Annotated in this window: 398 protein-coding genes, 1 tRNA gene, 8 pseudogenes and 1 riboswitch (2 of these 408 only partly in view); of the genes and pseudogenes, 234 read left to right on the forward strand and 173 right to left on the reverse strand. The window is 70.1% G+C overall.

What is annotated here, in order from left to right; genetic code table 11:
- Window positions 1-646, forward strand: the 3' portion of a protein-coding gene (locus tag ACSMXO_RS11465; RefSeq protein WP_455417672.1) for an SDR family NAD(P)-dependent oxidoreductase. It extends 38 nt beyond the left edge of the window; only the last 646 of its 684 coding nucleotides appear in the window; its start codon lies off the left edge, out of view; its stop codon occupies window positions 644-646.
- A 69-nt stretch (window positions 647-715) separates the two neighbouring features.
- On the opposite strand, the gene ACSMXO_RS11470 is transcribed toward ACSMXO_RS11465, so the two are convergent.
- Complete coding sequence (locus ACSMXO_RS11470) at window positions 716-1612, reverse strand: NAD-dependent epimerase/dehydratase family protein (protein WP_455417673.1); 897 nt, start codon at window positions 1610-1612, stop codon at window positions 716-718.
- 100 nt (window positions 1613-1712) lie between these two features.
- On the opposite strand from ACSMXO_RS11470, the gene ACSMXO_RS11475 reads away from it, so the two are divergent.
- From ACSMXO_RS11475 to kduD, 14 genes are all read left to right on the forward strand, one after another.
- Complete coding sequence (locus tag ACSMXO_RS11475) at window positions 1713-2507, forward strand: IclR family transcriptional regulator (protein ID WP_346263052.1); 795 nt, start codon at window positions 1713-1715, stop codon at window positions 2505-2507.
- 169 nt (window positions 2508-2676) lie between these two features.
- Complete coding sequence (locus tag ACSMXO_RS11480; protein WP_455417674.1) at window positions 2677-6912, forward strand: Ig-like domain-containing protein; 4236 nt, start codon at window positions 2677-2679, stop codon at window positions 6910-6912.
- Between the two features lies 1 nt (window position 6913).
- On the forward strand, window positions 6914-7792 hold the full coding sequence (locus ACSMXO_RS11485) for an aldo/keto reductase (RefSeq protein WP_455417675.1): 879 nt from the start codon (window positions 6914-6916) through the stop codon (window positions 7790-7792).
- Entirely contained in the window at window positions 7789-8928 is a 1140-nt protein-coding gene (gene dgoD, locus ACSMXO_RS11490; protein ID WP_455417676.1) for a galactonate dehydratase, read from the forward strand. The genes ACSMXO_RS11485 and dgoD overlap by 4 nt, the downstream gene beginning before the upstream one ends.
- A gap of 19 nt (window positions 8929-8947) precedes the next feature.
- The gene (locus tag ACSMXO_RS11495; protein ID WP_455417677.1) at window positions 8948-10237 is read left to right on the forward strand and encodes an ABC transporter substrate-binding protein; all 1290 of its coding nucleotides are present in this window, start codon (window positions 8948-8950) and stop codon (window positions 10235-10237) included.
- 41 nt (window positions 10238-10278) lie between these two features.
- Window positions 10279-11187, forward strand: a complete 909-nt coding sequence (locus ACSMXO_RS11500) for a carbohydrate ABC transporter permease (protein ID WP_455417678.1) — start codon at window positions 10279-10281, stop codon at window positions 11185-11187.
- Window positions 11174-12028 carry a carbohydrate ABC transporter permease gene (locus ACSMXO_RS11505; RefSeq protein WP_346263046.1) on the forward strand — a complete coding sequence of 285 codons (855 nt, stop codon included), beginning with the start codon at window positions 11174-11176 and terminating at the stop codon, window positions 12026-12028. The genes ACSMXO_RS11500 and ACSMXO_RS11505 overlap by 14 nt, the downstream gene beginning before the upstream one ends.
- A gap of 6 nt (window positions 12029-12034) precedes the next feature.
- Window positions 12035-12907, forward strand: a complete 873-nt coding sequence (locus ACSMXO_RS11510) for a DUF6772 family protein (protein WP_455417679.1) — start codon at window positions 12035-12037, stop codon at window positions 12905-12907.
- Between the two features lie 33 nt (window positions 12908-12940).
- Entirely contained in the window at window positions 12941-13237 is a 297-nt protein-coding gene (locus ACSMXO_RS11515) for a hypothetical protein (RefSeq protein WP_455417680.1), read from the forward strand.
- Window positions 13234-14061 carry an amidohydrolase family protein gene (locus ACSMXO_RS11520; RefSeq protein ID WP_455417681.1) on the forward strand — a complete coding sequence of 276 codons (828 nt, stop codon included), beginning with the start codon at window positions 13234-13236 and terminating at the stop codon, window positions 14059-14061. Before ACSMXO_RS11515 ends, ACSMXO_RS11520 begins: the two co-directional genes overlap by 4 nt.
- A complete protein-coding gene (locus ACSMXO_RS11525; RefSeq protein WP_455417682.1) occupies window positions 14058-15860 on the forward strand; it encodes a hypothetical protein in 1803 nt (600 codons plus the stop codon). The genes ACSMXO_RS11520 and ACSMXO_RS11525 overlap by 4 nt, the downstream gene beginning before the upstream one ends.
- Window positions 15857-17686 (forward strand): right-handed parallel beta-helix repeat-containing protein, encoded by a 1830-nt coding sequence (locus ACSMXO_RS11530; protein WP_455417683.1) that lies wholly within the window; start codon window positions 15857-15859, stop codon window positions 17684-17686. The genes ACSMXO_RS11525 and ACSMXO_RS11530 overlap by 4 nt, the downstream gene beginning before the upstream one ends.
- A gap of 7 nt (window positions 17687-17693) precedes the next feature.
- Complete coding sequence (locus tag ACSMXO_RS11535) at window positions 17694-18722, forward strand: zinc-dependent alcohol dehydrogenase (RefSeq protein WP_455417684.1); 1029 nt, start codon at window positions 17694-17696, stop codon at window positions 18720-18722.
- Window positions 18719-19483 carry a 2-dehydro-3-deoxy-D-gluconate 5-dehydrogenase KduD gene (kduD, locus tag ACSMXO_RS11540; RefSeq protein WP_455417685.1) on the forward strand — a complete coding sequence of 255 codons (765 nt, stop codon included), beginning with the start codon at window positions 18719-18721 and terminating at the stop codon, window positions 19481-19483. Before ACSMXO_RS11535 ends, kduD begins: the two co-directional genes overlap by 4 nt.
- 293 nt (window positions 19484-19776) lie before the next feature.
- Here kduD and ACSMXO_RS11545 read toward each other — a convergent pair whose 3' ends face one another.
- Window positions 19777-20067, reverse strand: a complete 291-nt coding sequence (locus ACSMXO_RS11545; protein WP_455417686.1) for a hypothetical protein — start codon at window positions 20065-20067, stop codon at window positions 19777-19779.
- 65 nt (window positions 20068-20132) lie between these two features.
- On the opposite strand from ACSMXO_RS11545, the pseudogene ACSMXO_RS11550 reads away from it, so the two are divergent.
- From ACSMXO_RS11550 to ACSMXO_RS11565, 4 genes and pseudogenes are all read left to right on the forward strand, one after another.
- Window positions 20133-20318: pseudogene (locus tag ACSMXO_RS11550) on the forward strand (transposase); the annotation flags it as partial.
- Between the two features lie 451 nt (window positions 20319-20769).
- Window positions 20770-21351, forward strand: a complete 582-nt coding sequence (locus ACSMXO_RS11555) for a TetR/AcrR family transcriptional regulator (RefSeq protein WP_455417687.1) — start codon at window positions 20770-20772, stop codon at window positions 21349-21351.
- A gap of 83 nt (window positions 21352-21434) precedes the next feature.
- Window positions 21435-22589 carry a Gfo/Idh/MocA family protein gene (locus ACSMXO_RS11560; protein ID WP_455417688.1) on the forward strand — a complete coding sequence of 385 codons (1155 nt, stop codon included), beginning with the start codon at window positions 21435-21437 and terminating at the stop codon, window positions 22587-22589.
- Window positions 22586-23545, forward strand: coding sequence for an NADP-dependent oxidoreductase (locus ACSMXO_RS11565; RefSeq protein ID WP_455417689.1), 960 nt, complete (start codon window positions 22586-22588; stop codon window positions 23543-23545). The genes ACSMXO_RS11560 and ACSMXO_RS11565 overlap by 4 nt, the downstream gene beginning before the upstream one ends.
- A gap of 367 nt (window positions 23546-23912) precedes the next feature.
- Here the strand turns inward: ACSMXO_RS11565 and ACSMXO_RS11570 are convergent, their stop codons facing one another.
- From ACSMXO_RS11570 to ACSMXO_RS11580, 3 genes are all read right to left on the reverse strand, one after another.
- Window positions 23913-24698, reverse strand: a complete 786-nt coding sequence (locus ACSMXO_RS11570; protein WP_455417690.1) for a C39 family peptidase — start codon at window positions 24696-24698, stop codon at window positions 23913-23915.
- Between the two features lie 5 nt (window positions 24699-24703).
- Window positions 24704-24847: riboswitch (cyclic di-AMP (ydaO/yuaA leader) on the reverse strand.
- Between the two features lie 231 nt (window positions 24848-25078).
- Complete coding sequence (locus ACSMXO_RS11575) at window positions 25079-25606, reverse strand: DUF2269 domain-containing protein (protein WP_455417691.1); 528 nt, start codon at window positions 25604-25606, stop codon at window positions 25079-25081.
- Window positions 25607-25698: 92 nt separating this feature from the next.
- On the reverse strand, window positions 25699-26022 hold the full coding sequence (locus ACSMXO_RS11580) for a hypothetical protein (protein ID WP_455417692.1): 324 nt from the start codon (window positions 26020-26022) through the stop codon (window positions 25699-25701).
- A 9-nt stretch (window positions 26023-26031) separates the two neighbouring features.
- Between ACSMXO_RS11580 and ACSMXO_RS11585 the strand changes: the two genes are divergently transcribed.
- Complete coding sequence (locus tag ACSMXO_RS11585; protein WP_455417693.1) at window positions 26032-26625, forward strand: TetR/AcrR family transcriptional regulator; 594 nt, start codon at window positions 26032-26034, stop codon at window positions 26623-26625.
- A gap of 93 nt (window positions 26626-26718) precedes the next feature.
- Here the strand turns inward: ACSMXO_RS11585 and ACSMXO_RS11590 are convergent.
- From ACSMXO_RS11590 to ACSMXO_RS11605, 4 genes and pseudogenes are all read right to left on the reverse strand, one after another.
- A pseudogene (locus ACSMXO_RS11590) lies at window positions 26719-26893 on the reverse strand (metal-sensitive transcriptional regulator); the annotation flags it as partial.
- A gap of 309 nt (window positions 26894-27202) precedes the next feature.
- On the reverse strand, window positions 27203-27844 hold the full coding sequence (locus tag ACSMXO_RS11595; protein ID WP_455417694.1) for a DUF305 domain-containing protein: 642 nt from the start codon (window positions 27842-27844) through the stop codon (window positions 27203-27205).
- A 98-nt stretch (window positions 27845-27942) separates the two neighbouring features.
- Window positions 27943-28569 (reverse strand): DUF6153 family protein, encoded by a 627-nt coding sequence (locus ACSMXO_RS11600; protein ID WP_455417695.1) that lies wholly within the window; start codon window positions 28567-28569, stop codon window positions 27943-27945.
- Complete coding sequence (locus tag ACSMXO_RS11605) at window positions 28496-28654, reverse strand: hypothetical protein (RefSeq protein ID WP_455419464.1); 159 nt, start codon at window positions 28652-28654, stop codon at window positions 28496-28498. Before ACSMXO_RS11605 ends, ACSMXO_RS11600 begins: the two co-directional genes overlap by 74 nt.
- Between ACSMXO_RS11605 and ACSMXO_RS11610 the strand changes: the two genes are divergently transcribed.
- Window positions 28638-28916 carry a hypothetical protein gene (locus ACSMXO_RS11610; RefSeq protein WP_455417696.1) on the forward strand — a complete coding sequence of 93 codons (279 nt, stop codon included), beginning with the start codon at window positions 28638-28640 and terminating at the stop codon, window positions 28914-28916. The two genes, ACSMXO_RS11605 and ACSMXO_RS11610, sit on opposite strands and share 17 nt — an antisense overlap.
- Window positions 28917-29027: 111 nt before the next feature.
- Here the strand turns inward: ACSMXO_RS11610 and wrbA are convergent, their stop codons facing one another.
- On the reverse strand, window positions 29028-29639 hold the full coding sequence (wrbA, locus tag ACSMXO_RS11615; protein ID WP_455419222.1) for an NAD(P)H:quinone oxidoreductase: 612 nt from the start codon (window positions 29637-29639) through the stop codon (window positions 29028-29030).
- A 139-nt stretch (window positions 29640-29778) separates the two neighbouring features.
- Between wrbA and sigJ the strand changes: the two genes are divergently transcribed.
- Together sigJ and ACSMXO_RS11625 are read left to right on the forward strand one after the other, a co-directional pair.
- Entirely contained in the window at window positions 29779-30765 is a 987-nt protein-coding gene (gene sigJ / locus ACSMXO_RS11620; protein WP_455417697.1) for an RNA polymerase sigma factor SigJ, read from the forward strand.
- The gene (locus tag ACSMXO_RS11625; protein ID WP_455417698.1) at window positions 30762-30923 is read left to right on the forward strand and encodes a hypothetical protein; all 162 of its coding nucleotides are present in this window, start codon (window positions 30762-30764) and stop codon (window positions 30921-30923) included. The genes sigJ and ACSMXO_RS11625 overlap by 4 nt, the downstream gene beginning before the upstream one ends.
- A 515-nt stretch (window positions 30924-31438) precedes the next feature.
- On the opposite strand, the gene ACSMXO_RS11630 is transcribed toward ACSMXO_RS11625, so the two are convergent.
- From ACSMXO_RS11630 to ACSMXO_RS11640, 3 genes are all read right to left on the reverse strand, one after another.
- Window positions 31439-33415, reverse strand: a complete 1977-nt coding sequence (locus ACSMXO_RS11630; protein WP_455417699.1) for an amino acid transporter — start codon at window positions 33413-33415, stop codon at window positions 31439-31441.
- 469 nt (window positions 33416-33884) lie between these two features.
- Window positions 33885-35891 carry an amino acid transporter gene (locus ACSMXO_RS11635; protein WP_455417700.1) on the reverse strand — a complete coding sequence of 669 codons (2007 nt, stop codon included), beginning with the start codon at window positions 35889-35891 and terminating at the stop codon, window positions 33885-33887.
- Between the two features lie 335 nt (window positions 35892-36226).
- Window positions 36227-36769, reverse strand: a complete 543-nt coding sequence (locus ACSMXO_RS11640) for an EXLDI protein (RefSeq protein ID WP_346262878.1) — start codon at window positions 36767-36769, stop codon at window positions 36227-36229.
- Window positions 36770-37000: 231 nt separating this feature from the next.
- On the opposite strand from ACSMXO_RS11640, the gene ACSMXO_RS11645 reads away from it, so the two are divergent.
- The 10 genes from ACSMXO_RS11645 to ACSMXO_RS11690 all read left to right on the forward strand — a co-directional run bounded on the left by ACSMXO_RS11645 (window position 37001) and on the right by ACSMXO_RS11690 (window position 45550).
- Window positions 37001-37330, forward strand: coding sequence for a PadR family transcriptional regulator (locus ACSMXO_RS11645; protein ID WP_346262877.1), 330 nt, complete (start codon window positions 37001-37003; stop codon window positions 37328-37330).
- A 2-nt stretch (window positions 37331-37332) separates the two neighbouring features.
- Window positions 37333-37704: a DUF1048 domain-containing protein gene (locus ACSMXO_RS11650; RefSeq protein ID WP_455417701.1), complete on the forward strand. Its 372-nt coding sequence runs from the start codon at window positions 37333-37335 to the stop codon at window positions 37702-37704.
- Entirely contained in the window at window positions 37701-38513 is an 813-nt protein-coding gene (locus ACSMXO_RS11655) for an ABC transporter ATP-binding protein (RefSeq protein ID WP_455417702.1), read from the forward strand. The genes ACSMXO_RS11650 and ACSMXO_RS11655 overlap by 4 nt, the downstream gene beginning before the upstream one ends.
- 10 nt (window positions 38514-38523) lie before the next feature.
- Entirely contained in the window at window positions 38524-39285 is a 762-nt protein-coding gene (locus tag ACSMXO_RS11660) for an ABC transporter permease (RefSeq protein WP_455417703.1), read from the forward strand.
- Between the two features lie 337 nt (window positions 39286-39622).
- Window positions 39623-40966, forward strand: coding sequence for a serine hydrolase domain-containing protein (locus ACSMXO_RS11665; protein ID WP_455417704.1), 1344 nt, complete (start codon window positions 39623-39625; stop codon window positions 40964-40966).
- Between the two features lie 304 nt (window positions 40967-41270).
- Entirely contained in the window at window positions 41271-41597 is a 327-nt protein-coding gene (locus ACSMXO_RS11670; protein WP_455417705.1) for a PadR family transcriptional regulator, read from the forward strand.
- Window positions 41594-41950, forward strand: a complete 357-nt coding sequence (locus ACSMXO_RS11675) for a DUF1048 domain-containing protein (RefSeq protein WP_346262871.1) — start codon at window positions 41594-41596, stop codon at window positions 41948-41950. The genes ACSMXO_RS11670 and ACSMXO_RS11675 overlap by 4 nt, the downstream gene beginning before the upstream one ends.
- Window position 41951: 1 nt before the next feature.
- Window positions 41952-42278 carry a DUF1048 domain-containing protein gene (locus tag ACSMXO_RS11680; RefSeq protein WP_455417706.1) on the forward strand — a complete coding sequence of 109 codons (327 nt, stop codon included), beginning with the start codon at window positions 41952-41954 and terminating at the stop codon, window positions 42276-42278.
- Window positions 42279-42758: 480 nt separating this feature from the next.
- Complete coding sequence (locus ACSMXO_RS11685; RefSeq protein ID WP_455416449.1) at window positions 42759-44168, forward strand: IS1380 family transposase; 1410 nt, start codon at window positions 42759-42761, stop codon at window positions 44166-44168.
- A gap of 206 nt (window positions 44169-44374) precedes the next feature.
- The gene (locus tag ACSMXO_RS11690; protein ID WP_455413976.1) at window positions 44375-45550 is read left to right on the forward strand and encodes an IS701 family transposase; all 1176 of its coding nucleotides are present in this window, start codon (window positions 44375-44377) and stop codon (window positions 45548-45550) included.
- 190 nt (window positions 45551-45740) lie between these two features.
- Here the strand turns inward: ACSMXO_RS11690 and ACSMXO_RS11695 are convergent, their stop codons facing one another.
- Window positions 45741-46520 (reverse strand): transposase family protein, encoded by a 780-nt coding sequence (locus ACSMXO_RS11695; RefSeq protein WP_455417707.1) that lies wholly within the window; start codon window positions 46518-46520, stop codon window positions 45741-45743.
- A 68-nt stretch (window positions 46521-46588) separates the two neighbouring features.
- Between ACSMXO_RS11695 and ACSMXO_RS11700 the strand changes: the two genes are divergently transcribed.
- The 6 genes from ACSMXO_RS11700 (at window position 46589) to ACSMXO_RS11725 (ending at window position 50625) form a co-directional block, all read left to right on the forward strand.
- On the forward strand, window positions 46589-47110 hold the full coding sequence (locus tag ACSMXO_RS11700) for an MIP/aquaporin family protein (RefSeq protein ID WP_455417708.1): 522 nt from the start codon (window positions 46589-46591) through the stop codon (window positions 47108-47110).
- The gene (locus tag ACSMXO_RS11705) at window positions 47040-48299 is read left to right on the forward strand and encodes an IS256 family transposase (protein WP_455414466.1); all 1260 of its coding nucleotides are present in this window, start codon (window positions 47040-47042) and stop codon (window positions 48297-48299) included. Before ACSMXO_RS11700 ends, ACSMXO_RS11705 begins: the two co-directional genes overlap by 71 nt.
- A 22-nt stretch (window positions 48300-48321) precedes the next feature.
- Window positions 48322-48672: a hypothetical protein gene (locus ACSMXO_RS11710; RefSeq protein ID WP_455414467.1), complete on the forward strand. Its 351-nt coding sequence runs from the start codon at window positions 48322-48324 to the stop codon at window positions 48670-48672.
- 171 nt (window positions 48673-48843) lie between these two features.
- A complete protein-coding gene (locus ACSMXO_RS11715) occupies window positions 48844-49098 on the forward strand; it encodes an aquaporin (RefSeq protein WP_455417709.1) in 255 nt (84 codons plus the stop codon).
- A gap of 446 nt (window positions 49099-49544) precedes the next feature.
- Entirely contained in the window at window positions 49545-49907 is a 363-nt protein-coding gene (locus ACSMXO_RS11720; protein WP_346262868.1) for an antibiotic biosynthesis monooxygenase family protein, read from the forward strand.
- 58 nt (window positions 49908-49965) lie between these two features.
- Window positions 49966-50625: a DsbA family oxidoreductase gene (locus ACSMXO_RS11725; RefSeq protein WP_455417710.1), complete on the forward strand. Its 660-nt coding sequence runs from the start codon at window positions 49966-49968 to the stop codon at window positions 50623-50625.
- A gap of 729 nt (window positions 50626-51354) precedes the next feature.
- Here ACSMXO_RS11725 and ACSMXO_RS11730 read toward each other — a convergent pair.
- A complete protein-coding gene (locus ACSMXO_RS11730) occupies window positions 51355-51648 on the reverse strand; it encodes a hypothetical protein (RefSeq protein WP_455417711.1) in 294 nt (97 codons plus the stop codon).
- Here ACSMXO_RS11730 and ACSMXO_RS11735 point away from each other — a divergent pair.
- Together ACSMXO_RS11735 and ACSMXO_RS11740 are read left to right on the forward strand one after the other, a co-directional pair.
- Window positions 51647-52609 (forward strand): hypothetical protein, encoded by a 963-nt coding sequence (locus ACSMXO_RS11735; protein WP_455417712.1) that lies wholly within the window; start codon window positions 51647-51649, stop codon window positions 52607-52609. The genes ACSMXO_RS11730 and ACSMXO_RS11735 overlap by 2 nt on opposite strands.
- 9 nt (window positions 52610-52618) lie before the next feature.
- Window positions 52619-53680 carry a hypothetical protein gene (locus ACSMXO_RS11740; protein ID WP_455417713.1) on the forward strand — a complete coding sequence of 354 codons (1062 nt, stop codon included), beginning with the start codon at window positions 52619-52621 and terminating at the stop codon, window positions 53678-53680.
- 16 nt (window positions 53681-53696) lie between these two features.
- Here ACSMXO_RS11740 and ACSMXO_RS11745 read toward each other — a convergent pair whose 3' ends face one another.
- The gene (locus ACSMXO_RS11745; protein ID WP_455417714.1) at window positions 53697-54188 is read right to left on the reverse strand and encodes a GNAT family N-acetyltransferase; all 492 of its coding nucleotides are present in this window, start codon (window positions 54186-54188) and stop codon (window positions 53697-53699) included.
- Window positions 54189-54625: 437 nt separating this feature from the next.
- On the opposite strand from ACSMXO_RS11745, the gene ACSMXO_RS11750 reads away from it, so the two are divergent.
- Window positions 54626-55204: a DinB family protein gene (locus tag ACSMXO_RS11750; protein ID WP_455417715.1), complete on the forward strand. Its 579-nt coding sequence runs from the start codon at window positions 54626-54628 to the stop codon at window positions 55202-55204.
- A gap of 205 nt (window positions 55205-55409) precedes the next feature.
- Here the strand turns inward: ACSMXO_RS11750 and ACSMXO_RS11755 are convergent, their stop codons facing one another.
- On the reverse strand, window positions 55410-55829 hold the full coding sequence (locus ACSMXO_RS11755; RefSeq protein WP_455417716.1) for a hypothetical protein: 420 nt from the start codon (window positions 55827-55829) through the stop codon (window positions 55410-55412).
- Window positions 55830-56045: 216 nt separating this feature from the next.
- Between ACSMXO_RS11755 and ACSMXO_RS11760 the strand changes: the two genes are divergently transcribed.
- A complete protein-coding gene (locus tag ACSMXO_RS11760) occupies window positions 56046-56495 on the forward strand; it encodes a hypothetical protein (RefSeq protein WP_455417717.1) in 450 nt (149 codons plus the stop codon).
- 286 nt (window positions 56496-56781) lie between these two features.
- On the opposite strand, the gene ACSMXO_RS11765 is transcribed toward ACSMXO_RS11760, so the two are convergent.
- Window positions 56782-57564: a transposase gene (locus ACSMXO_RS11765; protein ID WP_455417718.1), complete on the reverse strand. Its 783-nt coding sequence runs from the start codon at window positions 57562-57564 to the stop codon at window positions 56782-56784.
- Between ACSMXO_RS11765 and ACSMXO_RS11770 the strand changes: the two genes are divergently transcribed.
- Window positions 57554-57952, forward strand: coding sequence for a DUF4279 domain-containing protein (locus ACSMXO_RS11770; protein ID WP_455417719.1), 399 nt, complete (start codon window positions 57554-57556; stop codon window positions 57950-57952). The two genes, ACSMXO_RS11765 and ACSMXO_RS11770, sit on opposite strands and share 11 nt — an antisense overlap.
- Window positions 57953-58123: 171 nt before the next feature.
- Here the strand turns inward: ACSMXO_RS11770 and ACSMXO_RS11775 are convergent, their stop codons facing one another.
- The 3 genes and pseudogenes from ACSMXO_RS11775 to ACSMXO_RS11785 all read right to left on the reverse strand — a co-directional run bounded on the left by ACSMXO_RS11775 (window position 58124) and on the right by ACSMXO_RS11785 (window position 62540).
- A complete protein-coding gene (locus ACSMXO_RS11775; protein ID WP_455417720.1) occupies window positions 58124-59296 on the reverse strand; it encodes an ankyrin repeat domain-containing protein in 1173 nt (390 codons plus the stop codon).
- Window positions 59297-59522: 226 nt separating this feature from the next.
- Window positions 59523-59932 (reverse strand): annotated as a pseudogene (locus ACSMXO_RS11780) (hypothetical protein); the annotation flags it as partial.
- A 784-nt stretch (window positions 59933-60716) separates the two neighbouring features.
- Entirely contained in the window at window positions 60717-62540 is a 1824-nt protein-coding gene (locus ACSMXO_RS11785; RefSeq protein ID WP_455417721.1) for an Hsp70 family protein, read from the reverse strand.
- 352 nt (window positions 62541-62892) lie between these two features.
- Here ACSMXO_RS11785 and ACSMXO_RS11790 point away from each other — a divergent pair, with 352 nt between their 5' ends.
- Entirely contained in the window at window positions 62893-63156 is a 264-nt protein-coding gene (locus ACSMXO_RS11790; RefSeq protein WP_455417722.1) for a DUF7161 family protein, read from the forward strand.
- Window positions 63157-63426: 270 nt separating this feature from the next.
- On the opposite strand, the gene ACSMXO_RS11795 is transcribed toward ACSMXO_RS11790, so the two are convergent.
- The gene (locus tag ACSMXO_RS11795; RefSeq protein WP_455417723.1) at window positions 63427-63996 is read right to left on the reverse strand and encodes a TetR/AcrR family transcriptional regulator; all 570 of its coding nucleotides are present in this window, start codon (window positions 63994-63996) and stop codon (window positions 63427-63429) included.
- 111 nt (window positions 63997-64107) lie between these two features.
- Between ACSMXO_RS11795 and ACSMXO_RS11800 the strand changes: the two genes are divergently transcribed.
- Window positions 64108-64689 (forward strand): hypothetical protein, encoded by a 582-nt coding sequence (locus tag ACSMXO_RS11800; protein WP_455417724.1) that lies wholly within the window; start codon window positions 64108-64110, stop codon window positions 64687-64689.
- Window positions 64690-65278: 589 nt separating this feature from the next.
- On the opposite strand, the gene ACSMXO_RS11805 is transcribed toward ACSMXO_RS11800, so the two are convergent.
- Window positions 65279-65950 (reverse strand): maleylpyruvate isomerase family mycothiol-dependent enzyme, encoded by a 672-nt coding sequence (locus ACSMXO_RS11805; RefSeq protein WP_455417725.1) that lies wholly within the window; start codon window positions 65948-65950, stop codon window positions 65279-65281.
- Window positions 65951-66062: 112 nt separating this feature from the next.
- Between ACSMXO_RS11805 and ACSMXO_RS11810 the strand changes: the two genes are divergently transcribed.
- Window positions 66063-66680 carry a TetR/AcrR family transcriptional regulator gene (locus ACSMXO_RS11810; RefSeq protein WP_455417726.1) on the forward strand — a complete coding sequence of 206 codons (618 nt, stop codon included), beginning with the start codon at window positions 66063-66065 and terminating at the stop codon, window positions 66678-66680.
- A 426-nt stretch (window positions 66681-67106) separates the two neighbouring features.
- Here ACSMXO_RS11810 and ACSMXO_RS11815 read toward each other — a convergent pair whose 3' ends face one another.
- The gene (locus ACSMXO_RS11815) at window positions 67107-67790 is read right to left on the reverse strand and encodes a DUF998 domain-containing protein (protein WP_346262850.1); all 684 of its coding nucleotides are present in this window, start codon (window positions 67788-67790) and stop codon (window positions 67107-67109) included.
- Window positions 67791-67843: 53 nt separating this feature from the next.
- Here ACSMXO_RS11815 and ACSMXO_RS11820 point away from each other — a divergent pair, with 53 nt between their 5' ends.
- Window positions 67844-68437: a PadR family transcriptional regulator gene (locus ACSMXO_RS11820; protein ID WP_346262849.1), complete on the forward strand. Its 594-nt coding sequence runs from the start codon at window positions 67844-67846 to the stop codon at window positions 68435-68437.
- Window positions 68438-69000: 563 nt separating this feature from the next.
- Window positions 69001-69264, forward strand: a complete 264-nt coding sequence (locus ACSMXO_RS11825) for a DDE-type integrase/transposase/recombinase (protein ID WP_455417727.1) — start codon at window positions 69001-69003, stop codon at window positions 69262-69264.
- Between the two features lie 159 nt (window positions 69265-69423).
- On the opposite strand, the gene ACSMXO_RS11830 is transcribed toward ACSMXO_RS11825, so the two are convergent.
- Both ACSMXO_RS11830 and ACSMXO_RS11835 read right to left on the reverse strand, forming a co-directional pair.
- The gene (locus tag ACSMXO_RS11830; RefSeq protein WP_455417728.1) at window positions 69424-69828 is read right to left on the reverse strand and encodes a hypothetical protein; all 405 of its coding nucleotides are present in this window, start codon (window positions 69826-69828) and stop codon (window positions 69424-69426) included.
- Between the two features lie 1276 nt (window positions 69829-71104).
- On the reverse strand, window positions 71105-71611 hold the full coding sequence (locus tag ACSMXO_RS11835) for a hypothetical protein (protein WP_455417729.1): 507 nt from the start codon (window positions 71609-71611) through the stop codon (window positions 71105-71107).
- 416 nt (window positions 71612-72027) lie between these two features.
- On the opposite strand from ACSMXO_RS11835, the gene ACSMXO_RS11840 reads away from it, so the two are divergent.
- The gene (locus ACSMXO_RS11840; protein ID WP_455417730.1) at window positions 72028-72306 is read left to right on the forward strand and encodes a hypothetical protein; all 279 of its coding nucleotides are present in this window, start codon (window positions 72028-72030) and stop codon (window positions 72304-72306) included.
- A 168-nt stretch (window positions 72307-72474) separates the two neighbouring features.
- Here ACSMXO_RS11840 and ACSMXO_RS11845 read toward each other — a convergent pair whose 3' ends face one another.
- A complete protein-coding gene (locus ACSMXO_RS11845) occupies window positions 72475-73443 on the reverse strand; it encodes a hypothetical protein (RefSeq protein WP_455417731.1) in 969 nt (322 codons plus the stop codon).
- Window positions 73444-74117: 674 nt separating this feature from the next.
- Here ACSMXO_RS11845 and ACSMXO_RS11850 point away from each other — a divergent pair.
- Together ACSMXO_RS11850 and ACSMXO_RS11855 are read left to right on the forward strand one after the other, a co-directional pair.
- Window positions 74118-74501, forward strand: coding sequence for a hypothetical protein (locus tag ACSMXO_RS11850; RefSeq protein ID WP_455417732.1), 384 nt, complete (start codon window positions 74118-74120; stop codon window positions 74499-74501).
- Between the two features lie 34 nt (window positions 74502-74535).
- Complete coding sequence (locus ACSMXO_RS11855) at window positions 74536-74793, forward strand: tyrosine-type recombinase/integrase (protein ID WP_455417733.1); 258 nt, start codon at window positions 74536-74538, stop codon at window positions 74791-74793.
- 68 nt (window positions 74794-74861) lie between these two features.
- Here the strand turns inward: ACSMXO_RS11855 and ACSMXO_RS11860 are convergent, their stop codons facing one another.
- Window positions 74862-75824 (reverse strand): hypothetical protein, encoded by a 963-nt coding sequence (locus ACSMXO_RS11860; protein WP_455417734.1) that lies wholly within the window; start codon window positions 75822-75824, stop codon window positions 74862-74864.
- 164 nt (window positions 75825-75988) lie between these two features.
- On the opposite strand from ACSMXO_RS11860, the gene ACSMXO_RS11865 reads away from it, so the two are divergent.
- Window positions 75989-76267 carry a transposase gene (locus ACSMXO_RS11865; protein ID WP_455419223.1) on the forward strand — a complete coding sequence of 93 codons (279 nt, stop codon included), beginning with the start codon at window positions 75989-75991 and terminating at the stop codon, window positions 76265-76267.
- Here the strand turns inward: ACSMXO_RS11865 and ACSMXO_RS11870 are convergent.
- From ACSMXO_RS11870 to ACSMXO_RS11880, 3 genes are read right to left on the reverse strand one after another with little or no spacing between them, the layout of a single operon-like run.
- Window positions 76252-80235, reverse strand: coding sequence for a CHAT domain-containing protein (locus ACSMXO_RS11870; protein ID WP_455417735.1), 3984 nt, complete (start codon window positions 80233-80235; stop codon window positions 76252-76254). The genes ACSMXO_RS11865 and ACSMXO_RS11870 overlap by 16 nt on opposite strands.
- 38 nt (window positions 80236-80273) lie before the next feature.
- Window positions 80274-81197: a hypothetical protein gene (locus tag ACSMXO_RS11875; protein WP_455417736.1), complete on the reverse strand. Its 924-nt coding sequence runs from the start codon at window positions 81195-81197 to the stop codon at window positions 80274-80276.
- Between the two features lie 10 nt (window positions 81198-81207).
- The gene (locus ACSMXO_RS11880) at window positions 81208-81609 is read right to left on the reverse strand and encodes a hypothetical protein (protein WP_455417737.1); all 402 of its coding nucleotides are present in this window, start codon (window positions 81607-81609) and stop codon (window positions 81208-81210) included.
- Window positions 81610-82256: 647 nt separating this feature from the next.
- On the opposite strand from ACSMXO_RS11880, the gene ACSMXO_RS11885 reads away from it, so the two are divergent.
- Window positions 82257-82772 (forward strand): hypothetical protein, encoded by a 516-nt coding sequence (locus ACSMXO_RS11885; RefSeq protein WP_455417738.1) that lies wholly within the window; start codon window positions 82257-82259, stop codon window positions 82770-82772.
- A 307-nt stretch (window positions 82773-83079) separates the two neighbouring features.
- On the opposite strand, the gene ACSMXO_RS11890 is transcribed toward ACSMXO_RS11885, so the two are convergent.
- Window positions 83080-83541, reverse strand: coding sequence for an integrase core domain-containing protein (locus ACSMXO_RS11890; RefSeq protein ID WP_455419224.1), 462 nt, complete (start codon window positions 83539-83541; stop codon window positions 83080-83082).
- A gap of 184 nt (window positions 83542-83725) precedes the next feature.
- Here ACSMXO_RS11890 and ACSMXO_RS11895 point away from each other — a divergent pair, with 184 nt between their 5' ends.
- From ACSMXO_RS11895 to ACSMXO_RS11915, 5 genes are all read left to right on the forward strand, one after another.
- Window positions 83726-84973 (forward strand): FAD-dependent oxidoreductase, encoded by a 1248-nt coding sequence (locus ACSMXO_RS11895; RefSeq protein ID WP_455417739.1) that lies wholly within the window; start codon window positions 83726-83728, stop codon window positions 84971-84973.
- Between the two features lie 8 nt (window positions 84974-84981).
- Window positions 84982-85470 carry a MarR family transcriptional regulator gene (locus tag ACSMXO_RS11900; RefSeq protein ID WP_455417740.1) on the forward strand — a complete coding sequence of 163 codons (489 nt, stop codon included), beginning with the start codon at window positions 84982-84984 and terminating at the stop codon, window positions 85468-85470.
- Window positions 85471-86092: 622 nt separating this feature from the next.
- Window positions 86093-86434: a hypothetical protein gene (locus ACSMXO_RS11905; protein WP_455417741.1), complete on the forward strand. Its 342-nt coding sequence runs from the start codon at window positions 86093-86095 to the stop codon at window positions 86432-86434.
- Between the two features lie 16 nt (window positions 86435-86450).
- Window positions 86451-86786 (forward strand): SRPBCC domain-containing protein, encoded by a 336-nt coding sequence (locus ACSMXO_RS11910; RefSeq protein ID WP_455417742.1) that lies wholly within the window; start codon window positions 86451-86453, stop codon window positions 86784-86786.
- Between the two features lie 413 nt (window positions 86787-87199).
- A complete protein-coding gene (locus tag ACSMXO_RS11915) occupies window positions 87200-88807 on the forward strand; it encodes an acyltransferase family protein (RefSeq protein WP_455417743.1) in 1608 nt (535 codons plus the stop codon).
- A gap of 294 nt (window positions 88808-89101) precedes the next feature.
- Here the strand turns inward: ACSMXO_RS11915 and ACSMXO_RS11920 are convergent, their stop codons facing one another.
- From ACSMXO_RS11920 to ACSMXO_RS11945, 6 genes are all read right to left on the reverse strand, one after another.
- Window positions 89102-90142, reverse strand: a complete 1041-nt coding sequence (locus ACSMXO_RS11920; RefSeq protein WP_455417744.1) for a hypothetical protein — start codon at window positions 90140-90142, stop codon at window positions 89102-89104.
- Between the two features lie 132 nt (window positions 90143-90274).
- On the reverse strand, window positions 90275-91570 hold the full coding sequence (gene wecB / locus ACSMXO_RS11925; RefSeq protein WP_455417745.1) for a non-hydrolyzing UDP-N-acetylglucosamine 2-epimerase: 1296 nt from the start codon (window positions 91568-91570) through the stop codon (window positions 90275-90277).
- Between the two features lie 8 nt (window positions 91571-91578).
- Window positions 91579-92442 (reverse strand): choice-of-anchor P family protein, encoded by an 864-nt coding sequence (locus ACSMXO_RS11930; RefSeq protein ID WP_346263306.1) that lies wholly within the window; start codon window positions 92440-92442, stop codon window positions 91579-91581.
- A gap of 76 nt (window positions 92443-92518) precedes the next feature.
- Window positions 92519-93889 carry a glycosyltransferase family 2 protein gene (locus tag ACSMXO_RS11935; RefSeq protein WP_455417746.1) on the reverse strand — a complete coding sequence of 457 codons (1371 nt, stop codon included), beginning with the start codon at window positions 93887-93889 and terminating at the stop codon, window positions 92519-92521.
- The gene (locus ACSMXO_RS11940) at window positions 93879-94472 is read right to left on the reverse strand and encodes a hypothetical protein (protein ID WP_346263308.1); all 594 of its coding nucleotides are present in this window, start codon (window positions 94470-94472) and stop codon (window positions 93879-93881) included. Before ACSMXO_RS11940 ends, ACSMXO_RS11935 begins: the two co-directional genes overlap by 11 nt.
- Entirely contained in the window at window positions 94469-94612 is a 144-nt protein-coding gene (locus ACSMXO_RS11945; protein WP_346263309.1) for a hypothetical protein, read from the reverse strand. Before ACSMXO_RS11945 ends, ACSMXO_RS11940 begins: the two co-directional genes overlap by 4 nt.
- A 254-nt stretch (window positions 94613-94866) precedes the next feature.
- On the opposite strand from ACSMXO_RS11945, the gene ACSMXO_RS11950 reads away from it, so the two are divergent.
- The 11 genes from ACSMXO_RS11950 to ACSMXO_RS12000 all read left to right on the forward strand — a co-directional run bounded on the left by ACSMXO_RS11950 (window position 94867) and on the right by ACSMXO_RS12000 (window position 108047).
- Complete coding sequence (locus ACSMXO_RS11950; protein WP_455417747.1) at window positions 94867-96009, forward strand: sugar transferase; 1143 nt, start codon at window positions 94867-94869, stop codon at window positions 96007-96009.
- Window positions 96002-97567: a lipopolysaccharide biosynthesis protein gene (locus tag ACSMXO_RS11955; protein ID WP_455417748.1), complete on the forward strand. Its 1566-nt coding sequence runs from the start codon at window positions 96002-96004 to the stop codon at window positions 97565-97567. The genes ACSMXO_RS11950 and ACSMXO_RS11955 overlap by 8 nt, the downstream gene beginning before the upstream one ends.
- Before the next feature lie 131 nt (window positions 97568-97698).
- On the forward strand, window positions 97699-98418 hold the full coding sequence (locus ACSMXO_RS11960; protein WP_455419225.1) for a class I SAM-dependent methyltransferase: 720 nt from the start codon (window positions 97699-97701) through the stop codon (window positions 98416-98418).
- The gene (locus ACSMXO_RS11965; RefSeq protein WP_455417749.1) at window positions 98415-99260 is read left to right on the forward strand and encodes a class I SAM-dependent methyltransferase; all 846 of its coding nucleotides are present in this window, start codon (window positions 98415-98417) and stop codon (window positions 99258-99260) included. The genes ACSMXO_RS11960 and ACSMXO_RS11965 overlap by 4 nt, the downstream gene beginning before the upstream one ends.
- Window positions 99257-100564, forward strand: a complete 1308-nt coding sequence (locus ACSMXO_RS11970; RefSeq protein WP_455417750.1) for a glycosyltransferase family 2 protein — start codon at window positions 99257-99259, stop codon at window positions 100562-100564. Before ACSMXO_RS11965 ends, ACSMXO_RS11970 begins: the two co-directional genes overlap by 4 nt.
- Window positions 100557-101753 carry a glycosyltransferase gene (locus ACSMXO_RS11975; RefSeq protein ID WP_455417751.1) on the forward strand — a complete coding sequence of 399 codons (1197 nt, stop codon included), beginning with the start codon at window positions 100557-100559 and terminating at the stop codon, window positions 101751-101753. Before ACSMXO_RS11970 ends, ACSMXO_RS11975 begins: the two co-directional genes overlap by 8 nt.
- Entirely contained in the window at window positions 101750-103138 is a 1389-nt protein-coding gene (locus tag ACSMXO_RS11980) for an O-antigen ligase family protein (protein ID WP_455417752.1), read from the forward strand. The genes ACSMXO_RS11975 and ACSMXO_RS11980 overlap by 4 nt, the downstream gene beginning before the upstream one ends.
- Window positions 103135-104160 carry a glycosyltransferase family 2 protein gene (locus tag ACSMXO_RS11985; RefSeq protein WP_346263270.1) on the forward strand — a complete coding sequence of 342 codons (1026 nt, stop codon included), beginning with the start codon at window positions 103135-103137 and terminating at the stop codon, window positions 104158-104160. The genes ACSMXO_RS11980 and ACSMXO_RS11985 overlap by 4 nt, the downstream gene beginning before the upstream one ends.
- On the forward strand, window positions 104148-105374 hold the full coding sequence (locus ACSMXO_RS11990) for a glycosyltransferase family 4 protein (RefSeq protein ID WP_455417753.1): 1227 nt from the start codon (window positions 104148-104150) through the stop codon (window positions 105372-105374). Before ACSMXO_RS11985 ends, ACSMXO_RS11990 begins: the two co-directional genes overlap by 13 nt.
- Window positions 105371-107101 carry a hypothetical protein gene (locus tag ACSMXO_RS11995; protein ID WP_455417754.1) on the forward strand — a complete coding sequence of 577 codons (1731 nt, stop codon included), beginning with the start codon at window positions 105371-105373 and terminating at the stop codon, window positions 107099-107101. The genes ACSMXO_RS11990 and ACSMXO_RS11995 overlap by 4 nt, the downstream gene beginning before the upstream one ends.
- Window positions 107102-107183: 82 nt before the next feature.
- On the forward strand, window positions 107184-108047 hold the full coding sequence (locus tag ACSMXO_RS12000) for a TylF/MycF/NovP-related O-methyltransferase (protein WP_455417755.1): 864 nt from the start codon (window positions 107184-107186) through the stop codon (window positions 108045-108047).
- A 231-nt stretch (window positions 108048-108278) separates the two neighbouring features.
- On the opposite strand, the gene ACSMXO_RS12005 is transcribed toward ACSMXO_RS12000, so the two are convergent.
- Window positions 108279-109391 (reverse strand): LCP family protein, encoded by a 1113-nt coding sequence (locus ACSMXO_RS12005; protein WP_455417756.1) that lies wholly within the window; start codon window positions 109389-109391, stop codon window positions 108279-108281.
- A 682-nt stretch (window positions 109392-110073) separates the two neighbouring features.
- Here ACSMXO_RS12005 and ACSMXO_RS12010 point away from each other — a divergent pair.
- The 12 genes from ACSMXO_RS12010 (at window position 110074) to ACSMXO_RS12065 (ending at window position 124266) form a co-directional block, all read left to right on the forward strand.
- Window positions 110074-111120 carry a LacI family DNA-binding transcriptional regulator gene (locus ACSMXO_RS12010; protein ID WP_455417757.1) on the forward strand — a complete coding sequence of 349 codons (1047 nt, stop codon included), beginning with the start codon at window positions 110074-110076 and terminating at the stop codon, window positions 111118-111120.
- A 34-nt stretch (window positions 111121-111154) separates the two neighbouring features.
- The gene (locus tag ACSMXO_RS12015) at window positions 111155-113419 is read left to right on the forward strand and encodes a glycosyl hydrolase family 28-related protein (RefSeq protein ID WP_455417758.1); all 2265 of its coding nucleotides are present in this window, start codon (window positions 111155-111157) and stop codon (window positions 113417-113419) included.
- A gap of 5 nt (window positions 113420-113424) precedes the next feature.
- Window positions 113425-114420 (forward strand): glycoside hydrolase family 26 protein, encoded by a 996-nt coding sequence (locus ACSMXO_RS12020; protein WP_455417759.1) that lies wholly within the window; start codon window positions 113425-113427, stop codon window positions 114418-114420.
- A gap of 191 nt (window positions 114421-114611) precedes the next feature.
- Window positions 114612-114752, forward strand: coding sequence for a hypothetical protein (locus ACSMXO_RS12025; protein ID WP_455417760.1), 141 nt, complete (start codon window positions 114612-114614; stop codon window positions 114750-114752).
- A gap of 572 nt (window positions 114753-115324) precedes the next feature.
- Window positions 115325-116488, forward strand: a complete 1164-nt coding sequence (locus ACSMXO_RS12030; RefSeq protein ID WP_455417761.1) for a LacI family DNA-binding transcriptional regulator — start codon at window positions 115325-115327, stop codon at window positions 116486-116488.
- 5 nt (window positions 116489-116493) lie between these two features.
- The gene (locus ACSMXO_RS12035) at window positions 116494-118089 is read left to right on the forward strand and encodes an FAD-dependent oxidoreductase (RefSeq protein WP_346263289.1); all 1596 of its coding nucleotides are present in this window, start codon (window positions 116494-116496) and stop codon (window positions 118087-118089) included.
- Window positions 118090-118105: 16 nt separating this feature from the next.
- Complete coding sequence (locus ACSMXO_RS12040) at window positions 118106-119389, forward strand: ABC transporter substrate-binding protein (RefSeq protein ID WP_455417762.1); 1284 nt, start codon at window positions 118106-118108, stop codon at window positions 119387-119389.
- 12 nt (window positions 119390-119401) lie between these two features.
- A complete protein-coding gene (locus tag ACSMXO_RS12045) occupies window positions 119402-120412 on the forward strand; it encodes a carbohydrate ABC transporter permease (protein WP_346263280.1) in 1011 nt (336 codons plus the stop codon).
- Entirely contained in the window at window positions 120402-121244 is an 843-nt protein-coding gene (locus ACSMXO_RS12050; protein ID WP_455417763.1) for a carbohydrate ABC transporter permease, read from the forward strand. Before ACSMXO_RS12045 ends, ACSMXO_RS12050 begins: the two co-directional genes overlap by 11 nt.
- Window positions 121245-121672: 428 nt before the next feature.
- Complete coding sequence (locus ACSMXO_RS12055; protein ID WP_455417764.1) at window positions 121673-122353, forward strand: hypothetical protein; 681 nt, start codon at window positions 121673-121675, stop codon at window positions 122351-122353.
- Between the two features lie 174 nt (window positions 122354-122527).
- Complete coding sequence (locus ACSMXO_RS12060) at window positions 122528-122893, forward strand: PadR family transcriptional regulator (protein ID WP_455417765.1); 366 nt, start codon at window positions 122528-122530, stop codon at window positions 122891-122893.
- Window positions 122890-124266: a permease prefix domain 1-containing protein gene (locus ACSMXO_RS12065; protein WP_455417766.1), complete on the forward strand. Its 1377-nt coding sequence runs from the start codon at window positions 122890-122892 to the stop codon at window positions 124264-124266. Before ACSMXO_RS12060 ends, ACSMXO_RS12065 begins: the two co-directional genes overlap by 4 nt.
- A gap of 185 nt (window positions 124267-124451) precedes the next feature.
- On the opposite strand, the gene ACSMXO_RS12070 is transcribed toward ACSMXO_RS12065, so the two are convergent.
- From ACSMXO_RS12070 to ACSMXO_RS12080, 3 genes are read right to left on the reverse strand one after another with little or no spacing between them, the layout of a single operon-like run.
- A complete protein-coding gene (locus tag ACSMXO_RS12070; protein ID WP_455417767.1) occupies window positions 124452-125633 on the reverse strand; it encodes an alpha/beta hydrolase family protein in 1182 nt (393 codons plus the stop codon).
- Entirely contained in the window at window positions 125630-125992 is a 363-nt protein-coding gene (locus ACSMXO_RS12075) for a transcriptional regulator (protein WP_455417768.1), read from the reverse strand. Before ACSMXO_RS12075 ends, ACSMXO_RS12070 begins: the two co-directional genes overlap by 4 nt.
- Entirely contained in the window at window positions 125989-126693 is a 705-nt protein-coding gene (locus tag ACSMXO_RS12080) for a hypothetical protein (protein WP_455417769.1), read from the reverse strand. Before ACSMXO_RS12080 ends, ACSMXO_RS12075 begins: the two co-directional genes overlap by 4 nt.
- A gap of 477 nt (window positions 126694-127170) precedes the next feature.
- On the opposite strand from ACSMXO_RS12080, the gene ACSMXO_RS12085 reads away from it, so the two are divergent.
- Both ACSMXO_RS12085 and ACSMXO_RS12090 read left to right on the forward strand, forming a co-directional pair.
- The gene (locus ACSMXO_RS12085) at window positions 127171-127587 is read left to right on the forward strand and encodes an NUDIX domain-containing protein (protein ID WP_455417770.1); all 417 of its coding nucleotides are present in this window, start codon (window positions 127171-127173) and stop codon (window positions 127585-127587) included.
- Between the two features lie 854 nt (window positions 127588-128441).
- Window positions 128442-129200, forward strand: a complete 759-nt coding sequence (locus tag ACSMXO_RS12090) for a hypothetical protein (protein WP_455417771.1) — start codon at window positions 128442-128444, stop codon at window positions 129198-129200.
- Window positions 129201-129348: 148 nt separating this feature from the next.
- Here the strand turns inward: ACSMXO_RS12090 and ACSMXO_RS12095 are convergent, their stop codons facing one another.
- Window positions 129349-129930, reverse strand: coding sequence for a dihydrofolate reductase family protein (locus ACSMXO_RS12095; protein ID WP_455417772.1), 582 nt, complete (start codon window positions 129928-129930; stop codon window positions 129349-129351).
- Between the two features lie 66 nt (window positions 129931-129996).
- Window positions 129997-130836, reverse strand: coding sequence for a helix-turn-helix domain-containing protein (locus tag ACSMXO_RS12100; protein ID WP_455417773.1), 840 nt, complete (start codon window positions 130834-130836; stop codon window positions 129997-129999).
- Window positions 130837-131038: 202 nt separating this feature from the next.
- Between ACSMXO_RS12100 and ACSMXO_RS12105 the strand changes: the two genes are divergently transcribed.
- Window positions 131039-131695: a phosphotransferase gene (locus ACSMXO_RS12105; protein WP_455417774.1), complete on the forward strand. Its 657-nt coding sequence runs from the start codon at window positions 131039-131041 to the stop codon at window positions 131693-131695.
- 150 nt (window positions 131696-131845) lie between these two features.
- Window positions 131846-132796: an NADP-dependent oxidoreductase gene (locus ACSMXO_RS12110; protein ID WP_455417775.1), complete on the forward strand. Its 951-nt coding sequence runs from the start codon at window positions 131846-131848 to the stop codon at window positions 132794-132796.
- Here the strand turns inward: ACSMXO_RS12110 and ACSMXO_RS12115 are convergent.
- Both ACSMXO_RS12115 and ACSMXO_RS12120 read right to left on the reverse strand, forming a co-directional pair.
- Window positions 132777-133034, reverse strand: coding sequence for a transposase (locus ACSMXO_RS12115; RefSeq protein ID WP_455417776.1), 258 nt, complete (start codon window positions 133032-133034; stop codon window positions 132777-132779). The two genes, ACSMXO_RS12110 and ACSMXO_RS12115, sit on opposite strands and share 20 nt — an antisense overlap.
- A 224-nt stretch (window positions 133035-133258) precedes the next feature.
- The gene (locus ACSMXO_RS12120) at window positions 133259-133915 is read right to left on the reverse strand and encodes an RrF2 family transcriptional regulator (RefSeq protein ID WP_455417777.1); all 657 of its coding nucleotides are present in this window, start codon (window positions 133913-133915) and stop codon (window positions 133259-133261) included.
- Between ACSMXO_RS12120 and ACSMXO_RS12125 the strand changes: the two genes are divergently transcribed.
- The 3 genes and pseudogenes from ACSMXO_RS12125 to ACSMXO_RS12135 all read left to right on the forward strand — a co-directional run.
- Entirely contained in the window at window positions 133881-134678 is a 798-nt protein-coding gene (locus ACSMXO_RS12125; protein WP_455417778.1) for an SDR family oxidoreductase, read from the forward strand. The genes ACSMXO_RS12120 and ACSMXO_RS12125 overlap by 35 nt on opposite strands.
- Window positions 134679-134868: 190 nt before the next feature.
- Window positions 134869-135090 (forward strand): zinc-binding dehydrogenase, encoded by a 222-nt coding sequence (locus ACSMXO_RS12130; RefSeq protein ID WP_455419226.1) that lies wholly within the window; start codon window positions 134869-134871, stop codon window positions 135088-135090.
- Between the two features lie 544 nt (window positions 135091-135634).
- Window positions 135635-135760 (forward strand): annotated as a pseudogene (locus ACSMXO_RS12135) (IS110 family transposase); the annotation flags it as partial.
- Window positions 135761-135838: 78 nt separating this feature from the next.
- On the opposite strand, the gene ACSMXO_RS12140 reads toward ACSMXO_RS12135, so the two are convergent.
- The gene (locus ACSMXO_RS12140) at window positions 135839-136807 is read right to left on the reverse strand and encodes an SDR family NAD(P)-dependent oxidoreductase (protein ID WP_455417779.1); all 969 of its coding nucleotides are present in this window, start codon (window positions 136805-136807) and stop codon (window positions 135839-135841) included.
- 84 nt (window positions 136808-136891) lie between these two features.
- Between ACSMXO_RS12140 and ACSMXO_RS12145 the strand changes: the two genes are divergently transcribed.
- Complete coding sequence (locus ACSMXO_RS12145) at window positions 136892-137860, forward strand: AraC family transcriptional regulator (RefSeq protein ID WP_455417780.1); 969 nt, start codon at window positions 136892-136894, stop codon at window positions 137858-137860.
- A gap of 327 nt (window positions 137861-138187) precedes the next feature.
- Here the strand turns inward: ACSMXO_RS12145 and ACSMXO_RS12150 are convergent, their stop codons facing one another.
- Window positions 138188-138937, reverse strand: coding sequence for an SDR family NAD(P)-dependent oxidoreductase (locus tag ACSMXO_RS12150; protein ID WP_455417781.1), 750 nt, complete (start codon window positions 138935-138937; stop codon window positions 138188-138190).
- Between the two features lie 704 nt (window positions 138938-139641).
- Window positions 139642-139767, reverse strand: a complete 126-nt coding sequence (locus tag ACSMXO_RS12155) for a hypothetical protein (protein WP_455417782.1) — start codon at window positions 139765-139767, stop codon at window positions 139642-139644.
- Between the two features lie 239 nt (window positions 139768-140006).
- Here ACSMXO_RS12155 and ACSMXO_RS12160 point away from each other — a divergent pair, with 239 nt between their 5' ends.
- Complete coding sequence (locus tag ACSMXO_RS12160) at window positions 140007-140639, forward strand: hypothetical protein (protein ID WP_455417783.1); 633 nt, start codon at window positions 140007-140009, stop codon at window positions 140637-140639.
- A 64-nt stretch (window positions 140640-140703) separates the two neighbouring features.
- Here ACSMXO_RS12160 and ACSMXO_RS12165 read toward each other — a convergent pair whose 3' ends face one another.
- Window positions 140704-141507 (reverse strand): SGNH/GDSL hydrolase family protein, encoded by an 804-nt coding sequence (locus ACSMXO_RS12165; RefSeq protein WP_455417784.1) that lies wholly within the window; start codon window positions 141505-141507, stop codon window positions 140704-140706.
- Between the two features lie 2 nt (window positions 141508-141509).
- Complete coding sequence (locus tag ACSMXO_RS12170) at window positions 141510-142142, reverse strand: NAD(P)-dependent oxidoreductase (RefSeq protein ID WP_455417785.1); 633 nt, start codon at window positions 142140-142142, stop codon at window positions 141510-141512.
- An 83-nt stretch (window positions 142143-142225) separates the two neighbouring features.
- Here ACSMXO_RS12170 and ACSMXO_RS12175 point away from each other — a divergent pair, with 83 nt between their 5' ends.
- On the forward strand, window positions 142226-142801 hold the full coding sequence (locus tag ACSMXO_RS12175; protein ID WP_455417786.1) for a TetR/AcrR family transcriptional regulator: 576 nt from the start codon (window positions 142226-142228) through the stop codon (window positions 142799-142801).
- A 98-nt stretch (window positions 142802-142899) separates the two neighbouring features.
- On the opposite strand, the gene ACSMXO_RS12180 is transcribed toward ACSMXO_RS12175, so the two are convergent.
- Window positions 142900-143589 carry an HD domain-containing protein gene (locus tag ACSMXO_RS12180; protein WP_455417787.1) on the reverse strand — a complete coding sequence of 230 codons (690 nt, stop codon included), beginning with the start codon at window positions 143587-143589 and terminating at the stop codon, window positions 142900-142902.
- A gap of 231 nt (window positions 143590-143820) precedes the next feature.
- Window positions 143821-144549, reverse strand: a complete 729-nt coding sequence (locus ACSMXO_RS12185; RefSeq protein WP_455417788.1) for a hypothetical protein — start codon at window positions 144547-144549, stop codon at window positions 143821-143823.
- A 39-nt stretch (window positions 144550-144588) separates the two neighbouring features.
- Between ACSMXO_RS12185 and ACSMXO_RS12190 the strand changes: the two genes are divergently transcribed.
- A complete protein-coding gene (locus tag ACSMXO_RS12190; RefSeq protein WP_346263685.1) occupies window positions 144589-145215 on the forward strand; it encodes a TetR/AcrR family transcriptional regulator in 627 nt (208 codons plus the stop codon).
- A 31-nt stretch (window positions 145216-145246) separates the two neighbouring features.
- On the opposite strand, the gene ACSMXO_RS12195 is transcribed toward ACSMXO_RS12190, so the two are convergent.
- The 5 genes from ACSMXO_RS12195 to ACSMXO_RS12215 all read right to left on the reverse strand — a co-directional run bounded on the left by ACSMXO_RS12195 (window position 145247) and on the right by ACSMXO_RS12215 (window position 148747).
- Entirely contained in the window at window positions 145247-145654 is a 408-nt protein-coding gene (locus tag ACSMXO_RS12195; protein ID WP_455417789.1) for a transposase, read from the reverse strand.
- A 17-nt stretch (window positions 145655-145671) separates the two neighbouring features.
- The gene (locus ACSMXO_RS12200; RefSeq protein ID WP_455417790.1) at window positions 145672-145890 is read right to left on the reverse strand and encodes a zinc-binding dehydrogenase; all 219 of its coding nucleotides are present in this window, start codon (window positions 145888-145890) and stop codon (window positions 145672-145674) included.
- 99 nt (window positions 145891-145989) lie between these two features.
- Window positions 145990-146631, reverse strand: a complete 642-nt coding sequence (locus ACSMXO_RS12205) for an alcohol dehydrogenase catalytic domain-containing protein (protein ID WP_455417791.1) — start codon at window positions 146629-146631, stop codon at window positions 145990-145992.
- A gap of 966 nt (window positions 146632-147597) precedes the next feature.
- A complete protein-coding gene (locus ACSMXO_RS12210; RefSeq protein ID WP_455417792.1) occupies window positions 147598-147996 on the reverse strand; it encodes a DUF4279 domain-containing protein in 399 nt (132 codons plus the stop codon).
- A 142-nt stretch (window positions 147997-148138) separates the two neighbouring features.
- Complete coding sequence (locus ACSMXO_RS12215) at window positions 148139-148747, reverse strand: TetR/AcrR family transcriptional regulator (protein WP_346263493.1); 609 nt, start codon at window positions 148745-148747, stop codon at window positions 148139-148141.
- Window positions 148748-148807: 60 nt separating this feature from the next.
- Here ACSMXO_RS12215 and ACSMXO_RS12220 point away from each other — a divergent pair.
- From ACSMXO_RS12220 to ACSMXO_RS12230, 3 genes and pseudogenes are all read left to right on the forward strand, one after another.
- Window positions 148808-149053, forward strand: a pseudogene (locus tag ACSMXO_RS12220) (glycosyl hydrolase-related protein); the annotation flags it as partial.
- Window positions 149054-149683: 630 nt separating this feature from the next.
- Complete coding sequence (locus tag ACSMXO_RS12225) at window positions 149684-151204, forward strand: endo-1,4-beta-xylanase (RefSeq protein WP_455417793.1); 1521 nt, start codon at window positions 149684-149686, stop codon at window positions 151202-151204.
- 698 nt (window positions 151205-151902) lie between these two features.
- Entirely contained in the window at window positions 151903-152319 is a 417-nt protein-coding gene (locus ACSMXO_RS12230) for a hypothetical protein (protein ID WP_455417794.1), read from the forward strand.
- Between the two features lie 263 nt (window positions 152320-152582).
- Here ACSMXO_RS12230 and ACSMXO_RS12235 read toward each other — a convergent pair whose 3' ends face one another.
- On the reverse strand, window positions 152583-153308 hold the full coding sequence (locus tag ACSMXO_RS12235) for a TetR/AcrR family transcriptional regulator (RefSeq protein WP_455417795.1): 726 nt from the start codon (window positions 153306-153308) through the stop codon (window positions 152583-152585).
- A 27-nt stretch (window positions 153309-153335) separates the two neighbouring features.
- Here ACSMXO_RS12235 and ACSMXO_RS12240 point away from each other — a divergent pair, with 27 nt between their 5' ends.
- Together ACSMXO_RS12240 and ACSMXO_RS12245 are read left to right on the forward strand one after the other, a co-directional pair.
- Entirely contained in the window at window positions 153336-154550 is a 1215-nt protein-coding gene (locus ACSMXO_RS12240) for an FAD-dependent oxidoreductase (protein ID WP_455419227.1), read from the forward strand.
- Window positions 154547-154825: a hypothetical protein gene (locus tag ACSMXO_RS12245; RefSeq protein WP_455417796.1), complete on the forward strand. Its 279-nt coding sequence runs from the start codon at window positions 154547-154549 to the stop codon at window positions 154823-154825. Before ACSMXO_RS12240 ends, ACSMXO_RS12245 begins: the two co-directional genes overlap by 4 nt.
- A 143-nt stretch (window positions 154826-154968) precedes the next feature.
- Here the strand turns inward: ACSMXO_RS12245 and ACSMXO_RS12250 are convergent.
- From ACSMXO_RS12250 to ACSMXO_RS12260, 3 genes and pseudogenes are all read right to left on the reverse strand, one after another.
- Window positions 154969-155273, reverse strand: a pseudogene (locus tag ACSMXO_RS12250) (VOC family protein); the annotation flags it as partial.
- Window positions 155233-155340: pseudogene (locus ACSMXO_RS12255) on the reverse strand (glyceraldehyde 3-phosphate dehydrogenase NAD-binding domain-containing protein); the annotation flags it as partial. The pseudogenes ACSMXO_RS12250 and ACSMXO_RS12255, both read right to left, overlap by 41 nt.
- Window positions 155341-155642: 302 nt before the next feature.
- A complete protein-coding gene (locus ACSMXO_RS12260) occupies window positions 155643-158987 on the reverse strand; it encodes a S8 family peptidase (protein ID WP_455417797.1) in 3345 nt (1114 codons plus the stop codon).
- Window positions 158988-159723: 736 nt separating this feature from the next.
- Here ACSMXO_RS12260 and ACSMXO_RS12265 point away from each other — a divergent pair.
- Complete coding sequence (locus ACSMXO_RS12265; RefSeq protein ID WP_455417798.1) at window positions 159724-162999, forward strand: hypothetical protein; 3276 nt, start codon at window positions 159724-159726, stop codon at window positions 162997-162999.
- A 62-nt stretch (window positions 163000-163061) separates the two neighbouring features.
- On the opposite strand, the gene ACSMXO_RS12270 is transcribed toward ACSMXO_RS12265, so the two are convergent.
- On the reverse strand, window positions 163062-163454 hold the full coding sequence (locus ACSMXO_RS12270; RefSeq protein WP_455417799.1) for an Imm32 family immunity protein: 393 nt from the start codon (window positions 163452-163454) through the stop codon (window positions 163062-163064).
- A gap of 39 nt (window positions 163455-163493) precedes the next feature.
- Complete coding sequence (locus tag ACSMXO_RS12275; RefSeq protein ID WP_455417800.1) at window positions 163494-164450, reverse strand: DUF5937 family protein; 957 nt, start codon at window positions 164448-164450, stop codon at window positions 163494-163496.
- A gap of 84 nt (window positions 164451-164534) precedes the next feature.
- Between ACSMXO_RS12275 and ACSMXO_RS12280 the strand changes: the two genes are divergently transcribed.
- Window positions 164535-165794 carry an MFS transporter gene (locus tag ACSMXO_RS12280; protein WP_455417801.1) on the forward strand — a complete coding sequence of 420 codons (1260 nt, stop codon included), beginning with the start codon at window positions 164535-164537 and terminating at the stop codon, window positions 165792-165794.
- 170 nt (window positions 165795-165964) lie between these two features.
- On the opposite strand, the gene ACSMXO_RS12285 is transcribed toward ACSMXO_RS12280, so the two are convergent.
- Window positions 165965-166774: a hypothetical protein gene (locus tag ACSMXO_RS12285; RefSeq protein WP_455417802.1), complete on the reverse strand. Its 810-nt coding sequence runs from the start codon at window positions 166772-166774 to the stop codon at window positions 165965-165967.
- Between the two features lie 346 nt (window positions 166775-167120).
- Here ACSMXO_RS12285 and ACSMXO_RS12290 point away from each other — a divergent pair, with 346 nt between their 5' ends.
- The 3 genes from ACSMXO_RS12290 to ACSMXO_RS12300 all read left to right on the forward strand — a co-directional run bounded on the left by ACSMXO_RS12290 (window position 167121) and on the right by ACSMXO_RS12300 (window position 170610).
- Window positions 167121-168626, forward strand: a complete 1506-nt coding sequence (locus ACSMXO_RS12290) for a serine hydrolase domain-containing protein (RefSeq protein ID WP_455417803.1) — start codon at window positions 167121-167123, stop codon at window positions 168624-168626.
- A gap of 416 nt (window positions 168627-169042) precedes the next feature.
- Window positions 169043-169525, forward strand: coding sequence for a hypothetical protein (locus tag ACSMXO_RS12295; RefSeq protein ID WP_455417804.1), 483 nt, complete (start codon window positions 169043-169045; stop codon window positions 169523-169525).
- A gap of 227 nt (window positions 169526-169752) precedes the next feature.
- The gene (locus ACSMXO_RS12300; protein ID WP_455417805.1) at window positions 169753-170610 is read left to right on the forward strand and encodes a hypothetical protein; all 858 of its coding nucleotides are present in this window, start codon (window positions 169753-169755) and stop codon (window positions 170608-170610) included.
- A gap of 328 nt (window positions 170611-170938) precedes the next feature.
- Here ACSMXO_RS12300 and ACSMXO_RS12305 read toward each other — a convergent pair whose 3' ends face one another.
- Window positions 170939-171841 carry a hypothetical protein gene (locus tag ACSMXO_RS12305; protein ID WP_455417806.1) on the reverse strand — a complete coding sequence of 301 codons (903 nt, stop codon included), beginning with the start codon at window positions 171839-171841 and terminating at the stop codon, window positions 170939-170941.
- 156 nt (window positions 171842-171997) lie between these two features.
- On the opposite strand from ACSMXO_RS12305, the gene ACSMXO_RS12310 reads away from it, so the two are divergent.
- The gene (locus ACSMXO_RS12310; protein WP_455417807.1) at window positions 171998-172276 is read left to right on the forward strand and encodes a hypothetical protein; all 279 of its coding nucleotides are present in this window, start codon (window positions 171998-172000) and stop codon (window positions 172274-172276) included.
- 142 nt (window positions 172277-172418) lie between these two features.
- The gene (locus tag ACSMXO_RS12315; RefSeq protein ID WP_455417808.1) at window positions 172419-173291 is read left to right on the forward strand and encodes a DUF1963 domain-containing protein; all 873 of its coding nucleotides are present in this window, start codon (window positions 172419-172421) and stop codon (window positions 173289-173291) included.
- Window positions 173292-173390: 99 nt separating this feature from the next.
- Here the strand turns inward: ACSMXO_RS12315 and ACSMXO_RS12320 are convergent, their stop codons facing one another.
- Window positions 173391-173795: a hypothetical protein gene (locus ACSMXO_RS12320; RefSeq protein ID WP_455417809.1), complete on the reverse strand. Its 405-nt coding sequence runs from the start codon at window positions 173793-173795 to the stop codon at window positions 173391-173393.
- A gap of 303 nt (window positions 173796-174098) precedes the next feature.
- Here ACSMXO_RS12320 and ACSMXO_RS12325 point away from each other — a divergent pair, with 303 nt between their 5' ends.
- Together ACSMXO_RS12325 and ACSMXO_RS12330 are read left to right on the forward strand one after the other, a co-directional pair.
- A complete protein-coding gene (locus ACSMXO_RS12325) occupies window positions 174099-174521 on the forward strand; it encodes a hypothetical protein (protein WP_455417810.1) in 423 nt (140 codons plus the stop codon).
- Window positions 174522-174635: 114 nt separating this feature from the next.
- On the forward strand, window positions 174636-174947 hold the full coding sequence (locus tag ACSMXO_RS12330; protein ID WP_346262479.1) for a hypothetical protein: 312 nt from the start codon (window positions 174636-174638) through the stop codon (window positions 174945-174947).
- 309 nt (window positions 174948-175256) lie between these two features.
- Here the strand turns inward: ACSMXO_RS12330 and ACSMXO_RS12335 are convergent, their stop codons facing one another.
- From ACSMXO_RS12335 to ACSMXO_RS12345, 3 genes are all read right to left on the reverse strand, one after another.
- Window positions 175257-175868, reverse strand: coding sequence for a hypothetical protein (locus tag ACSMXO_RS12335; protein WP_455417811.1), 612 nt, complete (start codon window positions 175866-175868; stop codon window positions 175257-175259).
- 359 nt (window positions 175869-176227) lie between these two features.
- The gene (locus ACSMXO_RS12340) at window positions 176228-176413 is read right to left on the reverse strand and encodes a hypothetical protein (protein WP_455417812.1); all 186 of its coding nucleotides are present in this window, start codon (window positions 176411-176413) and stop codon (window positions 176228-176230) included.
- A gap of 42 nt (window positions 176414-176455) precedes the next feature.
- Entirely contained in the window at window positions 176456-177232 is a 777-nt protein-coding gene (locus ACSMXO_RS12345) for an SAM-dependent methyltransferase (protein WP_346262477.1), read from the reverse strand.
- A 480-nt stretch (window positions 177233-177712) separates the two neighbouring features.
- Between ACSMXO_RS12345 and ACSMXO_RS12350 the strand changes: the two genes are divergently transcribed.
- The 9 genes from ACSMXO_RS12350 to ACSMXO_RS12390 all read left to right on the forward strand — a co-directional run bounded on the left by ACSMXO_RS12350 (window position 177713) and on the right by ACSMXO_RS12390 (window position 186658).
- Window positions 177713-178914, forward strand: a protein-coding gene (locus ACSMXO_RS12350; RefSeq protein WP_455417813.1) for an IS3 family transposase whose coding sequence is annotated in 2 segments (ribosomal slippage) — window positions 177713-177950 and window positions 177950-178914 — 1203 coding nt in all. Because the reading frame shifts where the segments join, the coding sequence is not laid out codon by codon here.
- 213 nt (window positions 178915-179127) lie between these two features.
- Window positions 179128-179649 carry a PadR family transcriptional regulator gene (locus tag ACSMXO_RS12355; RefSeq protein ID WP_346262471.1) on the forward strand — a complete coding sequence of 174 codons (522 nt, stop codon included), beginning with the start codon at window positions 179128-179130 and terminating at the stop codon, window positions 179647-179649.
- On the forward strand, window positions 179646-180326 hold the full coding sequence (locus tag ACSMXO_RS12360) for an ABC transporter ATP-binding protein (RefSeq protein ID WP_346262470.1): 681 nt from the start codon (window positions 179646-179648) through the stop codon (window positions 180324-180326). Before ACSMXO_RS12355 ends, ACSMXO_RS12360 begins: the two co-directional genes overlap by 4 nt.
- On the forward strand, window positions 180323-182770 hold the full coding sequence (locus tag ACSMXO_RS12365; protein WP_455417814.1) for an FtsX-like permease family protein: 2448 nt from the start codon (window positions 180323-180325) through the stop codon (window positions 182768-182770). Before ACSMXO_RS12360 ends, ACSMXO_RS12365 begins: the two co-directional genes overlap by 4 nt.
- Before the next feature lie 349 nt (window positions 182771-183119).
- A complete protein-coding gene (locus ACSMXO_RS12370) occupies window positions 183120-183263 on the forward strand; it encodes a hypothetical protein (protein ID WP_455417815.1) in 144 nt (47 codons plus the stop codon).
- A gap of 14 nt (window positions 183264-183277) precedes the next feature.
- A complete protein-coding gene (locus tag ACSMXO_RS12375) occupies window positions 183278-184375 on the forward strand; it encodes a phosphotransferase enzyme family protein (RefSeq protein WP_455417816.1) in 1098 nt (365 codons plus the stop codon).
- A 300-nt stretch (window positions 184376-184675) separates the two neighbouring features.
- The gene (locus ACSMXO_RS12380) at window positions 184676-185140 is read left to right on the forward strand and encodes a GNAT family N-acetyltransferase (protein WP_455417817.1); all 465 of its coding nucleotides are present in this window, start codon (window positions 184676-184678) and stop codon (window positions 185138-185140) included.
- Window positions 185141-185649: 509 nt separating this feature from the next.
- Complete coding sequence (locus tag ACSMXO_RS12385) at window positions 185650-185862, forward strand: hypothetical protein (protein ID WP_455417818.1); 213 nt, start codon at window positions 185650-185652, stop codon at window positions 185860-185862.
- 388 nt (window positions 185863-186250) lie between these two features.
- A complete protein-coding gene (locus tag ACSMXO_RS12390) occupies window positions 186251-186658 on the forward strand; it encodes a VOC family protein (RefSeq protein ID WP_455417819.1) in 408 nt (135 codons plus the stop codon).
- A gap of 38 nt (window positions 186659-186696) precedes the next feature.
- Here ACSMXO_RS12390 and ACSMXO_RS12395 read toward each other — a convergent pair whose 3' ends face one another.
- Window positions 186697-189045: a glycosyl hydrolase family 95 catalytic domain-containing protein gene (locus tag ACSMXO_RS12395; protein ID WP_455417820.1), complete on the reverse strand. Its 2349-nt coding sequence runs from the start codon at window positions 189043-189045 to the stop codon at window positions 186697-186699.
- A 718-nt stretch (window positions 189046-189763) separates the two neighbouring features.
- Between ACSMXO_RS12395 and ACSMXO_RS12400 the strand changes: the two genes are divergently transcribed.
- Window positions 189764-190243, forward strand: a complete 480-nt coding sequence (locus tag ACSMXO_RS12400; protein ID WP_455417821.1) for a hypothetical protein — start codon at window positions 189764-189766, stop codon at window positions 190241-190243.
- A gap of 124 nt (window positions 190244-190367) precedes the next feature.
- Here ACSMXO_RS12400 and ACSMXO_RS12405 read toward each other — a convergent pair whose 3' ends face one another.
- Window positions 190368-191345: a LacI family DNA-binding transcriptional regulator gene (locus tag ACSMXO_RS12405; protein ID WP_455417822.1), complete on the reverse strand. Its 978-nt coding sequence runs from the start codon at window positions 191343-191345 to the stop codon at window positions 190368-190370.
- Window positions 191346-191514: 169 nt separating this feature from the next.
- Between ACSMXO_RS12405 and ACSMXO_RS12410 the strand changes: the two genes are divergently transcribed.
- Both ACSMXO_RS12410 and add read left to right on the forward strand, forming a co-directional pair.
- Window positions 191515-192453 (forward strand): nucleoside hydrolase, encoded by a 939-nt coding sequence (locus tag ACSMXO_RS12410; protein WP_455417823.1) that lies wholly within the window; start codon window positions 191515-191517, stop codon window positions 192451-192453.
- Window positions 192450-193421, forward strand: a complete 972-nt coding sequence (add, locus tag ACSMXO_RS12415; RefSeq protein WP_455417824.1) for an adenosine deaminase — start codon at window positions 192450-192452, stop codon at window positions 193419-193421. Before ACSMXO_RS12410 ends, add begins: the two co-directional genes overlap by 4 nt.
- Window positions 193422-194182: 761 nt before the next feature.
- Here add and ACSMXO_RS12420 read toward each other — a convergent pair.
- The gene (locus ACSMXO_RS12420) at window positions 194183-194431 is read right to left on the reverse strand and encodes a hypothetical protein (RefSeq protein WP_455417825.1); all 249 of its coding nucleotides are present in this window, start codon (window positions 194429-194431) and stop codon (window positions 194183-194185) included.
- A 696-nt stretch (window positions 194432-195127) separates the two neighbouring features.
- On the opposite strand from ACSMXO_RS12420, the gene ACSMXO_RS12425 reads away from it, so the two are divergent.
- Both ACSMXO_RS12425 and ACSMXO_RS12430 read left to right on the forward strand, forming a co-directional pair.
- Window positions 195128-195637: a SigE family RNA polymerase sigma factor gene (locus tag ACSMXO_RS12425; protein ID WP_455417826.1), complete on the forward strand. Its 510-nt coding sequence runs from the start codon at window positions 195128-195130 to the stop codon at window positions 195635-195637.
- Complete coding sequence (locus ACSMXO_RS12430) at window positions 195630-196397, forward strand: hypothetical protein (protein WP_455417827.1); 768 nt, start codon at window positions 195630-195632, stop codon at window positions 196395-196397. Before ACSMXO_RS12425 ends, ACSMXO_RS12430 begins: the two co-directional genes overlap by 8 nt.
- Window positions 196398-196534: 137 nt before the next feature.
- On the opposite strand, the gene ACSMXO_RS12435 is transcribed toward ACSMXO_RS12430, so the two are convergent.
- Both ACSMXO_RS12435 and ACSMXO_RS12440 read right to left on the reverse strand, forming a co-directional pair.
- Window positions 196535-197209 (reverse strand): uridylate kinase, encoded by a 675-nt coding sequence (locus tag ACSMXO_RS12435; RefSeq protein WP_455417828.1) that lies wholly within the window; start codon window positions 197207-197209, stop codon window positions 196535-196537.
- Between the two features lie 147 nt (window positions 197210-197356).
- Window positions 197357-198250, reverse strand: a complete 894-nt coding sequence (locus ACSMXO_RS12440; RefSeq protein ID WP_455417829.1) for an alpha/beta hydrolase — start codon at window positions 198248-198250, stop codon at window positions 197357-197359.
- 124 nt (window positions 198251-198374) lie between these two features.
- Between ACSMXO_RS12440 and ACSMXO_RS12445 the strand changes: the two genes are divergently transcribed.
- From ACSMXO_RS12445 to ACSMXO_RS12455, 3 genes are all read left to right on the forward strand, one after another.
- Entirely contained in the window at window positions 198375-199019 is a 645-nt protein-coding gene (locus ACSMXO_RS12445) for a TetR/AcrR family transcriptional regulator (protein ID WP_346262453.1), read from the forward strand.
- 979 nt (window positions 199020-199998) lie between these two features.
- Complete coding sequence (locus ACSMXO_RS12450; RefSeq protein WP_455417830.1) at window positions 199999-202365, forward strand: ATP-binding protein; 2367 nt, start codon at window positions 199999-200001, stop codon at window positions 202363-202365.
- A gap of 210 nt (window positions 202366-202575) precedes the next feature.
- Window positions 202576-203058 (forward strand): YfbM family protein, encoded by a 483-nt coding sequence (locus tag ACSMXO_RS12455; protein WP_455417831.1) that lies wholly within the window; start codon window positions 202576-202578, stop codon window positions 203056-203058.
- Between the two features lie 220 nt (window positions 203059-203278).
- Here ACSMXO_RS12455 and ACSMXO_RS12460 read toward each other — a convergent pair whose 3' ends face one another.
- Genes ACSMXO_RS12460 through ACSMXO_RS12470 form a run of 3 tightly spaced genes read right to left on the reverse strand, consistent with a single transcriptional unit; the run spans window position 203279 to window position 205938 of the window.
- Window positions 203279-203917, reverse strand: coding sequence for a hypothetical protein (locus ACSMXO_RS12460; protein WP_455417832.1), 639 nt, complete (start codon window positions 203915-203917; stop codon window positions 203279-203281).
- Between the two features lie 57 nt (window positions 203918-203974).
- Entirely contained in the window at window positions 203975-204664 is a 690-nt protein-coding gene (locus ACSMXO_RS12465) for a LuxR C-terminal-related transcriptional regulator (RefSeq protein WP_455417833.1), read from the reverse strand.
- 23 nt (window positions 204665-204687) lie between these two features.
- Window positions 204688-205938, reverse strand: coding sequence for a sensor histidine kinase (locus ACSMXO_RS12470; protein ID WP_455417834.1), 1251 nt, complete (start codon window positions 205936-205938; stop codon window positions 204688-204690).
- A 121-nt stretch (window positions 205939-206059) separates the two neighbouring features.
- Here ACSMXO_RS12470 and ACSMXO_RS12475 point away from each other — a divergent pair, with 121 nt between their 5' ends.
- Window positions 206060-206857, forward strand: coding sequence for an ABC transporter ATP-binding protein (locus ACSMXO_RS12475; protein ID WP_455417835.1), 798 nt, complete (start codon window positions 206060-206062; stop codon window positions 206855-206857).
- The gene (locus ACSMXO_RS12480; protein WP_455417836.1) at window positions 206854-208251 is read left to right on the forward strand and encodes an FtsX-like permease family protein; all 1398 of its coding nucleotides are present in this window, start codon (window positions 206854-206856) and stop codon (window positions 208249-208251) included. The genes ACSMXO_RS12475 and ACSMXO_RS12480 overlap by 4 nt, the downstream gene beginning before the upstream one ends.
- 182 nt (window positions 208252-208433) lie before the next feature.
- Here ACSMXO_RS12480 and ACSMXO_RS12485 read toward each other — a convergent pair whose 3' ends face one another.
- The 3 genes from ACSMXO_RS12485 to ACSMXO_RS12495 form a co-directional block, all read right to left on the reverse strand.
- Window positions 208434-208742 (reverse strand): hypothetical protein, encoded by a 309-nt coding sequence (locus tag ACSMXO_RS12485; protein ID WP_346262445.1) that lies wholly within the window; start codon window positions 208740-208742, stop codon window positions 208434-208436.
- A gap of 128 nt (window positions 208743-208870) precedes the next feature.
- Window positions 208871-209719 (reverse strand): class I SAM-dependent methyltransferase, encoded by an 849-nt coding sequence (locus tag ACSMXO_RS12490; protein WP_455417837.1) that lies wholly within the window; start codon window positions 209717-209719, stop codon window positions 208871-208873.
- Window positions 209720-209934: 215 nt separating this feature from the next.
- The gene (locus ACSMXO_RS12495) at window positions 209935-210378 is read right to left on the reverse strand and encodes a hypothetical protein (protein ID WP_455417838.1); all 444 of its coding nucleotides are present in this window, start codon (window positions 210376-210378) and stop codon (window positions 209935-209937) included.
- A 232-nt stretch (window positions 210379-210610) separates the two neighbouring features.
- Between ACSMXO_RS12495 and ACSMXO_RS12500 the strand changes: the two genes are divergently transcribed.
- The 3 genes from ACSMXO_RS12500 (at window position 210611) to ACSMXO_RS12510 (ending at window position 213790) form a co-directional block, all read left to right on the forward strand.
- Window positions 210611-211861 (forward strand): family 1 glycosylhydrolase, encoded by a 1251-nt coding sequence (locus ACSMXO_RS12500; RefSeq protein ID WP_455417839.1) that lies wholly within the window; start codon window positions 210611-210613, stop codon window positions 211859-211861.
- Between the two features lie 299 nt (window positions 211862-212160).
- Complete coding sequence (locus ACSMXO_RS12505) at window positions 212161-213423, forward strand: DUF4062 domain-containing protein (protein ID WP_455417840.1); 1263 nt, start codon at window positions 212161-212163, stop codon at window positions 213421-213423.
- Window positions 213386-213790 carry a tetratricopeptide repeat protein gene (locus ACSMXO_RS12510; protein WP_455417841.1) on the forward strand — a complete coding sequence of 135 codons (405 nt, stop codon included), beginning with the start codon at window positions 213386-213388 and terminating at the stop codon, window positions 213788-213790. Before ACSMXO_RS12505 ends, ACSMXO_RS12510 begins: the two co-directional genes overlap by 38 nt.
- A gap of 186 nt (window positions 213791-213976) precedes the next feature.
- Here ACSMXO_RS12510 and ACSMXO_RS12515 read toward each other — a convergent pair whose 3' ends face one another.
- Window positions 213977-214390: a nuclear transport factor 2 family protein gene (locus ACSMXO_RS12515; RefSeq protein ID WP_455417842.1), complete on the reverse strand. Its 414-nt coding sequence runs from the start codon at window positions 214388-214390 to the stop codon at window positions 213977-213979.
- A 72-nt stretch (window positions 214391-214462) separates the two neighbouring features.
- A complete protein-coding gene (locus ACSMXO_RS12520; protein ID WP_455417843.1) occupies window positions 214463-214915 on the reverse strand; it encodes a MarR family winged helix-turn-helix transcriptional regulator in 453 nt (150 codons plus the stop codon).
- 97 nt (window positions 214916-215012) lie between these two features.
- Between ACSMXO_RS12520 and ACSMXO_RS12525 the strand changes: the two genes are divergently transcribed.
- The 3 genes from ACSMXO_RS12525 to ACSMXO_RS12535 all read left to right on the forward strand — a co-directional run bounded on the left by ACSMXO_RS12525 (window position 215013) and on the right by ACSMXO_RS12535 (window position 219052).
- Window positions 215013-215516 carry a MarR family winged helix-turn-helix transcriptional regulator gene (locus tag ACSMXO_RS12525; RefSeq protein WP_455417844.1) on the forward strand — a complete coding sequence of 168 codons (504 nt, stop codon included), beginning with the start codon at window positions 215013-215015 and terminating at the stop codon, window positions 215514-215516.
- 484 nt (window positions 215517-216000) lie between these two features.
- A complete protein-coding gene (locus ACSMXO_RS12530; protein WP_455417845.1) occupies window positions 216001-216801 on the forward strand; it encodes an eCIS core domain-containing protein in 801 nt (266 codons plus the stop codon).
- A 1018-nt stretch (window positions 216802-217819) separates the two neighbouring features.
- Window positions 217820-219052 (forward strand): glycosyltransferase, encoded by a 1233-nt coding sequence (locus ACSMXO_RS12535; RefSeq protein WP_346262437.1) that lies wholly within the window; start codon window positions 217820-217822, stop codon window positions 219050-219052.
- A gap of 257 nt (window positions 219053-219309) precedes the next feature.
- On the opposite strand, the gene ACSMXO_RS12540 is transcribed toward ACSMXO_RS12535, so the two are convergent.
- Both ACSMXO_RS12540 and ACSMXO_RS12545 read right to left on the reverse strand, forming a co-directional pair.
- A complete protein-coding gene (locus ACSMXO_RS12540) occupies window positions 219310-220158 on the reverse strand; it encodes an alpha/beta hydrolase family esterase (RefSeq protein ID WP_455417846.1) in 849 nt (282 codons plus the stop codon).
- 356 nt (window positions 220159-220514) lie between these two features.
- A complete protein-coding gene (locus ACSMXO_RS12545; RefSeq protein ID WP_455417847.1) occupies window positions 220515-222338 on the reverse strand; it encodes a hypothetical protein in 1824 nt (607 codons plus the stop codon).
- 628 nt (window positions 222339-222966) lie between these two features.
- On the opposite strand from ACSMXO_RS12545, the gene ACSMXO_RS12550 reads away from it, so the two are divergent.
- The 8 genes from ACSMXO_RS12550 (at window position 222967) to ACSMXO_RS12585 (ending at window position 240230) form a co-directional block, all read left to right on the forward strand.
- The gene (locus ACSMXO_RS12550) at window positions 222967-230556 is read left to right on the forward strand and encodes an SDR family NAD(P)-dependent oxidoreductase (protein WP_455417848.1); all 7590 of its coding nucleotides are present in this window, start codon (window positions 222967-222969) and stop codon (window positions 230554-230556) included.
- A gap of 5 nt (window positions 230557-230561) precedes the next feature.
- Entirely contained in the window at window positions 230562-235202 is a 4641-nt protein-coding gene (locus ACSMXO_RS12555; protein WP_455417849.1) for a beta-ketoacyl synthase N-terminal-like domain-containing protein, read from the forward strand.
- Window positions 235203-235246: 44 nt separating this feature from the next.
- A complete protein-coding gene (locus ACSMXO_RS12560; RefSeq protein WP_455417850.1) occupies window positions 235247-235564 on the forward strand; it encodes an acyl carrier protein in 318 nt (105 codons plus the stop codon).
- Window positions 235561-236454 carry an alpha/beta fold hydrolase gene (locus ACSMXO_RS12565; protein WP_455417851.1) on the forward strand — a complete coding sequence of 298 codons (894 nt, stop codon included), beginning with the start codon at window positions 235561-235563 and terminating at the stop codon, window positions 236452-236454. The genes ACSMXO_RS12560 and ACSMXO_RS12565 overlap by 4 nt, the downstream gene beginning before the upstream one ends.
- A 25-nt stretch (window positions 236455-236479) precedes the next feature.
- Window positions 236480-237445, forward strand: a complete 966-nt coding sequence (locus ACSMXO_RS12570; RefSeq protein ID WP_455417852.1) for a sulfotransferase — start codon at window positions 236480-236482, stop codon at window positions 237443-237445.
- 175 nt (window positions 237446-237620) lie between these two features.
- Window positions 237621-238649, forward strand: coding sequence for an ABC transporter ATP-binding protein (locus ACSMXO_RS12575; RefSeq protein WP_455417853.1), 1029 nt, complete (start codon window positions 237621-237623; stop codon window positions 238647-238649).
- Window positions 238624-239439, forward strand: a complete 816-nt coding sequence (locus ACSMXO_RS12580; RefSeq protein ID WP_455417854.1) for an ABC transporter permease — start codon at window positions 238624-238626, stop codon at window positions 239437-239439. Before ACSMXO_RS12575 ends, ACSMXO_RS12580 begins: the two co-directional genes overlap by 26 nt.
- On the forward strand, window positions 239436-240230 hold the full coding sequence (locus ACSMXO_RS12585) for an ABC transporter permease (RefSeq protein WP_455417855.1): 795 nt from the start codon (window positions 239436-239438) through the stop codon (window positions 240228-240230). Before ACSMXO_RS12580 ends, ACSMXO_RS12585 begins: the two co-directional genes overlap by 4 nt.
- Window positions 240231-240287: 57 nt before the next feature.
- On the opposite strand, the gene ACSMXO_RS12590 is transcribed toward ACSMXO_RS12585, so the two are convergent.
- From ACSMXO_RS12590 to ACSMXO_RS12635, 10 genes are all read right to left on the reverse strand, one after another.
- The gene (locus ACSMXO_RS12590) at window positions 240288-240668 is read right to left on the reverse strand and encodes a peptidase inhibitor family I36 protein (RefSeq protein WP_346261922.1); all 381 of its coding nucleotides are present in this window, start codon (window positions 240666-240668) and stop codon (window positions 240288-240290) included.
- A gap of 228 nt (window positions 240669-240896) precedes the next feature.
- A complete protein-coding gene (locus ACSMXO_RS12595) occupies window positions 240897-242537 on the reverse strand; it encodes a fucose isomerase (protein WP_455417856.1) in 1641 nt (546 codons plus the stop codon).
- Window positions 242538-242619: 82 nt separating this feature from the next.
- Window positions 242620-244098: an FGGY-family carbohydrate kinase gene (locus ACSMXO_RS12600; protein WP_455417857.1), complete on the reverse strand. Its 1479-nt coding sequence runs from the start codon at window positions 244096-244098 to the stop codon at window positions 242620-242622.
- Complete coding sequence (locus tag ACSMXO_RS12605) at window positions 244095-245090, reverse strand: LacI family DNA-binding transcriptional regulator (protein WP_346261925.1); 996 nt, start codon at window positions 245088-245090, stop codon at window positions 244095-244097. Before ACSMXO_RS12605 ends, ACSMXO_RS12600 begins: the two co-directional genes overlap by 4 nt.
- A 12-nt stretch (window positions 245091-245102) precedes the next feature.
- On the reverse strand, window positions 245103-247328 hold the full coding sequence (locus tag ACSMXO_RS12610; protein ID WP_455417858.1) for a beta-galactosidase trimerization domain-containing protein: 2226 nt from the start codon (window positions 247326-247328) through the stop codon (window positions 245103-245105).
- Between the two features lie 170 nt (window positions 247329-247498).
- Complete coding sequence (locus tag ACSMXO_RS12615; RefSeq protein ID WP_455417859.1) at window positions 247499-248140, reverse strand: hypothetical protein; 642 nt, start codon at window positions 248138-248140, stop codon at window positions 247499-247501.
- Window positions 248140-249018: a carbohydrate ABC transporter permease gene (locus ACSMXO_RS12620; protein WP_455417860.1), complete on the reverse strand. Its 879-nt coding sequence runs from the start codon at window positions 249016-249018 to the stop codon at window positions 248140-248142. The genes ACSMXO_RS12615 and ACSMXO_RS12620 overlap by 1 nt, the downstream gene beginning before the upstream one ends.
- Entirely contained in the window at window positions 249015-249968 is a 954-nt protein-coding gene (locus ACSMXO_RS12625; RefSeq protein WP_455417861.1) for a carbohydrate ABC transporter permease, read from the reverse strand. The genes ACSMXO_RS12620 and ACSMXO_RS12625 overlap by 4 nt, the downstream gene beginning before the upstream one ends.
- Window positions 249969-249993: 25 nt before the next feature.
- Window positions 249994-251313, reverse strand: coding sequence for an ABC transporter substrate-binding protein (locus ACSMXO_RS12630; RefSeq protein WP_455417862.1), 1320 nt, complete (start codon window positions 251311-251313; stop codon window positions 249994-249996).
- Between the two features lie 103 nt (window positions 251314-251416).
- A complete protein-coding gene (locus ACSMXO_RS12635; RefSeq protein ID WP_455417863.1) occupies window positions 251417-252442 on the reverse strand; it encodes a LacI family DNA-binding transcriptional regulator in 1026 nt (341 codons plus the stop codon).
- 342 nt (window positions 252443-252784) lie between these two features.
- On the opposite strand from ACSMXO_RS12635, the gene ACSMXO_RS12640 reads away from it, so the two are divergent.
- From ACSMXO_RS12640 to ACSMXO_RS12660, 5 genes are all read left to right on the forward strand, one after another.
- Entirely contained in the window at window positions 252785-255772 is a 2988-nt protein-coding gene (locus tag ACSMXO_RS12640) for a BTAD domain-containing putative transcriptional regulator (RefSeq protein ID WP_455417864.1), read from the forward strand.
- 222 nt (window positions 255773-255994) lie between these two features.
- On the forward strand, window positions 255995-256678 hold the full coding sequence (locus ACSMXO_RS12645) for a hypothetical protein (RefSeq protein ID WP_455417865.1): 684 nt from the start codon (window positions 255995-255997) through the stop codon (window positions 256676-256678).
- A 355-nt stretch (window positions 256679-257033) separates the two neighbouring features.
- A complete protein-coding gene (locus ACSMXO_RS12650) occupies window positions 257034-257309 on the forward strand; it encodes a hypothetical protein (protein WP_455417866.1) in 276 nt (91 codons plus the stop codon).
- Between the two features lie 65 nt (window positions 257310-257374).
- A complete protein-coding gene (locus ACSMXO_RS12655) occupies window positions 257375-258265 on the forward strand; it encodes a hypothetical protein (RefSeq protein ID WP_455417867.1) in 891 nt (296 codons plus the stop codon).
- A gap of 187 nt (window positions 258266-258452) precedes the next feature.
- Complete coding sequence (locus ACSMXO_RS12660; RefSeq protein WP_455417868.1) at window positions 258453-259052, forward strand: hypothetical protein; 600 nt, start codon at window positions 258453-258455, stop codon at window positions 259050-259052.
- 555 nt (window positions 259053-259607) lie between these two features.
- Here the strand turns inward: ACSMXO_RS12660 and ACSMXO_RS12665 are convergent.
- Together ACSMXO_RS12665 and ACSMXO_RS12670 are read right to left on the reverse strand one after the other, a co-directional pair.
- A complete protein-coding gene (locus ACSMXO_RS12665; protein ID WP_455413968.1) occupies window positions 259608-260534 on the reverse strand; it encodes an IS3 family transposase in 927 nt (308 codons plus the stop codon).
- Window positions 260531-260890 (reverse strand): transposase, encoded by a 360-nt coding sequence (locus tag ACSMXO_RS12670; protein ID WP_455413967.1) that lies wholly within the window; start codon window positions 260888-260890, stop codon window positions 260531-260533. Before ACSMXO_RS12670 ends, ACSMXO_RS12665 begins: the two co-directional genes overlap by 4 nt.
- Before the next feature lie 109 nt (window positions 260891-260999).
- Between ACSMXO_RS12670 and ACSMXO_RS12675 the strand changes: the two genes are divergently transcribed.
- The 6 genes from ACSMXO_RS12675 (at window position 261000) to ACSMXO_RS12700 (ending at window position 268758) form a co-directional block, all read left to right on the forward strand.
- Window positions 261000-261662: a tetratricopeptide repeat protein gene (locus ACSMXO_RS12675; RefSeq protein ID WP_455417869.1), complete on the forward strand. Its 663-nt coding sequence runs from the start codon at window positions 261000-261002 to the stop codon at window positions 261660-261662.
- A 420-nt stretch (window positions 261663-262082) separates the two neighbouring features.
- Window positions 262083-264146 (forward strand): Hsp70 family protein, encoded by a 2064-nt coding sequence (locus tag ACSMXO_RS12680; RefSeq protein ID WP_455417870.1) that lies wholly within the window; start codon window positions 262083-262085, stop codon window positions 264144-264146.
- Between the two features lie 298 nt (window positions 264147-264444).
- A complete protein-coding gene (locus ACSMXO_RS12685) occupies window positions 264445-265020 on the forward strand; it encodes a hypothetical protein (protein ID WP_346261938.1) in 576 nt (191 codons plus the stop codon).
- A gap of 177 nt (window positions 265021-265197) precedes the next feature.
- Window positions 265198-265821, forward strand: a complete 624-nt coding sequence (locus ACSMXO_RS12690) for an alpha/beta hydrolase family protein (RefSeq protein ID WP_455417871.1) — start codon at window positions 265198-265200, stop codon at window positions 265819-265821.
- A gap of 12 nt (window positions 265822-265833) precedes the next feature.
- Window positions 265834-267321: a hypothetical protein gene (locus ACSMXO_RS12695; protein ID WP_455417872.1), complete on the forward strand. Its 1488-nt coding sequence runs from the start codon at window positions 265834-265836 to the stop codon at window positions 267319-267321.
- Between the two features lie 624 nt (window positions 267322-267945).
- Window positions 267946-268758, forward strand: coding sequence for a hypothetical protein (locus tag ACSMXO_RS12700; protein ID WP_318399600.1), 813 nt, complete (start codon window positions 267946-267948; stop codon window positions 268756-268758).
- 76 nt (window positions 268759-268834) lie between these two features.
- On the opposite strand, the gene ACSMXO_RS12705 is transcribed toward ACSMXO_RS12700, so the two are convergent.
- The gene (locus tag ACSMXO_RS12705) at window positions 268835-269596 is read right to left on the reverse strand and encodes a class I SAM-dependent methyltransferase (RefSeq protein ID WP_346261942.1); all 762 of its coding nucleotides are present in this window, start codon (window positions 269594-269596) and stop codon (window positions 268835-268837) included.
- 210 nt (window positions 269597-269806) lie between these two features.
- Here ACSMXO_RS12705 and ACSMXO_RS12710 point away from each other — a divergent pair.
- Window positions 269807-269934 (forward strand) — tRNA-OTHER (locus ACSMXO_RS12710).
- 102 nt (window positions 269935-270036) lie between these two features.
- Window positions 270037-272196, forward strand: coding sequence for a hypothetical protein (locus tag ACSMXO_RS12715; protein ID WP_455417873.1), 2160 nt, complete (start codon window positions 270037-270039; stop codon window positions 272194-272196).
- A gap of 241 nt (window positions 272197-272437) precedes the next feature.
- Here the strand turns inward: ACSMXO_RS12715 and ACSMXO_RS12720 are convergent, their stop codons facing one another.
- Entirely contained in the window at window positions 272438-273460 is a 1023-nt protein-coding gene (locus ACSMXO_RS12720) for a zinc-dependent alcohol dehydrogenase family protein (protein WP_455417874.1), read from the reverse strand.
- Between the two features lie 283 nt (window positions 273461-273743).
- Between ACSMXO_RS12720 and ACSMXO_RS12725 the strand changes: the two genes are divergently transcribed.
- Window positions 273744-274619, forward strand: coding sequence for a helix-turn-helix transcriptional regulator (locus ACSMXO_RS12725; protein ID WP_346261946.1), 876 nt, complete (start codon window positions 273744-273746; stop codon window positions 274617-274619).
- Window positions 274620-275061: 442 nt separating this feature from the next.
- On the opposite strand, the gene ACSMXO_RS12730 is transcribed toward ACSMXO_RS12725, so the two are convergent.
- Window positions 275062-275907, reverse strand: coding sequence for an SAM-dependent methyltransferase (locus ACSMXO_RS12730; protein ID WP_346261947.1), 846 nt, complete (start codon window positions 275905-275907; stop codon window positions 275062-275064).
- A 213-nt stretch (window positions 275908-276120) separates the two neighbouring features.
- Here ACSMXO_RS12730 and ACSMXO_RS12735 point away from each other — a divergent pair, with 213 nt between their 5' ends.
- The 6 genes from ACSMXO_RS12735 (at window position 276121) to sodN (ending at window position 283190) form a co-directional block, all read left to right on the forward strand.
- Complete coding sequence (locus ACSMXO_RS12735) at window positions 276121-277536, forward strand: hypothetical protein (RefSeq protein ID WP_455417875.1); 1416 nt, start codon at window positions 276121-276123, stop codon at window positions 277534-277536.
- A gap of 112 nt (window positions 277537-277648) precedes the next feature.
- Complete coding sequence (locus ACSMXO_RS12740; protein ID WP_455417876.1) at window positions 277649-277822, forward strand: hypothetical protein; 174 nt, start codon at window positions 277649-277651, stop codon at window positions 277820-277822.
- A gap of 197 nt (window positions 277823-278019) precedes the next feature.
- Window positions 278020-280302: an ATP-binding protein gene (locus tag ACSMXO_RS12745; protein WP_455417877.1), complete on the forward strand. Its 2283-nt coding sequence runs from the start codon at window positions 278020-278022 to the stop codon at window positions 280300-280302.
- A 171-nt stretch (window positions 280303-280473) separates the two neighbouring features.
- Window positions 280474-280956, forward strand: a complete 483-nt coding sequence (locus ACSMXO_RS12750) for a hypothetical protein (protein ID WP_455417878.1) — start codon at window positions 280474-280476, stop codon at window positions 280954-280956.
- Between the two features lie 136 nt (window positions 280957-281092).
- Entirely contained in the window at window positions 281093-282334 is a 1242-nt protein-coding gene (locus tag ACSMXO_RS12755) for a serine hydrolase domain-containing protein (protein ID WP_455417879.1), read from the forward strand.
- Window positions 282335-282785: 451 nt separating this feature from the next.
- The gene (gene sodN, locus ACSMXO_RS12760) at window positions 282786-283190 is read left to right on the forward strand and encodes a superoxide dismutase, Ni (RefSeq protein WP_432889656.1); all 405 of its coding nucleotides are present in this window, start codon (window positions 282786-282788) and stop codon (window positions 283188-283190) included.
- Between the two features lie 139 nt (window positions 283191-283329).
- Here sodN and ACSMXO_RS12765 read toward each other — a convergent pair whose 3' ends face one another.
- Window positions 283330-284223, reverse strand: coding sequence for an esterase/lipase family protein (locus tag ACSMXO_RS12765; protein WP_455417880.1), 894 nt, complete (start codon window positions 284221-284223; stop codon window positions 283330-283332).
- Between the two features lie 269 nt (window positions 284224-284492).
- Between ACSMXO_RS12765 and ACSMXO_RS12770 the strand changes: the two genes are divergently transcribed.
- Window positions 284493-284849: a hypothetical protein gene (locus ACSMXO_RS12770; protein ID WP_455417881.1), complete on the forward strand. Its 357-nt coding sequence runs from the start codon at window positions 284493-284495 to the stop codon at window positions 284847-284849.
- A 185-nt stretch (window positions 284850-285034) separates the two neighbouring features.
- Here the strand turns inward: ACSMXO_RS12770 and ACSMXO_RS12775 are convergent, their stop codons facing one another.
- Together ACSMXO_RS12775 and ACSMXO_RS12780 are read right to left on the reverse strand one after the other, a co-directional pair.
- Window positions 285035-286354, reverse strand: coding sequence for a cytochrome P450 (locus ACSMXO_RS12775; RefSeq protein WP_346261956.1), 1320 nt, complete (start codon window positions 286352-286354; stop codon window positions 285035-285037).
- A gap of 560 nt (window positions 286355-286914) precedes the next feature.
- Window positions 286915-287727 (reverse strand): SAM-dependent methyltransferase, encoded by an 813-nt coding sequence (locus ACSMXO_RS12780; RefSeq protein ID WP_455417882.1) that lies wholly within the window; start codon window positions 287725-287727, stop codon window positions 286915-286917.
- Between the two features lie 270 nt (window positions 287728-287997).
- Between ACSMXO_RS12780 and ACSMXO_RS12785 the strand changes: the two genes are divergently transcribed.
- Window positions 287998-288252, forward strand: a complete 255-nt coding sequence (locus ACSMXO_RS12785) for a hypothetical protein (RefSeq protein ID WP_455417883.1) — start codon at window positions 287998-288000, stop codon at window positions 288250-288252.
- A 6-nt stretch (window positions 288253-288258) separates the two neighbouring features.
- Window positions 288259-288618 (forward strand): PadR family transcriptional regulator, encoded by a 360-nt coding sequence (locus ACSMXO_RS12790; RefSeq protein WP_346261959.1) that lies wholly within the window; start codon window positions 288259-288261, stop codon window positions 288616-288618.
- Window positions 288619-288635: 17 nt separating this feature from the next.
- Here the strand turns inward: ACSMXO_RS12790 and ACSMXO_RS12795 are convergent, their stop codons facing one another.
- Window positions 288636-289910, reverse strand: a complete 1275-nt coding sequence (locus ACSMXO_RS12795) for an APC family permease (RefSeq protein ID WP_455417884.1) — start codon at window positions 289908-289910, stop codon at window positions 288636-288638.
- A 167-nt stretch (window positions 289911-290077) separates the two neighbouring features.
- Complete coding sequence (locus ACSMXO_RS12800; RefSeq protein WP_455417885.1) at window positions 290078-291118, reverse strand: sugar-binding protein; 1041 nt, start codon at window positions 291116-291118, stop codon at window positions 290078-290080.
- A gap of 167 nt (window positions 291119-291285) precedes the next feature.
- Between ACSMXO_RS12800 and ACSMXO_RS12805 the strand changes: the two genes are divergently transcribed.
- From ACSMXO_RS12805 to ACSMXO_RS12835, 7 genes are all read left to right on the forward strand, one after another.
- Window positions 291286-291447, forward strand: coding sequence for a hypothetical protein (locus tag ACSMXO_RS12805; RefSeq protein ID WP_455417886.1), 162 nt, complete (start codon window positions 291286-291288; stop codon window positions 291445-291447).
- 377 nt (window positions 291448-291824) lie between these two features.
- On the forward strand, window positions 291825-292415 hold the full coding sequence (locus tag ACSMXO_RS12810; RefSeq protein WP_455417887.1) for a hypothetical protein: 591 nt from the start codon (window positions 291825-291827) through the stop codon (window positions 292413-292415).
- Window positions 292416-292477: 62 nt separating this feature from the next.
- On the forward strand, window positions 292478-293188 hold the full coding sequence (locus ACSMXO_RS12815; RefSeq protein WP_455417888.1) for a DNA alkylation repair protein: 711 nt from the start codon (window positions 292478-292480) through the stop codon (window positions 293186-293188).
- 162 nt (window positions 293189-293350) lie between these two features.
- On the forward strand, window positions 293351-294259 hold the full coding sequence (locus ACSMXO_RS12820) for an ABC transporter ATP-binding protein (protein WP_455419228.1): 909 nt from the start codon (window positions 293351-293353) through the stop codon (window positions 294257-294259).
- Window positions 294256-295056 (forward strand): ABC transporter permease, encoded by an 801-nt coding sequence (locus ACSMXO_RS12825; protein ID WP_455417889.1) that lies wholly within the window; start codon window positions 294256-294258, stop codon window positions 295054-295056. The genes ACSMXO_RS12820 and ACSMXO_RS12825 overlap by 4 nt, the downstream gene beginning before the upstream one ends.
- A gap of 76 nt (window positions 295057-295132) precedes the next feature.
- Entirely contained in the window at window positions 295133-295864 is a 732-nt protein-coding gene (locus ACSMXO_RS12830) for a response regulator transcription factor (RefSeq protein WP_346261965.1), read from the forward strand.
- Complete coding sequence (locus ACSMXO_RS12835; RefSeq protein ID WP_455417890.1) at window positions 295861-297324, forward strand: sensor histidine kinase; 1464 nt, start codon at window positions 295861-295863, stop codon at window positions 297322-297324. Before ACSMXO_RS12830 ends, ACSMXO_RS12835 begins: the two co-directional genes overlap by 4 nt.
- Window positions 297325-297407: 83 nt before the next feature.
- Here ACSMXO_RS12835 and ACSMXO_RS12840 read toward each other — a convergent pair whose 3' ends face one another.
- The 4 genes from ACSMXO_RS12840 to ACSMXO_RS12855 form a co-directional block, all read right to left on the reverse strand.
- A complete protein-coding gene (locus ACSMXO_RS12840; RefSeq protein ID WP_455417891.1) occupies window positions 297408-298202 on the reverse strand; it encodes a sulfite exporter TauE/SafE family protein in 795 nt (264 codons plus the stop codon).
- A gap of 231 nt (window positions 298203-298433) precedes the next feature.
- Window positions 298434-299288 carry an alpha/beta fold hydrolase gene (locus tag ACSMXO_RS12845; protein WP_455417892.1) on the reverse strand — a complete coding sequence of 285 codons (855 nt, stop codon included), beginning with the start codon at window positions 299286-299288 and terminating at the stop codon, window positions 298434-298436.
- A gap of 99 nt (window positions 299289-299387) precedes the next feature.
- Window positions 299388-300353, reverse strand: coding sequence for a zinc-dependent alcohol dehydrogenase (locus tag ACSMXO_RS12850; RefSeq protein WP_455417893.1), 966 nt, complete (start codon window positions 300351-300353; stop codon window positions 299388-299390).
- 119 nt (window positions 300354-300472) lie between these two features.
- Entirely contained in the window at window positions 300473-301303 is an 831-nt protein-coding gene (locus ACSMXO_RS12855) for a helix-turn-helix transcriptional regulator (RefSeq protein ID WP_455417894.1), read from the reverse strand.
- A gap of 100 nt (window positions 301304-301403) precedes the next feature.
- Here ACSMXO_RS12855 and ACSMXO_RS12860 point away from each other — a divergent pair, with 100 nt between their 5' ends.
- Window positions 301404-302165: an SDR family oxidoreductase gene (locus ACSMXO_RS12860; RefSeq protein WP_455417895.1), complete on the forward strand. Its 762-nt coding sequence runs from the start codon at window positions 301404-301406 to the stop codon at window positions 302163-302165.
- A gap of 186 nt (window positions 302166-302351) precedes the next feature.
- Here the strand turns inward: ACSMXO_RS12860 and ACSMXO_RS12865 are convergent, their stop codons facing one another.
- Window positions 302352-302732: a MerR family transcriptional regulator gene (locus ACSMXO_RS12865; RefSeq protein WP_455419229.1), complete on the reverse strand. Its 381-nt coding sequence runs from the start codon at window positions 302730-302732 to the stop codon at window positions 302352-302354.
- Window positions 302733-302791: 59 nt separating this feature from the next.
- Here ACSMXO_RS12865 and ACSMXO_RS12870 point away from each other — a divergent pair, with 59 nt between their 5' ends.
- Complete coding sequence (locus tag ACSMXO_RS12870; protein ID WP_455417896.1) at window positions 302792-303472, forward strand: SDR family oxidoreductase; 681 nt, start codon at window positions 302792-302794, stop codon at window positions 303470-303472.
- On the opposite strand, the gene ACSMXO_RS12875 is transcribed toward ACSMXO_RS12870, so the two are convergent.
- Window positions 303469-304344 carry a helix-turn-helix transcriptional regulator gene (locus ACSMXO_RS12875; RefSeq protein ID WP_455417897.1) on the reverse strand — a complete coding sequence of 292 codons (876 nt, stop codon included), beginning with the start codon at window positions 304342-304344 and terminating at the stop codon, window positions 303469-303471. The genes ACSMXO_RS12870 and ACSMXO_RS12875 overlap by 4 nt on opposite strands.
- Window positions 304345-304511: 167 nt before the next feature.
- Between ACSMXO_RS12875 and ACSMXO_RS12880 the strand changes: the two genes are divergently transcribed.
- Window positions 304512-305528 carry an alcohol dehydrogenase catalytic domain-containing protein gene (locus ACSMXO_RS12880; RefSeq protein WP_455417898.1) on the forward strand — a complete coding sequence of 339 codons (1017 nt, stop codon included), beginning with the start codon at window positions 304512-304514 and terminating at the stop codon, window positions 305526-305528.
- A gap of 156 nt (window positions 305529-305684) precedes the next feature.
- Here the strand turns inward: ACSMXO_RS12880 and ACSMXO_RS12885 are convergent, their stop codons facing one another.
- Both ACSMXO_RS12885 and ACSMXO_RS12890 read right to left on the reverse strand, forming a co-directional pair.
- Complete coding sequence (locus tag ACSMXO_RS12885) at window positions 305685-307511, reverse strand: RICIN domain-containing protein (RefSeq protein ID WP_455417899.1); 1827 nt, start codon at window positions 307509-307511, stop codon at window positions 305685-305687.
- A gap of 374 nt (window positions 307512-307885) precedes the next feature.
- Window positions 307886-308932 (reverse strand): LacI family DNA-binding transcriptional regulator, encoded by a 1047-nt coding sequence (locus tag ACSMXO_RS12890; RefSeq protein ID WP_455417900.1) that lies wholly within the window; start codon window positions 308930-308932, stop codon window positions 307886-307888.
- 220 nt (window positions 308933-309152) lie between these two features.
- On the opposite strand from ACSMXO_RS12890, the gene ACSMXO_RS12895 reads away from it, so the two are divergent.
- From ACSMXO_RS12895 to ACSMXO_RS12920, 6 genes are read left to right on the forward strand one after another with little or no spacing between them, the layout of a single operon-like run.
- Window positions 309153-310067 carry a carbohydrate ABC transporter permease gene (locus tag ACSMXO_RS12895; RefSeq protein WP_455417901.1) on the forward strand — a complete coding sequence of 305 codons (915 nt, stop codon included), beginning with the start codon at window positions 309153-309155 and terminating at the stop codon, window positions 310065-310067.
- Window positions 310064-310885: a carbohydrate ABC transporter permease gene (locus ACSMXO_RS12900; protein ID WP_455417902.1), complete on the forward strand. Its 822-nt coding sequence runs from the start codon at window positions 310064-310066 to the stop codon at window positions 310883-310885. The genes ACSMXO_RS12895 and ACSMXO_RS12900 overlap by 4 nt, the downstream gene beginning before the upstream one ends.
- Window positions 310882-313578 (forward strand): family 78 glycoside hydrolase catalytic domain, encoded by a 2697-nt coding sequence (locus ACSMXO_RS12905; protein WP_455417903.1) that lies wholly within the window; start codon window positions 310882-310884, stop codon window positions 313576-313578. Before ACSMXO_RS12900 ends, ACSMXO_RS12905 begins: the two co-directional genes overlap by 4 nt.
- Before the next feature lie 27 nt (window positions 313579-313605).
- Complete coding sequence (locus tag ACSMXO_RS12910) at window positions 313606-314874, forward strand: ABC transporter substrate-binding protein (protein ID WP_455417904.1); 1269 nt, start codon at window positions 313606-313608, stop codon at window positions 314872-314874.
- 46 nt (window positions 314875-314920) lie between these two features.
- Window positions 314921-318115 carry a family 78 glycoside hydrolase catalytic domain gene (locus ACSMXO_RS12915; protein WP_455417905.1) on the forward strand — a complete coding sequence of 1065 codons (3195 nt, stop codon included), beginning with the start codon at window positions 314921-314923 and terminating at the stop codon, window positions 318113-318115.
- Entirely contained in the window at window positions 318112-319449 is a 1338-nt protein-coding gene (locus ACSMXO_RS12920) for a glycoside hydrolase family 1 protein (RefSeq protein WP_455417906.1), read from the forward strand. The genes ACSMXO_RS12915 and ACSMXO_RS12920 overlap by 4 nt, the downstream gene beginning before the upstream one ends.
- Here the strand turns inward: ACSMXO_RS12920 and ACSMXO_RS12925 are convergent.
- Window positions 319431-320012 carry a dihydrofolate reductase family protein gene (locus ACSMXO_RS12925; protein ID WP_455417907.1) on the reverse strand — a complete coding sequence of 194 codons (582 nt, stop codon included), beginning with the start codon at window positions 320010-320012 and terminating at the stop codon, window positions 319431-319433. The two genes, ACSMXO_RS12920 and ACSMXO_RS12925, sit on opposite strands and share 19 nt — an antisense overlap.
- 308 nt (window positions 320013-320320) lie before the next feature.
- On the opposite strand from ACSMXO_RS12925, the gene ACSMXO_RS12930 reads away from it, so the two are divergent.
- The 11 genes and pseudogenes from ACSMXO_RS12930 (at window position 320321) to ACSMXO_RS12980 (ending at window position 333578) form a co-directional block, all read left to right on the forward strand.
- Window positions 320321-321661 carry a TolB family protein gene (locus tag ACSMXO_RS12930; RefSeq protein ID WP_455417908.1) on the forward strand — a complete coding sequence of 447 codons (1341 nt, stop codon included), beginning with the start codon at window positions 320321-320323 and terminating at the stop codon, window positions 321659-321661.
- Between the two features lie 251 nt (window positions 321662-321912).
- On the forward strand, window positions 321913-323553 hold the full coding sequence (locus tag ACSMXO_RS12935; RefSeq protein ID WP_455417909.1) for a vWA domain-containing protein: 1641 nt from the start codon (window positions 321913-321915) through the stop codon (window positions 323551-323553).
- A gap of 55 nt (window positions 323554-323608) precedes the next feature.
- Window positions 323609-324205 carry a hypothetical protein gene (locus ACSMXO_RS12940; RefSeq protein WP_346263258.1) on the forward strand — a complete coding sequence of 199 codons (597 nt, stop codon included), beginning with the start codon at window positions 323609-323611 and terminating at the stop codon, window positions 324203-324205.
- 10 nt (window positions 324206-324215) lie between these two features.
- Complete coding sequence (locus ACSMXO_RS12945) at window positions 324216-325355, forward strand: hypothetical protein (protein WP_455417910.1); 1140 nt, start codon at window positions 324216-324218, stop codon at window positions 325353-325355.
- Between the two features lie 17 nt (window positions 325356-325372).
- A complete protein-coding gene (locus ACSMXO_RS12950; RefSeq protein ID WP_455417911.1) occupies window positions 325373-326686 on the forward strand; it encodes a toxic anion resistance protein in 1314 nt (437 codons plus the stop codon).
- A 172-nt stretch (window positions 326687-326858) separates the two neighbouring features.
- A complete protein-coding gene (locus ACSMXO_RS12955) occupies window positions 326859-328883 on the forward strand; it encodes a GTP-binding protein (RefSeq protein WP_455417912.1) in 2025 nt (674 codons plus the stop codon).
- 249 nt (window positions 328884-329132) lie between these two features.
- Window positions 329133-329753: a hypothetical protein gene (locus ACSMXO_RS12960; protein ID WP_455417913.1), complete on the forward strand. Its 621-nt coding sequence runs from the start codon at window positions 329133-329135 to the stop codon at window positions 329751-329753.
- A 161-nt stretch (window positions 329754-329914) separates the two neighbouring features.
- On the forward strand, window positions 329915-330751 hold the full coding sequence (locus ACSMXO_RS12965) for a CPBP family intramembrane glutamic endopeptidase (RefSeq protein WP_455417914.1): 837 nt from the start codon (window positions 329915-329917) through the stop codon (window positions 330749-330751).
- Window positions 330748-331902 carry a sensor histidine kinase gene (locus ACSMXO_RS12970; protein WP_455417915.1) on the forward strand — a complete coding sequence of 385 codons (1155 nt, stop codon included), beginning with the start codon at window positions 330748-330750 and terminating at the stop codon, window positions 331900-331902. The genes ACSMXO_RS12965 and ACSMXO_RS12970 overlap by 4 nt, the downstream gene beginning before the upstream one ends.
- Window positions 331899-332558, forward strand: coding sequence for a response regulator (locus ACSMXO_RS12975; RefSeq protein WP_455417916.1), 660 nt, complete (start codon window positions 331899-331901; stop codon window positions 332556-332558). The genes ACSMXO_RS12970 and ACSMXO_RS12975 overlap by 4 nt, the downstream gene beginning before the upstream one ends.
- An 11-nt stretch (window positions 332559-332569) precedes the next feature.
- Window positions 332570-333578: pseudogene (locus tag ACSMXO_RS12980) on the forward strand (GlxA family transcriptional regulator).
- A 19-nt stretch (window positions 333579-333597) separates the two neighbouring features.
- Here ACSMXO_RS12980 and ACSMXO_RS12985 read toward each other — a convergent pair.
- From ACSMXO_RS12985 to ACSMXO_RS13015, 7 genes are all read right to left on the reverse strand, one after another.
- Window positions 333598-334446: an ABC transporter permease subunit gene (locus ACSMXO_RS12985; protein WP_455417917.1), complete on the reverse strand. Its 849-nt coding sequence runs from the start codon at window positions 334444-334446 to the stop codon at window positions 333598-333600.
- A complete protein-coding gene (locus ACSMXO_RS12990) occupies window positions 334443-335441 on the reverse strand; it encodes an ABC transporter ATP-binding protein (RefSeq protein ID WP_346263246.1) in 999 nt (332 codons plus the stop codon). Before ACSMXO_RS12990 ends, ACSMXO_RS12985 begins: the two co-directional genes overlap by 4 nt.
- On the reverse strand, window positions 335438-336526 hold the full coding sequence (locus ACSMXO_RS12995) for a hypothetical protein (RefSeq protein ID WP_455417918.1): 1089 nt from the start codon (window positions 336524-336526) through the stop codon (window positions 335438-335440). The genes ACSMXO_RS12990 and ACSMXO_RS12995 overlap by 4 nt, the downstream gene beginning before the upstream one ends.
- Complete coding sequence (locus ACSMXO_RS13000; protein WP_346263244.1) at window positions 336510-337028, reverse strand: sigma-70 family RNA polymerase sigma factor; 519 nt, start codon at window positions 337026-337028, stop codon at window positions 336510-336512. Before ACSMXO_RS13000 ends, ACSMXO_RS12995 begins: the two co-directional genes overlap by 17 nt.
- A 427-nt stretch (window positions 337029-337455) precedes the next feature.
- On the reverse strand, window positions 337456-338235 hold the full coding sequence (locus tag ACSMXO_RS13005) for an ABC transporter ATP-binding protein (RefSeq protein WP_455417919.1): 780 nt from the start codon (window positions 338233-338235) through the stop codon (window positions 337456-337458).
- A 28-nt stretch (window positions 338236-338263) separates the two neighbouring features.
- Window positions 338264-339052: an ABC transporter permease gene (locus ACSMXO_RS13010; RefSeq protein WP_318399729.1), complete on the reverse strand. Its 789-nt coding sequence runs from the start codon at window positions 339050-339052 to the stop codon at window positions 338264-338266.
- A gap of 195 nt (window positions 339053-339247) precedes the next feature.
- Window positions 339248-340261, reverse strand: a complete 1014-nt coding sequence (locus ACSMXO_RS13015; RefSeq protein ID WP_346263241.1) for an ABC transporter substrate-binding protein — start codon at window positions 340259-340261, stop codon at window positions 339248-339250.
- Window positions 340262-340717: 456 nt separating this feature from the next.
- Here ACSMXO_RS13015 and ACSMXO_RS13020 point away from each other — a divergent pair, with 456 nt between their 5' ends.
- From ACSMXO_RS13020 to ACSMXO_RS13030, 3 genes are read left to right on the forward strand one after another with little or no spacing between them, the layout of a single operon-like run.
- Window positions 340718-341461, forward strand: a complete 744-nt coding sequence (locus ACSMXO_RS13020) for a GntR family transcriptional regulator (RefSeq protein WP_346263240.1) — start codon at window positions 340718-340720, stop codon at window positions 341459-341461.
- A 36-nt stretch (window positions 341462-341497) separates the two neighbouring features.
- Window positions 341498-342433 (forward strand): DUF6282 family protein, encoded by a 936-nt coding sequence (locus ACSMXO_RS13025; protein ID WP_455417920.1) that lies wholly within the window; start codon window positions 341498-341500, stop codon window positions 342431-342433.
- The gene (locus ACSMXO_RS13030) at window positions 342430-343146 is read left to right on the forward strand and encodes a PIG-L deacetylase family protein (RefSeq protein ID WP_455417921.1); all 717 of its coding nucleotides are present in this window, start codon (window positions 342430-342432) and stop codon (window positions 343144-343146) included. The genes ACSMXO_RS13025 and ACSMXO_RS13030 overlap by 4 nt, the downstream gene beginning before the upstream one ends.
- Before the next feature lie 232 nt (window positions 343147-343378).
- On the opposite strand, the gene ACSMXO_RS13035 is transcribed toward ACSMXO_RS13030, so the two are convergent.
- The 4 genes from ACSMXO_RS13035 to ACSMXO_RS13050 form a co-directional block, all read right to left on the reverse strand.
- A complete protein-coding gene (locus tag ACSMXO_RS13035; RefSeq protein WP_455419230.1) occupies window positions 343379-344218 on the reverse strand; it encodes an aspartate aminotransferase family protein in 840 nt (279 codons plus the stop codon).
- 108 nt (window positions 344219-344326) lie between these two features.
- Complete coding sequence (locus ACSMXO_RS13040; RefSeq protein WP_346263348.1) at window positions 344327-345205, reverse strand: hypothetical protein; 879 nt, start codon at window positions 345203-345205, stop codon at window positions 344327-344329.
- Entirely contained in the window at window positions 345202-345726 is a 525-nt protein-coding gene (locus ACSMXO_RS13045; RefSeq protein WP_346263347.1) for a SigE family RNA polymerase sigma factor, read from the reverse strand. The genes ACSMXO_RS13040 and ACSMXO_RS13045 overlap by 4 nt, the downstream gene beginning before the upstream one ends.
- A 99-nt stretch (window positions 345727-345825) precedes the next feature.
- A complete protein-coding gene (locus tag ACSMXO_RS13050; RefSeq protein WP_346263346.1) occupies window positions 345826-346455 on the reverse strand; it encodes a TetR/AcrR family transcriptional regulator in 630 nt (209 codons plus the stop codon).
- 63 nt (window positions 346456-346518) lie between these two features.
- Here ACSMXO_RS13050 and ACSMXO_RS13055 point away from each other — a divergent pair, with 63 nt between their 5' ends.
- The 3 genes from ACSMXO_RS13055 (at window position 346519) to ACSMXO_RS13065 (ending at window position 350992) form a co-directional block, all read left to right on the forward strand.
- Window positions 346519-348018 (forward strand): FAD-dependent oxidoreductase, encoded by a 1500-nt coding sequence (locus ACSMXO_RS13055; RefSeq protein ID WP_455417922.1) that lies wholly within the window; start codon window positions 346519-346521, stop codon window positions 348016-348018.
- 182 nt (window positions 348019-348200) lie between these two features.
- On the forward strand, window positions 348201-350096 hold the full coding sequence (locus ACSMXO_RS13060; protein WP_455417923.1) for an FAD-binding oxidoreductase: 1896 nt from the start codon (window positions 348201-348203) through the stop codon (window positions 350094-350096).
- Window positions 350093-350992 (forward strand): LLM class flavin-dependent oxidoreductase, encoded by a 900-nt coding sequence (locus ACSMXO_RS13065; RefSeq protein WP_346263343.1) that lies wholly within the window; start codon window positions 350093-350095, stop codon window positions 350990-350992. The genes ACSMXO_RS13060 and ACSMXO_RS13065 overlap by 4 nt, the downstream gene beginning before the upstream one ends.
- On the opposite strand, the gene ACSMXO_RS13070 is transcribed toward ACSMXO_RS13065, so the two are convergent.
- Window positions 350925-353825 carry an AfsR/SARP family transcriptional regulator gene (locus ACSMXO_RS13070; RefSeq protein ID WP_455417924.1) on the reverse strand — a complete coding sequence of 967 codons (2901 nt, stop codon included), beginning with the start codon at window positions 353823-353825 and terminating at the stop codon, window positions 350925-350927. The two genes, ACSMXO_RS13065 and ACSMXO_RS13070, sit on opposite strands and share 68 nt — an antisense overlap.
- A 382-nt stretch (window positions 353826-354207) precedes the next feature.
- Here ACSMXO_RS13070 and ACSMXO_RS13075 point away from each other — a divergent pair, with 382 nt between their 5' ends.
- The 3 genes from ACSMXO_RS13075 (at window position 354208) to ACSMXO_RS13085 (ending at window position 357015) form a co-directional block, all read left to right on the forward strand.
- The gene (locus ACSMXO_RS13075; protein ID WP_455417925.1) at window positions 354208-355560 is read left to right on the forward strand and encodes a hypothetical protein; all 1353 of its coding nucleotides are present in this window, start codon (window positions 354208-354210) and stop codon (window positions 355558-355560) included.
- A 79-nt stretch (window positions 355561-355639) separates the two neighbouring features.
- Window positions 355640-356134, forward strand: a complete 495-nt coding sequence (locus tag ACSMXO_RS13080) for a hypothetical protein (RefSeq protein WP_346263340.1) — start codon at window positions 355640-355642, stop codon at window positions 356132-356134.
- Entirely contained in the window at window positions 356134-357015 is an 882-nt protein-coding gene (locus tag ACSMXO_RS13085; protein ID WP_455417926.1) for a hypothetical protein, read from the forward strand. Before ACSMXO_RS13080 ends, ACSMXO_RS13085 begins: the two co-directional genes overlap by 1 nt.
- Before the next feature lie 121 nt (window positions 357016-357136).
- Here the strand turns inward: ACSMXO_RS13085 and ACSMXO_RS13090 are convergent, their stop codons facing one another.
- The 7 genes from ACSMXO_RS13090 to ACSMXO_RS13120 form a co-directional block, all read right to left on the reverse strand.
- On the reverse strand, window positions 357137-358342 hold the full coding sequence (locus ACSMXO_RS13090) for an FAD-dependent monooxygenase (RefSeq protein WP_455417927.1): 1206 nt from the start codon (window positions 358340-358342) through the stop codon (window positions 357137-357139).
- Between the two features lie 157 nt (window positions 358343-358499).
- Entirely contained in the window at window positions 358500-359147 is a 648-nt protein-coding gene (locus ACSMXO_RS13095) for a PadR family transcriptional regulator (protein ID WP_346263337.1), read from the reverse strand.
- A 189-nt stretch (window positions 359148-359336) separates the two neighbouring features.
- The gene (locus ACSMXO_RS13100) at window positions 359337-361184 is read right to left on the reverse strand and encodes a LamG-like jellyroll fold domain-containing protein (protein ID WP_455417928.1); all 1848 of its coding nucleotides are present in this window, start codon (window positions 361182-361184) and stop codon (window positions 359337-359339) included.
- A 185-nt stretch (window positions 361185-361369) separates the two neighbouring features.
- Window positions 361370-365305 carry a ThuA domain-containing protein gene (locus tag ACSMXO_RS13105; protein ID WP_455417929.1) on the reverse strand — a complete coding sequence of 1312 codons (3936 nt, stop codon included), beginning with the start codon at window positions 365303-365305 and terminating at the stop codon, window positions 361370-361372.
- Between the two features lie 221 nt (window positions 365306-365526).
- Window positions 365527-366744 (reverse strand): multicopper oxidase domain-containing protein, encoded by a 1218-nt coding sequence (locus ACSMXO_RS13110; RefSeq protein ID WP_455417930.1) that lies wholly within the window; start codon window positions 366742-366744, stop codon window positions 365527-365529.
- 49 nt (window positions 366745-366793) lie between these two features.
- The gene (locus ACSMXO_RS13115) at window positions 366794-369928 is read right to left on the reverse strand and encodes an OmpL47-type beta-barrel domain-containing protein (RefSeq protein WP_455417931.1); all 3135 of its coding nucleotides are present in this window, start codon (window positions 369926-369928) and stop codon (window positions 366794-366796) included.
- A 900-nt stretch (window positions 369929-370828) separates the two neighbouring features.
- Window positions 370829-371515, reverse strand: coding sequence for an alpha/beta fold hydrolase (locus ACSMXO_RS13120; RefSeq protein ID WP_455417932.1), 687 nt, complete (start codon window positions 371513-371515; stop codon window positions 370829-370831).
- Between the two features lie 220 nt (window positions 371516-371735).
- On the opposite strand from ACSMXO_RS13120, the gene ACSMXO_RS13125 reads away from it, so the two are divergent.
- Window positions 371736-372686, forward strand: a complete 951-nt coding sequence (locus ACSMXO_RS13125; RefSeq protein ID WP_455419231.1) for a helix-turn-helix transcriptional regulator — start codon at window positions 371736-371738, stop codon at window positions 372684-372686.
- Window positions 372687-372815: 129 nt separating this feature from the next.
- Here ACSMXO_RS13125 and ACSMXO_RS13130 read toward each other — a convergent pair whose 3' ends face one another.
- Window positions 372816-375263, reverse strand: coding sequence for a M14 family metallopeptidase (locus ACSMXO_RS13130; protein ID WP_455417933.1), 2448 nt, complete (start codon window positions 375261-375263; stop codon window positions 372816-372818).
- Window positions 375264-376270: 1007 nt separating this feature from the next.
- Here ACSMXO_RS13130 and ACSMXO_RS13135 point away from each other — a divergent pair.
- The 4 genes from ACSMXO_RS13135 to ACSMXO_RS13150 are packed head-to-tail and all read left to right on the forward strand — an operon-like array spanning window position 376271 to window position 379903.
- The gene (locus ACSMXO_RS13135) at window positions 376271-378544 is read left to right on the forward strand and encodes a nitrate- and nitrite sensing domain-containing protein (protein ID WP_455417934.1); all 2274 of its coding nucleotides are present in this window, start codon (window positions 376271-376273) and stop codon (window positions 378542-378544) included.
- Complete coding sequence (locus tag ACSMXO_RS13140) at window positions 378541-378978, forward strand: roadblock/LC7 domain-containing protein (RefSeq protein WP_455417935.1); 438 nt, start codon at window positions 378541-378543, stop codon at window positions 378976-378978. Before ACSMXO_RS13135 ends, ACSMXO_RS13140 begins: the two co-directional genes overlap by 4 nt.
- Complete coding sequence (locus ACSMXO_RS13145; protein WP_346257802.1) at window positions 378968-379333, forward strand: DUF742 domain-containing protein; 366 nt, start codon at window positions 378968-378970, stop codon at window positions 379331-379333. Before ACSMXO_RS13140 ends, ACSMXO_RS13145 begins: the two co-directional genes overlap by 11 nt.
- 15 nt (window positions 379334-379348) lie before the next feature.
- The gene (locus ACSMXO_RS13150) at window positions 379349-379903 is read left to right on the forward strand and encodes a GTP-binding protein (protein WP_346257801.1); all 555 of its coding nucleotides are present in this window, start codon (window positions 379349-379351) and stop codon (window positions 379901-379903) included.
- A gap of 47 nt (window positions 379904-379950) precedes the next feature.
- Here the strand turns inward: ACSMXO_RS13150 and ACSMXO_RS13155 are convergent, their stop codons facing one another.
- From ACSMXO_RS13155 to ACSMXO_RS13185, 7 genes are all read right to left on the reverse strand, one after another.
- Window positions 379951-380781 (reverse strand): hypothetical protein, encoded by an 831-nt coding sequence (locus ACSMXO_RS13155; RefSeq protein ID WP_455417936.1) that lies wholly within the window; start codon window positions 380779-380781, stop codon window positions 379951-379953.
- On the reverse strand, window positions 380778-382511 hold the full coding sequence (locus ACSMXO_RS13160) for a hypothetical protein (RefSeq protein WP_455417937.1): 1734 nt from the start codon (window positions 382509-382511) through the stop codon (window positions 380778-380780). The genes ACSMXO_RS13155 and ACSMXO_RS13160 overlap by 4 nt, the downstream gene beginning before the upstream one ends.
- 992 nt (window positions 382512-383503) lie before the next feature.
- A complete protein-coding gene (locus ACSMXO_RS13165; protein WP_455417938.1) occupies window positions 383504-385075 on the reverse strand; it encodes a pectate lyase family protein in 1572 nt (523 codons plus the stop codon).
- Between the two features lie 670 nt (window positions 385076-385745).
- Entirely contained in the window at window positions 385746-387980 is a 2235-nt protein-coding gene (locus ACSMXO_RS13170; protein ID WP_455417939.1) for a penicillin acylase family protein, read from the reverse strand.
- Window positions 387977-388270, reverse strand: coding sequence for a hypothetical protein (locus ACSMXO_RS13175; RefSeq protein WP_455417940.1), 294 nt, complete (start codon window positions 388268-388270; stop codon window positions 387977-387979). The genes ACSMXO_RS13170 and ACSMXO_RS13175 overlap by 4 nt, the downstream gene beginning before the upstream one ends.
- On the reverse strand, window positions 388267-389067 hold the full coding sequence (locus ACSMXO_RS13180; RefSeq protein ID WP_455417941.1) for a phosphotransferase: 801 nt from the start codon (window positions 389065-389067) through the stop codon (window positions 388267-388269). Before ACSMXO_RS13180 ends, ACSMXO_RS13175 begins: the two co-directional genes overlap by 4 nt.
- 95 nt (window positions 389068-389162) lie before the next feature.
- Window positions 389163-390071, reverse strand: coding sequence for an AraC family transcriptional regulator (locus tag ACSMXO_RS13185; RefSeq protein ID WP_455417942.1), 909 nt, complete (start codon window positions 390069-390071; stop codon window positions 389163-389165).
- A gap of 147 nt (window positions 390072-390218) precedes the next feature.
- On the opposite strand from ACSMXO_RS13185, the gene ACSMXO_RS13190 reads away from it, so the two are divergent.
- From ACSMXO_RS13190 to ACSMXO_RS13215, 6 genes are all read left to right on the forward strand, one after another.
- On the forward strand, window positions 390219-390392 hold the full coding sequence (locus tag ACSMXO_RS13190; RefSeq protein ID WP_455417943.1) for a hypothetical protein: 174 nt from the start codon (window positions 390219-390221) through the stop codon (window positions 390390-390392).
- Between the two features lie 25 nt (window positions 390393-390417).
- Window positions 390418-391413 (forward strand): alpha/beta hydrolase, encoded by a 996-nt coding sequence (locus ACSMXO_RS13195; protein ID WP_455417944.1) that lies wholly within the window; start codon window positions 390418-390420, stop codon window positions 391411-391413.
- A gap of 247 nt (window positions 391414-391660) precedes the next feature.
- Window positions 391661-392578 (forward strand): hypothetical protein, encoded by a 918-nt coding sequence (locus tag ACSMXO_RS13200; RefSeq protein ID WP_455417945.1) that lies wholly within the window; start codon window positions 391661-391663, stop codon window positions 392576-392578.
- A gap of 189 nt (window positions 392579-392767) precedes the next feature.
- On the forward strand, window positions 392768-393997 hold the full coding sequence (locus ACSMXO_RS13205; RefSeq protein ID WP_346257792.1) for an epoxide hydrolase family protein: 1230 nt from the start codon (window positions 392768-392770) through the stop codon (window positions 393995-393997).
- Window positions 393998-394458: 461 nt separating this feature from the next.
- On the forward strand, window positions 394459-395121 hold the full coding sequence (locus tag ACSMXO_RS13210; protein ID WP_455419232.1) for a lytic polysaccharide monooxygenase: 663 nt from the start codon (window positions 394459-394461) through the stop codon (window positions 395119-395121).
- A 61-nt stretch (window positions 395122-395182) separates the two neighbouring features.
- The gene (locus ACSMXO_RS13215) at window positions 395183-395563 is read left to right on the forward strand and encodes a zinc ribbon domain-containing protein (protein ID WP_455417946.1); all 381 of its coding nucleotides are present in this window, start codon (window positions 395183-395185) and stop codon (window positions 395561-395563) included.
- Between the two features lie 153 nt (window positions 395564-395716).
- Here the strand turns inward: ACSMXO_RS13215 and ACSMXO_RS13220 are convergent, their stop codons facing one another.
- Complete coding sequence (locus tag ACSMXO_RS13220) at window positions 395717-396661, reverse strand: acyltransferase domain-containing protein (protein ID WP_455417947.1); 945 nt, start codon at window positions 396659-396661, stop codon at window positions 395717-395719.
- Window positions 396662-396865: 204 nt separating this feature from the next.
- The gene (locus tag ACSMXO_RS13225) at window positions 396866-398170 is read right to left on the reverse strand and encodes a M20 metallopeptidase family protein (RefSeq protein WP_455417948.1); all 1305 of its coding nucleotides are present in this window, start codon (window positions 398168-398170) and stop codon (window positions 396866-396868) included.
- Between the two features lie 1161 nt (window positions 398171-399331).
- Between ACSMXO_RS13225 and araA the strand changes: the two genes are divergently transcribed.
- From araA to ACSMXO_RS13275, 10 genes are all read left to right on the forward strand, one after another.
- Window positions 399332-400834, forward strand: coding sequence for an L-arabinose isomerase (gene araA, locus ACSMXO_RS13230; RefSeq protein WP_455417949.1), 1503 nt, complete (start codon window positions 399332-399334; stop codon window positions 400832-400834).
- 61 nt (window positions 400835-400895) lie between these two features.
- A complete protein-coding gene (locus tag ACSMXO_RS13235) occupies window positions 400896-402197 on the forward strand; it encodes an ABC transporter substrate-binding protein (protein WP_346257788.1) in 1302 nt (433 codons plus the stop codon).
- Between the two features lie 121 nt (window positions 402198-402318).
- Window positions 402319-403236: a carbohydrate ABC transporter permease gene (locus ACSMXO_RS13240; protein ID WP_455417950.1), complete on the forward strand. Its 918-nt coding sequence runs from the start codon at window positions 402319-402321 to the stop codon at window positions 403234-403236.
- 4 nt (window positions 403237-403240) lie between these two features.
- The gene (locus ACSMXO_RS13245) at window positions 403241-404155 is read left to right on the forward strand and encodes a carbohydrate ABC transporter permease (protein WP_346257786.1); all 915 of its coding nucleotides are present in this window, start codon (window positions 403241-403243) and stop codon (window positions 404153-404155) included.
- Between the two features lie 2 nt (window positions 404156-404157).
- Window positions 404158-406080, forward strand: a complete 1923-nt coding sequence (locus ACSMXO_RS13250; RefSeq protein ID WP_455417951.1) for a glycoside hydrolase family 127 protein — start codon at window positions 404158-404160, stop codon at window positions 406078-406080.
- A gap of 30 nt (window positions 406081-406110) precedes the next feature.
- Window positions 406111-410850: a discoidin domain-containing protein gene (locus tag ACSMXO_RS13255; protein ID WP_455417952.1), complete on the forward strand. Its 4740-nt coding sequence runs from the start codon at window positions 406111-406113 to the stop codon at window positions 410848-410850.
- Between the two features lie 90 nt (window positions 410851-410940).
- Complete coding sequence (locus ACSMXO_RS13260; RefSeq protein WP_455417953.1) at window positions 410941-414114, forward strand: family 43 glycosylhydrolase; 3174 nt, start codon at window positions 410941-410943, stop codon at window positions 414112-414114.
- Between the two features lie 43 nt (window positions 414115-414157).
- The gene (locus tag ACSMXO_RS13265) at window positions 414158-414790 is read left to right on the forward strand and encodes a hypothetical protein (protein ID WP_346257783.1); all 633 of its coding nucleotides are present in this window, start codon (window positions 414158-414160) and stop codon (window positions 414788-414790) included.
- Window positions 414791-414852: 62 nt separating this feature from the next.
- The gene (locus ACSMXO_RS13270; RefSeq protein WP_455417954.1) at window positions 414853-415926 is read left to right on the forward strand and encodes a hypothetical protein; all 1074 of its coding nucleotides are present in this window, start codon (window positions 414853-414855) and stop codon (window positions 415924-415926) included.
- 213 nt (window positions 415927-416139) lie between these two features.
- A complete protein-coding gene (locus ACSMXO_RS13275) occupies window positions 416140-417363 on the forward strand; it encodes a hypothetical protein (protein WP_455417955.1) in 1224 nt (407 codons plus the stop codon).
- Window positions 417364-417607: 244 nt separating this feature from the next.
- Here ACSMXO_RS13275 and ACSMXO_RS13280 read toward each other — a convergent pair whose 3' ends face one another.
- Window positions 417608-417931 (reverse strand): hypothetical protein, encoded by a 324-nt coding sequence (locus tag ACSMXO_RS13280; protein ID WP_455417956.1) that lies wholly within the window; start codon window positions 417929-417931, stop codon window positions 417608-417610.
- A 286-nt stretch (window positions 417932-418217) separates the two neighbouring features.
- Here ACSMXO_RS13280 and ACSMXO_RS13285 point away from each other — a divergent pair, with 286 nt between their 5' ends.
- The gene (locus ACSMXO_RS13285; RefSeq protein ID WP_455417957.1) at window positions 418218-418520 is read left to right on the forward strand and encodes an AfsR/SARP family transcriptional regulator; all 303 of its coding nucleotides are present in this window, start codon (window positions 418218-418220) and stop codon (window positions 418518-418520) included.
- A 305-nt stretch (window positions 418521-418825) separates the two neighbouring features.
- Here the strand turns inward: ACSMXO_RS13285 and ACSMXO_RS13290 are convergent, their stop codons facing one another.
- The 10 genes from ACSMXO_RS13290 to ACSMXO_RS13335 all read right to left on the reverse strand — a co-directional run bounded on the left by ACSMXO_RS13290 (window position 418826) and on the right by ACSMXO_RS13335 (window position 430012).
- Window positions 418826-420919, reverse strand: coding sequence for a cellulase family glycosylhydrolase (locus ACSMXO_RS13290; protein ID WP_455417958.1), 2094 nt, complete (start codon window positions 420917-420919; stop codon window positions 418826-418828).
- A gap of 188 nt (window positions 420920-421107) precedes the next feature.
- On the reverse strand, window positions 421108-421749 hold the full coding sequence (locus tag ACSMXO_RS13295; RefSeq protein WP_455417959.1) for a LuxR C-terminal-related transcriptional regulator: 642 nt from the start codon (window positions 421747-421749) through the stop codon (window positions 421108-421110).
- Complete coding sequence (locus tag ACSMXO_RS13300; protein WP_455417960.1) at window positions 421737-422921, reverse strand: sensor domain-containing protein; 1185 nt, start codon at window positions 422919-422921, stop codon at window positions 421737-421739. Before ACSMXO_RS13300 ends, ACSMXO_RS13295 begins: the two co-directional genes overlap by 13 nt.
- A gap of 20 nt (window positions 422922-422941) precedes the next feature.
- On the reverse strand, window positions 422942-425071 hold the full coding sequence (locus ACSMXO_RS13305) for an MMPL family transporter (RefSeq protein ID WP_455417961.1): 2130 nt from the start codon (window positions 425069-425071) through the stop codon (window positions 422942-422944).
- A gap of 157 nt (window positions 425072-425228) precedes the next feature.
- Window positions 425229-425609, reverse strand: coding sequence for a VOC family protein (locus ACSMXO_RS13310; protein ID WP_346257775.1), 381 nt, complete (start codon window positions 425607-425609; stop codon window positions 425229-425231).
- Window positions 425606-426382: an arsenate reductase/protein-tyrosine-phosphatase family protein gene (locus ACSMXO_RS13315; protein WP_455417962.1), complete on the reverse strand. Its 777-nt coding sequence runs from the start codon at window positions 426380-426382 to the stop codon at window positions 425606-425608. The genes ACSMXO_RS13310 and ACSMXO_RS13315 overlap by 4 nt, the downstream gene beginning before the upstream one ends.
- A 111-nt stretch (window positions 426383-426493) precedes the next feature.
- Window positions 426494-427474 (reverse strand): cellulose binding domain-containing protein, encoded by a 981-nt coding sequence (locus ACSMXO_RS13320; protein WP_455417963.1) that lies wholly within the window; start codon window positions 427472-427474, stop codon window positions 426494-426496.
- A gap of 281 nt (window positions 427475-427755) precedes the next feature.
- Window positions 427756-428031: a hypothetical protein gene (locus ACSMXO_RS13325; protein ID WP_346257772.1), complete on the reverse strand. Its 276-nt coding sequence runs from the start codon at window positions 428029-428031 to the stop codon at window positions 427756-427758.
- Window positions 428032-428149: 118 nt separating this feature from the next.
- On the reverse strand, window positions 428150-428443 hold the full coding sequence (locus ACSMXO_RS13330; RefSeq protein WP_346257771.1) for a hypothetical protein: 294 nt from the start codon (window positions 428441-428443) through the stop codon (window positions 428150-428152).
- A 138-nt stretch (window positions 428444-428581) separates the two neighbouring features.
- A complete protein-coding gene (locus ACSMXO_RS13335; RefSeq protein WP_455417964.1) occupies window positions 428582-430012 on the reverse strand; it encodes a lysyl oxidase family protein in 1431 nt (476 codons plus the stop codon).
- 372 nt (window positions 430013-430384) lie between these two features.
- Here ACSMXO_RS13335 and ACSMXO_RS13340 point away from each other — a divergent pair, with 372 nt between their 5' ends.
- The 3 genes from ACSMXO_RS13340 (at window position 430385) to ACSMXO_RS13350 (ending at window position 432960) form a co-directional block, all read left to right on the forward strand.
- Complete coding sequence (locus tag ACSMXO_RS13340) at window positions 430385-430927, forward strand: hypothetical protein (protein WP_455417965.1); 543 nt, start codon at window positions 430385-430387, stop codon at window positions 430925-430927.
- Between the two features lie 234 nt (window positions 430928-431161).
- Window positions 431162-431872, forward strand: a complete 711-nt coding sequence (locus ACSMXO_RS13345) for a ThuA domain-containing protein (RefSeq protein ID WP_455417966.1) — start codon at window positions 431162-431164, stop codon at window positions 431870-431872.
- Entirely contained in the window at window positions 431842-432960 is a 1119-nt protein-coding gene (locus tag ACSMXO_RS13350; protein WP_455417967.1) for a Gfo/Idh/MocA family protein, read from the forward strand. The genes ACSMXO_RS13345 and ACSMXO_RS13350 overlap by 31 nt, the downstream gene beginning before the upstream one ends.
- A 9-nt stretch (window positions 432961-432969) precedes the next feature.
- Here ACSMXO_RS13350 and ACSMXO_RS13355 read toward each other — a convergent pair whose 3' ends face one another.
- The gene (locus ACSMXO_RS13355) at window positions 432970-434064 is read right to left on the reverse strand and encodes a hypothetical protein (protein ID WP_455417968.1); all 1095 of its coding nucleotides are present in this window, start codon (window positions 434062-434064) and stop codon (window positions 432970-432972) included.
- A gap of 293 nt (window positions 434065-434357) precedes the next feature.
- Between ACSMXO_RS13355 and ACSMXO_RS13360 the strand changes: the two genes are divergently transcribed.
- Window positions 434358-435557 carry an RNA ligase RtcB family protein gene (locus ACSMXO_RS13360; RefSeq protein WP_455417969.1) on the forward strand — a complete coding sequence of 400 codons (1200 nt, stop codon included), beginning with the start codon at window positions 434358-434360 and terminating at the stop codon, window positions 435555-435557.
- The gene (gene prfH / locus ACSMXO_RS13365; RefSeq protein WP_455417970.1) at window positions 435554-436198 is read left to right on the forward strand and encodes a peptide chain release factor H; all 645 of its coding nucleotides are present in this window, start codon (window positions 435554-435556) and stop codon (window positions 436196-436198) included. Before ACSMXO_RS13360 ends, prfH begins: the two co-directional genes overlap by 4 nt.
- A gap of 46 nt (window positions 436199-436244) precedes the next feature.
- Here prfH and ACSMXO_RS13370 read toward each other — a convergent pair whose 3' ends face one another.
- From ACSMXO_RS13370 to ACSMXO_RS13400, 7 genes are all read right to left on the reverse strand, one after another.
- Window positions 436245-436646, reverse strand: coding sequence for a hypothetical protein (locus ACSMXO_RS13370; RefSeq protein ID WP_455417971.1), 402 nt, complete (start codon window positions 436644-436646; stop codon window positions 436245-436247).
- A complete protein-coding gene (locus ACSMXO_RS13375) occupies window positions 436643-436933 on the reverse strand; it encodes a hypothetical protein (protein WP_346257761.1) in 291 nt (96 codons plus the stop codon). Before ACSMXO_RS13375 ends, ACSMXO_RS13370 begins: the two co-directional genes overlap by 4 nt.
- Entirely contained in the window at window positions 436891-437088 is a 198-nt protein-coding gene (locus ACSMXO_RS13380; protein WP_346257760.1) for a hypothetical protein, read from the reverse strand. Before ACSMXO_RS13380 ends, ACSMXO_RS13375 begins: the two co-directional genes overlap by 43 nt.
- Window positions 437089-437329: 241 nt before the next feature.
- Window positions 437330-438544: a helix-turn-helix transcriptional regulator gene (locus tag ACSMXO_RS13385; RefSeq protein WP_346257759.1), complete on the reverse strand. Its 1215-nt coding sequence runs from the start codon at window positions 438542-438544 to the stop codon at window positions 437330-437332.
- A 124-nt stretch (window positions 438545-438668) separates the two neighbouring features.
- A complete protein-coding gene (locus ACSMXO_RS13390; protein ID WP_455417972.1) occupies window positions 438669-439832 on the reverse strand; it encodes a helix-turn-helix domain-containing protein in 1164 nt (387 codons plus the stop codon).
- 158 nt (window positions 439833-439990) lie between these two features.
- Window positions 439991-441571, reverse strand: coding sequence for an alkaline phosphatase D family protein (locus tag ACSMXO_RS13395; protein ID WP_455417973.1), 1581 nt, complete (start codon window positions 441569-441571; stop codon window positions 439991-439993).
- Between the two features lie 141 nt (window positions 441572-441712).
- The gene (locus tag ACSMXO_RS13400; protein WP_455417974.1) at window positions 441713-442072 is read right to left on the reverse strand and encodes an MmcQ/YjbR family DNA-binding protein; all 360 of its coding nucleotides are present in this window, start codon (window positions 442070-442072) and stop codon (window positions 441713-441715) included.
- A gap of 97 nt (window positions 442073-442169) precedes the next feature.
- Here ACSMXO_RS13400 and ACSMXO_RS13405 point away from each other — a divergent pair, with 97 nt between their 5' ends.
- The 6 genes from ACSMXO_RS13405 (at window position 442170) to ACSMXO_RS13430 (ending at window position 448360) form a co-directional block, all read left to right on the forward strand.
- On the forward strand, window positions 442170-442505 hold the full coding sequence (locus tag ACSMXO_RS13405; protein ID WP_432889426.1) for a helix-turn-helix transcriptional regulator: 336 nt from the start codon (window positions 442170-442172) through the stop codon (window positions 442503-442505).
- Window positions 442502-443467 carry a permease prefix domain 1-containing protein gene (locus ACSMXO_RS13410; protein ID WP_455417975.1) on the forward strand — a complete coding sequence of 322 codons (966 nt, stop codon included), beginning with the start codon at window positions 442502-442504 and terminating at the stop codon, window positions 443465-443467. Before ACSMXO_RS13405 ends, ACSMXO_RS13410 begins: the two co-directional genes overlap by 4 nt.
- A 136-nt stretch (window positions 443468-443603) precedes the next feature.
- Window positions 443604-444569 (forward strand): NAD(P)-dependent alcohol dehydrogenase, encoded by a 966-nt coding sequence (locus ACSMXO_RS13415; RefSeq protein ID WP_455417976.1) that lies wholly within the window; start codon window positions 443604-443606, stop codon window positions 444567-444569.
- A 287-nt stretch (window positions 444570-444856) separates the two neighbouring features.
- Window positions 444857-445711 carry a helix-turn-helix domain-containing protein gene (locus tag ACSMXO_RS13420; protein WP_346257812.1) on the forward strand — a complete coding sequence of 285 codons (855 nt, stop codon included), beginning with the start codon at window positions 444857-444859 and terminating at the stop codon, window positions 445709-445711.
- A 55-nt stretch (window positions 445712-445766) separates the two neighbouring features.
- A complete protein-coding gene (locus ACSMXO_RS13425) occupies window positions 445767-446588 on the forward strand; it encodes an SAM-dependent methyltransferase (RefSeq protein WP_455417977.1) in 822 nt (273 codons plus the stop codon).
- Between the two features lie 86 nt (window positions 446589-446674).
- Window positions 446675-448360, forward strand: coding sequence for an acyltransferase family protein (locus ACSMXO_RS13430; RefSeq protein WP_455417978.1), 1686 nt, complete (start codon window positions 446675-446677; stop codon window positions 448358-448360).
- Window positions 448361-448640: 280 nt separating this feature from the next.
- Here ACSMXO_RS13430 and ACSMXO_RS13435 read toward each other — a convergent pair whose 3' ends face one another.
- The 6 genes from ACSMXO_RS13435 to ACSMXO_RS13460 form a co-directional block, all read right to left on the reverse strand.
- Window positions 448641-450134, reverse strand: a complete 1494-nt coding sequence (locus ACSMXO_RS13435; RefSeq protein ID WP_455417979.1) for an ATP-binding protein — start codon at window positions 450132-450134, stop codon at window positions 448641-448643.
- Between the two features lie 139 nt (window positions 450135-450273).
- Window positions 450274-450966, reverse strand: a complete 693-nt coding sequence (locus ACSMXO_RS13440; RefSeq protein ID WP_455417980.1) for a response regulator — start codon at window positions 450964-450966, stop codon at window positions 450274-450276.
- Between the two features lie 60 nt (window positions 450967-451026).
- Window positions 451027-452025 (reverse strand): phosphatase PAP2 family protein, encoded by a 999-nt coding sequence (locus ACSMXO_RS13445; RefSeq protein ID WP_455417981.1) that lies wholly within the window; start codon window positions 452023-452025, stop codon window positions 451027-451029.
- A gap of 214 nt (window positions 452026-452239) precedes the next feature.
- A complete protein-coding gene (locus tag ACSMXO_RS13450) occupies window positions 452240-452758 on the reverse strand; it encodes a hypothetical protein (RefSeq protein WP_455417982.1) in 519 nt (172 codons plus the stop codon).
- A gap of 86 nt (window positions 452759-452844) precedes the next feature.
- Window positions 452845-453894 carry a helix-turn-helix transcriptional regulator gene (locus ACSMXO_RS13455; protein WP_455417983.1) on the reverse strand — a complete coding sequence of 350 codons (1050 nt, stop codon included), beginning with the start codon at window positions 453892-453894 and terminating at the stop codon, window positions 452845-452847.
- A 238-nt stretch (window positions 453895-454132) separates the two neighbouring features.
- Window positions 454133-454405, reverse strand: a complete 273-nt coding sequence (locus tag ACSMXO_RS13460; RefSeq protein ID WP_455417984.1) for a hypothetical protein — start codon at window positions 454403-454405, stop codon at window positions 454133-454135.
- A 21-nt stretch (window positions 454406-454426) separates the two neighbouring features.
- On the opposite strand from ACSMXO_RS13460, the gene ACSMXO_RS13465 reads away from it, so the two are divergent.
- Entirely contained in the window at window positions 454427-456034 is a 1608-nt protein-coding gene (locus ACSMXO_RS13465; RefSeq protein ID WP_455417985.1) for a sulfatase, read from the forward strand.
- Window positions 456035-456079: 45 nt separating this feature from the next.
- Here the strand turns inward: ACSMXO_RS13465 and ACSMXO_RS13470 are convergent, their stop codons facing one another.
- The 3 genes from ACSMXO_RS13470 to ACSMXO_RS13480 all read right to left on the reverse strand — a co-directional run bounded on the left by ACSMXO_RS13470 (window position 456080) and on the right by ACSMXO_RS13480 (window position 458918).
- Window positions 456080-456889, reverse strand: coding sequence for an SAM-dependent methyltransferase (locus tag ACSMXO_RS13470; RefSeq protein ID WP_455417986.1), 810 nt, complete (start codon window positions 456887-456889; stop codon window positions 456080-456082).
- 114 nt (window positions 456890-457003) lie between these two features.
- A complete protein-coding gene (locus ACSMXO_RS13475; RefSeq protein WP_455417987.1) occupies window positions 457004-458047 on the reverse strand; it encodes a sodium:calcium antiporter in 1044 nt (347 codons plus the stop codon).
- A gap of 130 nt (window positions 458048-458177) precedes the next feature.
- The gene (locus ACSMXO_RS13480) at window positions 458178-458918 is read right to left on the reverse strand and encodes a TetR/AcrR family transcriptional regulator (RefSeq protein ID WP_346257740.1); all 741 of its coding nucleotides are present in this window, start codon (window positions 458916-458918) and stop codon (window positions 458178-458180) included.
- Between the two features lie 103 nt (window positions 458919-459021).
- Here ACSMXO_RS13480 and ACSMXO_RS13485 point away from each other — a divergent pair, with 103 nt between their 5' ends.
- Entirely contained in the window at window positions 459022-460548 is a 1527-nt protein-coding gene (locus ACSMXO_RS13485; protein WP_455417988.1) for an MFS transporter, read from the forward strand.
- Between the two features lie 125 nt (window positions 460549-460673).
- On the opposite strand, the gene ACSMXO_RS13490 is transcribed toward ACSMXO_RS13485, so the two are convergent.
- Together ACSMXO_RS13490 and ACSMXO_RS13495 are read right to left on the reverse strand one after the other, a co-directional pair.
- On the reverse strand, window positions 460674-460856 hold the full coding sequence (locus ACSMXO_RS13490) for a hypothetical protein (protein ID WP_346257738.1): 183 nt from the start codon (window positions 460854-460856) through the stop codon (window positions 460674-460676).
- 132 nt (window positions 460857-460988) lie between these two features.
- Window positions 460989-461373, reverse strand: partial view of an N-formylglutamate amidohydrolase gene (locus ACSMXO_RS13495; protein ID WP_455417989.1) — the 3' end only. 464 nt of this gene lie beyond the right edge of the window; only the last 385 of its 849 coding nucleotides appear in the window; its start codon lies beyond the right edge, outside the window; it ends in the stop codon at window positions 460989-460991.

Genomic DNA, 461373 nt, shown 5'->3' on the forward strand with positions numbered 1-461373 from the left:
GAGTGGCCTCGGCGAAGCGGCTGCCGCCCGCCTGACCGCGGAGGGCGTCACCGTCGTCACGCTGGACGTCGCCGAAGGCGCCGACCTACGGGTCGACGTCACCGACGCCGCCGCCGTCCGCACCGCCGCCAGGCAGGTCGGGCCGGTCGACATCCTGGTCAACTCCGCCGGCATCGTAGGCCCGAGCGCGCCCCTGTGGGAGATCCCGCTGGACGGCTGGGAGCGGACCTTCGCGGTCAACGTCCGCGGCACCTTCAACACCTGTCAGGCCTTCGTCCCAGGCATGCGGGAGCGGGGTTGGGGCCGCATCGTCAACATCGCCAGCATGGCCGGCAAGGACGGCAACCCCAACATGTCGCCGTACTCGGCGTCCAAGGCCGCCGTCATCGCCCTGACCAAGTCGTTGGGCAAGGAGTTGGCCACCAGCGGAGTGCTCGTCAACGCCATCGCCCCCGCCGTGATCGAGACACCGATGAACGCCACCACCGCGCCGGAGGCACTCGCCCACATCACCAGCCTCATCCCGATGAGACGGCTTGGCCGGCCCGAAGAGGTCGCCGAACTCATCGCCTGGCTCGTATCCGACAAGGTCAGCTTCTCCACCGGCGCCGTGTACGACATCAGCGGCGGGCGCGCGACCTACTGAACCTCTTCACCCTCCTCTTGCGGTGCGGTGGACCGCAAGGTCAGACGCGGTGCGCGAGCGCCGCGTGGTTCAGGTTGAAAGAGATTCGCTGATCGCACCCGGGTCAGCGGGCGTTCCTACGACGTCCAGCGCATGCTCGGCGGTGAAGCCGAGCAGGTCGCGGGCGTGCGCCAGGTCAAGGGGTGCGGCACGCCCGGGCAGCGGCGCCCTGATCTCGGTCTCCGGGTGGTAACGGCGTATGAGGTCGAGCGTGGGGTAGGGGGCCAGCGTCCGCGGCGCGGCGACGTGGACCGTGTGCGCGCCGGTAGCGCCGAGCGCGAGCAGGGCGGCTCGGGCGGCGTCGCGGGAGTCCAGATACATCCACAGCTCGCGGGCGGCGTGCGCAGGGTCGGCGGCTATCTCGGCGGCGCGGGCGGCCAGCCGCTCCGCCGAGGCGACGAACGGATAGCGCAGGGCGGTCACGGCCATCCCGTACCGGCGGGCCATCGCCGCCGCGGTCAGCTCGTCGACCTGTTTGGACAGGCCATACGGATCCTCCACCTGGGACGGTGTCGCGAGGTCGAGCGGGACGTACGCCGGGTGCAGGCCGGCGCGGGCGAAGGGCAGGCCCGTGGTGCAGTAGCTGCTGGCGATGGCCGCTGCGCGTACGCCGATCCGGCCGGCCTCCTCCAGCACGGTGAACGTCGCCGTCACGTTGCCACCGAACACCGCGTAGGGGCTGTGCCCCGCCGGGGACGGTATCGCGGCGAGGTGGATGACGGCGTCAACGCCGGCCAGAGCCGTGCGGACGGTGTCCGGATCGCCGGCGTCGCCGGTGACGACCCGATCGGCCGCAAGGTCACCGGGATCGTCCAGGACGAGCGCGGTGGCGATGATCCCGCGGTCCGCCAGGAGCGCCAGGACCGCCCTGCCGATGCGGCCCGCGGCGCCGGTGACGAGCACGCGGCCGGGGGAGGGGTACCTCACGCCCACTGACATTAGGTGGCGACGCTCGGGTCAGCAAGCTGACGAAACGTCTGTAGGCTGGTAGGCGTTCGTACCACCGTGACCGAAGAGTGGAGATCTCATGGCCGTCCGTCGATCCTCGGCGTGGTCGAGCGCGGTTCCGGCCCCGGCCGTCCTGCGCGCCGGCGCCATCCTGGACATGGTCGGCGGCGCCAAGGGCGAGGCCGTGACCATCGCCGAGCTGGCCGCCCGGGCCAACCTGCCCCGCTCCTCGGTGATGAACATCTGCGTCGCGCTGATCGAACTCGGCTTCCTGCAGTCCCTGGACGGCGGGCTGGTCCTCGGCCCGCGGCTGGCCGAGCTCGGCATGGCCTATCTCGACGCGCTGGACGTCGGGCGGATGTTCCGCGACCGGTGCGCCGCGCTCGGTGCCCTGTTGGAGGAGACCGCCCAGCTGGCGGTGCTGGACCAGCTCGACGTGGTCTACCTGGCGCGGGTCGACGGGCCGACGCCGGTGCCGGTGCGTACCTGGATCGGGCGGCGGCTGCCCGCGTACTGCACCGCGCTGGGCAAGGCGATCCTGGCCGAGTTGGATCCGAAACACGTACGGGAACTGCTCGCCGCCGCGGCGCCGTTGGCCCCGATGACCCGCAACACGCGTACCTCGATCGGTGACGTGATGGCCGAGTTGGCGGCCACCCGGGAGCGGGGTTACGGGATCAACGACGAGGAGACGACCGAGGGGATCTTCGGCGTGGCCATGCCCGTGCGCGGCCTGCCGCCGAGTGCTGGGCCGTACGCGGTCAGCATCTCGATGCTGAAGGCGCGGGCGAACAAGCAGCGGGTCGACCGCGCGCTGGAGGTTCTGCGCCAGCTCTCCGACCTGGTCTCGGATCCGGACCTGGCCACACCCTGACCCGTCAGGCATCGCGCCCGGGCGGCTCGCCGTTTCCGGCCGTGTCAATATACTGACGAGACGCCTCGGTATTGACAGTCGGGCGTGTTAACCCTATGTTTCGAAGATCGCTTGGCTGGCCTCGTCGGGCCGACAACCGAGCGCCTCAGCCGGACTCGGAGGTGCGACCATGACGACTTCGCGACGGACACGCCGCCAACTGCTTCGCGACGCGGGCCTGGTTGGCGTACTCGGCACGCTGCCGGCGGCTGGGCACCTCCTGGCGGGCGGGTCCGCGCAGGCCGCGTCCACCGCCGTCGACCGGATCTACGTGGCGACCGACGGCGACGACCGGTGGAGCGGACGGCTGGAACGCCGCAACGCGGCCGGTACCGACGGCCCACTCGCCACGCTGGCCGCGGCCCGCGACGCGGTACGCCGCCGCAAGCGAAGCCACCCGCTCACCCGCCCGCTCGAGGTGGTCCTGCGGGGCGGCACCTACTACCTGCCCGAGCCGCTGGTGCTCACGCCGGAGGACTCCGGCACGGCCGAATGCCCGATCGTGTGGCGCTCCGCGCCCGGCGAGCGTGCGGTCATCTCCGGCGGGCGGCCGATCACCGGCCGGTGGACGCGAGGCGCCGACGGCGTCTGGTCCACCAGGCTCGCCACGCCGTGGTCGTTCCGTACGCTCTTCGTCAACGGGCGGCGGGAGACGCTCGCCCGCTTTCCGAACCCCGACCCGGAGCAGCCCGGCCGCGGCTACATCTTCCACGGCGGGCAGCACCCCCACCAGCTCCTCGCCGGGCTGGCCCGCGGCGGCGACTACGTCGAATACCGGTTCACCGTCACCACGGCGGCCACCTACGACCTGTGGCTCGGCGTGGCCACCGCCGAGGTGGACAACCAGAACTTCCTCGCCGTCACCGTGGACGGCGCCGCAGTGCCGCTGTCCACGATCGACGGCAGCGGTGGGTACCGCGTCGTCAAGTACAGCAAGGCGGCGGGCGGCCTGGAGCTGGGCGCCGGCGAGCACCGGATCCGGATCGCCAACACCACGCCGCGAGGCGGCGACCACCGGGTGCACCTGGACGCGCTCGTGTTCACCACCGACGCCGGCTTCGCCGCTGCCGGGACGAACCTGCCACCGCTGGCCGGCGACGAGCATCGGGTGGTGGTCCAGGCCGAGGACGACAGGGCACGGGTCGCCGGGCTGAGCTCGATCCGGTTCCAGAAGTTCCCCGTGCCGGTCGTGCCAGCGACCAACGCCACAAAGCTGTACGCCGACCCCGCACTGGTCAAGGCGAGCTGGAAGGACGACCCCGAGGCACTGGTCGACGCCGTCCCCGCCTACCAGTACTGGAACGAGCTGCTGCCCATCACCGCGATCGACCCCGTCACCGGGATCGTCACGGTGGACCGGCCGGCCAACGCGCTCAGCTTCGCTGCGGGAAACTACTTCTTCGTCTCCGGCGTCCGGTCCGAGCTGGACACCCCCGGGGAGTTCTATCTGGACAGCCACGCCGGACGGCTGGACTACCTGCCGCGCCCGGGCGAGGACCCGAACTCGGCCACCTTCGTCGCGCCCCACCTCGACCGTCTGGTCACCCTGCGCGGGGACGCCACCGGCACCGCACGGGTGGAGTGGGTGACCCTGCGCGGCCTGGAGTTCCGGCACACCAAGGGCAGCCGCACGTACGTCTCGGACCGGTCGCCCACCGACGCGGCCATTCAGCTGGACTGCGCGTGGCACTGCACTGTCGAGGACTGCCGGATCACCGGCGTCGACGGCTACGGGATCTGGCTGCACCTGGACAGCTGCGAGAACACCGTGCGGCGCAACGAGATCGACGACATCGGCGTCGGCGGTGTGCTGCTGTCCGCCGCGGTACTCGACTACGGCATCGTGTACGACGACCGGCCCGAGGTGCAGGACTACGCCCCGCTGCGCAACGCGTTCCTGCGCAACCACATCCACCACGGCGGCCGGGTGCGGGTGCTCGCCGCCGGGTTCAACCTCGGCAGCCGGCCCGACTCCACGGCGCTGGCCGCGGGCAACCTCATCGCGTTCAACGACGTGCACGACATGACCCGGCAGGGAGTGTTCGGCTTCCGCAACCAGGGTGGCAACGTCATCGCGTACAACCGGTTCACCGACGTGATTACGAGCACCGCCGACACCGGCGCGATCAACCTGGCGGTGATGACGAACCTCGCCGCGCCGAACCTGGTCCGCAACAACGTGGTCCGCGGCGCCCGCGGGCTGCTCCGCATCAGCGAGGACACCGTGTACGGGTACGGCGTCGGCCTCTACCCGGACCACAGCAGCAGCCACTTCTGGTTCGAGAACAACCTCGTGGTGGACGCGTCGTATCCGTTCCTGGCCAACGGCGGGCAGTTCAACACGCTGGTCAACAACGTGCTCGCCGACCCCGGTCAGGTGTGGGTCGTCAACCCCAACGGGGTCCTGCGGGACAACGTGGTACGCGGCAATGTGCTGGCCAACGTGCACACCACGGACGACCTCACGTACCGGCTGGACGTCATGCCGCCGCTGCTGGACGCCGCCTGGGCGGCGCCTGGCCGGCTGGTCGACGGCGACCGCAACGTGCTGTTCAACGGCGCCGCGCCGGTGCGCTTCGAGCCGCTGCACACGCTGGCGGCGTGGCAGGCGGCCGGAAACGATGCGCGCTCGGTCGCGGCCGACCCGCGGTTCGTTGACCCGGCCCGTGGCGACTACCGGTTGCGGGCGAGTTCTCCGGCGTTCGCGTTGGGGTTCCGGCCGATCGACCTCGGCAACACCGGTGTCGCCGGCCAGGCGCCGCTGCCGGCTATCGCGTCCATGGCCGCGGTGTTCGCGGCGGCGGGCGCCGACCCGGTCGGCACCGACGGCCGCGCGGTCCGGTGTCGCCCGGCGGTCGGCGAGCCGGGCATGTACCGCGTCTACGCCCGCCGCACCAGCAACGCGGCCCGGCCACAGAAGCTCGATGTGGTGGTGCGGCACGCCGCTGGCGAAGCGCGCGTCGTGCTCGACGAGATGACCGGGCCGGGCAACAATCCGGAGCCGCGGTTCGGCCTGTTCCTCGGCACCTACCCGTTCCGGCCCGGAGCGCCCGCGGAGGTGGTCGCGACCCAGCCCGGCACGGCGACCCCGGACCTGCCCTCCGGTGTGCTGCTGTTGCGCGTGCCCCGGCCGCGCACCGACCTCGCGCAAACGCTGTGGGAGGCGACCGCGACCGTCACCCGCGGCAAGCTCGCGGCGGGGGAGCGGACCACGGTCACGGTCCACGGCCTGCTTGCCGACGGGCGCGACGCCAACCTCCGGCGGGCGCGGATCCGGTACGCCAGCAGCGCGCCCGAGGTGGCCACGGTGGACAGTGCCGGCACGCTCGCCGCGCGCGGGCCCGGGCTCGCCACGGTCACGGCCACCGTCACGCTCGGCGAGGCCGTGGTGCGTACCCCGCCGGTGCGGGTCCTTGTCGGCGACATCCTCTGGGAGGTGTCCGTGACCGCGGAGGACGCCCTGCTCGGCGTCGGCGAGATCACCAGGCTGGTGCCCAGCGGCCGCACCGACACCGGCGGCACCCCCGACCTCTCCGCCGCGACCATCGAGTACGCCAGCGACCGCCCGGAGGTCGTCGTGGTGGACGCCGCCGGGCGGGTGACCGCCAAGGGCACCGGCAGCGCGACACTGACCGCGACCGTGACCCTCCACAACATAACGCTGGCGGCTACGACCACCGTCAGCGTCGTGGCGGGCCTGACCCCGCTGCTGGCGTACGCCTTCGACGAGTCCGGGACGGGCACCGAGGCGGCGGCCGACGGCGGCACCGCGCCACCGGCACCGGGCAGCTTCCACGGCGCCGCCCGGCGGACCGCGCAGACGCCCTCGGGCTCGGGCGGCGCGCTGGATCTGACGGCCGGGGCCGGGTTCGTCACTCCCGGGGTGGGCGGCTCGGCGAAGCTCGACGCGCTGCCGCGGTTCACCCTCGCGCTGTGGCTGCGGCTGGCCGAGGATCCGGCTGCCTTCGACCGCATCCTGGGCCGCGGCGCGGCCCTGGACTGGTACGTGCTGGCTGGATCCACCGCCGGTGCCGTCGCCACGCTGCTGCAGATCGGGCCCGTGGCGATGCGGCCGCCGGTGTTCGACGCCCGGGAGTGGCAGTTCCTCGCCGTGGTGGGCGACGGGAGCAGGCTGACCGTGTACCACGGTGACCGGACGAGCGCGGTCACCACCCTCGGCAGCCAGGCCACCGCGGCCCCGCTGGCCGCCGCACCCGGTGTCGAGCTGCGCCTGGGTGCCACCACGCTCACCACGGCGGATCGGACCCCGCCGGCGTACCTGGACGGCTTCCGCATCTACGGGCTGGCGCTGCCGCCGGCGGAGCTGGACCAGATCCGCCGGGGCGACCTGGCGGCCGGGGCCTGACATGACCGTGGTGATGGACCGCCTCGCGGGTGGCCTCGGACTGGGCCTGGCACCCATCGGCAAGGTCGGCGACGCACCGTGGCGGCAGACGCTGCACCGAGCCTGGGAGCTGGGCGTGCGGTTGTTCGACACCGCGCCGCTCTACGGAGCCGGGCGGGCGGAGGAGCGCGCCGGCGCGGCTCTCGCCGACCGGCCCCGGGACGATTTCGTGCTGTCCACAAAGGCCGGTATCGGCCCGGACCGGACTCCCGACTTCTCGTACGACGGGGTGATGCGGTCGGTGGCGGCGAGCCTGCGCCGGCTGCGGACGGAGCGGATCGACATCCTGTACATCCACGACCCGCAGGACCACCACGCACAGGCCGTGGACGGCGCTTACCGGGCCGCAGCCGAGCTGCGCGCGGCCGGCGTCGTCCAGGCGGTGGGCGTGGGCATGAACTACGCCGACGCGGCTGCCCGGTTCGTGCGGGACACCGACCTGGATTGCGTGCTCATCGCGGGACGCTACACGCTGCTCGACCGGTCCGCCGCCGCGGAACTGCTGCCGCTCTGCGCGGAGCGCGGCGTGGCGGTCGTCGCCGCCGGGGTGTTCAACTCCGGGCTGCTCGCCAATCCCGTGCCCGGCGCGACGTACGACTACCGGCCAGCCCCCGCCACGGTGCTCGACCGCGCGGTCCGGCTACGCGCGGTGTGCGAGCGGCACGGGCTACCACTCGCCGCGGCCGCCCTGCAGTTCCCCGCCCGGCATCCCGCGATCACCGCGACGCTCGTCGGCGCGGCCACCCCGGACGAGATCGAACAGGACGTGCGGTGGCACCGGATGGCCATTCCCGATCGGTTCTGGAGCGACGTCGCCAGCCTGGACGGAGACCACCAGTGAAGATCACAGACGTCGAGGTCCTCGTCCTGCCCGACGGCGACGACGCGATGATCCTCGTCGCCGTCGATACCGACGAAGGCGTGTACGGCCTCGGCGAGGTCGGCGTACGCACCCGCTACCGGGCCGTGCTGGGCGCCCTGGAGCACCTGCGCGAGCTGGCGGTCGGCGAGGACCCGGCCCGCGTCGAGCACCTGTGGCAGGTGATGTTCCGGCGCGGGTTCTTCCCTGGCGACCGCACCGTCGCGGCAGCCATCGCGGCGATCGACGTGGCGCTGTGGGACATCCGCGGCAAGGTTCTCGGCGTGCCCGTCCACGCGCTGCTCGGCGGGCAGGTCCGGGACCGGGTGGACTGCTACACCCACGTGGAGACCAAGCTCGACCCCGAGGCCACCGCCGACTCCTGCCGCGCGCTCGTCGCCGAGGGCTGGCGACACCTGCGCCTCGCTGTGCAGGACGACGACGGGGTGCTCGACCCGCGTGCCGCCATGCGCGGGGCGATCGCGAACTTCCACGCCGCCCGCGCGGCGGTGGGGGACGAGATCGAGCTGGCCATCGACGTACACACGAGGCTGGACCCGCCGGAGGCGGTCACGCTGTGCCGGGAGATCGAATCGGCCCGGCCGTACTTCGTCGAGGACCCGCTGCGCAGCGAGGGCCTGGAGGGCTACCGGATGCTGCGGCTGCGCACCGGTGTGCCGCTCGCCGCGGGTGAGCAGCTCGGGTCCAAGTGGGAGTTCCGCCGCCTCATCGAGGAGGACCTCGTCGACCACGCTCGGGTCGACGTGGCGATCGCCGGCGGGCTGACCGAGTCCAAGAAGATCGCTGGCTGGTGCGAGACGCACTACATCCAGCTTGCCCCGCACAACCCGCTGGGGCCGGTGACCACGGCCTCGTCGTTGCACCTCAGCCTGGCCACCCCGAACGTGAGCGTGCAGGAACAGCACCGCCGGCAGCTCTCGCCCGAGGTGGCCGCACTCTTCACCGGCCGGCCGTTGGTACGGGACGGCTACCTGTCACCGCCCGAGGGTCCAGGCCTCGGCATCGACCTGGACCGGTCCGCCGCCCGGCGGCTGCACGCCGTCGCGGTGGAGCGACCCCACCTGCGCCGCCCCGACGGCGCGTTCACGAACTGGTAGACGACGAAGGAAGACAACCATGAGACTTGCCCGATGGGTGGCGACCGCCGTCGCCCTTTCCCTGGCCGTCACCGCGTGCGGCAACGGGTCCTCCAACGACTCCGACGGCCCGGTGGACCTGCGGGTGGTGGTGTGGTCCGGCAACGAGGCCCACCTGAAGATCCTCAACGACCTCGCCGCGGCGTTCGTCAAGGCCAACCCCGACGTCGCGTCCGTGAAGGTGGAGAGCACACCATCCGGTCAGAACTACCGCACGGTGCTGACCACACAGATCTCGGGTGGCGACAGCCCGGACGTGGGCTGGCTGGGCGAGGGCGACGCGCCGGACTTCATCGCCGCCAAGGGCCTGGTGGACCTCGGTCCGACCGTACGCGGCGACGCGTCGTACAACCACGGCGACCTGATCTCCTCGCAGCTGGGCGTCTGGGCGCCGGGAGACAAGGTGTACGGGATCCCGTTCTCCACCTCGCCCGCCGGTGTGTTCTACAACGCCGACATGTTCGCCAGGGCCAGGCTGCCCACGCCGGACGAGATGGTCAAGAACGGCACCTGGACGTGGGAGAACCTGGCCGCGGTAGCGAAGAAGCTGCACGACACGCTGGGCGTGGGTGGCTTCTACATCGGCCCGTACCAGAAGTTCGACGACCAGTGGATCTCGCTGTCGCACCTGTGGGCCGGCTTCGACGCGGCGCCGTGGAGCGCCGACGGCACCACCTGCACGTTCACCGACCAGAAGATGGTGGACGCGATGACCTTCCTGCACAAGATGATCACGGTGGACAAGGGGTACCCAGGGCCGGGCGTAGCGGCCGACTTCGCCGCCGGCCAGGCCGGGATGATCAGCACGTACATCAGCACGGCGGTGCAGCTCAAGCAGGCCAGCTTCAAGTGGGGCCTGGTGCCGCAGCCGACCGGCCCGGCCGGCAGCAGCGTGGTCATCGGCCAGTCGGCGTTCGTCGCGTTCGCCGGCTCCAAGCACCCCGAGCAGGCCGCCAAGCTGGTCGCCTTCCTGACCAACGAAGAGAGCTCCAAGCAGCTCATCCAGTACTTCCCGTCGATCCGCCGGTCGCTGGTGACCGCCGACGCGCTGTCCGCGGCCAACCCGCTGCTGAGCAAGGAGCAACTCCAGGCCGTCGTGGTGGACGGGATCACCAACGGCAAGCGCTCGCCGGTACACACGAACATGGGCGAGATCGCGCCGGAGGTCCGGGTGAACCTCGAACCGCTGTGGAAGCCGGGCGCCGACGTCGCCGCGGTGATGAAGAAGACCTGCGACGCGATCACGCCCCTGCTGGCGAAGACCCGGTAGTGATGGTCCAGGTCCAGACAGAGGTATCGGCCGGGTCGGAGATGACCGCACCGATCCGGCCACCCCGGCTGACGCGGCGGGTTCGGGAGCAGATCGCCGGGTACCTGTTCACCGCGCCATTGGTGCTCGGCTTCCTGGCCATCGTCATCGGCCCGCTGGTCATGGTCGGGTGGTACAGCCTGCACCACTTCGAGACGCTGACCGGGCAGTTCACGTTCGCCGGCGCGGACAACTACGAGGCGCTGGCGGACGATCCGCGGCTGCCCGGCGTGCTGGTCGCCACCGGTGTCTTCGTCGTCTGCATCGTGCCGCTGGGCATCAGCCTCTCCCTGCTGCTGGCGGTCCTGGTCAATCAGAAGCTGCCCGCGATCAAGGTGTTCCGGGCCATCTTCTTCGCACCCACGCTGGTCTCGTTGGCCGCCTGGACCATCGTCTGGCACTTCCTGCTGCTGCCCAACGGGGCGGTCAACAGCCTGCTGCGGACGTTGTCCATCCACGGCCCGGACTGGCTGCGCGAGCCCGGCGCGGCGATGGCGGCGGTGATCGTCGTACAGGTGCTCAAGGGCGCGGGCATGAACATGCTCATCTTCCTCGCCGCCCTGCAGTCGGTGCCGAAGGAGCTCACCGAGTCGGCCCGGGTCGACGGCGCCGGGCGGTTCCGGACCTTCCGCAGCATCACCCTGCCGATCATCTCGCCCGAGATCCTCATGGCGGTCATGCTCATGACGATCGGGGCGTTCAAGGTCTTCGAGCAGATCCTGCTGCTCACCGGCGGTGGCCCGGGCTACTCGACCACCGTGCTGATCTTCTACATCTACCGGCAGGCGTTCGGCACCGGCGACCTGGGGTACGCGGGCGCGCTGTCCCTGCTCATGTTCGCCATCCTGCTGCTGCTCACCGCAGGGCTGTGGCAGCTGCGCAAGAAGGTGGTGTTCTATGAGTCCGACTAGTCGCCTGCTGCACGCCCTCGCCTCGCGCGCCGCGCTCTACCTGCTGCTGGTCGTCCTCGCCGTACCGGTGCTGCTGCCCGGCCTGTGGATGCTGACCTCGGCCCTGAAGACCAACGAGGAGATCTTCCGGTACCCGCCCACCTTCCTGCCCACCGACTGGCGCTGGGAGAACTTCGCCCGGGTCTTCGAGCTCCAGCCGTTCGCCCGGCAGTACTTCAACAGCCTCTACATCGCGATCCTGGTCACCGCCGGCACGATCGTCCTGTCGTCGATGGCCGGCTACGCCTTCGCCCGGCTGCGGTTTCGGGGCCGGAGCCTGCTGTTCCTGCTCATCGTCAGCGGCATTCTCATCCCGCACGAGGTCACCATCGTGCCCCTGTTCCGGATGGTGGGCGCGCTCGGCCTGATGGACACACACTGGCCGCTGGTCGTCATCCCGATCTTCTCCGGCACCGGCGTGATCGCCACGTTCGTGATGCGTCAGGCCTTCCTCTCCCTGCCCCGGGAACTGGAGGAGGCGGCCCGCCTCGACGGGCTCGGCTACTTCGGCACGTACTGGAAGATCGCACTACCGCTCGTGCGACCCACCGTCGCGGTGGTGACGATCCTGTCCATGTGGAGCAGCTGGAACCTGTTCCTGGAACCGCTGATCTTCCTGCGCAGCAACGAGAAGTACACGCTGCCGCTCGCGCTGACCCAGTTCGAGGACCCGTACGGCGGTCCGCTGTGGAACGTGCAGATGGCGGCGACCACCCTCTCGGTGCTCACCGTGCTGGCCGTCTTCGTGGCGGCGCAGCGGCATGTCGTCGCCGGCCTCACCGCCGGCAGTATCAAGGGATAGGACACAGTGGACAAGTTCAACCCGCTGCGCCGGGTGCTCGCCTACGACGACTTCGACCGTGGCATCAACGGCTGGGCCGAGCTGTGCGGCAACCACGACGGCGACCTCAGCGCCGTTCGCCCGTCCTTCGCGGACCTGCGCCCGCCACAGCTGAGCACCTGCACGTTCTTCGACATCGGCTCGCACGGGGCGATGGACGGTACGTACGCGCTCAAGCTGGCCACCCGACCGGTCCCCGGGCACACCGCCTGCCTGATCAAGCGGCTGACGCTGGCCAAGGAGGCCCTGGTCCAGTTCGAGATGTACTTCGCCGCCAAGGCCGAGGCCCGCCAGGGGCCGGACGCCTACCGGGACCGGACGTGGGACGGCAACCAGGACCTGAGCGAACGCGACCTGGGCTCGTTCACGATCAGCAACGACATCGGCCGGCTGGACGGCAGCCGCTACCACGTGGCGCTGCGCTACCTGAACGCCACCGCCGAGGGCAAGCTGGTCCAGGGCTGGCACTACAAGACCTCGCTGCAGCCCACCACCAAGATGCAGCTGACCGGCCAGGTCCCCGCCGGCGACTTCCACACCGTCGGCGAGGACGACTGGGAGCCGGTGCCCGGCGGCGGAGGGACGCTCTGCCTCAACGAGGTGCCCACCAAAATCAACTGGCACTACCTGCGCTGGACGGTCGACACCGCGGCCGGGCGCAGCGTCGAGCTCCAGGTCAACGACCGCGTGATGGACCTGCGCGACATACCGGTGCCGGTCTACCCGCACCCGTACACCGGGCTGCGCGGCCTGTTCAACCTGCTGCTCGACGTACGCACCAACACCAACGTGCGCAACTTCCTGTTCGTCGACTCCTGCCTCATCTCCGTGGATTGGTGATCGTCAGTGGTCCGCATCTCCCAAACCGCGGTCGTGGAGCGCAACGCCCGCCGCGACGCCACGTTCGCCACCGAACCGTTCGAGGTGGCGTGGGCCGGCGAGGCCCGCTGGTTCGTTCGCGTGCTGGAGTGCTCCGGCACGTGGCACGCCCGCACCGAGATCTCCCCGGACGGCCAGGAATGGTGCCCGTACGGCGAGCCGCTGCGATTCGACGCGCCCGGGGTCTACACGGCCGGCGTCACCCACTTCGGCCACTGGCTACGGCTGGCCGCCGAGCCGGACGGCGAAGCCAGCACCCGCCTGCACATCTACCTGGCGCTGAAAGAATGATCGTCGACGCGCACGTGCACCTGTGGCACGATCCGGCCCGCGGCTACCGCTGGCTCGACGACCCGGTCCGGGCTGCGCTGCGCCGCCCGTTCACCGCACCGGAGCTGGCCGCCGAGATGGGCGCGGCCGGCGTCGACCGGGCCATCCTGGTCGAGGCGGGCCTGGCCCAGGAGGCGGAGGCCGGCGAGCTTCTCGCACTCGCCGAGAAGCACGAGCAGATCGGTGGCGTGGTCGCCTGGATCGACCCCAGCCGCCCGGACCTCGCCGACGTCCTGGCCGGATACCGCGCCTTGCCGGGCAGTCGGTGGCTGTCCGGGGTACGCGCCCACGTCTCCCGCCAGCACGAGCCCTATCTCGACCGGGCCGAGGTGCGGCGCGGCCTGGCCGTGGTGGCCGCCGAAGGGCTGGTCTTCGACCTCGTCGCACGGCCGGACCAACTCGCCTCGGCGGCGCGGGCCGCGCGGGACCTTCCCGAGCTCACGTTCGTCCTTTCACACCTGGGCTTCCCCGCGTTGCGGGACCCCACCGCGAACTGGGTGGCGTCGGTCGCGCCGCTGGCCGCCTGCCCGAACGTGCTGGCGAAGGTGTCGGGGCTGCTCCTGCTCGCCGAGGGCGTACCCGCGCGGATGGCCCCGTATGCGGCCGCTGCGGTGGATCTGTTCGGCGCCGAGCGCCTCATGCTCGGCTCGGACTGGCCGCAGTGCCTGCTGGCCGCCGGCTACCCGGACACCTGGGACCTGCTCGTCTCGGCGCTGCCGCCGCTCGGCGACGACGACCGGGCCGCCATCCTCGGCGGCACCGCGACCCGGGTGTACCGGTCATGATCCGGGCCAGCACGCCACTCGACCCGCCGCCGGAGTGGGCGGTCCTGCAACGGCGGCTCTTCGACGCGCTCGACGACGCGTGGCGGCGCTTCGAGCGGCGGTACTGCCGACCGGACGGCAGTCTGCACTTCGCCGGAACGCTGCCCAGCCGGGACGGCGCCGACGACTTCTACGAGGCGTTCTTCAACTGGCCGGCGCTGTACTTCCTGGGCGGCGCCGACGACCTGCTCGAGGCGAGCAAGCACCACTGGCGCGGGGTGACCCGCCAGCTCACCGAGCTCGGGCTGGTGGTGGACGAGTTCGAGCGCGGGTACGACTGGTTCCACATCGGCGAGTCGATGATCTTCTTCTACGCGATCTGCGCGGCTGACCCGGGCGACGCCGAGTTCACCGCGCGGGCGGCCCGGTTCGCCGACCTCTACCTGCCCGGCTCGCCGACCGGCAACTACGACCCGCGGCTGAACATGATCCGGGCGCCACACACCGGAGCCGGCGGGCCGCGGCCGGATATCAACGAGGAGTGGCAGGTCTACGGCGCGGACAAGCACTTCGGCGGCGCCTACGGGCTACCGCTGTACGACCTACCGGGCATCGCCGCCTGGGACGACCTGGCCGATCCGGTCAACGCCCGGCGGATGGGCCAAGCGATGCAGGCCCGCCTCGGCAAGGGCGACATACCGGTCAACCTGGCCGCGACCGGCCTGCTGGCCAACGCCTGGCTGCTCACCGGCGACGACCGGTACCGGGACTGGGTCACCACATACGTGCGCGGATGGATCGAGCGCACCGAGGCCAACGGTGGGATCCTGCCGGACAACGTCGGACCCTCCGGCCGGGTGGGTGAGCTGCACGGCGGTCACTGGTACGGCGGCCACTACGGATGGCAGTGGCCACACGGGCTGCACACGCTGTGGCAGGCCGCGCTGCTCGGCGGCCTGAACGCCCGGCTGGTCAGTGGCGACGACGGGTACCTCGGCCTGCCGCGCGGCCTGCTCGACCGGGTCGTCGCGCTCGGCGAGCACCGGGAGGTGGACGGGCGGCGCCGGCTGCTGGTGCCGTACCGGCACGGGCCGCACGGCTGGTTCGACCTCCAGGAGCCGCCGGCGGCGATGCCACTGTGGCTGTGGCTGACCAGCATGTCGGCGGCCGACGAACGGCGGCTGGCCGAGCTGTGCGACGCCGACCGTGACGTCCGGCTGTTTCGGGCGAAGGGGGAGGACGGGCACGAGCGGCCCTGGTGGCGGTACCTGCACGGGGACAACCCCGACTACCCCCAGCGGGCCCTGGCCATGGCGCTCGACCAGGTCGAGCAGCGGGTGGCCGCCATCGAGGCCGACGACAGCCCGATCGCCGGCCGGCACATCCACCACTGGCAGGAACACAACCCGGTGGTAACCGAGGTGCTGCTACAGCTCACCACCGGCGCACCCCAGGTCGTCTACAACGGCGGCCTGTACGCCAACGGGGTGCGCCACCTCGACCTGGACCGCCGCCGGCCCGGCCTGCCGCCGGACGTGGCCGCGCTCGTGGAGCGCGTCACCGCCGACCAGACGCGGATCCGCCTGGTCAACCTCTCCAACCACGCCACCCGGCGGCTCGCCGTACTCGCCGGCGCATTTGGCGAGCACGACTTCACCCACGCGCGCCGCGACGGCGGCGACGCGGCTCCGGCCCGCGGCCCGGCGGTGACGGTCGAGCTGCCGCCGGCCACGCAGCTGCTGCTCGACCTCGGCACCGCCCGCGACGTCCGCCGCCCGTCGCTCACCCCGCATCGCTACGACATCGAGGAGGCATCGTGAACCGGCTCGCGCACACCCTCGCCCTCACCCTCGTCACGGCCCTGCTTCTGGTCGTCCGGCCGGCCGCCGCCCAGGCTGCGGTCCAGGAGACGCTGTACGTATCGCCCAGCGGCACGGGCACGACCTGCACGAGCACCGCGCCGTGCGCCCTCACCACCGCCCGGGACCGCGTCCGCGTCGACAACGACGCGATGACCGGCGACATCGTCGTCCAGCTCGCGGGCGGCATCTACGCGCTGGGCTCGACGTTCACCTTGGCCGGCGCCGACTCAGGCAGCAACGGATACCGGGTCATCTACCAGAACGCGCCCGGCGCCGCACCGGTGCTCAGCGGCGGCGTCCAGATCAGCGGCTGGACGCTGCACGACGCGACCAAGAACATCTACGCGGCCAGCGTGCCGTCCGCTCTGGAAACCCGCCAGCTCTACGTGAACAGCGTCCGGGCGGTCCGCGCGCGCAGCGCCACGCTGGCGGCGAGCGCGTTCACCAAGACGAGCACGGGCTGGACCGCCAACAACCCCGCCTTCGCCACCATGGCCAGCTGGGGCGACCTCAGCCAGGTCGAGCTCTGGGGCTACAAACGGTGGCGCTCGTTTCGGTGCGCGGTCGAGGCGATGACCGGCACCGCCGTGGACATGGTGGACCAGTGCTGGCACAACGCCCAGGTCCGCGCGGGCACCGTGTACGACTGGGACGCGGTCAGCTACGTCGAGAACGCGTACGAGCTGCTCGACAGCGCCGGCGAGTTCTACCTCGACCGGGGCGGCGACGTCGTCTACTACATCCCCCGCTCCGGCGAGAACATGTCCAGCGCCCAGGTCTGCGCGCCGGCCCTGCAGACCGTGCTACGGGCGGCGGGCACCGCCGCCGCGCCGGTGCACCACGTCACGTTCCGCGGCATCTCCTTCGCCCACGCCACCTGGCTCGGCCCGGAGGGCCCGAACGGCTTCGCCGAGATGGGCAAGAACGTCTACTTCTCCACCAGCGGGACGACGGAAACCACCGAACTGGTGCCCGGCAACGTGACGTTCACGTACGCACACGACGTCACCATCGAGGGGTGTCGGTTCAGCCGACTGGGCGGGTCCGGCCTCAGCCTCGGCACCGGCACCCACGACGTGTCCGTCCTGCGTAACACGATGAGCGATATCTCCGGCACCGGGCTGCTCATCGGCGACCTGACCTCGAACCCGTCCGCGACCCTGCAGGCGAGCGACATCGTGGTGGAGGACAACCTCATCGAGCTGGCCGGGCGCGACTACCAGGGCGCCGCGGGCCTCTTCGCCCCCAACGCCGCGAACCTCAGCATTCGGCACAACCTCGTGCGGAACCTGCCGCTCGACGGCATCATGATCGGCTGGCACAACCCGGCGACCTACGGCACCGTGCTGGTCGAGAACAACGAGGTGCACACCGTCGGCACCACCCTCTACGACGTCGGCGGCATCCACACGCTGCACTTCCAGCCGGACACCGTGATCCGGGGCAACTACGTGCACGGCGTGGGCCACGACGCGGACACCGCGAACAACGCGATCTACCTGGACAACGACAGTTCCGCGATCGAGGTGCCGGGCAACGTCGTGCACGACACCCGCGCGTGGCTGAACCTGTGGGACGACGTCGCGACCGACAACGTCGTCACCGGCAACTACACCGACGACGACCTGATCGCCTGCGCGGTCGGCAGCACCGTCAACTACCCCGGCGACAGCCCGACCTGCAACGGCCAGCATGACAACATCATCACCGGCACCGTCGAGGTCCCCGACCAGAACTGGCCGGCCGCCGCCCAGTCCATCATCGACAACGCCGGCATCAGGTAGCCGCGCCATGAGAGCAGCGCACTACACCGGGCCCGGGTCCATCACGGTGGCCGAGGCGGCGGCCGTCCCGCCGCGGGCCGGAGAAGTGCAGATCGCCGTGGCGTACACCGGCATCTGTGGCACCGACCTGCACATCCTGCACGGGCACATGGACCAGCGGGTACGGCCGTGGGCCGTGCTCGGGCACGAGATGTCCGGCCGGATCCGCGCGCTGGGCGCGGACGTGCGCGGCTGGCAGCTGGACGACCCGGTCACCGTGATGCCCACCGTCTGGTGTGGACAGTGTCCGGCCTGCCGCGCCGGCAACAGCCACGTCTGCCACCACCTCACCTTCGTGGGGATCGACGCGCCGGGGTCGATGCAGGCGTACTGGACCGTGCCGGCGGACCTGCTTGTCCGGCTGCCGGCGTCCCTGCCACTGGCACACGCGGCACTGATCGAGCCGGTCGCGGTGGCGGTGCACGATGTGCGCCGCAGCGGGCTACGCCTGGGCGAACATGCCGTGGTGGTCGGCGGCGGTCCGGTCGGTGTCCTGATCGGACTCGTTGCCCGGCGCGCCGGCGCCCATGTTCTGCTGGTGGAGCCGGATCAGTACCGGCGGTCGGTGGCGGACGGCCTTGGGTTGCGGACGGTCGACCCGGCAGCGGTGGAGGTGGGTCACCTGGTCGAGGAGTGGTCCGGCGGCGCGGGCGCCGCGGTGGCGTTCGAGGTCTCCGGGACCGAGCCGGGGCTCGTCGCCGCCGTGCGAGCCCTCGCGGTGCGCGGCCGCATGGTGCTCGTCGGTATCCACCCCACGCCGCGGCCGGTCGACCTGCACCGCTTCTTCTGGCGCGAGCTGAGCCTGGTCGGTGCCCGACTCTACGACCGGTCGGACTTCGACGAGGCGGTACGGCTGGTCGCCGGCGGCGCCGTGCCGACCGAGCCGCTGATCTCCCGCATCGAGCCGCTGGAAGCGGCACGTCAGGCGTTCCAGGCGCTGGAGGACGGTGCCGGGGTGATGAAGGTGCTCGTCGACTGCCAGGCGGGTTCCCGATGACCGGCCTTTTCGACCTGTCGGGCCGAGTGGCCGTAGTCACCGGGGCACGGCGCGGCATTGGACTGGCGATAGCGACCGCGCTTGCCGAGGCCGGGGCCGACATCATCGGCGTGAGCGCCAGCCTGGAACCGCAGGGGAGCGAAGCGCAGCGCCGGGTGGAGGCGGCGGGGCGGTCGTTCACGCCGTACCGCGTGGACTTCACCGACCGGGACGCGGTCGGCCGGCTCGCCGCGGACCTGGCCACCGATCATCCGCCGATCGACATCCTGGTCAACAACGCCGGAACGATCGCCCGTGCGCCCGCCGCCGAGCACACCGATGCCGACTGGGACCATGTCCTGCAGGTGAACCTCACCGCACAGTTCACGCTGACCCGCGAAATTGGCCGGGACATGCTGGGTAGGGGGCGCGGGAAGGTGATCTTCATCGCCTCGATGCTGAGCTTCCAGGGCGGCGTCCTCGTCCCCGGGTACACCGCCGCCAAGAGTGGGATCGCCGGACTGACCAAGGCACTGGCCAACGAGTGGGCGGCGCACGGGGTGAACGTCAACGCGATAGCCCCCGGATACCTCGCCACCGACAACACCAGGGCGCTGCGGGAGGACGCCGAGCGGTCGCGCGCGATCCTCCAACGGATACCCGCCGGACGCTGGGGACAACCCGCCGACACCGCTGGCGCCGCAGTGTTCCTCGCCGCACCGGCCTCGGACTACGTCCACGGCGCGATCCTGCCAGTCGACGGCGGCTGGCTGGGTCGATAGTCGACGGCGCCGCCTGTCGTCGTGTGGTCCGGCCGGGTAGTCCTCGCGACGGGTTCAGGGTCGAGCCTGGGGACGGATCACCGTCAGGTCAGGATCGCGCCATACCATCAGGCCGAGGCGACGCTACCGACGGACACGACCTCGCCGTGGGCGGACAGGTACAGGTCCGGGCCCAGGTCCTCACGGACCGTCAGCGGGCCCGGGCCGGTACCCGGTCGCCACCGATCCCTCCGTCCGCAGCGCATCCGTGACGATCGACGTCGTACTCGGCGCGCTCGCCGACCCGGTACGGCTCACGCTCGTGCGCGCTCTCGACGCTGCCGGGGACTGGACATGCGGCAGCCCAGGTCCACCAGAGCGTGCCGGCGGTGACGGGCAGCCCGGCGGAGTGGGCGGTTGGACAGCTTCTCCCGCTCGCGGGTCAGCATCTCCTGGTTGTGGCGTAGCGTCCGGGCGCACTCGCCGAGCGCCCTGGCGACCTTGCCGGCCAGTTCGGCGCAGTCGTCAAGATCGGCGACGAGCTTCCGTCGGTGCTGGTCGTACCGGTCAGCTGTTTCGCCCGTCCACGCCTCCGAGCCGATCACCTGGTTGGCAGCGCTGTTGACGGTCTCGGCGGCCCAGGACAGTGCTGTGGGCTGGGAGTGCTCGGTTCTCGGTGGTCAAACGGCGTTGGGTCGTCGAACGCTCCCTGGGCTGGATCATGCACCACCGACGCCTGGCCCGTGACTACGAAGCCCTGCCCGACAACTCCGCCAGCATGATCCGCATCGCAATGATCGACAACCTCACGAAACGCGTCACCAACGAAACCACCCCAACCTGGCGAGACGACTGAAGACGGCATCACTCGCAAAATACGTGAATTAGAGCCCTCTCAGTGAACCTTTTTCAACCCCCCTTGCGGTCCGGCGGACCGCAAGGTCGGACGCGGCGCGTGAGCGCCGCGCGGTCCAGGTTGAAAAAGGTTCAATGTTCCCGTCCGTCGTGGCCTGTGGCTCGATGGCGAGGAGGCCCTCATTCAGACCCACGATGAGCAGACTGCCGACTGCAGTGGCGAAGGTGCCAGGCGATGGGACAGGGATTTCCTGGTCCGCTCCACCAGGGCCTACGCCGGCCGCTGGCCGCCGCGCCCGCGACGGGGGGAAAGACAGGCCCGTCGGGGAGCACAGGTAACGGCTCTCGCAGGTAGGCCCTTCCTGCTCGCAAATGCGTGGACCTTGGGGTGCGGGGGGTGAGCGGAGGCACAATTATTTGGCGATCGTTCCAGTTAGCCGTACGGTAGGCGCATGGCCCGTACCCGGGAGTTCGACTTTGACGCGGCGGTAGCCGCGGCCATGGAGGCGTTCCGGCGCAACGGCTACGAAGGGACCTCGATCCGCGACCTGACCAAGGCGACCGGCCTGGGCAGCGGCTCGATCTATGCCGCCTTCGGCAGCAAGGAAGGGCTATACCTGGCCGCGCTCGACCTCTACCGGCAGCGGTACGCGACGCCACTGATCGACATGCTGCGCTCGGGCAACGACGCCCGAGAGGTCATCCGCGAGGTTTTCGTCGGCGCGGTGGATGAGATCGCCCGGGACGGGAAACGCCTGGCATGTCTGATCGTCGGCGCCACGATCGAGCGGGCCCGGGACGACCCGCGGGTCGCCGAGCGGCTCCGGTCGACGACTCGATCGCTGGAGTCCGCCCTCTTCGACGTGCTCGCCGAGGGCCAGCTACGCGGTCAGATCCCGGCCGACCGCAGCGCCACCGACCTCGCTACGTTCCTGGTGACCAGCCTCCAGGGCCTGCGGGTGATGGGCGGGATCAACCCCGACCGGGCCACCTTGATGCGGTCCGCCGAGGTCGCGCTGAGTTGCCTGGACTGACCGGTTCCCCGGGCGCGGTCCGGCCTTTTGCCGTTCCCAAATCCTGTAACGCTCGCTCAAGATACCTTTTCGAAGGAAGAAGGATGAAACCGACAGGCGTAGGCATCATCGGGCCCGGCGCGTGGGCGTCGGTCTCGCACATTCCGGTGATCGCGGCGTCGCCGGCGTTCGAACTGCATGCGGTCAGCACGTCCCGTCGTAGCTCGGCGGAGGCTGCGGCGGCCAAGTACGGGGTGCCCGGATACGACGACCACCGCCGCCTTCTCGCCGATCCCCGGGTCGAGCTGGTCGTCGTCGCGGTCCAGGTCACCCAGCACTTCGAGCTGATCTCGGCAGCTCTCCAGGCGGGCAAGATGGTCTACAGCGAGTGGCCGCTCGCCAACGGCCTGGCCGAAGCGGAGCGCCTCGCCGAACTGGCCCGCCGGGCCGGCGCCCGTACCGTGGTCGGGCTCCAGGGACGATACGCCCCCGAGGTCCAGCACGCCGCAGACCTGGTTCGCGACGGGTACGTCGGCGAGGTGCTCGGCACCACACTGGTCGGCTCCGGCATGGTCTGGGGCGGCGAGGTGGACAGCCACAACCAGGCCTACTGGTTCGACAACGCCAACGGCGCCACCCCGCTCACCTCCGCCACGCTGCACGCCCTCGACCCGCTGCATTTCGTACTCGGCGAGTTCGACACGGTCGCGGCCAACCTCGTGGTGGGACGCAAGGAGGCGACCGTCACCGAGGACGGCAGCAGGATCCCGGTCACGGTGCCCGATCAGGTCGCCCTGATCGGCACGCTCACCTCCGGTGCGGCCGCCTCGGTCTTCTATCGCGGCGGCGCGTCACGCGGCGACAACCTCCGATGGGAGATCAACGGCACCGACGGCGACCTCGTCCTGACCTCGGCCTGGGGCAACATGCAAGTCGCCCAGCTCACCCTCGCCGGTGGCCGCGGCGCGGACACCACCGCCACCACCATCGAAGTTCCCCCGTCCTACTCGGACGGGATCCCCACGGACCTGGCCCAGACCCCGGCCGGAAGCGTCGCGCGGCTCTACGCGCAGTTCGCCCGCGACCTGGCCGACGGCACCCATACCGTGCCCGACTTCGAGCACGCTCTCAACCGGCACCGCCTCATCGACGCCGTCGAACGCTCCTCGCACACCGGCGTCGCCCGATCCCTGAAGGGACCAACCACCGGCCGGCGCCCTGGCGCCGGCCGCCCTGAACAGTCGGAGTCAATGACGTGAGAGCGATAGGGCTGCTGCGCCACGGCGGACCCGAGGTACTGGAGGTCGTCGAGCGGCCGACTCCGCACGCCGGACCGGGCGAGGTCCGGATCCGGGTACGCGCCGCGGCCGTCAACCCCGCCGACACCCTGATCCGGGCCGGCGTGACGCCTATCCGGCAACGCGGAACGGAACCGGTCATCCCCGGCCTGGATGTCGCCGGCACCATCGACGAGATCAGCTCCGGCACCAACCGCCGCCTCGCTATCGGCGACCGCGTGATGGCAATGGTCAACCCCACCCGCCCGGCCGGCGGCGGGTACGCCGAATGGGTCGTGCTTCCCGAGTCGTGGGTCGTCCCGGCACCGGCCGGGGCGAGTCACGCCGAGGCGGCCACGCTCCCGATGAACGGGCTCACCGCCCTGCATGCCCTTGACCAGCTACGCCTGACCCCGGGCAGCACCCTCGCCGTCACCGGCGCGGCCGGGGCGGTCGGAGGCTACGCCGTACAACTGGCCAAGGCCGCCGGGCACCGCGTGCTGGCCGACGCCGCCCCACAAGACGCCGACCTCGTCGCGTCGCTGGGCGCCGACCGCACCGTCGCCCGCGGGCCTGGGGTCGCCGATCGCTTCCGCGCGCTCACCACCGACGGTGTCGACGCGGTCGTCGACACCGCGATCATCGGCGCCCCGCTGCTCACGGCCATCCGCCGTGGCGGCTCCCTGGCCTACGTACGCGGCGTGCCGGACCACCCGGCGTTCGAGCGGGCGGCCGCGACGCGCGGCGTGACCCTCGTCTACGCCTACGTGCACGACTACGACGGGCGACGCGACAAACTCGACCTGCTCCGCCGGCTCGCCGACGAAGGACGGCTCAGCCTCCGAGTCGCCGACACCTTCCCGCCGGAGCAGGCGGCGCAAGCCCATCGGCTCCTGGCGGCCGGCGGCGTCCGGGGCCGACTCGTCATCGAGTTGTGAGCCCGCTGGCGAGCCGGTGGCCACGGCACCAGACCGGGATCGCGTCCCGGCGGTGGGACACCAGCCGAGGTCGACGCGGCCTACCGGAAGCCCTCCCATCGGGCGGGGTGTGCTGGCGGGTCGTGGCGGCCCAGTTCGCCGAAGGTGACGGGCCGCGGCGGCGGCCCCGCCCGCCGACAACAACGCCCCACCTTCAACCGCCCCCGGCTGACACAGACGTCCAGCGGGGCGCCAGAGGCAGATTCCGGCGTGCCTTCAGGAACAGGTGGTAGCCACTGTCGCGGCGACGCTGCCGGTAGGCCAGCGGTTGCACCGGCCACCGGCAGCTTGCCCGTCGACCTCGTCTGTGGGCCGAAGGGTGGGGTGATCAGGCGGAGTAGCCGCGGGTTCCGATCCAGTTCGCCATGTTGATGGTGCTCATCCAGTAGCTGGCCGGACCGAACATCCCCGATGAGTCCGACACCTTCACCATGCGCCCGTCGTCGCTGTAGCCGACGAGTGCGATGTAGTGCCCGCCCGGGAAGTCATGCCACGTCCCGTCGGCATCGGTGGCGCCGCCGGCGATGTTCGCCACGATGGCGTAGCCGTTGCTGGTCGCCCGCACCACGTCGGCCTGGAGTCGATCCATCTGCGCGGGTGTCGCGTCCTGTCCCGGAATCATCCGGGTGCGGTACCAGTTGCTTCCGACCATCTCGTTGAGCACACGAGTCGTGTCCTCGGCGGAGTCAGTGCCGTTGACCGTGGTTCGCAGGCCCCGGGCAAGCTGGTCCTGGCTCACATCGATTCCACGAGCGCTGAGTGCGTTACGCACCGCGGCGGGCCCGCAGTAATAGAAGTTGGGCTGATACTCGAAGGACGCGTCGAGCACTTTTTCTGCGGGAGCATCGGGCTGCGCCGGTTGTGACGGCTCGTCGGCAGGTGCCACCGAACGGGATTCAGGACCGGTCGACGCCCCGGTGTCCGGGTCGGCGGCGGCCGGAACAAGTGACTGCGCTGTGGCGCCGCTGGAGGTTCCCTCTGGCGGTTGGTTGAGCAGGGCTCCGGCTGTCGCGGCTGTCGCGGCTGTCACGACGGCGGCGGACAATAGGCCCAGCCTCTGTGCCCGGCGAAGGGCGCCAGGTCGGAACAGGCTACGCGATGGTTCTTCGAGCATGCACGGTCTCCTTCCCATGCCGCCGACCGGGTTAGCTGACGGGTTCGGGCGGGGAAAGAGGATGCCCTACCTGGCCTCTTGGCCTACGGATTCACCCCAAGATGCGATGGGTCCCCGGCTCGCTGAAAGCGATTAGGCGGGCCCGATTCGACGCCATTGGTCAATGACTGACAACCGAATCAGGCGGCGCCGACGCTACGAGGAGCCGATCAGGGATGCCAAACGCTCACCCAATCATGTGAGCCACCGCACTCACATCGCGTGCGTTCCCGGCCAGGTATACGCAGCGACGTAAAGGATGTTGGAAAACGTCACGAACGGGTCCTCCGGTGATACCGGCCGTGAAGGCGGTCGACCGTCAGCACGGCTGGCGCAGGCCGCTATCGAAGCGCGAGTGCTCCTCGTCGCATGCGGCGTCGGTCCGTCCGGTACGAGATAGCGCCGCGCGGCTTGTACACGGACAGGATGGTGGCGACGAGCAGAAGCAGCAGCGCGGCGGTCCCGTGAAGCAGCGGCGAGGTTCCCAAGGCACGCAGGTCGTTTCCCGGCAACGCCGGGTCGGTGGCCGCTTGCGCGATGTGGCCGACTGTCTGCGTGTACATCAGCAGGACGGCGGTGGCCAGGATGTTCAGGATGAGTTTGAACAGAACCCAGTAGTGTCGGGTGAGGCCCCAACTGGTGCCTGATGCCTGGACGATTCCGGTCACGAGCGAGGCGATGCTCAGGGGCACGAGGGCGTACCAGGTGACCGGTTCCATCGCCAGGTAGGCGGCTCGTACCAGCTGCGTGTCCTGGTTGGCTAGCCCGACGGCGGCGAGGACGACGAAGACCAGGACGGCGCCGAGCCAGCCGACGGAGAACGTGACATGCGCGGTAAGCGCGAACCGGCGCAGGCGGGGACCCATCATCAATGAACCTTTTTCAACCTCCCCTTGCGGTCCGGCGGACCGCAAGGTCGGACGCGGTGCGTGAGCGTCGCGCGGTCCAGGTTGAAAAAGGTTCAATGGCCGCCGTCGGGCGGCATGTGACCGCCGGATGTGCCGGGCACGCCGGAGGTGGGGGTGTCACCGGTGGGCAGGTGACGGCTGGGGCCGTGGCCACCGCCGGCGAACATCCCGAGGAGGAGCAGCAGCACCAGCGCACCGATGCCGATACCGAACACTTTCACCCAGGCTGGGGTGGCTGCGCGGCTGGTGCCGGGATCGAGGGCGGCGTGGCCAGGTGAGTCAGGCATGGGTTCTCCGAGGCAGGTACGAGTTTGTCGTGATCCGGATTCGACCCCAGTTTTACGAGACAGACTGTCGCTGTCAAGCCAGATCGTCATCGGATCGTCATGGTGTATCCTGGTGACGTGCCTAGACTGTGGAACGAGACGATCGAGGCGCACCGGCGCGATGTCCGCGACGCGATTCTGGACGCGACCTGGTCGCTGGCGGCCGCGCACGGGCCGCTGTCGGTGACGATGTCGCAGGTCGCGGAGAAGGTCGGCATCGGGCGGGCGACGCTGTACAAGTACTTCCCGGACGTCGAGGCGATCCTGCGGGCGTGGCACGAGCGACACGTGGCCGGGCACCTCGACCAGCTCGCCGAGCGCCGCAACCAGCCCGGCCGGCCCGGCGAGCAGCTCAGCGCGGTGCTGGAGCACTACGCGCGCATCGTCCACGAGCGTGGGCGGCACGGCGGTGATCTTTCCGCGGTGTTGCATCGCGGAGAACAACTCGCACAGGCCCAGCGCGAGCTCCACGATCTGGTCCGGGACCTGTGTGCCGAGGCCGCCGCCGTAGGCGACGTTCGCGGAGATGTCGCGCCAGAGGAGCTCGCGGCCTACTGTCTGGGCGCGCTCACCGCAGCCGGCGGCCTGCCGTCCGAGGCGGCGGTGACGCGCCTGGTCACCGTCACCTTGACGGGGCTACGGCCGCCGGCGTGAACCACCGAGGCGACCGGTGATTCGGGCCGTACGGCTGCCCTGCGATTTGAGGTCGTGCGGCGCGGACAGGTCTCCGCCACGGTTGGTACCGAGTCAGTGTCCCACTGCGGCCATCTCCTCCGTGCGGTCCTCGACGACGCCTTCGCGCATACAGTGCCGGGCGTGGCCGTCGAGCAGGCCGAGGGCCACCTTTGTCCAGTGCCGCCTGGATCGTGGAGATCTGGGTGAACACGTCGATGCAATAGCGGTCGTCGTCGACCATCTTCTCGGGATTCGAGCCGCTGTCACCACCGCCGGCTACGGCATCGCGAACGCCTGACTTCCGCGCTGGGCTGGCGGTCCGCGACGCGGGTCCCCCGGGTCCACGGCGTCGGCGGGCTCTTCCGGTCGACGTGCACCTCGCTGCCCGATCCGGGGTGACGTTGTCCGGAGAACAAGCCGGGCGGGTGGGCCGGGTACACCCGGCCCACCCGCCACTGAACCTTTTTCAACCTCCCCTTGCGGTCCGGCGGACCGCAAGGTCGGACGCGGTGCGTGAGTGTCGCGCGGTCCAGGTTGAAAAAGGTTCACTGATCAGCTACTTACCGCTGAGCATGCTCCGCATCTGGCCGATCTCCGCGGTCTGATCCGCCTTGATCTTCGCGGCCAGGTCCTTCGCGGCCGGGTTTTGCCCCTGCTGCAGTTCGGTGTCGGACATCTGCACCGCTCCCTGGTGATGCTGGATCATCATCTCCAGGAACATGCGGTCGAACTCGCCGCCGTCAGCCTTCTCCAGCGAGGCCATGTCCTGCTCGGACATCATTCCCGGCATTGCCCCGGTGGGGCTGCCGCCGTGCGTGCCATGCCCGCCACTCGACGGCGACGGCATGGGCACGGCCCAGTCTCGCAGCATGGCCGTCATCTGCTCGATCTCGGGCTGCTGCGCCGCCTTGATCTTCGCGGCGAGTTCCTTGACCTTCGGGTCGCTGGCCCTGGCTTCGCCGAGCTCAGCCATCTGCACGGCCTGCTGGTGGTGCGGAATCATCTCCTGAGCGAACGCGATGTCCGCCTGGTTGTACGCCACGGTGGCGGACGCGGTACCAGTGGGGCTGGCGGTGGCCTGATCGTCGCCGTGGCCGCCTCCGTGCGAGGCGCCGCCGCAGCCGGCGGCGAGGGCCACCGGCACGAGGGTGGCCACGACCAGCCCAGCGAGCCGGAAAACGTGTCGGTTGGTGCGCATGACGAAGTGACTCCCTGTAACGAGAACGAAAGGTCGAAGGCAGGCGTGTCCGGCCGACCCGCCCGCAGCGGGCGGATCGGTACCGGCAGGGAGTCGGCCTAGATTCGCCAGATGGACAACGCGGTCAGTGACGGAGGGCCGCAGCCGCTGCCGTCCGCCGCGTCGTTCGCCGCCGTTAGCGGTGACAGCGCTGGCGTGATGGATGGAAAGACGCTGGGTGCCGGGGTCAGAGCCGGTGCCGGGGCGGCCAGTCCGTGGCCCTGGGAGGTGAACTGGCACACCTGTCCGGGATGTCCATGCGGAGTCGTGGGACACGGGTGTTCCGGCGGGCATGCCTGGGCTCCGCGGTCGACCACCGCCTGCCCCACATCCCCGGGCGTCATCGCCTGGGCCACCGCCACGTCGGGCCCCGGCCCGCCCGAATCGTGGTGATGATGACCGCCGGGTGCGACCGTCCCGGCGAGCTGGTGCATGACGATCACGCCGACGAGGGCGCCGAGCAGGGCAAGCAGCCGAACCGATGACAGGCCCGCCGCAAGTACGCGGCCGAGCTGGTGTCGGGTCATGGCTGCCATCATGGTCATCGTAGCCAGCGGGGAATTCCGGCGTGCCGGCTGTCGCAACCGCCACTCGATACGGGGATCGCTGTGGTCAACGGTAAGTCGATGTCGTAGCCGGCGCGGGCGTCGTCGGCGAGGGCGCTGCGGGCGTTGCGTGTACGTCATGGTCGCTGACCTGGGCGTCGAACCAGGCGTGCAGGGCGGTGACGATCGCCGGGTCGCTGGTGGTGTAGGTGATCCGGGCGATCATCACCGGTCTCCTCATACTCGATAGCGATCTTCCCGGCGCTGTCGCGGAGGACGGCGAGTCCGGGCAAACGGCCGCCGTGGATGCTCGCGGGGTCGGTGAAGTCGCCGCGACGGAACCTGTCGGCTTCCTGCCGCGGGTGCTGCTGGACCAGGTCAATCTGGCCGGCGTCCCGCGGGTCGTCGGCGACGACGGTCTGGACGCCGCCACCCTCGGCCTTGTGTGCCGCCGAGCCAGTCGTCGATCTTCACGTGCCGCGCGGTGAGAAGGGTGTCGCGGTCTGTCGTCACGAACCGACCGTCAACAACCTTCTCTCGCACCCACCGCCGGGACCCCGCCCGCGCCGCGACCGGCGCCATCGGTGTCCTGCGCGCGATCAGGCGGCGCGGCCGGCCTTGAGGCAGGCGGCGATGTCGACGACCCGGCGGGCCTGGTGGCGGGCCGCCTGCAGGATCACCTCACCAGGCGGGCCGTCGCCGACCACGTGGGAGGTGCCGTAGGGGTTGCCGGACTGGAACTGGATGGGGTCGGTGTAGCCGGGGGGCACGATGATGCCGCCCCAGTGGCAGAACGTGTTCGCCAGCGCCAGGAGGGTGGACTCCTGTCCGCCGTGAGCGGTGCTGGAGGAGGTGAAGGCCGAGTACACCTTGTCGGCGAGCTTGCCCTGGAACCACAGCGGGCCCGTGGTGTCAATGAATGCGCGCAGCTGGCTGGCCGGGTTGCCGTAGCGGGTGGGAGTGCCGAACAGCACCGCGTCAGCCCAATCAAGATCGTCGTGGCTGGCCTCGGCGATGTCGGCGGTGTCCTTCAGGTGTCGGTCCCACTCCGGCCTGGCGCTGACCGCCTCCGGCGGGGCGGTTTCGGCGACCTTGCGCAGTCGCACGGTGGCGCCGGCCTTCTCGGCGCCTCCGGCGGCGGCTTGCGCCAACGTGTGTATGTTGCCGGTGGAGCTGTAGTAGATGATCGCGACGTGCACGGGTTCCACGATCGGTTTCCTTCCTGTGCGGTTCTGACCGGTACGACGAGACAGCCCGACGAGATGTGAGGCGACGTGCGGACCTCACAATTCGGGGCGACGGTTCGTCGTGAGAGGTGAGCCAGATCGTCTGAAGGAGCCGGTGAAACCCATGACCAACCCGTCCGAGCCGGGACCCGGCCGGCCCGACCCGAGCCTGAGCGCGATCGTCAGCGAGCGGCGTCGGCTGACCAACCTCGCGTACCGGCTGCTGGGCTCCCTGGCCGACGCGGAGGACGTCGTACAGGAGACCTACGCCCGCTGGTACGCCATGTCCCCGCAGCAGCAGGAGGACATCGACTCTCCCGGTGCCTGGCTGACGACCGTTGCCAGCCGTATCTGCCTGGACCTGCTCCGCTCGGCGCGGATCAGGCGCGAGCGTTACGTGGGCGAATGGATCCCGGAGCCGCTGCCTGACCGGGCGGAGTGGATCAGCGGGCGGTCCGGCGGCGGCCTCGACCCGGCCGACCGGGTCACCCTCGACGAGTCGGTCAGCATGGCCTTCCTGGTCGTACTCGACGCGATGACCCCTGCCGAGCGGGTCGCGTTCATCCTGCACGACGTCTTCGGCTACCCCTTCGCCGACGTGGCCGCGATCGTCGGCCGTACCCCGGCGGCATGCCGCCAGCTCGCCGCGTCGGCCCGCCGGCGCATCCGCGCCCTGCGGCCTGACCCGGGCTCGTCAGCCCGGCGTGCCGACGTCGTCCGGGCCTTCAAGCGCGCGTGGGAGGCCAAGGACATCGATGCACTCATCAGCCTGCTGGCCCCCGACGCCACGGCGACCGGCGACGGCGGAGGGCTGGTCACCGCCGCGCTCCACCCGGTCGAGGGCGCCGAGCAGGTTGCCCGCTTCTTCGTCGGCCGGCCCGCCGTGGCGGCCGGCGTAACGCTCCAGGAGTGCACGGTCAACGGTCAACCCGGTCTGGTGGCTCAGCGGGACGGCGTCACCGTGTCGGTGATGGCGTTCGACATCACCGACGACCGCATCAACCACATCTGGGCCGTACTCAACCCCGACAAGCTCCGCTCTTGGACCACTGAACCTTTTCCAACCTCCCCTTGCGGTCCGGCGGACCGCAAGGTCGGACGCGGTGCGTGAGCGCCGCGCGGTCCAGGTTGAAAAAGGTTCACTGGCTGACAGCTCCGGAAGCGGCGGCCGTCGAGGCCGGGTCAGTTGTTCCTCTCGCCGTGATGATCGACGAGGCGGGTGAGCAGGTCGACCAGGTTCCGCCGACCGCCGTGACCCGAACGATGTGACTGCGGCAAATAATTGGCCATTGCGACGGTTAGTTGGCCTGGGGCCGGCTGAGGAGCCCTCAACACCGACCGTGAGACGCGGTGCATTCCCCGATCTGCGTGAAGCTTCGATCGCGCCGGAGCGTCATGCATCCGTGAGGACGAGCAGACTACTTCGCGCGGTGGCCCTGGGAACCCTGTTGTCGATCGTCGCCGGATGCGGCGGCAACGATGGCCCTCCCTCTCCCGGTCCAGCTTTCGCCGCCGGCCGGTTCGTCGGCGTCTACCGCGTCGCTACCCTCCGCCACGCCGCCGGCACCGGCCGCGCTGGCCGCGTTGCCGGCGAACCTACGCGGCCGGATCCCCCAAGTTCCCGCCGGCGCCCGCCCCGACCAAGGTGACGCTGCCCAAGGACGGGACGGCCAGCTTCTTCAGCCGCATCCCACGACGTAGAAGAACTCTGCTGCCGCTCAGAAGCGCGAGGCCGGCCAACTAACGATCGCTGTCACAAACGACCCCACCAGCCGCTTCCAGGTTCAACTTCCGACGTGGATGCCCGGCCGGCGGCCGGGATCCGGTTCGTTCCGGCGGATGATTTCGCGTACCACCGGGGCCGTGTCGCCGCGGCCGAGGAGGAAGTAGCGGAACATGTGCACCAGGGGGCTGCCTTCGGCCCAGGCGAAGTAGCAGTGCGGTCGGACACCAGTGGTGTCACGCAGGGCGAGCAGGATCGCCGCGATCGCGTTCGGCGCGGCCGGGGACTCCGCACGCAGAACCCGGTGCCCGTCGACGTCGACACCCCGCACGGTCAGGGTGTCACTGAAGGCCGACGGGTCGACCACGTCGATCTCTAGGAACAGCACGTCGGCGCTGCCCGGCACCGGATTGTCGGTGCGCTGCTCGCGTTCCTTGCCGGCGTACTCGGCGGCGTCGCCAACCTGGCGTCGGTTTGCGATCAGGTTCAGCGCCCCGTCGTGCGCCAGGGAATCGGTGACGAACTGGCGGGCGGCCAGGTCGAACTCGATGCGGTCGGCCCGTAGCTCGGTGGTGCGGGATACCCGGGAGATCAGCGACACGACGATGATCCCGGCGATGAACACCCCGGAGATCGCGATCCCGTCGGGCTTCTCGACGATGTTGCTGGCCAGGGCGTAGAGCAGCACGGCGGTGAGCAGTCCGAACCCGGCCACGCCGAGGCGCTGCCGGCGGCGTGCCGCCGAGACGGTGACCGCGAAGGCGCCGGAGACCATCATCGCAAGGATCCCGGTCGCGTACGCGCCGGCCTGGGCGTTGACGTCGGCCCCGAAGGCGATCGTGATCGCCACGCAGATCACGGTGTAGACCAGCACCACCGGACGGACGGCGCGGCCCCACTCCGGCGCCATCCCGTACGACGGCAGGTAGCGCGGCACGATGTTGACCAGGCCGGCCATCGCCGACGCGCCGGCGAACCAGAGGATGAGAATGGTGCTGATGTCGTAGACGGTGCCGAACGCCTCGCCGAGCTGGTGGTGGGCGAGCCAGGCCAGCGCCCGGCCGTTGGCGTCACCGCCGGGCTGGAACTCGTCGGCGGGGATCAGCACGGTGGTGACGAAGCTGCTCGCCAGCAGGTAGACGCTCATGATGACGGCGGCGGCGGTGAGCAGTTTGCGGGTGTTGCGGATCCGGGATTCCAGCCGTTGCCGCTCGTCGGTGCCGTCCGCGGCGACCAGCGGCATCATGCTCACCCCTGTCTCGAACCCGGACAGGCCCAGCACCAGCAGCGGGAACGCCAGCAGGGCCGGCCCGGCCAGACCTCCGACGCCGTCGGTGGTGAGCGCGTCGGTCCACGCCGACAGCGCCGCGGGGGTGGTGACGACCTCGACCAGCCCGGCCAGGATGATCACCGCATTCATTCCGAGGAAGACCGCGACCAGCGGGATCGCCACGCTGACCGCTTCGCTGAAGCCGAGCAGGAACACTCCGCCCAGCACCAGTAGCAGGACGACGGTCAGCGCTACCTCGTGGCCGTGCAGGGCGGCCGGTAGGTACGGGTTCTCCACCACGTGCACGGAGGCGTCCGCCGCGGACAGTGTGATCGTGATGATCCACGACGTCGCGACGAAGCCGAGCAGGACCAGTACGAACAGCTTGCCCCACCAGAACGGCAGCAGGTTCTCCAGCATCGCGACCGAGCCGGCGCCGTGCGGGCTCTCCCGGGTCACCCGCCGGTACATCGGCAGCATTCCCAGCAGGGTCAACGCCACGATCAGCAACGTCGCCAACGGTGACACCGCCCCGGCCGCCAGTGCGGCGATCGCCGGCACGTAGGCCAGGCTGGAGAAGTAGTCGACTCCGGTCAGGCACATCACTTTCCACCAGGTGTGCGGCTGGGCGTGGGCCTCGCCCGCCGCCGGCCCGACCGGCTGTACCTGATGCCGTAGCAACCACCCCGTCAACCGGCCGGTCGGCGCCGGCTTGCTGCCGGGTCTTTCCACCACGTCCGGCACCGCGAGATCGCCGCTCACCCTCATCAGTCCTCCCCAGGACACGCACCCCCGCCGCGGCGGCCAGGACCGCCCGAGGCACCCGCTCATCGCCACAACCGGTCCCTCGACGTGGACAGCCGTTCCGACCGGCCCGCCATGCTTATGGCAGTGGGCTGGCCTGGTCAACGACCACAGCCGTCAAGGAAGCGTCAAGATCGCCAGCACCGGGGTATGAGAGCTGTCAGACACCTTGCGTCCAGGGCGCTGGCACCTACCCTGCGACCGGATCGAGCCGTCGGCTTGTCGGCCGGGCCGGGCTACGTCTGGCAGCGGTAACCGGCCCGGGGTCCGGTATGCAAAAGGGCGCCGGTCGCGGCCGGTCGCCTTCGGGCTGCCAGCGCGGCCGTGCCATGTCCCGGCGCCGTCGAGGCCCCGCCGGTACGAGCCACGCCGTGGCGACCCCACACCAGGAGCCGGTGGTGCCCGCTTGCGGTCGGGGAGGTCAGCGACGGGGTTATCCGACGTGTACCAGTGGCCGGCGGCTGGGGTCGGGTTCGGCTTGGCGTAGTACCTCACGGGTCAGTGGTGCGATTTCGCCGTCGCCGAGGAAGAGGTACCGCAGCAGGTACATCACGGGGTTGCCCTCGGTCCAGGCGAAGTAGATGTGGGGTAGTCGGCCGGTGGTGTCGCGCAGGTGTAGGAGGAAGCCGGCGAGGGTGTTCGCGATGCTGGCGCCCTCGACCCGCAGGATGCGGTAGCCGAAGCGTTCCTCGCCGGTCACCACCAGGTCGGATTCGAACTCGGACGGGTCCCGTACGGTCACCTCCAGGAACAGCACCGGTTCACCGACGGGAATGTGATTGTGCGCGCGTTGTTCGGCCTCCTTCTCGCGGTACTCGGTCTCGTCACGCTCATGAGGCTCGTTCGCGATGAGGTGTAGCTCGCCGCCACGCCTGATCACGTCGGTGGTGAACTGTCGGGCGAGGGCGTCGAGGCGCACGTCGGTGACGCGTAGCTCGGTGGCCCGCAGCGTCCGGGACAGGATCGAGGTGGCGATGATCGCCACGATGAACACGACCGCGATCCGCACGCCGTCGGGGCGTTCGATGATGTTGGCGATGGTCGTGTACCCGAGTACCACGGTGATGGCCCCGAACCCGAGCGCCGGTCCGGTCTGGTGGCGACGGCGGGCGGAGAGGGTGACAGCGAGCGCGGCCGAGCTGATCAGGACGAGGACGCCGGTGGCGTATGCGCCACCCTGGGCGGTGACGTCGGCGCGGAAGATCAGGGTGATCAGGAACGCCACCAGGGTGAAGACGATGACGAGGGGGCGGATCGCCCGGGTCCAGTCGGGTGCCATGCCGTAGCGGGGCAGGTAGCGCGGGACGAGGTTGAGCAGGCCGGCCATGGCCGACGCCCCGGCGAACCACAGGATCAGCACGGTGCTCAGGTCGTATACGGTGCCGAAGCCGTTGCCGAGGTGGGCGTGGGCGAGGAACGCCAGCGCCCGGCCGTTGGCCTCCCCGCCCGCCTCGAACTCCTCGTGCGGGATGAGCACAGTGGTCACGAAGCTGCTCGTGATCAGGAAGACGCTCATGATCACCGCGGCGGTGACCAGCAGCCGCCGGGCGCCCCGGATACGCCCTTCAGGCTGGTCCGGGTCGTCGGCTGCCCGTCCCCGAATCAGCGGCATGACCGCCACTCCGGTTTCGAAGCCGGAGAGGCCCAGCGCGAGTCGGGGGAAGACCAGCAGCGCCACCACCAGGATCCCGAACGGGTCCGGATGTTCGTTGACCAGCAGGTGCCGCCAGTCGGCGACCAGGTGCGGTCGGCTCCACAGGTGTCCGAGCGTTGCCGTGATCACGATCGCGTTGAGTAGCAGGTAGGTCGCGACCAGGACGACCGCGATGCCGATCGCCTCCTTGAACCCCCTGAGGAACACCGCGCCCAGGGCAGCGATCAGCACCAGCGTCACCCCGACCTGCGCGTCCTGCATCGGCGCGGGCAGGTACGGGTTCTCGAGGATGTGGGCGCTCGCGTCGGCGGCGGACAAGGTGATGGTGATGATGAAGTCGGTGGCGGCGAAGCCGAGCAGCGCCAGTACCAGCAGCTTGCCTCTCCAGCGCGGTAGGAGGTGCTCCAGCATTGCGATCGACCCCTGCCCGTGCGGGCTCTCCCGGGCCACCCGGCGGTACACGGGCAGGGCGCCGAGCAGGGTCAGCGCCACCAGGACCAGCGTGGCGACCGGGGAGACGACGCCGGCGGCGAGCGCGGCGATGCCGGGCTGGTAGCCCAGGGTCGAGAAGTAGTCGAGGCCGGTCAGGCACATCACCCGCCACCACGACCGCTGGTGGGGAGTGTCCGGCGCCGTGTAGGGGCCCCGGACCCGGCCCGGTCGCATCCCCTGCAACAGCCAGCCGCGCAGCCCGGCACCCCTGGGCGCGCTCCGCCCCCGCACCGCCCGACCCATCCGCTGACATCCCCCGTCCCCGGCCTTGTCGTACTGCCGACGCGCAGACATCGTGGCGCACATCGGTTCGACTTCGCCGGGAATCGGGTAAAGCGCCGCCGACGGCGCCGCCCATGATCACTCCCGGTGCGGCGGCAGCGCTCTGATCAATGACCCCCTCGCTACGAGAGCCCCAGGGGGTGCTGGCACACGCTTAGTTCCTGACCTCCACCCAGCACGATCCAGGCGCTCAGGACGCCGACGGTCTCCAGGTGCTGCCAGGAGTGGGCGACTCGAGGCCGACCGGGGCGTCCGGGGGAGGGCGGACCGCATGTCGGGGCCCATCCAGTAGATTGGACAGATCTGGGCGGCGGCCGGCCCGCTTTGCCAGCGCGCAGTTGGCCGGCTTAGATGTCGAGGTCCTCCACGACCGGCTCGTCGTTGATGGTCCGTAGCGCGACCGCGTAGAGCTCCGCCGGCAGCAGCGCTTCGAGTTCCTCGACGGTGTCGACAACCGAGAACGTGGCCTGGGCCGGGGTCCGCATCCAGGCCTGGTCCGGCGACCAGTCACCGATCCAACCGCGCCAGCCGGTGGACCACTTCTTGCCGCGCTCCGCGTTGGGCCCGACCGGGGTGTGTAGCTCTGACCGGACGTGGTGCACGGCGAAGCGGCCCTTGCTGGTCCGGAACAGCGAGTATCTCTCCTCGCCCTCCCCGCTCGACGAGGTCCACTCGCCCAGCGCGGTGCCGAGGAAGCGCTTGACTACGGCGCGCCCGACGCCCACCTTTACGGTGATCTCATCGAAGCCGGCCTGCTTGGCCTCCTCGACCTGGACCAGTCGACGTAGTGCCGTGACGATCGCGGCCGACAGGTTGCTGCCCGTCAGTTCCTGGGCGCGCACCAGCAGCGGCAGGTCGTCGTCGGCGATGTAGATCGTCTTGTTCGGCATGTGCTCTTCACCTCTGGACAGGAGTCTACTCATACGTGTAAGACTACGTACATGCATACGTACACAGAAGTGCTGGCGTGCGTGGTCGAGGCCGACGGCCTTGCCGCAGCCATGGTTCGGTGGCCGACCCCGGTTCCCGTCTCCGCTATTCGTTGTTGCTAGGTACTGGTAGTCAGTGTTACTGTCTACCGGTAGTCAACAACGCTGACTACCTGGCCGGGGAGGTGATCAATGGGCAAGCAGATGACGGAGATGCTCAAGGGCACGCTGGAGGGCATCGTCCTGGCGATCCTGGCCATGCGGCCCGCGTACGGCTACGAGATCACGGCGTGGCTGCGGGGGCAGGGCTTCTCCGACATCGCCGAGGGCACGATCTACGCCCTGCTGGTCAGGGTGGAGCAGAAGCGCCTCGTCGACGTGCAGAAGGTCCCGTCCGAGAAGGGCCCACCGCGCAAGGTGTACTCCCTCAACGCGCAGGGCCGGGAATACCTCGAAGAGTTCTGGAGGACCTGGAGCTTCCTCACCGAACGACTGGAACAGCTCCACGAAGGAGGCAAGTAACGATGTCCGACGGTGAAAAGGGCGGCTTCATCGCGAAGGTGATCGGCCCCAAGCGGCGGTGGCGGGAGTACAAGGCGCGGGTGAAGCAGCTTCCGCCGAATTACCGGACGGCGGTCGAGGCGATCGAGCGGTACCTGATGCACTTCGGGCCGGTGACCGGCGAGAGCGCGGCCGCGCTGTTCGAGGATGTCGCCGATCTCTTCGAGCGGGCCGCGGCGGACGGGACCCCGATCCGCGAGATCGTCGGGGAGGACCCCGTGGAGTTCGTGGAGGAGTTGATCCGGAACTACCGGAAGGGCGGATACATCGACCGGGAGCGGGCCCGGCTGACCCAGGCGATCGAGAGTATCGAGCGGGCGGAGGAGAAAAGGTGACGAGCACGCAGGTTCCGGGGCCGGTCATTCAGGTGCGGGGTCTGGAGAAGTCGTACCAGAAGTTGCATGTGCTGCGTGGCGTGGACTTCGAGGTGGCGCGGGGCAGCATCTTCGCTCTGCTCGGCTCGAACGGGGCGGGCAAGACCACGGTCGTGAAGATCCTGTCCACGCTGCTCAAGGCAGACGCCGGGACGGCCACCGTCAACGGCTTCGACGTCGCCTCGAAGGCGGCGGACGTGCGGGAGTCGATCAGCCTCACCGGGCAGTTCGCCGCCGTCGACGAGATCCTCACCGGGCGGGAGAACCTCGTCCTGGTCGCCCGGCTGCGGCACCTCAAGAACCCCGGCAGGATCGCGGACGAGCTGCTCGCCCGCTTCTCGCTGACCGACGCCGGGGCGCGGAAGGTGTCGACGTACTCGGGGGGCATGCGCCGGCGCCTCGACATCGCGATGAGCCTCCTCGGCAACCCGCCGGTCATCTTCCTCGACGAGCCGACGACCGGCCTCGACCCGCAGGCGCGCATCGAGGTGTGGCAGGCCGTCAAGAAGCTCGCCGACCAGGGCACGACGGTGCTGCTCACGACGCAGTATCTGGACGAGGCCGAACAACTCGCCGACCGGATCGCGATCCTCCACCAGGGCCGGATCATCGTCAACGGCACCCTCACCGAACTCAAGCAACTGCTCCCACCGGCCAAGGTCGAATACGTCGAGAAGCAGCCGACCCTCGAGGACGTCTTCTTCGCCATCGTCGGCGCGGACGACAAGAACGACACCACCGATGACCGCGCCGTCGGCGCGGACAAGTGAAGGAACGACGATGACCAAACACTTCCTCGGCGACACCGCCGTCCTGCTCGGCCGATCCCTCACACACGTCACTCGCAGCGTGGACACCATCATCACCACCGCGATCACGCCGATCGCCATGATGCTGCTCTTCGTCTACGTACTCGGCGGCGCGATCAACACAGGCACCGACTCATACGTCAACTACCTACTGCCCGGCATCCTGCTCATCACAGTCGCCTCTGGCATCGCCTACACCGCGTTCCGACTCTTCCTGGACATGAAGAGTGGCATCTTCGAGCGATTCCAGTCCATGCCGATCGCCCGGTCGTCCGTACTCTGGGCACATGTGCTGACCTCGCTGGTCGCCAACCTCGTCTCGCTCGTGGTCGTCGTGGGCGTCGCCCTGCTCATGGGCTTCCGCTCCGGAGCGGGAGTACTGGCCTGGCTGGGGGTCGCCGGCATCCTCATCCTGTTCACCCTGGCGCTGACCTGGCTCGCCGTCATCCCCGGCCTCACCGCGAAGTCCGTCGACGGCGCGAGCGGCTTCTCCTACCCCCTCATCTTCCTGCCGTTCATCAGCTCGGCCTTCGTACCCACCGACACCATGCCCGGCCCGGTACGCGCCTTCGCCGAACACCAGCCGGTGACCGCCATCGTCAACGCCATCCGGAACCTGTTCACACAGCAGCCGGTCGGCACCGACATCTGGATCGCCCTCGCCTGGTGCGTCGGCATCCTCATCGTCACCTACGTCTCCGCCACCGCCATCTACCGCCGCAAGATCAGCTGACAGCGCCCTGACTCGCCCGGCCGGGCGCCGAGGTTCGTTGTCGACATCGTCGGACCGCAACCTACATCGCAAGGCATCTTTCACCAGCGGAGAACGCGCGGCCGGCAGAAAACCGGTCCACCCGGTCACGTCCGTATCATCACCGCCCTCGCCGTAACGGCGTCACCAACGCCGGCCCGAGCGTCACGACATGAAACAAGCGCTCGGTCCATCTGTGGATTAGGCGGCGGGTAATTCTCGTACCCCTACCCCGACAGCACGGAACCAGTGACGGGATTGTCGGTCGATACAGCGCGCGTCTTTCCAGAACTCCCGAATGACCAGAAAGGACTACGTCATGGCAGGCACGACAAGCGGGGCCGCCGGGCTGGAACACGATCGGCGCCGGACCCCGAACAACGGCGTGCGGGATGCCGGCGCACTCGCTGGCCCGGTTGGCTCCGGCAACGACTCCAGCACGGCTAATGGCGACCATGTCGAGGAGGGCTGGGGAAAGGTCGCCGACGCGTTCCACGCGAACTTCGAGGGAAACCCCGGCGAGATCGGCGCGGCGTGCTCCGTCTACGTGGACGGGCGCCCCGTCGTCGACCTGTGGGACGGCTTCGCCGACCGCGAGACGAAACGGCCGTGGGACGACGACACCATCGTCCAGGTCGCATCCACGACGAAGGGCGCGACCGCGATCTGTGCCCACATGCTGGCGCAGCGCGGTGAGCTGGACCTGGACGCCCCGGTCGTCGAGTACTGGCCGGAGTTCGGCGCTGCCGGCAAGGACCGGATCCCGGTGCGCTGGCTGCTGTCCCACCAGGCCGGCCTGCCGGTCGTCGACGGACCGCTGACGTTCGCGCAGGCGTGCGCCTGGGACCCGGTCATCCGCGCACTCGAGGCGCAGAAGCCGCTGTGGCGGCCGGGCACCGAGCACGTCTACCACAGCATGACCTACGGATATCTGGTCGGGGAGGTCGTGCGTCGGGTCTCCGGCAAGTCCCTTGGCACGTTCTTCGCCGACGAGGTGGCCGCCCCTCTCGGGCTGAGCGCGTGGATCGGCTTGCCCGAGGAGCACGAGGGACGGGTGGCCAGGATCGAGTACGCCGCTCCGTTCACCATGGAGGAGTTCGTCGCCGGGATGATCGAGACGACCGGGCTCGATCCGGACACGGTCACCGCATGGATGACCGCCGTATGGGGTCCGGACTCGGTGCAGGCCCGCGCCGGCGAGCTCGGCGGCGCCCTGGACAACACCACCGAATATCACACCACGCGTGCCTGGCGCGCGGCGGAGTTCCCGGCCGCGAACATGGTCGCCGACGCGCGATCGCTGGCACGGATGTACGCCGCCACGGTGAGCGACGTCGACGGTGTGCGGCTGCTCGAACCGTCGACGGTGGAGAGGATGACGGTCGTGCAGACGGACAAGACCCGGATGCACGGGCTGCCACCGGAGCTGACCGTCCCGGCCGACCGCTCCTTCTACATGTCACTCGGGTTCTGGCGGGCCTGCCCGCCGATGCCGATGCTCGGGCCGGGGTCGTTCGGCCATCCCGGATCCGGCGGATCGATCGCCTTCGCGGACCCCGATGCCGGGGTCGGCTTCGGCTACGTCACGAACCTCTGGTCCTTCCGTCAAGGCGAACCACGTGCGTCGAACCTGGCCAAAGCCGTCCGATCCTGCCTCACCTGAGCTGCTCCGGCCGGCCGCACCACGCCCCTAGCCTGTCGAACACCCCGACCCCTCGCTGAGCGTCAATCCTGAAGTGGCGGCCACCAGCCGCGCCTGGTCAGCCCATCCAATCGTCCGGGCTCGACGGTGGCCGCTTACCACCCATGGACGGAACCGCACACCGGTGGCTCAGACCCCGCTGGTCAGGCAACCCTGCTTGCGCTACTGCCTCCGCTGCACCGCTTGCTGGGCACTTCCACTACCTTGTGTTACCGTATAGTGGTACTCGGTGGCACCGAGTACTGGTGTGGCCAGGAGGAACGGGATGGACGACCTGACGGAGATGCTGAAGGGCACACTCGAGGGCTGTGTGCTTGAGATCATCGGCAGCGAGGAAACCTACGGGTACGCCATCACGCGTCGGCTGAACGAACTCGGCTTCGTCGACGTCATCGAGGGAACGGTGTACACCATTCTGCTGCGACTGGAGAAGAACGGACTCGTTCGGGTGACGAAACGGCCGTCCGGGATGGGGCCGCCGCGCAAGTTCTATGCGCTCAACGACGCGGGGCGCGAAGAACTCGGGAGGTTCTGGGTCAAGTGGGAGTACCTCTCATCACGAATCGACAAGCTCAAGGAGGGCGGGGAATGAATTTCTGGGAGACCATTACCGGCAGCGACCTCACCAGGGAATGGAAGGCGTTCGAAGCCCGGGCCGAGGCATTGCCGGCCGACTACCGGGCGGCATGGGGACAGATCGTGGTTCACCTCTTCCCCTACGGCGGCTTCACGGGTCGCAACCTGACACCGATCGCCGACGGCGCCCTGGGGCTGCTCGAGGAGACAGCGGCGGACGGGCAGAGCATTCACGAGGTGCTGGGTGACGACATCGCGGGCTTCTGCGCGGCGCTGGCCGGCGGCCAAGGAGCCCGGACCTATCGCGACCGGTGGCGCGAGCAGTTGAACAGGAACGTCGCAAGGAAACTGGGCCAGCTAGGAGGATGACGTGGGTATCCAGGACATCATCGAGGGCAAGAAGCAGTGGCGGGCGCACATGGCCCGGGTCAAGGCACTCCCACGGGACTACCAGATCGTCTACAAGGAGATACAGAGGTACTACTTCAAGGTCGGGCCAGTCGAACTGGTTGACGGGACGCTGCTCTCGGGGATCCTCGATTTCTTCGAGGAGGGCGTGGCGGCCGGCAAGGGAGTCCTGGAGCTCGTCGGCAACGACGTCGCGGCCTTCTGCGACGACCTGGTGAAAGACTCGCGCACCTACGCGGACATCTACCAGGAATCCATCAGCGGCGAACCCGGCACGGCCGACAAGTAGCACCTGTCGAACCAGGCGCTGGCGGGCGCTCCTCAACTACCGGGCTGCCCCTTTCTCCTGTATCCCCGCCAGCCCTGTTGCTCGGGTGCACGCTATGCCGCCGCCGCGCCTTCGTCAGCGCGCTCGGCTGGATCGCCACCGCTGTCGCCGACCATGTACCGGCCCGACATCAGAGGTACCGTCGTGCGTAACCCCGGCGCCGTCGATGGCGATGTGAGCCGGGGACAGCGACCGCACCTCCTCATCCTCCATGCCGGTACCGTGCCGCCGTCAGTAGTCGCCAGGCGATCGATTCGGCGCGGCTCGTTCCAGGGGCGACAATCCCGCGAACTGGTCCGAAGCCGGACCGTTCATGCCTAGCCTCGGTCCTTCAGTAAGGGCGGACGGTGGCGGTGGCCGGGAACGCGAAAGTGCCTTCTGATCTGGAACGATGGGACTTGTCTAGGGTTCCATCTGTCCGTCTCGGAAGGCACTTCCAGGGTGCAGGGTACCGGCACGCGTCCGAAGGTTGTCGTCACTGGTGGGGCTCGGGGTGTGGTCGGTCATGCCGGCACTCGGCTGCTCGCTGATCTGGCTGACAAGACCGGTTTGAGCAGCGGTTTCGTTCAGGCGTTGGGGTTGGACCGGGTGCGCCGGTCGGTGCATAAGCCGGGCCGGGTCGCGGTCGATCTGGCGGTGTTGCTGGCCGACGGCGGCGAGGCGATCGCGGACCTGGCGGTGTTGCGGCAGCAGCCGGGCCTGTTCGGGCCGGTGGCCTCGGACGCGACCGCGTGGCGGGTCCTCGACGGCATCGACGAGTCGGCCCTGCGGCGGCTGCGGGCCGCTCGCGCCGCCGCCCGGGAACTGGCCTGGGCCCAACTGGCCGAGACCCGCCGGTCGCTGCCGGCAACGACGATCCTGGGCCGGGTGTTGCCGGGGTTCGTCCTGGACATCGACGCGACGATCGTGCTGTCGCATTCGGAGAAAGAAGCGGCGGCGCCGACCTGGAAACACACGTTCGGTTTCCATCCGCTGCTGTGTTTCCTCGACGCGACCGGGGAGGCTTTGGCCGGCCTGCTGCGGCCGGGCAACGCCGGATCTAACACCGCCGCCGATCACGTCACCGTCCTCGACCACGCCCTCACGCAGATCCCCGAGCAGCATCGTTACGGCAATCCGATCCTCATCCGCTCCGATTCAGCGGGCAGCAGCCACGCGTTCCTGGCCCACATCCGCAGGCTGCGTGAGCATGGCCTGGACACCGAGTTCTCCGTCGGTGTCGCGATCGGCGAGCCGGTCCGGGCGGCGGTCACTGCCGCCCGGGTCTGGATCCCCGCTCTGGACGGCGATGGCAGCCTGCGCGACGCGGCGCAGGTCACGGAGCTGACTGACCTGATCGACCCTGCCGTGCTGGCCGGATTCCCGTCCGGTACGAGGCTGATCTGCCGACGCGAGGTCCCGCACCCCGGCGCGCAGCTGTCGCTATTCGACCAGGTCAACGGCATGCGGCACCAGGTCTTCGCCACCGACACACCACACGGCAGCGGCCTGTCGATCCAGTTCCTGGAGGTCCGCCACCGCGCGCACGCCCGGGTCGAGGACCGCATCCGCTGTGGCAAGACCACCGGGTTCGGCCGGTTCCCGTCCCGGCAGTTCGCGATCAACCAGGCCTGGCTCGAACTCGCCCTGACCGGCATCGACCTGCTCGCCTGGACCCGGCACCTCCTGCTCGACGGGCCCATCGCTCTGGCCGAGCCGAAGAAACTGCGCTACCGGCTGCTGCACGTCGCGGCGAAGATCAGCCGCACCGCCCGGACCACCACCCTGCGCATCGCCGAAGGATGGCCCTGGACCGAACACCTCATCCGGGCCTTCCACCGGCTCAGCGAACTACCCGAACCCGTTACCTGACAACGAAATCCGCGGCACCAGCGACCAGGACTTACGGAGCAACCCGGCCCGCGGCCGGGCGACACCGCCTGCCCACAGCCACCATCACCAATCCCGAACCACCACGATCAATCACCGCACCAAGCACCACCGCTTAATGAAAGACGGAGGCTAATACTGCAACGGCACTTGTAGTGTCGTTGCCGCTGCCCGCGCGTTGATTTTGTGTGTCGTACGTTGATGTCGTGTCGTGGCAGGGCGAGCTTGATGGGTTGCTGGATCAGGTAGGCGGGCGTTTTGCTAGGTCCGAGCCGCGTCAACGGGTCCGCCGGTACGTTGACGGGCTCATCGCCGGCCTGGAGCGTAAGAACGGCTGGACGTTGGCCGAGCATGCTGGTGAGACCGGCCCGGATGGTATGCAGCGTCTGCTGCGCCGGGCGGACTGGGACGTCGATGGTGTGCGTGACGACATCCGCGACTACGTGGTCGGCCGGTTGGGGCATACCGGGGCGGTGCTGGTCGCCGATGACACCGGGTTCATCAAGAAGGGCATCCGGTCGGCCGGGGTGCAGCGGCAGTACACCGGCACGAGCGGGAAGAAGGACAACTGCCAGATCGGCACGTTCCTGGCCTATGTCGCCCCGACCGGACACGCGTTGATCGACCGGCACCTGTACCTGCCGGAGTCGTGGACCACCGACCGGGACCGGTGCCGTGACGCCGGGGTACCCGACGACGTCGAGTTGCGGACCAAGCCGCGTATCGCCATCGACATGGTGCAACGGGCGATCGATGCGGAGGTGCCGTTTACCTGGTTCACCGCCGACGAGGCGTTTGGGCAGGCCAAGTACCTGCGGGTGTGGCTGGAGGAGCGGGACGTGTTCCACGTCGTGGCGACCCGTTGCAACGACGACGTGTCCGCGCGTGGGATCGGCCGTGGCCGGGTCGACGCCATCGTCGCCCAGTTGCCGACCAAGGCTTGGCGGCGTCTGTCCTGTGGGGATGGTGCGCATGGGCCGCGGGACTACGACTGGGTGAGAGTGCCGATCCGGCCGTGGTGGGCGCCAGGGCGCGGACACTGGCTCCTGGCCCGACGCAGCGTCAGCGACCCGATCGAGATCGCGTACTACATCTGCTACGCGCCGAGGCGAACCAGTCTGGCCACCCTGGTCTGGGTCGCGGGTCGGCGGTGGCCGGTCGAGGAGTGTTTCAAGCAGGCCAAGCAGGAAGCGGGCCTGGACCACTACCAAGTGCGTACCTGGCGGGGCTGGTACGCCCACATCACGTTGTCGATGCTGGCCCTAGCCTGGCTGGCGGTCATCCGCGCCGAGGAAGTAAAGGGGGCAAATCGCTCAATGATGAGCAGCTCATCCCCATCACCGTTCCCGAAGCCCGCAGGCTGATCATCAAACTGCTTCAGGCCCGTTACCCGACCAACGACCACACCATCACCTGGTCACGACTACGCCGCCGCCGACAATGGCAAGCCCAACAAAGCCACTACCGGCGACGACAACCCAAATAAGTGCCGTTGCAGTACTAAGTGATGTCTCGTAATTCCCGTCAGGCGTTGCTGTTGAACGGCCTGGTTGCTCACCAGGTTAGGGCGATGTTGTGGAGGTGGGCGATGCCGGAAGCGGTGTCGGTCAATGTGCTGGCGGCGCGGCGGTAGTCCCGCAGGATCTTCCAGGTCTTCATCCTGGCCAGGGCGTGTTCGACGCGGGCGCGGATCTTGCGGTGCCCGGCGTTGAGGTTCTCCTTCCACTCCGGCAGCGGGCTCCCGTCACGGTTACGACGGTACGGCATGATCACCTCGGGGTTGCCGCGGTAGCCGCCGTCGGCCATGACCGGCCGTCCGGCCAACTGCTGGTCGATGCCGGAGGTGCGGTAGACGATGGTGTCGTTACGGTTGCCGGGTTGTGGGTCGCCGAGGGCGACGACCAGGTGGGTGTGGGCATCGATGGCGACTTGCAGGTTGGTGCTGTAGCGGTAGTTCTTGCTCCGGGCGGCCAGGCGGTGGTCCCTGGTCGGGACCAGGGTGCCGTCGACGATGGCGATCTGGTCTACCCGTCGCCGTCGGACGGGGGCGAGTGCCAGGAGCGGGCCGAGGGTGTCGACGACCCGGTGCGCTGCGGAGTGCGACACCCCGAACAGCGGGCCGATCTGGCGCATCGTCAGGTTGGTACGCCAGTACGCGGCAACCAGGAGCACCCGGTCGGCCAGGCACAGCGCCCACGGCCGGCCCGGCCGTCCGTCGGCGATCGTGTCACCGCCTCGCTCGGCCACCAGGCGGACCAGCCTGCGGAACTGGGCTGGTTGCAGACCGGTGAACGGGAAGATCCACTCCGGGCGGGCTGACGTGATCACCTGCACCGAAACATCCTGCCCGATCCTCCACAGAGGATGAACAGCGAGTTGCGAGACATCCCTTAGTGTGGCCGGTGGACAACGGCAAGCGATACGGGGCCGAGTTACTCGGCACGTTCCTACTGGTGTTCTTCGGCGCCGGGACCGCTGTCGCTGCTCTGGACACGGGTGGCGTCGTCGTGGTGGCGCTCGCGTTCGGGTTGGTCCTCCTCGCTCTGGTCTATGTCTTCGGGCCGGTCTCGGGTTGTCATGTCAACCCGGCGGTCACTCTCGGCGCGCTCCTCACCGGCCGGATCTCCCTGCCAGGAGCGATTGGCTACTGGATCGCCCAGGTACTCGGCGGCATCGCCGCCGGTTTCCTGATCTTCGCGTTATCGCACTGGAGCGATGTTCCCGACCAGACCGGCCACCGAGCAATGCTCAAGACCTGTGGATCGGCCGGGAAGGGGCGTACCTTCCCGGTGATCGATTTGTTGTGGTCTCGAGCAAGGCCGACGTTGGCGCGTCGGTCGGGAAGGCACGCCCGTGCTGACTGTAGTCGCCGAGGACGGACAGCGACGCGATGGCGTTTCGCTGTTGGACGAGGTCGTTCGTGAGGGGGCTCGGCGGATGCTGGCTGCCGCGCTGGAGGCCGAGGTCGACGCCTATCTGGCGGAACTGGCAGATGAACGCGACGCGCGGGGCCGGCGCCTGGTGGTGCGTAACGGCCACGCCCAGCCGCGGCAGGTGATCACGTCGGCGGGGGCGATCGAGGTGATCGCGCCGCGGGTCAACGACAAGCGCACCGACCTGGTCACCGGGCAGCGTCGGCGGTTCCGGTCGGCGATTCTGCCGCCGTGGTGCCGCAAATCGCCGAAGATCGCGGAGGTTCTGCCGCTGCTGTATCTGCACGGCCTATCTACCGGGGACTTCGTGCCCGCGTTGGAGCAGTTCCTCGGCTCGTCCGCCGGGCTGTCCGCGGCGGCGATCACGAGGTTGACCGCGCAGTGGACCGACGACTACCACGCCTGGCGCAAACGGGACCTGTCGCAGGTCGACTACGTGTACGTGTGGGCCGACGGCATCCACGTCAACGTGCGCCTCGAGGAGGACAAACTCTGTCTGCTGGTGATCGTCGGCGTGCGTGCCGACGGCAGCAAGGAGTTGGTCGCCTTGGCCGACGGCTACCGCGAATCGACCGGCTCCTGGGCCGATGTGCTGCGTGACTGCGCCCGCCGGGGCATGCGCGCCCCGGTCCTCGCGGTCGGCGACGGCGCGCTGGGGTTCTGGGCCGCGCTGCGGGAGGTGTTCCCCGACACCCGTGAACAGCGGGACTGGGTGCACAAGACCGCCAACGTGCTGGCCGCGCTGCCGAAGTCCGCGCATCCGGGCGCGAAGGCCGCGCTGGCCGAGATCTGGGGCGCCGAGGACAAGACCCGCGCCGAACTCGCGGCGAGGCGGTTCGCTGACCTGTACGGCGCGAAGTTCGCCAAGGCCGTCGCGAAGGTCACCGACGACCTCGACGTCCTGTTGACGTTCTACGACTTCCCGGCCGAGCACTGGGTGCACCTACGCACCTCCAACCCGATCGAATCGACCTTCGCCACCGTCCGGCACCGCACCCGCGTGACCAAGGGTCCAGGCAGCCGCGCCGCCGGTCTCGCGATGGCGTTCAAGCTCATCGAGGCCGCTCAGGACCGGTGGCGGGCGGTCAACGCACCCCACCTCGTGGCTCTGGTCCGCGCCGGCGCCACGTTCGTCGGCGGTCACCTCGTCGAGCGCCCCGCCGACCAGGTCGCAGCATGACCGAGGGCGGCAGCCGGCCGCAGTGCCCACCGACAAGCTGACCGCGCTACGCGTCGGCCGGCGCTTGGTGACCGAGGTACCCGCCCGCGGCCCAGGCCGGCGAGCGTTCATCGAGATCCGACCGATCACGACCGTCGCCGATTCCGACGCCCGGCGGCAGGGTTGGACCCGATCCGACCGTGACCGCGCCTTCAAGCTGGAGCACTGGGATTACGACGCCGCCCACATCGCCGGCTTCGACCACGACATCGGCGCGGTACTCGTGCAAACCACGACCGTCACCGGCGAGGCCCAACTCGCCGCGGCCCTCGAAACATGGAACCTGCGACCCGAGCAGTTCCTCCACCCCTGGCAAACCGACGACCCGACGTAACAGGCAAACTCACCAATCCACAGGTCTTGACGATTCCTCCCGGCCACCTCGGCGTCAATGAATACGGCGCCACCATCAACCTGGGCGGCGCCCTCGTGTTGGAGATCGTGCTCACCTTCTTCTTCGTGCTGGTCGTGCTCGTGGTCCACCAGCCGGACCGAGCAGGTCGGCGTGACCGGTCTGGCTATCGGACTCGCCCTCGGCACCTGCCACCTGGTCGCGGTCACCCTCGACGGCACCTCGGTCAATCCCGCCCGGTCGATCGGACCGGCCCTGTTCAACGGTGGTGCACCCCTGTCGCAACTCTGGGTCTTCATCGTCGCCCCGCTGATCGGCGGCGCCCTCGCCGCCGCAGCCTCCCCGCTCGCACTCCGCGCGGCCAGGACCGGCCCGCGCTGCCCGCAAGCCGGGGCCGACACCCCGTAGCGCCCGGCACCAACCGGTAGCAAGCTGTCATGCGGTTGTCGCATCCGCCTGAAGTTTGCCGATGACGACCGACCTGGCCAGCGGTCCGCAAGGTAGGTCCGGCCTTGCTCTGTGCCCGGTTGTCCGGATGTACTGTGCGGTTTCCGCTGCGGTCAGGGTTGGGCGGCTGGCGAGGCGAGGTCCGACGGCGACACCTTCTCGCCCTCGGTGATTCGGCGTTCGCTGACGAGCATCGGGCGCCCGCCCACGCGGTTGCCGGCGTGTGTGGTCCAGGTGAGGGCTCGTCTCGTTGGGTGTGGTCCGGCGCGGTGGGATCGGGCTGTCACCGCTGTTCGAGCTTGGGCAGGGTCAGGTCGGCTGCGGCCGCTGTTGACCTCAAGCCTGGTTGGGGTTGAAAGATCCAAGCCAGGACCACGATCTCTGATAGCCCATCCACCGGAGAGCACATGAGTACTGACACCGGCTTCTATTCGATCATCGACTACACGGTCGATGGACCTGACACGCAACGTGAACTCGTGGCTGCCTTCGCAGACATTCAGGAGCGGTGGGTCCGGTTCTATCCTGGGTACCGGTCGGCCCGGTTCCACGTCAGCACCGACGGCACCCGCGTCTACAACATCGTGCACTGGGCAAGCGAGGCGGACTACCGCAACTTCGAGGCGACCTCCGACACCGAAGGCCGGATGGCAGCTATCGGCAAGGCACTGGACGGCTTGTCCGGCAGGGCCGAACCCCGGATGAGCGGCGACCCCCGCTACGTCGTCGTCCGCGAGGTCGGTCCCGGTCCGCAGCAGACCGACGCCTGAACCCGACTCACCCGAGCATGTGCAGCGATCCGACGCTGCCCGCCATTCGAAGGTACCCATGAAGATCGAGATATACGCGGACATCCTCTGCCCCTGGTGCTACATCGGCAAGAGGCGCCTCGCCGCCGCTCTGGCCAAGATCGCCGACCGCGACCGGATACAGGTCGTCTGGCGTAGCTACGAACTCGCTCCGCAGGAAGGCAAGCTCCCCGGCCTGACGGCCGCCGAGGCGATGGCGGGCTGGTGGGGAGAACAGGCTTCCACCAGGATCATGCGGATCCGCGCACTTGGCGTGGCAGAAGGCTTGGAACTCAACCTGCACCGCGCGCGGCCGGTGAACACGTTCGATGCCCACCGGCTGTGTCACCTCGCCGCCGACCACGGTGTCGCCGACACGATGATGGAGCGCCTGCTCCACGCCTACCACACCGAAGGTCTCAACGTCGCCGAGCCGCAGACCCTCGAACGGCTGGGCAACGAGGCCGGGCTAGACCCAGCCGGCGTACGCACCCTGCTCCGAGGTGACGACTACGCCGAGCATGTTCGGGCCGACGAACGCCGGGCCGCCCAGCGCGGCATTACGGGCATCCCGGCGCTGGTGATCGACGGTCAACCGCCGGTTTCAGGTGTCCAGACCCCTGAGGAGCTACACCAGTTGCTGAACCAGCGCTTGGCCGCACTCGACTCCGCTGTACTTCGTAGATCGGACCATTCGTGAATGCCCGACGGAACGTCGCTGCGGACCTGCGTCCATACCAGACCGCGACGGCCACCGCCCGGCGCCCGGCCTGCACGACGACGGCCGCCGTCATCGAACCCGATCTCCGGGATTCGGAGAGCGAAACGCTCTCCGACCACCCGACCTCACCTAGCGTCATCCGACAAACAGCGAGAGTAGACATTGGACGGTGGTGACGGCACCGTAGGGGCCATCGTTAACGCCGAACGCGGCGCGCACTGGATCCTCACCGTCAAGGGCAACCAGGGGGCTGCGAAACTCGCTGCCCTCCTCGACGTGCGGGGAAGTGCGTCCGCAGGTCAACAGCGTGCGTCATCCGGCCGTGTGGGCGGTGTTGGACCGCGGTGCCTACGCCGCCCTGCGCGGCGAGTGATTCACCGACACTCCCACCCACACTTGGCGGAAGTCACTCGGCGGTCGCGTGGTGCCAAACCTTGATCGATGAGAGGACGAGCAGCGCGGCCAGTCCAAGAACGAGCACGGTATCGGGACGACGCCGAGCAGTAGGCCGCCCAGCACCGTCCCGGCGATCGAGCCGGCTGCCAGGACGATCGCGAGGCGGGCGCGCCGGCGTAGGACGGTGAAGCTGCCGTCGCGGCTGTAACGGGCGGAAGCGACAAGCATCGTCGGAAGTGACACAGCCAGCGTACGCGGATGCCGGGGTTGCCTACGCTCCCTGATGGCCAAGTTTCACCCACCTGGTATCCATCACGGGGCGCTCCGGCGAAACAGCCGCCGCCCGCCCAGCAGCAGCGCCGCTCCGCCGCCGAGCCCGGTCCCACCGATGATCAGCCCGTCCCGCAGCCCAGTTTCCTGCCGCCGCACCATTTCTTCGTAGCCGACCAGATCGGCGCGTCCATTAACGACGATGCGGCACAGGTCGCCTGGGCGCATAACTCCGCCATCACACGTCGGTGGTCCGCCATCGGCGCTAAGTAGCCCTCCGCACAACGCGACCAGTCCGGCGATTAGAGCACCGAACCCGAAGACCTGCATCAGCATGCCAACCGGCCCCATCCAGAGCCCCTTCGGGTATCGTCCGCCAGCCATCGCGACCCCCTCTGCGGCTAGGAGGGTCATCTGCCACTCCGGTGAACATCGACCCGCCGACGCCATGGTGACAACAACCGCTGAAATGTGCCACCTACGGCTCACAGTCACAGCCAGCCGCCGTGTGCGGCCACCAGCCGGACGCAGTCAGTCGCTGTGCCCGCCCAGCCGGATCGGGTGGACGGCGCCGTCGTCGTGGCGCAGCACGGCGATGTGGCCGCCGTACTGCGCGGCAACCGTCTCATGCTCGTCGCCGAGCTCCAGGCTCGGCCGCGTCCGTCAGCAGACCACCTTCCTGGCCAACGGCTTGACCCCGACGATGCGCTGGAAGCTGGACCAGGCCGGCGGCACCACCACCGCGGACGCCGCCGGCAACAACACCGGCACGGTCGGCGGCGCGGTCACCTGGTCCGCCGAACGCAGCGGCGTCGTTCACCGGCAGCACCGCGGCTTCGATCGTCGGTCAGCCGCCGGTCGACACCACCCGGGCGTTCACCCTGACGGCCTGGGCCAAGCTGGCAGTCAGGGGACCGATCGGCACGTCATCGCGATCGGTGGTGATCTCAACAATTCGGCGCTGAAACTCTTCTACGACAAGGCGGCCGACTCCTGGCGGCTGACCATGGCAGTCCGGAGAGCGGATGGCACGGTCGGTTTCCAGCCCAGCACCTCCACCACCGGGTCCGCCACCTCGGACTGGCAGCACCTGGCGGGCGTGGTCACGCCGGCGACCACGCCCGGCGGCACCAGCACCGCGCAGCTATATGTCCACGGCGCGGTCAAGGGGGCGCTCTCGACCACGGAACAGTTCAACAACCAGGCATCGATCTGCGTGTCGGCGCTCAAACGGCGGCGTCCGGGTTCTTCGCCGGTCTCATCGACGATGTTCAGGCGCGTCGGGGGCCGTCGGTAGCATTGGCCGGTGCTGTTCGGAAAGATCCTCGGGAAGAGCTGCGACGAGCTGATCGACGCGGCGGCCAGGCGGGACGCGGACGGGTTCCACAAGACATTGGAGCGGATCGCCGGCGCGACGACGAAGGCGAAGCCCCGCGAGGTGCAGGAGACGCTGGGCAGGCTCGCCCCACTGCTGGCGGAGGTCCCGATCGGCATGGGCGGCGATCTGGCCAAGGTGGCCGGCGGCATGACGGACTTCGGCGGCGATCCGATGGTGGTGCTGCCGACGCTGGTCCGCCGGGCCACTGACGCCATGGAGCGAGCGGCACGGTTCGCGACGGCGTACGGCGAGGCGTGCGGTGACCTGCCGGACGCCGAGGATCCGAGCCTGATCGAGGCGACCATCGAGCGGTTCGTCGGCGCGGCGCCGCAGGCGGGCCTGTCCGAGCGCGAGGCGTACGGCTTGGTGGAGGCGTGGTTCGCTGGCGGCGATTGGGTGCAGCCGGTGCTCTACCTGGCGCAGCGCAAGGAGGTGCGTACGGCGCTGCCCGAGCGGGCGCGCCTCACCGCGGCGATCGACGCCACCCGGGAGCACATCGGCACCGCGCACTGGTTGTACGGGCTGCTGCTGGTCGTGGACGACACGCCGCTGACCGTGCTGCACCGGCCGACCGGCCGGGGCCACCGGGTCACGATCAGCGGCATCGGTGACAACTTCCAGCTGCACACGCTCCTGGCCGCGAGCCTGATCGGTGACGAGTCGCGCGGGCTGCTGCCGGGCGAGCGGCCAAGCCCGGCCGCGATCGCTGCGGCCACCGACGGCGAGGACCTGACCCCGGCCGGTGGCATCCGCGGCCAGTTCAACCTTGTCGACGCGTACGGCGAATGGATCTGGAACGAGGGGCGCCCGGCGGACATCCCGCTGCTGGAGGGCGAGCGGATTGTCGTCCTCGATCCGCCCCCGTACGCAAGGTCATGGAACGCCGGCCGGCTCTACCCGCTGATGCGTCCGAGCCTGACCGTGGATCGCATCCTCGCTGGCGACGAGGCGGCGCACTGGCTCGGGATGGTCAAGCCGTCCCAGCGCTGAGGGCGGCCAGCGCCCATCAGGCGTCGGCCGTCAAGTCACGGACGTGGCGCAGCCCTGGTTGGCCGGCCAACACGACCTCGCCGACCGGGGTGAACCCGGTGCGCCGGAGCACCGCGAGCGAACCGGCGTTGTCCAGCGCGGCCCTGGCGACTAGGCGGCGCAGCCCGTACCCGTCACGGGCCAGCGCGCAAACCCGGCGGACCCCGTCGGTGGCGATGCCCCGCCCGGTCGCCCGTTCGGCCACCCGGAAACCGAGCTCGGCGCCACCGTCGGCGACGTCGACCAGGTTGAACCGGCCCAGCACCGCTCCGTCGTCGTCCACCAACACGTGGAAGTGGTGCAGGCCGGCGGCCTGCTCGGCGAGAAGTTCGGCGTGGCGCTCGGCGAACCCGGTGAAGTAGTCGTCGCCCCGGTCGGGCACCGACCGCGCGAAGAACGCCCGGTTCTCCCGCTCGAACCGGAGCAGCGTGGGGGCGTGGTGGGCATCGAGCCGTTGGAGTTCGGGCATCACGTCACCGTAGTCGACCGGCGGGGAAGGCCGCTCAGGACCCAGTTTCGAGGTGCCACACGCCCGCGCCGCCAGCGCGCGATCTCCGGCACCGACACACCCTGAGCGAACCACCCGGCCGCCTGCCGCCGTACCGCCTCCCGCTTCGCCCGCCCCCGCGCAGACAGACCACCACCATCGGGATATCTCATACCATCGATCTACCCCGGGTCTCACGCATTGAACCTTTTTCAACCTGGACCGCGCGGCGCTCACGCACCGCGTCCGACCTTGCGGTCCGCCGGACCGCAAGGGGAGGTTGAAAAAGGTTCATTACACCGATCACCACATCGGACGAACCTGGCCTTTCAAGATCTGTATCCGCCGGACGACACCACCTACGCAACCGTTTCGGCTGGCGCCGAACTGTTCTGCGCGGCGGTGAGATTCTGGGTGGCATGACAGACCTCGACGTCAAGGCGAATCTCCATCGATACCTGCGGGAGGCGCGCGAGGCGCTGCTCGGGAAGCTCGACGGGCTGTCGGAGTACGACGTGCGGCGCCCGCTCGTGCCGACCGGGACGAACCTGCTCGGGCTGGTCAAGCACCTGGCCACGGTGACCGCAGGGTATTTCGGCGAGGTGTTCGACCGCCCCTTCCCCGAACCCGTCGTGGGTCTGGACGAAGACGCCGAGTCGAACACGGACATGTGGGCCACGGCCGACGAGTCCCGCGACGACATCATCGGCCTGTGGCACCGTGTCTGGGTACACGCGGACGCCACGATCGAGACGCTCCCGATCGACGCGCCCGGCTCGGTGCGGTGGTGGCGACACACGCCGGTGACGCTGCATCTCATCCTCGTACACGTGCTCGCCGAGCTGAACCGGCACGCTGGGCACGCCGACATCGTGCGTGAACTGGTCGACGGCCAAGTCGGCTGGCGGTGGCCCGGCGACGACGTGGTCGATCGCGACGAGGCGTGGTGGGCCGCCTACCGCGAGAGGCTGGAATCCACCGCGCGCGAGTTCGCCTGAGGACGCGGTCCTTGCGCAACCCCCCGATGCTGTCCAATCCGTCCGGGAAACCGTTTGCATCATGCCAGCGGCCGTCCCAGCCCGAAGCCAAGGTCCCAGGCACGGATTTGCCGCCGAGCGAACGTCACCGATCGTGAGGGCAGACAGCGCGGACGAGCCGTTGGCAGTTCGTTGTGCGACCTCCTGCCGAGGATGCTGCTCCGAACTACCCGTTCGCTGGCGGCCGATGTGCCACCTCGATGGCGTAGGTGTCGGTCATATCGATGTCGGTGACCGCCCGCATAGTGGCCGCGTGCCCTTCCCGCTCGTGAAGCAGGCGTACCAGGAGGTACAGGGCGCTCTTGTCACCGCGCTGGGCACGCTCACGTAGTTCACCGTCGCGGCCTTCCTCGTACAGAAACCGGTCCAGCCTGCGTCGTGCGTGCACGTCAATCTCGGCTCGATCGACCAACTCGCGCAGCAGCCCGGCCTTGACGAGCATATCCATGTGCCACAGGTGCGCGTTATGCCGGTAAGGGTCACGGCTGTAACACTCGGCGAACTCACTGACCGTGGCGATCGCCGTAGCCCAGTCACCGCGCGCTTCGGCTGCTTCCGCCGATGCTTGGTCGAACCGCGATCTCACCGCATCAGTATGCCTCTGGTTGCAGTGCACTCATCTGCCACAGAGCGTGCGCGGCAGCCAGCCACAGACAGGTCACGCAGCGCGGCAGAGTTCGGCCGACATGCGGCGTTCGGTCGTGCCGAGGAGCGGATGCGGACGGGCTGGTCGTCTACAGACACCGGAGTTCGCTCTGCATACGCTGGCCGACACGGTGTTGGCCGGTCGTATCCTCGTCCGGTGACGGATGAGCAGGCTACGGAGAATGTCATCGATCGCCTGTTGCTGGCGTTGGCGGCGCAACTCGACACGTCTGCCCTGGCGCCTGGCGCGGTCGAGGCATTCGCCGATCTGAGCAGAGCCGAGGCTCATCTGATCTTCGGCCAGGCGGGCCATCTGGTGCACTACGGCGCGGATACCGAACCGCTGCAGACCCTCATACACGCGATCTCGGCCGTCCAACGCCGTGAGGCTCCGGAAGATGCCGCGGTCAGGCCGGGTGATGCAGTACGACTCGTGGGTGAGTTGCCGGAGAGTCTCGCCGGGTATGACGAGACGTGGCTCCGCGAGTCCGTATTCGTCGTCCGCTACGTCGGTAGGAGCCCGATGGTCGACGTGCAGTCGCAGCTGACCGAGGATTACGTGATCGCAACGGTGCCGGCCGCCAGCGTGGAGCCCTTGGGGAGGTAGCGCATCCCGCGGCACCGCCGCATCCGCTCGGGTGCGACTGTCGTACCCGCGTCTGGTCGATACGTCGGCGACAACCATCATGGCGGAGACGCCGACGAGGGTAAGGCGTGTCCGCCCACGTATCCGCTCATCAGCGTAAACCGCTTGAGTCACGCTCGGGGTCGGTGCCTCGTCCGTCGTCTGTCCCTGGATAGCCGTAATGGGGTTGGTCCCAGCAGCGCGTAATCGGATTGGTGAGACGACGGGTGGGGCTGCCCATGATGAGCGTCGAGGTGACCGTGGTCCCTCAACGCCGCGTGGGACTCGCCCGACCCTGCTTGACGGGCCGCCTTCTGATCTCAGGCGGCGAGGGTGTCACCGTGGGATGTGTGGTGCCGTGGGCGGCGATGACTGGGTTCCAGGGTTGGCCGGTGGTGATGACGGCGTGCAGGTGCCGCAGGATCGCCGCGGCGATCACGGCTTGGGCCTGGGTGACGGTGAGCTTGCTCTGCGCTCTGGTGGTCAGGTGGGTGAACCGGGCGGCGTAGACGGGGTTGGCGCGTTGCGCGCTCCAGACCGCTCGCCAGGCCGCCAGCCGCAGTCCGGGTCGGCCCTGACCGGTCAGTTTCGTGCGGCCGACGAAGTTGCCAGACAGCTTCTCCCGTGGTGCCAGGCCGGCGTGCTTCACCAACGCGTGGGCGGTCGGGAACCTGTTCGGGTCACCGGTCTGGGCCAGGATCGCTGCCGCACCGATCGCGGATACCCCGGTGATCGAGGTGGCCAACTCGGTCAGCCGAAGCTCGTCGAGGATCGTCGTCATCCGCAAGGGGAGGTTGAAAAGGTTCAGCGACCAGATGAGGCGCCGGAGCCGTCCGCTCGTGCCGAGTTGAGTGCGCTGCCGTCGATCCCGGGGTAGATATAGGCGCGACGCGGCGATACGGCTCGCACTACTCTTTACGCCGATGATGGATAACAGGTGCAGCGATTTTCCGGCCGATTGCGTCCAGCGTGCGTACCTATATCTGGTACGGAACGTCGAGGTGACTGGGCCGCCGTTCACGCCCAGCGATGCAGCTCTGATGGCGTTCAACCCCGACGAGGTAACAAGGCTGATAGGACTTCAGCCGACCGAAGCATGGTACTCCGGCGATCCGGTACCGGGAACATCAAGATCACGACGGTTCAGCAGTTGGACGTACGGCCTGCCAGAGGTACGCAACTACATCACGGAAGAGGTCGTCGTTTCCCTACTGGAGGCCATCGAGCCGTACGCCGGAGGTATCGACACGGCTTGCCGCACCTTGGGCATGCGTGCCGGCATCATGGTGGTCATCACCATGCACGGCGACCGCAACACCAACGATGGTGGACTTCACGTGTCCACCGCGGCCATCACGTACACCTTGCAGACCCTGCGGCGGCTGGCCAAGCTGGGTGTGTCCGTAGAGCACGACCAGTACGTTCTCTTACCCGACTAGCGAACCCGCCGCCGCATGCAGCATTCAACTGCCGCAGATCGGGCTCGATGCAACGGGAGGAATAGTCAAGACCTGTGGACGAGTTGTTTGCCCGAGATGCGCTCGGGGCTGACGGGAATGCTGGCGGTATCGACCGCCATCCGTGCCACGGGCCGTCACGAGCTCGACCGGTCAGGGGCAGTCCCAGACCAACGTGACGTGGTCGTGGTGCCGCGGGCACTGGAGGACGTAGCCAACGCCGTCGTAGCTCACGTCGCGCCATTGATGATCTTCGGTATCATGGAAGATCTGCAGGATTAGTTGGTCCATCAGATGCCCGCCCTTCGGGCAGGACGGGTAATCGTTGTCGTGTATCCAGCACGGCCAGCCGCCGAGTTTGTCGCGGTTGCGGTTGAGCTTGAATTTGGCGCGCCGCTCGTCGTCTGTCAGCCTCTCGTCTGTCAGCGACTCTACGTAAGGTTCGTACTCCTCTAGATAGGTGGGATAATCCTTGATCGGACGGTGCCATCCGGTGATGGGGTGCGCGGGAATCACCTCGACTTCTTCCGGCGCTTCCGCCGTTGCCGAGCGGCCGGCCGAGTCGACGATCCGGATCAGGTTGCCATCGGGGTCGTTCGCATCGCATTCGATGCAGTAGAACATTTGCAGCAGCCCAGAACCGAACCGGTTGTCGCCGACGCCGGGCGCCTGGTCGAGGTCGATCTGACCGAAGAAGGTCAACGCCCCGATGCAATTTGCGCACAGGGGCCAATGTTCTCCAACAAGGAGCCAGGGCAGTCCGCCGTACTGCGACGGGTTGTCCGTCGTCGCGGCCTCGCCGTACTCGATGATGGGTTTCCAGGCGTCGCGCGCGGCAGCAGCCAACTTTTGCGCGACCCGCTCGATGTCGGGCTCGTCTGCCGCAAGCGCTCTGGCTCCCCGCTTTAGCAGCAATGAGATGACGGCCGTGTCGCCGAGGTCTTCCGCGACATCCAACGGGCGGCGCAGTTCCCACCCGGGGATCGTGTTCACGTCGGCGCCGGCGTCGAGCAGGACAGCGACGGCCTCGACAATGCTGCCGCGGATCGCCTCGAACAGTGGCAGCCCGTCGTTCGAGTTCGGTGAGGCACCGGCGGCGAGCAACGCGCGGACCAGGGGCGTGCCGCCGGACCGGGCTGAGGCGAGCGCCAGCGACGTGTCGAGGCTCCGCTGCTTGGGCTGCTGTCGCAGGACGCATTCGAGCAGGTCGAGACGCTCCTGCTGGACGGTGATATGGAGCGCGCGCTCGACGGCGTCCGCATGGTCACCGAGGTATGTCGACAAAGCGACCGCGTCACCCAGATTGACGATCTCCCGAGTGTCCACGCGTGGATGCTAGGCCAGTTTGCGCTTCGTTGTGGATTGGATGGTGACGGCTGTGATGTCAACGAACGCTCGCTGGCCGGGTCGGGAGGCTGGTACCTCGGTGACCAACCGCTGGCCGCGCCGCAACGCGGTCAGCTTGTCGGTAGGCCACTGCTGCCCGCTGCCTGCTGCCCGCTGTCCGTCGGGCGGGTTGGCGTGCTCACGCGGCAACCGCCTGGGGCGGTCGCTCGACGAGTTGACCGTTGATGAAGGTGCCGCCGGCGCGGCTGCCGCCCCTTTCGTCACTCTGCTGCGGTGGCGGACGGTGGCAAAGGTGGACTCGATCGGGTTCGAGGTGCGCAAGTGCACCCAGTGAACCTTTTTCAACCTCCCCTTGCGGTCCGGCGGACCGCAAGGTCGGACGCGGTGCGTGAGCGCCGCGCGGTCCAGGTTGAAAAAGGTTCAGTGCTCGGCCGGGTAGTCGTAGAAAGTCAGCAACAGCACCTCAAGATCGTCGATGATCTTCGCGACCGCCTTGCTGAACTTCGCCCCGTACAGGTCGGCGAACCGCTTGGCCGCCATCTGGGCGTGCCGCTTGTCCTCGGCGTTGTAGATTTTGCCGAGGGCGGCCTTCGCGCCGGGATAGGCGGACTTGGGTCCAACGCCACCGACATACCGCCACGACCGATCGCCGACCTGACCGCCGCACGAGTGCGCCGCAGGGGATCCTCAACGGGTTGATCAACGAATACGCCCAGGTGGCGTAGCTCTGACCGACTTTCCGAGCGGTACGCGAGATCCCCGCGAAGGACCCGGCCTGGGTTGACAAGGCTGCACCCGGACCCCCACGCCCGGGCGAGGATCGCAACGACCCCGAGCCAGCCAAACTCCGGGATATCACCGCTGGATTGGGGTTATGGGCGTAGCTACGATGTTGCTGAGGGTACGCCTCATGGATCCTTCGCCCAGAAATCCCGACGGCTATGTTTGTATATCGAAACACGGCAGGACAACGGTGATGCGGTAACCGGCAAGACCGCGGTCGGAAGGCAGATCCGTTCGCGCACATATCTGCGAAAATGTTAGGGACGTTTTCGTGTTGATACGAGAACTTTTGTCGGACCCAGTGGCGGACATGCCGGCTATCGAACCGGATCTTGATCCTTTGTGATCTACCTGGCTCTTGCGAGAGAGAGTGTCAGGTGCTTGATATTCGCATTAATGCCCTTCGATCGATGACGGCTGTGCTGCTTGAGCAACGGGCAGCCTTTGATTCTTTGAAGGGTAACCGGGGATAATAGTGGTGCGCGGAATTCGCGATGAAACGATGCTGTCAGCCCAATGTCACGACGTCTAATGCCGAATCTGCCCAGATCTCATAGACAAACTTGATCCATGCGGAGCCTGACCCAGCTCAAGGTGCTGGAGGCGGTGCACCTGGCTAGGTGGGGCTGGCCGCCGGTTGTGGCTTGTCCCGGCGCAGCTCGATCGAGTAGAAGCTGGAGACCTGGATCATCGTGTCGCCGGTGCAGGTGTAGCGCTCCGGTTCGATACTCATCGATATCTTTCCACCGTTGGTGTACCTGCCGTTGCGGGTGAACTTCCAGTTCCCCTTCACCTTCGGGTTGCTGTAGAGCAGGAAACCGTCGTCGGTGGTCCGGTAGCTCAGGGTGCCGCCGCCGGAGGTGTGCTCCTCCCAGCGTTCGCCCTTGTATACGGCCGCGCCGACGATCCGGCCATCGAAGGTGATGGTCAAGGTGCCGTCCGCCCGATAGGTCTTCTTCTGTCCGCCGCGGCTGACGAACTGCACCGGATGACCGTCGATCTTGAGGTCCCGCTGCTGCGACGTTGCCGTCCAGGAGCCGAGGACGCAGGGATCGATGCCGGGCGGCAGGGTCGGGGTGGGGGTGGCGGCCGGGTTGGTCGGGGAGCTTGTCGGGGTCGGGCCGGCGCCGGCCGGGGTGCGGCCGGGGCCGCCGTCGAGCAGGCTGAAGCCGGCGAAGGCGGCCAGGATGACGAGTACGAGGGCCGCGCCGACCATCGCCGGTCCGCGTACCCGGGATCGCCGGGAGGGCGGGATCTGCGTGGCCAGCGGCTGCTGGTCGGCTACCGGGAGGGTTGGCTCGCCGGCCAGGGCCAGGGTGACCGGGGCGCCGTCCGAGACCTGGGGGGTCGGATCCTCGTCGGCGGCAGGCTGCGCCGTGGTGAGCAGGCCGCCTTCGGCGACGACGAGTTCGGGCTGGTCGACGCTGGTGGGAGCGAGGTCGAAAGCGCGGTGCAGCGTGGTGGTCACGGCGGGCATGCGGGTGGAGCCGCCGGCCAGGAAGACCGCGCTGAGGTCGCTGGCGTCGATGCCGGCGGTACGCAGGGCGCTGCGGGCGGTTTCGATGGTGCGGTCGAGTACGGGTGCGGCGAGTCGGTCGAGTTCCTCGCGGCCGAGCGGGAGTTCGATGTCGAGCAGCGGTACGTGGATCAGGGTGCTGCTGGTCCGGGCGAGCATCTCCTTGCCGGCGCGGACGTTGTCCCACAGCTGGCGCCTGGCCCGCCGGTCGGACAGAGTGGACGGTTCGACCAGCTTGGCCCAGGCCTCCGGGGCCCGAGCGGAGAGCACCGTGCCGAGGTGGTTGAGGATGGCGGCGTCGATGTCAAGTCCGCCAGAGTCGGGGCGGCCCTCGGTGGCGAGGACGTCAAAGCCGTGGGTGGTGCGGCGGAGCACGGTGGCGTCGAAGGTGCCTCCGCCGAAGTCGTAGACCAGGGCGCAGGTGCCGACCGCGATCCGATCACCGGCCACCGCGATCAGCCGGTTGGCGGCGGCGATCGGCTCGACCATCAGCCGGACTCCGGGCAGTACGGTCTCGGCGGCGGCGAGCAGGGTGGCCCGGCGTTGGTTGCCCCAGGCGGCCGGGTAGGTGAGCACCGCCTCGTTGATCGGCGCGTCGGCGGTGCGGCTGGCCTCGTCGGTGACCCGTTCCAGTACGGCGGCGATCAGGCGCTCGACCGGTACTTCCGTTTCGCCGAGCAGGACGATGCGGTCGTCGATGCAGCGCTTCGGGTGCGGTTCGAACCATTCGGGGTGGGCTAGGCCGGTGTGTTGGGCGTCCCGACCGACCAGCAGCCGGCCGGACTGGTCCGCGCAGACCGCCGAGGGCAGCAGGGGCGAGCCGTCGAACAGTAGCGGCCGGGGCTCGCGGCCGGCGTTGGAGAGCACCGCGACCGTGTTCGACGTGCCAAAGTCGATGCCGAGCCGGATCATGCCTACGCCCACCGGAACTACGTTATACGGTGCCGTCACTGGAGGACCCGGCAGAACTGGGCCACCTGAACCTGATGGTGCGTGGCCCACCTCCACCCGTCCTGGTTGACAGTCTCGGGCGGTATGCCGGCGAGGTGTTGAGGGTCTCCCGGTCAGTAGGGACCGCGCGGTACAGGGTCACCCGTTCAACAGTCTGCCGTTGTGTAATAGAAGCGACTGAACCCGGAACGACACTTGGCACGTGCTGTCTGGGCAGGCGCTTAGCGGTGCCGGTGGTGGTGCGGCGCCGGGATCTGGTGCACGATCCGGACGGTCGGTACCTTGCCGCCATGCGAGGTCCCGAAGACGAAGAAGGGCTCAGCACATGAGCGAGGGCCAGGGCCTCACGCCGCTGCGCTACGACCAGACGGGTCTGCGAGGCAAGCTCGCCCAGGTTCTCGTCGAGGAACCCACCGATGAAATCGATTGGCCCGCCGGCCTACCGGCGGGGATCCGAACGGTTGTCATCCTTGACGATGAACCAAACCCACATCACACCTTGCGGGTGCACCCGCCGGACGACCCCAGGCGCATAGCCTTGGTCGTATTCGACCAGCTGGCGCTCTGCGAAAATCTATCGGAGACGTGAGGACCATGGACCCGCGACGCGTCGCGCTCAACCGCCGGCACAGCAGGGAGATGGGTTTGCTGTTCGCGGGATTCCTCGACACCCATCCAGATGTCGAGTCCGAAGTTGACGGAGCCGAGATGACGGCAGACCAAGATGCCGCGTGGAGTGCCTACAGCGCTGAACTTTTCGGTCGACAGCAGGCCGAGCGATCCGCACTCGCGGACGAGATCGAGGCCGAGCAGCGACGGCGTGGCGGCGGGTGTCCACCGGCGGCGGCCAGCCGTGGCGCTACGTCTTGAGGAGATCCAGCAGAGTCGATTGGTAGTAGGTCTGCCACGACGACGACCCGCTCCAGGCCGGCTTGCGCGTCCCGTACGCGCGTTCGAGCGTGAAAAGGCCGTGGCAGGTGGCCAGGATGCGCCGGGCCCGTTCCGGGCCGACCTGTTCGGCAGGCGCCGCGACGACCCGGTCGATCGCGTCGATGCGTACGTCGTCGGAGATCTCGAACTGGTCGAGCGGATAATCGAACACCAGCCGGTACGGCTCGTGATAGCGCATCGACCAGTCGCGTAGCGCCAGTGCCCAGTCCTCGACCAGGGCAGTGGGTCGACGTCCAGTGGGGGGCGTCACCTCGGCGACGAGATCCTCGACCAGGGCCTCGTACACGGCCTCGATCATCCCGCGCCGGTTTCCGAACTTCGTGTAGACGCACATGGTCGAACGACCCGCGGCGGTCGCGACCTTCCGCACGGTCAGGTCGGTGATGCCCGTGCTCTGCAGGACGTCCCGTGCTCCAGCGATCAGCCGATCGCGCACGCTCGGCTCGTCCGGTGGGTTGTCGGCCCGCTGCCTGGTCATCTGCCGCCGCTCCGCCCTTTGGGGTCCGTTGCCGATTCGTGTCTTGTGCTTCCACCCGCCAGGCGCGAGCATAACAGCCGTTATTCATAACACCTGTTATGGAGGAAGCACATGCTCACTGCACGGCTATACCGGCTCGCCTCCGCCGCTGGGCTGACGAGCGCCGCCATCCTGCTCGTGAACACCGCCAAACGCGCCGGAGTCATTCCCATCACGGACGCCACCCAGCTGATCGCCCCGCTGGCCCAGGTTTTCGCGCTGGTGCTGATCACCGCACTCTTCATCGCGTACGGACGATCGAGCGGCCCGTTTGGCACCATCGGATTCGCACTGAACTTCGTCGCTCTCGCCGCCCTGGTCGGCGTCGAGTTCGTCATCAACCTCGTCTTCGCGCAACTGCCAGACGCGACGATCGCCGACCTGCGGGCCGGCCCACTCGGCGTCGCCCTGACCGTGGCCTCTGTCCTGTTCCTCGTCGGCACGTGGACATTCGTCGCAGCGCTGTGGCGGATTCCCGGCCCGGCCCGGCCAGCACTGGCGCTGTATGCGGTCGGTGCCGTCCCGGTGGCACTGCGCGCCGCCGTACCCGAGGTCGCGCTTCAGCTCGGACTGCTGCTCCTCGCGATCACGATCACCTGGCTCGCGGTCGGCCTGTGGCGGAACGCCGAAGGCGTGTCCACCGCACCGGTATGACCCGAACCCGCCGCGCCGCCCCGACCGATGAACCATTTTCAACCTCCCCTTGCGGCCCGGCGGACCGCAAGGTCGGACGCGGTGCGTGAGCGCCGCGCGGTCCAGGTTGAAAAAGGTTCAATGACGGTCGAGGCGGCACCCCGACCCGCGGAACCGCCCGCTCGCTACACACCCACGGCACACACCCACGGCCCGGATGGGCACCCTGGCGTCGAGCGCCGTGAGGCCCGGCGGCGGGAATCGCGGTACGCCACACGGGTGATTCCCCGCCCCGCGCCTGCCGCGATAGGCGGCCTCCGGGAACGCATGCTGGCGGAATGTGGCCGGCTCCTCCCGTGGACCGCCTCACATATCGTGGTCCAGTCAGTTCGCCGGACGGGAGGCCGCTGTGTCAGAGGTACTTCTCGACCTGGAGTCCCGTCCCGGGCATCCGAAGTCCGGCCGCCTTACGATGACCACCGACGGGCTCACGCACCTGGACCGATGCTGGTTGAGTCGACCATCACGTTCCAGACCGGCTCGGCCAACTCTCCCCACAGGTGGGCCCAGTCCGCTGCGATGGCTGACCAGCGCTCGGGATCGGCTCCGTTCATCGCCCCCCTCGGGATGTCCCGGGTGCGGACCCATCCCGGAGCCGTTCGGTGAGCCGGTCGATGCCGGATCCCGACAGGGTCGACAGGCCGTCCGGCCTCCCCATCGCCGCGAGGAGCAAGTCTGCTACCGGTCCTCGCACCTCGGCTGTCCCGGTCTCGGTTGCCCAATCCGCATCGGAGGCGACGAGCCGCAGGTCGGCGACCCGTTTGGGTGCGCCGGTGAACCGGTTGTCCAGCACATAGTCGAGGGCCGCGACGGCGAGTGTGACGGGCATGGGAAGGGGCCGCCGGAGCGGTCGTGCGATGTCCTGGCCGTGAACCAACACATCGACCAGTGGATCCATCGGGCCGCTTCCGGGCATCCGGCGGTCCGATCCGGCAGTTTCGCGTAGCTGGGCGATCAGTTCGTCGGGAGTGAATCTGGCCGCCCTGTCCCGCGCCTGCCGGGCGGTCATCCGGTGGAAGTTGCCCCGCGCCCGGATCGCGCCGATGATCACGTCGGGCATCGTCGCCCTGGTCGGGATCGTCAGGTGGGCGACCAGGTCGTGTACGGTCCAGCCCTGGCACAGCGACGGCACGAGCCAGTCGGCAGGATCGAGTTGTTCGAGGAAGGCGCAGAGTCGCAGTCGTTCGGTTTCCACCGCGAGGAGAATGTCTTTCTGGTCCATCTTCACTCCCACTCGAGCCGTTGCTGGTATGGCGTGTCGTGGCGATGCATGTGTACGCTGTACACATCCGAGATGTTCACAACGTACACATGCGTGGAGAGGTGGTCAAGGCGTGGATCGGTACCACCACGGGGACCTCCGAGCCGCCCTGGTCGAGGCCGGGATGGAGATGGCCCGAGGCAAGGGCTCCAGCGCCCTCGGTATCCGCGAACTCGCCCGCGTGGTGGGTGTGTCACCCAACGCCGCCTACCGCCACTTCACCAATCTGCGGGCGCTCGTCCTCACCGTCGCACAGGAGGCCCGGCGTCGCCTCTCCCGCGCGATCCTCGACCGAATGAACGCTACGCCCAGCGGAGCCGATCTCACCGAACGGTCACTGGCGCACCTGCGCGCCTTCGCCCTCGGTTACATCCATTTCGCCCGGTCCGAACCCGGCTGGTTCGCACTCACCTGCGAATCCCAGGAGCCACCTCCCGACGCGGAGACGGACACCTCGACCGACGCGCCACCGTCTCCCCACGAACTTCTCCTCAACGCCCTCGACGCCATGCTCGAAGCCCGCCTGATAAGCCCGGAACGTCGTGTCAACGCCGAATGGAGCTGCTGGTCGACAACCCACGGGTTCGCGATCATGGCGACCAACGGTCCGCTGCAAGCGGTGGACCCCGATACCATCGCCCGTCTCGCCGACCAGGCCATCGACACCCTGATCAGGGGGCTCCAGGCATGAAGTCCCGACAGCGACCCCGGGCCCGGAGGACAGGTCTGTGGAGCCTCCTCCTGAGACCACCGGACAACACCCATATGTACGCACCCATCTAATAGCCCCCCGGGCGGGCGTCACGGACCGTGACGGGCTACCAGGTGTGCCGCGATGCCCGGTCGTGCCGATGTGGGGATGCGTCGATTCGATCACGACTATCGACGATCATCCGTAACGGGCTCGCGACGTTGGCGGTGGCAGGACGTTCTCGGGGGATGTGTCGCCGGTCGGTGATGGTCCGGGTTGGTCGTGCGTCCTCGTCGTGATCCGACGGAATGTTCAACTCGCCAGCGTGGGCGCCGCGCGCCGAACTGTGCTCCGATTGCCAGGAGCGTGTGGCGGAACGCGGCGCTGCACCCGTCGGGACGTGGCATCCACCTTCCGGGATGCTGCCTATTGCCGGCGCCGGTACGCCAGCCATCCCATCGCGGCGAACCACGCATGGACTTCGACCACGCCGGCTCGCTGGACGAGGCCGGCGATCCCGTGTTCGGCGCCGTCGGCGGTGGCCTGGAACGTCATGAAGAACGCGACGAGTAACACCAGGGTGAGCGGGCCGCCGAGGAGCAGCAGGGTGCCGAACCGTCGCCAGTCGGGGATGCGACGGAAGTAGAGACCGGCGAGCGGGAAGCTGACGATCGGGGTGCCTAGCGCGAGGAGGAAGCCCAGCATGTGGGGCATGACTGCTTCGAGGTTGAAGACGCCGCACACCACCTGACCCGCACCAGTGCAAGCGAGCAGCACGAAGACGGTGCGGCGCAGTGTCGGCCGTCCTGCGGTTCGGGCAGTGCGGAAGACGCCGACGAGGCCGGCGATCAGTATCAGGCCGGTGACGACGAAGGCAGTGTTCAGGTACGGGGCGGTGGCGCCCATGCCCAGCCCGCTGATGGGTTGGCTGATCGGGGAGTAGTCGGTGAACCGGTGGTCGAACAGGGTGTAGCCGGTGCTCGCGAAGCCGAGGACGAGCCAGGCGAGCGTGAACAGAACCGGCCCGGCCACGGTGCCGAGTGCGAGCCACTGAGCTGATCGGACGGGTCGGTCGAGGACATCAGTACGGGGTGTCAACACAGTAGTCATGGCATGACTATACATTTTATGACTAGAGTCGTGTCAACGGCTACGCTCAACGGATGTCCGCACCGCGCCGCTCCGTCCTCGCACTGGCTCTGCTGTCGATGCTCGTCGAGGAGCCGATGCACGCGTACCGGATGCAGCAACTGATCAAGGAACGTCGCAAAGACGACGTGGTCAACGTGAGTCAGCGCAACAGCGTTTACCAGACCATCCAGCGGCTGGTCCGCGACGGTCTCGCGGAGATCGCATCGACCGAGCGCGCCGAGAACCGACCGGAACGCATCACGTACCGGATCACCGACGCTGGGCGGACGACGCTGGGCGAGTGGCTGCGCACCATGCTGTCGACACCGGCGCCGGAGTACCCGGAGTTCCCGGCTGCGCTGTCGTTCCTACCGAACCTCGCCCCGCCGGACGCTATCGCCGCACTGACCAACCGCGTCGCCCGGCTTGAGGAGCGACTAACCATCCTCGACGCGGAGATCGCCCAGGTCGCCAGGTTCCTGCCCAGGCTGTTCGCTATCGAGTCCGAGTACCAGCGCCAGGTCGTGGCAGCCGAGTTGACCTACGTCCGGAACCTGGTCGAGGATCTGCGGGCCGAACGAATCACCTGGCCGTTCGTCGACGGCGCCCCGGCCTGGCCCGGCTGACCCGAGCTCACGCGGTCGCGTCCTGCGGTCGCCAGCCATCCCTGCCACCAGCCATTTAAGATCAAAAGCGACTCTCTCGCCGCGATCCGCGCTGTCGCCCACACCCGGCCCGGTGGTCGGATGGGGCGATCGGGCAAGCGTCCCGCGCCCTACCCACGGTCCCTGGGCGGCGCGACAGGAACAAACCGCGGGCAAGCGTCTGAGCGACCTGCCCCGATGTCAACTCGGGGAATGCGCCGAATGGCGGCAAACGTCTGCTCTCTCGTGATCAGCTGGTCCCGAAGCAGTCCTGTCTCGTCCGGTTGAAGGTTGCAGATGATCAAGACACTGAATCTTTTTCAACCTCCCCTTGCGGTGCGGTGGACCGCAAGGTCAGACGCGGTGCGCGAGCGCCGCGCGGTTCAGGTTGAAAAAGGTTCACTGGCAGCGACCCGCAAGGTAAGTCCGGACGGTGCCGAGCGAGCGTGTCCGGACTTTACACTGCGGTTATCCGGGCGAGGGCGAACTGTGCCCCGACGGCGTCTCGCTGCGAATTCCCTGGTTTGGGCGCCGTCTACCCCGGCATGCGCGACGAACAGGTTCCGTCCGCGTGGCATCACGTCGAGCGGTACGCCAACAATCCGATCGAGGCCGATCGCAGCCAGCTCGAGTGCCGGCTGAAACCGATGCGCGGACTCCGTACCGGCCGGACAGCCCAAGTGATCATCGCCGGCCACGCCTTCGTCCAGAACCTCCGCCGAGGACACTACGAACTCGCCACCGACACTCCACCGATCAGGCGGGTCGCCGCTTGCGTTCACCGCGCTGACCCAGGCCATCTGACCTGAGCTGCCAACCCGGCTCACCGCGCCCGTCGAACCACGAACGCAACAGCGCCGCGGTGGCATCCTTACAGCAACAAACAGGCAAGCCGGTACAGGACACTTTCCTGGAACGTCCCGGTGTGCCCACCAACGGCGGGCACACCGGGTGTGCGAGAGCAGCGGTCAGCTGACGCTGATGCAGCTGTAGGGGACCCAGCCCAGTACGCCGAAGAAGTAGACCGCGGCGTAGAAGTCACCACCACCGCAGAGGGTGTGCGGGGTGCCTACGGCGCCCTGGAAGAAGCCGCCGTAGCAGGGCGCCGACGAACCGCTACCCGGTCCGGGCCAGAGGTAGCCCCACGCGGCGCTGCTGGTGCTTGGCTGAGCGTGGACGTAAAGGATGTCGGTGGAGATGTTGGTGACCGTGCAGGCGTCGGCCGCCGCCACCGGAGCCGGCGCTCGCCGGCTCTCATCGGCACCGCCGTCGGCTCGTGCGGGAGCGGCGCCGAGCAGTGCGAGCGACGTGGCGAGCGCGGTGACAACCCCGCAGATCGTAGCTCGGTTCCGGAGGGATGATCGCTTGGTCATAAGTGCCTCCCTGGCTCTTTGACGACCGGTACAGCGAGTGGGTTAGGAAGATTCGCGAACCGAGGAATCGGTCCGCTTCCTACAGATGCTCGACGGCGCCCCGCTGATGCGTCCGACAAGGATCGTTCCGAGCCAGCTTTTGGCACGGCACACCTTGACCGTGCATGACGGGCGAGGGTGGCGCGTTCGGCGTCGATCCGGTCGGATTTCGACCGGCCCGGCGCGCGCCGGGTACTTCGGGCGGTCCAGATCGACGACCGCTCACCGGTGCCTGCCGGGTAGTGGGCCGTCCGGTGACGGCAGCGGCGGGCGGACAAGTCCGGGGAGTTCTGGGGTCGTGGAGCGGGTTGATGGGGGAGCGGATCGGGAGCAGGGCTGTGCTCCCAACCGCATCGAACGGCCCATGGCTGCCGCGACCTGCATGTATTGGCGTCGCGCCGACTTGGGGCCCTCGCATTGTTGCCGGTCAGAGCGTTGGTCGGTGTTCCTTGACACAACTGCGCCCAACGGGCAGGGCTTGCCGTGGCGGGAGGTCCCAGCGTGCAGCGGGTCGGCGGCGCGTGCCCGGACCGTTCGGAGATCCGGCTGTGGGGTGTGTGCTGGCAGGTCGGACAGAGCCCGGCCAGCAGGCTGTACCGTGCCAAAACTCGTTGAACGGCAGTGACCTGGTGCCTTGTAGATCGCTTCAGGCTGCCCGGTGGTACTCGTTGATTACTCCGTTGAGTCGTCGTCGGCCGTGTATGACCCGGCTGTCGTCATCCCGATGGACAAGCCCGTAGTTGGGTGCTCGAGGTCGTTCGATCAGGGCACTGGCAACGCGGTCTGCGTGACGGCCCGGGCCGGAATTGGCGCGGCGCGCCGGCGTCGTTCGCAGGCGGATCCGCGGTACACGGGGCGGCGGGACGGCTGCACTGATTTGGCCCGACTGATGTCACTCCTGAAGACGTTGTTGGGGGAGCAGATTGGGAGCAGGTCTGCGCTCCCACCGGCGTCGACCGGCGCTCAACCGCTCTGACCTGCACGTATCGGCTCCGGGTCGACCTGCGGCCTTCGCGTCGTTGCTGGTCGGAGCGCTAAACCACCGGCGCCAACTGGTGTTCCAGCGGGCCCGAGACTGACGGACGAACCTGGGCCAAGCCCTGCCGACATCCGCTCATGCCGCATTCCGAGCGCCTACACAGCGTGACCAGCCTCGGGTAGCGCATCCCCGTCAACATCTTCTACCTGGCGGGGGTTTCGTGCAGCCCGTCTGTTGCCTGCGACGGCGTCCTGGCGGTCAGATGCGCTCGTCAGTGCTCCTGGCGCGTAGCCGGTGCTGCAGCGCCGCTTCGATGACCTCGGGTAGGCCGAACCATCCAGCTGCCGTAAGTAGTCGGTGTCGCGGGTTGTGGCGATACGACCCTGCCACGGGCTGTCCGTCACGGACCTCGACCTCACCGATGATGTCATCGGGCGGCACCCGCCCGCTCGGATCGCCTATCCGTCCATCGAGCAGGTAAACGTGGCCGGTGCCCTGCACCGCCGCTTGGCGCCGAACGCCGTCGCACCGGCCGATGTTCTCGAAGATGACTCTCGACAGCAGGCGAAGGAACGCGCCGTTCTCCCGAACATCGGCCACCAGCAGCCTGTGCGAGTCGGCGCCCTCACGGGCGACCGCCATCACCGCCTCCGGATTCAGTCCGTGCCGGACCACCCAGTCAGCCTCCAGCAACGACAGGACCTCGCGCTCACCGCCACCGAAGTCCAGCCGGTAGCGGAACACCTGACGATCATGGCTGGCCACGTCCACAACCTACTTCCGGAACACGAACCAATCCTGCAGGCGCGAGGCGCGCGCTCTGGCTATCTCTGGCCGCCGCCGAACCACGCGACGCCACCGTCAGCCGGAGTCGTCACGTTCCGTGGCCGGCCTTCAGTGTCGGTCGACGTCCGGATCTGCCGATGACCGCGCACTCGGTCCTCCGGGTAGCCTGGGGTTCCATGGCTACCGTGATGCGGAGGATGTCGTCCACCGCAGTCGTCGCCGTTGTTGTCGCTGTCGTGTTCGCTGCCCTCATGTCGTGTTCGGCGGATTCTTCGGATGGGTCCGGCTCCGAGTCATCGGCGTCCGACGGCACGCCGACTCCCATCCAGGCGGCCACACCGTCGCCTTCACCGACTGCGCCGTGCGCTGACGGGACGTGCCAGATCGAGGTCGCCGTGGGCGACGTCGTGGCCGTGCCGGAAAGGTTCGGCCTCGGGCCGATCGAGGTTACGGCGATCAGCGCCGCCGCGGTCGAGATGGTCGCGCCGCTGACCGGGTCGGGCTACAGCGTTTCGGGCTGTTCCGGTGGCGGCGGTGTGTCGTCGCAGGGCGGCGGCGGTGTCAGGATGAGCTGCGGGGTGGGAACCATCGCGACCATCAACGACGTCATGAGCTTGGAGGTCGTCGAGATCGGCGATACCGTCGCCGTCCTGCGTATCGAACCCGCCGGGTGACGTCATCAAGTGCGCGGATTTGCCGCAGAGCGTGCGCGGCAGCCAGCCACGGGCAGGTCACGCAGCGCGGCAGAGTTCGGCCGACATGCGGCGTTCGGTCGTGCCGAGTTGAGGGGGTCGACCGTGCTCACCGACCAAGCCTTGGCGCGTGGGGGTGCGCCAGTTGGCTCAGGCTGTTGGACCATTCAGCCGCGTAATCAGCCGATCCTGGACGGGCGGTGCCTCATCCAGGAAGGCGACCAGCCACGCCACGACCCCGCCGGGTTCGGCGATGCGATCGGGCCACGGAACATCCTGCATCCAACCCGCTAGATCCGGCCCGACCACCTCGGCGAACAGGTCCAGCATTCGATCCGGCACCGGCTGTGCGGTTGCGCACAGCCAGCTCAGCGCTGCGGCGAATCGCACGTCGGGCGTGTTGGCCCCGTCGGTCCACAGCTCACTGGTCCACGTGACCACGTCCGGGTCGCCGTGCTCCACCGCCAACTGCGCGAGAGCCAACACCAGACTGATCCGTACGGTTTGGGACGTCTCGGCCGCGAGCCGCGCCCGCAGTGCGGCCGGTACCTCAGGCGGTGGCCACAGTGCTCCGGCGAGCGCGTACGCCGTGTTCGCCCGCACCAGCGGGTCAGGGTCGTCCAGCAGTCGGATCAACAGCGCCGCGTCGGCCGTGACCGCCTCCCGCGCCGCCTGTTGGGCCCATACGACCGGGCGCCCGTATCCGTCGATCATCAGATCGTCCGGGTCATCGGCCACCTGGAACAGATCCGTCCGCAGGTCGGTCCCGAAGTGGTTGCGATGGCCGGCCTCGGCCGCCAACTTCAGCACCCGACCGCGGCCGTGCGTCCCAGGATTGGCGGCGATACGGAGCAGAAACGGTACCGCTAACGCGAGCGCGGTGTCGCTGTTGCCCTGATGCCGCACCTTGTTCCAGAGATCGACGAGGCCCTGACGGGCGGCAGCGGGGTCCGGGGCGTACAACACCTGCAGCATCGCCGGCACGTCGTCGGCCGGCCCGTACGCGTGGCTGAACCTGGCCCAAGGCACACGATCCAACGTCAGCTCGCCGGTAGTACGGAGCTCCGCCATGACCCGCCGGACGTCCTGCTCTCCACCCGGCTCACTGATCTCGATCACACCGCGATGATGCCGCATGCGAACGACAATTCCGGCTCTCGTGACCTGCCTGTCGATCGCGGTCCAAACGCAGGTGCGGCTGCTGCGAGGTGTGACGCAGCGTCAGATTGCCGGCCGGGCTGATGTTCGCTGCTGGTTCCTCGCCGAGATGTTGCGCTATCCAGCAGCCCGATCAGTTGAGCTGGCCCTCCGACTCGTTGAACCATGGGCTGACAGCGCGGCCAGGAACTGCTCGTCCCACGCACTCTCGTCGGCGCCACCCCATCGATGCTGCCGGGGACATTGCCCGTTCGGGGTCTGATCCGGAAGAAGGCAACCGCCGAGTGCCAGATCCCCATCCACGACCAGCCGCACGACGGCCAAGGTCAGGTGCACGCTTCCGCCGCCTGGCGGGTGCTGGCACTGGTTGTGACGGTGACGCACCGTGAGGTATGACTACCTCTCCCGCTTCAGATCTCGTTGCTGTCTCTCCTGATTGCCGCGTTCTCCGTGGTCGGTGTCCGCCTACCTCGGTCGGTACCGAGGCGACACCCGGTCGCACACCGACTCCGACCTACGAGTCTTCCTGACCTGGTGCGCCGACCAAGATTTGGCTCCACTGTCGGCCGCGCGCGTCGACATCGAGCGGTACGTGTGCTGGCTGCCAAGACGTACGACGCTTCCAGCCCTCGACCGTGTCCCGTCGCCTGTCGGTGGTGATCGGCTTCTACCGCGTCTGCGTCATCGACGATATCCTGCCGCACTCGCCGGCCGACTACGTCCGCAGACCGGTGGTTCCACCCGAATCACCCACCCTCGGGCTGGGACATCTGCAATTCGAGGCGCTGATCACCACCGCACGACAGTCCGACAACCCGAACGACTTCGCGTTGGTCGCCATGCTCGGCCTGCTCGGGCTGCGAATCTTCGAAGCCTGCGGCTCGAACATCAGCGACATCGGAGAGGAGCACGGCCACCGCGTCCTGCGGGTGCGAGGCAAGGGCGGCAAAGTCGTCCTCGTCCCGCTACCGCCTGCGGTGGCCAGGCCCGTCGACCGCGCGGTCGACGGGCCGCCTTGACGGTCCGATCCCGCGCAACCTCCTCGGCGCCAGGATGGACCGGCACGCCGCGACCCGCCGACTCAAGCACCTGGCCGCCAGCGCCGGGATCCGGATGCCGAGGATGCACCCACACACGCTGCGGCACACGTTTGTCACCACGATGCTCGATGCCGGCGTCAGCCTGCGCGACGTACAGATCGCCGCCCGCCACGCCGACCCGCGCACCACCATGCGCTACGACCGCGCCCGCAAGAACCTCGACCGCCACCCCAACTACATCCTCGCCGCCTACCTGGCCTCGGGAACGTAGCGACCACCCGAGCGGATCTGCCGACGAGTGGACGTTCGATCTGGTACGCGTGCTGGATCGTTGCGATGTCAGGCGCGAGACTCGCGCAGGACCTGCCACTGCCTCCAGACGAGTTCGGGCTCGAGGTCTGCGTAGCCGCGGCCGCGCTCGAGGTTCTTCGCATCGGCGTGGGTCATCATCATGCAGACACCTTCGCTGGTGAGGCGCTCCACCTCTTCGCGACGGAGGCGCCGGCCAACCTTCTCCTCGGCGGCGGTGAGTAGGGCCACCAGCGGGGGAATGAACACGGGTCGACGTTCGCCCCGCGAATCTGCCTCGCCTCCCTCGGCGCCCAGACGCCAGGTGCCAAAGGGGTTGTGGCAAGCATGGCCCGGCGGATAACCGTCATCGGGCCAGCGCTCCAAGCGGCGGCGAGGGGTATCCACGTCGGGTGTGAAGGTGTCGCCGCTGACCAGCACTGGGTCTTCCGCCAATTGATATACGTTGAGCGAGCCAAGGAGTTGGTTGGCCCCGGACGGTGGGGCCTCGACCTGCGCATCGGGCAACCCAAACGCGTGCATGCCGCAGGATCGCGACACACCGCGGTCCTGTAGCACGATCACGGCGCAGTGGTAGAGCATCCACGGGTCGCCGCTTTCGAGACTCCGAATCCAGCGTGCGACGGGCCAGCCCAGCTTCGACTGCTCGAGTCGCACTCCCAGCGCTCCAGCGTCGGCCAGCGCGGCGATCAGCATCGCCACTTCTCCCGCCGCGGCACCGAGGTACACCGGCAGATGCAGGACCAGCGCGCTGCCCGCCCCTGCGACATCACGCTGCTCCTCCGCCGACATCGTGCCGTAACCGAACGCCTCGCCGAACGAGCCGTCGTTCTCCACCCACTCCGCCAGCGCGCGAAAGCCGAGGGTCTCCGATGTGAGCAACTGGCCGTCCAGCGTCAGACCGGAACGTCCGAGCAAGCCCTGCCACTGAACCATCGTTGCTGCAGTCCCTGGGACGAAGAGCCGCACACCGTACACAAGATCGCCAGTCATGCAGCGGAGGGTAATACCCCTCTGCGGGCTTCCCCCTGAGATGTGGACACCCTGAGACTGGCCGCTGGTCCAGAGGAAGGGGTGTCCCCGTTGGGGCGTCCATCGAAGTACACGAAAGAGTTTCAGCGTGACGCGGTCGATCTGGTCCGTCGTCGGGTCGGCCGATCAACCAGGTCGCCCGCGAACTGGGGATGAGTCCCGAGACCCTGCGGAACTGGGTCCGCAAGCAAGAACGGCAGGCCGGCACGGGGCCGGCGGTCTCGGGTGCGGACGGGCTGTCGATGGCGGGCAAGGACGCTGGCTGCGAGGATCACGCCCTCGGACATTGGCTAGATCCGACTGCCGCCGACCAACGGGCGCTTAACGGCACGCGGCAGAGCCGAGTAGCAGCTCGCCCCGCTCGCGGGAGCAGAGACCGACCCAACCGTCAGCTTCCTGTGTAGAAAAATGCGCCCCAGTGGATGACCGCCCGGTGTTCCCGGGCCGAGTCCCACAGCCGTTGCGCTCCCGGGCCGGCTGGCCGGCGCCGGCCGATCAGATCGGCCAGGTCGGCCTTCTCGGCGTTGGTGCTGTCGCGCACCCAGATTTGCGCGTGCCGCAAGGCCTGTGCCGGGCGTAGGCCCTCGGCCCGCCAGAGGAAATGGAACCGGATCGCGGTCAGGGCGGCGCTCTCGTCGTCGATCGCCCACAGGGGTGCGACGACACCCGCGACCCGGGCCTGGATCAGCGCCGCGGGCATGCCGATGAGCTCGTTCGGTAGGTGCGCGCCGTGCTGCCCGGTTTCGCACGCGGTCATGACCACCAGGCGCAGGCCTCTCAGGCGTTGCCACATCAGGTCGCTCACGGTCAGCGTGTCGTTGCCGGCGAGAAACAACGCCGAGTCGAGCGGATCGAGGAGGTCGGCCCGACCGTGGCACGCCACATGGAGGACCGTGCTGTCGTCCAGCCCCGAAAGCACGGCGGCACGGGTCGCCGATGATCCGGTGAGGAGTCTGGCCGCCGGTGACAGCCGCCGCACCTCCGCCAGCTCCCGCTCGACGTGGGCCAGCTCCGGCGTCGCGTTCGACGGTGCGCCCACGATCAGCACGCTCTCCGGCCCGGCGGCGAGCGAGGCCGCGAGCTCTTCAGTCGCCCGCGCGACCGCGGCGTTCGGCACATATCGGAACGCGGCGTGGTCGATGGCGTACCGTCGGCCGGACACGCGGGTCGCGTCCGGCGTCCACGCGGCGTGCAGGGGCATCGCCGCTAGGTCGCCCTCCGCCACCACCAGGACCTCGTCCACCCCCGTGAGCGACTCCATCAGCGGCCCGATTGCCGCCTGCCACAGCCACGACGTCAGACGATCCAGTCCGCGGATCCAGACCTGCTGCCCGTCCCTACGGAGGATGTAGCTCATTACCTGCCGAAGGTAGTTGTCCGTCACCGCTTGCTGGGTCAGGAGCGGTAGCCAGAGCGCCTCCGGCGACGCGGTGCCGGCTCGGACGATAAGTGCCAGGCCACCCTTTGATGTGGCGGACAGATAGACGATCGGCGCGCCGTCGCCCGCGGCGATCCGCGTGACGGACGACTCGGCGCGGTTCCCCTCGGGTCCGCCCGAGCCGTTGCGCCTGTCGGCGTCGATGGTTGCCGCCAGCAACCGTGCCCGGGTGCGTTCGAGCCCGTGCACAGCGGCCTGGTAGTCGCCGGTCTGGGCCGCCGCGTAAGCCATCTGTGCGGCGAGCCGGCCCGCGTGCTGCAACCAGGTCTCCTGATGCTGTCGTTCCCGCTGGGCACCGACGAGGCGGTCCATCGCATCCAGCCCGTGCTGGCCCGCCTCCATGACGTCCGGCCAGGCCTCCGCCGCCAGCGCGGCCGCCGCCCACACCTGCGCCGTGTTGACCGCCAAATGCGGGCTCCCGGCATGACCCGCCTGCGCAGCGGCACGAAACGCCGCCGCAGCCGATGGTCCGTAGCCGTGCTGTCCGGACGTCAACTGCGCGGCGTTCAACCGAACGCGCTGCGCCACGGGGCCCGTGGTCGGTGCGGCCTCGACGGCACGCCGGGCGGCCACCGACGCGGCGTCGCGTTGGGTCGTGTCGCCGGTTGCGCGGTACAGAATCTGGTGGGCTGTCGACTGGTTGAGAAACAGCATCGCGACGTTTGTGCTGTCGTCCGCGATCAGCCCTTCCGCCTGTTCGCACAGCTCGACTGCCTCCCGCACACGTGCCGCATCCGGCCGGTGTGCGTGCTGCATCAGCAGCACCCTGGCGAGGTTGACCAGCCGGCTGGCCCGTACCGCGCCGGTTGCGTCGGACGCCGCCAGCGTCGCCCGGACCGTCCGCTCGGTGCGGTCCAGCTCGGGCGGTGGCGCACTCGGCTCACCGAACCGGCGCGCCGCGTCGTCGATGACGTCTTGCGGGACCTCTCCCGGCAGATCCTGGATGACGTCCAGGTACGTCCGCATGACGTCCTGACCGCCCGCCTCGTGTCCGCCTACCAGCTCCATCGACCAGAGCAGCTCGGACTCTGCCGTGACGAGGGCGTTGGCGAACAAGGGATCGGGGTCCCTGGCCACGAGGTCGCGGAAGAGCTCGATGGCCTTCTGGACCGCCGCCAGGTCCCCTGTGTGCTCGAACCGTGTGACGAGGAGCGACGCATAGGCGAACACGAGATTGTCATCGTCGCTACCCGCCGTCGCCATGAGCAGCTCGTACAGGGAAAGCACCTGGTCGAGGTCCGGGTCCGCGGAGCCCAGGACCGCGAACCGGTCCAGCATGTGTGGCAGCAGGGTGCGCAGGAGCCGCTCCTCTGATGCCGACCCGAAGCGCCCGTCATCGAGCACCTGGAGCGCGTGCTGGTGCGCCTCCAGCGCCGCCGCGAAGTCGTCCGGCTCCGACCGTCGCTGCGCCAGCTCACTGAGCAGCTCGGCACGCAGCACGACTAAGTCCACGAACGCCTCGGGCAGGTGGGCCTCCAGCACGTGCTCGTACGGCGACGTCGCGGCGAGCGCGTCTGTCGCGGCGATCAGCGCCGCCTGCGACTTGTCACGGATCGCCGCCTCGACCGCCCGGAGCGCGGTGTTGGCGGTGCGCGAGGCGGCGTCCATCTCGGCGAAGGCGTCTGCGATGCCGCTCTCGCGGCAGCGGTGCAGGATCGACAACCGGCGGCGCAGCTTCGGCACCGCCGTCCGCACCGCTCCGTCGTCGGCGAGGTCTTCGATCAGGAGGCGGAGGAGGCACTCGGCGCCTTCGGTGATCAGCTGCGGGTGGTCCGTGAGGATCTCGCGCATCTCCGGTGAGCTTTGCGCGCTGACGAAGCGCAGCATCACCTCGTCGAGAAGCTCGACGTCGACTCCGTCGTCGGCCAGTGCGGCGGAGTGCATCGATCGCATCACCGTGCGGGCATACCTGCGTACGTGCGCCTCGCCGCGCTGCTCCGCCCGGTCCAGCAGCGTCCGCGCGGTGGCCACTTCATTGCGGCGCAGGTACGCCTTGGCGAGGCTCACCGCCGCCCACATCGACGGGCCCGGCCACTCCAGTCGAGTGGCAAGCTCGTACATTTCCTCCGCCGCGGTCTCGTCACCGTCGTCCATCAACAGGTCGCCGAGGCGTACCGCCGCCTCTGCGGCGATGAGCGAGTCGTCGGCGTCGACGGCCCTGCGCAGTGCGGCCGCCGCGGCCGGCCGGTCCTCGTCCCTCAGCGAGGTACCCAGGGCGAGCGCCGCCTCGGCAGCGGTCGGGGCGTCGGCGTCCCGCGAGGCGCGCTCCCACGCCGCTCGGGCCCCGGACACGTCGCCCTCGATGTCGAGCACCATGGCCATGACGATGTCGCCGTCGGTGGCGGTGCGGTACCGCCGACGGGCCCTGCGGCAGGCACGCCGGACGGCGCGCTCCTTGCCGACCGCCCGCATCATCACGGTCAGCCGGCTGAGGGCCTGCGCCGCGAACCGGCCGGGACCGGCGTCGATCAGACGCCGATAGTGCGCCTTGGCGGACCGGATGCGCTGTTGCCGCTGACACAGTTCGGCCAGTTGCAACGCCGCCATCGGCGCCACCACCGGATGGCTACTGCCGGCGGCGATGGTGAACGCCTGCTCTGCGAGGGCGGACTCGCCGAACTGCAGGTACATGTCGCCGACGTTGTAGGCGGCAGCCGCTCCGCCGGAGGCGACCGCGTCCTGAAGGACGCCCGCCGCCTCGTCGTGCCGCCCGAGCCCGAGCAGCAGGCCGCTGAGGTTCGCGGCGGACTCAGCATGTCCCAGCGAGACGGCCCGGCGGTACGCGGCCAGCGCTCCGGCCATGTCGCCACGCTCATGGCGTCGGGTGGCGAGCTGGTACGCCAGGTCGGCTTCTCCGGCGGCAGGTGCGGCCTCACCGGGCGCGAGGCGGCCGTGGCGGTGCGGTTCTCGTCTCGGCAAGCGCACTGCGGTCATCTCCCGGGCGTTGGTCGGACGTGGTGACCGGATGCTGGCTATCGTGGATCGTCGAAGGCGGGGTTGTCGTCGTCGGGTCCCCGAAGGAGATATCGGCTGAGCGTGTCACCGGTTCGCCGCTCGTGCTGCGGGTCGACGGGTAGGGGCCAGCGCAGCTGCTGGTACAGGCTGGTCCGGTACAGGTCGAACGCCGCCTCCACCAGGTCGGCGTAGACCTCGGCCCGAGCCGGCAGCCACAACAGGTAGGCCGACAGCATGACGCCGATCCCCGCGGGCGCGGCCCACCAGGCCCACGGCGTGAAGCAGGTGAACGCGAGCGCCCAAATCCCCGCCGCGGCGGCGGCGTTCAGCGCCGCCCTGGCCTGGCCGATCTCGGCGCGTACCACGTCGGGAAGTAGCAACCACAGGTGAGGCCAGAGCGCCGAGGTGTTGAGGCCGTATTTGGACATCGGACGCGTCTCGCCCGCGCGAAGCGTATTGCCGACGCGGGTGGGCAGGTGGTACCCGCTGGCCGGCATGCGGCGCAGCCGACTCTCGAGCCGGGAGTGCTCGGCCCGGTCGTCGACCGTCGCCGTGCCGCCGTCGATCCGCGCCTTCAATTGCAGCCACCGCTCTTCCATGCCCTCCTCGCGGTGCCGTGCCCGGTCCGTCAGAATCCGCCGCAGACCTCGCAGCGGCGGTGGCCAGTACCCCTCCAGGAACCGGATGGCCGGTGTGGTCAGTCGCTGGACGACGACCGCGGACGCCGCGACAGCGACGAGGGCGGCCACCACGGTGAGCGCCTGCGCCGGTGCCGGCTGCCGTGCCAGCCGCTCGGCGGCGGCTCGGAGCGTCGTCAGGCCGTCGGGCCGGGACAGCCAAGCGAGTGCCGCCCCGGTCCAGAACACGACGGCCGGCCCGAGCGTTGCCGCCCATCGGTCAGCGAGCCGACCGCCGAGCGACTCCCAGAACTTATCGAGCACCGCGGCCGCCTCAGCGATCGCAGGGAACGAGCGCCGTGTCGTGACTGGGGCACCGTGGCGGATCCCGGTCGACGAACCGCCGCCACCACACGTAGTCGCCCTGCGGGCAGCGGAACTTCCGCGCGGAGACGGTCGTGGGCTCCGGCGTGGGCAGCGCGTCGTAGGTGCGCTCGGACACCGGCTGCAGGTCCGGCGGCCGGTGCCACTCGTCGGCGAGCACCTGGGCAGCCCAAGCGTGCAGTTCCGCCGAGCCGCTGAGCAAGGACATCAGCTCGTCGTCGGCGTCCCGTCCGCCCTGCGCGGACCCGAGCAACTCGGCGATACGCCGGTCGTACTCGGGCGCGTCGGCGCCCACGAGCTGCTCGAGATATGGCCGAATCGTCCGGGCCACGTCCAGGACGTCCTCATCCATGTGGTGCCTTCCTCAAGACGTTGGATCCGCGTCGGGCGTCCACGTTACCCATCACCATCGGTGACTGAAAGCACGCGTTCGGACACTGTCTACAGGCTCATCCCAGATGAATAGGTGTCCGCTGGCCGGTGACCATGTTTGAGTGGGGGGTGGTGGTTGAGGACCTGGTCCGGACCTGGTGTCCCGATGACTTCTGCCAGGTCGCGCAGCTGTTGACCCGGGGGACTACTTGGTGACCAGTCAGTGTGCAGTCGCGAGACCGTGTCGTTGAACACCGCCGCCCGGTGTTTGGCAGCCACGCGAGTTCGGACGGTTTACCGGTTGCCGGTATTCGCCAGCGACTACGAGACTCATCGAGGTGAGCACCGGCGGTACCGCCGGGGCCGGTACCGGACACGACGAGCACACCCGTCTCGGGTCCGACGGAGACTGGGGTCCGGGCGGGTGCACACGCCGACGACGGGAACCCGAAAGAGGTGGCGGTGTCAGCGGGGAAGCTGCCCCCCGTACCGGATTTGTCCGGACAGCCGAGGCCACCCACCGCGCCACGGGTGGAGGGTCCTTGGCAGGGCGAGCGTCACCGGCTGCGAATTGCCCACCACCAGGGCACCGACCAGCTGTCTATCGTCTCGCCCGAGCAGGGACCCGTGCTGGAGAGCGTCGTCGCGGCCCGCCCGCCAGGCCGCCTACGGACCGCCGAGCTCGGGGCGGTTTACGCCGTCCTGCCGGTCACCATCGTGATGACGATCGCGTTGTGGTTCACCGCCGAGGACCGGCCGGGCACCTACCGGATCATGGTCGCCGTCGTCGCCACGGCCACCTTCCTGGCCTTCTGCTACAACGCCGCCCGCCCCACCGTCGTGCTGCGTGCCGGCGCTCGCGTCGTCGCCGAGACGGACAACGACGGCGCCGGCGTCGACCTGCCGCTCTACGACCTGCGCACGATCACCGTCACGGACTCGGCGCGCGGCCGGTCGCTGCGGCTCGTCGGGCCGAACCAGCGGCGACTGACGCTCCCGTTCGGCCTGCTCGAGGCCAACCAAAGGCTCTGGGATCTGGTGTACAACGGCATCCGGCACTCGGAGGCCGCCGGCGCCGAGATCGACGCACGCACCCGGCGGGTGCTCGGCCTGCCGTCGGGCAACCGGTCAACCGCCCGCTGACCGGCACGTCTCGCCCCGCCGAAGCTCACTGTCGGCTGTTCGCGACACCGTCCGCCCGGCCGGTCGGGCCGTCCAGCATGACCTGGGTCGGACGACCGGCCCCACCCCGGTGGGCCTCGTCGCCGACGGCGGGGGAGTTGTCCGTGCTGACCCAGCAGGACAGCGGGAAGGTCAGGGGCGGATCCCCGACAACGCCTCCGCCGACAGTTCGCGCTGGTCGCACCAGGTGTGTGGGTGGTCCACCTCCCCGGCCGTGAAGTATGCCAAACCCGAGTCAGTGCCGGGGCCTGGCACTTTGTAGATCACATCAGGCGGCCCGGTGGTACTCGTTGATCACCCCGGCGAGGCGTCGGCGTCGGCGAACCGGGGCGTCGATCGGGACCACGATCGTCGGATCGTGGTTGGGCGGCAACTGCACCCGCCCTTGATGAGGTCGATGATCGTTGAAGTGCTCGACGTACTCGCCGATCACCGCCCGCCCGTGTCGCTCGTGGTAGACCAGGACATGATCGAGGCACTCCTGGCGCAGACTGCGACCCCAGCGCTCCACGAAACAGTTCGCTCTCGGCGTGCCCTCAGAGCTACCTCGCACCGCCGCAGGCCGCGGACACCCAACCGGATGCGTGGCGGGATTTTGGCCACCTGGATACCCTCGGCGGCGAGGACGGCGTCGAACCCGGCGGTGTATTTGGTGTCCCGGTCGCGGATCAGGAACCTGCCGGCGGAGCACCGCTACCTCATGCCGCAACGCGAGGGCCTCGACCAGCACGGCCTTGTCGCCGCGGATCAGCAATCCCAGACCGTCGAACAGGCGGATCGTCCCAGGTACAGCAATCGCACGACCATACCGGCGATCATCAGCCCGAGCCGAGAAATCCAGCTCACAGCCGGTGCGACGGGTTATGGCACGGTACGGGCCTTGCCCAAAACATCTTAGTCATTAAGATAACCGCATGGGTATATCGACCAACTTCTCGGTGGCAATCGCCGGTGCCGGCCTCTCCGGCCTCTGTCTCGCCCAGTACCTGATGCGCGCCGGCATCGACGTGCACGTCTACGAGCGGGACCCGGGCCCCTTCGTCCGGCAGCAGGGCTACCGGATCATTCTCGACCGGTACGGGCTGAAGGCGCTGCGCGAGAGCCTGCCTCGCCCGCTGTACCGCCTGGCGCTGACCACCGGCGACGAGCCCGGCGGGCACCTGCGCTTCACCGACAGCCGGCTGCGGGACGCATTCACCATCACTTTCAAGGACGAGCCGCACGCGAGCCGCCAGGTCGACCGGCTGACCCTGCGGTCGATCCTGATGTCCGGGCTGGACGGACGCATCCACTACGGCAAGGCCGCCGTCGCGGTGGACAGCGGCAGCCCGGCCGGGCTGCGGCTGCGGTTCACCGACGGCGGGGCCGTCGCGGCGACCGTCGTCGTGGGCGCGGACGGCGTCGGCTCGGCGCTGCGCGAGCAGCTCATGCCGGACGCAGGCCCGGCGAACACCCCGATGGCGGGCATCTACGGCCGGTCGCCCCTGCGGCGCAACGGCGAGAGCGTCATCCCGGACGCGCTGCGTACCAGCGGGGTCCTGGCCATCGCCGACCGGCCGGGCCGCGCCTTCTTCTTCAGCTCCATGCGGTTCGGCGAAAGGCCGCGGGAGGCATTCGCGCGCCTGGCCCCGGGCAGCTATGCGCCCACCGGCGACGACTACGTCATGTGGGGGCTGCTGCTCCGGCAGGAGGAAGTGCCCACCGGCGTCCGCGGGAACCTGCTGGCGCTGCGGGACCTGGCCGCCCGGATGAGCATGGACTTCCACCCGCTCATCCGGCGGCTGGTCGACACGGCCGAACTGGACACCACGGTCCTCAACCTCTTCGCCACCGGCCGGCGCCCGCGACAGTGGGCGGTGCCCCGGGCGACGATGATGGGCGACGCCGTACACGTCATGCCGCCGTTCGGCGCTCACGGCGGCAACACCGCGCTCCGCGACGCCGCCCTGCTCGGCCACAGGCTCGTCGAGGCCCGGGCGAGCGGCACGCCGGTGGAGGAGGCGATCGCCGGCTACCAGGACGAGATGGTGCCCTACGCCTTCCGCGCCGTCGACACCGCCGCTGGGCTGATGCGCCGCCTCACCGGCGGCGCGGCCGCACCGCACTGGGTGCTGACCCGCGTACTACCGCGGCTGCACCGGGTCACCGTGCCGGAGGCATGATTGCGGGCATGTCCCACGAGCCGGCCCGTGCGTCCGCGATCGCCGACCTCATGCGCGCCGGGCGGGAGACCTCGCGGCTGTCCATGGTGTTCCGGTACGCCATCGCGGACCGGCTGGGCCTCACCGTGAGCGACCTGGAGTGCCTGGACTTCCTGGCGGACGTCGGATCCGCCACCGCGGGGCAGGTCGCCGAGCGGACCAACCTCACCACCGGGGCCGTGACCAGCATGCTCCGCCGGCTCCAGCAGGCCGGCTACGTCACGGCCGAACGCGATCCGGCGGACCGGCGGCGGGTGATCGTCACCCTGCGGCCAGAGCGGATCGCCGAGCTGGAGCGACCGTACGAGCGGTTCGCCGAGCGGGCGGAACAGCTCATCGAGGGCTACAGCGTCGAGGAGATCATGCTGCTGGTCCGGCACTATGACCGCATGCAGGCGATGTACCTCGCCGAATTGGACCGCCTCCGCAGCGGCGACACCGCGCAGCGGTCTGCATGAGGCGCCGTCGCGTGGCTGACCGCGCTCCCGGTCGCCACCGGACGGCAGACCGTGGCGGCGAGCCGACCCACAGCCAGCCCGAGGGTGGCTCCGAAACTCACTGACACGAATTCCGCCCGGAATTAAGCGGCTCCGAAACTCACGGATCGCTGGCTCTCGAACTTGTCGACAGAACCAGGCCGCAACCGCTGGCGACGCGTGTCGGGCGTGGCAGGCCGAGTCCGACCGGAGGCGGTACCACTGCGTGTCTCTACCCGGGACGGCGGGGAGCCTCGTCGCACGGCCAGGGTGGAGAGCGGCGAGCGGTGCGCGGACCTGTTGCTGAGCCCGTGGAAGCGGAGGTTCTACCTCGCGCTGCGCGCCGGCCGGTCCACCCTCCTGCAGGGCGGTGCCGCAGATCTAGCGGCAGCGGCCGGGTGCGGCGTGGCTGTGGCTGTCCGGGGCCCGGCCGGGACAGGTCGCGTCAGCATGGCCGGTACCGTGCCAAACCTGTCGTACATGCTGTGGGCTGGGAGTTCTCGGTTCGGGCTGATGATCGCCGGTATGGTTGTGCGGTTGCTGTGCCTGGGAATGATCCGCTTGTTCAGCGGGGTGGGGTTGTTGATCCGCAGCGACGGGGACGTTGCTGACCGAGGTCCTCGCGTTGCGGCACGAGGTAGCGGTGCTACGCCGCCACGTTCACAGCCGGCCGCGGCTGTCCTGGCCGGACCGGGCGATCCTGTCCGTCCTCGTCCGCCTGCTGCCCCGCCGGCTACGGGAGCACCGGGTTGGCACTCCGGCCACGTTGTTGGCCTGGCATTGCCGGCTGGTGCGACGCCGCTGGACCTACCCGAACCCACCTGGCCGGCCGGCGGTCATCGACGAGATCCGGGACCTGGTGCTGCTCTACAACGAGCGACACGCCCAACGCGGCCGGGGAGGCTGTCGGCGCAGCGATCGGAACACCGTCCGATCGTTTAGCTGATCGGAAGGACAGGCCAATGACGGAGATGGCAGCCGAACCGCGCGGACCGGACGTCGAGTACCAGCTCGTCGTCACTCTCGACGCGCCACCCGAGGCGGTGTTCCGGGCGTGGACCGATCCGGAGCATCTCACGCACTGGTTCGCGCCACACGGCTTCAGCACTCCCCGGGAGCACATCGACCTCGATGTCCGGCCGGGCGGTTCTTGGCGGGCGGAGATCTGGCGGGGTGCCGGGCCGGCGTCCCGGCTCAGCGGTAGCTACATCGACGTCGATCCGCCGGAGCGTCTGGTGTTCACCACCGGTGACCCAGGCAACCGTGACGGCGGCGCTGACCCAGGCCATCTGACCTGAGCTGCCAACCCGGCTCACCGCGCCCGTCGAACCACGAACGCAACAGCGCCCAGGGTGGAGATCGGCCACGGACTTTCGAGGACTCCGGATCGGGTACCAACCCCCCGAAGACGCCAACCGATATCGCGCAGCTCCACAACCTTCATCGGGTTCAATAACAGGAATTTGTCTATTCATCGGAAATTCACCGGGCCGGAGATTTACCATCGTTATCACCGGCAGGCCGCGACTACCGCCGATGGTCCCGGACCCCTCGTCACATTGAACCCTTTTCAACCTCGAACCCTTTTCAACCTCCCCTTGCGGTGCGGTGGACCGCAAGGTCAGACGCGGTGCGTGAGCGCCGCGCGCTTCAGGTGGAAAAGGGTTCAATGCCCGCCTGACCGCAGCGTCAGCCTCGACGGGGGATTCCGATGTACTCCACTTCCATCACCGATCGCCGCGTCCCTACCCTCCGGGACCGCTATCTGCCGGAGCGCAACGCGTTCGGGCTGCTCCGGCTCGTCCTGGCCCTCGGGGTGCTCGTCGCGCACACCTGGCCGCTCGGTTTCGGGCTGCCGAGCCCGGGCTGGTACGCCAGTTCCGGGCAGAGCGATCTCGGCATGTTGTCGGTCCAGGGTTTCTTCGTCCTCTCCGGCTTTCTGGTTGCCGGCAGCGGGCTACGCAGCTCGCTGCCGCGGTTCGGCTGGCACCGATTCCTGCGGATCTTTCCGGGCCTGTGGGCCTGCCTGCTCGTCACCGCGCTGGTCTTCGCACCCCTGGCCGCCTACCTGGAGATCGGCACTTTGGCCGGTTTCTGGAGCCATCCGGCCGGCCCCCTGGACTACCTGCTGACCAACTGGTTTGCCTCGATGGAGCAGTACCCGATCTCGGGTCTGCTCGCCGATACCCCGTTCGGCCGGATGCTCGGCGCGCCCAGCGCCTTCGACGGCTCGCTGTGGAGCCTCCGCTACGAGTTGGTCTGCTATGCCGTGGTCGGTGCGCTGGTGGCGACTGCGGTGCTCCGACGGGCTCCCCGGGCGGTGCTGCTACTGCTGCTCGGGCTCTACGCGCTGATTCTCCGAGATCTGCTGACGGCACCGCACTGGGCGGTCCGGCCGCCGGAGCACGGGGCGGTGGGGCCGTTTCCGCTGATCGGGTCGTTCGCCGCCAACCACCTGCTCTACCTCGGTTTCCTGTTCCTGCTGGGAACCGCGGCCCGGCTGTACATGCACCGCCTGCCGATGACCGGCGGGCTGGCCCTGCTGGCCGCCGTCCTGGTCGCCGCGTCCCTGTGGCAGGGCGGATTCATCGCGATCGGCCTGCCCGGGTACGCCTACCTGTTGCTCTACCTCGCGGTCGCGGGACGGGGCCGGCTTACCGTGGTCGGCCGCGACCGGGACTACTCGTACGGCACCTACCTGTACGCCTTTCCCGTGCAGCAGTTGGTCGCGCTGTTCGGTGGCGCCCGGTACGGGCTGGTCGGATACCTGCTGCTCTCGCTGGCCGGCACGCTGGTCTTCGCCGTCGCCTCATGGCACCTGGTCGAAAGACCGGCGCTGCGGCTCAGGGACTACCGTGGTTGGCCGCCCCGGTACGCCGGCCCGGCCCCTCGGTCGCGTACGACCCGGCGGCGGCCGCGCCACCGGGCCGCCAACCGGTGGGCGCCGACCCGGTCGAAGGCGAACCTGGCGAACCCGACAGCACCGTGGACTCAGAACGGGACAGAGCCGTCGGTCCCGCCGCAGGTGCCGCTTGCGGAGGTGTCAGCGGATGGCACAGAGTCTCCAGCGCCGCCTCCGCCCCGGGCGCCGAGGCGGTTCCAGCCCGCTGCCTCGGCCCAGGCACATCCGCAGATCTCGGACGCAGTCTCGGCGCAGTCGCGCCAGCCCATGCAGGATGGGGCTCCGGTGTCCCACCCGGTGCAGCTGTCGCGCGGGGTTCGGCCGGGCACCGGCAGGATTCCGGTGTTCATCCGGCTCCGGTCCGTCGGCTCGACCGGTGGCCGGCCCGCCGTCCGCCGGCGTGGCGGATTCGGGTGACACCGATGCCATGCGGGCGATCCGGGCGGTCACCATCCTGATGCCTCCCGCGCAGCCATCCGACGGCCCATCGACCGTGGAGCGGGCCGGCTACGGCGGCTGACGAGCGCGTCCATCCCCGACTGCGACCCCGGGGCGTTCGGCCGAACGCAATCATGTCCGGGTTCCCGACAGCCCGCGGAGGGAGCACCCACTGGCTGACGGGAGTGGGGACGACCAGCGACAGTCGCCCCCACTCCCGTCAACACTTCGCCTGCCCCATCATCGGAACCGGCGGAGCGGCAGCAGGGGTGTTCAACGGGCGCGGTGCGCCCCCACCGGACGTCGGCCGCGTTGCCGCAACCACAGGCCCAGCACCAGGAGTACGCCGAGCAGCACGCCCGCCGACACCAGCAGCAGTACGAGCGGCGGCCCGCCATCCTCCGCTGTCGTGATCGAACCGGGCGGTGGTTCGGGCAGGCTGAGTGTCGCTGTGGACTCCCGCGACACCGTCCCGCTGGCGACGGCCAGTTCGGCGGTCCATGGGCCGTTCGGTAGCCGCCCGTGGAGCGGTACGGTCATCGAACCGGAGCTCTCCGGTGCGATCGTCACCCCGCCCAGCGCGGTGAACGGCCCCAGCGTCGCCGGGTTGGCCGCCGTCGAGAGTCGTAGGGTGCCGTGTGGGTCGAGCGCCCGGGTGCCGGTGTTGCGGACCTGGGCGACCACCACCGGTACGCCCCGGGCGGTCTGTTCGGCCCGCATGCTCACGATCTCGAAGTCGGGCGGTGGCTCCGCCCCGGTGCCGACGTTCAGGTAGACCCGCAGGCCCGTGCGGCGTACCGGTGGCGACTTGGCGGTCCGGTTCGACGACTTCGGTGTCGCTTCGGTGCTCTGCGCCCAGATCATGGCATAGCGCTCGCCTTTCTCGGCGGACAGCGGGACGGTGAACCGGATCCGCACCGACTTCTTCGCCCTCGGCTCCAGCCGGAAGTTCGCCGGCTGGACCCGGATCCAGCGGCTCAGCTCGTTGCTCGTCCGCCCCTCGGCGTAGCTGAAGGTGTCGTTCCGGATGGCGGCACCGGCCGGGTAGACGGTGATGCGCTGCCCGAGCCGGGACGGGTTGACCACCTCGATCCAACGCTCGACGACGTGGCCCGGTCGGGCGTGCGCCACGAGCCGGGAGGGGGTGCCGTCCGTCGGGGCGCCGCCGGACGCGGTGGCAACGCGTACCTCCAGCGGGCCGCTGCCGTCGGTGGCGGCCGCCACCGACGCCCCGGCCGTGGTCGCCGTGGCCAGTTGCAGGGTCAGGCCGGCGGTGACGGCGACGATGCCGAGCCGGCGGAGTGATGTGTGCATATACATGGCAGATCGCAGACCTTCTGTTGACGCTCGGAAACCGGGTCCCCCGTCGCCCGGGCTCGCGGGCGCTCGCGGCCGGGACGGTGGATGGCGCTGGCCGCCCGGCCCGCGAGTGCGGATGGTTGGGAACTATCGGATGGGAGAGAGCACCGAGCGGGGTGCGCCGGCCCGTTGAACGAGCCGGCGGACCAGGTCGAGGTCGTCGACCTCGGCCCCGTCGAGATCCACCGATGCCATCGCGGCGTCGACCTCGACGTCGCGCCGCTCCGCCGCCGGCTGGCCGGTCGATGCGGCCACATGATCCGGCCGGGACGCGGGGAGGAGCAGTTCGGCCAGGGCGGCGACGGCCCGGCCGGCTGCCCGGCCGTCCCCGAACGGGGACGACACCGTCGGCACCGGATCGGAGCGGAGTTGAGCGACGACCGCCTCGGCGATCCGCTTCGGGCTGGTGCCGACCAGCCGTCCCCGGCCGGCGGCGAGCACCTCGGGACGCTCGGTCCGGTCCCGGGTCACCAACACGGGCGCGCCGATGGTGGCGCACTCCTCCTGAATGCCACCCGAGTCGGTCAGTACGACGTCGGCGACGAGCAGCAGGCCGATCATCTCCGGGTACGGCACCGCCGGTACGATCCGCACGGCCGGTACGCCGACCAGCGCGGTCCTGATCTCCGCCCCGAGCGCCGGATTGGGATGCAGGACGACGATCACCTGCGCGTCGGGGCGGGCCTCGGTGATCTGCACCAGACCCGCGCAGATGTCGCGTACTCCCTGGCCCCAGTTCTCCCGGCGGTGCATCGTGGCCACCACGACCGGCCGGCTGTGATCCAGCCAGTCCGGCGGCCGGGCGAGGTCGTTGTCGACCAGGTGGTCGAGGGCGTCGACCACGGTGTTTCCGATGAGCACGATTCGCTCCGCCGGCACCCCCTCGGCGAGCAGGTGCCGGCGCGCGGTGTCGGTCGGCGCGAGGTGGAGGTCGGCGAACCGGGAAAGGAGCGCCCGGTTCGCCTCCTCCGGAAAGGGTTCCCGCAGGTTGTGAGTGCGTAGTCCGGCTTCCAGGTGTACGACGGGCAGGCCGCGCCAGAACGCGACCAGTCCGCCGGCCAGCGCGGTGAGGGTGTCGCCCTGTACCACCACGGCGGCCGGGTTCCGGCGGTCCAGCGAGGCGTCCACGGCAGCCAGTAGTGCCACTGCGAGCTCCGCCAGCGAACCGTCCCGCCGCACCGGGATCAACACCTCGTCGGGTGCCAGACCGAAGGGAGCCAGGGTCTCGGCCACCTGGTCGGGCTGCTGCCCGGTGTCGATGAGCGTCGTCGCGAAACGACCGTCGCGACCCAGTTCCAGCGCCAGCGGTGCCAGCTTGATCCCCTCCGGGCGGGTGCCCGCCAGGAGGACGATCTCCGGTCGGTCGAATTCCCTGTCTCCCATGCCTGCTCCTACGACCGGGTCGCGGCTTCGCGACGGATGCGGTGGCGCAGGAACCCGCCGACGGCGACGAGCCCGAGCGTTCCGGCGGCGATCGGCGCGCCGGCCAGCGGGATGACCGGGATCGGCGGCGCGATGGCGTTCGGTCCGCAGATCACGTTGCCCACCTCGAGCGAAACCAACGACCCGGCCAGCGCGTCGATCTGCAACGCCGTCACGTCGATCTGCCCCGGTCCGGAACTGGTCTGTGCGTTCAGCAGGATGTTGAGCAGGCCCGGCACGGTCAGTCCGGTGTTGGGTGGCGGGTTGGCGGGCAGGTTGAGCAGCGTTGTCTCGACGCCGAGGACGGTCGAGGTGATCCGCGCGTTCACCAGCGAGGCGGCGCCGTTGGCGGTCGGCGTGCTGGTCGCTTCGCAGGTGGCGTAGATCGCGTCAGCGGTCAGTGCGATGGTCGCGCCGGCCACGACGCCGAGCGTCAGGTCGACCTCGGATCCGTTGTTGACGGTGCAGGTGCCGTCCGGGCCGATCACGAACTCGCCGCCCGTGCCGAGTACGCCGGCGCAACCGCGCGAGACACCGCCGAACAGCGCGGTACCGTACTGGCCCAGTACGCCGGCGCTGATGACGTTCTGGCTGCCCAACACGCTCAGGGTGGGGTCGGAGTCCCCGGTGGTGGTCTCACTGCCACCGTCGGTGTTGTTGGCGGTGAACGTGCCCGAGCTGGCCACGGTCCCGCCGAGCAGCGTGATGTTCAGCGCGGACGCCGATACCTGCGAGGTGTCGGCCAGCGCCGGCGATGCGGCCAGGAGGACGGCGGTGAAGCCGGCGGCCGCCGCTGCGGCTAACCGTCCGAACGGTAAGCGCTTTTCTATCATGGTTGAACCGCTCCTTGCTTGCTGAAGGTGAACTGGGGTGGGATCCCCGTGCCGGGGTCCCGCACCGGGGGATGCTTTACGGGCGTGGCGACGCCGCGCCGCGGGTCAGCGCGACCTGGACGAGGTCCTGGGAACGCGCGGTCTTCTGCCAGTCGGATCGGGCGGTGAGCAGGCGGAGGAACGCCCACCACACGGCCACGCACTGGACGTAACTGTTGAGCCAGTGACCGAGGCCGAGCCCGATCGCGGCCGGCACGCTCAGGCTGCGGTCGCAGCGGGCCCGGTAGATGAGGCCCCAGACGGCGAACGGCAGGATGCCGAAGACCACGACCAGCGGGAGCACCCCCCAGCCGCCGTGCGCCCACCAGCCGCTCAGCCCGGACGGGGTCTGCCAGATGTAGTAGCCGAGTACTCCGAAGCAGCCGAGGTAGACGATCGTGCCGCCGAGTTGGGTCCACGGTGCGGAGAGGAAGTGGGTGATCTCCACGGCGGCGGTGTTGCGGATGTGCCGAGACGTCAGGACGGCCCAGCCGTACCGCGCGCACTGCATGGAGCCCTGCGCCCAGCGAGTACGCTGCCGGATCAGCAGCCGGAGCTTCGTCAGCGCCTCCTGGGCGACCCAGGTCTCCGGGCAGTACTCGGTTCGGCCCCCGGCGAGGAGCACGTGCAGGCCCAGTTCGAAGTCCTCCAGTAGCGCCCCGTGCCACGGGGTGCCGTGCTGTTGCGCGATCCGGTCCAGCACGTCGAGCCGGGTGAACTGTCCGTTGCCGCCCATACCGACGCTGCCGGTCCGGCGTCGCAACTCCTGCATCGCGGCGATCGGCCCCCGGAACTCCATGTCCTGAAGCCGGATGAGTAGTTGGCTCCACCACCGTCGACTGGTCCGGGACCGAGATTGTCCGCAGTCGAGCATCCGCACCTCGATCTGCACGGCGGAGATCCGGGAGCGGCTGAAGTAGCGCCGGCCGGCGAGGGCGGTGAAGCATCCGGGATCGAGCCTGCTGTCGGCGTCGACCACGCCGACGAGGACCCGGCTACGGTCGGCGTCGGCCGGCAGGTCGGCCCGGATCGCCCGCCAGCCCGCGTTGAGCGCGGCGCCCTTGCCCTGGCGGGCGTCCGGCATGACCCGGTGCACCACTCGAACCCGGGGGTCGGCCGAGAGTACGTCGAGCAGCTCACCCGTGCCGTCCGTGGACGCGTCGTCGACGCACCAGATCGTCGCCTGGGGGCAATCGCGCAGCAGGCCGCGTACGGTATCGCCGACCACCGAGGACTCGTCGCGGCAGGGGACGAGGAGGTGCCAGCTGAACTGGGCCGGATCGCCGCCACCGGTCCGGTCGCTGCGCAGGAAGATGACCATGATGCCGACGACGTACGCGCAGAAGGTCACACAGAGCAGGAAGGCCAGGGTGTTCAGTATCTCCAGGGTGCTGAGTTCAAGCGACATGACCGGCTCTCCGAAGTGGTCGGCCGCGGGTCAGCAGCATGACGAAGAGGATTGCGCTGCCGACCAGGCCTAGCGTCGTGATCACCGAACCGATCAGGACGTGGCTGCGCTCGTAGCCCTGCTCGAATCCCCACAGCCGCATCGAGCCGACCACTGCGGCGAGCCGGAGCTGGTTGACGGCGACGAGCAGTAGCGCGGTGATCGCACAGCACACCGACGCCCGTAGCACGCTGACCCGCCGGATGAGGACGAGGAAGGCGGCCAGGGCCGTCGGCGGGATCAGCAGCAGCCCGACCGAGCAGCCGAGAGTCACCATGAAGCCGACCCACCGCTGGTCGAGCGGAAAGATCACGGTCGAGTAGCTTGAGCGGGCGTCGGCGAGCCCGAGGGCGTCCACGAACCGGGCGCTCAGCCAGGCCTCGCCGCCGGCTATCCGGCGGAGGTTCGCGGCCACCACAGCGGCGGCCGCGATCCCCGCCAGAGCGGCCAGCAGAAGGCGGCCCCGGTTGTGTCGACCGGACGGCGCCCGGTCGCGCCCTCCGGTCGCACGCCGGGCGGTGCTCCGCAGGTGCGTACCGGTCACCGGGACCGCTTCTGCAGCACCAGCAGCACCATCGCCGCACCTAGGATGACCATTCCCAACCCGGCCAGCAGCCAGGATTGCAACGCCACCCCGGTCAGGGCCAGCCCGCCGCCGGTCGGTGGTCCTTTGGGACCGTACATGACCATCACCCCGTTCCTTCGCTCCGGACAGCGGCAACACTAAGGGTGAAAAGCCGCAGAGTTAGCAAAGTCGCCCAAAAACCTCGTAACGGGCGTAGTTCGTCTGCGGCGTACATCGAATAGCCAGATGGGTTCTCACGTTTCGACGCCAGGGCGCGTAGCGACAGCCGGAGGAGTTAAACGCACCTTTTTGGCCTGTTCGCCCGTATGGGGGGTTTTGCCGTGTTTAAGGTATCTCCAAGTATGGATCGAACATGTCAAGCGATTCAGGTTCTCCACAGCAGAGCAGATTCGGAAAGCCCACGACGTTGAGCATCGACCAGCCGCAACTCGGCCAGTTCACGCCGCCCGGCGTGCAGGGTGCCGCCGGCCCGGAGCGCCCTACCGGCGCCGGACGTCGCCGTACCGGTGCGCGGCATCGCATCGACCCGACCCCGGCCCGCCGGCCCGGCCGGCACCGCCGCGCCCGGAACACCGCTGCGGGCCGTCGCGCGACGCCGATCCGCAAGGGCGTACGGGCGCTGGTCCTGGAGCCGCGGACCGGCGACGCCACACCGGACCGGCTGGCGGACGAGTTCGACGTCGCCGTACGCCTGCCACTGCCCGACCGGATGGAGCAGCTCGATGCGGCGCTGCTGCGATGGCGGCCCAAACTGCTGTTCTGCAAGCACCCGCTGGACAGCCTCGACGAACGGCTCGCCGCGGTCTGTCTCGCCCACGACATCGAGATATTCGTCCTCGCCCATCCGGTCTACGGACTGCTGCAACCCGCCCGGCTGCGCCGGTTCGGCGGACTGCCGTGGCTGCGGCTGCGCACCGGACGGTCGAGGGACGAGCGGCGCAAGCGCGGTCTCGACGTCGCGGTGACGCTGCTCTGCGTCCCGGTGGCACTACCAGTGATGCTGTTGATCGCGGCCTTCGTGAGCCTCAGCGGGCCGCCACTCTACCTCCAGGAGCGGGTGGGCGCGGGAGGGCGCCGGTTCCACATGGTCAAGTTCCGCACGATGCGCACCGACGCCGAGCGGGACACCGGACCGGCACTGGCCTGCGTGGACGACGCCCGGGTGACCCGGGTCGGCCGGCTGCTACGGCGGTTCCGGCTCGACGAGCTTCCGCAACTGTGGAACGTGCTGCGTGGCGACATGAGCCTCGTCGGCCCGCGGCCCGAGCGCCCCGAGTTCGTCGCGACCTTCCGTGACCTTCCGCACTACGACCTCCGGCACCGGATCCGGCCCGGCATGACCGGGATCGCGCAGCTCACCGGTGGCTATGCCGCGACGGTGGAGGAGAAGCTCCGCTGCGACCTGCTGTACCTGCACTGTCGCTCCCTGCGGCTGGACCTGCTGCTGGTGCTATTGACCATCGTCGAGCTGTTCCGGGGTTTTCCCCGTGGCTAGCGCCGCGTCGACCGCCGGCCGCCGGCTGACCCGCAACTCCGCCAGCCTGATCGCGGCCCGGATCGTGATGGCCGTGGCCGGGCTCGCCTCGCTGCCGGTCCTCTACGACCAACTCGGCGCCGCCCGGTTCGGGGTGTGGGCACTGCTCGGCGGCCTGGTGGCGATCGTCGCATTGGTCGACCTCGGGCTCGGGTCCGCCCTCGTGCGGCAGGTCGCCGGGGCCCTGAGCGACACCCTGCACCGGTCCGCGCGGCTGGCGCTCGGGGTCGGCCTGGTCTGGGGGCTCGTGCTCTGGCTGGTCGCCTCCGCCGGCACGCTGGTCGGCTGGCCCTGGCTGGCCCGGCTCCTTCAGTTGAACGAACTGGCTGACGAGGCTCGGCAGGCCGCCCTCACCCTGCTGCTCGGGCTGCTCTGCGACGGGGTGGCGTTGCCTTGGCGGGCGGTGCTGGAAGGTACCCAGCGGTATACCGCACTGGCCTGGGCAGGCGGCGGCACTGCGGTGCTCGGCGCGGCGCTGGCGGTGCTGGTCGTACGACTCGGCGGCGGCCTGCTGGCGCTGGCCGTCTCCGCCGCGGCGACCAGCGCGCTCCGGGCCGCACTGGTGATAGCCGCAGCCCGGCGTTGGCGGCCCCGGCTGCGCCCAACCCTGCGCGGTGCCCGTTCCGACGAGCTGCGCCAGTTGCTCCGATACGGGCTGCGGGTGCAGGTTACCGGTGCGGCGGGAGCGGCGAACCTGGAGCTGGACCGCTTCGTCCTGAGCGGCACCGCCGGACCGACCGTGGCCGGCGGCTTCGAACTCGGCAGCCGGCTGCTGAACATGCTGCGTCTGCCGCCCGCCATCGTGTTGCTCACGATCTTCCCGATGGCGGTTACCCGGGCGGCCACCGAGGGGCCGGCCTGGCTCGACCGCTTCCACCTGACCGCCACGAAGTGGCTCACCGCGTTCGCCGCGGTCAGCAGCGCGCTACTGGTGGTCTCCGCCGACCCGCTCGTCCGGCTCTGGCTCGGCCGGCCCGTCTGGTGGGCAACGGTGAGCATCGCGGTACTGGCCCCGAGTTACGCGCTGAACCTCCTCTCCGGAGCGACCGCGATCGTGCTACGGGTCGAGGGCCGACCGGGCCAGGAGACCGGATACGCGCTGCTCTCCGTCCTGCTGAATCTCGCGCTGACCTGGCCACTGTTGCACCTGCTCGGCCCGGCCGGCGTACCGCTGGCCACCTCGATCGGGATCACCGTTGGCACCGCGTACTTCGTCGGGCGCTTCCACCGGACAAGCGGCCGGCCGATCGGGCCGGTACTGCGGGCCGTCCGGCCGTCCCTGGCGGCCGGCGCGCTCGCCGGCCTCGCCGGTGGGTTCGCGGCCCGGGTGCTGCCGGACGGGCCTGGGCGGCTCGACGCCGGCCTGGCGGTGCTGACCCGGTCCGGCGTGGTGGTGCTGCTCGCCGCCTCCGTGCTGCTCGGCACCGGCTTCCTGGACCGGGACGACCGTGCCCGACTTCGTCGGCTGCTGCGCGGACCCCGATCGATGGCTCGGACGATCGGTGGTGCCCTCCGGTGAGTGTCTCGGTGGACTGTGACCGGTGCCTGGTGTGTGGTCGGGTCGGTGGGCATGGTGTGGCGTTCGCGGGTCTGTTGCGGCGTTGTGGGGGGTGTGGTTTTTCGTGGACGGCGGGGGAGTTCCCGTCGTTGGTGGAGTTGTACGACGAGTCGTATTTCACCGGTGAGGGTTATGAGGATTATTTCCTGCCGGGTCCTCGGCGGTTCGAGTCGGGTCGTCGGTTGCGGTGGTTGTTGTCGGTGGCGCGGCCGGCCTCGTTGGTGGAGGCGGGTTCGGCGGGTGGGTTTTTCGTCGAGGCGGCGTTGCGGGCGGGGATCGCGGCGGAGGGTGTCGAGGTTTGTGCGGCGGCGGCGCGGTTCGCTCGGGAGCGGTTGGGTGTGCCGGTGCGGCACGGGTGTTTCGAGTCGGACGTTCCGGAGCGTGTGGTCGAGGCGGTGTGTGCGTTCCATGTGTTGGAGCATGTGGAGGATCCGCGTCGGTTTCTGTTGGCGGCGCGGCGGATGTTGGCGGCGCGGGGTTGGCTCGCGTTGGAGGTGCCGAACATCGCCTCGGCGGCCGCCACCCGACTCGGGAATGACTGGACCGGCCTGCAACCCCGCTATCACCGCTGGCACTTCGACCCTGACTCGCTGACCCGGCTCGTCACCGAATGCGGGTTCGACGTCGTGCGCTGCGACACCGCGGTCTTCCGCTACTACATGCCGGTGGCCTACCGGCTTCGACACGTACGACAACTACTGCCGTCGGACTGGCGGGGCACCGGCTCACTCCGGCTGACCCAGCCCAGCCGGGGCGACCTGCTCCGGCTGATCGCCCGACTGCCCGGTGACACCCGAAGGGAGAGATCGTGACTGCTCAACTGGAGGCCACCGCCTGCCTGGTGTGTGGTCGGGTCGGTGGGCATGGTGTGGCGTTCGCGGGTCTGTTGCGGCGCTGTGGGGGGTGTGGTTTTTCGTGGACGGCGGGGGAGTTCCCGTCGTTGGTGGAGTTGTACGACGAGTCGTATTTCACCGGTGAGGGTTATGAGGATTATTTCCTGCCGGGTCCTCGGCGGTTCGAGTCGGGTCGTCGGTTGCGGTGGTTGTTGTCGGTGGCGCGGCCGGCCTCGTTGGTGGAGGCGGGTTCGGCGGGTGGGTTTTTCGTCGAGGCGGCGTTGCGGGCGGGGATCGCGGCGGAGGGTGTGGAGGTCTGTGCGGCGGCGGCGCGGTTCGCTCGGGAGCGGTTGGGTGTGCCGGTGCGGCACGGGTGTTTCGAGTCGGACGTTCCGGAGCGTGTGGTCGAGGCGGTGTGTGCGTTCCATGTGTTGGAGCATGTGGAGGATCCGCGTCGGTTTCTGTTGGCGGCGCGGCGGATGTTGGCGGCGCGGGGTTGGCTCGCGTTGGAGGTGCCGAACATCGCCTCGGCGGCCGCCACCCGACTCGGCGATGCCTGGCCACACCTGCAGTTCCGATACCACCGTTGGCACTTCGACCCTGACTCGCTGATCAGGCTCGTAATGGATTGCGGGTTCGACGTGGTGCGCTGCGACACCGTCTTCTCCCGGTTCTACTGGCAGCCGTGGGCCCGGCTGCGGCACGCCCGCGAACTGCTGATCGCCGACATGGTGGCGTCCGGTTCACCCGCCGTCCGGCACCCTCGGCTCGGTGACGCAGTACGGCTGATCGCCCGGCGTCCGGAACGGAGGCGGCGATGAGCCGGCCGACCGTCTCGGTGCTCCTGATCAGCTGGAACACCCGGGAGGAGACCCGCCGGTGCCTCGAGGCGCTCGGTGCCGCCACCACCGGCGCCGTCCGGTACGAGGTGGTGGCGGTCGACAACGCCTCGGCGGACGGCTCGGCCGAACTGCTCGCCGCCGACCCCCGGGTGCGGCTGATCCGCAACCTATGCAACGTCGGCTTCGCCGCGGCGGTCAACCAGGCGTACCGGCAGGCGACCGGAGAGCTGATCCTGCTGCTCAACAGCGACGTCAGGTTCCATCCCGGTGCCCTGGACACCATGGTCGGGTTCCTTCGCGACCGGCCCGACGCGGCCGGGGTCAGCCCGCTGTACCTGAACCCGGACGGCACCTTCCAGCAACACTACGTGCAACTGCCAACATTTCCGGCCGCGCTCACCCTGTTCACCGCGCTGCGCCGGCTGCCCGGGTTCAAGGCCGCGTTGCACCGGTTCCAGATGCGCGGCGAGGACTTCTCCCGGCCCCGGGAACTCGCCTCGGGCAGCTGCATGCTGCTGCGGCGCAGCGTACTGGGGCCGGACCGGATCTTCGACGAACGGTTCCCCATCTACTGGAACGACGCCGTGCTGACCCGTACGTTGCAGGCCGCCGGACACCGGCTCTGGATGATCCCCCAGGCCGTTGTCACGCACACCCGGGGTGCGTCGTGCCGGCTGCTGGGCACCCCGTCCCGGACCCGGCACCTCGTCGGTGGGCTGGTCTGCTACCTACGGCTCACCCAGCCCCGGTACCGGCTGGGGATCTTCCGGTTCGTGCTGCTCGCCGACCACGCCGTCAAGCGGCTCTGCCGGCGCACGACCAGTCTCGGCCTGCGCGACCTGACCGCAGCGCTGCGCGGCGACGTCGGGTCGCTGCCCGACGGCGACCTGCGGGAGTGGTCGGTGCTCTCCCGCGACGGCCGGTGGGCAGCCGAGCACCACTTCCGAGCCATGGTCGGCGAGCCCGCCGACGACCAGCGGATCCTGCTGGTGGACCGGCCATGCCGGCTGCACGGCTGGCGGCCGCGGGTGCAGTTCGACGGAACCTCGGTGTGGTCGCTCACCCCGCCCGCCCTGCTGCCCACCGGCTGGCGGCTGCCCGGGGTGCGGGCGGTCAACGAACGGTTCGCCGCTGCGGCGGTGAAACGGTGGTTGGACGACCGGCCCGGAGTCCGGGTGCTGCGGCTCGACGACACCAGCCGCTACCTGGTCGGCCGGATCGACGAGGACGAGGTCGTGCCGGCGGCGACCGGTACGCCGTTGCTGGAGTTCTCCCGTGGCTAGCACCTCCGTCACGTCGGCCGGGCTGCGCCGCGGCCCGTTCCTGGCCGCCGGGCGTACCGGACCGGGCTGGGTGTTGATGTTCAGCGGCAGTCCGTGGCGGGCCGCCGCGCACCGGCAGCACGCGTTGGCCCAAGAGTTGACAGTCGATTGGCGAGTAATCTTCGTCGACCCGCCCGGAAACCGGCCGCGCTGGCGCTGCACGGTACGCCCGGTCGGCGACTCGCTGTGGCACGCGGTGCCGCCAGCGGTCCTTCCGCTCGGCCGCCACCTGCCGGTGGTCAACCGGTTGACCCGCCGGGTCGAGGCGGCCCTGCTGGACCGCTGGCTGCGGCAGCACACCCGACGGCTGGCCGGTGACCCGCCCCGCGCGCGGATCGTCTGGCTCGACGAGGATCTGGCCTGGCCGGTGGCAGCCCGACTCGACCCGACGACCGTCGTCTACGACGCCACCGACCTGGACTGGACCTTCACCCGGCGATGGAACCGTCCTCACCTCAGGCGGGCGCTGCGGGCCGCGGTCGCCGCCGCCGACCTGGTCCTCGCCTCCTCCTCGGCGCTGCCGGAACGGCTGCCGGCGACCCGCCATATCCCGGTGGTCGTGGCCAACGGCTGCGATCCGCACCGGTTCACCGCCGACGGGCCGGTCGCGACCGCGCTGGCCGGCCTGCCCCGGCCGATCCTCGGCTACCTCGGTGCGGTGGACACCCGGGCGTTCGACGCCGACCTGGTCGCCACCGTCGCCCGCAACCGGCCGGAGTGGACGTTCGTCCTGGTCGGACCCTCGACCCGGGCCGGCCGCGCGCCGCTTGCCGGACTGCCCAACGTACGGCTGCGCCCGCCGGTGCCGTTCGCCGACGCCCCGGCGATGGTCCGGGGCTTCGACATCGGCATCATCCCGTACCGGGTCGGCGGCCTGGTCGACTACGTACATCCGAAGAAGTGCTTCGAGTACCTGGCCGCCGGCCGGCCAGTGGTTGCCACCCCGCTGCCGGCGCTGCGGGACCTCGGAGAACCCGTCCGGCTGGCGGCCACCGCCACCCGGTTCGAGGCCGCCGTCGAGGAGGAACTGCGTACCGCTTGGTGCCCGGAGGCGGTCGCGGTACGCCGGGCGACCGCCGCCCGGCACAGCTGGGCCACTCGCGGAACCCGGCTGCGGAAGCTGCTTACGGAACTGGCGGAGCTTCGGTGAGCGCGATCCCGGTGTCGACCGTGGCGGCGGCGGCCGTGGCCGGCACCGCGGTGGCGGTTCCCGCAGCCGTCCTGCCCGCGCACGCCGGTATCGCCGCCGCCGGTACCGTACTGTGCGGGCTGGGCTTCGTCCTCTGGCCCTGGGCGGTGCTGCCGATCGGCATCATCGGCGGGTCGATCGCCAGCGGCCTGCTCGGGGCCACCGACGTGCGGACCTTCGTCGTCCTGCACACCCTGCCGCTGATGGCCGGGTGCGCGGCGCTGGTGGTCCGGCGGATCCTGCTGCCGACCGCTGTCCCGGCCCGTCCGTCGCCGAGCGGCGTCGCCATGGCGGGACTGGCCATCGCGACCGCCGTCGCTGCCGTCTACGGCCTGGCACTGGGCAACCAGCCGTGGAACGTGCTGGTGGCGGCGTACCAGGTGGCGGTGATCCCGGCGTACTACTTCCTGGCCACCTGCACCCTGGACACGCCACGACGGCTGCGGGCCGCCGCGATCTGCTATCTCTCGACGATCGCCGTTCTCACCGCCATCGAGATCGCCACCCCGGGTCGGCATGGCGGGCTGCTGTCGGCGCTGGCCGTTCCACCGCTGATGGTGCTGGTGGGCCGGACCCGTGGCTGGCAACGCGCCGGCCTGGTGCTCCTGACCGCGCTGTTCATCGCCGACGTGGTGCTCGCCTCCTACCGGGGGATCTGGCTGGCGGCCGGCGTCGCCGTGTTGATCATGCTGCTCCGGGGCGGCCGGGTCGTCCGGCGCGGAGTGCTGGCGACGGTCGCCGGCGCGGTTCTGCTGCTCGGCGCGATCAGCCTGCATTCCGGGGTACGCGACCGCTCCTCGGCCATCACAGTGGCGCTGCAGCGCGATTCCGGGTACCGGGTTCCGGAGAGCGCGGTCGGGTTGGATGCCTTCGCGTCGCAGCCACTGCTCGGCGCCGGGCTCGGCCAGTCCACCCCGCAGGTGTATGTGAATGGCTTCACCGTGACCGACGTCGGGCCCGTCTACCACGCGTTCTGGGTGATGATCCTGGCCAACCTCGGCCTGCTCGGGCTGATCGCCGTGCTCTGGCCGGTGGCGCGGACGCTGCGTACCGGGCTGGCCCAGCACAACGGCCTGCCCTTGGCCTTCGCGGCGCTGACCTGCGGGTTTCTCGGCGCCGCCTTCTTCGCCGGCCCGACCGACGGGCACTGGGAGCTGGGTCTGTTGCCCGCACTGACCATGCTGACCAGCCGATTCCAATCACCACTCGGCCACGGCGGCCGCCGGCCCGACACCTCGCCGTGCCAGGCCAGCCCGACCGGTTGGCCCGGTATTACGCTCGACCGCCCTGTCACCCCGAGCGGCCGGCTTGACCCGCGGCTCATGCCGACGGAGCAGCGGCCGTGACCGCCCGGGCACGCTACGACGCGACGGCGCCGGTGCCGGCCGGCGCGGCGGTGCCGCCCAGCGGTGCGGTGGCGACCGCGGTTCTGGTCACCCACAACTCCGCCCGGCACATCGCCGCCGCACTGGCCCCACTGCTACGGGCCGGCCTGGCCGTCCGGGTGGTCGACAACGCATCCCGGGACGGCACGGTCGCGCTGCTGGCCCGGGAGTTCCCCGCCGTCGAGGTGATCGCCAACGCGCGCAACGTCGGCTTCGCGGCCGCGGTCAACCAGGCGATCGCCGGCTGCGACTCGGACGTCGTGCTCCTGGTCAACCCGGACTGCGTGCTGCCGGTCGGCACGGCGTGGACCCTGCTCGGCTACCTTGACAGCCATCCCACGGTAGGCATCGTCGGGCCGCGACTCCTCGACCACCAGGGTCGGGTTGCGATCAGCGCCCACCCGTTCGAGGACCTGACCAGCGTCCTGCTGTCCCGGTTCGGCGGCAGTCTGGTGCCGGTGCGGCTGCGCCGGCTGGTCAGCGGAGCCCGCCGCCGGTCGGCGTACGACGCGTGCCGGCAGCCGTCCGGGCCGGCCAGCGTCGACTGGCTCTCCGGCGCCTGCCTCGCGATCCGGCGTGCGCTGCTGACCGAACTCGGCGGCCTGGACGAGAGCTACTTCATGTACTACGAGGACGAGGAACTGTGCCTCCAGGCGCGGCGGCGGGGCGTCGAGGTGGTCCTGCTGCCGACCGTTTCGGCGACGCACACCGGCGGAGGCAGCAGCGCCGACCCGAACTGGATCTGGCCGCACCTCTACCGGAGCATGCTGCACTTCTTCGCCCGCCACCGACGCTCGACGTACCAGGCGGTCCGGTTCGCCGTACTGCTCCGCGCGCTGCTCGGGATCGGCCTCGCCGCCGTACGCCTGGCGGTCTCGCCCCGGTCCGGCGCCGCCCGGGCCCGGGCCTGGTTCTCGGTCGCCCGGATCGCGGCCACCACCACCCCTTCGGCAGCGGAAAGGCAGCCAGCATGCACATCCTGATCACGGCTGTGGGTCAGCGCACCGAACACTGGATCGACCTGTTCACACTGCTCTGTGCCCGGCCGGAGCTGACCCTGACCATCGTTGCCGCCGACGTCTCGGCGGAGACCGACCAGACGCTGCGGACGCTTGCCCGGGAGGCCCCACGGCTGCACTACCATCCGGTGCCGCACCTGCTGGGCGAGGCCCGGACCGGACACATGGCGTCGGTGCTCTTCCGGCCCCGGCACCTGCGGCAGGTCGTGCCGGCCCGTCCCGACGTGCTGCACGTGATCGGCGAAGCCGCGTACCTCAGCACCTGGCAGGCGCTCGGCGTACGACGCCGGCGCTGGCCCCGGGTGCCGGTGACGCTCTACGCCGCGCAGAACATCGTCACCCGGTTCCCGACACCGTTCCCGCAGCTCGAACGGCGGGCGTTCGGCACGGTCACGCACGCTTTCCCGATCACCCCGGCAGCGCTCGGAGTGCTGCGAGCGAAGGGATACCGGGGAGCGGCTACCGTCGTACCGCTGGGCGTCGACACCCGACTGTTCGCGCCCGCGCCGCGACCACGGCGGGGACAGCCGTTCACCGTCGGGTTCGTCGGCCGGCTGGAGCCACACAAGGGCGTCACGGACCTGCTGCAGGCGGTGGACCTCGCCGACGCCGACCTGCTGGCCGTCGGACGAGGCAGCCTGGCCGCCGCCGTGACGCGTGCGGCGGCCCGCCGTCCTGGCCGGGTACGGCTGCACGACTGGGCCGACCATGCCGCGCTACCCGGCCTCCTGCGCGGGATGGACGTACTGGTCCTGCCCTCGATCGAGGTCGTGCAACGCAACGTGCTGCCCTGGGTGGGTATACCGCTGCGGGAACAGTTCGGCCGGGTGCTCGTCGAGGCGATGGCCTGCGGTGTGCCGGTCGTCGGCAGTGATGTGGGGGAGATCCCGCACATCATCGGGGAGGCCGGCCTGACCTATCCGGCCGGCAACGTGCTGGCCCTGGCGGACCGGCTGACCCGGCTCCGCGACGATGCCGGACTGGCCGCCCGGCTCCGGGAGCGGGGGCTACGCCGCGCCGCGGCGTTCGGCTGGGACCGGGCGGCCGACACGATGTGCGAGATCTGGCAGCGGCTGCGGTGGTCCCGCCGCGCCGACAATCCGGCCCGGTGCGCGGCACCCCGGCCGGCGATGGCGAACATGTCCGATCCGGACACGGGGAAGGCGAGAGCATCATGAGGACCCGGATCAGGGTACGGAAGGCGCTGCGCAACGTCCGGCGGCACGCGGCGATCCCGGCGCTCGCCCTGCTGGCCGGCGCGGGTGGTGCCTACGCGGTGACCATGTCGGTGCCACCGACGTACCAGGCGGTCGCCTCGGTGATGGTGGTGCCGGCCAAGGGAAACGGCGTCGACATCACCGTCGCGCAGAACCTCGCCCCCACCGTTGCCCGGCTGGCCGAGTCCCGGCAGGTGGCCACCCGGGCGGCTGCCGCGCTCGGGCTCACCGAGGAACTGGTGGTCGGTCGGGTCTCCGGCGCATCCGAACCCGGCCTACAGATCGTGACGGTTCGGGCGACGGCCCGGACTGGTGCCGGGGCGGCGGCGATCACCAACGCGGTGACCGAGGAGCTGAGCCGCGAGGTCGGCGAGATGCGGATCGGTGGCGAGTCGGCGGTCGCCGCCGAGCCGTTCGACCGGGCCTCGCCGCCGCGCACCCCGGAAACCCCGAAGCCGCAGCTCAACCTGGTGCTCGGCGGGCTCGCCGGGCTGCTTGCCGGGCTGGCTCTCGCCTCGCTGCGCCACCGGCTCGACGACCGGCTGCGCCGGCTCGGGCAGACCGAGGAGTATCTCGGCCTGCCGGTGCTCGGTGCGCTGCCGCAACTGCCGCGCCGCGCCGCGGTCCGGGCCGGCGAGGCGTACGCCCGTCCGGACGTCGCCGCGGCGGTCAAGGCGGCGGTGGCGGCGCTGAGCGTACTGACCTCGCCGGCGCCTCGGTGCCGGACCGTGGTCGTGGGGGTGCACGACGACGCCGCCGTCGACCTGGTCGCCGGGGCACTCGCGCTCGGCCTGGCCGAGCACCGGCAACGGGCGATCCTGCTGGAGGGCCAGGTCGGACGGCCGACACTGGCCGAGCTCTTCCCCGGCTCGGACCGCTGCACGGTGCAGCAGGTCATCGCCGGGGAACGCGGCCCGGAACCGCTGGCCGGCTCTGGATCGCTGTCGGTCGTCCCGGCGGACCCGATCCGGCGTTCCTTCGGATCGCCGCCACCGCGCCCGGAACAGATCGGGACCCTGCTGGACCAGCTCGCGGGCGACGCGGGCGCCGTGGTAGCCACCGGCCCGCCAGTGCTGGCCGGGGCCGACCTGCCGGCACTGGCCCGGTACGCCGACGCCGTGCTGCTCGTCGTGCACGCCAACCGGACCCGCAAGAGTGCGGCGAAGCGAGCGGCGCTGTTGCTGCAACGGCTCGACGTGCCGTTGACCGGGCTGGTCGTGGTGGGCGCTGTCGACGAGCCGGACGATCCCGTCTCGTCGGCCTGGCCGAACGCCCGCGCCTCGCAGCGGGCACTGCACCACGATCTTCCCCGCGACCCGACCGGTACGGGCGTAGGGCCGGGCCGCGGTCCAGCCGGGTCAGCGCAGGTGTGGTCCGAACCGGTGGTCTCCGGCCCTGCACCGGGTGGGTCCGCTGGGCTGACCGTCACCGCTCCGGCCCGGTCCGCCGGCAGTGGTCCGAGGGCCGCCGCCCCGGTCACCGCTGCCGTCGGAGCCGACCTCGCCACCGCGGTGCCAGCCGGCCACTGTCTGACTGCCGGAGCGGACGACGCGGAAGCGGTCGCTGGCCCGGCGGATCCGCTAGGGACGGCAGCCAACCCGGACCGGTCCCGAACACCGTCGGCATTCGACGCCGACCTGCCGATCCTGGCCAGGTTCCGGGCGGCCATGCAGAAGCAACCGCTGTGAGCCGTACCCCCGTCAGCCGCGTCCGCCCGACCAAACCGACGGTCCGCACGTCCCGACATCCCAATTGAGATCTGGAGAAACCATGTCCGAAACCCTGGTGCCGACGCAGCCGACGGGACGGTCCCTCGGCGATCCCAGGCAGCTGTACAGCGACCTGCTGAAGAGGACCCTGACCCGGTACGCCTTCGGCGAGACCTGGCAGCCCTACGTGCCACGCCCTGGCCGGCTGCGCAGCGTGCTCTATCGCCAGGGGCAGCGGTTGCTACGTCGGCGCGGACTGGACGTGGTCTGCCGGTTCCCCTTCGACCCCGAGGCCCGAGCCAACGGCCGCGACTGGCCACCGGACGCCGAGACGATGGTCGGGCTCCGCCGGCTCGACAACGTCGAGCGGTGCGTGCTCGACGTCCTCCGGCAGCGAGTGCCCGGTGACCTGATCGAGACCGGGGTCTGGCGGGGCGGCACCACGATCTTTATGCGGGCGCTGCTCGCCGCCTACGGCGACCGGGAGCGCGTCGTGTGGGTCGCCGACTCCTTCCGGGGCCTGCCCCGGCCGCAGGCCCACCGCACCGAGGACGTCGAGGACGCGTTGTGGCAGGTGCCGTTCCTCGCGGTGCCGCTGCACCAGGTGCAGGAAAACTTCCGGCGCTACGGCCTCCTCGACGACCAGGTGCGGTTCCTGCCGGGCTGGTTCGAGGACACTCTGCCGAACGCGCCCGTGCAGCGGATCGCGGTGATGCGGCTGGACGGCGACCTCTACGACTCCACCAGTGTCGCGCTGCGGTCGCTGTATCCCAAACTCTCCGTGGGCGGATACGTCATCATCGATGACTATCACGCCGTACGGGGCTGCCGGCAGGCGGTCGACGACTTCCGTGCCGAGTTCGGCATCACCGACGAACTCGTCTCGGTGGACTGGACCTGCCGCTACTGGCAGCGCACCCGCTGACCGCACCGCGCGGCTGGGCGGACGCTGCGACCGACCGCACCGCCCAGCTCGCCGTGCTCCGCCGGAGCTTCTACCCCCGGCCGGCACTCCCGGCGTTCTTCCGCCGGTCTGCGCTCCGACCCGCGTTCCCCGGCGCGCGGCTCCGGACGGGCCGGCTGGCACACCGGGTTGGACACGCGCGTCGGGAGAAGTCAGGAGGGTCCGACGCGTCGGTCCGCCGCGCCATCGATGTCACGGCGTCGTGTTCTCCGCGATCCACCCGTCCATCCGGTCGGTGCGGACGGCCTCGAAGAGCCGACCGGCGGCAGCCGTGTCGGCGAACACCACACTCTGGTCGCCGACCATTCCGGTACCGGCGGACGGGCTGGTGAACATGCTGATCCTGGCGCTGGTCAGCCGGCGTAGCGTCCAGCCGAGCTCGAAGAGCGAGAGGTTCTCGTCGACGCTGACCGCCTGCGCGGCGGCCCGCAGGAACTGGTCCAGGCGGCGTGGGTTTGTCAACAGTTCCCCGCGTGCCGCCTGGTCCACCATGGCCGCGATCAGGTCCTGCTGGTGCCGCATCCGGGCGAAGTCACCGTCGGGGAAGGCGTGCCTTTCCCGCGCGTAGTCCAGGGCGGACGCTCCGTCAAGATGCCGCACTCCCTGCACGAACGCCCGGTGCGGCGGCTCGCTCGCGACGAACGTGCGGTCCACCGTGACCTGTACGCCGCCGAGCGCGTCGACGATCTGGGCGAAGCCGGCGAAGTCGACGACCACCACATGGTCAATCCGGACTCCGGTAAACCGTTCCACGGTGCTGACCATGAGCGGCGCCCCACCCCATGCGTACGCGGCGTTTATCTTCGCCTGAGTGGCGGGCCGTCCGTCCGCGGTCTCCGGAATGGTGACCCAGGTGTCGCGGGGAATGGAAATAGCCTGCACGCGTTCGCGGTCCGCGGGTACGTGCACCAGGATTATCGTGTCGGTACGCGAACTGTTCTCGCCCGGGTCGGCCGCGTCCCGCCCGAGGACGAGGAAATTCAGTGGGCCGTCAGCGGATTTCGCTGGCCGCCCCTCCTGCGGCAGGGGACCGAATACGTCGAGCCGTTCGATCCGTTGGTCTATCGACCTGCCGTACAGCCAGCCAGCGACCAGCCCGCCGGCCACCAGCACCAGTACGAGTACCGTGACCAGGATCGCCAGCCGGGCCAGGCGGCGGCGAATCCCGTTGCGTACGGCAGCTCTCCGGCCTTCGCTGTCTCCGCTGTGTGTCCCGGACGGAGAAGTGTCGGTAGTCCGGCACTCTTCCGTGGCTTCCTGTTTCGGAGAATGCCCGCCCGGTCCGGGGCGTCGCGATTCGTCCATCGGACCGCTGAATCCATTTCCAGCCCTCATAATCCCGATGTTACGGATCGGTGCGACCCACCGAAGTGGAATGGGGAATCGGGCGTCCCGCCAACAGTGAACCTTTTTCAACCTCCCCTTGCGGTCCGGCGGACCGCAAGGTCGGACGCGGTGCGTGAGCGCCGCGCGGTCCAGGTTGAAAAAGGTTCAGGCTGCTGTGCTAGGCGGCGGAGTGGGTGATCGCGGCCAGGTTGTCGCTGGTAACGAGGTCGGTGGGGAGGGCGAGGGTGATGCCGGGCTCCCAGACGGCAGTGTTGGGTCCGGTGCCTCCGGTCCAGCGTGCGGCGACCTGGGCGGTGGTGGGCCCGGCGCCTGGTTCGGGCAGGAACGTCCCGGCGTCTGTGGTCTCGACCGCCGGCCCGGAGGCGGTCGACGTCGCCTCTGCGGATCCGCGAGGAAGAACTCCACCACCTACCAGGACCCCCGACGACGCCCGGCAACTGGCCGAGCCGCTCGGCGGCCCGCCGACTCCTCCGGCTGGCCGGGGTGACCCCCGGCGATCGGATGGTTATTCGGATTACCTGACGGATCCCCGCCCGTAACACTCTTGACATCGATCTTGCCAAGCAACAAGATCACACGCACCGCTCCGCTGTAGTTCTGTCCGGCGGCCCGCGACGTTATGCGCATAACGAGGAGAGCCATGGGAGCGAGACGAGTCACTCAGGCCGACGTGGCACAGTTGGCTGGCGTCAGCCAGGCGACGGTCTCGCTGGTGCTCAACGGCGAACAGGACCGCGTCGGCGACGCCACCCGGCAGCGGGTACTCGACGCGATCAGCCGGACCGGCTACTCGGCCAATCCAGTCGCGCAGCGCCTCGCGGGCGGGCGTAACCAGATCGTCGGCGTCTTCGCCTACGAACCGGTTTTTCCCCGGGGCAGCGGCGACTTCTACCGCCCGTTCCTGGTCGGGATCGAGGGCGAGGCCGAACGGTGGGGCTGCGACCTGCTGCTCTTCACCAGCGCCCAGGTCGAGCGTGGCCGTCGTCGGCTCTCCGGCAAGGCCCGGGCCCATCTCGGCGTCACCGACGGCTGCATTCTGCTGGGTCACAGCGAGGACAAGCAGGAACTCGTCCACCTCGTCGACGACGGTTTTCCCTTCGTCTTCGTCGGCCGTCGCGAGCTGCCGGGCGCGGCCGACCTGCCGTACGTCGGCGCCGACTACGTAGGGGCCACGCGCGACGTCGTACGCCTCTTCCTGGACCGCGGCCACCAGCGGATCGGTTTCGTCGGCGAACTCAGCGACCGTGAGTCGATCCTCGACCGGTTGACCGGCTACCGGACCGCGATGCGGGAGGCCGGCCTGCGGCCCACCTCGTTTGACCCGGCCGACCTCGCGCCCGACGAGATTCTCGACGTGGTCCGCGACAACCGGCTGACCGGGCTCGTGCTCGCCGAGGCGTACCGGGCCGAGGGGATCCGTGCCGCCGCCACCCGGCGGGGCCTCGCCGTTCCCGCCGACCTGTCGATCGCGATCCTGGGCCAGCCCGAGGTGGCCGCCGGCCGCCCCGTCGACAGCGGCCTGACCTGGTCAGGGTTCCGGATTCCGCGAGAGGAGATGGGTGAGCAGGCGCTCCGGCTGCTGGTCGAACTCATCGAGGGCCGGGCCGATGCCGGCCGCCACCGGCTGCTGCCCTGCTCACTGGAGTTCGGGCAGACCGTAACCGTCCCGCCCCACACCGCGCACTGACCCCCACCCGTCCACCGAAAGGAGTACGTCCCTCGTGGACAGAACACCCGATCTCACCGGGCTGTCCCGGCGGCGCCTCGTCGCCGCCGGAGTCGGCCTCGCCGTCGTACCACTACTGCCGGGCGTCGCCTCGGCGAACCCCACCGAACCGGGCCTCACCGAAGCGGGGCAGCCCGAACCGGGCCAGGCCGCCGCCGGCGGGGCAGCGGCCCGCTGGGACCCGACCGCGTTCGGGTCGACGATCACCGCGCAGCCACAGGATCCCACCGCCGTCCTGCTCGGGTCACCCGGCTTCGAGACCTACGCCGACGGAGTCGGCGACGACACCGCGGCCCTACAGGTCGCCATCGACGAGGCGTCGCGTCGGGGCATCGCCAACAAACTCGGTGACATTCTCGGCGGGGCGCGGGACTTCCCGCACGGCGACGGCGGCGGGGTCGTCCTCGTCCCGCCGGGGACGTACCGGCTCTCCGCCCCGGTCAACGTCCACGACTCCGTCCGGGTCGTCGGCTTCGGCCCCCACCGCCCGCTGTTCCTGCTCGGTGCGAACTCGCCGGGGTACGCCACCGGTACCGCCCGGGACGTCTTCGCCTTCCGTCGCCGCCCGGTCGGCGGCCCGATCACGTACGCGAACAACGACACCTTCGGCTCGGCGCTGGTCAACCTGAACATCCGGATCGACCCCGGCAATCCCGACGCGGTCGCGGTACGGTTCGGCGGGGCGCAGCTCTGCATTCTCCAGGACCTGGACATCGACGTCGGCGAGGGCCGTACCGGCATCGACCACAACGCGAACCTCATCCAGCGGGTACGGGTCACCGGCGGCGAGATCGGCCTCTACGCGTACGCGGCCTCGGCCGGCTGGCAGACCACCCTGCTGGACTGCCGCTTCTCCGGCCAGCGTCAGGCCGCCGTGGAGATGTTCAACGACGCCAAGCTCGTGGTGGTCCGGACCGCCGTCGCCGACGTACCACGCGGGTTCTCCAGCGCGGAGGGGCAGTGGCAGCACCTCTACCTCCAGGACTCCCACTTCCAGGACGTCCGGGACGCGGCGGTGGTGCTCAACGACAGCGGCAGCATTCCCGGGGCGGAGAACGACCTGATCCGGTACAGCAACCAGTTGACGCTGCTCGACTGTACCGCCGCCAACACCCGCGACCTGCTCGTGCTCGCCCAGAGCGGTGCCCGTACCCGGACCCCGTGGGCGTCGACCCGGATCCGGGAGCTGACCTACGGGCTGCGGGTGGAGCGGGCGTTGAGCCGTCGGGAGTCGCGCCGCGACGGCGTCGACGCGGACCTCGCGCCCGGTGCGCCCGTGTCCCGGATACGGGACGCCCTGCGGACCGACGTGCCGGCGTTGCCGCCGGTCAGCAATTGGGTCAGCGTGGCCGAGGTCGCCGCCCGGATGGGCCGGACCATCGGTGCCGGCACCGACGACCTCGAGGTCTTCCAGGCGGCGGTGGACCGCTACGACACCGTCTTCGTGCCGATCGGCCGCTACCTGTTCAGTGACACGCTCCGGTTGCGCAAGACGTCGAACCTGGTCGGCCTGCATCCCCGGCAGACCTGGCTGCTCGCCGCCGACGGGCATTCGCACTTCAGCGACCCGGCCGCGCCGCGCGCCCTGGTCGCCACGCCGCACGGTGGTCGCAACATCGTCACCGGCATCGGCCTGGACACCGCCCGACAGACCCCGGGCTCGGTGAACCTGCTGTGGCAGTCGGGGACCGGGTCCTACCTGGCCGACGTCACGACACAGTTCGTCAAGTGGCACCCCGAGGATGTCGCCTCCGGTGACCCGGGCTACACCTACCGGGGTCGGCACAAGTACGGCATCTGGGTCCGGGGTGGCGGTGGGACGATCGCGAACGTCTGGAGCGTCAACGGCTGGGCCGACAACGGTCTGCTCGTCGAGGAGACCGCGGTCCCGACCCGGGTGTACGAGATCTCTGTCGAGCACCACGAGACCCGCGAGGTGGTGCTCCGGGACGTGTCCCGGTGGCAGTTCCTCGGCCTGCAGACCGAGGACCACCTCTACGGCTGGCGGTCGCAGGCGGTCGAGATCGAGGACTCCTCCGACCTGCTCTTCGGCAACTCGGTGCTGTTCCGGGTGGCGACCGTCCTCGGCCCGTACCCGTACGGCGTCAGCGTGCGGAACAGCAGGCGGATCGAGTTGCGCGGCAACCGGGGCTACCGGGACAAGACACCCGAGTTCACCCAGTGGGGTGTGGCGGTCACCGATCACCGTACCGGGCGGTCGGTGCCCGAACTCGAGTTCACGCTGATCGGGATCGGGTGACAGCCATGGTGACGATCGATCGACGTACCCTGCTCGCCCTGGCCGGTAGCGCCGTTGTCGGGGCGTACGTGGGTGCGGCCGCTGGTCGGCCGGCCGCCGCGGCCACCCCGGGGCTCGCCGCGGACCTGGTACCGGCCACCGGGGCACACTTCGGCGCGTACGTGTACGCCGGCAACGACTCCGGGGTCTCCCAGCCGGAGGCGCTGGAGTCGCAGATCGGCCACGGGCTGCGGATCAACCACAGCTTCCAGCACGCCGGCACCGCGCTGCCACTGACCCGGATCCAGCAGGACATCGCCGCCGGGCGGATCCCGATGCTCTCCTGGGGTGCCGGCGAGGAGCCCCGGCTCCGGGAGATCCTCGCCGGGCTGCACGACACCGAGATCGAGGGCCAGGCCCGCCGGCTGGCGGAACTCGGCGCCCCGATGTTCCTCCGCTACACCTGGGAATTCGACCTGCGCTACACCGACACCAAGCTGTTCACGGACACCTGGCGGTACGTGCACTGGAAGTTCGCCCAGGCGCCGAACGTGGCCTTCGTCTGGTGTCCGACCTGGCGGGCGTACCGGGAGACGTTCAAGGCGGAGGACTTCTACCCCGGTGACGAGCACGTCGACTGGATCGCCGCCGACGGTTACGCCCGGCCGAGGCCGGACCGGCCGGAGTACAACTACCGGCCCTTCGACCTCATGTTCGACGTCGCGCACGCGTACGCCGTTGCCCAGGGCAAGCCGTTCATGGTCGGCGAGACCGGCGTGCACCGCGCCGACGTGGACCCGGTCCAGGCCGAGTGGCTGGAGAGCACCCGGAGTGTGATCAGGAGTTCGTACCCGAACCTGAAGGCGTTCCTCTACTTCCACCGGGATGGCGACGACCCCGACAACCACTGGCGGGTCACCGTTCCGGACGGCGGCCCGGCGCAGCGGGCCTTCGCCGCCTTCGCCGCCGATCCCTACTTCAACCCGCCGTTCGACCCGCCCCTCGATCCGGTTGGACGGTGATCCGGGGCCGGGGGTGGTACCTCCCGGCGCGTACGCGCCCGTGCGGCTGGCGGAAGCTGCCGACGATGCGGTCTCGGTCCAGCGGCGCCAGAGCATGCGCGTCGAGTGGGCGCCGAGGCCGCGGAGAGCCGGCTTCGTAGTGGACACCGTTGTCCGCCATCTCGATCGGCGGCGGTTGGTCGAGCGTCCACATGCGGACGTGGAGACCAGCGGCGCTGGCGCTCGGTGGCAACCGCGGGCTGGTCTCGCACAGCGCGATGCCGCACTCGGCGGCCGTGACCGGGGCGGGGGTCCTCGCCCGCGGCCCGGTCCAGCAGCTCCCGGCAGTGTGACCGGTACACCGGCTCCGTGGCCATCCCGGTCGTGGGCCGGAGTGAGTAGCCGGAAGCTGTGCCAGATCTGGTCGGGTCACGCCAGGTCACCCCCGGCCGTGGGTACGCGCCGGGTCACCTCGCCGACCGGCTCGCGCCGGGCCACCGGACCACCGTCGGTAACCGGTCGCGCCCATGCCGCCACTCCACCGACCGGCACCACCACCGCCTGTCGTCCTGCCGTTTCCGCACCGGGCGACGCCGTGCCGGTGGGGCTGAGCGCCTTCGTACCCTGTCCTGCTCTCCCACCCCGGACTGCGGGGTGGGAAACGCCATCTGGTCACCCTTGGTGATTTCGATCCGGCCGTTTGTCGTCACTCTCCGTCATTGCCGACGAACGGCGGGACCGGTCGTCTCTGGGCCCCACGGCCCCCGGCGAAGCCTTGCTAGCCGCCGGCTAATTCGCATTAGGTAACGCAAAAGTGACGAGGCAACCACCGATTCGGCTCTTGACAGCGCACTGCGACAGGAAGCAAGATCCCAAGACATCGCTCATTAATGCGTATTAGCAATTGAGAGAAGGGTGACGGACCGTGACCCCCGTACCGAAGCGGGTTACCCAGCGCGACATCGCTCGCCTGGCCGGCGTGAGTCAGGCGACCGTCTCCCTCGTGCTCAACAACCGCGCGGACGCGGAGGTCCGGATCGCCCCGGAGACCCGGGATCGGGTGCTGCGCGCGATCCAGGAAACCGGTTACGTCCCGGACCCGGTCGCCCGCCGCCTGGTCTCCCGGTTCAACCGGATCATCGGCGTCTTCACCTACGAGCCGGCCTTCCCCAGCGGCAGCCGGGACTTCTTCCACCCATTCCTCGTGGGCATCGAGGAGTATGCCGAGCGTGTCGGCTGCGACCTGCTGCTCTTCACCAGCGCGCCGGTCACCGATGGGCGGCGGCGGGTCTTCCACCAGGACAACCGGTTGCGCCTGGCCGACGGATGCATCCTGCTCGGTCGCGAGATCGACGCTGACGAGCTGTCCCGGCTCAACCGCGACGGGTACCCGTACGTCGCGGTCGGCCGGCGGGACGACGCCGACGGCCCGGTCCGATACGTCGGCGCCGACTACGCCGCCGCCGTACGGCAGCTCGGCGAGTGGGCCCAGCGGGCCGGGCACCGCCGGTTGGCGTACCTCGGCACCGGGCTGACCGCCGAGTCGTCGGCCGACCGGCGGCGGGGCTTCGCGGAGCAGGCCGGCAGCGCGGAACGGGCGTTCGAGGTGATCGGCACCGGCCGGAGCACCGACGCGATGCTGGACGACCTGCTCGCCGAGGATGCCACGGTCGTCTTCGTCGAGGACTTCGGCACCGCGGTCGACCTCCGGGCCGCCGCCCTGCGGCGTGGGCTCGCCGTCCCCGGCGACCTCTCGATCCTCACCCTCGGCGACCCGACCACCCCGGTGCCCACCGACGTCACCTTCACCGGATTCCACATCCCCCGGGAGGAGATGGGGCGGCGGGCCGTCGAGGTGCTGACGGCCGTGGTGGACGGCACCGCGCCCGACGTACCCCAGCGGCTGCTGGCGTGCGAGCTGGTCGACGGCACCACCCTCGGCCAGCCGGTGCGGGGTGGCGGGGGCGCGCCGGTGACGGTGCGGCCCACCGAACCTGGCGCGGTGCGGCGTACCGAGCCGGTCGCGACTCGACCGGGCAGGTCCGGTGCGGCGCGGCGAACTGATCTGCAATCGGAAGGAAGCAAGTGACACAGATGCGTGCGGACGTCCTCGTCGTTGGCGGCGGCCTCGGCGGGGTCGCGGCGGCGCTGGCGGCGGCCCGGGCCGGTCGGACGGTCGTGCTGACCGAGGAGTACGACTGGCTCGGCGGGCAGCTCACCAGTCAGGCCGTTCCGCCGGACGAGCACTCGTGGGTGGAACGGTTCGGGGTGACCGCCAGCTACCGGGCGCTGCGCGACGGGATCCGGGACTACTACCGGCGGTACTACCCGTTGACCGAGCGGTCCCGGGCGTGGACCGACCTGAACCCGGGCGCCGGCTGGGTCAGCCGACTCTGCCACGAGCCCCGGGTCGCGGTCGCGGTGCTCGAGCAGATGCTGGCGCCGTACCGGGGGGCGGGGCGGTTGACGGTGCTCCAGCCGTACCGGCCGGTGGCGGCCGAGACCGACGGCGACCGGGTCGTCGGGGTGGTGCTGGCACACCGCGACGGCGGCGACCGGATCGAGGTGACCGCGCCGTACGTGCTGGACGCCACCGAGACCGGCGAACTGCTGCCGCTGACCGGCACCGAGTACGTCACCGGGTTCGAGTCGAGCGCCGAGACCGGTGAGCCCAGCGCGCCGGACACCGCACAGCCGACGAACATGCAGGCGGTCTCGGTCTGCTTCGCCATCGACCACGTCGCCGGCGACCACACCATCGACCGGCCCGCCGAGTACGACTTCTGGCGGAACTACCGCCCGGACTTCTGGGGCGACCGGATGCTCTCCTGGCGCTCGCCGCACCCGCGGACGCTGGAGATCGTCGAGCGGAGCTTCACTCCGAACCCGGACGACGATCCGCTGAGCGTGGACGCCGACCAGCGGGTCAACCCGGGCGACGGCAACCTCTGGACGTTCCGCCGGATCGCGGCCCGGCGCAACTTCGTCGACGGCGTGTACGGCAGCGACATCACGCTGGTCAACTGGCCGATGATCGACTACTTCGAGAGCCCGGTCATCGACGTACCGGACGCCGAGGCGCACCTGGTCCGGGCCCGCGGCCTGTCGAAGTCCGTCCTGTACTGGTTGCAGACCGAGGCGCCCCGGCCCGACGGCGGCACCGGCTTCCCGGGGCTGCGGCTGCGCGGCGACGTCACCGGCAGCCCGGACGGGCTCGCCCAGGCGCCGTACATCCGGGAGTCGCGGCGGGTCCGGGCCGAGTACACCGTGGTCGAGCAGGACCTCTCGCTCGCGGTCCGCGGAGACAAGGGTGCCGTGTGCTACCCCGACTCGGTCGGGGTCGGGATGTACCGGATCGACCTGCACCCGTCCACCGGCGGCGACAACTACATCGACGTCGGCTCCTGCCCGTTCGAGATCCCGCTCGGCGCGCTCGTGCCGCGCCGGATGGAGAACCTGCTACCGGCCGGCAAGAACATCGGCACCACGCACATCACGAACGGCAGCTACCGGCTGCACCCGGTGGAGTGGAACGTCGGCGAGGTCGCCGGCCTGCTCGCCGACTTCTGCCTGGCCCGCGGCGAGTCGCCGCGGGCGGTACGCGACACACCCGGCCTGCTGGCCGACTTCCAGGACCGAATCACGAAGGCCGGCGTCGAGATCCGCTGGCCCGAGGTCGTGGGTTACTGATGGTGAGGAGAGAGAAGTGAGAATAGGGAGAGGGCTGCGGGTCACCGCCGCGGCGCTCGCAGGGATGGCCGTCCTTGCCGCCTGCGGCGGCGGGGACGACGCCGGCGACAGCGGTCCGGCCAGCCTGCGGATGACGGTCTGGACGGCGAACGAGCAGCACCTGGCGCTGTTCAACCAGATCGCCGACGAATACAAGAAGAGTCACCCGAACGTCACCGGGATCACCTTCGACCCGCTGCCGTTCGACACCTACACCACCAGCCTGACCACCCAGATCGCCGGGGGCAACGCCCCCGACCTGGCCTGGGTGTTCGAGAACTCGGCCCCGGACTTCGTCTCCTCCGGCGCGCTGCTGCCGCTGGACGAGAAGCTGCGGTCCACCGAGGGCTACCGGTACGACGACCTGGCGCCCGGGCCGCTGAAGCTCTGGCAGGACGATGGCAAGCTGTACGGCTACCCGTTCTCCACCTCGCCGTTCGGCGTCTTCGTCAACACGGACCTGCTGAAGGCGGCCGGTCAGAGGACTCCGGCCGAGCTGATCGCGGCCGGGCAGTGGAACTGGCAGACGGCGCTCGGCGCCGCCGCCGCGGTGCAGGGGGAGACCGGCAAGGCCGGCCTGGTGATCCGGGACTTCGACTACAAGGGTTGGGACAACCTGTCGACGCTCTGGACCGGCTGGGGTGCGGCGGCGTGGAGCGAGGACGGCAAGAGCTGCGGCTTCGCCTCCCCGGAGATGGTCGACGCGATGACCACCCTGCACAAGGCGATCTTCGTCGACAAGGCGCTGCCCGGCCCCGGCACCACGGCTGACTTCTTCGCCGGCGACGCGGCCATGACCGTCACCCAGATCTCCCGGGCCTCGCTGCTCAAGGATGGCGGCTTCGGCTGGGACCTGGTGCCGCTGCCCGCCGGGCCGAAGGGCACGTACGCGGTGATCGGGCAGGGCGGTATCGGGGTGCTCAAGCAGGGCAAGCACACGGACGCCGCGCTGGACTTCCTGGCGTACCTGACCAACCCCGACAACTCGACGAAGCTCGCGCAGTTCTTCCCGCCGCCGCGCCAGTCGCAGTTGACGGCGGAGACGCTGGCCAAGACCAACCCGAAGCTCAAGCCGGAGCAGTTGCAGAAGGTGGTCGTCGACGGCATCACCAACGGGGTGGTCAAGCCCAACCACACCGGGCAGGCCGAGCTGAGCCAGCAGGTGCGGGCCGCGCTCGACCCGCTCTGGACGCCGAACGCGGACGTCAAAGCGGTGCTCGACGGCGTCTGCGCCAAGATCCAGCCGCTGCTGGCGAAGTAGGGAAGCCGGACGATGTCCCAGACGGACGAAGCGGCGGGCCGGTTGGCACCCCGGCCCGCCGCCGGCGACCGGCCCGGCGGGCGTGCCTCCGGCCGGGCCGGCAGCTCCAGATCCGGCGGCACGGCTGGCCGGCCCCGGCCGTACTGGACCAGCCGGCGTCGCGACCAGTTGGCCGGCTACCTCTTCGTCACCCCGCAACTGCTCGGCAGCGCGGTCTTCGTGATCCTGCCGCTGGTCCTGGTGGTGTGGTACAGCCTGCACGAGTGGAACGTGCTGGCCGGCACCTTCGAGTACGTCGGCGCGGAGAACTACCAGGCGCTGGCGGACGACAGCACGTTGCCGTCCGTGCTGCGGGCGACCGGGCTGTTCTCGGTCGGGCTGGTGGTGCTCAACCTCAGCCTGGCCCTGCTGCTCGCCGTACTCCTGAACCAGCGGCTGCGCGGGACGGTCGTCTTCCGCACCCTGTTCTTCTCCCCGGTGGTGGTGTCGCTGGTTGCCTGGACCATCGTCTGGGGCTTCCTGCTCCAGGACAACGGGGGGATCAACGGGCTGCTCGACATGGTCGGGATCTCGGGGCCGAACTGGCTGCGTGGCGAGGGGACCGCGATGGCGTCGGTCATCGTCGTCCAGGTCTTCAAGAACGTCGGCCTCAACATGGTGCTCTTCCTGGCCGCGCTCCAGGGGGTGCCGGCCGAGCTGTACGAGGCCGCCGAGGTCGACGGCGCGAGCCGGCCCCGCCAGTTCTGGCGGATCACCGTACCGCTGATCAGCCCGACGATCCTGCTCACGTCGATCATCACCGTGGTCGGCTCGTTGCAGGTCTTCGCGCAGATCGCCGTGCTGACCCAGGGTGGGCCGGGCACCTCCACCACGGTGCTCGTCTACTACCTCTACCAGCAGGCATTCCAGTTCCATCACTTCGGGTACGGCGCCACCCTGTCGATCCTGCTCTTCGTCATCGTGCTCGCGCTGACCGTGCTCCAGTGGCAGATGCGCAAGAGGTGGGTGTTCCATGAGTCGTAATTTGTCCCGGCGGGCCCGGCTGTGGTTGTACGGCGTACTGCTGGTGCTCTGTGTGCCGTTCGTCTTCCCGACCTGGTGGATGGTCACCTCGTCGCTGAAGCCGGTGGCCGACATCTTCGCCTTCCCGCCGAAGCTGATCCCGACCAGCGTGAGCTTCGACGCCTACCAGCGGGTCTTCGAGCTCCAACCGTTCGGGCAGCAGTACCTGAACAGCATGTACATCGCCCTGGTGGTCACCCTCGGCACGCTGGCGGTGTCGGCACTGTCCGGGTACGCCTTCGCCCGGATCAGGTTCCGCGGCCAGAACCTGCTCTTTCTGGTGGTCCTCGCCGGCCTGCTCATCCCGAGCGAGGTGACGATCGTCCCGCTGTTCCAGATGTTCTTCAAGCTGGGGCTGGTCGACACGCACTGGCCGCTGATCCTGGTGCCGATCCTCGGCGCGCCCAGCGTGCTGGCGACCTTCATCATGCGGCAGTTCTTCCTCGCGTTGCCGGGTGAGCTGGAGGAGGCGGCCCGGGTCGACGGGCTGGGCCGGTTCGCCACCTTCTACCGGATCGCGCTGCCGCTGGCCCGGCCGGCGCTGGGGGCGGTGGCGATCTTCACCTTCCTGCACAGCTGGAATCTCTATCTCGAACCGATCGTCTACCTCTCCTCGCCGGAGAAGTTCACCCTGCCGCAGGCGCTGACCCAGTTCGTCGACGTGTACGGCGGTCCGATGTGGAACGTCCAGCTCGCGGCGGCGTCGATGACCGCGATTCCGGTGCTGGTGGTCTTCGTGATCGCGCAGAAGCAGTTCGTGGAGGGGCTGGCGCACACCGGCCTGAAGGGTTAGCCGGCTTCCCTTCCCGAATCCGCCCAGTACTCCAGTCGTAGCTGGTTGGTTCGGTGTCTTCGCTGGTAGTGGGCTTGTTTGCCGCGGTACTGGTGTCGGCGTCGCCATCGTGACCATCGATGGGTGTGTTCGAAGGATCGGGTGGTGGTGATCAGGTGTGCCAGGAGACGGCGGACCTCGCCGAGGGTGAGGGGGATGAGCTGTTCATGATGGGGTTGGGTGTCCCCTTTGAGCGTGGGCGGTGGTGACGGCGAGGTAGGCGTGGGCCACCAGTACGAGGGTTATGTGGCGGTACCAGGCGTCGTAACGCGGCACCTGGTACTGGTCCAGGCCAACTGAGTGCGCGATATCGGAGGGCGCATAGGCACCGCCAGCGCCCGGTCAGGTGGGCGATCGAGCCGCTGCCTGCCCCGAAGTAGGGTCACCCGGTGACCGCGTACGACATCGCCGCCAGGCTGCCTTCCATCGACCGGCTGCGGCAGCGCTGCAAGGCATTGGCCGTGCTTGAACGCATCATCGACGGCGGCGCCGCCTACTACGCCTACATCTCGACCTGGGGTACGGACGAGGCGGCGCTGATGAGCAACGGCAGCGGCGACGAGTGGGCCATCGTGTTCACCGCCGACGGCGCGTTCATCCGGGTCTTTGATCATGAGTCGGCAATGTCGCCCTACGGCGATCCGGACCACGAGTTGTGGCCGGGGCTGCTTGACGGCATCCCCGCAGTGTTGCGCCCGCAGCTGGAGGAACCCGCGTTCTGCGACGAGTCCGGGCAGTTCCTCGCCACCGCGGTGCTGTGGCGGTTGGTTGGTGACGACCGCTGGCACGCCGGCGAGGGCATCACCTTCCCACCACTGCGCGGGCGGTACGACGGCATCGGGCCGGATGGGTCCGGCATGCTTGAGATCCTGCTCGACGACATCGTCGACAGGTTCGTAGAGTTCGCCGGCGACTACTACGAGATCGAGGTGGACCGGGCGGCAGTCGAGCACGTCGTCGCCCACCGGCCGCTCACCGACCCCGTTATACAGGCCCTCAATCCTCAACTCACCGTCGCCGACCTGAGGGAAGACATCGCCGCCATCGGTTACCCGATCGCCGTGATGTAGCGGCGGTTTGTCACGTCGGGACCAGAGGGCACCCGCCTCGCGGCAGAACAGTGCGTCCGTGCGGCGGCGGATCGCGGATACCGCTGGCAGGGGCAGGTAACCGGCCGTTGCGTCAGCGGATACCTGCCAGTACTATGCATCGTACTTCTAGGGTTAGGGGCTGGGTGAGGTCTCGTGAAGGTCGCTAAGGATTTGGTGGCCGCCTCGGCGACACCGATGGTGCTCGGCATCCTGACCGAGGGCGAGAGCTACGGCTACGCCATCCTCAGGCGGATCAACGAGCTGTCCGGGGGCGAGCTGGATTGGACCGAGGGACTGCTGTACCCGTTGTTGCACCGGCTTGAGCGCCTCGGTTATGTGGAGTCGAGCTGGCAGACGGTTACCGGCGAGCGAAAGCGCAAGTACTACCGCATCACCGACAAGGGTCTGGCTGAGCTGGCCGAGCAGCGCCGGCAGTGGGACACCGTCGTAGACGCGCTCAAGGAGATCTGGCGTGACCGTGTGCCGCTGACGGTGAACCCGTTGGAGAGCGGCGCATGACGGGGCAGGACGGGCATGAGGAGTTGGAAGCGCAGTTCGAGCAGTGGCGCCGGTACGTGCTTCGCCGCAGGGAATTGCAACCGTTCGACGCCGACGAGCTCGAAGACCACCTCCGCGGCTCCGTTGACGAGCTCGTCACAGCAGGCCTGAGCCCGGATGAGGCGTTCCTGGTCGCGGTCAAACGGATGGGCAGCCTCGACGAACTCTCCCGCGAGTTCGCCCGGGAGCATTCGGAACGGCTGTGGAAACAGCTGGTGCTGACCGCCGATCCCGGCAGCCCGGTCGCCGGCACGCGCTCCGGGCGGGACCTGTGGGTCATGGTCAGCTGCGCGGCGGGCGCGGCGGCGTCCGTCAAGGTGCCGGCACTGTTCGGGCTGAGCTTTGAGGACGACAGCTCGTTCTACGCGCGGAACTTCACCCTGTTCGCGCTGCCCTGGCTGGCGGCGTTCCTGGCCTGGCGCCGGAAAGCCCGACGGTCAGTGATCGCGACACTGATGGCGCTGTTCGCTCTCGGCGCCGTGGCGGCCAATGTCTACCCCCTGGCGGACAAGTCGCAGTCCGTGGTCGTCACCAGCATCCACCTTCCCATCGCCCTGTGGCTCGTGGTCGGTCTGGCCTATGTCGCCGACGACTGGCGTTCCTCCCGTCGACGCATGGACTTCATCCGCTTCACCGGCGAGTGGTTCATCTACCTGGTACTCATGGCCCTCGGCGGCGGTGTACTCGCCGCCTTCCTGTTCAACACCTTCAAGGCCATCGGAATCGTCCCGGAGGAGTTCATCTCGCATTGGCTCCTTCCCTGTGGCGCCACGGCCGCAGTCGTCGTGGCCGGGTGGCTCGTAGAGGCCAAGCAGAGTGTCGTCGAGAACATCGCGCCCGTCCTCACGCGGTTGTTCACCCCGCTCTTCACGGCCGCCCTCCTCGCCTTCCTCGTCGCCGTCGTCTGGACCAGCCACGGCATCGACGTCGAGCGCGAAGCGCTGATCCTGTTCGACCTTCTGCTGGTCGTGGTGCTGGGGCTGCTGCTCTACTCGCTCTCGGCCCGCGATCCGCTGGCCCCGCCCGGCCCGTTCGACAAACTCCAGCTCGCGCTCGTGGTCAGTGCGTTGGCCATCGACGTGCTGGTGCTGATGGAGATCACCGGGCGCATCACCGACGAATACGGCAGTACGCCCAATAGGGCGGCCGCGCTCGGCGAGAACGTCATCCTGCTGGTCAACCTCGCGTGGTCGGCGTGGCTCCTGCTGACCTTCATCCGTCGGCGCACGCCGTTCGCGGCGCTCGAACGTTGGCAGACCGGCTACCTGCCGGTGTACGCCGCGTGGGCCTGGATCGTGGTCCTCGTCTTTCCTCCCTTGTTCAGCTACGTCTAACCGAGAAGGTCCACCCCCGAATGACACCAATGTCGCCCGCCTGGCGGTGTGACAGGCCTGTCGTAACGCTCGCGTGCCAAGCACGCACATTCGGCCAGTAGTGCTTCGGGAGCGCGGTACCGTCATCGGCGACTCCGGCGTCCACGGCCGCCCCGGCGCAAGCCCCCTGGAGCTCGATGGCTGGGTCAGGGAATGAATTGCACTTCCGGGAATGCCGGGTTCGGGCCACGCAGCAGGTGTCCCCGGTGGCGTAGATGCAGGTCGAAGAACGCGAGCGGGTATGCCTGCTGGATCCGTACCGCCCGGAACGGGTCGAGGGCGCCGATCCAGCTGGCGAGTTCCTCGTCACTCATCCCGATGATCGTCGCCAGTTGCGGGATCAGCCACTGGTGATCGATGTACGACGAGTGGGCGGCGCCGTCGGCGTGCACGTTGAGCCGCCATCCGTGCAGGTAGTAGGACCAGATCTCATTGACGCTCGGCTCGGCGGCCCGGGTGTACTCCGCGGTCATCAGCATGAACGGCCGGCCGATCTCGGTGACCGGTGGGTTCGACTGCATCGGGCCGTCGAGGCTCAGCCCGGCCCGGACGCGCTGGTCCTGGTTCATGACGAGGGCGGTCGCGGTCGCGCCCTTCGACCAGCCGGCCATGCCGATGCGGCGCAGGTCGAGCACGGCGCCCAGGCCGGCCGGCAACGGACGGCGCTCGGCGTCGGGATTGCGGCCGGCGGCCAGGTCCTCGACACGGTCGAGGACGAACCGGAGGTCGTAGGAGGAGTCCCACGGTGTGAACGACTGGCGAAGGGGGACGGTGAGCCGGCCGTCGGGAAACTCGCTGAATCCGTCGTACGTGTGATCCACCGTGACCACGACGTAGCCGTGGCTGACGAGTTCCTGGACCACAATGGTGGCCTCGGCACGGTGACTGTCGTTGCCGGGGGAGTACACGATCACGGGACGCCGTCCGGGTGTCCGCAGTACCGGCGCTCCCACACGGCCGGCCGTGAAGGGTGCCGCCGCGGCGTCGGCGTCGAACCCGGCGGACGCGAGCAGCGCGCGCATCGGCGCGGCGGGCAGCCACGGCGCTACCGGGTGACGCCGGGCGTCATGGGTGGCGGGGTACCAGACGCTGGCCATGAGTTCGCGGTAGTGCCCCGGGCCGGCGACGGGATCCGGGCGGGATTTGTCGACGAGGTGCAGCGACACGGTGCCCACCCGGTGCGGCCCGGTGGGCGGGGGCAGGGTAGGCCGTGCCGGGCCAGGCGCGGCCGGCGCCGCCCACCCGCGGCCGGCGCCGCCGAGCGGCACGGCGACACCGGCCGCGAGCGCGGCTGTGAGCAGGTGTCGGCGGGTCGGGGCGATGGTCATCGATCCTCCGGGGTGTCGGTGGTCTCGACGCGCGTGATGAGCAGCTTGAGTCGCGCGATCTCTTCGGCGAGCGCGGTATTGCCGGCGGCGGTGAGGGTGATCCAGGTACGGCCGCGCCGGCCCTCGTACCCCTTCTCCACGGCGATCATGCCGGCGTTCTCGAGTACGCCGAGGTGTTTGGAGAGGTTGCCGGCGGTCAGCTCCAGTTGGGTGCGAAGGTAGCCGAACTCCACCCGTCGGGCCTCGTGCGCGATGGTGAGGATGCCCAATCTGACCCGTTGGTGCACCACGTCGTCCAGGCCGTTGACCGGATGGGCGGACGGGGCGTGCGGGTGGGGGATGTCGGCCTCGGTGGTCACCGCTGCCGCCCGCGGGCCACCGCGAAACCGACCGCGCCCAGTAGCAGCGCGGCGCCGCCGATGACCTGCGGCAGCAGCAAGTCCGTCGCGTGTCCCCAGAAGCGGGGAATCCTGAAGGTGTCGATCGGCACCAGCACCAGCGCCAGATATCCGAGGGTGAACAGCAGCAGCGCGGGGTGCCGCTCCAGCCAGGCCAGCACCAGCAGCGCCACCCCGATCGTGCCTACCGGTGCGATCAGGCGGTCCAGCAGCATCACCCAGGACGGCAACGGTTCGGTCGGCAGCGGGTGGCTCTGCCAGTAGAGGAACACCAGCAGCCACGCGACGGCGGACAGGACGGCCAGCGCGACCCCGGTGAGCACGTACGGCAGCACCCGAGCGCCCAGCCCCCGCGCCCGGGTGACCCGCACGGCGTACAGGGCGATCGCCGTGTATGCCAGCAGCAGCGCCGGCAGCCAGTAGAACGCCCTGTCCAGACCCCGGATGTAGCACGCCCCGGTGCCGCCCTCGGCGAATGCGCGCCCGCAGTCGGCGTCGAGGAAGTACCGGCCGACCGGGATCGCCGCCAACGTCACTGCAGCCAACACCAGCAGCGCGATCCAGGTCACCCGCTGGTCAAGACGCACCCGGTGGGCGAGGGCGCGCACGTCGGAGAGCAGCCGGCGGGGATCGCCGCCGGCGGGCACCGAATCAGTGGTCATGCCAATAGGTTTCCACGGCAAACCTATTTTCGCTAGTACGAGTTTCGGTGATTGCCACACGATCAGCCCGGAGCGGTACCAGCCCGCGCGGGTCTCGGCTCCGCGCAACAAGGCGCCACCTAAGTCGTCGCACACCAACACCGGAACCAAGATCAGGTGTCCGCTCATCGGCAGAGTCGTGCGCGCGATCGTCTACCCCGGCCGACACGGACGGTGACTGCTGCGTGTCAGTGCACGCGCCCCAAGGGTGAACTGCGGAGCGAGCGCGGCGAACGCCGCCCTTGGACGACCCACTGGCACCGACCTCGTACACGAAGACGCACGCTCGTCATCGGGATGGTCGGACACCAACGACCCGCGCCGACGTCACCTTCAGTCACGAAGCGCGACGTGCCCGGGGACGCTCATCGGGCCAGCTGATATGGCCAGTGCGTCGGGAGCGCTCTGCGGCAGATCCGCATGGGTCAGAATGTGCCGATGACGATCTCCGCTGACGACTCCGGTCCGGTCCGGATTGTGACGGCCGTTCTTCGCGACGGCGATCGGGTGTTGCTGTGTCATCGAAGCGCCGGACGCCGTTGGTATCCCGACGTGTGGGACCTGCCGGGCGGTCATGTTGAGGAGGGGGAGGATCCGAAAGAGAGCCTTGTCCGCGAGCTTCGGGAGGAGTTGGGAATCACGGCGTCGAAGCCGTCCAGCCCGCCGATGCATGAGATCCGGACCGCGACGTTCGACATGCAGATCTGGTTGGTCGACAGGTGGACCGGAACACCCGTCAACGCCGCGCCGGACGAGCACGACGCTGTGGCGTGGTTCGAGACGTCCGACCTTGACAGCCTGCGTCTCGCCCACGAGTCGTATCTCTCGATGCTCACCGCCGTGCTCGTCACGTGACGTCGCTCCGGAAGCCAGGGGTGCGCGCTCATCGGCATGATCGGGAGCCGCGCCGAACGTACGTCGCCACGCTCTGTGACCCGTGCGCAGCCCGCCGCCGCGCGTGCTCTGCGGCGGAAGCGTGCACCTGACCTTGGCCGTCGTGCGGCTGCTCGTGGATGGGGATCTGGCACTCGGCGGTTGCCTTCTTCCGGATCAGACACCGAACTGGCAATGTCCCCGGCAGCATCGATGGCGTGACGCCGACGAGAGCGCGTGGGACGAGCAGTTCCTGGCCGCGCTGTCAGCCCATGGTTCAACGAGTCGGAGGGCCAGCTCAACTGATCGGGCTGCTGGATAGCGCGACATCTCGGCGAGAAACCAGCAGCGAACATCAGCCCGGCCGGCAATCTGACGCTGCGTCACACCTCGCAGCAGCCGCACCTGCGTTTGGACCGCGATCGACAGGCAGGTCACGAGAGCCGGAATTGTCGTTCCGCTAAAACAGTCAAGCAAGCGCCCGCAACCGGAAGAGCTCGTTCGCCGGCACACCCGCGACGGTCAGCCCATCGCCCGGCTGGCCCGGTTCGACGCCCACGACAAGCTCTGGAGCACCCCGCTGCCCTACCTGTTCCACGTCAACGGGGCACCAGCAGGCACGTCACCACCCCGGGCACGATCGTAAACATGCTGCACCGTCGGTGCGCGGCCATCGCCGAACACCACCCCGGCTGCCACGGTTTGAAGATAACGTCGCATGACTTTCGGCGAATTGTCTTTGCTTGGGTTTCGTGTTGCGATTACGCCCAGCAGCCAGCGAGAGCTGGGCGTTTGCGTTTTGCCAGAGGCCGGTGGTGTTTCTATGGTCTCCGGTCATGATCTTGAGTTTCTTCGCGTCCCAGGGTTGGGAGAGCTGGGACGTCGAGCGTCGGCCGCTGATTCCGGAGCGGATGCCGGTGCTGGTGGATAACGATCTGCGGTTCGAGGACGGTCCAGGCGCTCCGCGGCCGACGGTGGCGGTGAACCGGTGGCTGCGCGAGTTGCCCGCCAGCGGTGCGCCGTCACCGAATTCGTGGGAGGCGTACGCGCGGGCGGTCAAGGAGTGGATGGAGTTCTTGGCCGAACATGGTGTCGGGCTGCCATGGACCGGCTCCTGCGCGGCGAGATCCCGCCCGATGGCCGCTGCGACATCACAACCCTGGCCGTCGAGTCCGGCGTCGACCGCACCGCCTTCTACGGCACCCGGCCCTACGCCGATCTCCGCCGAGTTCGAACGGCGCCTACGGACCCTCCAGCAGGCTGGCGATCAGCCCGACCCGCGCGACGCGCAGATCACCCGCCTCAAGACCGAGATCACCGGGCTGAAGAACCGTGTGGTCGAGTCAACCAGCACGATCAACGAACTCACCGAGTTCCAGACCCAGGCCCCTCGCGCGACTCGCCGCTCAACACGACGAGATCATCCGTCTGCGGGCCGCCGCCACCTCCGCCAGCCGAGTCAGCCGACTTCCGCAACGGGCAGCGACCATCGGCTCATGGAACTGACCGAGCGACCAGGCCGACAGCGAAGCGGCGTCGGTGTTCGGACAAGGGAGGGGGTCGGCCAAGATACGACGGAAACCGGCAACCAGTGATCTTGAGTTGAACTTGCCACAGGTGAGGTGCTGGGGTGGATCGGCGTCGGCTCTGCCCGGCCAGGGACAGCGACGCGCAAACGCAGCCGGAGGCCCGATCTTGTGTCACCTTTCGCAGTGGACTTCTTCGCGTACCCGCTCAGATCGGTCAACGGCGCACCCGATAGCGCAGGTGAAGCACCCGGTTGCCCTGAATCACCACGTCAGGATCCTCCAACAGGTGCTGCGCGTCGACCGACCCGAAGTAGCGCTTGCCGGACCCGAACACGACGGGTACGACGTCCATGCGCACCTCGTCGACCAGGCCCGCGGCAAGCACCTGGCCACCGACGTCGCCAGCGGCGACCTCGACCATGCGGTCACCCGCAAGCTCCTGCGCCTTGGCCACGGCTGCCTCGACGCCGTCGACGAAGTGAAACGGCGCCTCGGGGTCCCAGCCCTCGGGCTTCGGCCGGTGCGTCACGACGACCACGTGGTCGATCCCGCTCGGAGGCTTCCCGTCCCAGCCGTCCGTCATGTCGAAGACGTGGCGCCCGGCGATTGTCGCCCCGATCTGGTCCCAGTACGGCCGGGTGTAGTCGTAGGACGTCTGCGACACCTTCACCTCGCCGCTCTCGTCCAACGGGACGTCACCGCTGGTCAACCAGTCGAACAGCGGTCCGGGCTGGTCGTTCTCGTCCGCGATGAAGCCGTCCACCGACACCGAGGCGTACATGACCACCTTGCCCACGGGGCGCTCCTCTGCTTTGGGGTGCCCTGAGATTAGCGTTTCGTGAGCTGTCGCTCTTGTAAGAAATCAATCGGCCGGCAGCGGCCAGCCGTCCAGCACGTGGCCGGGATGTTCGCGCAGGAACCGCCGCCGGACTTCGACGTACCGGGTCGGCGCGAGCCCGGTGAACGCCCGGAACTCGTGGCCGAAGTGGGCCTGGTCGAAGTAGCCTGCGCCACCGGCGAGGTCGCCCCAGTCGATCGGTCCGGCGGGATTGATCGCGAACACGGTGGCGGCGAAGCGGTAGGTGCGGGCCAGCCGCTTCGGCGTGACGCCGATGAGCTCCTTGAACCGCTGTGCCAGATGAGTGCTGCTGACACCGGCTGCCCCCCTCAGGTCGCCGATCGCCACGCCCCCGCTGGTCGCCGCGATGACACTGCTCATATGGCGGACCAGCCCCAGGCCGGCGGTCTCGCACAGCCGTCGCATTAGCTCCTCCTCGAGCAGCGTCAGCATCTCGTGCGGTCCGTCCGCCGTGGCCAGCCGGTCTCGCAGCTCAGCAATGGCGGGCCGGCCCCAAACCTGCTCTACCGTCACCGGCCGGTCACACAGCTCGGCCGCGGGCATCGGCAGGAACGGCGCCAGCCCCCACGGCTTGAAGTGCACGCCGACCGACCGGGTCCGGAGTGGGTAGCCGAACTCCCACGCGCGGGTGGGCATGGTGACCACGCAGCCGTCGGCGTACTCGGCCGTCTCGATGTCGGTGCCGGCGCGGATGCGGAACGGCGCCCCGAGGTTGACGATGAGCAGCGCCGACGGCGCGGGCGGCAGCATCAGCAGGGCGTACGGCGGCGCACCCTCCAGGTAGTAGAGGTCGTCGATCAGCCCGTCCAGCGGCGGTCGCGGCACTCTGGACACGTACTCCACGCCCACAGCATCGCCGATGCCCCGCCGGCATCGCGCGCCGGGATGGTCCAGCCGCGCTGCCGCCAGCATCGCGCCGGCAGCCCCTGGAGCCGGTATGCCCTTGGCGACGAACACACCCGGTGACCGGCGCGACTACCACCACAAGGAACACGCGACAGTTTCCGCGAGGTCACCAGGCCCGACCCCCAGGGAGGATCACGGGATGGAGCCACTGGCAGGCGGAGTTGACAACGTCGGGGCGGTCATCCGCGTCGATGACACGGTGCGCCGACCCGGCGGCCCGGCCACGCCCCAAGTCCGCCTGTTCCTGCAACACTTTCAGGCGGTCGGTTTCACCGCCGCGCCGCGATTTCACGGCCTGGACGAACACGGCCGCGAAATACTGGACTATCTCGACGGAGATGTCGCGATCCCACCGTTTCCTGACTGGGTGGCCGACGAGGACTTGCTGGTCAGCGTCGCGCTCCTGCAATCCGAGCTGCATCGCGCTGCTGTCGGTTCCCAACTGCCCGAAGGGATGCGCTGGCCTGCTCGTCAGCTGACGCAGCTTCCCCCTGGCGCGCGGGGCGATCTGGTTTGCCACACCGACCTGTGTCTGGAAAACGTCGTCGTTCATGATGGCCGTGCGGCGTTCATCGACTTCGATCTGGCGAGGCCAGCCAGCCCGCTGTTCGACATCGCCGTCGCAGCCCGCCACTGGATTCCGCTGCGCGACCCGGTCGACATCGCCGACGCCCGCGCCACGACCGACCTCATTGGCCGCTTCCGGCTGTTCGCCGATACGCATCACCTCGACGCATCACAACGCCTCGTCCCGGCCCGTCAGCGGCGCACGCTACTGCCCGGGAGCGCGCCCTGATCCAGCGCACTTCTGCGCCGAAGGGGCAAGGGTTGTGGAAATCCGGCAGGCGGCTGCCGAACCGTCAGATAATGCGGGGGTTGGCCTGTGTTTCATCCCCAGGGGCGGCCGGCGGGCCAGTCGGATGCGGTCGGAAGGAGCGGGCGTCGGATGAGCATGATGCACGCCGTGAGAGCTCACACCAGGGGCGGGCCGGAGCAACTTGTGTACGAGGAGGCGCCGCGGCCGGAGCCGGGGCCCGGTGAGGTGTTGGTGGCCGTGAAGGCCGCCTCTATGACACCCCATGAGCTCAGCTGGCCGGCAACCTGGACGCACAGCTTGGACGGGACAGGACCCGCGCGCACGCCGATCATTCCATCGCACGAGTTCTCTGGAGTCGTCGCGGCGTCCGGGGCGGGGGTGGAAAGCCCTGCTGAGGGGGAGGCGGTCTATGGCTTGATCCCTTTCACCCGCGATGGCGCGGCGGCCGAGTACGTCGTCCTACCCGCAGCCGTCCTGGCGGCCAAACCCGCCGTCGTTGACCACGACCACGCCGCAGCGCTCCCGTTGGCTGCGTTGAGTGCCTGGCAGGCCCTGGTGGATCATGCCGACCTGCAGGCCGGGCAGCACGTGCTGGTGCAGGGCGGTGCCGGCGGCGTGGGGATCTTCGTGGTGCAGCTCGCGGCCGGTCTCGGCGCTCGTGTGAGCGCCACGGCGGCGGCGGCCGACCTGGGGTTCGTCAAGGGGTTGGGTGCCGAGCAGGTCATCGACTACGCGCACGACCGCTTCGAGGACCACGTTCGCGACGTGGATGTGGTCGTTGATCTTGTCGGAGGAGCCACGCAGTCGCGGTCCTGGTCGGTCCTGAGACCGGGTGGTGTCCTGGTTTCCCTCGTCACCCCACCCGACCAACAGGAAGCAGCCCGGTATGGCGTTCGTGGGGTGTACTTCGTCGTCGAGCCCAACCAGAACGCGTTGCGTTCCATCGCCGAGTTCGTCGATAACGGTCGGTTGAGGCCAGTGCTGGACCGCGTGCTGCCCCTCACTGAGACGCGCTCAGGTTACGAGGCGCTGGAGACGGCCAAACGTCACGGTAAGATCGTCATCCACGTCGCTGACTAGTGCTCATCATGCAGCCTTGACCGAGCGAGTAATCCGGGTGACGGATCTTGGAGTTGATAGCGAATCCGGACCTGGATCGGGCTTGGCGGTTGCGGTTGCGCCATCGGATGTAGTCGCCGATCGCGGTGTTCTGTTCTGGGTGGGCGCGGTGGTCGGTGCCGTTGAGGGCGAAGTACCGCAGGGCGGCGAACTCGGCCTCGATCCAGTTCAGCCAGGACGCGTATGTCGGCAGGAACACCGGGTCAATGTAGTTGGCGGCGCACCAGGGGCGCCGAGCTCCGGGTGCTTGTGGGGTGAGAAGTTGTTCGGGATCAGATACAGCTTGTGTTCAGGATCAGATACAGCTTGTCGTCGGGCCAGCGGCGGCGCAGGGTCTTCAGGAAGTTGAGGAACTCGTGTCACCGTTTCCGGTCACGGATGCGGTAGGCAGGAGCCCGGCGATCTCAGCGCGGAGTGGGACGGTCATCGACTTGGCCGAGGCGGGGGGTCGGCGGCATGCGACCTCGGCGATCGGCGCGACGGCGTGGAACTCGTCGTCGGCGTGAGGAGGGATCGGGTGCGGGCCGGTGCTGTCGGGGGCAGCGTGGCGATGATGTCGGCGAGTGAGACGTCGGCGAGGCTGCGCCGCCACGCGTCGTGCGCGTCGGCCATCTTCTGGGCGAGGACGCAGGTGTTCTGGCACTGCTCGGGAGGGAGTGCTCCCCGTCCTTGTTGGCGGATCTCGCGGCACTCGTACGGCGGTGAGGTGCCGTCGACGGCTTCCACGATCCGCAGCAGTGTGATCTCGGACGCCGGTTGCGCGAGCCGGAACCCGCCGCGTGGACCTGTTGTCGCGGTCAGCACGCCGGCCTTGACGAGATCTTGTAGCTGCTTGGCCAGATAGGCCGCCGGGAGGTCGTAGTACTGCGCGAGCTGCGCCGCCGACGCGGTGGCTCCCGGATCGAGTTGCGCCAGTGTCGCGGCGCAGTGCAACAGCCATTCGGTGCTCACGGGCAGCTTCACAGTGTCAGCGTATCGCAGATATTGCGGATCTGCTAAGTCCGAGATACTGTCGGCCCGGTAGCGAGCGAGAGGAAAGATCGTCATGCGAATCGCAGTCGCCGGGGCGACCGGGAACATCGGCGCCCTCACCGTCGCCGGCCTCGAACGGGACGGACACAACGTCGTGCGGATCAGCCGTTCGCTGGGCGTGGACCTGTCAACCGGTGACGGACTCGACCAAGCCCTCACCGGCGTCGATGCGGTCATCGATGTCACCAACGGGCCGGCTACCAGCTACGCGGAGACGGTGGCGTACTTCGGCACCGCCACCCGGAACCTGCTCGCCGCCGGGGAGCGGGCCGGTGTCCGACACCACGTTCTGCTCTCGATCGTCGGGATCGATCGCGTCGAGGGCAACGCACACTACGCTGGCAAGCGCGAGCAGGAGCGTCTCGTGGCCGCCGGTCCACTGCCGTGGACGATCGTCCCGGCCACGCAGTTCCACGACTTCGCCGCGATGGTCGCGGGTTGGACCGAGCGCGACGGCGTCGCGACGATCGCGCCGCTGCTCGTGCAGCCGATCGCACCGCAGGACGTCGCCGACATTCTCGTCGAGATCGCGGCGGGCGAGCCGCAAGGCCGCTACGCCGACGTCGCCGGCCCGGAACCACAGGACCTCGTCGACATGGCACGACGCACCAACGAGACGCGCGGCCACAAGGTGAAACTCGTGCCGACGTGGTCGGCCATCTTCGGCCCGGCGATGGCCGGCACCGTGCTGCTGCCCGGCCAGGGGGCCCGCATCGCGCCGACCACCTTCGACGAATGGCTCGCGGGACAGCGACCAGACCACACATCCAACAGCCACACCATCGCCGAACTTCGGCCGGCGTCCAACTGACCCGGCGCACTCCGAGCCGGACTCAACCGAAGAAACGGCGTCGTCGGGTACGGCCCGGAGTCACGCTGACATACAGGGGTCCACTTGCCGACGACTTCACGTCGGCCGTCTCGGGGCGCTGTCATCGTCATCACGAAGCTGCCTGGTCTGACTACGCTCGGTCATTTCAAGGCGGAGCGATGCGCGCCGGATCGCGGCTTACCGCGCCACCAGCAGCCGCGGAACCAGAGTGCGGACCCTGTTCGTGCCCGACCACGCCGCCCGGATAGACAAGCTGGACGAAATCCGCCGCCTCGACGAGTCAGGAGTACTCATCCCACGAGTCGCGAAAACCCTGCCAGCCGCCGAGGCGTCCAACGCGCACCGCCGCTTCGAGGCCGGCGTCCGCGGCCGGCTCGTGCTCACCTTCTGAACCAACCCACTACCGCTCGGCCCAGCCCGACGGCATGACGCCAGCCAGCCACACCTCACCCTCGGCCGAGACGAGGCGCGTCAGCTGTGGCCGCCCCTGCCCCGCCCGGATTCTCGACCAGATCGCCGCCCAGCGGCAGCACGAGCAGGACGAGGCAGCGCTGGCCCCTGGACTCGGTCCTCGCGTTCCAGACCATGAAGGCGCTCGCGCTGCCCTGCTTGAGCGGTCGTCCGACTTGCTGGATAGGTGGCCCCGGAATGACCGGCAATCAGGAGGGTTTACGAGGCTCAAACGTGTGGGCCGGTTCGGCACTACCGGCGCGTTGGTCGCCGCGACGCTTGGCGGTGTAGATCGTCTTCACCCCGTCGCCGGCCTCCGCGGCAAGCGATGATTGGAAGTGCGGGGGCTGCGCTCGCTGGCTGCCCTGGAATAGATGAACTTTGCCACTGTAGGGCCGGGTATGGCTTGGCCTGGTCGGGCTGCCTGCTACGGCAACCTGGTCGGGATCGGCCTGTTTGCGTTGCTGCTGATCGGCGGGCCGTGTGCCCTGGTGATCGCCCAGACCAGCCGCATGCGCCCCGACATCCCGGTCCTGGAACCCTCCGACCGGCTGCTCGCCGAACTCACCGTGCTCATCGGCTACCGCGCCGACTTCGTCGGTCAGCGCGTGAGACCGGACCCCCGCCCCGGGGTGCCGGGAGGCGCCGAGAGGCGCGGCGCCGACGGGCGCCGCGCCTCTCGGGCGTGCTCAGCGGGTTGCCAGGACCTGCTCGGCGTACGCCCAGAGCCGGTCGGCGGCCGCCGGGTCGACGGCGTGCTCGGCCACCCCGGTCATGGGTTCCGGGCCGCCCGGGACGACCTCCGCCTCCTGGTTGTCCTCGAAGTAGCGGCCCGTGACACCGACCAGCAGCGGTGACCCGGCCAGCAGTACGGAGGTCGCCGCGCCCTGAGCGGGGGTCTTGAAGTAGTCCGGCACCGTTCGGTTGCCCGCCTCGTCGATCGTCACCCCGAACGAGCGCAACGTGTCGTCGTCGAGGTGCCGCTGCAGGTTGGTCATGATGTAGCCCGGGTTGGCCGCGTTGGCGATAATCCCGTCCGCGGCCCAGCGCCGGGCGATACCGACCACGAGCAGGACGTCGGCGGTCTTGGACTGGAAGTACGCCGCCCAGGGGTCGTACGGCTGCCGTTCGAACTGCGGGTCGTCGAAGTCGACGGCCCGGCGCAACTGCGCCCCGGAGCTGACCACCACCACCCGGCCGGATCCGGCGCGGAGGTTGTCGCGCAGGCCGCGGGCGAGCGCGAAGTGGCCGAGGTAGTTGGTGGCGAGCTGGAGTTCCCAGCCCTCGGCGGTGAGCTGCCGGTCCGGGACCGCCATCACGCCGGCGTTGGCGACCAGCGAGTGCAGCGGGCCCTCCCAGGCCGCGACGAATGCGTCGACCGACGACAGGTCGGCCAGGTCGAGAGCGACCGCCCGGACACCGCCCGGGCCGAGTCCGGTGAACTCCTCGACCAGCGCGGCGGCGCGGCCGGGATCACGGGTGGCGACGGTCACCTCGGCGCCCGCGCCGGCCAGGGCGCGTACCGTTTCCGCGCCGATCCCCGAGGCGCCGCCGGTGACGATCATCCGGCATCCGGTGAGGTCGACGCCGTCGAGGATCTCGGCGGCCGTCGCCCGGGCGGGGAACGGAGTGGTGGTCAGGCGTGCGGTGGCTGTCATGATGGCAACGTTACGAACGGCCCGGCCGGACCAGCCATGGTTCAGCGTCCGCCGCTCTTTCGCGTGCGTCCGAGGGAGGTGCGGGTGGACCCGCTGGAGGATGTGCTGGCACTGCTCGACGCGACGAGCCAGGTGTCGGCGGGGCTGGCCGCCGGTGGCCGCTGGGCGGTCCGGTTCCCGCCGCCGGCCGGGGCCAAGTTCAACGCCGTCCGGCGCGGTTCCTGCTGGCTGCGGGTCGACGGCGTGCCGGATCCCGTCCGCCTCGGCACGGGTGACTGCTTCCTGCTGACCCGGCCCGTGGCGTTCACGCTGGCCAGTGACCCGGACCTGCCGGCCGAGCCGGCGTACCCGATCTTCGCCGCGGCCGGCGACGGCGTGGCCCGCGCCGGCGACGGCGACGACGTCTTCCTCGTCGGCGCCGCGTTCACCTTCACTGAGCGGGCCCGCGCCCTGCTGCTGGACAGCCTTCCGCCGCTCATCCAGGTGCCGGCCGGCATGCCGGAGGCCAACACCGTGCGGTGGGCCCTCGACGAACTCGACGCCGAGCTGCGCGGCAGGCCGCTGGGGGCGACCCTCGTCGCCGAGCGCCTCGCCATCGTCATGCTGGTCCGGGTGCTGCGCCTGCACCTCGCCCGTGACGCCGGGCCCACCGGCTGGCTGGCTGGCCTCGCCGACCCGACGGTCGCCGCCGCGCTGCGGGAGTTGCACACCCGGCCGGCCCACCCGTGGACGGTGGCGGAGCTGGCCCGGGCCGTCGCAGTCTCCCGGTCGACGCTCGCGTCCCGGTTCAAGGACGTGGTCGGCAAGGGCCCCCTGGAATATCTCACCGAGTGGCGGATCGAGCTCGCCGCCGACCGGCTCCGCCGGGGCGACGACACCGTCGCCACCATCGCTGGCGCCGTCGGCTACAGCTCCGAGAGCGCGCTGAGCGTCGCGTTCAAGCGGACCACCGGCCACTCGCCGCGCGCGTACCGCAGTCAGCTCACCAGGCCCGCTGACCACCCGCCGGCCCGCCACGGGGCGTTGGACGGGCCGGCGAGTCAGGGGCGCTGAGACGTTCGCGGCAGGAGCCGGGGTACCCCGTGCACTGCGGTTGGACGTCCGGCGGTTCTCCTGGAACGTCTCGGGAGTTGGCCGACCGCGAGGGCCGGGAGGACCCGCCGGAGCGGTGAACGCCTCCGACGGTGGTGGGACCCGGCATGGCGCCGGGCCCCATCACGGCACCGTCGAGAATGACCATCAGCTGGGCGATGGAGATGAACAGCAAGGCTTTCCACCGCTGGGATTCCGGTGCGATCTGACGAGTGGACATCGTTGTTCCTTCAGGGTGGTGATTGCTGGTTGTCTGTCGTGCTTGCCGGGCCGAGACGGGTGCAGCCCCTACGCGGCGGTCAGGCCGCCGTCGATCGCGAGCGCAGCTCCGGTGATGAACGGGGCTTCGTCGCTCAGCAGGAAGGCCGCGAGCGCGGCGATCTCGTCGGGGTGCCCGATCCGTCCCACCGGGTGCATCTCGTTGGCGACACGGATGGCCTCCTCCGGGTTCGGGCCCATGTTGCCGCGCAGGAGCGGAGTGTCGACGCCGCCGGTGACAAGCGCGTTGATCCGTACACCCGTCGCGGCCACGTCGAGTGCCGCTGACCGGGTGAGCCCGACGATGCCGTGCTTGGCGGCGCTGTAGGGGGCCGGGCCGGTGACACCCGTGACGGAGGCGTTGTTCACGATCGACCCGCCGCCGGATGCCTGCAGAGCGGGGATCTGGTACTTCACACCGAAGAAGACACTGTTGAGGTTGAGGGACATTTCCGCAGCCCAGGCGTCGTCGTCGATCTCCGTGACCGGACCGTACGCAGTGGCCGCACCCACGTTGTTGAACGCGCCGTCGAGCCGGCCGTAGTGCCGGACCGCCCGGGCGACCAGCTCCTCCACCTCGGCCCCGACTGTCACATCGCTCGGCAGGAAGATCGCATCTCGTCCGGCGGAGCGCAGCTCGGCGACGAAGGCGTTACCCGCTTCCTTGCCCCGCGCCGCCAGGACGACCTTCGCGCCCTCGGCGGCGACCCGCTCTACGACGGCCCGCCCCATGCCGGACGTGGCACCGGTGACCAGAATGACCTTATCCGCGAACCGCATGGACTTGATTGATACTCATCTCTATTTCTAGGCTGGGTATTTCAGCGAGTGGTTCAGAAGGTGAGCACGAGCCGGCCACGGCGGCACCGGACACGAATCAGCGGTATGCGTCGGGCGGATCGGCGGCGGCAGGCCTTCGCGACGGTGTCGAACAGTCGCAGGGCCCGAACAACCCACGTTCGCGATGGCATCCATGCCATCGGGATGGCGGACCCGGATTGGTCCAGCTACATCAGAACCATGGGCACTGCAGGGCGGCGGCGCCCGACTCCCGGACCAGAGGTTTATGAGCCGGAGTGGCGTCAGCGATCACCATCAGCCCGGCGCCGGGCCGCCTTGATCAATCTGCCGCCACGTGTCTCCGTAGCCGGGCCGACCCAGGGCCGAAGCTGGCCCAAGAGACAACTAACCTGAACGAAGCTTCCTCGGCTCGCTGCGACTCCGACGCTTGCCGCTGTTGGCGCGGAAGACTGCCACTGCCACACCGAATCGCGCTCGTCCGAATAGCACCCTCAGCTATTGCAAGGTAAGCCCGGGGCGCGGTGTCGGGACTGCTCCCGGTCCGTTTCCCCGGCCCCTCGGCGAACCGGAGGTGCGTCTCTGCACGCATCCGGCTCTCTACGGTCTCTGCCGTCACGTCGCCGCGCCGTGACGGTCAACCGGCGTCGGTGGCGCCCGCGTGGGCGCCAGGCGCCGGATTCAGATCAGGCGTCCGGCGTGATCTCGATCTCCGCCATGTGACCGTGGTGAACCGTTGGCGCGTCGCCGGTGTACTCGCCCATCACGTTCACCAGGTCCTGCGGCGTCTTCCAGGTGTCGCCGTGAATCACGATCTTGGCGCCGGGAGCGAACAGCGCAGCAAGCCCGTCGTAGTTCTTCTCGCGGCTGACCGATACCGCAGGGACGTCCCGGCCGGGACCGTGCCGAACTGGCCGTGCCAGGTCGGTACGGTGCCAGCGTGGCGGATGTCCATGACCCCGCCCGACACCACGCGGTGCGCCTTGCGATCACCGGCCGTTGAGTAGCATGCGCCGTGGAAGGGTGCCCAGCGGCGTACGGGAGTCAGCAGGTGGCCGACGACGATCACGTTCAGTGCATCGTTGATCTGGCGGGCTGGCACGGTCCCCGGGCCCCGCGACTGGACTGGCCGGCGATCGAGGCCGCCCTGGGGCACCCACTGCCCTCCGACTACAAGCGGCTGTGCGAGCGGCTCCCACCCGGCGGCTTCGGCGAATTCCTGAACCTGCTGCACCCGGCGAGCGTGGGCGACTTCGGCAACCTGATCACCGGGGAGCGGTCGCTGAAGCAGCCCGGCGGGATTGTGGACATGCTTGTCGAGCAGGAGCGGATCTACACCGAGGAGGCGAACGCCCGCCGGTTGACGACCGTTGAGCCGGCCGCCGAAGACGGGGAGAAGTGGCGGCCGCTGTTCGGGCCGGGACAGCTGCATCCGTGCTTCTGGACCGACAACGGCGGCTACGGTTTCTGGATCGCGGCAAAGAGCGATCCGGAGGAGTGGACCATCGGCGTCAACCGCCGCAGCGGCAACGACGTGGAACCGTACGAGCTCTCCCTGAGCAGCTTCCTCCACGAAATGCTCACGGACGAGTATGCCTTCCGCGACTTCTTCGGCGTCGATGGCCCCGATGGCGTCGTGTTCGAGCCCTACGAGTCGGGCATCCGCCAGCTGCCGCCGCGCTGACGGCCGTCGGGCGGCCCGGCCAGCGCCTCAGAGAGTGTTGGGTAACCCATCGGCTACCTGAGGTTCACTGGTCACCGGCCAGCCAGCGGGCGGCGAGATCGGTGACGACTGCTCCGCCTCGGTCGCTCAGATGGATGTGGTCGACGAGTAGTTCGCGTTCGCCGTTTCGGGCGACCTCGTCCCAGCTCTGCCCGAGTAGATAGTGCTGGGTCGCCGCCCAGAAGGCCAGGACGAAACTGAAGTCGTACGGTGTCGGGTCACCGCCGCGCTGTCGGAGGAGGCCGACCATCCGCTCGTGCACGGGCAGGTAGTCGACCTGGGCGCGGGTCGCGATCTCCTTGATCGAGATGTTGTACCCGCTGAGCCTCTGGTTGAGTTCGCTGGTCAGGTCCTCGCCGAGCGGTGGCAGGGACATCAGCGCGATCCGGGCGGTGGTACGGGACTTGACGCGATCGACGATCGCGCCGAGATTGTCCCGGTAACGCTCCAGCGGTACCCCGTCGCGTACGTCGTTGGTGCCGATCAGGATCGTGACGGCGGTCGGGTTGCACGCCACGATGTCGGTGTCGACCCGCTGTCGCAGGTCGGCACTGGTGCTGCCGTTGACGCCGGCGTTGACGAACTCGTATGCCCGATGTTCCGGCCGAGCACGTAGCCCGCCCACCCAGTCGGCGCCGAGGGTGCCCTGGGTCATGCTGGCGCCGGCCGCGACGACCACGGGACGCGAGCCCGGCTTGCGCCCGTCGGCACAGGCGTCGCCTGGCGGGTTGGCGGGTGACCGGACGAACGTGAGGTATCCGACGGTGCCCACGGTGCCGAGTACGCCGACGAGGAGCAGGCACGCGGCGAGGATGATTCGCCTCTTCATGGTCAGTACCCCAGCGCGATCGTGTGGCGGACCGTGCTCGGGTCGTCCAGCGCGGCGAGGATGGCGTGGGCGAGATCGACACGGGCGATGGTGACGCCGCCGCGTACGTTTCGATCGATGGCGGTGCGGTATGGGCGGTGCTTGCCGTTGGTGAGTCGCGGCGGGCGCATGATCGTCCAGTCCAGTTCGCTGTCCCGGACGGCCTGCTCGGTGCGGGCGAAGTCGGCGAATCCCCGTTTGAGGTACCGCCGCAGCAGTGGTTTGACGACGGTGCGGGTAACTGGCCCGTCGCCGGCGTCGACGACGTGTCCGCTAGCGGTGACGACGATCAGGCGCCGGGTGGCGCCGGCGCGCATCGCGGCGATGATCGCTTGGGCGCCGTCGGCGCAGACTGACGTGTCGGCTCTGGTGCGAGGCCCCAGAGCCGACACCACTGTGTCCTGGGCGGTCACGGCTGCCTCGATCGCCTCCGGGTCCATGGCGTTGGCGATCACCGGTGTGAGTCGCGGGTGGTCCGCCTGGGGCAGGCGTGCGGGGTCCCGTACGACTGCCGTGACGTGATGCCCGACGGCGAGTGCGTGCCGTACGACGTGTTGGCCGGTGCCGCCGGTTGCGCCGAAGACAGTGATGCGCATGCAGGTCCTCCTGGGGTTAGTGATTACTAACCCCCATACTGGGCTAGTAATCACTAACCTGTCAACCGGAGAGACGAGGCGGCATGAGCACGCGGGAACGGATCCTCGACGCGGCCGAGCGCATCCTGCGGACCCGCGGGGTTGCGCTGGCCACCACCAAGGAGATCGCGCAGGCGACGAAGGTCTCGGAGCCGACGCTCTACAAGTACTTCGCCGACAAGGAGCAACTGCTGCTCGCCGTCCTCAAGGAGAGACTGCCCGGCCTGTCCCGGGTCTCGGTCCACCCCGGCGTCGGCGACGTCGAGGAGAACCTCGCCGAACTCGCGCACGCGGTCCTGGACTTCTACCAGCAATCGATCCCCATGTTGGGGGCGCTTCTCGCCGACCCGCAGCGGATGGCGGCACACCGGGTGGCGATGAGCCGGCACGGCGGCGGCCCTGACAAGGCGGTCGCCATCTTCGCCAGCTATCTGCGGGCCGAGCAGACCATCGGGCGGATCAGCCCGGACGCGGACCCGGACGCGACCGCGTCGCTACTGATCGGCGGGTGCTTCAACGAGGCGTTCCTGCGCTACTACGCCCACGGGGCGGCTGCCGTCGCGGCCCCACGCGCATTCGCCGAGGCGCTGGCCCGGGCAGTTGTCCGTCCGCTGTTGTAGCCCGTTACCGCTTGAAGGGCGGTCTGGCCGGATCCGTCGGGATCCGGCCAGACCGTTCCGCAACCTCGCGGGTCCTTGTGAACGTCGTTTACGGCGGGTTACCGGGACGTGTGACGATCGCCGCCCGGCTGGTATCCGTCGTAGTCGTTCCAGTGTGGGGATTGGGTCATCAGTTGTTTCCAGGTGGGCCAGATCGCGTTGGTCTGCTGGCGAACGAGTTCGCCCGGCATGCTGAACGGCGGGGCTTTGTGTGGCTTGTCGAGCGCCTGGCTGACGATCGTGTCGTGGAGCACGGCGGCGGCGTGCAGCCGGGGAAGCACGTCGTGGATGCGCTCGGCGTAGCCGGCGGGTAGGGGATACGGCCCATCGGGGCCGAGGTCGAATCCGGCGCCGGCGCTCACCAGTGCGATCTCTGGACGTTTCCGGATGGCGATGTCGTAGTGCAGGTGCAGTGCGATCGCGTCCCAGACGATCTCCACCTTCTCCTGTGCCAGCCCCTGTCCGGTGAGGAAGCGAGCGGCCAGGTCGGCACCGTCGATGTCGAAGGGCTGGTCGCCGTTGCCTTCACGGCTGAGCCCGGCATCGTGCAGTAGGCAGCCGACGAAGAGTAGTTCGTCGTCGTAGTCGCGATCGGGCCGCAGACCTTGCTGTTCGCCGAGAAATCGTCCGTAGAGGTACGTGCGCATGCTGTGGTTGAAGATGGCTGCGTCTTCGATGCTCTTGACGAAGCGAAGCGTGCTCACCGCGACGTCGGTGCGCGGGATCGGCAGTTGTCCGTATTGATCCATCAGGTCACCCTCTCTGAGCGGTACGGGTGTGGCTGGTTCGGTCCTGGGGTCGCATCCGCCGTAGGCCGAGTAGGCCGCCGTTTTCTGGTCGTTGTCGGTATGGGGGAGTAGCGATGTGGCCACGGCAATCGGCCAGAGCGCCATGATCGCCGCGAGTACATGTGTGGACAGCGGGAGGTTGGGTGCCGGGAACCTTCCTGCGGCCGATCCGCCTGTGGAAGGGTTTCTGAGTCATCCGGTCGCCAGTTGGGGATCCACCCCCGGAGATCGTGGACCATGGTTCGGGCGGATCAGGATGGTGCCGTAGGCGACGATCCAAGCCACCCACAGCAGCCAGCCGACCAGGCCGAGAAGGCCGAAAGGGCCCGCTCGGTCGACGACAAGCGGCGCGAGAGTAGCCGAGGTGAACAGCAGTGCCGCGGACAGCAGGCCCAACGTGCCGTGCCACCGCCGGATGAGGTTGGCGCGCCGGCCGGCGATGGACAGTCCGATCAGGGCCAGGGCCAGGAATGTGCCGTTGAGGGTGAACAGGCAGTCGTGCAGCGCCCACAGCCCCGCCGTGCCGGCGTCGCCGGTGGCCGCCGACGCGAGCGCGAGGCGGATCGCGATGACCGCGGCGAAGGTGGCGTTCTGCAGCACCAGGCCGGCGAATCCGAGCAATGACCACGCCTCGCCCCGGTCGCGCTCCGACTGCCACAGCACGGCGACCGCACCTGCGCCGAACAGCGTGGCCAGGATCCATGCGGCGGGAGTGAGGGCGGTGGTGAGACCCACGATGTGGGACTTGGTGCTGAAGAACGCGTCGACCTCGCCGATGTCGGCGCCGGTCTGTGGCAGGCCCGCGGGTACGGCGATCAGGTTGGCCACCACGATCATGGTGGCGAAGCCGATCGCGGCGATGCCGCTGAGCCGGTGGAAGCCGATGCTCGACGGTACGGTGAACTTGGCTTTACTTGACATGTATTCACTATAGCTAGCGTAAAGCGATAGGAGACAGGCATGACCGCCGAACCCGGCCGGCGGCGCTACGAGTCCGTACGCCGCACGACGCAGGCCCAGCAGACGCGAGCCGAAATCGCCCAGGCCGCCCGTCGACTCTTCGTCACCCACGGTTGGTCGGGTACGACCGTCCGCGACGTGGCGCGTGAGGCCGGCGTCTCGGTCCCGACCGTGTACGCGGCGTACGGGAACAAGTCCGGCCTGACCCGGGCTCTGGCCGACGCGGCTGACCTGTCGGCTGACGCGGCGCAGATGCTTGCGGAGCTGGAGGCCCCGGCCGCGACACCGGAACGGCAACTCGCCGCGATGGCCGGTTACGACCGGCGGCTGTTCGAGCGTTCGGGCGACGTCATCACGCTGATCCGCGAAGCGGGCCGTACCGAGCCCGAACTGGCCACAACCTACCTCGACGGCCGCAGACGGGGTGACGAGACTCGGGTACGGGTCTTCTCGTCGTGGCCGCCCGGGGTGCTCCGCCCCGGCCTGGACGTCCCGTCCGCCGTCGACATCTATGCGGCTGTCTGCAGCATTGACGTCTACGCCGTCCTGACCACCGAGCGCGGCTGGGCGCCGGATCGCGTCGAGCAGTGGTGGAACGGGGCGCTGGCCCGGGAACTGCTGAGCTGACCGGTACGGGTGCCGACGCTCCTATGCCGCGTCAAGTGGTTGGGGGCGGGCTTTCGAGGTGCCGGTAGATCTCGCGGGCGATGTAGCGCTTGAGGCAGCGTTTGATCTCTCGGTCGGTCTTTCCTTGGGTGCGGCGGCGGCGGTCGGCGTAGGTGCGGGTGCGTTCGTCGCGTTGTAGGCGGGTGAGGACGATGGTGTGCGGGGCGCGGTTGAGTTGACGGTCTCCCGAGCGGTTGAGCTGATAGCGGATGGTCTTGCCGGAGGACGCGGGGATCGGGGCGGTGCTGGCGAGCATGGCGAACCGGACGCCGCGCGCCAGCCGTACGCCGCCACGCTTTGTGACCCATGCACAGCCGGCCGCCGCGCGTGCTCTGTGGCAGATGTGTGTGCGCCTGGACGACAAGCCCGGGGACGTCGTGCCGGGTGAGCCAGTCGCCATCTGTGATGATCATGCGATTACGGGGTCAGCACGATTCTTCCGAAGACCTCACCAGCCTCCATCCTCTGGTGCGCCAGCGCGGCGTGCTCCAGCGGTAGCACGTCGTGCACCACTGTCTGGAGCTGGCTGCGACCTGCGGCAGCGAACTGCTCGATCCTCACCGCACGTCGAGCGGGCTCGGCTACCGTCGCGGCACTGAAGGTGGCGAAGGACATCGACTTCTGGAAGGCGGCCATCAATCTCGTGCCGAAGTCTGCCGGCGGCCGCCCCCGACGGCGCCGACGACCACAAGTCGACCCTCAGGTTTAAGCCTGTCAAAGAACGAAGGCATGTCTTTACCTGCTACCACGTCGATGATGACGTCGTAGCCGGTGGGATCGTCCGGCCCTCCTTCGCCGAAGCGGTCCAGCACGTGGGTCGCACCGAGCGCGCAATCGACGACCACGCTCAGGGGAGGAGGTGGTGACTGCCACAGCGCTGGCACCGCCGAGAGCCGCGAGTTGGACCGTCATGATCCCGATGCTGCCGGCCGCGCCGCGCACCAGCACGACCTCGCCCGACGAGAAGTGAGCGTGGGAGGGACCGAAGTGGGCCACGACTCCGGCGCTTCCGAGCGTCACGGCGTCGACGGCAGAGAGGCCCGCCGGGAGGGGCACGACTTCTCCGATCGGCGCGATCGCCTGCTCGACATAGCCGCCGCCCGTGCCAGTGAACGCCCACACGCGCCGCCCGACCCATGCGGGGTCGACGCCCTCGCCCACCGCGGTCACCGTCCCCGCCACCTCGCCGCCCGGAATATGACCCTCTCGGTAGCCGTAGGCAGCGAGAGCACCGCTTCGGATCATGACGTCGACGCCTCCGACGCCAATCGCCTCGCTGGCCATCAGTACCTGTCCCTGCGCGGGAACCGGGCCGGGGATGTCGATGACTGCCAGCCCTTCGGGACCGCCGAACTCGATGATCGCGACTGCCTTCACTTTTATTACTCTTCGTGAGCTAAGTCAAAGCCGCCGTAAGCGACCCCTGGCTGCTTGGGACGCTAGCGGACGCCGGCGTCCGGTTAGCTAAAATGAGAGAGTGCTCGATTGTTTGCCTCAGAACCTGCGCTCGGACGCGCTAGACAATCGTGAGTGAATCCTCGCCGCGGCTCGGGCGGTGAGGGCCAAGAACGGCGCGGTGCCATCAACTTTGATCAAGGTCTTTCCGCATCTGTCCGATGTGGTCGTTGAGGTAGTCGACCGATCGGCGGCGACGGTTGTGCTGCGGGCGCGGTCGCGTATACGTCGGGGCCGGTGCCTGCGACGCGGCAGGACTTCTGTTCGTACGCACGGGAAGTACCGGCGACGACTTGCCGACGCCGCGCTCGGCGGCCGCACTGTGGTGATCGAGGTGATCGAGGGCCGCGACGCCCGGACCGGTCGCGGCGTGGCTGGCCGGCCATCCCGAGATCGAGGTGGTCTGCCGCGACCGCGGCCGCACCTACGCCGAGGCCGCCCGGGCCGATGCTCCTCAGGCCCAGCATGTCGCACCGGTGGCATTTGTGGCACAACCGGTGCGGAGGCGGTGGAGAAGACCGTCGCGGCCCACCACAGCTGCATCAAGGCCACGTTCGCCGCGGCAGAGCCGCCGGTGGACGTGCCACCGCCGCTCCCGTTGCCGGATGCGCACTACAGCGTCCGTGGCCGGCCCAGCTCATCACGCCGGGACGGCCACAACCACCGTGGACGCAGCAGATGGCCAGGATGCCGCGCAAGACTTTGATTCTGTGCCCACCCCGCCACGACAGCATCCACGATCGGCAACCTGCCATCACGCTCAGGTAGCAGTCACTGGAGAGCCCGTTGCCGGGACAACCGGCACGGCGGGTTCGGGCCGGGGCCGTTGGAACAGGACCTGCACCATAGGAACCGCGCCGGCGGCCTACCGGTGCGGCGTCTGTGCACCTAGCCGTAGATGTCCAAGTTCAGTTCGATCGGAAACGCAGCCAATCGTTGTAGAAGGTCAACCTCGAGCAAAATGCCCCCGTTGCCCTCGACAGACACGAAGCAGAACCAGTCCATGTCAAATCCATCAGCGGCCATCTCGCGCAAGACGCCCCGCTTCGGTTCGATGCGGTCCAGCAGGACGCCCAGATGCTCGCCCAAAAGCCCGCTTCCCGCGGACTCGGTCGAGAGCGACCACATTGCATGGCGCCAAGGAGCGCCACGAGGTCTCGGATCTCCTGCCTCGTGTGCGTGAGTGGGATGGATGCCCAACCTCGCCGTCACGTCAGCCGCAGACATCCCCGGCCCGGTGATCCGGAGCGTCACGTACGTCTCAGCATCGGCCACAAGTCCCAACATTGCAGCCCATGTGTGCCTGCTCGCAAACGGTTTCTCGGTTCCAGAACATCGGTTCGCGACATCCACTGAGCAATTTTCATCTTGGGTGGCGGGCCGGACATTCGATCCGTGTCGCCGTCACCAACCCCGGTGGGCAGGACAACTAGCCTGCGGAATCGGTCGGCTGGCGCTGGCTGTGGATCCGGACCAGTCCTTCGATCCCGCGAAGGAAGGTCTCGGACACCAGCGCCGGGTCGAACAAGCAACCGGCTGCCATGGCGCCGTCGCGCAGCATGACGAAGTGGCGCGCGGCGGCGTCCGACGAGTCCTCCGCGACCTGTGCCATCAGCATCGTGAGTCGGTCCAGGAACCATTGCCGGTGGGCGATGATCTGCTGGTGCACCGGATGACCAGGGTCCGGGTACTCCGCGGCGGCGTTCAGGAAGGCGCATCCGCGGAATCCGGGGGACTGGATGCCCTGAGCGATGGAGTTCGCCACGGCCACGAGGGCGTCGACCGGCGACGGGTTGGCGGCGATCGCCGCGTCGACCGCGCTGCGGTCCATCTGGTGGACCTCGCGCAGGTAGGTGAGCACGAGATCCTCCTTGCCGGGGAAGTGCCGGTAGAAGGTGGCCCGGGTGACCTTCGCCTCGGCAATGATCCGGTCGACACCGACCGCGTGGATGCCCTCCGCGTAGAAGATCCGGATCGCGGTGTTGAGTAGCCGGAGTCGCGCCTCGGAGGGCCGGGTTTCGGTTTCGCTGCGCGTCATGCGACAACCCTAGCGAATAGAACGTTCGCTCTACCGGTCCGTGCTCGTGAAGCGGTCAAACTCGCCGAGGACCGCTCGGGCGATCTCGTCGTTCGCCTGCACGAAGCGGCCGGCACCCGTACCCGGTTGACCGTTCGACCGAACGTCGACGTCACCGTCGCCTGGACGACCGACCTGCCCGAACGTGATCTCGACCAGCGCGCGTGGCAGCCACCGTCAGCCTCACATGGCGGCGCGGGCGGCCGGTCGTGGTCGCCCGGATCGCCAGCGCCCGCTCTCGCGCCGTCGAACAATTCCCCGCATTGAATCGCCGGTGCCGCTCTCGAGACCGCGTCACGCCTGGTACCAGGAGGGCCACGCGCGCGACGCTCGCCGCTGAAGCCACGTGCGGTGGGGCGTCATAGCCAGGATGAACGGTGCTGATCCAGCGGAACTGGGCAGCTTCCTGCGGCGCGGGCGAGCGGCCGTGCCGCCGCCGGAGTCCACCAGCGGTGCGCGGACGTCGCGACGGCAGGTACCGGGGTGGTTTCCTCCGTCTGCTCCGTACCCTCGACGACACCATGCCGGTCAGCATCCACGACGGACGTCTCGACATACTGCGCCGCGGCGAGGTGGCCGGGCTGCGCTGGTATGACGTCGACCTCGACCGACGGGCCATCCCGGGCAGCCTTCCGCAGAAGGCACACTCTCGAGAGTTTCGGTACCTGTGGCGTCGACGATGGACGCGATCGAGCGTCGTCCTCCTGCCTGCGTCCGACAGCCTGGTCGGGCGGTTCCCTTACCTGCACAAACATGCTTCCGCTGGCTTCCTGGCCTCTTGGAGGTTTCCGGAGCATTTCCGGAAGTTGTTGACAGTGCGGCTAGCTGGTATCGATACTGACCCTTCGGAGGCATGCATGGGCGTCGATCGCTGACGTCAGGCATCGAGGAGGTCCCGTGAACAGCAGCAGCCTGAGACAGCGTAAGAAAGTTACTAAAATAGCGTTGCCGACGGCGGTGTTGGTGCTGATAAGCGGCGCTGTGACGGTCCAGTCCATCCATCCGGCCGCTGCGGCCGAGACCACGCTGCGGGCCGCGGCCGCCAAGGCCGGGCTGTTCTTCGGCGTCGCCGCCTCACCCAACCGGCTCTACCCGATCGTCGGTCAGGAGTTCAACCAACTGACTCCCGAGAACGACATGAAGCCGGATCGGATCGCCACGTCGAGCGGAGGGCTGCAGAACACCAGCGGCGCGGACAACCTGGTCAACCATGCCCAGAGCAACAACATGCTGGTCCGTGGTCACACGTTGGTGTGGCACTCGCAGGCCGGCGCCCTGCAGGGTGCCAGCCAGGGGACGCTGAACACCTTCATCGGCAACGCCATCAACCGCTGGGGCAGCAGGATCGCGTACTGGGACGTCGTCAACGAGGCGCTGGAGGACAACAACACCGGTCGGCGCCGGAACCAGTGGCCGCACACCATGAACCGGGACGCGAACGGCGACGGTGACTTCTTCGACTCCGGCGACACCGACGTCATCCGGGACTCGTTCATGCGCGCCAAGCAGGTCGTGCAGGCCGGCGGGCTCACCACCAAGCTCTGCATCAACGACTACGACGTCGAGGGCCTGACGGTCCAGGGCGGTACCCAGAACCGCAAGGCCAACGCGCTGTATGACATCGTCAGCAACTACCGGCAGTACATCGACTGCGTTGGGTTCCAGGCGCACTTCAACGACAACCCGAACAGCATCATCACCAACGACCTGCAGGCCAACATCCAGCGCTTCGCCGACCTCGGCGTCGAGGTGCACATCACCGAGCTGGACATCGACGACGACCTGAGCAACAACGACATCGGCACGGGCCAGGCGGAGAACTACCGCAAGGTCGTCCGGGCCTGCCTGAACGTCGCGAAGTGCACCGGCATCACCGTCTGGGGCATCGCCGACAGCGAGTCGTGGCGATCGTCGGAGCGGGGCCTGCTGTTCACCGGCGGCAACGGAAATTACCAGAAGAAGGCCGCCTACCACGCGGTCCTCGACGAACTGAACAAGGGCCGTAACTCCACCCCGCCGACGACCACGCCGCCGGTGACGCCGTCCGTCCCGCCGACCACGCCGCCGGTCGACCCGACCACTCCGCCGCCGACGTCCGCCCCGCCGACCACGCCGCCGAACCCGACCACCGGCTGCTCGGCCACGGTCTCGCTGAACTCCTGGACCGGTGGCTTCGTCGCCACCGTGAGGGTCACCGCCGGCACCGCGCCGATCAGCAGGTGGAACGTCCAGCTCACCCTGCCGTCCGGGGCCACCGTGACCAACACCTGGAGCGCCAATCGCACCGGCACCAGCGGCGCCGTGCAGTTCAGCAACGTCAGCTACAACGGCTCGGTAAACGCCGGCCAGTACACCGAGTTCGGCTTCCAGGGCGTTGGGGCCGCCACCGGCCTGACCCCGGTGTGCACCGCCTCCTGAGCACCACCTGTCCTGGACGGGCGGCTTGCGCCCGTCCAGGACAAGCTGCAGCTTCCTAATGGCGATGCCAGATCTTTGGGGATAACGCGTACCCCGAAGGACGGTCAGGGTGGCACCGTAGCAACTGGACGCATCCACGGGGGCGCTGTCAGGCACGCAGAGGGTTGAGAATGGCCGAGGCAGGGTCAGGAATTCTTTGTAGCCCCTCCACCGCCGGGTGCCTCCATCGAAGCTGACGATGTCCAAATCGTCGACAGCGGACCCATGGAGCTGAATCTCCCCGACGTGCTGCGGGTCAACGCGTTAGCTGCGCCTTACCGAGGGCATGGTCGGACGCGGCGCGTGAGCGCCGCGAGGTCCAGGTTGAAAAAGGAATCTTGTGCACCACATCCGAGATGTACCGTTCCGTGAAGATTCACCTCAACCCCGGACCAGCAACAGAACCGCCGTCATGGCCACCCTGCGTAGCACCGCGATCGGCTACCACCGCACAACCGGAGAAACCAACATCGCCCCGCGCCCCCCCGACGCACCGACCGCCGCCCCTACGCCCTCATCACCGCCGTGACCAGCAACATCCCGGCAACGCGATAACCCTGCGCAGGTCGAGCCGATGTGAAGCCTCGATGAAGCCGCAGAGTGTTTGCATGAGGGCAGGCAACGAGCCAGCAGGAAATCAAAGGCGCCAGGGAGGCAAAATGAAGAAAGTGAAATTGGCATCCACGATTGCCCTGACGGCTGCACTCCTGGTTGGTCTGACGCCCGCAGCCGCATCGGCGGCCAGCAGGGAGATTCGCAATACAGGCACGTACGCCATCGGTGCCATCCAGGTCTTCGATGGTCAGTACGCACAGGGTAACTACGATGCCCTGATTCCACCCGGGCGCTTTTCGGGCTGGGCGAGCACTGCAGGTATCTGGATCGGACCGGGATACTGCGTAAGATTCCGCGAGTGGCTCTCCGGGACTGAGGCCTCCCCTCCAGGTCCGTCGCAGCTGGGGAACCCCTTTATTCATCTCGGCCCGGGTTATGTGCACCTCGCCGTTAATTATACGGCGCTTGGTTTCGACGTGAGGGCATTGCCACTCAGCAATTCCCTTTGCTACAATCCATAGCCGATCACCGAAATGGACTGGTCCGTCTTCACCAGCAGTGAGCTGAGCTCACCGCCACGGCCTGAACAGCGGCAGCATCCGGGGCGGAGCCGGGTGCTGCCGCCTGCCCACGCGAAGTCCAGTTTCATCTCAGGACTGGACTGACCCTACCCAAGCTGCCCGACCTCGCCGCTCTCCTGATCCCCGGCCGCCGGGAACGTACCTACCTCCGCGCCGTGAAACCCGCCCGCCACAACCAGTACCGCGTCAAGAAACCCAATAGGTCACGTGTGGGGATGGTTGGTGATGCCGTCCAGGATGGTGACCAGGTTGTGGTGGAAGATTTCCTCGGCATTGAGGTGGGTGCCGTCGATGACGAGCCGGGCGACGGTCGGGTAGCGGCCTGTTTCGAGCATGCGTGTCAAATAGGGTCCGAGGGCGGCCTGCCAAGCGGACACGTTGGTGCCGGTTGAACGGGCGGTGCGTCGCTCGGTGATCTCTCTGCGGAGCGCTCCGACGATGAACGCGTTGAGGGCGCCTAAGGCCCGCTGGAGATCGTCGATACCGCGCACGCCAGGGGCCTGGCTGAGCGCCGCCGCGGTCGATTCGCCCACGGCGAGCGCGTGAGGTCCTAGGTGTGGCCTTCCGCCGAGCAGGTCGGCGAACCACTCATGATCAAGAGCGACATCGCGGGTCCGGTGAACGATGGCCAGTACCGTGGCGCGCCACTCGGAGTACTGGCCGGCCTCGGCGATCTGGGCATACACGGCGTCGACCATCAGATCAAGCAGTTCGGATCTGTTGATCACGTAGTCGTAGAGCCGCATCGGACCGACACCGAGCTCTTTGGCGATCTTGCGTACCGATAGCCCGTCGAGGCCGTGTGCGTCGGCGAGCCGGATCGCCGTAGCGGCGATCTTCGCGCGGCTCAGCGGCACCGGCGCCGCCCGCGGCTGAGGCTCGGGCCGTTCCCAGATGGGCAGCGGTGCGCTACCGTACGGCGTATCCATAAGGTACAGCGTACGGTAGTGGAGACGATGATGCGGATTGCGATCGCCGGTGGTGGCCTCGGCGGACTGACGCTGGCCCGAATCCTGCACCGGCACGACATCGACGCGGTGGTGTACGAACGCGAGGCAAGCCGATCCGCGCGATCACAGGGCGGAATGCTCGACCTGCACCCGGAGTCCGGGCAACAGGCCCTGGCCGATGCGGGCCTCGCCGGCCGATTCCGGTCCGAGGCACGGCCCGAGGGCGAGGAACATCGCATCCTCGACCCGGCCGGACGCACCCTCGTGCACCACAAGCCACAACCCGGCTCTTTCTCCGGACGTCCCGAGATCGACCGCCGCGTACTGCGTGATCTTCTGCTCGATTCGCTCCCCGGCGACACGGTGGCCTGGCAGCACCGGCTCGTCGCGGCGACGCCACGACCCGGCGGAGGGTTCGGGCTGACGTTCGATGGCGGCCACAGCGCCGACTGCGACATCCTCATCGGTGCGGACGGCGCACGCTCGGTCGTCCGGTCGCTGCTGACCGACGCGACACTCTCCTACGTGGCCACCTTGGTAGAGCTGAGCATCAACGACGCCGACCGGCGTCACCCGGATCTCGCCGATCTGGTCGGCCCCGGAAACCTCTGGTGCATCGGCGTGAACCAGATCCTGGCAGCGCAACGCCTCGGCGACGGCAGCATCCGAGTCGGGATCTCCCTACGCGCGGACGATCGCCACATGGACACCTACCGCAGCAAGCGCGCTCTGCTGGGCATGTTCGATGGCTGGAACCCCAGCCTCACCGCACTCATCGAAGCCGGCGACGGCCCGCCGACCCCACGCAGGATCGAGGCGATGCCCACCGGTACACGCTGGGCCCACCGGCCGGGCATCACCCTCATCGGTGACGCCGCGCACCTCATGCCGCCGGTCGGCGAGGGCGCCAACCAAGCCATGCTCGACGCCGCCGAACTCGCCGCCGAACTCGCCACCAACCCCGCCGACCCCGACTCGGCGATCCAGACGTACGAGGAGGCGATGTTCATTAGAATCCACCCGATCGCCGAAATGTCCGCACGAGTCCAGGCAATGATGCTGTCCCCCACCGCAGCCGACGACATCGTCCGCTTCTTCACGCCACGGCCCACCGAGCCAGCGCCGAGGCCGACCACTGGGTGTCGAGCGGCAAGCTCCGGCCCGTCCGGGTCACCGACACCCGCGCCGGCGCGCCGGGCTGGACCGCGTCCGCTCAGGTGAACGACTTCGCCGCTGGCTCGCAGACACTGTCCGGCAAGTTCCTCGGCTGGACCCCGCAGGTTGTGGCGCAGCCCGGCACGGGTGGCGTGACCGCCGGCGCCGCTCTCGCCCTGGGCTTCGAGTCCGGCCGAGGGCTGCTCGACAGCAGCCCGCTCGCGATCGGCGCCGCCGGCTCGCTCGGCATGAGCGAGCTCGGTGCGGATCTCCGTATCGAAGCGCCAACCACACTGGCCCCCGGCACCTACGTCGCCACCATCACGTTTACCGGGATCTGACAACGATCCGCCCGCAGGGCGGCCGGTAACCACCGTCGGTAGCCGGCCGCCCGAGCCTGCCCGTACCGACCCGCGAACACCAGTGAGCGTGGCGACATGGTCGGGGCAGAACCGTCGACCGCGTCGGGAGGTGGGGTGGGGCGTTACTCGACCACGTCGCTGCCCTCAAGGTCCTGCATCACGAGGCACGACTCGTTGTCGCCATCGACAGGCAGCAGTCGCAGCGTACGCGCCGAGCACGGTCAGTCGGGCGCATTCGGCCTCAGGTGCGGCCAGGCGCTCCTCACCCACCAGCCCGGTGCCGACCCGCACGGCACGATGCAGCCGGTTCTTGACGACCTTGCCTTCGGGACCGCGCGGGAACGCGCTGGAAGAACAGTCGCGGGCCCACGCCTGAGGAATCAATGCAGGTCGTTGAGCGGGACGCCCTCGACGTCGGCGTCGTTCGCCAGGGCGGCGCGTTGGTAGCTGCGCCCGATCCGCCCGAAGCCGTTGATGCCGATACGTACCGTCATGACGTTCGCTTCCTCTGGTCGTTCTTGTCGTTCGGCGCGGACGGTGCCGCCGCCCGGAGCAAGTCGACGGCGCCGGCGCGGGCGTCGCCGACGGGCCTGGGTCCTGCTGCCCGACCGCGAGCACGTAGCCGCCCTGCGGCCGCGTGCTGGCGGTCGCACTCATCTCGGCATGCAGAATCTGGCCCTGTCCCTAGCCGCCTCAGCGATCACGGACTCGCCGATGGCCCGGCGGATCCGTGACCGGCTGCTCTGGCACCGGTGACCGGACGCGGCGCCTACCGGCGCCGCGTCCGGGCCCTCCCTCAGTGCCGGTAGGCGCGGATGATGGTCTGCTTGACCGTGTTACCGCTGGTGTCCGTCGCGGCGGACCGCAGCGAGACGAAGCCGGTGCCGGCCGGGTTGCGCACCCAGGCGACCGCCTTCTCGCCGGACCGCCGTACGGGCAGCTGCTGCCAGGTCTTGCCGTCGTCGAAGGACGCTTCGACGGTCAAGGTCTTGGTCCGGCCCGGCGCCGCTCCGACCTGACGGTCGAGCGAGACTGGGATCGCGAACACCCGGCCGGCCGGCGCCCGGTTGTCGATGTCGAGCTCCGGGGTGTACCGGATCGCCGTCATCGGCAGCTTCACCAGTTCGCCGTCGCTGACGTGCGCGGACTTGAAGGTCCACTCCGCGTCGACCACGGTCGACAGGGTGAACGCCGGGTCGCTGCGGAAGGTTGCGGCCAGCCGGTAGTCACCCTTCTCCGCAGGCACGTCCCACGACCAGGGCGCCTGGTTCGCGTCGCCGACCTTGACCCCGTTGCGGTAGAGGTCCACCTGCACGCTGCCGCCGACGATCTGCCGGAACCCCATGTGCCCGCTGCCGTCGCCGTGCAGCGGCCCCGGCCCGCCCATCGTGTCGCCCCAGTAGCGGGTGGCGAACTGTTGGCCGAAGTTCGGCTCTGGGAAGACCGGCCCGGCCACCGCGTTGGCCCACTTCACCGTGTACGTCCGGCCGGGCCGGAAGCTGGCCCACGCCGACTGGTAGTAGGTGTATCCCTGCTGGGCCGAGGTCGACTGCCACACCGCCAACTTGTCCTGGTTGTAGTACTCGGTGATGGTGCTCGGCACGTCGTAGGTGAAGCTCGGCGGGGCCTGGCGCCCGTCGGCCGACCGGGTGATCGGCGAGTTGCCGGGCGCGTGCGCGAACGCGAGCCGCGAAACCGGCACGCCGGCAACGTCCGCGCTGACCTGGGAGCGGACCGTGGCGAAGTCACCCGTGCGCAGCTTGCGGGTCAGCCCGGTCATCATCTTCTGCGGTTCGTAGAGGTAGACCCGGTAGACGTACGGGCTGTTGTGCAGGCTGCCGTCCTGGGCTACCTGGCCCCACGTCCCGTTGACGTAGGAGACGAAGCCGGGTGTCTTGCCAGCCCCGATCTGCGCGGTCCGCACGCGGTCGAAGGGAACGTTCATCAGCACGCCGTACGGGTCGTTGCTGCCCCAGATCTGCGGCTGCTCGGTCCGGATCGTCCAGCCGGACTCCTGGAAGACCGCGGTGGCCTTCGGGTTCGGCACCGACACCGCGATCGGCTTCGCCAGGCGGGTGTCCATGGTGAGCGCCTGGTCCCTGGTCAGGTCGAGGCTCGGGCGCACCAGCGACGTGATCTGCGGGAAGTACGGGTCGCCGCTCTGTAGGTAGGTCTGGACCAGGTAGCGGCCCGCGCGGATGCGGTACTGGGTGGTCGCGGGGTCGCCGAGCACCAGAATGGCCTGCCGGTCCAGGTCGGTCAGGATGGTCACCCAGCCCTGCTCGGCCGTGGGCGCTCCGCCGTCCGGGCCGACGAGCTTGAGGGTCAGCTGGTGGCGGGCGACGTCGAGCGCGACCGGAGTCTGCACCTGCGTGCCACCGCCGGTGGCAGTCACCTCACCGCCGAAGTAGCGGTCGGGCAGGTCGACGCTGGCCTGCACGGTGATGGTCACGGTGGCCGTGCCGCCGGCCGGGACCGTGACCGAGGAGGCGCTGAGGCTGAACAGGCCGGCCGGTGCCGGGGCGCCGTCGGCGTCCTTGGCGTCGAGGGAGACGGCCAGGGTGAGGGCGGAAGAGCCGCTGTTCGCGTACGTGACCGTGCGCGTCTGCGCAGCGGTGGTCCGTTCGAAGGCGACGCTGGCCGGGCTAGCCGTGACGGTCTGCTGGATCGCCCGGGCGACGTTGACGAAGCCCGCGCCCTGCTCGTAGACGCCGATGGCAGCGCTCGGCTGCGCGGCCGCCATCAGCGTGGACTTGATCCGCTCAGGCGTCCAGTCCGGGTGCTGCTGGCTCAGGATCGCCGCCGCGCCAGCCATGTGCGGAGTCGCCATCGAGGTGCCGGAGAGGCTGGCGTACTGCGGGTTCTCGTCGTCCGGCAACAGGTCGGAGGTCGAGCTGCGCGCGGCGACGATGCCAACACCAGGTGCGGTGAGGTCCGGCTTGATACCGGCGTCACCCGCGCGCGGGCCACGGCTGGAAAACTCGGCCAGCTCGCCCGTCTTGGTCACGGCCCCCACGGTCAGCGCCTCGGCCACGCCGCCCGGCGAGTTCACCGTGGACTCGCCGGCCAGGCCGTCGTTGCCCGCGGCGACGACGAAGAGCACGCCGTAACGGTGGGTAAGGTCGGCCAGGGCCGCCTCGATCGGGTCGGTCTCCGGGCTGTCCGGGCCGCCGAGGCTCATGTTGGCGACCTTGACGCCCTGCTGTGCCGCCCAGGTCATGCCCGCCAGGATCGCCGACTCCGGGCAGCCCTCTGCGGTGCAGACCTTGGCGCTGTAGAGAGTCGCGCCGGGTGCCACGCCCTTGTGACGGCCCTGGGACGCGGCGGCGCTGCCGGCGATGGTGGAGGCGACGTGGGTGCCGTGGCCGACGCGGTCGAGGGCGTCTGGGTCGGCGGTGAAGTTCTCCGCGGCGGCGACCTGTCCGACCAGGTCGGGGTGGGTCTGGTCGACGCCGGTGTCGATCACACCGACCTTCACCCCCGTTCCCGTCCAGCCTGCCTTCCATGCCTGCGGCGCGCCGGTCAGCGGGACGCTGACGTCGAGGGTGGGTTGGCGCAGCCCGTCGAGCCAGATCTTGTCGAACCCGGGCCGCAGTTGCCGTTCGGTGCCACTCGCGGCGGACGTGATGCTGTTCCAGAAGGACACCGCGTCCGCGCGGCTCTCCGCGACAGCGCTCGCCCCGGAGAGCGCCCGGGTGGTCCGGGCACCGACGAGGCCGGCGGGGGCGACGCTGCTGTGCTGGACGATGAGCGGCAGGGCGGCCCGGGTGTCGTCGTAGCCGAAGCGGACCAGCATCGAGATGTCGAAAAGCCGGGAGTCGAGCTTGCCCTGGTTGAGCAGGCCCACGGCGTCGGCGGGGATGACCCGCACGTCCTCGCCGGCGCTGTGGGTGATGAACGGGATCCGTTCCCGTCCCTTGCCCGGCACGACGTCGACAGCGGTCTGGCCGTCCACAGCGCCGAGGCGGACGACGTCGCCGGTGAGCAGAGTGACCGTCCGGGGCTTGGACGCGACCACGGGTGTGGTCGCCGGCTTCCCGACCCGGGGCTGCGCCGACGCCGGCACACCGCCCGGAGCCACCACCGAGACCCCTAGCACCAGCAGTGCCAGCGCCGATAACTTGCGAACTGAACGCATCATTCTCCCTGGATTGAGCGCGAGAGGTATCCAGGTGATCTTGACCCGAACGGCGGGTGAAAGTTTATCCTGAGTGACCTGGGTCACTGTTACTGAACCGGTGCGGGCCCGCGCGTCCGGACCGTCGAGCCCTCATCCGTACATTCGCCTAGGCGTAGCGGCCCGCGCACCTGAGCAGGTGTTCCCGCCCGAGCCGCGTTGTGCGAGCGGTACACCCGGTTGAGCTGCGCGCCGTCCGGACCGCTGCTCCCTGCGATCGACGGAACGGGGCCGGCCTGGTTCGGCAACCTCATCGTCGAGGGCGCACACTGCCCCGGCCGGCCGGTGAGCGAGAGCCGCGGAATCGGTGCCGAGGGTGGTAGACACCGTGGAGGGAACTGCTCGACGTCCGGGTCGGTGGCCGGCCCGCCGCGGAAGGGTCCGGCCCGCTCGACACTGGTTGTCGAGCCGGGGGGCAACGCTACTTCGAGGCGTGCAACCCCTCTCGAGCCACTCCCCGCCCTGCGGCGACGCCGGGGCCCCGCAGGCCAATTGAGAGCCACACGACCAGCGTGGGCAGCCGAAGAGAAGGCGACAAGCCCGGACGCCTAGACCGAAGCCTGGCCGGGCCACGGTCACCGGTCAATGAAACAAGTAGCCGATGACCCGGATGCCGGGCGGTGTCCGTTGCCTTGAAGATCGGCCGGCTAGCCCATCGTCGGGTGATATTGGCTCTCGTGGTCGAGGCTGGGCAGGCAGAATGTGCGCCGTGCTCGCATCCACCCGGGAACTGCTGACGTCGTTGGATTCGTTGCCCTATCGGCAGCGGCTACGCCACGTGGCCGGGTGGGCGCGCGAGTCCGCCGATCGCGCCGAGGTGTGTGCCGACCTGCGGGGTCTGGGCGCGTATGAGCGTCATCTGGCCCTGGTCGCTTCGATGGTGGTGCGCGACGCTCATGGTGTCGAGGCCGCGTTACAGGATCCGCAGCCGTCGATCAAGGCCGTGGCGCTCGGCGCGGCCGCGCGTGCTGGCCTGCTCCGTGGGGCGGAAGTGGACCTGTCGGCGGTTGAGCGGCGGCGTATCTATCGCCTGCTGCGCCGGCTGAAGGCGTCGGCGACCGCGGACGCCCTGGTCGCCGGGGTCCGCGCGGAGTACGGCGATGACGAGGCGGCGGCTGTGCTGCCCGCGTGCAGCGCGCCGGTGGTGCGGTCGCTGCTGCCTGAGCTGGAGCACGCGGCCGACATTGGGGCGCTCATGCGCCGGCACCCCGGCCTGGTTCTGGAGCGGGTGGAGGCACGACTGGCCGCGGCCACGCCCGAAGTCCGCGACCGGATCTGGAACGAGGTGGGCCATGCGCTGCTCGACGGCGACCCGGCCACGGTCCTCGGCCTCTTGGAGCGGCACGCGCCGCCGACTCGCTTGCCCGGCGGCCTGACTGCGTACGGTCTGCTCGCCGCGCATGACCCTGGCCGCGTCGTGGCCCTGCTCACCGCGCCGGACCGGGCCGCCTGGGTCGGGCGTGCCGGACTGCCGCCCGCGGTGCTGCGCCGTTTGGCCGTGCTACCCACCGACCGGCTCGTCCCACTGGCCTGCCTGGTCCGGGACAACGCCACAACGTTCGCGGCGCTGCTCGACGAGCTTCCGCCGGCGCGTCGCGGCGAACTGTACGACGGCGCGCTGGCCGAGGTGAACACCGCCACGCGGGTACCGGCGACGGAGGTCATGGAGGCGCTGCCCGCGGCGGTCCGGATCCGGGAGGCGACCCGCTTGCTGGGGCTGCCGGAGATCCGCGAGCGGGAAGACATGGTGCGCTACTGGAGCTCGTTCCTGGCCTGGCCGGATGCGTCGGCCGCGCTGGCGGACGCGTTGCGCTCCGGCGACGCTGGCGAGCGGGCGCAGGCGTACGGAATGCTGGTGCACGCCGCCCGGCGCTCACGCGACCCGCAGGTCGTCGCCGAGCTGGTGGACCGGCTCGGCCGGCTCCACAACGAGCAGGACCCGGTCCGCTCTGCCGCGCTGAGCGCGCTCTCTTCGGTCGCCCGCCTGCTCACCCCCGCCGCGGCGGCCGGGCTGACCCGGCTGACCACCGACGCTGTCGAGGCGCGGGACGGGTCGGCCGTGACGACGTCCGCGCTGAGCGCCCTCGCCGCGGACACTCTGCAACATCACGTCGAGGTGCCCGAGCTGCGCGAGTGGGCGCTGCTGACCATCGACCTGGTGGGCTCCACCGCGCAGGTACCGGTGCTGCGCCGGTTCGACGTGGTGCTGCGCTGTGGGCAGGAGACCATGGTCGCCGATCGGTTGTCCGGCTGGGTCACGGCCGCTATGGAGCGTGGCCGCTACGGGCCGCTGTTCGCGCTCACCGGAGCGCTCGGCAAGCGCGCCTGGCGGGTGCCCGAGCTGCAGGAGCTGCTGCACCGGGCGACCGGCCGGCACAGCCCGGAGTCGGTGGCCGCCCGAGCCGTCGAGCTGTGGCTGGACAACCCGCGAGGGCGCAGCGACCGCGTTGAGCAGCTGCTTACCGCCGACCCGACCACGGTGACGATCCCGGCCGTGTGGCGGACGATCTGTACAACCCGCACCGACCTGCCGGACCGGGTGCTCGACCATCCGCCGCGGGGTCGGTTCGTCTCCGATCACCTCCGCTGGGTGCCGGGCTGGCCGGTCCACCCCGAGCGGTGGCTGCCCCGCCAGCACGCTGCGTACATAGGGTTGCAGGAGCGCGTCGTGGCCGACACGGCGGCCGGCGTACGGCAACGGGCCGCGGCTATCAGGGCCGCCGCCCCGATCCCCGCACTGGGGCGGGAGCCGGTGCTGCGTTACATCGACTCGCCCACGGTGGTGCTCGCCGAGGCAGCGCTCGGCGCGCTGGTGTGGACCGACCGGCCCGCCGAGGCGCTGCCCCTGCTGCTCCAACATGCCGGGGACGACCGGGCCCGGGTGGCGCTCTACGCGGCCGGGCGCGCGGTGCGGTTCGTGGCGCCGTCGCGGCTGCCCGCCGCGCTGCGTCCGGTGCTGCTCGACCCCGGCACCAAGGTGACCAGCCGGAAGGAGGCCGCCCGCCTGCTGGCCCGGTACGGCCCGCCGCAGGTGATGGGAATGCTGCTCGACACGTATACGAACCCGCAGACGCACCGTGACGTCCGCGCGGCGATCGTCTCCGCCGCTCGTCAGCGGCTCGACACCGAGGCGAGCTGGACGATCCTCGACACGGCGCTGCGTGGCAGCAGGGAGGAATGCCGCGCCGTGCTTGCGGCCTCCGCGAGCGATGTCGCCGACCGGCACCGGGCACGCTACGCGGCACTCATCACCGAGGCATGCCGCGCCATTGACCGCGAAGTCCGAAGGGCCGCGTTCCAACAGCTGCCGTACTGGTCCCACTGGGCCGGCGACATCACCGAGCTGGTCGTGGAAAGACTCACCGACCTCGGCGAGCACCGCGCCACGATCGAGATCGCCCAACTGCTGCGCGCGTTGCATGGTGCCGGTCTCGACGTCGCCTTCGACCGCCTTACGCAACGCGACGCCGCGGACTCCCAGCCGGCCGGGCCCGGGGCCGACCGGCCGGCCCGCCGGCGCATCGAAACCCTGGCGCAAGCGGCGGTGACCTGGGCGCGCAGCACACCCCTGGATACCAACCGGTCGGCGATGGTCACAGCGGCCCGGCAGCTCGCCACACAACCCGCCTTCACCGGGACGGCGACAGCGATGCTGGTCGGTCTCGGACGCCTCGACAACCTCGACCAGATCGCCGACCTGTGCGCCGGTCGGCCCGCGCTGGCCGTCCGCACAGCCGCACGGGTAGCTGCCCGCCTGCGGGAACTGCCGAACTCCATGGACGCCGCCGTCCTCCGGCCGGCCATCCTCCGGCTGGCCGGCCGAGGCGACCTCGCCGGTGGACTTTTCGCCATCGAGCTCACCCGGCCCGGCGCCACGTTCGGATGGTCCGCAGCCTGGCGGGACCTCCTGCTCGACCTACGCCACCATCCCGATCCCGACGTGCGCGAGGAGGCGTACACCGTCGACATGACGTAGGGCTGCTGTGCACGAGGCGCCAAGATCGAGTGCACTGACCTGCCGCGTCGAGGGCGTTGCTGCTACGCCGGCTCCGGCCAGTCGGCCACGATGATCAACGGAACACATGCTGGCGACCGGTACTCGTCGCCGGGGAGGTACTCGATGTGCTGATGCCGGTTGACCCCGTGCGCGTCCGCGGTCTCGGCTTGATCCGCCACACCATCGAGCGCTTCCCAGATGATGTCGAGATACCCGCGGCCGCCGGAGAAGTGCAGAGTTGCACCATCACGCAGACCGACGGTCAGAGGGCCTTCGGTTTCCTCCTGGATGACGACGCCGTCGGTGATCGCTACCTCAAGGTGCGCGGCATGCTGGCGTAGCAACCGGCCAAGAGCGCGCAGCGCAGCCGGCGGACCGGCAAGCTCGAGCTCGCCGTCGAGGACAGAAACGCGGCAATGCCGGTGATCACCCATCGACGCATTCTGCCCTACACCCGGGCCCCTACCTCCGGATCAGCCGCCGATGAGTGCGTCGCCCCGCGCGGTGCGCACGTAGAAGACCAGCCGACCGGCCCGCTGCCGGGTGACCAGGCCCGCTGCCACGAGCCGTGAGAGGTGGGCCGAGACTCCGCTCGGGGCCAGCCCGGTACGGCGGGCCAGCGACGTCGTCGTCGACGGGGTCGTCAGCTCAGCCAGCAGGGTCGCCCGAGCCTGGCCGAGCACCGGGGCGAGATTAGGCGCGGGTGGGTCGTTGAGCCACATCGAGCCCACACCCCGAGTGGGATACCGCAGCACCGGAGCCCAAGGCTCGGACGCCTTGACGAAAACGTTCGGCCAGGCGAACAGCGACGGCACGAGCACCAGGCCGCGCCCTCCGAGTTCGTAGCGCAGGTCCAGGTTGGGCCGGTTCACCGATAGGACGTCATCCGACCACGAGATCATGGGATCGAGTTCGGAGAACATCCGGTGCGGGCCCGCGTCGGCCAGTCGCCGTGCCCGAAACATCACGTCGCCCTCCAGGATGCCGCGAATCCGCCCCCAGTACGGCGCCAGCGCGAGGTCCCAGTAGGTCCGCATCTGCTCCACGACCACGCGAAGAGTACGACGCGGCGCGCGACGCAGGTCTGACAGCGAGGCGGGCAGCCGGTCGCCGTACACCGCCGTGAGTTCCTCGCGTACGACCGCCACCGGCGTCTTGCGCACGGCCGCGAACTCCGCCTCGGGCTCGGCGACGGGCGAGTGCGGCGCTGGCGCGAGGAAACCCGGCAGCCTCCGTTCCGGCGCGATCACCAGGTCCCGCAGCAGCCGCAGGTCGGGTGCGGCCAGCACCGCGGCGCGGTGCCGGCTCACCCAGGGCAGGTGCACGGCGTGCGCGCCGGGATCGCGCAGTACGCGCAGGCTCGCAACGACCTCCCAGGCGGGGGAGATCGCGAACCTGACACTCGCGAGGTCGGCCAGGGACAACGACATTTGCAGCATCAGATGGCTTCCATGAGGATTCATCGTAGTCCGAATCGTTGGTGCGCGGCGGCGGCCACCACCGAGGGTTCGGGCATGTCGATCCAGCACGCCCCCCGAGGGCACTCCGACGCCCGGGCCCTGCCCCGCGACTTCACCCGCTACCTCGTCGCCGCCGTGGCGGCGAAATGGGGCTTCAACATCGCCAAGGTGGCCATCCCGCTCGTCGCGATCACGTCGCTCGGCGCTGGTCCGGGCGCGGCGGGTGCACTGGCCGCTGCCGGCACCGCCCCCTTTCTGCTGCTGGGGTTGCCGGCGGGTGCGTGGCTCGACCGCGTCGCCCGTCGCCCGGTCATGATCGCCATGGATCTGGCCCGGTTCGCGCTGATCGGTTCGGTACCGGTCGCCGCCGCCTTCTCCGTCCTGACCATGACCCAACTCTGGGTGGTGGTGTTCCTCAACGGCGTCGCGACCGTCTTCTTCGACGTCGCGATGCAGAGCCATCTGCCGGATCTTGTCGGCGGCGGCGACGGCCGACGCCTGATCGCCGCGAACGGGCGGCTCGGCATCGTGGAGCAGATGGCGTTGGTCGGCGCTCCGGCGCTGGCCGGCTGGCTGGTCGGCCTGTCCACAGCCTCGGCGGTGCTGATCGCGACGGCACTCGGCTACCTCTGGTCGGCGCTGTGGATCCGACGCATCCAGCGGCCGGAGCCACGCCAGGTCGAGGTCGTACGACGCTCACTCGCGGCCGAGGTACGGGAGGGCCTGTCGTTCGTCCGGCACAACCGCACCCTGCGCGCGATCGCCGTCGCCGGAGCGCTCGTGAACTTCGCGACCGCGGGTACCGTCGCGATGCTGCCGCTCATCCTGGTCCAGGAACTGCACTGGACGGAGAGCCAGCTAGGTCTCTTCCTCGGTGCCGGCGGCACCGGAGGCCTGCTCGGAGCGCTCTACGGCGAGCGATTGTCAAGGATGCTCGGTGCCGGCCGCTCGGTACTCGTGATCGGGCTGGTAATCGCCCCGGTCTCGTTCGTGCTACCGCTCGTCGGTCAGGCCGTTCCCGGGCCGGCCGCCGCGCTCGCCTGGGCGATCGTGATCTTCAAGGTCGGCTTCGACAGCGTGGTTCTGATGTCGTTCCGCCAGCACGTCACGCCGCCGCGGCTACTGGGACGCGTCAACGGCACCCTGCGGGTAATGTTCAGCGGCGCGCTCACCCTCGGCGCGGCGGCCGCGGCATTCGTCGGCGATCTCTCCGGTCCTCGTGCCGCCACCTGGGTCGCCTGCGCCGCACTCGCGCTGGTGTGGGTGCCGATCCTGCGTTCCCCGATGCGCCGGCAGACCCTCGACGGATCATGAACCCTTTCCCGACGACCCATCCCGGATGAGGTCCCGCCCGCGCACCACGCCGAGCCGGCATCCGGATCTTCCGCGGATCTTCCGTGGATCGTGCGCGGCCGGCGTCACGTACAGCGCCACGGACAGCAGGACATCCAGGCCGGCAGCCGATCCTCCGAGACGTCGCCGTGTCAGGCTGAGCGGTCGGTTCGGGGCACGATCGGGTCGATGGGCTGGCCGGGACTGTACTCGGCCTCGAGCCAGTCGGCGAGGTTGAACCTGCTGCCACACATGCTGCAAGTGGCCCGGCCGAACAGGCATGTGAGGCCGTCCGCGAGAGTCGTATCGCCGCCCATGGTGGCGATGCCGTGTACCCAGCTACCGATCCCCGTCAAGTCCTCGGGCTTAGCGGGAGAGAGCGGAACCCGGCGGATGTCGCCGTCGTTGTGGTCGCGGATCGCCGAGTAGCGGCCGTAGTCGCCGATCACGGTCAGCAGACGGGTAGTGCAGTGTGGGCAGTCCAGGTGGTAGTGCTCGTCGGTGAAGTCCAGGCTGACCGAGGCCCAGAGCAGGTACCCGGCGAAGGCGAGCGTGTCCTGCAACTGCCTGACCAACTCGGGACCGGCACACCCCCGCAGGCGGGCTTGAGCGAGACGATGCAGCACCGCGAGAGCCTCAGGGTTAGCCCGCACCAGGTCGTCATGCTCGTCGTACCGGTGCAGAGTTCGTACGATCGCCGCCGCGAGGTCCAGCGCCCGGTCCCGATGCTCGTCGGTGCCGAACTCCGCGAGCCGGCCGAGTTCGGGCAACGCGGCGAACCCCGCCGAGCAGCAACACTCTCCCTCTACAACAAGCCGGTCTTCGAGCTCGTCCCACACCGCGGCATCGGGCTGCTGTGCGAGCCGGCCGAGCAGGATGCCAACGCTGATACCAGAGGCGCCCCGCACATCCCGCGTCGAGCGCCAACCGAGCACCGAACGATCTAACACCACATCCGCCATCCCTTGGAGCACACAGCGCCGTGAGCCGCCACCCGACCACGGTTCATGATCCGGCATCCGCTTCTGCCACGGCCAGGGCACGGCAGCGCTGGCAGGTCTGTCACTGTCGGTGGCTGCCGACCGTGGCACCCTACGGTGCGTGATGCACCCCGGCCGCTGCGGCGCACGGTCGGCGGCAGAACTTTGCAGTTGATCGTGGACGGAATCCGAAAATCGCCAGATATCTCGACCGGCGCCAGCTACGACATCAGCGGCCGCTGCGCTACCGACCGAGCCGCTTGTAGCGCCACCGATCTAGATTGGAGGCTCGGCCTCAACCGCGGGGGTTCTCATGCCACCACAGCAGGTGTCCCGTCGCAACCTCCTACGCGCTACCGCGGCCGGTGGATTCGTCACCGCCGTCCCCGCGCCGCCACGACTCACTCGGGTCCCGTCCGCCGTCCGGGAGCTCGAGGAGAAGATCCAGGCCGGAATGGAGAGGTACGGCGTCGCCGGCGTCGGCCTCGGCCTCTGGTATCGCGGCAACGAATATGTCCGCGGCTTCGGCGTCACCCGCACCGACGCTCCCGAGGACGTCGACGGGGATACGGTCTTCCGTGTCGGCTCGACCACCAAGACCTTCACCGGCGCGGCCATCATGCGTCTCGTGGAGCAGGGCAGGATCGATCTTGATCGTACGGTCCGGAGCTACCTTCCCGGCTTCCGGACCACCGACGCTGCGGCCTCGTCGCGGGTGACCGTCCGGCAGGCGCTCAACCACACGGCTGGCTGGCTCGGCGACTTCTTCCTGGACACCGGCGACGACGCCGGGGCGCTCGCCCGCTACGTCGCCGCGATGGACCGCCTCCCGCAGCTCACCCCGCCCGGCCGGGTGTTCGCCTACAACAACGCCGCGCTGTCCCTGGCCGGGCGGTTGATCGAGGTAGTGACGCGCCGCTCGTACGAGGAAGAGGTGCGGCGAAGCCTGCTAGATCCGCTCCGCCTGAGCCGATCGGGATTCTTCCTGGACGAGATCCCCGGCGCCCGGGTCGCACAGCCGCACGTCTACGACCCGGCCACCGGCGGCATCGTGGTCTCGCCGGAGTCCTGGCGGATTCCGCGCTCGCTCCACCCGGCCGGCGCGCTCATCTCCAGCGCACGCGACCAGATCCGGTGGGCCCGATTCCACCTGGGCAACGGCGGTCGCGTGTTGAGCGGCCGCTCGATCCGCGCGATGCGGTCCCGTCCCGGCCCAGGCGGCACCCTGTTCGTCGAGCTGGACGGCGCCGGCGTCACCTGGATGCTGCGGCCGACCGCCGAGGGACCCACGGTGGTGCAGCACGGGGGCGACTGGGCCGGGCAGCACAGCGGCTTCCTGATGGTGCCCGCCCGCGACTTCGCCATCACGGTGCTCACCAACTCCGACGCCGGGACCGCGTTGCTCGACGACCTGTTCATCGACGACTGGGCGCTGCGCCGCTTTGCCGGGGTCAGCAACATCCCCGCGCCCCCGCTCACGCTCACCGACGCCGAGCTCGCGCCGTATCTGGGCAGCTACTCCGGTCAGCAGATCGACATCGACGGCACCGTTTACACGCAGGAGTTCGAATTCGTCGCCGACAACGGCCGGTTGGTGCTGATGTTCGGCGGCCAGGCGGTGGACGGGTTCGCGTTCTACCGCAAGGACTACGTGGTCGACCTGCCCCTAAACGGCGGCACTGAGGAGGGCCCACGCGCCAACTTCGTCCGCGGCCCGGACGGGACGGTCCAGTGGTTCCGTCTCGGCGGCCGGCTCGCCCGCCGCGGCGCGCCTCACACCGCCCGTGGCGGACGGCGGGCCACCATGTTCAACCCGAGGCCGCTCCTGTCCTAGCCGGGCCCCTTCGTACGCACCGCCAACGAAGGGCCGGCGCTGACCGTGTCCGTTCCCGGACATGATCGAATGCGCTGTCATCGGAACGTTCGGACAACCCCGGCCACCTCGATCAGGTGCACGGTTCTCGACCAGTTCAGGATGCGCGTCACGGGACGTCGAACACCGAGCGTGACGGCTCACCATCCGCCTGGGTGCGCGGAGGGCGGCAGAAGCGGATACCGCCGATGACACCGAGGCGTCGTCGTTGTCACTGGTACCCAGAGCCGGCAACATGCGGTGATGGCCGGGTAGGCGGACAACGCGCGCACTGCGGCAGATCCGGATGCCAGTCATACTCGGATCACGGTAGAAGCCCGCCGATGTTCGCCCCGTGCCGTCTCGCGGGAGATCGGCTATTGACGGATGGGTGTGGAGTGAGCAAGACAGTACCGGTCGGGTTTGGTGGGCGCTGGTTCTGGGCCTACGACGTCAGCCTCGGAGTACTGCTCCTGGAAGCCGTTCAGGTGGCCGGGGAGACGCCACCCGAGCAGCGGTCACCACGGACCGATGCTGTATTGGACGACCTGCGAACTCACGTGCAGGTCGGCGCCAGCTTCGCCTTCCCACTCGACGCCAGCAACTGGGACAACGAGCAACGGGACTACGTCCGTTCGATCATCGCGGAGGCGGGACGTCGGCTGCGTGGGTATGGAGTCGTCACGTCGGCGCAGGCTGCTCATCGCTACGTGATCGAGGGTGAGCCCCTCTTCCTGCGTGGACATGAGCAGATCAACGGCGAGGTGATCGCCGACCTCGCCGAGGCGCTCGAATGCTTGATCCAGGACCAACTGCCGCCAGTGCCCGTGACCGACCGGCATTGGCTCTTCGGCATAGAGGGTGGCCCGCGCATTCTGTGAGGGCCGCCAGCCGAGCGTGCCTGGCACGGGACACCAACACTTCAACGAACTGTCATCGGCTAGGACCCGAACGTCGAGCGGCCAGGAAGAATGGTTACGAAGCGTGACGACTTCGGCCGGGTGGCACGCACGAACGGTGGCATGTGAGTGCGTTGCGCTCTGCGCGGTCTCGGTGGTCGGCCTCAGCATGCCTACGACGATCGTCGGGTCGGCGCAGGAGGGCACGGATGATCGAATGGCTCGAGGATGTCTGGTTTCGAGCCCACGCCGTGCAAATCGTCGAAGGCGGTGAGGACGGCGGCCCTCTTCCCGGGCGTGCGGTTCTGGCTGAGTTAGCGGACGCTGTGTCGGTCGACGCGGCGCGTGTGTTGACCACGACCGGTCGTTCTACCGGTGACGTCTGTCGTTGTCTGGGTGGGCCGACGATCGTGCTCAGTGATATTGCGGGCCAGGTGCTTGCCAACGCTGGCCTGCACGGCCACGGCTCGGTCAGTTGGGAGCGGTCGCGGTTCCGTAACGACCTTGTCGTGGCGGATCCTGCGGCGCTCCACCTGTTCCTGGCCGAGCACGGGGTACCGAATCAGCTGACTCCTTTCCTGGCACCGTTGGCCGAACTCCTGAACCTGCAGGAGGGCCGCCCGCAGTTCCGGCCCGCGGGGCGAACAGGCAAGCGGTACCTGACCGAGCGTGGGGTTCCTGACGTGCTGCATCCGGTGTTGGTCGCCGTCACCGGTCAGCAATCCGGCGAGCTGTCCGATGCGCAAGTCGACGAGGCCCGTCGACGGCTCACCGCCACCATGCCCTCACCCGCTGGCAGGGCCGCGATCCTGCTGTCCTGGCTGGGCCGGCTCTCCAGCCCGGCCGAGGCACTCTGGGGCGAGGGCGTACTGGTACGACGGCTACTTGCCGATCTCGCCCTGCCCGACGTCGCGACCGCAGCCGCCGAAACACGCACCCGAGAGGTCGCGATGGGGGTCGTCAACCTGGTCATGCACTCCGGCGACGACGGTACGCTGGCAAAGGCCGTCGGCCCGACGCTGCGTCAACTGTTCCCGCCGGCACCTGCGGCCGGGCCCGTACGGTAGCCGCCGAACATTCGGTTCGGCGAACGCTCGCTGACACAGCTCGCCAGCCGCCATCCCGCATGCTCTGCGGCACGCCGAGCCGCTGACATACCGTCCATTCCCGGCACGTTGCGCCCGGTCCGCAGCTACTTGGAGACTTTCGGCCGGATCGGTGCCCGGCGAGACGCTCCCACGTTGCGGCTGCCTACCGGTGGCATTGGCGTGGCTCTCTCCTGGCCTGCGGTCTCGTCGGGCACCGCGCGAGGAGTGGCTGGAAAGGGGGTTCGTTCTGCTCGAAGTAGCGGTGCCCTCCTTGCTGACAATCCGCTGCTGCCCCCAGGGGAGCGGATCACCTGGTGTTGCCCCGGGGGTCGGCAGACGACGACTCGGAGCCAACCGAGTCTTCCACGGCCGGCGGCTTGCCACGCGGAGGCGACGGCCCATCGGAAGCGGGCGGCGCCGGAGCGACCGGCGGTCGAACCGCCACCGTCCCCGACGGGAAGGCCATCAGCTGGACAACGACCACTATGCCAGGCAGCATGACCGACAGGAGAGCGGCGGCGATGAATACGCCTGGCGAGACCCCGTCCGCCCAGTAGCTCCGGTCGACAGTGGTCAACAGACCGAAGATGACGGCACAGCTGAGGACGTAGGCAATCCCGAGGTAGGCCGCGTGGGTCACCGCCCGATGCGCCCCGTAACGAAGTCGGGGAGCAAACGCGTGCCCGACAACGACCAGCGCGACCAGCGCCGACCATGCCCGGACCAGCCAGTCGAGCCAGGGATACATCCCCTCGGGCCGGACATCCCTCAGATAGTCGTGCGCGGTCACCGCCAACTGTCCGACTATCACCAGGGACAGACCGTACGCGGTCACCCGGATCAACCGGAGCGGAGACTCGAACTCGCTGCGCCCGGCGATCAGCCACGCTAAGCCGGTGAACAGGGTGAGCGAGCCAACCCCAAGCATCCCAGCCGCCACCGTCGTCTGCGTCCAGGCCCGGGGGCAGGTCCGTTCACCGGCGATGACGCCAAAGAAAAAGCTATCCAGAGCGAACGTGACCAGGCCGGCGATGAACATGGTCAACGCCTTGGCCGACGGACGTCTCGGCGTCTCCCTATCGATCAGCATGACTATGCCAGCGAAGACGAGACCAGCGACCACGCCGGCCAGCTGGGAGTGTGCCCCGGCCGAGCCAAGCGGATTCCAATCTACCGACTCACACGCTTCGCCCACCGGCACCTCGCCCAAGTCCTTGACAGTCGGACCACACCGTCGACGCTATCGGTGCAAGTTTCACTGTAGTGGGCGAAGGCAAAATCTCCGGACACATCACCGCCCGTACAGGGATATGACAGTCGCCCGGTCGAAGGAATTCGTGCCACGCAAACTCCAGGAAAAACCTTGGTGCTGTCGCTGATCGCTTGCGGCGTGGCCGGGCTGGTCTTCGTCAACAACGAACTGGATCCGCTCCCGGTGCAGTCCCGCTCGCAGGTCGCCAGCGCGGCTCAGGTGGAAGCCATCGCTCACGCGACCCTGCCTCCCGGAACCGTGCTGCTGTCCGCCGTTTACACGCGGTCACCGCGTACCTATGCGCGAACCGCAGCTAAAATTCCGGGTGCATCCTCCTCTGCCGCCGAGCGAGCGCGCTGGACACCGGCGCCCCTCACTATCGGTACGCCATAGTTCGACGTGTCGGACGCACGCCTGTGCCGATGCGGACGCACCCGATCACCGCGGCGGTGCCGACGATGGCGTCTGCGGGCCGTGGGTCACCCGGTTGCCGGCTCGCCCTCTCGTCGTTGTCTTCGTGGCATCATGCTGGGCCATGGATCATCAGGGGCAGTTTCGTCGTGCAGCGCTCGAGTTGGGCATCCCGGACGACGAGATCAGCGGGTTCACCAAGTACCTCCGTTTGTCGATCCGGTTGAGCGGGGGTTCCGACGGTGTTCCGGTCGGGCAGTTCGGTGGGTTGCCCCGGCTGCCGGTGGGCATGGACTGGCCGTTCGCCGGGGTCAGTCCGTTGCCGTTCATCTTCTCCGTCGACTGTGCGGCGCTGCCGAGAGTCGACGGCTTCGGCCTGCCGGTAGACGGCTCGCTGCTCTTCTTCCTGGACCACGAGGAGGACTACCTGGCCAGAGCCACCGGGGAGCGGAGATACGCGCGAGTCGTGTATGTACCGGCCAGCACCGATACCGAGGTGGCGGAAGAACCCACCAACGACGAGTTCATCGGCAAGCAGTACGACGTCGGCGCCACGCTCCTCGCGCAGTTGCCCAATTGGTTCGGCACGGACGAGGACGAGGACGACCCGTCGCCCTTCCAGCGGCAGTTGGACCGTGACCTGGAGCGTGACCTGCCACACCTGGACGAACTCTGTGCCCTGGCCTACGACCTCTGGCCGTCTGACGAGGGGCTCGCCAGCGCCTATATCGGTGGGTATGCCGACGATGAGGTGATCACGGGTATTGCGGAACAGACCCTCGCGGGGCGCGAGAAGGCCGGCGAGATCGTCATCCCGGTGGCGAAGTGGTATTCCCATGTGGAGAAGGAGAAGCACCGGCTGACGAGCGAGTGGGTGTCGCTCGCCCGCTTTTCCTTGGCCGACGAGTGCTACTACGGGAGTTTTGTGATCCGCCACGACGACCTGGCCGCCGGTAGGCTGGACAAGGCGTTTTCCGTGACCGAGTTCAGCGAGTAGAACACCGGCGGCGCCGAATGCGGCCGCGGATCCGCGTTGCCTGCGGTCGCCGACGTCAGATGCTGGGCATCCGCTCATGCCGCTCTCCGAGCAGCCACGTCAACTTGCCGTGCCGTACGACCAGTGCAGCGCGACGTCGGGCTTCATCCGTAGCCACAGAGCGGAAGCCGGCGCGTCATCCGGGAAATCGACCCGTAGCAGCTCGCGACCGTGGATCCGTTCGACTCCGACACGCTGAACGCCACGCAGATCCAGGTCGAGCAGCTCGGCTCCGTCGGGGGCGGTCCGCAACCGTAGCCGAACGACCTCGTATCCCGGCTCGATGTACATCTCTATGTCGTATCCGGCTCGGGTGGTTCGGAACGTCACTGCCGTGTAGGGCCACAGCTCTCGCCAGTCGAACTCGTATCCGGCGTCGCGCTCGTCGTCCGCGTACCGATAGACCGGCTCCGCCTCGAACAGCCAGATCAGGTCCTCGTAGCTGGGGACCGGCTCCATGACCACCAGAAGATCCTCACACGGAGCCCGGAGAGGCTTGCACGGCCTCCGCATCTGCCGCAGAGCACGCGCGGTGGCGGGCCGCGCACGGGTCACAGAGCGTGGCGACGTACGTTCGACGCGGCGTCCGGTCACGCCGAGTTGAGTGCGTTCGATCATGCGGATAACGGGTGTCGGGGATGCCTTCTGGTTGTGTCCGGAGCACCTACGCGAGACTCAACAGGTGCATCTCGTCGCTACGGATCACCCAGTCGTCCAGGTAGCTTGTGGCCTCGATGACGGGTGGTCTGCTCCGACAGGAGGGCGCGGGTGTTCGCGGGTGTTCGGCGGTGGCATCGTCGGCGTGTCGGCCAGTACGTGAATACCTGGTTCGGCTGGCCGGTGCCCGGCCGGGTTCTGATCGCGTCACCAAAAGAGATGGAAAGGCTCGTACGGGCGGCCGAGGTCTCCAACTACAGTCGTAAGGGCGCCAGGACCGACCTTGACCGTGCCGTGGTGCACGTAGTCGTGCCGTACCTGCCGGAGCCCACTCCGACACCGGGATGGATGTGTCTGGTCATCTCATTTCGACACCCGATCCTTGACAGGCCGATCGGCGAACGGCCGGACTTCGCATTCGCAAAACTGGACATCGCGGAGACCGAACTTCGCGGGCTGAAGGTCGCGAGCCCGACGTGCAGAGACCAGCTTCTGCACTGGTTGGCGTGGCGGGCATTCAGCGCGGAGCGGTAGGTGGGTGACGGCCGAGGACGTGAGCCTGGCGGCCTGGTTCGGGCACGCCGCAGCCGGTAGGTGCGATGCTTACCCTGCTCGCATCAGCGGTCCTGGGCTTGCCATCCTGATCGAATGCCGAAGCTTACAGAAGACGACTACAAAGCCACAATGGCGCTACATCCGATCAGAGTCGACCCGGACGAGGAGCCGCCGTTCGACTTCTGGCCATACTTCGAGGCCATCCCACCGGAGGACTTCGGCGGCCACGACTTCTCGGCGGGAGCAGTGCCCTACGCCTGGAGGATGCCTGAGAGCGTCTACGAGCACGTCCTCGTGCGATGCGAGACGCCCAACGTGTTTCTGGTGCTCGTGCTGGACGTGATCGGCGGCTCGGTCGTAGGCCATCACCTACTCGACCTCAACCGGCTCTACGGCCTGGCCTGAGATGCGGAGGCTACGAGGCCCGCGCCGGTCAGGCGGGGTAAGGGCCGGATCTGCCGCCGATCGAGCCTCCCGCCATGGGGCTGAGCGGATCTGCGGGCATCACGCGGGCGACCGTCGGCGACCACGTCGAAGGACGCTGTGCCGGTACGTCGGATCCGTCGCAGCGGTGGCAATCTGGGAACGGACCCAGCCCGGATCTGCCATGCGTGCCGTCGTGCGTGCCGAGCCGCGGCGGGGCATCGCGGTGCGATGGTGGCATCGCGGCTCAACGCGGCCGGGTCGCCAGCAGACGCAGCGGCGGCGGGGCGGTCAGATCTTGCCGCTGGCAGGCGGCGCGACCAACCCGGCGGCGACGAGCAGCCGCATCCAGGGATCGGCGTAGCGGCGCCTGCGGGTCCGGTACGCCGGAAACCTGCAGATGAGGCCGACCAAGTCGGGGTACTCGGGCCCGAATACGTATCGGGCGAAAAAGGTCGGCAGGTCGGGTGCGAGCTTTGTGCAGTCAAGGCGCCCTTCCCCACCTCGGTGGCAGTAGTCCGCGAAGTCGTCGCCGTCGAGATGGAAGACGCTGCCATCGACGACATCGATGTCGACCTGGCCACCCGTCACGGGGTTGTCCTCGTCCATCCAGACGACCTCTCGGCCGATCGGCAACGCGTGCTCCACCCAGATGCTGGCGTCGGTGGGCGGCCTGGCCGACCACGTCTCGACGGTGCGGACCACCGGGGGCGGCTCGAACCGGAAGACGCCGGTCTCGACCCGGCCGACCAGGTCGAACACGTCGTACAGCCCGGCTGGTAGCTCCGGGATGCGGGGCAGTGGCACCTGGGCGTCGATGACGACGCCGAAGCGGTGCTCGGCCTCCAAGCGCCGGAACGTCGCGATGCGCTCCTGCAGGACCTCGAGCATGTCGATCACCACGACTGCACCCTATCGACGCCGCACGAACGCCGTCGCGCTCGGCCGCCGGTGGCCCCAGCCCTCCCCAACAAACACCGCCGGCGTAGCTCGGTCCGCGTCCGCTTGTGGCATCCCTTGCAAGGCACTCTCCACGCCGGGGTTTCAGGGTGGTTGGTGGCGGATCTGGGTAGTGGCTTGTCCGAAGGGCCGAGGTCCGGGGTCAGGTCGGTCACGCTGGGTTGCACCGGGGATCGAGCGTCGACGCCTGCCAGCACAGCGCGGTCAACACGACATGCAGGTTGAGGAACGACAACCAGGACCGACGCTGCCCGACGCGCGGTCTGCGGCAGATCCGGGCGCCCGACGTTGTAGTCAATCGTCTAAACAGGACGAACCAAATGGATGACGATGAGGAGGATGCCTGCTCGATCCAGGCGAGACGCGAGGCTGAACAGGCGATTTACCCGCTCGCGCGCCGCCTCCTCGACAACGCAGACACCGCCGTAAACACCGGCCTGCACCGCATCGGCGGCGGATGCCAGCTGTGTTTCAACTTCCTGGACCACACACCGGCCTACGCCGCTAACCGTAACCCAAATACCGAAAGATCAAGGCTTGCGGCCCACCGCGCAGTACACGTCGAGGGCGGCCGGTTCTGTTCCCGGCTCTGGCCGCCACAGCGAGGTCGACACCACGCCGGGGTCAAGCAGTTCCAGGCCCTCGAAGTAGCCGCCGATCTCCTCCGGAGTACGCAGGTTGTACGGGTGGCCGCTCTGGTTGGCGATTCGCTGGCTTTCCACGCTCTGCACGCTGGTGCTCGTTCCGTCGCTCACCGCCAGGTAGCTGCCCGATGGCATGGCGGCGAGCAGCCGCTGGACGATCGAGCGGGCCTCGGCGTAGTCGGCGACGTTGCCCAGGATGCCAATCATGGTCAGGGCCACGGGCCTGCTGAAGTCGAGCGTCTGGGCGGCCTCGCTCAGGATCCGCTCCGGATCCTCCACGTTGGAGTCCACATATGCGGTCTCTCCCTCGGGTGAACTGGTCAGCAGCGCGCGGGCGTGCACCAGCACGAGCGGATCGTTGTCGACATATACGATCCGTGACTCGGGTGCCACTCGCTGCGCGACCTCGTGAGTGTTGTCGGCCGTCGGGAGACCGGTACCGATGTCGAGGAACTGCCGGATGCCCACCTCACCGGCGAGCAGCGTGACCGCCTGGATGAGGAACCTCCGCTGCGCCTGGGCGACCGCCACGATCCCCGGGTGCGCCGAGCGGAGCGCCTCGCCCAAGTCCCGGTCGACGGCGAAGTTGTCCTTGCCCTCCAGGAGGTAGTTCCACACCCGCGCACTACTCGGCCGGGTTACGTCGATTTTGGGATCGGTCATCAAGGATCCTCTTCGATGGGGCGGCCGTCAGGGAGCGATTGTAGGCAATGTCCCTAGCCACCGTGAATGACACCGGGTCAACGGGGCGCGGCGGGCCACGGTTCAGGCGGCGGACCCGGCCGCGACAGCCGCGGCCACGCCGAGCGCGGCGCCCGGCCCACGCGTCGCGGTGAGCATTACCGCAGCCCACGAGCCGGCGGCGACGCGATCAGCCCGGCCGCGACCATCGACGGGTACGCCCAGGCCAGCCCACGCGGGTTCGGTCGGTGTGCTCGATCCCGCGCCTGATCGCGACATCATCGACCCCGAGCACCGCGGCTGTCTCATACCTCAGAATCAGGCAGGGCGTGCACCAACTCCACCAAGGCGGTCTGGCCTGTTGAAACCCCAGTCGGACCGCCAGGCGCGAACCTGTGGGCTTCCCCCTGAGATGTGGACACCCTGAAACTGGACGTTGGTCCAGAGGAAGGGGTGTCCCCGTTGGGGCGTCCATCGAAGTACACGGAAGAGTTCCAGCGTGACGCGGTTGACCTGGTCCGTTCGTCGGGTCGGCCGATCAACCAGGTCGCCCGCGAGTTGGGGATGAGTCACGAGACGCTGCGGAACTGGGTCCGTAAGCAGGAGCGGCAAACCGGCACGGGTCCGGCATCGGGTGGGGACGCTCTGTCGGTGGCGGACAAGGACGCGGAGATCGCCCGGCTGCGGCGTGAGGTGGCTGAGCTGCGGCAGGAGAAGGAGATCCTGCGCAAGGCAGCCGCGTATTTCGCGAAGGAGATGGATCGGTGACCAGCCGCTTCCGGTTCATCTCCACCCACCGCGCCACCTGGAGCGTCAAGCGGCTGTGCCGGATCCTGGCCGTGTCCCGCTCCGGGTTCTACCGCTGGGCCGCCAGCGAACCCGCACGGCAGGCCCGCGCCGCCGCCGAGGACGCCCTCGCCGAGCAGATCAGGGTCATCCACGCCGACTCCGGTGGCGCCTATTGGTCCCCGAGGGTGACCGTCGAGCTGCGCGACCGGGGTGTGCGGGTCAACCGCAAGCGAGTCGAGCGGATCATGCGGCAGCGGGAGATCGTGGGCCGGCACCTACGCCGCCGCAAACGCACCACGATCCCGGATCCGGCCGCCCCGCCGGCGCCGGACCTGATCGGCCGGGACTTCACCGCCACGACACCGGACCAGCGGTGGTGCGGCGACATCACCTACCTCCGCGTCGGCGGCGGCTGGCTCTACCTGGCCACCGTCATCGACATCGCCACCCGCCGCCTGATCGGCTGGTCGATCAACACCCACATGCGCACCAGCCTGATCATCGACGCCCTGGACGCCGCAGTCGCCGCCCGGAGCGGCCGAGTCGACGGCGTGATTTTCCACTCGGACAGGGGCGCCCAATACGTCAGCCGCGACTTCGCCGACGCCTGCCAACGGCACGGCATCCGCCGCTCGATGGGGCGGATCGGATCCTCGTACGACAACGCCCTGGCCGAGGCGTTCTTCGCCACCCTCAAACGAGAGTTGGATGTCGACCACCACCGCTGGACCACCGAACCCGACGCCCGCCGCGACGTGTTCCGGTGGATCGCCTTCTACAACCACCGGCGCCGCCACTCCGCACTCGGCTACCTCAGCCCCGCCGACTACGAACAAACCCTCACACCGGCTACCCTGCAACAGATCGCGGCATAACCCGGTGTCCACATCCCGGGGGGAACCTCAGTAGTCGGGGTGGCGTCAGTTGCGGCCCGGATACGACCTGAACGTCGCTCTGCTCAAGTGGCTCAAGCCGTCGATCGGAGGGGGTCGGCGACTGGATAGTTCGGAACTCTCCCGCCGTTGTCCGGCGCGGCGCCCCGGTCCGGTCCTTGACAAAAACTAGTAACGCAGTGTCTAGTGCCATGCATGGCGCTTCCGGAAACCTTGCTCGGGCTGTTGGAGCCCGTACCCCGACACGGCTACGACCTCCGGCGCGAATACGACGCGCAGTTCGGCTGGAATCGGCCGGTGAAACCACCCCAGGTGTACGCCACCCTCGCCCGTCTGTCCCGGGACGGCGAGATCGAGGCGGTGGCCGTCGAGCGGGTGGGTGGTCCGGACCGGACGACGTACGCGCTGACCCCGGACGGGGTGACGCACCTGGAGCGGTGGCTGGCCGAGCCGGAGGGGATCTCGGCCTACCTGCAGTCGGTGGTCTACGTCAAGGTGATGATCGCGCTGCGGTCCGGGCGGCCCGCCCTGCAGGTGCTCGACGCGCAGCGCGCGGCACACCGCCAGACGATGCGGGAGGTGACGGCACGCAAACGGGGTGGCAGCACCGCCGTAGCCGTCGCCTGCGACTTCACTCTCTTCCACCTCGAAGCCGACCTGCGGTGGATCGACCACACCGCGGCCCGGCTGGACCACCTGGCTCGGGAGGTGCGATGAGCGGCTCCCTGCTGCGGACCGTCGACCTCCGACTCGCCTTCGGGGCTACCCAGGCACTGGCCGGAGTCTCCGTGGAGATCGGCCCTGGTGAACTGGTCGCGCTGGTCGGCCCCTCGGGTTCGGGCAAGTCCACTCTGCTGCACTGCCTGGCCGGCATCCTCCGGCCGGACAGCGGCACGGTGTGGTACGACGGTGTACGCCTCGACGACCAGTCCGACGACCGGCGCAGCCGCCTGCGGCGCACCGACTTCGGTTTCGTTTTCCAGTTCGGGTCGCTGGTGCCGGACCTGACGGCGTTGGAGAACATCGCCTTCCCGCTACGGCTGGCCGGGGTACGGCGGCGGGTGGCCGAGGCACGGGCCCGGGAGTGGCTGCACCGGCTCGGCGTTGCTGACGTGGCCGGCAAACAGCCCGGCGCGATGTCCGGCGGCCAAGGGCAGCGGGTGGCGGTGGCCCGGGCGCTGGTTACCGGGCCACGGGTGGTGTTCGCGGACGAGCCGACCGGTGCGCTCGACAGCTTCAACGGTGAACTCGTCATGGACGAGTTGGTGGGCACGGCCCGGGAGCAGGGCACGGCGGTGGTGCTGGTGACGCATGACCCCCGGGTCGCGGCGTACGCGGATCGGGAAGTCGTGTTGCGGGACGGCGCGACGGCGCCAACGGAGGTGTCGGCGTGACCGGGTGGGGACTGGCGCTTGGACTCCGGCTCACCTTTACCGGCGGGCGCGAGGGACGGATCCGACTGCTCATGATGGTCGGTGGGGTGGCGGCGGGAGTGGTCCTGCTGCTCGCGGTCGGGGGTGTGCTGCCCGCCGTGGTGGAGCGGATCGGCAAGAATGCGGCCCGGGCGGTCGTGCCCACCGCCGACGCCGGGACCCGCACCGAGGGAGTACGGGCGGCACTGTCGGTCGGATTCTGGCGCGGGCGTGAGATCCGGGTGCTCCGGGTCGAGGTCGTCGGCCCGGCGGTCGCCCCACCGCTGGGCGTGCCGAGAACCCCGCAGGCCGGGGAGATGTTCGTGTCGCCCGCGCTGGCGGCGGTGTTGGCCGGCACACACGGCGCGGAACTCGCGCCACGCCTGCCCGAACGGATGGTGGGCACGGTGACCCCGGCGGGTCTGGTCGGCCCGGAGGAGATGTACGCCGTCGCGGGCCCACCGCCCGGTGGCCTCGTCGGCCCACCGGGCATCGAATCCGGCCTGTCAACGGCGTTCGAACGCCCCGCAAAAGGGTCGCTGTTCGCATCCCAGGGTGTGCACGTCGACGGGACCGGGATGGGGCAGGAGGCGAACGCCACGGGCACCCTGCTGGTGGTGGTCGCCCTGGCGGGTGTGGGCCTGGTGGTGCCGCTGCTGGTCCTGATCGGCACCTCGGTCCGGCTCTCCCAGGCCAGCCGGGAACGGCGGGCCTCCGCCATGCGTCTGGTCGGCGCCACCGCAGGCCAACTGCGGATGCTCGGCGCGGTGGAGGCTGCGGTCGTTGGAGCGCTCGGCGTGCTGGCGGGTACCGGACTGTTCTTCCTGCTCCGCGCCCCGGTGGCGGCGTTACTGCCGATTCCGGACGGCCTCTATCCGCAGGACGTGGCACCGCCACCAGCGGTGGCGATGGCCGTACTGGTCGGAGTGCCGGCGCTGGCCGCCCTCACCGGTAGTCTCGCGCTCCGCCGCGCGGTGGCGTCCCCGCTCGGCGTACGGCGGCAGGCCAAGCCGGCCCGCGCCGGCGCTTTCCGGCTGCTCCCGCTCGGCCTCGGTCTCGCCATGCTGGTTGGCGCCTACGCCGACCGCCGGGCCGTGCTCGCGGGTGCCTGGCACGGTCGTGCGCTTCTGCTGGGCGGGGCGGTGATGTGTCTGGTCGGCCTGGCGGTTGGCGCCGCCGCGCTGGCCCGAGTGACTGGCCTGGCAGTGGCACGTTGGGGACCCGGCCTGGCCAGCCAACTCGCCGGGCGTCGACTGATCGCCGATCCGGCCGGCGCCGCCCGGGCGGTTACCGGGACCGCTCTGGTGGTCGTCCTGCTCGGCTGGGTGGTGGCGCTGCTGCCCGTCCTCGACCAGATCGACGTCGACGGCGACGACGGCCTGGCCGGTGCCCTGCGCCCGCACACCGTCGTGGTGACCCTCGCCGCCGACGCCCGGGTGGAGCCGGTCGTTGAGACACTGCGCGCGGTGGACGGTGTCGCCCAGGTCGCCGCGGTCCGCCACCTGGACCTACTGCCGCCCGGCGTACGACCGACAGACTGTTGCAGCGACGGAACCGCCCGGATCGGTGAGCAGAACGTCCGAGCTGTGATCGCCGACTGCGACGACCTGGGACGGATCCTGCGAGCGCCACTGTCCGACTGCCGTCCGAACACCCTGCACTACCTCACCGGAAGCTACTTCCCCTCGTCGACCATCACGGCGGCGGGTCGGCTTCAACCGGTGATCGAGCCAGACCGTCCACCGGCCGGCCCGATCCTCGACGTACCGGCGGAGCTTCCCGAAGTCACCCTGCCCGACGAGTTCACCAACCGCACCGACGGGCTGCTGCTCGCAGGTGACCTGCTCGTCCCACCCACGATGCTCCCCGCCGACCTGCCCGACGAATGGTTCCCGAACCTACTGGTCGCCACCGACGGCCGGGCCGAGACGTTAGAGGCGGTCCGGGCGCGCCTCGGCGCACAGCAGACCCCCTTCCCACCGCTGACCGCCGAGGAAGCCGTCGTGCTGGCCCGGTCGTCCTCAGACGGCTACACCCGCGCGGCGCTCCTCATGACCATCGCCGTCGTACTGGCTGGCGGCCTCTCGCTCGCCGTCACCACCGCCGACGGCATCCGCGAGCGGCACCGGGCACACTCGGCACTGACCGCGATGGGAACTCCCGCCCGGGTGCTGCGGCACAGCGCCCTGCTGTACGCGGCGCTTCCCCTGGCGCTCACCATCGGCTTCGCCGTGCTCGTCACCGCCGCCAGTTCCTGGCTGCTCGTCGGACTCAGCGCATCGACCGGGGTCGCCCCGCCGCCGTTACCGTGGGACGGATACGCCGCCATCGGCACCACCACGCTGGTCGCCTGCCTACTCGCCACCGCCGCCACGCTGCCATTCGTCCGAGCCGTGACCCGACCCGACGCCCTACGCATCGAATGAAAGCGCCCGGACAACATCCGATGACCGACTATCCGGCGTCGCGCGGATGACAGGACTCTTCCGGCGACACTCGGGCGACCAACTGCTCGAAACCCCGTAACGAGCGGAACCTGGCAGTCGACCACGGCGCCCCCACCGCACCCGCAGGATCAGGGCAGATTCCGACGGAGTGAGGGGCATCCGAGACAGGAATCCATCACCTCGTATCCGTAGGGCGCTGCCGCCCCGGCGAGCCGGCAGCGCCCTTTCGGGTCGTCCTCGTTCCACTGCCACCAGCAGTGGCCAGGGCGGGACCGTGGGGTCGACGGCCGCTTCGACGGTCCGATCCTGCGCAACCCGCGGAGCCCGGATGGACCGGCACGCGGCGACCCGCCGGCTCAAGCACCTCGCCGCCACCGCCGGAATCGGGATGCCGAGGATGCACCCACACACGCTGCGCCACACCGCCTGGCTACCACCGCCGGTTTCCCTGGCGGGCCACCTGGTCCCCTAATAGGCTCACTCGACATGCGCGTGACCCACTCGCTCCTCCACGCCGAGGACCTCGCCCAGCTCGTGGAGCGGGAGTACGCCATCGCAGCGCCCGTCAAGGTGAGCTTGCTGAACCGCGGCTTCAACGACACCTACCTCGTCACGGACGTCGAGGGCGGTCGCCGCGTGCTGCGGGTCTACAACCGAGAAAAGTACTGGATCCGTTCGGAATCCGACCTCCGCTTCGAGCTCGACCTGCTTGAGCACCTGGCCGTGGCCGGGCTGGGCGTCATCCGCCCGTACCAGCGGACCCTCGGCGACCGGCTCGGCCGGCTGATGGCGCCCGAAGGCGAACGATGCTTCGCCCTGTTCACCCACGCGCCTGGCACGCCCTTGTACGAAGGCACGCTGACCGCCGAGCAATGGCGCGAGTTCGGCTCCGGCATCGCCCGGATGCACCTGGAGATGGACGCCTTCCTCACCAGCCACGACCGCTACCACCTCGACGAGCGCATCCTCGTCGAACGGCCGCTGGCCAGCCTGGGACCCTATGCCGGCTCGGCCCGGGCCGCGGCGGACCTCGCCGAGCTCGGCAAGCTCGGCGAGCGACTGACCGGCGAGATCCAGCGGCTCCGAGCGATCGGCGGCGCATACGGAATCATCCATGCAGACCTGCACCGGGGCAACACCCACATCGACGGCGACGGACGGTTCGTCACGTTCGACTTTGACCACTGCGGGTTCGGGTTACGCGCGTACGACCTGGTCACTCTCTATCGCGGGCCCGGCTCGCCGGAGGAGGATCGCGAACGCTGGGCAGCGGTCCTCGCCGGCTACCAGCAGGTCCGTCCGCTGAGCCAGAGCGAGGTGGCCGGCTTCCCCGTACTGGCTGCCTGCCGGGCGATGTGGGACATCGGTGATTGGCTGGGTGCCACCGACCGTACCGGCGACGCCTGGGTGACCGAAGCGGTGATCGCCAAGCTGCTGGCGGACGTCCGCGAAGCAGGATCCGATCCCACACCCCGGCCGGCCGCCGAGCCGACATTGGAGCAATATCCACCACACGTCGACTTCAGCCCACGCGATCCGCACGCCGCCGACGAGCAACCGCATTACGAATCAGGCGACGCGTGACGCCGTACGAGCTCTCGTTACAGTGGACGCACGAGCATCGATGACGGCGGTGAATGCACCTCCCATGCTCGACACCTGCACGAGTTCAAGTCCAGTCGCAGCTGGGCCCCGAAGTCACGCCCACACAAACCCGTTGGTGAGGGGCGGGGTCCGAACTTCCGGCCAGGTGGGACCGCTCCCCGCGCTCATAGCCAAGGCATCGATGATCAGGATCTCGGTGGTGTCGCGATATGGTCCGACAGCGGTTTCCTCCGACTCCGAGAGCGCGCAGCCATCGCCGAGGCAGCTGATGGGGGCTTGATGAACATCCAGATTCGACGGTTACGGCAAGGTGCCGAGGCCGAATTCGTGCGGGGGCTGGAGTGGCTCTTCGACCCACCCGGCAGCCGTCCCCCGGATTGGGACCGGGACCGCGCCGTCGAGCGCACCGTACAGGTTCTCGCCGACGAGAACGTTGCACTGTTCGAAGCCCGCTCGCACCAGGATCAGTTGGTCGGCGTGGCCAGCGTCTACCTGGACATCCTGTCGGTGCGCTTCGGGCGTCGGGCTTCGATCGAAGATCTTGCTGTGCACTTCGAATGGCGCTCCCGAGGCGTCGGCGCTAGCCTGCTGACGACCGCCAGGGCGTGGGCGCACGAGCAGGGTGCCGACTACGTCTTCTTGGAGTCCGGCGTTGCGCGAACCGAGGCACATCGCTTCTACCTCCGTGAAGGTGCAACCCACACGGCCGCAGCATTCAGGTGGACCAGGGAACACATCCGTTGACGGGTACCGCGTCTGCTCGGCGGTAGTGCGGTGCGGCTGCACGCCTACGGCCTGGATGCCACTGGACTGTTCACCGCGACGGAATCAGTCTGCGGGCTCTTCCGGCACGGCCGGCGCACGTGGTCTCTGCTCCGGCGAGGCCGGCAGTCCAGTCGTGCTCGAACAGCGAACGGATCTTTGATCGCGCACCGCGGTATCCGCTTCTGTCCTCGGTCACCCGCGCGTTCGGCGGCATGTCGATGATGTCCGAGCGAGTGATCTTGGCATCCCGATCTGCCGCACACCGGGCCTTGGCGCTGAGGGTGCCTGGTGACGCACCGTGAGGTATGACTGCCTTTCCCGGTTTCGGTGCCAGTGTCGTCTCTTCCGATCGTCTCGCTCTCCGCGCCGCTGCAGCCGGCCACCTCGGTCGGCACCGGGGTGACCCGCGGCTGCACACCGAGTCCGACCTGCGGGTGTTCCCGACCTGGTGCGGCCACCAGGACCTGCACCCGCTGTCCGTTGGCCGGGTGGATATCGAGCGGTACCTGCGCTGGCTGCCGGACGTACGTCGTCGCCAGCCCTCGGCCGACTCCCGCCGACTGTGGGTGGTCATCGGCTTCTACCGCGTCTGCGTCATCGAGGACATCCCGCCGCACTCACCAGCCGACTACCTCCGCAGACCGTGGTACCACCCGAATCATCCACCCTCGGCCTGGGCCACCTCCAGTTCGAAGCCCTGATCACCACCGCACGCCTATCCGCCAACCCGAACGATTTCGCCCTGATCGCCATGCGCGGCGGCTCGGGCTGCGGGCCTTCGAAGCCTGTGGCGCCAACATTGGCGCCCTCGGCGAGGAACATGGTCACCGGGCCCTACGAGTCCGCGACAAGGGCGGCAAGGTGGTCCTCGTTCCAGTGTCGCCAGCGGTGGCCGGGGCCGTCGACTGCGACATCGGTTGATGTAGACACGTCGAGCCGCGTTCGGGATACGCGTTTCGTGGTGCCCTTCGCCGGCCAGGAGGGCGCCGCCTATCGGATTATGCTGCTGCTGAGCTGCTGGTCGATCCGTTCGAGCGGGCTACTCGGACGGGTCGGTGGCCGCACGGCTGGCGGGAGGGTGCGACTTTCATGAAGATCAGGCATCGGATGATCGTTTTCGACGCCGCGGATCTTGATGCGGAAAGCAAGTTCTGGGCCGGGATGTTGGGCGGCACCGTGGACGGGGGCGACCGCTGGCGCAACATCTGGGTCGACGGCGACTGGCAGCTGGGCATCCAACTCGCGCCGAACCATGTTCCGCCCGATTGGCCTGACGGCACTCCACAGCAAGTCCATCTCGACCTCTACGTCGATGACTTCGACGCCGCGCACGAGCAGGCGGTCGCGCTGGGGGCGCGCCTGTTGAAGGCGGCCGACGACCGCGCCGCGAGTCGGGGCGCCCAGGTCTATGCCGATCCCGCCGGTCACCCGTTCTGCCTTTGCTGGCTGCCGCCCACAACGGACCAGCGGAGCGCCGGCGCCCCGTCGGTTCCGTGACGATCGGTGGCAGTGCCTTCTCCCGGTCCTTCGGGTGGTCAGCGTCCCGGCGTGAGCGTCACCGATTCGCCTGGCCGTAGCGTGACGCGGTGCCGCCAGGTACCCGCGCGGACCTCGGTCGTGGTGCCGCCGATGCTGTGGATCACTGCCCGGGTCGCCTTCCCGTCGCGCCAGGTGAGGTCGACCTCGAAGCCGCCGCGTGCTCCGACGCCGGTGACCGAGCCGCGGGCGGCCCAGGCGCGGGGCAGCGCGGGCAGCAATTCGATCACGCCGGGCCGGGAGTAGAGCAGCATTTCCAGGGCTGCGGCGGCACCGCCGAGGTTGGCGTCGATCTGGAAGATCGTGTAGCTGCCCTGGCTGTACATGTCGAAGAGGTTCGCCGCGGTGCCGTTGCCGTTGTTCATCGACGGCCGCAGCACCGTGAGGTAGAGCTGGTACGCCCGCTCCGCGTCCTTGAGCCGCGACCAGCACAGCGACCGCCACGCGCACGCCCACCCGTAACTGTCCATCCCCCGAGCCAGCAGCAGATTGCGTACGCCGTCGAGCAGCTCCGCCGGACTCGTGTCGGCGGCGATCCGGTCGCCGGGGTAGAAGCCGATCAGCGGCGACAGGTGCCGGTGCGTGGTCTCACCGAGATTGTCGGGGCTCATCCACTCCTCGAGCCAGCCGGTCTTGGGGCTGACCCGCGGCAGGTAGAGCCGCGACTGCAGGTCCTTGAGCGCGGCCGCGAACTCCGCGTCCCGGCCGAGCACGGCGCTCGCGACCTGCGTCTGTTGGAACAGGTCCCAGGCCAGTTCCTGGGCGTACGTCGTACCCTTGGCGTCCGGTCCGTGCTCCGGCGACCAGGCCGTGTCATCGATCAGCACCTCGTGCCCGTCGACCGTGGTCGTGATCAGCCGCGCCTGCCAGAACTCGGCGGCGCCCTTGAGCACTGGATAGATCTTCTCCAGGTACGCCCGGTCCTGGCTGTACTCGTAGTGCCGCCACAGCGAGTTGCACAGCCACGCGTTGCCGGACGGGTGCCAGGCCCAGCCGCTGCCTCCGTAGATGTTGGTGGAGAACGCTACCGCCCAGCCGGCTACCTTCCCGCTGCTGTTGCGGAACCGGTTGCTCGGGTGGTTGAACAGCCGCCCGGTCACGTCGGTCCACACCGGCAGCTGGGACACGCAGTAGTCGGCCAGTGCGTCCGCGCACTCGCCGAGCCCTGCCGGGTCGGCCAGCCAGTAGTTCATCTGCACGTTGATGTCGGTGTGGTAGTCGGCGAACCAGTCCGGGGTGTTGTTGTGGATCCACAGCCCTTGGAGGTTCATCGGCAGCCCGTCGCGCGAGCCGGTGATCGTGAGGTAGCGGCCGTACTGCACGTACGCCGCCTCGAGTTCCGGGTCCACGGTGGTCGGGTCGGTGTGCCGGACGGCAATCCGCGACCAGGAGTCGAGCGCGCGCTGCACCGCCGACGAGGTGCCGAGGTCGATCGTCATCCGGTCGTACAGCCGGCGGTAGTCGGCCACGTGCGTGGCGAGCAGCCGTGCGCCGGAAACCCGGGCGGCGGCGGCGACTTTTGTACGAGCGAGCGCGAGCGGATCGATCGCCGGGTCGCGGAAGTTCTTCGCCGCATCGGGGGAGTAGTTCGTGCCTGCGCAGACGACCACCAGCACTTCCCGGCAGCCGTCGAAGGCGACCTTGCCGCCCTCGGCGCGGACCCGTCCCCCGGTACCGACCACGGTGACGGCCGCCCCGTACGCCAGCCCGTTGACGAGCGTGCCCGCGAAGCCGGCCTGGTCGCCACTCGCGGTCGTGGTCTCGCCGTGCGTGCCCACGAGCGACACCGTGCCGGCGTGGCGGCCCCCGCCGGTCTGGGTGAGTCGCAGCACGACCACGTCGTCCGGGTGGCTGGCGTAGACCTCCCGCCGGTAGCGCGCCCCGCCGACCTGGTAGCTCGCCGACACCACTCCGTTGCTGAGGTCCAGCTGGCGGCGATAGTCCGCATACGCCTCCTGCCCGGTCAGCGCGACCCGCACCTGCGCGAGCACCCCGAAGCTGCCGAACCCGTTCGCGTCGTACGGAAGCTGCCCGTCATTGGTCAACGTGTCGTTGCGTCCACCGGTCCAGAACGAGCCGTCGGTGAGATAGAGGGCGTCGTCTGTCGGATCCCCGGAGACCAGCGCGCCGAGGCGGCCGTTGCCGATCGGCAGGCCCTCCCGGATGATCTGGTCCTCCCGCGCCGGCGTGCGCCACCAGAGCGTGGTCGCGTCGGCCTCGGGCACCAGGGCCGGCTCGGCCGGCCGGGCCGGAGCGGCGTGCGCCGCAGGGCTGGCTCCGGCCAGGGCGAGACCGGCTCCGGTCGCGCCGGTGAGGCGGAGGAAGTCGCGGCGGGATGATGCGAACATGGTCGTTCCCTTCGTGCCGGATTCATCGGGCCTTTCACGGGCCTTCGGGGTCCGGGCGTGCGGTAGCCGGCGTTTGGACCATCGAGAGACCCGATGTTTCCATAAAATATGGTCAGTGTTTCGGGGATGTCAACAGCGCCGTCGATGCCGGCGCGACCACCGTGGATGGTGGGCTGGGTCGTCCCGGCCCACCATCCACGGTGGCGCTACAGGTGGTAGTCGCCCGACGCCTCGATGTTCTCGCCGGTGAACCAGCCGAACTCGGTGAGAAGCGGATCAACCTCGCTGAAACCACCACGAGGCACCGGCCGTCTGCATCACTGAACCTTTTCCACCTGGACCGCGCGGCGCTCACGCACCGCGTCCGACCTTGCGGTCCGCCGGACCGCAAGGGGAGGTTGAAAAAGGTTCACTGGAGCGCCGTGGAGCGCCGACGCGATCGCTGACCGGTTTTACAAGATCCTCGACCAAGTTGAACAAGACCCTCATCCGCGTGAACTTGGCCGGGCCGACCCCCCGGGTTGAACAAAGTCACCCGGTCCCTTCGGGATGCCACGCAGGCGTGAGAATGATGGTCGGGCCGCCGACGTCGATCAATCTTGGGACGTTGTAGTCCGTGCATAGGACTGACGCCAAACAGTGTCTCGCCTGGCAGTTCGGGCTGGAGTTGAGGCTCGTCCGGCCGGTGTCCGGGACGGCGCATCGGTATGCTGCGGTCGTGTCCGAACAGCGCCGCGCCGACCATGTCGGCTATGTCCGCGCGGTCGTTGGTGACCTAGGGATACTGGACGTCGAGATTGACAAGTTGGTGGACTTGGCGACCGAATCTCCCCTCGGTGGGGTCGGGCCGCACACCACCGGTTATGCCAAGCGCGCGTCCGGTCTGTACGTTCGCGACTGCTACCGGTGGCCGTGGCACGAGTACTACCGGTGGACCGCCGATGTGCTGTGGGATGAGGAGTTCGGCTGGGCAATGACCAAGTCGTTCGAGATCAACGCTGGTTCCGACCGAGGACGGGTGTACGGCTGTTACTCGCTTGGGCTTGGGTTGGTTCCCGACCCATCCGACGTCGCGCTTCGGGTTGCTTCGGTGCTGATGACCAGGGACGAACCGGGCGACCGGCTGCGGCAGTTGCGCAGTGCCGGTAACTACAGTTGGCCATTCGAGTCGGCGCTGGCGGCCTATGTTTCGACATGAGTGCCGCGGGCCTGACGACCCGACCAACAGACATCACAGTTCAGCGGCTCATTTTCCGGTCAGATCGCCATGAGCGTGAGCGCGGCCCTGTGCGGCCCGTGCCGTCAGGGGCTGAGTCGCACGGTCAGGGGCGGCAGCCGCAGCTGCGGCGTACGGTGAGGTTGAGGCGGTGTAGCTGGGGGCCGTGAGTGGTGCCCGGCCGGCCCAGTACGGCGTCGACGGCGCTGGCCGCGAGGTCGGCGAAGGGTACGGCGACGGTGGTCAGAGCCGGGGCCAGGAAGGCACCTAGTTCGGTGCCGTCGATGCTGATCAGGGCGAGATCGTCACCGATGCGGCGGCCGGCTTCCCCTGCGGCGCGCATGGCACCGAGGGCGTGCTCGTCGGTCGTGGCACATACGGCGCTCACCTGCGGATGTGCGGTGAGTAGCGCGTGTGTGTGCCGGTACGCCTCGTCGCGCAGCAGCGGGAAGCGGCAGTCGACGACCAGGTGCCCGGGTACCGGATGGTGGTGCTGGGCCAGGGTGGCGAGGGCGCCGCGGGCGCGGCGGCTGACCGGGTCGTCGCCAGCGTCGGTGCCGAGGACAGCTATGTGGCGGTGACCGTGGGCGAGAAGGTGGTCGGCGGCCTGGCTGCCGGCGTCCGTGTCATCGCCGGCGACACCCGGGGCGTCGGGGTGGAGGCGGTGCATCAGGACATAGGGGATCTCGGCCTGGCGCAGTTGCTCCACCGCGTGTCGCGGGTCGTCGGATGCCACAAGCAGTACTGCATCGACGCGGGCGTCCAGGAGCGCGCGGAGCTGGTCGTGTTCGCGCTCGCTGGTGAAGTGGGCGCTCCCGACGAGGAGGTGGAGTCCACGGGCGAAGGCGGCCGCCTCGACGGCGCGGGTGAGCTCGGCGAAGAACGGCTTGGCGAGGTCGGGTACGACGAGGCCGATGGTGCTGGTACGGCGAGCTCGCAGCGCTCGCGCGAGGTTGTTTCGCCGGTAGCCCAGCTCGGCGACGGCGGCCAGCACCCGCGCGCGGGTGGCGGCGGCCACCGGGCGTGGCCCATCGTTGAGCACGTAGCTGACCACGGCCGTCGAGGTCCCCGCGTGGCTGGCCACGTCATGCATCGTCGGTGCTCGCACCATGCCGTCCTTCGTCTTCACAGGCTGTTCTTGACTGTGCCACATCACCACGATCTAATCGTTTAGAACGGTGATGTGACGACGTGTTGCCCGACCGGCGATCGGCGTTGACATGACGGCCCGGCGTGGTGGGGGAGGCTGCACAATGCGCGCACCCCTACGGCTCGTGATCGACACGGATACCGCATCCGATGACGCGGTCGCGTTGCTGTTGGCCGTCCGCACGCCCGGCGTGAGGATCGAGGCCGTCACCACCGTCGCAGGCAATGTGCCGCTGCCCCGGGCCAGCCGTAACGCCCTGGTGACGCTGGAGTTCGCCAGCGCCGGGAACGTGCCGGTGCATCCCGGCTCTGAACGGCCGCTGCTACGTCCGCTGGAAACCGCGGTTCACGTGCACGGCGCCGACGGAATGGGCGGCGCGCCGTTACCCGAGCCGACCGGCACACCGGCCCGCGAGCACGCCGTCGACGTGCTGCTGAGGCTGGCCCGCGACCGCGGTGCCGAACTCACGCTGGTCGCTCTCGGGCCGCTGACCAACATCGCCGCCGCCCTGATCCGTGACCGGCAGTTGCTCGACCGATTCCAGCACGTCTACTGCATGGCCGGTGCCGCCGACGCCTGCGGCAACATCTCCGCCACGGCCGAGTTCAACGTGTGGGCCGACCCCGAGGCCGCCGCGATCGTCTGTGACGCCGCAGCCTGCGAAACGGTCACCTGGATCGGCTGGGACGCTTCCCGGCACGACGCGGTCATGACCCCGGACCGCCAGCGTCGACTGTGCGATCTGGACACGCCCCTGGCCCGGTTCGCCCACCGGGTGAACCGATCGGTCGACCACTGGGCCACCGAAGTGACCGGCCTGCCCGGATACGACCTACCAGATCCGCTCGCCATGGCCGTCGCGCTGAACCCCTCGCTCGTCCGGCGGGCCGAGACCGCACACGTGCGCGTCGCTACCGGCGACGAGACCCGCGGGCAGATCCTGGTCGATCGCCGCCGCACCGCCGCCCCGGCCAATCTCACCCTGGTACGACGTGTCGACAGCGACGGGTTCGAGCAGATGCTGCTGGACGCATGCGCATGAGCGCCACCAATCGAACCCGACGCTACGAGCTGCACTGTCATCTCGACGGGTCCGTACGCCTGGAGACCCTCACCGCGCTCGCCGTCGAGCAGGACCGCGCGCTGCCCGCTCATCCACGGCGGCTCGCCGTGGCACCGGCCGACGTCGGAAGCTTGCACGCCTTCCTGCCCTACGTCGATATCGCGATCGACCTCCTGCAGACACCGCAGGCGCTCCAGCGCGTCGCGGCCGAACTCGTCGAGGACTGGCACCGTGACGACGTCGTGTACGGCGAGGTCCGATTCGCCCCTCAGTTGCACACCCGCGCCGGTTTGAGCATCGACGACGCCATCGTCGCCGTCGGCGATGGACTCGCCCAGGGTGCCGCCGCGACCGGCGTTCACACCGGCATGCTGCTGTGCTGCCTGCGGCACCAGCACCCCGCGGTGAGCATGAGCGTCGCAGACGCCGCCGTGCGCCGCCGCGACATCGTCGCCGGTCTCGACCTCGCCGGTGACGAGCGGTACCCCGGTGCCGTACACAGCGAAGCGTTCGACCTCGCCCACGCCGCCGGACTTCCCGTCACCGTGCATGCCGGCGAGGCCGCCGGGCCCGACAGCGTCTGGGAGGCCCTCGACATCCTCGGCGCCCGCCGCATCGGCCACGGCGTGCGGAGCACCGCTGAGCGAGCACTGCTCGACCGTCTGCACCGCGACCAGATCACGCTTGAGACGTGTCCGCGCTGCAACGTCCTGACCCGTGCCGTGCCGACGCTCGCCGATCATCCAGCCGACCGGCTGCTGCGCGCCGGACTGCGTGTCACGGTCAGCACCGATACTCGCACCACCGCCGACACCACCCTCGGACAGGAGTTCGCCGCCCTTGAGGCGACCTTCGGCTGGACCGCAGCCGAAGAGCAGCGATGCCAGGACAATGCCGCACACGGCGCCTTCAACGCGCCCGGCCCCTCGCAGCGATCCTCCTTCTGAAACTGCTCCTTGCGCCGACCCTCGTGGTGGGCTGATCGCTGGCGGGGCGGCGCTGGGGTCCCCGGGGGGCGGGTACGTTAGCCGCGCTTCCCCTCGTGGTGGGTCCAATCCTGTTGATCACGTGCCTGGAACGCGGAACGCGATTCGGAGCGCGTGCAGCCCCGGCCGCACTGCTGGGCTGATCTCTCTCGCCCGTTTTTGTACTGGCGTTTGCGCGGGCCGCTCGATCGTCGGCTGGTCGACCGCACTGCTGCTCTCGTGGGCCGTGTGCTTGCTCGCTGACATGGCACTGTCGCGGCTGACGGCGGTCCCCGGGTTGGGGGATTGGCCCTGGTACTGGCGTCGGCGTGGACGGTGACGAAGCTACTTCCGGGCAGCAGCACCGAGCCAGCGGCCACAGCCACGACGGTCAGCTAGCCGTGCTGGGACCTTCCGGCGCGAGAGCACGACGTGCTGCACCGCGTCGGCGGTCGGACGCTCCCGAGCGCTACCCCAAGCCCGCCGAGCTGGACAAAACCGGTCGCCAGCAGCGCGACCAAAGTACCCCGCCACCGCCTTCGGCACCTGGTCCGCGCCGCCGCCGGCACCACCACGGACGAACGGGACTTCCTCGACCGACTTCGCGCCAGCGGGCTGCTCGTGCACCCCGCGCCGACACCACCAACCCCAGCCAGCTCGCCGGGTACGCCGTCGCGCTACCCGACTTCCGCAACGCCGCCGGAGACACCATCCGTACAGCGGATCCACCCTCGCCGCCGACCTCAGCCTGCCCAAGCTACGCCGCCACGGCCGTCGCAATGAGCACCGAATCTCCCGGCCGGTGCCGCCACACCTAGGTATTTCCCGGCCGGCAGAAACGCCTGCCCATCCGTGTCGCCGACGGCGAGGACGCCGCGATCGCCCACGCCGCCCACCAGCTCATGTTCGGCGTCGGCGCTGACAACATCAGCGGCACCGCCGACGATCCCGACGTCGACTTCGGCGAGGCGGTCGACGAGTCGTCGCCGCACCCGCACCGAGGCCAGCCGGTTGAGATCGTTTGGCGGGTGGTGGAGTCACTCGACCTGTATCTGGAGTTCGATCCGGGTGCGGGTTTCCGGGCCGAACGCTGGAGAACGCGTTACGGGAGAGCATTCGGACCGGCCGGTTGCCGGCCGGGTCGCGCCTGCCCGGGAGCCGGAGCCACCGACCTGGGCCTGTCCTGGGGGCATGATGGTGCAGGCGTCGCGCACCTGGTGGCGGAAGGGTGCTGGTGTCGGCGCCCGGCTCGGGCACCCGGGTCGCGGACGTACCTCACGAACCGCCCGACTCGCGCGAGAAGCCGCGGCCCGCGACGGCGACCGGGTCGGTGATCGAGTCGCGGCCGGGGATTCCCGATCTCGGTTCGTTCCCGTGTACGGTCTGGGCCGGCAGTGTTCGCCGCGTGCTGGCGACGGCGTCGCACGGCACGTTCGACTATCCCGACCCGGCGGGACTGCCCGCGTTGCGGGCGGCGGTGGCCGGCTATCTCGCGCGTGCCCATGGGGTGCGCTGCAGCGCGGACGACCGGCGGCATGTCCGGATCCGCGGCATGCGCTGCGGGGGCCTGCGTGCTCTCTCGGGGAGGTTCGGGAGTTGCCGGTACAACCACGGAACCTGCTGTGGACCCAAAGGGCTCCGGTGACCCGTCTTCCTAGTAGCGGTGGCCGGATTCGACTGGGGGACGTGTGGACCGAGACGAGGAATTCTCTGCGTACGCGAGCGCGCGGTGGCCTGCTCTCGTTCGTTCCGCCGTTCTCCTGGGATGCAGCGTCCAGGATGCCGAAGACCTGGCCCAGACGGCCCTCATGCGCTGCTACGTGTCGTGGGCCAAGGTCGCGAAAGCCGACGATCGGGACGCCTATGTGTACCGAATTCTCGTGAACGCCTATCACGACAGTCGTCGAAGACGGTGGTGGGGGGAGAAGCCCGCTGCGGTCGTACCCGAACAGGTCGAAGCAGACGCCACCACCAGGGTGGACGCAGCAGACGCGGTGGGCCGTGCGCTTGCGGGCCTGAGCCAGGCCAACCGCGAGGCTGTCGTTCTCCGGTACTACGCACATCTCAACGATCGGCGGATCGCCGAAGCGCTCAACATCGCCCCCGGCACCGTGAAGAGCAGATTGTCCCGCGCGCTGACGCAACTGTCCGCCGACGCCAACCTTTCCGACCTACGCGGGGGAGCCACGCATGAATGACGAGGACGTTGATCGGATGCTCGAACGGCTCGCAGAACGGGTACCCGTCGGTCCCGCGCCGCTAGATGATCTGGTCCGAGTGGGCAAGTCCGTACAGCGCAGGAAGCGTCGTGCCGCTGTCTTCGGTGCTAGCGCAGCATTAGCCGTGGTGCTCAGCGGCGGCGTTGTTGCCCAGAATCTCACCGGCGACGGCGCGCCCTCTATGAACGACCCTACTAAAGGTCCGTTCGTGACACTCCCATCGCCAACCATTCCTAAGGCGGACCTGGATAACCCGACGAGTGGCATGTCTGGGTCGTTGCCGGATGGTGGTGCGGCAAGCTGCGTGGAGAGCTACACCCCGGAGGCCGTCGCCGGTCGAGCGTTCGCGTTTGACGGTGTCGTGGTCAACATCGGCCCGGCCCGCTCCAACCGTTCCGGCAAGGGTCACCTGAACCTTGTGGGGGTCACCTTCGCTGTTGGCGAGTGGTTTGCCGGCGGTACGGCACCAACCGTCACGGTAGACATGGGTTTGCCCATGGCCGGGACGCGTGACGTGACTGGAGAGGTGTTCCATTCGTATGCGGTTGGATCGCGGTTGCTTGTCAGTGGCGAGCCTCGTTGGGGAGGGTCCCCTCTCGATGCCGCCATCGCTTGGGGGTGCGGCTTCATCCGCTACTACGACCGAGAGACGGCTGAGTCCTGGCGGCGGGCCACCGCGGCGGAGGAGCCCTCGGAACCTACGCCCGGGCCGACTCGTAGCAGCTCGTCGATGCGTTGAGAGCCCCTCGGTGGAAGCCGCCTGTCGACTCCGCCTGAGAACTGACCACGTGGTTCCGATTAGGTTCTAACGGTCGTCGCAACACCTGATCTCATCAGGAGTTGCCCGGAAATCCGCTCATGCTGAATTGAGTGCGGTCAGTGTGTTTGAGTCTCCCAGACCGGCTGCTGGGGCTCGTCGTTGTGCACGATGAAGTTGGCGTGATGGGTCGGGTGGACCGTAGCGAAGTAGAACTGTTGGGAGGGGATGTAACGCTTGCGCCAGCGCCGTTCGACTTCGGCCCGAGATAACACCCGGCGCTCTCGGATCACGGCACGATCCACGGTCTTCTCAAGTGCTGTCGACACGAAGATGCGCAGGTCCCACCGATCAATCAGTTCCGGGCGCATGAGGAAGACGCCGTCGAAGACCAGCACGGCGTCGGCTGGGGCAGTCATGACCGGCGGGGACAGCGCAGTATCCGCGGTGCGGTCGTAGACCGCGTGTTGGAAGCGTCGATCTCCGCCCGGGCCGAGCGGATCGAGCAGAACCCGGTTCAGCGTCTCGTAGTCGTGCGTGTCGTAGTAGCACCCTTCGGCCGAGTACTCGCCGCGCGGATAGCGCTGTGCCCGGGGGAAGAGGAAATCGTCGATCGTCGCGCGGATGACGTCGCGGCCCTGTTCGCGCAAGACGACGGCCAGCTCGTCGGCGAGCGTGGTCTTGCCTGCGGCGGGCGGTCCGTCGACGGCAACCCGCGTCGGGTGTGCGCCTGTGACGGACCGGACTGCCTCAGCCAGGCGGCCGAGCATCTCGTCGCGGGTGCCTTGGTTCACGTCCTGTCCGTCCTCGTCTCGCGAAGGTCGCCTGTTGGGCCGACCTTATGCGCGCCAGCCCTTTCGCGCCTGCCAACGCCCGAGTGAGCGAGATCGCCGCATGCGGAGGTGTCTGCGGTCATGGCGCAAACGCACTGCAACGGTGGTTCATAGGTCGTGCAGCTGGCTGCGGAGGAAGGCGAGAATCTCGCGCCGCGCGGGCCGGGCGGCCGGTACAAGGCCGGGGATGCTGAGGAAGCCGTGTGTGGCCTTCGGGTAGCAGGTCAGGCGGGCGTCGGTGCCGTCCTCGCAGAGCCGTTCGACGTAGCGGCTTCCGTGGTCGGCTATGGGATCCAGTGCGGCGGTGACGACCAGTGTCGGTGGTAGGCCGGCGAGATTGTCGAACTTCACGGGAGACACGCTGCGTGGGTCGAGGGTCGGCGGCACGCTCAGTTTGCGGGCGGCGCGCAACCGGGGCAGCGAGAGCGTGGGGTTGTCGGCGTTCGCCGTGACCGAGGGGTAGTTCTCTAGGGTGTCGGTCCAGTCCGTGCTCGGGTAGTTAAGCACCTGGGCGCGCAGCGGCGGGCCGTCCTTGCGGGCCCGCAACGCAACGAGTGCGGCGATCATGCCGCCGGCGCTCTCACCCATGACCGCGACGGCGGTGGGGTCGATACTCCAGCCGGCGGCGTCTTCGACAAGCCGGACGAGCGTGTCGTAGCCGTCCTCGACGGGCTGGGGCAGCGGGTGCTGCGGGGCGAGACGGTACTCCACCGAGACGACCACCGACGGGCAGCGGGCCGCGAGGTGGCTGTTGAGCCAGTCGTTCTGCGCGGCGGTGCCCGCGATGAAGCCTCCGCCGTGGAACGAGACGATCAGCGGCAGCGTCCGGTCGGCGTGCGCCGGGCGGTGTACCCGCAAGGTCAGGCCGCGGCCCGGAAGGTCGATCGTGGCTTTGGTGATGCGGGCGCGGCGGTCCGGCAGGCCGGCGATGATCCGGGCGGGAAGAGACGATGCCATGCGGTTGACCTTCTCGCGCACGGCGATCAGCTGGTCGTCGGTCATGGCCTCCCAGTCCTGGGTGTCCCGGAGGATGCGGGTACCCAATGGAGCTCTGACTCTCAAGGTGTCCTCCTGTCACCAGATTACGCTACGAGCAGTAGCGTAATTGCCAGAGTAGCCTGACGCGGTGCCGGTTTCCACCCCGTCCACGCCCGGGCGTCCTCGCGCAGACCTCAATGCGACCGTATTCGCGGCCACCTTGCGCACGGTTCACGAACTCGGCTACGTGAACGCGACGATGGATCGCATTGCGGCGGCGGCGGGCATCGCGAAAACGACGATCTACCGTCGATGGCCGTCGAAGGGCGCCCTGATCACGGACTGTCTCCTTGACGCGTTCGGCGTCCTTGATGTGTTCCGCGCGGTGCCGCTGACCGAGGCCAGCCGGGACGAGGCCGTGTCCGCACTGGTCCGTCTCCTTGACGCGTCCGGCCCGGTGCCGCTGACGGGCGCCACCCGGGAGCAGATCGTGTCCTCGCTGGTCCGCTTCCTCGCGGCGAAGATCGGCGAGCCCGGCGTGGGCGCGGCGTTCGCCGGCGTGTTCGTTGACGCCATCAGCGATCCGGCCCTGCGCGGCATCCTCTCCACACGCTTGCAGGCGCCCGGTTGGCTGGCGCTCCAGGACGTGCTAGGCGAGCCGGAGGACCGGGTCCTGCTTATCATCGACGTCATCGTCGGGACGCTGCTGCACCGGATGGGGATGACCGGCGAACCGATGGTCGAAGCCGACGTCGCCACGCTGATCGAGATCGTCCTGCACGTCCTTCGGTGACCAGATCCTCGTGCCCGGGCAGCAGCAGCGGACCTACCTACCCGGCGAGACGATAGGCGAGCGCGGACAGCGGTATCGGGCCGGATTGGAAGTCCAGGCGGGTGTGCCGGTGACCGAGGTCGTCGAGCGGTGCGGCGTGTCCCGTCAGGCGGTGCAGCCAGGCCGGCCGACGGGCCCGGCGCGGCGGAGTCGGTACCGGTCGTGCCGCTGCGGGCGGTCGCGGCCGGGCCGACGACCGGCCCGGCCGCGAGGCGGATGGTGCGGTCTTCGGATGTCGCGATCTCGGTTCTGCGACTCAGGTCAGCCGGATGAGATTGTCGTCAGCTCGCACGTGCGGACCCAGGGGCCGGGGGCGACCGGCTGCCGGGCGCAGGACCACGTCGAGTTGATCGTCGAGGTACCCGGGGTCAGGCTGTAGCTTGCGCCTTGCCATGTGCCCTCCGGGAAGGTGATGTACCCGTAGTACTCGCTCCAGCTCACATAGCACCTCACGTCCAGCGCGATGCTCGTCGCGCTCGCGGGGATCGCCTTGGTCCATACCCTGGTCTGGGTGCCGGGGACCTGGTAAATGGAGTCCACCGGAAGCCATCCGGGGCCGGGCGCACCGGGCCACCCTCCGCCGCCCACGCTCACGTACGGCCCGACCGGGGGGATTCCCGACGTGCAGGTCGTGCTCCCGCTGATGTTCCGGGTACTGTCGGCCGCGGCCGGCGACGGCACGACGGTAACCGCCGCCACCATGGTCGCAGCCAACAAGCCGAGGGCGGCCGGAATTCGCCGCAATTTTCCAGTAGCTATCAACGTGCGACCGTCCTTTCTCGGGGCACTCCGGTCGGGTGCTTGAGGGCATCCTTGTCCGTCGATAGCGTGGACGGGGTTTGGTACGGACAGGTGCGGACGACCGGGGCCGACGTGGCAGGTAGCGACGGTACAGCCGTCCGATGCGCTGGACAGCGCCGGACAACACCGGGGATCGCCGGTGACCGCTGACGACGGCCGCCTGCTGCTGCGGCAACTCTGTGACGACCTGCGGCTGCTCCGATCGCAGGCGGGCGGCCCGAGCCTGCGCAGCCTGGCGGTGCGGGTACGGCTGGGCAAGAGCCAGGTGGGGTCGATCTTCAACGGCCGGATCGGACGGCTGCCCGACTGGGAGGTCGTCCGGGGCGTCGTCGAGGGCTGCCGCCAGTACGCCCAGGATCATGGCCGGCTGGACCGGCTGTCGGTGGCCACCGGGATCGAGGAGTTCTGGCGCCCGCGGTACGCCCTGGTGGATTACGCGTTGCAGCAGGCCGCGCGGCAGCGGCCACCAGCGCCGTCGGGGCAGGCACCGCCGGGGCGACCGGCGCCGGTGCCCCGGCAGTTGCCGGCCGCCACGCGGCACTTCGCCGGGCGGGCCGGTCCGCTCGCCGCGCTGAACGCACTGCTGGACGACGCTGCCACCGCGAACACCGCGGTGATCTCGGCGATCGAGGGTACCGCCGGGGTGGGCAAGACGGCCCTCGCCGTGTACTGGGCGCACCAGGTCGCCGACCGCTTCCCCGACGGGCAGCTCTACGTCAACCTGCGCGGCTTCGGTCCGACCGAGCCCGCGATGGAGCCGGGCGAGGCGATCCGCCGCTTCCTCGACGCCCTCGGCGTGCCGCTGCGCCGGATCCCGCCGGAGCCGGACGCACTGGCCGCCCTGTACCGAAGCGAACTTGCCGGTCGGCGGCTGCTGATCCTGCTGGACAACGCCCGCGACGGCGCGCAGGTCCGGCCGCTGCTGCCCGGCGCCGCGGGCTGCCTGGCCCTGGTCACCAGCCGCGATCCGCTCACCGGTCTGGTCGCCGCCGAGGGCGCCCAACCTGTCACCGTCGATCTGCTCACCCGCGACGAGGCAAGGCAGTTGCTGGCACGCCGCCTCGGCAGCGCGCGGATCGCCGCCGAACCCCACGCGGTTGACGAGATCATCACGCGGTGCGCCCGGCTGCCGCTGCCGCTGGCCATCGTCGCCGCCCACGCCGCGACCCGCCGGGTGCCGCTGCGCGAGCTGGCCGAACAGCTCCGCGACGGCAGGCAGGCGCTCGGGCTGCTCAACACCGGCGATCCAGGCACCGATGTCCACGCGGTGTTCGCCTGGTCGTACCGGGCGCTCACCCCGGCCGCGGCGCGCGTGTTCCGGCTCCTGGGCCGGCATCCCGGTCCAGACGCCACCGCGCCCGCCATCGCCAGCCTCACCGCGCTGCCGCTGCCCGACGTACCGCCGCTACTGGCCGGACTGACCCGCGCCAACCTGCTCACCGAACCCGCACCCGGCCGGTACGCCTGCCACGATCTGCTGCGGGCCTACGCCACCTACCTCAGCGACGCCCTGGAAACCCTGCCAGACCGCGAGGCCGCGACCGACCGCATCCTCGACCACTACCTGCACACCGCTGGCGCCGCCGACCGGCTACTACACCCGAATCGAGACGCCATCACCCTCGAACCGCCCCGGCCCGGCGCCGCGCCGGAACATCTGGGCGCACCGGCCGCCGCCCGCGCCTGGCTCGCCGCCGAACTTCCGGTGCTACTCGCGGCGGTGCAGCATGCCGCGGGCGGCGGCTACGACCGGCACGCCTGGCAGCTCGCGTGGATCCTGACCGGGTACCTCGAACACAGCCGACGCTGGCCCGACCAGCTCGCCGTCGGCGACGCGGCGACGCTCGCCGCCGGACGGCTCGCCGACCCGCGCGCGTCGGCCATCGTCCACCGGATCCTGGCCCGCCCGTACATCGAGACCGGCCGCCACGCCCACGCCCGCGCACACCTCGAACGCGCCCTCGACCTCGACGCCGGCAGCGGTGACCTCGCCGGACAGGCCCATAACCACCACCTCCTCGCCTACCTCGGTGAACGGCAGGGCCGGTACGCCCTCGCCCTCGACCACACCTGGCAGGCCCTCGCGCTGTACCGCAGGGCGGACCACCGGTACGGGCAAGCCTCCGCCCTCAACGCAGTCGGTTGGTTCCAGGTCCACCTCGGCGACCACGCCCAAGCCGTGACCGCCTGCCAGGAGGCCCTCGCCCTGCTGCGCGGACTGGACGACCGTCGCGGCGAGGCAGCCACATTGGACAGCCTCGGCTACGCGTACCACCATCTCGGTGACTACCCGCGCGCTGTCACCTGCTTTCGTCAAGCCGTCGTGCGGCTAAACGCCCTTGGCGCGCGCTACCCCGAAGCGAGCACACTCACCCACCTCGGCGACAGCTACCAACTCGCCGGCCGGCCGGGCGCGGCGCGGACCACATGGCGACGGGCGCTGGCAATCCTCACCGACCTCGACCACCCCGACGCGGAACGGGTCCGAGCCAGGCTCGCCGCGTAGCGCCGGGCATTCTGAAGTCGTGGATCACGCCGCTTGCGGTCCGGCGGACCGCAAGGGGCGGATGCGGTGCGTGAGCGCCGCGCGGTCCAGGTTGAAAAGGTTCACTGAAGGGGCGCTCTGGCGACTGCATCCTCAGTACCCCTAGCCCGGTCTGGCGAGAGCGGCCGTCTCTCGTCGCCGGGCTTCTGCCGCGCGCCGTAGGATCGGGGCATGTTGGGGGTGCACTTCGCCATCACGTCGGAGCAGGAACGCTCGCTGCTCGCGACGGACGACCACGACGACAGCGTGGGTGACATCCTCGAAGTGATCGAGGAGTCGTGCAACGACGACCGGTTGAAGGTCGACACCGACAAGGCCTGGGACGCCATCCACCGCTGCCTGACCGACGGCACCCTCGACCCGGACGGCGGCGCGTACCCGTTGTCTCACGCGGTGCTCGGTGGCCGACATCTCCACGACGAGTACTACGTCGTCTACGTCAGCGCCGCCGAGGTGCGGGATGTCGCTGACGCCCTGCGTTCTGTGGAGCGAACGTGGCTGCGTCATCGGTTCGATGTCATCGACGACCCCGACTACCTCGGTGGACACGACGACGCGGACTTCGAGAACACCTGGGACAACTTCGTTGATGTTCGAGCCTTCTACAACCGGGCCGCCACTGTCGGACGGGCAGTAATCTTCACCGCAACCTGATTCAGCACTACTGAACCTTTGTCAACCTGGACCGCGCGGCGCTCGCGCACCGCGTCCGACCTTGCGGTCCACCGGACCGCAAGGGGAGGTTGAAAAAGGTTCACTGGTTCGACAGCCTGGTGCAACAACGGCCGCACTCTCATACCCGGCGCCGCATCATGCCAGCGTCGCCGAGGACCGCAACACGACCGCCTCTGTCCCATGTCATATGACATCGCCGTCAGTTCAGCAGGCGCTGGGCCCAGTAGACCTGGCCGTCCGGTCCGACGCTGATCAGCGCGACCAGTAGGTCGCCGACCGCGGTGGGAGCGGCCGCGACCGCCCGCTCGGGTGGCGTTCCCGGCCGCTCCGGGCGCAGCACGAGGACGAACGTCACCGGTGACGCGTCGACCGAGGACACCGTGATCGCGCTGGCGGTGGTCAGGAATCCGCCCTTGACCTTCCGTGCGCCGATGCCCCGCAGCCATGGATAGCGCTCCTCGGCGCGGTCAAGGGCCCCGTCCCAGCCGGCGCCGACATCGTCCGGCCGCGCCGACGTCACGTTGATGAAGCCGGGCACCCGACGCGTGCGCTCGTCCAGCACCACGATCCGGAACGAGCCGTCCACCTGGGGATCGGGCGGACGTTTCCAGGCCACCCGGCCGAGGAGGATCTGGTCACCGTCGCCGGCCTGCTCCACGCTGTGCGGGCTGAACGCGGCGTCCGCGGTGGCCTGGTCGACCAGGCTCAGGGTCGCGGTGGCGGCCAGCACCTCCGGACCGTACGGCGGCACGTTGCGCCACCACCGCCAGCCGGCGAGGCCGCCTATCCCGACGAGCAGCAGCACCACACCGATGATCAGACCCGCCCGCTGCCTCACGCGTGGCAGTACAGCACATCATCACCATCAATCGGTGCGTCGGCAGGGTGAGGTTTGTCAGGAGGGTGGCGTGTACGAACGGCCTGATTGCAGGTATGTGAGCACGGCCAGTACGCGGCGGTTGCCGTCCTGCGGTTGCAGCCCGAGTTTGGTGAAGATGTTGCCCACGTGTTTGACCACCGCCCCCTGCGTGACGTGGAGGGCGGTGGCGATCTGGTGGTTGGTGTCTCCGGTCGCCATCCGCCCGAGAACCTCCTGCTCCCGCTCGCTCAGTATGTCGATGGCGTGAGGGCGGCCGGCGGCCATGGAGCGCTGGACCACCTTCGGATCGATGACGACGCCGCCGCCGGCGATCAGTTCGAGGGAGTGCATGAAATCGGTCACCCGGCTGACCCGGTCCTTGAGCAGGTAGCCGACGCCGCCGGGCGGTTCGCTGCGGGTCGGGGCGGCGAGGAGTCGGGCGGCGTAGGCATGGCCGAGGTACTGCGACAGCACCAGGATTCCGACCTGCGGGTGACGGGCACGGATGGTCAGCGCCGCGCGGAACCCGTCGTCGGCGTCACCTGGCGGCATCCTGACGTCGGTGACCACCACGTCGGGCAGGTTGCCGGGCCCGGCCCCGGCCATCACCCGCAGCAGTTCGTCGGCGTCATCGACGGCCGCGGTGACCCGGTGGCCGAAGCGTTCGACCAGGGCGGTCAGGCCCTCGCGCATCAGGGCCGCGTCCTCAGCGATCACCACTTGCATGGCGTCATTGTGGCTGGCCGGGATCACCCGCTCGCCGGCATGTACGGCACTTCGATGCCGATCGTGGTCGGTCCGCCGAGTGGGCTGTTGACGGTCAACTCGCCGCCGAGCAGGGAGGCGCGCTCCCGCATGCCCAGGATTCCGGTGCCGCCGATGGGGTTCGCGCCGCCGGTGCCGTCGTCGGTGATCGTCATCGTCAGCCGGTTGCCGGTCGTGGCCGTGCGCACGATCAGCCGATTCGCGGCGGCGTGCCGGACCGCGTTGGTGACGGCCTCGTTCGCCACGTAGTACAGCGACGCCTCCACCTCGGCGGGCAGCCGGCGTAGGTCGTCGACCTCCACCGTTGCCGGCATGGGCAGCCGGGCCGCCAGCTCGCGCAGTGCTGCCCCGAGGCCGTCCTCGATCAGGGTATGCGGACGCATGCCGTGGACGGTGGCGCGCAACGCGTCAAGCGCCTGTTCGGTCTCGGCGCGGGCCGCGTCGAGTGTGGCGAGGGCGTCCGCCCGGGCGGTGCCCGCCGGCAACGCCTTCCGCAGGTCGAGTTCGAGCATGCCGAGGTGGAGGCTGGCGACCGCGAGATGCCGCTGCACGCCGTCGTGGAGGTCCCGCTCGACCCGCTGCCGTTCCCGCTCGAACCGGTTCAGCTCGGCGATCCGCGCCTGGGCCAGCATGGTGACCTGGGTCTGCAGCTCTTCGAGCTGGGGTGAGAGCAGCGCCGACGCGAGCGCCGCCTGCCCGCAGCAGAGCAGCACCCAGACGTACGCGAGACCGAGGACGACAACAGCGCAGGCCAGCGAGACGGCGCCGGCGGCGGGGCCACCCGAGATCACGAGCGAGTCGGTGATCTGGACCGGACGGCCGGTCGTCACGAGCACCGGGGTGGCGATGCCGGTCACCGCCGCCGTGCCGGCGATGATCAGCACGACGAAGGAGAGCAGCCCCGGTACCGGCTGGGCCAGCGCGTACCCGATCTCGCGCCGCAGCAGCGGCGACCGCAACCGGTCGACGAACCGGGCGAAGGCGCGGCGGTCCGGCGCCGGGGGCGGCCCGCCAGCGAGCCGGGGCAGGCCCACGAGGGCGACCAAGCGGCGTTCGACGGCGGCGAGGGCTACCGCCCAGGCCGGAAAGAGCACGAGGACCGGCAGGCAGGCAAGGCTGATCCAGCCGACCGTGGCGCTGACCGTCGTGTACAGCAGGCAGGTCCAGGGCCAGCGGGACAGGAGGAACCGCCAGGGTGCGTCGCAGGCGGCGGACCAGGCGCGGGGCTCGGGCACCACGTCACGGTACGAGGCGGGGCGGTGGGCGGGAATGCCGGAAACCGGGTGGGGTTTTCCCCACCCGGCACGGCACCTGGCCGTAGTGACCAAAGACAGCCCTCGGCTGTGCGATAACCGGATGACTCGAACGACCCCACCAACGCCCACCGCGATCCTCGTCGAGGCGCTGAGCAAGACCTTCCCGAGCGGGGACGGCGGTCGCCCGGTCGACGTTCTGCGGGGCATCACGCACTCGATTCCCACCGGGGCGATGACGGCGGTCGTCGGGCCCAGCGGCTGCGGCAAGTCCACCCTGCTGTTCTGCCTCGCCGGATTGGAGCGGCCGACGACCGGCCGGGTCACACTGCTCGGACACGACCTGTCCAGGCTGCGCCCTCGCGCGGTAGCCCGGCTCTACCGGGACCGGATCGGCTTCGTCTTCCAGACGTACAATCTGATCCCGTCCTTGTCGGCGCGCGAGAACGTGGTCCTGCCCCGGCGGCTCGCCGGCCGGCCGGTCGACCTCGCCGCCGCCGACACCCTCCTCGCCGAGATGGGACTCGACGGCCGACACCGGGTCTGTGCCTCCCGCCTGTCCAGCGGGGAGCAGCAGCGGGTGGCGCTCGCCCGCGTCCTCGCCACGAACCCGGCAGTGGTGTTCGCCGACGAACCGACCGGCGCGCTCGACACACACACCGCGGCGGTGGTACTCGGCCGGCTGCGCGCGCTGGCCGACGGCGCCCGGACCGTGGTCATGGTGACCCACGACCTGGATGCGGCGAGCCTCGCCGACGATGTCCTGGTGATGCGGGACGGGCTGCTCACCGCGAGGCTCACCCGCCCGACCGCGGACAGCATCCGCCAGGTCATCGCGGCCCAGACGCCGCTTGCGGTCCGGTCCCCGGACGGCGCGCCTGCGGCGGGAGGTGCGGCATGATCCGCCTCGCCCTCGCGGAGTTACGCGCCGACCGGCACCTGTGGATCGGCCCCCTGATGGTCGCCGCGATGGCCGCCGCGCTGATCGGGGTCGCGGCGGCGCACTGGTCGGCAAGCGATACCCCGCAGGTTGCCGCGGCCGCAGCGCGGGCCGGGATGACGGTCGCCGAGGTTCGGGGTGCCGCCTATGTCCTCTACGTCTGCACCGGCCTTGCGGCAGTGGTCGTGCTCAGCACGGTCAGCTCGGCGACGATCGACGCGTTGCGGGTCCGGATCGCCCGGTGGCGCCTGAGCGGTGCGCAGCCGCTGCAGGTCGGACTGGTCATCCTCACGCACATGCTGGCGCTCGGCATAGCCGGCACCACCGTCGGCTGCGTCGTCGCCGCGTTGGCCGCCGATCCGGTCGTCGACCTCCTCGTCCACGCGTCGACCGGAGAGCCGGACGTCATGGACGCGACGCCGGACTTGGCGGTCGTGGCGATCACCCTGGTCCTCACGGTTGGTGTGTGCGTTGTCGGCGCGCTGGGGCCGGTCCGGCGGGCCGCCCGGGTGCCGGCCGTACAAGCGGCCCGCGCTCCGGTGTCACCGCCACGCGGGATGACCGTCCTGCGCTGGATTCTCACCGGACTCGCGCTGCTCGGCGTCGCTGTCATGATCGCCGCCTGTGTGGCCATCGCCTTCGCGCTGCGCGGCTCACCAGAGCTGCTCAGCGCTGGCGCGAGCATGGCGATCAACCTTGGCGTCGCCCTCACCGTGACGATCGCGCTAGCGGCTCCGGCGGGCCTGTCGGTGATGATCCGCCTCTGGAGCGCCGTCGTCCCCGCCCGGCTCTCCCCGGCCTGGTTCCTCGCCCGCCACTCGGCCGCCCACCGGATCACCCACAGCACCGCGGCGGTCGTTCCGCTCATGATCGGGGCGAGTCTCTACGGGATCATGTTCAGCATCGTCGACACCTTCCGGGTCGCCCTTGCCGCCGCCGGGTCGACTGCCGAGGTCAACACCTTCGACACGTATCTCGTCCTCACCCCGCCGGCCCTGCTCACCGCCGTCAGCAGCGTCGCCGTCCTGCTGCTGAACGCGCCCGCCCGACGCCGGGAGTTCGCCGTGCTCCGCGCCACCGGCGCGACCCTGTGGACCATGCTGGTCATGGCCGCGTGCGAGGCCGTGCTCTACGCCCTGACCGCGATCATGTTGGCCCTGGTCAGTGCCGTGGGAGCGGCCATCGCCATCGCCGGGTGCATCGCGGTCGCCGGTCTGCCCTTCGCCCCGGCCCTCGACCCGCGGCAGGCGCTCGCCCTGTGCGGCGCGACCCTGATCGCGATGACCATCGCCATGACCGCACCGGCGGTCACCGCGATCCGGAGCGACGCCCGAGAAACGTTGGCCGCTGAATGACCGGGCCGCCGCGTCGATTTCCAGGACGACTCCCGGCAGTACCCGGCCCAGGATCGTCGTGGCCGGCAGCGACCGGCGGGTCTCCGCCAGTTGGGCCCAGGCGAGTTCCCGGGCGGCCCCGCGGGCGGCCCGTAGCGATAGCTGCGGTGTTGAGCGACCTGGCGGCGGTGAGATCGCGCTGCCTACTTCACCGTCCGCATCGGCTGACCGGTCAAGATGCCGTAGCCAACACCAACAAAGATCATGACGCCGGCCACAGCGAAGGCCACGCCAATCAGCCGTTCCAGCAGGATGAAACGCGCTAGACGCTTCTCACCCGGCACATCTGATAACCAGCACCACGGTGGAACTCGCCGCAGCACGCTCGCCTTCACCATCGACCGCCGCACGTGCCACTCCGTCACGCCGCGAAAGTTGGTGGCCAAGGCGACGCCGACGAGACTCACGGCCAGGCTCATGGCGGCACCTGCCAGGAAACGCCAGGTCTCCATCTGACTCCTCTGGTGCGGTCACCGGATCATAGTCGGCGGTTCCTACGTCGCATCCATGCCGCCGTACCCCTGTCAATCAACCCTTGTGCTGGTCAGAGAATGACTGCGCAGGTTGGCGGTGGTACAGGTCAGCCAGCGGGAGCGGTGGCCCGCAGCCCATACATCAGCGGGATTCGCGGCTCGTCGGCTGGCAGCCGCCACCAACCTCGCTCCGTGGTGATCATCCGGCGCCAGCGCGGCCACGGCACCTCGTCGGTTTCCCGTAGCGCGGTCACCCGCAGGCCGGCGTCGACCAGCGCGGTGACCAGTTCACCGAGACCATGTGACCACTCGTAACTCACCGTGGAGCCGTCCAGCGGCGGCCCGTCGGTGTAACTGTGGGCGGAGTCGAGTCGGCGGGGGCCACCCCCGGCCAGATAGTCATGGCGGAGCACCAGATCGGTGCCCTCGTCCGCCGCCGGAACCAGGCCGAGTGCCGCCAGCAGCGGGTGGAACTCCACCACGTACACGATTCCGCCGGGTCGCAACAGTTCGGCGACCACGCGTGCCCAGCGGTCCAGGTCGGGCACGTAGACCAGGGCACCCTTGCCGGTGTAGACGACATCGAACCGGCGACCGGAAACGGCCCGCACGGCGTCGAAGACGTTGGCCTGTACGTACTCGATGTCAAGCCCAGCGTCGGCGGCGATCCGCCGGGCCGCTGCCACGGCCGCGCCGGAGAGGTCGAGGCCGACCGCCCGGGCCCCGCGCCGGGCGAACGCCGCCGTCTCGGTCCCGAGATGGCACTGTAGGTGCAGCACGTCGCGACCCGACAGGCTGCCCAGGTCGGCCCACTCGAACTCGGCGAACCAGAACTCGGCGTCCCGCCTGCCGACACCGTAGAACTCACTGGCCAGATGGACCGGCGTCCGGGCGTCCCAGTTGGCCTCAATCGCGCGCATCATGCCGCTGACGGCTTCGTCGAACCCATCGGTCACCAGTCCATCCAGCCATGACCCGCCGATCGTGTAAAGAACCACATCGCCAGGCCGCCGGCCGGGATGCCCGCCCACCGAACATCCGCAGACAATTGCGGCGCACTGATCTGCCGCTGACCGAGCGTCACACAGCCGTCGGCCGGCTACCCTGCCCGGCGACGCGCCAGGAGGCCGGAGACCCAGTCGTGTCGATGAGCATGGACGTGGTACCGCCGTCAGCTCCTCGAGTCGTGCGGTTTGAGCGGCAAGTGTTGCGCTGTTTCGAGGGCAGGGCCGTACCACTGTTCCCACGGTGTCGTCTCGCCAGCTGCGGTTCTGTAGGGCGCGGCGTGCCCGCCGGCATGGCCCAAGATCCAGCGTTCCGGGTGGTTGAGGAGCTCCTCCGCGTCCGGTCCGATCAAGCTTCCGCCATCGACGAGCCGGGTGCACCAGTCAGCGGCGACGATGTTCCACTCGCGGGGATGCTCCGGAAGGTGTAGACCGATCCAGCCGGCCGTATGCCAGACCTGCAAGACGGCCGCGCAGGTAGCCGCAGGCCAGGGGCCATGCTTTACCGGGGGCGTCACCATGTCGACCGAGCCCAGTGGGATCTCGTACAGCGACGACTCCTCCAGCACGGCTATCTCCATCTGGCAGATGAAATCCCTGAGTTCGTCCACGACCAACATCATGCGCTGGGCACGACGGCCGCCAAGAGCTCATCCCGCACTCGACGCGCGGTACCTGCTCAGGCGAACCCATCCCGGATCTGCTGCCGACTGTGTGCTGCACCGTGTCGAAGACTGTCACGCTCGGTACATCCGTTCCGTGACCACCTGAGGGCGGGGGACGGGTGCCGAGCCTGTCGCCCGCTGCCGAAATCAGTGCGTCCGATCATGGAGCGGTCAAGGGATGATGAGCCGCATGAGGCGCTTCCCTGACAGCTTCCTCTTCGGTGTCGCCACGTCCGGTCACCAGACCGAGGGGGACAACACCAGCAGCGACACCTGGTTCCTGGAGAACGTCCAGCCGACGGTCTTCGCTGAACGCTCCGGCCGTGCCTGCAACAGCTGGGAACTGTGGCGCGAAGACCTCGATCTGGTTCAGGCCATGCGGCTGGGCGCCTTCCGGTTCTCCGTGGAGTGGGCCAGGGTCGAGCCGTGGGAGGGCACCTTTTCCAGCGAGGCGTTGGATCACTATGCGGCGATTGTCGACAGCTGCTCGCAGCGGGGCCTGGCTCCGGTCGTGACTGTCAACCACATGACGTGCCCACATTGGTTCGCCAAGCGCGGCGGCTGGCTGGATGCCGCCGCGCCCGAGCTGTTCGCCCGGTACTGCGACAAAGTGCTGGACCACTTCGGTGACCGGATCACCGCGGTTGTCACGCTCAACGAACCGAACCTGCCGCAGCTACAGTCCTGGGCGGACCTGCCGGCATCCGTCCGCGAGTTGGAGCGGGCCACGCTGGAGGCCGCCAGCGCCGCCGCGGGCGTGCCCCGCTACCGCGTCAGCAACATCATGCTGCCGGAAGAACTTGACGCCATGCGGGATGGCATGACGGCGGGCCACCTCGCCGCCCGGGCAGCGCTCAAGGCCAAGCGGCCCGACCTGCCCGTGGGCCTGTCCATCGCCATCGTGGACGACCGCGTGGCCGGCGACGACGCGACGCTGCGCGACCGCAAGCGCGCCGAGGTGTACGACCACTGGCTGCGGCTGGCACGCGAGGACGACTTCATCGGCATCCAGAACTACGAGAGCGCGGTCTACGACGCCGCCGGGCTATTGCCGCCGCCACAGGGGGCCACCCTCAACCAGCTGGGCTCGGCGATCGACGCGGAATCGCTTGGGGGCGCCGTGCGGTACGCACACGAGATCAGCGGCGTGCCGGTCTTCGTGACCGAACACGGCATCGGCATCGACGACGACGCTTTACGGGCGGCCTTCATCGAACCGTCGCTGGCCGGCCTGCTCGACGCGATTGACGACGGCGTACCGGTGCTCGGCTACTGCCACTGGACCCTGCTGGACAACTTCGAGTGGACCGCCGGCTACAACATCTTCCACTTCGGGCTGCACACGGTGGACAGAGAGACGTTCTCTCGTACCCCCAAACCGAGCGCGAGCGGGTACGCCGCCATCGCGGCCAGCCGGATCCTGAACTGAGCTGGCGGCCACCCGCGAACAAGCGCGCATACCGCCGTCAGGATTCGTCCGCGTTCATCCCCTGCGTCACCGTCGAGGGAGACGGTCTCCGGACCCCTTCACGACCGTCACGAGCACGGCTTGCCACGCGAGGAGGACGGTCGCCCCGGACGGTCAACCGAGTACTCGCAGATCACGGTCGATGAGATCGCCACATTCGGGGCGGTGACCTTGGCGCCTCGGATGATTTCCTTGGACAGCGACGGTGAGCAGGGTGTCCCCAACGGGGTGAGGTTGTCGAGTGGCCTGGAGAGAGTTTCATGACGGGTGGCGCGCGGGTGTTCATCAGCCACACCTCGGACATGGCGGGGTACCCGGATCGGACGGTGTCGTTCGTGCGGGCGGCGATCGACGCGGTGAACCGGGCGCGGCTGGTGCCGGTGGACATGGCCTACTTCGCGGCGCGCGACGGTCAGCCCGCCGGATATTGCCAGGAGCAGGTCCGGGCGTGTGACGTGTACGTGGCGGTGGTGGGGTTCCGGTACGGGTCGATCGTCCCGGACACGTCCGTTTCGTACACGGAGCTGGAGTTCCAGACGGCCACGGAGGTTGGGCTTCCGCGGTTGGTGTTCCTGCTCGACGAGCGTCCTGATCTGCCGGCCGGCGTGGTGGACGCGGACCGGTCGCGCATCGACGGCTTCCGGGCTCGGCTGGGTGACGCCGGATTGATCCTGCGCACGTTCTCCACGGTGGAGCGGCTGGAAGTCGAGGTGTTCCACGCTCTGACCGAACTCAACCTGCACGGCGGTGCAGCACCGGCGCGGGACACGCTGCCGGCAGAACAGGCCGTGTTCGTCGGCCGGGATCCTGAACTGGAGCAGATCACCGCCATGGTCACCGAGGCCGCCGTGCCGAGTGGGGTGGTCGCGATCCACGCCATCGACGGCATGCCTGGCATCGGCAAGACCGCGCTGGCGGTGCGTGCCGCGCACCGGCTGGCCGGCGGGTTTCCGGACCGGCGGCTCTTCGTTGACCTGTACGGCCACACCCCTGGTCACGAGCCCACCGAGCCGGCCGATGCCCTCGCCGACCTGCTGCGTGCCGACGGCCTCGATCCCCGACAACTGCCCGACGGGGTGCAGGCCCGCTCGGCGCTGTGGCGGGACCGGATGCGCGGCAAACGCGTCCTGCTCGTGCTGGACAACGTGCGGTCAACGGCGCAGGTACGGCCGCTGCTGCCCGGCTCCAACGAGGCGCTCGTGCTGATCACCTCCCGGGTTCGGCTGGCCGACCTGCGCGAGGCCATTCATGTCAACCTGCAGCTCCTGCCCCCCGACGACGCTGCGGCGATGTTCCTCCGGCTGGTCCCCCGTGCGGAGGGCGAGCCAGACGCGGTCGCGGAGCTGGTCGCGGTGTGCGGGTTCCTGCCACTGGCGATCGCGATCATCGCGAGCCGGTTCGCCGTCCGGCCCACGTGGACCATGGCCGATTTGCTTGCCGAACTCCGTGCCGGCGGACGGGTGCTGACCGTCAAAGGCGAGGACGGTGGTGCGGCACCTGACCGGCAACTATGCCGCCGCTGAAGACCTGTTCCAGCAGGCGCTCACCACGCTGCGCGCGATGAGCGCCCCCGACGACGAGGCGGAAGCCCTCAACCACCTCGGCACCCTACGCCGGCTCACCGGACACCCCGACCAGGCGCAGACCCTACATCGGGAAGCCCAGGCCATCGCCCACCGTCACGGCCACCGCCTTGAAGAGGCCCGCGCCCTCGAAGGTACCGGGCGCGCCGCCGCCGACCTCGGTGACATCGTCTCCGCCGCCGCCCTCCTGCGGCAGTCCTTGCACCTGTACCAGGCACTCGGCGTACCAGAAGCCACCCAGGTGGTAGCCGACCTCGCCGACTTCCATCCTCGGCCCTCCGACGCGGCGGGTAATCGACGCTCGTAGCGCTGGCGCAGTTGCCCCACCCGCTTTGCCGATTTGCCACACCGAGCCCTGCACCCGGCTGCCGGCATGGCGTGGTCGGCGGTGGTGGCGGGGGAGACGATCGGTAGTCTGAGGGGGTCTTCGTGATGGGGCCGGGCGGGGTCAGCGTCCGGCCCCTTGTGCACCTGGGTCTTGACCTTTGGGAGGTCAGTTTTCGCGGGTCCAAGCGGGCGTGATCCGCTGTTCGTGGATTCGCCAGCCCGCCGGTGTGCGTACCACGGTGGCGGCCAGTCGTAGCCCGCCCGTGAAGTGGGGTGGTTGGCCGTCGCGGTAGTAGTACACCAGCGAGTTCGCCGAGACGGTCGCCTGGTTGCCGTGGATGTCCACCAGCAGGTCGGTGGTCGTGTGCTGGGCGTGTTGCCCGTCGACCTCGCCCTGTCGCATGAAGCTGACGACCTTGTCGATGCCGCGGAGTTCGCCTCCGCGTGGGGAGTGTACGGCCACATCGTCGGTGAAGACGGTGTCGGCGTCCTCCCACCGTTTCTCGTCGAGCAGGAGTGCGAAGCGGGTGAACAGATCGGTGATCTCGATGCGGTCGGCGATCAGCGTGTCTGTGGACATGGCATCCTCTTTCGTTTTGGCGGGTGGTGATGGTGTCTTGTGTCGGGTGGCGTGTTGTTGAGGAAGAAGGGTTCAGGGGCTGACCAGTACGGTGTTGGCCCGGTCCAGGACGATGCCCAGGACGCGGCCCGCGACGGCCAGGTCCTCGGCTGGCAGGTCGCCCCACAGTCTCTGGGTGATGGGGCCGATCGCGGTGCGGATCTGCGTCCAGCGTGCCTGGCCTTCGTCGGTGATCTGGACGCGGTCGTCGCCGCTGTCGCGTAGGAACCCTGCGGCGGTCAGCTCGGTGATGCGTTCGGTCACCGATGCCTGGCTGAATTGTGTGGCGCTGTTGACCCGGCGGATGAGTTCGGTCCGGTCGATGGCCCCGCCGCTGGCCATGGTCAGGGTGAGGGTCACCCATTGGGGTTCGGTGATGCCGGTCCCGGCGAGCTGTCGGTCCAGGATTGCGTTGAGCGCTTTTTCGGTCTGGCCGATGAGCGCGGTGCCGAAGGCATGGGGTGCGGTCGTCACGATGGTCTCCATATCCGTTCACTAGCCTAACGTTTGGTTGCCTAACGTTTGTGGCGAGAACGAAGGTACATCGTTAGTCTGACTAACGCAACCGGGTATGATCGGCGTCATGACCAGCAGAGCCGTAGCCGTGGACATGCCCGACGATGGTGGGATCAAGACGCCGGACAGACTGCGCCGACGGGCCAGTCGCCTGCTGTCACACCTGTCCGCGCGGTCGGACCGGCTGATGACCGAGGGGCTGGCCAAGGCCGATGCCCGCAGGTGGCACTACGCGGTGCTCGCCTCGGTGCAGGAGTTCGGCCCGGGGAGCCAGGCGACGCTGAGTCGACGTACTGGCATCTACCGCAGCGACATGGTCGGCGTCCTCAACGAACTCGCGGAACGCGGCCTCGTCGAGCGGGCGCCGGATCCCGACGACCGCCGCCGCAACGTCATCACGATCACCGCCCAGGGCCGCCGACATCTGCGCCGCCTCGACAAGGTCCTGGACGACCTCCACGAAGAGCTGCTCGCCCCGCTGCTCCCCGCCGAACGCGACCAGTTCGTGCAACTACTCACCCGCCTACTGGACCACCACACGCAGCAGGCACCCCAGCCGCCGGTCTCCTGACCCCGACATCACGCGGTGGTCGTCGAGTACCCGGTACCCGCAGACCCCGGCGTGTGCTCACCCATCGGGCTCGACGTCGAAGACCGCCTTCCCGACCACACGTCAGGCCGCGCAGTGCGTCGACCGCCTCGCCGAAGCGCTCCCAGGAGCCCCGCCAACCGACCTTGGCCACCAGGACACCGTCAGCCGTGAGCCGTACCAACCCGCAACAACCTCGCCGGCTGGCGGGGTAGGGCGGGGGACCCGGCCGGCGCCGCCGCCTTCGAGGAACTGCTCACGGGTTGCCACAGACACCCTGCGGGGGCGGCATCTGTTACCGAGCGTTAAGGGTGACTTGCTGGCGGTGATAGCGACTGCACCTGTACGAGCAGGTCGCCGCCGGGTTGGATCGTCCGAACGCCATCACGCCGTTCGGGGGAGCTGTCACTGATCGTAGCGTTACCCTTCCGCCAGTGGCTCGGGTTGGGGCCAGGAGGGCGGGACGATGAATCGCCTGGTGAGATCGCGACTGACGGTCACCGAGTCGGCTGGCGGGCAGCCACGGCGTGATCGACGACCGGACCCGTCACGCCCCGGGACGCATGGTCACGACCTGCCGCTCTCCGCGGATGGGCTCCTACCGGATTCCGGCACGGCGGCAGACTTCCTTGCCTGGTTGTCGGATCCGGTCCGGGCCGGGGCCGTACGGCGGGTTCCCGGTGCCGCCGGACCCTCGGCGGCCGACGCTGGTGCGGTGGGCGCCCCGGGCCGTCCGTTGGAGCCCACCGTTCGGGCGGAGATGGAGTCCCGCTTCGGCGCCGGCCTCGCCGACGTGCGGGTGCACACGAGTCCGTCAGCGGCGGCGTCCGCGGATGCGGTGGGCGCCGCCGCGTACACGATCGGGCGGGATATCGTCTTCGGTCCTGGCGCCTACCGTCCCCACGAACCAGCGGGAAGGGCCCTGCTCGCACACGAGCTGACCCATGTCCTCCAGCAGACGGCGGGCAGGAACGCCCCGAAGGCGGCGGCGGGAACCATGGCGGCCGAGTGTGAGGCCGACCAGTCCGCGCGGTCGGTCGAGGTCGGCGGTGCGGCGACCGTGGCGACCCGGACACCGGTGCGGATGGCTCGCGCCGACGGACCGCAAGGTCGGACGCGGTGCGTGAGCGCCGCGCGGTCCAGATTGAAAAAGGTTCACCGATCATCAGCCGGCTCAACCCGGTCCGCATGCCCGACAGGACCGGTGACGCGACGAACGACCAACCGGCGGGCCCGTTTCCTCGAAGTCCGCCGAGGTATGCCTTGACAGCACCGAGGCGGCGAACTGCCCGGTACGCCAGGAGGGACAGCAGACCTGGTGGGTCCAGGCGATTCAGGTGCGGCAGCCAAGCGGCGGGTGGACAGCGTCACGGTACCCACTGGCAGCCCGGCCAGCGTCGCGAGCATCGCCCACTCGGCAGGGGTACGCCAGGCGCCGGCGAGACCACGCGCATTCGGCCGGTTTATGGCAGCCGGCCCGAGGCACGCCAACCAACTGAGTGCCAGTGCCTCGAACTCCTCACTGGCATAACGCGCGTCAGCGTCCGTGGTGAAGGCAAACCGCTCGGCCGGTAGTGAGGACCACCGGTTGAGCACGCCGGCGATGTCGCCACTGACCAGAGTGCGGCCGTCCGCCAACACGATGGTGAACGTCGCTCCAGCCCGGTCGAGCCGGTGCACCGAGCGAGTCGCCGACCACAGATCCTGTGGGGAGAGTACTTCCAGGGGGGCGAGGCCGAGCCGCCGCAGTCCCTGGTACACCCAGAGCGCGGCGTGGTCCTCGGGATCGCACAAGACCAACCACATCGCATGCCGCCCCCGCCCCCGTGGCCGGCCGGCGATCGGTTGCTCTCGGGCCGGGCGTGCCTCTCATAACGGTAATCGGGATGGCCGGAGGGCGACCCGCCCATCGATCCAAATCACCTGGAGGAGTGCACCGGGGCTTCGGCCTGCCCTACCTGGCCGGGCGGGTACGTAGTGAACCTTTTTCAACCTGAACCGCGCGGCGCTCGCGCACCGCGTCTGACCTTGCGGTCCACCGCACCGCAAGGGGAGGTTGAAAAAGGTTCAGTGACCGCGGCGGAGGTTCTGGATGGAGTCGTGTCCGGCGATGATGATCCGTGCTCTCAGTTCAACATATGCCCGCAGGGGACTTGCGGTAAGAGCATGGTGCAGGTGCAGAATTTGTGGCCGTGGGCCCGATCAGCTCGCGGCTTACGGAGACAAATTCATGTTCACGATGCGCCAACCAAGCAATAGCCAAGGCTCTGCCGGAGGGGGTTCTGATGCGCGTGTTGCTGTCGACAATCGGATCGCGGGGCGATGTTCAGCCGCTGGTGGCGCTGGCGTTACAGTTGAGAGCCATTGGTCAGGAGGTCCGGCTGTGCGCGCCGCCCGACTTTCACGACTGGATCGACAGCCTCGGCATCCCCGTCACGCCCATCGGTCTTGAGCTGCGCAAGACCTCGCCCTTCAGCTCACCGAGCACCCCGATCCAACTCTCGCCCGAGCGCCGACGTCAGCTCGCGGAAGCCACGGTCGCCACCCAATTCGAGACGATCGCGGCGGCAGCCCAAGGCTGCGACATCATCGTGGCTGCAACAGCCCTACAGATCGCCGCTCGTTCACTGGCCGAGGCTATGGGAATCCCTTACGTCTTCGTCGCCTACTGCCCGACAGTCTTGCCATCGCCATCCCACGCGCCACCCTCCCTGCCTCTACCGGGACAGCCGCCGACGCCTGCAACCGCCGACAAACATGAGCTCTGGGCTGGGAATGCACAACGCTTCAATGACACGTTCGGCACCTTGCTCAATTCCCATCGGGCATCATTGGGGCTGGCCCCGGTCAGTGACGTGCGTAGCCACATCTTCACCGATCGGCCGTGGCTGGCCGCCGACCCCGTATTGGCGCCATGGCCCGATCCCGGGGATCCGGTCGTGTTTCAGACAGGGGCCTGGATAATGCCGGATGACCGTCCACTGTCCCCCGAGCTGGAGGCGTTCCTTGAGGCCGGCGAAGCACCCATCTATTTCGGCTTCGGCAGCATGGCCGCGCCGGAGGACCTCAGCCAGGTGATCGTCCAAACAGCCCGCGCGCTCGGTCGCCGGGCGATCGTGTCCCGTGGTTGGGCCGAGCTGTCGACGGTGGACGACGAGCCCGACTGCCTGGTCATCGGCGAGGTCAACCATCAGGCGTTGTTCAAACGGGTCGCAGCCGTCGTCCACCACGGCGGTGCTGGGACCACAACCGCAGCCGCGCGAGCCGGCGCACCCCAAGTCGTCATCCCCCAGATGTACGACCAGCACTACTGGGCACAGCGCATCCACCACCTCAATCTCGGTACCGCGCACCCGGCCGGCGCACCGACCGCCGACTCGCTGACCAGCGCTCTCAAGCACACCCTCCAACCCTCCATCGGTGCCCGTGCCCGATCCATCGCCGCCGCCGTACGCACCGACGGCGCACCGGCGGCCGCCCGGTGCTTGATGGCCGTCAGCACGAAGCATCCGTCGTGAAACCCGTTCTTGGTCTGATCCGGCGGTGCCCGGGACAGTTCCATCGCCGATCGCGCGCTCGTCGGCCTCCACACGGTCGACGAACGCGGTCCCCTGGCGTCTGGGTAACCGGGAGGTAGCGCAGGTGGCGGGAGGTAGCGCAGGTGGCGGGAGGTAGCGCAGGTGGCGGGAGGTAGCGCAGGTGGCGGGTGGCGGTCGCGGCGCCGGCCAGTAGCGCCGTGGCGATCGTCAGGGGCACGGCGTCAGCGGGGCCGGGATCAGCCTTCCCGCGCGTGGGCGCTGAAGAAGCGCCAGATGGATTCCGTAGCGGCCAGCGCCGTTGCCGGCGGATCCAACCCGAGCAGGCGCTCCGCCGCCGACTGCGGCGCCCCGCCCGGCCATTGATGCCCGGCGCCGGCGATGGTGACCAGTTCGACGTCGCGCCCGCCCGGACAGTGCGCGACCGACGTGGTGGTCGGTCCAACGGTACGCACCTCTGGAGCGGCACACCGTGCGATCTCACGCCACCTGTCGATCTGGTTGGGCACGGGGCCGCCGTCGATCTCGACCGGCAACGGTCCGACGCCGTCGTTGTCCAGCTTCCCCGGCCGACCGTCGTACGGGATCACGTCGTCGGCTGTGCCATGGACATGGATCACCGAGATCGGAGCCGGTGACGGGCATTGCCCGAGTAGCTTTCCGGCTACCACCCCAATGGCGGCGAAGATGGTGGTTTTGCAGGCCAACTGATAGGCGAGCATCCCGCCGTTGGACATCCCGGCGGCGTAGACCCGCGCTGGATCGACCGGCAACTCGGCGGAGATGGCGGCCACCGTGGCGCTGATGAATGCCACGTCGTCGACGCCGTCACGGGCCGGAAAGCCGCAGCAGTCGCTGCTCACCGCCCAGGACCGGTGGAGGCCGTTCGGGTATGCGACCACGAAGCCGTACCGATCCGCCGCGGTGTTCCACCCGTACGCCGTCTCCGCCTGGCGGCCGCTGCCGAGGGCACCGTGCAGCATCACCACCAGCGGTACCGGCGCCGACAGCGACAGCGTGGCCGGCCGGTACAGCCGGAACGTGCGTTCCCTGCCGTCCACGGTGACGTTGTGGGCGGACGATCCCACGGGAATGGTCGGCGTGCCCGGCTCGGGCGTGGGCGCTGCGGTCCCGATCGGGGCGGGCCCGGCGGGCGCGGTCGATCCGACCCTCTCCCGCGGCGGCCGCGCCGCGTCGCAGCCGATCAGCACGGCGAGGACGCCTATGATCGCCAGCACTGCCGACGTGGTGCGCCGGACGATGGCCGCTTTCCTGTTTCGCTGGTACATGACGCCTCGGCCCCTCGCGGTAATCCGGTACTCGTCGCTGGTGGTCGTTGGCCGGTCGGCATGCTGCGCCGACCGGCCAACGACCGCACGGAATGATCACTCCCTGCGGATCGTCACTCTCTCCGGCAGGGGATGGTCAGCTCTCCGCGGGCAGGTCACGGCCTGGCAGCGGAGGACTTGGAGTTGGCCACGGGTAGCCGGATCAGCTCCCAGCCGCCCTCCGGAACATCATCCCCCTTATCGGTACGCAGGTTCATCGGGTTTGCCATACCGAGGTAGATAGCTGATCGGTCGGCCACGATGGTGCGGATCCCGTAGTTGAGGTAGTTGCCGAGTCCGGTGATGCTCACCGGCTTGGCCGGCTTCTTCGGGTTGTCGAAAACCCACAGGTCGGCCCCGGACGACGCGGGATCGGCGTCGCCGAGCCCAGCCTGGACCGGGCCGGCAACCGTCGGCGGCAGATCCTTGCTGAGATAGCTCCAGTCCATGGTGCCGACGTACAACGAACCGCCGGTCACCACCATCTTCCAGGTGTAGTTGTTGTAGGCGTTACCGAATCCCGACGCGCCGAACTTGGGCTTGTAACCGGTCGGGCGGAGCTGCCATTCGCCTGCCCCGTCGTTCGCATTCGGGTCGAACGCGGGCAGTTCCGCCGCGCCGTACAGCAGTTGGGCCGACGCTTTGCCCTTGTCGAAGTTGCTGGCCCGGAAGATGCTCGTCGAGCGCTGCGTGTTCTGGGTCGCGAGGCTGTCCTGCTCGTCACTTGCCGGCTTGTTCCGGATCGTGTGCGCCTGCGTGGCCTTCAGCGGCACGTGCATCGTTCCCCAGTAGAGGTGGCCGCCGTAGGAGGCGAGGCCGCCGAGACCGTACGTCGCGGCCACGGCCGGGTCCGGCTCGTACTGGGACACGCTCCACACCTGCCGCCAGGAAATGGCGTCGGCCGTGGTGAGGCCCCGCTTTCCGTCCGTCAACCACCCGCTCATCCATACGCCGCCGATGGTGCGGGACTGGACGCCACGACCGACGCTGGGCCAGGTCGTGACGAACATCCGTCCCTTGTGTACGACGAGGTCCGCGACCTGTGCCGGCAGCTTGCCCACCACGATGAACTTGAACGGGCTGGACTTGTTACCGGTCCAGCGCAGCACCGCACCCCCGGCCAGACCGTCGGGTCCCACGCCGACGCCGGCGTAGAGAGCGCCGTCGGCCACCACGATATTCCGGATGGTGCCGTACGCGGCGACGGTGGTCGAGCCGAGGTAGCGGCCCGACTTGTCGTCGAAGGCGAACAGGTTGATGCCGAGGATGCCCGGTCCGCCGAGCAACACGACGCCCTGGTGTGAGCCGGCGGCACGGATTCCCACCGTCGACTCCAACCGTTGCCGGTCAATCTCGGACTTCTTGGTGATCGCTCCGGTCTTGTCGGTCAGTTTGCGCGATGACGTGTCGTAGAGATAGACCTTCGGCGGACGCCAGTCACCCGCTGCCGGCGGTATGGCCGGGCTCTTTGCCCGCTGCGGGCTCTCGCCGTACTCGCACACGTAGTCGTCGTTCTCGATCGGTTCGGTCTCGGCGAGGCTTACCCCGAGGGTGAGGCAGTGGACGTTGGCTGCCGTCCCGAACCACAGGTGGTCGCCGGACTTGGTCAGGCCCCACACGTACGACTGGTTCACCTTCGGCTTTCCGGACTCGCATGGCCACTCGGGTGGGTACGGGGGGCCGATCCCGCCGAAGCACTCGTCCGGTACGGCCTTCGCCAGCAGTTCGGGTTTGCCGGTTGCCGCTGCCGACTGTCTGCTGGTCGGCGCTGCCGACCGTTCGGCCGCCTTGGGCGGCACGTCGTCGAGCAGGTGTTTCTGTACTGCCGGTCCGGCGCTGACCGTGCCGTGCGCGGCAGGCAGACCGGCGAGGGTCAGCGTGGCCGCCAGAACGGTAGCGGTGGGGAGCAGTGACCGGGCAACGGTCCGAGTCCTGTCCATTCGTGGTCCTTTCCTGATAGCGGTTCGTCGCGTGGCTGGTCGCCACGAACATCGGGGCAGGCGGAGGACCGGGGAGCAGGAACCGCCTGATGGGCAGGGCGAGGCACCCGCTGTCGCGGGGGGTGACGCCCATGGTGAAGATCGCTGACGCCGTACCCCGGATGGGAGCGCGGCGGCGGTGTCTGCCGGTAGGCCGGCAAGCCGCCTGAGTCAGCTCGAAACGGTACGAAGACGAATGCCGTGTGACATCGACAGCTCCAGCCGACATAGGTGGCAACTAGCTACATCATGACAATAGCTCATGAATCGGGCGCGAGGTGCGAAACCCGTGGAACCGGCGTGCGGCTGCGGCGTTGTCCGGACGGCCCTGGTGGCGTGGGGCGGCGCAGCGCGGCGCGCGGCCGGACGGGTGTGGGTAGCCGGACAGAATAGGATAGTTGTCCCAGGAGATCGTTAGTTCGCTTGTAAGCAGATAAAAGGCGACAGATCGCTAATCTCACTCTTCGCTGGACCGCACGTAGAATCCCCCCAAATGGGAGCAGAGGCCAGGCCGGCACCCACGACACCTCCCCGTACGGCCGGACGAGGTGATGGGTGCCCGCGCACCTGACCCGATGACGGGAGTTCGATGAGTACTGCGCCCGGCGGGAGTGAGCCGATCATCGCCATCAACCCGTGTGGCGGAGTAGAGCCCGGTCCGCGGATCGTGGCGGCCGCCGGTGCCGGCGGCGGGTTGGGTGTGTTCGATCTTGCCCGAGGTGATCGCCGGGCGTTGGGGGCGCTGGAACAGGCCGCGTCGTGGTCGATCGGGCCCATCGGGGTACGGGTTCCGGCAGGTTGTGCCGCCACGGTGACTGATCTGGAGCGTGCCGGCAAGGGCCGCGTGAGCCTGGTGGTGTTGCCGACGGATGGGGCGTGGTCGCTGGGTGAGGCCGCGGGCCGGTACCGGGTGCTGGTGGAGGTGACCAGTGCTCGGGAGGCGCGTGCGGCGGCTGCGGCCGGTGCGTACGGGTTGATCGCGCGCGGTTCGGAGGCGGGCGGGCGGGTCGGTGAGCTCAGTTCGTTCGTCTTGTTGCAGCAGTTGCTGGCCGACGAGGCGCTGAGCCTGCCGGTCTGGGTGGCTGGTGGCATCGGACCGCGTACGGCCGCCGCCTGTGTGCTGGGCGGGGCGGCCGGCGTGGTGCTGGACAGCCAGTTGGCGCTGATGCCGGAGTCGGACCTGCCGGAGGACGTACGGGCCGTGATCGGGCGGATGGACGGCTCGGCGACGGTGCTGCACGAAGGCGTGCGCGGGATGCGCCGTGCGGGTCGGCAGGACGGCACGGGCGAGTTGCTGCCGGTAGGTCAGGACGGCTGGTTGGCGGCGGTCTTCCGGGAACGTTGGGGGAGTACGGCGGCGGCGGTCCGCGGTATCCGCCAGGCGATCGGGAATGCGGTCGGGGACGCCGTGCCCGGTGGGGTACTGGCACCGGGTGCACCGCTGGCCCGGGCTTTGGGCGTGCGGATACCGGTGGCGCAGGGGCCGATGACGCGGGTCAGCGACGTCGCGGGGTTCGCGGCGGCGGTGGCCGGTGACGGCGCCTTGCCGTTCATCGCGCTCGCCCTGGCCAGCGGCGAACAGTCCCAGCGGATGTTGCGGGAGGCCGCGCAGGCGTTGGGTGAGCGTCCGTGGGGGGTGGGCGTCCTCGGTTTCGTTCCGGAGGAGTTACGGGCGGCGCAGCTTGCGGCGGTGCGGGAGGCCCGGCCGCGCGTGGTGATCATCGCGGGTGGCCGGCCGGCGCAGGCCAAGGTCCTGGAGGCCGAGGGCATCAGCGCGTTCCTCCATACGCCGTCGCCGGGGTTGCTGCGGCAGTTCCTGCGCGCCGGGGCGCGGCGGTTCGTGTTCGAGGGCGCCGAGTGTGGTGGGCATGTGGGGCCACAGACGAGCTTCCCGTTGTGGGAGGCGCAGGCGCTCGCGTTGGAAGAGTTCCTCGATGGCGCGCCGGCCGGGACCGCAGCGCAGGTACAGGTCTTCTTTGCTGGTGGCATCCACGATGCGCGCTCGGCGGCGATGGTGGCGGCGTTGGCGGGACCGTTGGCGCGTCGCGGCGTGCAGGTGGGGGTGTTGATGGGTACCGCGTACCTGTTCACCAGGGAGGCGGTCGAGTACGGGGCGATCCAGCCGTTGTTCCAGCGTGAGGTGATCGCGGCGACCGGCACGGCGGTACTGGAGACGGCACCGGGACACGTGACGCGCTGCCTGCCCAGCCCGTACGTCGACGACTTCCACCGGGTGCGGCAGGAGCTGGTTGCGGCGGGGGCGGCCGGTCGGCAGGTGTGGGAGCGGCTGGAGATGCTCAACGTCGGCCGGCTGCGGATCGCCAGCAAGGGTCGACGGCGCGACGGAGATGCGCTGGTCGCGGTGGACGAGGCGGGTCAGCACGCCGAAGGGCTGTTCATGGCGGGCCAGGTGGCGGTGCTGCGGCACGCGCGGACGACGGTGGCCGCCCTGCATACCGACGTGACCGTCGGGGCGCAGCGCTTCCAGGCCGAGCGGATCGCGGCGCTGGCGGCGACCCTCGGGCCGGGCGCCGAGCCGGCCGAGCGGACGCCGACGACGCCGCTGGACATCGCCATCGTCGGCATGTCCTGCGTCTTTCCGGACTCCCCGGACCTGGCCAGCTTCTGGCAGACCATCCTCAGCGGCCGCGATGCCGTTACCGAGGTGCCCGCCCAGCGGTGGGCGGTGGACACCTATTACGCATCCGAGGTGGCGCCGGGCCAGGCGGGCCGGATCAGCGTGTCGAAGTGGGGCGGGTTCCTCGCGCCGGTGCCGTTCGACGCGATCGGGTACGGCATCCCGCCAGCGGCGTTGGCCAGCACCGACCCGACCCAGCTGCTGGCCCTGGAGACCGCGCACCGGGCCCTCGTCGACGCCGGGTACCGCTACGACGCCCCGGGCACCGACCACTCCCGTACCGGGGTGGTGTTCGGCGCCGAGGCGGGTAGCGACATGGCGCATGCACAGACGCTGCGTACGATGCTGCCGGCCTATCTGGGTGAGGTCCCAGCGGCGTTGCAGGACCAGTTGCCCACGGTCACCGAGGACTCGTTCCCCGGCGTGCTGGCCAACGTGATCGCCGGGCGGATCGCGAACCGCCTGGACCTCGGTGGCCCCAACTTCACCGTGGACGCGGCGTGCGCCTCGTCGCTGGCGGCTGTGGACGCAGGATGCAAGGAACTCGCCGCGGGCACCAGTGACCTGATGATCTGCGGCGGCGCCGACCTGCACAACGGCATCAACGACTATCTGATGTTCACCTCGGCGCACGCGTTGTCCCCAACCGGCCGATGCCGCTCGTTCGACAGCACCGGCGACGGCATCGCCCTCGGCGAGGGCGTCGCGTGCGTGGTGCTGAAGCGGCTCGCCGACGCCGAGCGCGACGGTGACCGCGTCTACGCGATCATCAAGGGGGTTGGCGCCTCCAGCGACGGGCGCGCCCTGGGCCTGACCGCGCCGCGTGCCGAGGGGCAGCGCCGGGCGCTCGACCGGGCGTACGCCCGCAGCGGTATCTCCCCGCGACAGGTCGGGATGGTCGAGGCGCACGGCACCGGTACCGTCGTGGGGGATCGTACCGAGCTGGAGACCCTGACCCGACTGTTCGTCTCCTCCGGCGCGCAGCCGGGCAGTTGTGCGCTCGGCTCGGTCAAGTCGCAGATCGGCCACACCAAGTGCGCGGCCGGGCTCGCGGGTGTGCTCAAGACGGCGCTCGCGCTGTACACCGGGGTCAGACCGCCGACCATCCACCTGACCCGCCCCAACCCGGCGTGGGATCCGCAGCGCAGCCCGTTCGCCTTCTTCACCGAGGCCCGCCCGTGGAGCTCCGCGGCCGGTGAGCGGTTCGCCGGGGTCAGTGCGTTCGGCTTCGGCGGCACCAACTACCACCTGGTGCTCGCCGCACACCCACACACCCCCGAACCGCGCCACGGCCGGCAGGAATGGCCGGCAGAGTTGTTCTGCTTCCGCGGCCCCGACCTGGCTGCGGCGCACCGGGCCGTGCAGAAGTTGGCCGCCGTGCTGCGGACCACCGACCGGTACGGCCGGCCGTGGCGACTGCGCGACCTGGCCGTCACCGCCGCCACAGCGGCCGACCTGCGCTCCGGACCCGTCCGGGTCGCGATCGTCGCCCGCGACACAGCCGAACTCGATGAGCTGCTGCACCGCGCCCTCGCTGGCGAGCACAACCCCGGGCAGGGACTCATCCAGCCACGCCAGCAGCCCACGGACGGTACAGCCGGCGGGAAGGTGGCGTTCCTGTTCCCCGGGCAGGGCAGCCAATACCCCGGCGCCCTGGCCGAACTCTTCGTCACCTTTCCCGAGGTGCGCCGGTACCTCGAACCGGGTGCGGAAACGGCGGACCTGCTGTTTCCGCCGGCCGCGTTCGATCCGGACACCGAACGTGCACAGCAGCAGCAGATCCGCGACACCCGGGTGGCCCAGCCCGGCCTCGGCATCGGTGGCCTCGCCGTCGACCACCTGCTCCGCCGGCTCAACATTCACCCCGACCTCACCGCAGGGCACAGCTACGGCGAACTCGTCGCGTTGTGCGTTGCCGGCGCCTGCGACCCGCCGACCCTGCTGGAGCTGAGTCGGCAACGCGCCGACGCGATCCTCGCCGCCACCGGTGACGATCCCGGCACCATGGCCGCGGTCACCGCCACCCCGGAACGTCTCGGCGCGGTCCTGGCCGATGCCGGCCTCGCCGACCGGGTCGTCCTGGCCAACCGCAACGCCCCCACCCAGCAGGTGATCTCCGGCCCCACCCCGGCGGTGCAGGCCGCGATCACCGCACTGAAGGCCGCCGGTCTGACGGCACGCCAACTCAACGTCGCCTGCGCCTTCCACAGCCCGCTCGTCGCCGCCGCGGCGGAGCGCTTCGCGCAGGTGCTCGCCGCCCAACAGGTCACCGCACCGCGCGTCCCGGTGTGGTCCAACCGCACCGCCACCGCCTACCCCGACGACGCCGACCAGGTACGGCAGGAACTCGCCGCCCAGCTCGGCGCCCCGGTCCGCTTCGTCGAACAGATCGAAGCCATGTACGCCGCCGGCGTCCGCACCTTCGTCGAGGCCGGCCCGGAGCAGGTACTCACCGGTCTGGTCCGGGCCGTCCTCGCCGACCGGCCGTACCTCGCCGTCGCCTGCGACCGGCGTACCGGCGAAGGGCTCCGAGACTTCCTCGTCGCCGTGGCACAGCTGGCCTGCGCCGGCGTACCCGTGCAGACCGGCTGGCTGTTCCACGGCCGCGACGCCGTCGAGGCCACCGTGACCGCGTCCGACGGCCGTCCCTTCTGGACTGTCGACGGGCAGCTCGTCCGTGACCGCGATGGCGCCAGCCCCACCGGCGGCATGACGCCTCCACGACGCATCAAGGAGTTGTCGATGACCCCGACAATCGGGCCCGCCGCCGACGGCCGTGACACCTGTGCCGGGCGGGAGGGCCGTGACGAACTACTCGCCGAGTTTCTCCGGACGAATCGCGAGATGATCGCCTCCCAGCGCGACGTCATACTCGCCTACCTCGGCAACACCAGCGGTGGAGACATCGCCGGGCGGCCATCGCGGACACCCCACCCAGTGAGCTCGCCGGTTGGCGCGGCAGACGTCGCAGCCGGTTCACCGGCGCCAGTCCCGTCGGCGCCAGCCACGCCGAACCAAGCCGTACCGATCTCGCCAGCGCCGGCGACAGCCGGTGCACGGGCACCGGTCCCACCGGCGCCGGCCCCGACCGGCCCACCCGTACCGGTCCCGTCCGGGCCGATGCCGGGCATGATGCCGGGGTACGGGCCGTCCGGTAACGGACGGGTGGGCACCGGCCCCGGGAGTGGCGTCGCCGCCGCCCCGCTCGTGGCCGAGCCGCCGAGTCTCGGCTTCCAGGGCGCGGTGCTGGCGGTGCTCAGCGAGCGGACCGGTTACCCGGTCGACCTGATCGATCTCGATCTGGATCTGGAGGCCGATCTCAGTATCGATTCGATCAAGCGGGCGGAGGTGGCCGGCGAGGTGGCCGCCCGGCTCGCGTTGCCGGTGGAGGGCGACGAATCCGAGCTGGAGGAGTTGGTCAAGGCCCGGACCGTGCGCGCGATGGTCGATTGGCTGACCACCCGGGTGAACGACGCGGTGAGCTCGACGGTGGCGAACGGCGCCCTCGCCGTCGCTTCGGTCGCCGATGCCACCTCCGCCGTCCCGACCCAGACGGCGAATGGCGCCGCCGGGGCACCGCTGGCGGGCCTGCCCGTTCCCCCGGTCGGCCCGCCGGTGGCGTCGCCCACGCCCGCCACACCGGCGGCACTGGACTTCCAGGGCGCGGTGCTGGCGGTGCTCAGCGAGCGGACCGGTTACCCGGTCGACCTGATCGATCTCGATCTGGATCTGGAGGCCGATCTCAGTATCGATTCGATCAAGCGGGCGGAGGTGGCCGGCGAGGTGGCCGCCCGGCTCGCGTTGCCGGTGGAGGGCGACGAATCCGAGCTGGAGGAACTGGTCAAGGCCCGGACCGTGCGCAGGATGGTCGAGCTGCTCACCTCCCGGGTGAACGACGCCATGGCCGCAACGGTCCCGGCACTGACCGCACCCGCCCGGCCGGCACAGGCCCCGGCGTCGTCCGGGACGTCGACGCAGACGCACACGGCGTCGTCCACAGCGATCCCCGCCGGCCCCGCACCGCCGGGTACCGCGACGGCTCCGGGTGGCCCAGCGGTACCCGTGGACGCCGATGTCCGGCTGGGTGTCGCGCCGACGCGGATGCTCCCCAGGTTGGTTCCGGTCGCGGACGCGCTGATCCAACCGGCGACGGCGCTCGCGGGTGCCACGCTGCTGGTCACCGGTTCCGGTCCGACGGCCGTACGGGTGGTTGAGTTGCTGCGCCAGAACGGGGCGACCGTACGCACCGGCACGGCCGCCGAGCCCGGCACCGTCGACGGCGTGGACGGGCTGGTCCTGCTCGACGGGCTGGTTGGTGGGCAGGCGCCGCTGCTGCCCGGCGCTTTCGGGTTGATCAAGCAGGTTCTGGCGGGCGGGCCGCGCTGGGTGCTGGCCGTCGCCGACCCGAGCGCCGGGACGGGCGCGGACGGGCTGGGTGGCCTGTTCCGCACCATCGCCCGGGAGTATCCGTCGACCATCTCGCGGCTCGTCATCGTCGATGGTGCGGAACGCGCGGAGCGGGTCGCCCAGCAGATCGTCGACGAGTTGCTCGTCGGGGGTGATGCGGCGGTGGTGCACCGTATCGCGGGCCAGCGGTGCGGGTGCGAGCTGGCTCCGGTGAGCCTCGGCGCGCTGGCGGCCGGTGGTGCCGGCCCGGCCGGCGATGGTGTGGCCGAGGCCCGGGCGATCGGTCTGGACCGTGACTCGGTGGTGGTGCTGGTCGGCGGCGCGCGGGGCATCACCTCCTGGGTCGCTCGTGCCCTCGCCGCGGCCGCCCGGTGCCGCATCGAGTTGGTTGGCCGCACTCCGCTGCCGGAGGGCCCGCAGGATCCGGTGTTGGCGGCGGCCACGGACCCCGCGGCGTTGCGGGCGGCGCTCGCGCGCCAGCGCATCGGTTCCGCGGCGACGATCGGCCGCACGGCTGCGGCGATCCTGGCCGGCCGGGAGGTCGAGGGCACCCTGCGGGAACTGGGGGAGCTGGGCGCCAAGGCGCGCTACCACAACCTCGACGTACGCGACCCGCAGGCGACCAGACGGCTGCTCACCGCGATCCACGGCCAGTACGGCCGCATCGACGGACTGGTGTACGGCGTCGGGGTGATCGAGGACAAGCTGATCGCCGACAAGGATCCACGGTCGTTCGCCCGCGTCTTCGACGCCAAGGTGGGGGGTGCGCAGGCGGTGCTGTCTGCGCTGGACAGCCTGGGTAGCCAACCGAGGTTCGTGGTGCTGTTCGGCAGCATCGCGGCGGCGTACGGCAGCCGCGGTCAGGGCGACTACGCCGCAGCCAACGACGCCTTGGAGGCGATCGGCACCCGTTGGGCGGCCGGTACCGGCAACCGCTGCCTGACCGTCCACTGGGGGCCGTGGGCGCCGTCCGAGGGTCACGGCGGCATGGTCACTGCGGAACTGGGCCGGGAGTTCGCCCGCCGCGGCATCGGTCTGATCGACCCCGAGGAAGGCGCGCTGAGCCTACTGGGCGAGTTGGCCTGGGGTGACCCGGCGGTCACCTCCGTCATCTACACCGCGTCAGGCTGGTAAGCGGCATGGACGGCGCCCAGATCGGGATCGTGGGGATGGCGGCGCTGATGCCGGGCGCCGGTGACCTGGACACCTACTGGCGCAACCTGGTCGAGGGTGTCGACGCAATCACCGAGGTGCCGCCGCACCGGTGGGATCCGGAGTTCTACGACCCGGCGCAGGCGCACCGGCCGGACCGGCTGTACTGCCGCCGGGGCGGCTTCGTCGACGACCTGGCCACCTTCGACCCGCTCAGGTTCGGCATCATGCCGGCGTCCATCGCCGACATCGAGCCGGACCAGCTCATCGCGCTGCAGGTGGCCGCGGCGGCCATCGACGACGCGGGCGGCGCCGACCGGCTGCCCGACGGCGACCGGATCGGCGTGATCATCGGCCGGGGTGGCATCCTCAGCCCCGCCCAGGCCCGGTACGCCCAGCGGGTGCGGATGTCCAGCCAGGTGATCCAGGTGCTCCGGGAGCTGATCCCGGACCTGCCGGAGAGCCGGCTGGACGCGGTGCGGGCGAGGTTCGACGAGCGGCTCGGCAAGCACCGGCCGGAGGGGACCATCGGGCTGGTGCCGAACCTGGCCGCCTCCCGGGTAGCCAACCGGCTCAACCTGCGCGGTCCCGCGTACACCCTGGACGCCGCCTGCGCCTCGTCGCTGATCGCGGTGGATCAGGCGATCACCGAGCTGAACAGCGGCCGGCTCGACGCGGTCCTCGCCGGTGGCGTACACCACGTGCACGACATCAGCTTCTGGTCCGTGTTCAGCCAGCTCGGCGCGATCTCCCGACGCGGCGAGATCCGGCCGTTCGACAGCAGGGCGGACGGGTTGCTCATCGGCGAGGGCACCGGAATCGTCGTACTCAAGCGGATGGCCGACGCGCTGCGCGACGGCGACCGGATCTACGCGGTGATCCGCGGTATCGGGGTGTCCAGCGACGGGCGCGCCGCGAGCATGGTCAACCCGGCCAGCGCCGGTCAGGTGTTGGCCATCCGGCGGGCCTGGACGGCGGCCGGGCTGGACCCGACCGCCCCGGACGCGCTGGGTCTGCTGGAGGCACACGGCACCGCGACGCCGACCGGCGACGCCGCCGAACTGGCCACCATCGCCGAGGGGTTCGGCCCGCACCAGGGCGGGCCACGACCGGTGATCGGCTCGGTGAAGTCGATGATCGGTCACACCATGCCGGCGGCCGGCATCGCCGGCCTGATCAAGGCGGCCCTGGCCGTGCACCGCGGCGTGCTGCTGCCGACGCTGCACTGCGATACTCCGCGGCCGGAGCTGGCGCGCGCCCGGTTCACGCCGATCACGACCGCCCAGCCGTGGGAGAGCGACCAGCCACGCCGCGCCGGCGTCAACGCGTTCGGCTTCGGCGGCATCAACGCCCACGTCATCCTGGAGGAGGCGCGGGCGGCCCGTCGGGGCCCTACGGGCACGACCAGGCCAGTGACCAGTACTGTGCCCGCAGCGCAGGCGGCTGTCCGAGCCACGACGCCGGTCACCGTCGAGGAGCCCGACGAGGTGCTGTGGCTGGCCGCCCCCGACCCGACCGCGCTGGCCCGCCTGCTCGACACCGACGACCACACCGTACGCGCCCGCGGCGCCAACCGGGCCCGACTGGCCGGTCCCGCCGGCACCCACCCTCGGACAGCGGACGAACACTGCCGGCTCGGCATCGTCAACCCCGACACCAGACGCCTCGGCAACGCCCGGCGCGCCGTCGCCAAGGGGCAGCCCTGGCGCGGCGCCCGCGACATCTGGTTCAGCCCGGCCCCGCTGCTCGCCGGGGAATCCCCCGGCCAGCTCGCCTTCGTGTACCCGGGGCTGGAGGCGGAACTCAACCCGCGTACCTCGGACATCGCCGCGCACTTCGACCTGCCCGATCGGCAGTGGTCCGCCCACGACCTCGGTCGGCACGGCGCTGGCGTGATCGAGGTCGGCAAGCTGCTCACCACCGCCCTGCACCGCACCGGAATCACCCCGGACGCGGTCGCCGGGTACAGCATCGGCGAGTGGACCGCCGCGGCCACCACCGGGCAGGTCAGCTCGGCGTCCATGGACGAATTCCTCGCGGCGTTCGACTCGGCGTCGGCCGAGGTGCCCGGCCGCGCGTTCGCCGTCATCGGCGCGGCCGCGCCACAGGTCACCCCACGGCTCGCCCGGTTCCCGGGAGTGGTGCTCTCCCACGACAACGCGCCCGCCCAGTGCATCGTCAACGGACCCGAGAGCGAACTCGATTCCCTTGTGGAGGCACTGCGCGGCGACGGCATCCTGTGTCAGAAGCTGCCGTTTCGCTCCGCCTTCCACACCCCGATGTCCGCCTCCGGGCTGGAGTCGATCGGCGTCGCGCTACGCCGCTGGCAGGTCCATCCCACCCGGGTACCCGTCTGGTCCACCACCCTCAGAGCACCGTTCCCCACCGAGCCGGCCCGGGTGCTGGAGATCTTCGTCCGACACATGCTCGAACCGGTCTGGTTCCGGCAGACCATCCAGGCCATGTATGACGCCGGCTTCCGGGTGTTCTTGCAGGTCGGTGCCGGGCAGCTCGCCTCGGTCATCGCCGACAACCTGCGCGGCCGCGACCACCTCGCCATGCCGGTCAACGTCGCCCACCGCAGCGGGCTGGACCAACTGCGCCGGGTCGCCACCGCACTGTGGGTCGAGGGCGCCGCACCGGACCTCTCCGTCCTCGACCCGGCGATCGCGGATCAGACCCGAGCCGGGGCGCCGGCTGCCGACAAACCGCCTCGTCGTGTCCCGATGATGCGGCTCGACCTCGGTGGCCCGCTGGTCCGCCTCGGCGAGGGAGCCGACAAACTGCTCGGCGTCTCCGTGCCCGCCGAGTCGACGGGCACGCCGGACGGCACCGGCAGGCCAAGCGCCACGAACGGCCCGAACGCTATGGCCGGTGGATCCGGCCCGGTCGCCGGGAAAGGGACGGCTGCCGGGGCGACGCAGGGTCCCGTGGCCCTGCCGAGATCGCCGGCACTGGCCACGCTGGACACCCTCGCCGAGCACTCCAGCGCTGCCGCGGAACTCGCCTCGCTGCTGTGTGACGCAACGGAGGTCGGGGTCACCGACGGTCGGACCAGGCACCCGCGAATGCCGCCGCCGCAGGTGCACCGTACGGTTCTGCGGGTCGCCCTCGACACGATGCCGTACCTGCGCGACCACTGCTTCTTCGCCCAACCCGACGACTGGCCCGACCCGGCAGACCGGTGGCCCGTGGTGCCGGCCACCACCGTCGTACAGCACATGATGGACGCGGCCGAGCAGGCCATTCCGGGTTTCCGGGTGGTCGGCGTGCGCGACGCGCGGTTCAACCGCTGGTTGATCGCCGCGCCGCCGCAGGACGTCGAGATCACCGTCAGGCCGGTCGGACCCGGCCGACTCGCGGTGACCTTCGGCGGCTACGCCCGCTCGACGCTCGAGGTGGCGCCGGACTACCCGGCCGACCGTCCGGCGGTCTGGCGGCACGACCCGGCCACCGAACGGCCGCCACGGATCAGCGCCGAGCAGATGTACGCCGAACGCCTGATGTTCCACGGCCCCCTGTTCCACGGCGTGACCAAGGTGCACGCCCTCGGTGACATGCACGTCCGCGGCGTGGTGACCGCCCCGGTGCCGCCCGGCGCGCTACTCGACAACGCGCTGCAGTTGATCGGCAACTGGCTCATCACGACGCAACCGTCGCGGACCGTGGCGCTGCCGGTGGAGCTCGGACACGTACGGTTCTTCGGGCCGCCGCCGGCTCCCGGTACGGCGTTCGACTGTGTCGCCCGGGTGCGCGCGATCGACGACGCGCGCCTCGTCGCCGACACCCAGCTCTCCATCGACGGCCGGGTGTGGGCACAGGTCGACGGCTGTGTGGACCGGCGGTTCGACAGCCATCGCACCGCCCGACTGGCGGAGCGCTTCCCGGAGCGCCATCCGATGTCGCTGCGGCAGCCGGAGGGCTGGACCATGGCCTTCGACTACTGGACAGACCTGGTCACCCGGGGCCTGGCCGCTCGCGGCATCCTCGGCGCCAGCGGCTATGCCGACTACGAGCGGCAGCCGCCGAAGGCACGCCAGCAGTGGCTGCTCGGCCGGATCGCGGTCAAGGACGCCGTCCGGTTCCAGTTGTGGGACGACGGCCACACGGACGTCTATCCGATCGAACTGACCGTCACGAACGAGCCGAACGGGAGACCCCGGGTACGCCCGCGACCCGGCCGCGGCTTCCGCGACTGTGACGTCTCACTCGCGCACGCCACGCAGATCGGAGTGGCGATCGCCAAGCCCCGCGCGCCACACGCCGCGCCCGACGCCCCCGGCGTCGGCATCGACGTCGCCGAGATCGTGGACCATCCGGAGAGCACTGTCACGGCCGCGCTGTCCGCACCGGAGCGGTGGCTGCTCGACTCGCTGGCCACCCCCGAAGACCGGCACCTGTGGTTCGCCCGCTTCTGGGTCGCCAAGGAGGCCGCCGCCAAGGCAGAGGGCACCGGCCTGGCCGGCGACCCGCAACGGTTCGCGGTGGTCGCCGCCACCCCAGCCGCGCTGACCGTCGTGGTCGGCGACCGTGTCTACCAGGTCGCACATCGAGAGGTGTCCAACCCCGAAGACCCGACCGCACGGTACGTCGTCGGCTGGACGTGGGGACCGGAGGCCGGCCACTGAACCGGCTGCCCGTAGCGGTACGCAATCACGAGAAAGGACATCACATGCATGTGGACCAGGCGAGCATTCTCGCCGACATTGCCGAGATGCTGCACGCGATTCTTGGCGACGCCGGAGTCGACGGTGAGATCACCATGGCGACCCGGTTCCAGGACGACCTGGAGATGGAAAGCATCGACGTCATCTCCCTCGCCGGTCGCCTGCAGGTCCGGTACGGCGACAGAGTCAACTTCGCCCAGCTCATCGCCGGCCTCGACCTGGAGTCGGTACGGCAGCTGCGGGTCGGCCAACTCGTCGAACACATCGCCGCCGCACTCGGCAGGGCCGACGCCAGCCCCGGCAAGGCGAGTACGCCGGCATGAGCATGGTCCGGGCCAACGGCTTGTCCGTCCACGTGGAGCAGCTCATCCCACCCGACGCGGTGGCCGGCACGGTCTGCGGAGCGCACGGCGGGGCCCCGACCGCCGTGCTGATCCACGGCATGGCCTCGGACACCCTGGCCAGCTGGTACCTCACCCTGGCCCACCCGCTCGCCGCCACCGGCCTCCGGGTAATCATGTACGACCTGCGTGGGCATGGACACAGCGAACGCCCGCCGGAGGGATACACGCTGGACGACTTCGTCGACGACCTGGCGGCGTTGCTGGCAGCGCTCGACGTCACCGGCCCGGTCCACCTGCTCGGCAACTCCTTCGGCGGTACGATCGCGTTCGGCTACGCGGCACGCCACCCGGAGCGGGTCGCCGCCATCGCCGCCGTCGAGTCCTCCCCGCCCACCGCCGCGTGGTTCGCACGGGTGGTGCGGCAGCTCGACAACGCCGCCACGTACCTGCCGCGCGAACACGCGCTGGCCGAGATCAGAGCCGAACGCGGGGAGCGGGCCAGCCGCCGGGCAAGGATGGCTCGCGAGGTGCTCGCCGCCACGAGCCTCGTGCGTGACCTGCCGGCCAGTCGGCTGCCCGCCGAGGAGCGGATCGCCGCGATCGGGTGTCCGGTGCTGTGGGTGTACGGCGGCGATTCGACCGTGGTCGAACTGGCCCCCGAGGTACGGCGGCTGTTACCGAAAGCACGGATTGTCACCGTGTCCGGCCAGAAACACACCATCCTCGTCGATCAACCGAGCACCGTCCGCGACATCGTCCTGTCCTGGCTACGCCAGGAATGTGGTGTCCAACCGAGCCGCCCGGACACCGCAGGGCCCGCCGAGCGTGACGGTCAGGATCAGCGGTCTGCACCTGAGAGCATCCGCTGATCCGCACAGTTCAGGAGGACCTCCGATGGAGTCACCGGTTCCTGGCCAGGCGATCATCATCAGCACCGGTCGGTGCGGGTCGACGCTGCTGTCCGACCTGATCGCCGAGCAGCCCGCCACCCTGTCGGTCCAGGAGTTCTTCATGGCGGTGGAGCCCTGGACCGACGTCAGGGACAAGCTCAGCGGCGCCGCGTACTGGTCGAGGTTGAGCAGTCCCAGGCCGGAACTCGCCACCCTCTTCCGGATCGGGCTGGCGCCGGTCGAGGTGTGCTACCCGGAGGACGGCCGGTGGGCCGGTAACCTCATCGAGCTGCCCCGAATCCTCGCGACCACGTTGCCGAAGATCTCGTCCGACCCTGACCACCTGTACGACACACTCGCCGAACTGGTGCCCGGGTTTCCGGACCAGCCGGTGGCCCGGCACCACCAGATGTTCTTGGACATGCTCACCGTGCTCACTGACCGGCGGCGCTGGGTCGAGCGATCCGGTGGCTCCAGCCACCTGGCGCCGTACCTGCTGAAGACCTTTCCCACCGCGAAGATCGTCTACCTGACCCGCGACTGGGCGGACACTGCCCAGTCGATGAGCCGCCACCCGTCCTTCCAGTACCTTCAGCTCAGGTTGGAGTCACTCGGCCGGTACGGGCTCGACCCGTTCCAGGTCGCCGCCGGCGAGCCCGTGCCGCAGGAACTGGAGCGGTACCTGCCGGACCGCCTGACGGCGCAGACGCTGAGTGAACGCGGCCGAGACGTCGAGCGTTACCGGGGCTTGTGTGCGTTCCTCGCCAGCGAGGCCGAGCAGGCCATCGCCGATGCCCGGCCGCAGGAACTGCTGAGGATGACGTACGAGGATCTCGTCGACGATCCGCCGGCGCAACTCGGGCGGCTGGGTCGGTTCCTGGGCTTCGACGACTGGGAGAATTGGACGCACCGGGTGGTCGGGGCGGTCGCGGCACGACCACCCAGGCACGAGGCGGCGACTCTCGCCTGATGGATGGGGCGCGCGGCCGTTGACGGCCCCGAGGGCCTCGAACGCCGTGATCCGCCATTGCGGTTGCCGGTGTCCGGGGGCGCGGTTAGCCTTGGGAAGCTCCTACAGGGCTGGAGCGCCCACGGCTTGACTGTCTACCGACCCCTTGCCCTGCGTGGTCGGTGAGGAGTCAGGAGTGGGTTCGCCCGGTTCGGGGTCCGAGTCGGTCATATCGGCGAGCGACCTCAGCAAGAGATACGACTTCTATCGGCAGCCGCAGGGGCTTAGAGGCGCCCTTCGCAGTCTCGTCCGCCGCGAGCTCACCAGCGTGCAGGCCGTCGCCGGGCTGGATCTGACCGTCGCGCGCGGCGAGATCATCGGCCTGCTCGGGCCCAACGGGGCGGGCAAGACCACCATCGTCAAGATGATGAGTGGCCTCCTGGTGCCGACCGGCGGCAAGCTCACCGTGTGCGGGCACCGGCCGGCGGATCGCTCGTACCGGTTCCTGTCGCAGATCTCCGTGATCTTCGGCCAGAAGGCGATGCTCTGGTGGGACGTGTCCACCCGGGAGTCGCTCAAGATCCACCGAAGCATGTACGAGATCTCGCCAGGCGACTTCGCCGCGACGGTGGAGCAACTCGGCGAACTGCTCGGCATCACCGAGATCCTGGACACGCCGGTGCGCAACCTCTCCCTCGGCCAGCGGATGCGCTGCGAACTCGCCCTGGCCCTGCTGCACCGGCCGGCGCTGTTGTTCGCCGACGAACCGACCATCGGCCTGGACGTCGAGGCCAAGCTGGTCGTGCGTCGCCTCTTCCGGGACATCAACCGGACCTTCGGCACCACGATCGTGCTGACCAGTCACGACATGAGCGACGTCGAGGCGCTGACCGAGCGCGTCGTCATCGTCACCGGCGGCCGGGCGACGTTCGACGGCAACCTCACCGATCTGCGGGCTCGCGCCGGCATCCCCACGGAGGTGGTGCTCAACTACCGGGAGCGGCCACAGCTTCCGCCGGAGGTGGCCCTGGCGTCCGTCGAGGCCGATCCGCACAGCGTACGGCTGCGCCTCGGTGATGAGCCGATCGGCGAGCTGGTCCAGACCGCGGCGCGGTGGGGCGAGCTCGTCGACCTCCGGATCGTCGAACCCGGCCTCGATGAGGTCATGTCGAAGATGTTCAGCGAGAGCGGGGGCGACCGTGCGCGCGTACACCCTACGGCGTAACGGGTGGGTGTTCCTCAGCCTGCTGCGCCAGGAGATCCAGATGATCGCGCAGTACCGGTGGTGGCTGCTGGCCATGCAGGCGAGCGTCATCGTGGTCCCACTGATCTCGCTGCTGGTCTGGCGGGGGGCCATCGCGCACGGCGCCGAGCCGCCCGTCACCCGGGACTATCTGACCACGTACCTTGTCCTGGTCAGCGTGGTCACCACGCTGACGTCGAGCTGGACGGCCACGTTCCTCGCCGAGAGCATCCGGCAGGGACACCTGAACGCCTGGCTCGTCCGGCCGTGCTCCACCCACCTCGCCGCAGCGGCCAACAACGTCTCCGAGAAGGTCGCCAAGCTCGCCACCCTGCTACCGCTGGTCGTCGTGCTCGCGGTCCCGTTCCACCGTGACCTCGAACTGCCCACCCATCCGGGGCGCTGGTTGCTGTTCCTGTGGGCCCTCACCATGGGCGCCACGATGATGTTCAGCTTCGACGTCGTCGTCGGCTCGCTGGCGTTCTGGTGGGACGACGTCACGGCCGTGGACCGCTTCCGGCGGTTGACCACGTTGTTCCTGTCGGGTGCGCTCATCCCCCTGTCGGTCATGCCCGCGGCTTGGGGCCCGTTTCTGCGCGCACAGCCCTTCGGGTATGCCGTCGCCTTCCCGATCCAGACGCTGCTAGCACCGCAGGCCGCCGAGCTCCGGGGTGGTCTGGCGGTGCAGGCGGCCTGGGTACTCCTCGCGCTGGCCACCGCCCGCTTCGTCTGGGTCCGGGGCCTGCGCCACTACAGCGGAGCCGGCGCATGACCTGGCGAACCGTACGGGTCACCGTCGTAGTGTGGATCAAGCTGATCCGCCAGGCGGTCCTGCGCGATCTGCAGTTCCGCTCGCAGGCCTGGCTGCACCTGCTGGCGAGCGTGGCAGAGCTGGCCATCGGCCTTCTCCCGGTGCTGATCCTGACCAGCTACACCGGATCGGACCCGGCGATCTCCCGGGCGTCCGTGCTCACCGTCGGCGTCTTCGCCATCACCACCGGCCTGATGGACTGCTTCGTCACGCCCGGCCTGCGCCGGTTCGACTCGGCCAGCCGGAAGGGCGAGCTCGACCTCGCCATCATCCGGCCCGTCCCGACGTTCTTCTACGCGGTGCTGCGCTGGATCCAACCCACCGAACTCGGCCGATGCCTGACCGGAACCATGATCCTCGTCGTCGCCGGCTGCACCTTCGATCTCGATCTCCGACCGACCGCCGTCCTCGCCATGATCGTCTGGGCCTTCGCGGGAGCCGTTGCCTACTGCACGTTCTGGGCCGACCTGACCCTGCTCGCCTTCTGGGTCCGCTCGATCGAGCCGGTCAACGAACTGGCCGCCGCCTGGCGTGGCTCCGGGCAATACCCGCGCCAGTTCTTCCCGCGTACGGTGCAGGTCATCCTCGTTTCGTTCGCCCCGGCCGCGCTCAGCGGCTCGTATCCCACCGAGCAACTGCTGGACCCGACCGCGGCGCTCCTGCTCGCCCCGATCGTCGTGATCGTGTCCTGCTCGCTCACCGCACTGGTGTGGCGGCACGGGCTCGTCCGATACAACAGCGCCAGCAGCTAGTGCCGACCTTGCAGGATCACCGGCAACCCTGACCATCGCTCCCGCTGGTGACCGAGGCTAGTTCACCCAGGCACTCTCGGGGCTGAAGGAGCCGAGGTTGGGAATGCTGGAATTGCCGGCAACCTGGTACGGGTCGCCGAGGCAGTCGTCGTTCTGGAAAAGGGCCGCGCTGCGGCTGTGCGTGTTGACGACGGAGCGTGCCCGATCACCCCAGCCCTCGGCCACCAGGCTCACACACGTGCCGCCGGGGTTGAGCGAGACCAGGGGCAGCATGTCACCGGTGTACCCGGTGCCGGAGTAGAGGCAGAGGGCATTCGACGGGCAGGTGGCGTCGAGTGTGGACGGCGGGCCGGCCGACCCGGCACCGGCCGTGCCGAGCAGGGCCGCCACCGACAGACCCGCCACGAAGAGGGAGGAACGCAGACGTCCGACCAACACATTGACCTCCATCAGTAGATGCCAGGTCGAAATCTATCGATCTCGCGCCGAATACGCCAGCCGGCAGGCCGAAGGCGGTGACAGCGGACCAGCTTCGGCCGGTAGGGCGCCGAACTCGCGTGCGAGGTTGAGCTGGAGTTCCGGTTCGTGGGTGCGCCGGCCCGGCGGCCGCCGACGTGCCGGGCCGGCGCGGTCGAAGCACGCCGGGCTCGGCCGTCGACGGACGGTTCAGGCGACGCCGGTCTCGCCGCAGAGGTGCACCTGGACGCCGAGTTCCGCGAAGAACGCGGCCTTCGCCACGAGCGCCCGGTCGGCCGCGTCGGCGTCCGGCGCGTATGCCACGTTGAGGTGGTTCGCCTTGTGCCGGGCCATGAACTGGTCCCGGCTCACCCCGTGCAGGACCGCGTGCATGATCGGCCAGGCCGGTGTGGTCGCCTGCCACCGCCGCTCGGTCTCCTCCTCAGGCAGGGCGATCGCCGAGGCCCGCCCCAGGTCGACGTGGAGCGCGCCGCCCTGTACGAACACGCGGCTCCAGACGATCTCGCCCGGCCTGCAGACACCCTTGATCGTCGACCCGCCGAGCGGGAAGTAGACCGGGTCCTGCCGCCAGCCGACCGCGCCGGCGTACCCGTCGGCGAAGTGCGACGGCGGCACCGAACCGGAGATCTCGAAGACCCAGACGAACTGTCCCGCGTACTCCTCGCCCCAGCGCACGTCGTGCAGGGTCGTCGCCGGGTCCAGGCCCATCGCCGTCCAGATCCGGTTGGTTGCCAGCAGGTCGACGGCGGCGCCCTCGTCCGCCTCGTTGAAGTGCGGCAGGGGCGTACCCTCCCAGAGGATCCGGGCACCGTCGCGGGAGGTGACCGGCGGCCGGTCGGCGTTGTTCAGCAGCCCTTCGGCGAGGTCCGAGGCCGGCGAGAGGTCCTTGAGCCCCTGCTGGTACTGGATCCCGACCGCGTCGAGACCGAAGTCGTCGCTGATCCGCAGCGCGGCCACGTACATCTTGTACTGCCAGCGCAGCTGCGCCTCGGTCAACTCGGTCGCCTCGTCGGTGCCCAGCCGGAAGGTCATGCCCTTCGCGGCGAGCCAGCGGCCGACGGCGTCGGCCTCGGCGTCGGAGACGGTCTGCATCTCGGCCCAGAGTGCGCTCTGCGAGAGACGCTCCTTGTAGATGCCGATCGGGTTGAGCAGTTCGTCGTCGATGATCGCGTTGTACATCCCCATGCAGCCCTCGTCGAACACGCCGATGATCGCCTTGTCGACGAGGAGCTGCCGGGCCAGGGCGGTGCCGAGGTCCCGCTCCGGGCTGTCCGGCAGGGCCGGCAGGTCGCCTACGTGGCTGGTGTCGTGCGCGATACCGCCGGTCTCGGTCCAGCTCCTGATGCCGGCCTTGAACCAGTCGTCGGTGAAGTCGACGCTCCAGATTGTCGAGTAGGCCCTGCCCATCTTCGTCATCCCGGCATTGAGGCCGAGCAGCCCGACCAGGCCCGGCCAGTCACCGGCGAAGTTCGCCACGGTCAGGACCGGCCCCCGGTGCGTCCGCAGCCCGGCGAGCACGTGGTGGCTGTACTGCCAGACGGCCTCGGCGACGATCAGCGGCGCGTCGGTCGGGATCGTCTTGAACACCTCCAGACCCATCCGCTGGCTGGAAATGAACCCGTGGCCGGTCGCCGGGTCCACCGGGTTGGCCCGCCGCACCGTCCAGCCGAGCTCGGCGAAGGCCGCGATGAGATCGGCCTCCATCCGCTCCTGGGTCGGCCACCCCGCGAGGTTCGCCGCGGGACGCAGGTCGCCGCTCGCGATGAGGTACGCGGTCTTCGGCTCGGCCGCCGGGCGGCTCGGGGGAGTGGGCAGTACGTAGCGGCTCATCGTGGCCCTCCGGGAGATCGATGTTCGGTACGGGGTCGCCGGTGACGGGGATCCGCCCGTCGCCCGGGTGGCGCGGCGCGGCTCACGGCAGGTGCCGTTGCCGGGCGGCGAGTGTGTGGGCGACCGGGCGGGTCGCGGTGTAGAGCTCGCGGTACAGCGCGTACAGCTCGTCGTAGTTCGCCCGGGGTGCGGGGTCCGGTTCGATCCTCTCGACGGGCGGGTTCCACTCGGCGATGTCGGCGGCGACCACGGTCCGGGCCGCCAGGTAGCCGGCGCCGTAGCTCGCTCCGATCGTCGTCGTGGGGATCACCTGCGCCAGTCCGGTGACGTCGCTGACGATGCGAGTCCACAGCCCGCCCTGGGTGCCGCCGCCGACCGCGACCACGTTCGTGACGTCGGCCCCGGCGGCGCGCAGCGTCTCGACGTTGTGCCGGACCCCGAGCGCCGTCGCCTCCAGCGCGGCGCGGTACAGGTCTCCCCTGGTGTGGCTGAGGGTGAGGCCGGCGACGATGCCGCGGGCGTCCGGGTCCATGATCGGCGTCCGTTCCCCGGCGAAGTACGGCAGCATGAGTAGCCCCCGGGCGCCCGGTCCGGACGCCGCCGCCTCGGCGAGCAGCGTGGGGTAGTCGGGCGCTCCGACGAGTTCCCGGAGCCAGCCGGTGACCGCGCCGGAGGTCGCCATGCCGCCGGCGAGGCTGCGGGTGCCGCGGAACGCGCCGACCGTGCCCCACATCGACGGTGTCGTGAGCGGCCGGTCGACGGTGGCGACGAGGAACATCGTGCTGCCGTACATCAGCATCAGGTCGCCGGGGTGCTGCGCGTCGACGCTGACCGCCTCGGTCCAGGCGTCGATCGAGCCGGTGACGACCGGCACGCCGGCCGGGATACCGGCGACCGGTTCGCGGGTCACTCCGGCCACCTCGTCGGCCCAGGCCAGCCGGGGCAGTTCGAGCGACGGCGCGACGAGTTCCGCCCAGGGCCGGTGCCAGGCGAGGCCGTGGATGTCGAACAGCGGCGTGCACTGGCTGGCCGAGTGGTGGTCGAGCGTGTACGCGCCGGTGAGTCGGTAGCCGAGCCAGGACGCCGGCATGAACAGGCGGCGGGCCCGCGCCCAGGTCTCCGGTTCGTGCTCGGCGAGCCAGCGCAGCTTCGGCCCGACGGCCTGCGTGGTCAGCACCGATCCGCAGCGGTCGAGGATCGTCTGCGGCCCGCCGAGTTCCTCGGTGAGCCTCTCGATCTGCGGCACCGCCCGGGTGTCGACGCCGTACAGGATCGCCGGCCGCAGCGGCCGGCCGGTCTCATCGGTGACCAGCACACACGGCCCCATGCCGCTGACCCCGACGGCGGCGACCTCGGCGCCGGTGACGCCGGTCAACTCCTGCGCCAACTCGCAGAACTCGGTCCACCAGAGTTCGCCGTCCATCTCGACGTGCCCGGGCCGCGGCCGGCTGACCTCGTGCTCGCGAACCGCCGAGGCCAGCACCCGGCCGGTCTCGTCGACCAGTACGCCCTTACTGCTGGACGTACCGATGTCGACCCCGAGGAATGCCCTTCGCGTCACCGCTTCCCCTCCGTAACCTGGCCGCCGCCGGCCGGACCGTCGGTACGCAGGACCACGGTCCGGGCCGGACCGGCGTCCCCGGCGATCCGGTCGAGCAGCAGGCCGGCCGCCGTGTCGCCGAGTTCCCGGGCGGGCAGCGGGACCACACTGACGCCGGTCCGCCGCAGCGAGGCGTACGGCAGGTCGCCGAAGACCGCGAGGCCGAACCCGGGCGGGTCCAGTCCCGCCTCGCGCAGCGCGTCGAGCGCCCCGACCGCCATCAGGTTGTTGGCCACCACCGCCGCGTCGGGCGGCTGTGGCAGGGCGAGCAGGTCCGTCATCGCGGCCCGCCCGCCGTCGACCCGGTAGTTGGCGTACCGCAGCAGTTCCTGATGGTCGGCGCCGCGCGCCCGGGCGGCCTCCTGCCAGCCCTGCAGCCGCAGTTGGGCAGTCTCGACCCGGCTCGGCCCGGTGATGCAGGCGACCCGTGCGAAGCCGGCCGCGAAGAGCGACTCCGCGGCGAACCGCCCGCCGGCGCGGTTGTCGACGGTGACCGCGTCGATGTGCACCCCGTGCGGGCTGCGGTCGACGGCGACGACCGGCCGCCCGCCGGCGATCAGCCGCCCGACGTCGCCGTCTCCGTCGGCCGGCGCGAGGATGACGCCGGCCATCTGCTCGGCGAGCACGATGTCGACGTACGTCGACTCGCGGGCGGAGTCGTCGTCGGTGTTGCAGAGCACGACCGAGTAGCCCGCGGCTCGGGCCCGGTCCTCGACGCCCCGGGCCAGCGCGGTGAAGAACGGGTTCTCGATGTCCGGGATGATCAGCGCGATGACGTCGGAATGCCGGGTACGCAGGGTCCGGGCGGTCCGGTTGGGCGTGAAGGAGAGTTCCTCGGCGGCCGCCCGGACGAGCCGTTCCGACTCCGCCGACACCCGGCCGCCGTTCATCACCCGGCTGACCGTGGCGGGCGAGACGCCGGCCCGGGCGGCGACCTGATAGATCGTTGCCATGGTGACCGGTACCTAGCGACCCTCGCCGGTGACGACGACGGTCTCCCAGTCGTCCAGGTCGCGCAGTTCGACCTGTACCCGCCCCTGCCCGTCCCGGTGCAGTTCCAGCGGGACGGTGTGCCCGTCGACGACCCGGGCCGCGGCGGTGGTGTCCGCCGGCAGGGCGAGCCGCAGGGCGGCGACCGACGCGATGTCCTCGATCGCCGCGGGCTGCTGTGCCCCGTACACGTCCAGCCTGGTCACCGGATTGCCGGTGACCAGGTGGGCGACCAGGTGCATGCCGCGGCGGGCGAGCACCAACTCGGTCGCCCGGTGGGTGCCGAGCACCTCGACCGGCGGTGCGTCGCCGGCCGCCCGGCGGACCAGCGCGCCGAGCAGGTCGCGGTAGTCGCCGTGGCCCAGCCGCGCGTGGTTGTTGCCGAGGCGGGCGGCCGAGACGACGATCCGGCCGGCGCCGACGCCCCGTTCGACGATCACCGGCCGGTCGCTCGTCGGTCCCGGCGCCGGCTGGTTGTTGTGCCAGTAGGTGACCTTGTCCGTCTCCAGGACCGGATCGGTGCGCCGGGCCAGCACCCGTACGTCGGGGGCGAGCCGGGTCAGTTCGGCGATCCGGCCGTAGTGCGGCAGCGGCCGGTCGCCGAGTTCGGCGCGCAGTTCGTCGTCGGTGAACCGCAGGTACGGGTAGGTCGCCGGGCTCGGTGCGCCGAAGTCGACGCCGAGCAGGTCGGCGAGGGCGGAGCCGGGGCGGGGTCGGCCACGTGGGTCGCGTACCGCGACCGGTCCGGTGACGACCAGCCCGCCGCCGGCCCGGACGAAGCCGTCGATCGCGTCGATCTCCGGCTCGTCCAGGGCCAGGACGTCGGGCAGCACCAGTACCCGGTAGCCGGCCAGTCGGGCGAGGCTGCCCGGGCGTTCGTCGACGAAGCCGACCGGCAGGTGCGACTCGACGAGCGCGCGGTAGCTGCCGGTGACCGCCGCGGCGAGGTCGCTCGGCGCGTCGCGCCGCTCGCCGGGCGGGAACTGGGCCGACTGTTCCCCGATGCTCGGGCTTTCCGGGCCGCCGAGCCGGCTCTCCAACTCCCGGGACCGCTGGCCGGCCCAGACCGCGGCGTACCGGACCGGCTCGGCGTCGTCGAGCCACGGCGACCGCTGCGCGATCCGGTCGAAGACCTCGGCGAGCCGGCGGTAGACCTCGGGTTCGATCGCCCCTGTCGCGTACGGCTGGTCGTCGACGGTCACGGCGGTGCCGTGGGCGGCCACCGTGAACGCCTCGAAGCGCAGCTGCGCCGGAGAGCGCAGGGTGAAGTCCCAGGTGTGCACGAACCGGCTGACCAGGACCTCCGCCGGCCGGTCGAGGACACCGGCCCGGATGTACTCGGCGGCGAAGCTCGGAAAGCCGAGGCCGTGCCAGTCGGTGTAGCCCTCGCTCGACCCGAGGTCGGCGGCGTCGAGGTGGGCCGTGCTCAGCCCGAGCACCGCGTCGACGAAGGTGGTGGCGTAGAAGTTGGGGACGAGTGCGGCGTGCGGCCGTTCCGCGCGCAGCACCGCACGCTGCTCGGCGAGGTAGTCGCGCAGGATCCGCTGCCAGAACCGGATCAGGTCGGGCCAGGCTTCGTCGTCGCGGTCGGCCGGCAGGTCCCGGCCGTACCCCGCCTGGAAGGCCGCCTGGCATCGGGGGCAGACGCAGGGACCGGCGGTGAGGATGTCGCTCCACAGACCGTCGACCGGGTAGCGGCGGGCGATCTCGCGGACCTGGTCGAGGGCCCGCTGCCGGTATCCGCTGAGCAGGCAGAGCGCTGGCCAGCGGCCGGTGCTGCCCCGGGAGGCGAGCGGCCGCAATGCCCAGTCGGGGTGCTCACCGGCCGCCGCGACGTCCCACATGTTCGAGAAGTAGGCGATGACCCGCAGGCCGTTGGCGTGCGCCGCGGCAAGCTGCTCCCCGAACAGGTCGCGGCCGGCGAGTGCGGCGTGCGGCCGACCGACCTCGGTCGGGTAGTAGGCGTTGCCGTACTGGCATTTGGCGAAGAGAACGACCGAGTCGGCGCCGGCATCGGCGAGCACGGCGAGGTCGTGCTCGGGGCGTGCCTGGCTCAGCACCGGGAAGGCGGTGTCGGGGACGTTGCCGCGCTGGTGTGGGTCGGTCCAGTCGGGGGTGTGGGCGTCGTAGAAGACGCGTCGCCGGGAGGTACGCCACCAGGCCTGGTCGGGTCCGGTGATCGGGTCGAGTCGTGAGGTCACGTGCGGGGCGTCCTTCGGCGGTTCGTCGGGTGTGGTTGCGGGGGAGGGCGGGACCGGTCGCTGGCTGCGGATCGACCGGGGCGAGGGGTCGGCCGGTGGCCGTGGGGCTGCCGTTCTTGCCCTTCCCGTGATTGATTTGTGGGCCGGGGCCAGGGAGCGGATCAGTGCGGTCACGGCTGTCCGGCCGAACGGTTGATCTCCTCGACGAGCCCGGCGACGACCGAGCTCGCCACGGTGGCGAGCAGCGGCAGGACGGCGATGGCCAGGATGCCCAGCGACGCCACGGCGGCGAAGCCGCCGAGCACGCCGAGGGCGACCAGGGTCAGCGCCCAACTCGGCCGGACCGCGGCGAGGATCGCCCCGCCACGCAGCGCGGCAAGGCCGGTACGGCCACGTACGCCGCCGTAGGCGAGGGCGAGTGGGGCGACGACGAGCAGGACGGCCGCCCCGGCGGCGCCGGCGAGCCCGGCGACCCCGCCGACGGAGAGCCCGAGCCCGGCGAGTGTGCCGCCACCGGCCAGCACCAGGGCGAGGACCGGATCGAGCCGAAGCGCCCGCATCCGGGTCGCGTCGCCGTCGGCCACCCCCGCCGCGAAGTGCGCGAGTCCGGTCAACCCGAGGGCCGCCGGCACGGTGGTGCCGGCGAGCAGCCAGCCCGGCGCCGCGGTGCCGGCCGCGACCGCGAGCGGGATCGCGGCCGCCAGGGTGAGCGTCCCGGCGACCAGCGCGACGGGCAGTTCCCGCCAGAGCGCGAGCAGGCCCTGCTTGGCCAGCCAGGGCAGGGTCGCGGCGGCGGTGTACGTGGCGGCCATCAGAGCTTCAATCCGCTCGACGCGATCGACTGCACGATGTAGCGCTGCGCCGCGACGAAGACGATCAGCACCGGGACGACCGCCATCGCGATGCCCGCCGCGATGGTGCCCAGCGACCCCGTCGAGAACCGGCCGGCGAGCAGCACCAGGCCGACCGGGAGGGTCTGCCGTTCGGTGTCGCTGATCATCACGAGCGGCAGCAGCAGATCGTTCCACCAGTACGTGAAGCAGAGGATGCCCAGCGTCGCCAGCGACGGCCCGCTCAGCGGCAGGATGATCTGGAAGAAGGTACGGAGATGTCCGGCGCCGTCGATCCGGGCCGCCTCCTCCAGTTGCGGAGGCAGGGTGCGGAACTGCTGCCGGAGCAGGAAGATGCCGAACGCGCTGAAGATGCCCGGGAAGATGAGCGCCCACAGGGTGTTGGTCAGCTGGAGTTCCGACATCACCAGGAAGAGCGGGACGATGGTTACCTGGATCGGGATCATCAGCGACCCGATGACGACCGCGAACATGGCGTTCTTGCCGCGGAAGCTCAGCCGGGCGAAGGCGTACCCGGCGGTCGAGCAGGTGATCAGTTGTGCCACCGTGATCGTCGTCGCCACGATGACCGAGTTGAGGAAGAACTGGTGGTACGGCACCTGCTCGGTGACCTTGCCGAAGTTGCCGAGGGTGAGGTTCTCGGTGCTGAGGCTCGGCGGCAGCCGGTACAGCTCGGCGTCGGAGCCGGAGAACGCGCCGCGGAAGATCCAGAGGAACGGCGCGGTGATGGCCAGTGCCGCGATCGCCAGGACGAGGAACGTGAGGACGCGGGAGATGACCCGGGCGGGTATGGCCGTGGACCGTACCAGGGCCCGGCCGGTGGTGGTCGGTGTGCTCATTCGTAGAACGTCCATCTGCGGGAGAGCCGGAACTGGATGGCGGTGAGCAGGACAAGAACGAACGCGAACGTGATGCCGATCGCCGACGCGTAGCCCAGGTCGAAGTCGCCGAACGCGCGGTCGTAGAGGTACTGGACGACTGTCCGGCTGGAGTCCCCCGGACCGCCCTGGGTCAGCACCCGGGGCTCGGCGAAGATCTGGAAGGAATTGATCATGTTGATCACGACGAGGAAGAAGACGATCGGCGAGAGCAGCGGGAAGGTGATCCGCCAGAACCGGGTCCAGACGTTCGCGCCGTCCACCACCGCCGCCTCGTGCAGTTCGTTCGGGATCGACTGCAGGCCGGCGATGTAGACCAGGATCGAGAATCCGATGGTCTTCCAGGAGTTGACGATGACGATCGCTATCGGCGCCCACCCGGACGAGCCGAGCCAGTCGATCCGGTCGACCTGGAGGAAGCCGAGCAGGTAGTTGACCAGCCCGAGGTCCTTGTTGAGCAGGAACCGCCAGATGAGCGCGACCGCCGAGGCCGAGACGACGAACGGGAACAGGAACGAGAGCCGGAAGAACCCGCGCAGCCACCGCGGCATCCGGGCGTCGAGCAGGACGGCGAGCAACAGTCCGAGCACGACGTTGAGCACGAGGATCGCGACCGCCATGAACGTCGTCGAGCCGTAGATCGCCAGCAGTCGCGTGTCGTGGGCGAGCCGGACGAAGTTGTCGAAGCCGACGAAGGTGCCGTCGCTGAGCAGGTTCCAGTCGTAGAAGCTCAGCACCAGCACGCCGATCGTCGGCGCCAGCACGAACAGCAGGAAGGTGACCAGCGACGGGGCGAGGAAGCCCAGGGCCGCCCGGGTGTCGTCACGGCGGCGCCGGCGCGGGGGCCGGGGCCCGGGGCCGGCGACCGAAGGGCCGCCCACCCCGGTCCGGGGCTCGATGCTGGTGGTCATGATGCGCGTGAAATCGTCGGGTACGTCAGCACGTGACGATGCTTTCGAGCTCGCCCTGGAGGTTCTTCAGCCCTTCCGCGACGGGAACCTCACCGGCGAAGACGAGTTGCAGGTTCCGTAGGACGGTCGACTCGAACTCGCTGTACTTGGCGGGCGCGGGGTACGGCACCAGGGATTCGTATTTGTCGATGCTGTCGTAGTAGAGGTCAGAGTTCGCCGGAGGGACGCCGGTCTTGGCGATGGTCTGTGCGACCGAGCGGCGGGACGGGATCGAGTCGCCGGGCTTGTCGGGCGTGCCGACGTACGCCTTCTCGCTTTCGTCGCTGACGGTGAACTTCTGGAACTCCCAGGCGAGGTCCGGGTTCTTCGACGACTTGAGGATCGGGTAGCCGGCGCCGCCGAAGACCGTCTTGTAGGTGTCGCCCTTCGGGTAGAGCTGGATGTCGAAGGCCTTGAAGCCGGCCGGGACGAAGCTGGCGATCGGCCAGCGGCCGGCGCCGAACATCGCGACCTGCCCGTTCTGGAACCGGGTGAAGACGTCGCTCATCGGCATCGGGGCGGGCGCGATGCCCTCGGTGATCAGGCCCTGCAGGAAGGAGACGGCCTTGTTCACCTGGGGCGTGTCGACCGTGGCCCGGCAGACGTCGTCGCTGGTCAGGTTGCCGCCGGAGTTCGCCACCCACGGCATGATGCCCGGGAAGATCTCATTGCTGGCCCAGGTGAAGCCGTACTGGTCGGTCTTGCCGTCGCCGTTGGTGTCCTTGCTGAGCGCCTTGGCGGTGGCCTTGAAGTCGTCCCAGGTCCAGTCGGCCGCGGGAGGTTCGAGGCCGGCCTGCTTGAAGACGTCGGTGTTGTAGTAGACCACCATGTCGTTCCAGCCATAGCTCAGCGTGACGATGTCGCCGTCGACGGTGAAGCCCTTGATGAGGCCGGGTGCGATGTCGTCGACCAGCGCCTTCGCCTCGGGATCGGAGTCCAGGTACGAGTTGATCGGTAGGACGAGCTTGTTGGCGTGTACGAACTGGGCGCCCTCGCCCGAGATGGTCATCAGGTCCGGGCGGTTGCCCGAGGCGATCAGCGTGGCGAGGTTCGCGTAGTAGGAGCCCCAGTTCTCCCCGGCCACCGGGGTGAGAGTGATCTTCACGCCCGGGTGCTTGGCGACGAACCCGTCCGCCGCCGCCTTGTTGTTGGCCTCGGCGACCGGGCCGTAGTTCCAGTAAGCGATCTCGAGCGACTGGTTGTCGCCCGACGACGAGTCCGAGTCGCTGGAACAGCCCACCAGGGCCGTCCCGATCAGTGTCATCGTCGCGCCGAGCAGCGCGATCTTGCGGAACGGAATGTTCATGGAGCGGCGTACCTCTCCGTCGGCAGTGGTGGAGAAGAGTGAAGCGCATGAAATCGGTTTCGTCAAGAGGTCAGACTGGTGCCCAGAACATGGGGCTGATCAGTCAGTTCTGGCGTGGTACCGATTGCATAGAGGTGTCGAGCGAGGGGGTGGCGGGGGGCGCCACGACCTCCAACTCGCCGCGCAGCACGACCGTGCGAGGCGGCTGCGTGCTACCGCCGATGCGCTCCAGCAGCATGCTTGCGGCCGTCCGGCCGAGGTGCCGGGCCGGGAGGCGGACCTGGGCCACCGCGGCCGGGATGAACGGTGCGAAGGGCAGGTCACCGACGACGGCCACGCCGAACTCGTGCGTCGAGATGCCGGCGTCACCCAGCACCTGGAGCGCTCCCACGGCCATCAGGTTGTTCGTGGTCACCACGGCGTCCGGCCGGGGCTGCACGCCGAGCAGGGCCCGCATCGCGGCCCGGCCGCCGTCAACCCGGAAGTTCGCGTGCTGTAGATAGCCGTCCGGGACCTGCGGCGAGCGCGCGGCGACCACCTCCCGCCAGCCGAGCGAGCGCTCCTCGGTCGCCTCGATCCCGGCCGGTCCGGCGATACAGGCGACCCGTTGATAACCGATGTCGAAGAGGGCGGTGGTGGCCGCGATACCGGCGGCCCGGTTGTCGATCTTGACCCCGTCCACCGGGTACGGCGTCGTGCGGTCCACCGCGACCACCGGCCGCCCCAGCGACGCGATCGCACCGAGATCGACCTCGTCCGAGGCCGGCGCCAGGATGACTCCGGCCATGTGCTCGGAGGCCACGATCTGCAGATAGCGCAGTTCCTTCGCCGGATCGTCGTCCGTGTTGCAGAGCACGACCGAGAAGCCGGCCTCCTGGGCCCGATCCTCGACCCCGCGCGCCAACGCCGTGAAGAACGGATTCTCGATGTCGGGGATGAGCAGCGCCACAATCTCCGAACTTTGTTTACGCAGCCGCCGGGCCGTCTTGTTCGGCGTGAAGCTGAGCTTCGTCGCCGCGGCGCGTACCCGCCGTGTCTTCTCCTCCGAGACCGGGAGCCCGTTGAATACGCGGGAGACCGTCGCCGGAGACACCCCGGCGAGCGCAGCGACCTCGTAGATGGTGGCCATAGACCGCCACTCTAGGACCTGTCCTGCGGATCATGGCGGCTCGTCCCTTCACCCGCTCTTCGCCGCGACGTCGCGGTCATCGATGGATTCGTTCGTACGCCGTGGCCAGGGCTGACGTCCGGCTGGCGAGGCGGGCGCAGGCCCGGCGGCCGCCGTGGGACGTCAGCTATCGGGATCCGTCCGCGTGCCTACGCATCGGCCTGCGGCGATGAATTGCCCGACGGTACCGCCGAACAGGTGGTGAGGCAGATCGAGGTGGCCATCGCGACCGGCATAGCCTCGGTCGGGCCGGTGACGATCTGCCGGCCGTTACAGTTACCGCCGAGGGTGGAAGGGGCGGCTGTGGACTTCGGGGTACTGGGCCCGCTGGCGGTGTGGCGGGCGGGTGTACCGCTGGATCTGGGCACGCCGAAAGCGCAGGTGCTCCTGGCGGTGTTGCTGTGCCGGTCGGGCCGGCCGGTCGCCGGCGACGCCCTCGCAGAAGCGATCTGGGGCGAGGAGCAGCCGAAGAGCGCCGCCAAGAACGTGCAGACGTACGTCCACCGGCTCCGGCAGTGCCTAGGGGATCCGGGGCGGATCACCTGGGAGGGCTCTGGCTATCTGTTGCGTGCCGGGCGGCACGAGCTGGACGCGGCGCGTTTCGAGGATCTGGCGGTCATGGCCCGTACAGCGCTGGTGGCCGGGGAGCTTGAGCAGTCGCGCCGCCTCTTCGATGAGGCGCTGCGTTTCTGGCGGGGCCCCGCGTTCGCCGGGATCGCCGACGTCTCCGCGCTGGTCGCGGAGGCTGCCCGCCTGGACGAACTGCGGCTCTGCGTACTTGAGGAGCGGATCGAGGTCGACCTTCGGCTCGCCCGGCACGGCGAACTTCTCGGCGAGCTGACCGCGCTGACGAAGGAACACCCGTTCCGCGAGCGGATGTGGGCCCAGCTCATGCTCGCGCTGTATCGCTGTGGCAGGCGGGCGGACGCGCTGGGCGCCTATCACCAGGCCCGTGGCGTCCTGGTCGAGGAGACCGGGCTGGACCCTGGGCAGCAGTTGCGGAACCTGCACCAGGCCATCCTCGGCGAGGACCCCGCACTCGATCCGGCGGCCGCGACCGGCCTGCGGGTGTATCAGGAAGCCAACGGCGCCGAAGCTGCCAGGCCCCGGATGCTGCCGCCGGCGCTTGGCGACTTCACCGGGCAGCGGGTTGAGCTGGCGGAGATCGGTGCGGTGCTCCGCGAAGATCGCGCCTGCGATGAGCCGGCCGCGGTGGTGACGATTTCGGGCCCGGGTGGGACCGGCAAGACCGCGCTCGCGGTGCAGGCCGCGCATCGCCTCAGGGCCGTTTACGTCGACGGGCAGCTATTCGCGGCGCTCGCCGGCACGCGTGCCGAGCCGGTCGACCCGGCCATCGTGCTCGGCCGCTTCCTGCGTGCGCTGGGTGTTCCCGCTACCGCGGTGCCGGATGCTCTGGAGGAGCGTGCGGAGCGCTACCGGAGTCTGCTCGCGGAACGCCGGATCCTGGTGGTGCTCGACGACGCGCTCGACGAGGCGCAGTTGGCGCCCTTGATACCGGCGAGCGGGACGTGTGGGGTGATCGTCACCGGCCGGGTACGGTTGGGCGGCCTCGGTGGCGCGCGCCGGATCACGCTCGGCGAGATGTCCGAGACCGACAGCCTGGCCCTGCTGCGCAGCACGGACGACCGACTGGCCTCGGCGGGTCAACCGGAGCTGTCCGCCCTGGTACGGCTCTGCGCACGGCTGCCGCTCGCCCTGCGGATCGTCGGCTCGCTACTGGCGTCGCGACCGCATTGGCGCCCCCCGGACCTCGTGTCGCGGTTGGCCGACGAACAGCACCGGCTGGACGCACTCCGCTACCGCGATCTTGAAGTACGGGCCAGCTTCGGGCTGAGCTACGAAGGGCTCCGGCCCGAGGCGCGACGGCTGTTCCGGCTCCTCGGGCTCCTGGAGGCACCCGACTTCCCACTCTGGGCGGCGGCGGCCGTACTCGACACCGAACTGCGCGCCGCCCAGGACCTCCTCGACGAACTGGTCGACGTCCACCTGCTCGACGTCACCGGCACACCGAATGGCCAGGCGCGGTACGGCTTCCACGACCTGATCCGCGCGTACGCCAGGGAACGCGCGGAGGAAGAGGAGCCGACGGCGGCCCGGCACGCGGCCGTCGTTCGCGCCCTCAGCGCCCTCCTCGCCCTCACGGACATCGCCGATCGCGACCACATGGGCCAGAACATGTTCCAGCGGGACGCTCCGCGCTGGCGGCCAGAGCGGGTGGCGGCTAGCTTGCCGCGTTCCGCTCCGCCGATGTCGTCGCTGGACTCGGAGCGGGTCGCACTGGTAGCCGGCGTGCGGCAGGCTGCGGCGCTCGGCAGGGACGAGCTCTGCTGGGAGCTTGCCGTGGGCGCGCACGCGCTGTTCGAGACGGAGCGGTACTTCGACGACTGGCAGGAGTGCTACGAAACGGCGATGGCCCTGGCCAAGGCTGCGGGAAACCTGCGAGGCCAGGCCAGGCTACTGATCTCGATGGCCGGCCTGCGTTACACCCGGCGCCGGTACGGACCGGCAGAGGAGAGCAATACCGAGGCCATGCGCCTGTTCGAGCGGATCGGCGACCAGCGGGGCTACCTGGAGGCACTGAGCAACGCCCCGTTCTTCCTCGTGCCCAATGGACGTCTGACGGAGGCGATCGCGGCAGGCGGCGAGGCGTACGAACGGCTCAACGCCAGCGGGCAGGCAGCGGCGGCACTGCACGCGTACTCGCAGGTCGGCCTCGCCCACCTGCAGGCGGGGAGGCCTGACGTCGCGGTGGAGGTCCTCGCGAAGATCCTCGCCGGGGCGAGGGAACACGGTATCCGGAACTTGATCGCGCGGGACACGTACTGGCTCGGCCAGGCGCAGCTCGCACTCGGCCACCATGCCGAGGCGGAGGAAGCCTTCACCGAGCTGTCCGCCTGTGCCGGCGACATCGGGCCCTCCGGCGGGTTTTATGTGGCCCATGCCTGGGGCTGCCTCCACCTGGCCCGAGGGGAGTATGCCGATGCCCGCCAGCGACTCCTCGAAGGCGTGGAGGTCGCGCGAGCGCTCCATGACCCCATGTTCGAGACCCGTGTTCTCGTCGACCTGCTCGAAACCAGCCTGCACGGCAATGACCTTCCAGCCGCGATCAGCCAGGGAGAACACGCCGTCGAGGTGGCCCGCAGCATCAACTACCCGTACCTGCTCGCCGGTGTGCTGGACAAACTCGCCCGGCTGCACGCCGCCGCAGGCGACGCCGCCGCCGATCGTCTGGCCCGCGAGGCGGCCATCGTGGGCGCCAAGATCCGCTGATCCGTGCGGTTGAACGTCCGTATTAACCTTATATTCTCGGCGTATGCCAGTTATATACCGGCATACGTCACTCTGGGACCAGAGCGGCTTGCAGCACGGTTTGTTGCTGCCGCGTCGTCGGGTTGGACCTCCACGTCGGCTTGCTCGGCGACGCGCCTGGGGCCAATTCGCCACTGAGGTGTCTGGCTGTGTTGCCGGTCATTTCTCGAGCCAATCGAACGTTTGCGGCTGTCGTATCGGACAGCTCTGGTTACCAGTGAGGTAAAAGTGCACAAGGGACGTACCGTGATCGCGGCTGTTCTGGCCACCATCGGGCTCGGGCTCTCGGCCTGTGGCAGCGACGGGGAGGGGTCAGCGGCACAGGACCCGCCGCCGTCGGCCCCAGTCCCGTCCGGGCCGAGCAGCGCGAGCCCGACCGCCGGCGGTGGTGACGACAGTGCCGTTCCAGTCGAGGGTGACGTCACCGCGCCGGGCACAAAACTCAAGATCGGCGGCAGGGCTGTCCTGCCGTTCGAGTACACGAGCAAGAAGAAGGGCACCATCGCCGTGACCGTCACGGCGATCGAGAAGGGCGCCAAGGCCGACATGGCCGCCTTCGGCGAGAAGGCAAAGGGTATGACGCCCTACTTCATCAAGATGAAGGTGGAGAACGTCGGCGGCACCGACCTGTCGTACGCGTCGCTGAAGCTGGACGGTGTGCTGGACGGTGGCGCCGGCACTGGCGTCGTGCTGATCGGTTCGATCCCAGGCAAGTGCGACCGGGAGAGCGCGCCCAAGGAGTTCACCACCAAGGGTGCCTCGTACGAGACCTGCTCGCTCAGCGCCACGACCGGCACGCCCGTCACGGGGGCGAAGTTCGACGAAGGCGACGAGTACCGCGACGGCCCGGTCGTCTGGACCAACTGAAGCGGCACAGGGCAGTCGTCGGGCTTGGGACGGCACCGGCGCGGCGCTGCTCGACCGGCCGGACAGCGGCCGGCGCGGTGTCGCGTGCACCCGCACCCCGCCGCATCCGACACGCGGTCCCGGTCATAACGGGCCAACCGGTGCGGTGATCATGATGCGCGAGCACGAGCAGCCGGAGCTGTGGGCGCTGGTCCGCAGGCTCGCCGAGGTCGCGGACACCGCGCCACAGACGACATCCACCTGATCGCGGACGCGAACGCCGCCGCCATGGAGGAAACCCGACTGCTCGGGCTGATCTCCATGCGGCGGCACCTGTTCATCGGCGTCCCGCTGGTCGCCGAGATGAGCTCCGGCGGTGCCGCTGCTCGACGCGGCGCTGCTGGACGGGCTGGCGCCGGAAGCGCGCACCAAGCGGCGCGTGGACTGGCCGACGCTGGTCCGCATCGGCGGCATCGCCTCGCCGACCGAGAACACCCGACCAGATGCTGGCCACGGCGGCCCGGCCGTGCCGCTGTTCGCCCAGTTGGGCACCGACGCGTTTGGTAGGCCGTGGGAAGACTACGGCGACAACGCGATCGACGTCTTTGACAGCTTTCGAAGGCGTGCCTGCGCAGCCGCACGCACCGCCTGACTCCTACCACCGTGACCGTCGAGGTTCCAGCAGCCACGGCGATCCAGTCACGAGAAAGGACCGCCATGGGCAGGCTCCACCCCACGAACATGATCGGGTACAAGGTCCTCGGCAAGGGCGGCAAACTCGGGGGCGGTACGGGGCGGCCCAACGCCGTCTGGTGGATCGTCTTCGTGCTGTGCGTGCTCTTCTTCGTGGCGACGCTGCTCCCCGGGGGACTCACGTTGGTGTCCTGGCACACCGAGCGGGAACAGGTCGACGTTTCGGACGGGTTGCTCGGCGTGATCAACAATCCGTTCGTGTTCGCCTGGGTCGGGATGCTCCTGATGTGCGCGATGTGGATGCTGGAGTACACCCGGCGGGGATCGATCGGGGCGTCGAAACAACAGCGGGGCAAGAGGGCTCCCGCGGGGAGTTTCCAGTCGGAGATCCGTCTCCTGTCCACGCCGTTGCACCTGGCGTGGTTCATCGGGCTCTCGGCGCTGACCGTCGCGCTGCTCGGCCTTCCCTGGACCCTGGACTGGGACTTCGAGATCTTCTTCGTCTGGTTCCTGTGGGGCGCGATCATCGCGCCGGTGAACGGCGCCGTTCTCGGCTCGCTGGTCAAGAAGACCTCCTACGCCCGCTGGTACCGGCGGCAGGCGGCCAAGAACCCGAACGGTCGTGTCGGGCCCAAGGCGCAGCCGTTTTGGCGCTCGTTCTCCTACCGCTGGCGGCTCGACCTGTGGATCTGCGGGGCCGCGATGCTGATGATCGTGGCGGGCGCGCTCATCTGGTGGATCCTGGCGTACCTCCCGGCCGACGACTTCGGCGATGCCGACGACATCCAGGAGGCCACCGTCACCACGATCGTGCTGATGTCGATCGGCGTACCGGCGATGGCGTTCGGCCTCTGGACATGCACACAGTTCTGGCGCAGCGGCGAGGACATCAGGACGGGCGAGTCGGCTACCTGACCGGCGTCGGCCATGCCGGCGATCCGGCCGACCGTGTCCGGTGGTACTTGTTGATCACCACCGGAGTCGTCGGCGGCGCCGTACGGGTGTGTCGATGATGATGACCGGCACTCCTCCACGACCTCGCGGATCCAGTCCCCGGCCAGCGGGTCGCCCACGAACCTTGGATAGCTGGATACTTGCGGACATGGTGGTCGTCGATGTCGTCCTGGAAACCTACGACGTGCTGGAGTTCATCGCTTGGCCGATCGCCGAGCCCTCCAGCGACCGCCTTCTGGTGCTCTCTGGCCAGATGTCGTCGGCCGAAGTCGGAACGGCGATAGCAGTCATCTTCAGCTACAACCGAATCTCGGTCGACTCCATCCGCGACCTGACGGCGGATCTCTTGAACGAGCACCTGGCCGAGGCCGAGGCCCTGATCGCTCCGGGCGGGCTGTGTTTCCGCGACACCGCCACCAACGTCCAGGTCGTACCCGGTTGCTGTTTCGGCCTGGAGAACTGGCGCGACTGGTGGGACGTGGTCCGTGGACAAGACCTCTGGCTCGGGCACGACCCGACGCCCCAGCTCGAACACCATGATCAGGTCATCTGGCTCCGGCAGAGCGACCAGGACAGTTCCCCGCCCATCAAGATCTCCCGCAATGAACTGCCGAGCCTGCTCATCTCAGCCCAACAGCAGCTCAGCACCTTCCTCACGCTCGTACAGCAGTGGACCACCAACACCGCGCCCAGCCTGACCGACAGGCTCGTTGCGGCCCTCGATGAACACCTGAGAATCAACCAGTAACCCGCATCTTGCCCCTGGCATGACGGATCGGAGCCGTATCCGTCCCGAAACAGTTGCTGGTGGTGACCTGTTGTGCCTGAGTCCGTTTTTGGATCCTTGCAGCGGCTCGGGGTAGTAGGAGCGGGTGGCGGCCGTGCAGGCGGACACCGCGCTGCCTCCGGTGCGGCGAAGCGTCTCCGCCTGCGCGGCCACTGCCAACCCGAGCGGGTGTCCACGTCGGACAGCAGCCTCAGCAGGCGCGCGCCTGCCGGCGCGGCTCTGCCCGCCCGGACCGGCCCGCGATCCGGGCGAACGCCGAGTCGCACTCGGCCAACCAGCCCCCGGCGTCGACGCTGTCCCCGGCGGCCGGCAACGATCTTCGTTTGTCCTCACCAGCAACGCATGATCACGTGGCGGCCGTCCGCGTCCCGGCAACCACGTCGACGAGCCCACGCATCATCGGTCGTCTACATTGAACCCTCTTCACCCTGGACCGCGCGGCGCTTACGCACCGCGTCCGGCCTTGCGGTCCGTCGGACCGCAAGGTGAGCTCCCCCCGCTTTGACGGAGCGGTGGTTACCTGCTGCCGGCTGGTGCAGGGGTGGTGATAGCTGGCTGGGCCGGATGCTTCTGGCGGGTGTGCCATGCGGTCTCGTACTCGTCGGGGCTGAGGTAGCCCAGCTCGCGTTGGATGCGTCGGGTGTTGTACCAGCCGTCGATGTAGGCGAAGATCGCGTTTTCAGCCTCGTCTCGGGTCCGCCAGCTCGTGCGGTAGACGAGTTCGATCTTCAGCGTCGACCAGAAGTTCTCCATCAGGGCGTTGTCGTACGAGTCGCCGACAGAGCCCATCGAAGGCAGGATCCCGTTGTCCTGTAAGCGTTCGGCGAAGCGAAAGGACGTATAGTTCGACCCGCGGTCGCTGTGATGGATCAACTGGCCGTCTCGGACATCGCGGGACCAGATGCCGTACTCGAGGGCGGCGAGGATCAGGTCGGTGTCACAGCGGTCGGAGGTCTTCCAGCCGACGATCCGGCGGGAGAACACATCCCTCACGGCGGCCAGCCAGAACACGCCCTCGCCGCAGGGGATCCGGGTGGCGTCGGCAACCCAGAGCCGGTTCGGTCCGGCAGCGGTGAACTGCCGGTTGACCAGATCCGGTGCCGGCGTGTGCCGTGGGTCCTGCTTCGTGGAGCCGCCGCGCCAGCCTCGGCGCAGGAACGCACCCTGCCAGCCCTGGTCGGCCATCAACCGTTCGACCCGCTTGCGACCCACACGGATGCCGTCGCGGCGGAGTTGCCGGTGCACCCGGTCCGCCCCGTAGGTGTGCCCGGACGCGTCCCAGATCTCGTGGATGTTGGAGATCAGCCCCAGGTCGACCAGGTCGCGGTCGCAGGGCTGCTCGGCCTGCTGGACCCACGCGTAGTAGGTCGAGGCGCCGATGTTCAGGACCCGTAGCAGGAGCGCGACCGCGAACTGATCACGGTGTTCGTCGATGAACCTCATGACCGTCGCCGGGTCGGGTCGAGCTCCGCCGCGAAATACGCGCTCGCCGTTTTCAGGATCTCATTCGCCCGCCGCAGCTCGGCGACTTCCTTACGCAGCCGACGGTTCTCCTCGGCCATCTCGCTGGTAGGCCGGTCGTGACGCTCGTCGGCGTCGGCCTCGGCCTGACGGATCCAGTTCCGCAACGCCTCGTGATGCACGCCGAGCTGCTCGGCAAGGCGCCGGATCACCGGCTTCGGGTCCGACTCGCGGTACAAGCGCACAGCGCGCTGGCGTAGCTCGTCGGGGTATTTCTTCGGTGCTGCCACGGATGACTTCCTCCCCACGGCCATCAGACCATGATCAAGAAGCTCCATGAAAGCGGGGGTAGCTCAAGGGGAGGTTGAAAGAGGTTCATAACGATCCCGGCCCCAGTACTAGACTGCCGATCTGGCACGCAGCGGCGATGCCAGGACGGGGGCGGCGATGAGCGCCGAAGATCGGATCGAACGGGCCAAGACGCTCTATGAACAGGCGGTGTTCAGCGGCGACGCCAGCGTGCTGACCGACGCCGAACGGGCCCTGGACGCGGTGGAGGCCGATGCCGCGCTGGCCCGTGGGCGAATCCTGCATGCGCGGTTTCTCAACGAGCGCGCCAGTGCTGGCGCGTCTCCCGTCGAGGACTCGGCCGAACTCCCGTTGTTTCAGCGCGCGATCGAGTCGTACCAGGCGCTGGGCGACGTGCGCGGCGAGGCGGAGGCGTTGTTTTGGATCGGCTGCCTGCACCAGGTCATCCGGCGCGACAACGAGACCGCGGTTCCGAAACTGGAGCGGTCCTGCCAATTGGCGGCGCAGGTCGGCGACAAGCCAACCCAGTCCGAGGCGTTGCGGCACCTGGGCATCGCGGCACACATGGCCGGTCGGCTGGATGAAGCGCGCGATCGGCTGGAGGAGTCGTCCCGGCTGCGCCGAGAGGTCGGGGCCCTGCCAGGCGTGGCCGCCAACATGGTCGGGCTGGCCTACATCGCGGCCGCCCAGGACCGCCGCGCGGACGCGCTCGCCACACTCGACGAGGCGCACGCCATCGCTCAGGCGCACGGTGCCCATGCCATCGTGCGGCAGATCGAGCAGGCGAGATCGGAGATCTAGGCGCGCGATCACGCCAGGCGCGCAAGCTGCCAATGCCACGACCTGGACGACCACCTCTCCCGCTGGTTCGGTGAGCCCGCCAACTGATCTCGCCAGAGCACGAAATGAAATGCGAACACGCCTGTCTCGGGTCGAGATCATGGCGGGGACTGGTCAGCCGGTGTCCCGGCTTGACGTTCCCCACCGTCGGCTCACCCGCAGGCGAGGCGAACAGGAAGTCCGGCACGTGCCGGCATGCGGTCCCGTGCACCGTCGCGATCAGCCGGCACGGCTGCGCCCAAAGACCATCGACCTTCGGATCGAAGCCAGCCAACGGCAGCCGCGCCGCGTCCAGCCGGCTCTCGTCAGGATGACGGGCCGTCGGGCGCGAGGTCGGTGCCGAACCAGTTCAATCTGGACGGTGTTCCTAAACTGCGTGGCGTGGATGCCCCTCATCTGGCCATTGACTTCGGTACGTCCAACACGGTGGCAGTTGTCCGACTGGCCGGGCGTTGCACACCGCTGTTGTTCGACGGGTCACCGTTGCTGCCCTCGGCGGTGTACCTGCCGCCCGATGCGGACCTGCTGGTGGGCCGCGACGCCGAACGCTCGGCCGGTGTGGCGCCCGAACGTCTGGAGCCCAACCCGAAACGCCGGATCGATGATCGAACAGTGTGGCTCGGTGATCGGGAGCTGTCGGTCGTCGACGTTATCGCCGCGGTGCTGCGGCGGGTGGTGGACGAGGCCAGCCGAGTGGTTGGCCGTCCGGTTGCCGAAGCGGTTCTCACGCATCCGGCCGGTTGGGGCGGCCCGCGCCGGGTGGTGCTCACCGACGCGGCACGGCAGGCGGGGCTGGACCAGGTGCGGTTGGTGGCGGAGCCGGTCGCGGCTGCCTCGTACTTCGTGACCGAGCTTGGCAAGCGGGTGCCCGTCGGCCGCTGCGTCGTCGTCTACGACCTGGGCGCGGGCACCTTTGACGTGGCGGCGGTGCGGCGGACCGACGCCGGGTTTGAGGTGCTGGCCGCCCAGGGCCTGCCCGACGTGGGCGGGTTGGACCTGGACGCGGCCATCGTCGGCCACGTCCGGTCGCTGACTGCCGGCGACACGGATACCTGGGCCCGGTTGGACTGGCCCGATTCACCCGCCGACCGACGGGCCCGCCTGCTGCTGTGGCAGGACGTACGTTCCGCCAAGGAGCAACTCTCCCGGCATACCCGCGCCGAGCTGCACGTACCGCTTACCGACACGGCCGTGCACCTGACCCGCGACGAGTTCGAGACACTGGCCGGCCCGCTGCTCAACCGCACAGTCGAGGTCACGACCGCGACGTTGCGCGCCGCCGGAGTTGGCCGCGAGTCGATCGCCGGGATCTTCCTCGTCGGCGGCGCCAGTCGTATCCCGCTTGCCGCCAACCTGCTGCACCGCACGTTGCGTATCGCGCCCACCGTGCTCGACCAGCCCGAACTGGTCGTCGCCACCGGCGCCCACACCACCACCCCGACCGACCCGGCCGATGGCGAGGCGCCGGCCGGAACCGACGAAGCGTGGCCGGCCACTACCGAGTCTGCGGAGCCCGCTGCCGAACGCGGAGCGTCCGCCCACCGCGTGGAGCCCGCCGAACCGACGCCGGCCACGCCCACCCCGGCGCCCCCTGCGGCCGGCCGTCCGGAGCGCAGCCGCGCGATCTATGCGGTCGGGTGGCTGACGTTGCTGGCCGGCTGGTTCTACCACGGCGGATGGTTCGAGCAGCTGGACGGACGCATCCCCCCGCTGAGCACTCCGGTGATTGGTTTACTGCTGTGCATGGCGGCGGGTGTCCTGATGCTGTCCCGCCGATGGCAGTGGGCCGGTGTCGGGCTCATCGTCGGGTACGCCGCGATCGACGCGCTCACCATGCTCAACAGTCAATTCTGGTTAGACGACGGAAGGCTTGGCGAAGGGCTATGGGGCGGGTCGGCGTACCGGTGGCTGTACCGGGAGATGCCGTTGTCAACAATCATTGGCAAGGTCGCATTCTCGGGCGTCGGGGCTGCCGCCGCCGGCCTCATCGTCAGAAACGCCCGCACCACGCCCCCACGCCGACCCGCCTGGACCCCGCTCACCGCGTCACTCGTCACCGCCAGCATGGCCACAGCGGTGGCGTTCGCGTTCGTTGCCTATGACGGGTGGCCGCAGGCGGTTTTCTTCCCCAGCTACTTCTTTCCAGGTCCAGCGATCGCGCTGGGCGCCGGCATCATCACCGCCATCGCGCTCGTTGTCCGACCCGCCACCCTCGGCATCGGCCTGATCGGCAGTTGGACCACGCTCGCCTCCGCTTTCCTGATCTACTTCGTCGACACTGCGTCGACGGGCGGGCGGTACCGGCCCCTCGAGCATCCCGTGAATCTGGTGATCTTCGCGATCGTGACGGTGGCGCTCGTGATCCTGTTGATCACATACACCGTCCGAACCCAACGACCGTCCCGATGGAGGGCTGACCGGAGTACACCACGAACCCATCAGTGAACCTTTTCAACCTGCCCTTGCGGTCGGACGAACCGCAAGGTCGGACGCGGTGCGTGAGCGCCGCGCGGTTCAGTGGAAAAGGTTCACTCATGATCCATGAGTCAGGAACGCGGTCCCACCGAGCATGATCAAAGCACCACCTCCGGCAAGGCCCTACGACAACCCCACCCACAGCAAGGAGACCAGTCGGACCGGCAACTACCATTTCATGACGATCAGCAACGACGAACCGTAGAAGTTCCACCGAACCCAAGCTTGTTGAGCCTGCAACTTGACACTCCCGACGAAGGGTGGACCTGTGGCCGACTACGACATTCGCCTGACGCTCAAGCGGGAGAAGGCCGAGAGCAGTGTGGTGAGCACAGCGATGTCGAACCGGTGGATGATGCACACGATGGGGATCCGGAACGCCGACGTCTTCATCAACGGATGGTCGACCCCCCAAGGTGTCGACGTCCGCTACGTCGAGGACCCCTTGACCGGGATCGCGTTCGTGACCCTCCGCGGCGCACGGTCTCACGAAGTCGCCGAACTGCTCCGGCGAAGGTGCGAGCTGTGGGACTTCACCGAAGCCCTCGGAACCCTGCGGCAGCTCAAACCAGGCAACAAGTCCCGAGACTCCCGGCTCACGGCCGCCTACGCAGCGGCATACACCGCCCCCGACGAACCGGTGCCAGCCATGGTGGAAATGTTCGGCACCCTCGCCGCTGATCGCGACCCTGGCATCCGCCAAGCCGTGATCGTGGCCACGGGCTACAAGCCCTGGCCGGCTCTGGTAAGACTCGTGGAGCATCTTGCAAAGCAAGATCCCATTGACCATGTGCGCCACAATGCGACTGTCCTGCTTGAGGGTCTACGATCTCAGCAGAACTAGCCGTTCAACCGGCTTGACCTGTGGGTACCGGGCGGCAGCATCCGCACACCGCTCAAACGCCACCGCTACCGCCCACGAGTCCACCACAGCCCGGCAAGTCCGGTGCTGTCTACCCGCACGCGTACTGGCGACGACCCGGTCGCATGTCTCTGGGCGTACGACGTGGTTGCGGGGAGCTTGCGGCTGCTGTTGGACCCACGCGAGCTGGCCCTCGACGACGGGGACCTGCCTGCGGCTGAGCGCCGCCGCCGCGAGCGTGCCCGCGAGTCGGGCGGCGGGGGCATTGAGTACGCCTGCGATGCTGGCCAGTCGATCGTCGCGGTGACGCTCGGCGGCGAACTGGTGGTGCTCGCCCCGGCTACCGGCGCTACCCGGATCCTTCCGTCCGTGGGCGGTGTGCTCGACTCGCTGCTTCGGTACGCTCCTGAACTGCGGCGGCCGCTGCTGCTGATCCACGGCCTGCTGCACGACGACGTCCACCCGGCACACATGCAGCGGTTCTCCGCGAAGATACTGGCCGCCGGTCGGCCGCACAACGTGCTGCCACTACCCTCCGGCACTCACATGATCAGCGCAAAGGTCGCCGCGCGCCTCCTGGAGGCCGAAGTGGACTTCCTCCGTACAGCGTTGGGCGCTGACGCGACTGCGGCGGACGGCTCGTCGAGACCGGGTGGTCTCCCACGTGAACCGGTGTCCGAGGGGAGACGAGCAGGTACAGTCGCTGGTCGGGCCAGCGGCGGCGCAACGTCTTCGGTAAGGCGAGGAACCCCGCGCAGCGGTCGCGGATGCGCCGGTTGCTGATAACATCCGTCGATGCTTTGGACAGCCCGGCGCCGCGGCACCCCATCGACCGCGAATCAGCGCCGGGCGCGGTTCGAGGAAATCGACGCCGAACTGGCCGGACGGCCGAGCCCGGCGCACAACGAGGCCGGCGCCGTGGGCTGGGGCAGCTCCTGGCGGATGCACAGCTACCTGGTGATGGCCGAGGCCACCGGCGACCCCGAGTACGTCCACCGGCTCGCCCGGACCGTCGACCTCGTGCTGGGCGTCCGGGACTCGGTCCGGGGTGTCCCGGACTTCCGTGGGCGTGTCCTGCCGGTCTGGGGATCGTCGGGCAGGTACACCGTGGCCACCGCCACCGTGCCGGATCTGCGGGGCGTTCCCGCGCTGGAGGTGCGGATCTGCCCGCCGCACGCGTTCCGGGCCACCGTCATCGTCACGCCGGACGTCGAGGGCACCTTCACCCTCACCGTACGCCGGGCTGAGCCGGGCCGCCCGGAGACCGTACTGACCGGGCTCGACCTGGACCCCGCCGGTGCGCGACGCGCCGACCGGATCGCCTACCAGCAGTACACCTGGCAGGATGGCACGACGGTGCGGCTGCTGCCCGGACCGGAACCGGCCGGTGCCGCCGACCCGGCCCGCCGACCCCGCCCCGGCAGCTATCGCGTCCAGCCGGCCCGGGTGGGGCTGGCGGCGCAGACCGGGATGATCACCTTCCCGATGGCCGGGCTCGCCCGGCTGGCCCGCGAACGGCCGGACCTCGTGCCGGCCGGGATCGCCGCCCGGGCCGACGATTACCTGGCCGCCGTGCACGAGGCGCTCGCCGTGCACGACGAGCAGTGGCGGCTCTCCGCCGAGGGTGAGGGCTACTACACCTGGCTGCCGGACGAGCCCATGTCGTTCGCCGGGGCCGAGCTGCCCACCAACGAGTTCCTCGCGGTCGGCCGCGCGCTGATCCAGTTCGCGGCCGTGACCGGGGACCGGGGGTACGTCGACCGGGCCGCCGCCCTGGCCCGGACGCTGCGCCGGCAACTGCGGTCCGAGGGTGGCGCCTTCAGTTGGCCGTACTGGCCGTCGTTCGGGCACGTCCACCGGGGCTGGCAGCCGACTGGGGATCCGGAGACCGACGTGTCGCGCTACCGGCCCGGGTACCGGGCGGTGCCCCGGCCGGAGGACGTCACCCACGCGCTCATCGACATCGACTTCGCCCGCCTCTACCACGCGACCCCGGCGCTGCCCCGAGTGTTCACCGACGACGACATGCGGCTGTTGGCCGGCACTTTCGTCCGGAACGTCTACCGGCGGCGCTGGGGCCGCCCGGAGCTCCGCCGGGATGTCAGCGGCATTGGCCCGACCGGCGACGTCCGGCATCAGTCGCACGTCGGGGGCTGGATCTTCCTCCGGCAGTGGGCCGACCCGGTGGCCGACGTGGTGGCCGAGGTGGAGCGCCTGCGTACCCCGGTCGCCCCGCAGGACGTGAACGCCTACTGCGCCGCCCTGCTGGCCCGCTGGGGTTGAATCCCACCGGCCGGTGGACCGGTTCCGCGTACGGCCGGCCGGGCACCTCGGTCGGATTGTTCGTCCGGGCAGGTAGGGCCGCGCCGCTGGACCGGCCCGCCGGAGTGGCGAGCCGGCAAAGGTAGAGCCGCGCCTTCCCCGGTTGGTCGGCGCCCGGCAGAGGCAGCGCAGGGGACCGTCCGGTCGAGCCGGGCGTGGGAGATCCCGGCGAAGCTCGGGGTCAGACTGCCGGATTCGGCCATCGCGTCGACGGGGGGCGGGCAGCCGAGATCGATGCCCATCGCGGCGGCGAGTAGGTGGAGGATCTCGAAGCCGGTCTTCGCCTGTCATCAGCCTGACGCGTTCCCAGCCGCGGCTACTCGGGAAGCAGCAGTGGAACGTCGTAGACCGATAGGTCGCCTGGAGGTATGAGAAGCAGTACGCGCCGCTGGTCGCCTCGGCTCGGGCCTGGACCGGCCCACAGCGTGGAGCCCCGCGCCGCCGTGATTGTCAGATGTGACAGTCGCGGCGGTGCCGGGACGGGCGGGACTTGTCACCGATGACGAAGACAGCTACGTCCATGCCTGGCAACCTTTGCGCGGCGGGCGACCTCCGTCCGCCGGGCATCGGAGAGGAGGTGTCGCCATGCGTGCGAAGCTGGTGCGGGCAGTCGTGGCGGGCGCCGTTGCGGTCGCCGTCGGCGTCGCCGGGGCGGCCCGGCCGGCGGCCGCGGAGACCCCGCGGACGACCGGCGGCGACGTGAGCATCATGGCCTTCGACTGGGTCGGCGCGATCATCGCGGTGGCCGGGGCGGCGCTGAACAGCGGGGGCGGTTCCGGCGACCTGGATGCGGCGGTCCGGCAGATCATCGCCGCGGTCGAGGCGTCCGAGCAGGAGATCCTCAACCACATCGACGGGCTCGCCAGCGCCGAGGTCAAGGCGTGCGCCCGTACCCACACCATCGAGTTCAGCGACATCGACAACATGAGTCCCACCGTGCGGCAGCTGTGGGCGCAGAACGCCACCAGTTGCGCCGCGTTGGCCACTGCGTACCTGGAGGCGGTGCAGAGCCGGCCGGCCGCCGACGCCATCGGTCTCGCGATCGCCGAGATCTACGCGATCGCGATCGGCGCCCGGGCCCGGGCGAATCTGGTCAACGGCATCGATCTGCTGGTGCGCGACCAGATCCGCAGCTACGAGACGCTGGTCGTCAAGCTGGTCCCGTCGTGTTCGCACCGCTGGGAGTTCGACGACAACCCGCGCCACATCTACCCCGTCTATATCACCTGCGAGGCCTACCCCGGCAAGGTCGGCACCGACATGCGGCTGATCGGCTACCTGCCCGGCCGGCCCGAGCCGCGCGTTCCCTACGAGCGGGCGATCGCCAACACCGATGCCCTGACCAGCCGGGGCGTGGCCATCGCGGCCCTGCCACGGTTGCGCACCCTGCCGGTCTGACCGCCTCTGTGACAGATGCGCTCTTCGGAGCGCATCTGTTGCGGTCGATTGCCCGTCGCGTCGTCGGACTGAGTGGTCAGGCCGGCGCCACCGGACCCTTGACGCACTCGATGACGACGCAGAGCGGTTCGGCGAGGTAGTCGTGCCACTGCTCCGGATCGGGTCCCTGGGCCGCCTCCGGCGAGAGCTCCGGCATGATCCAGCGGATCACCGCGAAGCCGGCCGCCCGCAGCGCGTCGTCGAGGGTTGCCCGGGTCCAGTAGTAGGCGGTCACCTCGGGGCTGCGGAAACCGGGGACGGAGATGCGGAACGGGACGGTGTCCCCGTCTGCCAGCGGCGCGTCCGGGTCGAGGAAGATCTCCGAGCCGTACGGCAGGTAGTAGTCCGGCCGGCGGGAGAAGGCCGGGTTGAGCTGGTACGTGACGAGGCGGCCGCCCGGACGCAGGCTGGCCGCGATGTTGCGGCACATGGCCCGCAGGTGCTCCTCCGTCGTGCCGTAGTGCAGGAGGTAGGAGCCGATGGCACCGTCGAAGCTGCCGAGTACCGGCATGTCGCCGACGTCGTGCTGGACGTACTCGATGCCCAGCGGGTCGGCCTCCTCGGCGGCCCGGGCGACGCGGAGCATCTCCCCGGAGATGTCGACACCGACCACCCGGGTGGCGCCTCGCCGGCGCAGGGCCCGGGCGTAGGGGCCGCTGCCGCAGGCAACGTCCAGCCACGCCTGGTCCCGTACCTCACCGACCCGCTTGAGCAGAGAGTACGCCTCGATGTGGGTACGAAACGGGAAGAGCGTGAACGCCTGGTCGTACTGGTCCGCGAACGTGTCGTACTCGGCCACTCGTCCTCCCGGTCCGTTTCGACCCCCTGCGGACGACCGTCCGAGAAGGACGGTCGGCTCCGCCAGGAGGAAATCTAGGCGAGTCGATGCCGGAGCGGTAGTGCCCGGACAACCGGACCGGCCCCGCAGCCGGGGACGGGTCGCCGGGGAACCGATGGAAGGTGAAAACCGATGGTACTGCCGACTCGGCCCGTGCGATGATCGACACCTGGGTCGCTAGCTCAACTGGCAGAGCATTCGGCTGAGTAGCGCGTCCGCTTTCCGCCTGTGCGGTTATGGGCGGGCTTCCTTCTCCTGGTTGGTCCGAAGGGTTCGGGGTTCGAGTCCCCGGCGACCCACTGTGCCGCGGCTGCAAGCCGGCAACTGCCGGAGTCGACGTCCGGGTTGGCGTCCGGTCTGCTGTTTTGTCGGGGGTCGCAACCAGCGGAATGGAGGACCGCGTGCTTGAGAAGCTGATTATCCAGAAGACACTGCGCGTGCCGGCGAGCACCGGCGCGGTTGGCGATGGCACGGCGGTGGCCCGGCAACTGGATGCGGCGCTGCTCGACGTCGGGTTCTCGGCGTCGCGCGCTCTGCTGGAACACGTCGGTGCTCTGGCCCCTGGGCCGGCGCTGGATCTCGCCGCCACGGTCGTGTCCGCGGTGCGCGAGCTGGTCGGCGACCATGTCCAGCACAACTCCTATTTCATCGGCTTCCCGGACGACGTGCCGGACACCATCGAGTTCTGGATGGAGCGGCTGCGGGCGGCCGTGCTCACCGGTGGCGGCACGGTGACAGACGCACAGTTGCGGGACGCGGTCGTCTCGGGTGGGGTGAACCTGCTCGACCTGCCGGCCTACGGCGCCTACCAGCACACCTACGCCGAGCTATTGGCCGCGCACGACGCGCTGATCAGCGCGTCCGGTGACCGGGTGACCTTGCTGCGTCTCGGCGACACCGCCGACGTGGAGGCAGCGCGGCTCTATCTGGCCCTGGCCGGTAGCGCGACGCCACACGGCGAGGCGGACCTCGCGATCCTCAGCGAGCTCGCAGCCGCCTGCGTGGACGGCGCGCAGCCAACCGAGATCCCGGTGCGGGAGAACCGTGCCGTACTCAACGGGATCCGGCTCGTCCTCGGGCGGCCGCTGGTTGCCGTGGACGCCACGACCGATGTGCTGCGCCTTGCCTGCCAGGTCTCCGGCGGGGACGCCTCGCTCGTGACACCCACGCGGTTTCGTGCCTTCCGGCGCCGGGAGCGGCGGATCCTGCTGGCCGCACTGAACGAGGTCGTCGGTGCCAGCCCGGAGAAGCTCGGTGACGTCGCGCGCTACGCGGAGCGGTGGAAGCGGCTCGGGGAGCGGCTGCACCCGCACGAGTACGACGAGTGGCCGCATGCCCGGGAGGTGTTCGCGGTCGCGCGTGGCGAGCGGCGAGTACCCAACCTCGCCGGCCGCGCGGAGGCGGCGATCCGCGCCGGAGCCATCGGCCCGGCCGCGTCGGTGCTGTCGGCTGCGCCGGGACTGCTCCTGCGATCCGCGGACCGGCTGCTGCGGTTGGCGTCGGCGTCGGAGCGAGCCGTTGTGGTCGAAGCGGTCACGGCTGCGCTCGGCTCGGCGTCGGGCCGGGTGCTCTGTTCGTTGCGGGAGCATGTCGGCAACCGGCTGACGCCCGCGTCCGCCCGGATGTACGCGAGCCGCTCGCGGCGCGCGTGGGTCGGGCCGGACGAGCGACCACCGCTGCCGGCCGGGTTGGTGGCCGAGTTGTCGTCGCTGCTCGACGCGGAGATCAGCGCCCGGCTGCCGGAATCGGACCGGCCGCTGGTGGTGGACCCGGAGGTGCTCGACGTCGCACTGCCGCTGTCCGGCAAGGCGGCCGAAGGCGGCTTCGCGGTGCTGCCGAGAGGCTCGCGGGCATCGGTATCCGGTGAGCTGCTGCGCTTCTTCACGTACTGGCGCCAGACCAGTCGTCGCACCGACTACGACCTGTCGGTGCTGCTGCTGGATGACGAGTTCCACACCGCGGGCCAGGTGTCCTGGACGAACTACCGCCACGCCGGCGCGGTGCACTCCGGCGACATCACCGACGCGACGAACGGTGCGACCGAGTTCATCGACGTGCCCCTGACAGTCGACGGGCACTATGTGGTTCCGCAGGTCTACATCTATGCGGGCGAGTCGTTCGATGAGGTCGCCGAGTCGATGTTCGGGTACCAGACCCGCAGCACGGACCAGCGCGGCCTCCCGTTCGACGCACGGACCGTGCGGGCGCGTTCGCACCTGCGTGGCCAGGGCCGGGTCGCGCTGCCGATGGTGTTCGCCAGGGGCGAGCGTGGCTGGCAGGCCGTGTGGCTGCACCTGTACCTGCGGGGTGCGCCGTCGTTCAACCGGGTGGAGGAGAACACGTTCACCACGGCCGACCGGGTACGAGCACTGATGGAGCGGCGGTACCTCACCGTGTCCTACCTCGTCGACCGCTGGCGTGACCGGACCGAGGTGATGACGTGGAACGGCCGGTTGCCGGACGAACCCGTCACGTTCGTCGGCATCGAGGCGCCCGAGGACCTGCCGGACGGATCGGAGGCATATACACTGGACCGGCTCACTGAGCTGATCCCTCTGTGAGCGGCGACAGCCGAGGCCATGCGGGCGCTTCCTGCTATTCCGTTCGATTCGGTACCTCCGCGCAAGCGGAGGATCGGGTATTCAGCGCCCGCGCTCTCCTCGGACTGTGGCCGGCAGGCTACAGGAGTGCTTCCGGCATTGGTTTCGGGGCGGCGCGCACCGGCACAGTGCCTCCGCCACCGTCAACCGTGCCTGGTGGGGCGGACCACCATCCGACCGTCTGCTCGGTCGGTCGGGTCGGTCAGGGGCGTAGCAGCGTCTTGATCGCGCGGCGTTCGTCCATCGCCCGGTAGCCGTCGGCGGCCTGTTCCAGCGGCAGGGTGAGGTCAAAGACCTTTCCGGGGTCGATGGTCCCGTTGTAGATCAGCTCGATCAGCTCGGGCAGGAAGCGACGCACCGGGGCGGGTCCGCCGTGCAGGTGCACGCCGGAGAAGAACAGCGCGTCGCCGGGCAGTTCGACACCGTGGGCGACGCCGACGTAGCCGAGGTGCCCGCTGGCACGGGTGGATCGGATCGCCTGCATCATGGATTCCTGGGTGCCGACGGCCTCGATGACCGAGTGCGCGCCGAGCCCATTGGTGAGCTCCTTGATCCGGGCCACGCCCTCGTCGCCGCGTTCGGTGACGATGTCGGTCGCACCGAACTCCAGCGCTAGCTTCTGCCGGGGCACGTGCCGGCTCATCGCGATGATCCGCTGCGCGCCCAACTGCTTGGCGGCGAGCACGCCGAGCAGGCCGACGGCGCCGTCGCCGACGACGGCGACGGTCTTTCCGGGGCCGACCTGGGCGGCGACGGCGCCGAACCAGCCGGTGCCCAGCACATCGGAGGCGGCGAGCAGGCTGGGGATCAGGTCCTTGGTAGGCATATCTGGAGTGGCGACCAGGGTGCCGTCGGCCAGCGTGATCCGCGCGTACTCGGCCTGCGCGCCGGTGGGGCTGGCAAGCTGCCGGTGGATGCAGTGAGTGTGGTAGCCGGCCCGGCAGATCTCGCAGGTGTTGTCCGAGGCGAAGAACGAGCCGACCACGAACTGTCCGGGCCGTACGGTGCGGACCGCGCTGCCGACCTCCTCGACGATGCCGACGTACTCGTGGCCCATCGGCCGTGGCTCGGTTATCTGCTGAATGCCCCGGTACGGCCACAGGTCAGTGCCGCACACGCAGGTTGCCGCCAGCCGGATGACGGCGTCGGTGGGCTGCTCGATGGTCGGGTCCGGACGGTCCTCGACGCGCACGTCGCCGGGGGCGTAGAGCACTGCTCCTCGCATGAGAGCTGATTCCTTCCGATAGTGGTGTGAACGCACCGGGATCCGGGGCGTCCGGGTGGTGGACGGGTTCAGGTGCCGTGAAGACCTGCTCGGCGAGGGTCATCGCGCTTATCGCCTTCGGCCATCCGGCGTAGCAGGCCAGGTGGGTGACCAGCGGTTACGACCGCGGGTCACGCTTGACGCATTCCAGGAAACCCGCTGACGGCACCCGGCGGGAGGGCTTGTCGAGACAGGTAATGACAGAACCCCTCTCGACGAGGCGAGGGGTCGTAGCGTGGTTGTCATGGACACCCGGGACGAGGTTCGCGAGTTCCTGGCCTCCCGGCGTGCCAGGATCACCCCAGAGCAGGCCGGCCTGCCCTCCTTCGGGGGCACCCGCCGCGTCGCCGGGCTACGCCGCGCCGAGGTCGCGTTGCTGGCTGGAGTGAGCCCCGACTACTACACCCGGCTGGAACGCGGCAACCTGTCCGGCGTCTCCGACAGTGTCCTGGACGCCATCGCCCGCGCCCTGCAGCTCGACGACGCCGAACGCTCCCACCTGCGCGACCTCGCCCGCGCGGCCAACACCACCCTCCGGACCCGGCGACGCCCGGCCAAACAGCAGATCCGGCCCGGCGTGCAGAACCTGCTCGACGCCATGACCCAGGCCGCCACCTTCGTCCGCAACGCCTGCCTGGACATCCTCGCCGCCAACCAGCTCGGCCAGGCCCTGTTCGCACCGGCCTTCGACACCCCGGACCGGCCGGTCAACCTGGCCAGGTTCTGCTTCCTCGACCCCCGAGCCGAAGAGCTCTACGCCGACTGGGAGGACGCCGCGAACACCACGGTCGCAGTGCTGCGCACCGAAGCCGGCCGCGACCCCTTCGACAAAGCCTTCACCGACCTGGTCGGCGAACTCGCCACCCGCAGCGACGAGTTCCGCACCCGCTGGGCCGCGCACAACGTCCGCCTGCACCACACCGGCGCCAAACAGTTCCACCACCCTGCCGTCGGCCGGCTCGACCTCACCTTCGAAGCCATGCCGCTACCCGCTGACCCCGGCCTCACCATGGTCGCCTACAGCGCCCCACCCGGCACCCCGGCGCACGAAGCCCTTCGCCTGCTGGCGAGCTGGGCAGCGACCACCGCCGATACCCGCACCGCCTCCGGTAAACCCTGATGACCGCCCCGCCCGAGACCCACTCTCCGGTGCTGACCCGCCCACGACGGCAGGACGCACGCTCCTCGGCTTCTTGTCCACTGGTGGTACGACCGCATCCCGGCCAGGCTAGGTCGACGGGCACGGCAGGCCGGTCGTGCAGCGTGACGGCTCCAGCCGGGGCGGTGCGCGCCGAATACTGCGGCCTTCCAATACGAACACCTCACCGGTGGGTCCGACTGACGACGCAGCGATCGTCGGCGGGGGCACCGGCGACCCGATCAGGGTGTTGCTGGGGCGGCTCGATCGGCGTGGCCGGCTGTGCGGTACACGGGCCGCACGGGTCCGCTCGACCAGCGGCACCGGCGGGAGCTGGCCGAGCTGCTGCGCCGGTGCTGCCTGGCGGGGCGCGGTGGGCCGGCCCGGCCGGGTCGACCGGTGGCGTCAGGGTCGACCGGTGGCGTCAGGGCTTGCGGCCGACCACGCCGTAGGCGGTGACGTCGCGTGCGGCGGGCCGGGGTTGCGGCTCCGACTCGGCCCGCCACTCGGCGAGCGGCACGATCCCTGGCGACACCAGCTCCAGGTCGGTGTAGAACCGGCCGATCTCCTCGGCGTTGCGGGCCCGGCCCTGCCCGTTCGCCGGGTTTTCTCGCCAGGCTGCCTCGATCTTGGCGGCGAGCTCCGGCGGCAGGAAGTCGTTGGTGAAGTGCGTCATCACCAGCGCGCTACCGGAGGGCAGCGGCGCGAGCAGCTCTTCGACCAGGCCGTACGGGTCGTCCTCGTCGACGATGAAGTGCATGATCGCCACCAGCAGCACCGCCACCGGCCGTTCCAGGTCGAGCGTGGCGCGCAGGTCCGGGTGGTTGAGGATCTCCCGGGGCCGCCGCAGGTCGGCGTCCAGATAGGCGGTACGCCCCTGCGCGGTGCTGGTCAGCAGCGCCCGCGCGTGTGCCAGCACGATCGGGTCGTTGTCCACGTAGACGATCCGCGACTCGGGGGCGATCGACTGCGCCACCTCGTGAGTGTTGTCCACCGAGGGGATGCCGGTACCGATGTCGAGGAACTGCCGCATCCCGGCCTCCCGGGCCAGGTAGCCCACCGCCCGACGGAGGAACCGGCGGTTCTCCTGCACGGCCGTTCGGGCGCTCGGGTAGACCTTCAGCATCGCCTCGGCCGACTCGCGGTCGGCGGCGAAGTTGTCCTTGCCGCCGAGCAGGTAGTCGTAGCGGCGGGCCGGGTGCGGCACTGTGGTGTCGATCCGGGTGGCGACACCCTCGACCGACGGTGACTGGGAACTAGGGTCGGGCACCGGCACCTCCAGACCTACGTCGAAGCCGCGCCCATCGTATGCGCTTCTGCCGGCGGCGGGTGCCGGGGGCAGATCCTCGCCGCGGCGGGCGTCGATTACCGTCACGCGCCAGCGCCTGGCCCCGAAACCAGCCCACACAGGTACTGCCGCGCCCGTCTACGCGGACAGTCGACAGTGTCGCTACGCTTGGTCTTGGGTCGGTTACTGTGACCGGTGTTCGGGCGCCGGTTGGTCGACGCACTCTGCCCAGACCTGTCGGTCGACACCGCCTCTGCGCTCGCGGACCACGCCGCGTGCTACCCACCGGCTGCCGGCACGGTGCTGGAGCCGCTGTACCCCGACCGGCTGACCGAGGACTTCCTCGCCCTCACGATCCCCGGTCACGGCGCGGACTACCCCGCCCAGTCCTGGGCGACCCGGATGGTGAGCCGGCTGGCAGACCTGGGCGCGGATGCCGACGAGGTTCGCGCCGCCACCCGCGCGGTCACCTTCCTGGTCGCGGCCGCCGAGCGGTGGAGACACCTGCCCGGCGCGTGCCTCAACGCCGTACTCGAGCGCCGGCCGGATCTCGCCGTGCGCGCCGGCCCCAGTACGGTTCGCGCGGTCGCCGAGCTCGGTGAGGTGACCATCGATGTGTTGGAGGCGGTCGACCACGTTCTGCCAGACCGGAGGCAGCTTGGATACGAGTCGGCGGCCGCCGCCATCACGGACCGGATCGTCACCCACCGGCTGCCGGAGACGGATGACCCTGCCCGGCGCGCCGCCTTGGTGGCCAGGCGCGGCGAACGAAGCTGGTACGCGGGCCGAGACGTTGCCGCGGCGGGGGACTTCGCCGCCCTGGCCGACCTCGTCGAGCCGTGGGCCCAGGTAGACCCACTCAGCCGCTCGTGGAACCTCGCCGCCGCGCGCAGTAACCTCGCCGCCAGCCGCCGCTCGGCAGGTCGGCTGGCCGAGGCGCTGGCTGCCGCCCGGTCCGCGACGGAGACCCGACGCCGGATGGCGGAGCGGAAGCCGTCCGTCTTCCTACCCTCGTACGCCCTATCCTGCTACCACCTGGCCCTGCTGCTGATCGAGGACGGCCACGCCGCGTCGGCGTGGCAGACGTTGACCGAACTGGACCGGTTCTGCGCCGGTGTCGTTGCGGCCTTTGGTGGGCGACAGTCGGCGAAGTTGGCCCAACTGCTCGCATCCGGGGCCACCCGGGACGTCGCGGCGCGCGGCGCCGGTGCGGCGGCTGACAGCTTCGCCGCGCTCTGCCGGAGCACCGCCCAGGACATCGTCGACTACCAGCAGAACATCGCGGCGCTGTTCCCCCGCCTGGGGGAGAGCGTCGAACAGGCGGGGCGCCGGGCGGCGCGCGGCGTTCCGGCGCGTACGGCGCCGAGGCGGTCGACGGCTACCAGGCGGCCGCGGACCTGGACCCGACGACGTACGAGCCGCAGCTGGCGACCCTGCTCGTCGATGTCACCGAGCGGTTCCTCACCGCCGGCCGGCGCGAGGACGCGTTCAGCTATTCGGAACGGGCCGTGGCGGTTCTGCGGCGCTGTGCCGACCGGGAGCCGGACGCCCTGCCCGTGCTGGCCGGTGCGGAGAGCCAGCACGGGTTGCTCGCCTCGGTGCTCGGTATGACCTGGCGCTGACGCACACCGCCCGCAGCGTTGAACTCTACCGGGAGCTGCTGCCACGCGGCGGTACGGAGTACGACTCGGGGCTCGGCCTGGCGCTGTGCCGGTACGGCCTCGTGCGTATCGCCGCCGATCGGGACCGGCTGGTGGCCGCCGAGGCCATCATGGAAGTCCTCGGACGGTACGGAGAGATCGAACGCCGGGGAGAAGCGCCGGATGAGGAGTTCACCACCCTCGTCGGCAGCTTGATGCGGTCCGAGGCCGTCGCCCCGGGCGGCAACGAGGAGTGACGATCGGTTGGGGCGGCGGGTGACGCTCGTCCCAGGCCGGGTAGTCGAGGTCGGTGTCCACGCGGCCGGCGGTCGCCTCGCGGCTGACGGGGCCGGGGAAAGTCCGTGTCCGCGATCTGCGCGGGGATGGCCCGGTACCAGCCTCAGCCCAGCCCGCTCCTAGGATCAGCGGGTGAAGCTGAGAAAGGCTGGCAAGAGTGCGCGAGGAGTTGGCGGGGTGGCTACGGCAGCTGCGTGACCTGACCGGACGGAGCCTGCGCGAGCTCGCCCGCGACGTCCACGTCAGCAGCTCCTCACTGTCGCGGTACTTCGCCGGCCAGGCCGTTCCACCCTGGCCGACGGTGGTGGCGCTCTGCAAGGCAGCCGGTCGTGACCCCAGGCCGCTGCGTGAGGTGTGGGAGCGGGCCAAGGATGGGCCTCAGACGAGCATGGCCGCCACTCCGCCGGTGCGCAATGACCTGCCACACGACATCACCGCCTTCACCGGGCGCCGGGCGGAGTTGGACGCCCTCCTCGGCGCCGCGCGGACCACGTCGGTGGTGGCGATCGACGGCATGGGCGGGGTGGGCAAGTCCGCGTTGGCCGTACACGCCGCGCATCTGCTGACCGCCGACTTCCCCGGTGGCCAGCTCTACCTGGACCTGCACGGGTTCACTCCGGGCCGGGAGCGGGTCGAGCCCTCGGAGGCGCTGCGTGTGCTGCTGGCCGCGCTCGGGTTGCCACCCGGCAGGATTCCCGACGCGGTCGCCGAGCGGGCCGCACTGTGGCGGTCGGAGCTGGCGACGCGGCGCGCGATCGTGCTGCTGGACAACGCCGCCGATGCCGATCACGTGCGCGAGCTGCTGCCCGGCGCCGGTCAGAGCTTCGTCGTGATCACCAGCCGCCGGCGGATGGTGGAGCTGGACGGTGTCCAGCCGATCTCGCTGGACGTCCTGCCGACCCAGGAGGCGGCGGAGCTGTTCGTCGAATCCGCGGGTGGGACTCGGCCCGGTGACGTCGGCGAGGTGCTGCGCCGATGCGGAAACCTGCCGCTGGCCATCCGGGTGGCCGCCGCGCGGCTGCGGCATCGGCCCGCGTGGACGCTCGACACCCTGGTGGAGCGGCTGCGCGAGGGCGAGCTGGCAGTGTCGGACGTGTTCGAGATGTCGCTGCGGCAGCTCGATCCGGCCCAGCGGCGGATGTTCGGGCTGCTGGGGCTGGTGCCGGGCGAGGACATCGACGCGTACGGCGCGGCCGCCCTGGCCGGGATCCCACTGGCCAACGCCCGTTCCCTGCTGGAGGACCTGGTCGACGTCCATCTGGTCCAGGAGCCGGCGGCGGGTCGCTTCCGGATGCACGACCTACTGCGGCAGGCCGCCCGCGCCGACGACGCCGCGGTCGACCCCGTACCGGCGATCGCCCGGCTGGGCGACTACTACCTGAGCGGCATGCTGGCCGTGAAAGAGCTGGTCGAGATCGTCATCCCGCTACCGGTCACCGTGTCCCAGCCGCCTCCGGCGCTTCCCGATCTCTCCGGCTACGACACGGCCGTGAACTGGATGGACACCGAGTGGGCCAACCTCACCGCGACGTTCTCGCTCGCCGTGGAACTCCGCATCGACGCGCCGGCGGTCGGGCTCGGACAGCTTGCCCTGATCGCCCACGCGCGACGCGGCGGCATGGCGCAGCTGCGCCGCGGGCTTGAGGTCAGCATGCCCGCCGCCGAAAGGCTCGGCGAGCGCCGCGTGCTCGCCTCGCACCGGTACCTGCTGGGCGCCGCGCTGATGCGCGTCGGCCGGCTCGAGGAGGCGGTGCCGGAGCTTGAGGCGGCCCGCGTTCTGATGGCCGCGGAGGGCGACGTCGTCAGCGAGGCCATCACCCTGCTGCAGCTGGCGGAAATCCGGATGTACGCCGCCGACGCCGAAGGCGCGGTCGGACTCCTGCGCCAGGCGACCGTACTGGTGCCACCCGGCGAGGCGGCCGTCCGCGTGCGGGTGTGCACCGGTCTCGGCCAGGCTCTGGTGCAGCTGGGCAAGTACGGCGAGGCCCGTGAGGCCGTCTCGGAGGTGATCGAGATCGCGCGCGGGCTGGACCGGCAAACGGAGCGCATGTGCCTGGAAGTGCTCGGCCGGGCGGCACTCGGCCTGGGTGACGCCCGGACCGCCCTCGATTTCGCGGAGCAGTCCGTCGCGCTCAACCGGGCGACGCGCCATCCGATCTTCGAGGCGGCCAGCCTCACGGACACCGCCATCGCCCTGCGCCACCTCGGTCGCGCCGAGGAGGCAGTGGCCAGGCACGCCGAGGCCGTGCGGATTCTCGAGCGGGCCGGCGAGCCGCACCGGGTGGTGCGCAGCCTCGTCCCGTATGCCGAGGCATGCCTGGCCACGGGCGATCGGGACGCCGCGGCGCGGCACTTCCAGGCGGTGCTGGAGATCGCCACCGCGCACGACATCGACTACGTGCTGCCCGCGGCGCGTGCGGGCCTGGCCCGGCTGTCCTGAGCCTGTCCCAGGGGTGGCCCGGGGGTGTCCCGTCCCGTCCCGGGACACCCGGGCAACAGCCGTCCGCTGGAGCGAAAGCGCAGGTCAGCCGGCTATCAGTGGGATGTCCCGCGTCCCGCACGGTGCGGCACGGGTTGTCCCGGGCAGGCCGCCGCGTCGACGCTCTTCGCCATGCACACGACGCCTTCCCTACTCGCCGAACTGGACGCGCTGCCCACCCGCTGGGAAGTGCAGGGGACGCTCGCCGCGCCCGTCGCCGCGGTCGCTGCGGTCCTGCTCACCGTCGCGGAGGGGCGGGTTGGCGATGACAACCTGCTGGTGCTGGCCAGGGCTTCGGCGGCTCGACAGGGGGCGATGACCGTCGTGGCCGGCTCCGGCGCCGGCGTCTACCGCGCCGAACTCGCCGGGCTGGTGGAGCCGGTGGAGATCCAGGTGGACCAGGCCCGGTCCAGGGTGGCGGTGCAGAGCTGGTACGCCGGGGTGCACGCCGCCACCGCCTGCCCCGCAGGTACCCGGGTGACCCATCGTGTCCACCGGGTCCACCCCGACCACCCGGGGTTCGCGGCCGGGATCGCTGAGATCGGCCTGCGTGCCCGCATGTCACGCGATCTGCGGCAGGTGCTGGGTGTGATTGCCGATCGGCTCGGCTGCTGACAATCCGCTCTCCCAGCAAGGTCGGGTCGACCGAGCGGGAGATTCCCTCGGGCGATCTGACCTGGGCAATCCAGTTACCCGGGTGCGAACAAGGACCGCATTCCACCCGGCTGTCCGTCAACCAAAGGAGCACACCATGTCCATCACCCTCACGGACCAGCGCAGCGGCTTCGCGGAAACAGGGCTGCGCAGAATGCGCGACGTGCTGGCACGGCACGTCGATTCCGGGAGGATTCCCGGGCTTGTCGCCCTGGTCAGCCGGGGCGGTGAGACGCACGTCGAAGCGATCGGGACGATGCGCCATGACGGTGGCGCGCCGATGGGCCGGGACACGATCTTCCGGATGGCCTCGACGTCGAAGCCGGTCGCGATGGCGGCGGCGATGGTGCTGCTCGACGAGTGCAGGCTGCGGTTGGACGAGCCGGTGGAGCAGTGGCTGCCGGAACTGGCCGACCGGCGGGTGCTGACGCGGATCGACGGCCCGCTGGACGACACCGTGCCGGCGCGGCGGCCGATCACCGTACGGGACCTGCTGACCTCCACGTTCGGGCTCGGCATGGACCTGACCTCGCTGGGCACTCCCATCATGGGCGCCATCTTCGAGCAGGGGCTCACGCCCGATCTGCCGGAACCGATGCCCGAGCCGGACGAGTGGATGCGGCGCCTTGGCACGCTTCCGCTGATGCACCAGCCCGGAGAGCGCTGGCAGTACCACATCAGCCACGATCTCCTTGGCGTGCTCGTCGCCAGGGTCACGGGCCAGTCGTTCGAGACGTTCCTGCGCGAGCGCATCTTCGACCCCCTGGGCATGAAGGACACCGGTTTCCACGTGCCCGCCGACAAGCTCGACCGGCTGCCGACCCTCTACGCCCCCGACCCGCAGACCGGCGAGTTCACCGTGTGGGACGAAGCCGAAGGGGGACGCTGGAGTCAGCCTCCGGCGTTCCAGGGTGGCGGCGGCGGGCTGGTCTCCACCGCCGACGACTACCACGCCTACTTCCGGATGCTGCTCAATGGCGGGACGCACGGGGGCGAACGGATCCTGTCCCGGTCCGCCGTCGAGTTGATGACCACCAACCGCCTCACGCCCGAGCAACAGGCCGCCCGAGACGCCATGGCCCGCAACAACGTCCATGTGTCGTTCGGTCAAGGGCAGCACGGCGGCTGGGGCTTCGGGATGGCGGTGCGCACCTACCGTGGCGACTACGCGTCCATCGGCCAGTTCGGCTGGGACGGCGGAAGTGGCACCTCGACCTACGCCGACCCGGACAACCAGCTCACCGGAATCCTGCTCACCCAGGTCGGGCTGTCGGTCCCGAACTCGGCGCACCTCATCCACGACTTCTGGAGCACGGTCTACCAGGCAATCGACGGCTGAGGGCCACGCCGAACCCGCCGAGCTCGGCGTGGCCCGTCTGCCGCCGGCCACTGGCACCGGACGTATCGGCGACCAGGGCAGGCAGCGGACCGCGCCGAGCCGCAGGACGCCTTCGACTACCAGGCGACTACGGCGTCGAGTAGCCGGGCCGGGGACCAGAGGGCCCCGCCACCGCGAACCGGAACCGTGCCTCAGGGACGAGGCAGCCATCGACGGCGTACCTGTAGTCAGCCGACGTTTGACATGAAGCGCGGTTGAGGTTTTAGGGTCTCGGCGTAGGTCAAGGCCCGGCGTCCTCGCTGCGCTTCGGGTCGGGCCGACGCAACCCGTAGCGGTCGGCGACCCGACGCCCGTCGGCGCTGCCGTGCTCAAGGTCTTCACGGGTCGACGGGCGGCCGATCGATCACAACAGGACGTTCGTCACCTCAGCACCCTTGCCGGAAGGAATCTGATGCCACTGCCCCGCCTTCTCCGTCCCCGCCTCGTCGCGAGCGCTCACTGCGACCTCCCCTGCGGCGTCTACGACCCGGCCCAGGCCCGCATCGAGGCTGAGTCGATCAAGGCCATCTGCGAGAAGTATCAGGCCAGCGACGATCCGGAGTTCCGGACCCGCTCGCTGATCATCAAGGAACAGCGGTCCGAGCTGGTCAAGCACCACCTCTGGGTGCTCTGGACCGACTACTTCAAGGCGCCGCACTTCGAGAAGTACCCGGAGCTGCACACGCTCTTCAACGAGGCCACCAAGCTGGCCGGCGCCGGCGGTGCGAAGGGCTCCGCGGACCCGGCCGTAGCGGAGCAACTCCTCACGAAGATCGGGGAGATCTCGAAGATCTTTTGGGAGACCAAGCAGAGCTGATCCAGGGAACCGGGTGCGACCCTGCACCCGGTTCCGCACATGTGCAACGGCCGCCACTGGCGCGGTACCTGCGGAGCAGGCTGCCGGCCGGGCCGTAGGCACCGAGGCCGGCAGCCGTGCGGGCCAAGGGCGTCCTGCGTTACATGCTGGAGTTGTAGTAGGCGCCCCGGTACGCCCGATCGACCGGGGATGTTTGCAGAATCCAGCCAGTCCAACCCTCGACGCGGGTGTAGATCCGGACGCAGAAGGACCCCGCAACCCTTCTCGGGAAGTCCCCGTGTTCGACGCCTGGCTCGTCGCCCGTGCACTGCGCGGCGTTGTACTGCAGCCGGTGGCTCGCATCCACGTTGACGCCCGAACTTTCCAGGGTGATGTCGTCCTCGAACGACGACATCACCGTCCAGTCTGTGCCCATGGCCGACACGGGCAATCTCGGGCGTCCGCCGCTCCCGGTACCAAGAACCTCGAGTTCATCAAAGAAGACGCTGCCCGGTATCATCTGCCGGCACTGCAGCCAAAAGGCGCAGAAATTGGCATCCTGGGCCCCCTCGTGTGGGGTGGCGAGAGTGATCACGTCCTCGACGTAGAGGTAGGGCGGCCAGCCCGGAGTGTTGCGCTGCACGTTCAGCAGCGCCGAGCGGATCACCAGGCCACCCATGGAGTGCGCCACCACGTCGACCTTGAGGCCGTTGCTGGAGTACTCGTTGTAGATGACGTCAGCGAGCCTGTGTGCGACGGTGTGGATCGACGTGTCGCGGTTGCCGTCGTGCTGGAAGGTGCAGTTCGTGCTGCCACCGTAGTAGCCGAATGTCGACAGCGGCCCGGTCCAGCCCTCGTTCCGGAGGTGCGTGCGCGCATTCAACCAGGTACTGCTGCAGTCGTGGCCGCCGGAGGCTGCGAAACCGTGAACGAAAATTATCGGATTGTCCTTGGTGTCGCCACGGCCGGGGGCTGCCTGGGCGGGAGCTGCCACGACCACCGTCAGGCCGGCGGTAACCGCCAGCGAGGCCAGCAGGGTCAGGACTCGTCGCATCTACTGCGTCCTCTCGGACAAACCGCTGATATCCAGCTCCGTTTGCTGAAGTACGCTGATCGTCGCGTTTCGCGGGTTCGCTGTGACCCAACGAATCCACGAACTTTGTCACCCTGGACCGTCGGCCACTCAAGGAGGGCCATGAGCGGCCGGAACGGGCAGTGGCGGGTCGCGGAGTTGCCGGCCTCGTCGAGACGACGACCAGGGCCGGCGTCGAGCGGCCGCGGCCCGTCGCTTCCTGTGCCGGGCGCAACGACCGGATAGCCCAGGTGGTCATCATCGCCACGCTGTCGCGCTATGCCGACGGCGCCTGGGGTCAGCCCGACATTTTCCGGAGTCGATGGTCTGGGCGTTCGTCATCGGGGCCGTTGCCCTGCTGGGCGCCGGCATCCCTGTCCTCCGCCGTCAAGCCCGCGTCCAGCAGCTCCAGCATCGGCGAGGACGCCGACGACCGGATCGCCCAGCGCTGCGCGGCGGAGTACCCGCGGGCGAACAACCCGACGCCGATGACCGTCGACGCGCTGCGGCGGCTCGTCCCGTCGATGCGTACCGGCGATCTCGGCGCGGCGTTCGCGGCGGCGTTGACCGGGCCGGCGACAGTGGGGGCGCGAATGAAGCTCGACTAGGCCGACGGCGTGGATGTCGGTCACCGACCCACTCCCGTGCGAAGGCGTAGCCCGACGACATCGTCCGGACGAGACGAGATGCCGCCGGCATGGCGATCAGCGCGGCGTCGCGGCACACGCGGTCATCGATCCGGTTGCCGGCCGGTCGCCCGCGGCCGGCGACGACACCGGAGCCGACGACGGCGCTACCTGCGGACGAACCGGGCGCGCAGCCCGGCCGGGACCAACAGCGCCTCCGGCCGCATGACAACCGTGTCCGGGTCGACCACCGTGACGTCGTAGTCGCGTACCAGCGCGGCGACGGCGAGCACCAGTTGCAGCAAACCGAGTTGGTTGCCCAGGCAGATCCGCGGTCCGGCCCCGAACGGCAGATACGCGAACCGGGCGTGCGGCTGCCGCGTTCCGAGCCAGCGGTCGGGCAGGAACTCTTCCGGCCTGTCCCACCACCTCGGGTCGCGGTGCATCAGATAGACAGGCATCATGACCTGTTGGCCGGGCCGGAAGCTCCACCGGCCGAGCGTCGTATGGGTACGCACCTCGCGGCCCATGAGCCAGGTCGGGATGTACGCCCGCAGCAGTTCCTTCACCACCGCCTCGGTGTAGGGCAGGTCATCGACGGTGACCGCCCGGTGCGCCCGCTGTGCCAGCACCTCCGCCTCAACCCGGATCCGGGCGGCGATCCCGGGTTCCCGCGCGAGGACCAGCACCGCCCAGGCGAGTGTCGTGCCCGGTACGCCGTGCGAGGCCCGCAGCATCACCGACAGCGTCCGGTAGACGGCCTCGTCGTCGAGCGGCTCGGCGTCGCCGCCGAGCATGGTGTCGAGCAGATCGCCGACCGTGTCCCAGCGTTCGGCACGCCGCTGCCGGATGCGTTTGTAGAGCAGGTCGGCGAGCCTCCGATTGGCTGCCTTCGCCGAGCGGACCGCAGGTACCGGCAGCCAGCTCGGCAGGGACAGCGAGCTCGACATCAGGGCGGTCGAGCGCTCCGCCGCCTCGGCGACCGCCTCGGCAACCTCCTCGACGTCGGCGGTCTCGTCGGCGGCGGCCCTCTCGGCGCTGCCACCGAGGCAGTAGTCCGTAGTCGCGTGGATGACGAAGGACTTCATCACCGCCGCCACGTCGACCTCACGGCCGAGCATGGGACCCAGGCGGGCGTGGAAGATGTCCACCAGGCGGTGGCTGTGAGCGTCCACCGCCGCCCGGTTGACCCCTGGCCAGCTCTTCCTACGTCCGGCCATCGCCGTCGGGGTCTGCCGCGCGGTCGCCTCGGGCGGGGCATCGTCGAACAGGGCGACCTCGATACCGAAGTCGGTGTTCGTGCGTACCAGGATCTCGTGGACGAGGACGGGGTCGGCCACCACACTCGTCCGAGGGCTGAACGCGAACACGTCGCCGTAGTCGTACTGGCACCGCTGGAGGAACGCGATCCGGTCCTGCTCGTAGTCGTACCGGTTGCCGACCAGGCGCCGCCCGCGCGGCCCCGCTGGGTACTCGACTGTGGACATGTTCGTGATCCCTCGCACCTGGACTGGTATGAGTCGTCTGGACCCGCGGCGGTCCGGCCGCGGCGGTGCGGCGTGCGCCGCGCGGGTACCCGCGACGGTGGCCGCCGGACCGGCCGGCCACCGTCATCCTCGGGTCAGGGGACCCACGGGTAGCGTCCGCCCATCCGGCCACGGTCGAGCCGCACCAGGCGGGCAAGACCCATCAGAGCGAGCTTCGCCATTGCATTCACCTCCCGGACTACGTCGTCGTGTCACCGCCACGTTCACGTTGTCATCCGAGGCACGTCGGTAGCCCCTGATCGGTCGTTCGGATCTGTGCGGATCTGTTCCGAACGGGGCCGGAGGCGGCCGGGCCCGGGGTGGTGTCTGGAGTGCTCAGGTCCCTCCCGGGCCCGTCCGCCGGACGCGGCGTACGGTCGCCGGCGAGGTCCTGCCTGGGCAGGATCCTTCCGCCGCCCGGCTCACCACCCGCGAGCACGCCAGCGACCAGCACGCCACCACGCGGCAACCGGCAGGCGACACCTAGCGAGCCACGCTTGGTTGGACAACCTTGCAGCCGACTACGGCTTGCGGCCGACAGCGCAGTACTGGTCGATGACGTCGGGCGGGGTGGACGGGTCGGGCTTCCACTCGTTGACCGACACCACGCCGGGTTCGACCAGATCCAAGCCGTCGAACAGCCCGGCGATCCGGTCGGGGCTGCGCAGGTGGTACTTCGGGTTTGCCGAGGCGTTCCAGATCCGCACGGCTTCGATGACCGCCTCGCTGGTGTCGCTGCCGTCGTACATCGCAAGGTAGCTACCGGACGGCAGGGCGGCCATGATTCGCTTGATGATCGACTTTGCTTCGTCGTCGCTCTCGATGTGACCGAGGATGCCCATCAGGAACAGCGCCACCGGCTTGGTCAGGTCGAGCGTCTTGGCCGCCTCGCGCACGATGGTGTCGGTGTCCCGCAGGTCGGCGTCGATGTAGTCGGTGGCACCCTCGGGGCTGCTGGTCAGCAGCGCCCGCGCGTGCGCCAGCACGAGGGCGTCGTTGTCGACGTAGACGACGCGGGCATCCGGTGCTACCGACTGGGCGACCTGGTGCGTGTTGTTGGCGGTGGGCAGGCCGGTGCCGATGTCGAGGAACTGACGGACGCCGGCCTCGCCGGCGAGGTAGCGCGCCGCCCGGGTCAGATAGGCCCGGGAGAGTCGCGCGTTCTCGGCGAGTTGCGGGAGGGTCTGGATGATCTGGTCGCCCACCGCACGGTCGGCCGCGAAGTTGTCCTTGCCACCCAACAGGTAGTTCCAGATCCGAGCCGTCTGCGGCACGGCCGTGTCCAGCTTGACGATCTCCTGCTGGTCGTCGGCGGGGGCCGAACTCTCTGTCACGTGCGCATCCTTCGATCAAGCGGGAAACGACGCTGTCGGATCGCGGCAAGCATAGCCAGAGTCCGCACAGGACGGTCAGCGTGGCCGCGCAAGCTGTCCGCCCGGGCCGCCCGGGCGCCCTGGCCGCCCGGCCGCCCGGGTCGCCCGGAAGCAGCGGAGGCAGACCTGGCGCCGCCCACCGGAAACGGCATGGGCGAGGGGACGGTTCGTCGGGAGCCGTCGCCGTCGCGTGGGGCCTGAGTGGTGCCGGTCGGGGGTGGGAACTCAGCGGTGCAGATCGGGGTGGACCTCGCCCAGGTGGCGCGGGTGAGCCTTGCGACGTGGGTGAGGCTTGCGACGCGGGTGAGCCGCGCGACGCGGGGGTGGTTGCGGTGGCGGGCACCGCGGATCCTGGGCAGGGACGTCCACTGGTGGCTGACCCGGACCGGGCTGGATTCCTCCCGGTTGGGGCCGCGCCTGGTGCAGGGCACGGTGCCGGTGAGCGACGACGGCGGCATCCCGTTCGATCTCCTCGACCATGCGTAGGATCGGATGCCGATATCGGTTCCGTCACTGTTCGGCGGGCGTGTGGAGGTGGACCGGGTGCGGGAGTTCCAGCGCGGTGCGGTGCGGCTGCACATCCTGCATCACGCCGCGGAGCAGGAGATCCATGGCGCGTGGATGACCGAGGAACTGGCCCGCCACGGCTACGACATCAGCCCCGGCACCCTGTACCCGACCCTGCACCGGCTGGAGGCGGACGGGTTGCTGGTCTCCGAGCAGCGGGTGGTCGAGGGGCGCACCCGCCGGGTCTACCGGGCCACCGAGGCCGGTAAGCAGGCGTTGGCCGAGGACCGCAGGGCGCTGCGGGAGTTGGCGGACGAGGTGCTCGGCGACGACGCCTCCGGCTGATCCGGAGGATCGCATGTCTACCGCCGTCGGCGTGCGGCGATGGCGCGGCGGATGGCATAGGCGGCGACGCCGGCAGCCAGTACCGCGGCGCCGGAGATGACCGAGGAGATCGGCAGGGTGACGGCGAGCGCCAGGCAGCCGGCGAACCCGAGTACGGGGATGATCCGGGGTGGCCGGTTCTCCGCCGTGGAGAGGGTCCAGGCCGAGGCGTTCGCGATGGCGTAGTAGACGAGGACGCCGAAGGAGGAGAAGCCGATCGCCGAGCGGAGGTCGCCGGTTGCCGCCAGGACGGCGACGACGGCTCCGACGGCCAACTCGGCCCGGTGCGGCACCTTGAATCGTGGATGCACGGTCGCCAGGGCATGCGGCAGGTGCCGGTCGCGGGCCATGGCCAGGGTGGTGCGCGAGACGCCGAGGATCAGCGCGAGCAGCGAGCCGAGCGCGGCGACGGCGGCACCGGCGCGTACGACCGGCTCCAGCTGTGGCATTCCGGCGGCGTGCACGGCGTCGGACAGCGGTGCGGCGGCGTCCGCCAGTCGCTGCGGGCCGAGCACCAGCAGCACCGCGACGGCCACCGCCGCGTAGACACCGAGGGCGATGCCGAGCGCGAGCGGGATGGCGCGGGGAATGGTCCGGGCCGGATCCCGGACCTCCTCCCCGAGGGTGGCGATGCGCGCGTACCCCGCGAAGGCGAAGAACAGCAGGCCCGCCGCTTGTAGGACCCCGCCGGCCGTCGCGTCCGCGCCGACGTCCAGCCGGGTCGCGTCGGTCGCGCCCCAGCCGAGAGTGGCGACCACCACCAGGGCCAGCACCGCGAGGACGGCGGCGACGATCACCCGCGTCAGCAGCGCGGACTTCTCGATCCCGAGGTAGTTCACCACGGTCAGTGCCACCACGGCGGCCACCGCCACCGCGTGGGCCTGGCCGGGCCAGGCGTAGAGGCCGACGGTGAGTGCGATCGCGGCGCAGGAAGCGATCTTGCCGACCACGAATCCCCAGCCCGCCAGGTAGCCCCAGAAGTCACCGAGCCGTTCCCGACCGTAGACGTAGGTCCCGCCGGAGGCCGGGTACCGGGCGGCCAGCCGGGCCGAAGACGTGGCGTTGCAGTACGCCACCACCGCGGCGAGCCCGAGGCCGGGCAGCAGACCGGAACCGGCCGCGTGTGCCGCCGGAGCGAGAGCGGAGAAGATGCCCGCGCCGATCATCGCGCCGAGCCCGATCACCACCGCATCGAACGTCCCCAGCCGCCGCCGTAGCGCCGCTGGCGTCGTGCCGGCCGCTGACTCCACCATGTTCAGTCCTCCACCCAGAATCACCGCCGACATTACGGGATCCGATATCGGGACGCGATATGCGATCGCCGCGTACGGGTGGAAGGTTCATCTGGTGTGGGGCCCTTCCCGCCCGGGAAGGGCCCCCACCGGGGTTTGTCGTGGATCGGCCGCTCCGGGCCGCCGCCTCAGCGGCCGACCGGAGCCCGCCGGGCCAGCGCGGCCCCGTCGGCGGTCTCGAACGCGGCCAGCACCGAGCTGACCCGGCCTTCGGTGACCGGTACGAACACCCGCTTGCGCTGCCCGGACCGCAGTTCGACCGTCTGGCTGCCCAGCGCGGTGTCACCGGTCCAGGAGTAGAGGTACGCCGTCCCCTTCCGGGTCGCCCGGACGTCGACCAGGATGCCGCCGTCCACCCGCTTCGGCACGCCCACCGTGAAGGTGTTGGCCGGCAGCCGGTGGACCGCCGCCGGGGCCACTCCGTCCGACGCCGACTGGGCGATGGTCTGCGGGCTCTGCAGGCTGCGGGCCGCGGTGTCCGGGAAGACCGGCTCGCTCGGCTCCCGCTGCGGCGGGGTGTAGCCGGGCAGGGTGGTCAGCCCGTACCGGTACGGGTCGGCCCGTACGCCCTGGAAGGTCGACCAGCCCAGCCGGGACTGCGAGCTGAGGTCCTGGGTGTCCGAGTCGTAGACCAGGACGTTGAACCCCATGTGCGCCGGGTCCACCGCGTCCGGCAGCACCGCGAACGGAATGCTCGCCTCGATGGTGTACCCGGTGTACGGTTCGCTGACCTTGCTCGCCACGGTCATCCCGTGGGCGGTGACCGCACCCGGCCCCTGCCGGTTGTCGGCGTCCCGCTGGAAGCACGGCGGGTTGCCGTTGGCCGGGTCGTCGGTGGTCGGGAAGATGCCCGCCTTGAAGACCGTCGAGGTGTTCGCCGAGTCGCCCTTCGGATCGAAGGTGATCTCGACGCTGTCGGTGCGGCGTTGCCGCTTGCAGTCCTGCGGCACGACCTTGCGGCCGAGTACGTCGTCGGTGACCTGGACGATCACCTTGAGGGCGTCGTCGGTGAAGGCCACCCTGCCGGTGATCGAGGCGTCCTCCGGGGTGGTCGGCTGACCCTCCCAGATCCGGGAGAGGTTCAACTCGGGTCCGGGGTACTCGCCCGCGCCGGCCACCGCGTCGACCGTGTGTCCGGCACCGGCCCGGGGGATCACCGTGGTCGGCACGATCTCCAGCGCGGCGTTCGATGTGGTGGGTGCCCGGTGGGCGCCGGGGCGGCGCCGGTCACCGGCGAGTACGCGGCGGGTGCGGCTCGGCCGAGCCCGCCGGAAGGCCTTCGCCGGGTGACGCTAAAGATCCACGGCGGGATGAGTCAGTACCCTCGGCCGGCGGGGTGGCCCGTGATCCCCTGGTCCGGGAGTTGCTCACGGAGCGGCTGGCCGAGGTACTGCCGTACCGGCCGGAGGTGGTGCTCTCCGACTTTCCGGATGACGCGGCGCTGCTCGGCGCCGTGACGATGGCGGCGGAGGCGGCGCCGGCCGCCGGGCTGAGTTGACCAGGCCGCCGATGAGCGGCCCGTGGCGCCCGGGCCCTTTCCGTCCCCTCGGCCGGTACGGGAAGGGCGCTGGCGGCGAGGCGATCCTTGCACATCGGCAGGCTGGTGCGCGCCGCTATCTGGTGACGGCCGGCGGCCCACCCTCCGACGGCTGGCGAATCTGCTCTCCGGTCGGGCATTCTTGAGTGAACCTTTTCCACCTGAACGGCGCGACGCGTTCGCCCGACCTCCACCTTTGGCCAGGGCGGATCGTAAGGGGAGGTGGAAAGGTTCGATTGAGGCCGTTGCCGGCGCGCCGAGAAGAGGGTGGGGCCGTGACCTCCGCACCGTCCGATCAGCCACCCAGAACACCCCCCTGGCAAATCGTCGTGGCCTTCATGGGCGCCTCGGCCGCGCTGCTCACCGCCGTCTGGGGCGGTGTGACCCTCTTCTACCAGGCGGGCCAATCGAGCGTCGATCCCTCGGCTCCACCAGCGGCCCACTCTGACCAGCCGGCACAGGTTTCCACCTCGCCGACGGGCCACCCGACCGTGAGCCCCGGTCCCGGCGGAAGCGGCGCGGACAGCATCCGCCGCCAAGGCATCGTCACCATCGTCCGCGACGACGTCATCGACCTCGACACCGGACGCGCCGACTGGGCCGCAGAAGAAGCGCCGGGCGCGACCGCGACCGACCTCGAGTTCACCGACGCCGGACCGACCCTGGTCAGCGTGCACCACGCGGTCATGGCGCGGCTGCCCGCCAACCGCACCGGCGAGCACTTCCGCGACTGCGCCACCCTTTCCGCCGAGTACGGCGGCACCCCGCTCCGGGCTGACGAGCTGCGCCCCGGTGTCAAGCTCTGCGTCATCACCGACCAGAAACACGTCGCCCTACTCCAGATCACCGACGTACGCGGCGGGGCTGACCAGGAACCGGAGCGGGTAACCCTCGCCGTCACCGTCTGGTCCCGCCGGCACAGCGGTTGACCGTGGCGTGGCGAACACGCGACCACATGGCGGTGCCGGCGATGGCGGTAGGTTGCACAGTCATGGCCACGACCGCCGACGTCCGTCACGACCTCGCCAGCCTCGCCGACCCGCGTCGGGCGGAGGGAGTGCGCCGGTTTCTGCAGATGGTTCCCGGCGGGTACGGCGAGGGCGACCGGGCCATCGGCGTCTCCGTACCGGACCAGCGCAGGGTGGCCGGCCGGTACTGGCGCGACATCTCGCTGGCCGAAACGGCGGAGCTGCTGACGAGCGGCGTGCACGAGGAGCGGCTGACCTCGCTCTTCATCCTGGTGCGAAAGTTCACCAAGGGGGACGAGGAGGAACGGGGCCGGATCTTCAGCATCATCCTGGCTAACACCGGCCGCATCAACAACTGGGACCTGGTCGACTCGTCCGCGCCGTACATCGTCGGCCCCTGGCTGGTCGACAAGGACCGGAGCGTACTGGATCGGTTGGCCGGGTCGAGCCTGGTGTGGGATCGGCGGATCGCCATCATGGCAACTTTCGCCTTCGTCAAGGCCGGAGACTTCCGTTGGACCTTCCGGCTCAGTGAACGGCTGCTGCGTGACCCGCACGACCTCGTGCACAAGGCGGTGGGCTGGATGCTGCGCGAGGTGGGGAATCGCGACAGAGCGGCGGCGGAGGAGTTCCTCGCCGCACGGTACCGGGTCATGCCGCGGGTCATGCTCCGGTACGCCATCGAGAAGTTTGAACCGCAGCGTCGCCGGGAGTACCTCTCCGGCCTGGTCTAGCCGCCGCCACATGCCGGGCGCTCTCAGGGTTTCCTGTGAATGAGCTGTCGTGGCGGCGGTCAGCCGGGTGATGGCGCGCTGATTGCGCCGCCGGATTCTCCGAATTCTCCCAGAAGCTTTCAGAAGCCGGTCAGCCCGGCCGGCCAGGCTCTCGCCATGACAGTGATCGAGGTACGGGGGCTGACCAAGCGGTACGGGTCCGACACGGTGGTGGACGACCTGTCGTTCACCGTCGAACCGGGGCAGGTGACCGGCTTCCTTGGCCCGAACGGCGCCGGCAAGTCCACGACGATGAAGATGATCCTGGGTCTGGCCGCTCCCACCCGGGGTTCCGTCACCATCGCCGGTCGCCGCTACAGCGACCTCCCGGTACCGCTGACCGAGGTGGGCGCGCTACTCGACGCCAGCGCCGTGTACGGCAGCCGGAAGGCGTACGACCACCTGCTGGCGCTCGCGGTGAGCAACGGCCTGCCCCGGCGCCGGGTCGACGAGGTGCTCGCCCGGACCGGGCTAGAGGGTGTGGCCGGGAAGCGGGTGGGAGGGTTCTCGCTCGGCATGCGACAGCGACTCGGCATCGCGGCGACGCTGCTCGGCGACCCGCGGGTGCTGATCTTCGACGAGCCGGTGAACGGGCTCGACCCCGAGGGTATCCGGTGGATCCGGGACTTCATGCGCTCCTTGGCCGGCGAGGGACGGGCGGTGCTGGTCTCCAGCCACCTGATGAGCGAGATGGCGCAGACTGCCGACCACCTGGTCGTGATCGGCCGGGGCCGGCTCATCGCCGATACCGGCATGAGTGAGTTCATGCACGCCAACGGCGAGGGCACCGTGCTCGTCCGGGTGCCCGATCCGGGCTCCTTCGCGCGGCGGCTGGTCGCCGCCGGGGCCACCGTGCGGGACGGTCTGGAGGCCTCGCTCGTCGTCTCCGGCATGACGAGCGGGGAGATCGGCAAGCTTGCCGCCTACCACGGGGTCGTGCTCAGCGAACTCACCCCGCAGCGGGCCTCGCTGGAGGACGCCTTCATGGAACTGACCAGGGCCAGCACCGAGTACCAGGGGGCTGCGGCATGACGTCGTCCGCCACCGGGCCCCACCCGACCTTCGCACACAGCCTCCGGGCAGAGTGGATCAAGCTCCGCAGTCTGCGCTCCACCTGGTACACCCTGGCCTGCCTCTTCGCGGTCGGACTCGGCATCACGTTTCTCGCCCTGAGCTCCGCCGGGGCGGACTACGAGAGCGCGACGGCCGCCGAACGGGAGGCTTGGGATCCGACGAACCTCAGTCTGATGTCGTACATCGTCGCTCAGTTGATCATCGGCGTGCTGGGCATCCTGGTCGTCACCTCCGAGTACGCGACCGGACTGATGCAGACGTCGCTGACCGCCACGCCCCGCCGGCACCGACTGCTGGCGGCCAAGGTGGCGCTGGCCACCGCCGTCGCCATGGTGGCGGGCCAGGCGCTGATGTTCAGCGCCTTCTTCCTCGGACAGATCCTCCTCGCCGCGCAGGACGTGCCGAACGCGGGACTCGGCGATCCCGGTGTGTTCTCCGCCGTGGCGGGTGGTGGACTCTATCTCTCGGCAATGGCGCTGCTGGCGGTCGGTCTCGGCACGATCATGCGAGCCACGGCGGGAGCCTTGGCCACCCTGGTGGGGATCGTCTTCCTGGTACCCGCACTCGCGGGCCTCTTCCCCTCGTGGCTCCAGGGTCTCTTCGACTTCTGGCCGACTCTGGGCGCGGCAGCGGTCCTGGCGACGGTCCCGGACCCCGACTACCCGCACCCCTGGCTGAACCTGGCCGGAATGTGCCTCGGGGTCGCCGCCGTACTGGCCGCCGCGTTCGTGGTCTTCCGGCGTCGTGACGTATGACGGGCACCGTGGCGGGCTTCGCCGGTCGACTGCGCGGCGAGGTGTTCCGGAGTCGAGCCTCCGTATCCTGGCCGGCATGGAACGATCAGGTCAGGCGATGACCTCGCGGGGAGGTACCGAGCGGTTGCTGGTGGTGGACGACGAGGCCACCGTCCGTGAGTTGCTCTCCGCTACGCTGCGCTTCGCCGGATTCCGGGTGACCTCGGCGGCAACCGCCACCGAGGCGGTCGCCGCGGCCACTGCGGAGCCGCCCGATCTGGTGCTGCTCGACGTCATGCTGCCGGACATGGACGGCTTCGAGGTGGTCCGGCGGCTGCGTGAACAGCGCCTGCCGGGCCGCAGCGGGCCGGTGCCCGTGCTCTTCCTCACCGCTCGGGACCGTCAGGCCGACAAGATCACCGGGCTCTCCCTCGGCGCCGACGACTACGTGACGAAGCCCTTCGACCTGGAGGAGCTGATCGCCCGGATCCGGGCAATCCTCCGCCGTACCGGGGGCCATCACGGCGACGTGCTGACGGTGGGCCCGCTCGCACTCGACGCCGAGGGGCACCAGGTGACACGGGCGGGGCGACCCGTCCGTGTCTCCGCCACCGAGTTCCGGCTGCTGCGCTACTTGATGGAGAACGCCGGGCGGGTGGTGTCCAAGGCTCAGATCCTCGACCGGGTGTGGCACTACGACTTCGGCGGCGACGCCAGCATCGTCGACACCTACATCTCCTACCTACGGCGGAAGGTCGACGCCGAAGAGCCCAAGCTCATCCACACCGTGCACGGCGTGGGCTACGTGATCCGGGAGCCCCGGCAGTGAGGCACCCGCTGAGCCGGTTCTCACTGCGGGCCAGGCTGCTGCTGCTCACCACGAGCCTGCTGCTGGCCGGGCTGAGCCTCATCGGCGCGGTCGTCTCCGACCATCTGGAGCGCTATCAGCTCGACCGGATCGACAATCAGCTGCGCTCGTTCACCGCGATCATCTCCCGGGTGTCGGAAACCGGGCCGCCCGAGGCCGAGGACACCGCCGGCCACCCCGAACTCCTCGACCCCGTCCTCGACCTGATCGGCAGCCCGTATCTGGTGTACCTGGACGCGGACGGCGCGGTGGCCGGGAGCATGCGCTCCGCCCGGCTGGGCAGCGCAACCCTGCCGACGACCGGCGCGCTGGGTACGATCCGCACCGACGGGACAGCCGTCGACCTGCCCGCCGCCGACGGCTCGGGGCGCTGGCGGGCCGTCGCCCGACCGGCCGTCGGCTGGGGCGGGACGGTGATCGCGGCCGCACCGCTCACCGAGGCCGACGCCACCATCGCGCGACTCCGGGCAAGCAGCCTGATCAGCGGCGCCGTGCTGCTCGTCCTGCTCACGGCGGTCGGCTGGTTCGCCCTCGGCCGTGGCCTGCGACCGCTGCGCCGGATCGAGCAGACGGCCGCCGCGATCGCCGGCGGCGACCTCACCCGACGGGTACCCAGCCTCGCCCCGGCAAGCACGGAGATCGGGCACCTCGCGGTCTCCCTCAACACCATGCTCGGCCAGCTCGAACGGGCCTTCGCCGACCGGGCCGCCTCCGAGTCCCGGATGCGTGTCTTCGTCTCGGACGTCAGTCACGAACTGCGCACCCCGCTCTTCGTCATCAAGGGTTCGACCGATCTCTACCGGATGGGCGCGCTGGCGGAGCGGGCCGACATCGACGAGGCGATGCACCGCATCGACCGGGAAGCCACCCGGCTCACCGCCCTCACCGAGGACCTGCTGCTACTCGCCCAGCTCGACGACGCGGCCGACGGACAGCTCGACCCGGCCCCGATGGACCTGCGTACCCTCGCCAACGACGCCCGGCACGATCTGCGCGCCCTCGACCCGTCCCGCCCGGTCCGACTCACCGGTCCGGGCGGCAGCCGCCCGCCCGGCCCAGCCCCGGTGCACGCCGACGAGGCCCGGCTGCGGCAGGTCGTCGCCAACCTCGTGGGCAACGCCGTCGCCCACACCCCGCCGGGCACCCTGGTCCGGATCGGCGTCGGCACGGCGGATGGCCGCGCCGTGCTCGAAGTGGCGGACGAGGGTCCGGGGATGACGGCTGAGCAGGCGGATCGGGTCTTCGACCGCTTCTACCGGACCGACCGCTCCCGAAGCCGCTCGGGCGGGGCCAACGCAGGGCTCGGGCTCGCCATCGCCCGCTCCCTCGCCCGTGCCCACGGCGGCGATGTCGAGCTGGAGACCGCCCTCGGCGAAGGCGCCTGCTTCCGGCTGGCGCTGCCACTGTCGAGCCCGTGTTAGCAGCGGCAGTACGTCAGAGCCAGTCCGACGGCCTACCGGACGAGCGGGAGATTCTCAGCTTTCGTCAACCCGAACGGGTCGTACTACTCGCTGAAGACGAGCAGGCGGATGATTGCCGCGAGGCCGATCACGACGATCAGGGTGCGGATCAGGAGCGGCGATAGCCGGCGTCCGACCCGGGCGCCGACGACGCCACCGAGGGTGGCACCTGCCGCGATCAGCGCCACGACGACCCAGTCGACTGATTCGGGGGAGACGAGCAGAAAGGTGACGGCCGCGATGACGTTGACGGCCGTGGTGAGCAGGTTCTTGAGGCCGGTGATGGACTGGATGTGCTCTGCGGTCAGCACGCTCATCAGGCCGACGAGGAGGATGCCCTGCGCGGCACCGAAGTAGCCGCCGTAGACGCCGAGCAGGTAGACGCCGACCAGTACGGCGGTCAGCCGGAGCCGGGTCAGTGTCGCCAGGCGCCCGTAGTGGGTGCCGGGATCCCGGCCACCGGCGGCGCGGCGTTGCAGTGCCGGACCCCACACCACCATGCTTATGCCGAGCGCCACGAGGGCCGGCACGATCATGCGAAATGCCTCGTCCGGCAGGATGAGCAGCAGAACCGCGCCGGTGATCCCGCCCAACACCGCGGCGGGCAGCAGGCGGCGCAGGATATGGCCATGTCCGGTGAGCTGGTGCCGGTAGCCGAACGTCCCGGTGATGCCGCCGCCGACCAAGCCGATGTTGTTGGACACGTTCGCGACCAGTGGCGAGTGGCCGAGAAGCAGCAGCGTCGGAAAGGTGACGAGCGTGCCTGAGCCAACCACGACGTTGATCATGCCGGCCCAGAACCCCGCGGTGAGGATCACGGCCGCTTCCCCCACCGTCATGACGATGCTGGCCGATGCGACCGGTGCCCGACGGCTGCCGGAACCCTACAAGCGCCGTTGGAGACAACCTCCAAAGTTCGCCCCCACTCCTTACCCGTCTGAACGCGTAGCCGCGCCGGATTGACGACCGGCGCGGGTGGGGCAGCCGTTGAGCGAGGCTGCTGAGGTGGCGGCTCACTGGCGTTGGCACCAGGGGCGAGCCGCCTCGGGGCCTCCCCGAGGGAGGTGCGCTCAGCCGAGTCCTCCGACGATCTTCGCTACCTCGCCGGGCATGGACAGGAATGGCGAGTGGGAGGCATCCAGCGTCACGACGGAGGTGGGATTGTCCGGGAAGGCGGCGTCGGCTTCCTCGACGAGTACCCGCTGGAGGGCCGGGCGGATCGCCATGTCGCGCGCGCAGGTGACGTAGGTACGCGGAAGGGAGCCCCAGCCGTCGCGGGTCAGCCGGGTGGTGCCGAGCAGCATCCCGAGCGGGGCGTCCGGGGTGAGCAGGCCCAGGGCGGCGTCGGCGACGACCGGGTCGACGTCGCCGTAGAACGCGTCGCGAAGCTGCTGACGATAGGCGGGGTCGTTCGAGGCGAGGTCGAGCCGCAGCGCCCCTATTACCCGGGGATCGCCCCGGAGGGCGGGCAGGACCAGCGCGTCGGCGTTCTCCGGCAGCGCGAAGTACTGGTCGGCGGCCTTGCCGGAGGCAGGCATGATCGCAGCGAGGTAGACGGCGTGAGCGACCAATTCGGGAACCTGTTGCGCCGCCCGGGTCAGGACGGGGCCACCCATGCTGTGCGCCACCACCGTGACCGGGTCGCCGCGGCCGAGCCGTTCGATCTGGGAAACCAGCAGACCGGCCGCCTGGTCGAGATCCACATCCGCCACCGGCGAGACCTCGGTGGCCAGGTCCTCCGGGGCGAACGGACGTACGGTCAGGCACTCGGGCCGACGGGCGCGTAACCCGTGCCCGACCATGTCGACCGCCAGGGTCGGGCGGTGGTACGGCCCGAGGTGGGCGATGACCTCGTTCCAGCACCAGGCACCATGCCAGGAGCCGTGCAGGAGCAGAATCGGGGTGGACGCGGGGGACAAGGCCACTCCTTCAGGTGGGGTGCAGTGGGGTCGAAAGGACGTCTGACCGTACTGCGGCAATCACCATTCGTGGGGGCTTGACGGTCTACAGTCCACCAAAGGGCGTCATGTGTTGCCGAGTGCGAGATCCTGAGTGTGGACGGCCGGCTCGATCACGACCTTGATGGCGCCCGACGCGCGATCGGCGGCGACCCGGAATGCCTCCGCGGCCGCGTCCAGCGGGAAGCGGTGGGTGATGAGCGTGGCGGGAACTTCGGGTCTCTCCGCGAGCATCCGCGCGGCCTCCTCGACCTCCCGTACCCCGTCGTGTCGGCCGTAAGCGATGGAGTGCACGAAGGTCAGCTCCTTGGTAAGGCTGACTATTCCGGGAACCGGCTCGTTCTCCGGGTAGACACCGGTGGACACGACGCGTCCTCCGGGACGGGCGGCTGCGGCGGCACTTCCGAGGCTGGACCGGCTCCCCGCGGCGTCGACCACCACGTCGTACTCGCCGCCGGGTTCTCCGCACCCCAGCCTCTCTGCCGCGCGCCGCTGGTGCGGATATCTCGCGTCGACATCGACGTCATGACCGGCAGCCTGTGCCGCTGCGGCGGCCAGTAGCCCGATGGACCCGCCGCCGAGCACGAGCAGACGCTCACCGGGACGCGCCTGGGCGCGCCGGACAGCGTGCCAGGCGACCGCGGCCGGCTCGATCAGACATGCGTCACGGACGTCGAGGCCGTCCGGCAGGGACAGCAGGGTGTACTCCGGCACCCGCACGCGCTCGGCCATTCCGCCGTCGCTGAACACTCCGAGGTTGCCGTGAACCTCCTCGGTACAACGCTGCGTACTGCCGACCCGGCACTGCGCACATTCGCCGCCGTAGATGGTGGGCTCGACGAACCAGCCCCGTCCCTCGTCGTCGATCCCCGCGAACTCGTGCCCGTAGACGAAACCAGAGACTCCCGCTGCGGCGAAACCCACGTCTGTTCCGCAGATTCCCGCCGAGACGACCGACAGGCGGACGCCGTCACCTTCAGGCTCCGGCACGTCGACGGTGCGTATTCCACCGTTGTTGACGACCGCACGCATCGCGTACCTCACTAAACATAGGAGTGGATTCATTGCCGCGTCGATCCGTGCTGCGCCGTCCGATGACACCGCTGCCCCACACAGTCCGGGTTCCGGAGGGAATGCGCGCCATCTGCCGCTCAGCCGGGTTGGCGTCCGGTGGCAGCCAGCGAGCCGAGGAGGGCGAGGGCCGCGCGGCTCGCCGAGGCCGGTTCGGCGTGATAGACGACGAGTTCCTGGCCGGGGCTGGAGCGGACGTCGAAGGTCTGCATGGTCAGCGTCAACGGGCCCACGTCGGGGTGTCGGAAGCGCTTGCGCGCGAGTGCCTTGCCGCGGGCGTCGTGCCGGGCCCACAGGTCGGTGAACTCGGGGCTGTGAGCCAGAAGTTCGGTGAGTACCTGTCGGATTCGGGGGTCGGCGGGGGCCTGACCGTGGCCGAGCCGGAATCCGGCCACCGAGTTGACCGCGACCTCCTGCCAGTCCTGGTAGAAGGTATGCGCGGCCGGGTCGGTGAAGACGACGTGCATGAGGTTGCGCGAGTGTGTCCAGTCGTGGAAGAGAGCGTCGGCGATCGTGTTGGAGGCGAGTACGTCGTAGGCGCGGTTGTAGATGATGGCCGGGTTGTGCGGCCAGGCGTCCATCAGCTCCCGCAGGCTCGGGTCGACCCGGCCGGTCCCGGCGGCGGTCCTGGTCGACGGGCTGAGCCCGGCCAGCCGGAACAGGTGCTGGCGGCCGTCCTCGTCGAGCCGCAGTGCGACGGCCAGCGCGTCCACCACGTGCGCTGACGGCGTCCGTTCACGACCCTGTTCGAGCCGGATGTAGTAGTCGATGCTGACCCCGGCCAGCAGTGCCACCTCTTCGCGTCTGAGGCCGGGAACCCGGCGATGGCCCGTGCTGTGGAGGTTGGCCTCGGCCGGTGTGACCTGGGCCCGCCGGGCGGTGAGGTAGGCGCCGAGATCAGACCGTGTCATACCGCCATGCTAGGCCGCGGTACGCGGTTCTTCCTGGGTGTGATGCTCCCAGGAGGAACCCGGCCTGCCGGAAGGCGCCCGGATCCGCCAGTGTCGAGTCATGTCGACGAACCAGACAGTTGCCGGCGGCCGCAAGGTCGTCCTCGTGACCGGGGCCAGCAGCGGAATCGGTGCGGCCATCGCCACCCGGCTCGCGGGTGAGGGCCACCAGGTGGTCGCGGGTGCGCGGCGGACCGATCGCCTGCGAGAGCTGGCCGAACGCACCGCGAAGGCAGCCGTCCGCTCCGGCGGCGGCCTGCATCCGGTACGGCTCGACGTGACCGACCGCACCGACTTCGCCGGCTTCGCCCGGGCCGCCAGCGATCGCTTCGGACGGGTCGACGCACTGGTCAACAACGCCGGAGTCATGCCGTTGTCGCGATTGGACTCGCTGCTGCTGGACGAGTGGGATCGGATGATCGACGTGAACGTGCGCGGTCTGCTGCACGGGATCGCCGCGGCCCTGCCCATCTTCACCGCGCAGGGATCCGGGCACTTCGTCACGCTCGCGAGCATCGGTGCCCACCAGGTCGTTCCCACCAGTGCCGTCTACTCCGGCACCAAGTACGCCGCCTGGGCGATCACCGAGGGACTGCGCCAGGAGTCCGACCCCGCCGTCCGGGTCACCACCATCTCCCCGGGTGTGGTCACCTCCGAACTCGCGGAGTCGATCACCGAACCCGGCGCCGCCGAGGCGATGCGCAGCTACCGTGCGCATGCGATCAAGCCGGAGGCCATCGCCGACGCCGTGTCGTACGCCCTCGCCCAACCGGCCGACGTCGACGTCAACGAGATTGTCGTCCGGCCTGCCCGGCAACGCTGATCGTCGTCGAGACCGCCGGCGGCAGGTGGGGACGAGCGCGACCGTCGTCGCACGGAGTCCGTCGGGCAGGGAGTCACTCCCGACCGGGGAGCACCTCGCGCCACAGCGATCCGGACAACATGGCCAGCGCTCGTCGGCGACCTGGACCGGCGGGGGCACGTCAGGTGTCGTCGCCGATCGGATCGCTCACGCTGTCGCGGGATCGGCCTCGACGCGGCAACCGCTCTGCGCGCTGGTGGAATACGCGATGACCGCGTCAAGCCGGTCGCGGGCCGCGGTCAGTTCGGCGATCTGGCCGTCGATCCGGTCCCGCTCGGCGGCCAACCGGGCCCGCGACTCCGGCGTACTGACGTTGGCGTTCACGCACGGCAGCAGCTCGGCGATGGTGCGGCTGGACAGGCCGGCGGCGTACAACTGCTGGATCAGCCGTACCCGGTCTGCCGCCTCGTCCGGGTAGCGGCGCTGGCCCCGGGGGCTGCGGTCGGCGGCGAGCAGCCCCTGCTCCTCGTAGTAGCGCAGGGCACGCACGCTCACGCCCGCCCTGACAGCCAACTCGCCGATCCGCATGGTGACCCCCGCCACAACACTTGCCTCTGACGTCAACGTCAGCTTCTAGCGTACGTCGCATGCAGATCTCTGGAGCAGTTGCCCTGGTCACCGGGGCCAACCGCGGCCTCGGCCGGCACTTCGCACGCCAACTCCTGGAGCGCGGCGCCAAGGTGTACGCCACCGCCCGCCGCCCCGAGCTCGTCGACCTCCCGGATGCACACGTGCTGCGCCTGGACATCACCGATCCCGCCTCGATCGCCGCCGCCGCAGATGCCGCGCCGGACGTCACGCTGCTGGTCAACAACGCTGGCCTGGACACCGTCACCAATCTCGTCACCGGCGACCTCGCCGATATTCGGCGCGAGATCGACACCCACTTCTGGGGCACGCTCGGCATGATCCGGGCGTTCGCGCCACGGCTCGGCGGCGGCGCGATCCTCAATGTGCTGTCCGCGATGTCGTGGTTCAACTACGACGGGCACACCGCGTACGGGGCGGCGAAGGCGGCCGAGTGGAACCTGACCAACGGCGTACGCCTGGAGCTCGCACCCCGCAAGACGCTGGTGACCGCCCTGCACCTGGGTGCGGCGGACACCGACATGTCCCGTGACCACGAGGGGCCGAAGGTCGACCCGGCGGTGGTCGTACGGGCCGCGCTGGACGGGCTCGAACAGGACCGGATCGAGGTGGTCGCCGACGAGTGGAGTGCACATGTGAAGGCCTCCCTGGCCGCCGACCCGAGTGCCTTCTACGGTTAGCCCGGACGCCGGTCGAACGGGACGGCGCTCGCACCGGTGGCCCAGTGTGCGAGCAGCCGCAGGGCGGTATGGTCGGCGGTGCCGGCGGCGGCGGTGTAGACAAACAGCGTCTGTTCGGGGTCGTCCGGCATGGTGAGCGCCTGGTAGGTGATCGTCAGGTCGCCGACGAGCGGGTGGCGGAACCGCTTGGTGCCGCTGGTGCGTACCAGTACCTGGTGGTCGGCCCACCAGCGCCGGAAGTCTTCGCTCTGCACCGACAGCTCTCCCACCAGCGCGGACAGCTCGGGATCGTCGGGGTGGCGCCCGGCGTAGACGCGCAGGGTGGCAACGGTGTCGATGGCGACGCTCGTCCAGTCCGGGTGCAGTTCGCGGGCGTCCTCGTCGAGGAAGATGAATCGGGCGTAGTTGCGCCGTCGGGCCGGCAGCGCGTTGAAGTCGCAGATCAGCGCGCGGGCCGTCCGGTTGATCGCGAGTACGTCCATCCGGCTGCCGACGACGAACGCCGGTGCCGTTGCCTGGTCGAGCGTCTCCAGCAGTTGGTACGTCGCGGCGGCGACCTGCTGGGGTCGACGCGGCGCCCGGCGCCGGGCCTCGCGGGGCCTGGCCAGCTGCGCCAGGTGGGCCCGTTCGGTGTCGTCCAGCCGCAGGACCCGAGCGATGGCGTCCAGTACCGGCTCGGAGGGATTGAGATTGCGGCCCTGTTCGAGCCGGACGTAGTAGTCGACGCTGATGCCGGCGAGTTGGGCCAGTTCCTCGCGCCGCAGGCCGGGCACCCGGCGACCGCGGGGTGCGCCGGTCAGGCCGAACTCCTCCGGCCGCAGTCGTGCCCGCCGGGACCGGAGGAACTCCTTGAGGTCGGCGTTGTGTCCCACCACTCCAGTATCCGGTCCGCGACGGCGGTGCGGATCGTGCAGGTGGTCCTGGCGTTCCTAGCCGGAACAGGGCCTGTTTGGCCTGCTCAAGTGATGTTTGGGCGAGATCTGATGGATGGGCGGCCGCACGGGTGGCCGCGTTCCGCAGCAGCGACAGCGAGGTGTGCATGTCCCCGATCCGTTCTGTCCAGGTAGCCGAGCCCGCCGGCCCGTTCCGGTTGGTCGAGCGTGAACTTCCCGAGCCGGGCCACGGCCAGGTCCGCGTCACGGTCGAGGCGTGCGGCGTTTGCCGTACCGACGCGGCCTTCGTCAACGCGGCCTTCCCGGTGCCGTTCCCGCTCGTCCCCGGTCACGAGATCGCCGGCCGTATCGACGCGGTGGGCACGGGCGTCGAGGGCTGGACGCCCGGCCAGCGCGTCGCGATCGGCTGGTTCGGCGGCAACTGCGGTGCCTGCTCCGCCTGTCGCGGCGGTGGTCTCATCCACTGCCAACGGCTCCAGGTGCCGGGCTGGGCCTACCCCGGCGGCTATTCCGAGGCTGTCGTCGTGCCGGCCACCGCGCTGGCCCGCATTCCCGAGGCGTTGACCGCGGCCGAGGCGGCCCCGATGGCCTGCGCGGGCGTCGCGACCTTCAACGCGTTGCGGCGCAGTCACGCCCGCCCCGGGGATCTTGTCGCGGTACTCGGTCTGGGCGGCCTCGGGCATCTGGGCGTGCAGTTCGCCGCCAAACTCGGGTTCGAGACCGTCGCCATCGCCCGAGGCACCGACAAGACCGACGCGGCAACCGGGCTGGGCGCCCACCACTACATCGACAGCACCACCGCCGATGTCGCCGAGCAGTTGCAGAACCTCGGTGGCGCCGCGGCCGTACTCGCCACCGCCGGCAACTCGGCAGCCATGGGTGCCACCATCGACGGCTTGCGGCCCGGCGGCGAACTCCTGGTCGTCGGAGCCGACCCCGAACCGATCCAGGTCAGCCCATTCCAGATCATCTCCACGAGCCGGGTTGTCCGCGGCCACCCCTCCGGCACGGCCCGCGATGTCGAGGAAACCCTGCACTTCGCGGCACTCACGGGTGTCCGGCCGCTGATCGAGACCCGCCCGCTCGACGAGGTCGAGGCCGCCTACCACCGCATGCTTTCCGGCGAAGCCCGCTACCGGATGGTGCTGACCACAGGTAGCTGACCATCGCCGATCGACTGGCCGGGCCAGATCTGCCGGAGACGTCCGTCGTCGAAGCAGATCAAGCCCGCCCGCCGGGCGGCGCCGGCGATCCGCCCGTCACTCGACGACCCGAGCAGGACGATCAGGATGTCCTGGCGGAGGGGTCGTCGGGCGTGCTCAGACCTGCGTGCGCCGCCACTGCTGGTTGGTGGCGGAGCCGCAGGTCCATTGCACCACCTGGGCACCGTCGCCGGTGGCCGCGTCCTGCACGTCGAGGCACTTGCCGCTGTGCCGGGCCACCAACCGGAGGTAGCCCGAGCCGGCGTCCTGGATGCGCCACTGTTGGTTGGTGCCGCCGTGGCAGGTCCACTGGACGACCCGGGCGCCGTCGGCGGTGGTGCCGGCGCCGCCGTACACGTCGAGGCACTTGCCGCTGTTGACGCTGGCGACGGTGACGTAGCCGTCGCCGGTGTCGGCGAAGCGCCAGCGCTGGTTGGTCTGGCCGTTGGCCGCCCACTGTACGACGTCGGCGCCGTCGGCGGTGGCGGCGTTGTAGACGTCGGCGAGCTTGCCGCTGTGCCGGGCGGTCAGCGTGTAGGTGGCCGGGGTGGGGACGGTGCTGGTCGGGGAGAGCCGGTAGAGGCCGGCACCGTGCCCCGGGATCGACCTGGTCAGCGTGCCGCTGACGGTGCCGAGACCGGCCCCGGACCAGAGGTCGGTCACGGTGGCCGAGCCGATGCCCAACGTCGACAGGTCGAGCGTGACGTTGCCGGTGCTGGCGTCGCGGTTGAACAGTGCCACGTACCGGTCGTCGCTGCCGGGTACGTCGGCGGCCCACGCCTGGCGGGCGCCGCCGACGAGCTGGCGGTTGTTGGTGCTGTTCTGGTCGACCTCGAGTACCCGGGTGTTCGTCATCAGGGCCAGGTCGGAGGGGCGGTTCTCGACCAGGTTGCCGCCCCACATCAGCGGTGCGCGGTTGATCGCCCACAGGGTCATCAGGGTGCGCTGCTCATCGGGGGTCAGGTTCGAGTAACGGGGCGAGCCGACCGGCCCGAACTTGGCGAGCCGGCCGATCGGGATCATGTCCGGGTCCGGCCATGCCCCGGTGGCCCGGTGCGGCGCCCAGTCGCGCAGTTGGTCGAAGAGCCGGTCCAGGCCCGGCCAGTCGTCCCACAGGTCGTTCACGATCCGCCACATGTGGGCGTTGGCCCGGACGTGCGAGCTGGTCGACAGCGGGGTCGCGCCGGGGGAGAGGCTCAGCACCATCGGACGGCCGCTGCGCTCGATCGCCAGCCGGTAGCCGGCCACCTCCTCCTGCCGGTACGTCGGTGCCGCGATGTCGTCCACCTTCACGTAGTCGACGCCCCAGCTGGCCAGCAGCGCGAACACCGAGTCCAGGTACGCCTGCGCGCAGGAGTGGGACATGTTCAGGCCCCACATCAGGTTCAGCCAGGCCGCGGTGGTGTTGTTGTTGATCTGGTTGGCCCGGCAGTCGGTGCCCAGGATCGGCACGTTGTCGGCGACGGCCTGGCGGGGGATGCCGCGCATCAGGTGTACGCCGAACTTCAGCCCTTGGGCGTGGACGTAATCGGCCAGCGGTTTGAACCCGTTGCCCCCGACCGCGGACGGGAACCGCGTGGTATCCGGGAGGAGCCGGCCGTTGCCGTCCATCCGCAGCCGTGGGTTGAGGTTGCCGTCCTGGTTCGGGCTGCCGGTGTGTGCGCCCGGGTAGTACCAGGCCCAGTCGATGACGACGTACTGCCAGCCGTGCTGGCGGAGGTTGTCCCGCATGTAGTCGGCGTTGGCCCTGACGTCGGCCTCGGTGACGCGCCAGTTGAACGCGTCGTAGCTGTTCCAGCCCAGTGGCGGAGTGTTCGCCGTGCCGTTGTCCCACGCCTGGGCCGGCCCGGACCGGCCCGCCACGAGGCCGACCGTGCACAGGAGTGCCAGCAGGACGAGGACGGCGTATCGGGGGGCGACGCAACACGCGTGGAATCGGCTCATCGATCCTCCTCCAAGGGTCACTTCACCCCGGGCCGGGCTAGTCACCTCGGTCGATGTTAGCGATAACATGGTGGAAGTCAAGCGGTCCCGCCCTGGTGCGGGCCGCTGCCCGACGACGTGCCGTTCGTGGGGGGCCCGTAGCGCAGGGAGTAGGAGCCCGCCGTGGTGACGTGCTGGGCGCGATGTGGGTAACGTTATCCATGATCGTCTCGGGTGGGTGCGGAACCGACCCGGATGGACCCGGACATGCCGCTGGATGAGTCCGGCTTCCGCCAGGCGTGGTGATCAGGCCGGGCCGCCGACCCTTCCGGCCTGGACTTGACCAGGTCACGGTGTCCGCGCTGGTGGAACGGCTCGGATCCAACCGGCAGCCGCTAGGGCGCGGGTGGCGGGGCGGTGGTGTGCCGGGCGACGAGGGTGGGGGAGAGCCTGACCTGTGCGGCGGGCCGCTGCCGGTCGGCGATGCGGTCGAGCAGGAGGCGGGCGGCGTTGGCGCCGATCTGGTGACCGGCCTGGTCGACGCTGGTCAGCGAGATGGGGCGGAAGGCGGCGAAGGTGGTGTTGTCGTAGCCGGCGACGGAGATGTCCTGGGGCACTCGCAGGCCGGCCTCGGCGATGGCGTCGAGGGCGCCCATGGCGACGATGTCGGCGCCGGCGAAGATGGCGGTCGGCCGGACCGGCCGGGCGAGCAGTTGTTGGGTGCCGAGGTAGCCGCCTTCCTGGGTGTAGCTGGTGGAGGCGATGTCGATCTCGTCCGCGAGGCCCCGGGCCCGCATCGCCTGCTGGTATCCGGCGGCGCGGATGGCGTTGGGCATCTCGGCGAGGCAGTCCGGGTCGGTCTCGCGGTGCTCGATGTGTGCGATCCGGGTGTGGCCGAGGTCGACGAGATGGTCGACGATCAGCGCGGCGCCGGCGAAGTCGTCGTCGGCGACGCTGTCGTACGCCCGCGACCTGCCGTGCCGGCCCACGACCACGGTCGGCACTGTCGCGGCGACGTGGTCGAGGTGGGCGCGCGTCGAGATCGGTGCGATGAGGATCAGGCCGTCCATGCTGCGGTCGATCATGGCGTGCGTGACCTTGGCCTCGGCGTCCCGGCCGTTGCAGCCCGATCCGAGCAGGACCTGGTAGTCGGTGTCGGCGAGGTGGTCGGTGAGCCCGTCGAGGATCTCGGCGAAGAACGGGTTGCGGATGTTGGGCAGCATCACGCCGATGGTGTAGGTCTGGCCGCGCATGCCCCGCGCGGCGGCGTTGGGCCGGTAGCCGAGTTCGGCGATCGCCTGCCGTACCCGGTCGCGCATCTTCGGGCTCACGCCGTACGCGTTGCGTAGCACCTTGGAGACCGCGGTCGTGGAGACCTGGGCGTGTTGGGCGACGTCGACGATGGTGATCCGCCGGGACGGCGGTGCTACGGGGGTCTCCATCGGGTCCTCCCGGCAGCCAGGGTGGGAAACGTTGCCTGGGAGTTTAATCGGTTCATCCCGCGGTCCGCACGCCGGCCTCTTGACGGCCAACTCGTGAACTCCTAGGGTCAGGCGCAACATCTTGGAAAACGTTGCCCACTCACTCTCCGTGTTGCCGTGCTTTGGTGCGCCGTCGTTGCGGCGACCCGGATGAAACGTTCCAAGGAAGTGGACCGAACGGATGACGACTACCCCGGACAGACATAGACGGGAACGCCGCCCGGGCTCGGGCAGCACGCCCCCGTGGTGGTTCGCGGCGCCGGCGATGGTGCTGTTCGCCTTCGTGGTGCTGATCCCGAGCGCGCGGGGGGTGTACTACGCCTTCACCGACTGGGACGGCCTGAGCCCCGACTTCTCCTGGGTCAGGTTCGGCAACTTCACCGACATGATCGACGACCCGAACGCCCGGCAGGCGGTCTGGCACACCCTGGTGCTCGCGGTGGCGATCACGATCATCCAGAACGGGTTCGGGCTGCTGCTCGCGCTCGGCGTCAACACGATGATCAAATCGCGGAACGTGCTGCGGGTGTTCCTGTTCGCCCCCGCGGTGATCACCCCGATCGTGACCGCCTACCTGTGGCGCAACCTGCTCGGACCGGACGGCGCGGTGAACAACCTGCTCGGCGCGGTCGGCCTGGAGTCGTGGCGGCAGGACTGGCTCGGCGATCCGCAGTTGGCGCTCTGGTCGATCGTCGGCGTGATCGTGTGGCAGTTCGCCGGGTACTCGATGGTGATCTTCCTGGCCGGGCTCCAGTCGGTGCCGAAGGAGATCTACGAGGCCGCCGCGATCGACGGCACCGGGCCGGTGCGCCGGTTCTGGTGGGTGGTCCGGCCGCTGCTCGCACCGGCGTTCACGATCAACCTGATGCTGTCGATCATTGGCGGGATCAAGCTGTTCGACCAGGTGTACGCGCTGACCGGGGGCGGCCCCGGGCACGCCACCGACACGATCTCGACGCTGATCTACAAGGACGCGTTCACCCTCGGCGAGTTCGGTTACAGCATCGCCCTCGCGGTCGTCCTGACGCTCATCGTCGCGGTCGCCTCGACCAGCCAGTACTTCGTGCTGTCCCGCAACGAGAGGGCGGCGTCGTGAACCGCTACCGCTGGCGCACCTTCGTCCTGGAGATGGTGATGATCGCCGCCGCGCTGGTCGTCGCCTTCCCGGTGTACGTGCTGGTCAATCTGGCGATTCGGCCGACCTCCGACACCTCGTCGCCGATCCGGCCGACCACCAGTCCCACCCTGGACAACCTCAGCCAGGCGTGGCGGGAGGGTGGGCTCGGCGGCGCGCTGGCCAACAGCGTACTGGTGACCACCGCCAGCGTGCTGATCGTCCTCGCGGTCTCCTCGCTGGCCGCGTACCCACTGGCCCGGGCGACCGCCAGGTGGTCACGGGGCATGTTCCTGGTGATCATGCTGGGGCTGATCCTGCCGTTCCAGCTCGCCGCGCTGCCGCTCTACCAGACGATGCGGGACCTCGGACTGCTCGGCAGCGTCTGGGCGCTGGTCCTGTTCTACGCGGGACTCCAGGTGCCGTTCACCACCTTCCTCTACGTCGGCTTCATGCGGGCGCTGCCCCGCGACTTCGAGGACGCCGCGCTGATCGACGGGTGCCGGCCGCTGGAGGTCTTCCGGTACGTCGTCTTCCCGATGCTCCGGCCGATCACGGTCACCGCCCTGGTGCTCAACGCGATCGCGGTGTGGAACGACTTCTTCACCCCGCTGCTGTACCTCTCCGGCAGCGACCAGCAGACCGTACCGGTGGCGTTGGCCGGCTTCGTCGGCCAGTTCGTCTCGGACTGGAACCTCATCTTCGCCGCGCTGGTGATCAGCGTCGTGCCGATCCTGGCCGTCTACTTCGCGTTGCAGCGCAGCATCATCAACGGCTTCGCCGGGGGGCTGAAGGGATGACACCGTACGGCCTGACGACGGAACAGCGGCACGAGCCGCTCGGCCTGGGCGAATCCCGGCCCCGCCTGTCCTGGAAGCTCACATCCGACCGGCGTGCAGCGGCGCAGACCGCGTACCGGATCACCGCCGCCGAACGCCCGACGGACCTGGACGACCCCGACCGCCTGCTGTGGGACAGCGGGCGCCGCGAATCCGCCGACACCATCGGGGTGCCGTGGGACGGACCCCTCCTGCGGTCCGCCACCCGCTACCACTGGCGGGTCGAGGTCTGGGACGAGACCGGCGCCCCGGCCGGGGAGGCCCGGACCTGGTTCGAGACGGGGCTGCTGCACCGGGACGACTGGGTCGCGGTGTGGGTGGGTCGGGACCCGCTCGCGCTGCCGTACGCCGACCCGCCCGGCGACGACGTGCAGACCGAGTCGTCCCTGGTGGCGCCGCCGCTGTACCTGCGCCACGAGTTCCACCTGGCCCGGCCGCCGCTGCGCGCCCGCCTGTACGCGACCGCCCGCGGGGTCTACCAGCCCCGGCTCAACGGCGCGCGCGTCGGCGACCTGGAGCTGGCGCCGGGCTGGACGGAGTACCACCGCCGGCAGCAGTACCAGACCTACGACGTCACCGACCAGGTGAGCGAGGGCGGCAACGTCCTGGCTGCGATCGTCGCGGACGGCTGGTGGTGCGGGTTCGTCGGCTTCGACGCCCGCCGCCCGGCCCGGCACTACGGCGACCAGCCGGCCTTCCTGGCCCAGTTGGTCGTCGACTTCGCCGACGGCTCCCGGCAGGTGATCGCCACCGGCGAGGGCTGGACCGAGCGCCCCGGTGCGATCCGGGTCGCCGACCTGCTGATGGGCGAGCAGGTCGACGCCCGCCAGCACGTGCCCGGCTGGGACACCGTCGGCGAGCCCGAGGGGTTCGTGCCGGCGGGGGTGCTCGACACCGCGCCCGGGCCGCTGGTGGCCGAGCCGGACGAGCCGATCCGGGTCACCCGCGAGCTGCCCGCCGTGGCGGTGCGCCGGACGGGACCGGGTCGCTTCGTCGTCGACTTCGGCCAGAACCTCGTCGGCCGGGTCCGGCTCACCCTCCGGGACCCCGGGGCGGGGCGGCGGATCGTGCTGCGCCACGCCGAGGTACTCGACGGCGGCGAACTCTACGTGCACAACCTGCGCCGCGCCCGGGCCACCGACGTGTACGTCACGGCCGGCGACCCGGTGGAGGTGTTCGAGCCGCGGTTCACCTTCCACGGCTTCCGCTACCTGGAGGTCGACAACCACCCCGGCGAGCTGCTCGGCCCGGACGTGACCGCGCGGGTACTGCACAACGACACCCCGTTCACCGGCCGGTTCGAGTGCTCCGACCCGGTGGTCAACCAGTTGCAGTCGAACATCACCTGGGGGCAGCGGGGCAACTTCCTCGCGGTACCGACCGACTGCCCGCAGCGGGACGAGCGGCTGGGCTGGCTGGCTGACGCGCAGATCTTCGCGCCCACCGCGAGCCGCAACGCCGACGTCTCCGCGTTCTTCGCCCGCTGGCTGCGTGACGTGGTCGACGGGCAGGACACCGACGGCGCGTTCCGGGACGTCGCCCCGGTCGTCTCCGTCAACCGCGAGGCCGCGCCCGCCTGGGGCGACGCGGGCGTGATCATCCCCTGGCACCTGTGGCGCACGTACGGCGACCGCCGCACGCTCGAACGCAGCTTCGACGCGATGCTGGCCTGGGTCCGCTACGTGCACAGGCACAACCCGGACCTGCGGTGGCGGCACCGCACCGGCAACTCCTACGGCGACTGGCTCCAGGTCGACGCGAGCACCCCCCGGGACGTGCTGGCGACCGCGTACTTCGCGCACAGTGCCCAGCTCGTCGCGCGGGCGGCGGAGGTGCTAGGCCGGCACGACGAGGCGGCCGAGATGTCGACCCTGCACCGCGCCATCCGGTCGGCGTTCGTCGACGCGTACGTCCGTGACGACGGCACGGTCGAGGGCGGCACCCAGACCGGGTACCTGCTCGCGCTGGCGTTCGGGCTGCTGCCGGAACGGCTGGTGCCGGCGGCGGTCGGGCAGCTCGCCGCCGACATCGAGAAGCGGGACTACCGCCTCAGCACCGGATTCGTCGGGGTTGCACTGCTCTGCCCGGTACTGGCCGACCACGGCCGGGCCGACCTCGCCTACGCCCTGCTGCACCAGGACGAGTACCCGTCGTGGGGCTATTCGATCCGGCACGGCGCGACCACGATCTGGGAGCGCTGGGACGGCTGGACCGACCACGCCGGGTTCCAGTCGCCGGCGATGAACTCGTTCAACCACTACAGCCTCGGCAGCGTCGGCGACTGGCTCTTCGGCCGGGTCGCCGGCATCGACCAGACCGCGTCGTCGGTGGCGTACCGCGAGCTACTGCTCCGTCCGCTGCCCGGCGGTCGGCTCCGCTGGGCCCGGGCCGAGCAGGAGACCGTACGGGGACGGGTCGCCTGCGGCTGGTCCGTCGAGGAAGGCCGGATCACCGTGACCGCCACGGTGCCGCCCGGCAGCACCGCACTGCTGGAGATCCCGACCTCCGACCCGGACAGCGTCCGTGCAGACGGCGCGCCCGTGGCCGGCCGGCCGGGGGTTCTCGGGGTCGAGCCGGCAGCCGTTGGGGTCGCCCTGCGGCTGGCGTCCGGCCGCTACACCGTCAGCGCCGCAGCACCCGGCGCGGCCACCTAACCGCTCCTTCCCCGCATGGGAGACACCATGAAGATACGTACCCTCCCGGCCGTGGCAGCGGCCGTCACCGCGGCGAGCCTGCTCGCGGCGTGCAGCAGCGGCACCGGCTCCGGCTCCGGCTCCGGCGGCGACGGCAAGACCCTGACCCTCGCCTCGGTCGACCAGGGCTCGATCGAGGACGTCGTCAAGGCATTCGAGGCCGCGAACCCCGGCGTGAAGGTCAACTTCACCACCAGCGGCGCGGACCAGTACCAGCAGCAGATCCGTACCCAGCTCGCCTCCGGTACCGCCCCGGACGTGATGACGGTGTGGCCGGGCAACGGCAACCCCGGCGCCACGTACGTGCTGGCCAAGCCCGGCTACCTGCTGGACCTCTCCGACCAGCCGTGGGCGGCCAAGCTGCCGGACGCGGTCCGCAGCGTGGCGCAGTACGAGGGCAAGACCTACAACGCGCTCTTCGGCCTCAACGGCATCGGCGCCCTCTACAACGAGCAGGCCATGCGGAAGGCCGGCCTGCAACCGCCGGGCACCTGGACCGAGCTGCTGGCCTTCTGCCGGGCGGCCACCGCCAAGGGGACCCCCGCGTTCGCCCTCGGCATTCAGGACAACTGGGTCACCCAGCTCGTCCTGTACGCGCTGGTCGCCACCACCGTCTACTCCGCCGACCGGGACTTCGACACCAGGATGCAGGCCGGCCAGGCCAGCTTCGCCAACTCGCCGTGGACCACCGCGATGGCGAAATACCAGGAGATGGACCAGAGCGGTTGCTTCCAGAAGAATCCGCTCGGCACCAGCTACGAGGCCAGCCAGGAACTCGCGGCCACCGGCAAGACCCTCGGCATCATCCAGGGCAACTGGGTCGTCGCCCTGCTGAAGGGCAAGAACCCGTCCAGCACGTACGTGCTCAAGCCGCTGCCCGCCACCGACGATCCCGCGTCGTTCTTCATGCCCGCCGCGGCCGGCGCCGGCTACGGCGTGAACGCCAAGGCGAAGAACAGGGAACTCGCGCTGAAGTTCGTCAACTTCGTCATGTCGCCCGAGGGCATGAAGGTGTTCAACGGCAAGCAGGGCAGCCTGCCCTCGCTGCTCGACAGCGGTTCCACGGTGGACCCGGGCATCGCCGAACTGAACACCTTCATCCAGGGGAACCGGACCGTGCCGTTCATGGACCAACTGTGGCCCAACGCCAAGGTGCAGCAGACCATGCTCGCCGGCCTCCAGGAGATCTTCAGCAACCAGTCCACCCCGGACAAGGTCCTCGCGGCGATGGACGCCGACTACCGGGCCGGCAGCTGACCGACAAGGGAGGGCACCAGTGTCAACAGCCAGGAATCGTCGGTGCGTGCTGGCCGGAGTAGGGGTCTGCGTGACCCTGCTCGCGTCGCAGGCGCTCAACTCCGCCCCCGCCGCCGGGTACGCCGGCGGCCGAGCCCAGGTCCAGGTCGTCAACCTCCAGGTCGACGGCCGCCACGACGAACCGCTCGGCATCGACAACACCACGCCGACCCTCGGCTGGCAGATCGCCGAGCTGCGGCGCGCCGCGAGCCACCCGTGCCACCGACGGCACTCCCGGGCGGCGTGCCCCGGCGACCGGCAGACCGCCTACCAGATCCGGGCCGCGGGCAGCGAGCGTGACCTCAGGCGCGACCGCCTGCTGTGGGACTCGGGCAAGGTCAGCTCGGATCGGCAGACCGGCATCCCGTACGCCGGCCGGCCGCTGTCCTCCCGCCAGCAGGTGGTGTGGCAGGTCCGGGTCTGGGACGCCGACCGGCGAGCCTCGGAGTGGAGCCGACCGCGCTCATGGGAGACGGGTCTGCTCAACCAGTCTGACTGGGGAGCGGCGCGCTGGATCGAGTACCCCGGCCGCACCGAGTCCCAGCCGATGCCGATCCTCGCCCGCCAGTTCACCGTCGACCACCGCCGCACGGTCGCCGGTGCCCGCCTCTACCTCTCCGGTGTCGGTCTGCACAAGCCCACTCTCAACGGCCGCACCCTCACCGACGAGGTACTCGCGCCCGGCAACTCCAACTACCAGCTCTCCAGCGAGTACCGGGCCTACGACGTCACCGAGGCGCTGCGCCGGGGCGGCAACACCCTGGGTGTCCAGCTCGGCAACGGCCCGGCGTACGTGCGCCGCAGCGTCACCAATCCGGCGGTCGGTCGCACCGCGCCGTACTCGTGGTGGCAGAGCCAGCTCAAGGGCAGCGGCGCGCTGGTCGCCGACGCCGAGGCCGGCGCGACCACGGTGAAGCTGGACAGCGTCGCCAACTACCACGTGGGCGGCACCATCAACGTCGACACCGGCGAGGGCGGTGACCGCCTGGAGTCCCGGGTCATCACCGCGATCGGTACCGCTGGCGCCGACGGTACCGGCATCACCTTCGCCCCGGGGCTGACCAAGCCGCACACCGCCGGCGCGCTGGTGACCGGATCGGGCAACAACATCGCGGCCAGCGACGCGAGTGCTGGCGCGGCGGTCACCCCGCGCCTGATCGCCCGGCTGGAGATCTCGTACACCAACGGGAGCAGCGACGTCATCGTCTCCGACCGTCGCTGGCGGGCCGCCCTCGGGCCGCTGGTCACCGACGCCTGGTACTCCGGCGCCGACTACGACGCCCGCCGCGAGCAGCCCGGCTGGGACCGGCCCGGATCCGACCTGTCGGCGACCGCGAAACGCCGCGACGGTACCGCCACCGGCTGGGTCGACGCGGGTATCGCCCCGCCGCCGAACCTGGCCACCAGGCTGGTCGCCCGGGCTGCCGAGCCGGTGAAGGTCGTCGAGACGTTCGCCCCGGTGTCGGTGACCAGCCCCGTTCCCGGCACCTGGGTCTTCGACTTCGGGCAGAACATCGTCGGCTGGCCCCAACTGCGGCTCAATGGGGTGCCGGCCGGCACCACCGTGCGGATGTCACCGGCCGAGTCACTCGCCCCGGACGGCACGGTCGACCAGGCGTCGCTGCGCGGCGGCGGCGGGAGCCGGGGTGTCGACCTGTTCAACACGTACACCGCCGCGGGGCTGCCGGGTGGGGAGACCTGGCATCCGGACTTCACCTACTTCGGCATGCAGTGGGTCCAGGTCACCGGCCTGCCCGAGGGGTACGTGCCGACGAAGGACACCATCCGGGGTCTGCGGTTGCAGGCGGCCACTCCGGTCGCCGGTGAGGTGGTCACCTCGAACGCCCGGATCAACCGGATCAGCAAGATGGCCCGCTACTCGTTCGCCGGCAACGTCATGTCGGTCTTCACCGACTGCCCGGGGCGGGAGAAGCTCTCCTATCCGGCGGACTACACGATGCCGATGGGCGCGATCCACCGCAACCACCAGCTCGCCGCGTACCTGCGCACCACCATGCACCACCTGGTCGAGGGACAGTCCCGGGCGGACACCCCGATGTTCGGCAACGTGGCCCTCAAGACACCGGTGTACGACTGGGGCTACAGCGGGCGCTTCGGTGACGAGATCAACTGGGGCAACGCCATCATCCTGGTCCCGGCGATGCTCTACGAGCTGTACGGCGACACCCAGACCATGGCCCGCTACTACGACCAGATGGTGACCTTCGCCGACTACATCCAGCGGCAGAAGGTCGGCACCGGCGCCGACGCGCACATCGTCGACGCCGCCCTCGCCGACTGGGTCTCGGCGGACCAGACCTCCGGCCGGATCACCGGCACCTGGGGGTACTACGTGATGATCAGCAAGCTCGCCATGATGGCGCGGCTGACCGGGCACACCGCCGACGCCGAGCGGTACTCGGCGCTGGCCGCCGACATCAAGGCGGCGTTCAACGCCCACTTCTACAACACCGCGCTGCGCCGCTACACCACGGCCGGGAACGCCGGCACCACCGGCGCCACCCAGGCCGCGCAGGCCCTCGCCCTCGACGCCGGGCTGGTCCCGGAGAGTGAGCGCGGCGCCGTACTGGACGCGCTGGTCGAACTGGTTTACGCGTTCCACCCGACCGGCGACGGGCCGCACTTCAGCGGCGGCACGATCGGGATGGCCCCCACCGTGCGGGCGCTGGCGGCAGCGGGGCGCGACGACGTGCTGTGGGACCTGCTACAGGAGGACGAGCAGCCCAGTTACGGCTTCTTCATGGAGTCCACCACCGCCAACCCGGGTGGCATGACGACAGTGGGGGAGCGGTGGAACCGCGGCGACTCGAAGAACCACATGATCCTCGCCCAGATCGAGGAGTGGTTCCACAGCGGGATCGCCGGGATCCGCGAGGCCGCCGGGTCGACCGGGTACCGGAAGCTGGTCTTCCAGCCGAAGGCCGTCGGTGACCTGAGCTACGCCGAGGGCAGCTACCACACCCCGGCCGGCGAGGCCCGCTCGCGGTGGCACAAGGACGGACACTCGTTCCGGCTCACCGTCACCGTCCCCACCAACACCACCGCCGAGGTCTGGGTACCGACCCAGGGCGCCCGGGTGGTCGGCACGCCGGACCGGGCCGACTTCGTCCGCGTCGACGGCGGCCACGCCGTCTACCGGGTCGCCTCCGGCAGCTACACCTTCACCACCCGCAACGCATGACACCGCGTGGCCTGGCCCGCCGGAGGGCGGGCCAGGCCACGCCCTTCCCGGATCGGAGCATCGTGGGCGTCGACTTCCCCGCCGACTTCCTCTGGGGCACCGCCACCTCCGCCCACCAGGTCGAGGGCGGCAACGTCAACAGCGACTGGTGGGACTTCGAGCACGACCCGGGCACCGCTGCCCGGGAGTCCTCCGGCGACGCCATCGACCACTACCACCGGTACGCCGACGACTTCGCCCTGCTGGCCTCCCTCGGCCACAACACCCACCGGCTCTCCGTCGAGTGGGCACGCATCGAACCGGCACCCGGCGAGTTCAGCCGCGCCGCCGTCGGCCACTACCGGCGGGTGCTGACCGCGCTGGCCGGTACCGGCATGGCCGCGTTCGTGACCCTGCACCACTTCACGCTGCCACGCTGGTTCGCCGCCGCCGGTGGTTGGCTCGCGCCGGACGCCGTCGAGGTGTTCGCCCGCTACTGCCGGTACGTCGCCGCCGAACTCGGCGACCTGATGCCGTACGTGTGCACCGTCAACGAGCCGCAGATGGTGGCGCTGCACGGCTACCTGGAGGGATACCACCCGCCCGGGATCACCAACCCCACCCTGTGGAAACGCACCGGACGTACCCTGCTGGCCGCGCACCACGCCGGTGTCCGCGCGGTCCGGGACGCGGCACCGCGGTCCCGGGTCGGCCTCGCCGTGAACCTTCCGCTGCTCGCGCCCGTCCGCGACGACGATGCCTGCCACGCCTTCTGCCGCCTCATGCGGCACGAGATCGTCGACCTGTACCTCGACGGCCTCACCGGTGACGACCGCGGCGACTGGCTTGGCGTGCAGTACTACCGCAAGCAGTGGGTCGACCCCGCCGCCCCCACCTTCTTCGCCGACCCGCCCGACGGCTTCACCCGCACCCAGATGGGCTGGGCCACCTACCCGGACGGGCTGCGCCAGGTGCTGCACCGCGCCGCCCGAACCGGCCTTCCGCTCTACGTCACCGAGAACGGCATCGCCACCGAAGACGACGCCGAGCGCGTCGACTACCTGCACAGCCACCTCGCCGCACTGGCCCGGGCCCGCACCGAAGGCGTCGACGTACGCGGATACCTGCACTGGTCCGCCTTCGACAACTTCGAGTGGAGCGAAGGGTACCGGCCGAAGTTCGGCCTCATCGCCGTCGACCGCGGCAACGACTTCGCGCGGATCCCCAAGCCCAGCGCGCACGCCTTCGCCAGGATCGCGACCACCGGGCGCCTGGAGATGGGTACTGTTTGCCCTGCCCCGCAGGCGTCGTCGGCCTGCGGAGCAGGAGCGGCATCTCAGCGGACGACGTCGTAGACCAGCTTGGTGATGCCGTTGGCGTACGTCTCGGACTCGAGCACCTTCAGCATCTGCTTCTCCTTGTCGGTGTCGCTGAACATCCGCTTGCCGGCGCCGAGCAGCACCGGGAAGACCAGCAGGTGGTAGCGGTCGATCAGGCCGGCGTCGGAGAGGTTGCGGGCCAGGGTGGCGCTGCCGTGGATGACGATCGGTCCGCCCTCGGTCTCCTTGACCTTCGCCACGTCCGCCAGGGAGCGCAAAATCGTGATGTCACCCCAGTTGTCGACCAGGGCGTCCTGGCCGAGGGTGGTCGAGACGACGTACTTCGGCAGTTCCTTGAGGGCGGCGAAGTCCGCCATGTCCGGCCACAACGGCGCGAACGCCTGGTAGCTGGTCCGGCCGAACATCAGCGCGGTGGCCTCCTCGGTCTCCCGGCCCTTGAGCTCGTACGCCTCGGGCACGAACTCGATGTCCTTGTATGTCCAGCCGCCGCTGCGGTGGGCCTCGGATCGGATGCCGCCGCCGGGGGAGTCGACGACGCCGTCCAGCGAGACGAAGGCGGTGTAGATCAGCGTGCGCATCTTGGATGTCCTATCCATGGTCTGGGTGGATGTCCTCAGTCTTCGCCGAGGTGACGTGCTCGGCCACGATTAGGCTATGACCTAATCGAGGGCGGTTGCTGATGGGCCCGCGACTCAGGGTGGCGACCAGCGAGGTCCGGGCGGGATCAATCCTCGTTCGCGTTGCCGTGGGCGACTATGAGCCGCAACGCGTCCCAGGTCGGTGCTTCATTTGGCGTCAACTGAATGTCCGAGCGGTCAGTCAGTCCGCCTTGCCTGGGCGATCGACCCACGGGAACGTGGACGCATCGACCGGAGGTGAAGCCCCGATGATCAGTACGGCGGTGTCTCTAGCCATGGCGGCGACGTTGGCCGTTCCACCCGTGGGTACCGGCTGGACCCTCGATCTCGCCACGGCGGGTCGCGGTACGACGGTCCGGGTCAGTGTCTCCGGCACCGGCGAGCAGGGGAACAGTCTCGCATCCGACGGCGCGACAAGCCGGGACGGGCGGTACGTGGCGTTCTCGTCGTACGCCTCGAATCTGGTTTCGGGGGACAGCAACGAGGACGCCGACGTGTTCGTTCGCGACCGCGTGGCGGGCACCACCACCCGGGTGAGCGTCGCCAGCGACGGCAACCAGGGCAATGCCTGGAGCGTCGAGCCCGTGCTCAGTGCCGATGGTCGCTTCGTGGCGTTCACCTCCCGGGCATCCAACCTGGTCGTCGCCGATACGAACGACGAACCGGACGCGTTCGTCCACGACCGGTGGACCGGCACCACCCGGATCGCCAGCGTCTCCACCGAGGGTGCCCAGGCCGACAGCGGGGCCAGCGGTACCCGGATCAGTGCCGACGGCCGGTTCGTGGCCTTCGACTCGTGGGCCTCCACCCTGGTCCCCGGTGACACGAACGGTGGCGCGGACGTCTTCGTCCGTGACCTCCGAAGGGGGGTCACGAGCAGGGTGAGCGTGTCGAGCCTCGGTGGCGAGGGCAACCATCTGAGCCAGGAGTCGGCGATCTCGGCGGATGGCCGGTTCGTGGCCTTCGCGTCGGACGCCTCGAACCTGGTTCCCGGCGACACCAACGAGGCGCCGGACGTGTTCGTCCACGACCGGCGGAACGGGGTGACGAGCCGGGTGAGCGTCACCGACGACGAGGGCGAGGCGGTCGGGCCGGCAGCGGAGCTCGGCAGCCGGAGCCCGGCGATCAGCGCGGACGGCCGGTACGTGGCGTTCACCTCCTTCGCCCTCAACCTGATGCCCGGCGACACCAACGACTTCCCGGACGTGTTCGTCCGCGACCGCCGGGCCGGCACCACCCGCCCGGTCAGCGTGTCGTCCGGCGGCACCCAGGCAGACGCGGCCGGCCGCGGCCCGTCGATCAGCGCCGACGGCCGGTACGTCGCGTTCAGTTCGGCGGCGACGAACCTGGTCGCGGGGGACACCAACGAGGATCTGGACATGTTCCTGCACGATCGCCGGACCGGCCGCACGATCCGGGTCAGTGTCTCCACCGGTGGCGTCCAGGGCAACGGCAGCGTCCTGCCGGGCCAGGTCAGTGGCGATGGCCAGCACGTGGTGTTCTCGTCGTACGCATCCAATCTCGTCGCTGCCGACAGCAACGAGACGCAGGACGTGTTCGTCTGGGACCGCCGTGGCACGGTTGGCTGACCGGCCTGGCGGCAGCGACCAGGTGACCAGCCACGGCGGCGCCGGCCCCGGCGGTCGACCGGTCGCTCGCTGACAAGCGCACCAGGTGAGACCGCCGAGCCGTCGATATCCGGCCCGGCGGGACCGGTGCGACCCACGGCCGGCGGAACCCACTGTTCATGATTCCTTCGACGTCCCGTTAGCCCATCGGTGCTACCAACGAGCACGGTCCAGACAGAGGGTCGGCCGGCAGCGTTGGAACGGGAGCGCACGTGCGGGTGAGAGGGCTCATGGCGGTCGTCGTCGCGACGATGGTGCTGGCCGCCGGATGCACCAGCGGGAAGCCCACCGAAGGCGAGGGCGGTGGTGATGGCGCCGGCTCCACGTCGTTGAGAATCGTCGCCGGGTCCGAGCAGGAGAGCGTCGTCAACACGATCGTCAAGCCCTGGTGTGCCAGCAAGGGCTACACCTGCGACGTGACGTTGAAGGGTTCGGTCGACCAGGCCCGGCTGCTCGCCGCCGGCAGCCGGGACTACGACGCCTACTGGTTCGCCTCCAGCGTCTTCTCCCAGCTCGGTGACAAGGCCAACGTGCTGCGGGACGTGAAGCCGATGTTCCTCACCCCGGTGGTGTTCGCCGGCTGGCGCAGCGAGATGCGGCGGCTGGGCTTCGCCGGCCGCCCGGACGTCGCCATCGCCGACATTCTGCGGGCCGTGGAGTCGGGCCAGACGACCGTCTGGGTCACCAACCCGACGCAGTCCAACTCCGGCGCGACCGTGCTGTTCGGCTTCCTGAACTACTTCGCCGGCAACGGCCCGGGCAGGCCGTTGACGCAGCAGCAGTTGGACTCCCCGGCCGTGGAGCAGGGCGTGACCCGGTTCATCGACGCGATGGACCAGACGCCGCCGTCGACCGGCACGCTGATGACCGAGTGCGTCGCGCGCCCCGACGCCTGCCGGACGATGTTCACCTACGAGGACCTGGTGATCGAGAAAAACCAGGAACTGGTCAGGGCTGGCAAGGAGCCGCTCGTGGTGGCGTACCCGCGCGGGTCGCTGGCGATCAGTGACGCGCCGCTCGGCTTCCTCCCGGGTCAGGACAACGCCGACGCCGGCAAGCGGAAGGTCTTCACCGAGTTGCAGGACCACCTGCTCAAGGACGCCGGGGCACAGGCCCAGCTACTGAAATTGGGGCGGCGTCCGGCCAGCGGCGTCGGGTTGACGCTGGACGACCCCGACCTGTCGGTCTTCAACCCGGAGTGGGGCATCCAGGCGACCATCAACGAGCAGGGCATCCAGTATCCCGCGACGCCGGTCATCGAGGCCGCGCTGGACCGCTACCAGACCCGCTACCGGCGCCCCGTCAACACCTTCTACTGCCTCGACGGCAGCGGGTCGATGTCCTCGAACGACGGTTGGGACGGCGTGCGGGCCGCCGCACACCAGGTCTTCGACCAGGACCAGGCAGCGCTGAACTTCCTGCTGACCCACCCGCAGGACGTGACCACGGTCGGGATCTTCAACAGCGGGGTCACCGCCGGGAGCCCCTGGACGGTGCAGGGCAACGACGGTGCGGGGCTGCACGGGCTCACCGAAAAGATCAACAGCTACGAGCCCGCCGGCGGCACCAACATGTACACCTGCCTGCGGCGCGCCGTGGAGGAACTGGGCAGACCGCAGCCCAACGACCGTAGGCGGCTGGTGGTGCTGATGACCGACGGCCAGTCCGACACCCGCTACCGGGAGTCGGCCATGTCCGGGTTGAAGGCGTCGGGCGTACCGGTGATCGCGATCGCGTTCGGCCGGGACGCGGACCCGGGGCAGCTCACGGAGGTCGCGTCGGCCACCGGCGGCGCGTTCGTCCAGCAGGACGACCTGGTGGCGGCACTGCGCCAGGCGGCTGGCTACAAGTGACGGCCGGTTGGGGTGGCGGCCGCCGGGCCGGCGTACATCGGCGGGGGTGGTCCCGGTGAGAGGGAAACTGGCGGCGCCGGTCGCGCTCACCACGGCCGTCGCGGTCTTCGCCGGGATGTTCGTGCTCACCAGCAGCTTCCTGTGGGCGCCGCTGCTGGCGATGGCCGCGGCGGTCGGGGTGTACCTGATGATCGACGACCGTAGCCCCGCGCAGGCGCGGCGCGACGACTACGTCGACGAGGCGCACGCCAAGGTCGAGGAGGCGCTCTCGATCCTGCGCGGCATCGAACGGCTCAACCCCGAGGTCCAGGCGCCGACCGCCCGCGCCGCCCTGGAGTCGGCCTGCCGGTACGTGCCGGAGCTGTTCGACCGGGTTCAGGCCAAGGCGCCGAACAGCCTCTACTCCACCGCCAGCCAGATCATCGGCCATCTCGGCAGCCTCGACGGCGCGGTGCGGCAGTACCTCGACATCCAGCGCAAGCCGGTGCTCTACACCGACCCGGAGGCGCTCAAGCGCAGTGGCGAGCTGGCGTTCGAACGCTTCGCCGCGTTCGCCCTGGACAGCGTGCGGCTGGTCAACCAGGGAGACATCGCGCAGTACCGGGCCAACCTCGACACCGTCGCGCCGCCGAAACTTCCTGAGTGGGGATGAAGGAGTAATCGTGAGATCGCCCAGCGTTCGGTTCCTGGTCGGACTGGTCACGGTGATCGTCGTCTGCGTCGTCGCCGCCCTGCTGTGGTCGAGGACCGGCGGGACGTCCACGCCGGCCGTGCTGACCAGGCTGACCTGCGTCGGTGGCTCGGAGAAGTCCGAGCTGATGGCCGACCCCGAGGTCACCCGGGTGCTGCGGGACAGGTACCGGCTGGAGGTGAGCTTCCAGCCTCTCGGCTCGTACGACCAGGTGCAGTTGCGCACCGACGACCTCAGGGCGCGCAAGGTCGACTGCCTCTGGCCGTCGAGCGCGAGCGCGCAGAGTGTCTTCGAGGCGCAGCACCAGGGGGCGTTCCCGGAGTACCGCGCGGAGAACCTGTTGCAGTCGCCCGAGGTGGTCTACGCCGGACCGCGCGGCACCGACGCGCTGGTCAAGATGGGCGTCGTCCAGCAGCGGGACAACCGCTTCCACATCGTCAACATGAAGTCCCTGCTGCTGGACTACGTGCTGAGGAAGCAGACCTGGGACGGCAACGGGGCGGCCGAACTACGCGGTCCGATCACGGTGTCCAGCACCGATCCGGCCAAGTCCAACAGCGGCTTCGTGCTCGCCCAGCTCCAGTTGAGCATCCTCGCCACCGACGACGTGTTCCAGGCGCCGAACCTCGCGCAGGCACGCCGGGCCCTGCCGACCATGCGCGCGCTCTACGACGCGCAGGGCCTCCAGGCGCGCACCTCCGATTCCGGGTTCCGGGAGTGGCTGACCCAGGGCGGGGAGTTCAAGTCCCCGCTCTACGCCGGTTACGAGAACCAGCTCATCCAGCAGGTCGTGCGCAGCGGTGCGAACAGCGCCAACCTGCTGCGGAACGTACGGGTGCTCTACCCCGACCCGACCATCTACAGCGACCACCCGGTGCTGGCGCTCAACGCCACGGCCGCCGGGTTCATCGAGGCGATGAAGGATCCGGAGATCCAGAGCATCGCCTGGCAGACGTACGGCTTCCGCTCGGCGGTCCAGGTCGGGGTCAACGACGTCGCGGACTTCCCGGACATCAACCTCGCCGAGCAGATCCGCACCACCCCGGCGCCGGCCGCCGACGTGACACTCGCGCTGCTGAGCTGCATGAAGGACGCCAAGACCTGCCAGTGAGGGAGAACGGACCTGTCATGACCGACGGATTGCAGATCGACTTCGGCAGCATCGTGGGCGGCACGGCCGATCCGCCGGCCGGGGCCGCCGACACTGCCATCACCAGCACCCTGTCCGCCGGCCAGCCCCGGGAGCTGGTCTGCGTGGACCTGCTCAGCCCGGCGCAGCGGGCCCAGGCCGAGGCGGCGGCCGGGCAGCTCTACCCGGCGATGCTGGCCAACACCGACCAACTCGCCTCGTTCGGCAACAGCGCGATCGACCAGGTCAACGCCCAGGTCAGCCGGATCTTCCACGAGGTCGGCCGGGTCAACATCCCCGAACTCACCGGCATCATGCACGAGCTGAACGACCGGATGCGCAACTTCCGGCGCAAGTACGACCCGAGCGACCCGAAGATCCGGGAGACGTTCAACAGGTTCTCCGACGCCGTCAAGGGGCTGTTCCGGAAGGGGCGCGACCTGCTGGAGATGCTGTTCGAGGAGGCCAGGACGGTCGAGCAGCAGTTGGACCGGGTAGCCGGGCAGCTCAGCTCGAAGCAGTTGCAGCTCAAGCGCAACGTGGTGCTCTGCGACGAGCTCTACAAGGCCAACGAGGCGGCGATCGGCCAGCTCATCGGCGCGATCGCGGTGATGGAACTCGTCCGGGAGGTGGCGCTCGCCGACGCCCGGTCGATCACCGTGACACCGGGCGCGGTCGACGAGCGTGACCAGCAGGAGCGTCTCTCGCTGGTCACCGAGTTCATCCAGGCCCTGGAGGTACGCATCAACGAGTTCCAGCAGCGGCTCTTCGTCGCCTGGTCGACCTCCCCGCAGGTGCGCAACATCCGTACCCTGAACTACGGGCTCGGCCAGCGCCTCGCGCTGCTGATGAATCTGACCATCCCGACGATGAAGCTCACCATCGCGCAGTGGGCGCTGCTGTTGCAGGCCAACCAGGCCGCCGACATGCAGCAGGCGGTCGCCGACGGCGCCAACGACGTGCTCTCCGCGTACGCGCGGGCGTCGAAGGCCGCCGTGCCGCAGATCGTCCGGACGATCCAGACCCCGACGATCCGCCCGGAGACGCTCCTGGAGGTCGCGGAGTCGATCGACGCGCAGGCCCGGGGCATCGAGGAGGCCGTCAGGTACGGCCAGCAGAAGCGTGCCGAGGTGGTCACCGCGATCGTCACCGCCAACGAGTCGATGGCGCACTCGGCGAATCGGCTCTCCAAGACCGTGGTCGAGCTGGTCAGCCGGGCGAAGGAGCCACTGGCCCTACCGGCCGGGCCGCAACTGCCCGTCTCGGTGCTGGAGCAGGCGTCCGCGGTCGACCTGACCCGACAGTCCGGCTGACCCCGCCGACCGTTCCTCCGGCCGGATGGGTTAACTCGGTCGTGCGGGGTTCCGAGCCGTGGTTGACTCGGGCGAGGTCCAACCGACGAATGAAATGACCAGGGAGACGACATGCGAGCCACGTACACCTCCATCGGACAGGGAACTTCGATCTCTTCGAGGGGTGTGGCGGTTGGCGCGGAGAACGCTGAACCTGGGGATCCTGGCGCATGTCGACGCCGGTAAGACGACTCTGACCGAACGGCTGCTGTACGCGGCCGGGGTCATCGACACCGTCGGCGAGGTCGATGCCGGCACGACCCGCACCGACACGCTGGCGCTGGAGCGCCAGCGTGGCATCACCATCAAGTCCGCCGTCGTGTCGTTCGAGATCGCCGGCGTGACGGTCAACCTGATCGACACACCCGGCCACCCGGACTTCATCGCCGAGGTCGAGCGAGTACTCAGCCTGCTCGACGGCGCCGTTCTGGTGATCTCGGCCGTCGAGGGCGTCCAGCCACAGACCCGCGTCCTGATGCGTGCGCTACGGCGGTTGCGCGTACCGACGCTGCTGTTCGTCAACAAGATCGACCGGGGCGGTGCCGATGCCGGGCGGGTGCTCGAGGCAGTCACGAACCGGCTCACGGCCGCGATCATCCCGATGGGTACGGTCGACGAGATCGGTACTCCGGCGGCGCGGTTCACCCCGTACGGGTCCGGTGACCCCGCGTTCCGGGCGGTGCTGACCGAGGCGCTCGTCGACCGGGACGACGCACTGCTGGCCGCGTACGTCGAGAATGAGCGCGCCGTCACGGACCGGCGGCTGCGCGGGGAACTGGCGGCGCAGACGCGGCGGTCGTTGGTCCATCCCGTCTTCCTCGGATCGGCGATCACCGGGGAGGGCGTCGCCGCGCTGATGACCGGCCTGGCCGAACTGCTGCCCGCGGAGGCGGGGGACGCGGAAGCCGCTGTCTCCGGCCGCATCTTCAAGATCGACCGTGGGTCGGCGGGGGAGAAGATCGCCTACCTCCGGATGTTCGCCGGCACGCTGCGCATCCGGCAGCGGGTGCCCGTCACGGGTGTCGGCGGCGCCGAGGCCGAGGCCAAGGCGACGGCCATCAGCGTCTCGGAGAACGGCGGGTGGGTTCGTCGCCCGGAGCTCGCTGCCGGTGAGATCGGCCGGCTGTGGGGCCTGAGCGGGGTACGGATCGGCGACACCATCGGCCGGCCACCCCCGACCGGCGGCGAGCATCATTTCGCCCCGCCGACGATGGAGACCGTTGTCGCCCCCGTGCGCCCGGCCGACGACGGTGCGTTGCGCGGCGCGCTGGCGTGGCTGGCCGAGCAGGATCCGCTGATTGCCGTTCGGGTGGACGACACCGGCCGGGAGGTCTCCGTCTCGCTCTACGGTGAGGTGCAGAAGGAGGTCGTCCAGGCGACCCTGGCGACCGAGTTCGGCATCGACGTCACGTTCCGGGAGACGACCATCGTGTGTGTCGAGCGTCCGGTCCGGCTCGGTGAGGCCGCCGAGTTCCTCAACACCGAGTCGAACCCGTTCCAGGCCACCATCGGCCTGCGGATCGAGCCCGGTCCGGTCAACTCGGGGACCGAGTTCCGGATGCGGGTCGAGCCGCAGGCAGTGCCGATGTACGTCTACCGGAACGCCGACACCTTTGCCGACCACATGAGCCAGTACGTGCGCCGGGCCCTGCGCGAGGGCAGGTTCGGCTGGCAGGTCACCGACTGCGTCGTCACCATGATCGACTGTAACTACAGCCTGGCCGACGGCCCGCCGTCGAGGCGTGGCCCGCTCAGTACCCCGGCGGACTTCCGCAACCTCACGCCGATCGTGCTGATGCGGGCGCTCGACCAGGCCGGAACCGTGGTCTGCGAGCCGGTGCTCCGGGTGAGTCTCGAAATTCCGGTGTGGGCGATCAGCGCCGTGCTGACGGCCCTGGGCCGCCTCGGCGCGGCAGTGCGGCAGCAGTCGGTGCGGGGCGACCTGACCACGATCGAGGCGGTCGTACCGGCCGCGCGACTACCGCACCTGCACCGACAGCTACCTGCGCTGACCGGGGGCGAGGGCGTCATCGAGTCCACGTTCGACGGCTACCGGCCGGTCCGCGGCGAACCACCGACCCGGGCGCGGACGACGGCGGATCCCCGGCACCGCGAACGGTACCTGACCTCCCTGACCCGGCAGGGTGCCCGCGGGTGACGCGAGGCACATCCGCTACCGCGTCCGCCGCAGAGCCAGGCGGACGGCGCCCGCCGTTACCGGTGCCAGGGCGAGTGCGACACCGGCGCCGTCACCGGCAGGCACGCGACGGACCGCGGTGAAACCCGGCCGCCGTCCTGGATGGACGGATGGCCGGCTGGCGGAGGCGTATGTGACACTCGTCGCGTGACGTGGCCTCCACCGCCTGGCCCGCCTGGCTATCCGGGCGTGCCTGCACCGCAGACCGGCATGACCGTGCCTCCACCGGCCCCACCGAAGTCCAACGGGCCGCTCATCCTCGGACTGGTCGGTGGGCTTCTGGCCCTGTGCCTGGTCGGAGTCTGCGGGGCCGCGGCGGTCGGCGTGGTGATCAACAACCGGAAGGACAGTTCGCGGACCACCGTCGGCAGCACCTACCCGCCGCCCGAGCCGGTCCGCACGACCGCGCCGGCACCGCCGACCAGGCCGGCACCGCCACCGCCGCCGGCCAGCATCGGGCAGTGCATCGGCGTCGACCTGGCCGGGAACTTCCTCGGGGTCGGCAACTGCAACGGCAGCAGCGGCACCTACCGGGTGGTGTCGGTCGACTACGACCAGAGCACCTGCGCCGACCCCGATGCCCCGTACATCACCGAAGACGGATATCGGCTCTGTCTGGAGCGCCACCTGGTGCGCTTCTTCTGCTACAGGTTCCCGAAGAGTGACGGCTGGATCGTCCACGCGCCGAAGTGCAAGGCGAAAGGCACGGTTCACATCATCGACATAGTCCCGGGCGCATCCAACGGCGACAGGTGCACGCGGGACCACAGGTGGAACCGCTGGTACCGGTTCACGCATCCGACTGTCGTCTACTGCGTCATGCAGTACTGACGCCTGCCGCAGCGCTGGGCACTCTCTCTCCGCGGCACGCTTGTCCCCCGGGCGAGCTACCCACGAGTGTCCACCGTGCGGTGACGATTTCGGGCCGGCGAGTCCATAGCGTTCGAGGCAGCCACGGCGCTTCGGCCGTGACTTCTCGCGAAGGAGTCGTCATGCGACTGTTGAAGCAGCTCGGGGCCGTCGCGGTGGTCGCCCTCGCCGGCAGCCTGGCCGTCGGTGCGGTGCGGGGAAACCCGTTTCTCACCCTGGGCCTCGGCCTCGCGACCGCGGTGCTCGCGTTGCTCACGTACGCGTGGGTGGTGCGGCGCACCGAGCGTCGGGCGCCGGTGGAGGTGGCCGGGAAAGGCGCTGGTGCTGCCGTGGGCCGGGGGCTGCTGATCGGTGTCGGGATGTTCGCGGCCGTCATCGCGAACATCGCGCTGCTCGGCGGCTATCGGATCGACGGCATGGGCTCGGCGGCGGGCGCACTGGCGCTGCTCGGTTTCATGGCCGCGGCTGCCGTGACGGAGGAGCTGATCTTTCGCGGCATCCTGTTCCGGATCGTCGAGGAGCGAATCGGCACGTGGGGATCGCTGGTGCTGACCGGCCTGCTGTTCGGCCTGGCGCACCTGTTCAACACGCACGCCAGCCTGTGGGGCGCGATCGCCATCGCGGTCGAGGCCGGCGGCATGCTCGCCGCCGCGTACGCCGCCACCCGTACCCTGTGGCTGCCGATCGGCCTGCACTTCGGCTGGAACTTCGCCCAGGCCGGCGTCTTCGGCACCACCACCTCCGGCAGGAGCGGGCCGGAGGGTCTGCTGGACGGCGTACTGTCGGGGCCGACCCTGCTCAGCGGCGGCGAGTTCGGGCCGGAGGCGAGCCTGTACGCGGTGCTGGCCGGCGTGGTGCTGACCATCGTGTTCATGTGGCTGGCCCGCCGGCGTGGCCACCTGGTGCCCCGCCGCCGACGCACCGCTCAGACCGACCCGACCGCTACGCTCGCGCAGTGATCGACCTTCGGCGGGTCCCGGACCGGTGGCGGCGGTATGACGTCACGGTCCGGGATCTCCCGTTCGCGCTGCTGCTCGCCGTCGCGTCGCTGCTGCCGGCGTTGCACGGCCAGGGGACCCAGGTCGGCGACCTGCCAACTCGCCCCTTCGACGCGCTGGCCGTCGCGGTGATCGCCGTGCAGGCCCTACCGTTGGCGGTACGCCGGCGGTGGCCGGCCGCGTGTCTGGTCCTGGTGTCGCTCGGCTTCGTCGGCGACCAGCTCCTCGGTTACCACGCGTTCGCGGGTACCGCGCTGCCGATCGCCCTGCTGAGCGCGGGCGCCTACCTGGAACGTCACCGGCGTGTCGCCGCGGTGCTGCTCTCCGCGGCGTACCTGCCGCTGGCGGTCGCGCTGCACCGGCTCGGGGCCACCGAGCCGGTGGAGGGATTCGTGGTGTTCTACCTGGCGCTGGTCCTCGCCTGGAGAATCGGATCGTGGCTGCGGTCCACCCGGGCCGCCGAGGCCGAACGCCGGCACCGCGTCGCCGAGGCCAGCCGCACCGCCGAACGCACCCGGATCGCCCGGGAACTCCACGACGTGGTGACCCACCATGTGACGGCGATGGTCGTGCAGGCGGAGGCGGCACGGTATCTGACCGCCGCACCCGCCCGGCTCGACGAGACCCTCAGCGCCATCACCGACACCGGCCGGCGGGCCATCAGCGACCTGCGGCACCTGCTCGACCTGCTCAACCCCGACCACGGGACCGAGGCCAGGATGCCGTCCGTCGGCGAGCTGCACGCGCTGGTGGAGCAGACGCGCCAGGCCGGGCAGCCGGTGGAGTTCACCGAGCAGGGCAAGCCGGCGGAGTCGACCGGCAGTGCCGAGCTGGCGGCCTACCGGGTGGTGCAGGAGGCCCTGACGAACGCCCTCAAGTACGCCCACGGCAGCCGTACCGTGGTCCAGGTGCAGCACGGCGCAAGGGAGATCACCGTGGAGGTCAGCACCGACGGTTCCGACTCGCGGACCGCCTCGCCCGGCGGAAGCGGGCGGGGCCTGGCCGGGCTCCGCGAACGCGTCGACGTGCTGGGCGGCGAGTTCAGCGCGGACCGGCAGCCGGGCGGCGGCTTCGTCGTGCGGGCCCGCATCCCCGCGGGGAGCCCGTCGTGACCGCGCCGGTCCGGGTACTGGTCTGTGACGACCAGGCGCTGATCCGCACCGGATTCGCGACGATCATCGACGCGCAGCCCGACCTGGAGGTGGTGGGCGAGTGCGGGGACGGGCGCGCCGCGGTCGACCTCGCCGGCCGGCTGCACCCGGACGTGGTGGTGATGGACGTACGGATGCCGGTACTCGACGGCATCCAGGCGACCCGCCTGCTGGCCGGGGTCGGGGTGGCGCAACCCGTCAAGGTACTCGTGGTGACGACGTTCAACCTGGACGAGTACGTGTACGAGGCGCTGCGCGCGGGGGCGAGCGGATTCCTGCTCAAGGACGCCCCACCGGCGCAACTGCTGCACGGCATCCGCACCGTCGCGACCGGTGCCGCACTGCTGGCACCCGAGGTGACCCGGCAACTCGTCGGCAGGTACGCGGCGCGGATCCGTCCCGCCGAGGGCATGCCGGACGGCGCCGGGCTGACCCCGCGCGAACTCGAGGTGCTGCGCCTCATCGCCAACGGCCTGTCCAACAGCGAGATCGCCGCGACCCTGGTGATCAGTCAGGAGACCGTCAAGACGTACGTGTCGCGCATCCTCAGCAAGCTCGACCTGCGCGACCGCGTACAGGCGGTGGTCTACGCCTACCGCAGCGGCCTGGTGACCTGAGACCCCCGCCGATGCATCGCGTCGTGATCCTCGCCTTCGACGGCGTGGTCCCGTTCGACCTGTCCGTGCCGATCGAGGTCTTCGGCCGCGCCCGGCTGGCCGACGGCCGCCCGGCGTACCAGCTTCGGGTCTGCGCGGACACCGACGAGGTCAGGGCCGGGCCGATCGCCATCCGTACCCCGTACGGGTTGCCCACGCTGGCCGAAGCCGACACGGTCGTCGTTCCCGGTGTCGCCGACATCGACGCCCCGATCCCGCCCGGACTCGTCGCGGCGCTCACCGCCGCGACCGGCCGGCTGGTCTCCATCTGTACCGGTGCCTTCCTCCTGGCCGCCGCCGGACTGCTCGACGGCCGCCGGGCCACCACGCACTGGGCGGCGGCCGCGCAGCTCGCTCGTCGCCACCCCGCCGTCGAGGTCGACCCGGAGGTGCTGTTCGTCGACGACGGGTCGGTACTGACCTCGGCGGGTGCCGCCGCAGGACTGGATCTGTGCCTGCACCTCGTACGGCGTGACCACGGTGCCGCGATCGCCGCGCAGACCGCGCGAACCTCGGTCATGCCGCTGGAGCGGGCCGGTGGCCAGGCGCAGTTCATCGCGCACGAGCCACCAACCCCGGCCGGCATCTCCCTGCAACCACTGCTGACCTGGCTGACCGGCAATCTCCACGCCCCACTGACCCTGGCCGCCATCGCTGGCGAAGCGTCGATGAGCACCCGTTCGCTGAGCCGGCACTTCCGCGACCAGACCGGCACCACCCCCATGCAGTGGCTCAACCGGCAACGCATCCGCCGCGCAACTCCTGCTGGAGACCAGCGACCAGCCGGTGGAACACGTCGGCGAACTGGTCGGGTTCACCTCGGCGACGGCGTTCCGGGAGCGGTTCCGGCAGATCGTCGGCGTGAGCCCGCGCCACTACCGCCTGGCGTTCTCCTCCGACGCGCGGCCCGCCGTCACGCCTGCCCGCCGGGCCCGCCCTGGCCGGGGCGGGCGCCCGGGCGCGGCTACGAGGACGCGGTGACGCTCGGGTGTCCGGCCGGTCAAAGGTCCCGGCGCTGGAAGGACACCGCCGCGAGTCCGAGGGCGAGGGCGATCCAGAGGCCGGTCCAGGCGAGGTAGGTGGGAGTGAGCGCCGCCTCGCTCAGGAAGGGGTGCCCCTTGAACGCCTCCTGGAACTGGATCAGCAGGGTCGGGTCCTGGAAGGCGTTCATGGCTCCGCGCCACAGGCCGTCGGTCGGGAGCAGCATCCGGGAGACGGTGCCGATCCGAGCCACGCTCTCGTTGCCGAGCGCCTCGCCGAACGCGCCGACCACGCCGCCGATCCAGGTGGCGCCGAAGAGGCCGACCGCCACGATGCCCGACGCCATCGGGGAGACAGCGGTGGAGAGCAGCAGGCCGAGGGTGAGCAGGACCGCGGCCTGCGCGGCGAGCAGTGCCAGACCGGTCACCGGCCGGGGTGGCCAGTAGCCCGTGGTGGTTCGGACGATGAGGAGTTGGGCGAGTCCGGCCACGGCCAGGAAGCCGCTGCCGAAGGTCACGAGCCCCAGCCATTTGCCCAGCAGCACCGCCGAGCGGCGGACCGGGCGGGCCAGGACGGCCAGCGCGATCCCGGTTTCGGTCTCACCGGCCAGGGTGGGACCGGCGAGGAACGCCGTGCCGAGCGCGGCGGTCAGGCTCAGGCCGAACATCACCAGGTTCAGGACCACGGCGGCCGCCAACCGGGCCTCTCCGGTGGTCAACCCGCCGAACGTGGCGTCGATCCGGGAGAACCCGAAGGCGCTGACCGCGAGCAGTACGACGGTCAACGCGACGAGCGCGAGCAGTACCCGTCGGCGCGTGGCCTCCTTGACGGTGAGCGTGGCGATGGTGAACACGGTACGGGCGGTCATGCGTGCTCCTCGGTAGGGCTGGTGCGCAGGATGTCGAGCAGCCGCTGTTCGAGACTGATCCGCCCCAGCTCGACGGCGTGTATGCGTACCCCGAGGCTGACCAGATCCGCCACGAGGTCGGGCACGGCGGCGCCGTCCTGCTCTGCGGGGAGGGTGACGGTGAACGCGTCCCCGGTACGGGTGAGCGGGCCGGCGGCGGCCAGCCGGGCCTCCGCCTGCGCGCTCACCCCGTCGAGGCGAAGTCGCAGCTCACGCTGGCCGAGCAGCTCCGGGAGGGTGCCGGATGCGGCGACCCGGCCCTTGTCGAGGATGACGACCCGGTCGCAGACCCGCTCCACCTCGCCGATGAGATGCGAGTTGAGCAGGACGGCGACCCCGCGAGCCTTGAGGGAGAGCAGTAGGTCCCGCACGTCGGCCCTGCCGACGGGATCGAGGGCGCTCGTCGGCTCGTCGAGGATGACGAGTTCGGGGCGGGCCACCAGCGCCACGGCCAGCCCGAGGCGCTGCTGCATGCCCTTGGAGAAGCCGCCCACCCGGTCGGCGGCACGGTCGGCGAGGCCCACCATGGCCAGGCATTCCTGCCGCTCCGCAGCCGGCACCGTGGCGCCGGCGAGCCGGGTGTGCAGGGCCAGCACCTCGGCGGCGGACAGCCAGGGCTGATACCGGAAAAGCTCCGGTAGGTAGCCGACGTGGGTGCGGGAGTGCGGGTCCCGGGCCGGTCGCCCGAGCAGCAGCACCTCGCCGGCGTCGGGCCGGACGAGTCCGAGCAGCATCTTGATGACGGAGGTCTTGCCGGCTCCGTTGGGTCCGAGCAGGCCGACCACCTCGCCGCGCCCGACGGTGAGGGAGACCTCGTCGACCGCGGTCCGGCGCCGGTATCGCTTGCGCAGACCCGAGCACCACACCGCCGGTGACGGGGGTAGGTCGGCAAGGAGTTGCGCCACGGTGTCGGGGGAGGGGAGGTCGCCCTGCCGGGTGGTGGGGTCGGTCGTCATCGGCCCCACCGCAACCCGCGAGCCACCGACAGCACCTCGTCGGTGCCGAGTGAGCCGGCCACCGCGTTGAGCACGCCGTCCTTGACCCAGAAGACGGCCGCGAGGGTGCCGCCCCTGGTGGTGAGGACGGTGGCCGGTACGCCGTCGACCTCGGCGGAGAAGCTCGTCTCCTTACCGATCTTCACGATCAGCGGCAGCGTCGTCCCGTCGTCGGTGAAACCGCGCAACTGCGACGCCACGTCCTCCGGCAGACCGGGCAGCGAGAGCAGGTAGTCGCGGGCGGTCTCGAACGGGATGCCTGCGGAGTAGACGGCCGGTGCGACCACCCGGCCGACGATCATGGCGGGCCTCCCCTGGGACTGCGACCAGATCGCGGCGAGGCCCGGGCCCGCGGTCATCCTGAACGGGCTGCCCTCAAGGCCCGGTGGCGGTGGAGGCAGCGGTCTGCCGGCGGCCGCCGCGGTCTGCGCCGCCTTCTCCGCCGAGAACGTGAACGTGGCGCTCACCTGGTTGCCGACGTGGAACGTCGGTTCGCCGGTCACACCACGGGGCAGCTTGCGCACCCGAGGCGCGGAGAGGCCGGTGGCCTTTTCCGCCGCGGTGGCATCGGCGACCGGGTGGATGTCGGCGACCTTGGTGACCTTGGCCTCGCCGTACGCGGAGAGGTCCGGCAGCCGCAGCAGATCGGCCTGGGTGACCGTGATCGGCGCGATCCGCTCGGTACGGAAGATCGGTAGCCAGTTCGCGGCGGCGGCAGTGGTGGCCCCGGTCAGCAGCGCGACCGCCGCGACACCGGCGAACAGCGGGCTGCGCAACGCCGTACGCCATCGCGGCGGGCGGGCCGCCACCGCCACCTGCCGGGGCCGGTCCGCGGCGATCGCCCGGGACAGGCGGTGCCAGCCGTCCTCGACGTCGGTGCTGACCTCGACCTCGAACGCCGCACCGGCGAACGCGGCGTCCTGGCGGGCGGCTGCCAGCCCGGACAGGCACTTCGGGCAGTCCGCGACGTGCTCGCGGTCGGCGTCAGCGACGCCGACGGGCTCGTCCACAAGCCGGCGCAACATGCCGTCAGTCGGATGGCGCATGACGGTTCAACTCCTTGCGTAGGGCGGACTCGGCGCGGCGCACGATGGTGCCCACGCTGCCGGGGGAGAGTTCAAGAGCGGCCGCCACCTCGGCGTAGCTCAGGCCGCTGTGCCGAAGCACCAGGGCCACGGCCTGCTTGCGGGGCAGCCGTGCCAGCGCCCCGCGCACACGACGGCGCTCGTCGAGGGTCACGACCACGTCGGCGACGTCAGGGCTGACGACGTCACCGACACCGGCGGCCTTCTCCCGGGAGGCGCGACGCCGACCGGTTCGGAGATGGTTCAGTGCGGTGTGCGCCGCGGCGACGCACAACCACCCCACCGCCTCCCCCGCGGGTACGCGGGAGCGCCCGAACGTCAGGAACACCTCCTGCGCCACGTCCTCGGCCTGGTCCCCGGAGCCGAGCACCCGCGCGGCGACGGCGACTACCCGCGGGTAGGCGGAGCGGAAGACCTGCTCAAGATCGGAACGGACCGCTTTTCGTCCCGGAGGAGTCGACACGGCCACGGCATCCCCCCGTCCGGCTCGTCCGGCCGCCCTGCCACCGCCGGCGGACGGCACCGCAGCGACCGCCGTGGCCAGTACGGTCGCACGGCGCCCGACGAGCTCCACATCTTCCTCCACATCTTCAAAGCACCGCCGGCACCCGAGATGTGACACCCGCCGTCGACATCACCGCGACGGTGTCGGCGACCCGTTCATGCGCGGCGGAGCGCGTTCGCCGATTCCTCGGAGCAGAGGAATTCGTCGGACGGCACGATCCAGTAATTCTCGGCCATGAGCGGCGGATCGGGGAGGAACTCCAACAAGCCGGCCGGCCGGGCGAAAACTTCGCCTGGCCGGCCGGTGGGAAAGGTCGTTCGTGTCGCCCCCTGGCGTGCTCACCGCACCTGGCGGTGGCTGGTGGGCCGGGGCGGCCGGGTGGAGGTCAGCCGGCGGTCGAGGTCGCCGGCAGGTGGTCGCTGAGCAGCAGTTGGTGCAGCTCGGCGGAGGCGGCGGCGACATCCTCCAGGTGGGCGTTGTGCCCGAACGAGCGCGGACGCGGGATGTCGATGTCGACGAGCTCGCGCAGCCGGCCGGGCCGGGCACTCAGTACCGCCACCCGGTCGGCGAGCAGCACCGCCTCCTGGATGGAGTGGGTCACGAAGACCACGGTGGTGCCCAGCTCCATGTGGATGCGCTGCAACTCGACGGCCAGCTCCTCGCGGGTCAGCGCGTCCAGTGCGGAGAACGGCTCGTCCATCAGCAGCACCTTGGGCCGCTGGATGAGGGCCCGACAGAGCGAGACCCGTTGCTGCATGCCGCCGGAGAGTTCATGTGGAAGGCGGTCGGCGAAGCCACTCAGGCCGGTCATCTCCAGCAGCCGCTCGGCGTGCTCGCGGTGCTCGGCCCGCCGCCAGCGGAAGATCTCCACCGGCAGCAGCACGTTGTTCCGTACGCTGCGCCACGGCAGCAGCGCCGGGCGCTGGAACACCATCGCGACGTCCCGGCGGGGCCGGCCAACCGGCTCGCCCGCGACCAGTACCTCGCCCTGGCTCGGCCGGATCAGCCCAGCGATGATCCGCAGCAGCGTGGACTTGCCGCAGCCGGACCGGCCGATCACCGCCAGGAACTCGCCGTTGCCGACCTCGAGGTTGATGTCGCGCAGCGCCTCCACCGTCCCGGATTTCCCCTGGAAGGTCCGGGACAGTCCGGCAATCTTGATCATTGTGCCCTCCTTGCGAGCTGTGTTCCGGTCACGACGAGATCGCCCGGGCCCACGGCACGAGGATCCGTTCCAGCGCCGCGACCAGGTAGAACAGCCCGGCGCCCATGATGGCGAGCAGGGTCAGCGCGGCGAAGGCGAGCGGCGTGTCCGCGGACTGGCTGGAACTGACGACGACCGAGCCGAGCCCGCGGTCGGGGTTGGTGAGTTCACCGATGACCGCCCCGATGATGGCCAGCGAGGAGGCCACCTTCAGACCGACGAAGACCTGCGGCAGTGCCCAGGTCAGCCGGACCTTCAGGAAGGTCTGCCACCACGAGGAGGAGAGCGAGTGGGCGAGTTCGCGCAGGTCGTTGGGGACGGAGGTCAGCCCGGCCATGGTGGAGACCAGGACCGGGAAGAAGCAGAGCAGCACGACCATGACGACCTTGGCCTGGGTGTTCAACCCGATCCAGACGATGAGCAGGGGGGCGAGCGCGGCCTTCGGCACCGCGTTGACCGCGGCGATCAGCGGCATGGTCATCCGCTCGATCGTGCGCGAGGCGGCGAAGAGGACCGCGACGGCCGCCCCGCCGATCGAGCCGATGGCGAAGCCGACGACCGTCTCCATCAGCGTCACTCCGGCCTGTTCGACCAGGTGACCGGAGAGCCGCTGGAACGCGTCCACCACGTCCGGGGGTGCGGGTAGCCAGAACGGTTCGATGCTGAAGACGATGGTGACCAACCACCAGAGCGCGAGCGCCAGCAGCGTACCCAGCGCGGGGAGCCCGGCGTTGACCCACAGACGTCGCAGCCCGGCGTCGGTCCTCTTGTCAGTCATGGTGAATCCCGTAGGGTCCTTTCGGGCGGCGATGAACGTGGTGTTCGAGGTGCCGGGCAGCGCCCGGCTGCGGGACGAAGAAGGGACGGCAGCCGCTCCGACCACCGCCCCCTGTCCGTCAGGTGCGCCCGACCGCTGGCGAGGACCTCTCGACAGCGGTCGAGATCGTGCTGGTCGTGGTCGAGGCAGGCGTCGTCAGGTCTTCGGCACGATGTTGAGGTCGACCACGCTGGCCGGGCTGAGTCCGGAGGGCATCAGGCCGGAGCCCTGCAGGATGGCGATGGTCCGCGCCACCCGGCCCTCGTCCATCGAACCGATCGGGGCGCCGCCGGCCGGCACGACGTACGGGGTCATCGCCTTGATCTCGCCGACCCCGGAGGCCACCGGGTACGTCGGCTCCGCCTTGTTCAGGATCGTCGCCGCCTCCTCCGGGTGGTCGACGGTGTACTGCAGGCCCTTCAGCAGGGCACCGGTGAACCGGCGAACCAGGTCCGAGTCCTTCTCGATCAGGCCGGGGGTGGTGATGATGGCGTTGCCGAACAGGTCCCGCAGGTAGTCGCTGTACGGCAGGACGACGACCTCCTTCTTGGAGGCCGCCGCCAGCGCGTCCCGGCTGAGCAGGAAGGTGCCGAGCGCGTCCACCTGACGGCTCGCCATCAGGCCGTTGAGCGCCGTGGCCTGCACACCCTCGATCTTGACGCTCGCCGGGTCGAGGCCGGCCAGCTTGGCGTACGCCGGGAAGAGCAGTTCGGTGACCGAGCCCTTGCCGGTGGCCATGGTCTTGCCGGCCAGGTCGTTCGGGCCGGTGATGTCGGTGTCCTTGGTGGTCATCACCGAGATCAGCGTCTGCTGATGTACGGCGGCGACCGCCCGCCAGTCGGTGAACTCGCCCTTGCCGGCCTGGATCACCGCGCCGGTGAAGTCGAGCGAGGCGAACTGGACCTGCCCCGACTTGAGCGCCGTGAGGTTCTGCGCGTTACCCGCGCCCTTCTTGATGTCGACCTCGATACCGACCTCGGCGAAGTAGCCCTTCTCCTTCGCCACCCAGGCGAAGGAGTCGCGGCCCACGGCCCCGAACGCCGTGATGTAGGCGACCTTGTCGGTCCCCTCGGCGGACGCGCCGTCGCCGCCGTCGTCGCCGCTGCAACCGCTCACAGCCAGCGCCGTGGCGAGCAGCGTTGCCGCCAGGACGCGAGAGCGTCTGAACATGTATGCCTCCAGCTTTCGCTTGTGGATGGGCGGTCCCAACGCACCCGCGCCGAGGATGTGGCCCTTGATCTGAGCGACACCAACCGCGCCGACCCTCGCCCGGTCGAGAATCGTAGATGACTCATGTCCGGCTTGTCACCGACGAAATTGAGCCATTTTTGGGGGCTCTGACCGAGGGATACCCGCTGTCGTGAACGCCTTTCCGCAGCTCAGAGCGTTGTTGACAAGGGAAGTTCTGGCAGCAATCCTGTCAACACGATTGTTGATAATCTAGGAGACAATGTTGCGGGCTGGCGGGCTGTACCGGGGGACGGCGAGCGGCGGCGGGTACTCCGCTCTGGACACTCCCCGGCCTGCCGTCTCCGGGTACGCCCGGTCGGCGGGCCGCGCGGCAGCCGTCCGGTCAGGACGTACGGCCGCCGGAGTGGCCCGTCCGGCATCGACGGTGACCACGTCGTGAGTGACGCCCCACGAACCCCGGCAACCCCCGCACGGCGCGCGGCTGGCACCCCGCGCCGCCCGCCGGCCCGCTCGGCGGACGAGGCGTACCAGGAGCTCCGCGAGGCGATCCACCGCGGTGAACTGATGCCCAACGAGCGACTGATCGAGGTCGAGTTGGCGGCCCGGCTACAGGTCAGCCGGGCAGTGGTCCGGACCGTGCTGGTCCGACTCGTCCAGGACGGACTTGTGGTGAGCACCCCGAACCGGGGCGCACACGTCCGGCTGGTCACCGAGGAGGAGGCGGTCGAGATCCTCCAGGCGCGGGCCGTACTGGAGGCGCTCACCGCGCGGCAGGCGGCACTGCACGCCACCACCCGGGAGATCACCGCCATTCGCCGGGTGCTCGACAGAATGACCCAGAAGCTGGAGCAGGACGACCTGCTCGGCTACTCGGAGGGGAACGCCGACCTGCACGCCGCGATCATCGCGGCGGCCCGGCACGAGACCGCGGCCCGGATGATCGCCGGGCTCCGGGCCCAGCTCGTCCGGTTCCAGTACCGCACCATCCTGGTGCCCAGCCGGCCGGCCCAGTCGCTTGGCGAGCACACCGCGGTCGTGGAGGCGATCGCCAACCGTGACCCGGACGCCGCCGAGGCCGCGATGCGGCGGCATCTCGGGCACGTCGAGTCCACTTTGGCTAACACCGCCTCGGCGGCCCGGCGTGGGGCCGGCCCGTCCGACGGCACCCGTACGGCCTGAACCGGCCATGCGTATCCCTCTCCTGCAAGGAGCGACATGTCAGATCATCCCGTCCCGTCCGCACGCTCCCGTGCCCTGGTGCAGGGGGCGTACGACACCCACGTGCACATCGCACCCGACGTCATGGAGCGGCGGATCGACGACCTCGACCTGGCCGGCCGGTTCGCCGAGGTCGGGCTCGCCGGCTTCGTACTGAAGTCCCACTACGTGCCGACCGCCGAGCGCGCGGCCGTGGTGCGCAAGGTACGCCCCGACGTCGACGTGCTCGGCGCGCTCACCCTGAACGGCTCGGTGGGCGGGATGAACCCGGCCGCGGTCGAGATCGCCGGCCGGCAGGGCGCCCGGATCGTCTGGATGCCCACCGTCGACTCCGGCAACCAGCGCCGCAGCACCGCCACCGACCTGCCCGGCGCCAAACCGGCGATGTGGGGAGCACTCCAGGCCGACCTGCACGCCCAGGGCATCGTCCCGGACGTCGTCGAGGTGGTCGACCCCGACGGACAGGTACGGGAACCGGTCCGCCAGGTACTCCGGGTCATCGCCCGGCACGACCTCGTGCTCGCCACCGGGCACCTGTCCGGCCCGGAGATCCTGGCCGTGGTCCACGCCGCCGGCGAGGAGGGAGTACGCCGGATCGTCGTCACCCACCCCGAGTTCACCTCGCAACGACTGCCCGTCGCCCAACAGCGGGAACTCGCCGAAGCCGGCGCCCTGCTGGAACGCTGCTTCACCACCGCGTACACCGGGAAGGTCTCCTGGGACGACCTGTTCGGCAACATCCGGGCCGTCGGCGTCGCGCACTCGGTGCTCTCCAGCGACCTCGGACAGCCGTTCAACCCGCCGGTCGAGGACGGCCTCGCGCTCTTCGCCGACCGGCTGCTGGAGGCCGGCTTCACCGAGCAGGAGGTGCACACCATGGCCGTGGTCAACTCGCGGCACGTGGCGGCGGCGAGCGCGGAGGTGCCGGCATGACCGGGCGCCGGCTGTTGGTGGTCGGCGCGCACAGCGCGGACTTCGTCTGGCGCGCTGCCGGGGCGGTCGCCGCGCATACCGCCGCCGGGGGCGAGGCGCTGGTGCTGGCCCTGTCGTACGGCGAGCGCGGCGAGTCCGGTGAGCTGTGGAAGGACCCGGACCAGACGATCGAGAACGTCAAGCGGATCCGGCACGAGGAGGCGCAGCGGGCCGCCGGGGCCGTCGGGGCGCGCTTCGAGGCGTTCGACCTGGGGGACTACCCGCTACGGATCCGGGACGAGGACATCGACCGGTTGGCCGGGCTGATGCGGGAGTACGCCCCGCACGTGGTGCTCACCCACCCCGACCGGGATCCGTTCAACCCGGACCACCCGGTGGCGCACGCCGCGGTGGCGACCGCCCGGCAGCTCACCGCCGGGGCGGGGGTGGCCAGTGGCTTCAAGACCGCACCACCGTCGGAGTTCCTCGTCTTCGAGCCGCACCAGCCCGAGCTGTGCGGGTTCACCCCGACGGTCTTCGTCGACATCACCGAGGTGATGCCGGCCAAGCAGGAGGCGATGGCCGCGATGGGCGCCCAGGGTTACCTGCGCGACTACTACACCCAGCGGGCCGAACAGCGGGGCAACCACGCGCGGCGGGTCACCGGCAACGCCGCGATCCGGGAGGCCGAGGCGTTCCAGCGGCTCATCCCGAACGTGGTCCGTACGCTGTGACCGGCGCGTCGGCCGGGGAGCCCGGTCCACGGGCACGGCCGGCGGCGGGCGATCCGCGCCACGACGGGTACGGCATGCGGGCGGCCGAGGAATCCGCAGGGTGAATCCGGGACGGCGGACGACCCCGCCGGTTACCTCCGACCGGGGTCGATCCGCCAACCCGCCCGGCGGGATTCCTGGACGCTGCCGGGCGAGGCGACGTGTGACCTTCTCGACCTCCGGGTGAACCCACTCATCCGGTGGTGTCGCCGAGTACGGCCTTGAGCGATGCCTCGAGGATGTCCACTCCGGTGTGGAGCTCGTCGTCGCTGATCGTGAGCGGCGGGGCGATGCGGAAGATCCCGCCCATCCCGGGGAGCTGGACGATGTTCATGTGCAGACCCCGTTCGAGACAGGCCGAGGTGACCGCTGTGCCCAACGCATCGGCCGGCGCCCTGCCCTTCTTGTCCCGCACGAGCTCGACACCCTGGAGCAGGCCGCGGCCGCGGACGTCGCCGACGACCTCGTAGCCGTCGCGGAGCGCCAGTAGCCGGGCGGTGAGCTGGTCGCCCAGCCTCGCCGCACGCTCGACGAGGTTTTCCCGGTCGATGACGTCGAGGACCGTCAGCGCGACCGCCGCCGCCAACGGATCGGAGACGTGTGTGGTGTAGAAGAGGAATCCACGGTCGTGGCAGACCTGCTCGATCTCGGCGGACGTGAGTACGGCCGCCACGGGCAGCCCGGCCCCGAGGGTCTTCGACAACGTCAGGATGTCCGGGGCGACTCCGTCGCGCTCGAACGCGTACATGGTGCCGGTGCGGCCGAGACCGGTCTGCGCCTCGTCGAGGATGAGCAGCATCCCGCGCTCGTCGCACATCTCCTTGAGGCGGCGCAGGTATCCGGGCGGCAGGTCGATGATCCCACCCGAGGAGAGGATGGGCTCGACCAGACAAGCGGCGAGACTCCTGGCGGACTGCTGGTCGACCAGGGCGAAGCCGTAGGCGAGTTCGGTCTCCCAGTCGTGCGACCCGTCGGAGGATCGGAACGGCGACCGGTACGCATTCGGCGCCGGCAGTGCGAGGTTTCCCGGTATCGGAGGGGGGTGGAGAAAGGTTCAGTGAACTGCCCGCGACCCGGCCGGTCGCGGGCAGCCCAACGGTGCCCTGGCGACCACCGCCGCGGCGGTCGCCCGGAGCGGTTCCTACCTGGCGGGGACCACGTCGGCCGGGCGCTGCACCTTCACCTCCACGCCGTAGTCGAAGAGTTCGAGCGTCGAGGTGGACGTGCCGGTGTCGAGCCGGCCTTTCGCCGTCGTCTGCCAGGTGGAGGTGAGCGCCACCCTCGCGATCCGGCCGTCGGCGTCCCGGACGACGTCGCCGGTCGTTGCGGTCGAGCCGTCCTTGAGCTGCGTGGCGTACTCGAAGTGCAGCGTGCCGTCCGGGTTCTCCGTGACGGTGGCGTTCGTGTCCTTCAGCACCTTGAACAGCGCCGCCGGGTCGGGGGAGGCGGCACCCAGCACGGTGTCCGAGGCGCCGTACAGGGACAGTCGGTCGTGCTTGCCCGGGTACTGGCCGTAGCGCCCGTACGTCTCGCCCGGGCCCGACTTGTCGGGCGGGAGCGGGCCTAGCGGCGGCTCTCCGCCGATGTACCGGGTGCCGTTGATCAGCAGTTCGGTCATGACCGAGTCGTCCTGCGGCGCCCGGACGTACCCGGTGGCGGTCTTCGGGTCGAACGCACCCTCGTAGGTCAGTCCTCCTGGCCCCGACTGGGTCAGCCGCATCCGGTAGCTGATGTTCTCGCTCGCGGCGACCGCCGCGACCAGGGCCAGTCGCGGCGTCGCGGCGCTGGCGACCGGTGCGCGCTCTCCCGCCGGCCCTGGCTGCCCGACCCCGCCGACCGTCAGCACGGCTGCGGTCACTCCGGCCAGGCCCAGCACACCCATCGCGTACGTCGCACCCAGCACAGCCCTCCGGCGCTGGTGGCGCCGCCTCGCCGCACCGACGACGTCGGAGGTCAGCGCGACTCCCGCCACCTCCTGCCGCATGCCGGCGATCAGTTGCTCTTCGATGTCAGTGGTCATCTTCCCGCTCCGTTCCATGTCGGGGCGTCGTCAACCGCCCAGGCAGCCGTGACCTCGCGGAGGCGGGAGAGCCCCCGGGAGGCGGTGGACTTGACGGTGCCGATCGAGCATCCGAGCGTCTCCGCGGCTTCCGCCTCGCTGTACTGCTCCCAGTAGCGCAGCACCAGCACCGCCCGCTGCCGGGGTGGCAGCGTGGCCAGCGCCTGGATGAGCGCCTGGCGGAGGTGCAGCGCGTCCGTGCCGTCGGACCGGCCCGGCGGCTCGACGCTGGCCAGTACCTCCGGCCGCCGCTTGCGGCTGCGCCACTGGTCGACCGCGAGGTGGTACATCGTGCGGCGCAGGTAGGCCTCCTTGTCGCCCTGCACCCGGTTCCAGCGCCGCATCAGCCGCTCCAGCCCCGCCTGCACGAGGTCCTCAGCGGCGGCACGGCTGCCGGTCAGCAGCACCGCCGTGGCGAGCAGGGAATCGCCCCGTTCGGCAACGAGGGTGTCCAAGCCCTCGAAGCTCTTCCTCCAGCGCACCGGCTCTCCTTCCGTCGCTAGCAAGGACGACAGGCCGACGGGCAAGGTTGAGCACCGCACCGAGCTTTCTCCAGGATCGTGGCGACTCCTGGCCGACCCCTACGAGCCGTCGTCGGTAGCGTCGCCGGTTCCGGAGCGCAGTTGCGCGAATGCCTGGTCGGCGTCGGCGACAGCCTCGGGGTGGACGTCGCGGGCGCTTCGCCCGTCGGCGATCTTCTGCCAGTTGGCCCGGGCGAGTACCCGTTGGACCGCGAGCACCTGTGCGGCCCGCAGTCGTGCCTCGATGCCCGAGCCGAGCGCGCCCGCCAGCGCTTCCTCGTCGTCGAGCATGTACCGGGCGACCCGTCCCGCCAGGCTCGGTGTGCTGAACACCAGCCGATGGAACGCCACCACCTCGGGATGGTCGTTGAGACCGGTGACGGGGTCGTACCGGTCCAGACCGGCCCGGAGGTGCCGGTGCAGTGCGGTCAATGGCGAGACGCCGGGCTGGCGGGCACGCACGACGCGCGCGGCCTCACCGCTGTGGTCCGCGAATCGGTGCAGGACCAGGTCCTCCTTGGTGCCGAAGTACCGAAAGAGGGTCGGCTTGGAGACCTCCGCCGCCGCGGCGATGTCGGTGACCGAGACCTGGTCGAAGCCGTGCGCCAGGAACAGCGAGATCGCCGCGTCGGCGATGGCGTCGTGGGTGCGTGCCTTCTTGCGGGCCCGCAGCCCGGTCGGCTCGGTCACCTGAGCAGGGTAACATTGGTTACCGGGTTGCTTTTTTAACCCGGTAACGTTTTTATTCAAGGCATGACGCAGACAGATGTCCTGGTGGTGGGTGCCGGCCCGACCGGCTTGACGCTCGCGTGTGATCTTGCCCGGCGCGGCGTCGCGGTGCGGATCGTCGATCGGGCCCCGGAGTTTCCGGGCGGCTCCCGCGGCAAGGGGTTGAGCCCCCGCAGCCTGGAGGTCTTCGACGACCTCGCGGTGATCGACCGGGTGCTGGCCTCCGGGATCACCCACCTGCCGCATCGCAAATACCGGGGAGCGGAGGTCGTCGCCGAAATCGACCCCGAGGCCGGACGGGTGCCTACGCCGGACATCCCGTACCCGACCGGCCTGATGATCCCGCAGTGGCGGGTGGAGCAGATCCTGCGCGAGCGGCTGGCCGACTTCGACGTCGCCGTCGAGCTCGGCGCCGAACTGCGCGGCTTCCGCCAACACGCCGACGGCGTGACCGCCACGGTCGGCCAGGCTCAGATCCAGGCGCGATATCTGGTCGGCTGCGACGGCGGTCGGAGCACCGTCCGCAAGGCACTCGGCCTGAGCCTGCGCGGCCAGACGCCGGACGTCCAACTCATGGCCGTCGGCGACGTCGAGGTCGACGGGCTCGGCCGGGACGCCTGGCACCAGTGGTTCACCGGCGATGGCGGGATCATGCTCTGCCCGCTCCCCGGCACCAACGCCTTCCAGGTGCAGGCGTCGCACGAGCTGGACCGGGACGGTACGCCGCTGGAACCGACGCTGGAGCGATTCCAGCGGACCTTCGACCGGGTCGCCGGCATTCCGGGCGTACGACTCCGCGGGCTGGAGTGGCGCTCGAGCTACCGGGTCAACGTCCGCATGGTCGACCAACTCCGGGTGGGCCGGGTGTTCCTGGCCGGGGACGCCGCGCACGTACACCCGATCGCGGGTGGCCTCGGCATGAACAGCGGGATCCAGGACGCCTACAACCTCGGCTGGAAGCTGGGGCTCGTGCTGGCCGGCAAGGCCAGCTCCAGCCTGCTCGACACGTACGAGGAGGAGCGGCTGCCGATTGCGAGTTGGCTGCTCGACATCACCTCGGAACGACTCGACGCCGTCCTCGACGCGACCAAGGAAACGGGCGGCGGCGTCGATGCCGTTGCCATCCCCGAACTCTCACAACTCATGCTCAACTACCGGTGGAGCCGACTCTCCCGCCATCCGGCGAGCCGATCCGGAGGACCGCGAGCGGGTGACCGGGCACCGGACGCGCCACTGCGCGACCCGGTGACCGGCGCGCCGGTTCGGCTCTTCGATCTCTTCCGTGGGCCGCACTTCACCCTGCTCGGCCTCGGGGAACGCTGCGCCGCCATGTTCGGCGAGGTCGAGACCGACATCGTCAAGCCCCACCTGGTCGGGCCGGGCAGCCTGCTCGACGACGGCGGGCACGTGGCACGCGCGTACGGTCCGGACGCCCTGATCCTCGTCCGTCCGGACGGACACATCGGGCTGGTCGCCGACGCGGCGGAGACGGGCAGTGTCGCCGGGTACCTCCGCTCGCTGTAAGAGGCGTCCGATTTCCTCGGTGGCCGGCGGCACCCTCGGACCACCGGCCCGAGGGCGCCGGCAACCTGCCGCCTCGGCGGTGTCACCCTGGTCACCCCGGAATATCTCCACCAGCATGTACCGTTAGACCAAACGTCTGTTCACAATACGATCTAAGATCAAGATTTTTGGTGGGAGATCGGATGGCCATCGAGTTGGGGATCGCGCTGGACCTTTCCGGGGCGCGGCCCGATCCCGAAGCACTCGCCGCGTTGGCCCGCCGGGCGGAGGCGGGCGGTCTGGACCTTGTCGTCGTGCGTGGCGACGGCGTTCCGGAGGAACGGCACGGACTGGATCCCTGGACCACTGCGGTCTGGCTCGCCGGCCGGACCAAGCACATCCAGTTCGGCGTCGCCTCCCCGGCGCCTGCCACGGACCCGACCGACCCGCAGGCGCCGTACCCCGCCGTGGTCGACAAGGCCCGGCAGAGTCTCGACCTGCTGGCCGGCACCAGGCTGATCACGTCGGAGTCGGCCTGGGTGACCGCGCCCGAGGGTGCCGGGCCCGACCAGCTCCGCGCCCTGGCCGAGGCCGGGCTACCGGTGGTGGTACCCGTACGCACCGAGGCGGACGTGGATCGCCTGACCGCCCTGCTCGGCGAGCAGGGCCGCGGCGTCCGGCCACGGCGGCCGGCGGCTGCCCGGGCGCGTCGCCGGGCAGGCATCGACTACGACGGGATACCGGAGTCACTCGCGGACGTGGCGGTCGAGCCCGGTGACCCGGGGTACCGCGCGACCGCATCGACCTACCTGCGGGGCGGCTCACCCGGGCTGGTGCTGCGGCCTCGCACGCCGGCGGAGGTGTCCGACGCTCTCGCCTTCGCGCGCCGCCACCGGCACCTTCCGCTCGGCGTACGCAGTGGCGGGCACGGCATCAGCGGTCGCTCGACCAACGACGGCGGTCTGGTCATCGACGTCGGAGGGCTGAACCGCATCGAGGTACTCGACCGGGACCGGCGCCTGGTACGGATCGGCCCGGGAGCCACCTGGAAGCAGGTCGCGGCCGCACTGGACCCGTACGGCTGGGCGCTCGGCTCCGGCGACTACGGCGGTGTCGGGGTCGGTGGGCTGGCCACTGCGGGCGGGATCGGACTCCTCTCCCGCGAGCAGGGCCTCACCATCGACCACCTGCGCGCAGTCGACCTGGTGCTCGCCGACGGCACACCGGTGCGGGCGAGCAAGGACGAGAACCCCGACCTGTTCTGGGCGGTACGCGGGGCGGGCGCGAACTTCGGCGTGGCCACGGCCTTCGAGTTCGAGGTCAACGAGTTGCGCGAGATCGGGTGGGCCCAGCTCGTCCTGGTCAGCACCGACATGGCGCAGACCCTGCGTCGCTTCGGCGAGCTGGCGAGTACGGCGCCCCGGGACACGACGGCGTTCCTCGTCACCGGGCGGCCCCGCCAGGGCCAGTCGACGGTTCAACTGTTCTCGATAGTCGACGCGCAGGACCCCGAGGTCATCGTCGACCGGCTCACCCCGTTCACCGAACTCGGCCTGCTCGCGCAACAGCAGGTCGTGCTCACCAGGTACAAGGACGTGATGGCCCAGGCCGCCGACGTCGGTCCCGAGGGCCAGCACGGAATGGGCGAGCCGGTCTCCCGGTCGGCGTTCCTGCCGGTACTCACCGACGAGTTCGCCCGCGACGCCGCTCGGCTGCTGCGCAGCGGCCTGGTCTACTTCTTCGAGCTGCGCACCATGGGCGGAGCCATCGCCGACACCCCGGCTGACGAGACGGCGTTCGCGCACCGCACCCCGGCTTTCCAGGTCACGGCGATGGGCGCGGACCAGGCGGCGCTCGACGCGGCCTGGGAGCGGCTCGCCCACCACTTCGACGGCCTCTACCTCAGCTTCGACACCGACCTGCGTCCGGAGCGGCTGCACGACGCCTTCCCGCCGCGGGTGCTGGCCCGGCTGCGGGGCCTCAAACGGCGCTACGACCCGGACAACCTGTTCCGGGACAACTTCAACATCGACCCGCGCCTCGACGCCCGGGCCGGGATGCCCGCCGCCGAGCGGGCGGACGAGGAGGCTACGCTATGACCGACTACGGACACGACCTGCTGTTCGGCACCTTCGTGACCCCCGCCGCGGGAAACGCCCAGCACGTCGTCGACCTGGCGATCACCGCGGACCGGGCCGGGCTGGACCTGGTCACGTTCCAGGACCACCCCTACCAGCCGGCGTACCTGGACACCTGGACACTGCTGTCCTACGTCGCCGCGCGCACCGAACGGGTACGGCTGAGCGGCAACGTGCTCAGCCTCCCGCTGCGCCCGCCGGCCGTACTCGCCCGGGCCGCGGCCTCGCTCGACGTGCTCAGCGGCGGCCGCTTCGAACTCGGCATCGGCGCCGGTGCCTTCTGGGACGGAGTAGCCGCGATGGGCGGCCGTCGCCTCACCGCGGGGCAGGGTGTCGTCGCGCTCGGCGAGGCCATCGCGATCATCCGGGACCTGTGGGACACCGACGCCCGCGGCGCGCTGCGGCACGACGGTCGCTACTACACCGTGGCCGGCGCGAAGCGAGGACCACGGCCGGTGCACGACATCGGGATCTGGGTCGGCGCCTACAAGCCCAAGATGCTGGCCCTGACCGGCGCGCTCGGCGACGGCTGGCTGCCCACGGTCGAGTACCTGCCCCGGGGGGTCGAATCGTTGCCCGAGCACAACGCCCGGATCGACGAGGCCGCGGTCGGGGCCGGTCGCTCCCCGGCCGAGGTACGGCGACTGATGAACTTCATGAAGGTCGAGTTCTCCCCGACCGGCCGTGGCCTGCTGGCCGGCCCACCCGCCCAGTGGGTGGAACAGCTCGCCGATCTCGCCCTCACGCACGGCGTCACCGCCTTCCTCATCGGCGGCGACGACCACGGCATCACCGAACGGTTCGCCGCGGAAGTGGCACCGGCCGTACGTGAACTCGTCGAGCGCGAGCGGGGCTGAACACCGACCCCGCACCGAAGCCGGCGTTCCGGGCGCGCAGACGACCCAGCCGGCCGCGGATCCGCTCGGCGTCCGGATGCCCGATCTCGACGAAGATGTCGAGCGCCTGCCGCCAGGCGTCCCCGGCCGCCCCGGCATCGCCGGCGGCGTCATGGGCGTCACCGAGATAGCCCAGGGTGTCCGCCACGTTGTACCGGTCGCCGAGCCCGGCGAAGAGGTCCCGGGCCTCCCGGTAGCAGGCGACTGCCTGGCGGTGGCTGCCGAGGTGCTGGTGGGCGTAGCCGAGGCTGTGCAGGGTGTTGGCCTCACCGCGCCGGTCGGCGAGGGCCCGCTGGAGGAGCAGCGCCTCCTGGCAGTGCACCAGCGCCTTACGGTAGTTCCCGAGCTGGGCCTCGTACCAGCCGACTCCGTTGAGCGCCCGTCCCTGCCCTGTCCGGTTGAGCGCGGCCCGGTGCAGCTCGAACGCCTGCTCGGCGTGGTCACGCGCCTCGGCGTACCGTGCCTGCCGGGCGAGCACCCTGCCGAGTCCGAGGTGGACGAACGCCTGCCCGACCGGGTCGTCCAGTTCGCCGAAGAGGCCGAGCGCCAGGTGGTAGTGGGTCTCGGCCTTGCCGAGCGGGCCCAGTTGGGCGTACGCCCCGCCGAGCCCGCGCTGCGCATAGGCCTGGGCCCGCCGGTCGCCGAGTCGCCGGGCGGCCTTCAGCGCGGTGAGCTGGGTGACCGCCAGGTCGTGGTAGCGACCGCCGTAGTCGAAGTGGTCCACGAGGATCCACGCCAGGCGCCAGGCGTGCGCGTCGAACCCGTCGCCGGCCGCCCTGGCGATCGTGGCGAGCAGTACGGAGTGCTCCGCGGCGAGCCAGTGCAGGGCCCCGGCGCGATCGGCGAGCGGCTCACACTCCACCCCGGACTCGGCTGGCTCGACGGCGAGCATGTCCCGGTGCGGATCCAGCAGCCGACAGGCGTCCCGCGCGGTGTGCAGATAGTGGTCGAGGACCCGGCGTACGGCGGTCCACCGGTCCGGCTCCGGGTCCAGCTCGGCCGCCAGTTCCGCGGCGTACACGCGAAGCAGGTCGTGGAAGGCGTACCGGCCGGGCGCATGCTCGACGACCAGGTGGGCGCGGGCCAGTTCGGCCAGTAGCAGGCGTACCCGATGCGGTGGCAGCCCGGCCAGGCTCGCCGCCGCCGGTGCGGCGGTGTCCGGGCCGGGATGCAGGCCCAACAGCCGGAAGAGCCTGGCCGCGGCCGGGCTCAGGGTGCGGTAGGACCAGGAGAGCACCGCCCGCACGTCGGTGGCGGCGTCGCCGATGGCGAACACGTCCAGCCCGGCCCGGACGTCCCGCAGCTCGCGGGCCAGCGCGCCCAACGGGAACGCGGGGTGGGTGTCGGCGCGGGCACCTGCGACGGCGAGGGCGAGCGGCAGCCGCGCGCACGACTCGATGATCTCGTCCACGGCCTCCGGCTCGCCGTCGATCCGGGCGGCACCGAGGCGGCTGGCCAACATCTCCCGCGCGCCGTCGACGGTCAACAGGTCCAGGGTCACCGGGTGGGCACCCTCGGCCGCGACCAGACCGGTCAGGTGGTTCCGGCTGGTCACCAGGACCAGGCTGCCGGGCGTGCCGGGCAGCAGCGGCCGGACCTGCTCGATGTCCCGCGCGTTGTCCAGCAGGACCAGCATCCGCCGGCCCGCCGACAGGCTGCGGTAGAGGCCGAACTGTGCCTCCAGACCGGCGGGTATCCGTTCGGGGGGCACGGCCAGGGCCTCGAGGAAACCGCGTACCGCCTCGGCCGGGCTCATCGTCGCACCGGTCGGGTCGAAGCCGCGCAGGTTCACGTACAACTGCCCGTCGGGAAACCGGTCGGCCACGCGGTGCGCCCAGTGCACCGCCAGGGCGGTCTTGCCGACTCCGGCGGTGCCCGACACCACACAGACCGGTACCCCGGTGGCAGGTTCGCCGGTGCTGGACAGGATCGCGTCCAGCCGGGCCAGTTCGGTCGCCCGGGCGGCGAATCCCCGTACGTCCGACGGCAGTTGCCTCGGCACGGTGGCCGCTCCGGCGGGCGGGGCGGCGCGCGGCTCGGGTGGCGAAGCCACCGCCTCCTGGCGGAGGATCCGCTGGTGGAGATCCTGTAGCTCGCCGCCGGGCTCGGTGCCGAGCTCGTCGCGGAGCACCCGGCGGGCATCCTGGAAAGCCTTGAGCGCCTCCGCCGGGCGTCCCGCGGCGCACAGCGCGAGCATCAGCCGGGACCAGAGGTTCTCCCGCAGCGGATGCTGGAGGACCAGGCGACGGAGCTCGCCGATCACGCCGTCGTGCTCGCCCAGCGCCAGCCGCGTCGTGGCGTGCTGCTCGACGGCGCTGAGGTGCCGCTCCTCCAACTGGGCCAGTTCGGCCCAGAGACGTGGGCCGAGCGGCAGCCCGTCCAGGGGAGTGCCGCGCCACAGGCGCAGCGCCTCCCGGTAGCACTCCGCTGCTCGCACGAAGGCGGTCTCCTCCTGGGCCTGCCGTGCCCGGCCGATCAGCTCGGAGAACGTGTCGAGGTCCAACTCACCGGGTAGAACCCGGAACAGGTAGCCGCCGGCGTCGGTGACGAGCCGGGAAGCGTCCGCGCCGGCCTGCTGCAACCGCTGTCGCAGCCCGGCGACGTACGTCCGGAGGTTGGACTCCGGGCTGGCGGGCGGGGTCTCCCACACCACCTCGGTCAGGTACTGGGAGGTCACCAGGTCGTTGGCGCGCAGTAACAGAGCCGCTAGTACGGCGCGCTGCCGAGGCCCGCCCAGCGGCACGCTCGCCCCCGCGTGCCGCACCTCCAGCGGCCCCAGCACCCGAAGCTCCACTCTGCTCCTCACCCACGTCGACCCGCCCGACGTCGATAGACCGGACGTCGAAACGACAAGTCCGTACGGGTTGGCCAGCCTCGCGCGGCACGGAACACCGCCAATATAAGGGACGAATCGTCAAGCGCGCCACGGCGCCTGTGCGGGATCTGTGCGCGATCTGGGCGCACCCTTTCGGATGGTTCTACCCGCGCCGGCTCACCACCCGTGGTGAGCCGCGACCTCGTCACGGTAGGCAGCGCCAGGCCGCGACGTCCCGTGGTAGGCACGCCGGGCCAAAAACCCGGCGGTGATCACGGAATTCACCAGCGCCAGGGGCCGGGTGAGCCGGCCGACGAATACGTTCCGGGGGACTTGGGGGTACGGCAACGTGCCGGATGTGATGCCGAACGACGTGACCGGTGGGCTCCAGTGGTCGAGGCGGTCGGTTCTGTTGGCCGGTGGGCTGCTGCTGGCCGGATGCGGTGGACCGGAGAAGCCGGTCATCCAGAGTGCGGACTACGATGGCTCGGCCTCGAAGTTGAGCCGGATAAGACCCATCCTGGAGCGCCGGGCAAAGGCGCTGACGGAGAAGAACGAGAAGGCGTACCTCGCCGACCTCGATCCGGCCAACAAGGACCTGATCGAGCGGGAGCGGCTGGTCTTCGCCAACCTGCGCCAGTTCGAATTCGCCGAGATCCGGTACGTCCTGAACGGCATGAGCGAGCAGCCCGACAAGGGTGGCTTCTGGTTCCGGCCGGTGACCCGGATCGCCAAGCTCACCGCCGACGCCGGTCCCGGCGACATCGCACCGGCCGAGTCGTTCCTCTATTGGCTGACGAAAAAGGGCGACACCTACCTGGTCGGCAACATAGTGCGGGTCACCATGGAGAACCGGGAGGAGCTTCAGATCCCCGGGCCGCGCGCTGACGCGCCGTGGAACACCGACAAGCTCACGGTGCTGAAGGTGGGCGACACGGTCTGGCTGGTCGGGGACGAGAGCGTCACCAACCTGGACCGGTACGCCGCCGTCACGAACCGGGAGCTGGCCAAGGTCAAGCAGCTCTGGGGCGACCGGGAAGCCTTTCCCGGCAATGTCCTCTTTTTCACCCGGGACAGGAAGAACGTCGAGAAGTGGTTCGGTATCACGGGCGCCGACGACTTCGCCCAGCAGGCGCTGGGCTACCAGATTCCGCAGCTCGGGGTGCGGAAGGACGGTCAGACCTACACCGACCAGTACGCCGCCTCGCGGATCCTGGTCAACCTCGCGTCGATCGAGGCCGGGAAGAGTCAGCCGTGGAGCACCATCCGGCACGAATTGACCCACTCGGTGACCGCCCGGGTCGCACTGTCCGGCTACAGCGACCTCCTGCGGCCGGCCAGGTGGGTGGTCGAGGGTTTCGCCCGGTACAGCGAGACCATCGACCAGCCGGCCCACGCGGCCGCGATCCGCAACGAGGTCGCCAGCGGGGTACGGGCCGGCAAGTTCCGTGGCACCACACCGCCCAGCAAGACCTTCTACAAGGACGCCGGCTTCAACTACGCCCTCGGCTCGACGGTCTTCAGCGTCGCCGAACGGCTGAAGGGGCGGGACGCGGCGGCGGAGTTGTACGCCCGCCTCGTCCAGCGCATCGACTCGGGCGACCGCTCCATCCTGGAGCTGCCGATCTTCGAGGGCATCTCCGAAGAGGTGCTCGACATGTCCAGCGGCTCGTTCCTCAGCAGGTGGAAGAGCTTCGTCCGGAATGGGGGCTGAGATGTCGGCGGCGTCACCGGGTGGCGGTGCGGGGGCCAGGCCCGGCGGGGGTGACCGGCCCCGCTGGCTCCTGCTCCCCGTGTTCGGTGTGGTCATGCTGCTGCTCGCCGGCGTCGGCGCGTTCCTCGGCGCACGCAGCTACGAGGGCAGCCGGGCCTCCCAGTCCTGCGGGAGCTACAGCTGCATTCCCCGGCTCGAGGCGGCGACGGTGGTCCAGGCGCTCCAGGGCCAGGGGCACACCTGCACGAAGGAGAGCAACCACCAGTACTGCGAGCTGCGGATCGGCTTCGTGCGCTTCCGGGCGTCGCTCCAGGTCTCCGACGAGCTCATCCACGCGATGACCGTGGACATCTATCGGGCCACCCCGGTCGCCGAGACCGGCCTGGCGTACCTGAACTGGTTTGCCACCCTGCCCTACGCGGGCGACGAGGAGACGTCCGGCCAGATCGAGGAGTGGGTGGCTGAGCAGGTCAACGGCAACAAGGACACCAGAGCCGTCATCGGCGACTACGAGTACCGGTTGACCAATCCCGAGACGTATGCCGTCGAACTCAATATCAGGGGTAACTTCTGATGACCGCCCAACCTTCCGGACAGCGTTACTCCCCGGACGGCAGGTTCTGGTGGGACGGCACCGGCTGGCGCCCGGTGGATGCCGCACCACCCGCCCCGGCGCCGGGGCAGCCCGGACCGGCGTGGTCGCAGCCGCCGTTCGGGCACTCTCCGGCCGGCGCCACCCCGGCCGCAGCCAACCCGGCCGTCGCCACCCCGGCCGGCGCCGGCCGTCCGCCCGGCGGGGCCGGCCCGTCCGGCCTGCCAGGTCCGGGCTTGCCGGGTATGGCCTTCCCGCCGCCCCGGGGCGTGGTCCCTCGGCGTCCGTCCAAGGCCGGCTTCCTGCTGGCGCTGGTCGGCACGCTGGTGGCGACGGCGGTACTCGGCGGGCTCGCCGGCGGTATCGCCGGGATGGTGACCACGGAACCTCCGGGCAACGACTCCGCGCCGCCGTTCGCCGCCGAGTTCCCGACCGCCGAGCGGCAGTACATGACCGGGGTGACCCTCGCCGTGGTCGCCGAAGACTGGATGAAGAAGTCCAACTCGTGGGTCTGCACCGACGCCACCACTCCGGAGACCTCGGAACGGTCCAGGAAGACGATGGAATGCCGCCCGCCGGATGACGACGAGCGGGAAATGTACGTGACCATCGAGTACGACGCGGACGACAAGATCAAATTGGTCAGCGGTCGCTGCCGCGCCGGCCTGAAGTCCAAGCCGTGCACGACGCTCGCCGCCAGCCTGGCCGACGCGGTGCTCTCGCCGCAGGGCGACCAACTGCGCAGGCAGGCGGAGAAGTGGGCGACGGAGAACGCCGACAGCGAGCGGGTGACGACCATCGGGGGCATCCGGCTCGAGGCATCTCTCGACCCGCACGGCATGACCGCCACTCCGGGTATCTGAGCGTGCGGGATCCACTGTGCACGGCTTGCCGCAGGCGGTGGCGCCAGCCGACCGTGGTCCACCCGTCGCTGGTGCGGTCGGGTGGACCACCGGCCGGCTCCCGGCGGCGATGCTGACAGGCTCAGCTCAGGGCCGGGTCCGCGGTCACCGGTGCGTCCCAGTCGATCACGTACCGCTGCTCCGGGCCGATCGTCTTCTCCGGGTTCATGGCGGTCTTCATCAGCAGTGGCATCAGCAGTGGCATCAACACCCTGGCCACCGCGCCCGGGGCCTTGGCCTGGTTGATCCGCGCTGCTCGGGCGGCGACCCTCTCCACGCGGCCGCGCCGCAGGCGCTCGAAGGCGGCGTACGCCGCCGGGACGTCGGTGATGTCACGCAGGCAGCGAGCCAGTTGCACCGCGCTTTCGATTGCCAGCGACGCGCCCTGGCCGGAACTGTTGGAGGGCGCGTGAGCCGAGTCGCCAACCAGCACCATGCGGCCCCGGTGCCAGTGTCGGACGCGTGGCATGATCTGCAACGATCCGACCACCTGTAGTTCGTCGGCGCTGCTGGTCGACATCAGGTCACGGCCGGGATCGTCATCGGCGTAGGCGGCGCGCAGTATCCGCATCCAGTCGGCCGACGGCACCGCCCGGGCTTCGGTGAGGCTGATCGGCCGCTCCTGCGGCAGGTTGACGCCCCACCGGGTGCCGCCGCCCGGCTCCGGCCAGTAGAGGTAGTAGCCGCCCTTGCCGAAGGTGAAGGTCATCGTGCCGGGGCCGGCCTCCACCTCGTGCCGCGCGACCGCTTCGAAGCCGAGGAGTCCGGTGAAGTGCGGGCCGGGTGCCTCGGGGTCGATCAGGCGGCGTACGGTCGATCGGATGCCGTCGGCCCCGACGAGGATGTCGGCGCTGGCGGTGCTGCCGTCGGCGAACCTTGCCGTGATGCCCGTCGCGCTCTCCTGCGTGTCCAGCAGGCGCTTGCCGTACTCGATGGTCACGCCGCCGGCGACGGCGCGGTCGTGCAGTACCCGGTATAGGTCGCTGCGGTGCACCAGTTGCAACGGCGGCACGTCGGCCAGGCCGGGCATTTCCAAATGCTTGCCGCCGACGGCCATGGCCATCCGGGTGATCGGCGTGGCGATTGCGGTCACCGCCTCGTCCGCGCCGACGGTCCGCAGGGCCGCGACGCCGTTCGGCGCGAGCGCGAGCGTGCCCCCGATGCCGTCGGCGGTGCTCGGGTACGCCTCGTAGACGGTGGCCGCGATGCCCGCCCTGCGCAGCGCCAGTGCCGCCACCGGGCCGGCGATGCCGCCGCCGACGACGATCGCTGTCCGTACCTCAGTCATGGTCTTCTCCCTGGTCATCGGTTCTCGTGCATGGCGAACCGACCTGGGAGGGAACCGGCTATCCTCGTGGTTGTCGCCTCGCGCCGAGCGCCTTCCCAGGTGTGGTTCGAGGTAAGGGCCCTGGCGCGGTGTTGGCGCACCGCGCCAGGGCCGTCCGTCACTCCGTCGAGCTGGTCCTTTCCGCGAGTTCGGTCAGCTCTGCCGGCATCTCGCCGGTTTCGTGGTAGGCCCGCCACACGTCCAGCCCCGGGTAGGTGCCCGAGGTCAGTTCGGCGAGCAGAGCGCGGATCCAGGCCGCTTCCGCCTCCTGGATGGCCAGGTCGTACTCCGACTCGACCAGGAACAGTCGCGGGATGTGCCGCGTGTGCTGCGCGAGGGCGTCGCGGGCGGCCGTGAGGTTGTCGTCCAGCAGGTCCAACCGCCGCCGCAGCAGCCGCGCGGCCTCGTCCGGGTGAAGGACGGCGAGCACGGACAGGCCGGCACGGAAGCGCGGTTGCTCGGGCATGGGGGTCGAGACCAGCTCGCGGGCCCAGTCGACCAGCTCCGCGCGGCCGGAGTCGGTGATGCGATAGACGGTGCGTTCGGGTCGACGGCCTGCGCGGACACTCTCCACGGCCGCGATCATGCCGTGTTTATCCATGTTGCGAATGACCGTGTACAGAGATCCCCACTTGATCTGCATGTCCTGGTCTTTGCCCCAGGTTCGCAAGGCCGTGGCGATCTCGTAGGGGTGCATGGGTCGCTGGGCGAGCGCCGACAGCACGGCGAGGGCCAACAGGTTGCTGACCTTGCGCCGCTTCGCCACGCTACCCACCTCGCCGATGCTCGCATGCGATTACTTGCAGACGAGTATATGTACGCGAGTATCAGTTGGCAACGGATGCCGGCTCGGTGCACGGGGGCGCGTGCACCGAGCCGGGTGGCGAAGGCGTCGGCGCCGCGCGACTCCGTCCGGAGGCCGTCGTCAGTGCCGAGACGCCGGCCGGGGCGCCGGTCAGGCCCGGAGGAACCTGCTGACCGGCAGCGGACGGTCGACGATGCGCAGGTCTCCGATCCAGCCGTAGAAGCCCTGTTCCACGATCCGGTCGTAGTGGTAGGCGCCGACGAACCAGGGCTCGCGTGAGCTGGCCAGTCCTCGGGCCGGGGTGGACGGGTTGCGGAGCAGTTCGGCGCCGTCGACGAAGAGGGTGGTACGCCGGCCGTCGTTCACCACCGCGACGTGGAACCATTCGTCGGCGCGCATCTCGTGGCCCCAGTTGGTCGAGATGCCGTCCTGGTTGACCGGGAAGACCGCCCACTGCAACGCCATGCCATCCGACATGCTGAGCGTGGCGATCGGCTCCGCCGGGTCACCGCCGGTCTTGCCGGCGTCCCGGCCGGCGCCGAACCGGCTCAGGATGCTCATCCAGGCGTGGTTGGTGGCCCGGACGTCTGCCGGCAGCTTCACGAACGCCTCGATCGTGTAGCCGTTGTTGAAGGTCGTCGCGTTCAGCGGCGCCTCGTCGACGGTACGCAGGTAGGCGCCGCGGGCGGGCAGCTTGCCGCCGTCGAAGAAGAGGCTCGCGTGCGCCGGCTGGTCGCCGTGGTGTTCGGTGGACCAGCGCAACGCGTCCGGGCCGCTGCCGGCGAGGCTGACCCGGGTCAGGTGGTTGCCCCGGCCGGAGAGATCCGCGATCCGGAAGCCGTCCGGCACGGGCGTGCCATCAGCCCGGCCCTGGTCGAACCGCCAGTAGGCGACGGTGCCGTCGACCAGTACGGTGGCCGGGTTGCGGGGCGGGCGGGGCGGCACCGGGGCGAACCCGGCGAACCGGTCGGCGAAGTCGACGGCGAGGCTGAACCGGTTGGCCGGGTCGGTCAACTCGACCTCCCGTTGCTCCAGTGCGTTGCGTCGCTCCGGCTGCTGGCCGAGGATCCACGGCGAGATCGTCTCCACGTCGATCGTGTTGCGCGCCAGGTCGAAGTGGTAGAGCCGGATCATCGCGCCGCCGCCGTAGTAGCGGTCCTGGTAGTTGGTGATGTGCACGTGCACGTCCCGCCCGGCGTTGTTGCGCAGCACGGTGCGTCCGGGCGGCCAGAAGTGCCCGTTGAGGGTGAGGAAGATCTGGTCGCTGTCCTTGATCAGCCCGTCCCAGAGCCGCTGGCCGTGCCCGGAGAGTTCCGCGACGCCGGTGTCGTCGGCGTGCGCGAGGTCGTGGGTGGTCAGGATGACGGGGGTACGCGGGTGTGCCGCGAGCACCGCCTTCGCCCAGCCGAGGGTGCCGTCGGAGGGCCGCCAGTCGAGGGCGAACACCAGCCACTCGCGGCCGGCGGCGGTGAAGACGTGGTACGTGTTGTAGCCGTCCGGCGTGCCGCCCCGGTACGTCGGCGAGGTACGGAATCGCCGTGGCCCGAAGACGTCGAGGTACGGACCCGGTCCACGCTGGTCGGTGGTTGACGGGTCGACGTCGTGGTTGCCGGCGAGCACGCTGTACGGCGTCCGACGCCGGTCGAAGATCTCGAAGACCTCGCCGGCCCGGGCCAACTCGGCAGCGGCCGCGTTCTCCACGATGTCGCCGAGGTGGGTGGTGAAGACGATGTTCTGCTCCGCCTGGTGATCCTGGATCCACCGCAGCGTCGCGGTGAGCGGCGCCGGGTCGCCCCGGTCGGCGTCGAACAGATACTGGGTGTCGGGGATGACGGCCAGGGTGAACCGGGGTGACCCGAGGTTGGGGCGGTCGCCGGTGTGCTGGCCGGCCAGCGCGGTGCCCGGGATGAGCGCCCCGGCCGTACCTGCGCCCACCAGGCCAGCCCCCACCAGCCCGGCCCCCTGCAGGAATCTGCGCCGGTTCGGGGTCTGCTGCATGATCGTGCTCCTCGGATCGCGGAAGAAACCGCAGATCAGTACGACGGAAGCCGTCAAACAGAGATCATTTCTGCCGTCAACGCGGACCGAACTCCGGGTGAACCTCGCAGCGGCACCACCCCTGGACGCTCGCGAAAACAAAGGTGCCGGATACGGGGCTACGCCCGTATCCGGCACCCGGTCGCTCAGAGCTGGCGCACCCTGATGTTGCGGAACTCGATCACGTCGTTGGTGCCGTGGTTCTGCAACCCGACGAAGCCGCTGAGGAACTGCCGCAGGTCGGTCGGCGGGTCGCCCTGGCGGGACGACTGCTTGCCGGGTGTGTTGTCGAACTCACTGATCACCACACCGTTCCGGACGATCGTGTAGTGCTGGCCGATCACGCGGACCTCGTAGTCGTTCCACTGGTTCTTCGGGGTCGCCCCGGCCTTGTCCAGGGTGTTCGGCGCGAAGTTGTAGACCGAGCCGGTCTTCTGCGGCTCGCCGGTCTCGCCGTCGTAGATCTGGATCTCGTGGCCGCAGTAGATCGCGACCCAGGCCGGGGAGGTACGGGCCGAACCCACCGTGCCGCAACTGCCTGGCGGGCGCTGCTCCAGCGGAGTCCTCGGGTCCGGGAACCGTACGAAGATGCCGCTGTTGGCCCGGACGTTCTCCGGGGAGATGTCGCGGAACTGCACCCTGATCGAGTAGTCGGCGAGCTGCTTGTCCGCGTACCACAGCATGCCGAGGCCGCCGGAGCTGCGGATCGAACCGTCGGGGCGCAGTGCGAACGACCCGCCGGGTGCCTGGCGCCAGCCGGCGAGCGACTTCGCCGATCCGTCGAAGATCGGCTGGTAGCCGTCGGTGGCACCGATCGGGGACTGCCGCCCGGCCTGGCGCAGCGCCCTCATCTCGCGGTTGTCGATGACGTGCGCGGCGGTCAGTTCGGCGAGCACGGCGTCGAGGTGGGTGACGAACGAGGCCCGGTTCGGCCAGGTGGTCTCGTCGTCGATCAGGTCGTTGATCGTGCAGCCGCCGCCGGTCTGCCGGTTGGCCACCCCGGTGTCGGTGTCCAGCATCCAGACCGTCGGCCGGGCGTCGGCGGCACCGCAGCCGGCGTTCACGTCGATCTTGCCGGTGACCACCTCCCCGTCGGCGTAGGTGACCTTCACCGTCGCCTGGAAGGTGCCGTACCGCTTGTAGGTGTGCGTCGGGTGGGCCTGGTGCGACAGCTTGCTGCCGTCGCCGAAGTCCCACTCCCAGGCCACCCCGCCGACCCTCGCGGCGGAGAAGCCGATGGTCCGGGGCTGGCTCGGCGTGACCGACTGCGCCGTGGCCAGGCTCGGGTTCGGAGTGGCCTGGCCACCCTGGTAGGTGATGCGGATCAGCTTCTGGTTCGGGTGCAGGCTGAAGAAGCCCCTGCCGTAGTCGAGCATGTAGAGCGCGCCGTCCGGCCCGAACTTCGCATCCATCCAGGAGTCGAGCTGGTTGGTGCCGGTGCCGTTCTGGATGATGGCGCGCAGGTCCTCGGCGAAGGCCGGCGCCCCGGCCTCGGCGACGGTGCTTGGGTCGACGGTGACGGCGATCCGGTTGTTGCCGTTGGACTGGTCACCGATGAACCACTTGTTGTCCCAGTACGCCGGCCAGGCGACGCCGCTGTTGACGTCGACGTTCTCGCGCTGGTAGGTCGGACCGTCCATGATGGCCTGGCCGCCACCGCTCAGGTACGGCTGGGTGTAGGTGGCGTCCTCGGCCTTGTACGTCGGCAGCCCGCTACCGTCGGTCCGCTTCGGGAAGACCGGGCCGCCACCCTGCGGGGAGTACCAGATCATGTTGTCCCGCACCGGCGGGAGGTTGACCAGACCGGTATTGCGCGGCGACTCGTTGCGCGGGTTGTCACAGTCGTACCAGCCGGTCAGCACGGTGGCGTCGGTGTTGCTGCGGTCCCGGTACGGCTGCCGGTTGCCCATGCAGTACGGCCAGCCGTGGTTGCCCGCCGAGGTGATGACCGTCGCCGTCTCGTACTTCGCCGGACCGAGGTTCGGGTCCGGGGCGCCGGCGTCCGGGCCGACCCACGCGGCGGTGAGCCAGTCGTTCACCGGGTCCCAGGCGATCCGGGCGATGTTGCGTACGCCCATCACGTAGATCTCCGGCCGGGTCTTGCCGCCGCCCTGCTCCTGGCCGGTGAAGAGGTTGCCGTCCGGGATCGTGTAGGTCCCGTCCGGCTCCGGGTGGATGCGGAGGATCTTGCCGTTCAGGTCGTTGGTGTTGCCGGAGGTACGCCGGGCGTCCTGGAACGAGATGCCCGCGTACTCCTGGGTCCAGTTGTTGCCGGAGTAGCCGCTCGACCCGCCGGAGGAGTTGCTGTCACCGCTACCGATGTAGAGGTTGCCGGACTCGTCGAAGGTCATGCCGCCGCCCGCGTGGCAGCAACTGTGGATCTGGGTGTCCCAGTGCAGCAGGTCCTTGCGGGTGCCCTGGTCGATCGACTGCTGCGCGTGGTCGTAGGTGAACCGGGAGACCGTACGCTGGCCGACCCGCCGTTCCCGGTCGATCGACTCGTGCGGCATCCAGTAGACGTAGAACCAGCCGTTTTCCGCGAACTTCGGGTCGAGGGTGATGCCGACCAGGCCCTCCTCGTTCTTCACCAGCTCGCTGCCGCTGCCCCGGTTGCCCATCACCTTCAGCGTGGTCAGCAGCTTGACCTGCTTGGTCTTCGGGTCCCACTGGTGGATGGTGCCGCAGCCCAGGCCCACGTTCGGGTCGGCCCAGTCGGCGACCGGCCCGCTCGGGCAGGCGGCCTTGCCGATGTAGAAGACCTTGCCGTCGGGGGCGATGGTCAGGCCGTGCGGCTCACCGATCTGGTCGAGCTGCCCGGACTGGTTGGTGGTGGTCAGCCGCTCGATCTTGTAGTTCGCCGCGATGGTCGCCTGGCAGTCGCCCCGGACCAGGCCGGCCGTCCACTGGAGCGCGCCGAGCAGGTGGCTGCGGAACCGCGTGTCGGTGGTGTAGCTGGCTTCGGTACGCCCCATGCCGGTGTAGAACGACCGGCCGCCGTCGTAGTCCCGGCACCAGGAGATCGGGTGGAAGGCGCCGTTGCCGGCCAGCCCGGGGTTGTAGGTGTTCTCCTTGACCTGGGCGATGGTGTGCACCCGGCCGACCGGGCTCGGGTCCCAGTTCATCCACTGGTCGGACCGGGTCCAGTTCAACGGCAGGCCCTTGTTCGCCGGGTGCTGCCGGTCGACCACGTCGACCACGGCCTCCTGCACCTGGCTCTCCGGCGCCGGTCCCGCGTTCGGGCCGATCAGCCACAGCTCGGCGAGTTGGATCAGCGGCTCACCGCTGTTCGCGGTGATGTTCAACCGGTAGTACTCGTACGCCTCGGTGTTGGTGAACGTGTACTGCTTGGTCTGGAACCGCCCCGAGAAGGTCTCCCCGGTGCGGCGGTCCAGGTCCGTCCAGGTCTCGCCGTCGGTCGACCCCTGTAGGGTCCAGTCCCTCGGGTCCCGGCCGGTGAAGTCGTTCGCCGAGGTCAGTGCGTAGTGCGCGATCACCTTCGGCTCGGCGAGCTTGGCGACGACCCACCCGGTCGGGGTACGGGTGAGCCACTTGGTCCCGGTCGACCCGTCGATCAGGTTCTCGACGATCTCGTTCGGCGGGTTGTTGCCGCTGGCCGTGACGCTCTCGATCTTCTCCGCGTTCGGCAGGCTCGCCGCCGGGCGGGTGCCGATCAGACCGGTGAACCACTCGGAGCCGGGCTGCGCGCGGGCGGCGTCGTGGATGCCGACGAACCCGCCACCGCCCTTGACGTATGCCTGGAACGCCGCCTCCTGGGCGTCGTTCAGCGTCACCCCGTTGGCCGACAGGAACACCACACTGCGGTAGCGGTCCAGGTTGTCGGGGGTGAAGACTGCCGGGTCGGCGGAGACGTGCACGGTGAAGCCGTTCTCGTTGCCCAGCTTCCGGATCGTGCTGACGGCCCTGGCGACCGGGTCCTCCTGGGACGCCGCCGGGCCGTGGAAGACCAGCACGTTCACCGCCTGGCCGCCCCAGGCCGGCGCGATCCCGCCGACGCTGGCGTCCGGGGCCGCGGCGACCGGCGCGCTCAGCAGACCGAGGGTGAGCAGGGCGCCCGAGGCCACGGCGACCGCGCGGCGGAACGGGCCGGCACCGCGACTCCGGGGCCGGGGGACCGGGTGGAGCGCGGGGGACGGAAGGTCAACGGGGTCGGGACGGTGTCGCCCGACCGATCGGGATAGCCGGAAATGGCGTCGGTGAGCCATTTCTCCTCCTCCACAGGGGGTACGAAGAGTGCTTCAGGCGCTGGCAGGGGTGCTCGGTTGGCGGTGCGGGGTGTCGCGGGTCATCGGTGGTTCGAGTGCGCGCCGGCAGGTGCCGCCGCGCCCGGTGCCGGCGCGGCCGGCGGATGGCCGCCGGCGTGCGGCGGCATCTGCCCGTTCTCGTCGAGCACGTGCAACGTGGTCGACATGCCCAGGTCGGAGTGGAACTGCATGTGGCAGTGCAGCATCCAGTGCCCCGGTCCCACGGAATCGCCCGCGACGATCTGCACCCCGAAGCTGTCACCCGGGCCGAGGGTCTTGTTGTCGATCACCGGGATCGAGTCGATGAGCGCTCTGTTGCTGCCCTCGACCAGGCCGGTCCGGGTGTCCGCCCAGGAGTGACCGTGCACGTGGAACGTGTGCATGTCGTCTCCGATGCCGATCACGATGAACTCGACCCGCTCGCCGAGCTTGGCGACCAGGCAGGTCGGGCCCGGTTGCGGGTTCACCGGGTCACAGGTGTCGGCCTCCGCGCTGCGCCGCAGGTTGATGGTCTGCCGGTCACCGAAGGCCGTCACGTAGGTCCGGTCGGGCCTCGGGTCTCCCTGCCGGCGTACCACGAGACCGCCGAACAGCCCGGAGCGCAGGCCCTGGGTGCCATGCGGCCCGCCGACCACGTGGTCGTGGTACCACCAGTAGCCGGCGGTGCCCTGCGAGGTCGCGGTGCGCGGTTTGGCGAACCAGATGTACGTCCGCGAGCCGCCCGGCGGCACGAACGAGTTGCTGTGCACCGTGCCGTCGGACTGCTGGGTGTACTTGACCCCGTGCACGTGCAGCGAGACGCCGACCGGATGCGCCGGATCGGTGCGCAACTGCTCCAGGGTGGCGGCCGGCACCTGGTTGTGCAGGGTGATCGCCAGGCATTCCCCTTCGATCATCTCCATCGTCGGCCCCGGGTAGGAGGCCGTCTGCGGGGTGAGGCCGTAGCCGAGCCGGACCTGGTTGGTCACCGGGTCCCTGGGGAGCTCGACCGCGTACAGGTTCAGCCGCCGGTCCGGCGTGACGCAGCCCGCCGGCCGTTCCGCCGACGCCGCCGCGGCCTCGACCGACCGCTCGGCCGGCCGGGCGGTGCTGCCGCCGGCCACGGCCAGCCCGCCCGCGCCGACCAGCGTCGCCAGCATGATGGCCGCCACCATCACGGCCCGGCCGGCGCTCGTGCCGAGCAGCCGGGTCGGCGACGCCGGCCCCCTGTCGGGTGGCGAGAGTACGACCTCGCCGATGTCCTTCGTTTCCTGGTCCAACGTTCTATCCAATCGCTCGGCTAGGCGGGGGATCAGACGGCATGCGGCGTCACGGGGTCAGCGGGGCGATCCGGACGTTGCGGAAGGTCACGATGTCGCCGGCGCCGTGGTTCTGCAGGCCGACGTAGCCGGTCGCGTTCTGGCGTCCGGCGCCGCCCGGGTCGTCCGCGCGGGGCGGGGTGAAGACGGCGTCGGGGACGTTCACGTACTCGTTGATCAGCGTGCCGTTGCGGAACACCGAGTAGTGCTGGCCGACGACGCGGATCTCGTAGTCGTTCCAGGTGCCCTTGGGGGTGACCGCCGCGCCGTCGAGGTCGACCCGGTCGAAGCCGTACACCGACCCGCTCTTGTACGGGTCGCCGTCGGTCCGGTCGAAGATCTGGAGTTCGTGGCCGTACTTGATCGCCACCCACTCGGGGCGGGACTCCTGCGGGTGCTGGTGCACCTGCGGGAAGCGGACGAAGACGCCGCTGTTGGCGCGCCCGTCACCCGGGGCGTCGTCCCGCCACTGCAGCTTCAGCGAGAAGTCGCCGTAGCTGCGGACCGGGAACCAGAGCATGCCGAGGCCGTCGACGGCCTTACTGGTGATCGAGCCGTCGGCATTGCGCCGGAAGCCGCCGGCGCCGACCTGCTCCCACAGCTTGAACGAGGCGGCGGTGCGGTCGAGCAGCGGCACGTAGCCCTGCTTCGCCTCGGACCGGCCGACGCCGGACTCGCGGGCCGTGCGTACCAGGGCGTTCTGCTCCTTCAGCAGGATCTTGCCCCGGTGGTGCAGGTGTTCGGCGACCGCCCGGACGTGTTCCACGAACTCGGCGTGGCTGGGCCAGGCCCGCTCGTCCTCAATGAGGTCGTTGATCGAGCAGCGGTCCTCGACCACCCGGTTGGGCACGCCGCTGTTCAGCGTGCCGATCCAGACCGTCGGCCGGGTGTCGGTCACCCGGCAGCTCGGTGCCGGCGGTCCGCTCGGCACCACCGTGAAGGTGGCCGACGCGGTCCCCGAGACGTTGCCGGCCCGGTCGGTGGCCCGGTAGCTGACCGTGTGCGCACCGGGGGTGTTCACCGTCAGCGGGCCGGAGTAGACGACGTAGCCCCGGCCGTCGAGGGCGTACTCGACGCGGTAGACGCCGGACCCGGTGTCGGTGGCGGTGAGCACGATGGTGGCGCTGCCCACGTACGCCCAACTGCCGTCCTGCTGGCCGGTGATCGCGGCGTTCACGCTGGGGGCGGTGTTGTCGGGGTTGGGCGGGGCGACCACGCTGAACGAGACCGAGCCGGGCGTGGAGGTGTTGCCGGCGACGTCGGTGGCCCGGTACGAGACGGTGTGCTGGCCGGGCTGGTTGACCGTCACCGGAGCGGTGTACTCCGCAAACGGCTGCCCGTCGAGGGAGAACTCGACGAGGTCGACGCCCGAGCCGGCGTCGGTGGCGGAGACCGTCACGGTGGCGGCACCGACGTACGCCCCGGTGCCGTCCCGGTTGCCGGCGACGGTGGCGGTGGCGGTCGGCGCGGTGGTGTCACCCGGCCGCTCGACCACCTGGAACGTGACCGACTGCGCCGCCGAGGTGTTGCCCGCCTTGTCGGTGGCCCGGTAGCTGACGGTGTGCTCGCCGGGCGTGTTGACGGTCACCGGAGCGGTGTAGGCCGCGTACGCCTGCCCGTCGACCGCGTATTCGATCCGGTCCACACCGGACTCGGTGTCGGTGGCCGAGAGGGTCACCGTGGCCGCCCCGAGGTAGCCGCCGTTGTCGTCGCGGTCGCCGGTGACCCCGCCGGTCACGGTCGGCGGCATGGTGTCCGGAGTGGACGTGTCGGCGACCTCGAACGTGACGGACTGCGGGACGGAGGTGTTGCCGGCCTCGTCGGTCGCCCGGTAGCTGACGGTGTGCTGACCCGGCTGGTGCACCATCACCGGCGCGGTGTAGGTGGCGTAGGCGGCGCCGTCGAGGGAGTACTCGGTGCGTTCGACGCCGGATTCGGTGTCGGTGGCGGTGAGGGTGACGGTGGCCATGCCGATGTAGGCGCCGTCGTCGTTCTGTTCGCCGGTGACGGCGGCGGTGACGGTGGGTGCGGTGGTGTCGGGGTCGGTTGGTGGGGCGACCTGGAAGGCGGTGGACTGTACCGGGGAGGTGTTGCCGGCGACGTCGGTGGCCCGGTAGGTGATGGTGTGCTGTCCGGGGGCGTTCACCGTGACCGGCGCGGTGTAGGTGGCGTAGGCGGCGCCGTCGAGGGAGTACTCGGTGCGTTCGACGCCGGATTCGGTGTCGGTGGCGGTGAGGGTGACGGTGGCCATGCCGATGTAGGCGCCGTCGTCGTTCTGTTCGCCGGTGACGGCGGCGGTGACGGTGGGTGCGGTGGTGTCGGGGTCGGTTGGTGGGGCGACCTGGAAGGCGGTGGACTGTACCGGGGAGGTGTTGCCGGCGACGTCGGTGGCCCGGTAGGTGATGGTGTGCTGTCCGGGGGCGTTCACCGTGACCGGGGCGGAGTAGGTGCCGTATGCCCCGCCGTCCAGCGCGTACTCGATCCGGCCCACGCCCGATCCGGTGTCGGTGGCCGAGAGGGTCACCGTGGCGGCGCCGACGTAGGCGCCGTCCTCGTCCTGCTCCCCGGTGACCGCGGCGGTCACCGTCGGCGGAGTGGTGTCCTCGCCGCCGCCGGTGACGACGAGCAGCCCGTTCATCGTGCCGTGCCCCGGTATCGCACAGAAGTAGCGGTAGGTGCCGGCCGTGAGTACCACGTCGACGGTCCACCGGCCCTGGTTGGCGTCGAACGGGTCGGCCAGGATGTTCACGTCCACGTCGCGGTTGTACTCGGGGTTTCCGGTGTCGAACGTGAGGGTGTGCTGCATCCCGGTGGTGTTGCCGGTCGCGGTGCTGTTCTCGAAGACGAGGGTGGCCGGCCCGGCGACCGCGGTGGTGGGTGCGGAGACGTACGCCTGGGTGCTGTCACCGGCCGTCCACGTGAGCACCTGGGCCTGCAGTTGCCCGGCCGAGGTGCGGTCGAGGGCCGTGCCCGGCTCGGAGTCCGCCGGGCGGGCGCCGGCCGGGACGGAGACCAGCGCGGAACCGACGACCAGGGCGGCGATCGCCGCGAGCATCCTCATCGGTCGGTTGGGCAGGCCGGCGCCGAGCCGGGGAAGCAGCCGGGAGCGCCTTGGCGGGCCAGAGCGCACAGGGAAAGCTGGCATGCCGAACACACCTTTCGCGAGTCTTGGGGGAACGTCGACGACCCGTGGGGGTTTCGTGTTGATCGACGGGTGACATGGCGGTGGACCGCACACCGGCGTGATCCGCGACGCTGGGTCCGGTGCTGCGGCTGCCGGCCTGTCGCGGCTGGTGTGTGGACAGACGTGTCTCGATCAGGGCGGGGGGACTATGGGCACGGTGGACTATGGGCGAGGTCGGGTCGGCGACGGGGGTGACGCCGACCGCGTTGCCGAGCCGGCGGAGCGCCGACATCGTTGCGGGTATGGCGCGGGCGGGCCGCGCCGGAGTCTGCGGGCACGGCGGCCTGGAGAGCGGGCTCCCCCGGCCAAGCCGTGACTCTCAGACGACGAGCTAACCGCGCCGCCGGTTACCTCGTAGAAACATGTTGATATTGTTCGACACTAACTGTCTTGCCGTCGGCGTGTCCAGATCTTTCGGCAGGATCATCCGCACTTTTGTCCGTGGTGACAAAAGACTGTGGCGGCGAAGAAAGTCGGCCCGACTGGCGGCAGCGACCAGTGTGGAGGGCTACGCCCGGATTCATCCGTACTTGTGTGCCGGGGCTCACCGCCGAGCCCCGGTGGCGGGGCGGCCCGGCGCCAGGTACCTGTCGAAGGGGACCGTGTCTCACTGCCGGTCCACGATGGTCTCTCCGCACCTGCGCATGCGTCGATCGTTTGCAGCGGCGAGGCCCCCGCAGGACGCTCCGTCGACCAGGACGGATCATCGGCACGGGGGCCCGGAGCCACTGTGGCGGTGCGCAGGCGAGACGCCGGGCGTACCCGGTGGCGCCGCCCGCTGGCCGCGACCTAGGGATGTGCGCGGTCGTCCCGCCCAGGGGTGCCGCGACGGCGGCGACCGGCACGCGTTGCGGCATGCCGTCAGGATTCGACGGCAGCCGAGGCGAGCAACCGGGCGAGCTCGGTCGGTTCGCTGACCATCGGCCAGTGGCCCGATGCGATGTCGACCATCTCCAGGTGCGTGACCCTGGCGAGCTCGGGCACATCCCCGGCGGCGATCCACTCCCGCGCCTGGTCCGGCGTGAACTCGGGGCACACGAGTACGACCGGCACGTCGAACCGTCGCTCGTCCGCCAGCCGTACCACGCCCCTGGCCACCCCCTCGGGGACGGGGATCGCGGCGGACGCGAAGGCTCGCCGGGCCTCCTCGTCGAGGTCGGCGGCGTCCGGCCCCTCGAACGGCCCCCAGCCGGGAAATGGCATCGCGCCATCCTTCAGCTCGAAGAACTCGGCGTAGGAGTTCCCGTCGGGGGTGGGGAAGCCGCCGATGAGGACGACCTTGCCCACCTTCTCCGGTCGCGCGTCGGCGGCCAGCCAGGCCAGGGTGCAGGCGGCGGAGTGTCCCACCACCATGGGTTTCCCGGACGCCGAGTCGACGGCGGCGAGCACCGCCGCCCGCTGGTCGTCGAGGGTGGCGGCGGTGGATCCGTCGCCCTGGCCGGGCAGGGTGAGCGGCACGGGGCGGTGGCCGAGTGCCTCGAGCGCGGGCACGACCTCGCCCCAGGCGGATCCGTCGAGCCAGAGGCCGGCGACGAGCAGTATGTCCACGATCAGTGTCCTTTCTTCGACGAAGTCAGGTCCCGTTCGGCATCGCGCCGGTACTCCCATTCCGCCCGGGACGATGCGCAGACCTCATCGCCGGGGAAGCTCTCCCGCCCTCCGGTGAGGTCCTGCCCGTGGAACCTGTCGTGGGCATGACGCTAGGCCCAATTCCGGACGGTCTACTACCGGTTCAGCTTTGGACACCTAATCTGCTGGGGTGACCGAACTGAGCCCCACCGCACGGGCCCTGCGCACGCTCGAGATCCTCCAGGCCCGCCCCGGCACGACGGCCGGGGAACTCGCCGGGCGGCTGGGCGTCACCGAGCGGGCCGCGCGGCGGTACGTCGGGATCCTCCGCGAGGCTGGCATCCCCGTCGAGTCGGTCCGGGGTCCCTACGGCGGTTACCGGCTCCGGCGGGGAACCAGGCTGCCTCCGGTCGTCTTCACCGAGGCAGAGGCACTCGGTCTGGTCATGGCGGTGCTCGACGGTCAGCCGACCGCCGCCGACACCGACGCGCACGACCTCGTCGGCTCGGCCCTGGGCAAGGTCATCCAGGTGCTCCCGGAGAACGTCGGCCGGCAGGCGGCCGCGCTGCGCAGGCATGCCTCGGCCGCTCCCGACCGGTATGCGTCCCGGCCGGACCCCACCACCACCAGCGCACTCGTCAGTGCCGTCGCGGCCCGACGCCGGGTGCTGGTCACCTACCGGACCGAATCCGGCAACGAGTGGGACGCCGAGGTGGATCCGTGGGCGGTGGTGGTCCGCTACGGCCGCTGGTACCTGCTGTGCCACGCGCACCACGCGGACGCGGTCCGCACCTACCGGCTCGACCGGGTCCGGGCGGTCCGGGAGACCGGGCACACGTTCGAGCCGCCCGCCGGCCTCGACCCGGTGGCGGCGCTGGAGGAGAACCTGGGAAGCGGGTGGGAGTTCCCCACCCGGGTCGTCTTCGACGCTCCGGTGGCCGAGGTGGCCCCGTGGATCCGGCCCCCCATGGGCCGGCTCGAACCGTCGGGCGACGGGTGCGTGCTCGTGGGCAGCACGGGTAACCCCTCGATGTACGCCCAGGAGTGGTTGCCGACGGTGCCGTTCGCCTTCCGCGTCGAGGGCGGCCCCGAACTCCGGGCCGCGGTCGCCGCCCTCGCGGCGCGGCTCACCGCCGCCATCAACCCCTGAGGCGGCGGGGGTGCCGCGCGGGATGGCGGTCGCCCGGATGTCCGGGTACCCCGAGCACCCGGCTCCCGGCGCGGCCGCGGCACCCGGAGGTGCCGCGGCCGCTGGACCGTCGGATCAACGGCGCGGTCATCACCGCCTGGGTGGGATGGCGACGCCCTTGCGGTAGTTCTTGCCCCGGCCGTCGGGACGGTAGTTGTTCTCGACGTTGCCGGCGGCGTCCACCGAGAACCAGTTGATCCTGGTTCCGTACGGGACGGTCAGGGTCTCCCCGCCCTCGCGGATGCCGGCCGAGCCGTAGAGCGTGGACGCGTACGTCGGCTTGCGGCCGTCCAGCGTGTAGAAGACCGCCGCCGGTTCGCTCACCTCGAACGTGACGTCCACCATCCCGGGCGTGGCGCTGCGGGTCACCGACAGGTCGCTCTCCGGCCGCCTGCGGTCGGTGTCGAAGTCCCGCGCCACCCGCATCAGCTCGACGAGGCCGTTGGCGAACTCCATCGTCTCGTCGTGCGCCTCGGCCCACTCCGGCTGGAACGAGGTGCCGACCTCGAAGTTCCAGGCGTAGATGCCGTACTTGTACCAGAGCATGTCGCCGGAGTTCCCCGCCGCCGAGTAGAGCACGTCGGAGATCGGACCGGTACGCGCCGGGGTGACCGCCATGTTCCGGTGCCGCTTGATCGAGGTCAGGATCCGCGACGAGGCGCCCCAGAAGAACGACTCCTCGCCGAGGGTCGGCCGGGGTGCCGAGATCCGGCCCGGCGTCGCGTACGCGCCCGGCGACCACATGAAGTAGTTGCCGGAGGAGTGCAGGTTCATCGAGAACTTGATGTTCGGCCGGGAGGCGAGCCAGTCGAGGTTCCTGTTCTCCGGCTCCGACAGCTCGCTCGGCCCGGCGTAGGTGCCGCTGGTGCAGCTCGGCGACGCACCCGAGTAGCCGTCGAAGAGGCTGTACTCGGTGTAGTTGCGGTTGTTGTCCACGCCCCACGAGTTGCGGCCGAGAGCGTCCGCCGACCCGGTCTGCGGGCAGTGGTTCGTCATGTTCTTGCGCTGCGAGTTGAAGTCGTAGAACGAGTAGTGGCCGCCGTCGGGGTTGATCGACGGAGCGATCCAGATGTCGAGGTTGTCCAGGAGGTCCCTGGTCCGGCGGTCGTGGCCGTAGTTGCGCAGCAGCCGCTCGGCGGTCTCGATCGTGACCAGCGGCGGCACCCATTCGCGCGCGTGCTCCTGGGCGTAGGCGAGGACACCCAGCTTGGAGCTGTTGCGGTGCTTGCCGATCCGGATCGCGTACACCGGGTGCGGATCACGCGAGACGCTGGCCGGGGCGCTCAGGCCGTCGGTCAGCGGCGTCGGCGCGGCCGGCGCGACAACGCCGGCACCGGCGTCACCCCGGTAGGTGTACGCGGCGACGAGCGATCCGGCGGTGGCGTTCAGCGCCGCGACGACCTCGGCGGCGGTGCTGGTCACCGCGCCGGTGGCGTCGGTGGCCAGGCTGACCCGGATCGCGTTGCCGGTCACGCCGACCGAGAGCGGCTGGCCGGCGGCACCGGGATCGGCGAGCTCGACGGAGACGTCGTTGCCGCCCTCGTGCCCCCAGGCCCGGGAGTCGACCGCCACCCGGCTCGCGTTCGCGCTGCCGAGTACGGCCTGCGCCTTACGCCGATAGCCGTTCGTCTTGTACGGCAACTCGACGATCTCGGCCAGCTTCGGGTACTGCGCGGCGAGCTGGTGGATCCGGTCGTAGAGTTCGGTCGGGGTCAGGTAGCTGGCGACGAAGTCCTTCTGGTAGCCGGGCCCCTCCGGGTTCTCCCTCGGGATGGGCAGCCAGTGGTTCACCTTGGCCACCGCCACGCCGCCACCGGGGCTCGTGATCTGGACGTAGTTCGGGCGGGCCGTCACCGTCGACGCGCCACGGTGGTAGAGATACACCCCGGCGTCCACGAAGCGCGAGATTGTCTGGGTGCCCCCGGAGCCCATCGGCGTGCCGGGACCGCTGTCCCGGGTGACGGTGAGGGCGTCGGTGGCGGTCTGCCCCTGCGCCCACTTCGCCTCGACGGAGAGGACCTGATCGGTGCCGGAGGTGTAGTAGTCGGCTCGGATGATCTTGACGTCGGAGGTCGCCTGGGTGCCCCGGCGCGCCTGGTTCTCGGTGAGCGCCTCGTTCTCCGCGACGTGGGCCGCGATGGTCGCCTCGCGCTCCGCGATCCGCTGCGCCGAGTCGTCCGGGGTGAAGAGCACGTCGCCCAGCCGGTAGCCGCGCGCCCGCAACGTGGCGACCTCGTTCGGGGTGACGACGGCGTGCACCACGATGCCGCTCGGGGTGCGGCTCACGTGGTGGTCGAGATCGACGCCGGTAGCGACCAGTTTGTCCAACTCGTTACTGTCGGCGAGCAGAACCTCTACGACGCTCGTCTCCTCGCCTGCGAGCCGTCCGAGCTCGATGTCCCCGCCGGAAGCCGAACCCGACGAACCCGGGTCGGGCGCGACCGCCGAGGCCGGGGTGACCAGTAGCAGGCCGGCGAGGGCGACCGATGCCGCGAGGAAGACGCGGCGCCGCCACCCGGGGCCAGGAAGATCTGACATGACGTTGCATTCCTTTCTGCGCAGTTCTCCCTCTCGGGATCGGCCGCCGAGACACGGCGAACCGTTGGATGACACGCAGGATGCAAATACCGCCCGACCGGCGGCGGTCGTCGCCCACTGCCCAGGCTGGATAAATCTTCGAGCCGCCATGATCGATCTGTCAATCACCGGGCACAGATGAATGACCACGCATCGTCACAGGGTGCCGTCGTCGCCGGCACGTGGGACCGTGACCACGGTGCCTCGATGTCGCCGCCAAGGGCGTGATCCGGCCAGCGTCACGGCGACGGCGAAAACCCAGCTGGGTCGGTCCGTTCCCTGGCCGGACCAGGTGGGAGCGGAGCGGTGGGGGACCGGGGCCGCCACCGAGGGGCGGCGTGTAACCTCCTTATCCGGCGACGGCGGCTCCGGATTTCAGCCGGCCCGGCCGTCCGGATCCCGTCACAGGCTGCGGCAACTCAGGTCGGGAATATGACGGCCGAGGCGCTGCGGTGCCGTCCAGAAACGCTACGCCGCCCGGCCCACGAACGGGGGCAGGTGCGTCGGCCGACCGCATCCACTGTGGATGTCGCGACCGACCTCGCCGGGCCCGCCGAGGGGTGGCATCGGCCCGGCGGGCACGGGCGAACGGCTGATTCGGGGTCTGGCCGGACGGGCTAGTGCGAGACCGGACAGATTGGTAGGGTTGCCCACACATCGGCACCGGCCGGCCGTCCCAAGCCGCTGGTTCCTCCGGGCTGCCCACGATTGGATCGAAGTTGGCGGACAAGCAAGCCGACAGCACGAGCCGGCAACCTGATCCGGAAGTGCAGAGTCAGTCGACGGCGAGTCGCCGGCGTGGTCGGCAGCAGTCGATCAGGCGGCGCGTCATCAGACTGGTGCTCATCCCCAGTGTCGTCGCCGTCGTCATCTGGCTCGTAGCCTCCGGATACCTTGTTTTCCAAGGTTTTTACAACCGCGAGGTCGCCAACAGCGTCCGTAACGTATCGATCCCGGCGGTTCCCGCGTTGGCCTCACTCCAGCAGGAGCGCCGGCTGAGCGTCACCTATCTGGCCCAGCCGTCGAGGGACCTGCAGCCGCTGGCCGACCAGCGGAAGCAGACCGACCAGCGACTGATCGAGCTGCGCAGTGCCGCCAAGGAAGCGCTGGCCAGCGCCCCACAGTCCATCACCACCCGTTGGCAGGCGTTGACGGACCAGCTCGACCAGCTGCCGAACGTACGGGCGACGATCGACTCCAGGACGGCCGGCGGCTCCCGGGTCTACGACTTCTACAATGGACTGCTGGCTGCCGCGACCACGCTCTTCGACACCCAGGCCCGGGTGGTGCCCGACGTCGCGGCGAGCCTCGGCGGCGTCACGGCGACGGAGGCGTTCCGGGTCAGCGACCAGATGTCCCGGGCCGGCTCCACGATCGACGGCGCGTTCAGCTCCCGTACGCTCACTGAGCAGAGTCACCTGGAGTTCGTGGCCCTGGTCGGCGCCTACCGTGCCGCGCTCACCAACATCGCGCCGCACCTCGAACCATCCGCGCGAGAGCGGTACGAGGCCATCACGGCCAGTGGTCCATGGAAGGAACTCGTCGCTGCGGAGAACGCACTGATCGCGGCCGGCGCCTGGGACGACGGCGTGCCCCGGGGGCTCCCGGTCAACCGGACCCGCTGGGAGACGCTCACCCGGCAGGTCTCCGACGACCTGATCAGCCTGGCGGTGTTGCAGGCCGACGGGGTCTCGGCCGAGGCCCTCCATACCGGTAACAACCAGTTGTTGACCGCGTCGCTCGGCAGTCTGCTCGCGTTGTCGATCGCGATCGCCGCGATCCTGTGGGCGCTCCGCCAGTCACACATCCTGGTGGACCAGGCCCTCTCCATCCGGTTGGCCAAGCTGGGCCAGGACGCCGCCGCGATCGTGGACGAGCGCCTCCCGCTGATGATGGCGCGGCTGCGGCGCCGCGAGAAGGTCGACCTCGCGGTCGAGTTGCCCAGCCACGACTACGGCAGCGACGAGATCGGCCAGGTCGCTGCGGTCATCAACAGGTCCCTGAAGGCGGCCGCGGCCGCCGCGATCGACGAGGCGAAGACCCGGGCCGCCGGTATCGCGATGCTGATGGGCGTGGCCCGCCGTCCGCAACGTCCGTTGCAGCGCGGCCTGAAGGTGATCGAGGAGTTGCAGGACCGGGTCGGCGACGAGAAGCTGCTGACCGAACTCTTCGACATCAACCACCAGCTCACCCAGACCCGGCGCTTCCTGGAGAACCTGGTCATCCTCGCCGGTGGACAGATCGGCCGCCGGTTCCAGAACCCCGTCCCGATCCGCCGGGTGCTGCTGGCCGCGTTCGCGGAGGCGCAGCATTACCAGCGGATCACCCTGCGTGGCGCGCCCGACCTGGCGCTGACCGGCCGTGCCGTCGCCGGCACCATCCACCTGCTGGCCGAGTTGCTGGACAACGCGCTCGCCTTCTCCCCGCCGAAGACGACGGTCTGGGTGACCTGTAACGAGGTCAAGCACGGCGTCGCGATCGAGATCGAGGACGGCGGCGTGGGGATGAACGCCGACGCGCTGGAGAGCGCGAACGAACTGCTGGCGAAGGCGCCCATCCCGGACGTGGCGGCGCTGAAGGACGGTGCGCAGGTCGGTCTGCACGTCGTCGCCGAGCTTGCCAAGCGCGACGGCATCCAGGTGAGCCTTCGTACCTCTGCCTATGGTGGGCTGCTCGCCATCGTGCTGCTGCCCGATCGGCTGATCACCCCCGAACTCCCCGGCCCCGGTGCGGACCGGACGGATCCCGACCTCCAACTGCCGGCGATGGCCGGGGCGGTTCCGGCCCGGGCCGGGGCAGGCCAGCGAGCTCCACGCCCCGCGGCCGGCGGCCCGGGTGGCGCGGTCGGCACGGTCACGAACGGATCGACCCAGGCACGCCGCGACCCTCGAACGGCCGACAACCGACGAACCGATCGGGCGGGCGACATGATGAGTGAGCGTCAGGCCAACGGCAGCGCCAGCACACCGAAGACCTCCGCTCCCCGCCCGGCCGACGCGGGCGCGCCGCGGCCGGTCTCCCGTCCGCCCCTGCCGAGCCGGCAGCCGCAACAGCACATCGCGCCCGAACTGCGCGACGACACCAAGGCCACCGGCAGCGCGTCGCCGGCGGCCGGGACGGCGCGGTCGCCGGAGGAGGCCCGGGACCGCTTCACGAGGTACCAGCGGGCGTGGGCCGCCGGTAAGGCGGACGGCAACGACGAAGCGTCAACCAGCGACAACAACCAAGGCGGCAAAGCGTGACCAACTCGACCTCCGGGAACGACCTCACCTGGATGCTGGACGAGCTAGTAGAAGTTCCCGACGTTGTCTACGCCGTTGTCCTGTCAACCGACGGGCTGATCGTCCAGAAATCCACCTCGCTGACCCAGGATGCGGCGGAGCTCCTGGCAGCCGGCGCATCCTCGTTGCACAGCGTCGCCGCCGGGATGGGCCGACGGTTCGACAGCGGGCAGGTGCAGCAGGTCATCATCGAGTACGACGGCCGGACCCTGTTCGTCGCGGCCGCCGGCCAGAACGCCCGGCTGGCCGTACTCTGTGAGCAGAGCGTCGACATGGGAACCGTCGCGTACGAGATGAGCCGGCTGGTGACCCGGATCGGCGAGCACCTCGGCGCCGAGGTACGCCGGACCGCAACGGCCGTCAACGGTCAGCAGGGCAGGGGTTATGGCGTATGACGTGTGGGACGGCGACGACGAGGCGCAGGCCGGGCGGTTAGTCCCGCTCTACATCCTCGTCAACGGGCGGACGAGTCCGCGCAACACGAACCTCGACCTGGCCACCCAGGTCATTGCCCTGCCGGTCGACCCGAGTCGACTGGAGCTGGAGTACCGGGAGATCATCGACCGCTGCGCCCGCTGGGTATCGATTGCCGAGATCGGCGCCTATCTGCACCGACCACTCACCATCACAAAGGTCATGGTGGACGTGCTGCTCGAGCAGGGCTACCTGCGCGTCGGCGCTCCGGCACAGCAGAAGATCGCGGATCGGCGGCTTCTGGAAACGGTTCTCGCTGGTCTCGAGAGACTCTAGGCAAAGGGCTGGAACGTGGATCGCAAGTCGGTCAAGGTCGTCGTGGCGGGCGGCTTCGGTACGGGCAAGACCACCCTGGTCGGCTCGGTCAGCGAGATTCCGCCGCTGACCACCGAGGAGGTGCTGACCCAGGCCAGCGTCGGCGTGGACGACGTCACAGGGGTGGAGGGCAAGACGCGTACGACCGTCGCGCTCGACTTCGGCCGGATCACCATCACCAACGACGTGGTGCTCTATCTGTTCGGTACACCCGGGCAGGACCGGTTCTGGTTCATCTGGGACGAACTGGCGCAGGGGGCGGTCGGCGCGGTCGTGCTGATCGACACCCGGCGGCTGGACACCAGTTTTCCCGCGGTCGACTATTTCGAGCGGCGGGGAATCCCGTTCGTCGCCGCGGTGAACCGGTTCTTCGGCGAGTGTCTCTACACCGAGGCGGAGATCCGGTCCGCGCTGAAGCTCGACGACACGGTTCCGCTCCTCTGGTGCGACGCTCGCGACCGGGAGTCCAGCAAGCAGGCGCTGATCGGACTGGTCCGGCACGCGCTTGCCCGGATGCCGGTCGTCAGCTGAGGAAGCCGGCTCGGACTCAGCCGCCGAGCCGGCGCCGCCACCGGTAGTCAGTCGCCCAGTCGGCGCCGCCACCGGGTGAAGGCGGCCACCAGGCCCGGCGCGTCCGCCTGGCGCAGGCGCCGTGCCTGGTCTTCGGCGTAACGCTGGTAGAGGTGGCGGAGGCCGGTGGCCAGCAGGGGCGCCGCCTCCGCCGGGTCCAGCGGCGCTCCTGCCCTGACCCTTGCGGCCAGCCGGACCAGGGGCGTCGCGACGGCGCCAGGCTGGGCCAGATACCAGGCGATGGCCTCGTCGTTGGTGGCGGCACGCCCCATGGTCATGGCGCTGCTGTAGAAGAAGCGGACCGGGAAGAGTACGGCCTTGGTGAACCACACCGGGTCGTCGAGGAGCCGGCGGGGTCGGTGGATCTCCGCGATCACCTCGTCGGTGGCCAGCACGTCGACGGCGAACCCCGCGCTGTCGACGAGCAACTCGCCAGCGGTGGGGACGGCGACCTGCCGGGCCACGTCGGAGCCGAGCAGGAGCAGACCGTGATCGGCCAGGTCGAGGCGGTCGATGGCGGGGAACCGCCCGTCGTCGCGACCCTGGCGCAGCGCGACCAGGGAGCCCCAGAACACCGAGAGCTTGCGGTGCAGTTCGGTACGTTCGCGCAGGCCCCGGCTCGTCTCCGCAACGGTGTCGGCGTCCCCGCCGCGGGTGTCGGTGAGGATGACCGCCAGGTCGATGTCGCTGACCGCCGGGGCGTAGCCGCCATGCGCGAGGCTGCCCAGCGCGTAGGCGGCGACGAAGCGGTCGGCGAAGACGGTCCGGTAGGCGTGGGCGGCGTCCAGCGCGACCGCCCGGGCCGCGGCCGCCGGGTCGGATCCGAGGAGAGCGCTCACGTGGCGGTGTCGCGGAGGGCGCACTCGGCGATGCGGTCGGAGACCACGGTGATCACTTGCCAGGCGCGATCGAGTACGGTCACGATCTCGTCCACGGTCCAGTCGGTGCGCTGCCGGAGGATCTGGTAGCCCATCTCGAGGTGCTCGACGTCGGCCTCGTCGTGCAGCGAGAAGTACGGGTCGTTCGGGAAGGCATGGACACCGGCCTTGCTCAGGGCGAGGCTGCCGGCCTCCAGGGCCAGGTGTGCGAGGATCGCGCGCTGCACGCCCGGAAGGGTGGCGAACTGGTCGACGAACCAGGACGCACCCGCCTCGATGATCGGATCCCAGACCACCCGCTGGTCCTCCGCCCGGGTTCGGGCCAGGATCTCGTCGTGGCCGATCTCCTCCTTCTGGTGTTCGAGGGCGATCGTCCGGAGGGAGAGGTCGGACTCGTACGTGACGCGAGCGCTGATCATGCGCTGGAACGCGTTCGACCAGGGCTGAAGGTAGGTCAGTACGGCCTTCTTGGTGGTGTCCGGCGTCGTCTCGTCCGCCAACAGCCGGATGAGCCGGGACGCTTCGTACTCCTCTTGCCGCGCGGCGTTGTAGTCGGCGACGCGCTGCACGTCGGGGTGGCTCAAGGTGGTGCTCCTCTCCACGAGTTCGACAGCTGCGACCGGCAGGGGCGCGGGCTGGGGATAGACGGGGAAGCGGAAGTAGGTGGTCAGGTCGCTCGGGCGTCGCGCCGCCCGGTAGCTGACCAGCTCCAGGAGGCCCCGGCTCTCCGGCAGGCTCGTCGGGGCCAGCGCGGCGGCGACGGCGTACAACGGCCGTGGGTCCACGCCCTGACGGCGCAGCAGATCCGCGGCGCGATCCACCGCCTCCTGGTCCCCCGAGGCCAGGCTCGACATCCGCAGGTACGTCGTGGACTCGGCGGCCCGGCGCAGCCCGGACCGGAACGCGAGGCAGGTCAGCGCCTCCCGCCCGGCGTCGGCACGCGCCCCGGCCAGCGTCCGGTACGCGGACAGCGCCTCTTCGGTGTTGTGGTCCACCGCCACCGACGCCATGCGGTTCAGCTCGTGGGTGTCGACGTCGTGGTTCCGGTAGTAGATCTTCACCCGGGACTCCGCCGTGTCGGTCAGGTCGAGCCCGAGGAACTCGACCTCACGCCGGTCGCTGCGGCCGTCCGCGTCCACCCGCCGGCGGGCGTCGTCCCACGCCTCCGCTATGCCCAGCAGCTGCATTGCCTGGTCCAGCGCGGCGAAGCGCCGCTCGGCCGGCCAGGTGTACAACCCGAAGTACGCCTTGCGGGCCACTCGGCCGGGCGGACGCCACGCCATCGAATACCACAGGGGGGCCGCCGCGAAGATCTCGCTCAGCTGGCGGAAGCGACGCGAGGTCGTGGTCAGGGTGGACCGCAGGCTGTCCGCGTCGGACAGGCAGTCGACCAGTATCCGGAGCTCGGGCCGCCCGCCCGACCAGTTCAGTGACATCTCGGCTGGGAACCCGTCGGCGGCGACGAACGACGGTTGGCGCGGCGCGTCCCCGATCCGTTCGCCGGCCCACGCGGGAAGCATCTCGCGCAACTCCTGGGTGGTGCGCGCGGCCTCCTCGGCGGGCACCGCGAGCGCATCGCACGCGTCGGCCCACAGTCCACAGAGGAACTCGCCAAACCGCAAATCTCGTCTGCGGGAGCCCTCGGACCACGGGACGGTCACCGCCCGGTCCGGCCGATGGTCCGAGTTCATGCGGCATAGAGTGACGCAATACGCCCCTGGGTGTCAATGTGAGGAAGGGCTTTCCGGGCGCGTGAGCGGCGGCTTCCCCAACGGAACACCGGCACCGGCGTGGCCGATTATCGCGGAGCGTGATATTGACGTATCTCGATTATTCTCTGTGTAACTGAGCTCCTTTCTGTGAAGTGCGGACATACCGCGTCCGCTTGCCGGTCGTAATGATTGCCCCGGTCGAGTCGATCACCCAGAGCGAACAAGATCCCCGGGGAGTCGCCGGGATCGGGGAGGGGTCGGGGTGTCGTCGACGACGGTGACCGTGCCATGTGGACCCGGCCCGGCCGGTGTGCCGGCCCTCCGGCCCGGTGGCGTCCAGAGGTGGGTGTGCTGGTCCTGCGCGACGAAGGACCGCCCGGCGCAAGGTGCTGCCATGCTGCCGGTGAGGGCTGGCCGGCGTGGTCCCGGTGGCGTCCCCGCGGTGCGGGGTGGAATCCCGTGCCCCGGCGCCCCGTGAAGGCGGTCGACCTAATGTGGCAGTCGGGCCTCGGGTGTGGCCGAGTAGACCGCGTGATGGTTCTCGCATCCGCGCCCGAGGCGTTCGGGAGGTGAATGCCCGAGCCGCATGGCGACGGGATGGGCGGCGTCCTGTCGAGTGAGACAATTGTCACAAGCAATGGCCCGCCAACCCGTACAGTGACGTTAACTGATTCGTCGACTGCTGTTGCGGTCGCTTGGATTTCCATTGAAGTGCGTAAACGCGTTTCGGTTGAACCCGCTCCTCGGCCGGAATCGCTCACGGAGCGCGAACCCGTGGTCGGCGGACGGGTCCGGCCGCGGCGCGGCGGCCCGGTCCGGCGGCCGCCACCCGGCCGCCGTTCTGGATCCGGATCGGCCGGGGCGGGGCCCGCCGTGGCTGACGGCCCCGCCCCGAGGACCATGCCGGGTGGGTTCTGATGCCCGGCGCTCATCCGGGTGGTGTCGGACCCGGAGTACGGCGGGAGGCGCTGCTACCCGGCGTAGGTCTCGAACTCGGCGACGCTCGGCGTGCCGGTCGAACTGGTGATCTCAAAGGTGATTTTGCGTAGCGAGGTCGCGGGGAAGGTGATGACGCCGGCTCCGCTGCCGGAGGTCAGGACGGCGCCGGTGTCGTGGTTGACCACCCGCCAGGACCCGATGTTGCCCGCAGAACCTGACGCCTCACGGATGTTGATCCTGGAGACAGTGGTGGCGGAACCCCACTTGATCGAGATGGAGCCGGTCGAGCCGGCCGGTGACCAGTAGGTGGTCATGTTGCCGTCCCGCACGTTGCCATAGCCCGTACCGGCGGCCTTGCTGGATCCGTCGGAGCCGGCCCCGATGCTGAGGTTGGTCCCGCTGGGCTGGGTCGGCGTCGGCGTGGGGGCGGTCGGGGTGGGTGTGGGCGAGGTGGGCGTCGGCGTGGGCCTCGTCGGTGTCGGCGTCGGTCCCTGCGGCGAGCAGCTGCCGTCCGACACCCGCAGCCCCGTGTTGGCGCCCGCCGTCTGGCGGACGAGGTCCGGCACGCAACTGGCACCGTCCAGGCTGAAGGAGTACGGGATGCTGACGGTGGTGTTGGACTGCGGGTTGGGGCCGGCGGGGTTGTTCTCGCTGCCCGGGCTGGACCAGGTCACGTTGTCGAAGATGTTGCCGCTGACCTGCCAGTAGCCGGCCTCGGAGGTGTAGAAGGTGCCCAGGACGTCCTTGGAGTTCCTGAAGTAGTTGTTCTCCACCTTGGCCCGAGCCCCGGCCCGGGAGTTGATGCCGGACTCGTGCAGGCTCACGTAGTGGTTGTTGTAGATGTGCGCTATGCCGCCCCGGAGCAGCGGGGTACGGGAGTCGATGTTCTCGTACAGGTTGTGGTGGTACGTGATGAAGCCGTTCGAGCGGTCGCTCTCGCTGGACCCGACGAGGCCGCCACGGCCTGAGTTGCGCAGGATGCTGTAGGAGAGCGTGACGTACTGGGTGTTGTCCTTCATGTCGAAGAGGCCGTCGAAGCCCTCCGACTCCCCACCCGACGCCTCCAGGGTGACGTGATCGACCCAGACGTTGCGGACGGTGCTCTCCATGCCGATGGCGTCACCGCCGTTGGACGTGGGCGAGCCCGACTTCTTGACGTTCCGGATGGTCACGTTCTGGATGATGATGTTGCTGGAGTCGCGGATGTGGATGCCGAGCTGGTCAAAGACGGCCCCGCCACCGACCCCGATGATCGTGACGTTGCTGATCTCCTTGAGCTCGATCTTGTCGGCGGCGGTGTTGCAGCTGTCGCCCGACACCTTGCTGGTGTTGCCGTGGTTGATGGTCCCCGAGACCTCGATGATGATCGGGGTACTGCTACTGGCCCGGCCGCACAGGGCCGCATGGATCGCGGTCCCCGTGCTGGCCCGCACCGTCTGCCCGCCCGCGCCGCCGGTGGTCCCGCCGTTCTGGGTCGCGTAGCCGGTGGCGCTGCCGGATGCCGCCGATGCCTGGTGCATCGGCAGTGCGATGCCGACCGCGACCGTGACGGCCCCGGTAGCCAGCGCCGCCTGGAGTCGCAATGCGACTGTTCGTCGTCTCATCTCCGCCTCACCTTCGTCTCCAACTGCTGGGGTGTTGCGTTGCCGGTACATTCCGGGGTCATTTCGCCGGCCCGGTCCCGACTGCCGACCCGCCGCGCCGCCCATCGGCCGTCGCCCGGGATGGGCGGTGCTCCTCGGTACGCGGATCTGGGCGCGGTTCCGCCACGGCCCGGACCTTCGCGGCGGTCGGCGCCGGCCGTGAGGTCGCTGGCGCGGTGGACAGGGCGCCAGCGTCGAAGCGGAATGGAAAGCGCTTTCCGCAGTGAGGATAGGGAAGTGTCTATCAATAAGGCAAGATCGCGTCCGGATTGCGGGGAAGTGCGCCGGGACACCCGGCACGGAAGCCCCTTCGCTACCGCCGGTGGTTACGCTTCGGTGCGCGCCAGCGGTCTCAGCTTCGCGAGCGCCGGACCGACCTCGGGGCGGGCCAGCGGCGCGGCGGCGCAGGCGCGGTGGCGGTCGTGCCGGCCTGGGTCAGCGCCATTCTTCGGCCGGTCCCACGGGTGCCACGCGGTATCCCGGTTGGCAGGACGGCTCGGAGTTGGCGCTCCGGGTGCCATGTGGCCTCCACGGGGCATCCAGTGGCCCGGTCCGAGCCGGTCGGCGTGCAGCAGGCCCTGACATGACCGAGCACCTCGGGCCTGAATGGGAGCACCTCGGGCCTGAATGGTCAGGTGCCCGGCCGGTAGCTCCGCTCGACATGCCCCTTGAGGTCCTCGGGATAGAAATAGACGGGCCGGAGGTCGCCGCTCGCGTAGCGTTCGGCCTGGTCGTTGAAGTGCGGTGAGTCGGGGTTTCCGCTGGCGCCGCCCGCCGTCACCGCCCAGGCGCGCAGCCTCGGCCCGAACTCCACAACCGCCACGAAGCTGTTGCCGCTGGTGCCGTAGTAGCGCTTCGTCCCCGGCCAGCGCCGTGCGCCGAACGAGGCGAGGGAACCCCACTGCGCGGAGGTGAAGGGGACCGGGATGCTCGGCTTGGCGTCGTCGAAGGTCTGGGCGATCGCACCGTCGTTGCGCTGGAAGCGGTTGATCTCGCCCCAGGGCACCTGCCAGTCGCCGAAGTCCTGGGTCAGCCGCGCCGCCGCCGCATCGAGCGCCTCGATCCGTTGCGCGTCGGTGGCACGCTCGGCCAGGTAGTCCCACATCGACATGCCCGCGTCCCGCGCCGCCTGCGCCAGGGGTGCCCAGAGCGCCTCGCCCCAGAACACGGCCAGGGACGTCGCGGTCGATCCGGCGCCCCAGTGATAGTCCCAGCCGCGCAGCAGCTCGATCGGGCCGACGAGCCTCGCCTTGCGCTGGTCGCCGTCGGGCAGCTTGTCCCAGGCCGCCACGAGCCCCGGCACCAGTCGGGCGAAGGCGGTGAGATAGCGATCGAAGGCGGCCTGGATCAGGGTCTGCGGAGTGAAGCTGCTCCGCGCGGTCAGTACCCGGATCGCCTGCGGCCCGCGCGGGTTCTCGCCGGCCTGGTCGAAGTAGCGCGGATAATCGGCGGCATCGGGGCTGTCCGGGCCGGCCGCGGTCCAGGGCCAGTTGTTCGTGTTGAACGTCCAGCCGTTCTTCGGATTCACCGCCTGTGGCAGGCTCCGGAGACTGTGCAACCCGCGCCAGTCCGTCGCCGGATCGCTGCCATCGACGGGCCTGCGATAGTCGAAGCGGTCGTTGCGGATCGGCATGAACTGCGGCATCAGGAAGGCGATCTCGCCCTTCGAGTCCGCGAACAGCGTGTTGTTCGAGCTGTTGGCCTTGAGGCCCGCCACCCGGATAAAGTCGCGGTAATCCCGCGTCTTGGTACGCAGGAAGCTCTGCTGCAGCGCCTCGACGGGCCGGTTCATCAGCGCGAACGCGATCCACTTGCCATCGACCTCACGCACGATCGGCCCGTGGTGCGTGGCGAAGGTGGTGAAGCTGCGCTCCGCATGCCCACCGTCCGCGGTTCGGTAGGACAGCGTGATCGTCTTGGTCGTCACCCGCCGCAGCGTGTTGCCGTAGCGGTAGGCGCGGCTGCCGTCCGTCCTGGTCACGATCGTCTCGGCGAACTCGTCGACGTTGTCGACACCACTGGAGGTGTGCATCCAACCCGTGTTCGCGTTGAAGCCCTGGTAGATGAAGAACTGGCCCCAGGTGGCCGCGCCGTAGGCGTTCAGCCCTTCGCCGCTCGTCACATGCTGTTCGGAGCGGAAGAAGAAGCTGGTGTGTGGGTTGATCAGCAGCAGCGCGTAACCGTCCCGGGTGTGGCCCGGCGCGATCGCCATGCCGTTCGAGCCGCTCGGCTCGCGGAACAGCAGCCCGCGTTCCTCGTCGGTCATCGGCACCGTGCGCCCGGTGTAGAAGGCTTCGAGTTGGGTGAGTGGTACCCGCTCGATGTCGCCGCCGATGCTGCCCTCGGAGAAGCTCAGCGTCATCCACGGCTCGAACCGCTGGAGCACGCGCGGACGTACCTCCGGGTGCGTCGCAAGGTAGTAGTTGAGCCCGTCCGCCCAGGCTCGCATCAGTTTGCGCAGCCAGGACGGGGTCTTCGCGTAGTCCCGCTTCAGCACCTCGGGATCGACGAACAGCCGCTGCCGTAGGTCCTGCCAGATCGCACTCTCGCCCTCGGCCTCGGCGAGACGGCCGAGGCTGACCAGATTGTTGCGTTCGATCCGGTTGAAGTCGTCCTCGGCCTGGGCATACATCATCCCGAACACCGCATCGGCGTCGGTGCTGCCCCGTACGTGTGGAACGCCCCAGTCATCGCGGGTGATCGTCACCTGCGTCGCCTGCCTGCGCCAGCGGGCGAGCTCAGAACCGGCCTGCGCGGGAGCGGCGGACGCGCCACCGGCGGGTAGTCCCGTCGCGACGGCTGCGGCTCCCGCGGCTAGTCCGACCGCTTCGCCGAGGACGCGGCGCCTGCTCAGCCCCTGGTTCATGAGTTGGTCCACCCTTCTCGGCTCCGAGGATCACCGGTTTCGGCGAGCGGGATCGGCGTGCCGGCGAACGCGTCGGTCCCGGCTGTGGCGTCGGCAGTCCCGGCTGTGGCGTCGACGATGGTCATGGTCGGGCCAGGGCTGTCCGGCCCGTTCCGCCGGGTGGACAGCAGGACATCATGATCATCACCATAGGGCAAACCAGCCCGCCCCGGAACCGCCTCGGCGGCAATGATTTCGATCGCGACCGATGTCGTCGTGGCTGAGGGCCGCCGGTGGGAATTGCTGATCATCGCAGGGCTGCCCGGGTCAGCAGGTCGCGGTGTTCGAGTGTCCAGAGTGCGGCGCGCGACTGCCAGGCCAATGTCCAGAGTCCTTCGCCGTTGCGTGACTCCCGGGTGAAGCCCTGGGTGCGCGCGTACCAGCCGTTGTCGATGATCGCGAATCGGAGGATCCGCTCGACGAGGTCTGCCCGCGCCGCGCGGGCCAGGCCGTAGCCGTCGAGGAAGCATCGAAACCACTCGGCGCGGGTCGCGGCCGGTGGGAGTCCGATCCGTTCGGCGATGTCGTCGTCGAACATCTGGACGCAGTACCAGGCGGTGACGGCGATCTCGTCGACGGGGTCGACCGGGCCGGAGTATTCCCAGCCGATCAGGCCGACCGGGCGGCCGTGCCGGAACACGACGTGCCAGGGCGCGACGTTGCCGTGGCTGATCACCGCGTCGGCGGCACTGCTCCGCAACGACCACGGCATCCACCGCGCCTCCGGCGGTGGTGCGAACGTGCGTCCCAGCTCGTGCAGTCGACGGAGGATCGCCCCGACATCGTGGAGCGAGAGTTCCGGATCCGGCCACACCGCCTCGGCGAAGATCGTGCCGTCTATCCAGCTCAAGATCTCGTTTCCGGCATCGTCGAACCCCGATCCCACGACCCGCGGTGCGGCCTCGAACCCCTCGGCCGCCAGATGCCGCAGGAACGCGTGAGTGCTCGATGTCCACGGCTGGGCCGGATGAGCCACCGTCGATCCGCGGCGGCGGGTGGGATTCGTGTGGTTGAGATCTTTGGTGCGGTCGTACGGCTGCCCCTGCATGGCCGGAACCTAGGGAGCCGTCGGGCGGAGGGCCAAACCATTTTCGGCAGGTGGCGACGAACCGCCTCGGGGCGCCCGGCGGTCGGGGCGGGCAGTCAGACCAGGGCGGCAGGTGCGGTGTCCGGCGTGGTGCCGCGCAGCCGGGCCGCGTCCTGGCTGGGGGCCGTGCCGAACTGGCGGCGGTACTCGCGGCTGAACTGGGACGGGCTGTCGTAGCCGACCCGGTGGCCCACCCCGGTGACGTCGTTGGGATGGGTGGCGAGCAGGAGCCGGGCCTGCTGGAGCCGGATCTGTTTCTGGAACTGGATCGGGCTCATCGCGGTGACGGCCTGGAAGTTGCGGTAGAAGGCGGACGGGCTCATCCCCGCGAGCTGCGCCACGTCGTCGACCCGGAACGACTGCGTGTAGTGGTCGCGGATCCACCGGACCGCCCGGGCGATGTGGCTGAGGCTGCTGTCGGCGAGGCCGAGTTGGCGGACGGCCGCGCCCTGCTCGCCGGTGATGACCCGCCACAGGATCTCCCGCTTGATCAGCGGGGCGAGCACCGTCAGGTCGCGTGGCCGGTCGAGCAGGCGTAGCAGCCGGATCACCGCGTCGAGGAGTTCGTCGGGTGCGGAGCTGACGGCCATGCCGGACGGCGGGCCGCTGCCAGCGGGCGGCAGGTCCCCCGGGGCCGCCTGCAACAGCAGTTCCGCGACGGTGGCCGGGTGCAGGGTCAGGCCGAAGCCCAGTGCGGGCCGTTCGAGGCTGGCCTCGGTGAAGTGACCGGTGATCGGCAGGTCGACCGAGGCGATGAGGTACTGCCCGGCGCGGTACTCGTAGACCCGCTCACCCAGCGCGATCCGTTTCGCGCCCTGGACGATGAGTGCCAGCACCGTGCCGGACATCGACGGCGACGGCGGATAGGGCCGCTCGACCTTCGAGACCAGGACACCCTCGATCGGGGTGCGTTGATCGGGTCGGGCGTGCCGGGCGATCAATGCGGCTAGCTCGTCAAGGCTCACGAGCTGATTCAATCACGGCTTGATCCTCGCTGTGCTAGTAGGATCAGGCAAGGGTCCAGGAGCATCGTTCTGACATTTCTCCTACTCACGATGGTTTTATGGGTTGGTCGCTATCCCAGGAGCCTGCGATGGCTCCGCGAATGAGAGGTGTGGCCGCCCATCCGCGTCGAGCCCGGTTTCCGGGCCACCATGACCGCCCGGCCCGGGAACGGCGACGAGGTGGTGGAGCTTCTGCTCGCCGCGCCGCCGCTGTCCCACGCCGCCGAGCAGCCACGGGGCCCACGTGCCATTCCTTGCTCGACCGTCTCCCCGGTCAGCTGACCGAGTTTCACTGAAGGGACCCACCGTGACACGTACCCGACCCGACACCGATCCCGAACTGCGCGCGTTGCTCGCCGACCTGCCGCTGAGGTCCGAGCTCAGTTCCGAGGTGCTCGCGCAACTGCGCCAGTTCCCGACGCCGCCGGTCGAGAGCCTCCTGGAAGGGCATGCGGTCGATCGGCGCGAGGTCACCATCCCGAGCCCGGACGGGGCGCAGATCCCGCTGTCCATCTTGACTCCCGCCGGCGCCGACCGTGCCGTGCCGGCGCCCTGCGTCTACTGGATCCACGGCGGGGGCATGGTCATGGGCGACCGGTTCTCGCAGCTCGACATCCCGCTGGACTGGCTCGACCGGTTCGGTGCCGTGGTGGTCTCGGTGGACCACCGGTTGGCGCCGGAGGCCACCGGCACGACCCTGGTCGACGACTGCTACCACGGCGTGCTCTGGGTCGCCGAGCACGCCGACGAGCTGGGCATCGACCCTGCCCGTATCGTCGTCGCGGGCATCAGTGCCGGAGGTGGCCTCGCCGCCGGGGTCACCCTGATGGCACGCGACCGAGGTACCCCGGCGATCGCCGCCCAGGTGCTGATCTGCCCCATGCTCGACCACCGCAACGACAGCACCTCCAGCCGCCAGTACGCCGGCGTGCCCGGACCCTGGACCCGGGAGATGAACCAGTTCGGCTGGCGGTCGGTACTCGGCGACCTCACCGACGGGGACGTGCCCGGTTACGTCTCACCGGCGGTGGCCGACGACCTCTCGGGCCTGCCGACCAGCTACGTCGATGCCGGCACGGCCGAGGTCTTCCGCGACGAGGACGTCGAGTTCGCCAGCCGGATCTGGGCGGCCGGCGGCCAGGCGGAACTGCACGTCTGGGCGGGTGGCTTCCACGGATTCGACGCCCTGTTCCCGACGGCGGGGGTGTCGGCCGCCGCGCGCCGAACCCGTACCGAGTGGCTTGCCCGGGTGCTCGGCCGGGCCTCCGACGCACCCGCGCCGACCCAGTACCGGCGTTCGTAGCTGTCCGAACTGGACGCGCACTCCGGGGTTGTCGCGACCGCCGTCGGTGTCGGCGCGGCCCCCGAGGTGGGCGCCGGCATGCTCTTGGAGCCGTCGTGGCGCCACCGTTAGCCTGTGCAGACCGGCGGCCGAGCAGGGTGCCGACCCAGGTGATCCGGGCGGTGGACCGGCCCGGCCGACCACAGAGTTGGCGGGACCGGACGATGGGCAGCCGGCGCTACGGCGGGCCGGTTGAGGAGGCGAGGGTGTGACGGCAGGACCGTTCGGTCGGCTCACCGAGGCGATGCTGGGCGGCGTACGGTCCGCCCGTGACAAGGCCCGCGAGCTGCGTGACGAGTTCCGCACCAGCGACGAACCCGAGCGCCTCATCGTCGCGCCGCTGCTGCCCGGCGAGCAGCTCCGCTACGTCGGGCTCGCTCCGCTGGGTGCTCCAGAGACACACCGGGCCGGCAGCCAGCTCGCCGACCGGATGGCCGGCGAGCTGGCCGAGGCGGTCGATCCGCGCGCGCTGTTCGGACTGCTGCACATCGTCAACCCGGCCGCCTGGTTGGACGCGGTGATGACGCCGGTCCGGCTCGCCTCGGGCATGCTGCTGCATCCGGCCGGGGCCGCCGCGGTCGCCGACGGTCTGCCCGAGCGGACGACGCCGGAGCCTGCACCGCGGCACCAGCCGCCGCACCGGGAACCGCCGCCGCACCGGGAGCCGCTGGCGTTGACCGACGAACAGGAGGCTTTCCGGGCACTGTTCCGGTTGAGCCGGTACCGCCCACTGGCCGACCAGCTCGCCGAGATCGCCTACCGGCGTCGGTACGTCTTCAGCGGCGATCTCGGCACCCTCGCCGGCAGCCTGCTGCTCTTCCTCGACCGCTACACCGGCACCCCGCTCGCGGTGACCGACACGCACCTGCACCTGCTGCGGATGGGCCGCCGGCCCGACGAGGGTCGGCCTGACCGGCGCCAGCCCCGGCTGCTCTGGACCATGCCGCGTGCTCGGGTGGCCCGGATCGACTCCGAGGGTGGCCGGGCCCGCCTGCTGGGATTTCCGTCCACCATCGTCTTCGACGACGGCTCGTGGATCCGGACCGTCAACCCGGCGACCCGCGACGACCAGTCCCGGTTCCTCGCCGCGATCCGGGAGATCCCCGGCCACCGGCCGACGTCCTGAGTCGCCGAACTCCCGGACATCCGCGCTCCGCCCGGGTGGCGCCTGACGGGCGGGCGATCCGAGAGTTCGGCCGGACGGAGCTTCCCGTGCGCTTATGCTCGGACATGGAGAGCAAATCGCTCGGATTACCACAGTCCGGTCAGCTTTCACCCAGGACGTCCCTCGTGCGGAATCTGCAAGGAGCCCCACATGCCCGGCACCTCGGATGGGGCGGCCGTCCGGCCGTTCACGGTCGAGATCCCCGACGCGGAACTCGACGCGCTGCGCGCGCGCATCGTGGCCACGCGCTGGCCGGAGAAGGAGACCGTGCCGGACCAGTCGCAGGGTACGCAGCTCGGCACGGTCCAGGAACTCGCCCGTTACTGGGCATCGGAGTACGACTGGCGTAGCTGTGAGGCGAGGCTGAACTCCCTGCCGCAGTTCATCACCGAGATCGACGGACTGGACATCCATTTCCTCCACGTCCGCTCCCGGCACGAGGACGCCCTGCCCCTGATCGTGACGCACGGGTGGCCGGGTTCGGTGGTCGAGCAGCTGAAGATCATCGAGCCGTTGACCGATCCGACGGCACACGGCGGCAGCGCGTCGGACGCCTTCCACGTGGTGATCCCGTCGCTGCCCGGCTACGGGTTCTCGGGCCGGCCGACGACGCCCGGCTGGGGCCCCGACCGTATCGCCCGGGCCTGGGCGGAGCTGATGAACCGCCTCGGGTACTCGAGGTTCGTGGCACAGGGCGGCGACTGGGGTGCGATCATCGTGGACCTGATGGCCGTACAGGCGCCGCCGGGGCTGCTCGGCATCCACACCAACATGCCAGGTGTGGTCCCACCCGAGATCGACAAGCTGTTCCAGGGCGATATCACGGCGGCGAACAACGCGCTCGGTTCGCTGCCGCCCGATCTGTCGGACGACGAGAGGCGTGCGTGTGAGCAACTCGATTTCGTCTGGAAGCACGTCGGCTACGCCGTCATGATGGCGTCCCGCCCGCAGACCCTGACCGGGCTCGCGGACTCCCCGGTCGGTCTGGCGGCCTTCCTGCTCGATCACGACGCGCGCAGCCTGGAGCTGATCTCCCGGGCCTTCGCCGGAGAGCCCACGGGCCTGACCAGGGACGATGTCCTGGACAACATCACGCTCTACTGGTTGACGAACACGGCGATCTCCGCGGCCCGTCTCTACGCCGAGAACCCGTACTCGTTCTTCGCCGTCAAGGGCGTCGCCATCCCGGCCGCCGTGAGCGTCTTCCCCGACGAGCTCTACCAGGCTCCGAAGAGTTGGACGGAGCGGGCGTACCCGAAGCTCATCCACTACAACAGGCTCGACACGGGCGGGCACTTCGCGGCCTGGGAGCGGCCGGATCTGTTCGTGGCGGAGCTTCGGGCGGGCCTCCGGTCGCTTCGCCAGCCGATGGGTGCCTAGTGTCCTGAGTCGTTGATCCGTTGGCAGTATGCGGTGATCGTTCGAGGATGTCGCCGGCCGTCTTGGTCCATACGAACGGCCGGCTTGGGGTCGGCGTTCCATGCCTCGATCCAGGCGGTGACGTCGGCTTCCAGGGCGGCGACGCTGCGGTGGGTCGGTCGGCGGAGTTTGCGGCTGGTCAGTGGCGGCACGGCTACCTCTGACACTGCCGTAGCACGTCGCCAGGACGGTGCCGGGTCCGTGGTTGGACGCCGGCTGACGTGCGGGGGTTGCGAAGCGAACCGTTTCTATCGATACTGGTAACTGTTTCGAGTCGGACGCGGTCGGGTGGACGGGCAGACCACGACCGCATCGGCAAGCGACGTGACCCCGGGATCGACCTACCCCGGCGACGACGCGAAGCCGACCCTCCAGGTGCCGCGATCCATGACAAAGGGGACACCATGTCAACACTGTCCGTGATGCGCTCGACCCTGCGCCGAGCGACAACCGTTTTCGTCGCCGCTGGCGTCCTCCTGTCCACCGCTTTTGCCGACGGCGCATGGGCACACGGCGGATCCACCGATCCGGCATACCGGGTGATCAGCTGCAACAACCGGTGGTCCAGCAACTACTGGAATCCGGCCATGAGGACCGAGGACCCGATGTGCTACCAGGCCTTTCAGGCCGACGGCACAGCCTTCTACAACCCGGGCGGGAACTACCGCGAGGGCATCAACGGCAACTACCGGGCTGCCGTGCCCGATGGACAACTGTGCAGCGGCGGACTCAGCTTCAACGGCCGGTACCGCGCACTCGACACTCCCGGACCATGGATCGCGGCCAACAAGCTACGCCGGTTCAGGCTGACGGTCACCGACAGCGCCAACCACGGGGCCGCCCACCTGTACGTCTACATCACCAAGCAGGGTTTCGACCCGCTCACCCAGCGACTCACCTGGGACTCCGTCGAGCTTGTCACCACCACCGGCCTTCAGTTGGGGCAGACAGGGCTCTCCAACTATGTCGCCGACGTCGATGCCGGTAACCGCACCGGCCGGCACATCGTCTTCACGATCTGGCAGGCCCACTGGACAAACCAGACCTACTTCTCGTGCAGCGACGTCATCTTCACCGGCGCATAGTCGACCACCGCGTTGGGACCGAGCTTGGCCATCGTCCCGCGTCGTCCGGCCCATGAACCTCATGAGGAGAAGGAAATGTGAGTCTTCGAGAACGTGCCCGCGACCGCCCAACTGCATCGGCCATCTCATCCGCATCCTCCAGGACAAGGCGGCCCTGGCCGGGATCAGTGTCGACCTCGTGGATGAGCGGGGGACGTCGTCGACCTGCCCGGCCTGCGTCCGGCGGATACCGAAACCATCCGGACGGGTCCTCACCTGCCGGTACTGCGGATTCTCGGGCCATCGTGGACCTGGTCGCGGCGGCCATCATCGCCACCCGTACCCCGGGCGGCGGACCCACCACCCCACAACCCTCGGCCCCGGTGCCGACGCTGTTGTCCGGGGTGGTCACGCACCGTCGAGCCGGCCGGCACCTGCCCGGTGTCGGCCGGTCCCGACGTGACCCCCGCCGCCCACCACAGCACCTCGGGCGGCGTGCGGGTCGGTTGGCCAGCGGTGGCCCGCCCCACCAACCACACGGTGGGGAGTCGCTCGCCGAACGGGCGAGGATCCACAAAACCACCGGGAGACCCGGTGAACGTCAGTGGACACCGCACTAGATAGGGAAGCGGCCGCGGCGGACCTGCCAGTGGCGGCCGGCCTTCAGGTGGTCGACGATCGCGCGCTGGAGCACGGTGCGGCGGGGTAGCTGGTCGAGCGGCGTGGTCAGGGTGCGGAACACGAACCGCAGCACCTCGACGTCGGCGTCCAGCCCTTCCGGCTCCTCGTAGGGCTCCAGCTCGAACCTCCGCTGGAACCGGACGATGTTGGAGTCCCCGGGCAGGTACTCCAGTAGCTGCGGGTCGAGCAGCCACGAGCCGCAGGAGAACGCCGTGTAGCGCTCGTCGGGAAAGTGGCGCGGGAAGAACACGCGAGCCTCGTCGAGCGATGCCGCGACCGCCGCCGGGGTCAACGGCCCCGACTCGGGGATGTGCAGGTCGATGGCGGTGCCGCCGCGCTGGTGTTGCAGCCGGCCCAGCTCGTAGAGGCCGCCGCGCGCGTGCAGCGTCAGCCAGCTCTGCATGACCGGCCAGCCCTCGCGGTGCATCCGCCGGTCGATCGCGAGGTTGCGGCCCAGGTCCGCGAGGGTCACCCACGACACGGCATCGGCGATGCCGTGGTCGCGGTGGTACCCCGTGACGACGTCGACCAGGGCCAGGTACGCGTACACGTAGAGATGCCGCCAGGCAGGCCCCCGTTCGCGCGGCAGCTCCGGACCGGGCGACAGCCAGCCGTGGCCCCCGAGATCGGCGCGGACCAGGGCGATCGAGCGGTCGAGCAGCCAGCGCAGCTCTGGAGTCCACAGTGGAGAGCCGGGATCGGGCCAGCCCGCGATGATCTCGGCGGCGTCGTCCGGCCGCACCGCGAGCCGGTCGAGGATCGCGGGCGCGTCGGCCTTGGCGGGCAGCGGAGCCGACGGCCGGTCACCGGCGAGCCGGTGCACGCGGTCGACGTCCTCGACGGGTACCCCGAGGCGGGCGGCGGTGTCGTCCAGATCCACCAGGACGATCCTACCGGCGGCGGGATCGCCCCTCCTGCTGCCCGTTCTCCGCGATCCCCGGAGACTACTCACCGCACTGACCGTGCGACGCCACCGTCCACCGCAACAGCTCTGGGCGTGCTCCCGATGGCGCCGACGACACCGGTACCAGGCCCGCCTCTGCCAGTACCGACGAGACGGCTACCCCTGGCGCCGCCGTTGGTACTAGGCGCGGGTGCGCCCGGCCAGCCAGCCGGCCATCGCGCGGACGCCGTACCCGATGGCCCGCTCGTCCGGGTCGAAGGTGCCGAAGTGCGGAGCGCTGGTCTCGACGCCGGCTCCGGGCGCCCGGACACCGAGGAAGGTGTAGGTGCCGGGAAGCCGGTCGAGAAACAACGCGAAGTCCTCACCGTTGAACGGAACCGGGGCGTGCAGGGTCCGCACCCGGGCGTGGCCGACGTTCTGGCGCAGGTAGCGCCGCAGTGCCAGGCCCTCCTGCTCGGGGCAGAGCATGGCCGGGAACGGGTCGTTCGGGAAGCTCACCGCCCCGCCGTACGGCCTCGCGAGCCGGCGGACCTGCTCACGGATCTCGGGGTACCGGTGCTCGGGCCAGCAGCGGTAGCGGATCCCGACCTCGGCCGGGCCCTCGGCGTCGGGCGCCGCTGCCCCCATGAAGACGAATTTGGCCAACGGCCCGTCCGGGGTGAGGATGTCCGCTACGAGCCGTTCGAGGTCCGCGGGCGTGGCGGGCGGAGTGACCGTACCGAGGGCGTTGATCTCGGCAGCGAGCCGCTGTGCCCGGGCCGTCGCGTCCGGGCCCGTCAGCGTCACGACGCCGCGGTCCTGGCCGGGGAGCCCGCACCCGGGAGTGACGACGAACTGGCCGACCGGGAAAGGGCCGCAATGCAGGGCATGGATCTCCGCCGGCCGGGCCTGGGCGAACACGCCGTCGTCGAGCATGGCGGCGGCACCGGCGAGCGCCTCCTCGGCGGGTTGGAAGACGAACACCACCGAGCCGGTGAGTCGGTTGCGCAGCAGTGCCAGAACCTCCGCGACGCCCACACCCACGGTGGTGTGCACGTCGTGTCCGCACAGGTGGGCCGGCAGCGTACCGCCGCCGAACTGGTCTCCCGGCGGTACCGCGTCCATGTCCGCCCGGTAGGCGACCGTCCGGCCGGGACGGGCACCGGTGAGGACGGCCACGACGCCGTGCCCGCCGACGCCGGTCCTGACGTCGAGGCCGGCCGCGCGAAGCCGCCGCGCGACCACGGCGGCGGTCCGCCGCTCCGTACCCGCCGTTTCGGGGTGCCGGTGGATGTCACGGCGCAACTCGACGAGGTCGCGGTCCAGCCGAGACGCCACGGCGTCCACCGACTTCCGGTCCACCGGCCGACGTGTCGAACCGTCGAGGCCGGGTGCCGGACCGTCGGCCCGCGCAGCCAGTGGTGGCGCCAGCCCGCCGCCCAGCAGAGCGGCGGCGCCACCGAGCACCGCGCGTCGACTGACGCGGAGCTTCTCCGAGTTCGACATGGTTCCTCCCAGAAGAGCGCGACTGCCACCCGGGCAGAAGTCGGTCGACAAAGTCTGTGCCGCGCGACCGTCCGGGCGCACTGAAGCTGGCCCCTCCCTTTGACCGAGGGGTACCCCTACCGCACACCTCTGAGCAGTGAGGACAGTCGAACGGGCCCGCGCGGCGGGCGTAGGCTCGGCGGCGGTCGGCGGCTGAGCCGGTGGCACGCGCCGACGTTCCGGTCCTTACCGCCGAGAGCGGTGCCCGGGCGCCGACGGGGTCTTCGCCGGGGCGCGCGGGAGCGGCGCGGCGGGGGCGTGTCGAGGCCCTCCGCCCAGCCGGCCAGGATGTTGATCTTTTTGGTCGCGATTCGTGGCGGCGTCACCGCTCCCTTTCCGGCCGCCCGACGGTGTGACCGTTCCGGCTACTCGTCGTGCGGGGGAGGGCCGAGGGTGGTTCCTGCCAAACGGCAGCGGCACTGAAACCCGGCCGAAAAGGCTTTCAGGTCGGGGTCCGAGTAAGGAGCGGTGTCCGGGACCCAGTTTGTCGCCGCGGACCCGTGGGGGTGCCGTCGCCGAGGAGGGAGCGTCAGATGGGTACCGAGCCGGAAGTCCCCGCGATGCGCATTGTCATCGAGCGGCCCGACTCCACCGCCCCCGTCGGCTGAGTCCCGGGCCGCATCTTCGCCGGACCCCGCCGGGTGGCGCCGCCCGGCCGGCGGCCCCGGAGAGAACGCCGCCCGGCCGGCGGCCCCGGGGAGCACGCCGCCCGGCCGGCTGATGTCCCCGGCTGAGTCCCGGCGAGCACGGCCGGGACACGGGCGCGCCGCCCGGGGGGCCGGTGTGCTCGGGGTGTTCTCCTTCGGGCATCCCGAAAGCATTTCGGCGGGTGTCGGCGGCCGGGTACGGCGCTGTTGATCCTGGTTGATGATCCGTAGCCTGGCCCGAAATCCACTGTTGACACGACCGTAACCTGGCCACCAGAATCCTCCGAAAAGGTTTTCGGTGCGAGAGGGGGCCGGTGACCATGACGACGACTCGGCGCCTCGGTGCGCCCCGGCGCGGAGCACCGCGTCCGGTTGGCCCGCGGCTGCTTCTGGCCGCCAGCGACCTTGACCGGCCCGATCCGCGCTACCGGAGCGGATCCGGCCGGCCGGGTGGAACGGAGTGACGCAGGTGGGCATGGCGAACGAACCGGCGGAGATCTGGTTCCTGACGGGAAGCCAGTCGCTGTACGGCGAAGAGGTGCTCGAACAGGTCGCGGCACAGTCCCGCGAGGTGTGCCAGCGGCTCGCCGGCGGGCTGCGGGCACACCCTCGCCTCGTCTGGAAGCCGGTGCTGACCACCGCCGACGCGATCCGCCGGACGTGTCTGGACGCCACCGCCGACGATCGGGTGGTCGGTGTGGTCGCGTGGATGCACACGTTCTCGCCGGCGAAGATGTGGATCGCCGGTCTCTCCGCACTCGGCAAGCCGCTGCTGCACCTGCACACCCAGGCCAACCGGTCGCTGCCGTGGGCCGAGCTCGACATGGACTTCATGAACCTCAACCAGGCGGCACACGGGGACCGCGAGTTCGGGTACGTCCAGTCGCGGTTGGGGATGGCCCGCAAGACGGTCGCCGGTTTCGCCGGTGATCCGTCGGTGCACGACAGGGTCAGCGACTGGGCCCGTGCGGCGACCGGCGCTCGCGCGGCGCGGTCGCTGCGGATGGCCCGCTTCGGCGACAACATGCGGGACGTCGCCGTGACCGACGGTGACAAGGTGGGTGCCCAGGCGACGTTGGGTGTCTCCGTCAACGCCTACGGGGTCAACGCCCTCGTCGCCGCGGTCGACGAGGTCGCGGACCCGGACGTCACCCGGCTCGTCGCCGACTACGAGGAGCGCTACGACGTCGTACCGGAGCTGCGGCGCGGCGGCGAGCGCCACGAGTCCCTGCGCTACGGCGCCCGGATCGAGCTGGGCCTTCGGCAGTTTCTCGAGGCCGGTGGCTTCGACGCGTTCACCACCAACTTCGAGGACCTGGGCGGCCTGCGGCAGCTGCCCGGACTCGCCGTGCAGAACCTGATGGCCGACGGCTACGGGTTCGGCGGCGAAGGCGACTGGAAGACGGCCGCATTGCTGCGCATCCTGAAGGTGGTCGCCGGTGACCGGCCGGGTGGGACCTCGTTCATGGAGGACTACACCTACCACTGGGGTCCCGGCGAGCCGAAGATCCTCGGCGCGCACATGCTCGAGGTCTGTCCCAGCATTGCCGCGACCCGGCCGAGCCTCGAAGTCCATCCGTTGTCGATCGGCGACCGGGAGGACCCGGTCCGGCTGGTCTTCACCGCCGCACCCGGTCCGGGGCTCGTCGTCGGCCTCGCCGACGTGGGCGGGCGGCTGCGGCTGACCGCCAACGAGATCGACCTGGTCGAGCCGGACGAGCCGCTGCCCCGGCTGCCGGTCGCCCGCGCGATCTGGGTTCCGCGTCCCGGCCTCGCTACCTCCGCCGAGTGCTGGCTGCTCGCCGGCGGCCCGCACCACACCGTGCTCAGTACGGCGGTCGGCGCGGAGGCCCTCGCCGACTTCGCCGACATGTCCGGTGTCGAACTGCTCATGATCGACGCCGCGACCGACTACCGGTCGTTCGCCAACCACCTGCGCTGGAACAGCGGCTACCACCGACTGGCGCAGCGGCTGTAGTCACCCGCTACCGCAACAACAGGGAGAACGGCGCACATCTCACACGAACCCGAGGAGAATCATGAAAAGAAGATCGGGCGGGCGGACCGTCCTGCGGTCGCTCGCCGGAGTCCTGGCGGCGACGCTGGTCCTCAGCACGGCGGCGTGCGGTGACGACGGCCCGGGCGACCAGGGCGGCGTTGCCGAGGCGGGCCCCACCGGAGTCGACGACGGCAGCGAGTTGACGCTCTGGACCCGGGCCCCGCTGGAGAAACAGGCGAAACTTCTGGTCGAGGCGTACAACGCCGGTCACCAGAACAAGGTGGAGCTGACCGTCGTCCCCAACGACGACTACGTCGCGAAGGTGGGCGCGGCGGCCGGCTCCGGCGGCCTGCCGGACCTCTTCGCCGCCGACATCGTGTACGTGCCGAACTGGGTCAACCAGGGTCTGTTCCAGGATCTCAGCACCAACATCGACGGTCTCGGCTTCAAGGACTCCATCAACAAGGGCCACCTCTCGGCCGGTACCCGGGACGGCAAGGCGCACGTGCTGCCCTTCGTACTCGACCTGTCGATGCTGTTCTGGAACAAGCAACTGTTCAAGGACGCCGGGCTGGACCCGGAGAAGGCACCGGCGAGCCTGGAGGAGTACGCCGCGGCCGCGAAGGCCGTCCAGGCCGCGAAGAAGCCCGGCGTCTACGGCACGGCGGCCGGCCTGAACTGCGGCGGTTGCCTGCTCTTCACCTGGTTCCCGGCCATCTGGGCCGGCGGCGGCGAGGTACTCAGCGAGGACGGCACCGAGGCCAGGCTGGCCGACGAGACCGCGCAGAAGGTGTACAGCGTCTGGGCCGACCTGTGGAAGTCCGGCGCCGTCCTGCCGGCCTCGGCCGGCGAGACCGGACCGACCTGGACGGCGGCCTTCACCGAAGGCAAGGTCGGGCTGATGTTCTACCCGGCGACGCTGCTGTCGTCGACGCCGTTCGACGTCGGTGTCGCCGGCATCCCCGGTCCGGGCGGCGGCGCCTCGACCTTCGTCGGCGGCGACGGCATCGGCGTCTCGAAGGACTCCAAGAAGGCCGCGCAGGCCTGGAACTTCCTGAGCTGGATGATGTCCGAGGAAGCCCAGGTGGAGGTGCTGGCCAAGAACAAGGACGTGGTGTCCCGCTCCGACCTGGCCAACAACAAGTACGCCGCCCAGGACCCCCGCCTGGTCACCATCAACCAGGTCGCCGGCAAGGGCGACACCCCGGTCGCGCTCAACTTCCAGCAGGCGTTCAACGCACCGGGCAGCCCCTGGCTGACCCTGGTACGCAACCAGGTGCTCAACGGCAGCGGCGACCTCCAGAAGGACAACAAGGAAATCACCGCGGTACTCCAGCAATAGACAGGGTCGCCGCAGGCGTATGCCGGCCCAGCCGCCGCTGTGCGGACCCGGCATACGCCCGCCGCGCGGCACCGCAACGCGTCGCCGGTCCGGCCCGTCGCCGATCGAACGAGGAGTTGTCATGAACGTCAGCGCACCGGCACGCCCACCCGGCGCGGCGCCGCGGAGCCGGGTCCGCCCCAGCCGGCGGCAGGCCCTACTCGGTTGGATCTACGCCACGCCGACCGCGGCATTCGTCGCGGCGCTGTTCGTGCTGCCGCTGCTGCTCGTGGTCAAGATGTCGGTGTCGCGATGGCCGCTGCTCAGCGGCGACCAGGGTCTCAACGCGCCGGACAACTTCACCAAGGCGGTCAACCACCGCTTCTTCACCGACTCGGTGGTCTTCACCGTCAAGTACACGGTGATCGCGACCGTGCTGCTGCTGGCCCTCGGCCTGGGGATGGCCCTGCTGGTGCAGGAGTCCAGCCGGTGGAACAACCTGCTCCGGGCGTCCTTCCTGGTGCCCAGCGCGCTCGGGCTCGCCTCGGCGTCGCTGCTGTTCTACGTGCTCTACTCGCCGTACGCGAGCCCGCTGGCGCCGGTGGTGGAGCGCCTCGGCATCACCTTCCTCGGCTCGCCGAACGCGGCGCTCTTCTCGACGGTGTTTCTCATCGTCTGGCGCTATGCCGGCTTCTACATGGTGCTCATGCTGGTCGGGCTACAGAGCATCCCGGCGGATGTCTTCGAGGCGGCACGTTCGGACGGGGCCACCCGCTGGCAGACCTTCCGGAGCGTCACCCTGCCGCTGCTCCGCCCGACGCTGGCGCTGACCACCGTGCTCTGCGTGACCGGCTCCCTGCTCGCCTTCGAGCAGTTCTACATCCTCACCAAGGGCGGCCCGGACAACAGCACCATCACGGTGGTCCAGCTCATCTACATGATCGCGTTTCAGGGACAGAACGACCTCGGCGTCGCGGCGGCGCTCTCGGTCATCGTGCTGGCGGCCCTGGTCCTCATCAACGCGCTGCAACTGCGCGCCTTCCGGTCCGAGGAGAACTGACCCCATGACCGTGGACTCCAGCCCCACCCGGGCCGCCGTCGCCGGACCGCCCCGGCCAGCGGAGAAGGTGCCGACCAGGCCGAGGCCGCGCGGCCTCACCATCGCCGGTGTCGCGTACCGGACGCCCTACTGGGTCTTCACCGGAGCCGTGGCGGTGATCTTCCTTTTCCCGCTGGTGTGGACCGCTGTCGCCTCGGTCTCCCCGCAGGCGGGCACCAACCAGGTGACCGGATGGGGCTTCGGCAACTACACGACCCTCGCCGACTACCAGGCCGGGATCTGGCGCTACCTCGCCAACTCGGCGTTCGTCTCCCTGCTGACGGTCGTCCTCACGCTGCTGATCTCGCTGCTCGGCGGGTACGCCTTCGCGCGGTTCCGCTTCCCCGGCCGGAACGTCCTGTTCCTGCTTACCCTGGCCATCCTGATGGTCCCGTACGCGACCCTGCTCATCCCGCTCTACGTCCTGCTCAACGAGGTCGGGCTACAGAACTCGCTGGTCGGTGTCGCGCTGGTGCTCACCATGTTCCAGTTGCCGTTCTCCACCTTCCTGATGCGGATCTCCTTCGAGGCGGTGCCGCGCGAACTCGACGAGGCGGCGAAGGTCGACGGCTGCTCCTCGTTCAGTGCGCTGTGCCGGGTGCTCGTCCCCGCGGTCAAGCCGGGCCTGATCACGGTGGGACTCTTCGCCTTCCTCGCCGCCTGGAACGACTTCATGGCGCCGCTGATCCTGATCAACGACTCCGAGCGGATGACGCTGCCGCTCGCCGTCTCCAACCTCCGCGGCCAGGTGCAGGGTGTCGTCGACTACGGCGCGACGGAAGCCGGCGTCGTCGTCCTCGCGCTGCCGTGCGTCGTGCTGTTCCTGCTGCTCCAACGACACTACGTGCGCGGCTTCATGTCCGGCGCACTGAAGGGATGACCATGGCATCCAGCGCCTCCACGGCGGCCCCTGTCCTGCCGAGCCGCGGGCGGCTCCGGCCGCTCGGACTGGACGAGGTCCGCATCACCGGCGGCTTCTGGGCCGAACGTCAATCCGTCAACGCGGCGGCCAGTCTCGAACACATCGCGCACTGGCTCGAACGGGAGGGCTGGATCCGCAACTTCGACCTGGTGGCCACCGGCGGCGACCTGGCCGGGCAGCGCCGGGGGCGCGAGTTCTCCGACTCGGAGGTCTACAAGTTCCTGGAGGCGATGGCCTGGGAGGTCGGCCGGACCGGCGACCCCGGAGTGGAGGCGAGGTTCCGGGCCGTCGTGCACCGGGTGGCCCGGGCGCAGGACGCCGACGGCTACCTCAACACCAGGTTCGGCCATGCCGGCCAGCCACCGCGCTGGTCCGACCTGCAATGGGGCCACGAACTCTACTGCGTCGGCCATCTCCTCCAGGCGGCCGTGGCGCGGGCCCGTACCCGGCCGGACGCGGACGACGGGCTGATGGCGGTCGCCCGGCGGGCCGCCGACAACGTCTGCGAGACCTTCGGGCCGGACGGCATCGACGGCCTCTGCGGGCACCCGGAGATCGAGCCCGCGCTGGTGGAGTTCGCCCGGGTCACCGGCGACGACCGCTACCTGGACCAGGCGGCGGTCTTCGTAGAACGGCGCGGCCACGGCCGGCTGGGCGACGTGGAGTGGCGCCGGGAGTACTTCCAGGACGAGACCCCGGTACGCCAGGCGACGGTGCTGCGCGGGCACGCGGTACGGGCGAACTACCTCGCCGCCGGTGCCGTCGACGTCGCCACCGAGACGGACGACCCCGGCCTGCTCAAGGCGGTACGCGACCAGTGGCGGACCGCGGTGGCGCGGCGCACGTACGTCACCGGTGGGCAGGGCTCCCGGCACCAGGACGAGGCGTTCGGCGAGGACTGGGTGTTGCCGCCCGACCGCGCCTACTCGGAGACCTGTGCCGGGGTCGGGTCGGTGATGCTGGCCTGGCGGCTGCTGCTGGCCTGCGGCGACTCCGGGTACGCCGACCTGATCGAGCGGACGCTCTTCAACGTGGTGTCGACGTCACCGGCGGCCGACGGCCGGAGCTTCTTCTACACCAACACCCTGCACCGCCGGGAGCCCGGCACCGTCCCGGACGACGACCGGCCGAGCATCCGGGCCGCCGCCGCGCAGCGGGCGCCCTGGTACGAGGTGTCGTGCTGCCCGACCAACGTGGCACGTACCCTGGCCAGCCTCGCCGGGTACGTCGCCAGCACCGACGACGAGGGCCTGCAGATCCACCAGTACCTGCCCGGGACGATCGTGCAGCGCCCGGCGGACGGACCGGAGCGGCGGATCACCGTCAGCACCGGCTACCCCGCCGACGGAGAGATCCGGGTGCGGATCGACGGTGACGACGACCGCCCCTGGACGCTGTCGCTGCGGGTGCCGGGCTGGGCGGAGCAGGGCGGCACGCTGACCGTGGGCGCGGACACCCGGCCGGTGCGCCCCGGCTACGCCACGGAGCGCCGGGTGTGGCGGGCCGGCGACGAGGTGGTGCTGAAGCTGCCCATGGCGCCCCGGTTCACGTACCCGGATCCGCGCATCGACGCGGTACGCGGCTGCGTCGCCGTGCAGCGCGGCCCGCTGGTGTACGCGGTCGAGTCGGTGGACCTGCCGGGGGGCGGGAGCGTCGACGAACTCCGGGTCGACCTCAGCCGGCCACCCACGCTGGCCGGCGGCCGGGTCGTGGTGCACTGCCGGCGCCTCGACCCGCCGGACCGGGACTGGCCCTACCACGGGGACGGGGTCGGGCCGGCGGGCGCGGCGGAGCGGGAGCCCGTCGAGGTTCCGCTGGTCGCGTACCACGCCTGGGCCAACCGCGGGCCCTCCACCATGCGGGTCTGGATCCCGACGAGCTGACTTTCCCACCCCCACCACCAGGAGGATCGGATGAGCAATAGACGCACCAGGAGGGCGCCCACCTGGGCGGCTCTCGCCGCGCTCGTGGCGGGCGGGGTGGTCGGGCTGCCCTCACCCGCGCACGCCGCGCCCCCGGTCCTGCCGGGCAACGAGGGCGACGTGGGCGTCTACACCGACGGGCAGCACCACGTCATGGAGATCGGGGACCCGGTCTACACAGGCGTCGCCGAGGTGGCTGAGCAGCTCAAGCCGGGCGTGCCGTTCACCGCGTCGAGCATGTACCAGTCGATCTTCGACAAGGATCTCGCGGCCGGCGGCACGGACTACTACCTCGACCGGGTGCTGGGGGTGCGCGGCACGCTCGGCTCGGCGGTGCTGATGACCCGGGGCCGCTCGCTCTACCTGCGCGGTGCCAGCAACAACAACTTCACCGTGATGGGCTTCGCCGGCAACACCTTCGTCGGCGGCCCCAACAACCTGGGCAACCTCTACACCGTCACGGTGCCCGGGCAGACGGTCACCGAGATCGGCGCCGACCGGTTCAACGCACCGAGCCACGCCAAGGGCAGCTACACGATCGGCAGCACCGGAGTCACCGCCGACCTGACGAAGTTCATCACCTACGACAACGTCGCGGTCACCGCGATCGACCTGCGTAACCCGGGTGCGGAGGCGGCGACCTTCACCGTCCGGGCCGCGTCGCCGCTGGCGACCGAGGCCGGCGAGGGGAACGCCGAACTCACCGGCACCCGCACCATCACCAGCGGCGCCAACAACGGCCTCGTCGACACCGCCTGGAACACCGTCCGAATCGGCCTCACCGGCGCCGGCTTCACCCGCAGCGGCAGCAACCTGGACCGGGAGGTCACCGTGCCGGCCGGCGGCCGGGTCTCGCTCTCCGTCGTCGGCGCGGTCTCCTCGGCGACCCTGCCGGAAACCGTCGAGAGCTACCAGCAGTACGCCGAGATGCCCGCAGGCGAGGCGGTCCGGACCGGCATCACCGACTTCAACCGGCGCTGGGCGCAGGACGTCCCGTACGTCGACGTCCCCGATCCGGCCCTGGAGAAGGCGATCGTCTACCGGTGGTGGGGCGAGCGCTACAACAGCCTGGACGCCAACGCCCCCGGCCACGTCTACCAGTACCCGACGACGATCGAGGGGGTGAACCTCTACCAGAACTCGGTGGCGCTGACCCAGCCGATGCACCTCCAGGACACCAAGTGGCTGCGTACCCCCTACCTGCCGTACGGCCAGATCCTCAACATCGGCGAACTCTCCGGCTCCTCGGCGTTCCTGGACAGCCCCGGTCACACGAGCTGGAACAACCACTACTCGCAGTACCTCGGCACCGCCGGGCTGGAGGCGTACAACGTGCACGGCGGCGGCCGGGAGATCGCCCGGAAGTTCGCCGACTACTTCGCGGGCGACGGCGTCGGGCAGCTCGAACACTACGACGGCAACGACGACAAGCTGATCGCCTACGACACCAACTACATGCCGGGCAACGACGCCGACGCGATCTCCTTCGGCTTCCCCAAGGCCAACGCCGGGGCACCCGGGGCACGCACGATCGAGCGCCCCGAGTCGGCGTACGTCTGGGGCGCCTTCGACGCGGCCCGGCAGCTCCACCAGATCGCCGGCAGCGACCAGGCCAAGGTCGACGAGATGGCCACCAGCGCGAACGCGATCCGGGAGGCGATCCTGAACCGGTTGTGGAGCCCGGACATGCGGATGTTCCTGGCCGGCACGTCACACGGCGCCACCAGCGCGGCCAGCTCCAACGGCAAGCCCAACCCGCTACCCGAGTCGGCCCGCACGCTGATCCCGGCGAAGGAGTCGAACCTCTACGACGTCTACGCCGAGAACCTCATCCCGTTCGACCAGTGGCAGAAGTACGTCGACGGGTACCGCTTCCTCACCTACGGCGACAACTTCCCGATCTTCCCGTTCTACACCGCCAACCAGTACGACCGGACGGCCTACGGGATCGGCGGCTCCAACAACTTCTCGAACATCAACTTCACGGTGCAATATCGCGGGGTCCGCTCGGCGCTGCGGCACTACGACCCGGAGCAGAAGTACATCACCCCGGAGTACGCCAAGCGGTTGCTGGACTGGATGGCCTGGAGCATCTACCCGAACGCGGACGTCCGGGCGCCGAACCAGGCCGAGTACTACTCCAACTGGAACCCGGCGACGAAGACCTACAACCGGAACAACCCGAACCACGTGATGCTCGGGAACATGAGCTACATCTTCGTCGAGGACATGGCGGGGCTCCAGCCGCGCTCCGACGACAAGATCGAGCTGTGGCCGATCCGGTTCGGCTACGACCACTTCATGGTCAACAATCTGCGTTACCACGGGCAGGACGTCACCATCGTCTGGGACCCCGACGGCACGAAGTACGGCCTGGGCGCCGGTTACAGCCTCTTCCTGAACGGCGAGAAGAAGGTCAGCACCGACCGGATCGGCAAGCTGACCTATGACCCGGGCACCAACCAGGTGCAGGCCGAGGCGGGCCTGACCGTCACCTTCACCGCCGCCACCGGGACCGACTTCCCGAGCGCGGTGGAGACTCCGGTGCAGGACGACCGGGTCGTCGGGTACCTCAAGACGGCCGGCATCGACCTCACCGAGGACGCCCCGAACCTGGCGCCCGGCGCCGAGCTGCGCTCCTCGTACACCCAGCAGGGCGTCCGGCCGACCCCGTGGCGGCAGTTCCACACGCCCGGCTGGAGCAGTACCTCGATGAACCACACGCCGGGGGCGATAAAGGAGACCGAGCGGCCGGTGTCGCTGGCCGCCGTGACCGACGGCGTCACCGCGAACGAGCCGTACTGGGGCAACTACGGCAGCACCGAGAAGAACGGCTTCGTCGAACTCGACCTGGGGTCGGCGAAGTCCTTCGACAACGTGAAGGTGTTCTTCGTCAGCGACCGGCAGGCCGGCGGCTACCGCGAGCCGGCGCGCTGGTGGATCCAGGTGCCGGACGGCAACGGCGGCTGGCGGGAGGTGCCGGGCCAGTTCAAGAACCCGACCGTACCCTCGGCGAAGTTCAACGAGGCGCTCTTCGAGACCGTGACCTCGGACAAGCTGCGCATCGCCTTCACCAACAACCCGACCTTCTTCACCGCGATCTCCGAGATCCAGGTCTTCGACTCCGGGCGGGACGTGCCGGACGTGGCCAACCAGGCGCCGGCGGTCACCGCCAGCCGGGACGGCTCGGCGGACGGGAACCTCTCCACCCGGCTGGTCGGCACGGCCTCCGACGACGGCATCCCGTACGACGAGGAGCTGCGCTTCGGCTGGGAGACCGTCTCGGCGCCGCCGGGCGCGGGGGTGATCTTCGCCGACGCGTCGGCGCTGGCGACCCGGGTCACCGGCACGGTCGCGGGTGACTACGTGTTCCGGTTCTTCGCCGACGACGGCGAGATGCGGTCGGAGGCGACCGTGGCAGTGACCCTCGCCGAGCGGGAGGTCACCGCGGAGTTCGGCGCCTCGGCGACGATCACCACCAGTGGCACCACCTCGTGGGAGAACCACCAGCGGGTGAACGAGGCCACCACACCGGCGAACTCGAACCCGGGGGCCGGGAACGGCTGGGGCACCTGGAACCTGCCGCAGAACGGCACCAGCCCGGAGCGGGAGGCGTGGATCCAGTACCGGTGGACCTCGCCGGTGCGGCTGTCGTCGACCGACATCTACTGGTACGACGACAACGGCGGCACCCGCCGGCCCACCGCCACCACGTACGCGGTCGAGTCCTCCACCGACGGCACCACCTGGACCCCGGTCACCCTCACCAACGGGTCCACGTACGCCGACGCGCTGGCCACCAACACCTACAACCACCTCGACTTCGCGCCGATCACCACCAGCCAGTTGCGGATCCGCATCTGGGGCGTGCAGGGCAGCGGGGCCGGCACCGGGGTGCTGCGCTGGCGTGCCAACGGCGAGACGGTCGAGTCGGTGCGGTCGCCGGTGCTGATCCGGACCACGGTGGGTCAGGTGCCGACCCTGCCGACCGAACTCGACGGGATCTACGCCAGCGGCGCCCGGGGCAAGGTCGGGTTCGGTTGGCAGGAGATCACTCCGGAGATGGTCGCCGAGACCAACGTCGAGCCGTTCCTGGTCTACGGCACGAACGACGCGTACGGTCTGATCGCCGAGGCCCGCATCTACGTGCGGCCGGAGACCGCCCCGGACGGCATCTCGATCCAGGGTGCCGAGACGTTCCAGCAGAGCGTCGAGCTGGGCGAACTGCCCTACCTGCCGGAGCGGGTGGAGGTCTCCTACAACGACGGGTCCCGGGACAACCAGGCCATCGGCGTCGACTGGGACTTCGACGAGAGCATCGTCGACACCCCCGGCCGGTACACCGTGGTCGGAAATCTGGTCCTGCCCGACTACGTCAGCGAGGCCGGCACCACCCGGACCACCCTGACCCTGACCGTGGGCGACCCGCCGGAGGAGCCGGCGTGGGACGTCCGGGTGCAGACCCGTACCCAGTGCATCGGCCGCAGCGTCTACGTCTCGGTCAACGCGGTCAACGCCGAGGCGGTGCCGCTGACGATCGAGCTGGTCACGCCGTACGGGTCGCGCACGGTCGCCGAGGTGGCCCCGGGCAAGGCCGCCTACCAGGCGTTCAATACCCGGGTGGCGGCGGTGCAGGCCGGGACCGCGACGGTGAAGGCCACCGGAACCGTCGACGGCCAGCCGGTGACGGCGCAGCTCACCGCGCCCTACGGCGCACTCAACTGCGGCTAGCCCCCCGCCGGGGTGGCGGCGCCGCTGTGGCGCCGCCACCCCGCCTGCCCCCGAAAGCAGCCCCCGCCGCAGAAAGAGGAGATCGACACCGTGAACACCACCGTGGGGCGCGGCGGCGCTCCAGCACACCCCCGACCGGTGCGCCGGTTCCGCAGCACGGCCGCCGCGGTGGTGGTCGCCGGGCTCCTCGCCGGCAGCCTGGTCGGGGTCGGCGCGCCGGCCCACGCCGCCGAGCCGAACACCGACACCGGCACCTTCATCGGCAACCCGATCCTCGGCGACGGCAGCTACTACTCGGCCGACCCGGCCCCGCTGGTGGTGCCGGCCGGTGCACCCGGCAACTCCACCGGCCGGGACGAGCTGTACATCTACACCGGTCACGACGAGGCCGGGCCGTCCACCAACGACTTCATCATGAACGAGTGGGGCGCGTTCCGGACCACCGACGTCGGGGCGGGGCAGTGGACCCACTACCCGTCGCTGATGCGGCCGGAGCAGGTCTTCGACTGGGCGACACCGGGCCGGGCGTACGCCGGCCAGGTGGTCCGGGGCGTCGATGGCCGCTACTACTGGTACGTCCCGATCCACGAGCGGGACAGCCCGGCAGCCGACAAGTTCGCCATCGGGGTGGCCGTCTCGGCGAGCCCGACCGGCCCGTGGACCGACCACGCCGGCGGACCGATCATCTCCCAGCGGGTCCCCACGGCCAACACCATCCACAACATCGACCCGACGATCCTGATCGACGGCCAGGCCCCCGACCAGCGGGTGTACGTCTACTGGGGCTCGTTCGGCCAGCTCCGGATGCTGGAACTCCAGCAGGACATGAAGACCCCGGTCGGCACCCCGAGTGCCGTCACCGGCCTGACCGGCTTCTTCGAGGCGCCCTGGATCTTCCAGCGCGGCGGCACCTACTACTTCGCGTACGCCGGGAACAACGCCGGACCGACCTCGCCGTGCACCCCGGCGAACTACCATGCCTGCATCGGTTACGCGACGGCGTCGTCGCCGACGGGGCCGTGGACCTATCGGGGCACGATCCTCCGGCCGGTCTCCTCGACCACGAGCCACCCGGGCATCCTGGAGTTCGACGGCCAGTGGTATCTGGCGTACCACACCGCCGACGCGGTGGGCGGCGGCCACTTCCGCCGGTCAGTGGCGATCGACCGGCTGGAGTGGGACGACACCCAGACCCCGCCCCGGATGAAGCCGGTCACGCCGACACCGGTCCGGGGACGTGACCTGACACCCCGGCCGAACATCGCGCAGGAGGCGAGGGTCACCGTCTCCAACGAACCCGTCCCCACCCAGTACTGGGTGAAGGCGCTCAACGACGAGATCGTCCGGTCGAACCCGCTGCCGCCGGACATGTGGGGGACCTGGACCGGCAACAACCCGCCCCAGCAGTGGGTGCAGTACGCCTGGGACCAGCCGATGCGGATCGCCGGTTCGCAGATCGAGTTCTGGAACGACCAGCCGCAGGGCAGCGGGGTGGGTGTCGCCGCGCCGGCCCGCTGGCGCATCCAGTACTGGGACCTCGCGGCCGGGCAGTGGGCCGAGGTACCGAACCCGAGCGGCTACCCGACCGGTACGCAGGGCTTCCAGGACACCAGCTTCGACCCGGTGACCACCACACAGCTCCGGGCCACCTTCGACGCGTCGACCAACGGCAGCAGCTATTCGGCGGTGGCGGTGGAGGAGTGGAAGGTGCTCGCCGTGCAACCGGAGTCCGTCACCGCGCCGCCGATGACGGTCGAGGTCGGCGAGGCCGAACTGCCCGGCACCCTGCCGGTGCCGTTCGGCGCCGAGACGCTGCGGGTGCCGGTCTTCTGGGACCCGGTCACCCCGGAGCAGGTCGCCCGGCCCGGCACGTTCACCGTCCAGGGCAGCGTGCTCGGCTACGCGGCCGGCCGGGTCTCCGGGCAGGTCACCGTCATCTCGCCGGACGACACCGAGGGCGACGAGACCGCGCCGACCCTGACCCTCACCCCGAGCGGCAGCGCCGGCACCGCCGGCTGGTACCGGTCCGCGGTGCGGGTGCGGGCCGCCGGGGTCGACGACCGTGGCGGCCGGCTGACCATCGAGTCCCGGGTCGACGACGGTGAGCTGGCCGTCGCCACCGAGGTACGCCAGGTCGACGTCACGGTCTCCGGCGACGGCCAGCACACCGTCACGGCCACCGCGACCGACCGGGCCGGCAACGTCTCCGCCCCGGCGGACCTCGCCGTACGGATCGACGCGACGGCACCGGTCAGCACGGCCACCCTGGACGGGGCCACCCGGAGGGTCACGGTGACCGCCAGCGACGCCACCTCCGGGGTCGCCCAGGTCGAGTACGCCGTCGACACCGGGGCCTGGGCCCCCTACACCGGCCCGATCGCGGCTCCGGACGCGAACCGGCACACCGTCTCGTTCCGGGCGCTCGACGCGGCCGGAAACCTGGAGACCGCCCGGAGCGTCAGCATCCCGGCCGACCTGTCCGGGCCGCTCACCGGCAACATCGGGCCGGTCGGCACCCCGACCGCCTCCTACACGGCGGGCTGGAACAGCGTCACCGCGCTCAACGACAACGCCGACCCGGCGAACCCGGCCCAGGCACAGCTCTGGGGCACCTGGTCCGGTACCCGCCCGGCGACCCAGTGGGTGCAGTACGACTGGGCCCGGCCGGTGCGGATCACCGGTACCGAGCTGAAGTTCTGGCGGGACGCCAACCAGGGCAGCGGTGACGGCGTCGCCGAGCCCGACGGCTGGGTGTTGCAGTACTGGGACGAGGCCGGCTCGGCCTGGCGCGACGTCACCGGCGCGTCCGGCTACGGCACCAGCACCACCGCGTTCAACACGGTCACCTTCGACCCGGTCAGCACGCCCCGGCTCCGGGCCACCGTCCGGGCCAACGGCAACGGCAGCACCTACTCCGCGGTCGCGATCACGGAATGGCGGGTCTTTGCCGACGATCCGGGCGTACGGCCCGAGGTGCCGGTCACCGTCACCGTCGCGCCGCGCTGCCTGGCCGGCCGGGCGTACGTCGCCGTGCAGGCCCGCAACGACCACGACACGCCGGTGACCGTCGTGCTGGAGACCGCGTACGGCGAGCGGTCCGTCCCGGACGTCGCGCCCGGGGCCAACGCCTACCAGTCGTTCGCCACCCGGGCGGCCTCGGTCGGGGCCGGCCCGGTGACCGTGCGCGCCACCGGGACGGTGGACGGCGAGGAGGTGACCACCGTCCACCCCGCCGAACACCCGGCCATCACCTGCACCGACTGATCTCCGCCATCCCCACCAACCACCAAGAACAACGGAGACTCTGATGAGCACATCGAATCGCAGCCGGCTGGTCGCGGCCGGCGCGGCCAGTGTCGTGCTGGCCGGGACCATGGCGCTGTCGTCGCCGGCCATGGCCGAGCCCGGCGACAGTGCCGACGTCGAGGTGACCGTCGAGATCGAGGAGATCGAGGAACCGGGCGTACTCGCCCTGTCGATCGCCGCCGACTCGGTCGCGCTCGCCGAGGACGGCTCGACCCTGCTGGTCCGCCAGTTCGTCGGTACCCTGCCGACGGTGACGGTCTCCGACACCCGTACCCCGGAGGAGGTGCCCGACGGCGCCGCCTGGGCCGTACTCGGCAGCGCCACCGATTTCGTCGGCAGCGCCGGCCAGGCACCGATCAGTGCCGGCCACTTCGGCTGGAAGCCGCGGCTGCTCGACGGCGGCGAGACGGGTCAGGTCAGCGAGGGCGAGGAGGTGGTGACCGTACTCGACGAGCCGACCCAGCCCGGCAACAACGTCGGCCTGGTCGACCAGGAGCTGCTGGTGTCGACGTTCGACTCCGGGGCGGTCACCGGCGACTCGTACTCCGTCGACGCCGACCTGTACCTGCGCACCCCGGTGGACGTCGCCGCCGGCGAGTACGCCTCGACGTTGACCCTGTCCCTGTTCGAATAGCCGCACGGGTGGGAGCCGTAACCACCCGGCTCCCACCACACCCCGCCGCGAAGGACTCCGCCATGATCCGTTCGTTGTCGCGGCTGCTCGCCGTGCTGGCCGTACTGCTCGGCACCGTGCTGTTCGCGCCCGCCGATGCCGGGGCGGAGCCGACCGGGCCGGCGCTCACCTGGGCGGTGCAGCCGGCCGACCCACACGGTCCGGACGGCCGCCGGTGGATCGAGCACACCCTCGACCCCGGCCAGGTGGTGACCGAGCACCTGGCGGTGCGGAACTTCAGCGATGCCTCCGTGGTCTTCGCGCTGAAGGCGGCCGACGGCTACCTCACCGACAAGGGACGCTTCAACATGCTCCCCTCCCACCGCCCGTCGGTGGACGGCGGCACCTGGATCGGGGTGCAGGGGCAGGTCACCGTCGGGGCCAAGGCGACGAAGGTGGTGCCGTTCACCGTCACCGTGCCGCGGGACGCCACGCCCGGCGACCACCCGGCCGGGATCGCGGCGACGGTTACCAGCACCGGGGGGACGGTAGCGGTGGAGAGCCGGGTCGGGTTCCGGGTCATGATGCGGGTCAGCGGCACGGTCGCGGCGAGCCTGGCGATCGACGACCTCACCGCCAGCTACCGGCACTCGTGGAATCCCTTCTCGGCCGGCACCGTCCGGGTCAGGTACACCACGACGAACGACGGCAACGTCGCGGTGACCGGTACCGGCCGGGTGACCACCGCCGAGCTGTTCGGCCTGCTCGACCACGGTACCCGGGCCGACGCCGAGGAGATGCTGCCGGGCGGCGGCCGCCAGGTCGAGGTACGGGTCGGCGGAGTCTGGGCGCTGGGACCCCTGCGTACCAGCGTCGAGGTCACCCCGGCCGTCCTCGGCGGCCCCCCGACCGGCGCGCAGCTCCGGCCCGCCTCGGCAACCGTGACGGTCTGGACCCTGCCCTGGCCGCACCTGGTCCTCGCCGCCGCCCTCGGAGCCGTCGCCCTCGCCCTTCGGATCGTCCTGCGGCGACGCCGGCAGCGGCTCGCGGAACTCCTCGCCCGCGCCCGGGACGAGGGCCGGGCAGAGGGCCGGGACTCCGCGCTCGTCGGCGCTCCGGGCAAGGGGTTCGGCAACCCGACGTCGGCGGCCGGCTGACCGGCAGCCCTTCCCGGGTACCCACTCGTCGTCCGGGACCTCCCGCCCAGCGGCGCTGGGAACCCACGGCAGCGTGCCGGCGAGGCTGGCCGGGTGCCCGTGTCCAATGTTGTCCAACGGTGTCCGGGCAGACCTCTCGGCCCGGCCGTGCGCGGCTACCTTGTCGAATCGAGGTACCTGCATGTATCGCGCCGGTCCAGGGAGGATGTGCCGATGAAATCGAGAGCCGGGATGGCAGTGGCGGCCGCGGTGGTGCTCGGTCTGGTGTCGACGTCCGGGCAACCGGCGCCGGTCTTCGCCGCGCCGGGCGGAGCCCGACCGGATCCGGTCGGGACGATCCGGCAGGACGAGGCCCAGGCCCTGGCGGCGGACCTGGCGACGCTGGCGCGGGAGCGGGGGTGGACGGTGGCCCAGGCCCGCGCCCGACACGAGCTGGCGGAGCGGGTACGCCCGCTGCACCGGGCGATGGCGACCCGACTGCCCGACACGTACGTCGGCGGGGTCCTGCCCGACGTACCGGGGGAGGCGCCCACGTTCCTGGTCAAGGGGAAGGCCCCGGAGTCCGTCCGGGCCATGGTGGCCGCCTCCGGGCTCCCGATCAGGATCGTCGACGGCCAGCCGTACTCGGCCCGGGAACTCGCCGACCGGTCCAGGGCGGTGCACGGGCACCTCAAGGCGATGGGACACACCTCCGTCACCACCGCCGCCGACATCCGGTCCGGGCAGGTGAAGGCCACCGTCACGGCCAAGCCGGGAGGCGACCTCCGGGCCACCAGGGTCGCCGCGACGCTGCCGGCGGCGTTGCGGACCGGGCTGGACCTCGACGTCGTCGAGGGTCCCGCCAACCTCCGGCACACGAGCCTCTTCGGCGGTCTCGCCACCACCCGGCCCGGTGCCGGACTGCTCTGCACCACCGGATTCTCGGTGAGCCCGGGGGGATTCGTCGGCGTGACGACCGCCGCGCACTGCAACAACAGCCAGGCGGTCCACAACGGTGCCCGCCATCCCCTCAACCTCTTCGACGAACATCTTGGAGACTTCGGGGACGTCGAATGGTCGACGACCTCCGGGGTACCCGTGACGGACGACTTCGTCGGCGGCTCCACCGAGATCCGGGACGTGACGGGCGTCCGGGCCCTCGCGGACATGATGATCGGTGACCAGGCGTGCGTCTTCGGCCAGAGCACCGGCCTGCGCCGTTGCTCCCTGATCGCCGACCTGGACGTGTCGATCACCGACCGGCGGGGCACCTCGCACCGGCAGGTGGCGGTGCAGGACAACATCGCGCAGGTCGGCGACAGCGGCGGCCCCTGGTTCGTCGGCACCGTGGCGTACGGCACCCATGTCGGCAACGCCCAGGTGGACGGTGACACGGTCTCGGCCTTCAGCGTCGCCGACCTCTTCGACGAGGCCCTTGGCGTGGAGGTCATGAGGTAGCGGACGCCGCCAGGTCACGCCCGGGCGCTGCCGTCGAATCGTCGGGGGCCGGACGCCCCGCCGCCCGAGCTCGTAACCGACTTGTCTCATCACCCAGCCCCCGGCACCCCGGTCCAGCGGTGTCGGGCGGCGGGAACCGTTGCAGCGGTGACCGTCCGTGAGACCCCTGGCCTCCCCTGCCGGGGGTCGCTGCGTTTCCGACCAAGCCAGACGACCGCCGCCGAGCCATGCCGGGCTTCCTGGTTCAGTGCTCGCCGGCCGCCGGGTCGTCGTGGGCCTGCATTTCGCGCAGCGCCTCGTCGGCCGCAATGACTTCCTGGTACCACTGCCGGTGCACCTTGTACGTGCGGTCGAGCTCGATTTTGTAGTACATCCCGGTCGGCTTGCCGAACCAGAAGTCGCGCGGAAGGCGCTGTACCTCGCCACGGCCCACGATGAGGATCGCGCGGTCGGTGACCACGAACGTCTCCGCCGGTACCGTGAAGATCCCCGAACCGGTCACCGTGACGAATCCCGTCTGGATCTGCTCGCCGGACTCCAGATGCGGCGCCGCCCGGGTGGCGATCATCTTGACCCGTCGTTCCTTGTAGCCCACGGCTTTCCTCCGATACCAGACGCGTCCGGGCGGCCTGATCCTAGGGCAGGTGTGCACTGGGGATTTGACCTTATCACTGTCATCCGGTCCACCCCGATAACCACCTATCCGGCCATATCGCTACCTTGCGAAGACCCTGTCCTGGACCGCGATCTGGGTCCCGAGCGGCGGGACCGGACGCGCATCCTGGCCGGTCGAGGTGCAGAACCGGGTGTCGGCGCTACGTCGGCGGTTGGGGCTGACAGAGTCGGGTACGAGCATGATCGCCACCCGGGGTTCCGGGTACGTGATCCAGGTCGAGGACGGGCGGCTGGACGTGCAACGCCACGACCAGCTCGTGTCCTGGGCCGAGGCGGTCGTGGCCGAGGGAGATCACGAGAAGGCGGTGGCAGTGCTGCGGGAGGCTCTGGCGCTGTGGCGTGGGCCGGCGCTCGACATCCCCGGAACGCCGGTGCTGGAAGCCGCGGCCCGACGAGGAAGAAGAAGCCGCCGGAGACCCAGATCCCCAGGGAGAGCGCCGCGGAGCGGACGTCGATCAGCGCCAGGACGGTGCCGACGGTGAAGGCCACCAGGCCGTACCCGATCCCGACGAATGCCAGTGTGCGGTCACCGCGGTAGCTGCGGTGGATCTCCATGTCCCTGCTCCGTGACCGGCGTCGACCACGGCGGGCCGTACCCGGTGCGACGCCTTCGATGCCCGGGTCGCGAACCGTCTGGCACTCCCCGGCGGACTGCCTCCGGATGCTGGCCGCCGCCGTCACACGTCCCTCATCCGTTGATCACGCGGGAGGGTTGTCGTGCCGGCCGGGGCCGGGCGCGAGGCGGGACCGGGGTGTCGGGGCCGCTGCCCCGACACCCCGGCGCCGGTCACGAGGTGGTGCCGGTGACGTTGCCACCCGACTCGGTGACGTAGTAGGTGACGGTCGTGCCGCTCCAGAAGTGGAAGGTGAGGGTGACCCGCTGCCCGTCGTTCACCTCGGCGAAGAACTCGGGCTTGAGCGTGATGGAGTTGGCGCTGTAGTTCGGGGCGAAGGCGACGTCGAACTCCTTGAACGAGGTCCAGTTGTGCGGGCCGGCGTTGCTGCCGTCGGCGTACTTCGCCTCCATCGTGGCGAGTTGGTCGCCCCGGAACTGGGTGGGTACGGCGAACGAGCCGGTCGGCCCGGTCGCGCCCGCCAGCACCGGCGGGTCGTACGTGATGATGCTGATCCGCCACGGCACGCCCTGGGAGAACCGCGCCTGGATGGTGGCGTTGACGCCGTACGCCCGGTTGCCGACCAGCCGGGTCACGGCGGCGGCGGTGAGCGTGAGCGTGTTGCCGGAGACGGTGTAGTCGGCGCCGTTGGCCAACTCGGTGTTGCCCTGGCGCAGGCCGGCGAAGGTGGTGCCGTTCAGGTTGAGCGTCAGGCTCTTGGCGGTGACCGAGCCGGTACGCGGCACGTACACCTGGTCGCTCGACGCGGTGCCGGAGCGGGTGGTCCAGCTCGACCTGATCTGCGCGAACAGTTCCGGGTCGCTCCACTGGAACGAGGTACGGCCGAAGTGCTGCCCGTTGTCCCAGAGCTGGGTGGTGATCCTCCGGTTGCGCGCGTAGTAGCCGAGGTATTCGAAGAACTTCAGTTTCTCGCCCTGCTGGACCGTGCCGGTGTGCCGGTCGAAGCCGAGCAACCCGTACTCGCCGATGATCACCGGGATGTTGCGGGACACGAACGCGTTGTAGACGCGGTCGAAGACGCCGGTCAGGTCCTGCTGCACGGTGGCGTCGAAGCGGGTCCCGCCGGCGACGTTCACGCTGAACGGCCAGTACCCGTAGAAGTGCACGGTCGCGATCAGGTTGGGGTCGTTCAACGTGTTGAAGGTGCTCACCAGTTCGTCCACCCGGGGCTGGTCGGCCGAGGTGTGCAGGGTCGGCAGCACCAGCAGCCGGGTGGCGTTGCCGCCGCCGGACTGCCGGACGATCCGGTGGAACGACGTGTTGAGCTCGTGCAGCAGCGTCGCGTTCTGGGCGTCGCCGGAGCTGCCGGTGAACTGCGGCTCGTTGACGCTCTCGAAGGTCAGCCGGGGTGAGGCGTCCCGGAAGGCGGCGGCGATCTGCGTCCAGAGCGCGTTGTAGCGGTTCAGCACGTTTGTGCGGTCAGTCGGCATCGTGTTGATCCACTGCCACGAGTCGTGGTGAATGTTGATCATCACGTAGAAGCCGTCGGCGAGTGCCCAGTTGACCACCTCGCGTACCCGGTTGAGCCAGGCCGCGTCGATGGTGTAGCTCGGCGCCGGGCCGTGGTGGTTGCTCCAGGTGACCGGGATCCGGATGCTGTTGAAGCCCTGCGCCCGGACGTTGTCCAGCAGCGCCTCGGTCACCCGGGGGTTGCCCCAGGCGGTCTCGTCGGCGCCGACCGCGTCGAACGAGTTGCCGAGGTTCCAGCCCGGCTGCATCGCGGCCACCGCGGCCATCGCGTTGCCGGCCGGGGGCGGCGTGGTCGGCGGCGGGCTGGTCGGCGGCCGGGTGGTCGGCTGGCCCGTCGGCCCCCCGACGTCGCCGGTGCAGGCGACGCCGTTGAGCGCGAACGACGTGGGCGTGGTGTTCGTGCCGGTCCAGGAGCCGTTGAAGCCGAACGACACGGTGGCGTTGGTCGCGATCGTGCCGTTGTGGCTGACGTTGGTCGCGGTCACCTGGCTGCCCGAGGAGGCGACGTTCGCGTTCCACGCTTGGGTGACCCGCTGCCCGGACGGGAACGTCCAGACCAGACTCCAGCCGTTGACCGGGTCGCCGAGGTTGGTGATGCCGACGTTGGCGGTGAAGCCACCTGACCACTGCGCCGAGGTCGAGTACGCCACCCGGCAGCCGGCGGCCGCCTGGGCGCTGACCGCCACCGTCACCCCCGAGACCAGCAGTACCGCGGCGCTCGCCGCGACCAGGCCGACCCGCCAGCGGGCTCTTGGCACCGTGCTCTGCAGACTCACAATGGGACTCCTTGCCTGGATTCGGCGGCGGGACGGTGCCGGGGCGCGCCGCAGGCGAGGGCGCCGCGGTGCCCCCGGAGAGCCGACACTAAGTTTGGAAACCAAACTTTGTCAATCGGCGTCTGGCTATACGTGGAATGCCGAGCCGCACAACGGTGACCGGCGTACCCGCACCCGCACCCGGCCGGTCAGCCGCCCAGGTACGCCAGCACCGCCAGTACCCGCCGGTGGTCGTCGTCCGACGGCGGCAGGTCGAGCTTGGTCAGGATGCTGTTGATGTGCTTGCTGACCGCCTTCTCGGTGATCACGAGCCGGGCGGCGATCGCGCCGTTGGACCGCCCCTCGGCCATCACCGCCAGCACCTCCCGCTCGCGCGGCGTCAGCGTCGCCAACTGCGCCGCCCGGCCGCTGCCGAGCAACTGGGCCACCACGTCCGGGTCCAGCACCGTCCCGCCGGCCGCCACCCGACGGATCGCGTCGGTGAACTCCCGCACCTCGCCGACCCGGTCCTTGAGCAGGTAGCCGGCCCCGCCGGTCCGGTCGCCGAGCAGTTCGCGGGCGTAGACCTGCTCGACGTACTGGGAGAGGATCAGCACCGGCAGGCCGGGGACCTCGCGGCGGGCGGCGATCGCGGCACGCAGGCCCTCGTCGGTGAAGGTCGGCGGCAGGCGTACGTCCACCACCGCCACGTCGGGACGCAGCGACACGAGGGTCTCCGCGAGCCCGGCACCGTCGGCGACGGCGGCCACCACGTCGAAGCCGTACGCGGTGAGCATCCGCACCATGCCGTCCCGCAGCAGCACCAGGTCCTCGGCGATCACGACCCGCACGGGAGCACCGCCTCCACCAGAGTGGGGCCGCCGGGCGGGCTGGTGACCGTGACACTGCCGTCGAACGCGCCCAGCCGCCGCTCGATGCCGCGCAGCCCGGTACCGAACGCGGGATCGGCGCCACCCCGGCCGTCGTCGCGGACCCGCAGCCGGAGCCGCGTCTCCTCGTCCACGATGGACATCTCGATGCGCCCGGCACCGGCGTGCCTGATGGCGTTGGTGAGCGCCTCGGCGAGCACGAAATAGGCCGCCGACTCGACCGGCGCGCCGAGCCGCCGCCCGAGCCGCAGGTCGAGGTCGACCGGCACCGGGCTGGCCGCGGCGAGCGCCTCGGCCGCCCCGGCCAGGCCACGGTCGGCGAGCATCGGCGGGTGGATGCCGCGTACCAGGTCGCGCAGCTCGCTCATCGCGGTCTGCGCGCCGGCCCGGGCGTCGGCGAGCATCGCCTTGGCCGCCACCGGGTCGGTGTCGAACATGTCCTCCGCCATCCCGAGGTTCATGGTCAGCGCCACCAGCCGGGCCTGCGCGCCGTCGTGCAGGTCGCGTTCGATCCGGCGCAGCTCGGTGGCGGAGGCGTCCACCACGGCCGTGCGCGTCTCGACGAGCCGCTCGACCCGGGCGCTGAGCCGCGCGGCGGCGGTGGGCGAGAGCAGCCACCGGGCCACCCCCGCCTCGCCGGCCCGGTACGCCCAGGGCAGGAAGTAGGCCCCGAACAGGATCAGTACGCCCATCGGCACGGTGAGCAACGACCGGGTGGTGCTGGTGATCGGCAGGCCCTGGTATTGGAGCTCCACGTCGGCGGGCAGGAGCTGATACAGCACCGGGATGACGAGGCCCTGTAGGCCGGCGGGCCATTGCCCCACGACGAACATCGCCATCGTGCCGGTCACCGCGTGGCCGACCAGCCATCCGAGGTCGCGTCCGAAGGCCGGATCGGTCACGATGTCGCGGATCCCGCCCGGAGCGGCGGGGTACGGCGACGGGATCGGTGTCCCGACCCGGCGCCGCTGCCGGTCCGCCAGCCGGCGGGTGAGTCTGGTCACCAACCGCAGCACGGGCGCACCCACCGGCGGCAGCAGGCAGAGCACCAACGCCACGACGGTGAGCGGCAGCAGCCCCAGCGCCGCCAATCCGAGCATGGTGCTGACCAGCAGGTGGCCCGCGTCCCGCACCGCTCGCCTCCACCACATCATCACGGCACCATTGTCGCCGACACCGGCGCCCCGGTCGGGTCTGCGGCCGGGGGCGCCGCCGTTCTTCCCACCCGCGCCGGCCAGAAGGCCGCCCGGCCGAGCAGCGCGGTCAGCGCCGGTACCAGCAGCCAGGAGAGCACGAAGGTGGAGAGCAGCACTCCCACCGCCACCGCGAAACCGACCTCGGCGAGGGTCGCCGAGACGGTCAGCGCGCCGAACGACGCCGCCAGGATCACCCCGGCCGCGGCGACCGGCGGGCCGGCCTGGCGCAGCGCCACCCGTACCGCCTCCCGCCGGGAGGCGCCGTCGCGCAACTCCTCCCTGATCCGGGCGATGATCAGGATGTTGTAGTCGGTACCGATCGACGCGACGAACATGTACACGATCAGCGGAAGCGTGAAGGTCAGCCCCGGCCGCCCCACGGCACCCTGGAAGACCAGCACCGCCGCGCCGAGCGTGGCGAGGAAGCCACCGACCACCGCGCCGAGCAGGTACGCCGGGGCGAGTGCCCCGCGCAGCATGAGCAGCAGCACCAGCCCGATCAGCAGGCCGGCGGCGGGCAGGATCACCCGCAGGTCCACCTCGACCACCGCACGGACGTCGGCGAAGACCGAGGTCTCGCCTCCGACGTGGACGGTGCTGCCGGCCGGCGCGGCGGCGTGTGCGGCCGGGCGCAGCTCGTGCACCATAGCGTCGAGCGCCTTCTTGCTGAACGGGGCGGCGGCGAGCAGCAGGTCGATCTGGGCCGCCTCGCCGGTGGTCCGCACCCCGCCGACCTCACCGACGATCGGCAGCGCGGCGAGCTGCTCGGCGTACGCGCCGACGGTCTGCTCGGTCAGGCCGGGACCGGACAGGTAGACCGAGGTGGGGCTGAGGGTGCCGGCCGGGAAGCCGGACTCCAGCCGCTGCATGGTGCGGGCCGACTCGGTACCGGCCGGCATCGTGGCGATGTCGTAGCTGGGGCGGTGCGCCAGCGCGGCCGCACCGAGCGCCGCCAGGATGGCGATCGCGGCCAGCGCCACCGCCGCCGGGCGCCGGGCCACGAGGTCACCGGTCCGGGCGGCCAGGCCCGCCCTCGGCTCGTTCCGCCATGCCTTCGACGGCCAGAACGCCCGGTGGCCGAGCAGCGAGAAGACCGCCGGGATCAGGGTCAGTCCGGCCAGCACCATCACGAGTACGGCGAACGCCAGCGCCGGCCCGAGGATCCGGAACGACCCGAACCCGGAGAGCAGCAGCGCGCCGAACGACACCGCCACCGCCAGCGCGGAGACCCCGATCGCCGAACCGACCCGCCCGAGCGCGGCCACCATCGCGGTACGCCGGTCCTCGCCGAGGCGCAACCGCTCGCGGTAGCGGTACAGCAGGAACACCACGTAGTCGGTGCCCACCCCGAAGAGCACCACCGGCAGCAGCCCGGTCACCGAGCCGTCCAGGGTCGTCCCGGTCGCCTTGGCCACGATCGCGATCACCGCCACCGCGCCCTGACCGACCAGTGCGATGATCAGCAGGTTGAGCAGGGCCACCCACGGGCTCCGGAAGATCACCACCAGTAGCACCAGGATCATCACGATCATGCCGACGCTGACCAGCAGGTCCAGCAGTTCACTGTCCTTGGCCACGGCCGCCTCGCCGGTGTAGCCGGAGCGCAGCGGCGTACCGGAGAGCCGCTCCGACGTCTCCGCACGGAGCCGGCTGACCGCGCTGGACACCTCCGGCTGCCCCACGTCGTCCGCGAACGTCACCTGGGCGAGCATGACCTTGCCGTTGGGCGACAGCGTGGGTTCGCTGACCTCGCGTACGCCGGCACCGCCGAGACCGGCGACCACGTCCCGCCCGCTGGCCTGGTCGTCCGCGCCCAGCGCCGCACCGTCGGCGCGGGACAGCACCAGTACGGCGCTCGCCCCCTCCGGCCCGTCGGACGGGAACGCCCGCTCGGCGAACCTGGCCGCCTGGACCGACTCGTACCGCTCCGGCAGGAAGTCCGCCTCGTTCTGTCCGGCGACCGCTGCCACCCCGTCCGGCCCGAGCACCAGATAGCCCAGGCCACCCAGCCCCATCACCAGCACCAGCCAGGCCGCGATGACCCGCACCGGGCGCCGGACCACGGCCGCCCCCCACCTCTCGAACACGTCCCGCTCCCTTCGACGATGTCTCGGGGTCGACGCTATGGATCGCAGCGGGCGTCATCGATGGTGCGCGAGGGTCTCTTGACAGTGGTGCCAGCACCACCCTCCGCCCGGTGGGCGGTGCGTGGCCGCGACCAGGGCGCGCCGTGGCGCGAGCTGGTTACCGGGCGGGCTGGAAGAGTTCGACCAGGTTGCCGGCGGGATCGGCGAGCAGGATCTGCCGTCCGCCGGGCCCGGAGACCAGTTCGCTGCGGAACGAGACCCCGGCGTCGCGGAGTCGGTCGATCTCGGCGGCCAGGTCGTCGACGACGAGGTGGATGCGGTTGCGGCCCGGGTCGGCGGCGTCGGCGGGGGTGGCGCGGGCGCCGGAGCTGGCGGGACCGGACAGCAGCAGTCGCAGCGGACCGCGGACCACGTCGGCGAAGGCCGGAGCCGCGTCGCTGTTCGCTTGGAAGCCGAGGTGGGTGGTGTAGAAGTCGAGCGCCGCCTGGACGTCGTCGACGAGATAGCGGACGCTGGCGTACCGGTCGGCTGCGGTCACGGCTGGACCTCCGTAGGGTCGATGGTGGCGAGCACGGGTATGAGGTGTCGGATCCGGGTGTCGATATCGGCCGCCGTACGCGCGAAGGCCGGATAGTGCTGCCGGTCGGGGTCGCCGGACGGCGCGGGATCGGGAATGCTCCAGTGGATCCGGCGATCGTGGTCGACGAGTTCGGGGCCGACCTCGCGAGCCTTGTCGCAGAGGGTGATCAGGTAGTCGAAGCGCCGGCCGGTGAGCGTGTGCAGGTGCCGGGGGCGCCGGGGTGGCAGGTCGATGCCGTGCTCCTGGCGCAGGACCCGCGCGGTGTGTGGATGCGGGCGGGGCGCGGGGCGGGTGCCTGCGCTGGTCGCGGCGACCTGGCCGGCGGTGTGGTGCCGGAGCAGGGCTTCGGCCAGAGGCGAGCGGGCGCTGTTGCCGGTGCAGACGAAGAGCACCGTGACCGCCGCGACCGCGCGGGCCGCCGCCGGTGCCGGGGCCAGGCGCAGCCCCGGATGCAGGGCCGCGCCGGTCGCCGCCAGCGCTTCGGCGCAGCGGTCCAGGTCCAGGTGGTAGTAGCTGTCGCGGCCGTCGAAGGTGCTGCGGGTGGTGGCGACCAGGCCGCCCTCGCGGAGCAGCCGCAGGTGGTAGGAGACCAGGTTCTGCGGCTGGCCGACCAGGGCGACCAGCTCACGCACCCGCAGGTCGCTGCCGGCCAGCTCGGTCAGCAGTTGCCAGCGCAGCGGGTGGCCGGCCAGCCGGACGAACGCCGGGGCGGATCGACTCGACATGACCATCCGCACACGATACATCAAACCAATTTGATGGATGGAGTGGAATCCCATGCGCGCCTGTCGGCCCGGCGGCGCGATGCCGGCGGTTCCCGGGGTCTGAGGCGGAGTCTCCGGTCAGGGCGTCGGGGTCGGCGGTGGCGGGTCCACCGCGATCCCGACGCGCGCGGGAGCGGAGAAGTTGCCCGAGCTGTCGAAGGCCCGGACCTCGAACAGATAGGTGCCGTACCCACGGGAGATGCCGTAGCCGAAGGCGCCGCCGACCAGGGTGACTCCGGAGACGGTGCCGGTCTGCCGCACCTCGTATCCGGCGACGAAGACGTTGTCCCGGGAGGCGTCCCAGGTGAGGCGGTAGTGGCCGTCCTGCGGGCCGGTGAGCCGCAGGTTGCCCGGGGTGGCCGGGGGATCGCTGTCCGGCAGCGAGCCCAGCTTGATGATGGCGAACGGGGAGGAGTTGCCGGCGGCGTCGAGTGCCCGGATCCCGAAGGTGAAGATCATCGGCGGTGGGATCGGCATGGTGTGGCTGGTGCCGGTGGTAGTGGCGATCCGGCTGCCGTTGGAGAAGACCTCGTACCCGGTCACGCCCCGGTCGTCGGACGAGGCGTCCCAGAGCAGGGTGAGGGTCTGGCTGCCGAGGGCGCTGCGCGGGTTCGCCGGGATGGCCGGCGGGCTGACGTCCGGCCCGCCGCCGTCGCCGCCGTCGCACGCCACGCCGTTGACCAGGCAGGACTGGGGAGTGCCGGTGCCGGCCGCGAGCCAGCCGAAGCTGGTCGAGGCGCCGGCGGCGAGGGTGCCGTTCCAGGCGAGGCTGGTGAAGACGTGACGCGTCCCGACCCGGCTGAGTTCCGCGTTCCAGTGGTGGCCGACGCTGGTTCCGGCCGGCAACTCGAACTCCACCCGCCATCCGGTCATCGTCGCCGCGGTGTCGTTGCGGACGGTCATCTTCCCGAGGTAGCCGGTCGACCACTCGCGCTCCTTCTGGAACGCCGAGGTGGCCGCCTCGGCGGGAGCCGGGAGCAGCACCACCCCCGCGACGCCGAGAGTCAGTGCCGCCGCCAGGACCACCGCACATGCCGCGCGACGCGTCAGGATTGCCATGTGCGTACATTAATTGCCTTCGATTTAAATGGCAATCACGTCCCGTCATTCCGGGCGTACCTGCGGAATTCCGACTCCGCGGCTGAGTCCAAGGAGCGCTCGCGCACGAACTCACCGGCCTGGTCGATCACACCGCTACCCGCCCCGGACCCGCCACGTCGTCCGCCGCGAGATTCCGCACCTCGGAGCGCAACTGTCGCCGTTCGACACCATCGCCCGTCGCCTACCTGGTCGCACAGACCTGCCGGCCCCTGGCGGGGCCGGCAGGCGATGACGCGGGCTCAGCGTTGCAGCATCCAGAGTTCATACGGCGTCAACGGCTTGTGCCTGTTCGTGGTGCATTCGAATCCACGCCACTTGTCGGGGTAGTAGTAATACAGATAGTAACCCTGATCTATGCAGTCCTCGATGTATCCGTAGTCACCCCAGTGCACCCACGTATCGGCCGGCGCCTGCGTCGCGGCTGTGGTGATGCTGGCCGCAGACGCCTGTGCTCCGACGGCAATCGGTGCCATGAGCGTCACTGTTACGGCGAGTAGCGTCAGGATCCTTCGCATCGTTCGCTCCTTCAGATCGGATGGTGCGCTTGAACCACCGTTGTCGGTGTCGTGCGAGCGGGGTCGTTCCAAGGGCTACCCCTCCAACATCCTTCCCCTCCGTTTGGTGCAATGCGTATCAGACGTGGTGGAGCCAGAGTTGCCAGGTGCCATCCGCGTTCAGGCTGCACTGCCAATTGTCGTAGAGGTGAGGGTAATGCATGGCAAACTTGGCTCCCCAGTCATTGCAAACGGTCCAATTTCCGAAATACGTCTGAGTGTCAAACCAGAATCCGCTGGCCGTACTCGCAGTTTGCGCCGACATGTGTTTGGCGGTCTGCGGCGACGTGGCCGCGGAGGCTGGTGCCGCAGTGGCAAGCGGGATAGCGATGGCGGCTACAATGATCGGCAGCAGGGTCAGGATCTTCCGCATTGGCTGTTCCTTTCGGGACTGGTTGTTCGGGCTTGCTGGCTTGCGTGTTGTGTGCGCTCAGCGATATTTCGTGGTTTCACCTCCCGTGACTTCAGGTTTCGGGTCGCGACCGCGCCGGATCACGCAGTGCGCGCCGGGTCAGCTCTCAATGACTGATCCGTACGGCGGAACCGCGATAGTGCGGGCTCCGGTGGTGCCACCGAGGACGATCTTGCGTAGAACCGTGTTGTTGGATCCTGTTGTCTCGACGAGGTTCCCGTTCGGATTGGCGACGATTTCGACAAAATACTCGCCGTTGGGAAGGTCTGTAACGTCGAAGGACTGACCGGGAAGCGTCTGCGCGTACGTGTCTCCCCATCCAACGGCCAGCGCTTGGCTGACAGCGAGCGACGAGACCTTCCCGCAGGACGAGTGCAGGTCCCGATTCCCTGGGTCGAGGCTGGCATTTTCCACCAGGGTGTCCACGGCATCGGTATTCGCGAGACAGAAGGCTTCCTTCTGGCTGCGGACGATCTCCTGCCGATCGGCGCCGAGTAGGCTGTAGCGAGCGAAGTCCGTGAAGTGCCAGTGCTCGTGCCCCTGCCGCGGGTCCCATTCCATCGTGCCGACCGGCTCGAACCCGGCAGTCCGGCCAGCCCGGTCAACGGCGTACTGATATGCGTCCATCACGTCCTCGCCCGGCCGACGATAGCCACGCACGATCAACGGCGCTGGTCCGGCGTTCCAGACTGTCGCGCTGAATATGACATGGTCTCGGCCATTCTTGCTGTCGATGGTGAGCCCTCTGGGTGGCAGCGGCCGTAGATCCGGTCGTTGATGGTTGGCCTTGACCGCTGATGGTGCTTGTTGTGGTGGGTCCGCCGAAGGGACGCCAGCCGGGTGCGGGGCAAGACCTGCGGGCATGATCGGTCCCTGGCTGGTTGTTCGCACCGTGACGCGTACGATCTTCACCTCAGCGGGCATGTCGAGGAAACCGCGATAAGGCTCGTTGACAGAGATGGTCGCCGTGTATTCGCCACTCGGAATGTCAGGTCGGAGGCTCTCCGAGGAGTTGACCGGTGCGGCCCACCCGGCGTCAATTCCCCAAAGCGCGCCAAGAGCAAAAGGGTGCGTGGTGCACGCGGCCGGGAAAGATGAGTCCTGGACGGCGTCAGGTCGAGCCGCAACAGCTGCTGAGTTGGGACAGAAGGTCAGGTTCTGATCCAGGGCAATCGCACCGGCCGCATTGGTCAGGGTGACGTGGAAGAAGTCCGTCAGACCCGTGAGGTCCTTCACCAGACCAGTCGGAAGTGGCCTTTGGACAGTTCGGCCACGTTGGTCGATGACCTGAGTTGCCGTAACCGGTTTGTCGTACGAACTGCGCACGGCCCGGACCTCGAACGATGATCCGTCAGCTCTGATGAATGTGCTCAGATCGAGCTTGGGTGGTATGACCACCCCTGGAGCCACCTGAACCCGGTCCAAGGTAACCGAGGCTGCTCCGACCACAAGCCGCAGCCCTGAGGCCCATGAAGGCGCGGCACCTCCCGGTGCCGGGCTGAACATGGTCAGCATCAGGGCGATGCTCACGACCAACCGGCAGACGACTCGCACGCGGCGCACCTCCGTTTGTGTCGATGTAGAGCCAGCGAGGGCACGGAATTCCAGCGCGACCTATCGTTTACAGTGAATCTTCTTTCAACCTCCCCTTGCAGTCCGGCAGACCGCAAGGTCGGACGCGTGGGTAGGCGCCGCGTGGTTCAGGTTGAAAAAGGTTTGGTGATCAGAGGGCTCTGTAGCTGTTACCGCAACCCTACGGTGAGCACCTTTCAGTGACCTTTCACAAAACTTTCAGAGAACGCGGTCATAGCTTTTAGGATGAAAGGCGCCGTCGCCGCCGCGCTCGTATACTTTTCCGGCCCAAGGACGTCCGACCTGCGGTCGGCATACCAAGGTGGACCGGTGACGACCCTCGCACAGCTTCGCAAGACCGCACTCTCCCTGCCCGAAGCCGTCGAGCGGGGCGGCCGGGCCGGCAGAGTCGAGTTCACCGTGCGCGACAAATGGTTCGCCTCGGCGGGCGGGGACGGCGATGTGTGGCTCCATCTGCCCAACACGGAGGTGGACGCGGTCCTCGCGGCCCACCCGAACGCGCAGCGGCTGGCCCGTGGCGCGGTGCCGGTCGGCGTACGTGTCCCGCTCGGTGACATCAACGGCCAGCAGCTCAACCACTGGGTACGCCGTGCCTGGCTGGCGCGGGCACCGAAGCGGCTCGCGGCGCGGGCCGCCGCCGCCGAGACCGCGGACGCGGGCGAGGTCGGTGACCTGCCGAAAGGCATCGGACGGCCGGCCACGCAGGCGCTGCTCAGCGCCGGCATCACCACCCTCGGCCAGGTCGCCCGGTTGACCGAGGGCGAGCTGCTGGCGATGCACGGGATCGGCCCGAAGGCGGTCCGGATACTCGGCGAGGCGCTGACCGCGTCCGGACGCTCCCTCCGGGCCTGACCCGGCACCTCCGGCGGGCCGGCACGGCTGTCGCGGTCCCGCCCCGGTATACCTCGTGCACCGTCACGGTGCATCCCGACAGCGCCGGTGGCACGTCGACAAGGGCTCCGGTCACCGTGACCCCATAGGCCGGGCGGGCTACGGTGCTAGTGATCGACAAGGACGGGCGTCGGCGGCACGTCGCCTCGGGGCGGTGCGAGCCGGCCGGGGCGACGGGCGGGAGAGGGAGTGGGCGTGGCACAGCGCAGGGCACTGGTGGTTCGTGGCGGCTGGGAGGGGCACCAGCCGGTCAGGGCGACGGATCTGTTCATCCCGTTCCTCGAACGCAACGGCTACGCCGTACGGGTCGAGGGGTCGACCGAGATCTACGCCGACGCCGCCGAACTGGCCGACACCGACCTCGTCGTGCAGTGCGTGACGATGTCACAGATCACCCCGGAGCAGTTGAGCGGGCTCAGCGCCGCCGTCGTCGCCGGCACGGGCTTCACCGGCTGGCACGGTGGCATCGCGGACTCGTTCCGGGCCTCCTCCGACTACCTGCATCTGGTGGGCGGCCAGTTCGCGACCCATCCGGGCAAGGAGCCGTGCGAGCGGCGCGGAGGGGAGGAGGACAACTTCCTGCCGCACAGGCTGAACATCACCGAGCTGGGCCGGGAGCATCCGATCACCGCTGGGATCGAGGACTTCGACCTGGTCACCGAACAGTACTGGGTGCTGCACGACGACCTGATCGACGTGCTGGCCACCACGACACACCCGACCCGGCAGTGGCACCCGTGGCACCGGCCGGTCACCTCGCCGGCGATCTGGACCCGTCAGTGGGGCGCCGGGCGGATCGTCGTGACGACTCCGGGACACAGCCTCGACGTGCTGGAGCACCCGAGCGTGCGCACGGTCATCGAGAGGGGGATGCTGTGGGCGGCTCGCACGGCGTCGGCGTCGTAGGTCTCGGAGTCATCTCCGGGGCGTACCTGGGCACGCTGGCCAACCACTCCGAGCTGCGCATCGCCGCGGTGGCCGACCTCGACGCCGCCCGGTCGGCGGCGGTCGCCGCCACGCTGCCCGGTGCCGAGGCGGTGAGCGTCGCCCGGCTGCTCGACCATCCCGACGTGCGGACGGTGCTCAACCTGACGATCCCCGCCGCGCACGCCGAGATCTCACTCGCCGCGATCGACGCGGGCAAGAACGTCTACGTCGAGAAACCGCTCGCCGTCACGTTCCCGGAGGGCCGCGCGATCGTCGAGCGGGCCGGATCGGCCGGCGTCCGGCTGGGCTGCGCCCCGGACACCGTCCTGGGCACGGGTACCCAGACCGCCCGCGCGGCGATCGACGGCGGCCTGATCGGGCGCCCGTTTTCCGCCTCGGCCGTGATGGTCACGCCCGGGCACGAGCGCTGGCATCCCCACCCCGACTTCTACTACGCCCCGGGTGGCGGTCCACTGCTCGACATGGGTCCGTACTACATCTCGGCCCTGGTGCACCTGCTCGGGCCGGTACGCGCGGTGGTCGGTGCCGCCAGCCGGCTGCGCGCCGAGCGCGTCATCGGCTCCGGGCTACGCACCGGCCAGCGGATCCCGGTCGCGGTGGACAGTCACGTGACCGGCGTACTCGAACACGTCGGCGGCGCCCTCTCCACCATCACGACGAGCTTCGACGGCGTGGCGACCACGGCCGCACCGATCGAGGTGCACGGTGAGACGGGCAGCCTCGCGGTACCCGACCCGAACCGCTTCGACGGCGAGGTCCGGCTCTTCCCGCTCGGCGGCACCGGGTGGCGCACGCTCGAACCACGGGCGGGCTATGCCGACGGCTCCCGGGGGCTGGGCCTGATCGACCTGGTCAGGGCCGACGGTCAGCGCCCGCCGCGGGCCGGCGGCGACTTCGCGCTGCACGTGCTCGAGACGATGACCGCGCTGCTCCGGTCGGCCGCCGAAGGCCGGCGGATCGCGCTGACGACGGTGGTGGAGCGGCCGGCACCGATCCCGCACACCCGGGCCGAGGACTGGAAGGGAGAGCCGGCGACCGCGGGCTGAGCCGGGCCGTCAGGTGCGCCCGGCGGCCAGGAACTCCCGCGCCCGGTCGCGGTGGGGCTCGACCTTGCCCGGCGCGAGCACCCCGACCCCGTAGTTGGTGTACGGCACCTCGCGGTAGTCCGGGATGCGGGTGACCGAGCCGTACGGCACGGTGAAGTCGCCGAGCGGGTTGTCGGCCCAGACGACGTTGGTGTGCACCGGATGCTCGCCGTCGTCGAAGACGGGTGGCATGGGCTCGAAGCCGGCCTGGACGCAGGGACGGGCGTTGAGCGAGTTGGCCTCGCCGATGACCAGTACGTCCCGCCCGTGCCGGTCGACGACCAGCGCGTTGGCCAGGAGCATCAGCACGGAGGCCACGCTCAGGTCGAGGATCGGCCCGAGCTGCCTCCGGTCGATGATCGTGTAGGTGGGCTCGAACCCCCACGGCCAGGCGGCCATCACGAACACGCACATCAGCCGCCCGTCGGGCCCGTTCATTCCGAAGAGGTAGTTCCCGCCGGGCGAGTACCCCCGGCCCCGCGCCATCCCGCGCGCGGTCTCCGGGTCGAGATAGAAGAAGTGCGTCACCAGCCGGACGAACTTCTCGACGTCGATGCCGCCGGATCCCCAGTCGCCGAACGGGTCGTGGCAGACCAGGCTCAGGCCGTGCTGCCGGGCCCGGTCCAGCATCGCGGTGGCCTGTTCGTGGAAGACGCCGTCGAGTCCGCGCTGGTAGGCGCGCACCTCCTGGATCTGACGGAAGACGTCGTCCCGGACGTGGCGGGCGGGCAGGCGGTCGGGGAGGTTCCGGGCGACCCAGAGGCAGGTTCGGGGTCGCCCGTCGACGACGGCGGGGGCCTGGCTGACCTCGATCGCCGTGTCGAGGGCGAGCACGTCGGCCACGTTCCGGGCCGAGACCGGTCCGTCGTCGACGAGTCCACGCAGTGACCACCTGCTGCCGCCGACGCCGTGGGTGTGCGCCTCCAGCGCCCGACAGGTCCGCAGGTACGCCCCGACCGGGACGGGCCGGGTCAGGTACGCACGGACCCGTCCCATCCCGTCCAGGGGCGGGTGCCGGACGTAGCGGGCACGGAGCGCTGATCCCGCATCCAGTTCTGCCGGCATGGCGACCTCCTCCGAGACGATGCGCGGTACGTCACGGCTTCGCGATGGAGGCTAGGTGTGGGCGCTGTCAGATCCCTTTCGCACAGCTGTCACGCCTCGGCCGCGATGGACGTGGTCGAGTCGGCGGGGCGGGAAAACCGGTTGCCGCACCCGGCCGGGTTCCAGGAGGCTGGGATCATGACGTTCTGACGGGCAGCACCCCAGTTGAGCCGAAGCCCCTACGCCGCGCCGTCGCGCGGCCGGGCGAGCCGTAGCGCCTGTCCTTTCCTGCCTTTCTCGAAAAGAGAGCGTCCTTGTCGCAGCAGAAGTCCCGGCCGGAGTCCGCGTCGACCGCCGGGTCCGCCACCGTCACCGTCTTCGCCTCCGCCCGCAGTTGGATCGAGTCCGACGCCGTCGACCAGTGCCACCAGGTGGCCGCGCTCGACGGCATGCGCTCCGTGGCCGGCATGCCGGACCTGCACCCCGGCAAGGGTGCCCCGATCGGTGCCGCCATGACGTCGACCGTGCTGTACCCGTTCCTGGTCGGCTCCGACATCGGCTGCGGCATCGCCGTCTTCCCCGTCGGACTGAAGCGGGTCGTACCCGAGCAGATCGCCCGCCGCTTCCCCGATCTCGACATCGCCCTGGACCCGGAGCGGGACGCCGACGACCCGGCCTGGGCCGTCGTGGACGGCGAGATTCCGGCCGGTCACCTCGATGGCCTGGGAACCGTGGGCCGAGGCAACCACTTCGTGGAGTTGGCGCGGATCCAGACCGTCCTCGACCCCGGCCACACGGCCCGGCTCGGGCTCGCCGCCGACGATCTCGTCCTGATCGTGCACAGTGGATCCCGAGGGCTGGGCGAGCGGATCCTGCGGGCGCACACCGAGCGGCACGGTGCGGGCCCCGCCGCCGACCCGGCCGGCTACCTCGAACTGCACGACGCCGCCGTACGCTGGGGATCGGTCAACCGTCGACTTCTCGCCGCCCGGGTGCTGCACGCCCTGGGCGCCAAGCCCACCGAGCCGATCATCGACCAGTGCCACAACCTCGTCGAGGTCCGGGACGGGGCGTACCTGCACCGCAAGGGAGCCGCGCCGGGCGACGGCCGGGACGTGCTGATCGCCGGTACCCGGGGCACCTGCTCCTATCTGGTGGCCGCCCACTCCGGGCCGCAGGCCAACTTCTCCGTCGCGCACGGCGCCGGCCGCAAGATGTCCCGGGCCGACGCGCTGCGCCGGGGCCGGGCCAAGCACACCGTCGAGGAACTCCGCCGTACCCCGGTGGGGTCGCTGGTGGTCTGCGGCGACCGGCAACTGCTGTTCGAGGAGGCGCCAACGGCGTACAAGCGGATCGAGCAGGTGATCGCGGACCTGGTCGAGCACGGCCTCGCCACCCCGGCCGCCACGACGGTTCCGCTGGTGACGTACAAGACGGTCGACCGGGGCGGCGACGTCCGGTCGGCTGGGCGACGGGACCGCCACGACCACCGCCGCGGCCGGGGGCGGTCGTGACCGCGGCGCGGAGCCGGCACCATCTGCTGATCTCGGCCGGGCGCGGCCCGCAGGAGTGCGCCTGGGCGGTCGCCCGGCTGCTGCACCGGTTGGAGGCGGAGGCCCTGCGGCGGGGTCTGCGCACGTCGCGGGTCGAGACGGTCCCGGGCGACCGGCCCGGCACCTACCGATCGGTGCTGGTGGAGATCTCCGGATCCGGTGCCGAGGAGTTCGCCGGCTCGTGGACCGGCACCCTCTGCTGGCAGGCACCGAGCCCCTACCGGGCGAGCACCGGCCGGAAGAACTGGTACGTCGTCGCCCGCCCCTGCCAGGTCGACGCTCCCCGGACGTCGTTCGCGGAGTCCGACGTCGACATCGTCGGCTGCCGTACCGGTGGCCCGGGCGGGCAGCACCGGAACAAGGCCAGTACCGCCGTGCGGGCCACCCACCGTCCATCCGGGATCGTCGTGGTGGTCGACACCGAGCGGCAGTTCAGCCAGAACCGCCGCCTCGCCCTGGAACTGATCCGGCAGCGCCTCGCGGACGGCGACCAGGCGGCGGGCCGGGCCGTCACCGCCGCCCGCTGGCGCATCCACGACGAGCTCGTACGCGGCAACCCGGTACGGGTGGAACGACCGGACCTGCCGTCCGGTCAGCGGTAGCTGCGGGTTGATCACACCCTTACCCAGAGCGTTCTTCTTCTTCGCGTCAGTCCATGCCGGTGATGCGGCGCAGGTCGTCATCGGTCGGGACCGCCGTCGGCCGGAGGGCCTGAATGGACGGGGGCAGGTAGTCGTCCCGGACCGTCTCCAGCCAGGAAGCGGCGACCTGCATCCGGGTGCAGTCCGGCAGCCCGCATGGTCGGCAGCCGTCGACGCCGTACGGCCAGTGCGCCGTGAGCACCTGCCGGGCGACAGTGGTCACGAGCTTCTTCCCGCCCTCACCGGGCGGCGGGGAGTGTTCGGTGACGACGACCCAGAGTGCCCACTCGGCGGTCGGGCACCAGCGGGCCCGGCACTGGCCGCAGCCGCGACCCTCGGCGTGCTCGGTGATGATCCGGTGCGCCCAGGTGATCGCCAGGCCCGGCGCGCTCTCCGGCACCATGCTCACCGGACCCGCTCCAGTGCCGCGCGGACGTCGCCGGCCGTCACCGCCGCCGGCAGGGTGCCGCCGAGCAGCACCCGCACGGCGTGTTCCCGGCGGTGGACCTCGGTCGCCCACGACCAGAGCGGGCAGCCGTCCGGTCCGCACCGGCCGCACTCCCGCAGCGCGTGCGTGCCGAGCACGAGGCGGGCGAAGGCACACTCGACCGGCACCGGCCACTCCACCGTCAGCCAGCGCCGCACCATCCGGATCACCACACCAGCCGCCCAGGGCCGGTCCGGATGCCCGTCCACGCGGCGAGGATGTCGGCGTACGCCTGGCGGCGGCGGATGACCCGGAGCATCCGCATGCAACCACCCTGGGGGGCGCACTCCGCACACCGGTGCCCGGCGAGATGCTCGGCCATGATCTGCTCGTCGGTCTGCTGCTGGGCCACGATGCTGTCCATGCCCGTCCTTCCCGGTCGTGGCGCCCCGGAGCGCTACGTCACGGAGCGCCACTCTCCACCTGATCGGCACCGGCCCGGGGCGTCCGGGGGACGGGCCCCGGACCGGCCAGGACGCAACCCTGTCCGCCCGGACGGCTACAGGTCGTGTCGATGCGTCCCGTAACGGACCGTACGGGTTCGGGCACGCAGCACCGTCACGCCGCGGGGGAGTACCCCACCGCGTGGCAGTTGTCGGGGCTGATCAGCCGATGCCCAGGCGCTCGGCGAGGGGACGCACGACCGGCCGGGTCGTCGGGGTCTCACGTACCAGCAACTCCCGCAACACAGCCCGCATCATCACGTTCAGCTTGGACTCTTCGGGGATCTCCTGGTCGGCGCGTAGCAGCATGTGACCGGCCGCCAGATCTTCCCGCCGAATCGCGTACGCCCGAGCAAGATGCAAGTAGTGCGCGTGGCGTCGTTCCAAACTGGGCGTCTGCTCGATGTCGACGCGCTCCGCGATCCGAAGTGCCTCCGTGGCGCGGGACACCTCCAACGCCACCGCCGACCGGTGCACCCCGACGTTCGTCGGCCCGAAGAACAGATGATGGGTGGTCGTCTCGCCGGTCACCCCCGCCGTCCGCTCGGCAACGTCCAGCGCATCCGCCGCCGCGCCGTCGCGACGCAGCCGCGCGTCCTGGACCGCCAGCATCAGATGCAGGGCACCGAGCAGCACATGCCGATCAGCCTCGGTCACCCCGGAAACGTCCTTCAGGTCGGCGATCGCGTCCCGGCACAGCGCGGCAGACTCCTCGGTGTGGCCGGTCGCACTCAGCACGTTCGCCATGTGCCAGGCCGCGCTGGCCCGGTACAGCGGATCGTCCGCGTTGTGCGCGGCGGCCACCGCCCGGTCGGCACCGAGGATCGAGATGTCGAAGGCGCCGAGCCGCTTGCCGTACGCCCGTACGAGTAGGTACACCTCGGCCGCCAGCCGTAGCGCGTCGCGCCGCTGCTCGCCGTCGACCGCGGCCACGGTTGCCCGGGTGGTGTGGATCAGTTCGGCGAGCAGGGGCCCGGTCCGGGTGTACCGTTCCCCCGAGCCGTACCAGGTGTCCCAGCCCCAGGCGATCGACCGCCTCAGCGCGTCGAGATCCGGCTCCGCTCCGTCGAGAGACGGCGCGTATGCGAGCAGCGCGGCCCGGATCGGCGCAACGCTCTCGTGCTCGCCCGGCTCGTCCGGTAGCTGCCCTACGGGCAGGCCGGTCAGCCGGTACAGGTCGCGGACCTTGAGGATCCGGGCGATGTCGATCCAGTCGCCGATGCTGTTGACGGAGCGTTCGCCGGACTCCCACTTTCGCCAGGCGCTGACGGTGCAGCCCTTGAGCTGGGCGGCCACCTCCTGGGTGATGCCGGCACGCTTACGGTAGAGCTTGATCCGCTGGCCCGGGGTCGTACCGGGCTCGATGACAGGCTCCATGGTGGGCCACCTCCCGCACGAGGTCATCGACTCCGACCGTACGCGCTGGTGGTCACCGCTGCTACGCTGGCGCGCACTGGGGTCGGCCCGCACGCCGGCGTCCGCTGCGACGCCGCGCTGTCCGCTACGCCGGCAGTGGCCGGTACGCCTCGTAGGCGTCGCGGAGATCCCGGGCCTCGCTGATCCCGGTCGCCTCCACGCTCGCGACCACCTCGGACGCCCGCCACCAGTTCGACGCCACCACCCGGCCGGAGATGATCGCCGCCTGGGCCGTCACGCTGGCCTCGTCCGGCTTCCCAGCGGCGACCAGCGCCAGGCCGAGATCCAGTCGAGCCGACGCAGTACGTCGTGGCCGGGCGGTTCCGTCCAGTTCCGCGACCGCCGCCCGGGCGTAGTCCTCGGCAGCCGGGTCGCCGGCCCAGGCAAGCGTTGTCGCGGTGTACGAGAGCGCCTTTGCGGGGTCGTACTGGTAGTGGTGCTCGGGTCTGTCCGGCACCGGCAGCGGCGCCACCAGCCGGGACAGCCGGCCGAGCGTCCGCCGCGTCTCCCGCTGGTCACCCATCCGGGCCCACGCCCGGCCTTCCTGCGCGGTCGCCTGGATGTACGCCGAGCTGCCACGCGGCGCCACCTCCTGTGCCTGGCGGGACAGGTTGAGCGCCCGCCGGTAGTCGCCTGCGGTGAGCACGTCCCACGCCACCGTCTCCAGGCACCACGCCTGGATCTCGCGGTGTCCGGTCTGCTGCGCCATCTGCTCGGCGATCGACAGGTGCGCGGCGGCGGCGCCCCGGTGGCGTAGGTCGATGTGCACCGTGGCTCGTAGCAGACTGAGCCACCCTCCGGCGACCAGCAGGCGCCGCCGCTGGTCGAGCGTCGTCCGGGCATCGAGGAGCCGGCCGACCTGGGCGAGCTGCTGGCGGATCGGGTCGAGCAGAAGGCCGGGTGGGGTGGTCGCGTACGCGCTCGCCAGGTCGTCGACGGCCAGCTCGACAGTAGCGAGCACGTCGGTGCCGACGTCGGTCGTGTCGATCAGGTGGGCGAGGGATGCTGCCTCGGTCTCGTCCCGGGTTGATCGCGCCGGGGTCAGGCAGCCGGTCAGCGCGCCGTCGGCGTCCAGTACACGGTCAAGATGCTGGGCGACGTGGAGGCTCGGCGGCTTCCGCCCGGTCTCCAGCTCGTGGATGTGACTCTTCGACCGATGGGCGAGCTGTGCGAGACCGCGCAGCGACAATCCGCGCTCGCGGCGTAGCCGGCGGAGCAGTGGCCCGAAGTACGGGTCGACGTCGTGCATCGTGACCGTCCCAGGTTACGGCTGGGGTGGTGGCGACCCGGGCCGTAACCCCGAGCCGCCACCTCGGACGGTACACCGGACCGGGTATAGCTTCCTCAACCCGGGACAAGGTGTGCGCCGCGCTGCGTTGCGGACGAGTCAGGCGGGCGGTAGCGCCGTCACGCCGATACGTGCGCCACGCCCGGCCGCCCGCTCTGCACGTAGACGCTGGCCCGGGTCGAGACCGGGGCGTCCGGGGCATCGACGAACGGCACCACCCGGTAGTCGGTGCGCATCTCGTGCCGGCCCAGGTGGCACACCTGGTAGCCGCGCTGCGAGTTGTGGAACTTCATGTGCGGGTTCTCGGCCAGCCAGGTCACGCCGAGCGCGTCCATGTCCGTCCCGTTGCCGCCGGAGCTGATCGAGGTGCCGAGGAACTCGGTGCCGATCGTGGGTGAGTTCGGGTCGGCGAAGTCCAGCAACAGGTCGGCGGCCACGCTGCGGTGCGCGTCGCCGGTGACGATCAGGAAGTTCTCGACCCGCCGCTGCACCACACCGTCGAAGAGCCGCTGCCGTGCGGCGGCGTACCCGTCCCAGGTGTCCATGCCGAACCTCTCGCCCTCGCCCGCCGTGTGGTCGGCCTCCATCGCGAAGATCTGGTTGCCGAGCACGTTCCAGCGGGCGGTGGAGGCGGCCAGCCCGGCCAGCAGCCACGCCTCCTGCTTGGCGCCGAGCATCTGCCGGTTCGGGTCCCACCGCAGCGACGGGTCGGTGAGCTGCTGGTCGCGGAACCGCCGGGTGTCGAGCACGTCGAGCTGCAACAGGTCGCCGAACCGCAGACGCCGGTAGACCTGCATCTCCGGGCCCCTGGGCATCGACGACCTGCGCAGCGGCAGGTTTTCGTAGTACGCCTGGTAGGCGGCGGCCCGGCGGAGCCGGAACACGGCCGGGTCCTGGTCCGGCTCGGTGTCCGGCTGCGAGTGGTCGCCGGCCCAGTTGTTCTCCACGTCGTGGTCGTCGGGAGCCACCACCCAGGGCGCGGAGGCGTGCGCCGCCTGCAACGCCGGGTCGAGCTTGTACTGGGCGTACCGGATCCGGTAATCGGTCAGCGAGAACGTCTCGGTGGCCGGCAGGTGGGCGCGCCCGATCGAGCCGGCGCCGCCGCCCTCGTAGATGTAGTCGCCGAGGTGGACGACCAGGTCCAACTCCTCCCGGGCCAGGTGCGCGAACGCGGTGAAGTAGCCGTCGGTGTACGCCTGGCAGCTCGCGAACGCGAAGCTCATCGCGCGCAGCGCCGTCCTGGGCGCAGGCGCGGTACGGGTCCGTCCCACCGGGCTGACCTGGTCGGCGATCCGGAACCGGTACCAGTACACCCGGTCCGGCCGCAGGCCGTGCACCTCGGCGTGCACCGAGTGCGCCCACCCCGGGTCGGCCCGTTCGACTCCGCGCCGTGCCACCCGGCGGAACCTCTCGTCCTCGGCCACCTCCCAGCGCACCTGCACGCTGTGGCCGGGCATCCCGCCGAGCCCGTCGAGGGCGAGCGGGTCCGGCGCCAACCGGGTCCAGAGCACGACGCCGTCCGGCGTCGGGTCGCCGGACGCGACGCCGAGCGTGAAGACGTACCCCGGCAGGGTGATCCGGTCGTTCGGGTCGGCGGAGGTCGCCGAGGCCGGCTCGGCGGCGAGTACCGCCGCACCGGCGGCGACACCGCCGAGGGCGAGGAAGGACCGACGGGGCAGCGTCAGCGGGGACTGCGACATGGGTGGGGTGCCTCCACAAAAGCGGTCGGTGTTGCCGTTGATCTCGCCCATCCCAACTTTTCGACGTGACACCCGCCGGAACTCACGATGAACAGCACGAACAGTCCGCCGAGGCCGGTGCGGCGTGACCCGCCGGATGGGTCAGTTCAGGTCGGCGAGCGGGTGTTGCTCGACGAGTTCTTCGGGTGCGGAGAGGCACCAGGCCTCGTGGACCAGTTCGGCGAGCTCGTCGGCGTCGATCCGGGGCAGGTGCACCACGACCCAGCCGAAGCCGCCGGAGGTGAACTGCACCTCGAAGACGTCCGGCCGCTCGGCGACCAGCGCCGCCTGCTCGGAGAGCGTCTGCTTCAGCCCTACCGTCTTGGTCCGGGGCCAGTGGTAGCCGAAGCGCCTGCCCCGGACGCTGAACGAGGTGTAGTCGCGGGCTTGGGCCCGTTCGACCTCGGCGAGCCTGTCCACCATCCGCAGGAACTGCGCACCCGTCACCGCCACGTCGAACATTCTCGCCTGCCCGTCGCTCCGGCGTAAAAGCGCGCTGTCGTTCACACGACGCTTGGTGCTCTTACATTAGTGTGTGCCACACAGTATCGTAGTGGTCATGCCGGACGACGAGCTTCTCTCGACGCACCTGCAGGAGCTACGACGGGGCACCGTCGTGCTCGCCTGCCTGCTGATCCTCAAGAAGCCCAACTACGGCTACGCCCTGCTGGAACTGCTCGGCCGGCGCGGGTTCGCCGTCGACGCCAACACGCTCTATCCGCTGCTGCGCCGCCTGGAGAAGCAGGGACTGCTGACCAGCGACTGGAACACCGAGGAGTCCAGGCCGCGCAAGTTCTACCGCACCAGCGGCGAGGGCCTCGACATCGCCGAACTGCTCAGCCAGGACTGGGAAACGCTGGACGCCGCCTTCCGCACCCTGAGAGATGAGCTATGACCACGACCGCTCCCGGCACCCTCACCGACCGCTATGTGGCGGCGGCCCTCGGGCGGCTGCCCGGGCGGCAACGCGCCGACATCGAACGGGAACTGCGTACCTCGATCGCCGACGCGATCGACGAGCGGCTCGAGTCCGGGGCCGACCCGGCCGAGGCGGAGATCGCGGTCCTCGCCGAACTCGGCGACCCGGCCCGGCTGGCCGCCGGGTACGCGGACCACCCGCCGTACCTGATCGGGCCCGGGCTGTTCGGGGACTACACCCGGCTGCTGCGGGTCCTGCTCGCCACCGTGCTGCCGGCCGCCGTGGTGGGCGTGGCGCTGCTCCGGACGGTCCAGGGCGACACCGTCGCCGGCGTGCTCGGCACCGCCGCCGGGACGGCGGTCACCGTCACGGTCCACATCGCCTTCTGGACGACGCTGGCCTTCGCGGTCGTGGAGCGCGTCGTCCACCGGCGGCACGCGGCCGGGTGGCGGGCTGGCCGGTGGACCCCCGCCGCACTGCCGGAGCCACCCAGCCGCCGCATCCGGTACGCCGAGCTGATCAGCGAGACCGCGGCGCTGGTCCTCTTCAGCAGCCTCATCCTGCTCTCACCGGTGCTGAGCACCCAGCGGGACGCCGCCGGTCGTCCCGTCGGAATCCTCTCGCCGTGGCTCTGGGAGACCGGAGTCGTGTACGCCTTCCTCGCGGTCGCGGTCCTCAGCCTCGGCTTCGGGTACGCGAAGTACTACCTGCGGTGGAACCTTGCCCTGGGCATCACCGGGTCCCTGGTCAACCTCGCCACCCCGGCCATGGTGATCTGGCTGGCCGGTACCGACCGGGTGCTCAGCCCCGCCTTTGCCGCCGCGGCCGGCTGGTCGACCGGCGTGCCCCGGTGGATCAACACCGGCCTCGTCGTCCTGGCCGTCCTCACCATCCTGCACACCATCGGCGAGGCCGCCGGTCAGGCCCGCCGCCGCTGACCGCCCGCACCGGACAGCCTCCACCGCACCGCCACCAGCGCCAGCGCTCCGCCCGACCCGGTACGCCGTCGTCAGCACCGTCGGCGCGCGTACCCGCAGCCTGCCCGCAGACCCCTCAGACGACCGGGGAGACATCATGAAGGCGATCATCCATGACGAGTACGGGCCGCCCAGCGTGCTGCGCTACGGCGACGTCGACATGCCGAAAGTCGGCGAGCGGGAGGTGCTGGTCCGGGTCCGCGCCGCCTCGGTCAACCACGGTGACCGGGTCTGGTTGCACGGTCTTCCCCGCGCCGCCCGCCTCGCGACCGGGCTGCGGCGTCCGAACCGGACGGTGCTGGGCCGGGCCATTTCCGGGACCGTCCAGGCGGTCGGACCGGCGGTGACCCGCCTCGCGGTCGGTGACGCCGTCTTCGGGGAGGTGAACCAGCGCGGGTTCGCCGAGTACGCGGCGGTCGCCGCGGATCGGCTGGCCCGGCGGCCGGCCGGGGTGACTGACGAGCAGGCCGCCACACTGCCCATCGCGGCCACCACCGCGTTACAGGCGATGCGCCGGGCCGACCTGCGAGCCGGCCAGACCGTGCTGGTCAACGGCGCCTCCGGCGGGGTGGGCACCTTCACGGTGCAACTGGCGAAGCGGCGGGGGGCGACGGTGACCGCCGTCTGTAGCACCCGCAACGTCGAGCTGGTCCGGTCGCTCGGTGCCGACCGCGTGATCGACTACACCCGGCAGGACGTCACCCGGGGACCGGACCGGTTCGACGTCGTCGTCGACCTCGCGGGCGGCCAGCGCCTCTCCGCCATCCGCCGGCTGCTCACCCCGACCGGGGTGTACGTCTGCTCGACCGGCACCGGGGGCCCGCTGCTGGGTCCGCTGCCCCTGCTCGCCGGCGTCCTGGCGACCGCACCGTTCGTACGCCAGCGGTTGCGCGTGCTGACCGCGACGACCAGGGTGGACGACCTGGACCAGCTCGCCCGACTCGTGGCGGCGGGGGAGATCACGCCGATGATCGAGCGGACGTACCCGCTGCGCGAGACCGCCGAGGCGATCGCGCTCGTCGAGACCGTGCACGCCCGCGGCAAGATCGTGCTGACCGTGTGACCCCGTGCGGTGGCGGTACCCGAACGGGTGACGACGGCCTCCGAAAAACTTTCGAGCGGTGCCGCGCCGGCCCTCGGCCGCGGGCGGCGCCGGCCGCAGGAACGTGACCTGCGAAGATCGCACAACGGGTCCGGGTGACCAGGGACCGGCCCGTCCGTCCGGTCATCGCCGACGGTGGCCGGCCGGTGGCTCTGGCCAAGACCCAATGGCATGCTTGGCGTCGGGAAGCAACCCGGAGGTGTGAGGTGAGCGGATCGGCACAGCCGGACGGACCCGGCGACGGCCCGATGGCCGTACGGATCCTGGTCGGGGCCCAACTACGACGACTGCGCGAGGAACGGGGACTGACCAGGGCGGAAGCGGGCGAGCCGATCCGTGCCTCGGAGTCGAAGATCAGCCGGATGGAGCTGGGCCGGGTCGGCTTCAAGGAGCGCGACGTACTGGATCTGCTGTCGCTCTACGGTGTGCACGACGAGCAGGAGCGGGCGATGCTGCTGGCGCGGGTCCGCGAGGCCAACACGTCGAGCTGGTGGCATCCGTACGCCGACGTCACGCCGAACTGGTTCCAGCGGTACCTGGGACTGGAGGCGACGGCGACACTGATCCGGACCTACGAGGTCCAGTTCGTCCCGGGGCTGCTCCAGACCGAGGAGTACGCCCGGGCGGTGGTGCGGCTCGGCCACGGCTCCGCCCGGGAGGAGGAGGTCGCCCGCCGGGTACGGCTGCGGATGGAGCGGCAGCAGCTGCTCAGCCGTCCCGATCCGCCGATGCTGTGGGCGGTGGTGGACGAGGCCGCGCTGCGCCGCCCGGTCGGTGGCCGGCAGGTGATGCGGGACCAGATCGAGGCGCTGATCGGCATCGTCACGAAGTTGCCGAACGTGAAGCTCCAGGTGATCCCGCTCGCCGCCGGTGGGCACGCCGCGGCCGGCGGCGCCTTCACCATCCTGCGTTTCCCCCAGCAGGACCTGGCCGACCTGGTCTACATCGAACAGTTGACCAGCGCGCTCTACCTCGACAAGCGCGAGGATGTCGACTGCTACTTCGAGGCGGTGAACCGGCTGTTCGTCGAGGCCGCGCCGCTCAAGGACACCTTCCAGATCCTCGACCGGATCATCCGCGACCTCGACGAGGCACCCCGGTGACCGGAGCTCTCCCGGGCCCCCGCCAGATCGATCGGCCGACCGGAGGGTCGTGTTCGTGACCGAGGAGATTTCCCAGTCCGGCGAGGAACAGGCGTCCAGGCCGAAGCTTGACGCCAACGTTCCACAGACGGCTCGGGTGTGGAACTACTGGCTCGGCGGCAAGGACAACTACGCCGTCGACCGGGCTCTCGGCGACGAGATCGCCGAGGCGTTTCCGATCATCGTCGAGATCGCCCGTGCCGACCGCGCCGTACTGAACCGGGTGGTGCGCCACCTCGCCGGCGAGGCCGGGGTCCGGCAGTTCCTGGACGTCGGCACCGGGCTGCCCACCGCCAACAACACGCACGAAGTGGCCCAGGCGGTGGCCCCGCGGTCCCGCATCGTCTACGTCGACTACGACCCGCTCGTACTCGTGCACGCCCGGACCCTGCTGACCAGCGGGCCGGAGGGCGCCACGGACTACATCGACGCCGACATCCGCGACACCGAGACGATCCTGCGCGAGGCGGGTCGTACCCTCGACCTCACCCAGCCGGTCGCGCTCATCCTCTCCGGGATCCTGGCCCACCTGCCCACCGTCGAGGAGGCACGGGCGGTCGTACGCCGGCTCATGGACGCCCTGCCCAGCGGCAGCTATCTGGTGGCCGTGGACGGCGCCGACACCAATCCGGAACTCAACGACGTGATGAAGATCTGGAACCAGTCGGCCAACCCGCCGTACGCGATGCGTACCCCGGAGGAGATCGCCAGCTACTTCGACGGGCTGGAGTTGGTCGAGCCGGGCCTGGTGGACGTCACCCGCTGGCGGCCCGACCCCAGCCCCGCCGGCCCGCCGCGTCCGCTGGACAATCTGGTCGGCGTCGGCCGCAAGCCCTGACCGCCCGGAGAACGTGACGGCACCTATTACCTGGTCGTGACAATGCGCGGACCGCCTCCGGACATGGCGGTGGCACCTTCGCTCGGGTGAGTTCCGAGCCCCTTCCGCCAGCCCGGCCGGGCGCCGTCCCGTCGGCGTCCCGGGAGCGCTGGGCCGACGTCGCCAAGGGCGCCTGCATCGTCCTCGTGGTGCTCTGGCACGTCATCGTCAAGCACTACCTGCGGATCGAGTGGCATCTCGGCGTACCGCTGCCCGGGGTGTGGGGGACGCTGGGCGAGCAGTTGCTGCCGTTGCGGATGCCGCTGTTCTTCGCCATCTCCGGGCTCTTCGCGGCGAACGCCGTGGACCGGCCGTGGCGCCAGGTCACCCGGGCCCGGACAGCCAGGTTCCTCTACCTGTACGCCGGGTGGCTGCTGATCCACACCGCGCTGCTCGCCGCCGCGCCGGACTTCCCGACCGATCGGGCCAGCTCGGTCCCCGGCCTGCTGGCCGAACTCACCATCACCCCGTCCAACCTCTGGTATCTCTACGCCCTCGCGCTCTATTTCGCGATCGCCAAGCTGGCCCGCCGGATCCCCGCGCCGGTGTTGCTCGCCGCCGCGGCCGGCCTCTCCGCCGCCAGCACGGCGGGACTGCTCGCCACCCCGGGCAACCGGGGCGGTGTCTACCAGAACCTGGTGTTCTTCCTCGGCGGCCTGCACCTGCGGACGTACCTGTCAGGTTGGATCGCGACCGCGACCCGGCGCCGCCTGCTGCTCACCGCCGCCGGCTACCTGGCCGGGCTGGCCGGCATGGCCTGGGCCGGCGCGCAGAGCTGGCCGGGGGTGTGGCTGCTGGTCTCGGCCGCGGCGGTGGCCTTCGGCCTCACCGCCGCCGCGAGGCTGGCCCGGTGGCGCCGCGTCGGCGACCCGCTCGCCGCCCTCGGCCGGCGGACCCTGCCGGTGTACGTCCTGCACCTGCCACTGCTGGCACTCGCCGACCGGGCGCTGCTCGGCCCGCTCTCCGGGCTGGGACGGTCCGGACAGCTCGCGGTGGCGCTGGGCTATCCCCTCCTGCTCACCGCGGCCCTGCTCGCCCTGACCCTGGTGCTGCACCGAGGACTGCTGGCCCTGGGGGCCGGCTGGCTGTTCGACCTGCCGGTGCCACGCCACGTCGGCCGTCGGCGGTGCCCCTGGCCCCGGTGGCGGAACGCCGCGGCGGCGGCGGGTCGGACCACGGCTCCGGTCGGGCCGGCCGGCCACGGTCCAGCTCAAGGCCGACACGGGGCTGTCCCGCAACGGCGCCAACCGGATGGACTGGCCCGATCTGGTCGCGTCGTAGTACCCGCGGATCTGGGCCCGGGCCGGGATCACCTTTCCGAGCCTGCTCGACATCCTGATCGACGGCGCCCGGAGCGCCGCGACCGTGCGGTGATGCGCCGGGCCGGGAATCAGTGGCCGGACGTGGTGGCCCGGGGTACGGCACGGCCGAGGCCGGGCGGCGGGCACCAGACGGAACCGGGGGAGTCCTGGTCCGCCCCGCCGGGCGCGGTCGGGCAATCCGGCGGGTCGCAGCCGCGCGGCCTCCGGCTCCCGTCCGGACCGGTCAGGGTGACGAGGGTGCGGTCCGTCGGCTCGCCGTCCGGCAGGGCGTACCGGACGGTGCAGACGATCTGGTCGACCGCGGTCGCCGACAGCGCCGTCACGTCGGTGCCGAGCCGCACCGTCGTACCGGACGGGTCGGACGCCGTCACCGTGGCCGGCGCGGCACCCGACGGGATCTCGGTGGTGTAGCCCTGCTCCCGCTCCGTCGGGTCCGGGCCGGCCAGCAGCAGGGCCAGCGCGCCGTCGACCGAACCCGGCGGTGTGGACGGACGCAGCACCAGCGTGACGCGGTGCTCCGCCACGAAGAAGAGGCCGACCCCCTGGGCCGGTCCCGGCGGGGCGGCGCCCCCGGTGATGACCGCGCTCGGCCGTACCCCGCAGCCGGCGGCGAGCGCCGTCAGCAGCGCGAGGGCGGCGACCGCTACCCGGCACCACCCTCGACCCCCGCCTCGCGTCCGCCAGATCCCGGTCACCGACGTCCCCCTTCGGGCCCGGGCCGGCCCTCGGCGGGCGGCGCCGGGTCGACGCAGCGGCGCGGCAGCCGGAGCGTGAACACCGCGCCGCCGGCCGGATCGTTTCCGGCCACCAGACTGCCCCGGTCCGCGCCGGCCCGGTGCAGCCGGGCGTTCTCCCAGGCGATGGCGAGACCGAGACCGCTGCCCTCGGAGCGGGTCCGGGCGCTGTCCGCCTTGTAGAAGCGGTCGAAGACGCGCGGCAGCACCAGCGGGTCCAGGCCCGGGCCACGGTCGCCGACCGACAGGACGATCCAGTCCGGCTCGGCGCGGAGCCGTACCGATACCGGCGGGGCGCCGTGCCGGAGCGCGTTGCCGACCAGGTTCGCCAGGATCACGTCCAGCCGGCGAGGGTCGAGCCGGGCCAGTACGCCCGGCGGCAGGTCGGTCACCACCCGCTCGGTCCAGCCACGGGCGCGCAGCGTCGCCCGTACCGCCGCCGCCACGTCGATCTCGTCAAGGGCGAGTGCCGCAGTTCCGCTGTCGAACCTGCTCACCTCGATCAGGTCGTCGACCAGCCGGGTCAGGCTCTGCGTCTCCTGGCTGACCAGCCGGGCGGCCCGTCCGGCGTCGCCGGGCAGCCGGGGCGCCTCCTCGTCCAGTACGTCGGTGACCGCCGTCATCGCGGCCAGCGGCGTACGCAGTTCGTGCGAGACGTCGGCCACGAAGCGCCGGGCGTCCGCCTCCATCCGGCGCAACTCGCCGACCTGCCGTTCCAGCCGCTCGGCGGTGTGGTTGAAAGTACGCGCGACGCGAGCGAGCTCGTCGGAGCCGCGTACGGTCAGCCGGGTGCTCAGATCTCCCGCACCGAGCCGGCGGGCCGCCTGGCCGAGGTCCCGGACCGGCCGCAGCACACCTCGGGCGGCGAGCAGCGCCAGCAGCACGGCGAGGGCCAGCGACAGCCCACCCGTCAGCCAGGTCGACATCGCGAGCCGGTCGATGCTGCGCTGCTCGGCCTGGAGGCTGTGCAGGCGGTAGATCTCCAAACCGGACGGTCGCGGCGCACCGTCCGGCTGGCTGACCATCAGTTGGGTCCCGATCACCAGGTACGGGAAGCCCTGTGCGGCCTGCCGCTGCCAGACGACCCGGCCGGCACGTACCGCCGTGCGCAGCTCCGGCGAGAGTACGGCGGAGACCTGGTCGGGCCTGGAGCTGTGCCCCTGGTACGTGGCGATCGCGGTGTCGTCGCGGTCGGAGAGCTCCGCGGCGATCACGTCGAGCTCGGCCTGGCTCGGTGGCAGGCTTCGGATCGGGGTGAGCTGGGGGATCTGCTCCGTCAACGTGACGACGGCCGCGTCCTGGGCGGTTTGCAGGATGACGTCCCGGGCCTGGACGTAGCTGGCCCCGGCCACCACCGCCGTGGTGGTCAGGCCGAGGGAGGCGAAGGCGAGCAGGAGTCGGACCCGCAGGCCCGCCGACCACCGAAGCCGGACCACCGATGCCGGTCGCATCACGAACCCCGACCGCGCCGGGAATCCCGGCCGCGCCATGAACCCCGGTTGCCCCCCGAACCCCGGTTGTGCCATGGATCCCGGCCGCGCCGGGGAGCCTGCTGGCGGCACGGTTGACGGCGCCCCCGCCGGGCGCGGCTCACAGCGGGCCGAACCGGTAGCCGAAGCCGCGGACGGTCTGCACGTAGACCGGGGCGGCCGAATCGTCCTCGATCTTCGCCCGCAACCGCTGCACGCAGGCGTCGACCAGCCGCGAGTCGCCGAGATAGCCGTGCTCCCAGACCGCCTCCAGCAGTTGCTGCCGGCTCAGCACCCGGCCCGGCGTGCCGGAGAGTTCGAGCAGCAGGCGCAGTTCGGTCGGGGCGAGGCCGATCGGCACTCCGGCCTTGCTGACCACCAGCGCCGACCGGTCGATGGTCAGCGCGCCGTACCGCTGCACCGCCGGCTCCGGACCGGACCGCCGGGACTCGCCACCGGTCCGCCGCAGCACCGCGCGGATCCGGGCCTCCAGGACCCGGGCCTGCACCGGCTTGACCACGTAGTCGTCGGCGCCGGCCTCCAGTCCGGCCACCACGTCGATGTCGTCGTTCCGGGCGGTGAGCATGATGATCGGCAGGTCCCCGGCCGACCGGATGCGGCGGCACACCTCGAAGCCGTCCATCCCGGGCAGCATGAGGTCGAGGACGACCACGTCGGCGGTGTCCGTACCCAGCCGGGCCAGCCCCTGCTCGCCGGTTGCCACGGCGTCCACGGTGTGACCCTGACGGGTCAGGGCGAGCTGGAGGCCGTCGCGCACCGTCTGGTGGTCCTCGATCAACAGCACCCGAGACATGTCACCAACTATCGCATTCCCGCCGAAGTTGCCCCATCGATCATGATGCGTGGCAGGGAATCACACCTCCGCTGCCGCGCCGTCCGGTTTCCGAACCCGGCCAACGTCCCGGCGCCGTACCGGTCCCGTCCCGCCGGCGGTCCGGGATCGTGTCGCGGCCGGGCAACCAGCCGTTCCGAGCCCCGCCGATCCGGACCGGCCGGCGGCTCGGGCGGGGCCGACGAAATCCACCGAACGCACCAGGATCAGGACGGTGGCGACGACCAGGACGACCAACCCGCTTCCGGCCGCGATCGCGACGAAGAGCCCGCCGACGCCGCCGGACGCGGCGTACGGGGCGAGCGACGGCGCGAAGGCCAGCAGACCCAGCAGTGGCACCCCGCCGAGCAGCCCGAGCGGCCCGAACCCGGCAGCGGCCGGGGCGGCCCGGGTACCCACGCCGGGCCGGACCAGCGCGGCGGCGGCCAGACAGAACAGCGCCGCCGCCAGCAGTACACCGCCGAGGACGTCGCTGAACCGGTGCCACCCAGCGATCATCGTGGCTGCGGCGACCGTGCAGACCCCCACCGCACCCGGGACGGCGCACCACGGGCGGACCGGTGCGGGGAGCACGAGCAGGACGGCGAGCAGCAGCGCCATCGCCGCCGCGACGTGGCCGCTGGGAAAACTGTTGTGCGTCGTCGAGGTGGCCACTCCGAGATCCGGCCGCAGGATCACCTGCTTGGCGACGCTCGCGGCGACCACCGCGGCACCGACCAGGCCGACGCCGGCCATCCCCGCCCAGGGCCGTCGCCGCAGCACACCGAGCAGCAGTACGGCAACCAGCAGCAGACCCAGCACGGCCGGATCGCCGAACCAGGCCAGTACGCTGCCGGCCGGCTCGACCAGCCCGGTCGGCTGCGCGTACCCGCCGCCCCGCTCGGCTCGGGGCAGCAGCCTGCCGTCGAGGGACTGGCCCGCGCCGGTGCCGACGAATCCGACGGCGGTCAGCACGAACGCGAGCAGGTACCCGAGCGCGGCGCGGCGCAGCCGGCGGGCCGGCTCCCGCTCGGCGGGCACCGGCCGGCGGTCGGGCCGCCCCGGGGATGGGAGCGGTGTCGTGGACGGGTACGGCGATACCGGATGCACCAGCCAAGGATGGCGGGCCGGGGTCCGGAAACCGTGCGGTTCATGTCATGGTTCTGTCACGGCCGCCGGCACCCGGCTGCCGCAGCGCCCCGGACGGCGGCGGGACGCGCCGACACGTCCCGCCCGCGCCCGGGGCGCCAGACCGCTACCAGCAGGTCCCGCAGACCGGACGGGGTCCCCAGTCCGGCGAGACGAGTCGGACCATCCGGTCGACCAGCGGGTCGCTGGTGTCCAGCGACCGCACGTCGAGTTCGTGGTCCAGCAGGTCCCACACCACCCGGACGCATTCGACCCGGACCAGGTAGTCGGTGACCACGCAGATCGCGAAGTCCACCTGCCCGGTCGGCACCTTCTTCCGGTCCGAGAACGGGCTGACCCCGGCCGGCGCGTACGGCCGCAGGTGCGACCCGTACACGATGCCGAGCGAGAAGCCGGGCTCGTAGATGGCGTACCCGAAGGCGGCGCCCGCCTTCTCCGCGACGCAGTCGAGCTGCCCCGCGAGGGTGAGGAAGTCACCCTCCTTGGCCTCGTCCACCGTCGCCACCTCGATGGTGCCGGAGGTGCAGTCGATCCGCTCCCAGACCGGCTCGGCGGCCATCGCCGGGCCGGCGGTGAGCGAGGCCAGCACAGCGGCGGCCAGCGCCGCGACCAGGCGTCTTCTCATCGAACCTTTCTCAGCCTGGACAGCGCGGGTCCGCCCCGACTTCCACCTGGGGCGACGACGGACCGCAAAGGGAGGTTGCAACAGGTTCATTGGTGGTCTCCCTCGACAGGCGGTGTGTTCCTCGGTGGGCTCGCCGCCTGCATCGCGCCGAGGGCGAGACCGAGTTGGAAGCGGTTCTCCACGCCGAGCCGGTCCATCAGCGACCGCAGCGCGTAGGTGACCGAGCGGGTGGACATGCCGAGTTCCTTCGCGGCGCTGGTGTCGGTATGCCCCTCGGCGAGCAGCGCGACGACCGCCTTCTCTCGTGGTGTGAGCACGACCTCGGGTACTCCGTTCCGACGTGGATCCGTCGCGTCCGTCCAGTAGCGGACGAACAGCGAGACGAACGACTCGACCGCCGCGGGTTCGACGACCTCCCACGCGCCCCGGTGCAACCCCTTCGGGTCGACGGCGACCAGCGCGACACGGCGGTCGAAGATCATCAGCTTGTGTGGCAGCCGAGGCGCCTCGCGGTACTCCCCACCCAACCGGGCGAACTCGCTGGCGTGCCGCGACGACCGGTCGCCGTCGGCCGGCGCCCGACCCAGCGAGCGCAGCCGGATCCGGCGCCGGAGCAGCGCGATGTCCATCGGGGCGGCGATCGCCAGCGCGTCGGCGCTGAAGACCTCCTCCGGGTTCATCGCCAGGTGCTCGACCCGCTCCACCGCCACCAGTTCGGCGATACGCCGGCGGGTCGCGTCGCGGTCCGGCAGCCGCCGGGCCGGAAACGGGCGGACCATGCCCGGCCGTAACAGGCCGGCCGCGACCTCGTTCGCCGGGGCGGCCCGCCGGAGGGCGCGCCGTCGCAATGTGGTCACCGCCGCGTCCACCTCAGCCGCCCGCCAGGTCACCGCCTCGGCGCCGTGGCCGGCCGGCGCGGCGACCGGCTCGACCAGGTTGGCCTCCGCCAACTCGTCCAGTGCGGCGCGGACCCGGCGCACCGCGAGACCGAGACTGGCGGCGATGCTGCCGGTGCTCCGAGAACCGAAGGTGACCAGGCAGCGGTAGACCAGATCGGCATCGGCGGAGACTCCCCAACGGACCAGTAGCGGCACCGCCCGCCCAACGGCCAGCGCCCCCGTGCCCCTGCCCGTCATGAACAACTCCCTCCCCCTGGGAATCGGTACGTCGCGATACAAACACAGGACGGCACCGATGTCTCGGGCCAGCAAGATCACCAAGTTGATTCGTTGCGTGATTACGCAACGCGGGGAGGTCGGCGAAGGCTCGTTGAACCGTAGGCCCGGAAATCCCGTTCTAGCTCACGGGCGGCGAGGCCGTTGCGAGCCTGGCCCGCCTCGCCAGTACGACCGCCAGGAGAGGATCCTCGGGTTGTCACTCTTCACACGCTTCCGCCAGGTGCCGGACCAGGAACGGACGCCCACCACGGACGACCCGTTGCCGGACGGACGCGCCGAGGACGACGCGGCCGGGGACGGGGAGAGTGCCGGTTCCGGAGGTGCCGGCGACGGTACGGGCGGTGACGACACGGGCGGCGACGGTACGGGCGGTGACGGTACGGGCGGCGACGGTACGGGCGGTGACGGTACGGGCGGCGACGGTACGGGCGGCGACGGTATAGGCGGCGAGGCGGCGGGACAGCGGCACCGCTCACCCGCTCGGCGGATCGTGACGCGGCTGACGACGGTACTGGCGGCCCTGCTCGTGCTGCTTGCCCTGACCGCGGGCAACAAGCCGGACCAGTTCACCCTCGGCACGCTCGCACGGATTCCGGTGGAGGCACTCCTCGGCGTCGTCCTCGTCCTCGCGTTGCGGACGGGGGCCCGACGGGCGGCGGCCGTACTCGGTGGCGTCGGTCTCGGCCTGTTGGGCCTGCTCAAGATCGTGGACATGGGCTTCCACGCCGTACTCGCCCGGCAGTTCGACCCGCTCCTCGACTGGATCCTGCTGGACGACGCGATCTCGTTCCTCACCGACTCCTTCGGCCGGGGCGCCGCGATCGGTGCGGCGGTCGTGGCGGCGCTGCTCGCCGTCGCGGTGGTCGTGCTGACCACCCTGGCGGTGCTCCGCCTGACCGACCTGGTGACCCGGCACAGCGTCGCCGCGACGCGTACCGTCGTGGTGCTCGGCGCGGCCTGGCTCGCCTGTGCGGTGCTCGGCGTACAGATCGTTCCCGGCGTACCGGTGGCGGCCCGGAACACGGCCGGCCTGGCGTACGGACGGGCGCAGCAGATCCGCGACGGCCTGCGCAGCCAGCAGGAGTTCAGCCGGCAGGTCGCCGTGGACGCCTTCCGCGACGTCCCCGGTGACCAGTTGCTCACCGGCCTGCGCGGCAAGGACGTCATGCTCGTCTTCGTCGAGAGCTACGGGCGGGACGCGGTCGAGGACCCGGAGTTCGCACCGCAGGTCGGTGCGGTACTCGACGCCGGTACGCAGCGGCTGGCCGCCGCCGGCTTTGCCGCGCGCAGCGCCTTCCTCACCTCACCGACGACGAGCAGCGGCAGTTGGCTGGCCCACTCCACGTTCCTGTCCGGTCTCTGGATCGACAACCAGCAGCGGTACCGCAACCTCGTCACGACCGACCGGCTGACCCTCACCGGCGCCTTCCGGCGGGCGAACTGGCGGACCGTCGGCATCATGCCGGGCGTCACCCGGGCCTGGCCAGAGGGAGAGCTGTACGACTACGAGAAGATCTACGATTCGAGCCAGCTCGGCTACCACGGCCCGAAGTTCAGCTGGGCCACCATGCCCGACCAGTACGCCCTGGCCGCCTTTGAACGGTACGAACACGGTACGCCGGACGCGGCCCCGCTGATGGCGGGGATAACCCTCGTGTCGAGCCACGCGCCCTGGACCCCCACTCCCCGGTTCGTCGACTGGGACGACCTCGGTGACGGATCCGTCTTCGCGCCGATGGCGAAGGAGGGTGAGCCGAAGCGCTCGCGCTGGGGCAACTCGGCGAAGGTGCGTGCCGACTACCGGCAGTCCGTCGAGTACTCGCTGAACAGCCTGATCTCCTACATCGAGAAGTACGGCGACGACGACACCGTGGTCGTCTTCCTCGGGGACCACCAGCCCGCCCCGGTGGTGACCGGCGCCGGTGCCAGCCGGGACGTGCCGATCACCATCGTGGCGCACGACCCGGCGGTGCTGGACCGGATCTCCCGGTGGGACTGGCAGGACGGCCTGAAGCCGGGCCGGCGGGCGCCGGTCTGGCGGATGGACTCCTTCCGGGACCGCTTCCTGACCGCCTTCGGGCCACGGCCCGCTTCCTGACCGGGCCCGGACCGGGCACCGAACGGGGCTGGTGGGGCCCGGGCGTCAGGGTTTGTGGCCGATGCCGCCGTACCCGTCGACCGGTTCCGCGTCGGGGCTCTCCGGGCGCCACCGCGAGATGGAGACGATGCCCGGCTCCAGCAGGGTCAGGCCGTCGAAGCAGCGTTCGATCTGCTCCGGGCTGCGCAGGACGTACGGGACGGCGCCGGTGTCGTCGTAGCCCTGCTGTGCCTCGTCGAATCCCTCAGAGGTGTTGGTGCTGTCCCAGAGCACCAGGTAGCTGCCGCTGGGCACGGAGGCCATCACCCGGGCCACAATGGACCGTGCCTCCTCGTGGTCGGCGACGTGCCCGAGCACGCCCATGAACATGACCGCGATCGGCTGGGTGAAGTTCAGGATGTTCCGGGCGTCGGAGATGATCTGGTCGGGATCGTGGAAGTCCGCGTCGACGTAGCCGGTCACCCCCTCCGGGGTGGTGTTGCTGAGCAGGGCGCGGGCGTGGGCGAGCACGAGCGGGTCGTTGTCGACGTAGACGATCCGGGACTCCGGGGCGGCCCGCTGGGCCACCTGGTGGGTGTTGTCCAGGGTCGGCAGGCCGGTACCGATGTCGAGGAAGTTGCGGATCCCCGCCTCGGCCGCCAGGTGGTGCACGGCCCGGATCAGAAAGCGCCGGGACTGCTTGGCCAGTGGAACGATGCCGGGAAACTGCCGTCGGTAGGCGTCTCCGGCCTCTCGGTCGGCGGCGAAGTGGTCCTTGCCGCCCATCCAGTAGTTCCAGATCCGGGCCGAGTGCGGCACGCCGCTGTCGAGCCCGTCCGGCCATCCGCGATGTGCTGGCGGCGCTTCCTTCGTCACTTGGCTTCCCCAGGATTTCCGTAGTGAACGCGACCACTCCACCGTAGATCGTCGATCTGTCCCACGCACCCTCCGGGCGACCGTCCGCTGCTTCGGCCACCGTTGGGATACAGCTCAGACGGCCAGGAGGATGGTCATCCCGAGGTACGTGACCAGTAGCAGTACGCCCTCGAAGCCGAGTCGCCCCCAGCCGCAGGTCTGCCGGACGAGCAGCCCGGCGAGCAGGATCGCGGTCATGAACAGCCCGCTGGTCGTGATGAACAGGTCGTCGCTGCCGGCGGCGTGATAGATGGAGCCCTGCCGGTACGCGACGTCGCCGACCACCAGGGTGATCACGTCGAGGATGTTCCCGCCGAGCACGGCGGCCACGGCGAGGGTGACCGCCCCCCGGCGTACGGCGGCGATCGCGGTGACCGTCTCCGGCAGCCCGTTCACGATGCCGAGCAGTACCCCGCCGGTGAACCCGGCAGTGAGGCCGGTGGTCTCGACGACGCTCTCGGCGGCCAGCGACACCGCCCAGCCGCTCGCCGCGACTAGTACGCCGACCAGCACGAACCGCCCCCACAGCGTGCCCATGCCGTGCTTGTCGAGGGCACCGTGGTCCTGTGGTACGTCGGGTTGCGTCTCCTTGGTGCCGACGGCCTGCCACATCGGTCTGGTGCCGGCGGTCCGGATCAGCCGGAGCCCGCCGAGGTAGCAGGCGACGATCGCGACGGAGACCGGGTGGATCCCGCCGACGGTGACGTTCGGGCTGTAACTGCCCAGCAGGGCAAGGGCGAGCAGGGCGATCAGCAGGCAGCCGAAGAGCAGGTTCGACGAGGAGGCGGCGGCGTGTTCGAGGTTGACCCGGCGGTAGAAGGCGTCCGCGACCGCGACGGCGGTGGTCTGGGCGGCGATCCCGCCGACCGCGTTGCTGTAGCCGAGCTGCGGATGGCCGCCCGCCGCGGTGACCGCGGTCATCACGATCCCGGAGAGCCCGGTCGCGACGCCGAAGAAGACCACCCCGAAGACGGCCTCGCCCCAGCCGGTCCGGTCCGCCAGGGCGTCGCCCAGGGCGACGAGCCGGATGCTGCCGAGGATCGTGAGCAGGCCGGCGACGGCGAAGACGCCGACGCTCGGCCCGGGCGGCCAGGGCGTGGCGGGGAGAAGGCCCAGCATCGGGGGGTTATTCCCGAGTTGCCGGCTCCGAAGCATGTCGCCGGGAGCGGCGCGCCACCGCGACGGCGGGGCCGGCAGTCCTCGGCCGTCAGCCGGGAGCGGTCACGCCCTGGCGGTCAGCCGGGAGTCGTCACCGGTCCGGCCGGTCCAGCCACATCTCCAGCCCGTCGAGCAGCCGATCCAGCCCGAAGGTGAAACTCTCGTCCCAGATCCGCTCCGGGACGTACGCCGCCCCCCCGACCTCCTGCCGCCACTTGTCGTAGTGCGGATGCTCGCTGGCTATCCGCCCCAGCTGGGGTTCCAGCTTCGCCGCGATCTCGGTCATCGACATTCCGGACTGCCGCATGCTGGTGACCATCGCCGAGATGGTCGTCGCCGAGCCGATCGCGTAGGAGGTCAGCAGCGCACTCGCGTGGGAGAGCTCCAGCCCGGAGAAGCCGGCCGCGGAGAGCAGTGCCACGGTGCGGTCGCCGATGCGCATCGCGTTGGGGCCGTAGTTCGGGCGTACGCCGAGCAGGCCGATCACCCACGGGTGGCGGAGCAGCATCTCCCGGGTGCCGGCGGTCAGCACCGAGGCGCCGATCCGCCAGCTCGTGTCGCCGACCTCCGGGACGTAGACCTCGCCCATCACCTCGTCGACCGCGAGTTCGAGCAGTTCGTCCTTGTTCGTCACGTACCAGTACACCGAGGTGGCGCCCGAACCCAGCCGGGTGCCGAGCCGGCGCATGCTCAGCCCGGCCAGGCCCTCGGCGTCCAGCAGTTCGATCGCCGCCCGGACGATCTGTTCACGGCTCAGCGAGGGCTGTTCGCCCCGGGTCCGGGGCGGGCGCAGCCACACCGAGTTGGTGAACGGGTCCGATTTCGGCGGCATCCACGGTCCTTTCGACCCGGCCAGTCTACCGACCGTCGTACGGTGTTCGAGATTGCTGGTACGGTGTTCGAGAATTCTCGCACGCTGTACGAGCGGAGGTCCCATGCCCACACCCCACCCGCGTCGCTGGTGGATCCTCGGCGTGCTCTGTCTGAGCCTGCTGGTGGCCGTCATCGACAACATGGTGCTCAACATCGCCGTCCCGTCGCTGATCCGCGACCTCGGGGCCAGCGCCTCGGACATCCAGTGGATCCTCGACTCGTACATCCTGGTCTTCGCCGGGCTGCTGCTGACCGCCGGCAGCCTCTCCGACCGGCACGGCCGGCGACGTGGCCTGGTGATCGGCCTGGTCGTGTTCGGCGGCGCGTCCGTGCTGGCCACGCTCTGCCAGACCCCCGGTCAACTCGTCGCGGCCCGGGCCCTGATGGGGGTGGGCGCCGCCTTCCTGATGCCCAGCACGCTCTCGATCCTCACCACCGTTTTCGACGAGTCCGAGCGGAAGAAGGCCATCGCGATCTGGAGTTCCGTGCTGGTGCTCGGCGCCCTGGGCGGCCCGACCGTCGGCGGCCTGCTGTTGCAGCACTTCTGGTGGGGATCGGTGTTCCTGCTCAACGTCCCGATCGCCATCCTCGGCATCGTCGCCGCGCTCGTGATCATCCCCGAGTCACGCGGTCCGGCCAGCCGGCCGGACGTGCTCGGTGCGCTGCTCTCCACGGTCGGCATGACGGCGCTGGTCTGGGGGGTCATCTCGTCGGCCAAGGACGGCTGGTCGTCCCCGCCGACCGTTGCCGGGCTGGTCGGCGCGGCCGTGCTGCTCACCGCGTTCGCGCTGTGGGAGCGGCGGGTGGCCGAGCCGATGCTGCCGATGGCGCTGTTCCGGGACCGCAACTTCGGCGGGGCCAGCCTCTCCATCGTGCTGCTCTCGCTCTCCGCCGGCGGCGTACTGCTCGCCCTGACCCAGTACCTCCAGTTCGTCCTCGGGTACGGACCGATGCGGGCCGGCCTGGCGTTCGTGCCGATGCTGGTCACCGTGATGGCCTGCAACGGCCTCGGGGTACTGGTCGACAAGCGGTTCGGTGCCCGGGTCGCGGTCGCCGCAGGGCTGTCGCTGATGGCCGTCGGCTTCGGCGTACTCGCCTCGATCGGACCGACCGACGGCTATCCGACGCTGGCCGTCGCGCTGGTGCTGATCGGGGCGGGCAGCGGCGTCACCGGACCGGCGGCGGTCGGCACCCTGCTCGCCGCACTGCCCCCGGAACGGGCCGGCGTCGGCTCGGCGGTCAACGACACCGTGCAGCAGATCGGCGCGGCGCTCAGCGTCGCGGTGCTGGGCAGCGTACTGACCGCCGCCTACCGGGCCGCGGTGCCGGCGGAAGTCACCGGGCCGGCCCGGGAATCCATCGGCGACGCCCTGCGGATCGCCACCGCCACCGGCGACGACACGCTGGCTCGACTGGCCCGGGACGCCTTCGTCGAGGCGATGTCCAGCACCGCGATCGTCGGAGTGGTCGGTGGCATCGCCGCCGCCGTCGTCGCGGCGCTCGTGATCCGGCCGAAAGCGACCCCGCCGGCACCGCCGGCGGCGGAGCGGGAACCGATCGTGGCGGACGGAGCGGTCACGACCCGGTGAGGCCAGCACGATCCGACCCGCACCGGCCGTACTGGATGGAGGTGCGGGTCGGACGGCGATCCCTTCCGCGGGCTGCCTGCCGGGCACGGCTGGCCGGCCGAGCACCGTCGGCCGGACTCGGTCGGTCAGTCGGTGAACCGGAGCACCGGCTTGATCGTACGGCCGGCGTGGACGTCGTCGGCGGCGCGCTGGATCTGCCCGAAGTCGTACCCGGTGACGAGCCGGTCCACCGGTAGCCGGCCCTGCCGGTGCAGCCGCACCAGGGCCGGGATCAGCGACTGGGTCTCCGCGCCGCCGATGGTCACCATGTAGCGCCCGGGTCACCGGACGTCAAACCCGGCCCGCGCAGCGCGAACCGGCTGGCCGGGAGCCGCCCGGGACATGCCGGCTCGGCCAACGTCCTGTTCGGGGACGCCGGCCTCGGGGCCGGCCGGGCCGGGTCAGCCGGTGCGGCGACCGGGGTTGGCGTCCACCGCGTCGACCGCGTCCACCGCGTCGACCAGCGCGGCCAGTGCCCCGGCCACGGTGGCCAGGCCGCCGGTCGGCGCTCCGCCGGGTTCCACCAGGTAGCCGTCCCGCCGGATCTCCACCATCAGCGCGGTCACCCGCCGGTCCCGGCCGTAGTGCCGCAGCGGCACGTAGCAGCCCGCGAACGGGGTGTCCACTCCGGTGCCGCCGCAGCCGGCGAAGGCTGCCCGGCCGGCCGCCAGCAACCAGTCCGGGGTGTGCGCCGGATCGGTACCGAGGCAGACCGCCGGGCGTTCGGCGCCGCCGATCTCGTACGGCAGCCGCCGGCTCGGATAGGAGTGCACGTCCAGCACGGTC

This window comes from Plantactinospora sp. DSM 117369 (genome assembly GCF_053764795.1).

What these genes read in the sequence shown, in the direction of transcription:
- ACSMXO_RS11475 (WP_346263052.1), top strand. Translation starts at nt 1,713, where the DNA reads ATGGCCGTCCGTCGATCCTCGGCGTGGTCGAGCGCGGTTCCGGCCCCG.
- ACSMXO_RS11480 (WP_455417674.1), top strand. Translation starts at nt 2,677, where the DNA reads ATGACGACTTCGCGACGGACACGCCGCCAACTGCTTCGCGACGCGGGC.
- ACSMXO_RS11485 (WP_455417675.1), top strand. Translation starts at nt 6,914, where the DNA reads ATGACCGTGGTGATGGACCGCCTCGCGGGTGGCCTCGGACTGGGCCTG.
- ACSMXO_RS11495 (WP_455417677.1), top strand. Translation starts at nt 8,948, where the DNA reads ATGAGACTTGCCCGATGGGTGGCGACCGCCGTCGCCCTTTCCCTGGCC.
- ACSMXO_RS11500 (WP_455417678.1), top strand. Translation starts at nt 10,279, where the DNA reads ATGACCGCACCGATCCGGCCACCCCGGCTGACGCGGCGGGTTCGGGAG.
- ACSMXO_RS11505 (WP_346263046.1), top strand. Translation starts at nt 11,174, where the DNA reads ATGAGTCCGACTAGTCGCCTGCTGCACGCCCTCGCCTCGCGCGCCGCG.
- ACSMXO_RS11520 (WP_455417681.1), top strand. Translation starts at nt 13,234, where the DNA reads ATGATCGTCGACGCGCACGTGCACCTGTGGCACGATCCGGCCCGCGGC.
- ACSMXO_RS11525 (WP_455417682.1), top strand. Translation starts at nt 14,058, where the DNA reads ATGATCCGGGCCAGCACGCCACTCGACCCGCCGCCGGAGTGGGCGGTC.
- ACSMXO_RS11535 (WP_455417684.1), top strand. Translation starts at nt 17,694, where the DNA reads ATGAGAGCAGCGCACTACACCGGGCCCGGGTCCATCACGGTGGCCGAG.
- kduD (WP_455417685.1), top strand. Translation starts at nt 18,719, where the DNA reads ATGACCGGCCTTTTCGACCTGTCGGGCCGAGTGGCCGTAGTCACCGGG.
- ACSMXO_RS11555 (WP_455417687.1), top strand. Translation starts at nt 20,770, where the DNA reads ATGGCCCGTACCCGGGAGTTCGACTTTGACGCGGCGGTAGCCGCGGCC.
- ACSMXO_RS11560 (WP_455417688.1), top strand. Translation starts at nt 21,435, where the DNA reads ATGAAACCGACAGGCGTAGGCATCATCGGGCCCGGCGCGTGGGCGTCG.
- ACSMXO_RS11570 (WP_455417690.1), bottom strand. Translation starts at nt 24,698, where the DNA reads ATGCTCGAAGAACCATCGCGTAGCCTGTTCCGACCTGGCGCCCTTCGC.
- ACSMXO_RS11575 (WP_455417691.1), bottom strand. Translation starts at nt 25,606, where the DNA reads ATGATGGGTCCCCGCCTGCGCCGGTTCGCGCTTACCGCGCATGTCACG.
- ACSMXO_RS11580 (WP_455417692.1), bottom strand. Translation starts at nt 26,022, where the DNA reads ATGACGATCTGGCTTGACAGCGACAGTCTGTCTCGTAAAACTGGGGTC.
- ACSMXO_RS11585 (WP_455417693.1), top strand. Translation starts at nt 26,032, where the DNA reads ATGGTGTATCCTGGTGACGTGCCTAGACTGTGGAACGAGACGATCGAG.
- ACSMXO_RS11595 (WP_455417694.1), bottom strand. Translation starts at nt 27,844, where the DNA reads ATGCGCACCAACCGACACGTTTTCCGGCTCGCTGGGCTGGTCGTGGCC.
- ACSMXO_RS11600 (WP_455417695.1), bottom strand. Translation starts at nt 28,569, where the DNA reads ATGACGTACACGCAACGCCCGCAGCGCCCTCGCCGACGACGCCCGCGC.
- ACSMXO_RS11605 (WP_455419464.1), bottom strand. Translation starts at nt 28,654, where the DNA reads ATGATCGCCCGGATCACCTACACCACCAGCGACCCGGCGATCGTCACC.
- sigJ (WP_455417697.1), top strand. Translation starts at nt 29,779, where the DNA reads ATGACCAACCCGTCCGAGCCGGGACCCGGCCGGCCCGACCCGAGCCTG.
- ACSMXO_RS11630 (WP_455417699.1), bottom strand. Translation starts at nt 33,415, where the DNA reads ATGAGGGTGAGCGGCGATCTCGCGGTGCCGGACGTGGTGGAAAGACCC.
- ACSMXO_RS11635 (WP_455417700.1), bottom strand. Translation starts at nt 35,891, where the DNA reads ATGTCTGCGCGTCGGCAGTACGACAAGGCCGGGGACGGGGGATGTCAG.
- ACSMXO_RS11640 (WP_346262878.1), bottom strand. Translation starts at nt 36,769, where the DNA reads ATGCCGAACAAGACGATCTACATCGCCGACGACGACCTGCCGCTGCTG.
- ACSMXO_RS11645 (WP_346262877.1), top strand. Translation starts at nt 37,001, where the DNA reads ATGGGCAAGCAGATGACGGAGATGCTCAAGGGCACGCTGGAGGGCATC.
- ACSMXO_RS11650 (WP_455417701.1), top strand. Translation starts at nt 37,333, where the DNA reads ATGTCCGACGGTGAAAAGGGCGGCTTCATCGCGAAGGTGATCGGCCCC.
- ACSMXO_RS11660 (WP_455417703.1), top strand. Translation starts at nt 38,524, where the DNA reads ATGACCAAACACTTCCTCGGCGACACCGCCGTCCTGCTCGGCCGATCC.
- ACSMXO_RS11665 (WP_455417704.1), top strand. Translation starts at nt 39,623, where the DNA reads ATGGCAGGCACGACAAGCGGGGCCGCCGGGCTGGAACACGATCGGCGC.
- ACSMXO_RS11670 (WP_455417705.1), top strand. Translation starts at nt 41,271, where the DNA reads ATGGACGACCTGACGGAGATGCTGAAGGGCACACTCGAGGGCTGTGTG.
- ACSMXO_RS11675 (WP_346262871.1), top strand. Translation starts at nt 41,594, where the DNA reads ATGAATTTCTGGGAGACCATTACCGGCAGCGACCTCACCAGGGAATGG.
- ACSMXO_RS11720 (WP_346262868.1), top strand. Translation starts at nt 49,545, where the DNA reads ATGAGTACTGACACCGGCTTCTATTCGATCATCGACTACACGGTCGAT.
- ACSMXO_RS11725 (WP_455417710.1), top strand. Translation starts at nt 49,966, where the DNA reads ATGAAGATCGAGATATACGCGGACATCCTCTGCCCCTGGTGCTACATC.
- ACSMXO_RS11735 (WP_455417712.1), top strand. Translation starts at nt 51,647, where the DNA reads ATGCCAACCGGCCCCATCCAGAGCCCCTTCGGGTATCGTCCGCCAGCC.
- ACSMXO_RS11730 (WP_455417711.1), bottom strand. Translation starts at nt 51,648, where the DNA reads ATGCTGATGCAGGTCTTCGGGTTCGGTGCTCTAATCGCCGGACTGGTC.
- ACSMXO_RS11745 (WP_455417714.1), bottom strand. Translation starts at nt 54,188, where the DNA reads ATGCCCGAACTCCAACGGCTCGATGCCCACCACGCCCCCACGCTGCTC.
- ACSMXO_RS11750 (WP_455417715.1), top strand. Translation starts at nt 54,626, where the DNA reads ATGACAGACCTCGACGTCAAGGCGAATCTCCATCGATACCTGCGGGAG.
- ACSMXO_RS11770 (WP_455417719.1), top strand. Translation starts at nt 57,554, where the DNA reads ATGGCGTTCAACCCCGACGAGGTAACAAGGCTGATAGGACTTCAGCCG.
- ACSMXO_RS11790 (WP_455417722.1), top strand. Translation starts at nt 62,893, where the DNA reads ATGAGCGAGGGCCAGGGCCTCACGCCGCTGCGCTACGACCAGACGGGT.
- ACSMXO_RS11795 (WP_455417723.1), bottom strand. Translation starts at nt 63,996, where the DNA reads ATGACCAGGCAGCGGGCCGACAACCCACCGGACGAGCCGAGCGTGCGC.
- ACSMXO_RS11800 (WP_455417724.1), top strand. Translation starts at nt 64,108, where the DNA reads ATGCTCACTGCACGGCTATACCGGCTCGCCTCCGCCGCTGGGCTGACG.
- ACSMXO_RS11805 (WP_455417725.1), bottom strand. Translation starts at nt 65,950, where the DNA reads ATGGACCAGAAAGACATTCTCCTCGCGGTGGAAACCGAACGACTGCGA.
- ACSMXO_RS11815 (WP_346262850.1), bottom strand. Translation starts at nt 67,790, where the DNA reads ATGACTACTGTGTTGACACCCCGTACTGATGTCCTCGACCGACCCGTC.
- ACSMXO_RS11820 (WP_346262849.1), top strand. Translation starts at nt 67,844, where the DNA reads ATGTCCGCACCGCGCCGCTCCGTCCTCGCACTGGCTCTGCTGTCGATG.
- ACSMXO_RS11825 (WP_455417727.1), top strand. Translation starts at nt 69,001, where the DNA reads ATGCGCGACGAACAGGTTCCGTCCGCGTGGCATCACGTCGAGCGGTAC.
- ACSMXO_RS11830 (WP_455417728.1), bottom strand. Translation starts at nt 69,828, where the DNA reads ATGACCAAGCGATCATCCCTCCGGAACCGAGCTACGATCTGCGGGGTT.
- ACSMXO_RS11855 (WP_455417733.1), top strand. Translation starts at nt 74,536, where the DNA reads ATGGACCGGCACGCCGCGACCCGCCGACTCAAGCACCTGGCCGCCAGC.
- ACSMXO_RS11860 (WP_455417734.1), bottom strand. Translation starts at nt 75,824, where the DNA reads ATGACTGGCGATCTTGTGTACGGTGTGCGGCTCTTCGTCCCAGGGACT.
- ACSMXO_RS11870 (WP_455417735.1), bottom strand. Translation starts at nt 80,235, where the DNA reads ATGACCGCAGTGCGCTTGCCGAGACGAGAACCGCACCGCCACGGCCGC.
- ACSMXO_RS11880 (WP_455417737.1), bottom strand. Translation starts at nt 81,609, where the DNA reads ATGGATGAGGACGTCCTGGACGTGGCCCGGACGATTCGGCCATATCTC.
- ACSMXO_RS11895 (WP_455417739.1), top strand. Translation starts at nt 83,726, where the DNA reads ATGGGTATATCGACCAACTTCTCGGTGGCAATCGCCGGTGCCGGCCTC.
- ACSMXO_RS11900 (WP_455417740.1), top strand. Translation starts at nt 84,982, where the DNA reads ATGTCCCACGAGCCGGCCCGTGCGTCCGCGATCGCCGACCTCATGCGC.
- ACSMXO_RS11910 (WP_455417742.1), top strand. Translation starts at nt 86,451, where the DNA reads ATGACGGAGATGGCAGCCGAACCGCGCGGACCGGACGTCGAGTACCAG.
- ACSMXO_RS11915 (WP_455417743.1), top strand. Translation starts at nt 87,200, where the DNA reads ATGTACTCCACTTCCATCACCGATCGCCGCGTCCCTACCCTCCGGGAC.
- ACSMXO_RS11920 (WP_455417744.1), bottom strand. Translation starts at nt 90,142, where the DNA reads ATGCACACATCACTCCGCCGGCTCGGCATCGTCGCCGTCACCGCCGGC.
- wecB (WP_455417745.1), bottom strand. Translation starts at nt 91,570, where the DNA reads ATGGGAGACAGGGAATTCGACCGACCGGAGATCGTCCTCCTGGCGGGC.
- ACSMXO_RS11930 (WP_346263306.1), bottom strand. Translation starts at nt 92,442, where the DNA reads ATGATAGAAAAGCGCTTACCGTTCGGACGGTTAGCCGCAGCGGCGGCC.
- ACSMXO_RS11935 (WP_455417746.1), bottom strand. Translation starts at nt 93,889, where the DNA reads ATGTCGCTTGAACTCAGCACCCTGGAGATACTGAACACCCTGGCCTTC.
- ACSMXO_RS11945 (WP_346263309.1), bottom strand. Translation starts at nt 94,612, where the DNA reads ATGTACGGTCCCAAAGGACCACCGACCGGCGGCGGGCTGGCCCTGACC.
- ACSMXO_RS11950 (WP_455417747.1), top strand. Translation starts at nt 94,867, where the DNA reads ATGTCAAGCGATTCAGGTTCTCCACAGCAGAGCAGATTCGGAAAGCCC.
- ACSMXO_RS11970 (WP_455417750.1), top strand. Translation starts at nt 99,257, where the DNA reads ATGAGCCGGCCGACCGTCTCGGTGCTCCTGATCAGCTGGAACACCCGG.
- ACSMXO_RS11990 (WP_455417753.1), top strand. Translation starts at nt 104,148, where the DNA reads ATGCACATCCTGATCACGGCTGTGGGTCAGCGCACCGAACACTGGATC.
- ACSMXO_RS11995 (WP_455417754.1), top strand. Translation starts at nt 105,371, where the DNA reads ATGAGGACCCGGATCAGGGTACGGAAGGCGCTGCGCAACGTCCGGCGG.
- ACSMXO_RS12000 (WP_455417755.1), top strand. Translation starts at nt 107,184, where the DNA reads ATGTCCGAAACCCTGGTGCCGACGCAGCCGACGGGACGGTCCCTCGGC.
- ACSMXO_RS12005 (WP_455417756.1), bottom strand. Translation starts at nt 109,391, where the DNA reads ATGGACGAATCGCGACGCCCCGGACCGGGCGGGCATTCTCCGAAACAG.
- ACSMXO_RS12010 (WP_455417757.1), top strand. Translation starts at nt 110,074, where the DNA reads ATGGGAGCGAGACGAGTCACTCAGGCCGACGTGGCACAGTTGGCTGGC.
- ACSMXO_RS12020 (WP_455417759.1), top strand. Translation starts at nt 113,425, where the DNA reads ATGGTGACGATCGATCGACGTACCCTGCTCGCCCTGGCCGGTAGCGCC.
- ACSMXO_RS12025 (WP_455417760.1), top strand. Translation starts at nt 114,612, where the DNA reads ATGCGGACGTGGAGACCAGCGGCGCTGGCGCTCGGTGGCAACCGCGGG.
- ACSMXO_RS12035 (WP_346263289.1), top strand. Translation starts at nt 116,494, where the DNA reads ATGCGTGCGGACGTCCTCGTCGTTGGCGGCGGCCTCGGCGGGGTCGCG.
- ACSMXO_RS12045 (WP_346263280.1), top strand. Translation starts at nt 119,402, where the DNA reads ATGTCCCAGACGGACGAAGCGGCGGGCCGGTTGGCACCCCGGCCCGCC.
- ACSMXO_RS12050 (WP_455417763.1), top strand. Translation starts at nt 120,402, where the DNA reads ATGAGTCGTAATTTGTCCCGGCGGGCCCGGCTGTGGTTGTACGGCGTA.
- ACSMXO_RS12065 (WP_455417766.1), top strand. Translation starts at nt 122,890, where the DNA reads ATGACGGGGCAGGACGGGCATGAGGAGTTGGAAGCGCAGTTCGAGCAG.
- ACSMXO_RS12070 (WP_455417767.1), bottom strand. Translation starts at nt 125,633, where the DNA reads ATGACCATCGCCCCGACCCGCCGACACCTGCTCACAGCCGCGCTCGCG.
- ACSMXO_RS12080 (WP_455417769.1), bottom strand. Translation starts at nt 126,693, where the DNA reads ATGACCACTGATTCGGTGCCCGCCGGCGGCGATCCCCGCCGGCTGCTC.
- ACSMXO_RS12085 (WP_455417770.1), top strand. Translation starts at nt 127,171, where the DNA reads ATGACGATCTCCGCTGACGACTCCGGTCCGGTCCGGATTGTGACGGCC.
- ACSMXO_RS12090 (WP_455417771.1), top strand. Translation starts at nt 128,442, where the DNA reads ATGATCTTGAGTTTCTTCGCGTCCCAGGGTTGGGAGAGCTGGGACGTC.
- ACSMXO_RS12105 (WP_455417774.1), top strand. Translation starts at nt 131,039, where the DNA reads ATGGAGCCACTGGCAGGCGGAGTTGACAACGTCGGGGCGGTCATCCGC.
- ACSMXO_RS12110 (WP_455417775.1), top strand. Translation starts at nt 131,846, where the DNA reads ATGAGCATGATGCACGCCGTGAGAGCTCACACCAGGGGCGGGCCGGAG.
- ACSMXO_RS12125 (WP_455417778.1), top strand. Translation starts at nt 133,881, where the DNA reads ATGCGAATCGCAGTCGCCGGGGCGACCGGGAACATCGGCGCCCTCACC.
- ACSMXO_RS12120 (WP_455417777.1), bottom strand. Translation starts at nt 133,915, where the DNA reads ATGTTCCCGGTCGCCCCGGCGACTGCGATTCGCATGACGATCTTTCCT.
- ACSMXO_RS12140 (WP_455417779.1), bottom strand. Translation starts at nt 136,807, where the DNA reads ATGACAGCCACCGCACGCCTGACCACCACTCCGTTCCCCGCCCGGGCG.
- ACSMXO_RS12150 (WP_455417781.1), bottom strand. Translation starts at nt 138,937, where the DNA reads ATGCGGTTCGCGGATAAGGTCATTCTGGTCACCGGTGCCACGTCCGGC.
- ACSMXO_RS12165 (WP_455417784.1), bottom strand. Translation starts at nt 141,507, where the DNA reads ATGAAGAGGCGAATCATCCTCGCCGCGTGCCTGCTCCTCGTCGGCGTA.
- ACSMXO_RS12170 (WP_455417785.1), bottom strand. Translation starts at nt 142,142, where the DNA reads ATGCGCATCACTGTCTTCGGCGCAACCGGCGGCACCGGCCAACACGTC.
- ACSMXO_RS12175 (WP_455417786.1), top strand. Translation starts at nt 142,226, where the DNA reads ATGAGCACGCGGGAACGGATCCTCGACGCGGCCGAGCGCATCCTGCGG.
- ACSMXO_RS12180 (WP_455417787.1), bottom strand. Translation starts at nt 143,589, where the DNA reads ATGGATCAATACGGACAACTGCCGATCCCGCGCACCGACGTCGCGGTG.
- ACSMXO_RS12185 (WP_455417788.1), bottom strand. Translation starts at nt 144,549, where the DNA reads ATGTCAAGTAAAGCCAAGTTCACCGTACCGTCGAGCATCGGCTTCCAC.
- ACSMXO_RS12190 (WP_346263685.1), top strand. Translation starts at nt 144,589, where the DNA reads ATGACCGCCGAACCCGGCCGGCGGCGCTACGAGTCCGTACGCCGCACG.
- ACSMXO_RS12195 (WP_455417789.1), bottom strand. Translation starts at nt 145,654, where the DNA reads ATGGCGACTGGCTCACCCGGCACGACGTCCCCGGGCTTGTCGTCCAGG.
- ACSMXO_RS12200 (WP_455417790.1), bottom strand. Translation starts at nt 145,890, where the DNA reads ATGGCCGCCTTCCAGAAGTCGATGTCCTTCGCCACCTTCAGTGCCGCG.
- ACSMXO_RS12210 (WP_455417792.1), bottom strand. Translation starts at nt 147,996, where the DNA reads ATGTTGGGACTTGTGGCCGATGCTGAGACGTACGTGACGCTCCGGATC.
- ACSMXO_RS12215 (WP_346263493.1), bottom strand. Translation starts at nt 148,747, where the DNA reads ATGACGCGCAGCGAAACCGAAACCCGGCCCTCCGAGGCGCGACTCCGG.
- ACSMXO_RS12230 (WP_455417794.1), top strand. Translation starts at nt 151,903, where the DNA reads ATGAAGAAAGTGAAATTGGCATCCACGATTGCCCTGACGGCTGCACTC.
- ACSMXO_RS12235 (WP_455417795.1), bottom strand. Translation starts at nt 153,308, where the DNA reads ATGGATACGCCGTACGGTAGCGCACCGCTGCCCATCTGGGAACGGCCC.
- ACSMXO_RS12240 (WP_455419227.1), top strand. Translation starts at nt 153,336, where the DNA reads ATGATGCGGATTGCGATCGCCGGTGGTGGCCTCGGCGGACTGACGCTG.
- ACSMXO_RS12260 (WP_455417797.1), bottom strand. Translation starts at nt 158,987, where the DNA reads ATGATGCGTTCAGTTCGCAAGTTATCGGCGCTGGCACTGCTGGTGCTA.
- ACSMXO_RS12265 (WP_455417798.1), top strand. Translation starts at nt 159,724, where the DNA reads ATGTGCGCCGTGCTCGCATCCACCCGGGAACTGCTGACGTCGTTGGAT.
- ACSMXO_RS12270 (WP_455417799.1), bottom strand. Translation starts at nt 163,454, where the DNA reads ATGGGTGATCACCGGCATTGCCGCGTTTCTGTCCTCGACGGCGAGCTC.
- ACSMXO_RS12275 (WP_455417800.1), bottom strand. Translation starts at nt 164,450, where the DNA reads ATGTCGTTGTCCCTGGCCGACCTCGCGAGTGTCAGGTTCGCGATCTCC.
- ACSMXO_RS12280 (WP_455417801.1), top strand. Translation starts at nt 164,535, where the DNA reads ATGTCGATCCAGCACGCCCCCCGAGGGCACTCCGACGCCCGGGCCCTG.
- ACSMXO_RS12285 (WP_455417802.1), bottom strand. Translation starts at nt 166,774, where the DNA reads ATGGCGGATGTGGTGTTAGATCGTTCGGTGCTCGGTTGGCGCTCGACG.
- ACSMXO_RS12300 (WP_455417805.1), top strand. Translation starts at nt 169,753, where the DNA reads ATGATCGAATGGCTCGAGGATGTCTGGTTTCGAGCCCACGCCGTGCAA.
- ACSMXO_RS12315 (WP_455417808.1), top strand. Translation starts at nt 172,419, where the DNA reads ATGGATCATCAGGGGCAGTTTCGTCGTGCAGCGCTCGAGTTGGGCATC.
- ACSMXO_RS12330 (WP_346262479.1), top strand. Translation starts at nt 174,636, where the DNA reads ATGCCGAAGCTTACAGAAGACGACTACAAAGCCACAATGGCGCTACAT.
- ACSMXO_RS12345 (WP_346262477.1), bottom strand. Translation starts at nt 177,232, where the DNA reads ATGACCGATCCCAAAATCGACGTAACCCGGCCGAGTAGTGCGCGGGTG.
- ACSMXO_RS12355 (WP_346262471.1), top strand. Translation starts at nt 179,128, where the DNA reads ATGGCGCTTCCGGAAACCTTGCTCGGGCTGTTGGAGCCCGTACCCCGA.
- ACSMXO_RS12360 (WP_346262470.1), top strand. Translation starts at nt 179,646, where the DNA reads ATGAGCGGCTCCCTGCTGCGGACCGTCGACCTCCGACTCGCCTTCGGG.
- ACSMXO_RS12370 (WP_455417815.1), top strand. Translation starts at nt 183,120, where the DNA reads ATGGACCGGCACGCGGCGACCCGCCGGCTCAAGCACCTCGCCGCCACC.
- ACSMXO_RS12375 (WP_455417816.1), top strand. Translation starts at nt 183,278, where the DNA reads ATGCGCGTGACCCACTCGCTCCTCCACGCCGAGGACCTCGCCCAGCTC.
- ACSMXO_RS12380 (WP_455417817.1), top strand. Translation starts at nt 184,676, where the DNA reads ATGAACATCCAGATTCGACGGTTACGGCAAGGTGCCGAGGCCGAATTC.
- ACSMXO_RS12390 (WP_455417819.1), top strand. Translation starts at nt 186,251, where the DNA reads ATGAAGATCAGGCATCGGATGATCGTTTTCGACGCCGCGGATCTTGAT.
- ACSMXO_RS12395 (WP_455417820.1), bottom strand. Translation starts at nt 189,045, where the DNA reads ATGTTCGCATCATCCCGCCGCGACTTCCTCCGCCTCACCGGCGCGACC.
- ACSMXO_RS12410 (WP_455417823.1), top strand. Translation starts at nt 191,515, where the DNA reads ATGCGCGCACCCCTACGGCTCGTGATCGACACGGATACCGCATCCGAT.
- add (WP_455417824.1), top strand. Translation starts at nt 192,450, where the DNA reads ATGAGCGCCACCAATCGAACCCGACGCTACGAGCTGCACTGTCATCTC.
- ACSMXO_RS12430 (WP_455417827.1), top strand. Translation starts at nt 195,630, where the DNA reads ATGAATGACGAGGACGTTGATCGGATGCTCGAACGGCTCGCAGAACGG.
- ACSMXO_RS12440 (WP_455417829.1), bottom strand. Translation starts at nt 198,250, where the DNA reads ATGACCGACGACCAGCTGATCGCCGTGCGCGAGAAGGTCAACCGCATG.
- ACSMXO_RS12455 (WP_455417831.1), top strand. Translation starts at nt 202,576, where the DNA reads ATGTTGGGGGTGCACTTCGCCATCACGTCGGAGCAGGAACGCTCGCTG.
- ACSMXO_RS12465 (WP_455417833.1), bottom strand. Translation starts at nt 204,664, where the DNA reads ATGCAAGTGGTGATCGCTGAGGACGCGGCCCTGATGCGCGAGGGCCTG.
- ACSMXO_RS12475 (WP_455417835.1), top strand. Translation starts at nt 206,060, where the DNA reads ATGACTCGAACGACCCCACCAACGCCCACCGCGATCCTCGTCGAGGCG.
- ACSMXO_RS12480 (WP_455417836.1), top strand. Translation starts at nt 206,854, where the DNA reads ATGATCCGCCTCGCCCTCGCGGAGTTACGCGCCGACCGGCACCTGTGG.
- ACSMXO_RS12485 (WP_346262445.1), bottom strand. Translation starts at nt 208,742, where the DNA reads ATGGAGACCTGGCGTTTCCTGGCAGGTGCCGCCATGAGCCTGGCCGTG.
- ACSMXO_RS12500 (WP_455417839.1), top strand. Translation starts at nt 210,611, where the DNA reads ATGATGAGCCGCATGAGGCGCTTCCCTGACAGCTTCCTCTTCGGTGTC.
- ACSMXO_RS12505 (WP_455417840.1), top strand. Translation starts at nt 212,161, where the DNA reads ATGACGGGTGGCGCGCGGGTGTTCATCAGCCACACCTCGGACATGGCG.
- ACSMXO_RS12515 (WP_455417842.1), bottom strand. Translation starts at nt 214,390, where the DNA reads ATGTCCACAGACACGCTGATCGCCGACCGCATCGAGATCACCGATCTG.
- ACSMXO_RS12520 (WP_455417843.1), bottom strand. Translation starts at nt 214,915, where the DNA reads ATGGAGACCATCGTGACGACCGCACCCCATGCCTTCGGCACCGCGCTC.
- ACSMXO_RS12525 (WP_455417844.1), top strand. Translation starts at nt 215,013, where the DNA reads ATGACCAGCAGAGCCGTAGCCGTGGACATGCCCGACGATGGTGGGATC.
- ACSMXO_RS12530 (WP_455417845.1), top strand. Translation starts at nt 216,001, where the DNA reads ATGAATCGCCTGGTGAGATCGCGACTGACGGTCACCGAGTCGGCTGGC.
- ACSMXO_RS12535 (WP_346262437.1), top strand. Translation starts at nt 217,820, where the DNA reads ATGCGCGTGTTGCTGTCGACAATCGGATCGCGGGGCGATGTTCAGCCG.
- ACSMXO_RS12545 (WP_455417847.1), bottom strand. Translation starts at nt 222,338, where the DNA reads ATGGACAGGACTCGGACCGTTGCCCGGTCACTGCTCCCCACCGCTACC.
- ACSMXO_RS12550 (WP_455417848.1), top strand. Translation starts at nt 222,967, where the DNA reads ATGAGTACTGCGCCCGGCGGGAGTGAGCCGATCATCGCCATCAACCCG.
- ACSMXO_RS12555 (WP_455417849.1), top strand. Translation starts at nt 230,562, where the DNA reads ATGGACGGCGCCCAGATCGGGATCGTGGGGATGGCGGCGCTGATGCCG.
- ACSMXO_RS12560 (WP_455417850.1), top strand. Translation starts at nt 235,247, where the DNA reads ATGCATGTGGACCAGGCGAGCATTCTCGCCGACATTGCCGAGATGCTG.
- ACSMXO_RS12565 (WP_455417851.1), top strand. Translation starts at nt 235,561, where the DNA reads ATGAGCATGGTCCGGGCCAACGGCTTGTCCGTCCACGTGGAGCAGCTC.
- ACSMXO_RS12570 (WP_455417852.1), top strand. Translation starts at nt 236,480, where the DNA reads ATGGAGTCACCGGTTCCTGGCCAGGCGATCATCATCAGCACCGGTCGG.
- ACSMXO_RS12585 (WP_455417855.1), top strand. Translation starts at nt 239,436, where the DNA reads ATGACCTGGCGAACCGTACGGGTCACCGTCGTAGTGTGGATCAAGCTG.
- ACSMXO_RS12595 (WP_455417856.1), bottom strand. Translation starts at nt 242,537, where the DNA reads ATGAGCCGCTACGTACTGCCCACTCCCCCGAGCCGCCCGGCGGCCGAG.
- ACSMXO_RS12605 (WP_346261925.1), bottom strand. Translation starts at nt 245,090, where the DNA reads ATGGCAACGATCTATCAGGTCGCCGCCCGGGCCGGCGTCTCGCCCGCC.
- ACSMXO_RS12615 (WP_455417859.1), bottom strand. Translation starts at nt 248,140, where the DNA reads ATGGCCGCCACGTACACCGCCGCCGCGACCCTGCCCTGGCTGGCCAAG.
- ACSMXO_RS12620 (WP_455417860.1), bottom strand. Translation starts at nt 249,018, where the DNA reads ATGAGCACACCGACCACCACCGGCCGGGCCCTGGTACGGTCCACGGCC.
- ACSMXO_RS12625 (WP_455417861.1), bottom strand. Translation starts at nt 249,968, where the DNA reads ATGACCACCAGCATCGAGCCCCGGACCGGGGTGGGCGGCCCTTCGGTC.
- ACSMXO_RS12630 (WP_455417862.1), bottom strand. Translation starts at nt 251,313, where the DNA reads ATGAACATTCCGTTCCGCAAGATCGCGCTGCTCGGCGCGACGATGACA.
- ACSMXO_RS12635 (WP_455417863.1), bottom strand. Translation starts at nt 252,442, where the DNA reads ATGGCCACCATCTACGAGGTCGCTGCGCTCGCCGGGGTGTCTCCGGCG.
- ACSMXO_RS12655 (WP_455417867.1), top strand. Translation starts at nt 257,375, where the DNA reads ATGGGCAGGCTCCACCCCACGAACATGATCGGGTACAAGGTCCTCGGC.
- ACSMXO_RS12660 (WP_455417868.1), top strand. Translation starts at nt 258,453, where the DNA reads ATGGTGGTCGTCGATGTCGTCCTGGAAACCTACGACGTGCTGGAGTTC.
- ACSMXO_RS12665 (WP_455413968.1), bottom strand. Translation starts at nt 260,534, where the DNA reads ATGAGGTTCATCGACGAACACCGTGATCAGTTCGCGGTCGCGCTCCTG.
- ACSMXO_RS12670 (WP_455413967.1), bottom strand. Translation starts at nt 260,890, where the DNA reads ATGGAGCTTCTTGATCATGGTCTGATGGCCGTGGGGAGGAAGTCATCC.
- ACSMXO_RS12675 (WP_455417869.1), top strand. Translation starts at nt 261,000, where the DNA reads ATGAGCGCCGAAGATCGGATCGAACGGGCCAAGACGCTCTATGAACAG.
- ACSMXO_RS12695 (WP_455417872.1), top strand. Translation starts at nt 265,834, where the DNA reads ATGCTTTGGACAGCCCGGCGCCGCGGCACCCCATCGACCGCGAATCAG.
- ACSMXO_RS12700 (WP_318399600.1), top strand. Translation starts at nt 267,946, where the DNA reads ATGCGTGCGAAGCTGGTGCGGGCAGTCGTGGCGGGCGCCGTTGCGGTC.
- ACSMXO_RS12720 (WP_455417874.1), bottom strand. Translation starts at nt 273,460, where the DNA reads ATGCGAGGAGCAGTGCTCTACGCCCCCGGCGACGTGCGCGTCGAGGAC.
- ACSMXO_RS12725 (WP_346261946.1), top strand. Translation starts at nt 273,744, where the DNA reads ATGGACACCCGGGACGAGGTTCGCGAGTTCCTGGCCTCCCGGCGTGCC.
- ACSMXO_RS12750 (WP_455417878.1), top strand. Translation starts at nt 280,474, where the DNA reads ATGCACACGACGCCTTCCCTACTCGCCGAACTGGACGCGCTGCCCACC.
- ACSMXO_RS12755 (WP_455417879.1), top strand. Translation starts at nt 281,093, where the DNA reads ATGTCCATCACCCTCACGGACCAGCGCAGCGGCTTCGCGGAAACAGGG.
- sodN (WP_432889656.1), top strand. Translation starts at nt 282,786, where the DNA reads ATGCCACTGCCCCGCCTTCTCCGTCCCCGCCTCGTCGCGAGCGCTCAC.
- ACSMXO_RS12765 (WP_455417880.1), bottom strand. Translation starts at nt 284,223, where the DNA reads ATGCGACGAGTCCTGACCCTGCTGGCCTCGCTGGCGGTTACCGCCGGC.
- ACSMXO_RS12775 (WP_346261956.1), bottom strand. Translation starts at nt 286,354, where the DNA reads ATGTCCACAGTCGAGTACCCAGCGGGGCCGCGCGGGCGGCGCCTGGTC.
- ACSMXO_RS12790 (WP_346261959.1), top strand. Translation starts at nt 288,259, where the DNA reads ATGCCGATATCGGTTCCGTCACTGTTCGGCGGGCGTGTGGAGGTGGAC.
- ACSMXO_RS12795 (WP_455417884.1), bottom strand. Translation starts at nt 289,910, where the DNA reads ATGGTGGAGTCAGCGGCCGGCACGACGCCAGCGGCGCTACGGCGGCGG.
- ACSMXO_RS12810 (WP_455417887.1), top strand. Translation starts at nt 291,825, where the DNA reads ATGGGCGCCTCGGCCGCGCTGCTCACCGCCGTCTGGGGCGGTGTGACC.
- ACSMXO_RS12815 (WP_455417888.1), top strand. Translation starts at nt 292,478, where the DNA reads ATGGCCACGACCGCCGACGTCCGTCACGACCTCGCCAGCCTCGCCGAC.
- ACSMXO_RS12825 (WP_455417889.1), top strand. Translation starts at nt 294,256, where the DNA reads ATGACGTCGTCCGCCACCGGGCCCCACCCGACCTTCGCACACAGCCTC.
- ACSMXO_RS12830 (WP_346261965.1), top strand. Translation starts at nt 295,133, where the DNA reads ATGGAACGATCAGGTCAGGCGATGACCTCGCGGGGAGGTACCGAGCGG.
- ACSMXO_RS12840 (WP_455417891.1), bottom strand. Translation starts at nt 298,202, where the DNA reads ATGACGGTGGGGGAAGCGGCCGTGATCCTCACCGCGGGGTTCTGGGCC.
- ACSMXO_RS12850 (WP_455417893.1), bottom strand. Translation starts at nt 300,353, where the DNA reads ATGCGTGCGGTCGTCAACAACGGTGGAATACGCACCGTCGACGTGCCG.
- ACSMXO_RS12855 (WP_455417894.1), bottom strand. Translation starts at nt 301,303, where the DNA reads ATGACACGGTCTGATCTCGGCGCCTACCTCACCGCCCGGCGGGCCCAG.
- ACSMXO_RS12860 (WP_455417895.1), top strand. Translation starts at nt 301,404, where the DNA reads ATGTCGACGAACCAGACAGTTGCCGGCGGCCGCAAGGTCGTCCTCGTG.
- ACSMXO_RS12865 (WP_455419229.1), bottom strand. Translation starts at nt 302,732, where the DNA reads ATGCGGATCGGCGAGTTGGCTGTCAGGGCGGGCGTGAGCGTGCGTGCC.
- ACSMXO_RS12870 (WP_455417896.1), top strand. Translation starts at nt 302,792, where the DNA reads ATGCAGATCTCTGGAGCAGTTGCCCTGGTCACCGGGGCCAACCGCGGC.
- ACSMXO_RS12880 (WP_455417898.1), top strand. Translation starts at nt 304,512, where the DNA reads ATGTCCCCGATCCGTTCTGTCCAGGTAGCCGAGCCCGCCGGCCCGTTC.
- ACSMXO_RS12885 (WP_455417899.1), bottom strand. Translation starts at nt 307,511, where the DNA reads ATGAGCCGATTCCACGCGTGTTGCGTCGCCCCCCGATACGCCGTCCTC.
- ACSMXO_RS12890 (WP_455417900.1), bottom strand. Translation starts at nt 308,932, where the DNA reads ATGGAGACCCCCGTAGCACCGCCGTCCCGGCGGATCACCATCGTCGAC.
- ACSMXO_RS12895 (WP_455417901.1), top strand. Translation starts at nt 309,153, where the DNA reads ATGACGACTACCCCGGACAGACATAGACGGGAACGCCGCCCGGGCTCG.
- ACSMXO_RS12905 (WP_455417903.1), top strand. Translation starts at nt 310,882, where the DNA reads ATGACACCGTACGGCCTGACGACGGAACAGCGGCACGAGCCGCTCGGC.
- ACSMXO_RS12910 (WP_455417904.1), top strand. Translation starts at nt 313,606, where the DNA reads ATGAAGATACGTACCCTCCCGGCCGTGGCAGCGGCCGTCACCGCGGCG.
- ACSMXO_RS12920 (WP_455417906.1), top strand. Translation starts at nt 318,112, where the DNA reads ATGACACCGCGTGGCCTGGCCCGCCGGAGGGCGGGCCAGGCCACGCCC.
- ACSMXO_RS12925 (WP_455417907.1), bottom strand. Translation starts at nt 320,012, where the DNA reads ATGCGCACGCTGATCTACACCGCCTTCGTCTCGCTGGACGGCGTCGTC.
- ACSMXO_RS12930 (WP_455417908.1), top strand. Translation starts at nt 320,321, where the DNA reads ATGATCAGTACGGCGGTGTCTCTAGCCATGGCGGCGACGTTGGCCGTT.
- ACSMXO_RS12950 (WP_455417911.1), top strand. Translation starts at nt 325,373, where the DNA reads ATGACCGACGGATTGCAGATCGACTTCGGCAGCATCGTGGGCGGCACG.
- ACSMXO_RS12960 (WP_455417913.1), top strand. Translation starts at nt 329,133, where the DNA reads ATGACCGTGCCTCCACCGGCCCCACCGAAGTCCAACGGGCCGCTCATC.
- ACSMXO_RS12965 (WP_455417914.1), top strand. Translation starts at nt 329,915, where the DNA reads ATGCGACTGTTGAAGCAGCTCGGGGCCGTCGCGGTGGTCGCCCTCGCC.
- ACSMXO_RS12985 (WP_455417917.1), bottom strand. Translation starts at nt 334,446, where the DNA reads ATGACCGCCCGTACCGTGTTCACCATCGCCACGCTCACCGTCAAGGAG.
- ACSMXO_RS12990 (WP_346263246.1), bottom strand. Translation starts at nt 335,441, where the DNA reads ATGACGACCGACCCCACCACCCGGCAGGGCGACCTCCCCTCCCCCGAC.
- ACSMXO_RS12995 (WP_455417918.1), bottom strand. Translation starts at nt 336,526, where the DNA reads ATGCGCCATCCGACTGACGGCATGTTGCGCCGGCTTGTGGACGAGCCC.
- ACSMXO_RS13005 (WP_455417919.1), bottom strand. Translation starts at nt 338,235, where the DNA reads ATGATCAAGATTGCCGGACTGTCCCGGACCTTCCAGGGGAAATCCGGG.
- ACSMXO_RS13010 (WP_318399729.1), bottom strand. Translation starts at nt 339,052, where the DNA reads ATGACTGACAAGAGGACCGACGCCGGGCTGCGACGTCTGTGGGTCAAC.
- ACSMXO_RS13015 (WP_346263241.1), bottom strand. Translation starts at nt 340,261, where the DNA reads ATGTTCAGACGCTCTCGCGTCCTGGCGGCAACGCTGCTCGCCACGGCG.
- ACSMXO_RS13025 (WP_455417920.1), top strand. Translation starts at nt 341,498, where the DNA reads ATGTCAGATCATCCCGTCCCGTCCGCACGCTCCCGTGCCCTGGTGCAG.
- ACSMXO_RS13030 (WP_455417921.1), top strand. Translation starts at nt 342,430, where the DNA reads ATGACCGGGCGCCGGCTGTTGGTGGTCGGCGCGCACAGCGCGGACTTC.
- ACSMXO_RS13040 (WP_346263348.1), bottom strand. Translation starts at nt 345,205, where the DNA reads ATGACCACTGACATCGAAGAGCAACTGATCGCCGGCATGCGGCAGGAG.
- ACSMXO_RS13055 (WP_455417922.1), top strand. Translation starts at nt 346,519, where the DNA reads ATGACGCAGACAGATGTCCTGGTGGTGGGTGCCGGCCCGACCGGCTTG.
- ACSMXO_RS13060 (WP_455417923.1), top strand. Translation starts at nt 348,201, where the DNA reads ATGGCCATCGAGTTGGGGATCGCGCTGGACCTTTCCGGGGCGCGGCCC.
- ACSMXO_RS13065 (WP_346263343.1), top strand. Translation starts at nt 350,093, where the DNA reads ATGACCGACTACGGACACGACCTGCTGTTCGGCACCTTCGTGACCCCC.
- ACSMXO_RS13075 (WP_455417925.1), top strand. Translation starts at nt 354,208, where the DNA reads ATGCCGAACGACGTGACCGGTGGGCTCCAGTGGTCGAGGCGGTCGGTT.
- ACSMXO_RS13085 (WP_455417926.1), top strand. Translation starts at nt 356,134, where the DNA reads ATGACCGCCCAACCTTCCGGACAGCGTTACTCCCCGGACGGCAGGTTC.
- ACSMXO_RS13090 (WP_455417927.1), bottom strand. Translation starts at nt 358,342, where the DNA reads ATGACTGAGGTACGGACAGCGATCGTCGTCGGCGGCGGCATCGCCGGC.
- ACSMXO_RS13100 (WP_455417928.1), bottom strand. Translation starts at nt 361,184, where the DNA reads ATGCAGCAGACCCCGAACCGGCGCAGATTCCTGCAGGGGGCCGGGCTG.
- ACSMXO_RS13115 (WP_455417931.1), bottom strand. Translation starts at nt 369,928, where the DNA reads ATGCCAGCTTTCCCTGTGCGCTCTGGCCCGCCAAGGCGCTCCCGGCTG.
- ACSMXO_RS13130 (WP_455417933.1), bottom strand. Translation starts at nt 375,263, where the DNA reads ATGTCAGATCTTCCTGGCCCCGGGTGGCGGCGCCGCGTCTTCCTCGCG.
- ACSMXO_RS13145 (WP_346257802.1), top strand. Translation starts at nt 378,968, where the DNA reads ATGGCGTATGACGTGTGGGACGGCGACGACGAGGCGCAGGCCGGGCGG.
- ACSMXO_RS13160 (WP_455417937.1), bottom strand. Translation starts at nt 382,511, where the DNA reads ATGAACTCGGACCATCGGCCGGACCGGGCGGTGACCGTCCCGTGGTCC.
- ACSMXO_RS13165 (WP_455417938.1), bottom strand. Translation starts at nt 385,075, where the DNA reads ATGAGACGACGAACAGTCGCATTGCGACTCCAGGCGGCGCTGGCTACC.
- ACSMXO_RS13170 (WP_455417939.1), bottom strand. Translation starts at nt 387,980, where the DNA reads ATGAACCAGGGGCTGAGCAGGCGCCGCGTCCTCGGCGAAGCGGTCGGA.
- ACSMXO_RS13175 (WP_455417940.1), bottom strand. Translation starts at nt 388,270, where the DNA reads ATGATCAGCAATTCCCACCGGCGGCCCTCAGCCACGACGACATCGGTC.
- ACSMXO_RS13180 (WP_455417941.1), bottom strand. Translation starts at nt 389,067, where the DNA reads ATGCAGGGGCAGCCGTACGACCGCACCAAAGATCTCAACCACACGAAT.
- ACSMXO_RS13205 (WP_346257792.1), top strand. Translation starts at nt 392,768, where the DNA reads ATGCCCGGCACCTCGGATGGGGCGGCCGTCCGGCCGTTCACGGTCGAG.
- ACSMXO_RS13210 (WP_455419232.1), top strand. Translation starts at nt 394,459, where the DNA reads ATGCGCTCGACCCTGCGCCGAGCGACAACCGTTTTCGTCGCCGCTGGC.
- ACSMXO_RS13215 (WP_455417946.1), top strand. Translation starts at nt 395,183, where the DNA reads ATGAGGAGAAGGAAATGTGAGTCTTCGAGAACGTGCCCGCGACCGCCC.
- ACSMXO_RS13225 (WP_455417948.1), bottom strand. Translation starts at nt 398,170, where the DNA reads ATGTCGAACTCGGAGAAGCTCCGCGTCAGTCGACGCGCGGTGCTCGGT.
- araA (WP_455417949.1), top strand. Translation starts at nt 399,332, where the DNA reads ATGGCGAACGAACCGGCGGAGATCTGGTTCCTGACGGGAAGCCAGTCG.
- ACSMXO_RS13235 (WP_346257788.1), top strand. Translation starts at nt 400,896, where the DNA reads ATGAAAAGAAGATCGGGCGGGCGGACCGTCCTGCGGTCGCTCGCCGGA.
- ACSMXO_RS13240 (WP_455417950.1), top strand. Translation starts at nt 402,319, where the DNA reads ATGAACGTCAGCGCACCGGCACGCCCACCCGGCGCGGCGCCGCGGAGC.
- ACSMXO_RS13245 (WP_346257786.1), top strand. Translation starts at nt 403,241, where the DNA reads ATGACCGTGGACTCCAGCCCCACCCGGGCCGCCGTCGCCGGACCGCCC.
- ACSMXO_RS13250 (WP_455417951.1), top strand. Translation starts at nt 404,158, where the DNA reads ATGGCATCCAGCGCCTCCACGGCGGCCCCTGTCCTGCCGAGCCGCGGG.
- ACSMXO_RS13255 (WP_455417952.1), top strand. Translation starts at nt 406,111, where the DNA reads ATGAGCAATAGACGCACCAGGAGGGCGCCCACCTGGGCGGCTCTCGCC.
- ACSMXO_RS13265 (WP_346257783.1), top strand. Translation starts at nt 414,158, where the DNA reads ATGAGCACATCGAATCGCAGCCGGCTGGTCGCGGCCGGCGCGGCCAGT.
- ACSMXO_RS13270 (WP_455417954.1), top strand. Translation starts at nt 414,853, where the DNA reads ATGATCCGTTCGTTGTCGCGGCTGCTCGCCGTGCTGGCCGTACTGCTC.
- ACSMXO_RS13275 (WP_455417955.1), top strand. Translation starts at nt 416,140, where the DNA reads ATGAAATCGAGAGCCGGGATGGCAGTGGCGGCCGCGGTGGTGCTCGGT.
- ACSMXO_RS13280 (WP_455417956.1), bottom strand. Translation starts at nt 417,931, where the DNA reads ATGATCGCCACCCGGGCGGCGCCGCATCTGGAGTCCGGCGAGCAGATC.
- ACSMXO_RS13285 (WP_455417957.1), top strand. Translation starts at nt 418,218, where the DNA reads ATGATCGCCACCCGGGGTTCCGGGTACGTGATCCAGGTCGAGGACGGG.
- ACSMXO_RS13315 (WP_455417962.1), bottom strand. Translation starts at nt 426,382, where the DNA reads ATGGTCATGTCGAGTCGATCCGCCCCGGCGTTCGTCCGGCTGGCCGGC.
- ACSMXO_RS13320 (WP_455417963.1), bottom strand. Translation starts at nt 427,474, where the DNA reads ATGGCAATCCTGACGCGTCGCGCGGCATGTGCGGTGGTCCTGGCGGCG.
- ACSMXO_RS13325 (WP_346257772.1), bottom strand. Translation starts at nt 428,031, where the DNA reads ATGCGAAGGATCCTGACGCTACTCGCCGTAACAGTGACGCTCATGGCA.
- ACSMXO_RS13330 (WP_346257771.1), bottom strand. Translation starts at nt 428,443, where the DNA reads ATGCGGAAGATCCTGACCCTGCTGCCGATCATTGTAGCCGCCATCGCT.
- ACSMXO_RS13355 (WP_455417968.1), bottom strand. Translation starts at nt 434,064, where the DNA reads ATGCCGGCAGAACTGGATGCGGGATCAGCGCTCCGTGCCCGCTACGTC.
- ACSMXO_RS13380 (WP_346257760.1), bottom strand. Translation starts at nt 437,088, where the DNA reads ATGGACAGCATCGTGGCCCAGCAGCAGACCGACGAGCAGATCATGGCC.
- ACSMXO_RS13385 (WP_346257759.1), bottom strand. Translation starts at nt 438,544, where the DNA reads ATGGAGCCTGTCATCGAGCCCGGTACGACCCCGGGCCAGCGGATCAAG.
- ACSMXO_RS13390 (WP_455417972.1), bottom strand. Translation starts at nt 439,832, where the DNA reads ATGCACGACGTCGACCCGTACTTCGGGCCACTGCTCCGCCGGCTACGC.
- ACSMXO_RS13395 (WP_455417973.1), bottom strand. Translation starts at nt 441,571, where the DNA reads ATGTCGCAGTCCCCGCTGACGCTGCCCCGTCGGTCCTTCCTCGCCCTC.
- ACSMXO_RS13400 (WP_455417974.1), bottom strand. Translation starts at nt 442,072, where the DNA reads ATGTTCGACGTGGCGGTGACGGGTGCGCAGTTCCTGCGGATGGTGGAC.
- ACSMXO_RS13405 (WP_432889426.1), top strand. Translation starts at nt 442,170, where the DNA reads ATGCCGGACGACGAGCTTCTCTCGACGCACCTGCAGGAGCTACGACGG.
- ACSMXO_RS13410 (WP_455417975.1), top strand. Translation starts at nt 442,502, where the DNA reads ATGACCACGACCGCTCCCGGCACCCTCACCGACCGCTATGTGGCGGCG.
- ACSMXO_RS13415 (WP_455417976.1), top strand. Translation starts at nt 443,604, where the DNA reads ATGAAGGCGATCATCCATGACGAGTACGGGCCGCCCAGCGTGCTGCGC.
- ACSMXO_RS13420 (WP_346257812.1), top strand. Translation starts at nt 444,857, where the DNA reads ATGGCCGTACGGATCCTGGTCGGGGCCCAACTACGACGACTGCGCGAG.
- ACSMXO_RS13435 (WP_455417979.1), bottom strand. Translation starts at nt 450,134, where the DNA reads ATGCGACCGGCATCGGTGGTCCGGCTTCGGTGGTCGGCGGGCCTGCGG.
- ACSMXO_RS13440 (WP_455417980.1), bottom strand. Translation starts at nt 450,966, where the DNA reads ATGTCTCGGGTGCTGTTGATCGAGGACCACCAGACGGTGCGCGACGGC.
- ACSMXO_RS13450 (WP_455417982.1), bottom strand. Translation starts at nt 452,758, where the DNA reads ATGAGAAGACGCCTGGTCGCGGCGCTGGCCGCCGCTGTGCTGGCCTCG.
- ACSMXO_RS13455 (WP_455417983.1), bottom strand. Translation starts at nt 453,894, where the DNA reads ATGACGGGCAGGGGCACGGGGGCGCTGGCCGTTGGGCGGGCGGTGCCG.
- ACSMXO_RS13475 (WP_455417987.1), bottom strand. Translation starts at nt 458,047, where the DNA reads ATGCTGGGCCTTCTCCCCGCCACGCCCTGGCCGCCCGGGCCGAGCGTC.
- ACSMXO_RS13480 (WP_346257740.1), bottom strand. Translation starts at nt 458,918, where the DNA reads ATGCCGCCGAAATCGGACCCGTTCACCAACTCGGTGTGGCTGCGCCCG.
- ACSMXO_RS13485 (WP_455417988.1), top strand. Translation starts at nt 459,022, where the DNA reads ATGCCCACACCCCACCCGCGTCGCTGGTGGATCCTCGGCGTGCTCTGT.
- ACSMXO_RS13490 (WP_346257738.1), bottom strand. Translation starts at nt 460,856, where the DNA reads ATGGTGACCATCGGCGGCGCGGAGACCCAGTCGCTGATCCCGGCCCTG.